This window comes from Lentzea sp. NBRC 105346, assembly GCF_030269605.1.
Taxonomy (GTDB): Bacteria; Actinomycetota; Actinomycetes; order Mycobacteriales; family Pseudonocardiaceae; genus Lentzea.
The window spans coordinates 401,543-766,750 of record NZ_BSTQ01000001.1; the positions used below are offsets into that span (position 1 = coordinate 401,543).

Consider the following 365,208-nt stretch of genomic DNA (forward strand, 5'->3'; position numbering starts at 1 on the left):
CTCGGCAGGTCGGCACGGGACACTCTCGCGGGAGTACCCACGTTCACCGCGGCGGTGCGGATCGCGAATAGCGCCGCCAGGCCGGACGACACCGCCGGGCCCGGTGTCGCCGACGCCCTGCGCCGTGCCGCTGACGCCGAACGCGCCGCCACCGACTTGATCAACCGGAGGCGCGCATGAACATCCTCCACGTCCTGCGCCAAGTCAGGGCGGCCACCGAGCTGCGGGCGGTACCGCGCGCGAGCCAGCGGCACCTGTACCTCGCCGAGAACCCGCTCGTCATCGCGATGTACACGCTGGCCGGCGAGCCGTTCGCCCCGCTGGCGTTCGTCTGGGGGACCGACCCGCACAGCCCGTCGCACGCGGTCGCGTACGAGCCGCGCAACCGCGACCAGCGATACGCCGCGATCCACCGCTTCGCGGAGGTCCTCGGCGACTACCTTGCCCCATTCCTCGAGGTCGAATGGGAGACCAATCCCAAGAGCCGCAAGAGCTTTCCCACCACCCCCGCCGGTGCTCCGCAGATCATCGTGCCCAACACCGGCACCCAGCGCGCACTGTGCCGCGCCCTCGGACGCGCGCTGCGCTATCGCAAGGCGGACGGACCCACCGGCGTTTCGCCGGAGACCAGGTGGGCTGGCGCCCACCTCACCTGGCTCGATTACCGCACCGACCTTCCCGGCCAGGCGGTCGTCGTACCGGCCACCCAGGCGCTGAGCACCCACTGGGTGACCGGACAAGCCGAACTGGAGGACGAGAACCTCGCCGCCACGCTGGCCTGGATCGACAACGACCCAGCCAGGGGCTTGGCCGACATCGACAAGGCGGAGACCAGCGCCTACGGGCCGCACACCGACCCCGACGAGGACAAGCATCTGATCAGGCTCGTGCAGTACCGAAACGGCGCGACGTCACCAGCTCGGAAAGCCCAGGCGGAAAAGGACATCGAAGCGCACGTCCTGCCGCCGCTCCTGCAGGCCTACGAGGCCACACACCGCGCGATCGGCCTGCTGCGGGAACTGCCCGAATCCCCGCCAGCGGCCAGCCGATGGTCGCACGACGAGCGGGCATGGGCCTACCACGCCAGCCGGTGCGGTGGTGACGAGCCACCACGATTCACCGTGCACCCCAGAGTCGATCGCGCCGTCGCGGACTGCGCCGAGGCCGAACTCAGGGCGCAGCAGCTACACGTCGACACCGTCTACAGCGACCCGCTGATCATGGCCGAGCTGGTCGCCGACGGCACGGCCGTCCTCGGCGTGGTCGAGTCCGTGGATCTGTCCCACAAGGAGATCAAGCCAGGCAACGTCCGGCGCACCCAGGTCCCGCTCATCACGATGCGCTGCCAGCACAAGCCGATCCTCCCGCTCCACAGCCGACTGTGGTGGGAAGGCCCCGACCTAGTGGTCGCCGAACTGCGCCAGGTCACCTCGGCAGCCGACGGATGGATCGTGCTGCTCGCGTTGCAGGACGGCCACAACCGCGGAACCCGCATCCCGCAGCCAGGAATGCCGACCGTGTACGCGGCACTGGACCGCACCGCGTACCCGCAGCCCAACAGCTTCGGCAACACGCCCTGGACCCACCAACCACACAACCGGGATGGCGCAGCGTGACCGGACCGTCCTACCAGCAGGTCGCACAGGCCGACCACGACGCCGTAATGCGCATCTACACCGCGCTCCCCGAGCGGCAGGGCGCCGGAGTGGTCCAAGCCCCGCCTGGCGCCGGCAAGTCGACCCTGATCAGGTCGCTCGCCGCAGCCCTCGCCACCGCCGAGCAGCGGATCGCGGTCGGCACCCAGACCACCGAGCAAGCCGACGACCTCGTGCTCGCGCTGCACAAGGCGCACCCGGAGCTCCGCATCGCGCGTCTGCACGGAAGCAACGGGGGCATGAACGCCGCGGTCGGTGTGGCAGCGGCACGCAGCCTCGGACACCTCACCACCGGCACGAACGGAAGCGACCTGCTGCAGGACGCGCAGATCATGGTCGCGCCGACTCAGAAGTGGGCACACGAAGCTCACCCATCGACCATGTCGCCCCGCGCACCACTGCGCCATGCGTTCGCAGCGCTGCTCATCGACGAGTCCTACCAGATGCGGTCTGACGCTTTCTCCTACCTTCCGGACCTCGCACCACGGATGCTGTGTGTGGGCGATCCCGGGCAGCTTGCGCCGTTCACCACACTCAAGATCGATCGCTGGAACGGACGCGGATACGGACCCACCCGACCGGCCATGGAGGTACTGCGTAGGAACCATCCGGACCTTCCGCTCCACCAGATGCACGTGTCGTGGCGCCTACCTCCGTCCACCGCAGGGCTCGTGCAGGACGCCTTCTACCCGGACGTGCCATTCGTCCCTGGCACCTCCGTCCAGGACCGGCAACTACTGCTGGGCCGCGAGAACACCCGCGGCGGCCGCGGCGACCGCCGCGTGGACGCAGTCCTCAACCAGGCCGCACGCACCGGGTGGGCGTACGTCGAACTCCCTGAAGCACACACGATGCGCGCAGACAGCGAGATCGCTACGACACTCGCCGGGCTCGCCGGACGACTCCTCGAGCGTGGAGCAACGATCGTCAGCGAGCTACCGGCAGACCACGACGGACGTCCACTAAGGACACAGGACATCGCGGTCGTCACCGCCCACAACGACCAGGCCGCCGCCGTCCGGCTGGCGATGAACGAAGCAGGAATAGATCCCGGAATCACCGTGGACACCGCGAACGCCATCCAGGGAAGAGAGTTCGCCGTCGTGGCCGTATGGCATCCACTCGCCGGTCGACGCGATGCCTCCAGCTTCCATCTCGAGGCTGGCCGGATGTGCGTGATGCTGACGCGGCACCGCCACGCCTGCATCGTCATCGGCCGCGCAGGGGCGCAGCAACTCCTCGAGGAATACCCGGACGATCACGAAGTCGTGCTCGGCGAGGATGCTGCCGGTGTTGACGGGTGGTACGCCAACCATCGTGTACTCGAGCACCTCCGCAAGTCCCGCATCTAGAGTGAGCCAGATTCGCTGCCCTATGCGCGAAGCAAGGGCGGGTCCCATGCCGAGCCGGAACGATGCCAGGTCTGAAGGACACGCTGTGGTGCCCCAATGTGGCGCGGCCATCACCGCATTAGCGATGCGGCGCCGGGCCGGCCTCCAGCGTTCGGCGCCGTGGCGCCAACCAGCCCGGCCGTGCCGTAATCGCAACAAACCCGCGGGTCAGCCTCAGGGGCGAGGTACGCAACCACGGCCGTGCCTGCCGGAACGATTCTGCGATGGCTGCCCCGCGATTCACGAGAACAATGGTTGCCTCGTGATTGTGCTGGCTATGCTCATGATCGTGAGCAAGGACAACGTGAGCTCCGATCACGCCGGTGACGTCCCGGAACCGGACGCATCGACGGCCATTGTGGACGCGCTGAACAAGGGGATCATCGGACAACGCCACCTCGGACCTCAGCGCGCGTGGGAGATCGGCACGACCGTCTACGACTCCAGTCATACGTGGCCGTTCACGCGAGTCGCCGAGTTCGCGCTCGGAATTACTGTGTTGACGATCCGCGCAGACCAGCAAGCGGTGGCGGCCGCCGGTGGGCAACCGGCCCCGCAGGACATTCCGCGGCCGGTTGTCATGCTGGTAGCGCTCGCGCTATACGAAGCAGCCCGGCGCGAGCGCCTCACGAAGATCATCCACCTTCCACTGCGCAGGGCCCTCCCGCTGCTCTCCACCGACGCCGCAGCCCGTGAACTCGCCCGGATCCGCCCGGCCGGCTCGGCGAACAGCACGGCCGGTCACATGCCAGAAGACGACGCGCGAGACCTCACCGAGGTCCTGCTGCCACAACACGCCGCGCAATGGGAGAGCTGGCGTGCCCAGGCCGAGCACGCGCTGATGACCATGTACGAACACCACGGCGGCCTCGAGGCGGCGCCGACCTCGTCGATGCCGATGCTGTCGAACCTCCTCAGCGACTGCCGCGCGGTGGGTGTCCGTGCGCGGTGGATCGAACGGCCTGATGTCAGCCCACTGGGGGTATACGAGCCGTCCGATGCCGACGAGTGGATCTGAACCGCAGCTGGATGCTCGGCGCCGAGGGCAGCCAGCACCTCGCCCCCAGTAGCGCGCCCATGGCGTGGTGTGAGCCTCGGCCCGAGGGTGAATGCCGATGCACCAGGGACTACGTTGCTGTCCCTGGTGCATCGCTTACAGGCCTGGCGTTTGCAGCAGTTGGCTGATCCGCTGATCCAGGTCGCGCACTGCCGGTAGATCGTGGTGTGCTTGGCTCTGGTTGCGGAGCTGGCGGAACGCTTCGAGCACTCGATCGGACCGGACGGGACCCGCTGACGTGACAGCGTCATGACCGAGTTGCGAGGCGTGGGCAGGATCGTCGCGTGCCATCGTGAGGACGGCTAGATTCACGATGGCGAGCGCCTTTCCGCGCGAGTGCTGTTTTGGAAAGGTCTGCACGGCGGCACTGAGCCGGCGTTGCGCTTCAAGGTGATCTCCTCCGTTCAGGGCTAGGCCCAACAGCGCTCGGCCGACATCTCGTTCAAGGCGAGCTTGGCTGTAGTAGGAGATCCAGTCCGGCTCGTCGACGACTCTATCTGCGAAGCAGTCCTCGGCGCGATGCACTGCGGCCAGGCAGTCGCGTTCCCGCGGAGTGCCCATTGCGCCCAGTGCCCTTGCGTGCCGCGTGTGCATGACCGCGCGCACCACAGGTGTCAAGCGATCGGTTCGCACGAGCGCCATCTCGGAGTAGCTCAACGCGTCGTCGTGCCGCTCCTGGTGTACCGCCAGGTTCGACAGACCGGAAAGGGCCTTCGCTCGAAGCGCCCAGTCACCAGCTTCGGTCGCGCACCCCACGGCGAAGCGGAAGCATCGTTCGGCTTGCTGGTGCAGCCCAGCGTCGAAGCACATTCCGGCGGCGGTATCGGCGAGATCGGCTACCGCCGAGAACAACGCGGTTCGCGTGGTGTCCTTGGCGAACCGGCCTTCGAGTAGTTCTGTTGAAGCTGAAAGCTGCGTCACGACCGCTTGAGCAGCCAAGCCTCCGCCAAACAGATGGTCCTGGTTGGCGTACATACGTGCCACGTGCCGGATTTGTTCAACGTCGGTCAGGCCGACTCTGCGACTGCCGGCTGTGCCTGCTGCGGACGCTGCGAAGACGCTCAATGGGTCTGAGAAGGCGAGGCCAGCCACGCTGCCAGCCAGTACGCGTAGGAAGGCTTTCCGTTCCACCTCGTCCCCTCCGTTCACTTGCCGGGGGCTACTTCCCACGGTAACTGCACGGTGACGAGTGCTGTAGAAGCCAAGCGCGGCATCGGATGAAACACGGAGTGTCGCGCGGAGGGCGCTCCGGTAGTGCCGGTTCGGCCATCGGTGAACACCGCGCTCCAGCTTGCCGACGTAGTCGTCGTCCATCGCCCCTAGCTTGCCGGTGTCCCGTTCGACCTGCGCATTCGCCAACTCGGCCAGCTGGCCCTGGGTCAGCCCGGCCGATTCGCGGGCGGTCCGCAGCAGGTCGTTCGGTTCGTTGGGCACGACGTCCTTCCGGCAATCGCTCGATCTCCGAGAGTAACCCTGTTTCGAACCAAAGCAGTACTGATCTTGGTCAATCCTCCGGGTAACCCTCTGGGTCCCCTGTGGGCCAGACCTCCGGCCTTGAGGGGTGTTGATCTACGGGTTTGCCTCTGTTCCTGTTGAGCGCACATGGGAGAAGTCTCTTCCGTAGGCATCGGGCGTCGGACGAGACGGCCTTCCCTGAACAACCGAGTCACGAGGAAGTTCGACCAATGACCACGCAGACCGACGACAGGCACGTTGCCTGTTCCTCTCAGATGAGCACGCGGTCGGTGCTGCTCACTGAGGCCGTGGGCTGCACACCCTCTGCGCCCTCATCGGCCTCGCCGGGGGGTGAGTTGCCTCGCCATGGCACGGTGGCGACTCACCCCCCGACTGCCGCAGCCGACCTGTACGAAAACGGACTCGGCTGGCCGGTTCTGACGCAAGGCGCGGACGTCTTCCTCCGTGGCGGTCAACGCGTGGACATCGTGGCGATGCCGCGAGCCCTCGCGGGTCAGGTCAACAACTCGCTGAAGCTGCTGAGGCTCGACGCGGCGGTGCTCGAGGTTGAGGGAGAGACCCTACGTTGGGCGTTCTTCTGTCAGTCGCAGCCGCCGAGCATCACAAACCTGGGGATTCTGTCTCTGCGCGGCGTAAATCATTACGGTACGGGTTCACTGTTCTTGCTGCCGCCAGATCCGACGCACAACTCGGAAACACTGCGCTGGATCTGCCCTCCGATGTCCGGGGTGTCGGTGCTTCCTGCCATTGCAACGGTCATCTCATGTGCGCAGACGGCCCTGCGGTAACTCGGGTTGATCTTCCTGGGGGTATTCGTGGATGTATATAGCCTATTTGGTCGGCTTCGAGCTGCAAGGTTTGCCGCGTTGCCGCTGCCGAGCGTAACGGCCCAGGACAACGGGCTCTTGTGGTATCGAATTGCGCCAAGTCGCATCGATACCCTTGCTGTCTGGGATCCGCAGTACGCAGCAGGCCTGTTGGTGCCACCTGATAGGAACTGGCACCGACCTTTCGAGCCGTCGACCGCGCTCTTTCAGCAAGTCGGAACGCTGGAGGATGTTGTGGAAGCGCTACTGAACTTCGAGTAGTGCCACGATTCTCCCTGTCGTTGCGGAGCTAGCGGCAGGGCGGCCCAAGAAATGACGACACCTTGTGGCGTGAAGAGAGGATATCGAGGATGGGAATGTCAGCTCAGATTCAGATGGTTAAGACTCCGGACGATGATCCGGCGCTGATGGTCGATCTCGGCGACGTCGCGGACCTGACGCTGGGAGGCCCAGGAGGCGGCAAGGAGGACAAGCGCCGCGAGGTCGGCTGATCTAGTCAGCGGCGCGTTGGTGCCCGGAGCTGCCCAGTCGGGCACCAACGCCCTCAAGGAGAACAGAGGGGAGGTACGCCATGTTCTGGCTCGGTGGCTTCCGCGGACCCGCTCCGTCGCGGCGGGAACCGCAGCATTCCGGCAGGATGTGGCCGCACGTCGCTGATTGCTGGTTGTCCGGATCACCACGAGAGCAGGAGTTCCGGACAGCTCGAACGGCAACGCGCACCGTCGCCGTCGTCGGTTCGTGCGGCGCCTCGGATGCCGATGTCCTGCGGCTGGCCACGCACGGCGTGCCGGATCAGGTAGCCAGCCGCTGGCCCGGTGCCTACATCGTCATCGAGGTCACGAACGAGGCAACGACGGTGTGGACGGACCTCGGCGGCGTCTGGCCGATCTACACCCTGGCCGTCGACGGCGGCACGTTCTGGTCGTCGAGCTCACGCGCACTGGCCGCACTGACAGGGCTCCAGCTCGACACCCACCAGCTCGCCGTCGAACTGCTCGCACCAGCCGTCGCCTGCCTGTCGCGCGACCGATCCATGTTCGCCGGCGTCTCGCTCGTGCCGCCCGGACATCGCGCGGTCCTGTCGGACACGGGCTGTCTGGACGTCGAGCCGGTGTGGCACCCGCAGCAGCGTTCGGGAGATCCGGCGTCCCAGCTCCGTGCTGAATTGTCGATGGCCGCTGCGGTGCGCGTGCAGAACGCGAAGAGGCCTACCGTGGACCTGTCTGGAGGGCTCGACTCCACCACCCTCGCGTTGCTCGCCGCCGAGCAGCTATGTCCAGACAGGACAATCACCGGGGTAACCGTGCACGCCCCCGAAGCCAGCTGCGAAGGCGACCTCGGATACGCCCGCGAAGCTGGCCGGCACCTCGGCATCACGCACGAGTACATGCCGATCAGCCCGGAACACGTTCCCTACAGTGCGCTCGACACCGTGCCCGTCGCCGACGAACCCGCCCCGTCGACCGTCGCCTACACGCGATTCGCGGCTCAACTCGACTGGATGCGCGACCGGTTCGGCACCGACAGCCACATGACCGGAGACGGCGGCGACAGCCTGCTGAGGGCCGAACCGATCATGCTGGCGGACTTGGTCGCCAGCCGCCAATTCCGCCGCGCGTGGAGAGAAGCGATCGCCTGGGCTCGGCTGCGACGCGTCGCCGTATGGCCGTTGCTCGCCGACTCCATCCGCACCGCACGAACAGATCGCCCGGCCGCGCTGCGGTCGTTGGCTCGTGCATGGCGCACAGGTCGACCCGCCGACGCCGGTGCGACCGTCGCCGGCGTCACCTGGTGCTCCGCAATCGCGCAACCGTCGTGGTCCACACAGGAGTCACGCGAACTCGCGGCCTCCCTGGTCACCAGGATCGCCGCACACTCCGCCGCAGTCCCACAGGTCGGGTTCACGCCGTTGCTGATCGCTGAGGTCATGGCCGCGGTCGGCCGGACCGCTCGGGCTGACGCTCAGATTGCTGAACACCACGGTGTTCCGATGCACAACCCGTTCCTGGACTCGCGCGTCATCGACGCCTACTTGTCGATTCCGCTCCACGCCCGGCCTGGCCCTGCTGAGTACAAACCCGTGCTGCGTAACGCGATGGCAGACCTGTTCCCGCCCACTCTCGCCAGGCGCACGACGAAGGGGAGCTTCACCTCTGACTTCTACCAGGGGATGCGGACCAACCTCGCCCAGCTTCATGACCTCGCGGACGGCTACCTCGCGGTCCTGGGACTCGTGGACCCTGCCCGACTTCGCCACGCGATGACGTCGGCTGCTGCTGGGCTGCCCGGCGCGTTCCAATCGGTCGACACGGTCATCAGCACCGAGGCGTGGCTGCGATCGCTGCATTCGGCCGCGCCGATCGTGTGGTCCAGCACCCACCAAGCCGGGGGCACCTCGTGACCCGCTACCTGACCGCCCCACGACATGTCGCAGCGTGCGACCTCGGCCCCGCCACAGTCATCGTGAACTACCGAACCGGTGGCGTACACACATTGATCGGGCCATCGGCCCGCTGGTGGGCGGAAGTGGCCACAACTGGTGATCCGTCCACGCTCAACGGTCTGGACCCGCAAGCGGCGGCCCGGTTGAGTAACCGGCTGCGTCAGGCCGGGGTACTGATCGACATGGACACGCCCGCACCGTGGGCGGCACCGGCCACCGGGCAGCCCTGGACGCTGAGTTTTGGCACCCAGGAAGCGCAGGCCGGATGGACCGACCCGCCACGGCCGCCACATCGCTTCCTATTTCTCGCTGGGCTTGCCCTCGCACTCGCACTGGTTGCTCTCCATTGCGGTCGGCGGCGGTCGAGGATGGCTCGACTGCTCTGTCTGCTGGGCTGGGCTGCTCGTCGCACCAGCGGTTCGGCCACGATCGACGACGCCACCCAGGTCCTGAACGCTGTGCGTTGGGTCGCGATGCTGGTACCCAGCCGGGTGGCCTGCCTGGAAGGGTCCGCCGCCGGCATGCTCGCATTGAGTTTCATCAGGCAGCGAGCCACCTGGTGCCACGGTGTGGCGGGAGATCCCATACGGCTGCACGCCTGGGTGGAGGTGAATGGACAACCTGTCGCCGAGCCCCCGTCAACGCTTCGATACACACCACTGAGAACCGTCCCGGAACGGAACTAAGGGAGACGATCACCATCAGCGACACCACCACCAAGCCGATCATCTGGCTTCGCGACGACGCAGTCGGCATCGGGCCTCTCGACCCGGAACTGGCCGAGCTCTACTGGCGATGGGAGAACGAACCCCGCGTGCGTGTCGGCTACGGCCAACAGACCCCCGACTCACTGGAGGAGCGCAAGGCCGCGATCACCATCCAGCTCAAGAACACGATGGACTCGGCCCGGTTCACCGTCTACGACCTGTCCCGCGGCGAGCCGGTCCCGGTTGGCACCACCGCCCTGATGATCGACCATCGGCAGCGGACCGCCGAGTTCTTCATCATCATCGGAGAAGAAAACCGCGGCCGAGGCATCGGGACCGCCGCGACCCGACACACGTTGGACTACGCCTTCCACGTGACGAACCTGCGCTGTGTCTACCTGACGGTGCTCGCCCCCAACGTCGCCGGAATCAAGGCCTACGAGAAGGCAGGGTTCAGCCACAGCGGCATGCGTCGGCAGTCCGGCTACTGGCTGGGCGAGCCCGCGGACGAGGTGCTGATGGACGCGATTCCGGCCGACTTTCCCGGTATCTCGGCTGTGAAGCAGCAAGTCAACGAATCGCGATAGGGGTCGCCGTGGCGGCGGGCTTCGGCCCGCCGCTACGGCGAAGACGAAGGGGGATTGATGTCCCGAGTGTTTGCGGGACGAGCGCCGTGGGGGACCAGCCAAACGCCGGGCGAGCCGGAATGTACCGGTTCGGCGCCCCGATGGGTCGAGATATTCGAGTGCCCGGCTGGACACGAGTTCGAAATGCAGTTCGCGCACGACGCCGACCTGCCTGACACCTGGGAGTGCCGTAACCACGGTCACGAGTCGCAGCGGCTTGCCGTGCGGTCGACGCCCAAGGTCGTCAAGCCACCGCGCACGCACTGGGACATGCTGCTGGAGCGGCGCTCGATCGAGGACCTCGAAGTTCTCCTAGACGAGCGCCTGGAGAAGCTCCGGGCCGACCGACGGGCCGGGCGCGCCAACCTCGACTAGGTGTCAGCTAGTCAGGTGAATTGAGCGCGAGGCGCGGACGGCCGTCAATTCGGCCCCTTTTGCACGCGGCCTTCGCGCGAACTGATCTCGCTTCCCAGGAGGTGCCTACAAGGTTCCTCCGCATAGGCCTGGAACAACGAATCAACGAGGGGAGGTAACGGAAATGGAGAGTGTGAGTTCGCTTGTGCTGGCGGTGGAAAACCTGTCGGTCGTGCGCGGCCGGATGGACGCTGCGCACTCGGACGCGTCTGAGGACGCGGGTGGTGATGGCTACGTCGGCGACGGCCTGAACATCCCGGTCGAGAACGCGAGCTGACAGCTGGCTCGGTTCTGAAGTCCGTTCAAGCCGTTGGGGCACCATGACCTTGTGGTGCCCCAACGGTTCTCACGATCCAGAGGAGGACCCGTGGAACACCGATTGGTCGAGTTGATCGAGAAGGCTCTGGGATGGGGCAGCGCGGCGCCGTTGGGCCGGGGGTTCGCCCGCGGCTCGTTCAACGACCCCGCGCTGTGCGCGCGATTGCTTACACCCCAGCGGTTGCTGGACACCGCCATGCGCCGCAGCCTGGCACCGCCGCAGTTCCGTTGCTTCCAGCAGGGTGAGGAGCTGCGCCCGAACCAGTTCCTGACGCCGAGCGTCACGCGGCGCGGCCAGAGCCTGCCGATGGCGAACATGGACACCCTGTCGCGCCTCATGCGCACCGGCTGCACGCTCGTCGTGGACGCGATGGACACCTTCGACCCCACGATGGAGATCGCCTGCCGGGCACTCCAGTGGTGGTCCCACGAACTCGTGCAGGTCAACACCTACCTCACCACGGCCGACGCCGCCGGGTTCGGTCTGCACTGGGACGACCACGACGTGATCGTGGTGCAGCTCGCCGGCGAAAAGTCCTGGGAGGTGCGGGGTGCTTCGCGCGAGGCGCCGATGTACCGGGACGCCGCACCGAACTCGACTCCGAGCGAGGAGATCGTGTGGTCCGGCACCATGCAGCCCGGCGACGTCATGCACATCCCGCGCGGCTACTGGCACACCGCCACGCGAACCGACCGAGATGACCAGGGCTTCAGCCTCCACGTCACGTTCGGTTTCGTGAAACGCACCGGCGTGGACTGGATGAGCTGGCTGGCGGACAACACCCGCACGGACGGGCTGTTCCGCCAGGACCTCGACCGCTTCGGCACGAAGGAAGCCCAAGGCGTCCAGCACAACGGCCTGTACGCCACGATGCTGCGGCACGTCGACTCCCTCAGCATCCCGGCCTACCTCGCGGCACGCGAGCAGGAACAGCCACCCCCGCGCTACGTCCACACCGCAGGACTGTTCGGCCCGGCGACCGATGTCGTCTGCGTGACTCCATTCCGGCCGCACATCGAGGTGAGCGACCACGAGATCACCGTGCTCGCCGTCGGCAAGCGGCTTCGCCTCGCTCGCCGTGCCGAAGCCGCGGTGAGGCTGCTGCTCTCCGGCTATCCCGTCTCGCTCAAGCGGGTCGCCGACGTCACCGGCGACGACGCGAACCCCCTCGCCGAGACCCTGATGAAGGAGGGATTGTGCGCAGAGCTGACCGACGCATTGCACTCGGGTTTCATCGGACTCGTCCCAGCCGCCAGCTGCTTGAGCATGCTCTGACGCTCGGGATCACCGACGTCGACACCGCGTTCAACTATCAAGCGTTCGAAGGCCATCGCGCGCTGGCGAAGGCAGCCGGCGACCTCATCCACGAGTTCGCCGTCTCGACGAAGGTCGGGTTCTTTCCGGTCGGCAACCGCAACTACCACTCGCTCCGACGGTGGAATCTGCGGGAAGCGATCGAGAAGACCGTCTGCGAACTCGGAGTACCGCCCGCGGTGGTCTTCCTGCACAACCCCGAGGAGAGCCTGCGGCCGCTCCATCCGGCGCAGGCATTCGACTACTTCGCCGATGCCTGCGCTGAGTTGGACCGAGCAGCAGACGTTGGGCTCTGCGCCGCGTGGGGTGTTGCGTCCTGGGAGCCCGGCCCGCTGATCGAGGCGCTGCAAGCGGGCACGGCATGCCTGCGGCCGAGCACGCTCATGGTCCGGGCAGGCTTGTCCCTGGACGCCGAGCAGCTCAACGCCGCTGAACGCCTGGCGACGGAGTTCGACATCAAGCCCGACGGGCGCTGGGGAATGAGTCCCTTCGCCGGGAGTACCAGCGACGAGGCATGGACTACGACCGACCTCTCCGCATTCCTCGCACCAGAACAGGACCCCACGTCGGTACAGGCGGCGTTCAGGCTCGCGTTCGAACTGCCGCACTGCACCAGGCTGGCGGTCGGGAGCAGCAACAAACGACACCTTGACGAGCTGTACGCCGCGACGCAGCTGGAAGTGATCCCCGGTGCGGTCGACAAGTACCGCGAACTGATCACCTCTCCAGGCTGATCCTGCTCGAGTCCGGGAAGATGTTGTCGACTCGTCAGGAAGGACTTTGTTCGGTGTCAGCAGCGCAGCCGGGTAAGCCTCGGTCATTCGTCATCTTCGACACGAGCACGAACCGCCACGACGACGTCCTCGAACACGTTGAACGTGCCTTCGACCTCACGTTGGACCGATCCTCGGTAGTACACGGCGTCGGCGGCGTGACCGAGGGGTTCCGCACCAGCCGCGGCACGTGGGCGAGGATCGAGCAGAGGGTCCCGTGGCGAATCAAGAGCGCCGCCTGGGTCGGCCTGGAAGCCGCCTCGACAATCGAGAACGTCCCGATGCCTAGCTGGTACCAGAGCACCACGTGGATCGACACTCACCGTGGCCTGGTTTGGCGTGCCGACGAAGTCGAGTTCGTGGCCTCACCTTCTGTGAAGGCGGCGGGCGGCCTGGAAGCCGCCAAGGACCTGCCGAGCACGTGGTGGACGGGCATGCGCAGCTCACTGAAGGAACTCGGCGGACACCAGACTGAACGCGTGGGCGTGAGCCAGGACCATCTGACGCTCCGAATCGGCCAGGTGTTCGAGAACGTGGACACCACCGTGGACGAGTGGAGGACCGCGCACGCTGATCTCCACTGGGCCAACGTGACCGTCTCCGGCCAGCTGATCGACTGGGAGGACTGGGGCCTGGCGCCACGTGGCCACGACGCAGCGACGTTGTGGCAGGCGTCGTTGCCAGACTCGGACCTACTCGCACGCGTGGAGGCCGAGTTCGCTGACGACCTTCAGACCCGGTCAGGGAAGCTGTCACAGCTTATGCACTGCGCGAACGCGATCCGGATCGCGGCACAGCGCGGCACGACGACTCCGTTCCTGGAACCAGCCACCGCAGAAGCGGAGAAGCTGCTGGCGGACCTTCGAAACTGAGACGGCGAGACAGGTGGAATCGGTCCGAGGGACGCCCCGAGCGTCCCTCGGACCGGTCTCGCACCGATGGGCTACTACGGACCAACCGCCCTGATGACCCAACTCAGGCCGCGAATTGCCACTGCCGGTGGCGCGTTCGCGCAGCCGAACGATCCGCAGACCCCGCACGACCCCATGCATGAACAGGGTGTTGCCGGCGTCGGCCGGGGCCGACGCCGGGCAGCAGCAGCTCACCGGTGGACATGTGCCGGTCCTGTAGCCCCTAGCTGCGGTCAGACAGGCTGCCGAGCGCACCATGACGATCCGGTCCTATGTGGCGCGGGGATTGATGGCGCCGACGAACAACTGTGCCAGTTGCTCGCAGCTCGTGGCGTAGTTTCTGTCCAGGTGGCAATGGGCCGCCGCTAGCGCGGCCGGCAAATCGGCCTAGACGATGCCGTCGACGCCGACCTGTCGAGCTCGGATGTCGCCGGTCGTGGTGGCACGCACCGCCATCGGGACCAGCGCCCGGCGTGCCGTTCGAGCCATGCTCCGGTCAGCCCACAGGGACCGTCGATTGCACGGCACGTATGACGCCGTGTGGATCGAGGCGCAGCTCAAGGAGGATGGCCCGATCCTCTGCGGCCTGGTCGCCACGATGGGCTCGAAGATCGCCCTGTCGGACTCGTCGACCGACCGGATCGTCGAGGACATCCCGCCCGATCGCGTGCTGGGCGTGTCCACGCGTGCGCCGCTCAGCTTGGCGCAGGCGTCCGTCTTGGCGAAGGGTGTCCTTGTGCCGCAAGGAAAAGGGGCGCGTAGTCCGGGAGCGCGACGGGCAGCACATCGTAGCCCGCGCTACGCACATCAAGCGGCTCAGCGGCGACCAGGGCCATCCGTCTGGCGACGCCGTGCGTGACCTCGCGCTGCTCGTCCTCACGGACTCAAGCGCAACCGAGGCGTGGTTCGTCAGCGAGTTGATCGCGGAGCACAGCGAGAAATTCGGCGTATGGGCCCGCAACCCGGTCGACACGAGCGACTGAATCTCGGCGCGAAACCCACGTCTATGAACAAGGTACGCGAGAACTTGCTTGCTCTATGCCACGCGCACAACACCATCGTTCCGCCTCGAGCCGCGACGACCTAAGAGCTGGCGGACGCTGCATGCCGGCTGGGCGGTGTCGTGAACACGTTGACAGGCAAAAAGAGCAAGGCATCAGGAACCATGATGCGACGTGACGCCTGATCGCGTCGCACATGGATCAGACCGTACACGACACGACGGACACGGCCGCCGCGCTGACCGCGGGTGTGACGTTGGTGCCCGGATGTTGCGGCGCGCCGAGAGACATACCGAGCACAGGAGCTCGCGGCACCGATGGGCCGGTTGGCGGCCGCGGAGCAGTGGAAGCGTGGGATCGCCCCGAATTCCTCCGCACTGGCGACACCGGTACTCCGCGACTCGGCAACGCGAGCAGTGAACGCCGACCTACACGAGCATGGGAAGGACCAGTCATGAGCGATAGCTTCACAACGATTGATGTCGAGTACGCGGAGATCGAGGTCTACACCGCGGGCGAGTTGGTCGGCGACGACGGGGACTTGGCCGTTCCGTCTGGACGGTCCGCGCTGGCTCTTGGCTATGCCGAGGGCAACGGCGCGTTGCTCGTCTATGGGACTGCGGATGCGCTACGGAAGTGGCTGCGGCGAGCTCAACAGGAGCTCGATGATTCGCATCACGCTGGGGCAGAGGACGACCGTGCCATCGCCTACCGAGGCGGCTACGCCGCCGGCTTCGGGCTTGCCCGACTGAGCCGAGTGGAGGAGAGCAGGCAGGTCCCCAATGGACACACCTCGTGGACCAACCTTGCTGCGTCCTCAGTGGACGAGACCCAGCTCAACGATGCCTGGCGTAAGGGATTCGAGGCGGGATCAGTGAGCGGCAGGGAGTGGCCACCGAGCCCTACGTTCGAGTCGCATCGGGCGGACGTGTTGATCGAAGGCGGCGAACGAGCTTGTAAGGCTCACCGGCCACCGGATTGATCGCGTCCGACACGAATCGAGATCTTTTATTCGGCCGAGATCCGCTTCGTGGAGTACGGATCGAACAGCGAACGCGATCGACGCGCGGCCCGACCGTCAGGAGAGGCCAGCGCTCGGATACCTCATCGGGCACGTGCATCGGCACATTCAAGCCGCAGCCGAGAACGAAGAGCCCGCCGAACCGATCGCCGCGGCGGTGTGCGCCCTGACGCACCTGGCCGATGCGCCGACTCGATGTCGATGAGCTGTTCGAACAGAACCGCGGTCACTACCGCGCCGAGGTACTCGAGCCACAAAGGGAGGCAAAGGGATGACCCAGCAGGAAGAGAACGACATGACCGGACGTCAGTTCGTCTGCGGCGTGTGTAACAGCGTCACCGTGCCGGACGTAACGGAGAACAACGTTCGTGCGCTTGAGGCCGTGCTCACGAGTCGACAGGTGGCCAGGGTGCGGTCCATACGGGTTGGGCGCCGTTTCTCGATCACGTTCAGCATGCCGGCAGACGACGCCATCGAGATGATCACGAAGCACATGGACCGACTAGCGAGCGCCGGGAAGAAGCGTGGTTTTCCGCACCAGTCATTGCACAACCTGGTCACGCGCCTGACCTGGGTGCGCAACGAACTCCGGAAGGAGTAGAAATGAGTGAGGCCGCAGAGCAGGTGGTCGACAGGTACACGAAGCACGCCGCCGCGCAGGCAGAGTCAGTTGTCGAGGCGGTCAAGTCGGTCCGAGCGGCGTGCAACACAGTCCTAACACGACTGTCCGAGAAGCGGTACGAGCAGGCAGCCGCCGGGCTCTACACGGTCGTTGCCGGCGCCGCGGATGTGATGTCGACAGTCGACCGCCTGCTCGCCATCCTCACAACCATCACGGCAGTGGCGAGCATGGCCGACCTACCGATAACCGAGCGCCATGGCAACGCGGCCGACCGGATCGCCGAGATCGTCGTGCACGCGATCGATGCAGAGGTCGAGTGATGAACCCCAACAGGCAGAGGCGGTGAAGTCGATCCGCGGCTGCGCATGTTCGCGCTCACCACAACTGTGACCGACCACTGTCACCTGCTCGCCACGGCGACGCCCGGATATGCGGACCCGCAGACGTCAAGGTTCGATCTGCGATCGGCGGTCAACCTCGTCCGTGGCCCTCCCGCCGAGCACATCACCGGCCTGGGCTACCCGGACCTGCAGCACCTCACAGAGCGGGAAAGAGGTCATGGAAGGCAAGGGCAACGCCGCCGCCGAGCAGAGGCCGGCCTCCCGAGTGCCCTCCAGAGGCCCAGGGAGCAACTCCAACAAGACCCTGAGGGAGATCCGCGCGCTCAACGACCAGTGTCCGGAGGAGATGAGCGAAGCGGACCCGTAGCGATCCATGGATCGGACAGGCCAGGCTCGGTACGCACGCTGTGGCTGCGGCGAAAGCGACGTTTGGCACGGCGACGTGCGCGCGCTGTCAACGGGCGTGATCGCCGTCCTCGTCGACCTGGCCGACGTCATGCGCGTTTGTCTGCCCGCTGGACGCGGCCGCGCGAGACCCCTTCATGCTCCGCGGCGAACGACGAATGCGATCGCCTCCAACGGATGAAAGTACGGAACCAAGATGACGAACGACCATCAAGAGAGCGAGACGTTCGAGGAGATTTGGATCTTCGGCGGCTCCTACGCGACAAAGACCGGCAGGCGCTGGCATCGATGGATCAGACCCGACGATGAAGAGGTCTACTTTGACAGCAAGGGAAGTTACGTCGTCGGCTGCACCTACCGGGTGAGGCTGTCGTGCCCAGGGCCTGACGATCTTCGAATGCATGGCCGTGGGCGATACGAGCCCGAGGCGCGCGAGGTCTCCTTGGAGCTGTGCGAGCAGCTTCAGGCGCAGCACAGGGCTGCGGAGACGGCCATCCAGCGGAAACAGTTGGAGCGCAAGCTCAAGGCCGAAGACCCACTCGCCGATGTGTTGGGCCGGCTGGCGGACATCGCCGTAGCGGTGCCGCCGATGCAGCGGGACGGATTCGCCGCGCTCGTCCTGCGCACGGTCTACAGGGCGTACTTCCAGCCACCGAAGAACTAGATCAAGCCACAACGCGCCGCGGCGAGCTGGCCTTCTTCGTCGAAGGATCGCGTGTGCCGATCCGCAGGTACGCGAAGCGCAGGCCAGACTGAACGACACCGAACAGGAGCGGCGCATCGCCGCTCTGCCCGTCGTCCGGTACAGCGTCACGAGAGCCGGAGGCAGCCAACGCATCAGGCGTCCCGACAGCGACGCTCAACGAATAGCCGTCGCATCCACAGTCGGACCGCCTAAGCCGCGCCGTGGATGCCTTGATCGAGCTGAACCGCCCCGGCTGCGAGCTGAAGACCTCATCGGCGAACTCGGCGAGGCGCTTACCGCCAACGACCGCTGCGAGCGGTGCGTACACGGACAGGCGTCGACCGGGGAAGCGCCGGCCGCGCACTCACCGCAAGAGCGATGCATAGCGCCCCCTTTCACTGGCACACCGTGGCTAGCCGCGCACGCCGAGGTCAGCTAGCTGGCTGGATGGGAACCAGACCTTCCATGCGCGCTGTTGCGCAATGATCTCGCCGCTCGTACTCACTCCTCATCGGAGCGCGTCCGCATCACTAACGGCCATCCCGCACGGCTCAAGCGCGCACGACCCGATCTCCGCCGACGCCGTAGCCGCCGCGCGCAAGGCGATCCGCGGGCCGCGTGCAGGCGAGAAGCGACGATCGCGCATGGCTTCGAGATCAACAACTCACAACGTGTGGCTTGTGATTGATCTGTTCACGCGGAAACCTACGAGAGGAACCTGCTCCATGCCCGACACCGTCCCTGATATTCCACTGTGGATTGCGCACCTTCCTGTGGTCGGTGGTCTGGCGGTCCCGTGGATCACGCCGCGCACCACCGATGGACGATATCTACTCGGTTCCATCGACCGTGATCGGATGCATCAGGCGCTTGTGTACCGGTGGTGCGGTGTGTGCGGCCGGCCGCTGGACGACCGATTGGTGCTGCTGATGCGCCTGTCGGATCTGCCGCGACAGTGCACCAACGAACCTGCGCTGCATCCCCAGTGCGCTGCCTACACCGCAGCCGCGTGCCCGATGGTCAGCGGAAAGCTGGATCACTACCGGTCGACACCGGTGCGCCTTGACGCGACGATGGCGCCGTCATCTGACACGTCTGCCCGCCAGGGGGCGGCGGCCGAGCCATGGTTCGCCGTTTGGTTGCGCACGTATCGGGTCATTCCCGACGGGGACAACCTCGCCGCGTCCTACAACGACATCTCCCCGCTGCGGATTCGATCCATCACTTGGTCCGTGTCCGGCCTCCTGTGACGACAACGCCGGTCCGCCGTGCCGGTTCCGGTTTCTATCCCATGGTTAGCCCGGCGTCTCTTGTCGACGTGAGACGAACGACGTCGGCGGCTCGCCGACGCTGTCTCGCTGCTGTCCTATGTGGAGCGATAAGCAGCCTGGCGCTGTGCCGTCCTGCCGGTTTTTGTCTCCCTTCGGAGTTCCACTTCTTGACGGTCGGCCGTACTGCCTTCCATGGCATCGAATGTACCTGCAGGCACGCGGATCCGGCGCCGCACAAAGTCGATCCCGCCAGAAGGCAAGGTGATCGCAGTCAAGGAACCGTGTCCGGATCCCAGTCTGACCTTCTCGCGCCTGCTCAGATCACACGGAACCTTCCGGCCTTCATCTCGAAGCATTCGGCCACAAAGTCCAGAGTGGACTGTCTGTTGCGGCTGCCATCAACCGCAAACAAGTTCAAGGCTAACGAAAGGCACCACCGTGACCAACCCTCCCGTTCTGCCCGAGTACACCGTCGAAGCCGCCAACCAGCCGCTGCCCACAGCGGTCATTGATTGCGCCGCGAAGCTAGGCCGGTTGGCGGCTCATTTCGTTGCCTCCGACTATCCCAGGCCGGGGCAGGCGTTCGAATGGATCGTCAACAACAACCGCGCCGGCGGAGATCCCGAGTTGCGCGCCCTGGCCCTGGCCGCCGGACGGTGGGTCGAGCACGGCATGTTCTTGACCCAGTTCAGCGCCGCCTTCACCGCCGCCGCCCTGACCGAGCAGACCACCGGCTTCGTGGCAACCAATGGAGTGATCGGCGCGGAGCCCGACACCACCAACGCCGTGTGGCCAATCCCGGCAGTCCTGGACCGCCCATCGATTCAGGTTGCTTTGGCCGACACCCTAGCCCGCGCCTACGGCGGCACTATTCCGACCGCACGTGACCACTTCGCCGCGGGGAGGGCGCTCGACCACGTTGCGGCGATCGCCGAATCACTGTCCTATGACGGCCGCATCGTCAACGCAGCCTCACCCGTCGGCGCCGTGCAGAACTTCGCCCGCCTCATTGGACGGCGCAGCACCGCGCACGACGCCATCACCGGTTGAGCTGCGGCCGTTGGGCTGCACCACTTCGCTTGTCCCGCCGACGGGAACGCTCGCCAGATTGCTGTGCAGGGTATCGATCACGAGCTCGTTCTCGTGAAGTGACGCGTTGCATCAGGGCTGCAGCCGTGGTTGGGCGGCGGACAGCCGTGTGCCCGTCCTGACACCGGTTAAGTAACCCAATCGGCGGGCAGACGGCTCACAGACCTGGCCAGCCATGGCTCCGTGGACCTCACACCTGGCGCCCCGCGCATTACCGCACGGCTGCGCCGACAGGTCAGTCGATCAACCAGGCCCGCGCGGCCAGGCGCAGCCCGACTCGTTCCTGACAACGCCAAGTACGACAAGACCGAGAGGATGTCATGGTTTCCCTGAAGGTGGCCGACACGAGCAATCTCATCGCCGCGGTGCCATGTCTACTTGGATTTCATCCGGAGGACTCGCTGGTCGTGCTGGTCGTGAGTCAGGGACAGGTTACCGCGACCTTGCGGCTGGACCTTCCGGCCAAACGGCACCGGAGCCAAGTAGCCGACCAGATTGCCCGCTGTGTGAGGAACCAGGAGAACCCGGCTGGCGTGATTCTGGTGGTGTATGGCGGCGGCACTGTCGACGCAGTGGACATCCTGCCGCAGGCCGGGCTGATCGACGAGCTCGACTACTCGTTGACCTGTGTTCGAGTAAAAGTCCTCGAGGCCGTGTGGTTGGAGGCCTCGGTCAGCGGAGCGACCTGGCATTGCTACTGCGGCTGCGGACGCACTGGAGCGCTGCCGGAGCTGGAGGAAACTGAGGTTGCCGCTGTGACCGCGGCCAGGGGGTTGGTCACGTTCGCGACCAGGGCGGAGGTCGCAGCTCAGGTGGCACCGGTCGCCGAGGACATACTCGAGCGACGGTCGGCGTTGCTCGATGAGGCGAGTTCGGGGCCGCGACCCGAAGGTGCAGCGGGTTGGAAACTCGTGCGTGCGGCGGTAGCCGCGATGGCCGAGCGGTCGGAATCGCTCAGCGACGATGAGGTAGTGCAGCTGGCGCTGGCACTGTCGGACCTCAGGGTCCGTGACGCGTCTCTGTCGCTCGCGGTCGATGCCACTGCGGCCGCCGCGGAACAGTTGCTCCTCGAGCTCACCCGCGGATGCCCGGTGCCCGAACGTGCCGAGCCGGCGACGCTGCTGGCGTTCTTCGCCTACCTGCGTGGTGATGGGGGCCTCGCCTCCGAGGCGCTCACTCAAGCCGCGGCGGCCTGCCCCGGCCACAGGCTGGCTGGACTGATGCGCCATGCACTCGACGAAGGGCTCTCGCCCGCGCGGGTGCGTGAGCTCGCAATCGACGCTGCCGCTGAGGCCCGCTCACTGTGCGAGGACGACGCGCACGCCGACTAGCGCATATCGGCAGCGGCGTCTGGTTGCCCTCGAGCCCACTTGCGCAGCCAGGCGTCGTTGTGCGCTCACCTTGAGCGCCATACGGATCACACACGGGAGAGCTCGAAGGTGACGCGGAGCTGCGGTCGAGGAGCTGACTACAGCAGGGGAGCAGTCCGAAACCAGCAGTGTCAAGCCGTCATCAGCCCAGGCATGGTCGTCGACATCGGCGTTCACCACTGAATGGGGCGGCCGTGAAGATGCGTGGCGCGGGTGAATCGACGACACGTCGACAACCTGCGGCGCGAGACGCGGACGGCGGAGCCCGTATGCGCAGATCGACTGGTCGATCGCACCCAGCCCTTGACCCCAAGGTCATCAGTGTGGGCTTGCCTGCGCACATCCTGACCGGCGTAGCGAAAACCCTGTAGTCCATGAACCTGCTCGAGCCCGCGAAGCATGCCACCGACGGCTGACAAGTCGTCGTACGTGCGATATCGGCAGATCGGGAACCGAGGCACGCTGGCACCCGCGCGCCAGTGATCGAGCGACACCCTCCTTCTTCCTTCTGAAACACGAAGAAGCGCGCGCGATTCCTTGCCACAGCACAGCGAATCCCCACCATCCAAGCCACACGTGGCGAGCAACGCCACGTCGCCAGGTGGACCGAGGCCTCGCACCCACCTTGAGGTTCCGATCGCCACATCAGGGTCCGTCACCGCTTTCCCACGCGCTCCGACGATCACCGCCTGAGTCGTACGGCACGACGCAAGCGTGAACTGCGCGAGACCGAAGAAGCAAGGAAACACAACACAATGTGGACGGAGCCAGCGAATACGCAGCCAACTGGGACAGTCAGAAACCAGCAGACGGTCAGTCCTCCGACGCCAGATGGTCACTATGTCGTTCGGATCGACCAAGGCCGCCAAGCCGCATGGATCATCGATCCTGAAGGGCAGATCATCGAGGCGTACGCACCGGGGCTGACCCGCCGCACAACGGCCGCCGCCATCGCCCAAGGAGGCTGGCGACTATGTCCACACGGGACATGGACAATCAACATCCACGCCAACGGACATGAGCACGCCATCGACCGAGCCACCTGAACAGAACAGGTGAGCGACCGCGCTGCCGTCATGGCGCCGGCAGCGGGCGCGCAATCTCCCACGCTGACGACCTCGCCTGACGGTACAACGCTGATCGCCCGCGCCCGCGCCACATCCACCTCCTCGCGGGCAGCACCGGAACGAAGCAGCCACCGGAGCCTGCCCGGTTCATCGCGCAGGCCGCATCCTTCGCCAGCATCTCGACCGGGCTCTGTGTCGCAGCGGCCGTACGAAGCCAACTCGAGCAGCACGCCGACGCCGAAAAGCAACCTCGGGGTTGAGGTCCGCGAACGACACAGCCTGACGGCGCCACCGGATCCATTCGTGGGACCTACCAGGTGCAACATTCGCCACTGGCCCGACAACACACAAGAAGGAGCCATGTCCAACAACGAAGCCGACATCATCGACCAGATCGACGAGGTCACCGAACCGGGCCCCGATGCCGCCACCTGGACCAGCGAGCCCGAAGCCGGAGATGCCGGCTGGATGGAACCCGAGCCGGGCAAGATGCATGCCCTCATGCTCTGGCAAGACGGCGCCGAGATCGTAGAGATCAACTGCGACGACCCCAGCTCCGACATCACGGAGCTCGTGGGAGACCCCGTGGCTGAACGCATGCCGCTTCTGACTGGACTTACCGCCTGGGTCGGCGACAACAGTCTCACGGGTCCACCCAACCCCGGTGCTACCGGCTTCCTGGACGAGTTGCTGCGCGATGCCATCTCCGGCGACTACGCGGTGAGCGATGCCGATCGCGACCGCGTCACCGAACTGCTCGCACACCCGGACAAGGCCCCGATCGTCCATGGCCCCTGCCTCGTCACCGGAACCGACGACAGCGGTGACCGTGCCGGCCCCCTCAACGACGCATTTCGGCACTGGTTCGCCCGGTATATCCAGACCGGAGTCCAACAGCGGGCAGAGGAGGCAGAGCGCGTGCGCCAGGCGCTAGCTGGACTGGGCCTCAATGTCGTCGCCGTCGGAGTGAACGCAATCGCGAGCATCGCGATCGTGCGCCCGTAAGGCCCCTGTAGGCCGGGGCCAGCCGTCGAGCCGCGCACCGCCTGCTTCGTCCGCAAAACGAAATGGCTGCACCTCAAAGCGAAACCGAGAAGGCGGCCTGAACGAACCCGATTCCCAGGAATCCTCCGCCGCTGGGCAGGCCCCGCGCGCCCGCATCGCGAAGCCTGCCCAGCGGCGAACACAGACGCCTACCTGACCCCGCACAACGTTCGTCACCGCTGCGATCGCCGCCACCACGGCAAGACGTCACCTACGCGTCGACGCCCAGCTGCTCGTCGCGGCGTCGACACCGTCTAGCGGCTTGCGTGGACTACCGCCGACCTCGGCGGCGCCGAGGTTCCCGCGCGCCACCCCATTCGAGGAAGCGCTGACGCTGCGGCAGGCGCGCACCGCTGATACCGCTCTCTGGCAGGAGGCCCAGTGACGCCCGAACTATCCCCACCCGTCGGCGAACGTACACCAGCGTGCGGGAGCGACTGCTCGGCTGTCGCGTCCGGTGACGTGGCTGCGAGCATCGCCGCGTTGACGACCATCCATCGCGCCAGCACGAGTATCCGGATGCACCTGGAGGCCTCCGCGTTGCGGGCCTACGACCTGAGCTGGACCGCCTTCGTCGTCATGGTGATCCTGCAGAGTGCAGGAGAGGCACAGACCAGTCACGTCGCGGCGCAGGCAGGCATCTCGAAAAGTACCTTGACCGGCGTCGTCAAAACGCTTGTCCATCGTGGACTGCTCCGCCGCGAACCGCACCCGATCGACCGTCGCCTCGTACTCGTCGAACTCACTGCGGCCGGTGGGGAGATGCTGCACGAGGTCAGCTCCAAGTACAGCGCCGAAGCCGAGTTCGTGACGAGCACGCTGAGCCCCTCCGAGACCGCGGTGCTCACCGGCCTACTCGCTCGCGTCACTGAACACCTCAACGAGGCAGGGGAGAAGCGCCGCGCTCTCCTGCACCAGGACATGACCCTTCCGCGGCGGCGATCCGGGCGGCGTGCCAAGCAGGACGCGTGAGTTCGAACCCCTCACGCAATTGTGCGTCGCTGACGACGCCCGCAACAGAGGCATCCGCGTGGAGCACCGCACCGGCCCCACGCCTTAGACGGAAGCGGGTGGACATCCGCTCGACGTCAACACAGATCAGGAAGAGGAAAGGCAGATGGGTTCACGCAATCCCTCCATTAAGGACTTGATGAATCGGCAACAGTGGTCAGCACAGCGCGTGGCCGAGCAGGCAGGTCAACGACACGCGGCTCGGTGCATCGCAAGCGCAACGGCGCTGTTGCGCACTGTGTTTCCGGACGCGGCGGAGGTTGTTGTTGACCTGTCCGACTGGTACGACAACACCGGTTCGGTGAACCTCAACGCCATCCTGGACCACGAGCGAACCGTGCTGTGGCGTCACACCGACATTCCACGCAAAGAGTGCGGCGGGTCGACGCCGCTGCCGGCCGAGATCATGCTGGCACGCGAGCAGGTTGAAGAAGCGTGGAACGCCTTCGTTCGTGACGCCGCCAACTACTTCGAGCTCGCCTTGGACTTCGGCTACCCGGACACTCTCGGCTGGGAGCACGTCGATCCGACATCCGGCGACTACACCGGGCTATAGCGCGTAATGCTGCCGTCGAGCCCGTACATGCCAGATCAGCGTGTGGCCGATGACGACTTCGACCACGAACGAACCGCTCAGCCCTGTCGCGTGCATGCACGATCGACCGCTCCCAGCGATGTCAAGCAGCCGGGAAGCTCGTGGCACGTGACGTGCACTACCCACGACGCCAACGCTCGTGTCAACGCCGGCGACGAGGCTCTCGCCCGAGGGAAGTTCGTGTGTGATCGCGGGCGCCGCTGGCAGTTTCTTGCGCAGCGCCCGGACGATTGGTGCCCGCGCCAGCTTCTCTCACTCACCGATCTTGCTGACGAGATCCGCTCGTTGCTGCTTGCTGAGAAGGACGCTGAATCCTGCAACAGTCGAGTGTGGCCTTTGCTGGTCGTCCACCGCTACTTGGCCCAGCACGCCGAATGTCTGCCGCTGGATGTCTACACGCGGCAGCTCGACACGCACAAGGTGCTCGTGGCCGTGCGAGAGCGCGATACTCCGATCCTGTTGCCCCTCAGCGATGCCGGCTCCACTTGCGATGCGTACGAGAGTGACGGCGTCACCTACCTTCTGATGACCATCGACCTGGCAACAAACAATGGAGTCGTCATCGATCCAACCCCAGAGCCGCTTGATCGTCAGAACCATGCACCCGCCAGCACACACGCCGCTGCAGCATCCGAGGCGACGCGTCTGTCGCCCGTCCCTGCCTGATCGTTCGCTGTGCGCCGGACATCCTTTGCAGCACACGACGCTCACGATGCTCACGGACACCAACGCGACGTCAACGAACTGGGCAAACCTTTGGCTCGAACAGCTACTCGTACCGATTGGCGCAGCGTGACTTCCACTGGCCGGCCGGAGCGCGCAGGCACCGCGCGGTAGATGCCGCGATAAATGTCCTTATGGGACAGATTGCCAAACGAGTTGCGACGAATCGGCTCGCAGCACCAGGACAAGCCGTACATGCGGCAGCAGAGGAGAGTGAATCATGGCTGGTGAGACGACGATCACGGTGGTCGGGAACCTGACTGCCGACCCGGAACTCCGCTTCACCCAGAGCGGTGCCGCGGTGGCGTCCTTCACGGTGGCCTCGACGCCCCGCACCTTCGACCGCCAGTCCGGCGAGTGGAAGGACGGCGAAGCGCTGTTCATGCGGTGCAACGTGTGGCGTCAGGTCGCCGAGAACGTGGCCGAGTCGCTCACCCGCGGTTCGCGAGTGCTCGTCTCCGGACGGTTGCGCCAGCGTTCCTTCGAGACGAAGGAAGGCGAGAAGCGCACTGTCGTGGAGCTGGAGGTCGACGAGATCGGCCCCTCGCTGCGCTACGCGACCGCGAAGGTCAACAAGGTCAGCCGTGGAGACGGTGGTGGCAGCGGAAACGCTACAAGGGAGCCCGGATGGGCGGACCAGGTGCCTGAGGCCGGCCGCAACGACGAGCCGACCTTCTGACCACTGCGGTCGTGCGGTGCTCGCTGCCGACCACGGAGCGGCGAGCACGGACGGAGTTCCGTGCGCTGAGCCCCACTCAGTCACACGTCCCGGCGCACGCGGTGGCGAAAGCGCTCACCAGGACCGGCGGAAGCGTACGTACGACGCATGTTCTCTCCACGCAGGACGATCAGCGCAATGCTTCGATCGATGGCCACGGGACCGCACTTCGCGCACGCCGGGAGCCGATGCCACAGGGCAACGCCTCGATGTGATCACGTCTAGCCAGTTCGCGGCGGCGAACTCACAGCAACCCAGCCGCGGCCACCGCCTACCGCGTAGCCACTACGGCGCCATCCCTCTCTGACGCCACCACGACAGGACCCAGATGACCGCCGCACTCGATCGACTTCTCGACCGACTCGCTAATAGTCGAGGGGAGCCACTAGGACGCGAATCGCGTGACCGCATCACCAAACTCGACGCTGAGCCGAGCCCGCTGGCCTGGAACGACGCCTACGCGATCAGGATCGGCACCCAGCCCACAAACCTGACGCTCTGGACAGCAATCCAGCGGATCGATCGCCGATGCCCGCGCGCGCCCTTGCCGGGCTACGCCATCGACAACCCGCGCCGCTGGAACGGCTACTACCCGAACAAACTCACTGTACGTATAGCCCTTCGACTCGCAGGTGATGTGCACGTCCCACCTGCTACGGCCGCCGATTACGCTCCCACCGGGCCGCCGTGTCGACCGCCGCCGGCGTGACCCCCACGCCGCTATCAGCGTTGACGCGCTGACGCCCACTCATTACACAGTGCCGCACAAACTATCCAGCCCAGCAGCACCGACATCAGAAACCGTTGCCCGCCCGTCTCCCATGCGTGTCCACCATCGGCAACCAGGAACACCGCGGGCATCTTGGCGCCCGACGTACTGGATGGCGCGATCGAGGCCAATCACCGGAGCGAGGGGGTGGCGCCAACGCCGCACGTCGCGGGACGACCGATCACACGCCTGTCTCGGTGGCGGCCGCGGAGCAGTGCGACGACACCCGCCCCACACCGCAAGCGTGTGCCGCTGCCGCAGCCGCTGCCGCCGTGACTGTGGCCGCAACACCTCGGCAAATTCGGCACCCCACCAACGCCGGCTGTCACGCCAGCGACTCGGTTAGTGCAGTGGTTGAACGCAAAGCCACCTGTATAGCGACGACAGCAACCCCCACTGTCGTCGCGGGGCTCCGGCCGGGACTACCCCGCCCGGCCGGAGCCCGCCAGTCAACATCGCTCGCTACGCAGACTCGTGGGCCGGAGCCGCGTCACCTCGGAGGATTCCAGCCGCCTCCTAACCATCGCCCGCTGGGACCAGGCAACCTGTCGCCTGGGTGGATCAACCGGCCACATGGTCGGAACCGCCAGTTCGTTGAGCGTCAGAACCCAAGCGGCGCCCCTGGCAGACACCGCTGCGGTTCAGCGAGCACGCAGGTGCATCTCTGGGCGCCGCGACTGGGATTGCAGGTTCATTCGTCGACCGTGTAACCCCACCGGTTGAAGCTCCTTCGCGAGAGGCGGACCAGACGGGTCCGCTTTGGACAGTGACGTCACGCAGGACACCCGGCAGGCGTCGCACTCAGTCCGTTAACCACGGGGCCGAGGCCCGCCGCGCTGGTAGATCTCGTTCACATGTGTCTGGTGTGGAGGGTTGTCACGGGCAAGCGGGCGAACATGATGACGGGCAGCGTGTGGCGTGGACCGTGATTCGCCTGATGTGCGGACACACGCTGAAGCGTGAACACGTGGATGGGGACGGGCCGTACGAGCTGGACGACTACCTACGCCTGTGCCCGGCTTGCCACAAGGTCAACGCGGTGATGGCCAGGACCCCGTTCGTGCTCGAGCCCAAGGCCTGAAGCCACTGGCGCATCGGTAAAATTCTTGTCGCCCGTGCCGTTCTACGGTGTCCCTGTCCGGCGCCAGCGGTGCGGGCGACTTCCTTTCTCAGGGAGTCGTATTCGTGATGATGAAACCGGATGAGAAGAGCCTGACCTCGCCGGAGGAGCCGGCCATGCAGCGCTCGGCATGGGTGGGCGTGCTACGCGTGACTGTGCCGCTCCTTGCGCTGCTTGTGGTCGCGGTGTTGTTGCTGCGGCATGAATCCACGCCAATCGACGTGGTGCCGGGTACGACAGTTGCAAGTGCGGCAACCACCACGACCGCCACCAGCACGAGCATGAGTACCGCGGTGGGTACGGGGCCGGCACGTCGTCCGCGCCGGTGCGCGTACGTCCGGCGCATCGCCGATGGCGCTGGCCGCTACATGGTGTGGGTGCCGCGCGATACCGCCTGGGTGCTCTTGCCAGCCTATGGCGGTGCATGGGCGCTGATCAAGCCCATCCGCCGCGGTTCGGACGAAGGAGTGTGGGTGTGGATTCCTGACGACGCCGAGGAGCGCAGGTTCGTCAACGAGACCGGTCCCTCGGTCGGTGCGTGGATCTATCTCACCCCAGACGCGCCGCTGTGGTGTGGCGCAGGTCGTCCGGGCTACGGCGCCCTGACGAGGACGCGATGAGTGAGAGGGGAGTGGGGGACTGTGCGCACAAGGCGCACATCCGCGACAAGCCTGTCGCCACGAAGGAGTTCACCGAAGCCGAGTGGGAGTACCTCAGGCGGCGAGCCCGAGCCCTGGGAGTGGGGCACGGCCTGGCCGACGGTGCGTCGTTCAACGTCGCCGACGACGCAACGGCGCAGCGCATCCTGGCCGTGCTCGACGACGGCCAGACCGATGACGAGATCAGCGCGATCTTGCCCACTTCGCCACTGTCGGGCGAGTACGGCGCTGACTCCTCACCCGCCTACCTGTATCGGGTACTCGGTATCGAGCCAGGTGACGACACCGACGACGGCGAGCTGTGCCACGAATATGAACAGGGCCACTTCGCGGCATTCTCCGACCTGTTGCGCGCCCAGCTGCGCGACGAGAGCTCTCAATGAGGTTAGGCGCCGAGTAGAGCCAGGTCACCACGGATCGCGTACGCACCAACCTGTTCTGCTGTACCGCCGCTAGCGCGCCCGGTAGCACGAACACACCGGGCCGACGGATCTTCTTCGGTCGACGCAACCACTGCATGCGGCGGCTTCGGCCGCCAGATGGATGGCCGCGCGCTCCTCAGGACGCGCCCTGCGAAGCCGACTCTGCGCGCACTGACGGCAAGAAACCCGTTCCAGAACGTTGGCACCGCACAACCCCAGTACGAGCACCGAATGCCGAAAGAGGACGTCATGGCCGAGAACGACACGCTTCGAGCGGCGAGGGTCTACCTCGCTTGTGTCGCAGAAACACCGGCACCAGCGCTGGTCGGACTGGTCGCGGAGGTCGGGCCGGTCGCTGCTGCGGCGCTGGTGCGAGCCGGCGATGTACCGCAAGACGTAGTCGACGAGACATGCGCTCGCCGAGACCGCGTTGTGCTCCGTGACCTCGACTTCGGTGATCCTCGTCGGGACATACGGCTGGTCATTCCGGAAGATGACGACTGGCCGACCAAGCAGTTTCAGGCGATGCCCCACCGGCCACCCGGCGAGGGCGCGCCGATGGCCGAGCCTCTTGCGCTCTGGATACGTGGCACTCAGCCAATGGTCCACCTGCTCCGACAGGCGGTGGCCATCACCGGCAGCCGGAGCTCCAGCGCGTACGGCGAGCACGTCGCCACCGAACTCGGCTACACGCTGGCACGGCAGGAGATCACCACAGTCAGCGGTGCCGCGTATGGAATTGACGGCGCAGCACTGCGCGGTGCGCTCGCCGGTGAAGGCAACACGATTGCCGTGATGCCGTGCGGCGTCGACGTGCCCTATCCCGCAGGCCACGCCGAGTTGCTCCGTAGCGTCGCCCAGCACGGCACTATCGTGTCGGCGTATCGGCCCGGTAGTACACCGGCACGTCACCGCTACTTGGTCCGGAACCGGATCATGACGGCCCTCAGCACGATGTTGGTCATCCCCGAGGCCGGACTGCGCAGCGGCGCCCTGTCGGCCGCCTACGCCGCGGCGCGGATCGGCCGAGATGTCCTGGCCGCGCCTGGACCAATCACATCGGTTACCTCTCTCGGGACCAACCAACTACTCCGCGACGGCGTTGCCACAGCGATCACCACCACCCAAGACGTCGTCGACGCCGTCAAAGACGGGTCTTCGAAGCCGTGCGGGACCTGCCAGGCCACCCGAAAGACGAGCGCGCCTGACAGCTCCACGTGTTCATCGAGCACGCCAGGTGAGGTGCTGGGGAGCGATACCCCTGCACGTCAGACAGATTCGGCGCCTTCGTGATCGCGAAAGCCCGAACCGAGCACGCGATGCGCACAACCACGACGTCGATGACCTCCTTCACCAACTCCGGGTGCTCGCCCAACAGCGGCCGCCGTCGTGAACACCTCCGGAACCTTCCCGACGAAAGCGAGTACCACCATGGCCGACGACCACCCTTCCACCGTCGACGCGCTTCGCGCGGAGCTCGAACGGGAACGCGCACGCGCCGATTCGTTCGAAGCGATCAACCGCGTGCAGGCCGCCAGCCTCGCCGAGCTGGCCAAGCTCGCGGGCAACCTCCGGTGCCAGGTTGCCGACCTGGCCGATGACGCCCTGAGCTCGACACCCCGGCCGATACAGGGCCTGCGCAACGTCACCGGGCGGATGAGCGGCTTGGCGGACACCTTGAGCCGTGCGGCACGCGGCTACGCGGGCGCACGCACCACGGACATGCTGTACCCGGCCGTGGACGACGATCTCCGCACGCACAAGTGGACGCCTCGCCCCGACCGGGGCCTGGACGGCACGATGCCGCCGATCCCGATCACCGAGATGGGCGAGCGCCGGGGTTACGCCCGCGGCTGGCACCGAGGCCCGCAGTGGATCACGTTGTGGTTCACCGGGCCCACCGCCGTGGCGTACGGGGACAGCAGCGACCACGGCCGGCTCACCAGTGTCGACGTGATGCGCGCCGTGATCACCTCAGCCCGGTCGTTGTCGGCTTCGGCACTGGCCGAGTGGGTCACAGCCCGGCAGCAAGCACACACCGTGCCGTTCGACGCCTCGTATGTCCGGGTGTTCGCGCACCTTCAGGCCGGTCCGTGGTCCGCGATGGACATCGACCGGTGCGACGAATTCGGAGTCCGCACGCCCACCGGCAGCGGCAACACCTCCGTGTGGGTCTGCCCGAGCGACCCCGATTTCCGCCTCTACGTCTGGGGAATCGGCGACGAACCCGCCCACGTCCGCTACTGGGCCGGCCCGGTGGTCGACATGGCCCACCTCGTGCAGATCACGGGCCAGTATTGCTGATAGGCGGTTACCGGATCCATCCCACGCGCGAGGTTTCAGGCGGCTGTCGGCTGCGCCAGCCCATGCCCGCCCGGTCCACCGATGCGTTGATCACGTCCCGGGGGAGACGCGTTGCATGACCGACACCACGAACACCCACACCACGACCGTCGCGCTGTGGGTCAACGGACGAGATTCCCGCGACGGCACGGCGTCACTGACTCGGATCGTGGACGCGACCGGCGGCCACACCGTCCACCTCGTCACGATCGACGAACGCGCCGCCGAGTTCTACGGCATACCCCGGCCAGTCAGCGTCGTCGGTGGCCTCGTCCGCACTCATGGCCGGTGGTCACCCACCGCCTACCGCGACCGTGCGCACCTCCTGGACGGCGGGGGACCCGTCTACTTCCTGACGAACGCCCCGAGCCGAGTCCGCGCGGTCCGCGCGCTGCTGCGCTGGTGGTTCGTGGTCGCCCGACGTACCCGAGATGGCGCGGACCCGCGCCATCTCGACCCGTTCCGGGAGTCGCCCGCGTCTCGCCGATGGCTGCTGTCCTGACCGCATCGCCCCAGTCCCCGTCTCGACGATCACGACGGTCGTGCCTCGGCTAAGGAGGAATCGCTTGTCTGTCAACGAATCCACGGACAGTAAGACCACTGTGGACAGCTTCGCTGAGCGTGCGGCCGCGTTCGCGCGGTCGAAGGGGTACGCGCCCTTCGAGTTCGCCGACTTGTCGGGCACTCCGATGCGGATCCGTGAGGAACTCGTCGGCTGGCATGGCCCTGTCGATGAGGAATCCGGGACCGGCGACTGGGTTTACCCAGGGCGCACGGTGATCGATGTGCCGGGCCGGGACTGGCAGGCCTCACGTCCAGAGGACTGCCCAAACGAGTCCGCGGCCGGGATCTGGCTCGACGCGGCCGGCGACGAGGTACCGGCCGTCGGAGATGCCGCAAATACGGGCGGCATCGTCTTGCTCTGCCCGCAGTGCGGACTGGACTGCACCTGATCAACAGTACTAGCGGGTCCTGGCCACGATTCGCATCTTGCGGGAGGACACAGGACGTTCGCGGCTGCGTCCTCCGACCCGCCGATCGTGCTCAAGCACACCTGACCTCACATCGGGGCTGCGCTGTCCGAACATCCCGGCCCGATGTGCGCGCCCGCCAGGCGATGACGACCAGCCGAGGTGCTTTCCCTCTCGATCGCTGCGCCATGTGCGGGCGAACTGAACCCAGGAACGGTGACCTGAATGAACTTCCTCGGCTGGACCATCACCATTTGCCGCCGCGCTGCGCGAGAGTTGCCGGCGGATCGCAACGCCGCAGCGATGACCAACTGTGTCGGCACCGCTGCCATTGCCTCCGGTGACGTCGTGACCGCCCGGATCCACCGCGATGAGATCCTGCTGGCTGAGCACCTCCTGCGCAGCGCAGCCGACCAGCAGTGGCTGCGCCAGCGGCGCGGCCAGACGGTGCATCTCTACGAACCCGACCAGTTCGCGGCCACGTTGCGCCTGCGGCTCGGTGCGGCCGCGGCTGTGGAGGTCGATGCGCAGTTCGCGGCGATCTTGCCGGAGGAGATCGCACTGCTGGGACAGGCCATCTACGACATCACCGGTGACATGTTCCTGGAGGATCTGGTTCTCGAGGGTCGGATGCTGCTGGCGGACCTGCACCTGCGGCTCGGTCATGCCATGGCCATGGCCGAGTTCGGTGCTGGGCGGTCGTGATGTACGGACTACCGCAGCCCAGCCACGGAGACCACGGAGACGGCCCGGTCGTGATCGGCTCTCTTGTTGTCTACGAGGGAAGCCTGACCGAGGCCTGGGGACGCTACCGCGTCGCCGCCATCGCAGAACGCCCGTAGGCATCCGCTACAGCTTGTCTGCCTTCGGTGACAACACCGTGCTGCTGCGCGACGTGCGCAGGCACTCCATCGCTCCGATACCGGTTGGACCCGCACACGCCGTGCACAACCCGGTCGGACGCGTGGACGTCATCCTGCGCAGGTTCACCGAGGTCGACTCCGGCACGCCCAGCGGCCGGACGTCCGGCGGCGCGGCCCCGCCGGCTTGTCATCGCTGGTCATGAGGCTCATCAGCCGTTCCCGGTTCGTGGCGGCCGAGACGCATCTGCTTCGTGCCGAACTGGCAGCTGAACTGGTGACACCGCGAGACTTCCGGCGCGAAATCGCGGCGCTGCGCATCCGCGGCGACGACGAGTCCTGCCTGACGCTGGTCATGCCCCCTGGCACACGGTGCTCCCGGCGGCGCCCAACACGAACGACAGGCAACGACGGCGTACGAACAGGCATGAGGACGCACGGACCCCGACCGTGGCGGCGAACGAGAAGGAGGCACGAGACGTGCGGATCAACCAGATCCACCCGACCAGCGAGGAACCGATCCCCGATGTCGTGTGCCGGACGTGCAGTGAACCGTTGAATACGATCAGGCCGCTCGGAGGCGGCCACCGGATCTTCGTCCACGGTGGGAACGGGGCCCGCGACCACGAACCCGATCCGGTTCCCCGCGAGGACACCGGCCACGTGCGCATGTGCTGCGACTTCTGCGGCGCTGGGGAGCCGTCGTGGTCCTACACAGCCGACGAGATCAGCGCGGCGGTGGAGCGACCGCAATACAAGTCCACCTGGGAGCGCAAACAGATCGGCGAGCACACCGCTGTGCTGCGGCGCGAGGAAGCACCCGCCGACGATCTAATGCACCACCGGCACAGCGCCGGGTGGGCGGCATGCGAGCAGTGCGCGGCGCTGATCGAGTTGCGTGATGCCCAGCGCCTGCTCACCCGCGTACGCAGGCTCAACTCCGTCGTGGCGAGCGCGCCGCGCCGAGCACTGCTGGGGATCTACACCCAGTTCATGAGGACGATCAAAGGCCGCACGCCGATCCCGGCCCGCCCTACGGACCTACCCGCCATCCGGCCACAACCGGAGATCTGAGCGAGAAACCGAACCACAAGGTGAACACCCGCGATACTCCGCACTGCGGGCAGTAGGCAGGCACAGTCCTGACCAGTCCCATCACGATGCGACGGTACTTCTCCGCCCGCACGTACCTTGGATCATCCCGTGCTGGCCCGATCGACTGATCCCGACAGTGACGGCCACTCTTGGGTATTCGACGCAGACGCTGAGCCCGCTGCCCTGTCCCAGCCGAAGCCCGCTTCCACGTTCGTGCTGCTGACTGTCCTAAAGGAATGCCGCCTGTACCTGGCGCGGCCCAGCCCCTCCGCGTCCTATGAGGACGGTATTGGTCATTGGCTCACGTAGCAGGCGGAACGTAGCCATATCCGAAAACTAGTCGCCAACCAAGGGAGAACACTGCCGTGACCTCGATCGACAACGGCGCCGACAAAGCGCTCGATGAGAAGAACACAGACCCGCGCGGGATCGACGGGAGCGACACGACGACGGCCGACCCCGCCGACGGCGTCATCAAGACGATTTTCGCTAACGACGGCTACGAGCTGCTCGTGATGGACCCGCATGCCCTCTACCTCGGGGAAGGGATCGAGTCCAACACCCGCCAGAACGTCGTGCACGACCCCGTCTTCTGGCAGGACATCAAGGACAACGGCGTCGAAGACGTGATCGACGCGCGCCGCGACAAGGACGGGCGGGTGCGGGTGCACGACGGCAAGATGCGCACGCTCGCCGCGCGCGACGGCGGCGTTCCCGCCGTCCTCGTGCTCATCAAGCCCAACTACGTCGGCAGTGAACGCGACGCCGAGGTCAGTCGCATCTTCAGCCAGCTGCGGCTCAACGAGTACCGCAACGACATCCCCCACGCCGACAAGATGGCCGCTCTGCAGCAGCTGGTCCTCCTCGACGTCAGCGCCGAGGACATCGCCCAGCAGCGGCACATCGATGTCAAGGAAGCCAAGAAGATCGTCACGACGGTCAAGTCCGCGGCCGCCGTCGAGTCCGCCAAATATGACCTCACCATCGATGAGATGGCACTGATCGCCGAGTTCGACGGTGACGACGCAGCGACTGACGCCCTGATGCACACCGCGGCGAGCGACCGCTACAACCTCAGGTACAAGGCGGCCGAACTACGACGCGAACGGGCCGACGCGGCGATGCTCGAGCCGGTCCTGGCCAGGCTCACCACGTCGAACACCAAGGTCGTCACTGACGACGACGTCACGCTCGACGACAACATCAAGCCCCTGGACGCACTGCGCCCCAGCGCGGGCCACGAGCCGGGCACCGAGCTGACCATGGCAGCGCACAAGAAATGCCCCGGCCACGCCGCCCTGGTGTCGTTGAAGGGCCACGGCAAGGACCGCAAGGTCGCCACCACCTACGTGTGCACCAACTACCAGATGTTCGGCCACGCGCACCGCAACACCCCCAAGGGCGTGGTAGCGCCCAAGACCGAGGGCAAGCTCAACCCCGAGCAGCTCGCCGATCGCCGACTGACCATCAAGAACAACAAGCTGTGGGATGCGCACGTCGACCCGCGACGAGAATGGATGGCGGACTTCTTCCGCAACGGTTCCCTGCCCAAGGGACTCAAGGTCCAGCGCCGCATCGCCCAGCTGCAGCTGGCGGCGGGCTACGACTTCAACCGCGCGAGGGAGCGCAGTCATCCGCTGCTGTGCGAGATGCTGGGTATCACGCTCAGGCCTGGGCCGTACGGCCCGCAGCAAGGCGACACCGCCGCACTGCAGAAGATCGTGGACCGCACCAGCGAGAAGCGCGCGGGCATGATCAATCTCGCGATCTGGATGTGCGCGATCGAGGCGGGCATGAACAAGCACACCTGGAAGAACCGCTGCAACGAAGCACGGCTGATGATGACCGTCCTGGAGGAGCTCGGCAAGCCGCTGTCGGAGATCGAGCTCTACGTCCTTGGTCGTGATACCGACGGCAAACCGTTCGACACCAACGCCGATTCCGATCCGGAGCCGGCCAGCATCGCGCAGCCGGACGGCACCACCCACACCGACGACGCGGCCTCGGCCGAGGATGTTGACGTCGATGTCGACCTGGACAACAGCGAGACGACCATTGACCGAGACGCCGACGTCGCCGCCCACCACGACGATGCGGCCGACGCGTTCGCGGCCTGACCGCCTGGGGCCATCCGATTTCGGATGGCCCCAGCCATGTCGTTCCACCCTGTTTCTAGCGACGACCTTCTGCGCCGCGCATGACGTGCCGTGGTCAGTACACGGACGCTCACCCGCGACGTGCGTGTTGTTCGGCATGCTGTCTCTCCGCATGACGGTGGTTGCAGCACAACCTGTGAGGACTACGCACATGAGCCCGACCGTCTACTCGGCCGGCGGACTGCTCCTGCACAAAACAAGGACCACTCCATCTGATCCCACCCCGTTCTCGGCTGCGGGAGCCCTCGCCGAGTGCGTGTGCGGCTGGCAAGAGACCGCTCCGCACCGCCGGAAGGCACGGGCACAAGCCCGGATCCATCTCGACACCGCCTCCCCGACGCTGGCGTTCCACCCGGCGGCGGTCTCCGATCAAGGGCCTCGCCAGCACAACGCCGACGCTTATGCCGTCCACGTCGACGACACCCGCAACCGGGCCGCCTGGGCGGTGGCCGACGGGATCGGCGACAACGAGCATGCCGCCGAGGCGGCCGCTATCGCCGCCAATGCGGCCGTCCGGGCAGCCGTCCAAACGGGAGCCGTCGATGCTGTCCTCGCCGCCGGCCACGAGGTCCACGACTATCAGATCGCAGACACCGTCCTCGTTGTCGCGGCCGCGCTTCCCCCGGAGGACGGCGGCGGCTACGACGTCGCCTGGGTCGGTGACTGCCGCGCCTGGCAGTGGAACGGCACCACCCTCACCCAGCTCACCGTCGACCACACGCAAGGCCAGCTGTACCGCGACTGCGGCAACCCAGCGCTGGCCGCGATCGCGGACGCCTACGACCACGTCGTCATGACCACGGTCGCGACAGCGACTGTTGACGACATCGGGCACACACGGACCACCGGACCTCACCAACGTCTGCTGCTGGCCAGTGACGGCGTCAGCAAACCCCTACCGGCCTCGAGCATCGCACGGACCATGCGGACCTTCGGACACCAGCTCGCCATCGCGAGCAGGCTCGTTCACGCCGCCCGATTCCACAACGGCAGCGACAACGCCACCGCACTCGCGATCAACCCCGTGTTCGACCTGGATACGCCGTGACCAGCGACATCACGCCGACAACCAGGGGTAGCCTGGTCTATGGGAGGTGACCGGCCGTGAATACCACGTCGATGCCGCGCCAGCCCCCTACAGGCCGACGCACACCGCCGCGGCTCGCCGCAGCACTCGCCGCCGCCGCGCGCGGCTGGCCGGTCATCCCGTGCTACCCCTACAGCAAGTTCCCGGTCCCCGACGACTGGGACACCGTGGCCACCACAGACCCGGCACAGATCGCCGACTGGTGGGCGGCCGCGCCGTACAACATCGCGATCTCCTGCCGAGCAGCCGGACTGATCGTGATCGATCTCGATCCCGCACACGGCCAGGAACCCCCCGACGAATGGGCACACCGAGGCGTGACGCACGGCCGCGACGTTCTCAGGCTGCTCGCCCTTGAGGCCGGCGAACCGGACCCGCTCGACACCTACCGCGTGCGCACGCCATCCGGCGGCGAGCACCGCTACTTCCACGCGCCCACCGACGTGGAACTGCGCAACACCGTCGGACGCCTCGGCTGGCACATCGACACCCGAGGCCGCGGCGGCAACATCATCGCAGCCGGATCCATCCGCCGAGTCGACGGCGGACGGCGCCTGTATCGACCAGTGCACCCGATCCGCCCGGTAGCCACCCTTCCATCATGGCTCGCCGCCGCGCTCACCCCACCGGCGCGTCCAGCGCACCCCCGGACGCGCGCAGGGATCATCGTGCCGGCGCGGCGAGTCGCCGCCTACGCCGCGGGCGCGGTGAAAGGCGAGACCGCCGCGGTACAAGCAGCCCAGGTCGGCACTCGCGCAAACCGGCTCTTCATCGCCGCGATCAAGCTGGGCCAGATCGTCGGCGCTGGATGGCTCGATGAACGCGAGGCCATCCATGCACTGCTCGTCGCCGCGCACCAGCACAACGGCGTGGAAGGCTGGACGTCTGAGGAAGCCCTTCACCACATCGAGAACGGCCTTGCTCGAGGCATTCACGAACCACGCGACCTTCTCGATGCCGCCTGACTGAGCATTCCCAAGTGGGTGGTTCGACCAACACATTCGGTCGAACCACCCACTTTCCTTTGCTGTGAGGCGAAACCCACCACCAGCGATGTGGCGCAGCGGCAGCTCGTGTCTCCCCACGGACCTCGACGCCGACTCGACAGTCACAGCGGCCAGGGGAGTCGTTCGCCCGCGACGACGTGGACACTCGCGAAGCCGACTCGTATGACGGCTGCCCGCTCTCGCGCGGTGCCAACGAATCCGTCGCATCGCGTCTGACGACGCGCCCATGCCACGGAGGTGAGGCTAACGATTGCGCACAGACTCACGACGCGACGTACTCGCCGGCATCCTGCACGCCGGCCTGTGACGTGCCGGCCCGCTCGGCAGCCTTTCGACTGCCCAAGCGGGCTCACCCGGCAACTCGTAACGCAACGCCAACATCATCAGTCGCGGAATGCGGTGTCAGAACTGCAGACACTCAAGCGCTGAACCAACTTCAACCAATCAACGACCGATCTGCACGAACCCTTGCGACACACAGGAGGATCAACTATGGCTGGCGAGACCACGGGCCCGGCCGTAACCAGCCATGAGCCCGATCCCGCTGACAGCATCGAGCACTACAACGCTGTCGAGGCATTCCGACCGGATGACGTCGACATGGCGACTCACGACGCGCGCCGATGCAACCTGCCGGTGGACGTCTGTCCCGCCTGCAGTGCGGCCGAGCGCGACTAGCGCTAGGGCCCTGATCTAGGACTGCATGGTCAGCCCCGACACCCGCGAACTGGACGACCCCGAACCCGAGTCACGAGCCTGAACAACGACATCCTGCACGTCAATCTGTGACCTGCCAGTCTGCTCAGTCGCCTTTGACCCGCCGAGCAGGCTGATCCGGCCAATCCTGGCCCTGCGCGTGTACATGCCGGGTGATCGGTCGGATGCGGTGTCCGTTGGCTGAGCGCGCACATGCCTACGCACTGGCACACCGCCCACAGCGGCCTGCACCCGCGAACCCCGCCTCGGGCGCAGCCGCTCGCTCGAAACGACTCAACCAACCGACACGAACACTCCCGCGGCAGCGTCCCGCCGGACCGAGACCGGTTCGCAACCCCAATGGTGAGGTCATGCAGGCTTCGTCCGACACATCATCCGCCCTGGTCCCTCACACCTGCCAGCCCTTTCTCGGCGACCAGGTCGACGACCCCCGTTTTCCTCTGACCTTTCAACAAGACCCGTGGTGCTGGACCCGCCAAGTCGGCTACCACCGTGCATCATCGCCGTCTGTCACAGTCGAGCTCACGCCGGCCCGAGGCCGCAACGTCGTGGTCAGCAACGACAGCATTCGAATCGATCAGGCGATGTCCCTAGGCCTCGGCTGGGGAACCTGTAACGCTGCCCCCGTACTCGACGACTTCCTGAGGCACTTCCTGGACCTCGCCGACTACGCCGACTTTCCCAGCGCTGAACCGTTCACCCGGCTCGGACACGCGGCTCGCAGCTACAGCCAGCTGTCTGACTGGGCACACCGCGTCCGTGCGCAACAGCACGTCCTGCAGACCGCATCGCGCGCAGCTCGCATCAAACTTTCCCCACCCTGGAACGAGATCCTGGACCGCGTTCAGGCAGGCGACCCTCTGGACACGCGGACTCTCACGCTCGTCGCCGAGCTCGGAGCACGAGCGTGGCGGGAGCGCTTCGAGTCGGACGAGGCAGCTCAGCATTACCATCTGCGCAACCTCGTCCTCGCGACCAACGGGGACACCTGCGTACCGGGCGTACGCAGCCTGATCGCGCTGTACACGGCCACCCTGCCCAGCACGTCACAGGCAAGGCACTGGCTTGACGTCACTGCCGAGGCCTTCCTCAACATCCCAGCTTGAGCCCCCCAGACATCCTCCAGCCTGACGGCACGTGCCGCCTCTTGATTCGTCGCGAGATCACAGATGCAGCCGCGACAGCGAGAGGACCGTGCTGTGTACAACGACTTGGATGACGTCGACAGGTGCGGGCTGTCCCGCCGGATGTGGGTGCCGCACGCTAGCGGAGCCTGGGCCGCGGGAGTGCGAATGCGAAACGGGGGAGTGCGGCAAGGCCTGGGTGTCACGGAGCGCGCGCGGCGGGACAACAGTGCTGTTGCTTCCAGCCGTACCCCAGAGCGGTAGCACCCAAGAACCGATCGACTGCATCGTTCCCAACGCTCAAGCACGCAGCCGGACTTCCGCCTCACCGACCTGAGCAGAGCGACTTCGGTAGCACCCAAGGAGTCTCTGCTGCTGCGACCTTCAGCTTCGGGTCGCCTTTCCAACCACAGAGAGGATTCCAGGCTGGACACGAGCGCGACCAGAACCGTGGATGCGATGCACTCCCTTGTCCGCGACATCGCCTCGGACCACAGCGCAGACATGGAACAGGCGATGGCATTCATCGCGGGATTCCTGCTGTGCGAACACCATCACCCAGTGTGGAGCGACTGCTCGGACTGCGAGCGGCACCGCTTACCGATGCCAGCCGTGTCCGAGCTCGCGCCCATCCGCGAGTCGATCCTGAATCGATCTCCCAGTCCACTCGACATCCGAGTCCGCAGCCACGCAATGCCCGGTGTGGATGATCCCACCGGCACCCCGTGGTACGACGCGCCCTTCTCCGCCTGGATCAAAGCCGCACAGGACCAACGCCTACATCTGCAGGCGTGGGGCATTTGGTGGCCTGCTGTGGAGATGGACAGCTACGACGAGACGAGAGATTGCGGTGGAGTAATTGCTGGCTACACCTGGTACACGATCAAGCTCAGCCACGGAGCACACCGCTATGTCTACGCCGAGCGATTGCCCATAGCCGTACACGAAGACGACTTGCCGTGACAGGACACACGTCCGCGCAACCGCGCGCATCATCCTGTCTGCCTTGCCCACCAAGGCCGGACTAGCGACCTGACGGACCACGTGGGCACGCAAACCCTCACATCGATCGACATCTCCTCCGACAGCGACAACGCGTCGAAGGCCGCGTGATCAGAAGGAGGCCACCCACACCCCACCTAAAGGGGGACAACGATGATTCGGCATGACCTCACCTCTCTGGCGACAGACGCCTCCGCAACCCTCGAGGTCCTCGTTGGCTATGTCCCCCAGTGAGAGACCTACTTCGCGGAGGTCGTCATCGAATCCGACGACGGCGAGATCGACTTCGCAGTAGGGATCGGAACCGCCCTGAAGAAGGTAACCGACCCCTTCGCGATCGTTGACGCCGTCCGTCCTTACACGACGATTCCAGGCGGCCTGCTCGAGGCTCTTCGCGGCGACCGGGGCCGAACACCCGCAGGCGCTAACACCGTCACCACCTGGTGAAGCCACAGTTCCACGTCACGTAGTCACCGCCCGCTCACGCCCCATCCACCGCAGCGCCACGCGAACCGGCCAGCGACAGAACCCAGGCAGCCACCGTCGAACGCAACCTAGCAACGGCCTTGCACAGCGCCGGACCTGAATTCGTTGAAGGAGACACCATGGCCGAGAACACCAACTACCACGTCGGCGACCTGACCGCACCGCCCCAGCGCCGCAAGACCAAGAGCGTGACCATGGCGACGTTCACTCTCGGCCTCAACAACGATCGCCGGTTCGACCGCAAGACCAGCCGCTACATCGACGGTCCCGCCGCGTTCCTCAACGTTGTATGTTTCGGAGAGCTCGCCGAAAACATCCTGGCCAGCGACTGGCACGCCGGTATCAAGATCATCGTCATCGGCCATCTGTCCAACGACGACTACATCGACCCCGCCACCGACAAGACGATCTCCGCACTGCAGATCAAGGCCATCCACGCAGGGCCCAGCGCACGATTCAACCCGGTGACGGCGGGCAAGGCACCCGAGGACGTAACCAGCGCCACCATCCGACACCGCCACGAACCGGTCCGCGCCGGCGACACCTTCGCCGGGATCACCGCGGCGCTCAAAGACCGGGCCCGGCAGGCTCAGATGCCCGCCGCCGCCTGACACAAGACATCGTGGCGTCGATTGCGCTCGATGTGGCGGTGGCGCGCACCGTGGGGTGACGGGGCTCGGTCCGCGCCGTCTAACACCGAAGGCGTGCAGGCTGATGGCTGGCGTTCCGGCGTCACAATGCCGAAGGGTGTGCCAGCGGCAGAAGCCCGAAGGCTTACCGTCCTAGGACGGCACCGCAAAGACTGCCGCCGGCACTGCTCCGATGTCACAAGGGCATGCCGTGCCCGTTCATCGAGGCGTTGCTCACCATACCGGTCCTCAACAATGTTCGACGCGGGTGTCCAGCTCCGTGTCGGTCGAACGCATTTCCCCGTGTCCGCCGATCGGTCCAGTTCATGGATCCGGTAAGGAAGCCTGGGGCGGAGATCACTGGTTCGGCGCGGTCACGTGCAGCGCTGTGCTGTCGCGCGGCCTGACACCGCGCTCGCGAGGCCCCGCCGAGTCCGGCCGTCGTCCGCCGTAGAGGGGCTGCAAGTTCCGTAGGGCTTGCGGCGCCGGCCTGCGCGGTACCAGGGGGCTTCCGCCCCCTGGACCCCCGCAGGCCCTGCGGACGGTCCGCGCCCTACTTTGCTTAGCGGTGCACGTGGGCAGGCGCGGACCGCCCGCAGGGTCCGACTCCAGTCGTCGGACGCTGGATCACGCGGCGAAATCCATTCCTAATCAGCCCCTCTCGTTGCGTCTGTACATCATTTTCGAAATGGCTTTAGACGTGGCGATTGTGGATTAATTGGATACAATTTTGTGACCGGGAAAACCGTCGTAAGACTTCCATATGCGCTGGTCAGTGCGGTATGGTTCTTGTTGTCAGGAACAAAGTGAAACGTCCGCCAGGGACCGCAAACTCTGGCTATTCACAAAAAATGCCAACAAAGAGGTAAGTCTCATGACGAATCCTGTCGCTGTTTCGGAAATTCTCGAAATGATCGAACTCGCGCTCGACGTGGAAGACCACCACTACGCCCTCGAACTCGCAGGCGAGATCATCGACCACGCCGACCCCGACACGCTCGGACTGCTCACCGAGATAGCCGAGACGTTCCAGACCTACCCCAAGATTGCGCCCGTCAAGCTGGGGGAAACGTGGAAGCGCTCCACGGCCGAGGACCGCGAGATCATCGCGACCTGTGTTGAGATCCGCAGGGAGCGTCAGCACAGCCCAAGCCCGGAGAGCGAATCCGCAACCAAGCCCGAAGTGGTGTTGCGCGCAGACGTCCACACGCCGTCACCGCGTGAGGCCGACGAACTGTGGACCGGTCGCCCCACCGACACCGCCAGGTGTGACAAGGTGCGCCGCAAGTTCAGCGCCGAGGCCCGCCGCGACCCGCGCCCGCCCAAGACCGAGGCAGAGAAGCGGGCAGACAAGGTCTTTGCCAGTTACCGCCGCTTCCGTGCCGGAGTCGATGACTACGCCGTCCGCGAAACCCCGCCCGGCTACGAACTCGACTACGACGACGCCGCCATCCCCCCGCTGCGCGGTCTCGCGTGCGTCCAGTGCTTCAGCGAGCGCACTCCGCAGGATCACGACCAGCGTCACGACGACGGACTGTGCACCGAGTGCCGCAGCCTCAACCGCCCAGGACTCCCGTCCCTGCACGCAGACCCCTACCGGGACGAAGTGATCGCGAACCGATGCTCGTTCATTGCCGCGACGTATCGCCGCAGCACCGCTCATGCGATCTTCCGCCGCGAATGGTACGGCTACTCGCCTGCTGACCACGTTGACTACGTCGACTGGGTCTTGAACTGGCTCGAAGGCCGCGACCCGCGAAGCGTCCGTTACGAAGACCTGTCCAACGTGGCCTGACCCTCACGTCGGACCGGGGACCCACACCACCACGGGTGTGCGTCCCCGGTCCCCGCTGCGCGAGGCCGGGGTGTGCCGGGCATCGAGCCTGGCACACCCCGGCGAAGGCTGCCGCCCTCGCGCTCCCGCCGCCTGCGGCGCAGCGGAACCGCCTACGGCGGTACTGAGCACCTTCCGGCGGCTACCAGCCCACGAACGCGCACACCGGCCCGCCGCTCTCGGACTCCTAAACCAAATCGTCCACATCGGACATGCTGGCAGGCGACAACGGCTGATTCCGGACAGGCGCATCGACCGGGGGAGTGCCGCCGTCAACGACGGCTGGCGTGCCCTCCTGTTGCGCGGCACCACGAGCCGCACGCCGCCACTGCCGCAGACGCGACACCGACAATCCCGAGAAACGGGCCAGCTCCCGATCGTCGAACACCTCAAGCGCGCGATCCACCTCACGCCCCGCGTCCGCCGCCGCATTCTCCTGCTGCGCCCGCGCGTGCTCCTTTGCGTGCTCCAGAGCGGCTTCCGCCGCAGCGACCTCGACACGGCCCCGTTCGCCCGCATCGGCCCACTTGGCCGCAGCCCGCAGCACACCCCGGATCTCCACCTTGCGCCGCTTCGTCCGCGCGCGATCCTCGGCGGCGAGCGCCGCCTCAATCTCCTTGGCAGTACGCGCATCCACTCGCCACCCCGATTGCTCCGGCAACACGTCAGCGTGCCTGAACCTAGACACGCCCCAACCACGTCCCCAAGCAGAACAGGCCAACTAATGCACGCCGCACCTTGCGTCCCGTCCCCGCGCCGCTGCGCGCCGCCGCCCCAGTCATCGTGTGATCACCCTGCGTCGCAGGCGATCGGATCCCAGCGTGAACCGCTCAACAGCAACGGCTTTGCACTAAGGTATCCCTAGCGGGATACGCCACAGGCGACCGTCCACGACGGACATCTCGTCACCCCCACAAGTCGCTTCAGACGCGCACACGCCCACCCCGGCGGCGCGTCACGACCTGTGGGAGGTGCTCGGCACGTGGCCTACGTGACGCCAATCGGCTTCAACGCCGAGCAGATCGAATACCGCCTCGACGGCGGCCACGGCTGCAACTCCAACGGCAACAACGACCGCCGATTCTCCCACCGCACCAACCGTGCCAAGCGGACGACGGCCTCTGGCGCCGCATCGACCGCCGAGGACCCGCAGGTCGCCTACCGCACCCAGGGCGCCGAGGACGGGAACCTGGTGTGGTTCGGCGCGGGACTCGCCGACGTCGACATCCAAGCCGGAACCACCCTCACACCCAGCCAGTTCCCGCTCGCCCGCAACCTCATGGCATGCCGGCACCCACACACCGGCGCACAGCTCGTCAAACCCAAACTCGGCGTCTACGAAGACGCCAAACTCCCACTCGCCCCACTCATCCGCGCGATCCACGCCATCGCGCACGAAGCCAACGTCCCCGTCAGCGAAGTCCTGCACGACCCCACCATGCGCAGCCGCCTCGCCGCCGCGGAACGCGCCGTCGCATCCAAAGGAGAGGGCGCGAACCTCCGCGCCGACGAAGCCGGCGAGCTCGCCGACGCCGCCCACCTCAACGTCGACCACGTCTGGGGAGAAAGCCGCTACGCCACCGCCGTCGGCAACCTCTGGGAAACCGTCACCGAAGTCGACGCCGACGGCAACCTCCAGGAACACCGCCGCAAACGACGCCGCATCGTCGGCAAAGCCGGCTACGACGTCACCATCGAAGTCCCCAAAGAAGACAGCCTCCTACTGGCCTTCTCCAGCGAGGACGAGACCACCACCCTCAAAGAGATCTTCCTCGACGCCGTCGAAACTGCACTCACCTGGCTCGAGAACACCACCGCCTACGCCCGCCGCGGCAAACACGGCGGCGGCAAGACCGCGCAAACCGTGCAAGGAAACGGATTCCTCGGCTGGTACATGATCCACCCCGCAGCACGCCCGGTGAACGGCGCCACCATCGGCGACCCGCACTGGCACATCCATTTCACCCTGGCCAACCTCGTCCTCGCCGACGGCCAATGGAGCACCGTCGCCGCCGGCGGCCGCGACCTCATGCGCCACATCGCAGCCCTGCAACAACTCGTCCACGCCCTCATCCGCCACCAACTCCACACCCGCCTCGGCGTCCACTACCTCCACGACACCACCGGCCGCCATCCACGATGGAAGATCGCCGGCATCCCCGACGACGCCGTACACCGCTTCTCCAAACGCAACAACGACATCCACGACGCACTCATCAGCCTCGGCTACGACCCCGACACCGCCAGCCGCGCCCAGCACCGCATCGCCGAACAACGCACCCGAAACCCACGAACCGACGCCCACCTCGACCCCGACACCACCCTCCAGCAGCTGTGGCAGGCCGAAGAACGCGACGCCGGGGGAGACCCCAACCAACACGCCCGCCGCGTCTACGCAGGCGGACACGACCCCGACGACGTCGACCCACCGCCGCAGCACCCGCGTGTCGACGCCGCCAGCATCGCCCAAGACCTGCTCGACCCCGAGTCCGGTCTCACCGCACACAGCCGCCGCTTCTCCCGCATCGACGCCCTGCGCCGCGTCGCCGCCGCCCTGCCCACCGGCCTCGCCACCCCAGTCGAACTCGAGATGCTGACCGATCAAGTGCTGGCCCACCCAGGGTTCGTCGAACTACCCGCCAAGCACACCCTCGTCAACGGCACCGGCGCCCGCCGAGACCTCGGCAGCACCGGCATGCGCAACGCCACCTTCTACAGCACCCACGACGTCGTCGACGCCGAAAAGGTCATCCTCCGCGCCGCCAAAGCCGGCTCACCCGACCAATCCGACGTCCGGGTCACCGACACCGACCTCATCGCCCTCAGCATCGACATCGCCCAAGCCTCGCTCGGCTACGAGCTCGCCGACGAACAACACACCGCACTCATGCGGCTCGTCACCGAAGGCCGGGCGATCGACACCGTCAACGGCGTCCCCGGCAGCGGCAAATCCACCCTCATGCGCGCCGTGCGCATCGTCTTCGAGAACTCCGGATACGTCGTCGGCGGCGCCGCCACCGCGGCCGTCGCCGCGTTGAACCTCCAAGCCGAATCCGGCATCCGGTCCCGCACCGTGGCCTCGATCGTGCATGCCATCGGCGAAGCCGACAGCACTGTCCTGCACGGCGTCGACGTCCTCGTGGTCGACGAGGCCAACCTCACCAACGACCGCGACCGCGCCGCGCTGTACCAGCGAGCCGCCCAGACCGGCACCCGCATCATCGAGATCGGCGACTCCCAACAACTCCGCGGCGTCGGCGTCGGCAGCCTCTTCGGCCGCGTCCACGAGATCGTCGGCGGCGCCGAGCTCCGCGACAACCGCCGCCAAGCCGAAGAAGACGAACGCGACGCCATCGCCGCCTGGCGCGACGCGCGCTACGCCGAAGCACTCACCATGTGGGACGGCAAAGGCCGCCTCGTCGCCACCGAAACCAGCCACGAAGCCACCGCCGCCATGCTCGCCAAGTGGTGGGAACAACGCCAAGGCGCCACCGACCCACACGCCGAGATCCGCGGCCTGGTCATGCTCGCCGCCACCAACACCACCGTCACCCGCCTCAACCAAGCCGCCCAAGCCCTCCGCCTCACCGAGAACGAACTCGGCAAAGCCCACACCTACGCACTCGCCGGCGGCGGCACGAAAGTCCTCCACGTCGGCGACCACATCTTGCTGCGCACCAACGCGTGGAACGACCCCCAGCTCGCCGACGTCGCCGTCCTCAACGGCTACCGCGCCGTCATCCGCGACATCGACCACGACGGGACCATCACCGCCGAGTGGCAACTCGAAGGCCCCGACGGCATCGAAACCCACACCGCCCACATCACCTCCACCTACGTCGCCATCGGCGGCGCCGACCTCGGCTACGCGCTCACCGTCCATAAGAGCGAAGGGCTCACCGTCCGCGACCAATGGGCCGGACCCGACGGCGAATCCTCTGGCGCCACCGTTCTCTTCGCCGCGGCAGGAGCCGACAACCCCGCCCTCCATGTCGGCACCAGCCGTCACCGAGGCGCCGTCTGGATCTACACCGGCCGCCAGGAACTCGAAGACGACCACGACACCAACGAACGCGGCGTCCCCACCACCCGAGCCGAACTCACCGACCGCGCCACCGAGAAACTCGCCGAACGCGCCCGCGCCACCGAACAATCACCTGACGACATCCCCGTCGTCGTCCAACTCGGACTCCCCGAGTTCGCCGCCGAAAGCGGCGCCGAGGCAACCCAGCAACAACACCAGCACGACGAAGACGCAGCTGCGGCACAACGCGAAGCCGAACGCCGCAAGCAACAACGAGCAGAACGCACCGCGGCGCACCGACGGGCACGCGCCGAACGCGAAGCCCAAGACCAACGTCGCCAAGACACCGCCGCCCTACTCCTGCGAGAGGTCTGGCGTCACGAACCCGACCTCGTCGAGGACATCATCAACGGCGCCGCCTTCAGCGCAGTCGCACGGAACATCACCGACATCGTCGATGACTCCCACCTCGACATCCGCGAAGTACTCGCCGAAATCCCACTCGACACCATCGCCTCCGACGACATCACCGACAAGACCCGGTTCACCGCGTGGGCCATCCGCGACGCCGCAGACCGCATCGTCACCGGCCAAGCCGACGTCGACCGCGACCGCGCCACCCGCCGCCGCGCCTTCGATCAGATGCGCGACCAGACCATCGACCTGCTCCGCGAAACCTGGGCCGACCGACCAGAACTCGCCGAAGCCGTGATCGACTCACCGGCCTTCGACGCCGTCGTCCGAAACCTCGACCGCCACACCTCCGCGGGTTTCACCGCGCGCGAGCTACTCGACAAGCTGCCCATCCGGAAGATCGAATCACCAAACGTCATCGACAAAGCGAAGTTCACCGCCTACAGCATCGCCCGCGTCGCCGAACGCGAACAGCAACGGCGAGAAGAGCAACAACATCAGGCCGACAAAGCCGCCGCCGAACGACACCGCCTGCGCATCACCGCCGAATACCTCCGCGATGCCTGGCCCAACCACCCCAACCTCGCCCAACGCGTCATCGACGGCCCCGCCTTCGGGGCCCTCGCCCAGCGCGTCGAACAAGCCCTCGACCACGACCTCAGCATCCCCACCATCCTCGCCGACATCCCACCAGAACAGATCGGCGGCAGCCGCGTACGCAACCCCTCCGCATTCACCACCAGCCTGTTCACCGCCGCCGTCGAACGCCACCAAGCCGAGCAACAAGCCCAGCCAACAGCACCCAATCGCGCTACCGCAGCTGCGGTAGCCCACTGGAGCCAACGCGAACACGGCCGAGTCGACGACATTGTGCTCCAGGCAATGCTCGCCGACGCACAGCATCAGCTTGAACGCCTCCTCGATGAGCAACGCCAGGCCCATGAGGTCGCGGCGGACCGTCGCGCAGAAGCGGAGAACGAATCCGGCGCCCACGTCCGAGAGGTCGAGCAGAACCTCACCCAATGGAGAGAGCGCGCCGCAGCCATCGAACGGATTCTTCAGCTCGACACACTGTGGCAGGCGGCCACCCAACGCGCCATCGACACTGCCGGCGAACGCGGCGAACTCGAGCACGAACTTGAGGAACAGAAGGGATTCTCCCGTGCTCGGCGCACCGAACTCACCGAGAAGATCGATCAGTACCATCGGGTGGAGACACTGGCACATGCCGAGGCGCGCGAGCTCGCCCAACAAGCGGCATCACTACAACACCTCGCCGGTCCACGAGACCAGTACGACAAGGTCCTCGCGCGCCTGCGAGCGATGGAAGGCGACTACCAGCACGCCCGCGAAGCAGCACAACGCCGCGATTTCCACACCGCTGAAGCCGCCGAGCGACATGCCGCCCGCCTCGCCGAGCAGACCCAGGTACATCAATGCGTCCTGGAGAGCCTGCACACTGAGTACCAAACTCGACAGCAACTGCCAGCTCACGAACACGAGGCCGAACAACGGCAGCGCAGCGACACGCTTGAACCCGTCCTGGCCAACAACCAACCGGAGCTCGCGCCCGCCCCGTCCCAGCCCCACGAACACCACATCGCGGACACCGAGTACATGCCAGAACCACAAGCCGAACCACCCACACGCGAGCTGTGACAAAGTCGCTGCTCTGGACCCATGCGCTCACACCGAAGGCTTGATCTCGGAGTTCGGACGATCGCCGCGCGCGCAGGATCCAGCGCGCCGTCCAGCCGCAGCAGCATGGCCACGACGGACGCTCCCCGCGTGCGCGGGGTCCAACTGGACATGTGCCTGGCCAACTATGTCTCGTTCGGACGATCCCCGCGTGCGCGGGGTCCAGGAGCGCCTGGAGATCCAGGAACGGATCGAGGACGGACGATCCCCGCGTGCGCGGGGTCCAGGACACCACACCACCGCCGGCGAAGGTGACCGGGGGACGATCCCGCGTGCGCGGGGCCAGGCGCGGAAGGCCGTCCCGTCCACCTCAGCCAGCGGACGATCCCCGCGTGCGCGAGGTCCTGGGGGCCCAGCCCTGTGGGGAGATGTCTGGGTCGGGACGATCCCCGCGTGCGCGGGGTCCAGGGTGCGGTCCACACCGGGTCGAAGCCGCTCGGCGGACGATCCTCGCGTGCGCGGGGTCCAGCCCGCTCGTCGCGACGGTGGCGAGTTGGCCAGGGGACGATCCCCGCGTGCGCGGGGTCCAGAAGGTGACGTCCCAGCGCATCCGGCCGTACACCGGACGATCCCCGCAAGCGGGGTCCAGGATCGGCGGCAGCACCAGACGCCGATCCAGTGGGACGCTCCCCGCCTGCGCGGGGTCCAGGGCACGACCACCCAGCTCGCGGGCCTGTACCCAGGACGATCCCCGCGTGCGTGGGGTCCAAGTGTTGCGGGCGTGCGCCAGCAGCGCGATCCGGGGACGATCCCCGCGTGCGCAGGGTCCAGGGTTCCGGCGTCGTGCACAACAAGGACACCGCGGGACGATCCCCGCGTGCGCGGGGTCCAGCTGGTCTGGGCGGCCATCGGCTGTCACGGGTGCGGACGATCCCCGCATGCGCGGGGTCGAGAGCGTGCGCGGGGTCCAGTTCACCTGGCGAGTTGCTGCGCGTCGTCGGCCCGGACGATCCCCGCGTGCACAGGGCCCAGCAGTGGTGCCCGGTGGGTCCGGACACGAGCGCGGGACGATCCCCGCGTGCGCGGGGCCAGCTCGATCGCCCGCGCGTTCGCCGCCTCGTCGGCGGACGATCCCCGCGTGCGCGGGGTCCAGATCGGCGAGATCCAGGAGCCGACGAAGGACGTCGGACGATCCCCGCGTGCGCGGGGTCCAGTCAGTGGTGAACGTGATGTTCGTCCAGGAGCTGGGACGATCCCCGCGTGCGCGGAGTCCAGACCCGGACCGCGATGACGCCGCGAACACCGAGCGGAAGAACCCCGCATGCGCGGGGTCCAGGACCGGCAGTCCGAACCGGGCCGCTCGAACGTGGGACGATCCCCGCGTGCGCGGGGTCCAGAAGACGCCGGCTGCGGTATGGCGGCGACTCGATGGACGATCCCCGCGTGTGCGGGGTCCAGACGCTGCTCGCCTGGCTCAAGTGGGGCGGCTTGGGACGATCCCCGCGTGCGCGGGGTCCAGCTGTCCGGTGCGACCGCCGAGATCATCCGCACGGGACGATCCCCGCGTGCGCGGGTCCAGGCCAACCCGGACGGTGACCACCAGTTCGGCATCGGATGATCCCTGCGTGCGCGGGGTCCAGTACTTCGCGAGCAGCCGCGCCGCACGCACCTCCGAACGATCCCCGCGCGCGGGGTCCAGGAACACATCGGCTTCCTCCGAATCCACAGGCACGGACGATCCCCGCATGCACGGGGTCCAGCCGCCCGGTGACAGCAACCAGGAGAAGGGGATGGGACGATCCCCCGCGTGCGCGGGGGTCCAGGATCTGCCCTCCCTGCACCGCATCGCCACCGAGTGACGATCCCCGCGTGCGCAGGGGCCAGACTGGATGCGAGCGTGTACGGCTGATCGGTGAGGGACGATCCCCGCGTGCGCGGGGTCCAGGGCACCTACTTGGACAACTCGCGCAACACGGTCGGACGATCCCCGCGTGCGCGGGGTCCAGAACCTCACCACGATCGTGACCGAGTTCGGCACGGGACGATCCCCGCGCGCGCGGGGTCCAGGGCCGGGGACGGTCTCATCCGGGCTGCGGTGCAGGACGATCCCCGCGCGCGGGGTCCAGATCTGGATGTCCGTCCCGCCTCCGTCAAAGCCGGGACGATCCCCGCGTGCGCGGGGTCCAGCTCCAGACCGCCGCCGATCTTCTCCTCGAACACGGACGATCCCCGGCGTGCGCGGGGTCCAGGCCATCGACGAGTGCGCCGAGCTCGGGGTGAGAGGACGATCCCCGCGTCCGCGAGGTCCAGCAGGGACACCGCGGTCTCGCCGATGCGGCGGGCGGACGATCCCCGCGTGTGCGGGGTCCAGCCGGTGTCAATAGTGGCGTTCTAGCACGTTAGGGGACGATCCCCGCGTGCGCGGGGTCCAGCCCGGTTGGGGCTCCCATCGCAGACAGGAGCCCGGACGATCCCCGCGTGCGCGGGGTCCAGGTCGGACGAGTACCGGCTAACGATCCCCGACGAGGACGATCCCCGCGTGCGCGGGGTCCAGTCCGTCAGGTCGACGCCGAACACCTTCTGCAGGGGACGATCCCCGCGTGCGCGGGGTCCAGGAACACCCTCTCGTTCGGTGCGCTCACCTCACAGGACGATCCCCGCGTGCGCGGGATCCAGGCCTTGCCGCCGCGCACGAACATTCCGGCGCAGGGACGATCCCCGCATGCGCGGGGGTCCAGTCCGCGCGCACCGCCGCCCTCATCCTCATCGGCGGACGATCCCCGCGTGCGCGGGGTCCCAGGCCGCGTGGGTCGCACTGGTGTCATACAACGCCGGACGATCCCCGCGTGCGCGGGGTCCAGACGGCGCCGGACTGGGAGAACAACGGGTCCTGGGGACGATCCCCGCGTGCGCGGGGTCCACATCGTCAGTGACGCGATGCGCCGGACCTGGCTCCGAGGATCCCCGCGTGCGCGGGGGCCAGGGCACGAAGGAAGCCCAGGCGGCGAGCAAAGACGGACGATCCCCGCGTGCGCGGGGTCCACGACTGCAGCAACGTGCGCGGGAGCACCAGGTAGGGACGATCCCTGCGTGCGCGGGGGCCAGGTCGGGATCCAGTCGGTGAACGCGGCGTCGTTGGGACGGTCCCCGCGTGCGCGGCGTCCAGCTCGCCGCCGGTCAGTTGATCGAGGCGCAGGGCGGACGATCCCCGCGTGCGCGGGGTCCAGAACCATTCGAACGGGATGAGCAGGTCATAGACCGGACGATCCCCGCGTGCGCGGGGTCCAGCTACCTGCCCGCGTCCGCCGCCACGAACTTGGCGGACGATCCCCGCGTGCGCGGGGTCCAGCCCTCGGCGACGTTCTCCAGCGACGCCCCGTAGGGACGATCCCCGCGTGCGCGGGTTCCAGTTCACCACGATCATGCCGAGCTGCAGCTTGTCGGGACGATCCCCGCGTGCGCGGGGTCCAGGCGGCAAGCACCGCCGCAGTCGTTGTCGCGCTGGGACGATCCCAGCGCGCGCGGGGTCCAGATCGACAACGGGGAGGTGCCGTCGATCAAGGAGGGACGATCCCCGCGTGCGCAGGGTCCAGCCCGACAAGGTGGCTCACATCTCCTCGGCCGTCGGACGATCCCCGCGTGCGCGGGGTCAGCTTTTGTGAAGTTGCCCCCGTGCGCGGGGGTCCAGGCCGACGAACCCGAAATCCTGCCCGGCGACCTCGAACGATCCCCGCGTACGCGGGGTCCAGGCGCACACAATCGCCACCTCGAACGCGGACCACGGACGATCCCCGCGTGCATGGGGTCCAGGTTCCGGCCAACCAGGTCGGCATCCAGACCAGTGGACGATCCCCGCGTCCGCGGGGACCAGACGTAGGCGAGCACGGGGTGCAGCCACAACGGGGGACGATCCCCGCATGTGCGGGGTCCAGTCGCTGGCGGCGCACAGCGCGGGCCACACGATCGGACGATCCCCGCGTGCGCAGGGTCCAGCGGACCCGGCAACTGCTGAACAACACGACCACCGGACGATCCCCGCGTGCGCGGGGTCCAGGCCGCGCTCACCGCACTGGGCATCACGTGGGTGGGACGATCCCCGCGTGCGCGGGGTCCAGCCCACCTGCGGGGAGCCGCTGAGCACGCACAGCGGACGATCCCCGCGTGCGCGGGGTCCAGGCCTTCTGAGCTGCCGTTCCGTGAACGGTAACAGTGGTTCTCATTCACTCTCATCGATCTTGTTGCGTGGTCGTCGACGTAGGTGCGCGGACTTCCTGTACTGGTAACAGGACTGCGTGATGGCCGGTCCGGAACCCCCGTCCTACCGTAGCTACGGGTCTCACGCCCCAGGTACTCGTCGGCGTACCGGGCTTGAGCACATCGGTTGTACCGAAACGTCCTGTCGCCCGCAGGCCACGGTGCTCCGGCGCCGGATGCACGCTACGCACAGTCGCGAGCCGACCGTGCAGCAGGTACGACGCTGCTGCATCTCGAGCTGGGTGAGGACAGCCAGGTGGATGACGGAGATGCTCTCATTGAGGAGGTCGCTGTCATAACGTTCGTCGGTGGTGGGGCCTAGGCGAAGCCGAAGTGTTGTGAGATCAGCGATTGCGTTTCGGACAGGTCGGTGGGGGAGTACTCGCTGAGCTGTTCGTCGACGGTGGTGCGCCAGGTAGCTGTGTGCTCGCCGGCACGGCAGGAATGAGGATCGCGACCGAGCATGTGGTCGAGCCTTGTGCGGAAGCTGGCGAGGTAGCGGGCGTGGTAGTCGACTGCGATCAGTGGTGTCGCCTTGGGGTCGTGGTGGGCGTGGTAGTAGGCCCATACGAGCACCGCCAGTTCGTGCGCCAAGCCGGGATGAAGAGGCCAGCATGGAGGAATCAGTTCTTTCACTGTCACGGCGTGGACCCTGTTGTAGAAGTGGACCCATTCGCGCACCACTCGCGCCAAGACCGCAGCCTGGTCTTTCTTGAGTGCGGCCCATGTCCATGGAGTGCGCCGCAGTGTGTTGGGCGGCGTGGCCGCTTGATAGAGCGTGATCAGTGCTCGCGTGTCTGCTGTGGTGAACGGCTCACCTGCGAGGGGATCATCGGTCACGTGTGATCACCACCTGGTCGCACCTTGAAGTTTGAACCGGTCGACGCGGCGTCCCCCTGCGCGGTTACGCTGGCGCGGTGCTGGTTGCGTGCCCGGCGGACTATCCTGCGGACGTCGGCGACCTCGCGCAGAATCCGCCGGTACGACCGGAATCGGTCACGGATCAGCGGGCAGTGACCAAGGAACAGGCCAACACCGCGAGCCGCGATCACGGCCTGTCCCTGTTGCAGCTTCTGCTGATCCGAGACGGGAAGCGCCTCGATACGGGTGAGCTGCTCGGTGTGATCCTGGCCCCCGACGCGGTCGGCGCGCAGTTCGGTCCCCGCACGTGTCGTCAGCTCGGCAGCGACGCTCATGTCCAGTCCGCCAACGACAGTGACACCGCAGGATTGGCGCAACGCACCGGCCTGGTCGCCGTATAGCTCGTCTTCATGTGTGCTGGTCTGTACTGAGTAGACGAATCCGACACCGTGTTTGCGCATCGTGTTGCCGACATACGGCAAATTCGGTACCACGACCGAGTGCCGCAGCTCATCAAGCACGGCCAGAAACGGAACAGGCAGCCGTGCACCCCCGTGGCGCAACGCCGCACGCCTGGCCGCGATGAAGACCTCGGCGGTGAACATCGACAACAGCGGCCGGACAGGTTCGATCCGCTCGTCGTCGGCCAGCACATAGATCGTGCCGCCACGGCCGATCAACTCCACCGGGTCGAAGTCGGCCCGAGCTCGGGTGCTGCAGAACCGGCGGCCATCTCGGCTGACCAGTGCGCTGATCCCGAGCAGGACGTACCGCTCGACACCTGACGTCGTGCCCTCAGCGCGCCGGTCGAGGTGCTTGTCCAACGCGGTCAACGCGGTCGGCTCGGCCCGCCGATCATCAGCGAGCAGACGCCTCGGCGTCGGATGATCGGTGTCAGCCAGCCACGATGACAGCTCCTCGAGCTCCCGCCCACCCAGCGCCGCGGCGTGCAACCACGCAGCGATCACATCGGCGGCCGACTGTCGCCAGAACCGGTCCTCACCGCTGTTGCGAGACTGACCCTTGTCGGGTTCGGTACCGCTGACGAGTGCGCGGGCACGGCGCAACGCGACGAAGTGATCCTCGCTTCCGGGAAGCGGATTCCACCGCACCTGCGGGAATCCTGCCGACCAGAGGTTGTCTGGATCGGAGAAGTCAGCGACCGCGACGGGATGCTCGCGTACCGCACGACGGCTTGGCAGCACACGCAGGACGGGCCACCGTGTCGGAGGCCGGCGAAAGCGCCGCGCCTGAACCGTGTGCGTGAACAGCTGCTGCTCGTTGGTGGAGATCAGAGCCGCCGCAGGCAAAGTACGGACGATCGGCACCAGCAGCCGCAGGGTCTTGCCCCAACCTGTATGGGCGATGATCCGGACGTTGGACTCGAACCGCGCCCACAACTCGACACGGCGACCGGTGAACCTGCCAATGGAGTGACCGAGGTGGTAACCGAACGCCGACGTCGGCAGCAACACTCGGTGCCACCACGGAGTACCAGGCCAGGTCACCTTGCCGTTGCCGCGGGCGTGCCGCGCGCCCAGCGAACGACGAATATCCGCTGCGTCTGCCAGCCCGTCGCGCCGTCGCCCCCAGACCCCGCGGACAACGCTCTGCAGCCAGAGTGTCCACAAAGGTATCGCCAGAATCGCCGACCACAAAAGCGATACAGGCCAGCGCACGGCGACGGGCAATCGCCACCTGCTCGCAGTCTCGCCGTCATCCTGCAGTTGTGGCCGGGGGATCAGCGGGTCTGTCGTGACGCCGCCCGACGACGGTCGGTATCGCGGCAGCCCCACGAGCCCTTCGTTGCCGCCATCGACAAGTGGCGACCGCACGTGCACCGTGATCGGAAGCCAACCATGGCCGCTCACGAGCGCGACCACACCCGAGACGAACCACAGCGACGCGGCCGCACCGATCACCGCGATCAACACCGCCCAGACGCGGCGCTTGCGCTCCCGCACCATGAGCCGACCACGGCTGCCCCGTTGGGCGTATCGCGCACTCACTCCAGATCGCCTCTCCTTCCGCGTGTCCCACGTGGTGGCGCCTGAGCGGCTCTGCATCGCCACTCGGCTGCCGAAGATCACGGGCTTTCGTAATGAATTCCCTGGTTCGTGAAGCACCCGTCCTGCGTCCGCGCGGCCGCGACTTCACACACGGAACCGATCCGGCGTTGTCAGCAATCTCTGCACAAGAATCGGTCTCGCGAGGAATGCAGGTCGACCAAACCGCTGCAAGTCATGCACCGCGCTGCAGCGGGTGTTATGCGTCGCAGTCCCCGAGCGACGGGGCGATGTGAAGTACGGAGGTTCCGCTTGGGCGTCAGAGGTTCTGCATGGGCCTCAATCGTGAGCACGATGTCGGGTCCGGTGTCGAGGATCGCCTGAACGTCTGCGGGCTCTCGGGACGCAGGTGTCGCCGCGACGCTGGGCAGCCCGGCAACGGCTCGACGGTGACAGTTTGTCCTTCGGGCGCTGCCGGTTCAGATCGGACGCATGCAGGTCGTACCTGCTCCAGGTGATCGCCGCGGACGCCGTAGGTCCAGTAACCCGTCCGGCGTCGGGAAGGTTCGTGCTGCGCAACGCCAGTCGATGGAGGTTCACTAGATCGAGTGAACGTCGACGGATTTGCTCGGTCGTGTGTTCGGATGCCGCCACGATGCGTCTCCGTACGACGGCGTCGCCGCCCTCACCCAGAGTTCGAAGGCGTCGACGACTGTGATGACCGACAGAGACGTGAGACGAGTGATCAGCGCGACCACCATCGCCCTCAAGCTGGGGTGTGATCGGGATACTCGGGACCGACTTGGCGCCTTGTGGGGCAAGTCCCGCAAGAACGCGGGCGGGGTCATGAACCTCGTGGTGTCACACCTGCTCGACACCGCGGCGGTAGCGGAGTTGATCTGGGATCACTTCCTCGCTTCCGCGACCAAGGATCTGTTAGACCGTGTCTCGGGCGGTCGCGGGCGGATGTTCTTCGCGTGGCTGTGCGGGATCCACGACTGTGGCAAGGCCACGCCGGCGTTCCAGGTCCTGGATGCCGAGGAAGCCCTTCGGGTGCGGGCGGCGGGTTTGTCGTGGTCGGCCGCCGTCAAGCCCGGCATGGGGTGGCGTCATGACAAAGCGGGCGCGGCGCTGCTGATGGACCGGCTCGAGGAAGCCGGGTGGTCGAGCGGGAACATCGATTGGGTGTGGCCGCTGGTCGCCGGTCATCACGGGCTATTCCCGTCCTACCGTGCTGTCCGTGGACCGCGCTCCCGTGGTGATGGGCAGGGGCGGGGCGAGAGGTGGCTGCAGGTGCAGCGTGCTCTGGTCGGTGTGTTCACGCGTGCTGTGGGATTCCCCGATGTCGCGTCGGTCGAACCGATCGGGGCGTTGACGCGGGCTGAGCAGTTGCATCTCAGCGGTCTGATCGTCATGGCGGACTGGATCGCCAGCGACGAGCGGTACTTCACCGGTATCGACGACCTCGACGCGGTGAGCATGGCCGGTGCACGTGACCGGGCGGTCAGGGCGTGGCGTGAGTTGCGGCTGCGAGGCGGTTGGAGGCGGTTGAGCGCCGCCGAGGGGGACGTCGTGGCAGAGCGCTTCGGGCGTCGGTCGCGGGAATTCCAAACCGACGTGGTGGAGCAGGCTCGCCGGATGCCCGCGCCTGGCCTGCTCATCAGCGAGGCACCGATGGGCGAGGGCAAGACCGAGGCGGCGTTGGCCGCGGCGGAGATCCTGGCCGCACGGTTCGGCGCCGACGGGGTGTTCGTGGGCATGCCGACGCAGGCGACGTGCGATCCGATGTTCACCAGAGTGCGGTCCTGGGTGGCCAAAGTGTGCCCCGGCCTGCAGGACCACGTCGTGCTGCTGCACGGCAAACGCCGGTTCAACCCCGAGTGGAAAGAGATGATCAATCCGCCTGGGCAGGATCCGGACGACTGGTACCGCGGGGTCGGTGAGGACCAGTACGGGCTGGCCTGCGACGCGGGCGGTGACGGAGCGGACGGTACGGGACCGTCGGAGTGGTTGCTGGGCCGGCAGCGCGGCCTGTTGGCGCCGCTGGTAGTCGGCACCATCGATCAGCTGTTGCACGCCGCCACCCGGACCAAGCACGTCATGCTTCGCATGACCGGTCTGGTCGGCAAGGTCGTGATCCTCGACGAGATTCACGCGGCCGACGTGTACATGTCCCGATTCGTGCACGAGGCGCTGCGATGGCTGGGGCAGGCCCGCGTTCCGGTGATCCTGCTGTCGGCGACGCTGCCGCCGCGCCAACGACAGAGCCTGGTCGAGGCATATGTCACCGGCGCCCGCAATGGCGTGCGCCCGCAACTGCCCGAACTGCTCCGCTCGATGGGCTATCCCAGCATCACCACAGCGTGCGCGCCCGACGGCGAACCCGACGTCCGCGTCACGCCGTCGAGCAGTTGGCGGCAGTCGCAACCCGTGCGGGTCGAACTACTCGACGAGCCCCTGCGTGACGAGGCCCGCTCTGACATAGGGCGATCCGGCGGCAACCGGTTCGGGGAACTGTTGAACCTGCTGAAGCAACGACTCGCCGATGGCGGCTGTGCGCTGATCGTCCGTAACGACGTGCGGCGGGCGCAGGACACCTACGCGGCGCTTCGAGCACACTTCGGCGACGAGACCTGGCTGCTGCACGGCAGGCTGGCCGTCGAGCCACGCGCCCAGCGGACCCAGCGGTGTCTGGAACTGCTCGGCGCGGCACGTCCAGGCGGACCTCAACGGCCGGATCGCATGATCCTGGTCGCCACCCAGCTGGCCGAGCAGTCCTTCGACGTGGACGCCGACCTGCTGGTGTCCGACATCGCCCCCATCGATCTCTTGCTGCAACGGATCGGCCGACTGCACCGCCACGATCGCGAAACCCGCCCCCCGGCGCTGCGGACCCCGACGGTCGTGGTCACCGGAATGGACACCTCCGGTACCGCAGCACCGTGGTTTCTGAACAGCAGCGAATTCATCTACGGCCGATACCTGCTGCTGCGCACCGCGCACCAAGTCCTGACAGCGGCGCACGGCGACGGCTGGTCCGTGCCCGCTGACGTGCCAGTCCTCGTCGACGCCGGCTACTCCGGCAGCCCGCTCACCCCGTGGACGGAGCAGGAACACGCGGCCCAGGCCGAGTGGGAGCACAGCGAGCGTGAACGCGCCGAGAAGGCCAGCCAGTACCTGCTGTCCGCTCCCGACGAGTGGACCGCGGCCACGTTGGCCGGTCTGAGCTACGCGCATGTCGCCGGAGCCCAGGAGCAGGCGCAACTGGACGCGTTGGTACGCGATGGCGAGGAGTCCGTCGAAGTGGTGGTGCTAAGGCACGGCACGCACGGATACAGCACCTATCGCGGCGTACGGCTGGGGATGCACGGCGAACGAGGGCCGGAGTTGCTCGACGATGTCGTCGCCGGAACCGTGCGCCTACCGGCAAGCCTGACCACGGCGGCACTGGAGAACCTGACGCCGCTGCCGCAGTGGCACCACCACCCGTGGCTCAAACACACCCGTGCACTCATCCTCCGCGACGACGAAGCCCCGGTCGAGCTCGGCAACCACCTCGTCTCCTACGACGGCGACCTCGGGCTGCTGACGCGCTCCGTGAACACCACAGGACGACACGGTGGACCCCCGCTACGCGGGGACGACGCTTGATCAAGCACTCGCTAAGGAGGATCCCTGACGACAGGGACAACCGTGTCGATCCGCGACCACCCTAACCGCGTCACTGTCAGTCCGCTAGCACACGCTACTTGCTCGACGACGAATGACGGCGCTACTCTCTCGCCCCGGCGAGGCCAAGCTCACTGTCAGTGTCGACGCCCTCGCGCTGCGTGGAGGTGTCGTGCTGCTGGTCGGGTCGCTGGTCGCCGCGGGCTTGCTGCCGTTGCTGTTCCGATGCGTCGTCGTGGTGGCCGCTTTCAAGCTCGCGGCTCGCGGTGACGCCGCCAGGACAGCGGCCTTCGCCGACGCGGTCGACGTGTGCCTGCGAGGCCGACGACGGCGAGAACGACGCATCAACGCGATCGAGGAACGACGGCGGCATGACGCCGCTGTCCCGCAGGACGAGCCTCCGGGCGACAGTGAAGACGGGTGATGATGAACCTCCTGGACGATCCGTGGATCCCGGTCACGATGACGACCGGGCCCTCCACCGAGGTTTCCGGCCAGGACGCGATCCTGCGATCTGGTGAGATACGGCAGTTGGCGGTCGACCCGCCGACGATGGTCCCGGTGATTCTGCGGCAGTTCCTGCTGCCGATCGTCCTGGACGCCCTGGGGGCACCCCGGTCGACCCAGGAGTGGAGGCGGGCGTTCGCCGGCGGCACCCTGTTCGCCGCCGAGGAGACATGGGCCGACGAGCAGCGGGACACGTTGCTGGCCTACTTCGCCGAGTATCACGAGTTGTTCGAGTTGTTCGACGCGAGGCATCCCTTCGCTCAGGTCGCGGGCCTGCGGACCGCGACCGACGACACCAAATCCACGTCGCTGCTCGTGCCATCGGTGGCGTCGGGCAACAACGTGCCGTTGTTCTCCACGAGAGTCGGGGACGCGCCGTTGCCGTTGCGCCCGGCGGAGGCGGCACGCTGGCTGCTGCACACGCACTGCTGGGACACCGCGGCGATCAAGACCGGTGCCGCGGACGATCCGCAGGCGCGCAACGGCAAGACCACCGGCAATCCCACCGGACCGCTGGGACAGCTGGGCATGGTGATCCCGGTCGGCCGCACCCTGGCCGAAACTCTGGTCCTCAATATGCCGATCGTCGCCGACGGCCTGCCGGAGCAGGACAAGCCCCAGTGGCGTCGCGGACCGTGGACCGCGACGTGGACGGCGCGCAGGGCGGCGGGGCGTCGAGAGTTGCTGACGTGGCAGTCGCGGCGGATCCGGTTGCACACCAAGGACACCGCGGAGGGTTTGCGGGTGACGTCGGTGGTGGTGTGCGCGGGTGACCGTCTGGCCGAGACGCCGCAGTACGAGCCGCACACGGTGTGGAACGTCGAGCAGAAGGTGAAAGCAGGCGTCCCGCCGCAGCGGCCCCGGCGTCATGCGTCGGGACGCCCGGTGTGGCGCGGTCTCGACGCGCTGCTGGCGCTCGGTGAGGACAAGGCCATGGTGAAGACCAGCCGCCAACTCAACGATCTGGCCGAGGTCCTGGAGTTGGACTATCCGCTGCAGCTCCTCACCGTCGGCGTCGAGTACGGCAACCAATCGGCCGTGGTGGAGAACGTGATCGCCGACTCGATCCCGTTGCCCGTCGCCGCGCTGCGCGACGTGGCGGTGCGGGATGCCGTGGTGGAGATCGCCGATCGCGCCGACAAGGTGGCCAGGGCCGTGAACCTGCTGTCCGCGGACCTTCGACGTGCCACGAGCTCGGAACCCTTGCCGTGGGACAAGGGACAGCGGCCCGGTGAACGCCTCCTGCACATCGTCGACCCGGCGTCGCGGCGCGTCCTTGCCGCGCTGCAACGCCGCAACGATCCCGACTCTGTGGAGCAGGTCCTCACGGCCTGGGAACAGGTGGCCTGGCAAGCGGCCTTCGATGTCGCCGAACCACTGCTGCGAGACGCGTCGTCACGTCAGTTCACCGGACTGCGCACCTCGCACAACGGCAAAGACCTCCTGCACTGCGCACCGAAAGCCGAACTGGCCTTCCGCAAGAACATTCGCGACGCCCTGCCACGGGCCGCCGACCTCGTCGCCCGCCGCGAACCGAACCAGGAGAATTGACATGCCCGAACCCGCTCATCGGGGCGAGTGGTACTGGACGCAGTACATCGACGACCAAGGACGGTGGCGCCGGGCCAGCCGGCAACCGCCGGGCGAGGACCTGGCCGCGATGCGCCGCGGACTGGGCAGGCAACCCGGCTCCGTACCGCAGATGTGGCGGCTGTACCAGGCGATCGTCGCCGACGAACACTCACCCCGACTGGCCGCCGAGCACGCCGCGCTGTGCCTGTTCGGCGTCCACCAGCAGTCACAGCGCACCCCCATGCACAAACCCGGGACCGGGCTCGGCAAGGCACTACGCGACCTGAGCCGCCGCGACGGGGTCAGCGAGGAGGCGGTCGCCCGGCGATTCAACGCCGCCGCGACCGCGACGAGCTTCGACGAACTCGTGGCGCATCTGCGTGGCCTGGTCACCCTGTTGCGCACCCACGCCATCCCGCTGGACTACACGACCCTGCTCACCGACCTGCTCCGCTGGTCCGATCCCGATGGACAAGCCCAAGTACGCCGGCGATGGGGGATGCAGTACCACGCCTGGCAGTCACCGACCGCGCAGTCCTCGACTTCCGGCGACGCCGCGATCGCCTGACACCACCCGTTCCGACTCAACAACTCTCACTTCTGGAGTTTCACCGTGCCCGCACGCCGCTACCTCGACATCCACGTGCTGCAGACCGTTCCGCCCTCGAACCTCAACCGTGATGACGCCGGCAGTCCCAAACAGGCCATCTACGGCGGCGCTCGGCGAGCACGGGTGTCCTCCCAGGCTTGGAAACGTGCGACGCGCACCGCGTTCGCCGAGCGGGTACCCAAGGCCGATCTCGCCACGCGCACCAAGCAGATCTCCGACCTGCTCACCAAGCGATTGACCGAGGCGCACGACCTCGCGGTGCCCGACGCGGCCAGGATCAGCAACGCCCTGCTCAAGCCGCTCGGTATCAAGGCCAGTAAGAAGAACGCCGAGCAGACCTCCTACCTGCTGTTCTTCGGCTACCCCCAGCTCGCCGCCATCGCCGAGACGATCAGCGGCCGGATCGGCGAGTTGATCGGCCTCGACGACGCGGCGCTCGACAAGGCTGTGGAGGAGGTGGACGTCAAGGCGATCCTGGGTACCGGGCACCCGGTCGACGTGGCGCTGTTCGGGCGCATGGTCGCCGACATCCCCAACCTCAACGTCGACGCCGCATGCCAGGTCGCCCACGCGATCTCCACACACCCGGTGGAAATCGAGTTCGACTACTACACCGCGGTCGACGACGAGAACACCGACAACAAAGGCGCCGGGATGATCGGCACCGTCGAGTTCAACTCCGCCACCCTCTACCGCTACGCCACCCTGGGCCTGCAACAGCTAGAGGACAACCTCGGCGGAGCCAACGAGGTCCCTGACGCGGTGGAACTGTTCGTCGACTGCTTCGCCCGATCCATCCCGTCCGGTCATGGCAACTCCTTCGCCCACCGCACCCTGCCGAGCCTGGTCGCCGTGGTCGCCCGCGAGGACCAGCCAGTCAACCTGGTGTCCGCCTTCGAAAAACCGGTGCGCTCCCGCGACGGCGTGCTCGCCGAGTCCGCGGCCCGCCTGGCCGCCGAACTGGCCAGCGCCACCGACAACTGGGGACAGGCGCCGACTCGCGTGCTGGCCTGCTACAACGAATCCACAGAGGACCTGAGCGCCGTGTTCGGCGCCTCGCAACCTTTTCCCGACCTGCTCACGGACCTCAAGGCGTTCACCGCTGAGTGGCTGGGCCAGGGCAGCACCCGATGAGCAGGGATCCCGCAGACTCAACCGGCACCGCCGTCCTGCTGCTGCGGCTGGCCGCACCTCTGCAGTCATGGGGCAATGCCAGTGCGTTCAACCGCCGCGACACGGCGCATCAGCCAACCAAGTCCGGCGTCATCGGACTGCTGGCGGCAGCACAAGGCCGTGCCCGCACCGACACCATCGCCGACCTCGGCGAACTGTCGCTGGCGGTGCGCGTCGACCAACCCGGCACGTTGCTGCGCGACTACCACACCGTCAGCGACTACCGCGGCCTTCCGCTGCCCTCGGCGTCCCTCACTGCCAAAGGCACCCAGAAACCCACCGCGCCGGCCAAGTACACCCACGTCACGCAACGCTTCTACCTGCAGGATGCGGTGTTCCTCGCCGCCGTCCGCGGTCCACGCGGCCTCATCGACACCCTGCGCCACGCACTCGCCCACCCGGCGTTTCCGCTCGCGCTGGGACGTCGCTCCTGCGTGCCGACCCAGCCCCTGCTGCTGGACGACGACACCCAACCCACCCTCACTGAGGCGCTGGCCAACACTCCCTGGCTGGCCTCCGACCACACCAGGAAACAACTCCGCGACCGCGGCAGGGCACCCGCGTTCGTCACCCTCGCCACCACCATCGACGCCACCGGCGGCGAGGCCGGCATCTGCAACGGCACAGCTGGTGACAGCACGACCGACGAGGACACCGAGCAAGGCGACCTCGACATGGCACACGACCAGCCACTGTCGTTCGCCCCCCTCGAACGCAGCCGCACCACCCGCATGGTCCGCCACGGCTGGGTGCAGATACCCACCGGCCTCGCTGACCCCTCAGACCCGGCGGGAACCGGCCACACCGACCACGATCCGTTCGCACTGCTGGGGTGGTGACCCATGTCCTACCTGTCCCGAATCCGACTCAACCCGCTGCGCACCAAGGGCCGCGAATTCCTGCGCAACCCCCGAACCGTGCACGCCGCCGTCATGGGCGGTCTCCCCGAACAACCCAACACCAACCGTGTCCTATGGCGACTGGACACCCGCGAGCACAACGTCAACCTGCTCGTGCTCACCCCCACCCGGCCCGACTGGACCCACATCGTCGAACAAGCCGGATGGCCCCACGCCGACGGCGACCACGTCCTGGTCCGCGACTACACCCCCGTCCTCGGTCATCTCGCGTCAGGCCGCGAATTCGCTTTCCGGCTCACCGCCAACCCGGTCCAATCCACAATGACCCCAGACCGCCTCACCGACTCACAACGGCAACGCCACGGCGACACCCGACCCCGCCGCGGCTTCCGCGTCGGACACCGCACCGCCGCCCACCAGATCGACTGGCTACTGCGCCGCACCGACAAATGGGGCTTCACCATCCCCACATCCCGCACCGACACCGCGGCCCCCGGCATGCCGTCCACCATCGAAGGCCCAGCCCAACACGAGGTGCGCATCGTCAACACAACCCGCTACACCATCCCCAAAAAGGGCATGCCCAAACCCGTCACCATGCACGCCATCACGTTCGAAGGCCGCCTCACCATCACCGACCCCGACAAACTCCGCACCGCCATGCTCACCGGCATCGGCCCCACCAAGGCCTACGGATGCGGCCTGCTCACCCTCGCACCACTCCGAGACCACCCTGCCTGACATGTGGTGGCAGACCACCCACACGACCCGCACGATGTCATCAACCAGGTCCAGCATCCACGCCTAACGCACCGAGCCGCTGCGTCCGCGACCGACTCTGGGACCTGCTCGCCGACCGTATCTACGATCGTGAAGCGATCATGACCGAACCCGCCGACAACGAACAAGGTTGGACAGCCACACAGCAGGCCACGACCGCTGGTATCCCCTGGACTATGACGGTCTGGTCCTCTCCGCACGTCCGCGCCGATGGCCATCACACCGCCACGCCACAAGATCAACGACAGTGAAGGAGAAACACTGTTTCCGTTTGTGGAACGGGAGGTCACACAGCCTGGCCCGCCGCGCACGCGGAGATCGTCCCGCGTTGTGGGGCGGGACTGCGAGGTCTGCGGCCTGGCCCCCGCGCACGCGGGAATCGTCCCTGGGGCATCGGCAACATCGACTGGGCCAGAAACGGCCCCCGCGCACGCGGGGATCGTCCGCAGCCGGGGCCGATCGACTGGGCTGCGAGTGCTGGACCCCGTGGACGCGGGGATCGTCCGTGCTCCTGCGCGGCGTGCAGGTTGGGCATGTCCTGGACTCCGCATACGCGGGGATCACCCGCGGCTGCAGGGACGGCTCTGGAGGCAGTACGTCTGGACCCCGCGCACGCGGGGATCGTCCGACGTCCTTGGCGGGCTCCTGGATCGCGCCGATCTACACCCCGCGCACGCGGGGATCGTCCGGAAGCACGGCAGCTAGCCGACCGACTGGGCTTCTGGACCCCGCGCACGCGCGGATCGTCCCGGGACTGGCCGGACATGCGCAGGTGGACCGAGCTGGACCCCGCGCACGCGGGGATCATCCGGCGGTGCTGACCATCACCACCAACGACCCGGTCTGGCCCCCGCGCACGCGGAGATCGTCCCCTGCAGACGTGGCGCCAGATCGTGTCGAGCACCTGGCCCCCGCGCACGCGGGGATCGTCCGCGGGCTATGCCGGACATCTCGGCCCTGGCCGACTGGCCCCCGCGCACGCGGGGATCGTCCCTACGAACCCCCAAAATCCTGACCCAGCCCAACCTGGACCCCGCGCACGCGGGGATCGTCCGTGGGGCGTGTTCTGGTGGCTCGCGCAGCATCCCTGGACCCCGTGCACGCGGGGATCGTCCCGAGCACACCGATCCGCACCCGGTCGCCGCGTGCTGGACCCCGTGCACGCGGGGATCGTCCCGAGCACACCGATCCGCACCCGGTCGCCGCGTGCTGGACCCCGCGCACGCGGGGATCGTCCGACCGGGTGCCGCCAGTAGCCACGGTTCATGTACTGGACCCCGCGCAGGCGGGGATCCTCCGCGCATTGCCGGGGACCCTTCGCAACGTCGGCCGCTGGACCTCGCGCACGCGGGGATCGTCCTGTCGATGGACAAGGCAGACTTTCTGCGAGCGACTGGACCCCGCGAACGCGGGGATTGTCCCCACATAGCCGTCCCTTGGGACGGTGAGTGGAACTCGACCCCGCGCACGCGGGGATCGTCCCTCTGGACCGCCGGCCCGGCTGCGCCCGATGCGCTGGACCCCGCGAACGCGGGGATCGTCCGGAACTGCGCGAACGGTTCTCCGGGCGCCAAGGCTGGACCTCGCGCACTCGGGGATCGTCCCTGACCCGGCCGCGGTGCTCAGCGAGCAACGCTTGGATTCGCGCACGCGGGGGATCTCGGGTGTGCGGTGAGCCGGTGGAATGGACGGCTGGCTGGCCCTTGCTGCCACGCGGTCTCCGACTGGGGCAGGGCGGTCTACCTTAGGTCACGCTGGGATCTGCGGGAGCCGGAGAGTGAGACTCTCTCCGGCTCCCCGACGTCGTCGTCGTCACGACGCCCGCACAACCATCGCGTCGAATCCTGGGTCGCGGGTGCGCACAAGCGAAATTTTCACAACGCCTCCGCTGGATGGCGCCTCAACCATGTAAGGCGCGTCGTTGATCGTTCCGAGGTAGAGGGCGACGTGTGTCGCCGGTCGTCCCCAGAACAGTAGGTCGCCTGGTTCGGCCTTGGCCCAAGGGACTGATTTTCCGTATTGCTGTTGGGGTTGGGTGGTGCGGGGGAGTGCGATGCCTGCTTGGGCGAAGGCATAGACCATGAGGCCGCTGCAGTCGAAGCCAGTTTTCTCGTAGTCGCCGTGGGCGTCGGCGACACCTCCGTCATGGATGCCCTTGCTCGGTCCGTTGGGCGTACCTCCGCCCCAGGCGTAGGGCGTGCCGAGGTAGCTCAGCGCTGCTGCTGCCGCGGTCGTGGCCTTCTCGTGAGGAAACGTCAAGGTTCCGCTGATGCCGGCTTCGGCGGGCAGGGTGATGGTGTTGCCGTTGATCGTGATCCTGATCGGGCCCGATCCTCCGCCTGGTGTGCAGCTCACGTCTCCGGTGCCCGCGTTCTGTGCGGGGGTGCCGGTGTATAGCTGTGCGGCCAGTTTTGCTGCCCATGCTTCCCAACGGGCATACCAGGAAGGGCCCGCGCCGGAGGCCTGCACTCGTTGCGCCGCGTCGGCGAACGAGATGACGCTCGCGTTGGCGTATTCAGGGACGCGTTTGAGCAGTTGCTCGTAGAACGCCCGTGAGGTGTCGGACGGGTCGGTACGCCTGACCGCGGCGTAGAGCTCGCCCTGCTGCTGGAACAGTCCGATGCTGCGCCCGCTGGTCGCGTTCGGATCCAATGTGGACTCTTGCATGGCGGTGCCGAGGGCGATCGCGGTGCCGCGTTCGGCAACCCCCATTCCCTTGCCGACGGCGATGATCGTGCGGGCGACTGCCATCTGCTTGTCGTTCAGCGTCGCATCGACCTGATGCCCTGCAGTGGCAGCGGCGCTCGACGACGGGGACGTTCCGTCCAAGGGGACTGTGCATCCACCTGCGGGCGCGGCTTGCCCTGTCTCGGTGCCCGCGCCCATGGTCAGCACGAAGATCAGCAGAACAACGCCGAGGAGGCCACCGACAGCGGTGAACGCGGTCTTGAGCATGGTGAGCTCACCCGCCGACCGTCGCGATGTCGACGCGCCACCGGCCGTCCGCGCCTCGGTGCACATGCCGCGTCTGCATGATCCGCTCGACGTACGGTGAACCGGCGGTGCCGGTGACGACGCGGTCGGCCCACACGAGCACGATGCGCCGGTTGTCCGAGGCTGGCGCGCCGCTGGGCACCTGCGCTTGCGGGGCAGAACAGCGGCCCGATTCCTTGGCAGCGACCGTGCGCTCCCAGCTGTGCCGTGCCCGCTCATCCCCGGCAGGGTCGAAGTTCCGCCAGCCGAGATCGGTCATCGCGGGCCGGGCGCGCTGCTCGGCGGCGGCGAACGGCTCCGTGTGATCGAATGCGCACCATCGGGCGAGCCATGCCCGCGCGGCTGATTCCGGAGTGCTGAGCTCCTCCGGGCTCGGCTCGCCTGCTGGTGGTGCTGCCACGACGACGTCCGCCGGATTGCCCGGAGGGGATGCGGGCGCTGGAGATTGAGGCGCGACTCCTCGTGGCGGTATCGGCTCTACCGCGGGCAGTGACGTTGCTCGGGCGCTGGTGGGACTCGTGGATGGCCGACTGGCGTGTGGGGGCGGTGTGGAGAGCGGGTCTGCCGATGGCTGATTCGTCGGCGCAGGCCGGTTGGGTTCGGCCCCGCGGTCACCGATCCACCACATGAGCCCCGCGATCACGACGACGATGGCGATCCAGGTAGCGATCACTCGTCTGTTGGTGGCGTGGTCGACAGATCGCCATGGTCGCCGCGCTGCGGCTCGCCGTGTGGTGCCGTTGAACTGCTGACGTAGCGCGGTGCGCCGATCCTCGGCTGCGGTGAGTATCTCGTCGCGGCGCAGCCGTCGCTCGCCTGCGGCGCGGCCAAACGGCCACAACCCGCGGCGGGGTGCGATGAGGTCACGCCCGACCAGGGTGTGCCGGACGTGACGCAGCAAGTCCGGTACGCCCAGGTCATCGTCGGTAGTCGATTCGTCTGCGGCCTCGCCGTCGTCGATTGCCTCCGCTGGTGGCGCGCCGTCCGGGCTTGAGGAAGCAGCGTGTGGAACAGGCTGGTGATCTTCGTCGCCTGGTACGTCGGCTCGCCACCACTGGGGTGGCTGAGGCAGGCGGTCGAGCACACCGTTGTCGTCGGCAGTCGCCGCGGCGTTCTCCTTCCCGGTGCTCATGGCGACTTTTTCCGGCGTGGCTTGGTGATGCCGCCGGGACCGGCGACCCACACGTTCCCAGGCCTCGGCGGTGGCACTGGCCTCGGAGGCTTCGCGTCGGTGATGGTGTAGGTGTTGCTGCTCGGTTTCGTCGCGGGCAAGGGAACCGGATCTGGTGGCGTGATCTCGCGTCCGACGGGAGAGATCGTCCACCTGCGCTCGGTGGTGTTCGGCAGCTGTTGCCGCGTGATGTCTCCGGTGGGCGAGGCCTCCCACGGGCCCCACGCGGCGGGAGCCTGGAAGGCGTGACGGGACTCGTAGTGTGGTGTTGCCGGTTTCGATGCCGCGGGGGTGGTCGACGGTCCGCCGGTGAGTTCCCCCAGGGGTGGGTAGGAGGTGCGCGGTCCTCGGGGTTGGATGTCTGTTCCCGGAGGCGATGTGGGTGGTCCGGCGTCCAAACCGGACTCTCTGTGCATTTTGAAACCCAGCGGCGATGGCCCGGTGATCGTTCGCAGCGCTGCCTTGCCTGCGGCGCCTGCGGCTGCGGCGGCGAGTCCGGCGCCGCCGCTGGCGGCGATGCCGATCACCTTGGGGACGGTGCGCACGAGCGAGCGCATGATCAGCAGTGAGGCGATGCCCATCGTGCGTGGTGCGGGCTCGCCGATCAGGTTGTCCATCCATGCTTTGATCTTGGTGGCGGAGTTCATCAGCGCGATGTTGAGGACGCCGACCGCGAAGTAGCCGTACTTGCCCGCCAGGGTGCTGATGACGACGGTGACTACCGCGACGCCGCTGACCGTGACGGTGACGAACAGTGCCTGGAAGTTCGTGCCGATGGTGTAGCCGATGGTGCGGATACCGATGGTGCGGGGCCAGCCTTGGATCGGCCACAGGACGAGGAACAGCGACGCGACGCACAGCATGAGCAGGAAACCGGCGACAGCGGTGAGGCCCGCGATCACCAGCCGCAGCAGTAACCAGGCCATCGGCAGGGTGATCAGGGCGATGACGAGCAGCATGCCGAGGCGTGCCGGGTCCTGGCCGCGGATGTAGTGCCCGTACGGGCCGAACTCGGGCACGTCGCCCTCGTCCTCCAGGACCTGCATCCAGCGTTGCCAAGTCTCGTCGTTGGCCAAGGCGTGGGCACCGGCCGTCTTGCAGACTTCCAGTGAGCTGAACTGCGCGTAGCACCACGAGGTGGCGCCGAAGGTGCTCCAGACCCCGTCGACGAGTTTGCGGGTGCTGGCCTCGTTGGGGGCGCCGCCGATTTGCGGATTCGGGAAGCCGACCGGGTTTCCCTGCTGGTTGACGAACTTGGCGGCCCCGGTCATCACGCCGTTCGCGAGATTCTGCCGCAGTCCGTCCACTGTGGTCATGATCTGGGAGGGGCCTGAGGCGAAGGCGATGCCGAGCGCGGCGGCGGCGATGACCCACATGATGTCGGAGACGAAACCCTTGCCCTCGCCGCGCCATTGGGCGTAGGAGGTGAACGCCCCGATCGCGACGGTCGCGGTGATCAGCGGGAAGAACACCGTGGAGGCCATGGTCGTGACGGCCTGGTCGATCGGGCCGGCGCTGTCGGCGTAGATCGTGAGGTGCAGCAGCCATTCGAGCAGGGTGAGCGCCCCGTACAGGACGCCGAGGCACAACCACAGGATCAGCAGGTTGATCAGGCCGAGGGTCTGCCAGACGACCTGTCCGATGTCGAGCCAGCCCTCGGATCCTTCGTCGGGTTTGACTGTCAGGCCGTAGGAGACGAACCCGTAGGTTTCGAACAGGGTTTTCGGGGCGCCGCGGGCGAGGTCGGGGCCGACGATGATGTCGTCGGCCAGGGCGGCGCGGGCGTGCCCGACGATGAGCAGGCCGATCAGCCACGCGAGCGTGACCAGCCGTTGAGGATCGGCGAGCAGCCACCGCAGCGGGCGCGGCGAGCAGGTCCGCACCCGCCCGGCCCATCCGGCGAACGCCGCCGGCCACGACCGCACACCGGTCTTCTCGTATTGTCGTTCCCCCGGTGGTGCCATGGCTTATCCGCCGTACTTTGTTTGAGGCGACGCGCAGGCGTACGAGCTGATCGCCTTCACGTCACCGATGGGCAGGAAGGACCGCACGAGCCAGCTGTCCGCGGACCTGTCCAGGCCCAGGTGCGCGTAGGGGGCGCCGGCCTTGCCCGGCGTGCCGAGCTTGGCGTCCACTCCGGTCTTGTCCGCGCAGGTCGTCGCAAAGAGGATCTCGACGGCGGGCACGGATCCCGTGGCGGTACCGCTGCAGCGGCCGTCCCTGTGCAGCTTCGTGCGCAGCTCCTCGGTCGCCAGCTCGCACACGGACGGATCACCGGTGGCGTAGCGCTGCAGGAAGACCGTGGCGACCTCGGCGGGCTCGGGCTTGCGCTGTGCCCGCTCGGGGCCGGCGTCGTCGCCAGGCCACACGATCCATCCCACGATCAGCAACACCACGGCGGCCACAGCACCCAGGACAAGGCGCAGGCGGCGCCGGTCGCGTGGCTGCGAGATGGGGGAGGGCGAGGTGGGCGTGGTCACGGTTGCTCCGTCTCCGCCGAGACCTGCTCGGCGACGTCGTCGGTTTCGGGCACGGGATCATCAGGTCCCGTGTCGAATCCGAGAACGGTCTCGGAGTCCTCGCCGGCATCGGTCGACAGGGTCGTGGCGATCCACTCGGTGAGCCGATCAAAGCTGATCAGTCCGAGTCTGTTGTACCGGTCGCGTACGACACATTGGCCAGGCCCCAGGGCCGCCTGCGCGGCGCGCAGCCGCGGACCGGGGTTCGGGCGGTGCAGCAGCACCGCTTGGGCGTCCTGTTCGGCCTTGCCGGTGGCTTCGAACGCGAAGGACATGACCAGCTGCTCGATCAGCGCGGTGATCTGCGCGAGGTCCTGCGCGGACTGGGAATCGAGCAGCAGGTAGGTCTTCAGCGCCCGGCCGACCCGCGCGAGCCACTCGATCAGCGACTTGCCCTCGGGGTAGCCGGTGATCAGATGCAGCTCGGTCAGCGCGACGACCTTCGGGATCTCCCGGATGTGCCGTGACTGCAGCAGGGCGTAGCTCAGCGCGAGCCGGAAGGTGGTGATGGCGCACCTCTCGGCAACCGTCCAGCGTTGCGGATCGGCGCCGTGCCGAGGCATGTCCAGACCGGCGAGGCTCATGTACACCAGGCCGCGGCCGATCATCATCGGCGGCGCCCCAGGGATCGGGCCGCCGAGTACCGCCCGGATGCCCGCCTGCCGGGAGCGCAGCGAGAGCGTCTCACCCAGGCGGCGCGCCAGCCGCGCATCGGGCGTATCGCCTGCGGCGGCGACGAGCTCGCCCATCACCGCGGGGCTCGACCAGCGGGTCCGGTCCTGTCGCAGCACGCGATCGATCGCCGCTTCGAGCACCGTCTCGCTGTGCCGGCGGTCCTCTGTGGACAGCACGCCGAGCAGGGCGTCCAGCGTGAGTGTCCGTGCCTCGTCCGCACTGGGCGCGAAGCGCATCGGGTCCATGATGCCGCTGCTCGCGGCATCGATGACGTCGACGACCTGCACCGGCACGCCGAGGACCTGGTCGGCGACCTCGACGATGCCGCCGAGATCACCCTTCGGATCGACGATCAGCTCCCACGCGCCCTCCGCGAGCGCGCTCAGGCTGACCAGTTCCAGCGAGGTCGACTTGCCCGAACCCGACCGGCCGGTGAACGACACCGACGTCGGCAGCCGACGGTCGGCGTCGGTGCGCGACACCAGGTGCAGCAGCACCGGGCCGGGGCTGGTGCCGAGATTGCCCGCGATGTAGGAGCCGGTCGAGTCGCCGACCGACGACCCGGCGTGAAACCAGCTGCCCGCCAGCGTCCGCATCGGCTGCAGCTGCGCGAACTCCGGCACCCGCACCTGGTCACCCGGCAGCAGTTCCAGCCACAAGAGGTCCTGGATGTTCGGCACCAGCTCGAGGGCGACCACCCCGGTGTAGCGCTTCTGCACCGTCTCGACCGCGTCGACGAGTTCCCCAGGGCTGTCGGCTTCCACCACCCACCGGGCGTGGGTGGTGGTGAGCACGTCGACGCGGCGCCGGACCTCCCGTTCGCGTTCGGCCAGCGCGTCCTGGGCTTCGTCGACCTCCTCGGGCACGAACGCCCCGGCCTCGGTCGCTTCCTTGGCCTGCGAGCGGCTCCACTTCCGAGCCTCACGCAGGATCGTCATCGACCCGGCCCGGCCGTGATTCACCCCGCGCACCGACGCCTCGACACCCGGCAGATCGGACAGCACGGCGAGCCACTCCCCGCCGGGGATCTCCAGCTCGTCGGGCGGGAATCCGTTGATCGCGGGCACCAGCACCGACACGTAGCGCCGCCGCCCGGTCTTGGTGTCGGTCACCACGACATAGCCGCTGTCCTGGGTGGGATCGACCTCGCCGTCCATCAGCGCGACCAACCGCGCCCCCGACAACAGCGACTCGTCCGGCATGACGAGGTCCGTGCCACGACGCATCTCCCGCGCGAACGCCCACGCGATCAGCCCCGCCGGCGCGACTCGCGCCCGCAGCACACTGGCCTCGATCTGCCGGAACCAGCGGTCCACCACCGGACGCACCATGGCCAGCCGCGCGTGCGCGGCCCGATAGGCGGCCGCCTCGGTGCGCAGGTGCCGCGCCGCGGCACGGCGGCCCCGCTCCACGCTCGACTCGTCATCCTCGGTCGGCCACCGCACACCGAGCAGCACCACACGCCGCCGGTAGTAGCCGGCCTCGCTGTTGCGGTCGATGCGGTGCGCCCCGAGCTCGATGTAGTAGTCCGCCCCCGGTGCCCGCACTCCCGGCGTGGCGTCCCACACGGCACGGTAGGCGTCGGACGAGTGCCGGGACCACAGGACCTTGATGTGCCAGTCCGCGCCGGGCGGCAGGTGGGTGCTGAGCGCGGCCGCGCTGGACAGCGTCGCCGCCGTGAGCTCATTGTCCTCCATCAACTCTGTTGCCCCGTCGGGGATCTGCACCCAGGTCCACACCGCGTCGTCGGTGACCTCGATGCCGTCGCTGATCACGCGCGGCGCGGCCGGTGCCGCGGTCACCCGCCGGATCCGGCGTGCCGTCCTGCGGTGTGCTCGCCTCACGTGTGCTCACCGCCTTCGTCCATGGGGGACGGGGCGAGTTCGGTGGTGACCGTGATGCGGGTCGGCGCCGGGGCGCGGCCGGCGAGCTCGAGCAGCGGGTTGCCGATGCGCCGCCGTCGGGCCGGGTGCCGCGCGAGCACCCAGTCCCACCAGCCGACCAGGACCATGCGGCCGGTGTCGTCCCGGCGCGTCCCGTTGATCACGAACGCCGCCGGAGGCACGAGATAGACCAAGGGGGAGTAGCGGGTCAGCAACGGCATCCCGATCACCAGGAGCACCAGCCACCACACGACGACCGCCACGCCGGCGATGAACAGGGTCTGCCGCTCGATGCCCTGGCCCAGCGAACGCCCCCACAGTTCGAACTGCCGGGTCCGCAGATTGATGTGCTGGGTGTCGGTCGGAAGACGCAGCGGCACGGCTCAGCCACCCCCGACCAGAACTTGCGCCAGCCCCTTGAGGATGCCCATGGTGGCCGCGGGGAAGAACACGGCCATCGCCGCGGGCAGCGCACCGAGCAGGGCACCGAGGATCTTGCCGGGCCGGTCCTCGATGTAAGCGGACACGAGCCGGAAACCCATCACGATCAGCAGCACGGTCCCCAGCAGCGGCAGGATGATGTTCTGCAGCGGGTCGAAGGAATCCGGCCGCAGCTGCGCCAGCGTCACCGCGAGGTTCATGACGCGGCCCCGTCGACCTCGGGATCGACCGCGGCCAGCAGCCACCGGTCCTCGTGCCGGCGCAACGTGATCCGATAAGCGCAGCGCAACGTCCCCGCGCCATCAGGAAGCTCCCAGATCACGGTAGCCGTGCCCACCCGCTCGTCCTCGTGACCGTCTGCGGCCGCGCGCGCCGCTTGCCAGCGGACCAGCTTCTTGAGCGTGACCGCACGGTCCAGACCGGACACTCGAGCGTGTGGTGCGCGGACGAAGTCAAGCTCGCCGCTGGCGAAGCTCTCCAAGAACTTCGCGACACTGTCCTGAGTGGACTTGGCGAACGACTCATCCGACGCGCCGGTCAGCGCCGCCGCCGAGGAATACCGCGCCGGCGGCGGCCCGGCGGGAACAAGCGCGGGTGTCGCTGTCACGACGAGGCGACCATCGCGTGACGCCAGTTGCACCGACAGCGTCAGCCACCGCGACTGTCCCGCAGTCCAACCCGGCGCGTTCATAGGTGGGGCCGAGGAGCCGTTGGCCTCGGGTGCCCGCGAGGACGTCGACGGCGGCGTGGCTTGGCTGTCGGTCGCTTGCGTGAACGGCGTGACACGTACCCGCGTCACCACGACCGCCCGTTCGTCATCGAGCCGGGCCAGACCGATTGCCGTCGCGCTGTCCGCGGCCTGCCGGCCCGTGCCGTCCCAGCCGTCGATGGTGCCCCCAGGTGCCGCGAGGCGATGCAACGCCGCTTGACGCCGCGGCCGATCGCTGGTGTCCCAGGAGAGGTAGTCCGTCGCGGCGAGCACCGCCGCGCCGACCAGGTCCACTTCGCTGATCCGCACCGTGGACGGCGACGTCGCGGGCCGCGCCCACCGCGCCACGGACTGCGCGATGCTCACCGCCCCGGCGCCGACGAGAACAACGAGCACGGTGATCGTGAGACCACGTCGCGTACGGACCCAGCCCGACGCGCGCGGCCGAGCCGCGAGTACATCGAACGCAGGGGTCTCCGCTCGCGGATCCGGGACCTGTCCAGCAGCGGTGGTCGCGTGCGCGCCGGACCCCGCACTGGCGTGCGCGGCCGGCATCTCGTCGAGGTTGCCGCGGATGTAGCGGGGCCACTCACCGCCAGCTCCGGCGAGACCAGTGGTCCCGGCGAGGCCGTCGCTGGTGCCCGGCGGGGCTGGCGTCCCCGATGCCGGACCGCCTGATCGCAGGCCGCGCCTGGACGCGCGCCGCGCTCGAAGACGCGCACGAACCGTCTCGTGGTTCGGGCCGAGCAGCACCCGCCACGTCCCGTCACCGAACGCCATCGCCTGCTCCCGAGCGATCGCCCGTGAGGCAACCACGTACGCATGTGCATTTCGTGTAATGGGCAGACACGACAATCCCCCTGGACGATGTGAACAACGGCCAGGACGCGACTCAGGGGGGAAATCGTCGACTTCGCCACTATAAACCAAAGGCGGCGCTACGTGTCAATTATCTGGCCGCCTACGCGGGCGAATTCCGATCAGCAGGATTGGCAAGGTCGACTAAAGGGCAAGTGTTAACTCGGTGTGACGGGTCAGGACACTTGTCGTCGTGTTTTGCAGGACTTTCCTCGATAGCCGTGACGGTCCGGACCGCCTGCCTTCACTGTGGGCCTACCAGGAAGAGCCAGGGGGAAACCGGTTCTGGTCATGCGCCGCGAGAACGTGGTTACGAGAGTTAGATATCGAGCCCGCGTTGGTTCTCGCTCGCGTGGCTCGTCGTGCTGTGGGGGCGTGTCGAGCTGCACGCGCGGGTCACCGCGGCACACGTCGTCGCGGTGCGGATGGCGGGCGTCGCGATTAGGTGACGCCCGCCATCACCGACCGTCCGAGGTTCAGTATCGCCGTCTGTTGCGCGGCAATGAGCTTAACGAACACTCCTGAGGGGGCGAGGCGCGGTCGGTGAACAGCTCAGGGTTCGAGGGTGACTGGTTCGAGGGCGACAGGATCGTCAGCTGGACGTGGCAAGGCGCAGAGATCGAGAAGGCGGTGTTCATTCCCGCGCTGCTGGAGAAGAGCCAGCGCTGATTGAAGCCACGGCTGGCGGCTACAGTGGAGTTCACCCCTCGATATCGGCGCGAGCCGTCTATACGCACGGGTCAACCAGGCGCCGCTCCCTCTCGTTCCTCCAGCCCCCGCCGGTCTGTGACGGGCCAGATGGGGTTGGCCGCTGCGTGACAGCGCTCGTACCGTGGGGGAGGGGTCGTGGTGGTCGATGTTCAGGTCCTTGGGCCGGTCGAGTTCTGGTGGGAGGGGCGGAGCCTCGATCTCGGAGCGGCCAAGCAGCGGTGTGTGTTCGCGGTGCTCGCGGTGGGGGCGGAGAAACCGCACCCGGTCGAGGCGTTGATCGATCGGGTGCGGGGCGAGCATCCGCCCGCGCAGGTGCGGTCGGCTGTGTACAGCTACATCAGCAGGTTGCGCAGGCTATTGCGGGACACGGGTTTCGCGGTTCGGCAACGGTCCGGCGGGTACCTGCTCGAGCTGCGCCGTGACCGGGTCGACCTGCACCGGTTCGAGGCTGTGGTCGATGCTGCCCGCGCCGTGGACGACGTTGAGGCGCGCGCGGCGATGCTGCGCGACGGACTCGGTGTGTGGCGCGGCAGTCCGCTGCAGCGGACTGCCCGCTGAGGAGGTCGCGCGTGCGGGCGTACGAGCTGGCCAGGCAGCGCCGCGCGGCGGGTGCGTCCGCGGAGCTGGATGTGATGGTCGGCGCGGCGCTCGCGGCGCTCGACTTGCCGGTCGACGACGCTGAGCTGTGGGCTCAGCGTCGTCCGGCGGTCCGAAGTGGACGGTGATGGCGTCGTGGAGTCCGCGGACGCCTTCCCGACCGTCGCAACGGCGACCGCGTCGCCGCTTGATCAGGCAGATGCAGGCCCCGTCGTGGGGCTGCCGCGCGCGGCAGCGGTGTCGGCACAGCGGGCGCGGTGGCTATCGGACCGGCTCGCTGAGCAGGTCGAGCGGGAGGGCGTCGCGGTCTCGTCTCGCGTGAGATCGCGCTGGACCAGTCGACCGGCATGCCGTACGAGACCGGCCGGGAGTCGGTTCGCGCGCTGGCGGTGCTGGAGCAGCAGGAACGGGACCGCGCCGAACGAGCATCGCGCGAAATGATCCGCCTGCGGTTGCAGGCCGCAGCACTGGAGCGCCAGCTGGAGGGGATCATCTTGTTGGTGGGCCCGATGCGGCGGTTCGCCGAGTTGCACGGCATCGACTGGTCTGCGCCGTCGACGCGTCGCGTGGCGCAGCGAGCGATCTTGGAAGCAAAGGCCGAGGCGGAGCGAACAGGAATAGGGCAGTAAGCGTCTGACTAGACATCGCGCGCCCACGTAACGAGGACGGACACGGAAACAGACAGCATGGCATGGGGAATGCGGTACTGCCTGCTGTTGTCGCTGCGATTGCCGCACTCGGCGGCGTGGTTGTTGGAGCACTGGTCGAGCCTTTGAAGTTGGGAGCAGCTCGGCGTGCGCGAGTTCGTCAGGATCGTGCCGAGCGGTGCGCGCGGCTTGTCGAGTCGGCCATGAGTTGCCGGGCGCGGTTACTGGCTTTGAATCTCGCTCATCGCGAGATGGCTGCCGGTAGGAGGGCGGATGGTTCGTTCGAGAACGAGTGCGTTGAGTCATACCGCCTTGCTCGGAATGACCTGAGGCAGGTGGTCGTCCTGTTGCGGCTTAGCGGACCCGACGAGCTTGCTGAAGCGGCACACGTTGTTCGTGAGGCAGAGCGCCGGTTCAGGGCGACGCGCTTCGCCTGTGACGATGGCGGTGAGTTCGATCAGGACAAGCCGCCAAAGATCGTTCTCCAAGCAGCCCACGACTTCGAAGATGCCGTTCACGAGTTCGCGCTCCTGGCGAGGAGGTACGCCAGCTAGCCGCGGCTCGCTACCCCCTCGGCGTCTAGCAAACGTGCCCCTGTCGTGGCGACACTGCGCTCGTGCTTACCCCACTGATCACAGGGTTCTTCGCACTGGGAGGCGTCGCGCTCGGCGTGATATTGGAGCCGGTCAGGGCGGTGTTCGCCGCACGGGCTCGGTCCCGCCAGGAACGTACCGAGCGATGTGCTCGTTTGGTCGAAGCGGCGATCACGGCCAGGTCGGCACTGATCCGGCTGAACACGATCCACCGCCGTCGTACGCTCCGGGCTGACGTCGTTGGGCAATCCGAGGTGTTCGATGTGGAGAACATCTACTACGGCGCCCGCAACGAGATCCGCCAGGTGGTTGGCCTTCTCGATCTATTCGGCCCCGAGGAGCTGGCCAAGCACGGTCGCGCCATCCGCGAGATGGACCGCGAACTAGGCAAGGTCCGCTTCGATGTCGAAGATGCGGTCACGTTCGAGCGGTACACGTTGCCTTCAACCGTGAGACAAGCCGCAGATGCGATGGAACTGGAGATCCAGTCGTTCACAGAAGCGGCGCGTCGGTACATTCGCTGAGCAGCCACGTCATCGAGGCTGGTCGACCTCATACTCGCCGTCTGCAGACCTCACGGTTACCTTCACCGACTTGTCGGCGCCGCCGACGTCCACGATGCAGATGAACGTCGTACCGGGTTCGACGGCCTGGCCTTCGGGGCACGTGGCCTGGCCGATATTCGTGATCTTGTACTCGTCGCGGAGGATCTTCACGACGCCACGCTCGACCGCGTCCGCCACGAAGACCCGGCGCTGGCTGGGCGCGGTGGGCGTGGCAGTCACCGCGGACATCACGGTCACCGTGCCGGGGGCGGGGAAGGGTGTTCCGGGCGTCGGCGACGCGCAGCCCGTCGCGAGCAACGACATCACGCCGAGTGATGCGAGTTTGGCAAGCACGTGCACCAGATCGGGTCCGCCGATCGGGCCGTTACGGTGTGCCGGCGACGGCGCCTTCCTGGGAGATCAACAGGGCCACAGGTCACGTTCTTCCTCGTGGTCTGCTTCATCGTCGAGCCCCAAAGTGAACCCGTAATCCCAACCCACCCGAGGATCTGCCAGCCGAGCTGCCGCGGCGAGATATTCGGCTGCAGCGGCCGGATCGTCTGGCACTGGTCCCAGCTCGTCGCGAACCCACTGCTGCGGCTCGGCGCCGTTGTCGAAGCTGTAGCCGTATCCGACGTATTGGTGGGTTTGGCCAAGGATTACGGCAGGCGGCCGCTCGCGGTAGAGCCGGAAGATCAGCTCACAGCGAAGACCTTCCCGCGTGTTGCACCCGGTGCAGAGGAATCCGCGGAACAACCCTGTGCGGTGGCAGTGGTCAACAACTGAGCCTCCCGGCACTCCGCAGATAGCACACCGGCCCGCTTGCCACTGGGCGACAGTCTGTCCTGGAACTGGAGGTGGCCACTCGTGGCACGCGGGCGGTGAGCGGTGTGCGTCGTCGTAAGCCTTCTGGCTGCGTGCGCGCCCAGCTTCGAGTACGTCCCGTTCCTCGGCGGTCAGGTGCGCTGCGCACGACTGCGGGGCAGGACGGTCATCAACGTCCAAGATCCATGTGCGGCTGATTGCACGCGCCTTGCAGGACTGTCCGTTAGAGCGTGACCGGGTGCAGCGAGGTGTCTCGCGGCCTTGTGCTGGCCTGATGCCCTGAGATCCGAACAAATGCTCGTACATGTTGACCACTAGATTGCTTCCTGCCGCTGCTGGCGGGGATAGAGACGTTGCGACTGACCTACGCCGTGCCCAGGCCGTTCCTGCTGGTGGTGGTGCTGCATCAAAGCGGCTCTCTTCCGCATACTTTCAGTTCGTGCATCGGAGTGAGGCGCTGACCGTTACGACGGTGCGGTGGATGAGCCCCGATCTCGGTACGACGACCCGCACGTCGGTGTTGACGAAGTCGAGCGGGGCGTGGTCTTCGAGGATGCCAAGAACGAGGCGGGTGCGGGTGACTTCTACTACGGCGAGATGGAGGCACGCCGTCATGCGTTGTCGACCAGGCGCGGAGAGCGTGCGCTGCTCGCTACGTATTGGATGCTCTCCGGCTACGGCCAGCGTGCCGGCAGAGCGCTCGTTGCCATCGTCCTGCTGGTCGTGATCCTCTTCGCCTTGCTCACTCAGTTCGGCCTGCCGGACAACACGACGCTGCAGCAGATGACCGGCACGATCCCGCCCGCTGTCGCCGGGCAGACGCAGCAGGTGACGTTGGAGGTGAGGCCCGCGCCCGCGACGCTTCCCCCACAGGGTCAGCGGTGGACCACGGATCGGATGAGCAAGGCGATCCGCATCGCGCTCGGTTCGGTCGTGTTCCGCGACACCGACCAGAAGCTCACCCCGGCCGGGACGTGGACGGTGATGGCCGGCCGCGCGTTCGGGCCGCTGCTGCTCGCGCTGACGGCGCTGGCGATCCGGACCCGCGTGAAGCGGTAGATCCGTTCGAGGAGGGCAAGATGCCGGCCAAGTACGCGCCGTTGACGAGTCGCCTCGCCGAGCTCGCCGCAGCCGGTCGGGAGACCGCCGAGTTTGACTTCGCCGAGATCGCCGACCTCGTGGGTGGCCTGCCGCCGACCGCGTACGACATCCGGCAGTGGTGGGGAAACAGCAGCTCGGTGCAAGCACAGGCGTGGCGCGACGCCGACTGGCACGTCGCCCAGGTCGACTTCGCACGGCGGCGTGTGCGGTTCGAGCGCGGGCCGGTCGGTACCAGCTATGGCAATCGCCGCCCAGCTTCGGCGGCGGCCGTCGCGCTCGCCGTCGAGATGGAGACCGCGGAGCTGGACGTGCAGGTGCGCATGTCGTGGCAGCAGGTCGGCGAGGTCACGCTCGGCGTCGACGGCGAGCTGGTGTTTCCGCCCCTGCCGCGCGCGCCCGGCGTCTACCGGATCAGCCTGTCGGATGCGCCAGGCCAGGTCCTGCCGTCGTTGTACGTCGGCGAGTCCGACAACCTCCGGAACCGGCCGAACGGCTACCGCCGTCCCGACTCGTCGCAGCAGACCAACCTGCGGTTGCGTGCCGAGCTGCTGGAACATCTCAGTCGAGGCGGCCGGGTGACGATCGCCGTGGTCACCAGCGCGACGGTCGACGCGCTGGGCAAGTCCAGCGCGTTGCCGCTGGCGCGGAAGTCTGCGCGCGTGTTCGCCGAGCACGCCGCGTTGGCGCTGATCTACCTGGACGGGACGGCGATCGTGCTCAACCGGGACAAGGGTGGGGACTGAGGTCGGCGCGCCTAGGTCGGGTAGATCAACTCGTGCGGACAACGCCGCGCGGGCGCGAAGGCGCGTGGCAAGCAGACCGGCGTCCGCGCGCGCTGGCCGCGGACCAGGTGGCGCTCGCCCGCCGGATGCGCGCGGCGGTCGGTGGCGACGATCTGCGCGACGCTGAAAGTGTCCCGCGCCACGCTGTACTGCGTCCTCGGCAATACCGACTCCGAGTCCCTCACTGGCTGACGCTTGCCTACCGGGTCAGCACGTCGCGCAGCGCCCGTGCGTTCTCCGCTGTCAGGAAGAACTCCACGTGGTCGCATTGCTCGGGACGCGCCCCCGCCGGGCCGACGGCGAGGTTCAAGAGGAAGCTGCCGTCCGGTGCGCTGCTTACTCCGAGGATCCCGCGGACGATGCCGGGCTCGCCGTCGATCGTTGACGCGGGCCACGACTCCTCAAGCACCAGCAGATCGTCATCCATCACGGCTGCCGTCTTCGTCCTGCTGTGACTGGAGATCGGTGGCATTGGCGGCTGGTTGCCTCGTCAGCTTGCGCACCAAGTCCTCATGGGCTGGATGTGGCGCGCCATCGCCGGATGCCCTTCTGACGATGGTGCGCAGCGTTGAGTTGATCTCCTTCAGCTGCTTGACCGCTTCCTTCATGCGTTGACTGGGGTGCGCGCTCGACGTGACGTAGGTGCGTTGGCGGATCACGTCCACGTTCAGCGGGAACGCGTCCGCGTAGTGCGCGCCGTCGGGACCGTCGTACTCGATGGTCACCGTGACCTTGTCCGGCAATGGTTCGAAGTTGTCGTCGTGGCCTTGAGGTCGTGAGTAGTAGATGTTGTCCAGCTCCATCCCTGGGGTCAGCACGGGGATCGGATCGGCATAACGAGCCTTCAAGAACGGGGTGACGCTCTGGGCGGCCCGCTCCGGGATGGGGTCTGGCAGAGGCGGGTCGAACGTCACTCTGACGTTGCGCCCGATGGATGAGCCGTAGTTGCGGATCACGAGAATTTGGGTCGCGAAGGCGTACGGTTCGTCTCGCAGTTCGGCGGCGATCATCGGCCGGCTACGAGCCTGGCTATCCCGGTCGGCTCGCCGAAGCGTCCTGTTGCCGTTGAAGGCAGACCAGATCGCAGCTCCCGAGCTGACGAGTGCCGCTGCGGCGGCAACCCAGGCGGGTTCCATCGGTACTCCTCCTGCGAGGACGGTTGGCCTAGGAAGCGTAGCTAGGTGACCCAATTGAGTGATCCATTCAAGAAGCTGCTGCCGCACCTGCGCGGCGAGACGTTCTGGTCGATCAATGGGCTGGTCGGCGCGTAGTGGCTGTCGGGCCTGCTGCACGAGTGGATCCCGACGAGCCATGGCGCGTAGCTCGGGCTCGTCACCTACCGGCTGATCACTCATGACGAGGCCTGGTCGATCGCGTTGCGACGGCAGCTCGTGCCCGGTCGCCTGATCCGGCCGCGCACCCACCGGGCGGAGCGTCAGGCGAGGTAGATGGTGAAACAGGGCACAGATTGAGGGGTTCTTCACCTAATTCCGTTCGACAGCGCCGCAAACATGAAGTTTCTTTGCGGTTCGTTCATATAAACGGCAACAACCGGGTGACGGCTCTCGTCCCGTGTTGCTGTGGCACTTGAGTTGTAACTAGCCTTTGAAGTGCAGCTCTTCACGGAGTCGCGAGGAACTACCGCCTGGACCGGGTGACCGGGCCCTTCCGCTTGAGCGGTCGCAGCGGCCTCGGGCTCCGTGAAGAGCTGCTTACGTTTGGATCTGTGGCCACCAGTCCTGGTCGGTCACGATCTTCTTGTCACCGAGGATCTTGATGCCGTAGTCGCACACCTTCCCGTTCGGGCCGCGCCGGATCTGGTGCGTGACCGCCAGGAGGTACTCCGGCCAGTTGTTGCCGAACCTGTCCGGTGTGATGGCGGCGTTGAACATCCCCGCGTAGAGGTCAGCGGCTTGTAGTCCATCGACAGCCGTCGTGCCCTCGATGGTGACGTTGGATGTGACGAGGTTCCACGGCACGCTGACCGGCGAGGGGCTCACGGGGCACGTCTTCGTGACGTAGTCCAGCGACTTCGCATGGTCGTGCCCCTTGACGTGCGCGACCTTGACGATGGCTCGGCGGCTCCCGCCTGGCCAGTCGCGTACGGCGAAGGCGATGCGCTCGAAGAGCAGACGCAACGCGTAGTTGTAGGTCTTGACGATGTCGCCGCGCATGCCGGCGTTCAGGGGCACGTTCGCCTTGTCGATCACGACGTGGATCACCTGGACTCCGGGCACTGTGGCCAGCCGCTTCGCGGCGTGACGCCGACGTTCGTGGAACCTCGGGCGCAGGTGCTCCTTCCAGTGCACGGGACGCTCGCCGGAGATCTCGAAGTCGTTGCGCAGCGTCTGGATCACGGTGCGCAGGTCGTTGTCGTGCTCGTCGGGCACGAGCACCGCGCAGAAGCCGAACGTGGGCGAGGAGGTCGGCTTGAACCCGCGGTCGCCCGTCTCGTCGATGTACACGCGGACAACCGGCAGCGCCGCAACGTTCGTCACCACGGGGAGTTCTCCTGCCTGCCCAACCCGGAACCGGGGCTCGGCCAATTCGTGGGAACGACGATAGAGCGGCACTAGGGTGTTCGTCACCTCGCCTACGGGTTGCCATCCAGATCGTGACTCGGCGGGGGGACCGCTTTCCGCCTATACCCACCTCACTCCTGGCGGCCGTCGGCAGTCTGTGCTGGTAGGCGGGGCGACAGGGGGCTGATGGCAGCGGAATGTGATGTGTGTCACCATGCCTGATGATTCTGAACACTGTTGCTGGTGCGCCGTTGGTCCGATCGTATGGGGATAACTGTTAGACGTTCCTGCAGTAGTTTCATCCAGTACAAGTTCGTGGGTTTTATCTATTCACTGATTCAGTGCAAACAGTAATTCCTCGTCTTATTCATTCCTTCTGCGGCTTCAGCGAATTCTCCACGCTCGTCTGGTTGCGCAGGACAACTCCGTTCCAACGCCCTTAGGTGTCGTCAGTGCAGGTCAGAGGCGAGAGTCGAGGCGATCTGGCCCCGCGTGGAAGTCGCTGGCGGTAGTCGCCGGCTCGCGCCCGCAGCTCGGTCAGCTAGCCGTCCAGCGAGACGGTCGCGACGTCCATCCACTCGTACGCCTTGCGGTCGCGGGTTGAGGTCGATCAGCGACACCGACGCCACCGTCACCTCCGCAGTGCTGGCGGGGTGCGCAGCCAGCGCGTCGCGCACCGGTTCGGCGGGACCGGCGGCGTTCGAGTAGCCGAGGCTTAGGTGCGCGCGGAAGCCCTCCTCGAGCTCCAGCACGTTCTCCGGCCCCCACACGTCGCCGATCGCGGCGCGGATCACCAACCGCAGCTCGGCCGGCGGCTCCAGCGGGCGTGCCGGCATCTGGGTGGTCTCGGGATCGACGTGCGCGGAGCCGATCGTCACTGTGAACCGCGCCAGGTCGGCGCACCGCTTCTGAGCGGCCACCACGATGCGGTCGACGTCGCCGCGGTCGAGCTCGTCGGTGAAGCCGATGCCCTGCAGCGTGAGGTGCAGCCACTCGACCGGCACCGGGTCCAGCATCGGCAGCTTCGCCAGTACGGGCGCGTAGTGCTCGACGAGCTGCTGCGCCTCGGGTTGGTCGGCGAACGTCACGTGCCACGTGTAGAACGACCGGCCGACCTTCCAGCCCGGCCGCAACCACCAGTGATCACGCATCGGCTCCAGCTCGGACACCAGCACGCCTCCAGCTCTACGCGGTCAGCTCCTTGATCACCGTCTCACGCTGGAACTCCGCGATCGAACCCCGCACACGACGCACGACAGGGTCCGTCGAGCCGCCCACCTGCGCGGCGATCACACCCTCGGCGACGCGGTGCAGCAGTGGCCCCACGCGGTGCTCGGGCGCGGTTTCCAGCACCGGCGCCAGGGCATGCTCGGCGCCGTCGAGTTCGCCGCGGAGCAGGTGCGCCTTGACCTTCACGAGCCGCGTCATCCGCTCACAGCCCAGATTGGCTGGTGCGCGGGTGTGGCCTCAAAGGCGGCCACAGCCCTGTCGGCGAACGCCAGCGCCTCGTCGGTCTCGCCGAGCGCCAGGCGCGCGTCGGCCCACAGCGAGCCCGCCCGGTCGACCGAGCACGAGAACGGTCCCGCGAGCTCGTCGTCGGCGCGCCTCACGGTGCTCGCCGCGTCCTGGGCGCGGTGCAGCGCGACGGACTCCCGGTCCTTGTCACCGGCACGGGCGTGATCGAGCGCGAGCGCGCTCGCCAGGTACAGCTCGGCGGATCCGGTCGCGGTGTAGTGCAGGCCGTCGGCCGCGTACTCACCCGCCGTGACGTAGTCGTCCTGCCAGAACGCCGCCGTGTGCTGCGTCGCCCGCACCCAGGCGCGCAGCGGGTTGTAGTCGGCGCGCTCGGCGCACAGCCACGCCGCGCGGGCGTGGTCCTCGGCGGCGTCCGGCCGGCCCCGACGGCGCCGCGCTCGATCTTCGCGATGTAGTGCGCGTCCAGCGCATAGCGCTGGCGGGTCGTCTCCCACAGCCACGCGCACGTGGCCTCGGCCAGCTCGCGCCGCGACATGTGTGCGCCGGAACCTGGCGGGACGCAGTCGCCTCGCGCACCGCCCGGAGTGAGCGCGTCGGCTCCGCACGGCTCCGAGCGTAACCGGCGCGATCCCGTGAGTCATGGCGCTGCGTGCCCCGGCCTGCCCCGATCTGCCCCGTGCGCTGCTGTACCTGCTGCGATGCGCCGACGCTGGAGGCATGGGTGTGATCGTGACGATGTTCGCGGCCGTATTGGTCCGCCTGGTCCTCTGGCTCGCCCAACGCATACGCCGAGAGCTTGTCCGACGCCATCAGGTTGCCCGCGTTCGTGCCGCGCTCCGGCACCCGATGACTCCGGCCAGCACGTCCATTGACCCCGACCTGGACGTACTGGCCGGTTCCACCTCGACGCTGGCGGGTGCGGCGTGAGTCCCGACTCTGGCTCGCTCGGCTGGCTGGTGTCCCTGATGCACGCCGGGTGGCGGTTCACGCCGACGTTCGAGGACGGAAATGTCGCCCAGCTCAACGGCGTGCACACATGGGCTCACTCGGCCTACGCGGACGGCGTCATGATCCTGTCGCCGACCGAGGCGAAGGCCCTGCGCACCGACCCGGACGGCGGCGTCGTGTGGGAGCGCGTCGGCACGCTCCCCGAGGTCGCGGCCGAGCTGCTGGGGCTGCCACACCCAGACGCGCCCGGTGCGCCTCGGCTCGTGCGCGCCTCGGTGCCGAGGCTGTGGACTCCGTAGAAGGTCCGGCGCGGCCGGGTGTTGGCGTGTTCCGGCGGCTTGCGCACCTGATCGACGCGGACGCGTATGTGATCAACGTCGGCTGTGTGTGGCTGTACTTCGCACGGTGTGGCTCGGTGTGCGCCCCGATCACCCGGCGACCGCGACGACCGCTGCCGTGGTGTCCAGTCTGCGTTGCGAACGGCGTCCGTTAGAGCTCGCGACCTTCGACGAGCCGGACGCCTCCTGGCGTTGGTCCCTCGATGGCGACCACATGGTCATCACCCCTCATCGCACGGATCAGACCTTCCTCATGCAGGTGGTCGAGGCATTGCTGAACAAGGACCTCATCCAGGCCAAGCTCCTCGTGGAGCAACGGAACATCGATGGGAATGTGGTTGTGGTCGCGTTCCACGATCAGGTCGAGCAACTGGAACTTGATGTCGTCCTCCGTTGGAGCGGTCGGTGCTTGGCTTTTGTCGGGCGGGCTGTCCACGGCGTCGGCCACTCGCTCTGGGGCGCCGTCGCCGGAGCGCCGCCACCGTTGACCGTTGCCGTCAGTGAAGCTGTACGTGACGTCGTAACTGTCGCCGACAAAGCGTTTCTGTTCGTCAGTGTCCGATACAAACAGCACTGGCCACTTCTTGGTCTCCTCCGGCTGCAGTGCCGGAGCGATCTCTCCCAAGCGAACGGCGCGGGAGCCGAACTTCCACCGCCACGACGGATCAGCCGACGGAACGACTTTGTTGAGCGCTAGATCGAACACAGTCTGCGCTCCGTGGTTTGTCACTTCGACCCATAGGCTGCTGCGGGCTCGTAGCTCCACTCGGACCTTGCTGGCCTCGGCTACTTCGGCTGCGGCACGCTCGGCCTGCTCACGCGCGTCCTTCTCGCGAGCGAACTCGTTGGCCTTGCGCGCCTCGGCTGCACTCTCCTCGGCAGCGACTCGCGCCTTCTCCGCCTCGGCAGCCTGCTTCAAGGCAGCTCCCGCCTGGGTCCTCGCGGAGTTCGCGTTGTGCATTGCGATCCAGGCGGCGCCCATCGCTATGAGCGCCGCGACCCACGCGGCGATGTCACCCTTGTCCACGCCATGCCTACTTTCTGGGAGTCGACACTGCCTCGGCTACCGCCTGACCGTGGCTCGGCGTATCCGCAGGTGGACATCGGGCGGAAACTGCACGTCTTCCGTGGTCCGCCATGTTCGCTTCAGTCCGTTGGTCTCCTCGCTTACGAGGACGATCCGGACAGTGGCTCCTTCGGATTCTCCTGCCAGATTCACGGGAACAAGCCACATGCCGTTCTTGGCAAACGTGTGCGCGTCAGGAGCGTTGGCAAGCGAGATAGGCACCTTCAACGGCCCCGGTGACGAGACGATGGCAACGCCTTCCGTACGAACGGGGACCTCTTGTGGACCGTCGAGCATCGTGACGCGGACGTGTGTGCGGTCAACCGGCGTCAGCTCGAATCGCGGCGCATCGCGCTCGTACTGCTCCGCCTCGCGTTCCTTGGCGCGTGCTCGTTCTTCCCGCTCCTGGGTGTCGGCTGATCGTTCGGCCGCGTCAGCGGAACGTCGTGCCGAACCTGCCGAGTCGGCTGAACTCTCTGCGGACTTCTCCGCCGCGCTGGCTGACCGTTCCGACGCTTCGGCGGACTTTTCGGATGCATCGGCCGACCTTCGTGCTTCGATCAAGGCCTTATTTGCCGTCTCAACTTGCCGTCGCGCGTAGTCGAGGGCGAACAACGAGAGGAGAGCCGCTCCGATGGACACCAGCACAGCAGCCCAGTCCGCCACGTTTGCTCCTAACCTGACGATCCTGTCACACGGAGGTGACGAAGAGAGTACGACCGCGGAACGGGCTCAGTGTGACCGGTCGTGTGCCCTGAGAGCCGCGCAGTGTTCGGCGGCTCTATGTGCGTAACTATTCGGCCGCCGTGCCACCCGTTGCTGCAGCGTCCGACGTGCTCGGCGCTACCTCGGACCAACGGCCCGGCGCGAAACGCCGCATCGTCAACTCGTCCAGCTTCTCCAGCAGAATCCCGGCATCCCGCGGAATCTCCATCGCACTGAGTATGTCCTCGATTGGCGCGTGGCCACGGGCATCACGAGGTGCGGCATGGATGCGACCGGTTCGTTCCGTCACCTTCTCCGTCAGTACCTGGAGGTCACCGACCACGTCCGACAGGCCAGGATCGTGAACGGCGAACCGCGCGTCAAGGAGCGCGGCCTGGTATGCGGTGCTCGCCTCTGTGTATGTGTTGGACGTGTCGGAGCTGGCGAGAGCTTCCATGTCGGAGACGGCGCCCATGTACATGATCAGGCCGTCCAGCGCGTTCCTCCACTTACGGCCTGCGCGCAGGACTTCCACCGCAGCCTGACGCTGCTGTTGGTCGCTTCGGTCTGCCCGGTCGGCCAGCATGATCTCGACCTGTGCCTTGGCCCACTTGGCTTGCTCCTCAGCGGAAGCCGCCTGGCTCTTTGCGGTGTGCGCTTGAGACGTTGCCGCGTCGGCATTTCGATGTGCCGATTTCGCGTTGCCGAACGCGATGCCAGCCGCGATCAGCGCGATGCCTGTGCCCAGGAGGGCGGCGATGTCAGCAGGATCCACGTTGCTCCTGTTTCCAAGGTTGGTCTGGGAAACGTTGTGCAGAGCGTAGGCGGTCGCCCGCGCGCCTGCCCGGAATCCAAGCCGTCCCAACGGAGAATTTCCACATGACCAGCACGTTCGCGCCCGGCACGGGCTTTGCGGATCTCGATGACGACGGCACCATCGAGGCGTTCGTCGCCGTCACCGGCGTGGTGGACGATGTCGGCGACGTGATCGTGCCGGGGGCGTTCACGCGCACCCTCGCGCGGCTGCGGCCGAAGCGCGCGGACGCCCACGACTGGAGGACGCCGATCGCCCGGACTCTGGACGTCCGCGAGCTGCCGCCCGGCGACCGGCGTCTTCCTCAGCACACCGCCGACGGCGGTCTCACTCAAAGCGAAATCGAGAGTTGCAAATCGGCGATAACCGGCTCAATATCGAACCTATGTTCGAAGGGCTGCGGGTGAACCGGGAACTGGGTGAGGTGAGGGAGAAAGGTATCGAGGTCGTTGTCGATCGCAACGCCGTGTTCCCCGACTGGTTCACCAGGACGGTGAGGGCGCCGACCTTCCTCATGCAGGAACAGGGCTTGTTCCTGCCGCCCGAGATCCCGGCGAGCCTGTACGCGTGGCTGAACACGAAGACCGGGCGCCGTCTCGGCTATGTCGTCTATGAACGCCCGACCGCGCTCGGGCCGCTGCCCATGGCGCATCTCGTTCCGCAGGCCATGATGCGACGGTCGTATCCGGACGGCGAGGAGCCGTACTGATCCTGCGACGATGAGATGGCTCGGTACAGGCCGCTAGTGGTGCATGACCGCGGCCACGAGTGGCGAGGTCGACCGCGTGCCCATGCGCACGAGATCCACTCGAGCCAGGTTCGTCGAACTGGCGCTATGACCCAGCCTGTCCCTGTCACGGGGCGGCGCGGCGCGGCGAGCTCAGGTGCTCGACGCGCCGCGCCTGCGGGTCGGCGGGCCGGATGCCCGCCGACGGGTCCTGGGATCACTGCCGCGGTTGCAGACGGATCCGGTAGCGGTGGTGGTAATGCCGGCCGGTTAGCCACAGCTCGTCTGCGGCCTGTGCGGCGGCGATGCCGCCGATCACCTGATCTGTGCCGGTCGGTTGCTCGGCGACCGTGATCGGGGTGAGATCGGCGACGGCGGTGGTGATCCCGGTGGAGAGGTCCACGCGGATCATCCAGTCGGTGCCCGTGACGGCAGCCCATACCTGCGGATAGCCGTCGATCGTCACGCAGTGCAGCTCGCCGAGTCGCGCTGTCGACCACTGGTGGGTGGCGAGGTGGACCTCGCCAGTCGGGGCGAAGCTGTCGTGGTCACGGAGCAGCAACCGTGTCGTGCCTTCGGACTGCACCAGATGAGTGCCGTCGTGGCATAGACCCCAGCTCTGTCCAGTCAGGGGAACCCGGCGCCGTTCGGCCAGCGTCTTCGGATCCCGCAGCACGGCGGAGTCCCCGCTGGTCTGCCATAGCCCGGCCGGGGTGAGCGCGATTCCGTTTCCCTGCAACGCTTGGGGCACGTCCTGCTGCATCCGCACATCAGCCGTGTCGATTGCCAGCGCGCGGATGGTCTGCCCGGTGTTCTCGACCAGCCGGTCGTCGACGAGCTCAAGGCCTCGCGTGTCAGCCTCATCAGTACGGACGCTCTCAAGTATCTGCACGCCGAACGGTTGCGGCGCCGCGCGCTCGTGGACACCTGACGGGGTACTTGGTGTTGTGGCTGGTGCGGAACTGTCCGATACGGCGCGAGGACCGGGCTCTGTGGGGCCACATGCGGCACATGCAAGCGTCACCAGCGCCGTGCACGCGATGGTCCTCCACCAGCGTGACCGGGGCGCTGCAACCGACTGAACCATGATGGTGCACTCCTCGCCGGAGGTAGACGGCACGATGCCGTTGGCGCACAACGGGTTGAGCGGGCTTGTCGTGCGCGATGTGCTCGGGGCGGGAGCTGGTTCCGTCGCGCCGCTGGCCCATGGGCCTTGGGACGCGACGGAACCAGCGATGGCCACCGTGCGGCCGGGAGGGGGCGCCCCAGCGACGGTTCGCGGTGACCACGTCAGAAATCGTCTGCTGCGATCGGTCGCCCAGCGGTGAGGAGCCCGAGCCGGCCGACCGGCACGTCGTAGACGACGACGCCGGCGTCGGGCGGCCCGGCACGCGCGCCGGGGCACAGCCGGCTGATCAGCGTGTGGGCGCTACGGTTGCCCACCAGCACGTGCGCCTTCACGTGGGTGATGCCGCGCGCCGCAGCGCGCACCCCCAGGCGTACGGCGATGGCCGAACCGACCCCGCGGCCGTGCCACCCGTCATCGACGAGCAGGCAGACTTCGGCGCCGCGGCGTCGCATCGGCAGCAGCGACCCGATACCGAGGATGGTCTCGGCACGGGTCGCGACCTCGGTGTGCTGCGCCTTGTCGCGTGTGATCGTGTCGAGATAGGACTCGCAGACGCCGATCCCGGTGGCGAGAAATCGGTGCCGCAGCGCACGGGGTGAGCAACGGTCGACCATCGCGCGGACGGCCGGCAAATCCGCTGCCGCGTCCAGTGGTCGCACCGTCACCGCCGGACGCAGCTCGAGCGGCATCTGGCCGGTCATGCGGCATGCGCCGTCCGCGCAGAGGCGCCGCTCCAGTCCGTCTGGGTCCGAGGCCAGCCGAGCTCGGCGAGCGCCAGGTCCGCGGGCACGGCGTGGACGAAGAAGTGGCCGCCCGGAAAGGACCGGTGGGTGACCGCCTCCGGCCTGGCGGTCACGTCCGCCCACTGCCGCATCGTGCTCTGCGGCGCGTACCAGTCCTCGGCACCCGACCACGTGATCACGGGGCAGGTGATCGCGGCGCCGCGCGGTGCTGTGTAGGTCTCACAGGCGGTGAGATCAGCCTTGATCACCGGTAGAACGCGACGTGTGAATTCGCGGTCGCGCAGGCGCTGTGGCGAGATCCCGCCCATCGCGATCAGGCGCCGGACCAGGTCGGTGTCGTGGAACTCGTGCAGGGGACGCGGGGGAGGGCACACCGGAGCACGGCTGCCCGACGCGATGAGCGCCTCGATGCCGGTGTCGTTGTGCTGCAGGCGAAGCAACACCTCGAACGCGAGCAGTGCGCCCAGACTGTGCCCGTAGAACGCGCAACTCCCGGCCGGTTCCTCGCGCATCGCCTCGGCGACCGCCCTGGCCATACGGCCCAGCTCAACCTCGAGCACCTCGTGACGCCGCCCCGCACGACCAGGCAGCTGGACAGCGACCAGCTCGACCGTTGGCGGCAGCTGCTCCGCCCACCGGTCGAACACCGCAGGCCCCGCGCCGGACCATGGAAAGCAGTAGAGCCGGTGAGCGGCACCCGGCTGGGGACGCGGCCGCACCAGGCAAGCCCGTGCACTGGACTCCACCGAGCCCCCGACGGGCGCTTCATGGGCGTCCCCGGCGGACAACATCATCGAAATCCCTTCCACGTGTTCATTTGCCCGATCGGAAACCCATTTCGGCGCCGAGCATCAGCGAATATGTGCCAGGTCATAGCGCGATAGCGGGATGTGCTTCCAGTGCACAATTCTGCCGTTTGGCGCACCATGTGCCGGAAGAGTTTCCGGAGATGGTCGCCGGTGGCAGTGTGGCGCCAATCGTCGGTTGACCCCTGCTTATCGATCTGCCCTGCACACTGGCAGATCATCGACGCAGAGTCACGTAACTGGGTCGATTTCCTGCGGTGATGCTGTGTGTGACGCTGATGTGACTGCGCTGGGTAGTCGACGTGTGCGGTGTCCGTGTTCGTTTTTCCGTTCGGCGGAAACGCAGTACTGTTCGCTGGTGGCTCTCGTCGGAAGGTGATTCTTCCGTCTGGTGGAGAAATTTTACGAGTCGTCGCCGCAGTGGTTATGGTCTCGGCCGTTGGCATCTTGGCGCACTGCATTCGGGACGACCGACAGCGTGAGACAAGGGCCTGCGGCGCGGCCGCACCTAATTCACCTGGGCACTTGGGGGTCAGCTGACTATGTCACCGCGAGCGCACGAGCTGCAGAGCGTCGCCGAAGGCCTGGCGGCTGTGGCGGCCGAGTACATCCGCCGCGAGCGGGCCGCCGGAGGTGTCGGTCCGTGGACCGCGTCCCGAATCGCGAGCCGTGCCGGTCCCGACGTGTCGCTTGATGAAGACGCCGAGCGGCTGCTGCGAGATCAGGTCGCGCGTCACCGGCCGCACGATCACGTTGTCGGCAAAGAAGAAGGCGGCCACCTACGCACCGCCGGTGCGGAAGTCATCTGGATCGTCGATGCTCTCGACGGCGGCCCGAACTGCGCGGCGGGCATGCCCGCCTACTGCAGTTCGATCGCCGCGTTGGTCGACAGAGTCGTCGTCGCCAGTGCGGTATCGGAACCGCGGTCCGGTCGCGTCTGGTCGGCCGCGCTGGGTGAAGGCGCCAGGTTGTTCGACCCGGCTGTGTCCACCGACTGGCACCTCCTGCGGGTCAGGGAGACGCGAGACCTCGAGCGCTGTGTGCTCGCCACCGGCTACAGCGCACACGACCCGAACGAACGCGCCGACCAGGCAGCGGTGATCGCCTGCCTTCTCCCGCACATCCTCGACATCCGGCACTCCGGATCACCCGCGCTCGACCTGTGCCATGTCGCCGCCGGATGGGTTGACGCCTCCGTCCATCACGGACTGAACATCTGGACCTGGGCGGCCGGGCTGCTCATCGCCGAGGAAGCAGGCGCGATCACCCATTGGCCCGGCACCGCAGGGCCCGGCGAACGCGTCGGCAACCCAGCTCTCGCAGCTACACCCGGCATCACCGCCGACCTGCTGGACGCGCTGCACGACGCGGGCGCCCACACCCTGCACACCGGAAACCCGCGCGTTCTCGGCTCCCTGCCTTGACTGACTCGCGGCGACCCCCCAGGCGTTCCAAGCAAACACTGATGTTTCAAGGAGATTCATGCGTGCACGCATCGAGATCCCGCGGTTCGATCCAGACGCGCTCAAGCTCGCCCGCCGCGAGGCCGGACTCACGCGCACGGCACTGGGCAAACGCCTCCGGCGGTCCAGGCACGCCGTGCTCACATGGGAAGACGGAACCGCACCGATTCCCGCCCAGGATCTTCGTGCTGTGGCGGAGATCTTCGGCTGTACACCCGCAGACCTGCAGCACCCACCCCCAGGCGAACCCACACTCGCCGACCAGCGGATGCGCCTCGGGCTCACCGTTGACGAGCTCTGCGAGCGTTTCCACCACCGCGAACGCCAGCCGACCACCACCACGTGGCGGTCGCACGCGCGCGGCGGTGACCGGGAACGTCATCTCGTAGCGCTGCCGGCGTGGGCCATCGGCGCAGGACGCATCCACATCCGGGTGCGTCGGCTGAAGCTCTGGGAGGAGACGGGACGGCTCGGATCCGCCGACGAGGAACGCAACCCCATTGCACTGGCCAGTCTGCTGGGCACCTACGTCGATTCGATCACCACCTATCTCAGCACCGGTGAGTTGCCCAGAGACATCGCCGGCGTGCTTGCCGCGGGGCTCCTGCTGCCCGTGACGCACGTACAGGCAGCGTTCGCTGCGTCCCGCAGGGCGCACGACGACGAGTCGCTTGAGGACGAGGCGCTCGACGATGACCGCGCCGCCGGCGAGCAGGCCGGCATCCCGGTTTTGGCAGGCCACCGGTGAGCCGCGCTCGGCACCGTGCCACGCCACCTCCGTCCCAGCGCGGTCTGGGGCACCGGCCACGGGTGCTGGCACTCGTCGCCGCCACCGCGCTGATCGGCGCCGCGATCGTCCTCGCCACACGCCGCCGCACCTGAACCTCGTGCGTGACAATCCGAGATCGCGACCTGGACTGGTCCCCAGTCCCGCGGCCTCGCCGGGCACCCCGACGACACCCGGCGATCACTGAATCAAACACGTCGATTTTCCAGACTCGCCATCACGCGGGACCAACGGTAACCGGAAACAGGGCAATAGACCGGCAGGTGGCTACCTGCCGATACTTCGTTGTTTCCTCTTCGCGAGAACCTTCCATGCATTACTTGCCTTGTTTTCGTTGACCGACTCTCAGTCGTTTCGTTCTCCTTGATACGCGCCGCCGCGTTCGCTGCACACGACTCTTGAATGCGATCGCAGCGGCCCGACTCGCCCACTTCTCACCCTTGAGGGGAACACCACAGTGAATCGAAAGATCGTCGGCCGCTTCGCGGCATCGCTCGCCGTTGCCACCGCCATGCTCGGCGGCGGCTTCGCCGGAAGCGCCCATGCGCAGGTGGGCGCCCCTTGGACGGTCAACGCGGGCAGTTCGGCATCGAACATCCAGCTCAACGCCTGGGCCGGTGTCACCACCCGCGCCCCTGCCGCCAGCAACGAACTCTCCGCCACAGGGCAATGTGGCTTCTACCGCGACAGCCGCGACGCGTGGTACCGCCACTGTGGCGGCGGCATGCTCATCATCAAGGTGCGCTCGTGGTGGGGAGCCGAAGTCCGGGAACTCTGTGTGTGGCCCGGCGACACGAACCTTTCCCAGCACGACGGAACAAAAGGGATGGGCTACATCACCTACGCGTGGGCCGACCGTCCCGGATGCTGAGGAACTAGCTCCCGTCGCGCCGCACGTTCCGCGCCGCACTTTCCGTGTGTGCCGCTCTGTGGCGGCGATTCACAACTGATTCGCCGCCACAGAGTCCGCAGGTCGCCACTTCATCATTTTGGAATGCCAGGGGGATTTTCACATGCGCACACAGGCCACCGTCCTGGTGCTGTGCCTGACCGCCGCCGCTGCGGTCGCCTGCACCGCGGATCCGCCCCATCCCGCCGCGCCGAGCACCAGTGATGCGGCGCCCGTCCAGGTCAACGACGCCATCCCGCAGGAGCTGCGCGCCAAGGCCATCGCCTACGCCGGCTTCCGCGCCATCGACGCCTGCGGAATGCACGATCCGAAGGCCGCCGAGAAGATCACCGGTGACAAGGGCGACCAGATCGCGCCCGCCGCCAGGGGTCTCAACCAGTGCTCGCTCGACCTGAACAAGAGCGAGTTCGAGTCCACCTGGAGTTTCCAGATCGACGTCGGCGACGACTTCGGTGCGGACCGGCGGCGGGAAGCCGCGCCCGAGGACATCGCCGGCATGCGGGTGTTTCGGCGCGAGTCCGATCGCAACTGCGAGCTCGTCCGCCCGCTCGACGACGAATACGGCATCCGGCTCACCGTCAGCCCGCGCACCGCGCGCGACCAGCCGCCGCCCAAGCCCGCCTGCGACGTCGCGCGCGAGTACGTGAAGGACACCGCCGAGCTGTGGAAGACCCCACCCCAGCGGGGGGCCGGCCGCACCAGTCCCGACCTGCCACTGGGCCGCGTGGACCCGTGCGACGCCTTGAGTGCGGCCTTGGCCGATCTCGGCGGCGAACCGGTCATGCGGCCCCGCGGCCCCTACGAGTGCCAGGCCAAAGCCAAGAACGGCGTAGTCCAAAAAGGACAACCGCCGAACGAGATCTCGGTGACGCTCGGTGCCGACACCGACCCCACCGTCCTGCTCACCCTCGCGGGCAGCTCCTCCAAGGAGTACAAGGGCGCCGACATCGCGGGCAGCAAAGCCGTGCTGATGCAGAGCAAGACCGGTTGCCGCACCGAAGTGATCTACAAGCCGGAGATCAGCCTCATCGCCGACGCCCGTGCCGAGGACGCCACACCCACCTACCAAGTCGTGGAAGTCCGCACGGCGTCCTGCGACATCGCCCCCGCCATCACCGAGAAGATCATGAACAAGATCGGCGGCCGCTGATGAGCATCCGAACCGTCACGGCTCTGCTCGCCGCGATCACCCTCGCCGCCGGATGTACCGGCGTTGAGACGGGCGGTCCCGCTCCCAGCGCACCAGACGGTGCCGGTAACACCTCCACCGGATCGGGGACATGCTCGCGGAGCGCCACACCCCAGACCTGCGTCGAGTGGGTCAAGACCACGCCCGCGACCGGCGACCAGCTCTTCGCCACCTGGAACGAAGACCAGAGCCGCGCCGTCCAGATGCTGTGCTCAGCCATCCCCGACGAGGCGCTGCAACGCTGGCTCGGTACCGGCTTCTATCGCGTGATCGAAGCCGAGCGCAGCTGCGCGATCTGGTCGGACAGCAACGAACTCGGCATCGAGCTCGGCCTCTACGGCCGCAACTCCCTCAGCGACTACCTCAGCCACTACAAGTCGGACCCGCGCACGGCCAAGGACACCCAGGAGCTCACCTTCGGTGCAGTCCCTGCCATGCGGGTCGCCATCCCCGACGACGTTGACGGCAAGGGCCGTGACCAAGAGGACTACACCCTCGCCCCCACCGGCAACCCCGCCAAGCCCGGTGTTCTGCAGATCCGGCTGGTACTCGACCCACCACGCGGCAAGGACCGCGGCCGCGCTCCGGTCAATCGCGCACGCCTCGAGTTCCGCGAACAGGTCGCCACCGAGCTGCTGAAAGTCCTTTTCCCACAACGATAACCAGGGGGACACCATGCCTGTGAATGTCGTGATCCGCGCCTGTGTCACCGCAGCAGCGGCAGGCGCGATCCTGGCCGGATGCACCACCACCGTCACCGGAACACCGACCGCGCAACCAGCAAGCAGCGACGCCTCCGCCCCACAGAACACCGCACCCGACAGCCCCGGCCAACAGAACGATCAGGCAGCCGTCAAACTCGGCGACCTCAACATACCCGCCGACGCCAAGTCCGTCGGCGCTCCGTTCGACCCGTGCCAGGTCGGATGGCCGGCTTTTCCCGAGGCGGTGCGCCCGCGGCAGGAGAAGAAGCCCAAGCTTCGGGATTCCGGCGGCGACATTCCGTTCGACACGGCATGCAGGTACGACAACAGCGACGACGTCAAAGGCACCGTCGACCCGAAGACCGGCCAGGCCACGGTGAAGTCCGGAAAGGACTTGATCGCGTTGATCATATGGTCCAAGCCTGGCGGTATTCCGGGGAATCCGGCTGAGGTGAAGGGCGCAGTCGCGGCGACATTCGCTGGAAAGGCCGGCTGGACGAAGACGGGGGCCACCTCCAAGGGCAGTCCCATCTGCACCACCGCGGTCCAACTCGCCAACGGCGTCGGCGGCGTGTCCGTCACCAACTCCCGCTTCCCCCAGACCGACACCTGCGAGATCGCCAAGGCCGTCACCGACAAGATCGCCGCCGCAACGCCATGACCACACACCGCGCGGAACCAGCGCCGACCAACCCCGAGAAAACCCTGCCGCTACCGAAACTCAGTGCCGCGCGACTACTCGCGCTCGCGCTGTACCTCCCGGCGCGCGGCTGGTGGCACCGCACCGACACCGGAACCAAAATCCTGATCATCGTCCTGATCGCCGCGATCACCGTGATCAGTCTCCGCACCGCCGAGGCAGTCCCACCAGCGCCCGCAGCGCCGAACCCCACCACCAGCGCCACGGCGACGAGCCCCGCCGCGCCGACCGTGACCGCGACCCCGGCCGTCGAAGACCCGGCGGCGATCCCGCCCCGACGACCCGACGCGGCGCAGCGACGCCTGCTGCCCGTCGCTCTGGTCGGCGCGACCATCCCGGACGCGCCCAGAGACCCTTCGCCGTACGCGGATCCGGGACCGACGGTCCTGCATCCCACCACCGAGGTCATCGCCTACACCGAACCTGGCGGCACGCCGATCGCACGGCTCCCGGAACGCCAGATCATCGCCCCGACGCGCCTGCCCGTCATCGCCCGGCAGCCCGGCTGGGCCATGGTGCTGCTGCCTGGCACACCGGGCCCCGACGCCATCTCACCCGCAGGCTGGATCCACCTCGAACCCGCTGTCGAACTCACCGACATCGGCCGGCGCATCGAAATCGACCACAGCACCGGAAGCATCGCCGTCCTCGCCGAACTCGGCCGGGCCACGACCACATCGACCCTGACCACGCCGGTACCCGGCTCGGCCCCGCGCACGTTCGTCGCCATCGGCGCCGCCACCGCCAACCTTCCCTGGCCCCTGACACTGATGTGGCCCTTCACCATCACCGGGGACAAGCTGTGCGCCACCCTGTTCGGCGGCATCAGCGTCCCCGGCCTCCCCGCACGCTCGCCGCTCGGCACCCCAGACGCCACAGGCTGCCTGACAGCCCCCGCATCCCTGCATGACGCCCTCACTGCCGTCCCGGCCGGCGCAACGGTGATCAGCCGATGACGGGTGTCGCGACCAGCGCCTTCGTTCACCACGGTGCTGACCATCCAGCGAGCGGTGCACCACGCGTCCGCCAGCTTCTCGGAATCCCTCCCTGCCCGAGATGGCATGCCACGAGGTGGCCAGTCAGCAGGCGCTCGTCGCGGTCGGACCGCCGCGCGGCGCGGCGAAGAGCACGTACGCCCCGCGATCCAGCCGTCGTGAGACGAGGCAATCGCGCCGCCGAGTTGTCGAAGGTTCTCAGAGCCATCAAATGCGCGACGTCCCGCGCATTGGTGTGCCTATAAATATCCCCCCGCATCCCGGCATTGCATGAGTTTGAACCACTGCGTTGACGCGTTCATGACTCTTCGAGTGTTCTGTGATTCAGATCGCAAAGCCATTTCGCCCTCCGATTGGGGTGTCGCGTCCGCGAATGGATTTCTTGCCGATCGACAGCAAGCGAATCGCTCAAACCAGGAAGAGGAAACTCTCATGACGCATAGCGTCCATCGCCGGGTTTTCGGCACTCTCGCCCTCATGATCGTCCTCGCGCTGAGCCTCATGACCGGAACGGCGAACGCGCAGGTCCACCCAAGCGCCTCGGAGACCGTCAGTGCTCCGGCTGCCAGCACCGACATTGCAGGAAATAGTGCGCCCGCGGCGGGAGCCGCTTCACCCGACGGCCTCATCGCTTACGGCTGCGGCTTCTATCGCGGCTGGAACGGCACCGCCTACTACAACCACTGTGGCGATAAGCGCATCGCCATTACTGTCTGGTTCTACTTCTCCAGCTCCCGCTGGATCTGCGTGAACCCTGGCGTCACGAACCTGTCTGCGCATCCGCAGTTGCAAGGTGCGGGCCCGATTTCCGGCGCAGGCTATCTCGCTCGCTGCCAGCTCTAACGTCCGCTGCATACTCGTCGGCGCCGCCGCTCAGAATCCGAGCGGCGGCGCCGACAGTCGCTGCGGACGGGCCAGCCATCCGGTGCTGTACCTGGCCGACCCACATCATGAGCGGGAACGCGGCGATCAGGACGTCCCGGCGCATCTGCGGTGTGAACGACCAGGCGGCAGAGTTGGCACGCCCAGACACACCGTCGCGGCAGAGGATCCCGCCCCGCCACACTGCGAACGGTGAAGGATGTCCAGCCCCTCGACGTGGACGATCGCGGTGCGCACCGCGATCATCGAGGCGATGACCGCCTCCGACGAACCGCTGTCCACTGAGGAACTACGCGACGCCCTTCACGGCCCGCTTCTGCCCTGGCGCAAAGACCCACGGCTGTACCACCACCTGCGTGCTTTGGAACGGATGGGCGTTTGCTGCCGGCAGCGCTGGCCGCAGGTGGAACGCCGGGTCGCCGACCCGCGTACCTCCCTGTACTGGAGATACACCCAGGACGAAGCAATCGCGGACCTGATCACCGAACTCGACGCCGACCACTAGACGGTGACTATGGTCGACGTCGTGCGAACGAGTGATCAGCAGGCACGAGTCGTCGGCCAGCTCGCCCTCGGGATCAGAGAGGGCCGGCTGCTGATCGGTGCGCGGGATGTTGAATACCGCGTGGACGACCACGGCGCCATCGTCGTCGACTGGGTGGAAGGCCCCTATCCCAGTGAGGTCGCCGCGGGACTGGCCGCGTACAGCGCGGTGGGCTGGCTGCAGGTCGACGCCGTCGCCCCGGACCCGGTGCACAGCGGCACCGTGCGCGCGGACCTGCTCGTCGACGGGCTACCGGTGACGCTGCTGGCCTATGACGCGATCGGCATGGAGCAGGCCGCCCGCGTCGCCCGCCCCAAACGAGCGCTGTCGCCGTGGAGGTGGCCCTCGCCGCTGACCGCAGAGGGCGCCGCGCGGGACACGGTGCTGTGGACATTTGATCGCGACCTCGGCCTGGTGGCCACTGTGGTGCGGCTGCCCATCGATCCGCAGGGCCCGTGGTGGACCGAAGACGGGACCAATGTCGCGGTGGCGCCGCAGGACATGCCGCCCGGCGTGCGGGCACGGCGGCGAGAGATGATCGACGAGTTCCGTGACCACTGCGCGATCTTGTTGCGCTACGGGGCGACGTGGACACCTGAGGACGCCGACAAGTGGATGACCGCCGAGCTCGACCGCGCAGACCTTCGTGCGCCGGACTCCGTGGCGGTCGTGTGGCGCGGGCGGTGCATCATGCGCCGGTGGACCGGCCAGCGCATGGAGATCACCTGTGCCGAGCCACCGGCCCTGGCTCCCTGGACTTACGTGCCCTCCGCCGTGCACGCCTCGCTGGTGCGTGACCGCTCGCGCCGCGACCCGCCCGGCTCCCTCGGGATCCGCGCCTTCGGCAACGCGTCCAGTGTCCTGCGAGTCACGATCACCTCGACGTGGGGCGCGCCCAGCCAGCGTTTCTCTGACTCGCCAGGACTGCGCTGGTAGTCCCAAGGGATTGGCATCCCGCCTAGGAGCACGCAGTGGGCCTGATCGTCACGTGAGCGGCAGAGCCGCGGCGCCCCTCGATCGCGTCAGGGGGTATCGGGCTGACGCTCGTCCGTGACGTCGTGGCCGAGTTCCAGGTCGGCCGCGCTGATCGGCTCGACAAGGAAGTCCACGCGCTCACCGCCTGGGATCTCGCCCAGGTTCACGTAGTACGCGGGCGGCGGCCCCGGCTCCACCTGGTCCATGCCGCCGGTCAGCCGCCACGCGGCAAATTCGACAAAGCCGCGTTTACCGGCGTGCTGACCGCCCACGACCACGACCTTCGCGCTCCGAGGAAGCGCGTTGCGCTCCGCGGACAGCACGCGATCGGCGCCGCCAGCCGCCCGTTGTAGGTAGACCTCGATCAGCGGCCGGGGTGCGCAGTGGCCGCCGATGGACCACCGCGGCGGCCAGTCCGGGCCCCGGCCGGTCAGCTCGCCGGTCACCTCGTCGACCGGCCACGTCCGGTGCAGCCATGCCCACATCAGCGACACCGGGTCGGCCGCGACCGCCTCATCGAGCTGGTGGCCGGCCGCGCCGAGCTCGCTGCGGACCAGCGCGTCGAATTTCTCGCCGTCGAACAGCGGCACGGCCAGCCGATCCACGCCGACCTGCCGCACGTCGGTCACCTGATGGCGCAGCGCGAGCGCGTATGCGGCCAGTGCGATGATGCCCGCGGTCGCGCGGTGATCGAAGCCGGGCGGTCCCTGCAGGGCCAGGCCCGCCAGCTCGGTGCCCCAGGCTTGGGCGGCGCGCCAGAGCTCGGGTACACCGGGCGCCGGTTCGGCGTCAGGATCGGCGAGTGCGAGATGACGGGCGAGTTCGGGACGGAACTGCGCCAGGAACACCTGCTCGGTCCGGTCGGACGGTCCGATGTGCAGGTGGGCGCCGGTGATCACGCCGCCCGCGCGCCGAACGTACTGCTGCCACTGGTCGACGGCGGCCTGCATGGTGGCGAACGCGGCGGGATGCTCGACGATCTCCTGGGCGGTCAGGCCGTCCTGGGTGAGCAGCCGGTGCAGATCGCAGTAGGCGGTGTGACCAGGGTCGCCCGCTGTGGGCGTCACGCCGAGACTGCTGTCGACGAACTCCAGGGTGACGGTGAGCGGCTTGAGATGACGCAGCTGCACCACGGTCAGCGACAGGGTCTCCAGCGCGGTAACCGACTCCAGCGGCTCCAACCGGTTCACGGGCAACAGGCCGTCGCGGGCTGCGGCGATGCTGATTGCCCGCGCCAGCAACACCTTCACCTCGTCGGTCTGGTGCTGGGCAGACATCCCCGGCAGGCCGGTCAGCACCTCGGCCCAGGCCCACGCCGCCTGCCACACAGGCACCGTCCCACCCAGCGCCGCGGGCACCGCGGTCGTGGCCTCGGCCTCGGGTTCCGCGGAGCCGCGGACGCGCTCGCCGAGGTCGCCAAGAATGGCCCCGAGCCGCTGAAGCTCCGCCACCCGATCAGGCACGAATCCGGGCTGCAGAAACAAGTACGCGGCCATCGCGGCCTCGACATGCAGCGCCGCCACCGGTTCCCGCCGGGCGTGCCGGTCGATCTCCGCCCGCTGGCGCCGCACCGCGTCGCTGGTCAGCGGGGTCTCCGTGGCGGCCTTGTCGGCGGCCAGGCGGTCGGCGATCAAGCCCATCGCGGCCTCCTGGCGCCCAGGCGGGCACAACGCGCGGATGAACCGCTGTGCGGCCTCCAACCCCGCGCCCGGCGGCGGCGTAATCGCGTCGGCGAGCTCCGCCGCCAGCGGCGGACCGCTCGGGCCATCCGGGAAGTACGCGGCGTCCATCCAATCCCGCGCCACCGTCATCACCGCCCGGCCCACCACGCCCGCCCATGAACGCGGCACCCTCTCGAGCACATAAACACAACCCTGTGCGTGCTCACGCGCCTCGGGAGAATCCTCGTCCTGGCCGCCGGCGAGCAGCTCGTCGCCGCGCACAGCGGCATAGGACAAGTACACGTCGAGAAACCACAGCGCCAGGTAACGAATCTTCCGTTGCTGATCGGCGTAGCCAGGCTGACGCTCACCAAGCAAAGGCTGGTCCCGCGCCATCTCCCACTTCGGCTGCGACCCGCCGTTCCCTCGTCGCTCGCTCACACCCTGGCCCCTCATCTGGCCCCTTCCAGCGGAGTCAAGAGCCAACCATATCGCGAGGTCACGACCCGTTCCGGTCTGCGGTCGTGGACCGCTGAACGTCGAACACGCGCTCAAACGGTGTCGCGACGACGATCCGACTCTGCACCTACAACCTCCTGGACCTCGGCTACCTGGTTGTCCCAGCCGATGAGGCCAGCTGGGACAACCAGGTAGCCGAGGTGATCACGCAGCTGGGAGCCGACGTGCTGCCGGAGATCTCGCGAGACCAAGGCCAACGCCATTGCTGGCACTGAGGCCGTCAAGCGAGCAGCGGCCGTTGCCACGGTTGTTGATCAGACTGCCTAACGCGACGTCGACCGCTTGGCCGCATGCCGAGTCAGCTGTCCCTACCGCCTGATCGCTCCGGAGACTAGAGCGCCTTCGTTACGACAACCGGAACGTTCGGACAGGCTGCCGCTTTCTGCGTGAGCACCGCCTGTTCGGCCGCATCGACGGTCAGGCTCCACCGCGTCTTGACCGCCACCCAATCGGTGACGTAGCCGCACTGTGCCGGCTGATATGGCGGCAGCCACTCGCGCGGATCTTGGTCAGACTTCGAGCGGTTGGACTTGGCGGTTACGGCGATAAGGGCCCGCGGCTCGTCGAGGTCGTTGGCGTAGGCCTCGCGCTCCTTGGCTGTCCAACTGCGGGCACCGCTGTCCCAAGCTTCGGCGAGCGGCACCATGTGGTCGATGTCGCTGGCTTTCGCCTCGGCGACATAGACGTCGTCGTACGACGAGTACCAGGACCCGCCAGAGATCGCGCACTTTGCTCCGACCTGAGGCGGCATGACGGCTTCATCGATGAGCACTTCGGCGCGGGTCGAGCAGCCGTCGCGATCAGCGTCGATCCAGTGGCGGAACTTGGTGCGCTCGTAGCCATCCCGCACTTCGTCGGCCACTACCAATGCGGCAACGGCCTCTCGCAGCGGCAGACGCACGTGACCGACCGCAACTGTTCCAGCTGAGGCCTGCGCTGTTGTGACTACCAGGCCGACGCTGAAGACCGCGGTGGCACTGACGATGGCCGTGCGGATTGCTCGGCGCATGATCGAACTGCTGAAGTGGTTGCCGCCGCCCCGAACCATGCCGGATCCTCCTTGTCTACCAACGCGTTTCGCCGCGCTGGGCCGCAAGGTCTGTCCTAGCTACAGAGTGCTGTCAGGGTCCAGCACCGGACCTGCTTCTCACCGTTTGGTGCGAAACAGTTCACGCGACTGAGGGATCCTGCCCAACCAGCGACGCTACGAGGTCACCGTCATCCGGCGTGTCGACCACAGAGTCATAGCGCGACGGGGTCGAGGGGGCGGCCTGTGCGACGGCTGACGCTATGTTGCAGAACAGGCCCGTGCGCAGCTAATCCACCAGGGCAGAGACCAGCGCGTCTAGCACCAATGCCGAGCACTCCATGGAGGAAACTCGGCACTGGTGCATGTTCATGTGTGGCGGATCGTCCCGGCGCCCGACGATGACACAGGAGCCTGGCTGCTATCCCGATGTCACCACCAGGCCACGACCGCCTGACGGTATTCCGGTGAGGCGAGGAAGCCTGCGGCCAAGTCCTGGTGCGCCAGTCCAGCCTTCACGCGGTTGACCCACTCGTCCCAGCCACCCTGATCCGGCGTGCGCCGCAGGAACCGCGCGTAAGCCTCGCGGACCAGGTTGCGGGTGTACTCCTCCGACTCGAGGAACGCGCGGGCGACGTCGCGAACCGTCATGCCGCGCTTCATCTGCTCAACCCAGCCTTCGATCGCACCCGGTTCCGGTGCTCGGTCGAGCAGCCGGCGGTACAGCGACTCGACAAAGCGTTCCGGCGTCGGGTTCTTCAGCCCGTACTCGGTGCTCTCGGCGATCCCCATGATGAGAGCCTGACGGCTCATTCCCTTGCGCAGCAGGTTCGACCAGCCGATGAGACCGCCTGGTTCGGGAGCGCGGTCGAGCAACTTGAGGTACAGCTGCCTGACGATGTATTCCGAGTACTCCAGGGAGTAGCAGAATCCGCGGGTGATGCCTTCGGTGGTGGCTCCGCTGGCCAGGCGATACCGCACCCAGCCGTCGAGGCCGGCCTCGTCGTGCCGGCGGCCGAGGAGATCCCGGTAGATCGACGCCATCCAGATGTGCTCTCGGTAGATTTGCCGGACACCGGCCCGGTCATCGGCCGCAGGCGTGCTGGGTGTGGGGTAGAAGGGGTTCATCGTCGAATTGGGCACGTCGGTGTGCCGCAGTCCGAGCGCGTGCCCGATCTCATGGACCAGCACGGTGAGCAGGTCGATGCCGGCCCCACCTACACCTTCTTGCCAGGTCTCGTCTTCGTCGAGGTGGACGTCACCGGCGAGTTCTTCGGCGTTGGGCGGAGGGAAGAAGGCGTGAGCCAGCACCCGGCCGGGACCATCGAAAGCTGGGTCCAGCTCAAGCCGGTACGGACCGTTGTGCTCGCCAGCGCCGAACAGGATCCGGATGTCGCTGTCACCTCCAGGGCCAACCTCGACGAACACCAGCGGCACCACGGCCGACCACTTCTTGAAGGCATCGCGGACGATCTGCAGCTGCCGCTCGCCATCGAAGTGCTGTGAGGTGTTGTAGAGGCGATAGGTGATGATCGCCTGCGGCCAGCGCGTACCGGACGCGACGAACTCGCCGGACTCGTCCGTGCTGAACGGATCGGCTGCGACCTGGTCCGGGAAGCCGCACCGCGGCCGCTCCATTGCCTCACGCGTCGCCTGGTCCAGTTCACCCGTGACCGGCACGTGGGCCATCTGCTGGAACTGGGCCAGCGCGACCTGCTGGAGGCTCTCGTTCTCGGACGCCGAGCGCTTGCCGTCCGCAGCGTCGGCCTGCGTGTGATAGCCGTAATGGGTCAGGTACTGGAGTTCCCTGTCGTTGTTTGCCATGTGGCTCTACCTCCCTTGAGCGGCTGTGACTGCTCTTGGTTGGCAAGCCTGTGGCTATGGTGTTCCTGATGACCGGGGACACGAACCCGATGTGACGGGAGGCTGTCCCATCCGTAGCAGCGCTTAAGAAGATGCACTACCCAGGCCGGCTGTGCGTGCCCGCCGAGCCAGGTGCGGGCGGTCCGGTTCACCGAGCTTGGTCAAGATCAGGGACACCAGGTTGGCGACCGTTTTGGTAGAGATGCCGAGGCGGCGGGCGATGGCGGCGTTGCCGTGGTCTGCGGCGACGAGGTCGAGTACCTCGCGTTCGCGGCTGGTGAGTTCCTTGAACGGCGGTTCCTGCAGTACCGGTGGTGCCTGCAGCAAAGCAAGAACCGCGGCGGCGACTCCTGGGCCGAAAATGGCCTGGCCACCACTGACCGCGTGGATCGCCGACACCACGTCATCGCCGTCCGCGTCTTTGAGTAGGTATCCCTTGGCACCGGCCCGGATAGCGGCGAGGAGCGAGCCATCGTCGTCCGACATGGTGAGCGCAATGACTGCGGGCGGAGGCTGCAGTGCGCCGAGTCGCCGTGTGGCCTCGATGCCGTTCATGCGCGGCATGCCGAGATCCATCAGGACGACGTGCGGTTGACGCTCGCGCGCCACATGCAGGGCTTCAACGCCGTCTGCAGCCAGCCCGACCACCTCGATGTCGGCACGGGTAGCCAGCAGCGCGGAGATCCCTTCGCGGACGACCGCGTGATCGTCGACCACCACGACCCGAACCAGACTCATGGCTCCACCTCGGCTGGCTGTGTGGGCCCCTCTTCCGAGCCTTGATCGACTCCAGCCGGAAGATCGGCCCGAACCACACTGCCGCCACCCTCGCGCGCGCTGATCTGGCACTGGCCGCCCAACTCCTCGGCGCGTTCGACCATGGAAGCAAGGCCAAGCCCTGTCCTGGCAAGGGTTGGCTCAATTCCACTGCCGTCGTCTTCAACTGTCACGGTCAGGGTGTCGGCGTGGCGGCTCAGCCTGATGTCACACCGGCGGGCTGCTGCGTGGCGAGCAGTGTTGGTCAGTGCCTCGGCGGCGATGGCGTAGGCCGCCACTTCGGTGGCTGCGGTCAGCTCGCCGAGCTCTTCGCCGTGAACCTCGACCACCAGCGTTGGGTTCGTGTGCAAGGCGGCCAGCTCCCGCAGGGCACAGGCGAGTCCCAGTTGATCAAGTAGTGTCGGGCGCAGCTGACGCACGACCCGGCGAACGAGTTGCGACGCTTCGCGTAGCTGGGTGCGGGCCTCGGTGGCGAGCGCCTCGCTGTTGTCGGACCCGACTGCCGAACGGCGCAAGGCGTCGAGTGTGAATCCCACCCCGGACAGCACCGGTCCCAGGCCGTCATGCAGATCCCTGGCGATGCGGCGCCGTTCCTGCTCGCGCGTCACGACAAGCTGCTCACGGGCCCGTCGCAATTCTTCAGCGCGGTGCGCCGCCGCGACCGCCGGCGCCGCGGTGCTAGTGAGATCGGTCAGCAGTGACCTCTCGGCCTTGTCGAGGTCGAGTCCGGACAGGATGATCTCGATGCGGCCGAGCCGAACACCTTGGAACTGCAGTGGGTATGTCTGATCAACGGGTCGCTCGGCGTCGCCACGGGTAACCCGACGCAGCTCCCGGTCGGCCGACATGAGCACCACCGCTACCGCATCGACTGGCAGGGCTCGGGCCACAGAGTCAGCAACGGCGGACAGAACGCCATCTGGCCCGGCCGCCGTGGCCAGACGCTGCCTGAGCTCCGCCGCGATCTCTGCCGGGCTCCCTCGTTTGCCATAGATCAGGCGGCTCACTCGGCTGCTGAGCCAACCATGGAGGTGCGGTGCTACGAGCGCTAAGCCCACTGCGGAGCATGTCGCCACCAGCGCTCCTGAGCCGAGCAACATGCGCAGCACCAAGAAGCTGGCTGTGAGAATTGTGACGAGCACGGCATAGAGCAACAGCTGACGCAGCAAGGGATTGAGAACCACCAGGTCGTAGCGCAAGATCGCGATGCCGCATGCGATAGGTAGAGCGAGCTTGGATCCAAGCGCCGCAATGACCTCGAGCGGCTCACCAAACCTTCCTTCCAGGTACACGTAGAGCACCAGCAGCCAGGCTCCCAGCGCGATCCACAGCAGCTGAGACCGTGTATGCCCCTTAGAGAGCACCAAACGGTGTACCAGGCTGGCGAGGCCGAGCAGCGCACAACTGCCAAAGACGACCAAGACCGCGCCGTTCGACTCGTCCGACCAAGTCAAGCTGGGGATGCCGATGGGATTCGGAGGAGAATCGGGCCGACTTGGAATGAAGGGAGATAGCGCGATCAAGGTGGTGATCACCAAGATGACCACTCGGGCCACGGGACGCCAGAACCGGGGCGGCAGCCTCCCATCCGGCAAGACGAAGGGCAGGACGGTCAGGGGCGGGATCACGCCGACTGCCCAGATCCACCCTCCGAGCCACCAAGCCCACACGACACCAGGTAGCTGATGCTGATCGGCAGCCTTGATATAGGCCTCCGCCACGTAGCTGACTGCGACGAACGCCGGCGTGAGGAACAGGATGCCAGCCCAGTTGCGCGGCTGACGCGACAAGACGAGCGCTCCGACCGTAGTGAAGCCGAGCACCGAGATGGCATCGCCGACGAAGTACTGGCCGCTGTCGATGAAGGAGCCAACGACGACCCACAGGCACACGAAGGCTAGCGTCCCCCAGCCGATGATCGGTGTGACTCGGGTCAGCGCTCGCTTCGCCATTTCCTCATGGTGATGAGCTAGATTCCCGTTGTCCCGGGCCAATGTTCCCGACTCTCCGGGACCCATCCCGATCGCTTATCGCGATCATCAGCACCAGCGCAGCCAACGAGTAGGCGGCGCACGATCCAGGTGCGGCGATGCCCTGACGCCACTGAGTTGATCAGCGCGCTACCGTTGGCGGCCAGCCAGATCAGCCTTCGTCCCGTACGCCAAGCGTCTGGGGGCCGATGGAGGACAGCATGGGAGCAACCGCATGCGAGGAGACGAAGCGCTTGTCGTTGGCTCGTTCTGTTCCTGGCTGCGTGCTCAAGATTGGAAAGTCGAAGTCGAGGCCCAGTTCTGGGATGTCGTCGCATCACGGGATGGCGTTAAGTTGTGCTGCGAAGCCAAGGGCAAGACCGCCGCTGCTGGCCTCGACATGCACACAGCCTATGGCCAGCTGCTGTGTCGCCAGCCGGAGGTTGATGATCCGGCCACCCGTTACGGGTTGGTGATCCGTGATGACCCCAAATCGGTGCGAGCGGCGCTGCGAGCACCAGCTCGGGTGCGGCAGTTGCTGCGGATTTCGATCTATGCAGTGGCTGACGATGGTTCAGTCCGCTTGGTTCCATAGGTCCGATGAACATTCGAGCGCCGCCTGGGGCGCACGGTGACCACGCTGATGCGGTGCGTAACGTGTAGGAATGCCCGACTCCGACCGGAATCCACCGCTCGGCGAAGACGACCGTCTGCCAAGCGAGCCTGCGCCTGCCCCGTTGGACCACACCGAAAACCGACCGGATGAGCGCCCACAGGATGAGTCCCCCGCACCGGTCACCAACCGAGCGGTGGGGGTGTTCCGCCAGCTGCTCCAGGTGGGCACCATCGTTGGGGATGTACATCTGTACCCGTCGCGCCGGGTAGGCCTGGCGGTGGTAGTTGCCGTGTGGCTGCCGGCTCTCGTTACGGTGTTCTCGCTGGTACCAGCAGATTCGGTGCGTCTGTCTCCAACCGCGGCTCCTACGAACACAACGGCGTCGGCCACTGGCGGTCCGACGAGCGCCGGGCAGAGTTCGTCCGCGGCGGCGACCTCGTCGGCAGGAGCACCAGTACGGTCTGAGGAGGAGCGCACCGTTGTCGTACAGGTGCCTGGTGATCCGGTCACCGTGATGGATGGGTTGCGGATCGCCGTACACACTGCGGGGTTCACATCCACCCACGACGGCACTGTTGACTGTGGCGGGGGTGGCAAGGGGCCTGGAGGGGGCAGTTGCACTGCCGTCGGCGGCAATACTTCCGGAACGAGCGTCATCGGGGTGATCGACTTTAGTGTGCTTACACCCGCGCTGACTTGCACGGTCAGTAGCGTGCATGTCAGCGAGTCCGCCGTTGTGACCGAACCCGGCGGTCGGTGGATCCGGATCGTGGTCCGGGGAATCGGTCCGAATGATCGAAACAGCTCGACATTGCCGATCTCCTTTGACCTCTCTTGGGGGCGCGGTTCGCCTGCTCCCCAGAGTCCCAAGGTCTGCGTTCCGAGGTAACGCCCGGCCCGTGGTGAGCGAGGCGCCCGTATCACGCTGGCCAGATCTGGATCAGCCACCGCTCCAGATCGTCGTCTTCGGCCTCATCCTCTATGTCGGTGTCATCTACCTGGCCCTAGGCGAATGCCCGCACGTGATAGGAGCCGGCAGGTGGCAAGACGAGCGTGTGTTCCCCCATGGCGGCCGTGATTGACTAAAAGACGCAGTTCAGCGCTGTCGGCGACGAAGGCGTAGTGCAACCCTGAAAACCAGCCGAACGCGGCCGGCTTCGTGCTCAGGAAACCACGCTGCGCAGCACGGCCGCGCCAGGACTCAGTGGTCGACGATCGATTGATCAATGGTCTCGTCGGTTAGGGCCCACGGGCGCCCTCCGACGTGAAGGGTTGCTGTGAGGCTGACTACTAGCCGCGGTCCGGTGACGGAGTCGGGGGTCCATGAGTAGCGCGGCGGGGCCGTATCGCGGCACACGCCATACGGCTGGAGCGCCACCCCTAGTGGGATTCGCTCAAGGAGCTGGATGACCTCGAACGGCAAACGGTGCATCACCACCAAGGCGTTCGCCGTGGCGATCCGGACCGAAGCACCGGCAAGGTCGGCCCACAACTCCCCGCGGCGGTAGGGCAGTGACGCGCCAGTCGCCAGATCGAGCGAATCCGCCTCATGCTGCGTGATCTCGCGAGTACCTCTGTCGATCAGTTTATGGCGGACACCGTTTCGTTCGACGCCGTGCATACCCAGCCACGTGCTCAGCACGACGGTCAGACAGTTGCCGGCGCGGATCAGTGTCACCAGGCTACGCATGCGCGCCTCGACGTCGTTGGTATTCAACGGCATGGGTCTCTCCGAGTGGATCCAGGCCCCCTGGACGATGCTCGGCGTGTGCTGCTGTCTGGGATGTGTGGATGAAGCCCACCCTCGGGGAAGGGAGGGTGGGCTTCATCCAGTGTGGACGGTCGTCCGCGGTGATCAGCCGGTGACCGGCAAGCGCACCACCACCTGCGCGGGTCGCGGCGCGATCACGATGGGCTGCAGCTGCTTCTCGACCGTGTTAGTCACCGTCGGCACGGACGGCTTGGTGGTGTCACTCGGCTGCGAGGTCGTCGGGACCGACGGAGTCGTGCTGCCCGGAACTGACGGCTTGGTGGTGTCACTGGGCTTGGTCGACGTGCTCGGCGGCACCGAGGCGCCGGCGGCTCCTGATGTCGCCGCCACCGCGCTGCCAGCGCCACCGATGATGGCGATCGCTCCGAGAACGCCAGCGGCTACCGCCCGGCGGCGCGAGTGTGTGTGAGAAGTGCGGGGCACGATCCCTCCGATTGCTTCTGGGCCCCCGGACAGGGGCGCTGTGTGGGTTCTTTCCGACCGGCCTGCGCCGTACCGGCGTGACCGGACAACCTGAGACGAGACGCTGACCTAGTGGTGTGTGCTCGGGGCAACGCCGCCGGCATGGGTGAGTGCCGGACGGGCGCGAGTCTGCGTGGGGGATGAGCGCCGGACACGGCATGCACGGCGAAGGGCCGGAGTGGTGCGACGTATCTCGGCGGATACCTCGTCGGCCCTCGGTCTCGGTACTGACCAACGGCGAACTCGATCGCCTTCGTGACCATGACGATGCTGTCGATCACCGTGCCTGCGGTGCCAGGGGATCGGCGCGGCCGGGCAGCGCAGTACCCGCGCGGTTGTGGAGCGGGTGAGCGTCACCGCCCGCTGCCACCTCGCTGGCGATGTGGCTACGGAGGTGAGGTTCAGCCGCGCCGTGATGCCCCCGACTGCGAGTGCTGGGGCGCCGGGCGGGTAAGGCGGCGCTGCCGCGTGCGCGTCGGAGAGCATGGCCGTCACAAGTGCGGCGGCGACCGCTCCGATGGCCAGGGCCACCAGTGCGGCCCTGATGGCGGTTGTGCTGCTGACGGGAACCACACGGTCTCCTTGTCCGAATCGACTCGATCAGCCGGGGGTCGGCTAGCGGATGAGCACTGGAGTGCCGAGTGGGACCTCGGTGCTGAGGAGGTTCAGCGCGTCGGGTGGCACCCGGATGCAGCCGTCGGAGCTGGCTTGGCCGTAGACGTCGGTCGGCCAGGTGTGCACGGCCACGGTGCCGGGTCCGCCGCCATAGGTGAGGTGAGTGTCGCTGTGTGCTCCGAGCGGCAGCACGACCGGCGACCAGGACTGCTGCTGGTCCTTAATGGACGCGAGGATGAAGGTCCTGCCGGGTGGTGTGATCGCGCTCGGTTTGCCGATGCCGACCGTCCACTGTGCGACCTGCTGGCCGTCGCGCATCAGCGTCAGCCGGAACGCCGCGCGATCAACCTTGATCTGGTACGGCGTGCGGGCCAGCGTAAGTGCATCGGTCATCGCCAGCCACGCGGTGGAGTTGTTGGGCCTTGCGGGAAGCAGCACCTGAATCCAGCCCGGCTGTTCACCGACCACTGGCAGCCACGTGTCGGACGTCCCGAGCTGCTTGACGGGGATCGCAGCGACCGCGGGTCCGCCGGGCGAGGCATAGGCGGCCACTTTCACCGTCGGGTGCACAACACCTCCACTCGGGTCTGCTGCGGGCGCCGGGTCCCGGGGTGCGCCGGACACCGTCGTGAACGTCGTTGCCTCGGTCAGCGCGCCGAGGTCGGCGGCGTCGACCGGTTGCGCCGGCATCACCGTTGAAGCGGCTGCGTTGAGCGCGCTGGAAGACTCCACTGTGGCCTGTCCTGCCTCGGTGACGACCGGCGGTCGCGGCGTTGACGTGAACGGCCCGGCGATGCCGAGGACCAAGACGACGAGCGCGGCGACAGACGCGAGGAGCACATAGACGACAGGTCGCCGCGAGCGGCTCGGTGCTGGGTGCGTCGAGTCGCTCGACGCGGTGCCGCCGAGCAGGTCGACAAGGTCGGCATCGGGATCATCCGTCGAGCGCTGATGTTGTGGGGCCACAGCGTTGCTCCTTGAGGGGCAGGCGATCGAGATCGGTCTGGGGGTGCGGTGGCGCGCGGACGTGCTGGGGGGTGTTGATCCGCGCACCACCGCGGGGGACGGCCGCTACCGGCCGGGCTGAAGGGAACGAGAGCACTCGGGCGTCGGCGCACCAGCGGTCGTCGACATCACGTCAGGGCGTGCTGCTGCCATGCCCTGCTTCCGCTCCATAGACGTGACACTGAGGTGCATCGAATCGGCGCGACGATTCGCGGCGCCATCTGCGCAGTGGCCGCAGTCCCCGAGCAAGGCATCTGTGTTCGCGCTGCTCACTGTGCTCGGCACTTGAACAGATCGGCAACGACCTACCAGCACGTCATGCAGGGCGATTCTCGGCGCTAGTCGGCGTGGTGCCGTCTGAACCAGCGTTGGGGCGATACTCCGTCGACGGTGGCGTGCGCCGCGAGCTGTGTCATTGGCTCGGCGAGAGGTTCGCAGCGTCAGGCTGATGGTTCGCCGACTGTGACACGACCTGGATCCACTTCGGACCCATGGTCCACAACCTGCGACGGTTCTGGTGCAGCACGTCCTGCTCCTGCAGCTGATGCAGCAACCGATGCGCCGTGCTCGACGGCAAGTCCGCTTGGTGCGCGATCTCTGTCAGTCCAACCCCATCGGGGCTACCACTGACTATCTCCAGGATTCGCCACGTGCGGGCGACCACAGAATCTGCCGCAGGTGGAGCCGGTTCCTCCACATGTACCCGCCTGGGCACCGCACGCGCCGACGCGACGTGACCGCGTCGACGGTCCATCATCACGGCACGACCGGCAAGCATGCGCGTCCTCCTGTTCCCACCGCTGCAGGCGCGCCGAGCAGGACACGGAGTGGTGCGTGGTCAACCGCCGGGCCCGGCAAGGCCAGGCGGGCAATACGTGGATGGATCATGTTCGTCCCCCTGGAGCGTTCGGTTCACGTCCACCGTTCACACAGCGCCTGCGACGTCCTCGATCTGTAAGACGAGCTCCGCAATGCGCTTGTTCGGTGGACGGGGCGACCATAACCGAACTTCAATCGTTCAGGGAACACCATTGACGTGAATTCGCTGCGTTTTCCGCTGTGCGGCAAAATGGCGTGCGGAGTGTGTTTCGAAGAATACTCTCGGCGACGATGACGTCTCGTCATTCGCATTATGGCAGGTATTTTTACGTAGGTCGCCGATCCTGTGCATGCGGGACGTCGTAGTCACGGTGCGTGGCGACAGGCGGTTGTTACTAGGCTGTTCGGCCTAGCCGGTCAGACGGTTCGGCCGTCGCTTCGAGTGCGTAGTGTCATCGGCATCCGCGCGCGGAACCGGGAAGCGCCCTCGCTGGCGAACACCGACCGACTCACCGAGTTGCGCCTTGCAAAGTCACACTCGTCCCCATGCCGTGTTTGGTCAACAGCGAAGTCCGGGCAGATGTTCTGCTTGCTCACGACTGCGGACCCGGCGGATTGTTCAAGCAATGCAGGCAATGTGACTGCCGCGCCTGGTCCTCATTCGCTGCGGGTGATCCTCCCCGAGGCAGAACCGCCGGAACCTCACCGAAAGCTACACGGCGCATGCGGCGCAACACCTAGAGTGAGCGGGGACGAGTCGTGCGGCCTGGGGGAGCGGTGTGGGAAACCGGGGAGCGGGGACCTGGCGGCGTGCGCTGGCGGCGCCGGAGGTGAGGGTGCTGTGGGCTGCGGAGGCGCAGTCCACAGCGGGGGATCAACTCGCTCGCGTAGCCGTGCTGCTGCTGGTCTACGAGCGGACAGGATCGGCCGCGTGGTCCGGGCTGATGCTGGCACTGACGTATCTCCCGGATCTTCTCGGCACCCTCGGGATGTCGTGGCTGGCCGACCGTCATCGCCGTCGAACCGTGATGATCGCGAGCGCGGGCGTGCAGGCCGCCGCGTTCGCCGCGATGGCAGTGCCCGGTGCGCCGATGTGGATGCTCGCTGTGCTGATCAGTCTGGCGACGATCGCGCTCGCCCCGTACCGCGCCGCCGCGCAGGCCTTGCTCTACGAACTGGTGGTGGAGGATGACGAACGACTTGCCGCACAGAGCGTCTTCCACACGACCCGCATGATCGGCCAGGTCGCCGGGCTCGGCGCCGGTGGCGGGATCGTCGCCTTGATCGGCGCGAACACAGCCCTCCTGATCAACGCCCTCACCTTCGGCGTCGCCGCCGTCCTGCTCGCGTGTGGTGTGCGCCGCGGGAGCCGGCCACCATCGTCAGCGTCGACCGCGGTCTGGTTCACCAGGAACGCGATCACGACCCTCGCAGCCGATCCTCGACTGCTCAGCGCGCTCGGACTGATGTGCCTCGCGGCGGTCACCGCCGTACCGGAAGCTGTGGCGGCGTTACTCGCCGACCAGCTGCGCGTCGGTTCTGCCGGTGTCGGCGCCTTGCTGGCGGCTCACCCTGTCGGCATGGCCGTGGGCATCGCGTTCGCTGTGCCTCGCGGCAGTGCGGCCGCGTCGCGGCGTGCCGCATGGCTGGTGTGGACATCGCTCCTACCGCTGGCTGGGTTCGCGATGCTCTTCCTACAGCCGTCGTACTGGATCGCACTGTCGTTGTTGACGGTGTCCGGCATCGGCCTGGCTTACCACCCGGTGCTGCAGACCGAGTTCTCGAGCGCCGCGCCGCCAGAGCTGCTCGGAAGTATTACCGGCCTCGCCCGTATGGCACTGCGGCTGTCCCAGGGCTGCGGTCTGCTGCTCGGCGGGGTCGCCGCACAAGCCACCGGTTCGGCAGCGGCGGCGGTCGCGGGCGCGGCAGTCATCGGCTGCGGTCTCGCCGCCTGCGGACTGAGGATCCGCCGCCGCGCGGTGTCCTCAATGGAGTCGGACACGCCGGCGACTACATAGACCGCACAACAGGTGTTTCTGCGGATGGCGCGCCGCACACCGTCCGAGGGAGCCTGTGTGCCGACGGCAATCGGGGCCGTCGAACCAACACCACGACAGTGAGAGACCTTGTTTCGTGTCGCCGACCCCCAGCTGGCGAGCGAACGAATCCGGTGTTCCAACGAGCCAACACGGCGGTCACTGGGGAGCGACCGCGGACGCCGGACTCCTCTCACCTTCGTGGTCGAGGTAGCGGGGAAGTGTGATCGGGTTGGGTGCCGCCAGTAGTGCCGGCGGCACCCAACCCAGCCCGTGTGCGCCCTGCGATCGCCGATCAGTAAGCCCACGCGAGCCGTCGCCAACGTGGCCCGTTGCTCGCCGACGTGGCGATGATGACTCGTCGAGCCCGGCGTGGTGGGTGTTCCCGCCGGCGATGGTCACGGCACCAGCATGGTCGCCCCCTCAACCTGACGGCCGCGGCAGCGTGCCCGAAACGGCCACTCGCCTGGCGGGCCATGATCGTGCCTCCAGGCGAGCGAGGCGCCGGGCGTGGCGGTGCAACCCACCATGAGCGACAGGGGCCGAGCCTGCTCAACATTCCTTGAAGACTGGGATGCTCTGATTCGAAGGCAGGCGCTCGGGTGTGGCGTCGTCAGCGGGCCGCGGCGCGTCGATCGTGATCGTCAGCCGGGTCGTCGGCATCAAGCGGCCGGTACTCGCGGTATGTGGCACCGATCCCTGAGCGCCGGCTCACACCCAGCGTCCGGAGAATGTTCGACATGTGTCCGTCCACGGTGCGATGCGACACGACCAGGCGGGCCGCGATCTGCTTGTTGGTCAACCCCTGCGCGGCGTAGCCCGCGATCTCATACTCGCGCGCCGACAACCGCGCACGTCCCGCATCAACGTCGGGCAGCTCGGTCAACGCCATGGAGACGACCTGCTGAAAGCCCATCTCGACACCGATCTCGTAATGCGCGGCGTGCACATCGGAGCCCAGCCGACGGCGTGTCAACCGTTCGGCCTGTTCTTCGACCCGCGCCAGCGGAATCAGCCCGTCCCCGATCACGTGGATGGCCTTCTGCTCGCGGTGCGCCCCGCCGAACAGCTGTGCCGAGTGCTCGAACAGACCGAGCCGGGCGGCCAGACACGCGAGCAGCCAGACCGACCACACCGGACCCCAGCGGTCTCCCATGTCGCGCTGCATCGCCAATGCCTGCTGCACCACGCGATAGCCGCCGCGCAGATCACCGCCATGGGTCAGCTCGAACAAGCCCTGCACCCACAGCGACCACGAGTGTGACCACGCGGAACGGTGCGCTTCCGTCGTAGCGGTGACGTCGTCCACGGCCGACCGGGCAGTATCGCGATCACCGTAGAAGCATGCCGCGACCGCAACGAACAGCGTCATCATCTGCGTGTCACCGGCATAACCATCGCGCCGCGAGATCTGCGCGGCCCTCACCAGCAGCGGCAGAGATTGCTTCGCCTGCTCAGGATCCCGCGTTGCAAACAGCAGCCGCGCTCCTTCGGTGTACAGCAGGGGCGCCGCGACATCCCGCACACCGAGTCCGTCGGCCACTTCACGCGCCCGCGCCAAGTACGGCACAGCCACGTCCTGATCCCCCTGGATCAGCGCGATCCACGCGCCCAGCGCCGCCGCGCCCAGCACCAGCGGCGGCGACTGGCCTTCTGCCTCGAAAGCCTGCTGCAACAGATGCCGGTACTGCCCCAGACTGCCACTGAAGATGGCGAAGCGCGTCCGTCCGCCGTCGATCGCCATCTGCGCCCCAGAGGCGATCTGATCCGGCTGCGACAGATAGAACCCGATTGCCCCGCGGATGTTGTGCCACTCCTCGTGCAAGCCACGCATCAACGCGACCTCCCGCGGGGACAGCCAGTCCTGCGCGGCATCCGCCAGCAGCTGACGGTAGTAGTCCGCGTGGGACTGCTGCAGGGCGCGACGGCACGGCTCCTGCACCAGCTCCGCGCCGAACAACCGGATGGATTGCAACATCCGATAACGGACCCTGCGGGAGACCGAACTCGTCGCCGACACCAGGATGCTCTTGCGAACCAGGCCGCCGAGCAGATCGAGCACCTCGCCGCGGTCGATCCCGTCACCCGTGCACACCGCCTCCACAGCGACCCGCTCGAAGTCCGCGGGAAAAACCGACAAGCGAGCCCACAGCTCCCGCTCGGCCGGCGAGCAGCGAGCCGCGGACCACTCCAGGGCCCGACGCAGCGTCTGGTGAGCACGCCTGCCCGCCGGGTCCCCGTCGACCAGCAACGCGAACCGGCCATCCCGGTCGCGATCATCCTCCCGCTCAACAGCGAGCTGGCTCAGAATCTCCCGCACGCTGAGCTCGCCCAGACGCACCGCGGCGAGCTCGATGGCCAGCGGCAAGCCGTCGAGCAACGCACACAGCTCGATCGCCAAGGGATAGTCCGCCTCGGCGATCGGCACGCCCGCTGCCTCGGCACGGTCGACCAGCAGCCGAGCCGCCTCACCGAGACCATCGCGACCGGTGCCCTCACCACAATCCCCCTCACCGCACACGCACAACGGCGGGACCCGTACGATGTGCTCGCCGGCAACACCGAGCCGCTCCTGACTCGTCACGAGCACGGTCACATCACCGCAGCCGCGCAGCAACGCACTCGCCAGCTGCTGCGCCGGTTCGAGCAGGTGCTCGCAGTTGTCGAGAATCAACAGCAAATGCTTGTCGCGCAAGGCGTCCGCGAGATGAGCGAAGCCAGACCCCGAGGTGTTGTCGACGACACCGATCGCGTCAGCCACCGCGCGACCGAGCAGATCGGGCTCCCGCAAGCCGGCCAGCGAGACCAGCCACACCCCGTCACGGAACAACCGCGCCGACCGGCACCGATCGCCGAACTGCCGGGCTGCACGTGTCTTGCCGACGCCGGCAGGCCCGGTCAGCGTGATCAGCCTGCGCCCGGCGTCCCGTCGGTCCTCGAGCTCAGAAAGCAGCCGATCACGCCCGACGAACGAACTGATCTCCGCCGGCAGATTGCCGGCTTCCGCGGGATCCGCTGACCCTTCGCCCAGGCGCAGAGCGGATGCACTGGGCGCCAGCTGGCGCTGACTTCTCGGCATCGCGTTGTCGCTCACGTCCCCATGCCTTCGTCGCTAATCCGCGGCAGTTCGCGGCCACTCTTTGGCCTGTGACTGGCCGTCACCCCCCACAGTTGCACATTACGCCATTTGGGCTAGTTGTGCGTCGGGTGGCCACACTGCGAGGAGCTGGCCCGACTCGGCGCAGCATGCCACAACGGTGTGAATTAGCGCAGCTCAGACACGCGTACGCCCGGCCTCTCGCCGGATTGGGAGGGCCGGGCGCACTGCTCTGGACACCAGTTGCGGCTTGTACGGACAGTCACCGCCGCATCATGACCTGCTTGACGCGCGGAGCGCATACAACGGTCCAAGTGTCACCCGTTCGGGCTACACAGTTTCCCGGACGTTGTGACGCTCCGTCGATTGGGTGTCGAACTCCAGCGAGTTATGTGGACACCCGGCCCCCCAGCGCGGATAGCGTCGGATCACAGATGGCAGACCGGCCGTATTGCGGTGGTTCGCGACGGGGAGCGACGGGCCGGCGGCGACGTCACCAGTCGATGTCGCCGTCGCCGCCCTGGTACAGCCAGTCGATGTCGCCAGAACGGGGGAGCAGTGCAAGGGCGTGAGCCACAACAACCTCCAATAATCACGCACACGCAGCGATCCACCTCGCCAACTGAGGCGAACACGGCAGCCGCGCATGCTGGGGAGCAACGAACCGACACCAGGATCTCGACCCCGGCCGCCGCGTCCAAGGCCCGATCGGCTCGACTGTTGATCACTGTGCGTTCATGGGCGCTGTGGAGCACACCGCGGCGCGTCGTCTGCTATGTGCTGACGATCGAAGCACTCGCCTGCGCCATGATCGCCATGGATCTGCTCGACGGCATCGACATCACCGCCGGGCAATGGGGTCGCTTCGCGATCCTGCTGACCGTGGCGCACGCCCACCAGCTGCTCTCGCGCGATCACGAGGCACGGCGAAGGGCAGACCACGGGTCTGAAGGGCTGCACGCCGACCTGACCGCGGTCTTCACTTTCGCCGCCGCAGCGCTGTTGCCCATGCCATTGACAGTGGTCCTGATCGTGACCGTGCGGGCCGCGCGGTACACGATCGCGAGAAAGCCTCCCTACAAGTTCGTCCTCGCGACAGCGTCGATCATCCTCGCCGCCTACAGCGTGCACACCCTGCTGCACCCGGCCGGCGCGTTCGGCACACCGGAGTCGAGATGGAGCCTGAAGGGACAAGCCCTCCTCGTGGCCGCCGGAGTGCTCTACATCGCTCAGCAGATGCTCACCATCGGCGCCGCAGTCGTGCTCGCCGCCAATGGCCGACGACCATCGGCGGTGGCGATCTTCGGCAACCGCGAGCACCTGGCCAGCGTCCTGCTCAGCGTCAGCCTCGGCATCGTGTTCGCCGCGACCGGCGCCGCCCCCGTCACCGCGGCAATCATGCTGTTCGCCGCCGTGTCGATCAACAGCCTGATCGGGCACCGCGAACGTGGCCGCCGAGATGGCCACACGGGGCTGCCGACCAAGCAACGATGGTCCGAGCTGGCGGACGCCGCCATCCGCGTCGCGACACGCAGCCAGCTCCGGCCGGCGGTGCTGGTGATCGACCTCGACCACTTCAAGCAGGTCAACGACACCTGGGGTCATCTCGTCGGCGACCTGTTCCTGCTACGTGTCGCCACGGTGCTCACCCACACACTGCGCGACGGCGACATCGCCGGGCGCTTCGGCGGTGAGGAGTTCGTCGTCCTGCTCAGCGACGGCGAAGACGTACGGGGTGTCGCCGAGCGGATTCGGGAGGAGATCGCGCGGATCGAGCTGATCTTCGAGCGAGCCGCGGGCGGGAAGAAGGACACCCTGTCGGGCCGAACCGCCTCGGTCGGCGCCGCCCTCACCTCGACGCCGCGTGAAACCACCCTCCGCGAGCTGCTCGGCGCCGCCGACGCCGCCGCCTACGCGGCCAAGCGCAACGGACGCAACCAGGTTCGAGTCGCGGTGGTCCCCGAACCGCGAGATGCGAAGCGCACCCCGGTGCTGTCGCTCTGATCGTGAATGGCCCGCGGAACCGCTGACGCGAGCCGATGGCCGGATCCGCGAACACTGGTGTGCAACCTGGCACAGCGGCGACACCGAGGCGCCGGTGTCACGGATTTGCGGGTCGGGTGGACGAGCCGTCGACATGGGTGTGCAGCCAGCTCGCGATCGCGGTCCGGTTGGGGAGGCCAAGTTTCGTTCGAAGATTGAACACGTGCCGGTCCACGGTGCTGGCCGCGATGGCGAGGTCGGCCCCGATCTGCTCACTGGTCTTGCCGGCCGCGACGAGCTGGGCGATCGCGAACTCCCGGCGCGTCAACCCGTCCGGCGGTGCCTGCGCGGACGATGTGACGTGGTGCTGGGACCTGGCGTCTGTGAGCGCGAGGTCGACCGCATCGGCAAAGGGCATGGCCGCGCCCGAGGCCACCTGCTCGGCATAGGCAGTCTCACCGAGACGCTCGACGGCCACCGTGTGTGCCCGCTGCTGAAGGCGTTGCCAGGGCCGCAGCCCCGGCAGCGTGATCTCGTTGACCTGTTGCAGTCGGCGTGATGCACCCAGCAGCCGTGCTGCTCGGGCGGCGTCGCCGAGGTGCGCGGCCGCGCAGGCGATACCCCACAGACACCACGTGGGCTCGCCCATGTCACCGAGATCCCGCTGCATCCTCAGCCCGCGCTGGAACAACGCGATCGCATCGACAGCGGCGCGCGGCATCTCGCCGTGCAGTAGCTCGCCCATGCCTCGCGCCCACCAGGTCCACGACAGACTCCATTGCGCGCCGTGGGACTCCGCAGCGAGCTGCGCTCGCTCGCCTGCCGCTCGCGCGGTCTCGGTGTCACCGAGGAAAGCCGCCGCGAGTGCCTCGAAGTACAGGGCCGCGTACCGGTCGGACTGCTCCTCGGCCGGGATTCGTGCGGAGGCCTCGGCGAGCAGGTCGACAGCCTGCACGGCGCGCTGCTCGTCGGGCTCCGCCAACCACATCCGTGTGCCCTCGACATAGAGCAGCAGCGGCTCCAGATCTGGCTCGTCGACCACCTCGGCGGCCGACCGTGCCCACTGGATCAGGACATCGGCTTCGTCACTTCGCCCCAGCGTCAGCGCGATCCACGCCTGGTTGGCCAGCAACCGGACCAGCAGCCGGGTCGGTGTCGGCGGGTGCGCCGCGATTCCCCACTGGAGCCACTGCCGCACGTCGGCCATGATCGACGTCCACGCCCAATGCCGCAGCCGGCTGAGGTTGACAGCCATCTCGGCACCGGCCAACTCCTGATCCCGGCGGCCGAACAGATACGTTATCGCCGCACGGATGTTGGACCACTCCTGCCGCACGAGCAGCATCCAGCTGACCTCGTCGGGCGAGATCCACTGCAGCGCCGCGCGCCTGACGAGCGTGCGGTAGTAGTCGGCGTGCGCGTCCCGCGCAGCTCGAATCTCGGCGTCGCTGCCGATGACGTGCATGGCGTACTGGCGAACCGTCTCCAGCATGCGATAGCGGTTCTCATCGCTGAGCCGCTCCACACCCACAATCGACTGCCGGATCAAGGTCGTCAGCATCTCCAGGCCCTCGGCCCGCGATCCGACAACATCGCTGCAGACGGACTGGGCTGCGTCGAGTGTGAAGCCGCCCCGAAACGCTGCCAGTCGGACCCACATCCGCTGCTGGGCAACGGTCAGTCGCGCACGGGACCACTCGAATGTCCGGCGAAGTGTCTGATGGTGCGATCGAGAACCACGTGGCCCGCCGACCAGCAGGTCAAACCTCGCGCCGGTTCCGTCGGTATGATCCTCACGTTCCTCGCCGAGCTGGTCGACGAGTCCGACAAGCGACAGGTCCATCAGCCGACCGGCAGCCAGTTCAATCGCGAGTGGCAGTCCGTCGAGCAGCGTGCACAGGCGCCGGGCGTCGTCGAGATCCTCCTCGAGGAGAACCACACCTGCCGACTCAGCGCGTTCGACCAGCAGACGCACCGCCTCACTCTCGGACAGCCCACGTGTGCCCCTGACCGACAGGGGAGGCACATCGATCACCCGTTCTCCGTAGATCCCCAGCTTCTCCCGGCTGGTCGCCAGGATGTCCAGGCCCGCAGCGGCGACCAGAAGTCCATACGCCACCTGCCGGACCGCCGCCAGCACGTGCTCGCAGTTGTCCAGTAGCAACAGCAGCTTCCTGCCCGCGAGCCTGCCGGCAAGCAGGTCCACCGACCAGCGGTCCGGTTCGCCCACGATCTTCAGAGCTGCGGCGATCGCGCCGCACACGTGGCTGGCGGTGTCGGTGTCGGCCTCCGCCAGGTCCACGAGCCAGGCGCCGTCGTCGTACCGATCGGCGACGGCATCGGCGGCACGCAGGGCGAGCCGGGTCTTGCCGATGCCACCGACGCCAGCCAAGGTGACCAGCCTGATGCTCGGCCGCGCCAATCGTGCCGCGACGTCGGCCACGAGCCTTTCCCGGCCTACGAACGACGTGACCTCTGGGCGAAGGTTGCCGCGAACAGGTTCCTCGCCTGCCATGACCTCTCCCGTACCCACGACACCTACCGCCCGCCGGGCGCGCCCTGTCTCGCAAACCAGCTGCTAACTACCTGAAGTAGCTGATTGGCGCGACGCTACGCATGGCTTGACTGCAAGGGATCCGCACCGCGCCGTGAGTCCTGTGTGGAACCGGATGGCCCGGTGAACAGGATCGATCGTCATGTTTCCATCATTGCTCACGGACACGGAGTCGGCTGGCAATGACGACCCGCGAGTCGCTCGGACGCTGACTGACCACCACGTTGTTACTGAGAGTGTGGTCCACCGGGAGGCGGGGGCGACATTGACCTGTGCTGCGTAGTTCGGCCGCGGATGCCTGTCCCATCACAGCGAGCTCGCACCCGTTGGACCACTCCACACGTCATTGAGCGGCCGGGGGAGCGCTGCAGCCGTGGCCCGATACCACGCCGCCAGCGCGGCACGATTGGCGAGCCCAAGCTTCGCGCGGGCGTTCATGAGGTGCGTTTCCACAGTACGCGGCGAAATTCCCAGGCGATCGCCGATGTCCTTGCTGGACAATGCATCGGCGACCAGGGCGGCGATCCTGAACTCCTGCTCAGTGAGGCCGCCGGGGATCCTCGCCTCGCCTTCCGACTGCCACTCCGCATCGGGGATGTCTTCCAGCGCCTCGACCAGCAGGTCCTGAAAGGACATTCGTGACCCGAGGTGCATGGCCTCATCGAAGTCGTCATGCCCGATCGAGTGGCGGCACCGTTGCTCGATCCGATCCTGAACCCGCGCCCACGGACCCAGTCCCGCGAACCGCACCCGCACAATCGAGGCTTGCGTCCGCACACCCCCGAACAGGCGCGCGGCGCGGGCCGACGCCCCGAGCTCGCCCGCCGCGCACGCCAACAACCACAGAGTGAACGATGGCCCCCACGTGTCACGGATCTCGAGCTGGATGGCCAACGCCCGCTGCCCGAGCTGGAAGGCTCTGCCCGGATCGGCGTGCAGCAGCTCGAACAGCCCACGCGTCCACAACGCCCAGGACATCGACCAGCGCGCGTGATGCTCTTCGACCGACGCCAACAGCGCCGCGGTCCTGGTGTCCGCGTCTTGGCGATCGCCGAGGAAACAGGCCGTCATCGCGGCGAACAACTCAACCATGTGCGTGTCACCACGAGCACTCACACGGCGAAACTCCGCGAACAGGTCGGCGAACATCGAGACGGACGCACGGGCGCGTGCTGGAGCACGCTCCGCGAGGAAGGTCTCGCTCGCCTTGGCGTAACGCAGCTGCAGGGCAATCTCATCCGTGTCACCGCTGACCGCGCTCGCGTCGTGCACCTGCGCCAGATAGGGCATGGCCGCGTCAGTATCTCCCTGCACGAGAGCTATCCACGCGTTGTGCGCCAAGATCGCCATTCGCACATCACCACGTTCGGCGGGAAGTGCGGCGAGCACCCTGTCGAGAAGATCTTGTGTCTGTCCGAGCATGCCGGCGAAGCATCCGAACCGGGTACGGCTGACATCGATTGCGACCTCGGCGCCCACCGTCTCCAAGCCCGGCTGCGCGAGGTAAAACGCGATCGCGGCCCGGATGCCCGGCCACTCCTCCAGAAGCGTGCCCATCCAGCGGACCTCACGCGGTGAGAACCAATCCTCGGCAGCCGATCGAACCAGCCTCCTGACGTAGCCGGCGTGCGCCCGCGCCAGCTGCTGGCGATCGGTGCGCCGGCCCAGGTGCTGGGCGCCATACTGCGCGACCGTCTCGAGCATGCGATATCGGGAACGCCGGGTCACCCCGCTGGGCTGCGCGATCAAGATCGACTTACGCACCAGGCTGGTGAGCAACTCAGCGAGCTGGTCGGCCTCGATGCCATTTCCGGCACACACCTCGATGACCGCATCCCGCGCAAAGTCTGCGGGAAAGATCGACAGCCGTGCCCACAGCTCCCGCTCGGCCGGGCTGCAACGCTGCGCCGACCAGTCCAGCGCTCGCTGCAAGGTGCGATGGTGCTGCTGACCCGTGCGGTCGCCGTTGACCAGCAGCGTGAAGCGTTGGTCGGTCATGTCCAGCGGGAACGCGTCGCGTGTGGACAGTTGCTCCCGGATCTCGGTCACCGCCAACTCACCCAGCCGCGCCGCCGCCAGTTCAATCGCCAGCGGCAGGCCGTCCAGCAGAGCGCACACGTGGGCCACCTCTGGCAGCTCGTCTTCGTCGATCGAGTGACCCGCATCGGTCGCGCGGTCCACGAACAACTGGACGGCCTCATGTAGCCGACCCAGCTCGTCCGCATGGTTCACACCGTCGACGCACAACGGTGGTACCCGGATGATTCGCTCGCCATAAACGTCGAGCTGCTCACGGCTTGTCGCGAGCACGGTCACCTTGCTGCATCCCTGAAGAAGCCCGTGCACCAGTTCCTGGACCGCCGCCAGGAGGTGCTCGCAGTTGTCGAGAATGAGCAGCAGATGCTTGTCCTGCAGTGCCTCCAACAGATGGACAAGGCCCGCCTCACGCGAGTTGTCCACAATCGACAGCGATCGAGCCACCGTACGGGCCAGACTCCCAGGCTCCCTGAGCCCGGCCAGCTGGACGAACCAGACGCCGTCGAGATAGTCACCTCGCTGCCGAACCTGCTCACCCACCTTGAGCGCCACACGCGTCTTGCCGACCCCGCCAGCGCCAATCAATGTCACCAGAGGCCCGCTGCCAAGACTCGCCACCGTTGCGGCAAGGAGACGATCGCGGCCGACGAAGGTGGTCGGATCGGCGGGCAGATTGCCACGAAACGTCATTTCCGCCCCCCGTATCGACGGGGAAGCAAGCCCCGCCACCGAGGCGCAGGTCGTGACGACACGCGTACCCAGGCCTTGTCGCGTGCGCCTTCCAACGACAGAAGTTGCACCACGACCCCCAGTCATCTCCAGCGCTGATCACCTCGTGGCCGCTGCCCGACGTCACGGCCGGTGCCGAGCAATGCTCACGGCCGCAGGACCGCCGGCACCGACAAGCACGTGGACTAGGACGGAGCCCGGTCGGATATGAAGCGCCCCGTCAACCGTAGACGATCGATGTCCTCCATTCGGCTCAATTGAATGTGGTGCGGACCACAGGTGACAACGACCGTCGCAGCATCTCGCGTCGGTCGTCGCGCCTCGACGCGGTAATGCGCGTTGAACGCTTGGCCTCGACACTTGCTGCTTGCGGAGCCGCCCGGCGGCGATCACAAACTCGAGCACGGGCACGGCGATGGCTCGATCGCGCCTGCTCCATCGGTCGGTGCCCATGAATGTCAACTGATCTGATTCGAACCTTCGTTCGACAAGCCTGTGGGCGGGTGATCCACACGGGAGATGGGCCGACGCGAGCCAGAGCTTTCCGCTCCGAACTGACCGGTTCCTGGTATCGGACAACCTCCGCCGACTCGCCGACGAAACATCGCATCGAATCCGCCCGCCCTCGACCCCCAAGCCGGCGCACTGGCGACCAGCTCCATGTAGGACAGAATGGAGGACCATGAGCAACGACCCGGTGACGTGGCTGCGCGAGCAGATTGCCGATACGGAACAGGCAGCGCTTCCGAACCTGTACGCCCCAGATGACGTGCAGCGCACCGCACGCGACGCACTGGCCCAGTGCGAAGCCCATACCGCGATCCTCGACTTCATCGAGCGCAACACCAAGCCCGACGTCCAGTTGGGCGCAGCAGCAGGCGAAGCATTCATCGCCGAGCTGTACCTGTCGCTGAACATGCACGAGCTCCTCGGCCACCTTGCGCTCGCCTACCAGCACCGGCCTGGCTACGCGGAGACGATCGCGGCACTGAACGAGGCCACCGCGCGGGTCACACTCACCCTCAGCGACAAGGCCAAGGACGACGAGCTGGCCGCGCGACGCCTCAAGCGCCAGGACGAACGCTGACGAGCCCGCGCGGTACCGGTGTTCAACACCGTTATCGTCGTTTGCCGCCGCTGGCGACGGTCGTTGACGGCCGCGCTGTGTGATCTGTCGCTGGACGCCGACGGCATCGATGCGCGCGGCGCAACCAGGCTCGTGCGCCGCCTCGAGCTCGCTCAGGCTCTCGCCATGGACGCGCGCGTCGAGGTTACTGGCTGACACCTGGACTGCGCGTCGCACCAAGCCGCCAATCCACAGGCAAGAACAGTTCCACGCCGGCCACCTCGCGGAGCTCACAGCGCCAGCGGCGAGCCGGTGGTCTCCCTGCCGCCAGCCAACACTGCACCATAGCGATCAACCGCAGCCGCAGATGTTCGTTACCAGTGAGGCTGATCGAGCCATCGCGGTGAATCCACGCCGCGGTCATATCCAATGGATCGACTAACGTCAGCGTGCCTCGCCTGGGATCGAATGCCGCATCCTCGGCTTCCGCGCAGGTGACATGCCAGTCCTCGCTCGCTAGAAACAGGCACAAGTCGTCGTAGGCCACCGGGTCGAACTCGACACCAGGCACACCCTCAACCTCACACAGACCCGCGGCTGACAGAACACCTCGGTGAAACAGACCAGGTGGGCTGAGCGAGCCAGTGATCCGAGGCACGTCATTCACGGCGAGCACACGACCCAACAAGGTGTCTGATCGAGCAGAGCTGCGTCGAGCGACGACGAACGGATACCGACCGCCGCGTGCCAACGGCGCGACGATGACACCAGACGGAGACAGCCGATCAAACCACTGAGGGGGAATACCTGCCACACCGGCGGTGACGAGCACGCGATCGAGGGAGCCAACACCCTGAGCAAACACGTCACCGGTCTCCAGCCGGACGCGAACCCGGCAGTGCAAACCGGCGTCCCGCACGGCCCGGTGCGCACCATCGACGCAGTCGGCGTCGGTGATCACACTGGTCATCCGGCCCGCACGCCGCGCTGCCTCGATCGCGATCGCCGGCAGATCAGTACCGACATGGAGGACATGAAGATCCGGCTTGAGGGCCAACGCCTCGACGATCTCCGAGACGCTTTGTCGCGCTGGATCTGCTTGTGCGGCCATAGAACTCTGCTTTCTGGGGGCGACATAGTCCGCATGCGGGCTGCCCTCATCGCGGAAGCCGGCGACGTCGTCCACTTGGGCCTGGATGCGCTCAAGGTTGATCCGAGCGAGCCGCGGCAGACGCTGTTCGAGCGGCAGCCTTGAGGTGCCTCCGCGGCGGTCCGATTCTCTGCGCGGAGCGGCCTGGTGGCACCAGATCGGCCAGCCTCGCGCTGGCGGGCCGCGACCTAGTCGATCAGGTGCTTCCGATGGGTCCAGGCGAGGTGCAGCGCCGCTGCCGCGCCGGGGGACAGCCTGTTGGACTCGCTGAGCCACCTCAGCGTGTTCTCCTCGAACGGGAAGGCCCGCGCGGGCACCGAGCCCTCCGAGTTGTTATCGACGGCGTTCGCGAACAGCTCGTCGTACGTGTCCGGGGCGATGATCGTGACCGTCAGAATGTCGCCGGCGAGCGTCAGCGCGTCGAGCGTGACGCCGAGGCAGGACACCCGAATATGACCATCGCGCAGCGCCGAATCCATCGTGGTGAACGGTTCCAGCTTGTCGTATCGGATCGGCCTGCCCGAGCCGTCGTATTCGTCGTGCCCCAGCAGCTCTTCGGCGAACTCACGCTGGATGTTGCGCCAGATCGAAAAGTCCGCCGCGACAGCGGCCGGAAGCACGGAGGACGGTTGGAAGATGCCGGCGGGCAAGAGGTGCACCATCCCGCCGCCGCCCGCGACACTGGCGGAGTCGCGCTGGTGTAGCACGACGCTGGGGCTGCCACCACCCCGGATGGTCAGCGTGCCAATCGCGCCCATCAGCGGTCGGCGGCTCAGATCGAACGGGTCTGCCACCAGCTTGCGGAATGCCAGCCGTCGCATGGAGGCGCGCGGCATGACGGATTCGGTGTCGCCGTCGATGGCCAGGTGGTGGGCCGCGAATTCGTGGGCCAGCGCCTCGTTGGTGTCCATGGCGTCGAAGAAGCCCATCTGCGCGAATTGCATACTCGGCTGGGTCCAGTCGATCCCGAGCAGACGAAAGCAGAGCCGGTTCTCGAACAGACGTGGTGCGGCGAGGTCGCGGATGGCGTCGTGGTAGCGACGATACCGGGCGTCGGGTGTCGCCAGAGGCCGAACCGGGGCGCTTTCGGGTTCTTCTCCGGTGATCGTGGGCTCGGCGACCGCGGAGTCCAACTTCAGCGTGATCGCGTCCAAGGGGACCGGCTCGGCTGGTATCCATGCGGGCGTACTGATGGCCCCGGTGTTCTCAAATGCTCGGACACTGTGGTCGCGATACAGGGATTCGGCGAGCACCGCGAGTGCGCGGCGATGCCTACCGAGGGCCGAACGAATCCGGCGCCACTCGTCCTGGTTACGCCCGACATGCGGCTCGGTAGCAGCGGGCGAGCTGGCGAACGACAGCGGGGCCGGAAGGGAATCGGTCCGTTCCGGCTCGGATCGGGAATGAAGCGGCCTGCGGAAGCCGAGTTCGTCGCCCGCGCAGCCGAAGAAATCGGCGAGCAGCCGACGGTAGAAGGGCTGAGGCCATACGACTTCGCCGCGTTCCCACCGACCAATGGTCTTGCGGGTGATTTGCGGATACTTGCCGTACCGGGTGGCGGCGAGACTCGTCAGCTCGTCAGCCAGGTCCTGTTGGGACAGCCCGGCACGCTCGCGCAAGGCGACCAGCACGGTGTTCGGTACGCGGGGCTCGTCGGGCGACACAGGATCAAGGTAGGGCCTGCCGGACTTGCAGATCAGGAATGTCCCCTCAATGTCCCCCATCTGCCCCAACTGTGGGCACTCGCTGTGGTCGTGTTCGTCATTGCCGACTGGTGAACTCGTAGACGTCATTGCACCAGGTCAACAGGGGGCGGAACACCGATGGATGATCGCGCACGCGCCACTCGCCGACCGCTGATCGCGCCCCTCGTGCCGGGAGTACCCGGACCGGCGACGGAGATCTGCCTCTGTCGCCGACCTGGCAGGCCGCGGCTGGTTCGTCCACCAGGAACCACCGACTCGCCGAGCACGCGGTCTGGCTGGAGAAGCCAGTCGGCTGAGCGGCCTCCTGAGGGGCACCGTCCCTCCACAACGGACTCGAACCCAGATCTCGCATCAACCATCGGTCGCAGAGATCGTCGCACGGGTTGCCACCACATCAAGTCCTCAGCAGGAGGCCGACCATGAACATCACCCCGACCATGCGGACCCAGCTCAGCTCGCTGCGAGAGCTGTCCGACGCGAAGGCGCAGTACGAGGAACTGCACGGATGGCGGACGTCGGTGGATGTCGGCCACCAGCGGCTGGTCCTGCCTGTCGGGGAAGAGATGGACGCGGTGACCATGCCATTGCGGCTCGCCGAAGCCGCGGCAGTCCACCTGCGCATCGCGATGCTGGCCGGGCCAATGATGGCCGCACCGGGCGGGCAATGGCTGACGTTCCTGACCGCACCGGCAACGGCTTCCCGACCGGACCTCCCGGTCGAGCTACGTCGCGCACGGGTACAACTTGTTCCGCGGGGCGGCCAGGTGGTCATCCCCACCTCATCCGAGGCGGGTCATGATCTCCGCGTATGGCGGTGGGTGGAGCCACCACAGCCCCGCCGGGCCCTCCCTCCGTGGCCTGCAGTCATCGCCGCTGCTCGTCGAGCGGTATCCGGCGATCAGCTTGGTGGTGCGTCCTCGTGACCGGCGATTGAGACGGCCGTCCCGGCGCACCACAGCCGCTCGCATGTCTCGTGCGTTTGCGGCACGAAGCCACTCAACGACGAATCTGAAGGGAGGTGATGACAGTGGACAGCCAGCCCTACGAGGCACCGGTGCTGACCGACCTCGGTACGGTCGCCGACTTCGCTCTCGGGACCGGCGAGCACGACACCGCAGACATGGACACCGCACGTTACTGGTGACCGGCGGATGAGGTGGTGGCTCGCACCAGAGTTGGTTCGGGCCACCACCTCTTGCCGGAGACAGGACAGCTCATGACGCCGACCGCGCCACGTCGATGCTTCGTTGGCTGGGCAGGACCGGATCCACACCCACCCCGCACTCCGGCGAACGCCACGCTCGTCTGGACCGGGAACAAGCCACTGTGGACTGTCGGAGACTGGCGGCCCGACGAGGTCGTGGTTGTCACCCGACCGCAGGCACGCGCAGCGTTCCTCGGCACCTGCCTGGCAACCGAGGACGAGCTCCGCACCGCCGTGCACGATGCCATCGCGGGGCACGGTTTCGAGGCGCTGCAGGCGTTGCCGGGCTCCTACGTCGCCGTGCTCGACGATGGCCGCCGTATACATGTGATCACCGATCGAGCAGGATTGCACCCGGTGTTCTACACCGACCTCGCCGGCAACACGCTGTTCTGCACCGATGCGCTGATGACGGCCTCAGTGCATCACCGCAGCCTCGCCGCGGCGGTCAACCCTCTGGTGGTGGCCGTCGGGCTGTTTCTTCCGGACCTGCCAGAGCCTCGCGGCCAGGACAGCGTGTTCCACCGAGTAGGCCGTGCCGGCGCGGCACAGGTTCTGACCATGACGCCACACCGTAGACCGCTGGTGCATGCGCTACCGCAGAGACACGCAGCGATGAGCCTTGAAGCTGCGGCACCGACACTCGCCAATGCACTGGTCACGGCGGTCCACCGCCGCGTCACCCGCACCAGCCGGGTCAGCACCGACTTGTCCGGTGGACTCGACTCGTCCTCATGCGCCGTTCTGGCGGCACAGGCCGGTGCCGCACCGCTCGCGGTGACCTACGCGGACCCGCGTTCGGTCAACGATGAGGACGTTCGGTTCGCCAGCGCCGTAGCCTCCGCAGAACCCACCCTGCGCCAGCTGGTCAGCATCGGCAGCAGCGCCACGCTGCCGTTCACCGACATGTACTCGACACCGGTCTGTGACGAGCCCAGCCTCGACGCTGTCATTATCTCCCGGACTCGCCACCGGCTGGCCCCGGCGGTCGAGCACCGCAGCGAGTGTCACCTCACGGGCTCCGGCGGAGACGCTGTGCTGACCGCGCCCGGACTGAACTACTTGGGCGACCTCGCCCGCACTGATCGCCGCGCGCTCACGTACGAAGCCAGCGGATGGGCCCGGCTGCGACACCGCCCTGCCCGACACGTGCGCAGGGCGGCGACACGACTGGCCCGAACCAGCTGGCCCGCCACAATCCAGACACTCACGGCTCAGCTCACCGACCCGCATCTGACAGCACCGGCACGACGCGGACTGGACACTCACCTGTCCTGGGCCGCGCTGTCGCCGAGCGCCGCCTGGGGCACCCTGCCCATGCGGCGGACGCTCGCAGCGCGACTGGGCACAACGGCAGCATCGCCGCCGGACGGAATCCGGCCCGACAGCGCCGACGGCGCCGCCTGGCGCGCGGTGCGGTGGCACGGCGCGGCCACCCGCAGCCTCCAGCAGATCGCACGAACCTGGGGACTCATCGTGCACAGCCCATTCCTCGACAGCCACGTCGTCGACGCCTGCATGGCCGTGCCGATCGTCGAACGGACCACCGTAGACAGGCCTAAACCCTTACTGGCCGCCGCGCTCGGTGATCGGCTTCCCCCCGATCTGCTGCAACGCCGAACGAAGGGGGACTACAGCACGTGCGAGTACCACGGACTACGGGTCAACACCGACACGCTGCAGGCCCTGCTGGCCAGATCCCAGCTGTCCGAAATGGACATCATCAACCCGCAAGGTCCACAAGACGCGCTCCGGCAGGGCCTGGCAGGCGCATCCTCACCGATCGGCGCACTCGGCTCGGTGATCGCCACCGAAATCTGGCTGCGCTCCCTGCACGCCCTCGACTCCACCAGCTGGTGGCACACCCCGACTACCCGAGAGGAGCTCCCGCGATGAATGCCCTCGCGGCACCCTGCACCATCGCGCGCGTCGCCAACGAGGACGGCGCGGTCCTGCTCGACGGAGACAGCGGCCGCATGTACGGCCTCAACCCGACAGCGAGCACGATCTGGCAGGCCCTGGCCGACGGCCACAGCATCGAGCAGATCAGCCGGGACCTCGCCGCCCGCTTCACAACTACTCCCGACCGCGCCCTCACCGACGTGCAGGCCCTCGTGGCCCAGCTGCGCGACCACGGCCTACTCACGCCGAAGGCCTGAACCATGACCGCCCCCATGGCGCTGGACAATTCCGCCACACCACAGCTCGGCAGCCGCTGGGACCGGTTCGCCGCGAGCCTGTGTCTCACCCTGGCCACCTGGCTGCTGCGACTACGCTTCGGTCACGTGCTGGCGATCGTCGGACAGATCAAACGAGCATGCCCCCGCGAGGCCGATGCCACCGAGGCAGCACACATGAACGCCGCGATCCGGCTCGCCGGTCGGCACCGCTCAAACCGGGTCGCCTGCATGGAAGTCTCCCTCGGCACCGTGCTGCTCGCAGCGGCCCGCCGGCTGTCCGTCGACTGGTGCATCGGCGCCCGGCTCATGCCCTACGGCGCGCATGCGTGGATCGAAGTCGACCGCACTCCCATCGGCGAACCCGATACCCGAGACCGGCCCTATCAGCTCCTGCGACGCATCTGACCGAACACAGCAAAAGGACCACCCTCATGACCGCCTATTCGAAGGCACTCACCCAGGCGCTGGCCGAGGTCGACGAAGACACCTTCGTCCGCCGCCCCGACGGCAAGCTGGTCGCCCAGAGCTCTGCACAGGCCATCATCGCCACCATGATCGACCGCCTCGACATCCAACCCGGCATGCGCGTACAGGAAATCGGCACCGGCTCCGCCTATTCCACCGCCCTCCTCGCACGCACGGTGGGACCCAGCGGCCACGTCGTCAGCATCGACGTCGTCCCCGAGCTCGTCGACCGCGCCCGGCGCCTCATACCCGCCCACGGCATCGACAACACCACGCTGCTGCACGGCGACGGCGCTCAAGGCGCGCCCGAGCACGGCCCCTTCGACCGCATCATCGCCTGGACCACCGCCCCGCACCTGCCCGCCGCCTGGATCACCCAGCTCTCCATCGACGGCACGCTTGTCGCCCCCCTTTCCGCAGCACCGATCAGCAAGAGCGGCCTAGGCGCACGCATCAGGCTCAGCGACGACGCCACACCGCAGGTCGACCAACTCTTCTCCGCGGGGTTCGTCGAGATGTCCGGCGTAGCGCTCGACCAGTGGCTGGTCCCGCCCTACGGAGTCGACGTACTGCGCCACGACAACCAGCACCGCCCCTGGTGGCTGTCCGGCGAATGGATCCGCAACCCGCATCACTACGTCGACGGGCAACGCGTCCTCGACGCCCTCATCACCGACCACCGCCACATCGCAGGCCCACTGCAGCCCGACGAGTCCGCCGTCGATTGGCGCGCCTGGCTGCTCGCCACCCGACCGGCCGGCCTCACCACCGCGGCGCTGGGTGATCCGCTATGGCGCATCGGCCACACCCACCCCACGGGCGCCGCGCTCACCGACGCACGCACCGCCACCCAGACCGTGATCACCTCAGATAACGCCGACGCCGAAGTCCTCACTGACTGGGCCGACGCGTGGCGGGCAGCGGGACGACCCGGACTCGCTGATCTCCACCCACGTCTCGACGCCTTCCACGACGGCTGGGTGCTCCACGCCAAGGCCCGGCGGTGAGGAGACGAACGGAAGATCACGAGTGCTCGCGTGGCGACGGGCCTCCGCCGTCACCACGCCCATCCGGACTCTGTTCGGCCAGTGAGAATCCGGGTCACCGGCTGCGCGAATAACAGATGAATGCCGTCTACACCGATAGCCCCAGCTGGCGGCGATTCCAGGCGAAGGTCCGCAACGAGTCAGGAGAGTTGATGCTCGACACACGCGGCTACCGATGGATCAAGGACGAGCGATACGACGCAGTCACCATCGCCATCGCAGAGGGAGTATCCGAGGATGCCGTGATCCGGACTTACGGCGGCGACCCTGGCTCGTCCAACCTCGCCACATTCGACCAGTCGATCGGCATGGTGAACGGCGATGACGACTTCCATCTGCAGACGTTGACCGCGGGCGGGCTCGTAGTCGCCATCGAGAACAACGGATGGACAGGCGCGGTCGCGGAGATCGCGCGACGCGCCACGGCCGACGGTGGACGCTGGCTCTCGGTGTACTGGAACGGTGCCATCGTCAACTTCACGGTGATCTACGCGGTCAACGGAACGATCGAGGGCTGGTACAACGACCGTTCGTGCGGCCAAGGCAAAAAGCCGGCATCGACTCCCGAGTGGGACGAAGGTGTCTCGTCCCAGGAAGGCTGGTCGATCGCCCCCTCCCTTGCGCTTATGGAACACCTCATGGGCGTCAAGATCATGGAGGAGTGGTTTACCACACCGCAGCGGACCACACGCATACCAGACGTTGACAGCCTCCTGCCCCAAGTTGTTCTCGGGAAGAACATTTCTGGTGGCGACATCATCCAAAGCGACCCAGCAGCGTGGACGCCTTGACGTGACTGCCACAGAGCAGAACGGGTCGTCCGCTCTCGATACCGGCGATGCTTTCCCACCAGCCGTTCAACGGCGCCCTCTAGAGGGGGAGCCGCACGGTTCAGGGAGTCCTTGCAGGCATGATCATCTGATCGGATACTTTGCGTGAATGGGGTTCCGTGGTGACAGGTGGCTGCAGTGTCAGAAGCGTGCGGACGGTCTGTTGACCTCCACTAGCGAATGGTCAGGGTCTATCGGAGAGCACCACGTTCGGTCCCTTGTGGCGTTAGTGATCTATGCGCGCGCGGCACTCTTCGAGCAACCAATCACAGCAGTCGGTGTAGCGGAAGTTCGCTATGCCTTGGGCTGTGGCGATCATGTGCGGGCACACATCCTGGCTGGACTCAGTCACGTTGGTCATTGCCTAGGTGTCGGCCAACCGTATGCCGTGCTGGACTCTGTCGCCCACGCCTGGTGGCGTCTGGCCACCGCGCGTGCGGAATGGCCTGATGCCGTAGTTCGTGGCATGACCGAGGCTAACGCCAGCACGCTCGTACTCGCGGCACGATCGGCGGCACGCATCCTCGACCGTACGTTGGTGAAAGAGCAGGGAGGTTGGCAGCTCGGCGATCTAGTAAAGGTCCGCTTCGGGGACTATGCAGGGCAGTCGGTTCGGTTGATCGGTGCGTGGTGGCGCGAGGATCACGAGCTGGAGCGCATCGCTTCAGGACGGCCGATCGCATATGACGCGCGACAAGAGAGCGGTACGTCACTCGCCACGCTCCGTGTCTTCCCGGACGAGCTATAGCGCGTGATCGCGCTCAAGAATCGCTCATCTGGCCGTACCGTCTTGTCGTCCCACGTTACGGATGGCAAGCAGGACGACAACCTGTGTCGCCGAGCGGAACCCAGTCGGCGGTACAAGGCGTCGGCGGCGTTCCGTAACGTCGCGAGGCAGTGATCGTTTGACTCGATGAGGGGTGGAGTCGTGGCCGAACCAGTCAAGAAGGATCAGAGCCAGAAGAAGGTTTGGCGGCGTCCGCAGTGGCGGGCCCGGAACGTGCGGACACACTGCTGACCGTCCATGGGCAGTCGGTACCTGCCCTAATTCCTACTTCCTCACTTCCGGATGCGTTGCCCGAGGTCGAGGAGGGCTTGCTGCGTCGTGAACCGTGTACGCGGTTTGAGGACTTCCTGCCGGCCGTCGTGGCGGACGCGCTAGAGCTAGAACTTGCTGACGGCCTGGTGTACGAGCGCGTCGAACTGGGTGAACTGACCGCTCAGTGGCGAGGGCGTCGGCCACTCGGCGATGTCTACTTTGGACCGATGCAACGTCGCGACGGTTGGTCGACCGCCACATGCGTTACCGATGCCCTGGCATTCTTCGAGTCCGCTGGATTCGTGGAGTGGCTGGGACGACTGGCGGGCGAGGAACTGGAGTTCCTGCGCCCCGTTACGGCCTACCGCCTAGAACGCGGCGATCGAATCTGCCTGCATGACGACATGTCTGATCCAGACCATGCCGTATCGGTGGCATATAACCTCAGTCGCGACTGGACATCCGTCGATGGCGGATGCACGATCTTCGGCTCTGTCACTGGTATCACTCCGTTGCCCACACCGGTCGATTCGCCGATCCCCCTGCAGCGGTGGGAGATCACCGACGAGGAGGTCTTCGTGCCCAGCTTCAACTCCCTGTTGGTGATGAAGTTGGGTCAGGAGTTTGCCCACGGCGTTGACGAGGTCACCGGGAGTCGGCCCCGTCTGTCGCTGGTGGGCATCTACGGTCGCCGCTAAGCCGACCCAAATACGCCCCATCAAACGGGTGAGGAGGCCTTGGTGTCAGAACGGTACAGGTTGGCTGAGAACGTCGTGCGACGTTCCACGACCACTGGGCTGAGCATGCTCTTTGACCGGCGCAAGGGCGTTATGTATGAGCTGAACGAGACCGCCTCTGCAGTGGTCGACCTCCTTGATGCAGGCACGGACACCCTCGAGCGAGTCGTGACCGCATTGGCGGAACAGTTCGACGCTGCGCCTGAGGAGATCAGCGGGGACGTACAGCGCATGCTCGCGGACTTCACCGACGGTGGCCTAGTCGTCGTGCATGAGCACGAGGTCGCGTGAGGGACATGTCCGCGCGGGCGGAACCAGCCGACTTCCAGCTGCCCGAGTCAGCCGTGCCGATCCTCGTGCAACTCGGCCTCACCTATCGATGCAACCTCGCCTGCAAGCACTGCTATGCGCTCTACCGACGCGACCGGAACGAGTTCACCCTCGCGGAGATCCGGACACTGGCCGACGAGCTCTATGACGCCGGATCGGCTGCTGTTGTGTACTCCCACGGCGAGAACATGATCAGGCGTGACTTTCACGACGCGGCAAGCATCTTCGCAGAGCGAGACTTCTATCAGACGCTGATGCTCAATGGCTTCTATGTGCGTTCCACTGTGGACGCCACTCGCCTTGCCGAGGCAGGTATCAACCGCACGATGGTGTCGGTCGACAGCGCCGATCCGAAGGTACACAACGAAGTGCGTGGCAAGGACGGAGCATTCGACCGCGCCCTCGAAGCTGTGGATCACTTGCTGGCGTCCGACATCAATACGGTCGGGTTCTCCTGCACCATCGACAAGCACAACTACGACGACATCGATCTCATCGTTGAGCTTGCACTAGAGCGCGGCGTACACGCCGTCAGCTTCATGCAGAACCGCTACAACCTGCGTGACGTGTTCGACCGCACGCTGTGGGCTCGATACCAGCAAGTATGTCGCGACCTGTACGAACTGATGCTTCGCCACCGAGGTCGGTTGGACATCTACACCCACGATCCGTTCATGTTGACCCTTCTCGACCAGCGGCTCGACGACAACGCCGCGAGAGAAGACTTCATCGGCGCCAACCTCTGCAACGTGGGCACGAGCATGGTATCGATCGATCCAGTCGGCAACGTCACAGGCTGCAACTTCATCAACGAGTCGATCGGCAATGTTCGTGAGGAACCCTTCGCCGACATCTGGTCCCGACTGGTGGATCGGTACTCGGATCGCACCGATCCGCCACGTGGCGCCTGCACGGACTGTTCTGCCCTGTCGGCCTGTATGGGCGGCTGCAAGGCCTACCACTACGTCGACAAGTACGACGAGCGATGTGGCCAGGTGCGTTTCGGCGAGCCAACGCCGCACGGCCTCCCGGCCGCCACCGTCGAGGCACTTATCCCGGACCGAGCGGCTGGCGTGTTCCTGGGGATGCCTCGTCTGGAGACGCGTCTGACCGCGGACGGCGAGGCGGCGCGATGAGGGTGATGTTCGTCAACCCCCACTACCCACACGATCCACGGACGCTGCTGCTGCATCCACCGCTGTGCTACGCCTACATGGCCACGCACCTCAAGGCGGCAGGTCATGACGTGCTGCACTGCGACCTGCCGTTCTTGGGCAACGATCCGCAGAAGCTCGCCCAGTGGCTTGATGACTACCAGCCAGACCTTGTCGGGATTACGTCGGTCGCGCAGTCCTACTGTCAAGCGCTGGAGTTGGCTCAGCTCGTCAAGCAAATCCGCCCGCAGGCGAAGGTGGTCTTCGGCGGCCCACACGTCACCTTCATTGCGGCCGAATGCCTCGCTCGGCACACATCCGTGGATTTCGTGCTCCTCTACGACGCCGAAACCTCCCTCGTGGAGTTGTGCGCCGCGCTGACCGATGGCCGAGGAGAGGAAGCCGCACTGCGGCGAGTGTCCGGACTCTGTTTCCGCGCCGGCGAGGGCACCGTGACGACGCCACCCGCCCCACCTGTCATGGACCTCGATCAGGCTGGCCGCCCTGACCGATCGATCTTCGACCTCGCTCCGTATCGGGACTATGACTACGAGACTGTGGTCATGACCGCTCGTGGGTGTCCGAGCCGGTGCACTTTCTGTTCAACCACCATCGCCGGACGCCGCGCTCGCTGGCACAGCCCCAGCCACGTGTGCGACGAACTAGAGGAGGTCATCGACCTCGGGTTCGAGTCGGTCTTCTTCGGCGACGACACATTCTCAGGCGACCCCAAGCGCGCGGTCGCGATCTGCGAGGAGATCGTCCGCCGCGACATCCGGATCCCGTGGACCTCCAACATGCGCGCACAGGACGCACGTCCGGTTGTGCTGGATGCCATGCGTGCTGCCGGCGCCTACCGGGTCTTCATGGGATTCGAGTCGATCCAGCGGGCAACCCTGCGTCTTGTGCACAAGGGGGCGACCCCAGAGCGAATGATTACCAAAGCTCGACTGGTGCAGGAAGCTGGATTGGAACTGCACGCCTCGTTTATCGTTGGTGCTCCAGGAGATACTCACGCCACCCTGTCCGCGACGCTGGACTACATCCGGTTGCTCAACCCGACAGTGGCGACGTTCAACGTGATGGAGCCCAGACCCGGCACCGATGTGTACAGCAACCCCGACCGCTACGGCATAACGATGCCTGATCCGTTGTGGTACGAGACCGCCTCCTGGCTGGATTTGCCTGTCTCCCACACGGAGCAGTTGTCGCAAGTCGAGATTCGCGACTGGGTGGACCGTTGCTACATGGAGTTCTGCAGTCCTGACTTCCGCTCGTCCGCGCACCTTGCCCGGTTGGGCGACATCGAGGAAACCTGGGCCCGTGACGGCCTGGCCGTGCCGGACGTCGCGGGCGCGGCATGCGGGTAGCCCTCATCGGAAGCGGAGTCGCTGGACGATCGCATCTACTTGACCTGGTGACCAATTCCCGGTTCGACGTCCGCGCTGTGGTCGCGCAACATCTCGAGCAGGCGCGACGAACTGCCGAAGAATTCGCGATACCCGCGGCTCACAGTGACGTGACCGAGATGCTGAGCAGCGTGAATCCGGATGCGGTCGTCGTGGCCACGCCGCCATCGGCCACGCCTTCCATCCTGCGCACCGTGATCGACCACGGCTGCCTGGTCCTTGTGGACAAGCCCGCCGGCAGCCGCAGCCGCGAACTGCGAGAAATTGTTGCCGACAGCCCCGATGCGTCAGTAGTGGTGAGCTACAACCGTCGTTATCAAGTTCCCGTGCGTGCTTGCCGGGCGCTGCTCAGTGACGTCGACACGGCAGACGTCCATCGAATCCGCTGCACCTGGCGCGGCCCGTTCGCCGCCCGCTACAACAGCTCCGCCACCCACCGACACGCTGTCCGATTTGGCGACGGAGTACTACTGGACACTGCCAGTCATGTGCTCGATACCCTGAACTATCTCGGCGTTGTACCTACGACGGTTGTTGGGGTGCGGGCGCGGCAAGGCGGCGCGGCGGGAGCAGACATCGAGGTCGACATGCAGCTGACCACACATCAGGGCGCGCGAGTGCAGATCAGCATCCGCAACGACGACGCTGTTGATGGCGACCTCTGGTGTGTTGAGTTCAGCGGTGGGCACGGCCAGCTGGACATGACGCGCGATGTTCTCGTCGGAACGTGGCACGGCCAGGCAGTCTCCGTGGGCGCTGCCGACGTCCGGCGGCCCGTCGATGACTTGCTCGCCTTGGCGGACGGTACGGATGTGTGCGGCGCAACACTCGCCGAAGCCGTCCGCGTTCTTGAACTATTGGACAGTGCCCGGCAGCACGTCGAGAATGCCCATGAACTGCGGCGATGGCAGCGCCCACGGGCTAAAGCCCTCGGTCGACTCAACGGCGCATGCTGATCACGATCGAGGGCGTTTCTGGAGCGGGAAAGACCACACTGACCCGTTGCCTCATTGCGCGGTTGCGCGAAAGCGAGCAGGACGTCATCGACCTCGCTGAGGTCGAGCAGATCAGTGCCGACCCGGCCTGGCACTTGGGACAACTCATGCGCGCGATGACCACGCAATTCGCTGACCGTGAGGCCGCGTTGCTCTATACCGCGCGAACAGCTGGCCGCGTCCGCCTCGCCTGCGAACGGATGGCCGATTGGGCCATACCGGTAGTGGTCGCTGACAGGCTCGGCCTGTCGCTGAGCGTCCAGTTGCGCAGAGCAGGGCTCGATACCTCGACTCGCCATGCTCTGTACGCAATGGCGATGAGCGGCCTACCTCAGCCAGTGACAGTCCTGCTGGAGGTCAGCCATCACGAGCACGTACGACGCTTGCGAGCCCGCGGCCATCGGCCACTCCCTGAGCCGACGTTCAACGATCAACGGAACCTCTTTCGGTCCGAGTACGACCGCTGTCAGCAGCCGAGATTGCTCGTCGATACAAGCGGCATGGACGCCTCCGAAGTCGAGGCTGCCGTGCTCAACCTGATCTGCCCGTTGACAGCAGGCCCGGCGACGTCATGAAACGGATAGTCCTCACCGGTGGCCACGGAGTCGGCAAATCCTCGCTGCTGCTCGTGCTCGAGGAACGCGGCGAGCATGTGGTGTTCGAAGCGGCCCGGGACGTGCGACTGCTCGCCCGCTCCCGCGGTGTCGCCTTTCCCGATGACCAACCCGACTTCGAATCGCGTGTCCTTGCACGGCACCTCAGCCGCGAGGACAACGTGCCCACACACGTTCGACGTCTGTTCCTAGACCGCGGCGCCCCTGATCACCTTGCCTACGCCACCGTCGGACGCTGGCCGCTCACCGCCGCCGAGATCACCGCATGTCGAGCTCGGCGCTATGACCTGATAGTGCTCGTCGACGGTCCACCACAAGGTGTGCCAACACTCGATCGGGTGGAGCAGCGATTCTGTGAGCGCCTCGTGGACGCACTCGAGGAGACCTACACGCAGCTCGGCATGCGCCTGCACCGGCTCGCGTGGGCCGATGTAGACAGCCGAGCCGAAACGATCTTGAAACTAGTCTCCGATACCCTAGGCGACTGTGGTCTCCATCCGCGTGACCGCGACCCATGACACGAAGGAAGCCAGAACCGTGCCCGAATACCTGCCAACCGCGCCCTACCGTGGGACCAGGGACTTCCTGCCCCAGGAGATGTCGATTCGCACGCAGGTATTCCATCGGCTTTACGACGTCATCGAGCGCTACGGCTTCCTCCGCTACGACGGCCCCATCCTCGAGTCGGCGGAGATCTACGAGGCCAAGTCCGGCCGCGAGATCGCCGACCAGCAGCTCTACACCCTCACCGACCGCGGCGGGCGGCGCTTGGCGCTGCGCCCCGAGATGACTCCGTCGGTCGCCCGGATGATCGCCGGTAACGCCGGGCAACTGCAGTTCCCTGTGCGTTGGTACACCAACGTCAATTGCCACCGCTACGAGCGCCCCCAGCGCGGGCGGGTACGCGAGCACTGGCAGATCAACGTCGACATCTTCGGCTCAGATAGTGCCAGCTGTGAGATCGAAATCTTCGAGCTGATCCACGACATGATGGCCGCCCTAGGCGCCAGCACGGACATGTGGAAGCTGCGCGCCAACGACCGAGTCCTGCTGGAAAGTATCCTCACCGACATCGTCGAGATCCCAGCCGACAAACTCCGTGACGTCTCCTCGGTGGTCGACCGCTGGGAGAAGTACCCGCGGGAACAGCTTGCAGAGCAGGCGAGCGAACTCGGCGTCAGCGACAAGCAGTTCGACCGACTCGCCGAGGCTCTGACCAGCGGGGCATCGGTACTAGACGACATTTCCCAGGACGCGCGCGAACGGTCCCACCTGATGCACGTGCTCAACAGCAGCGCGGCCGACCTAGTGATCTTCGATCCACTGATCGTCCGCGCCTTCGAGTACTACACCTCGACCGTGTTCGAAGTGTTCGACGCCAATCCAGCCAACAACCGGTCGCTATTCGGCGGTGGCCGCTACAGCAACCTCGCCAGCCTGTTCACGCCCCAGCAGATTCCCGGAATCGGCTTCGGCATGGGCGACGTCACCATCCACGACTTCCTCGACACTCACGGCCTGCGGCCCGAGCCACGCAGTGAAGTCGACGTTGTCGTCATTCCACTCGACGAGTCACTCGCCGAACCGGCCCGCCAGGTCGCACGGCAACTTCGGGGAGCTGGCCTGCGCACCAGTACACCGCTGGAGGCCCGCAAACTCGGCAAGGAACTTGCCCGCGCCAGCCGCGCCGGAGCGCAAGCCGTCGTGATCATCGGACCCGATGAGTGGAACGCCGGCACCGTCACCGTGCGTGCCATGGCGACCAAGGACCAACGGCAAGTACCAGTTGCGTCCGCAGTGGAGGCCGTGCAAGTGATAACCGCTGGAGCGGAGACGCCCAGCAGCTGACCGGCGGGACGGCGCGAATGGCACCCGTGCGTGCGGCCGGGTGCCATTCCTGTTGGCGAGACACCACCACAAGGCGCAGGGCGCCCTGGTTCGTTCACAAGCTTGCTGATCAAGATGTTTGGTCCAACGGTGTGAAAGGGCTCGTCAGAGCTCGCGTGATCCTGATGTCCTTGCTTCGCGTTGTTGTCGAGTAGCTCATGCACTGAGGTGTGGGTGGCCCGGACATGATCGGCGTACTGGGTTTGTCTGCGATAGCCGCCTCGGGCAGACAGAACTGATTGTGACCGCGAGAACCGACCGCACGTGTCCGCGTCTTCTGACCGCAGTAAATGATCTCCGACATGATCAATGTCGCTCAGAAGCGGTCGCACTGGCCATCCTCGCGGCCCAGTGTCGGCGATGCTCCTCGCGCCTCCTCCAGGTCGTTCGTCCTCGCTTCGCTGCGGGCGCTCCACCTGGACCTGCGACGTCGCACCGGCCGAAGGCAGCCAGGATCGAGAAAGGCTCAACTTTGCCCCGCGGCTCAGGTGCGGTCACCGTTCGCGAGCACAAGCCTCTCGGCCGAGCGAGGCGCGAGCGGTTCTCGCGGAGAAACGCGGTCGAAACTCGCGAACAGAACCACAGAACCATTCGGCGCCGCCAGCGAGTTCTGCCAAGTCGACGCGGCATCTTGCCGACTAGCACCTCGAGCGACCCCGTCGACCGCACGGACTGGTACTCCTCTCTGCCCCGACCCAGCTCACCTGAGTTCGCGATCACCAGCCACACGGGTGAAGCCGCTCCCGAGATCGGAACATCGTCTGGATCAGGCAGAGCCTGCTTTCCCTTAGTACCGGCCGTCATCGGCTATGAGTGCTATGAGGCCTCGACAAGGGCTTGCATGCTGGCGTGGGCGTCGAGCCGTACACGGCGTGAGATCTCCTGGGGTGGCGCGGAGGGACCGACGAGCTTTCCTTGGATGAACCGGGCTTCCAGGGCTTGGGCGGCGTGCAGCTGGTCAAGGGTGTCGACGCCTTGCAATGTCACGGTCAGCTCCAGATTGTGAGCCATCGATACTAGTGCTGACGTGATGGCGTGACAGCATTGATGTTCCGGTTTGGTCCCGCCGAGCCGGGAAGTCAGGCCGGGAGGGACCGCGATGCCCTCGATCGTGACCTGGGGCAGGAGGTCGAACCGTTCGAAACTGCTGCCGAAGTCGTTGAGACGCAACGGTATCCCGAGGGCACTCAGGCTCACCAGGTGCTCGACCTTGACTCCCCTCCACGTGGGGGAGCCTGCGTGGTTGAGACCTAGGCGCAGGTGCTCAGGGCGAGCTCGGCTGACGGTGAGGACGGTGCGTACGTCGTCGACGAGCCGATCACCTTGGGTCAGGCGGCGGGGGATGTTGATGGCGACGAACGGCGTATCCGAGCCCAGGGTGTCCCACCAGATCCTGGCTTGGCGTGCGGCTTGCTGAAGCATCCACGGCGTGAGGCCGAGGTCAAGTCCGATGTCGTCGGCCATCGTGAGGAGATCGTCGATGCGCAGGTCGCCGTGCTCGGGATGACGCCAATGCACGGCCGCTTCGGCACCGGCCAGCGTCGCGTCGTGGGGATCGACGATAGGAATGTAGGCCAGTTCGAGCTCCCTGTTGTCGATACCCGCCGGCAGCTCCGCGAGCAGATGGCTGCGCCACTGGTCGCCTTCGCCGCGGCGGGTCTCCGTGATGACCGGTCGCCGTCGGGTCGACGCCGCGGTGTGCTGCAGCACCTGCTCCGCCCGCAGCACCAACTCTTCCGCCGTGACCGCGCCCGCCGCTGCACGCACGACACCGATCCGCGGCATCACGGCGAATTCGTAGTCGCCCAGATGGACGGTCTCGCTTAGCCAGCCCGACATGTTCTCCACGAGCTCGTCCACCCGCCCCCACATGGCAGAGTCGGTGATCACCACGCAGAAGCTCGTTCGATCGTGGCGGGCCACCAGGTCCGCCACGCCGCCGGTGGCTCCCCTCAGTCGGGAGGCCAGCACCTTGATCAAGTTCTCGCTGACCGTCGATCCCAGCGCGCCCGTGATCGAATCGATCTCGTCCAGCCCCACGACGCAAAGCCCCACGGTGCCCCGCGGCCCCGCGGCGCGCAGGACGTCGTCGAGCCGGCGTTGCAGGCATTGCCGATTGGGCAGCTCGGTCGTGTCGTCGCGGGCTGCCGCCTGATCGAGTCTGGAATGCCACAAGTGCGAGTCGGTCACGTCGTCCATCACGACGTGGGCATGACCGGAGCCATCCCGGTCGGGAACCCATGTGATGGTCATACTCGCCCACAGCGAACAGTCGCGGCCAAGAGCGAGGAGTTCGATCGCGTCGCAGGACACGGTGCGGTGATGACGCAGAACCTCCTCGCAGGCTCGCTGCACTTGGCGCGCATCGTCCTCGTTCAGGACGAAGTCAGTGAGCGTTCGACCGACGATACGATCACCCGACTGTCCAAGTAGGATCTCCAGTGCGTGGTTCGCCTGCGTTATCCGCCCTTGATCGTCCATGAGGCACATGCCCAGGCGTGAATCGGGAAACGACGATTCGAAGCGGTCAGGATCGGCGACAAGTGCCTCGTGTTGTTTGCGATGGGCGCGGTCGACGGCGTCGGCGATGGCCATCTGCTCGTCGAGGACCCGCTGACGGGCGCCGTCGGTGAAGCCCTCCGCGAGGCCGCCCAGCAGGCGTGCCCGCTGTTCGGGATCCGGGTGGGCGGACGTGGCCTGGATCTGTTCGGTGAACGGCCCGAGCACTTCCAGCGTGTGGCGCAGCACTGAGGTGCTCAGCTCCAGGTCGTAGGCCAGCTGCCGGCCGATCAGCGCAGGAGATAGGCGGGCGCTGACAGGGTCGGCCAGCCAGCAGGCCATTTGCTGCGCGAAGTCCATGAGTTGCGTGCGCAGCTGCGTGTGGTCCATCGCGAGATAGCTGTTGCGCGCGATCGCCACCACCCAGGCGTCGACCGTCGATGCGACGACCTCGCTCACAGGCTCGAGGGCCTCCGCCGCAGCGGGATCAACGGCATCGTGACGGCGGGCGTTGTCGGCCGAGTGGCCCCCGAGGATCGCCTCCAGGACCATCTGACGCTTCGTGTCATCAACCGGCCGCCAGGTCAGCGCATGCACCTGTGCGACGTAGCTGGACATCCGCTGATCCACCTGGCGGTGCGAGTACGCCCTCGCGCCCGGAATCCACCGCCGAAGCCATCCGATGAAATCCATCCGTCAGTTCTCCTCGTCGTCGTGGCGGTGTTGTCTCGACTCTGCGACCGCGGCAGTGCCGTCAGCGCCGTGGTCCTGCGATCCGTCCGGTTTGCTGGTGCGCTCGGCAGGCCCGTGCCCTTTCCCGCGGCCGCGACGGCGGAACCGCTTGCCGGTCAGGTCGGCCATGCGGTCACGCGCCTGCGACAAGTAGTGCGACACCGAGGCGGGCTTGCAGTTCATGGCCTCGGCGATGTCCTCACGCGACCAGCCGTAGGCGTGCATGAGCAACGCCGTACGCAGACGAGGCGGCAGCTCGCCAAGCGCCTCATTGATCTGCTGGGCCTCGACACCGGCCTCCGCCGTCAGCATTCCAGCGCCGACCATGTGCTCGTCAATGTCGGCCAACGACATCGGCACCTCGTGGCGCCGCCATGCGTCGATGGCCAGATTCTTCGCCACGCGCATCGCCCATTTGATCCGGTCACCGGTGATATGCTCCCAGCTTTTCCATACCTTCTCGAATGTTGCGTTGACAATGGATTCCGAGTCGAACTGGGGCCAGTGAGAATGGACGTACTGGTGTACCTCGCGGTAATGGCCGTCGAAAAACTCGGTAAACGCGCGCTGAGCGGAGTCATCGTCGACCGGAGGGCGGGCATCGGTCACGCCGGGTTGTCCTCACCCGTTTCGCAGCCGGGGGAGAGGTAGGGCATCACACGCGAGGCCCAGCAACCCCCGCGCCGCCCCGCCACAACGGCCTGCACAAATCGGTCCCCCATGACCCGCAGGTCGACAACCACCCACAACGTTCGACAGAAACCCATCAGCGGCACACGCGTTTCCGCGCCGGTCCCGCTGCTGGACAGCCGCACGCCATGGCACGTAACCACGGCCGCAATGACGGCGGTGATCAGGTCTACCAACGCCGAACCCCCTCCTAGACACTGAATTACTCGCAGATCAAAACCCCTTCACCCCCTCCACGGTCGAACCCGCCGCCTATTGACACCGAGACGCCCTATATCACCTGAATGAGTGAATGGCTCGGCACGCTCCGCAAGGCCCGTACAGCGACGAACCTGGCGAGTACCCACGTGCCGCCGGCCCTCACCGTGTCGATCGTCGGCGTAGTTCGCGTCTCGAGGCCGGGCCGAGCCGTGCGTGAGCTCGTGACGACTGGCGACCAGAGTGCCCGCACTCAGGCGGAATCACGCCCGGACAGCGGAACCCCCGCCGCGACGCGCTCGATACGATGATCATCAACGGAGGAGGGAGCGGCCGTGGCACAACAGTCCAACCCCAACCCCGATCTCACCAAGGTCAACCCGGCCCGTGTCCACGACTGGTTTCTCGGCGGAACACTCAACACCCCGATCGACCGCGCAGCAGGCAAACGGATCGATAACGCGCTGCCCGAGCTCAGATCAATGGTGCAAGCCAACCGGGTGTTCCTCCGCCACGCCGTGAACTACATGCTTGACCAGGGCGTCAGACAGTTCCTCGAACTGGGTTCCGGCTTACCCACGGCACGACACGTCCACCACGTGATTCGCGAGGCGCAACTCGACGCGGCCGTGGTCTACATCGACTGGGACCCAGCAGTCGTCACGGCCGGCCAGGCCGCCGTACGCGGAACCGACCGCGCCGCCCTCGTGCAAGCCGACCTGCGCGACCCGCGAGCGGTGCTGGACCACCCCTTCACCCGACAGCTGATCAACTTCGCCGAACCAGTCGGACTCCTGATGATCGGCATTCTGCACACCATTCCCGACGACGCCCATCCCGACCAGGTGATCGCCCTGTACCGGCAGGAACTCTGCTCTCACAGTCACCTAGCACTGAGCCACCCAACGCAGCATGGCGCGCCCACCGAACCTCCCCTCCATGCCGAGGAGACCTACCTCGCCCAGGTCGACGTGCTCGGCCACATCACCACTCGCAGCCACGCCACACTCGACTCCTGGCTGGAAGGCCTCACCCTCATCCCACCAGGCCTGGCGCCGATGTCCGACTGGCTGCAACCGAGCAGAGGCGACACCTCCGAACCAGTCAGTGCCCCGCTCGATACTCTCGCCGCAATCGGATACGAGCCATAACGAGCCCCCCTTCTGGGGCGGCGCGTCAAACCCACGCTCGTTTCGGGCAAGTGGCTGGCATCTCGCACAGAGTCTGCGCTGACCTGCTTCAACGACGTCAGGTCCCGGACGGGTCGCTCCGTCGGTAAACGACGTCGTGCAGAGGTTTCGCGCAAACGCGACACGCCAGCGCAATGCTGGAGCGCGGCTCGACAGCCGAGGCCGCAGACGAACCGGGCTGGCGCTGCTCTTGAACTTCGAGAGCCTGAGCGGCGATGCACAGCCGGGGCCGGAATGGTGAAAAACCCCCAAAATGGGGACGTGCATCCATTCGAGCTGTGAATACGAACGTGTGACGTCGCGCCGATTGAGTTCGTCACAGCGATTCTGTGGAGTCATTGGGGGCCGTGTATGAGTGCCAGAGGCATGCTGATATCACTGGGCCTGACAATGATACTGTCTGTTGATACCGTCTCCACGGCATGCATGACTTGGCCGGTACTTACTGGGGTGACGCGAAGGTTCGGTGCGACAGTGCATTGGTGGAACTCGTTAGGCAGGCGGTCGTTGAGGAGGAAATCTGCTTTCGCATGCCGCAGGTGATCAGCAGCCAGGGCACGGTCATGCGCGGTGAGATGCCACCGCCGACAAGACAAGACGCGACGTCTGCCTCCGGTCGAGTCTCCAGCCGCAGCGTCGCGGAGGTGCTTGTCAGCGCGGTAGTGCCTCGACTCGCGCCCAACCGGGTGACAGTCCAGCCGCTGCCCAACGTCAACCTGGGCACGCTCCATCGCGACGGTTCCACCCTATTCGGGATGGCGACCATCGACGACCACGGGCGGCTCGCCGACAGGCAACTCCTCCAAGCACTGGGCTGGACCAAGGAGCACCGTCTTGAGATCGCCCTCAACGCCCACGCCATCCTGGTCCGCAGAAGTCCCGAAGGCGCGCTTACGTTGACGTCCAAGGGACTAGTGCAGATCCCGGCGCCAGTGAGGCGCTGGAGTGCGCTGTCGACAGGTGATCGCGTTCTCCTCGTTGCAATGCCCGAGTTCGATCTACTAGTGCTATATGGACAGTCGACCCTGGACGCAATGCTCGTCAACTTCTACACACGACTAGATCTAGACAATGGAAGCCCAACGACCGGAGTCCGCTGACCTTGCTGCGGCGAGGCTGGTGCTGGCGCGGCTCGGTGTTTCGCCCGAGGATCTCCTTGCCGCTCCTGCGTTGAGGGCCTCCGCCCCTACGTTCGATGTATACGTCCCGGCTGTGTCCGAGGCGGTCAGCGACAGCACTCGTCGCGCGTACGCCCCGTACTGGAGTCGAGCCATCGCTAGGTGGCCGGCGCGCCGCATCGACGACGTGATCGCGTCTGAGATCGCCGCCCTGGTCGAGTACACCAAGGCGAACGCAGTCAAGCGGAAGAACGGGCGGGGGGGCCGCAGCGCCGGCGAGCACATGGTTGCTGCGCTTCGCTGCTTGTACAAACACGCCGTTGCCGACGGCTACATCGACGCGGACAAAAATCCTGCAGCCAAGGTGCCGAAGCCGCGGCGGTTGCCGTCCACACGACGAGGGCTAGCCGACAAGCGGATCGAGGAGATCATCGGGGTCGCGTCGAACACAGGCGACGATCCAGTCCTGGACTGTCTACTGATCCGGCTGCACATTGAGACCGCATGTCGACGTGGTGCAGCACTCTCCTTGCGCCCGACTGATCTCGATCAGGAGCAGTGCCTCATTCTGCTCCGGGAGAAGGGCGGCGTCTATCGACGGCAACCGGTGTCGCCGACCTTGATGACCCACCTTCTCGACCACGCCACGGCCAGAGGCAGTCTTGAGCCCGAAGGCCCGCTGCTGCGATACAAGAACGGTCGGCCGCTGACCACCCGGCGCTATGACGGGCTATGGAAGCGGATCTGCGACCACCTCGCTTGGGCGGGCCATGAAGGCGGGGTCAGCACGCACTGGCTCCGGCACACCACACTCACCTGGGTCGAACGCAACTTCGGCCTCGCGGTAGCTCAGGCCTACGCCGGCCACTCGAGCTCAAGTGACAGCACCACAACGACCACCTACATCCGGGCGAGTCTTCACGAAGTCGCGACAGCCCTCGCGGCGATGACCGGGGAGACGCACCCACTCGCGGTAGCTTCAGCTGAGGGAGCCAGGACCGGATGCGCAAGCGATAGGCGTGACACCACCACAGAGTTCCGACGGGAGGCCGGAACATAGCCTCGTCGGTGCACCAGTCCCCGCCGTCTACGGATCCAACTCACCCAGGTCACAGAACACCCAAGTACTGCTCGGCCTGCACGTCATTGATCCGGGGGCTACGAAGCACGTTGATGCAGTCGTGGCCGAACCGAAGTGCATGCGGTGGGGTGGCTCATTTGCAATCGAGAGACCCCACCGCCGCGACGCTATTCAGTGGATAGAGCCATCGGATGGTACTCGCCGGTCATAGCCGCGAGAGCTGTCGCAACTTCGTGAAGACTCGCGCGGATATATGTGGTGGTAGTGAGATTGTCGTTGGTGGTCTGGTGGCCAGCGTAAGCCTGAGCCACTGCGAGGCCGAAGTTGCGTTCGACCCAGGTCAGCGTGGTATGCCGCAGCCAGTGCGTGCTGACGTCCTGTTGGTCCGCCCACGGTAGGTGCTCACAGACCCGGCTCCACAACGTGTCGTAGCGTCGTTTTGTGATTGGGTGGCCATCGAGGTAGCGCAGCAAGTGGCTCTGCGGTTCGAGGCTCCCGCGCGCATTGGAGTGTTCGATGAGGTGTGCCATGAGCGTGGGAGTCACAGGTTGCCAGCGGTAAATGCCACCCTTTTCCCGCAGCATGATCAGGCACTGGTCGGGATCGAGATCCATTCGCCGAAGATTGATGGCGGCACCGCGCCTGCACGCGGTTTCGAGGTGCAGGCGGATCAACAGGCTGTCCAGCACAGGGTCGTTGCCGGTACTCGATGCGACATTGATGATCTCCTCTATCCGCTGGTCGGCTAGTCCACGACGATTCGAGGGTTGCCGTCGCGGCTTTGGCACCTTGGCGGCCGGATTCTTGTCGGCGTCGATGTAGCCGTCAGCGACGGCGTGTTTGTAGAGGCAACGCAAGGCGGCGACCATATGTTCGCCAGCGCTATTGCCGCCTCTCGCATTCTTGCGTTTGACCGTATGTGTTTTGGTGTACTCGACAAGAGCTGAGATCTCGGATGGAGGCACGTCGTCGATACGGCGCCCAGACCATCGTGCGAGGGCTCGCTTCCAATATGAGCCATATGCTCGCCGAGTACTGTTGGTAACTGCGGCGGACACGATCGGGATGTACTCGTCGAACGTCGGAGCGGGTGGGCGTACGACTGCCTGGGACAAGAGATCCTCGGGCGCGATGCCCATTTGCTGCAACATCAGCCGGGCGGCTGCGAGAAGATCTCCATTGGTGGCAGTCGTGGGCGCAACAATCGTCATGAGGCATCGCCTTCTGACAACGCGGCGCAACGTTCCCGGACCAACTCGTCCAGAACGGCGATGTCAGTAACGACCAGGAGATCGTTGCTGGGAGCTGCGACCAGCAGAACGCGGGTAGCGCTCGACAATGAACACCAATGCCTTATACGTGCTGGGATTTGCACGAGGCCTTTTGACGTGACCCGAAATGCGCTGCCGGGTCGCGACTGGATGACGACATTCCCGTTCACGGCCGACATGTCAACCACGTGCCCAGGCGACCAACCGAGATCGCGAAGGATCGCCTTACTGGCGATCCGTCCGTGATCGTCCATCACCGCGATGTCGTACTGGAACGCCGTACTCGAGGGCAGCTGTGCCAGCTCGCCGACAGGCAGCAGCCGTTGCGCTTGCGACTGCACGAGACGAGAAGCAGAACTGGGAGCGGATAGAGATCTGGTCCGTGCCAGCGGCCGGACAATCTTTTCAGGCACCGAGCCACCTCCCGTGGTGGGAGGGGCGGGGCGTGGACGACCAGTGCCGAGTTCGCACGTCTAGTGGGAACCCTGCGCAGCGATCGCTGTTGTACCTGTGCGTACTCCGGGGAGCTATCCCCAGTGGTGGTGTCCGAGGGGGGACTTGAACCCCCACCCCCTTGCGGGGACTAGCACCTCAAGCTAGCGCGTCTGCCATTCCGCCACCCGGACTTGCGGCTCTCGCCGTGGTGTGGACATAGATTACATGATCGTCAGCGCGCACCAAAATCGGCCCCCCGCGCGCCGATAGGCCCTGGTCAGGGGGGAGGAGCCGGGGGCGCCCGCAGGCCGCAGCCCTGGGCACTCCATGACACCAGAACAGACGGCTGTGGGACAGGACCTCTTCGTGGGAAGGACAGTGGTAGGAAGACTGGGTGAGCACTTATGCCGAGGACGAGGTCATCACCCTGGCCAGCGAGTTGATCCGGATCGACACGACCAACACGGGCGACCCGGACACGCTGGTGGGGGAGCGGAAGGCCGCCGAATGGGTGGCCGAGAAGCTCAGCGACGTCGGGTATGAGACGACCTACGTCGAGTCCGGGGCCAAGGGGCGCGGCAACGTGATCGCCCGGCTGAGGGGGAGCGACGACAGCCGGGGTGGGCTGCTCGTGCACGGGCACCTCGACGTGGTGCCCGCGGATGCCAGCGAGTGGTCGGTGCATCCGTTCAGTGGCGCGGTGCAGGACGACTATGTGTGGGGGCGCGGCGCGGTCGACATGAAGGACATGGTGGCCATGTCCCTTGCCGTCGCGCGGCAGTACAAGCGGGAGAATTTCGTGCCGCCGCGGGACATTGTGTTCGCGTTTCTCGCGGACGAGGAGGCCGGCGGGCTGTTCGGGGCCAAGTGGCTCGTCGAGAACCGGCCCGAGTTGTTCGAAGGGGTTACCGAGGCGATCAGTGAGGTTGGGGGGTTCTCGATCACGCTGAAGGACGACGTGCGCGCGTACCTCGTCGAGACCGCCGAGAAGGGGATTCGGTGGCTCAAGCTGCGGGTCAAGGGGACCGCCGGCCACGGCAGCATGATTCACCACGACAACGCCGTCGCGAAGCTTGCCGCGGCGGTTACGAAGCTGCATCAGCACAAGTGGCCGCTGGTGATCTCGCCGTCAGTCAGGGAGTTTCTCGACGGCGTCAGTGAGATCACCGGGCTCGAGTTTCCGGACGACGACATCGAGGGGTCGATCGGGAAGCTTGGCAACCTGAGCCGGATGATCGGCGCCACCATCAGGGACACCGCGAACCCGACGATGCTCAGTGCCGGGTACAAGGCGAACGTCATTCCGTCGCACGCCGAGGCCACTGTGGACTGTCGCATTCTGCCTGGGCGTGAGGAGGCGTTCGACCGCGAGCTCGCCGAGTTGCTCGGGCCGGAGGTGGAGCGCGAGTGGATTGGGTTGCCGCCGGTGGAGACCACGTTCGACGGGGCGCTCGTGGACGCGATGACGGCCTCGATCATCGCTGAGGATCCGGGTGCGAAGGTGTTGCCGTACATGCTTTCCGGCGGTACGGATGCCAAGTCGTTTCAGCAACTGGGGATTCGCAACTTCGGGTTCGCACCGTTGAAGTTGCCCGCCGACCTCGACTTCAGTGGGCTCTTCCACGGGGTCGATGAACGGGTGCCCGTCGACGCGCTCAAGTTCGGCGTGCGGGTGCTCGACCGTTTTCTGCGCAACAGCTGAGGAGTAACTGTGGATCTGACTGGCAAGGTCGCGTTGGTCACCGGTGGCGCGGCGGGGATCGGTGCGGCCACAGCGAAACGGCTCGGCAAGCTCGGTGCGAAGGTCGCGGTCGTCGACCTCGACCGGGACGGCGCGGAGAAGGTGGCTGCTGAACTGCAAGGCCTCGCGATCTCTGGCGACGTCACGGACCCCGACACCATGCCGAGCGTCGTCGAGCAGATCGAGCGGGAGCTGGGCCGGCTCGACGTCGTGCACCTCAACGCGGGTGTGGGCGGCGGGCAGGCCGGGATCGACGACGCGCTGGACGTGCAGCGCTACCGGAAGCTCATGGGCGTCAACGTCGACCACGTCGTGTACGGCACTTGTGCGGCGGTGCCCGCGCTGCGCAGGCAGGGCGGTGGACGGATTGTGATCACGGCGAGCCTCGCCGGCATCGCGGCCATGCCCAACGACCCGCTCTACACGCTCAGCAAGCACGCGGTCGTGGGGTACGCGCGGGCGGCCGGTGCGGCGCTGGGCCGGGAGAACATCACGGTCAACGCGCTGTGCCCCGGATTCGTGGACACGCTGCTGCTCGGCCAGGCGAAGGAGGAGTTCGACGCGGTCAACTTCCCGCTGCTCACGCCGGAGGACATCGCGGACGCGCTGCAGGCCGTGCTGACCGACGGGCAGCCGGGTGAGGCCTGGATCATCCAGCCGGGCGGGCAGGCGGGCGCGTACAAGTTCCGCGGCGTGCCCGGCGCCGCCGGTCAGGTTCCGCCGGACGTCGTTCTCGGCAGGGCCTAACTCAGAAAAACTAACCCCGCGTCAGGGCTAGGAACTCCTCGCGTGAGCGGTTGTCGGAACGCAGGGTGCCCAGCAGCGTCGAGGTGACGGTCTTCGCGCCGGCCGCCTGGACGCCGCGCAACGTCATGCAGCTGTGCTCGGCCTCGACGACCACCCCGACCCCCTTGGGGCTGAGGTGGTCGTCGAGCCAGTCCGCGACCTGCTTGGTCAGCCGCTCCTGCACCTGCGGGCGGCACGCGAAGTGCTCGACGATCCGCGCCAGCTTCGACAGCCCCAGGATCCGGTCGCCCGGCAGGTAGCCGACGTGCGCCACACCCACGAACGGCAGCAGGTGGTGCTCGCACACCGAGCGCACGGGAATGCCGCGGGCCAGCACTAGCTCGTCGTAGCCCTCGTCGTTGGGGAACGTCGTCAGGTCGAACGGCCGGGGGCTGAACAGCTCCGCGTACGCGCGGGCCATGCGGCCGGGGGTGCCGCGCAGGCTCTCCGACTCCAGCGACACGCCCAGTGCGCGCAGGAAGTCGCCCGCGGCCTGCTCGGCGGCGTCCAGGTCGACCGTGGACACGGGTTCGCGAACGACGCGCAGTGCGGAGCTTTTCACAAACGAAGTTTCGCCTTATTCACGACGAACGGTCAAGACCAGGATTTGTGCAAACGGTCATAGGCGTTACCCTGGGAACGTGACCAGCGAGGACATCCGGGCCGTCGCCGCGCTGGACGACGAGCTGCGCCGCGGGATGTACGACTACATCCGCGCCGAACGACGCCCGGTCACGCGCGACGAGGCGGCCGCGAAGGTCGGCATCTCGCGCAAGCTCGCGGCATTCCACCTCGACAAGCTCGTCGACGCCGGGCTGCTCAAGGCCGGCTTCGAGAAGTGCGGCAGGGTCGGGCGCGCGCCCAAGGTCTACGAGACCCGCGGTGAGATCGCCGTCACGATCCCGCAGCGGCACCACGACGTGCTCGCGGACATCCTGCTCGACGCCGTCGCGCCCGACGCCGCGCAACAGGCCGCGCACGCCAGAGGCGAGAAACTCGGTGCGGCGCAACGGAAACCGGGCCGCCTCGGGCCGGAACGCGCGCTGACCGCCGCCCAGAACATCCTCCAACAAGAGGGCTTCGAACCACACCGCGAGGCACCGCACAAGCTCAGGCTGCGCAACTGCCCGTTCCACCCGCTCGCCGCGAAAGCCCCCGCGCTCGTGTGTGGGATCAACCACGCCTACCTGTGCGGATTCCTGAAAGGACTGGGCGCGGAGCAGGTCGAGGCCGTGCTCGCGCCGAGACCAGGCGAGTGTTGCGTCGAACTTCGTGCATAACGTGAGGCCGTTCGTCTCGTTGGACCAACTGCGGAGCCAACGAAAGGACGGACATGGTGCTGCTCGAGGACGGAACCGAGCTCAACGTGGTGCGCAGTGGTGATCCGGACGCGGGTGTGACCGTCGTGCTCGCACACGGTTACGCATGTGATCACCGCAGCTGGCACCGCGTGGTCGCGGAGCTGCCCGAGCGCTACCAGGTCATCGCCTACGACCACCGGGGACACGGCAAGTCGAGTCCGGCCACAAAGGACACCGCCACACTGGACCAGCTCGCCGACGACCTCGGCGAGCTGATCGAGCGGGCGGTCCCGGACGGGCGGGTGGTGCTGGTCGGTCACTCGATGGGTGGCATGGCGGCGATGACGATGGCCGAGCGGCGTCCCCGCCTGTTCCGGCAACGCGTGATCGGCACGGTGTTCGTGTCGACCGCGGCGACCGGGTTGTCGGAGACGTCGCTCGCCTGGCCGAAGGGGCTCGGCAAGCTCGTGCGCGAGCTGGAGCGCGCGTTCGGACCGCTGGTGCGGGCGGTGCGGGAACGGATCGAGCCCACCAAGACCGCGGGCCTGCGCTGGTGGCTGTTCGGCGACCAGCCCCGCGAGGAGGACGTCGCGCTCACCGCCGAGATGGTCTGGACGGAGTGGCCCGAGACGGTCGCGTTGTTCCGGCCCGCCGTGGGCCGGGTCGACCGCGAGGCCGCGATGAAGGTCACGGGGGAGAAGCCGGTCATCGCGGTGGTGGGGGACGAGGACCGGCTCGTGCCCGAGTCGGACGCGGCGTTGTTCAGCCAGGCGAGCGTGAACGGCAAGGCGGTCGTCCTGGAGGACGCCGGGCACATGCTGCCGCTGGAACGTCCCCGGGAGATCGCGCGGTTGATCGAGGAACTAGCCGGCCAAGAGGAATCAAGTAGCTGACGCGCGCCGGCGACCGGGTGGGCGGCCGAAGAGCTTCACGTGGTGGTCGACGAGCCACGACTTGAGATCCGCCCACTCGGGGTGGTGGTTGAGCACCAGGAGCCGGTGCATCCACCAGTTCGGGTCACCCGCGCGTGCGAACGTCGCCAGCCACGCCTCACGATCGGGCTCGGACAGCGTGCGGAGGAAGGCGAGCTGGCCGGACGGGTCGGTGTCGAGCTCGGCGACGACGCGGCCGTCGACCGTCTCGGTCTCCACGCGCAGCTCACGCAGGAGGTCCACGGCGGGGGAGCCGGGCTCGACGGTCACGACGACGGTGTGCAGGCCCGCGGCAGCGGCTCTCGACAGCAGAGCGCGCACCGCGGGTTCATCGGTGGGCAGGGCGGCTTCGGCTACGCCAGGTTGGTTGTCCAGCGGTACGAGCTCCATGACCAAGAATCTGATCACATCTGCAACTATTCCGGTGGATTTTATTATTTCGATTACTTCAGTGTTAACTGAAATAAACCTCAACAAGGTGGCTGGAAAACCAGGCCGGGGAAGTACCGGACCCAGTCCTCCTCGGTCAGGCGGGGATAGGAGATGGCGCAGACGCGGGCGGCAACGCGTTCGACGTCGGTGTCCCAGCGCCGGACGGTGTGGTCGGCGCTGGCGGTGGTGAGCATGCCGTCGCCGCTGAACGCGACGGCCATGACGCGGTCGTTGTGGCCGGTGAACGTCCCGGTCTGGGCGGGGTGTTCGGGATCGCTGATGTCCCAGACCCTCGCGGTGGCGTCGTTGCCACCGGTGACGAGCCTGGTACCGGCGGCGTTGAACGCGACGCGCTGGACCGGTCCGTTGTGGCCGGTCAGGGTGGAGAGCTTGCGCGGGTGGCGCGGGTCGGTCATGTCCCAGAGCACGGCGGTGTAGTCGGTGCCGGCCGTGGCCATGAGGTGGCCGTGCAGCGCGACCCAGATGAAGGCGCCGCCGGCCGCCTTGACGGAGGGAAGCCGGTCGGGCTTGGCGGGGTCGGTGACGTCGAGCAGCGCGACCTCCTTGCCACCCGCGACGGCGAGGAGCCGGCCGGAGTACGCCACGCCGAGGATGCCGTCGGTCGGCTGGACGACTGAGCGGGTCACCAGTCGGGGAGTGGAGCCGGCGATGTCCCACAGGCGCAGCGTGCCGTCGGCGTCGGTGGTGGCCAGGGCCGGGCGGTCGGCGGCGAACGCGGCGCCGGCGATCCAGGTGGCGCCTTCGGGCAGCACGGCGATCCTGCGCGGGTTCGCGGGGTCGTTCAGGTCCCACAGCGTGGCGACGCGGTCGATGTCCGAGGTGAGCAGCAGGGTGCCGTCGGGGGACATGGCGATCGCGCCGACCGGTGCGCCGGCGGTGGTGAGCGTGGTGATCTCCGTGCCGTCCGGGCGCAGCAGCCGGGCGGTGCCGTCTTCACTGGCGGTGGCGACGTAGCGGTCGCGTGGGTCGGCGACGGCGTTCCAGATGGGGTCGGTGTGCAGCGGCACGGTGAGGCCGGCGAGGTGTTCGACGCGGACCGTGCGGTCGTCGCCGGTGGTCACGACCTCGCGGCCGTCGTGGCTGAACGCGGCGGACCACAACACGTCGGAGTGCCCGGAGAACATGGCGAGCTGGACGGGTCTGCGGAGGTCCCGGACATCCCACAGGCGGGCGGTCTTGTCGTGTGCGGCGGTGAGGATTCTGGTGCCGTCGGGGGAGAACACCAGGGAGTGAACCATCGCGCCGTGGCCGTCCACAGTGGACAGCAGTGCGGGGCGTGCCGGATCGCTGATGTCCCACAATCGCACGACGCGCTCGGGGCCCGCGGTGGCCAGCACGCGTCCGTCCGGGCTGAACCCGACGGTCTCGAACTCCTTGGCGTTGCGGTCGGCGACGGTGAGCTGCCGCCCGGCCTCGAGGTCCCACAGTCTGACCGTGCCGTCCCACCCCGCGGTGGCCAGGAGTCTGCCGTCGCGGGTGACGGCGGCACCGTGCACGGTGGCGGAGTGACCGTCGAGGTTGCCGATGTGCTTGGGGCGCATGGGTTCGGCGATGTCCCACACGCGGATCGTGTGGTCCGAGCCGGTGGTGACGAGCTTCGCGCCGCCGGGGACGAACGTGGCGGTCTGCACCTGGCCCTCGTGCCCGGTGATCTTCGCGAGCTCGCGCGGGGACCGGGGATCGGTGATGTCCCACAGCCGCACCGTGCTGTCCCACGACGCGGTGGCGACCAGGCGGCCGTCGGCGCTGAAGGACAGGTGGTGGATGACGTCGGCGTGCCCGGTGAGCCGGCCGAGCTCGACCGGCCGGTTGCGGTCGGTCATGTCCCACAGGATCGCGACGTGGTCGCGTCCGGCGGTGGCCAGCAGCTTGTCGTCGGGGCGGAAGACCGCGATCTGGGTGGTCTCGGTGTGCGCGGTGATGCGGGTCGCGAACGGCGTGGCGAACGTGCTGAGCAGCCCGTCGCGGGCGGCGGGCAGGGGAGCGAGGCGGTAGGCGGCCAGCCGCAGCTGGGCCGCGAGAGCGGGGTTGGTCTGCTGCAGGGTGGCGGCTTCGGCGACGGCCTTCTGCACGAGGGCGACGGTGCCCTGTTCGGTGGCGTCGTGTTCGGCGCGCACGGCGATGACCGTCGTGGTCGCGGCGAGGACGAGCAGCGCGGTGAGTCCGGCGACGAGGCGGCGCAGCTTGCGGGTGCGGTGGCGTTCGGTGGCGCGTTCGCGTTCCTGCGCGTCGATGCCGGCGTCGAGGAAGGCCTGTTCCAACGGGTTGAGCGCGCCGGGCCGGGCGGCGGCCCACTCGGTGGCCAGGGACAACGGGAGGCCGCGGTAGAGCGAGTCGGGGCCACGGCCCTGGGCGTCCCAGTCGGTGGCGGCGGCGGTGAGCCTGCGGTGCACGCGCAGGCCCTCGCGGTCCTGGGAGATCCACTCGCGCAGGCGGGGCCAGGAGCGGATGACGGCCTCGTGGCTGATCTCGACGGCGTCGTCGTCGATGGTGAGCAGGCGGGCTGCGACGAGGCGTTCGAGGACGGGGGCGGCGCCGAGCTCGTCGCGGTGGACGCGGCGTTTGGTGTCCTCGGTGCCGTCGCCGGGGGAGATGAGGCGTAGCAACAACTTGCGCACTTCTTCGCGCTGGCTGTCGCCAAGGCTGGTGTACACGTCCTCGGCGGTCTGGGCGATGGCGCGGACGATACCGCCGCTCTCGTGGTAGCTGGTGAGCGTGAGGGTGTTGCCGCGGCGGCGGCGCCACGTCTCGAGCAGTGCGTGCGAGACGTGGGGGAGTACGCCGGGTTCGCCGGTCGCGTCGGCGATCAGGCGGGTGACCAGGCCGGTTTCCAGCGTGCATCCGGCGGCGACGGCGGGCTGGACGATCGCGCGGCGCAGTTCGTCGGTCGTCATGGGGCCGACCAGGACCTGGCTGTCCTCGACGGCGTCGACGAGCCGCGGGTGCCGGGTGAGGTGGCCGTAGAAGTCGGCGCGCAGGCCGAGGACGACCGGGTGGTCCGCGCTGACGATCCGCTCGATGAATGCTTCGCGGGCGTCGGTGTCGTGGCAGAGGGTGAAGAGCTCTTCGAGCTGGTCGACGACGACGAGATCCGCGCTGGGCCACGCGGGGTGCGCGCCGGGCGTGATCAGGGTGCCGGGACGGGTGGCGAGCAGGCCCGCACGCAGTAGTGAGGACTTGCCGGAGCCGGAGGGGCCGGTGACCAGGACGACCCGGTGGTCGGTGAGCTTGGCCTCGAGCTTCGCGAGGAGGCGTTCACGGCCGAAGAACCGGTGGGCGTCGTGTTCGGAGAACGCGGCGAGGCCCACGTAGGGCGCGTCGGCCGGTTGTGCGGTGCTGACGGTCTCGCCGAGCTGCCGCCAGCGCCGCTCCCATTCGCTCTCGTCGCCGCCGCACGCGCGGACGAACCCGAGCGTGACGGCGAGGCTGGGCAGCTTCTGCCCGCGGGCGGCGTCGGCCAGCGTGCTGGCCGAGTAGTGCGCGAGCCTGCCCAGCTCGCGGTAACCGGGTGAGCCGGCCTTTTCTCGCAGCTTGCGCAGGTCGAAGGCGAACTCCTCGACCGGGCCTGCGAACGGATCGACCGGACGTTCCGGGCGCGGCATGTGGTGGTGTCCCCTCTCACCCGGCTACCCCTGACCGGGTCCTCCGGGTTCGATTGTCCACCTGCCGGGAGCGTGCTAAGTGATCAGACCTGGGAGTACGGCGGGGGTGCGCTTGCGGCGCAGCCACACCTTCCGGGAGCCGTCGCCGTAGAGCAGCGTGCGGGAGAGTTCCCAGCCCGCGAACTCGGCGTGGATGGCCAGCTGCGTGGTCGCGGTTCGGCGGGACACACCGGGCGGCAGCCGCAGCGGCCGGTACTCCCAGTCCCCGTCGATCACCCCTTCGTTCATGGCGAGATCACCTGTATCCCTCCGTTGACGGCGGACGCCACGTACACGCGTCCGCTGGCTTCGTCGGTCGTCACCGTGTTGGGCTGGCGGACCGTGGCGAACCGGTACTTCTCTATCGGTTCGCCACCCGCGACGTAGAGACCGACGACTTCGTTTCGTTCCGTGAGCGTGATCCACGCGAGATCGCGCTTCGCGTCGTAGGCGATGCCGTAGGGCGCGCCCGGCACCGGGAAGCGCTGCCGCATGAGCAGCGGGTTCGTGGAGAACGCCATGAGCTCGCCGCCGCGGGTGTCGACGACCAGCAGGCGGCCGAACCGGTCGGTCACGGCGTTGGTGGCGCCGTCGCCCGCGCGCAGGCCGGCGCCGCCCTGTTCGAACACGGCGCTGCGCAGCCGGTCGAGCTCCAGGGTCTTGTCGCCGACCTGGAAGGTCTGCTTGTCCTGTGTTTTGGGCTCGAGCTGGGCCTTGATAGTGGCGTCGACGTCCTGCGTGGGGATCTGTTCGGGCTGGTCCGGGCTGTTCGCGGGCTTGGCCGGTTCGAGCGTCGCGGCGACCTGCAGCGGGTCGGACGGCTCCTCGCTCGTGCCGCACGCGGAGGCCAGCAGGGTGATGCCGGCGAGCAGCAGAGCGGTCGGTCGAAGCAACGCGGGTCCTCCTGGACGTCGTAGAGCAGACCTCCAGCATCCCCGACTCCGCGCCGGAGGTCACGCAAGGGTGCCCGTTCGGAGGTGTCGTGGTTAATAATCTCAATAACTTCAGTGTGAACTAAATACAATCCTCGACCGGTGGTCCGGCCAGCCCATGGACATCCAGACCAGAACAACAGCCCAGAGGGCGGGTCAGCCCATCGGTCGTTCGGGGTAGGTGAGCTCGATCGCGCTCACGTCGTCCAGTGCGGCCCGGATGGCGGGCGGCAGCGTGAGTTCCTCGGCCTCGAGCGACCCGAGCAGCTGGGTGGTGTCGCGGGCGCCGACGACGGGGGCGACGACACCGGGCCGGTCGCGTACCCAGGCCAGCGCGACGCACAACGGCGAGGTGCCCAGCCCGTCCGCGGCGGTGGTGACGGCCTGGACGATGCGGGCCGCGCGTTCCGTGCGGTGCTGTTCCACATAGCCCGCGAAGTGCGACGACGCGCCGCGCGAGTCGGGCGGGGTGCCGTTGCGGTACTTGCCGGTGAGCACGCCGCGGCCGAGTGGGGCCCAAGGCAGCAGGCCGATGCCGTGGTGGGCGGCGGCGGGGACGACCTCGCGTTCGATGCCGCGTTCGAGCAGGGAGTACTCGACCTGGGTGGAGATGATCGGGGAGCCGGTGGGCAGGGTGGCGGCGGTGGCGAGCTGCCAGCCGGAGTAGTTGGAGACGCCGACGTAGCGGACTTTTCCGCTGGTCACGGCGGTGTCGAGGGCGGCGAGGGTTTCTTCCAGTGGAACGTTGGCGTCCCACGCGTGGAGTTGCCAGAGGTCGATGTGGTCGACCTCGAGGCGGCGCAGTGACCCGTCGAGTGCGGTGAGCAGGGCGCCGCGGGAGGCGCCGCCGCCGAAGGGGCCGTCGGAGCGGCGGGCGACGGCTTTGGTGGCGATGACGAGCTCGTCGCGAGGGACGAGTTCTTTGAGCAGGGTGCCGAGGATGCGTTCGGATTCGCCTTCGACATAGACGTCGGCGGTGTCGATGAGGGTGCCGCCGGCGTCGCAGAAGGCCATGAGCTGGGTGGCGGCCTCGTCCGCGTCGGTATCGCGGCCCCACGTCATCGTGCCCAATGCCGTCCTGGACACGCGCAGGCCGCTGCGGCCGAGGTATCGCTGTTCCACGCCGGGGATGCTAAGGGGTGATCACCACCCAGGCCTGGCAATCGGGGTTACCTGCCAGTAGGGTCTCGCCCGTGCGACTTGGACTCAACCTCGGATACTGGGGCGCCGGCAACGACGCCGACAACCTCGAACTGGCCAAGGAGGCCGACCGGCTCGGCTACTCGGTGGTGTGGGCCGCGGAGGCCTACGGCTCCGATGCGCCGACCGTGCTCTCGTGGGTGGCTGCGCAGACCGAGCGCATCGACGTGGGCAGTGCGATCTTCCAGATTCCCGCGCGGACGCCCGCGATGGCCGCGATGACGGCCGCCACGCTGGACACGCTGTCGGGTGGCCGGTTTCGGATGGGGCTGGGTGTGTCGGGGCCGCAGGTGTCGGAGGGCTGGCACGGTGTGCGGTTCGACAAGCCGCTGGCGCGGACGCGTGAGTACGTGGACATCGTGCGGCTGGCGTTGACGCGGCAGAAGGTGCGTTACGAGGGCAAGCACTACACGTTGCCGCTGCCGGACGGGCCGGGTAAGGCGCTGCAGCTGACGGTGCATCCGGTGCGGGAGTACATCCCGATCTACCTGGCCGCGGTGGGTCCGAAGAACCTCGAGCTGACCGGTGAGATCGCCGACGGCTGGCTGGCGGTGTTCTTCTCGCCGGAGCACTCGGCGGACTCGATCGCGTCGGTGAAGGCCGGTCGCGAGAAGATCGGCAAGACGATGGACGGGTTCGACGTCGTGCCGACGGCGCCGCTGATCGTCGGTGACGACTGGAAGGCGTGTGCGGACCCGGTGCGCGCGTACGCGGCGTTGTACGTGGGCGGCATGGGGTCGCGGCAGCAGAACTTCTACAACAACCTGGCGTGCCGGATGGGCTTCGAGGCCGAGGCCGCCGAGGTGCAGGAGAAGTACCTGGCGCGGGACTACCAGGGTGCGATGGCGGCGCTGCCGGTGGAGTTCCTGGACGCGACGTCGCTGCTGGGTCCGAAGGAGCGGATCGCGGACAAGATGAAGGCCCTGGCGGCGGCGGGGGTCACCACGCTGTCCGTTTCGCCGATGCTGCAAGATCTTGAGCAGGGGATCGCGGCTCTTCGCACCGCGGCCGAAGCTCTGGATCTGGCAGGAGTGGGTAGTTGAGCTGGTTGCAGGCTCTGGTTCTCGGACTCGTCCAAGGACTGACGGAATTCCTGCCCATTTCTTCCTCGGCGCACGTCCGCATCGTCTCCACGTTGTTCTTCGGGGACGATGCGGGTGCGTCGTTCACCGCGGTGATCCAGCTGGGTACCGAGGTCGCGGTGCTGATCTACTTCGCGCGGGACATCGGGGCGTTCATCGCCGCGTGGTTCCGGGGGTTGTTCAGTGCCGAGGCCCGGCAGGATCCGAACTACCGGCTGGCGTGGTATGTGATCATCGGGTCGATCCCGATCAGCGTGCTCGGGTATCTGTTGAAGGACCTGATCCGCACGGAGGCGCGCAACCTGTGGATCACGGCGACGATGTTGATCGTGTTCGGTCTGCTGCTGGGGCTGGCGGACCAGTTGGCGCGGCATGCGCGTGACGAGTTGACGATGCGTGACGCGATCGGGATGGGGCTGGCGCAGGCGATGGCGCTGATCCCGGGTGTGTCCCGGTCGGGTGGGACGTTGACCGCTGGTCTGGCGCTGGGGCTGACGCGGGAGTCGGCGGCGCGGTACTCGTTCCTGCTGGCGATTCCGGCCGTGTTCGGTGCGGGGTTGTTCTCGATTCCGGATGTGCTGGACCGGACCGGTCCGAACAACGCGTCGGTGCCGCAGATGGTGGTGGCGACGCTGGTGGCGTTCGGGGTCGGGTATGCCACGATCGCGTGGTTGTTGCGGTACGTGTCGAAGCACTCTTACTCGGCTTTCGTGTGGTACCGGCTGCTGTTGGGCATCGTCCTGATGGGGCTGCTGTCGATGGGGCTGCTCCCGGCCACCTAAGGTGGGGGTCATGGCCACCGTCATCCTGCTTCGGCATGCGCGTTCCACCGCGAACGGATCCGGTGTGCTCGCCGGGCGATCACTCGGGGTGGGCCTGGACGACAAGGGTCGTGACCAGGCGTCGGCGTTGGTGGAGCGGCTGAAGAACGTGCCGATCGCGGCCGTGGTGTCGTCGCCGTTGCAGCGGTGTGAGGAGACGCTGGCGCCGCTGTTGTCGGAGCGGCAGCTGGAGGCGGTGTCCGAGCCGGATCTGTCCGAAGTGGACTACGGGGCGTGGACGGGCCGGCCTTTGAAGGACCTGTTCGGGGAGCCGTTGTGGAAGGTGGTGCAGCAGCACCCTTCCGCCGCGGTGTTCCCCGAGGGCGAGGGCCTGGCGTCGGTGCAGTCGCGGGCGGTCGCGGCGGTGCGGGCGCACGACGCGCGGGTGGCGGCGGAGTTCGGGCCGCGGGCGGTGTGGTTGTTGTGCAGTCACGGTGACGTGATCAAGTCGGTGCTGGCGGACGCGTTCGGGATGCATCTGGACGCGTTTCAGCGGATCGTGGTGGATCCGTGTTCGGTGTCGGTGGTGTCGTACACGGAGATGCGGCCGTTTGTGTTGCGGGTCAACGACAATGGCGGTGATCTGTCCGGTGTGGTGCCGCCGCCGGCACCGTCGTCGGAGGAGGAGAAGCCGTCGTCGGACGCCACTGTGGGTGGCACGACGGGCTGAGCGTTTCGGGTTCGCGCCGATCGGCAAGCCTGGTGCATGACTGCCGAGAGCGAGCTGGCGGCGATCGAGCTGGATCTCGCGGTGCGGCGTCGGGATCGGGGCGGACCTCGCCGTCGCGCCAGCGCACGATCATGTCGTTGCCGCGGCCGGCGACGACGGTGGCGTGGGCTGTCCCGGCAGGGAGTAAGGCGATCAGCAGTAGGGCCGCGGTTCTGATGTGCACAAGATCGACCGTAGGAGCCGGTTCTGACACTTCGCCGACATTTGGGGTTTTGACAAGCGACGAGGCCCGGACCGTGCAGGGGGGCGGTCCGGGCCTCGTTCTCTGGCGGGGTCCTACTTCACGTTGACCGCGGCCCAGGCGCGGTTCACCGCGGCGTACTCGGCGCTGCTCGCGCCGTAGAGGTCGGCCGCGGCGGCGAGGGTGCCGGTGCGGGCCGCGGCGTACTTGGTGCTGGAGGTGAACTTGGTGGTGAGGGCCCGGTACCAGATCTTCTCGGCCTTGGCGCGGCCGATGCCGGTGACGGGCTGGTTGTCGTAGGTGGGGCTGTTGTAGGCGACGCCGTTGATCGTCTTCGGGGCGCTGCCCTCGGAGAGCAGGTAGAAGAAGTGGTTGGCGATGCCGGACGAGTAGTGGACGTCGACGCTGCCGGCGCTGGAGGACCAGTAGTCCAGCGAACGCGTGTCCTTGGACGGCTTGTCCATGTAGCGCAACGGCTTGCCGTCACCGCGGATGTTGATTTTCTCGCCGACGAGGTAGTCGCCGGGGTCGGAGGCGTTGTTGGCGTAGAACTCGACGGTGGCGGCGAAGATGTCGCTGGTGGCCTCGTTGAGTCCGCCGGACTCGCCGGAGTAGATGAGGCCCGCGGTGGAGCTGGTGACGCCGTGGGACTGTTCGTGGGCGGCGACGTCGAGTGAGGTGAGCGGGCGCTGGTTGTTCTGGCCGTCGCCGTAGGTCATGCAGAAGCAGCCGTCGGACCAGAAGGCGTTGACGTAGCTGTTTCCGTAGTGGACCTTGCTGAGCGCGCCGACGCCGTTGTTCTTGATGCCGTTGCGACCGTGGACGTTCTTGTAGTAGTCCCAGGTCTTGGCGGCGCCGTAGGCGGCGTCCACGCCGGCGGTCGCCTTGTCCGACGTGGTGCCGTTGCCCCACTTGTTGTCGGCGTCGGTGAACAGGGTGCCGGTGCCGGAGCTGTTGTTGAGGTTGTTGACGGACTGGTTGCCGCGCAACGGGTCCTTGAGCTGGAAGGTGCCGCCGGCCTGGGTGGTCTCCAGGGCGACGCTGCCGCTGTACTGGCTGGCGCCGGTGCCCGCGGCGTGGTGGGTGTCGTCGTAGGTCAGCAGCTGCTTGCCGGTGTTCGCGTCGGTGAACACGTGCAGGTCGCTGGGCGTCTGGTCGGCCTTGATGCCGCTGAGCACGGTTTCCCAGGCGAGCACGGGCTCGGTGTCGTAGGCGAACACGACGAGCTTGGGTGCGGCCTGGGTCCACTGGGTGCCGGACTGGCTCGCCACGGCGGCGTTCGCCGCCGCCGGAGCGGCGATGGCCGGGGTGGTGGACACGTTGAGCTTGGCGTTGGTGGCGTGGTCGACCGAGCGGATCTCGCCGCCACCGGTCTGGTGGACGATGAGGTCGCCGCCGATCACCTTGAGACCGTTGTAGGTGCGGTCGTAGCGCAGGTGGCGGGTGCCGTCTGCGTCGGTGACGACGTCCTTCGGGATGAGCCGCTCCTGGCTGCTCAGCCCGAGTGCGGAACCGATGGTGGACGCCTGCTGCTCGGCGAACTTCAAGGCGGTCGCCTTGGTCACGAGCGGGTTTTCCAGGGGTGCCGGTGCGGCTTGTGCGCTGTTGACGCACACGAACGCCACCGACGCCAGGGCCACGCAGCAGCCCAGTGCCTTGCGCTTCATGGACGCTCCCGTTCCAGTGCAGGGGGCGCCTGGTCCGGAGCGTTACAGGGATTCCGGACCAAGTGCCGAGGAACACCCGACCTTCGTTCGATGACCGGGCGTAGTGATCGTATTGCGGAAAGTGCATGTTCGACCCCGCTCTCAAAATCCGAGATCGCTTCACAAAACGAGCTACTTGCCTGGTCAGGAGATCGGCTTTTGTCCGGATGGTGGAACCAAAAGGGCAGCTCAACCGGGGTGGAAACAACATGGAAACATTTCGTTGCGTTAGACCGTCCGGCCTATCCGGTTGCAACTCTCGGCACGGCTCTACCGGCGGGGGTCATGTTTAGTGTTAACGGCGTGAACAACCGGTTTCATAGTTCTTTCGGAGTAGCACCTACAGCCCCAAACGGGTGACCGCGTTGTCCTCAAGGGGGTTGGCCGTCCGGATATAGCGGTGCACGGTGCGCGGGTTGGTCCACCGGCCCTGCCGCATGATCTCGCGGTCGCTCGCCCCGCCCAGCGCCGCCTGGGTGGCGAATCCCGAACGCAACGAGTGGCCACCGAACAACGCGGGGTCCAGGCCGGCTCGTTCGGCGTATCGCTTGACCAGCTCGGCAACGGCTCGGCCTGACATCGGCTTGGCGCTCACGCCGCCGTGCCGGTTGATCGTCGGGAACAGCGCGCCCTGCAGGGTGGTGCCGCGATAGGTGTGGCACCGGTGCACCGGCGACTCCTCATACACCGGCCGCGCCTCGCCCGCACGTTGGCGTTCCAGCAGGTCCGCCCAGTCCGCGAACGCGCACACCGGGCACGTGTGCCGGCGCGCGCCGCGCGGCAGCACGACCCGCTGCTGGTGCTGACCGGTCGGGTCGGTCTTGGTGACGCCGAGGTGGATGAGCAGCAGTGGCTCGTGGCTGCGCGTGTCGGCGTCGACCGTCACGTCCTCGAACCGCAGCGTGGCGAGCTCGCTGCGCCGCAGGGCGCCCGCGAACCCGGTGAGCAGCAACAGGGTGTCGCGGGCCCGCGTCAGGCCTGGCTCGGGACGCTCGCCGAGCAGGGCTTCGAGCGTCTCCAGCAGCACCGGCCGCTTGCGCTTGGGCTGGGTCCGGCGCGAGCGCCGCACACCGCGCAGGGTCAGCCGCACCACGTCGCTGCGCGTCGGGCTCGGCAACCCGTTCGCGGCGTGCACCGCGGCGATCGCCGCCGCCTTGCGGTCCAAAGTGGACGGCGTGAACGCGTTGCTCCCGTCCGGCCGGCGCGTGTCCGCCGCGGCCGCCAAGTACACGGCGACGTCCAGCGGGTTCGCCGGCAGCGCCTGCCGGTTCTCCGCGGCACACCATCCCGCCCAGGCGATCCAGTCCGACCGGTAGGCGCGGATGGTGTTCGGCGACTGTGCGGCGTGCAGATACGTCGCGAGGCTCGCCGCCTGCTCGTCGTCGAACCGCTGCCGCACCGATTCCAGCTCGGCGAAGTCCACCAGCACGGTGTGACCGACTCGGCCGAGTGCGGCCCGGACGGGTTCGGGCAGGCTCACACGTGTGATCGTAGTGGTCAGGCGTTCCGCAGGCGCGCGTGCAACTCCGCCTCGTCGGCCAGGAACCACAGGTCCTTGCGCCGGTTCGACTCGAACACGAAGTCCCGCAACGCCGTGCTCGCCTCGACGTGCCTGCTGATGTCGCCGATGATCACCAGCTGCTTGCGGTAGTTCACGAACTTCTGCGCGATCGCGCCCGCCACACCCGTGCGCAGCCGGAAGAAGTCGTCGCCCACGCACTGCGCCGGCACGACCACCATCTCCACGTCCGTGCCCCACAGCGACCCGATCAGATCGGTCGCCGCGCGCTCGCTGTCGAGCACCGGGCCGTCGGCGGGGACGAAATGGACGGACACGCCGTGCAGAGTCTCTGGCATGCGACGCAACGTATCCGCGCTCGCGGCCCGTCCGCATCCCGGTTTCCGGCTAGTGGGTCGCGGCGGCCTCCCGCTCCTCGGGTGGCACGTGCGGCGAGCGCATGATCAGGTTGCGGGCCTGCCGGGGTGAGAAGAGGTAGGTGTCCTCGCCGCCGCAGATCCCGTCCGACTCACCAGGCGGCTTGATCCACAACAGGGCGGCCACACCCTCGAGCGCGGGCTTCGTCGTCGGTGGCTCGCCGAGCCCCTGCTGCTCGGGGTTGCACCACGAGTCGCCGTCGCCCGGCGGTGGCCCGAGCCCGTTGCGCGAGGTGTCGATCACGAACTCGCGGTCGCCGGTCAGGTCGGCGAGCTCCCGGCCCCACTTGTGGGCGTCCTCGGTGCTCTGCCGGTTGGAGATGTTGACCGCGAACCCCTCCGCGACGTTGACGCCCGCGGCGATCAGGCGCTCGGCCGTCTCCCCGGTACTGCGCCACCGCGAGTGGCCGGCGTCCAGGTAGACGAAGTGACCAGCTTCGGACAGCTTGCCGACCGCGGCCTTGAGCACCTCGGCCCGTTCAGTGGTGAAGCAGTCGGCGGGAATGGCGTCCGGTTCCATCACCACCACGGCTTTCGTGGCGCCGAGCAACGTGATCAGCCGATCGACCCACTGCACGTACTCCGCGGGCGTCGGCGCCCCGTCACGAAAGTCGCTGCACCCCCGGTTCGGCACGTAGTAGGCCACCAGGACCGGCAACGCGTCCTGCTGCCCGGCCTCCGAGACCAGCGCGGGCACCTTGTCCAGATCCTGCGGGCTGTTGAGCCATACGGCCTGCGGCGTGCGCGTGATCGGGTCCAGCCAGCTAGCGCCGTTCGCGTTCTGCCAGCGCAGCGCGGGGGAGTCGGGAGCGAGATACAACTGCCGGTCGCGGAACGGATGCCGCAGCGGGGCATAGGACACCGCCGGCTCACTCGGCCGCAGCTCGACCCGCGGCGTCTGACCGCACGCCGCCAGCACGGCGACCAACCCCATGATCAGCAAGACACGCATGTCACGGCCGCCAATGCTCGCTGACGCGGTACACGACCACGCCGTCGCCACCGGAACCGAACCGCGCCGCCGCGACCGCGTGCTTGCGCGCCTCCAGCAACGTCGGATAGTTCCCGCCGCCCGACTCGTAGTACCAGTTCGGCACGACCAGATAGTCGACGCGCTTCAGCTCCCGCCGCACCGCCGGGTCGGCGTCCAGCTTGTGCACGATGATCGGCCGCGGCTGGAACCCATACTGGTGCACCAGATCCACCCAGATCGAGTCGTGCGCCACCACCACCCGGTCGCGCGGCACGTTGTCCGCCACCCACTGCTCGGCCGCCCGCAGCGGCTGCGGCCCCGACGCCGTCACCATCGGGTACAGCCGAGCCGGCCACAACGCCGCGCCGAACACCGCCACGGCCGCCAGCGCCACCCCCGCCCGCGGCCATCTGCGCCACACCGCCTCGATCGCGCCCACGATCAGCAACGCGCTCCACGGCAGCAGCACGATCACGTACATGAACGGCACATAACCGCCGCGCAGCATCATCAGCCACCCGATCAGCAGCGTCAGCGCGATCGGCCGCAACCGGCGCACCAGGAACCCGGCCACGATCGAAACGAGCCCGCCGAGCAGCAACACCGGATCCTGCGCCAGCCAGTCGGTGAACATCTGCCGCATCACGCTGCCGCCGTTGAGCAGCGACCCGCTCGCCGCCCGGTCCACGAGCTGCCACTTCGCCGTCCCCAGCAGGCTGTTGTGCCCCGGCCCCTCGAACAACTCTCCTTTGTAGACGGCCATCAGCGGGTACATCGCCATCAGCAGAAACCCGGCACCGGCCGCGACGGTCAGCGAATGCGCCCGGTTGTGCGGATCGGTGTTGCGCCACAACGCCCACGCGAACGCCGGCAGCAACACCAGCGCGGTCTCCTTCGTCAGCGTCGCCATCGCGAAGCACACCGCGCCACCCGTCGCGCTCGCGATGCTGCGCTTCGGGGACAACGCGAGCACGAACGCCGCGAGCAGCCACGGCGTGACGAGGTTGTCCAGAAAAGTCCACCGGCCGAACATGACCGCCAGCGGGCACAACGCGAACAACAACCCGGCCGCGGCGGCGCCCGGCCGGGAGAAACCGAGCCGTCTGCCCAGCGTGTACAGCAGCACGGTGCTCGCGAGCTTCGCCAGCAGCATCACCTCGTTGCCGAACCCGATCGCCGTGTCGTACCGGCCGAACCCGTCGGTCAGCCACGCCCACATCGCGATCTGGATCCAGCCGCCGGGCGCGTGGTCGTAGAAGTACGAGTACGGCGACAACGTCCCCTGATAACGCACCGACCACGCCTGCGACAGGTACGTGCCCGGATCGTCGACGTAGCGCGGGAAGGCCGACATGCCGATCGCGTGTACCAATCCGGCCGCGAGCAGCACCGGCAGCAGCACCGCCAGATCGCCGCGATGGCGGCGCAGCCACTCCCGCGCGGACGCCACCAGACGCCGGCGCACCGACAACATCGGCGGCGGCACGGTCGCCAGCCGGGTGATCATCGCGCCACCACCGCCGGCTTCAGGTGCGCCCCCGCGTGGGTCGTCTTGACCCAGTCCGTGCGGTCCGCCGCGTGCCGCAGGATCGCCCACAGCGCGGCGCACGACAGCACGAGCTGGAACGGATAAGCACCCACGACCAGGCCGAAGTAGTCCCGCACCCGCGCCTTGATGCCGAAGGTCCGGCTGAACTGCCGCAGCAGCACCACGTCGAGGGCGACGGCCAGCAGACCCAGCCCCAGCGGAACCGTCGCCAGCAGCGTCACCACGACCGGCGACTTGTGCCAGATCGCCAGCGCCAGCGCGACCGGCGCGAACGCCGCGGCGAAGGCCTGGAAGAACTGGAATCCCAGCACGTACACCGCGAGCACCCGCTGCGTCATCGACGGCAGCGACAACCAGTCACCCTCCCGGAACACCTGGATGAACCCCTGCATCCAGCGCACCCGCTGACGCAGCAGCCCCGCCAGCGTCGTCGGCGTCTCCTCACGGGTGACGAGCTCGTGGGAGTAGATCACCTCCACCCGCAGGCCCAGCACCGACGCCAGGATCCCGATCTTGCAGTCCTCCGTCAGGCACCCGCCGTCCCAGCAACTGCCGTACCGGTCGCGCAGCTCGCGCAGGAACGCGTGCCGGAAGAACACCGTGTTCCCGCCCAGCGGCATCACCCCCGCCGCGGCCTGCAGCTTCAGCCGCGACTGGAACCACTTGAAGTACTCCAGCACGTTCGCCGCACGCCACCAGCCCGTCAGGTTCGCCCGCCACCACCGCCCGCGTCCACGGGGCACGGCCTCCGGGTGGGCGTGGAAGTTCATCAGCTGCACACCGCTCTGCACCACCGCCGCGTTCGTCTCGCGGAACCGGTGGTCGACCACCCGCAGCAGGTCCGGGTGGAACAGGTCCTCGGCGTCGGCCACGCCCACCCACTCGAACCGCACCCCCTCCCGCTCCAGGTACTCCAGCGCGGCGTTGAGCCCGATCGGCTTGTTGTGCACCGCGATGTCCTCCGGATACGGGCACACCAGCACCCGGCCGGGAAACTCCCGCGCCTTCGCGTGCGCGATGCCCGCCGTACCGGGGTCGTCGGCGTGGTCCACGATCGGCACCACCAGGTAGTTCGGGTGATCGAGCGTGGCGAGCCGGTCCAGCGTGCGGCCGGCCACCGCCTCCTCGAACCGCATCGGCACCAGGATCACGCCGGGCAGCCTCGGCGGATCCACCAGATCCCGGTGATCCGGCTCCTCGGGCTGCGGCCGCCACCACCGATAGAGCTGGAACCCCAGGGTCGTCACCGTGACGACCAGCATGAACACCGACACCAGCACGATGAACACGTCCAGATACCGCGCCGCCACGAACACCCCGGCCGCCAGCACACCCAGCACGCACAACACCCGTGCGACCGGCCGCACCCCACCGCCGCCGAACGACCAGAACCGATCCGTGCAGAAGTTCAACACCGCGCCCGCCGCCAGCAGCACCCAATACGCCGCACTGTGGCCCAGCCTCGGCGCGAGCACCGGAAATGCCGCGACACTCAACACCGCGCTCGCACCCCGCGCCCAGTGGAAACGCCACCACGCCACCACTCCGGCGAACCGCGAATCCTCCAGACGGCGGCACCACGTGAAGTGCCGGTTACCCAGAAAATTGAGCTGCAGCGTCACCGCGACCTGCACCACGTTCGCCAGCCATGCCTCCCAACCCGCCCTGATCAGCGACAACAGGATCAGCTGACCGACCGCGGCCACGGTGAGACCGACGGTCACGAAACACAGCAACTCTCTTTGCCCCCGTGTGCCCGAGCGCACGTGACAACCTCCGAGACTGGGATTTGACACCCATTTGCCCAGGAGTCCCGGCAGTAATCCACCTACTCAAAAGTAGATTCGAACTCGCAGGTCAACCGCCGTATTCTGCAAATGCCCAACCGCGGGCCGAATTCGTCCATCGGCGAACCCCGTGTCCACTAAATGAGCGGCGCGGAGCGGCTCCGGCACCTATCGTCGCCGACGTGCGCGACCTGTTGACCTTGCCCAAAGCCCACCTGCACGTCCACCTCGAGAGCACCGTGCGACCCGAGACGGTGGCGGCGCTCGCAGACGCGCACGGCATCGTGGTGCCGCCGCTGCCGGAGGCGTTCGACGGGTTCACCCAGTTCGCCGCGCACAACGGTGTCGTCCGGTCCTGTCTGCAACGTCCTTCGGACTTCGCCCGGATCGCACGCGAGTTCTGCGCTGACGAAGCGGCGCAGGGGACTCGCTACGCGGAGGTCACCTTCACCGCCGCCGCGCACGGCGAGCGCCTCGGTGATCCCGGCATGCCGCTCCTTGCCGTGCTCGAAGGGCTCGCCGCGGGGCAGGCCGAGTACGGCATCGAGGTTCGCGTGATCCTTGACCACCCGCGCCGCCGGTCTCTGGAGCGGCTCCGCACCACCCTGCGGCTGGCCGTCTCGCACCCGGAGGTCGTCGCGATCGGTGTCGCTGGTGAAGAGGACCATCCGCTCACGCCGTTCGCCGACGTGTTCCGCGAGGCTGCCGAGGCCGGTGTCGGGCTCGTGCACCACGCGGGGGAGTGCTGTGGCGCTGCCAGCGTGCGCGAGGCGTTGACTCTCGGGCGTGCCGATCGGATCGGGCACGGGTTCCGGGCCCTCGAAGACCCCTCGCTGGTCGCCGAGTTGCGCGACCGGGCCGTACCGCTCGAGGTATGCCCGTCGTCCAATGTGGCCTTGGGGCTGGCCGGATCACTCTCCTCTCATCCGTTGCCTCTGCTGGTGGACGCCGGGCTCGTGGTCACGCTCAACACCGACGTTCCTTCCGCTACCGGGGCCACACTCACCTCCGAGTACGTCGCCGTGCGTGAGGCCTTCGGGTATGACGACTCGGCTATGGCGGCGTTCAGCGCGGCGGCCGTCTCGGCGTCCTTCGCCGCCGAGGACACGAAGGTGCGGCTGCGGAAGGAGATCGACACCTGGATGGGCCGCGATCAGGTCAACACCTGCTGACGCGAAGGCACGTAACAAGCCAGCCCGTGCCGAGACGCCAGCAACCGCACCAGCTCCAACATCCGCAGCGGCTCCTGCCACACCAGATGCACGATGATCGCGTCCGACCCCACCGTCAACGCCCACCCAGCCGAAGCCCCAGGATCCGGCGACGTCTCCAGCAACTCCCGGTGAAACGCCGCCACCCGAGGCTCCACCGCCCCCGACGGCGAGGCCCGCAACTCCGCATACCGAGCCGCGGCGTCCGCGTACGACACCGGCCCCGAGGCCGGCCACACGACCACGTCCATCACGCCACCTCCATGAGCCGCACCATACGGACGGGGTCTGACAATTAATTGCCGCGAGCGGCGCCGAGGCGGTTGACTATCCTGGGCACCAAATGGACACCCCGCTCGCTGAACTGCACAAACGCCTGCCCGAGCTCATGCTGCGTGATCAACGCGCGCTCGGTCGCCGGATCGACGGCATCCGCAGGATCAAAGACCCCGCCAAGCGGACGACGATCGTCGAGAAGATCGCCCGGGAGATCGACGAGGCGGAGCTCAAGCTGCAGGTCCGCAGGGAGTCCGTCCCAGCCATCCGCTACCCCGAAGAGCTGCCCGTCAGCCAGCGGAAACAGGACATCCTCGACGCCATCGCGAACCACCAGGTCGTGATCGTCGCCGGTGAGACCGGCTCGGGGAAGACCACCCAGCTGCCCAAGATCTGCCTGGAGCTGGGCCGGGGCATCAAGGGACAGATCGGTCACACCCAGCCGCGCCGGCTCGCCGCCCGCACCGTCGCCGAACGCGTCGCCGAGGAACTCAACACCGACCTCGGCAGCACCGTCGGCTACAAGGTCCGGTTCACCGACCAGTCCGGCGACGACACCCTGGTCAAGCTGATGACCGACGGCATCCTGCTCGCCGAGATCCAGACCGACCGCAGCCTGAGCCGCTACGACACGATCATCATCGACGAGGCCCACGAGCGGAGCCTCAACGTCGACTTCCTGCTCGGCTACCTCAAGCAGCTGCTGCCGAAGCGCCCGGACCTCAAGCTCATCATCACGAGCGCGACGATCGACCCCGAGCGGTTCTCCCGGCATTTCGGCGACGCCCCGATCGTCGAGGTCAGCGGCCGCACCTACCCCGTCGAGGTGCGCTACCGGCCGATCGACGAGGACGACGACCAGACCCAGGGCATCATCGACGCCGTCCACGAGCTGCAGAACGAAGGCCCCGGCGACATCCTCGTGTTCCTGTCCGGCGAACGGGAGATCCGCGACACCGCCGACGCCCTCAAGGCCGAAGACCTGCGCAACACCGAGATCCTCCCGCTCTACGCACGCCTGAGCGTGGGGGAGCAGCACCGCGTCTTCCAGAAGCACTCGGGACGCCGCGTCGTGCTCGCCACCAACGTCGCCGAGACCAGCCTCACCGTGCCGGGCATCAAGTACGTCATCGACCCCGGCAACGCCCGCATCTCCCGCTACAGCCACCGCCTCAAGGTCCAGCGCCTGCCCATCGAGCCCGTCAGCCAGGCGAGCGCGAACCAGCGCAAGGGCCGCTGCGGCCGCGTCAGCGAAGGCATCTGCATCCGCCTGTACTCCGAGGAGGACTTCGAGGCCCGCCCCGAGTTCACCGACCCGGAGATCCTGCGCACCAACCTCGCCAGCGTCATCCTCCAGATGACCAGCATCGGCCTCGGCGACGTCGCCGCGTTCCCGTTCATCGACGGACCCGACAACCGCAACATCAACGACGGCGTCCAGCTCCTCCAGGAGCTCGGCGCCATCAACGCCCAGCAGAAGACCCTCACCCCGACAGGCCGCAAGCTCGCCCAGCTCCCGGTCGACCCGCGCCTGGCGCGCATGGTCCTCGAAGCGGACGCCAACGGCTGCCTCAAAGAGGTCATGATCATCGCCGCCGCGCTGTCCATTCAGGACCCGCGCGAACGCCCCGCCGACCACCAGCAGGCCGCCACCGAGAAGCACGCCCGGTTCGCCAACCCCGAGAGCGACTTCCTCAGCTACCTCAACCTCTGGCAGTACCTCAAGGACCAGCAGAAGGCCCTGTCGTCCAACCAGTTCCGCAAGCTGTGCCGCAACGAGTTCCTCAACTACCTGCGCGTGCGCGAATGGCAGGACATCTACCTGCAGCTGCGCCAGGTCGCCAAGCAGCTCGGCATGACGCTCAACGAACAGCCCGGCGACCCGCGCAACATCCACATCTCACTGCTGTCAGGACTGCTCAGCCACATCGGCGTCAAGGACGTCCTCAAAAAAGAGAAGCGCCAGATGACCGAGTTCATCGGCGCCCGCAACGCCAAGTTCGCGATCTTCCCCGGCTCCGCGCTGTTCAAGAAACCACCCCAATGGGTCATGGCCGCCGAGCTCGTCGAGACCAGCCGGCTGTGGGGCCGGATCGTCGCCAAGATCGAACCCGAGTGGGCCGAACGCCTCGGCGAGCACGTCGTCAAACGCGTCTACAGCGAACCGCACTGGGAACAGAAACGCGGATCCGTTGTCGCGCTGGAGAAAGTCACCCTCTACGGCGTCCCCATCGTCACCGGCCGCAAGGTCAGCTACGGCCGCATCGACCCCGAACTGAGCCGCGACCTGTTCATCCGCCACGCCCTCGTCCAGGGCGAGTGGACCACCCACCACCGGTTCTTCCACGCCAACCAGAAGCTGCGTGACGAGGTCGACGAACTGGAGAACCGGGCCCGGCGCCGCGACATCGCCGTCGACGACGAGACCCTCTACGACTTCTACGACCAGCGCGTCCCCGCCGACGTCGTCTCCGCCCGGCACTTCGACTCGTGGTGGAAGAAGCAGAAGGACAAGAACCTCCTCACCTTCACCCGCGACCTGCTCGTCAACGCGAACGCCGACGTCAGCGAGGAGCAGTACCCCGACCAGTGGCGCCAGGGCGAGCTCACCCTGCCGCTGAGCTACCACTTCGAACCCGGCGCCAAGCAGGACGGCGTCACCGTGCGGCTGCCGCTCCCGGCACTGACCACGCTGGCCGACGACGCGTTCTCCTGGCAGATCCCCGGACTGCGCAACGAGCTCGTCGTCGCCCTCATCCGGTCGCTGCCCAAGCAACTGCGCCGCAACTTCGTGCCCGTCCCGGACGTCGCCGCCGCCGTCCTGCACCGCATCAACCCCGAGGAAACGAGCCTGCTCGACGGCCTCGAACGTGAGCTCAAAGCCCTCACCGGCGTCACCGTCCCCCGCGACGCGTGGCAGTTCGACCAGGTCCCCGAGCACCTCAAGCCGACCATCCAGGTCATCGACGAGCAGAACAAGAAGCTCGCCGAGGGCAAGGACCTCGCCGCGCTGAAGGACCAGCTGCGCCAGGAGGTCCGCGAAACCCTGTCGGCCGCCGCGAGCCACCTCGAACGCACCGGCATCACCACCTGGGACATCGGCACCCTGCCCCGCACCGTCGAGCAACGCCAGGCGGGCATCACCGTCACCGCGTACCCGTCGCTGGTCGACCAGGGCGACAGCGTCGCCATCAAGATCCTCGACACCCCCGGCCGCCAGACCTACGCGCACCGCCGCGGCGTGCGCCGGCTGTTGCTGCTCAACCTCAACTCGCCGGTGAAGATGCTGCAGCGCAACCTCGACAACGCCGCCAAGCTCGCGCTGACCCGCAACCCCCACGGCGGCGTCGCCGCCCTGCTCGCCGACTGCATCAGCTGCGCGGTCGACCGGCTCATGGGCGATCCCGCCTGGGACGAGGCCGGCTACCAGAAACAGCTGACCAGGGTGCAGGCCGCCCTCAACGACACCACCTGGGTCGTCGTCGGGGAAGTCCGCAAAATCCTCGAGACCGCCCAGAACGTCGAACTGCACCTCAACGCGCTGAAAGGCGCCGATCAGTCCAAACAGGACATCCGTGCCCAGTACAACGCGCTGGTGTACAAGGGATTCGTCACCGCCACCGGCTACGACCGGCTCCCCGACGTCGTCAGATACCTCAAGGGCATCCAGCGCCGGCTGGAGAAACTCCCGCAGAACGCCGCCCGCGACGGCGAGTGGACCGACCGCGTCCACCAGGTCCACGCCGAGTACCGCGAACTACGCGCCCAAGTGCCCGCCGACGAACCCGCGCCCGAGCTCGACGAGATCCGCTGGATGATCGAGGAGCTGCGGCTGAGCTACTTCGCCCAGACCGTCGGCACCGCCTACACCGTGTCGGACAAACGCATCTTCAAGGCGCTCGACGCCGTGCCACTGTGAGTACGAGGACGACCGCCACCGCGAGCAGAAGCACATAGCTCGGCGTGCCGAACGGCATCGCCGACAGCACGAGCAGCATCGCGGTCCACGGCACCAGCATGCCCACGGCCAGGGAGAGCGGTCGTGCCATCAGCGACGGCACGACCGGCGAACCCAGCGCCGCCCCCGCCATCAGTGCCGCGTACACCGGATCGCCGCCGGCGAGCAGTGACGCCTTCCACACCAGCGCGGCGAGCACCGCCATGCCGCACACGACCGTCACCGCGGGGCCCCACGACAACGACAGATCGGAGGAGCGGCGCACGATCCCGACGGCTGCCAGCGCGGAGGAGATCAGCAGCAGATACCCGAGGAACCCGATGTAGTAGGCCGTGCCGTACGGGTCGAAGCTCTCCGAGTAGATCGGCTCCCAGAACGTCATCGCGATCCCGGCCGGCGTGAGCGACCCGGCCGCCACCAGCGCCCCCGCACCCACCGCACGGTTCCGCGGCTGCAACACGCAGATCCCCGCCACCAGCGCCACCACCGCGAGCGACACGAAGTACAGCCACAGCATCGGCCGGATCGAGATCATCGACTCGCCGTACCGGTACTCACTCGGCACCGCCAGCAGCAACAGGACCGCGGCGCCCAGCGCCAGCACCCCGCACCGTGGCACCAGCTTCTCGGCGTCGCCGCGCGGGATGAACTGCCTGGGCAGATCGGTGATCGGCTTGCGTGGCCCGCCCACAACCCGCTTGGGCGGCGTCACCGGGCCCGCGGGCGACGGTGCGGGCGAGACCTTCATCGGGCTGCTCACGGTGTGGATCTCCACCGGTGGCGTCGCCCCCGCCGGTCGTCTCTCGACCGGCTTCGGCGCCTGGACCGGTTCCGGTTTCGGCTCGGCCGGCCGCAGCGGCGTGGGCAGCACGGTCACGACCGCCTCCCCGGTCGGCCCGCTGATCGTCACCACCGCGTGCCCGGCCGGAGGCGCGCCTTCCCGCAACGACACCCTGATCTCGTCCTCGACCAGTTCCGCCCGGACCCACGGCTCCGACGCCGTCACCGTCACCGCCCGCGCGATCGGCGGACCACCCAGCACCACCACCCGCGGCTCCGGCGACGAGAAATGCAACTCACGCACGCTCGGCCGGATCTCGGCATCCCCCAGCGCGGCGGCGGCCGCCCCGGCGACACTGCTGATGTCCGTACTCGCCATCTGCGCCAACGCGACATGCGCACCCGCGGCGACCTCGAGGTTCTCCGACGCCAACCGGTTCCGCAGCTCCTGCACCGCCCCCAGCCGGGTGAACATGTTCGGAGAAGCCACCGCCTCCGCGAGATCCGCGGGCATCGCCGCCGGCTTGATCCGCCGCCGTCCCGACCGCGCCAGGTACAACTCGCCCTGCATCTCGATGTCACGGCTGGGCGTCTGGTTGGGGTTCTCCTGCCGCACTCGTTCGAACACGTAGTCGTACAGCTCGTTCAACGAGATCAGGCCGTCCTCGTCCCGATCCGCCTCACCCGTCGACAACCCGCGCACCAGCGCCGAGGTGAACACCGACGGCGTCGGCACGTGCTCGTCGGCCAGCCGGTCGCCCTCGAACGCGTACTCCATCGCGTTCGACGCGGTGATCACCGCCCGGCCCCGCCCACCGGACAGCCGCGACAACACGTCCACGTCACCCGCGGCCCGCACCGCCACACCCTCGCTGAACGCACCGCCGTAACAGCAGTCCAGCAGCAACACCACCGACCGCGACCGCGACTGCCGCATACACCGCCGCACGAAATCCGCCGGCACCGCCGTCGACCCCAGCCGGTGCGGCCGCGTGTTGCGCACCGCGAAGAACAGCTCACCCGACTCGCTCTTCACCCCGTGACACGAGAAGTGCAGCAACAGCACATCGTCCGGCTCACCCTCCAGGAACAGGTCCTCCACCCGTTCCTGCACCACCGAGGCCGTCTCGTCGCGCACCACCTCGACGGTGAAATCCGATACCCGCCGATCACCCAGCACCTCCGCCAGCGCCACCGCGTCGGCCGCCGGCGAGCGCAACCGGCTGAACCCCTCGTGGTCGTAGGAGGAGTTCGCGACGATCAACGCCCGCCGCGCGCCCATCAGGAGTGCCTGCTCACGAACAGGTCGATCAGCTTGTCCTGGTCCTCGGCCGAGGCGTCGGCGATCTCCAGCACGTCACCGTCGATCTCCACCCGCACCATCCGCTGCACCTGGGTGCCCCGGCCCAGCCAGCCGCGGATCGTCGTGATGATCGACTGCAACGCCGTCGTCGACTGCGCCGCCGTGACCAGCAGACCGCCGACGGTCGCCGCGTCGAGCGCCCGCGAACCCTCGGGCGGCGGACCCGAGGGCAACGCGGTCACGGAAACGTCCAGCTGCGAGATCTCCTGGCGCAGGTAACCCGTCACCAGGTCCAGGCGCTCGGCATCGGCACCCCGTTCGGCGAGAAGCACACGGACGTCCATGGCGCGCCTCCTTCAACCGAAAGTCGCAGAACCGGTGCCCGCCGTTAGCCGATCGCGGCGGCGTACAAGAACCACGTCGAGTGCGGAATCCACTGCTCCAACCAGCGCCAGTCGGTGTTCGGGCCCGACGACGCCACCCCGGGATCCCACTCGATGCCCCGGCCGTCCGCGGCACGCCCGGTGATGCCGTTGACGATCCCGCCCGCCGCACGAATCCATCGCCATGAACCAACAGAGGACCCGTCGGGGTACTCCAGATACGTCGGCGCCGTCCGGCCGTGCCCCTCGAGCATGCACACGTCGAACGGGTTGAGCCCCACGATCCAGTTCAGCTGATCCGCCGCGTACGCCTTGAGCTTCGCCCCGAACGCCGCATCGAACCGCGACGCCGCCATCCGCGCCGCCGTGGCCATCGAAGCGAGCCGCGCGTTCTCGCCCTGCCACCACGAGCCAGCCGCGTCGTGCGGGAAGAAGAACCCCGAGAACCGCTGCCCCGACGCCGTCTGCACCAGCTGCCGCCCGTACCCGAACGGGTTGGCCACCTCAGACGTGATCGACAGCTCGAACTCCAGCGACCGCCGCACCACCGCCAGCACCTTCGCCGAGTCCGCCGCGATCGACGCGTAGTGCAGCAACGACACCACCGGCATCCCCGCGTCCGACGGGTGGAAGTACGGCCGATCCTTGTCGTCGGCGCGCCAGTAGTCCCGATACGCGCCCCACGACGTCAGCCGCGCCATCAACGACGCCGCCCGCGCATCGGCCGCCGCTTTGTACCCGTCCTTCTTGGTGGCCTTGAACAACTCCACCGCCGCCAGCAGGGCGTTGTAGTCGTCCTGGATGTTCTCCTTGCCGTCGTTGGTCAACCGCACGTTGTTGGCCTGCAGGAACTCGAACGCCTCCGCCGCCGGTTGCACAGACCCGGCGCGCGCCAACGCCGCGATCGCCACACCGCAACCTTCACGGAAGTTCAGCGGCCCCTTCCTCAGGAAGCGCTTCTTCGGGTCGATGCTGATGTCGTCCTCCTGCGGCTGGCGCACCGATCCGTAGAACGAGCCGTTCGGCATCTTCACCCGCGCCAGGTACTCCGCCCCGTACAGCGCCTCGTCGAGCAGCAGATCCCGCAGGTGCACGAAGTTCGGGTCGTTGCGGCGCGTCAGCTCGTCGTACGCGGCCCACAGCACCCACGCCGTCAGCGGCAGCTGCAGCGTGTTGCAGAACGAGTACTTCGACAGCTGCGTGAAGTGCTTCGACCAGTCCGCCGCCGCGTCGTACCAACCGCCATGCGCGTCCACCCTGATTGCGGGATCACCCTCATAGGGCAGGTTCCGGTCGACCCGGTCGTACTCGCCGAACGACCGCGAGTCGCGGAAGAACCGCACCACATGCGGCAACGCCCGCCGCTCCAGCACCTGCGGCTCGATCACGAACGGCCGCGACGCGACCCCGCCCACCACGATCACGTACTCGCCCGGTTTGGTGAACGCGGAGAAGTCCGCCACCGAGAACGACGCCGGGATCGCGGGGAAGTGGTTCGCCTGCCAGTCCGGCACCGGAGCCGACTTCTTGGCCACCCCACGGAACACCACGCCGCCCGTGGCGACGTCCACCAGCGTGAACGCCGGCCCGCCGTCCGCGATCACCGCCCGTTTCGGGCCCGACGCCTCGTACCCGATGTTGTTGGTGAACACCGAGCCGCGTTTGTCCGCCGCGGACGCCACACCCGGAATCGCGAGCACACCCGCCGACCCCAGCAAGAAACCACGCCTTGTCGCCACCGAAAACTCCCCATCACGTGGAGACGGCGGCAGCCCCCACCCTAGTGCGGTGTCGGCCGTCCACCACACCAACTTTCAGGTGCATTCGGCCCGAAACGATGGAGCCCTTGGAAGCACTGCCCCTACCGTTCCTCCATGCCCCGCCGAACCTCCACAATGGCCGGACGCGAGTTCGGCGACGTGTTGCGCCCCATCATCGAACGGACCGGGCAGTCGATCCGCCAGCTCGCGACCCGCCTGGGATGGGACCACGCGAAACTGGTCGACCTCGTCAACGGCAGGGGCGGCACCAGCGAAGCCGAGCTCACCTACCTGCTCGGCATCTGCGGCGCGACCGCCGGCGAACGTGACCATGTGCTCGACCTGTTCCACGACTCACGCGAACGCGGCCTGCTCCAGTTCCACGAGGCCGTCCCCGCGCAGGTACGAACCTTGATGTGCCATGAGCAACGCGCCACCAAGATCACGGTCTGGAGTCCCATCGTGATTCCAGGACTGCTCCAGATTCCCGCCTACATCCGCGCGGTCGCAATGGCATCGCCGCTGATCGCACGGAAGGACGTGGATCAACTGACCGCCGCACGGATTGCTCGCGGGGAGATCGTCGACAGCAGTCGCCAGTTCACGTTCTATGTGCTGCAGCACGCCCTGACAATGCCGGTCGCCGACCCGGACGTAGTACGTGACCAGCTGTACGAGCTGCTGCGGATGACGGTCCGCCCGTACGTCAGCGTGCGGATCGTGCGGGTCGCGGTGATGCCGCCGTTCGTGGTCATGAACTTCGAGGGGCTCGAACCGATCGTCTATCTGGAGAGCCCGAACACCACCCTGTTCCTGGATGACAAGGCCTCGACCGCGTTCTACGCCAAGGCAGTGGAAGCGCTCGACCACATCGCGCTGGGTGAGGAAGAATCCAAGGAGGTGATCAGAAACATCGTGACCTGAGGGGGCACATATGTGGCGCAAGAGCAGCTACTGCGCGACCGGTGGCGACTGCGTCGAGGTCGGGCGGGGCGTCGGCATCCGGGACAGCAAGGCGCCCGCCGTCCACATCCCCGTAGGCGCGGAGGCGTGGACCGCCTTCCTCGACCTCGTGACTGGTCAAGCAGCAGCCCGCCGCGCCATCGGCTGTTGAGAGGCCAACTGATCCGTATGGAGCCTGGGGCATGGGGCGTCGCTCGGGGACGTGGAGAACCTGCTCCGGCGCGTGCTGGACAAGATTGACCAAGCAATCGCCGCACACCGTCAGGCGGCCGATCTCGCCGAGCAGGCACGCGATCTCCTCGGCTTGGCCGGTTCCGGGACCCTACAGGCCGACGTAGAGCAGGCGTGCGCGCTGTTCACGCGAGTGATCGAGGGAATCAACGAACCAGAAGGCCAGATATCGGGTCTTGCCACCGCGGCCGACTTGATTCGCTCCTACCTGCACGGTCGCGGAGTTGGTCACGAAACCAAGGATGTCGCTGCCCCTTCAGGGCCTCCCGCGATTCGGGCCGAGCGGCTCGACGAGATCCGCCGCGAGAGTTGCCCCCGCCGATCAAGGGCGCCGATATCGGGCGCAAGACGCACGGGCAATGGATCGGCCCTGATGGTGCCGCCCACTCGATCGTCAGCGGGGTGGACGACGATTCACGGGCGGCCGACGAACGCCTTCGCCGGCTCGGGCTTCGCATGCGCGCGGCGAAGACGTCGGATGTTGAGATGAAGGTTGCTGCTCGAATGATCCGTGCCGGCGTCCAGCACGCCACGGTCTTGATCAACAACACGCCGTGCCGGGGACGTCTGAGCTGCGACACCCTCGTGCCGATCATGCTTCCGGAAGGTGCCACGCTTACGGTTCATGGCGTGAACGAGGACGGCACGCTGTTTCGGAAGCGATACACAGGAGGTGCCCGCCCGTGGTGGCGCTAGAAGCGTGGTTCGACCGCGACGCGGACGACCCGGCCATTGTCCGCACGGCCGAAGAGTTGGACACCTTGCTGGACACGGTGGCCGCATGGCCACGTCCGAGCACTGTTCAGCTACTCATCGCCGACGACCTCGGCCGGGCCGTTCTGGATGTGGGCCTGGACGGCACGCACGGCCGTGGCGTTCTCTACTACTCGGGTCCGGAATGGCCGGACGCGTGCGCGAGTCAGGGCACTGACACGGCCACCCCGTCGCCGATCTACTACTACATGGGGTCGGACACCGAGTACCCCCCGACGGCGGAGATCCCCTTGGCCGATGTGCTCCGTGCCGCTCATGAGTACATGACCACGGGAGGAGAACGCCCAACCGGAATCAAATGGCAACCCTGGTTCGACTAGCCGACTCACGACTGGGGCGTGAAAGGTACGACCACCACGGTGATGTTGTCGTGACCGCCCGCCTCCAAGGCGACCTTCACGTACTCCTCCGGCCCGCACGACGCCAGCGGCAACAGGTCCTCGACGTCGGGCCGATAGTTGTGCAGACCGTCGCTGCACAACAGGAACACGCCCGGCTCGGTGGGCTGCAACGACACCACGGAGGGCACGACCTGGCCGGCGTCCGCGCCGATCCACCGCGACAGCACGTGCGCACGGCGGTCGGTCTTCGCCTCCTCCTCGGTCAGCACGCCCTCCGCGACCAGCTGCGCCGCCCACGTGTCGTCCTTGGTCAGCTGCGCGGAAGACTCACCGGCCAGCCAGTACACGCGGCTGTCACCCACCCAGCCGATGGTCGCGCCCGACGGGGTCGTCAGCACCGAGACGAACGTGCACGACGGCGCCACCGCGCCCGCCTCAGGGCCCTCGAGCTGCTCCACGGCCAGGCACGCCGCGGCCACCGCGTCGATCGTCGCCTGCTCGCCGTCCACGCCCTCGATCAGCGCGTCGAGTAACACGTCGGTCGCCGCGTCGGCGGCGGCCTGCGACGCCTGCTCCGCGCGTTCCGACGACGCCACACCATCACAGACGACCGCGGCCACCCCGCGGCCGCCGACGACGCCGAACGCCATCGAGTCCTCGTTGCGCGCCCGTCTGCGACCACGGTCGCTGACCCCCGACACCTGCCCCAGCGTGTACTCGACGCGGTCACGCGCGGCCGGCTGATGACGGCCGCACTGCGTGCAGTAGTGCTCGTCATCGATGTCAGGCGACCCGCACAGGATGCAGGACGCCTGGGCCGGGCCGGTCGGACCACCGATCGGGGTGCGCCGCACCAGCAGGTTGCGCCCGCACGCCTCGCAGAACCGATCGTCCATCGCGATCGGAGCCAAGCAGTCCGGGCACTTCGGGATATCCATCAGCTCAAACCAACGTCCTGGGCCTCACCGCGTTCGCGCGGTCCACCAATGCGATCCGTTCCTCCGGCGTGGCCGCGAACCGGGCCTGCGTGCGGTAGCACCGCTCCAGACCCAGCCGAAGCTCGTGTTCGGACAGTGCACAGTCCAGCACCTTGCCCTCACACTCCGAATTGCGGGTCACCCAGTCGAACGCCGCCTCCAGCAACTCGGCGGTCAGCTGCGCCCGGCGCGGCACGTCCAGATCCAGTGAATCAAGGCGTTGACCAGCGGAAACAAGGTCCGCCTCGCACGGGTCGCCGATCAGCGCGCGCACCGCGGCCACCTGCGCGGCGACGTGTTGAGACGAGGTGTCCGGCACGTCGAGCAGCACGTGCACCGCCCGGTCGCGGTCCCCGCGCGCCATCGCCACCCGTGCCAGCCCGAACGCCGCGCTCACATAGGAGTGATCGGTGCGCCAGACGAGCTCGTAGTAGTCCGCCGCGTCCGCGTCACCGACGGCCTCCGCGCACACCGCGATCGCCAGCTTCGGCGCCGCCTCACCCGGCACCCGGTCGTAGACGGCCTCGAAGAACCCGCGCGCCTTGTCCGGCTCGCGGTTCGCCAGCGCCGCCAGGCCGCGGTACCAGTCCGGGCGCCAGTCCTCCGGGTCGATCTCCGAGGAGTCGAACATCGACGGAGCGGTGATCGTGTCCAACTCGGACAACGCCGCCGCCACGTCGCCCGACTCGATCAACGACCGCACGATCCGCAGCCGCACCTCCACGGTGTACTCCGGTGCCTTGCGCAGCCCCGCCGGATCCGACGTCGTCGCCGTCGCCAGCCACGAGGCCGCCGCGTCGGAGGTGTCCACGCGTGGCGCCGGCAGCGCCGCCGCCACGCTCGCCAGGTCGATCGGCTTGTTGTCCACACCGAACCGCCGCCGTTCCGGCGTGAACCGCGCCGACGGGCCGGGACGCTGCTCGCCGTCCTCGATCGCCAGCACCTCGCGCAGCACCCCGGTCAGCTGCTCGGCCATCTCCTCCGCCGAGCCGAACCGCAGCTCCGGGTTGGGGTTCGTCGCGCGCAGCAACAACCGGTGGAACGACCCGAACCGGGCCAGCAGCGGCTGCTCCTCCGGTGTGGGCAGGCGGTCCTTGCAGGTGCCGCGGAAGTCGAACGGGAACGACATCACCGCCAGCGCCCGGCCCACGGTGTAGATGTCGGAGAACACCGACGGGCCGATCGTGCCGATCTCCGGCGCCTGGTAGCCGATCGTGCCGTAGATGGGGGAGTGGTGGTCGTCGATGCGCCGCACCGCGCCCAGGTCGATCAGCTTGAGCTGCTCCTCGGTCTGGATCACGTTGTCCGGCTTGAAGTCGCAGTACAACAGGCCCACACCGTGCAGATAACCGAGCGCGGGCAGGATCTCCAGCACGTAGGCGATCGCCTGCGCCAGCGGCAGCGCCTCGTCCCCGCGGCCCTCCCGGCGGCGCGCGGTGATCATGTCCTTGATGGACCGGCCGCCGACGTACTCCATGACGATGTAGTCGACGAGGTCGAACGTGACCCGGTCGGTGTGCCGGATGAAGTTGTGGATCTTGACGATGTTGGGGTGCTCGACCTCGGCGAGGAACCGGCGTTCGGCCAGTGCGGCGGCCATCGCGTCCGCGTCACCGGAGTCGAGCAGGCCCTTGAGCACCACCCAGCGGTCGCTCACCGCGTGGTCGAGCGCCAGGTAGATCCAGCCCAGCCCGCCGTGCGCGAGGCACCCGAGCACCTCGTACTGGTCGTGCAGAACCTCCTCCGGCTCCAGCTTCGGCGTGAACGAGTACTGGTGGCCGCACTGCGGGCAGTAGCCCTCGACCCTGGCGGGCTTGCCGTCGCGGGCGCGGCCCACCTCCTTGCCGCACTTGCTGCAGAACCGCTTCGCCTCCGGCACCTCGGGGTCGACAAGAACCGCCTCGGTCGGGTCGCGGTAGGGCACGCGCGGCACCTCGACCAGGCCCGCGCCCAGCCGGCCCCGGCTCACCGACCGGGTGGAGTTGCGCCGCGACGGCCCCGAGGACGGGCTCGACACCGACCACGGTGCCGTGCCGGGGCTCGTGGACGGCCCGGTGTCGGGCAGCTCGCCCGACATGGTGTCCTCGCTCATGTCGCACCCCCTGTCTCAGTCCCGATAACGAGCGACGGGCGGCGTGGGTGCCGGACCCAGCTGACCCAGCCACCTGCGATAGAGGGCTACCCACGTGCCGTCGGCGCGCATCTGCTCCAGCACGCCGTTGACGAACCGCACCAGGTCCTCCTGGCCCTTCGGCACACCGATGCCGTACGGCTCCTCGGTGAACCGGCCGCCGACCACCTCGGTGTACGGGTCCTGCGCCGCGAGCCCGGCCAGGATCGTGTCGTCGGTGGAGATCGCGTCCACCTGGCCCTGCTGCAGCATCACCAGGCAGTCGGTCCAGTTCGGCACCGACACCGGCTTCGTGCCCTTCGACGCCACGTTCGCCAGCGACGTCGACCCGGCCGTCGCGCACACCTTCTTGCCCTGCAACGCCTCCACGCCGCTGATCCCGGAGTTGCGGCGCACCAGCACCCGCTGCCCGGCCTGGTAGTACACCGCCGAGAAGTCCACCTCCGCCAGCCGCTGGCAGGTGATCGTCATCGTGCGCACCACCACGTCGACGTCACCGCTCTTCAACGCCGGGATCCGGCCCGCGCTGGTCACGATCTTGAACTGCACCTTCGCCGGGTCGTTGAAGATCGCCTGCGCCAGCCGGCGCGCGAGCTCCACGTCGAAGCCCTCGATCTCGCCGGTGAACGAGTTGCGGAACCCCATCAGATAGGTGTTCTGGTCCACGCCCGCGATCAACCGGCCCCTGGCCTGGATCTTCGCCATCGTCGAGCCGTCGGGCATCTGCCCCGGCTCCGGCAACGGCCCCGGCCGCAGGCTCGCGGTCGCGTCACAGTTCGGTGCGGAGTTCGGCGCGGACGTCGGTGCCTCGGACAGTTCACTGGCCTGTGGCGGCAACGGCGGCGGCGCCGCCCGCGGCGTGATCTTCGCCGGCTCGGTCGGCCCCACCGAACAGGCCGTCAGCAGCAGGGCGAGCAGTACCAACCTGACTTTCATCGGTACTCCTTCAACCGCTGCCACAACCCCATCACCGACGCGGCCGCGCTGAGCACCGCCAGCGCCAGCACCCCCACCACCGTGCCCACCAGCGCGCCCCGCGCCGCCGCGATCTCCTTGCTGAACCCCTGCCGGGCCAGGCCGATCGCCCGCACCAGGTCCGCGTCCAGCTCGTCGAACGACGGCTCGGCGATCAACGCCACCGCCTCGGTGTACTGGCCGGCGTCGTCGGCCTGCCGGATCCGCCCGTGCGTCGCCTGCCACGCGTGGAAATGCGTCAGCGCCGAGTCGACCTCCGCGCTCGGCGCCGTCCGTTTCGCCTGCTCCAGCAGCCCCTCGAGCTCCTTGGCGACCTCGACGTAGTTCTTCTCGTAGTTCTGCCCGCTGCCGCGCGCCACCAGCGTCAGCGTCTCCTCGCCCCGCGCGGTCAGCGTCGCGATCCGCGCCTGCGCCAGCACCGCCACCCGGCCCGACCCGCCGGTGCGGCTGTCGTTGACGTCGCCGATCACGATCACCGACGTCACCACCACCCACAGCAGCGACACGAACGCCGCACCCGTGGCCACGACCAGCCCGACGTTGAGCAGCCGGTTCGTCTTGCGCGTCAGGTACACCTGCGCGAGCCCGAGCGCCGCCAGCACCAGCAACCCCAGCGTCAGCTCCGCGACCGGGAACTTCGCCGCCCGCTGCTGCGCCTGCGCCACCCCGTCGGTCTCCGACCGGTACAGCTCCCGCGCCGCCGGCAGCAGCTGCGCGCGCATCAACGCCGACGCCTCGCCCAGATACGCCGCGCCGACCGGGAAACCCTGCCGGTTGTTCGTCCGCGCGGTCTCGATCAGTCCCGTGTAGACGGGCAGCTGGCTCGCCAGCGTCGCCGTGAGGTCCGGATGCGACGCCGTCGCCCGCGACAACGCCGCCTGCGCCTGCGCGATGTCCGCCTCGTACCGATCCCGCAGCGCCGCGGGTTCCAGGCCACCGGACAGGAACGCGCTCGCCGCCGTGGCGTCCGCGTCCTGCAGACTCCGGTACACCTCCTGCGCCGCGTGACTGAGCGGCTCACTGCGCATCGCGAGTTCCTCGAGCGCCTCGGCCCGGTTGATCACGCTCATCGCCGTCAGGCTGCCCGCGATGAAGCTCGTGGCGATCAGCAGCAGCGCGATCAGGCTCAACCGGCCGGGCGTTGAGCGCGCCAGGCCCGTGACGCGGCGGAGCACCGCCCGCCGCGGCGCCTCTGTGTCGATCACCACGGCGTAAGCGTAAGCACTTGTGTCACCCAGCGCGTCACTTCACGTTCACTGGCCCCGTCAGCGCGTCGCGACGAGCTGCTCCACCCCGTCCAGGATGCGCGCAAGGCCGAACTCGAACGCCGCCTCCGGCGAGAACGCGCTGTTGTAGGCCTCGCCGACCGCGTTGCCCACCCGCGACGCCACCGGATAACGGGCCGGGTCGAACACCTTCATCAGGAACGGAACCGCCGCGTCCCACCACTGCTGGTCGGTCATCCCCGTCTCGCGCTCCGTCTGGGTCGCGCCCGCCTGGCCCCGCGCCGCGTGCTGCACATGGCCCAGCACCAGGTTCAGCACCGAGTCCATCTCCACGTCGGACAGGCCGATGCCCTCCAGCGCCCGCAGCTCGTAGTCGTACTTCGCCGCCACCTGCGGCCCCAGCACCGTGCGGTTCGGCGCCACCTGCATCAGCCACGGATGCCGCCGGTACATCGCCAGGTTCTCCCGTGCGACATAGACGAGCTGCTCGCGCCAGCCGCGGACGTCGGGGGAGCGGCCCGTCTCGCCGTGCACCGTGTCGACCATGACGTCGACCAGCTCACCCTTGCCCGGCACATAGGTGTAGAGCGACATCGTCCCCACACCCAGCGACTCCGCCACCCGCCGCATCGACAACGCGCGCAGGCCCTCGGTGTCCGCGATCTCGATCCCGGCCCGCACGATCCGGTCCACGCTCAGGTCCGGCTTGCCCTTGCGGCTCGTCCGCTCCTGGGTGCGCCACAGCAACGCCAGCGTGCGCGCCGGGTCACCGGAGCCCGTGTGTTCGATCACGAACCACACCATAGCGTACCGTATGCTGTACGGTACAAGGTATGGCACTGTTCGAGGCGGCGGACCCGCCGCGTCTGGGGCGCATCGACGGACGGCCAGTGGGGGAGGCTCTACCAGCACTTCTGCACGACAACGGCTACTGGGGCGTGGCCACCGCGATGGCGTTGCAGCTGGTCGCGCGCGGGCGAATCCGGCCCGGCGTGTCGCCCGGCGGCCACGACACGTGGCGGATCGGCCCGCTCGACCCCGCCGACGAGGCACACCTGCGTGCCCTGTCGGCCGACTACGACTCGTTGCGCGCGTTCCTCGACGCCGTCGCCGACACCCTGCCCCGTGAACCCGGTGAAGGCCCGTTCGCCGGCACCGAGGTGCACGACGTCTCCGGCCTGCGCGACTGGTCCGACGAGCAGCTCACCATCTCGCTGCGGATCGAGACCGACAACGAAATGCGGTTCCGGGCGATCGTCCAGCACCACCTCACCGACTTCGACGCCATGCTCGCCGTCCGCCGCGCCGCACGCGTGTGGGCACCCCTGGAACGCCTGCTCGCCAGGCAGGGACTGCAGCCCCTCGACCTCACCGACGACGAGGTCGTCGACCTGCTCCGCGACCCGCCCGTCGACGTGCACTGGCCGCGTGAGCTGCTGCAGAACCTCCGCGGCCGGGCCGTCATCAGTGCCGGTGAGTTTCGGCTGGGCGACACCTACGAACTAAACTGGCAGCTCGTCCTGGGCGACGACCCGCTCACCGAAGCCGAACTCGACCGGCTCGCCGAGGCCACCCGCCCGGTCGTCCGCCTGCGCGACCAGTGGGTCCTCGTCGACCCCGCCATCGCCCGCCAGGCCACGACCCGCCCGATCAGCGCCGTCGACGCACTCGCCGCGTCCCTGACCGGTTCCGTACTCATCGACGGCGTGCCGGTTTCGGTCACGCGGGAGCCCCGCGATGCGTGTCATGCATCGTGGGGCTCCCGCGTGACGCAAGTGGAGGCCGTGCCGCAGCCTGCGGGGCTGGCGGCGTCGTTGCGGGACTACCAGCTGCACGGCCTGAGCTGGCTCGCCCACATGACCTCACTCGGGCTCGGCGCGTGCCTCGCCGACGACATGGGCCTGGGCAAAACCATCACGCTCATCGCGCTGCACCTGCACCGGGCGTCGGGCCCGACGCTGGTCGTCTGCCCGGCGTCGCTGCTGGGCAACTGGGAACGCGAGATCCACCGGTTCGCGCCCGGCACACCCGTCACCCGCTACCACGGTCCGAACCGGGCACTCGCTTCCGAGGGATTCGTCCTCACCACCTACGGCACCATGCGCCTGGACACCGAAGTGCTGGCCGCGCACGAGTGGGACATGGTCGTCGCCGACGAGGCCCAGCACGTCAAGAACCCCGCGTCCGGCACCGCACAAGCACTCCGGACGATCCCCGCTGCCGCGCGGGTGGCGTTGTCCGGCACCCCGGTCGAGAACAACCTCACCGAACTCTGGTCCATCCTGGACTGGACGACCCCCGGCCTGCTCGGCACCCGCCGCGCGTTCCGCACCCGCTGGCCGGCACCGGACGCCACGCTGGCGCGGCTGATCAGGCCGTTCCTGCTGCGGCGCCGCAAGTCCGATCCCGGCATCGCCCCCGAGCTGCCGCGCAAGACCGAGACCGAACAGCCCGTCTCGCTCAGCCCGGAACAGGCCGCCCTCTACGAGGCGCTGGTCCGCGAGATCCTCGACCAGATCGCCGCCGCGGAAGGCATGGCCCGCCGCGGCCTGATCCTGAAGCTGCTCACCGGCCTCAAGCAGATCTGCAACCACCCGTCGCACTACCTCAAGCGCGAGCTGACCGGCCGGTCCGGCAAGCTCGAACTGCTCGACGAGCTGCTCGACACGATCCTCGCCGAGGACGGCTCCGTCCTGGTGTTCACCCAGTACGTCGACATGGCCCGCCTGCTGGAGACCCACCTCGATCGCCGCGGCATCGCGTGCCACTTCCTGCACGGCGGCACCCCCGTCGCCCGTCGCGACGAGATGGTCCGGTCGTTCCAGGCCGGCGATGTGCCGGTGTTCCTGCTGTCGTTGAAGGCCGCGGGCACCGGCCTCAACCTCACCCGCGCCGACCACGTCGTGCACTACGACCGCTGGTGGAACCCCGCGGTCGAGGACCAGGCCACCGACCGCGCGTACCGCATCGGCCAGACCCGGCCCGTGCAGGTGCACAAGCTCGTCGCCGAAGGCACCGTCGAGGACCGCGTCGCGTCGATACTGGCCGCCAAGCGGGAACTCGCCGACGCCGTCCTCGTGTCCGGTGAGTCGGCGTTGACCGAGCTCACCGACGCCGAACTGTCCGAACTGGTCGCACTGAGGAGCTCGTCATGACGGCTCGCGGGTTCACCGCGTTCCCGAAGACCACCCGCCGCGGCGCGCGCACCTGGTGGGGCAAGGCGTGGATCAAGGCCCTCGAAGACACGGCTCTGGACACCGCGCCACTGCGCCTGGGCCGCCGCTACGCCCACGCCGGTGTCGTCGGACCGATCACCGTCTCACCCGGACGCATCGCCGCCGTCGTGCACGACGAGGACACCGTCTACACCACCGCGGTGTTCGTCCCGGAGCTCACCGACCACGAATGGCGCCGCTTCCTCGACCGCGTCGCCGCCCAGGCCGGCCACATCGCCGCGCTGCTCGACAACGACATGCCGCGCGACCTCGTCGTCTCGGCGGAAGACGCGGGTGTGCGGCTGCTGCCCGGCATCGGTGACCTCGAACCCGAATGTGACTGCCCCGGCTGGGAGCTCCCGTGCCGCCATGCCGCCGCGCTGGCGTTCCAGGTCTCCTGGCTGCTCGACGCCGACCCGTTCGTACTCCTGTTACTACGCGGCCGCGGCGAACGCGAACTGCTCGACGAACTGCGCGCCAAGACCAGAACACCTGTGGTGATCGACCTCCTGCCAGCACGTCCATCCCTCCCCAGCACCACCACGCCCGTGGTGTTCCTGGGGGAGACGCCGCCGGAATACGATCATGGCGAGATGCGGCGACTCGTCGAGCGCGCCGCTCGCAGGGCACGCGCACTCCTGGGGGAACAGTGATCACCGAGAAGCAGAAGATGCTCGGCGGGCAGCTCTACCGCGACAGCGACCCGGACCTCGTCGCGGAACGCCGGCGCGCCCAGGTGCTGCTCGACCGGTTCAACACCTGCCCCGAGCCCGACCGGCAGCCGGTGCTGAAGGAACTGCTCGGGCAGCTGGGCGACGGGTCGTGGATCATGCCGCGGCTGCAGGTCGACTACGGCCACCACATCAGCATCGGCTCCAACAGCTTCCTCAACTACGACGCGATCCTGATGGACTGCGCGCCGATCACCATTGGCGACGACGTGTCGATCGGCCCGCGCGCGCAGCTGCTCACCGCGTTGCACCCGATCGAGGACCACGAGGCGCGCCGGCAGCGTTGGGAGAGCGCCGCGCCGATCACCATCGGGAACAACGTGTGGCTGGGCGGCGGCGTGATCGTGTGCGCGGGCGTGACCATCGGCGAGAACACCGTAGTCGGCGCGGGCAGCGTCGTCACCCGCGACATCGGCGATCACGTGCTCGCGGCGGGCAACCCCTGCCGGGTGATCCGTCAGCTGCCCAGGTAGATCCCGGCCAGCCCGCGCGCGGCGTCGACGAACCGGGCCCGTAGCTCGAGGGGTTCGAGCACTTCGAGGTCCGGCCCGAACCGGAGGAACTCCGCCACGGCGTGGTCGATCGACTCGATCGGCACCGTCACACGCGTCCACTCGCCGTCCGGTGCCGCCGTGTCGCGCGCGGCCTGCGCGACGACGGCCGCGACGTTGCCGGCGAACCGGCGCATCCCGCCTGGCGACAGCCTGATCACCGCCTCGCTGGTGTGCCGTCGTCGCTCGAAGTCGACCAGCGACTGTTCCCAGTACGCGGCGAGATCGAATCCGGCCGGCGGTGTGAAGGTCTCGTCGCTCACCCGCACCCCGCGGATCTGCCCGACCCGATAGGTGCCGATCTGGCGGGACTTGGCGACCAGGTACCAGCGGCCGCCCTTGAGCACCAGCCCGTAGGGGTGCACGGTCCGCGTGACGTCCTGCGGCGAGCGCCACCGGTGGTAGTCGATCTCGATCACCCGCTCCCGCCACACCGCGTCCGCCACCGCCGCCAGGAACGGCGACTCGTCGGGCGAGGCGTACCAGCTGGGCGCGTCGAGGTGGAACTTCGCCGCCACGCTCTCGGCCTTGCTGCGCAGCCCGTCCGGCAACGCCGCCATGAGCTTGAGCTGGGCCGCCGTCACCGCCTCGGTCAGTCCCAGCTCGCGCGCCGGGCCCGGCAACCCGGCCAGGAACAACGACTGCGCCTCGGCCTCGGTCAACCCGGTCAGCCTCGTGCGGTAGCCCTCCAGCAGCCGGTACCCGCCGCTGGGCCCGGCGTCGCCGTAGAGCGGGACGCCCGCGCCGTGCAGCGACTCGACGTCGCGGTACACCGTGCGGACCGACACCTCCAGCTCGTCGGCCAGCGCCTGAGCGGTCATCAGGCCGCGGGTCTGCAGCAGGAGAAGGAGTTTGACGAGTCGGCTCGCACGCACCCCGAAACACTGACACAGGATGTCAGTGATCCCCCAATAAGGTCGCTGACATGGGGTTTTTCCAGAAGGACCTGCGCGTGCTCGACCCGGTCGTGGCCGGCGGCAGGCACGTCAAGCGGTACGAGGTCGTCACTCCCGGGCTCACCATCCCCGAGGAGGTGCGCGCCGCCGCGCTCGAGTTCCTGCCGAAGCTCTACCCGGACTGGGCCGACCCGACACCGGCCGCCACCGTCATGGTGCTGCACCGCGGCGCCGCCGGCGCGTACGTCAACGCCTACAACTGGGTGTGGGACAACGTGCTGCACTGCCGCACCGCCGCGTCCGGCGACCAGCCGTTCCTCGGCAGCACCGGCGACGACCTCACCGATTTCACCGTGATCACGAAGGACCTGATCGGCTGCGTCTGGGAGCTCCCGCCACTGGAACACGAACGCTCGGCGTGGGTGCGGCACATGCTCGGCGACGCGCCGTCGATCGACGCCTACCTCGCCGACACCTTCCGCGAAGGGCCGGTGGGAGCGTGAAAACCGACTGGATGGGCAGCCCCGCACGCTGACTCCACGATCGAGTAATTGCCGCGACCGTCTCGTGTGGAGTAGTTACTTGAGCACAGTTCCACCCGCCGCCGGAGTTCGGAGTTCGTCGTGGAGTGCCAACAGGATCCCTGCACGCTGTGCTACGGATCCGGAACGATGACCTGGCAACAACCCGTACCCGGCCCCGACGGCCTCGTGCTGCACGAGATGTCCCACCCCTGCCCGCGCGGCTGCTCGGGGTGGTGGAGGTTGCCCGCCGCGGAACGCACCGGCGTCGTGGCGGGCAACTGCGGACAGGCCAACCAGATCGAGCGTTGATCACCCAGTGCTGATCACTCTGGGTCAATAGTGGGTGTCACCCATTATTGCCGGGCCCTTCCCCGCCTGGCGGCTGCCACCGGACACAGTGGACGCCACACTGGGCGGGTGAAAGAGTGCCCCCGATGCCTCGGGTCAGGACTGAACGAGGACCGGACCGCCTGCCGGGTGTGCGGCGGGATCGGCCAGGTCCCCGATCGGTAGGTCAATCCTTCCTGAGCATCAGCGTCGGACCGAGGATCCGGCGGGCGATGCGGCGTGACAGCGACTTCGGTGGGCGGGGTGTGGCAGCCGGCTTCTGCGCGGGTTGAACCGTCTCAATCGGCATCGTGACAGCGTTTTCCGGCTCGGCGCCGGTGGGGGAGTTCGGCACGGCGTCGATCTTGCCAGAGGTGTGTCTGCGGACTGCGCAGACCTCCGGATCGACGCCGGTGTCTTGTGGGGGCCGAGCCCCCACGCGAGCGATCTCGGCCGAGGTGTGTCCGCGGAACGCACGGACCAATTGATCGTTCGCGGTGTCTTGTGGGGGCCGAGCCCCCACACCCCCGCCGGGGGCTGCGCCCCCGGACCCCGCGGTGGTTTCACTGGCCGCAATGCGATCCCGGCTGGGCCCACCTCACCCCCGGCCGTCGCTTCGCCGTCCCGTGACATTCTCCCCGCATCGGAACGCAACACGATCGCGCGAGCGGCCCTAAGCCGGATGTGACGACCCCAACGACGCAGGCCGACGCCGACCTCTGGCAGCTGATCACGGAGGACGACCACGCCGCGTTCACCGAGCTGTTCGAGCGGCACGCGGAAGCGGTGTGGAACTACGCCTACCGGCTGACCGCCAGCTGGGCGACGGCCGAGGACATGCTCTCCGCGACGTTCCTCACCGCGTGGCGCAAGCGCGGCGACGGCGTGCTGGTGCGCGAGTCCGCGCTGCCCTGGCTCTACACCGTCACCGCGAACCTCGTGCGCACCGAGTGGCGCGCCGGGCGCCGGCGGCTGCGGATGCTCTCGAAGCTGAGTGCCGAGCACGAACGCGACCACGCCGACGACGTCGCCGACCGGCTGCACGCCCGCCAGCACCTGCAAGCCGTGATCGCCGCCGTCGACCGGTTGCCCCGCGCGGAACGCGAGGTCGCCCGGCTGTGCCTGCTGGGCGAGCTGTCCATCACCGACACCGCCGCGGCCCTCGGCATCGCCGAGGCCAGCGTCCGCTCCCGTGTCTCCCGTGCCCGCGCCCGCCTGCGTGACCTGACCGCGAGGAACCCCCATGACTGAGCTCCCGCCCTACGAGACACTGCCCGACCACGTCCGCGCCCGTGCCCGCGCCCGGATCGCCGAAGGCATGACCGGGCAACGCCGGCCCGTGTGGCGCGCGCCCCTCACCGTCGCCGCGGGCATCACCACGCTCGCCGTCGCCGCCGTGTTCACCGGCCAGGCCCTGTGGAACCCGGCACCGCTGGCCAAGCAGCCCCCGGCCGAGATTCCGCAGCTGCAGGGCCCCGACCTCGCGCAGCGCTACCAGGTACAGCGCGACGTGCCCGCGCCGATCGTCGAACGCTGCGGCGCCGCCCGGTTGCGGCCGGTCTCCTCGGCGTCGGCGAAGGGGATCACGCTGGCGGTCTTCGCCTCCGACGAGGGCCGGGTGTTCTGCGCCGTCACCGCCACCACCGTCACGGTCTCCCCGCCGACGAAGACCGGCCTGGGCACCGCACCCGCCCGCCTGCTGTTCACCGCGCCGAACGGCGCCATGGCCGGACTTGTCCGCGAGCAGACCGGCCACCTGTCGTTGCGCCGCACCGACGATGCGGGCGTCTCAGCGATGGCAGCCGTGGTCGGCGACGTGTTCCTCGCCCCCGAGGGCTTCGCCGGCGCGGACCGCGGCGTGCGGTTCCTGGTCGACGGCGACGAGGTGCCCGCGGACATCGTCCCGCCCGTCACCCCGGCGGTGACCGACCGCCCGCTGCCACCAGGCGAGCGGGAGTCCGATGCCGGGAAAAGGCTCGCGGCCTGCCTGCGCGAGCAGGACAACGGGATCGCCGACCCCGACCAGTTCGTGCCCGGCGCGCACGCGGTGCTCGGCACGGACAGCGAAGTGCAGGTGGCGAGCTTCGGCGAGCTGTTTCTCGAGTGCCGCGTCCGCGATGGCGTCGCGCCGGTCCCGCAGGCCGCTGTGGTGGACCTGGAGTCGCATCGGACGCTGCGCCTCCATTGGTACTTCTACGACTTCAAGCCCTCTGAGCAGGGCGGGGACACCAGCGACCGGCGGGCCTTCACCGGGCAGGTGATCGACCAGCGGGTCGCGAAGATCACGCTGTCCCGGCCGGGGGTGCCCGACCAGACCGCGGAGATCGCGAACGGCACCTTCGTGGTGCCCGGACCCGTGCCTTTCGACGTGGAATCGAAGATCACCGCCTGGGACGCCGACGGGGTGGTGCTGGAGGAAATTAGTCTGCGGGAGTGACCTTCCGCGGCTTCGACGCAGAACTGCTCGGCGGGCTCGGCCGCCGCGGCGCCACCGACGCGCAGATCCATCTGCTGCAACGGGTGCTGCGCGCGGTCGAGCCCGCGAGCCTGCTGAGCCAGCACGTGTCGTCGATCCCCGGCGCGGCCTCGGAGGTGCCAAGGGCGCACGAGGCGCTGCTCAGCCACGCCGCGATCGGCCAGCCGATGCGCAACCTGCTGTGGCGGATCTGCGCCAACGCCGCGGCCGTCGCGCCACCGGAGTGCGCGGCCGTGCTGGCCGACGTCGCCGCGGACACCGCGTCCAACGACAAGCAGTTCCGCGTCAACACCGCCGAGTACGCCCAACGACTGGGCGAGTTGCTGCCCGGCATCCGGTCCCAGGTGATCGAGCGGTTCCGCGCCGCCTGGAAGTCGGGCGACGACCTCAGTCGGGCGGCGGACGAGATGGCGTGCCTGGTGGCCGCGACCGGCCGCGACGTCACCGCGTTGGAACGCGCGCTGGTGCACGCGCCCCTGGACGACGTGATCGACGTGCTGCTGCCGCCACTCAAGCGTTATCAGGTCGCTTGCGTCGTGCAGGGTGTCCGCGAGCTCGTCGGGCTGTCCACTTTGGAGCCCTCGGCGCGGCACCTGACGGAGGAGTCGCGCTGGGGTCCCGCGACCGCGCGGCTGCGGGAGTTCCTCGCCCAGGTCACCGGGTGCGTGGTCGGCATCGAGGTCGACGCCGTGGACAAACCCAGCGCGGGCCGGCTCGCCAGACGCCGCGTCACGGAGCTGCTCGACCAGTACGTCGCCGGCCACCGCCTGCTCACCATCACCCTCGACCCGCGGGTGCTGGTTGCCCGCGTCGGCGCGCTGGACACCGAGGAGGTCGGCCGCCGCAAGGTGACCGTCCGCAAGGCGCATCCACTCGTGCCGCACTGGCCGTCCGGACTGCGCGAAGGCCTGCGCATGGCGCACCTGGCCCGCGTGACCGAGTCCCCGCTCGCCGCGGCCGCACTGTCGTGGGCCGCGCTCGAGGCGTGCGGCGTGCATCGGCGCCCGGAAAAGCTCGCCGCCGCGCTGTCGCTGCAGGCGTTGCGGCAGCAGGTCGCCGAGACCCACCAACTCGTGCACCAGTCCGTCACCGCGGCCGCCAAGTTCACCGGCTCCCGGTCGGTGCTGCGGCCGCTCACCGTGCTGGCCGGGCACGCCGAGGTCGACGAGCACCGCCGGCTGTGCGACCTCAACACGTGGGTCGACGTGCTGCTTCCCTCCCGCGACCGCGACACCCCGGCGCTGACCGCCGCCCGCGCCGCGCTGGACTCGCTGGAGCTGGCGCCATTGGCGGCTCATCAGGTGGCCGAGTGGCGGGAGCGGCTCGCGGAGCCGGCTTCGTGCGCGGAGTGGCTCGGGCACACCGAGAACCGCCTGCGCACGCTGCTGGAGGCGCTCTACGGTGCGCGGAACCTGACGTTGCACGCCGGCATGTTCTCCGCGGCCGACGACGAGGTGCTCGGCCAGGGCGGCCTGCTGGTCGTCGACTTCACGCTGGAGTTCCTCGGCAACTGGTACCGACACGCCGACGGAAACGAAACGCCGTTCGACATCGTCGAACAGCTCGCGCTGCGGCAGCACCGGATCTGCGGTCGCATGCGACATCGTCGAAACCCGCTCTACCCACTGGACATCGGCCGCCTCACGAGCCCGAACTGCCCGACCGGCTGGGGCCGGATCACACCAGGCATCACACCGGGCGTCACACCAGCCGGAACCGAGACCGCGCCAGACTGACCGCCACCACCACGAAACCCGCCGCGGCGACCGACAATGTCGTACGCGGGCCGACATTGTCGGCCAGCAACCCGCCCAGCGGCGCCCCGACGGTCACCATGCCCCAGTTCAGCGAACGGATGGTGGCGTTCGTCCGCCCCTGCAACCGGTCCGGCGTCACCGACTGCCGGTGCGTGACCGCGGGCGGGCTCTCCACCCCGATGCACACCCAGAACAGGAACTGCGCCGCCGCCGCACCCCGCCAGTCCGCCACCACCGCCATGCCCGCGATCGCGACCGGCACCACGAACCACGACAGCACGCACAGCCGGCCGACCGCGAGCCGCCGCACCGCCCACGTCGACACCGCACCACCCAGCACCCCGCCCACACCGGCGCACGCATAGGTGAAGCCCAGCTGTGGCACGCTCATCCCGAGCACGGTCAGCGCATAGCCCGGATAGACCGCGCCGACCGCCGCCGAGAAGATCATCCACACATGGGTGTTGACCGCCAGCGGCGCGAGCGTCGGGTGCCGGTACACCCACCGCAGTCCTTCCGACACTGTGCTCCGCTCCCGCGACGGCGGCGGTTCCGACACCCGCAGGGTCGCCAGCAGCAGCCCGGAGACCAGGTACGACACGGCGTCGAGCACCATCGACAGCGGCGCACCCAGTGCCTTGACCAGCGCGCTTCCCACCAGCGGCCCGGTCGCCGCCGCGGCCGATCCCGTCTGGGCTAGCCGGGCGTTGGCGGTCGGCAGCCGGTCGGTGGTGACGAGGCGGGGGAGCAGCGACTGGCTCGCCACGTCGTGCCCCAGCGAGAGCAGGCCCATCAAAGCCAGCATCACCGCCAGCGTCGGCACGTCGCGCACGAACAGGGCGGTGAGCGTCAGCAGCACGGCCCGGCCGATGTCGGCGGTCACCAGGATCGGCAGGCGGCGGCAGCGGTCCACCAGCACGCCCATGATCAGGCCGAACAGCAGGTACGGCAGCCAGCGCGCGGCGCTCAGGACGCCGACGTCGGTGTTGGAGCCGTGCAGGGTGAGCAGCACCAGTGTCGGAATCGCGAGCGTCGTGACGTGCGTGCCCAGTTCGGACACCGTGGCGGCGGCCCAGAAGCGCAACAGCGGTCGTGAGTGGTTTCCGTCGCCTGGGCGACGGAAACCACTCACGACCCCGCGGGTTCGGTTCATGCCCGCCACGATGATCAGCGGCGGTTGTGCGAATGTTGTGCCGTGGAGTTCGCGCTGCTCGGACCGGTCGAGGCGGGGGTCGGCCTCGGACCGCTGCGCCAGCGCGCCGTGCTCGTGGCCGTGCTGCTCGACGCCCCGGTGCCGGTAGACCGCCTCGCCGAACGCGTCTGGGGCCCCGCCGTGCCACGCAGCGCGCGTCGAACGCTGTTCAGCTACCTCTCCCGGCTCAAGTCGGCGGGCGTGCCGATCGAACGCAGGCCCGCCGGGTACGTCGTCGAACCATCCACTGTGGATGTCGACCGGTTCCGGGAGCTGATGCGGGACAAGCGGTATGACGAGGCGCTGGCGTTGTGGCGCGGTGAGCCGTTCGCCGAGCTCGACTCACCCTGGTTCACCGAGGTCCGCGCCGCCCTGATCGCCGAACGCGACGCGGCCGAGTTCGAGCAGGTCGAGTCGGCATTGTCGAACGGCGTTCGGATCGACCTGGCGGGACTCGCCGGCCGCTGCGCGCGGCGGCCGCTGGACGAACGCCTGGCCGCCCAGTACGTGCTCGCCCTGCACCGCGCCGGACGCACCGCCGACGCGCTGGCGCACTACGACCGCACGCGCCGGGTGTTGCTCGACGAGCTCGGCGTCGAACCGGGACCGCTGCTGCGCCGCCGGCACCTCGAGGTGCTGGAAGCCGTGCCGAGGCAACTGCCCGCGCGGCCCCGGTCGTTCGCCGCCCGCCAGGAGGATCTCGCGAAGATCCAGGTCGGCGCGATCACCGTGATCAGCGGCCCCGGCGGCGTCGGCAAGACGTGGCTCGCCCTGCAGTGGGCGCGGCCGCATCCGGATGGCGAGCTGTACGCGGACCTGCGCGGCTTCGACCCGGCCCGCGAGCCGGTGCGGCCCGAGGTCGCGCTGCGCGGGTTTCTGCGCGCGCTCGGTGTCGGCGAACCACCCGCGGACCTCGACGACCAGGTCGCGCTCTACCGGACACTGACCGCGTCGAAACGCATGCTCGTGCTGCTCGACAACGCCCGCGACGCCGAGCAGGTCACGCCACTGCTGCCCGCCGGGCCGTCCACCGTGCTGATCACCAGCAGGCATCGGCTGCACGGCCTGGTCACCGGCCACGGCGCCCGGCCCGTTCCGCTCGACGTCCTCGACGAGGCCGGCTCGAGGCTGGTGCTGCGCGCGCATCTGCCCGGCGCGCCGGACGAACTGGTCGAACTGTGCGGCGGCCTCCCGCTGGCGCTCGGCATCGCGGCCGCCCGCGCCCACGCCGTGCCGGACCTCGTCCAGGAGCTGCGCGAAGACCGGCTCGGCGCACTGGACGGCGGCGACCTCACCGCGAGCCTGCGCGCGGTCTTCTCGTGGTCGCTACGCGCCTTGGACACCACCACAGCTGAGGTGTTCGCGCTGCTCGGCCGCACGCCCGGACCGGACGCCGGTACTGCGGCCGTGGCCGCGATGGCCGGCCGTCCCGTGCGCGCCGACCTGCGCAGACTCGAGGACGCGCACCTGGTCGAGCAGCACCTGCCCGGCCGGTACCGGATGCACGACCTGGTCCGGCTGCACGCCGCGGAACAACCGGCCGACCCCGAGGCCGCGCGAAGGCTGGTTCGCTACTACCTGGGCACGGCGTTCGCCGCGGACCGCGTCATCTACACCTACCGCTCGCCGATCGACGTCACGCCCGGCACCGCCCCGGACGAGCCGCTGTCGTGGTTCGCCGCCGAACACGCCTGTCTGCGCGCCGCCCAGCGGATGGCGCTCGACCACGGCTGGGACGACGAGGTGTGGCGGCTGGCGTGGGTGCTCGACGGCTACCACGTGCAGCGCGGGCTGCTGCTCGACCTGCGGGCCATGTGGTCTGACGGCCTGCCCGCTGCCCGGCGATGCGGCAGCCGCCTGGGGCAGTTCGTGGCGCACCGGATGCTGGGCATCGTCCACGGTCAGCTCGGCGACTACGACACCGCGCACCACCACCTGGCCCAGGCGCGCGGGTTCGCCGCCGGCGTGCAGCACGCGCACGTCGACATGGCCACCGCCCGCGTGCTGTCGTTCCAGGAGGACTGGCAGCCCGCGCTGGACCTCGCCCGCCGCTCGCTCGACGTCTACGAGACGCTGGACAACGACCTGTGGCAGGCGCTCGGGCACACCGCGGTCGGCTGGTTCGCCACCCGCCTGGGTGCCCGCGACGCCACGCATTTCGAACGGGCGCTCGCGTTGTTCCGCAAGCACGACGACTCCAGCGGCGAGGCCGACAACCTCGCCAACCTCGGCCACCTGCACGCGCTCGCCGGCCGCGCCGACACCGCGATCGCCCACTACGAGCGGGCACTCGAGCTGCTCCGCGCGACCGACCTCGCCTACGACGAGGCCGTCGTGCTCGAGCAGTACGGCGAGGCGCTGGAGATCCTCGGCCGCGACGCCACGGCCGTGCGGTCTCAGGCCGCCGCGCTGTTCCGGTCCCAAAACCGGATGCACAAGGTCCGCGAGCTGCGGTAGTAACGGGCCGTGGAGACGCCCCGGATGGTGCTGCGCCCGTTCACCGAGTCCGATGTGGACCTGCTGGTCGAGCTGAACACGGACGCCGACGTGATGCGGTTCCTCGGCCCCCCGATGTCGCGGGCGGACACCGAGGCCGAGTTCCCGAAGTACCTCACCGACGTCTTCCTGGCGGCGTTCGCCAAGGACACCGGCGAGTTCCTCGGCTGGTTCGAGTTCCGCCCGCTCGCCGACGGCGCCGCCGAGCTGGGCTACCGGCTGCGGTCGGGCGCGTGGGGCCGTGGGTTCGCGACCGAGGGCTCACGCGCGTTGATCGACCGCGGCTTCCGCACCGGCACCCAAAGGGTCGTCGCCGAGACGATGTTCGTGAACTCCGGCTCGCGCCGGGTGATGGAGAAGTGCGGCCTGCGGCACGTGCGGACCTTCCACGTGGACTGGCCGGACCCCCTCCCCGGCACCGAGCACGGTGAGGTCGCCTACGAACTCACCCGCGACGAGTGGCTCGCTCAGCATCGGGGACAGGGCACCGGGGACGCTCCGTCACGCGGCGCGGGGATCTGAACCTGCGGTTCCGGCTCGGCCGGGATACTCGGGAGGACGAGGGCTGCGCTGCTCAGGCAAGGGATCATCATGGCGACAACGATGCCGCCCGAGCACCGTCGGTCACCATGTGGCTAACCCCCGTAGTCACTCTGCGGTCAGCACCACTCACGCCTGGATCCTGGGCATGATCTCCGCGGCGAACCGCTCCGTGAACTCGACGGGGTCCCGGTCGGGCATCACCTGCACCTCGCCGATGCCGAGCCGGCCGTACTCCTCGACGGCCTTGACGAACCCGTCCGCGTCGCCCAGCACGGGCTGGTTGTACAGCGCGGTCCGGTCGATCGAGTCGTAGTCGCGTCCCTCGGCGTCGCAGTGCGCGCGCAGCACGTCGAGTTTGCGCGCGACCATGTCCGGGCCGGCGGCGAACACGTTGCAGGCGTCGCCGTACCGGGCGACCAGCCGCAACGTCTTCTTCTCGCCACCGCCGCCGATGATGATCGGCGGATGCGGCCGGCTCACCGGCGCGGGCACGCAGATCGTCTCGGCGAGCCGGTAGTGCGTGCCTTCGAACGGGCCGTTGTCGTCACTCCACATCTGCTTGCAGATCCGCAGCGTCTCCTCGAGCCGTTCGAAGCGCTCAGCCACCGGTACGACCGGCACGCCGAGCCCGCGCTGCTCCCGCTCGTACCAGGACGCGCCGATGCCCAGCGTGGCGCGGCCGCCGGACAGCACGTCGAGCGTCGTGACGGTCTTCGCGAGCAGGCCGGGATGGCGGTACATCACGCCGGTGACCAGCAGTCCCAGCCGCATCTTCGAGGTGAGCCCGGCCAGGTAGCCGAGCTGCGTGTAGCCCTCCAGCATCGGCTCGTCGGCGGCCGTGCCGCCCACCCCGATCTGGAAGAAGTGGTCCATCGTCGTGAACGAGGCGAAGCCCGCGTCCTCGGCGGTCCGAGCCGTCCGGGCGAGCGTGCCGGCGATGTCCGGCGTGTGCGCGTAGTTCCAGTAGTGCAACCCGATCCGCATTTCCGTATCGTATACGGTATTGTTTTCCGTATGACGTACGGATATGGGGAGGCATGGTGGAACGCAGCGGTGGCGGAGACCCCGCGCGGACCGTCGAGCTGCTGTGGCGGACCCGGCCGGTGGCAGGGCGCGGCCGCAAACCGAAGGTGACCGTGGACCAGATCATCACCGCGGCCGTCGCGGCCGCCGACGCCGATGGCCTGGGCGCCATGTCCATGGCACGGGTGGCCGCGGACCTGGGGCTCGGCACGATGTCGCTCTACACCCACGTGCCGGGCAAGGCGGAGCTGATCGACCTCATGGTCGACGCCGTGCTGCGGGAACGGGACCTGCGGCCGGCCGACGGCGACTGGCGCGCGCAGGTCGAGCTGTACGCGCGGCGCACGCGGGAGGTCTACCGGCGACACCCGTGGTTGCGGGACGTGTCGATGGTGCGGCCGCCGCTCGGCCCCGGACTGCTGGCGGGCGAGGAGTTTCTGCTCGCCGCGCTGTCCGGCATCGGGCTCGAACCGCGCCAGGTCGTCGCCGCGATGGGCGCGATCATGACGTTCGTCGACGGTGCCGTGGCCGCCGAGGTCGACACCGCGCAGCTGGAACGCGCGACCGGTGAGTCGACCGACGCGTGGTGGGCGGCGCGGCAGCTGTTCTGGGACGAGTACTTCGACGTCACGCGGTATCCGGCGATGACGAGCGTGTGGGAACGCGGTGGGTTCGACCTGAGCACGGGCGAGCAGTCGGAGAACGCGTTCGAGTTCGGGCTGCGGCGCCTGCTGGACGGAATCGAGGGGGGAGTCCGATGACGATCATGGTGACGGGTGCGACCGGGCACGTGGGGCGGCACGTCGTGCAGGGGCTGGTCGAGGCCGGCCGGCGGGTGCGGGCGGTGACGCGGGACCCGGCCCGGGCGGCGTTCCCGGCGGGTGTCGAGGTCGTCGCGGGCGACCTGCACGACCCCGAGTCGCTCGACTTCGACGGTGTGGAGCGGCTCTACCTGTTCCCCGTGCCCGCGACCGCACAACAGGTCATGGAACGCGCCAAAGGTGTCGAGCGGATCGTCGTGTTGTCCTCCGGCGCGGTGACGTTCGGGATGGACACCGAGTTCCACCTGCCGGTCGAGCGGGCCGTGGAGGCGTCCGGCGCCGAGTGGACGCATGTGCGGGCCGGCGAGTTCGCGCTGAACCGGCTCTTCATGTGGGGCCCGTCGGTCCGGGCGGACGGCACGATCTGGGATCCGAACCCCGACGCCGTGTCGTTCCCCATGCACGAGCGGGACATCGCGGACGTGGCGGTGCGGGCGTTGCTGGAGGACGGCCACGCCGGGCAGGCCTACACGCTCACGGGACCGGAGGTACTGACGGCCCGGCAGCAGGCGGCACGCATTGGCAACGCGATCGGCCGTGAGCTGCGGTTCCGTGACGTGACGGTCGCCGAGGCGCTGGAGTTCTATCGGCGCCAGGGCGGGTTCGCGGCCCAGATGGCGCCGTTCCTGCTGGGGGCGGAGGGTTACGAGGGGGACGAGGCCGAGCCGGACTGGGAGATCACCCCGTCCGGTGAGGTGGAACGGATCCTGGGCCGTCCGGGCCGGACGTTCGCGCAGTGGGCGCACGATCACCGCGAGGACTGGATGTGACCTGAGTCACATTGGCGGTGAAATGTCGAATGTCCGCCACAGCCGCTCGACGCCTGGGTAGAACAAGCGAACACGACTCAGGGAGATCCAGATGCGCTTCATGGTGATCGTCAAGTCCACACCCGAGACCGAGTCGGGCGCGCTGCCCAGCACCGAGATCCTCACCGCGATGGGCAAGTACAACGAGGAGCTGGTGAAGGCCGGGATCATGCTCGCCGGCGAGGGCCTGCACCCGAGCTCGCGCGGCGCGCGGGTGAAGTTCAACGGCGACAAGCGCACCGTGGTCGACGGCCCGTTCACCGAGTCCAAGGAGCTCATCGCGGGCTTCTGGCTGCTCGAGGTGTCCTCGCTGGAGGAGTGCGTCGAGTGGGTCAAGAAGATCCCGTCCGACCCCGCGGGCACCGAGTCGGTGATCGAGATCCGCCAGGTGTTCGAGGCCGAGGACTTCGGCGACAGCTACACCCCCGAGCTGCGCGAACAGGAGCAGTCGCAGCGCGAGCGCATCGAGGCCCAGCAGCAGAAGTGACATGAAACGTGCACTGAGGTAGACAGTGGCCCATGGGGGCCACTGCCACTACCTCAGTGCACCGCACCATCGACGCCGTCTGGCGAATGGAGTCGGCGAAGGTCATCGCCGCGCTCGCCCGCTACGTGCGTGACGTAGGACTGGCCGAGGAGCTCGCGCAGGACGCGCTCGTCGCCGCACTGGAGCAATGGCCGTCCGACGGCGTGCCCAAGAACCCCGGCGCGTGGCTGATGACCACCGCCAAGCGCCGCGCGATCGACATGATCCGGCGCAAGGAGAACTACAACCGCAAGCTGGAGGAGATCGGCCGCGAGCTGAAGGAGGAGACGCCGGACGCGTCCGAGGGCATCGAGGACGAGATCGGCGACGACCTGCTCAGCCTGATGTTCACCGCCTGCCACCCCGTACTCACCACGGACGCGCGCGTGGCGCTGACCCTCAAGATGCTCGGCGGCCTCAAGACCGAGGAGATCGCCCGCGCGTTCCTCGTCTCCGAGGCGACCGTCGCGCAACGCATCGTGCGCGCCAAGAAAACCCTCGCCGACGCCGGCGTGCCGTTCGAGGTCCCCGAGGGCCCAGAGCTGGCCGAGCGCCTCAACTCCGTCCTCGAGGTCGTCTACCTGATCTTCAACGAGGGGTACTCCGCGACGGCCGGCGACGACTGGATGCGCCCCGAACTGTGCCAGGACGCGCTGCGACTGGGCCGCATCCTCGCCGAGCTCGCCCCCAAGGAACCCGAGGTGCACGGCCTGGTCGCGCTGATGGAAATCCAGGCCTCCCGCTCCCGCGCGCGCATCGGCCCCAACGGCGAACCGGTGCTGCTGCTGGAACAGGACCGCAACCGCTGGGACCAGATGCTGATCCGCCGCGGCCTGGCGGCCATCGACCGCGCCGAGGCGCTGGGCCAGGCCCCCGGCCCGTACCTGATCCAGGCCGCGCTGGCCGCGTGCCACGCCCGCGCGCGCACCCCCGAAGCCACCGACTGGCAACGCATCGCGTTCCTCTACGCCGCCCTCGCGCAGATCACCCCATCCCCGATCGTCGAGCTCAACCGCGCCGTCGCGCTGTCGATGGCGTTCGGCCCGGCGGCGGGGCTGGAACTGGTCGACCAGATCAAGGGCGAGAAGGCGCTGAAGGACTACCACCTGCTGCCCAGCGTGCGCGGCGACTTCCTGCTCAAACTCGGGCGCAACGACGAGGCGCGAGCCGAGTTCGAACGCGCCGCCGCACTCACCCGCAACGAACGCGAACGCGCCCTGCTACTCGAGCGCGCCGCCTCCTGCTGACGTCCTCGCGTACGCGCTCGGCGGCACGCCGATCGTCTGGGTGAAGTCGCGGACCAGGTGCGCCTGGTCGCTGTACCCGAGCTCGGCCGCGATCCGCGCCCAGTCCGCGTCGGTCTGCGCCCGTTCCAGCGCCTCGTGGATGCGATACCGCAGGATCACCCACTTCGGACTCACGCCCACGTACCCGTTGAACAGCCGCTGCAACGACCGGACCGTGGTGTGCTGCTCCCGCGCGAAATCCGCGACCCGCAGGATGCTCCGATCCGTGCGGATCCGCTGCACAAGATCCATCGCTTCCAGCGCAAGCGGATCCGGCCGCGGGTCGCGATCCAGCAACGCGGCGTCCAGCGCCCGCACCCGATCGTCCTCATCGGACGGTCCGACGATCTCGTGGGCCGCGATCTCGGGAAACGGCACGCGCCGCCCGGTCCACCGCGACACCGGGTGCTCCGGCAGGAACGGCCGGAACCCGCCCGGCCGGAACTGCACGCCGCACACCCGCACCTCGCCACGCATCGTGTGGCTGAACAGGTCCAGCGCCACACCCGCGAGCTCGCCACCGGTCGGCTGGAACACCAGGTTCACCGACGGGTGCGGCACCACGTGCTGGGTGAACGGCTCGTCCAGGTGTCCGTCGATCAGCCAGTAGTGCTCCAGGAACGGGCGCAGCGGCTCCGCCGGGAGGCGGCGCCGGAACCGCACCCGCGCGAACAGCTCCGGGGCGTTCACGATCCCACGCGTGTCGCGACGCGGGCCGGCGCCGCGAGTGTCACCGGGCGGACCGGCCACGGACCCTTACCTCCTCGGCGACGCGGACTGGCGAAGCCGCCGACGCCCAGGACCGGTCAAGCCCTGGGCCGGTCAGCCCTGGGCGTCGGCGGGGATGCGGACGGGTCAAGCCCCCGGCCTCGGGGATACGGGCCGGCCGGGCCCTCCGAGTCCTGGGAGCGGCCGACCAGCCGACGTCCCCCGCACCCGCCCAATGTGATGCCGCCGCCCCCGCGCGCTTCCTTCTGCTCAAGCGTAACGCTGGGGTCTGACAATTCCGCGCCGTTCCCCCAGGTCGCCTCAAACAGACCCCTGTCTTCGACCCCATCGAGTGGCGGACTATCAGGACCACAAGTCAACCAGGTCACCCCGACAAAGGACGGCCCACAGTGAACCTCGACCCGATCGGACACGTCGAGTCCCCGCTGACCGACCCGTCCACGGCCCCGAAACAGGGATTCGAAAGCAACACCGAGGCGTGGCTCAACTTCGTGCCCGAAGTGGCGACCGGACTGCGCGACCTGAAGGCAGGCGACGAGGTGTTCGTACTGACGTGGCTGCACCAGGCACGCCGCGACGTCCTGGTCGTGCACCCAAGAGACGATCCCCGCAACCCGGAGACCGGAGTGTTCAGCACCCGGTCCGCCGACCGCCCCAACCCCATCGGCCTGCACCGGGTCACCATCACCGACGTCGCCAACCTGCGGGTACGAGTCCGCGGCCTGGAGGCCATCAACGGCACCCCGATACTCGACGTGAAGCCAGTGCTGTCGCGTTTGTTCAATCAGAGCAGTAAAGAAGACGCATAGCGTCGAGAACATGAAGATCAGCGAACTGCTCGACGCCGCCCGCAAGCGGGCCGAACCGGTCCTCCAAGGCGTCACCGACGACCAGCTCGACCAACCGACGCCGTGCGCCGAGTACACGGTCCGCGACCTGCTCAACCACCTGCTGCACGTGGTGGTCCAGTTCCAGGAATTGGCTGCCAAACGCGACGCGGACTTCAGCACCACCCCGGACCGCGTCGAAGAAGACTGGCGCGCGGAGTTCACGAAACAACTGGAAAACCTCGTCAGAGCGTGGGACGCGCCCGGAGCCGAGGAGGGCACGTCCGGCCAGATGAGCCTGCCCGCCCGCACGGTCGGCCAGATGGCGCTGCTGGACCTGACCGTGCACGCGTGGGACATCGCCCGCGCCACCGGCCAGGACTTCACCCCGGACCCGGCCGCGGTCGACGAGCTGTTCGGGTTCGTCGACCAGATGGGGCCGACCGCCCGCGAGATGAACGTCTTCGGGCCCGCCACCGAAACGACGGCCGGCGCGTCGGAATTCGAACGGCTGCTGGCGGCTACCGGACGCATCCCCGTGTAAAGCTGTGGGCGTGCAGACCATCGGAATGCTCGGCGGGATGAGCTGGGAGAGCAGCGCGGAGTACTACCGCCTGGCCAACGAGCTCGTCCGCGGGCGGCTGGGTGGCCTGCACTCCGCGCGGCTGATCATGCACTCGGTGGACTTCGCCGAGATCGAACAGATGCAGGCCGACGCCCGCTGGGACGACGCAGGCCGCCTCCTCGCGCAGGCCGCGCGCGGGGTCGAGCTGGCGGGCGCGGACCTGCTGTTGTTGTGCACGAACACGATGCACAAGGTCGCGGACGCGGTGCAGGCCGCGGTCGACATTCCGTTGATCCACCTCGGGGACACGACCGCGGACGCGGTGAACCGCGATGGGCTGACCAGGGTCGGCCTGCTCGGCACGGCGTTCACGATGGAGCAGGACTTCTACCGCGACCGGCTCGAACAGCACGGGCTCACCGTCCTCGTGCCGGACCGGCGGGACCGCGCCGAGGTGCACCGGGTCATCTACGAGGAACTCTGCCTCGGCATCGTCAAGGACAGCTCTCGCGCCGTCTACCAGGAGGTGATCGCCCGGTTCGACGGCGCCGAGGGGATCATCCTGGGCTGCACGGAGATCGAGCTGCTCATCGGCCCGGACGACTGCCCGCTGCCGGTGTTCCCCACGACCCGCCTGCACGTCGAAGCCGCGGTCGACCACGCACTCGGGTAACCCTGGCAACTTTTCACACATTGCAACGTTTCGCGCACCCGGAACTGTGTTCAAGGGGAGGAAGCGAAACCGAACTGGGGAGTTCGTGTGAAAAGACTTTCCTGGCTGGCCGCCATCGTCACGGCGGCCGCCACCCTGTCAGTACCAGCGCAGGCCGCACCGGCTCCGCCAGGTGCCGGCGTGACGCTGCTGACCGGCGACCACGTCACCATCGAGGGCGACCGCGCCCGTGTCCGGCCCGCGCGAGGACGCGAGCACATCGCGTTCCGGCAGTACCAGGACGAACACGGCGACCTGCACGTCGTACCGGCCGACGTGCAGCAGCGGATCTCGACCGGCCGGCTCGACCCGCGCCTGTTCGACATCACCGAACTGGTGCGCTCCGGCTACGACGACGCGTCCAGCCCGGTCACACCGTTGATCGTCCAGGGCGGCATCAACGCGCAGGGCGCCACTCTGGCCAGCATCGGCGCCGTGGCGGTGGCGGCACCGAAGGGCCAGCCGTTCCTGCAGACGATGAGCGACCAGAAGGTGTGGCTGGACGGCAAGGTCAGCGCCTCGCTCGACAAGAGCGTCCCGCAGATCGGGGCACCACAGGCGTGGCAGGCCGGGTTCACCGGCAAGAACGCGACCGTGGCCGTGCTCGACACCGGCGTCGACGCCACGCACCCCGACCTCGCGGACGCGGTGAGCGAGTCGAAGGACTTCACCGAGAGCCCGTCCGGCACCGACGACCGCGTCGGGCACGGCACGCACGTGGCGTCCACGATCACCGGTGAGGGCACCTACCGCGGTGTCGCGCCGGATGCGAAGCTCGCGATCGGCAAGGTGCTCAACGACTTCGGCGGCGGCCGCGAGTCGTGGATCATCGCGGGCATGGAGTGGGCGGCGGCTCGCGCCGACGTCGTCAACATGAGCCTCGGCAGCCCGTGGCCCAGCGAGGGCGACGATCCGATGTCGCTGGCGCTCAACAAGCTCACCGAGCAGACCGGCGCGCTGTTCGTCGTGGCCGCGGGCAACTCCGGCCCGTCCGACGAGTCGATCGGCAGCCCGGCGGCCGCCGACGAGGCGCTCACCGTCGGCGCGGTGGACCGGCAGGACAACCTCGCCGACTTCTCCTCCCGCGGCCCGCGGTGGAACAACGGCGCGATCAAGCCCGACATCACCGCGCCGGGAGTCGGCATCGTCGCCGCGCGCGCGAAGAACGGGCAGTTCGGCAAGCCCGGCGACACGCACGTCGCCCTGTCCGGTACGTCCATGGCCACGCCACACGTCGCGGGCGCCGCGGCGATCCTCGCCGGGCAGCACCCGGACTGGACCGCGCCCCAGCTCAAGGCGGCGCTGATGAGCACCGCCAAGCCGAACGCCGAGCTGACCGTCTACCAGCAGGGCGCCGGTCGCGTGGACGTCGCGAAAGCCGTGACCACCACGGTCACCGCGTCGGAGGCGTCGCTGAACCTCGGCACCGCGTTGTGGCCGCACAACGACGACAAACCCATGGTCAGGACCGTCACCTACCGCAACTCCGGCACCGCGCCGGTGACCCTGGACCTGTCGATCGCGATGAAGCCCGCCCCGCTGGCAACCGTGTCACCGGCGAAGCTGGTCGTCCCCGCGGGCGGCACCGCCGACGCCACCGTCACCGTGAACACCGCGGTCGACGCACCGGACGCCCTCTACGGCGGCGTGCTGGACGCATCCGGCCTGCGGATCCCGATCGGGTTCACCAAGGAGGTCGAGAGCTACGACGTCGCGATGTCCTTTGTGGACCACGCGGGCGCGCCGACCGGCAACTACTTCTACCGGTTCGTCTCGCACGACCGGCCCAAGGCGTTCCTGCGCTACGACGCGTCCGGCACGCTCGTGCAGCGCCTGCCCAAGGGCAAGTACTACTACGAGACATACATCCAGAACCCCGGCTTCACGCTGCTGACCCAGGTCGTCGAGCCCGCGTTCGAGATCACCGGCGCCACCACGCTGGTCAACGACGCCCGCTCGGGCGAACAACCGGGCTTCAAGGTCGACAAACCCAACGCCAAGGTCGGGCAGGCCGACCTGCAGTTCCGGATGAAGCTGCCGTGGGGTGACACGGGCCTCGGCATGTATCTGGGCAGCTTCGACTCGTTCCGCGTCACCCCGGCCAAGACGTCCTACCAGGACTTCCAGTACGGGCAGTCCGCGACGCTCGGCGAACCGGACGGCAACGGCGGCTTCACCGGCTCGCCGTACCTGTACCACCTGACCTACACCCACGAGGGCACCGTGCCGAAGGGCCTGGTCCGCGAGGTGCACGATCGCTCACTGGCCGTCGTCCGCTCGGTGGCGCACACCCACCGCGCCGAGTCGGTCGGTGAACGCGACGGCGTCGCGCGGGGCAAGCTGCCGCTGCACCTGACCGAGTACTACACGCCGGACACCCCGTGGACGGGCTCGCTGACGGAACTCGACGGCGACCAGCCGTTCCCGCCGGCGGCGACCCAGCTGTCCACCGCGCGGAAGTTCACCGGCCGCAGCACGGAACGCTGGAACGTCGCCGTGTTCGGCCCGGCGTTCCCCGAGTTCCCTGCCTACCCAGGGCGCTGGGCCTACCGCTCGGGCGACCAGGTGAGCATCAACGTGCCGATGTTCAGCGACCAGGACCCCAGGCACTACGGCGGCTCGAAGGTCGACTCGGCGCGCACGGTGCTCTCGCGCGACGGCAAGGTCGTGGCGGAAACCCCATACCAGGGCTCGGTCTACGGTCCGGTGCCCGAGTCGCCGGGCACCTACCAGCTGCACGCGGAGGCGGGCCGCGAGACCGTGTCGACGCTGTCCACCCGGATCAGCGCGGACTGGACGTTCACGTCGTCGCGGCCGGCGGGCACCGAGCGGGTCGCGTTGCCGCTGCTGGCCGTGCGGTTCGCGCCGAATCTGGACGAGTCCAACCGGACCGCCGCCGGACGCGGGTTCGCGTTCCCGGTGTACGTGCAGCGCAACGGTTCCACGGCCACCGACGTCAAGACGCCCGCTGTGCAGGTGTCCTATGACGACGGTGCGACGTGGCAGCCGGTGCGGCTGGTGCGGATCGGCGGCAAGTGGATCGCCGCCGTCGCGCACCCGAAGGACGCGAAGTTCGTGTCGCTGAAGGCCTCGGCGCACGACTCCGCCGGCAACTCCGTCGACCAGACGATCATCCGGGCTTACGGCCTGAAGTAAGAACGGTCGTGAGTGGTTTCCGTCGCCATGGCGACGGAAACCACTCACGAGGTCATTTCTGGTACGGCGCCAGGGTTTCCGGGTCCACGTCCGGCGCGCCCATGACCGGGTGCACCTCGATCGGCGCGTTCATGATCTGCCCACCGGGACCGGGCGCCGCCGACGCCCTGCGACAGATCTCGAGCAGCCGCTCCTCGGACGCCACGTCGACCACCCAGTACCCGGCGATGACCTCCTTCGCCTCGGCGTAGGGCCCGTCTTTCACGATCGGCGGCCCGTCGCCGTTCGCGGTCACGACACGGGCGCGCGCGGGGCCGCCCAGCCCCTCGGACTGCAGCAGCTCACCGTTGGCGGCGAGCTCGTCGTTCAACGCGCGCATGTGGTCGATCATGCGCTGCATGTCCTCGGCCGACCACGCCGCGAGGCCCTCCCAGGCCTCCTGGTCGCCGCTGTAGGTGATCAGCATGTACTTCATCTGCACTCCTCTGAGTCACGCAAAATGAGTTGTGGCGGCGGTGCCGCTCGCGATGCCTGGGCCTACCGGTCCGCGCGGACGGGCGCTACCGGGTCGCGCCCGATCAGGCCGAGCAGCCGGTCCTGTAGCGGCGCGTCCTCGGGCACCTTCACCTCCGGACCGAACACCTCGACGTCGGGTCCGAACGCGCCGGGAGTACGGAACTTCTCCATGAGCTCGTCCGGGATCGCGCTCATCGACGCCCACATCCGCTCGAGATCGCGAGGGTCGATCGTCTCGTCCTGGCCGGTGGCTCGAGCGAGGTCCCAGCCGTGCAGCACCAGGTCGTCGCTCACCACCCGGTCGACGTGCTCCAGGAACGTCATCGGCCCGCTCGGCGTCTCGCACTCCTGCCCGGCCAGTTCCGAGTCGAGCACCGCCTCGACGTCGGCGCGCGCCGACCGGTACGCGGCCAGCGGCTCGTCCGGCGCCGGGCTCAGCGACCGCCCGACCGGTCGGAGCATGGCGCCGTGCATCATCACGATGTGGTCCACCACGTCCCGCGCGGTCCACTTCGCACACGGCGACGGGTCGCCCCACTGGTCGGGACGCACCGCCGCCACCTTGCGTTCGAAGGCGTCAGCGCGTCTGCGGTACCGCTCGACGATCTGGTCCATCGCGTCATCCTCTCGGGGGTTCCGGTCCTCCACACCTCCACGTCGAACGGGAAGGCCCGAAATCGACAACCCTGGTAATGGTGGACCGGTGACAACGATCGTGGCCTTCCACGCCCACCCCGACGACGAGGTCCTGCTGACCGGCGGCACCCTGGCCCGCGCCGGCGCCGACGGCCACCGCGTCGTCGTCGTGGTGGCCACCGACGGCATCATCGGGGAACACACCGAAGATCGCCTGAACGAGCTGCGGACCAGCGCCGCGATCCTCGGCGTGCACCGCGTCGTATGCCTGGGCTACGCCGACAGCGGCCACGGCCCGCTCCTTTACGACGACCCGCCGGACCGCACACGGTTCGTCCGCGCTCCCGTCGAGGAGGCCGCCGGCCGGTTGGCCGAGGTGCTGCGGGAGGAGTCGGCGTCCGTGCTGATCAGCTACGACGCCAACGGCGGCTACGGCCACCGCGACCACGTTCAGGTCCACCACGTCGGCGCCCGCGCCGCCCAGCTGGCCGGCGTGACGCGAGTGCTGGAGGCGACGATGCCGCGCGAGCTGGTCCGTTCCGGCTACACGCCCCGCGCGCAGATCACCCACTCGTTCAACGTCCGCGGGTACGCCCGCAAGAAGCGCGCCGCGCTGGCCGCGCACGCCTCTCAGCTGCACCGCGGCCGCAGTGGCCGAATCATGCGTTTGATCGTCCGGCTGCCGCTACCGTTGTTCGCGCTGCTGCTCGGGCGCGAGTGGTTCAGGACGGGGGCCTGACATGGCGGATCTCCAGATCGAGGGTGGCTCGCTGAGCTACGACATCGCCGGCTCGGGCGACCCGGTCGTGCTGCTGCACGGCGGCGCGGTCGACCGCACCACGTGGGATGCCGAGTTCTCGGCGCTGTCGGCCACCCACACCGTGATCCGCTACGACGCCCGCGGCCACGGCCGGTCGTCCACGCCGGACGCGCCGTTCTCGCACTGGGAGGACCTCCGGCAGCTGCTCGACGGGCTCGGCGTCGACCGCGCGTCGCTGGTCGGCCTGTCCCAAGGCGGCCGCACCTCCGTCGACTTCGCCATCTCGCTGCCCGACCGCGTGGACAAGCTGCTCCTGGTCGCACCGGGTGTGAGCGGCATGGCGTTCCACGACCCGTTCGTCCTCGACCACATGGCCCGGATCGGGTCCGCCAAGGACCTCGGCACCATCATCGAGTGCATCCTGCGGATGTGGGTGGACGGACCGTTGCGCTCGCCCGAGGACGTCCCGTATCGCGCCCGGTGCCGGTCGATCATGGCCGAGGGGTTCGCCCGGCACGGCAACTGGCAGCGGCACTACACGGAGATCGGCGTGATCTCCCGGCTCGGCGAGCTGCGGGCGCCCACCCTCGCCCTGGTGGGCGATCTCGACTCGGCGGACATCCGGCATGTCGTCGACCTGATCGTGAAGGACGCGCCGCACGCGCACATGCGGGTGGTGGAGGGGGCCGGGCACATGATCAACCTTGATCAGCCGGAGGAGTTCGGCCGCATCCTGCTGCGGTACCTCGGCCACTGATCAGTTCCCGAGCGTCAGGAACGCGAACAGCTTGCCGTCCTCGGGCTCGTTCTTCAGCGTCACCTTGCCGCGGTGGGTGACCTCGATCTGATAGAACTTCGATCCCTTCGGGACGTCGGACACCGGTATCGGGAACATGCATGAGGTGTTCTCGTAGGCGCTGACCTCGGCGCCGTCACGAATGTCCTGGTACCCGGAGTTCCCCCGGCAATGCCGAGCCGGTACGAAGGTCGATCGACGGACAGTGTCATGAACCCGCCGATCTCATAGCTGCCGGACGTCCTGATGACCACCACGGTCAGCACCGCGAGCAGCAGAACCGCCCCGACGGAACCGATCTTGATCCAGAACCGGCGCTGGAGTCGGTCGTCGTATCCCGACGCGGCGCGCATAGGACGCAGTCACGGTTCCTTCCTCGTCCTGCCGTACTCGTGTCGGCCGAGCGCCCGAAAACATCAAAAGGCTTGCCCGGCTGCTCACCGATGGCACGATCACGCGTGTGGCCAACCGGATGACAACGCTGTGTTTCGAGACGTTCGGCTCCCCGGCCGCGCCGCCGATCCTGCTGATCTCCGGCGCGGCCGCGTCGATGGACTACTGGGAACCGGAGTTCTGCGAACGCCTCGCGGCCGAGCGGTACGTCATCCGCTTCGACCACCGCGACACGGGCCGCTCGCCCACTGATCCACCCGGCAAACCCGGCTACACGGGCGACGACCTGGTGTCGGACGCGGTCGGCCTGATCGACGCGGTCGCCGGCGGCCGGGCCCACGTCGTGGGAGTGTCGATGGGAGGCGGCATCGCCCAGTCCATCGCGGTCTTCCACCCGGACCGGGTCGCCGCGCTGACCCTGATCGCGACGAGTCCCGGCGGCGACGGCCTGCCGCCTCCGGCGGACCGGGCGCGAACGGCGTTCGACAATCCCGAACCGGAGCCCGACTGGACCGATCCGGACGCCGTCGTCGACTACCTGGTCGAGATCGAGCGCCCGTTCGCCGGCCGCATCTTCGACGAGGAGGCGACACGCGAGGTGGCCCGCCGCGTGGTCGCGCGGGCGACCAACGTCCAGTCGAGCGGCAACCACTGGCTGGTCGTGGGCGACGCGGGGGAGGACCCCGGCCCGCGGCTCGGTGAGGTGCGCGTGCCCACGCTCGTCATCCACGGCACGGACGACCCGTTGTTCCCGCCCGCCCACGGTGAGGCGCTGGCCCGCGCGATCCCTGGCGCACGGCTGCTGATGCTCGACGGCATGGGCCACCAGACGCCGCCGCGATCGACGTGGGACGTGGTCGTGCCCGCCATCCTGGACCTGTAGCGGCACCCGCGCCCTGGGGTGCAGGGCGCGGGTCAGCTTCAGCCCGCCTTCGGCGTGGGCTGGGGGAGCTTCGCCAGGAGCTTCTTCGTCGAACGGAGGATGTCGGCCTCGTTGTGGCCGAACTCCGAGAGGTAGTGGCGCAGCGCGTGACGGAGGAGTGTGACCTCCTCGTCCGTCACCTCGAGGACCTGATTGCTCATGAAGACCATGTTAGGACTCCGGTCGCTCTTCCTCTAACCACCGATAATGTTCACTTATCGGAGGTCAGAATCGGCAGGTCTCATAGCGTTGCGTTGCGTGTAGTAACGTTAATACACACGGAATTCTGCTACGATATTCAGGTGGAGACGAGCTGTAACTTCCCGGGCTGCACCCGGCCGGTTTTCCGAGGTAGCGGGCCTGGACGCCCGTCGGAGTACTGCGACCTGCCCGAACACACGCGGTGGCGGGCCTGGCGGGAACGGCAGCGCTTGCAGGAGGTGGCCGCGGAAGAACAGGCAGCCGTCACCGTGACGAAACAGCCCGGTGGGACGGCGACCGCGAAAATGCGCGCCGAAGACCTCCTCGAGCGGTTCCGGGTGCTGTCGGAGCAGATGTCGCAGACGCTGGGCAACGCGGTGCGGGAGCTGTCGACGATCGCGGATCCGAGCGTCGCCGAGAGCCAGGTGCAGGCGGCCGAGGCGGAGGCGGCGCGCCGGGTCGCGGAGGCCGAGGCCGCGGTCGCCGCGGCGGAACGCCGGCGCCGGGACGCCGACGAGGCCCGCCGAGCGGCGGAGGAGGTCACCGAGCAGGCCGTGCGGGCCGCGGAGGAGGCCGACGACGCGGTGGACACGGCGTTCACCGAGCGCGACGAGGCGCGGGCCGAGGCCCAAGCGGCGGTGCAGCGGGCGGAGTCGGAGATCGCCGCGATCCGGGTCGAGGCGGCGGCCGCGGTCGACGAGATCCGGCGCGACGCCGAGGAGAAGGTCGCCCAGGCACAGGCCGAGGCGGTCAAGCAGGCCGAGCAGGCCCGGCGGCAGGCGGCCAAGGAGATCGAACAGGCCCGCGCCGCGGCACAAGCCGAGATCACCCAGGTACGGCAGGCGGCCATGGCCGAGATCGAACAGGCCAAGGCGGCGGCGAAAGCGGAGGTCGACCAGGTACGGGAGGCCACTGGGCTCCAGATCGCCCAGCTCCGCGAGTCCACCACGGCCGAGATCGAGCGCGCCGAAGCCGCGGCGTCCGAACGCGTAGAGCGCGCACAGCACGAGGCCGAGAGGTCAGCCCGAGACGCCGATCGGGCGGCATCGGAACGGGACGACGCGCGGGCACGGACCGAGCGGGCCGAGCAGTCGGCGCTGGATGCACGGGCGGAGCTGGCGCGGGTGCGCGCCGAGTTCGCCGAGCAGATCGCCCAGGTGCGCGACGCCGCTCAGGCGCAGGTCGCGGCGCTGGAGGAGGCCCGGACCCAGACGCTGGCGCGGGCGGAACGGGCGGAGCGGCAGCTCGACGAGGTGACCGCCGAGCTCCGCGCCCTGCGTTAGACGGCCTCCAGGACGAAGAACAGGAAGCACACGAAGGCTGTTCTGCCCGCGAGCTCCTCGGGGAACCGCTCGCGGGCACCCGGTGCCGGGTGTGGCTCGCTGATGACGGCCGTGCGGAAGCCCGCGGCAGTGAAGGCGTCGGTCATGGCGTGCAGCGGCCGATGCCAGTACGTCAGCACGGCTTTCTGGCCGTTGAAGACGTACTCGTCGGACCACTTGGTGATCGCGAAGTAGTCGGACTTGGGGTCGACCATCTTGAGGAGGATGGGGTGGTTGACCGACATGATCAGCCGGCCGCCGGGCCGCAGCACGCGTCGCAGCTCGGCCAGTGGTGCGCTCCAGTCCTCCAGGTAGTGCAGCACGAGGGACGCGACGACATCGTCGAACGCGGCGTCGGGAAACGGCAGCGGTCGGCTGATGTCGGCGACCTGCAAGGCGGCGTCCGGACCCAGCCGCTGCCGGGCCAGCTCCACCATCTTGGCGCTGCGGTCGAAGCCGGTCACGGTGGCGCCCCGGTCGCGCAGAGCCGCGGTCAGGGGACCGGAGCCGCAGCCGGCGTCGAGGATTCGCCTGCCGGTCACGTCTCCGGCGAGGTCCAGGATCGCGGGCCGCGCGTAGTAGGCGTTGATGAGGCTGTGCTCGTTCTCGGCCGTGTACGCCTCGGCGAAGGTGTCGTAGTCGTTTTCCATGATCAGGCTCCCTGGTGAGGGGAACCCTTGCGGCACAAGGGTTCCCCTTCACGGATGGATCAGCCGCGCCAGCGGACGCCGCGGCCGTGGGAGACGCCCACGACGTTGTTGGAGCTGTTGACGGCCGAGGCGACGTTCACCGAGCCGTCGATGAGCAGGGGCGGCAGCGCGGTGGCCTGGCCGTCCTCCCAGCGCACCGCCTGGGTCGTGCCATAGCGGGCCACGGAGCCGACGACGACGCCGTACTCGTTGATGCCCTCGGCGGAGCTGGACCGGGTGTCGAGCACGGTGCTGGTGCCGGTGTAGAGGTTCCAGCGCACCGCGTGGCCGTCGAGGGTGACGGAGATGTCGCCTCGGTCGTTCACCTTGTTCGCGGCGCTGACGCCGGTGCCCAGGCGGACGGTGGTGCCGTTCGACCAGGCCACGGCGTGCCGCTCACCGGCGGCGTTGGCGGACCAGCCGACGACCAGGCCTTCGGCGTTGACGCCGGTCGCTCCCGCCCGCGTGTCGTCGGGCAGCGGGGGCAGCAGGGACGGGCGCGAGCCGTCGGTGTTCCAGCGGACCGCGAACGAGTTGTACGAGTCGTCGCACGTTCCGACGATGACGCCACTGTCGTTGATGTCGTTGGCAGCGCACTGCTTTGCGGGCCCCGGCAGCCAGTCGATGTCGCCGTTGGTGTTCCAGCGCACGGCCCGGATGCCGGACTGGCCGACGACGACCCCGTTGTTGTTGATCGCCCTGGCGTTGGCGTTCAGGTCGGCGTCGAACGTGCCGAGGTCCACGGCGCTCCCGTTCGCGTACCACTTGACGGCGCGGTCGGCGGTGCGGCCGACGATGACGTCGTGGTCGTTGATGTCGGCCGGGTAGCCGATGCTGCCGTCAGGTGCCTTCTCGAGCTCGAAGACGTACGGCTCAGCGGACGCCGAGGTGGTGGACAGGGACAGGGCAAGGAGGCCGAGCGCGACGGTCGCACCCAGCTTTCTGCTGGTAGTCAAGATGAATCCCCCAGGATTGTTTGTGACTCACGATCAACCTTACCGGTGAAATACTCCTGGCGTGGCTGAACGGATCATCGTGGCCAACGGGGTCGAGCTGTGCGTGGAGACGTTCGGCCGGCCGACCGACGACGCGATCCTGCTGATTCACGGCGCGTCGGCCTCGATGCTGTGGTGGGAGGACGAGCTCTGCGAGCGGATCGCGGCCGGGCGCCGGTACGTGATCCGGTTCGACAACCGGGACACGGGACGTTCGGTCAGCTACCCGGCGGGCGAGCCCGGCTACACGCTCGGCGACCTGGTGGACGACGCGATCGGTGTCCTCGACGAGCTGCACGTCGCTCGTGCGCACCTGGTCGGGCGGTCGATGGCCGGGGCGACGGTGCTCAAGGCGGCGCAGCTGTATCCGCGGCGCGTGCAGACGTTGACGCTCGTCACGACGACGTCGGGCGAGGAGGGGCTCTCGCCGATGGCTCCGGAGTTCGTCGAGTACGTGAGGCGAACGCCGTACGACATCGTCGAACACCTGGTCGGGTTGATGCGGGTGTACTCGAACAACTCCCCGTTTTTCGACGAACACGCGGTGCGCGCACTGTGCAAACGGGACATCGCGCGCACCAACGACATCGCGGCGTGCCTGACGAACCACTTCCTGATCGACTTCGGTGAGCCGCCCGACCTGACGGAGATCTACAAGCCGGTGCTGGTGGTGCACGGCGACAGCGACCCGGTGTTCCCGCTGGACCACGGGTACGCGTTGATCGACGCGCTGCCGCTGGCGGCGTTGCTGGTGCTGGAGCACACCGGGCACGAACTGCCCCGCTACACGTGGGACCGGTTCGTGCCGGCGTTGCTGCATCACACGGTCTGACCGATCACCACCGTCGCGTCCTCTTCGGACAGTACGCGCGCCGCCAAACCCGCCTGGGCGAAGCATTCCCGCAAAGCCGGGGCCTGGACGACCGAGGTCTCGATCAGCAGATGGCCGCCCGGCGCGAGCCACGACGGCGCCTCGCGGGCGACGCGGCGCTGGATGTCGAGCCCGTCGGTGCCGCCGTCGAGAGCCACCAGCGGTTCGTGGTCGCGTGCCTCGGGCGGCATGAGCGGGATGGCCGATGTGGGCACGTACGGCGCGTTGACGACGAGCACGGAGATGGTGCCGCGCAACGACTCCGGCAACGCCGCGTACAGGTCGCCCTCGAAGACGCGTGGCAGGTTGCGTCGCGCGCAGCGCACGGCGGCGGGGTCGACGTCGGCCGCGTACACCGAGGAGAACGGGCGCGCGGCGAGCAGTGCGGCGCCGACCGCGCCCGAGCCGCAGCACAGGTCGACGATCACCGCGTCGTCCGCGGCGACCGAAAGTGCCTGGCGCACCAGGAACTCCGTGCGGCGGCGCGGGACGAACACTCCGGGGTCGACGGCCACGCGCAGGCCGCAGAACTCGGCCCAGCCGAGCACGTGTTCCAGCGGCAGGCCCTCGACGCGCCGTTCGACCATGTCGTCGAGCTCGGCGGTGCTCCGTGCGGTGGAGATCAGCAGGCGGGCCTCGTCCTCGGCGAACACGCAGCCGGCCGCGCGCAGCCGCGCGACCACAGTGTCCTCACGCATCGATGCCCAGATCCGATATACCCAGCGCGGACATGGCCGCCTCGACGGAGGCCTCGCGCAGCTCGTCCTCGGGCGCGGTCGGGAACTGCACGGTGCAGTCCTGCATGCCGCCGAGCGCGACGACGGCGCGGGTGGCCTGGCGCAGTGTGGGTTCCTGGCCCCAGATGAGCACGGCGAGGCGTTCGCGCCAGGTGACGACGCGTTCGATCAGGCCGAGCTCGTTGAGTGTGGTCAGCTCGGTGAGCAGCAGCATGATGTCGAGCCGGTGGCGGTAGTGGAAGTCGAAGAACCCCTCCAGCAGCTCGCGCGGGGTGACCGAGTCGCGCTGTTCCATCTCGAGCAGGAACGCCTCGCCGTCGTCGATGACCGGCTGCACGATGCTGCGGACCAGCTCCTCGCGCGAGGCGAAGTGGTAGTAGAGCGCGGGCTTGGTGAGGCCGAGCTCGTCGGCGATCTCCTGGAGGCTGGTCTTCTGCACGCCCTTCTGGGCGAACAGCCCGCGCGCGACGGCGAGGATGCGCTGCTTGGTGTCTGACGGTCGTGGCACGGTCACAGAATAACTGACTTACCGGAAGGTAAAAACCGGTGTAGTCTTACCTTCCGTTAAGTAAGCGGAAGGGGGATGACATGCGGATTCTCATCTCGGGGGCGAGCATCGCCGGCCCGGTGCTCGCCTACTGGCTGACGCGGTACGGGCACGGGGTGACCGTGGTGGAGCGGTCGCCGGTGCTGCGCAAGACCGGCGGGCACGCGGTCGACCTGTTCGGGCCCGCGATGGAGATCTCGGAGCGCATGGGGGTGCTGCCGAAGATCGAGTCCATGGCCACCGGCACCGACCGGATGACCGTGTACCGCGACGGCGTGCGCAAGCCGACCACGGTCGACCTGACGAAGATCTTCCAGGCCACCTCGGACCGGCACGTCGAGATCATGCGCGACGACCTGAGCGAGATCTACTACGACGCCACCTTGAACGACGTCGAGTACGTGTTCGGCGACTCGATCACCTCGATCTCCGCCGATGGTGAGGTGTCGTTCGACAATGCCGAACAGCGTTCGTTCGACCTCGTCGTCGGCGCGGACGGGTTGCACTCCAACGTGCGCAACCTGGTGTTCGGTGAGGTCGACAAGCACTGGATCGGCGCGTATCTCGCGGTGTTGTCGGTGCCGAACACCGCCGGGCTCGCGGGCGAGATGCTCGGGCACCTGGCGGTCGGCCGCATGGTGGGCATCTACGGCGCCCGGCACCTGGGCGACGCGCGCGTGGTGATGTTGTTCCGCACCGGCCAGGAGCTGGACTACCACTACCGCGACACCGCGCGGCAGAAGCAGCTGCTGCGCGAGCAGCTCGCGGGGATGCACCCGGACGTGGACGGCTGGCTGGCGCAGCTGGACGACGGCGGCGCGTTCTACTTCGACTCGATCACCCAGCTGCGGCAGGACACGTGGTCGCGCGGCCGGGTCACGCTGGTCGGCGACGCGGCCTACTGCCCCGGCCCGGCGGTCGGCGGCAGCACGAGCATCGCGGTGATCGGCGCCTACGTGCTGGCCGGCGAGATCGCGCGGGCCGGTACCGACCACGCGAAGGCGTTCGCCGCCTACGAACGGGAGATGCTGCCGCTGGTGCGGGAGAGCCGGAAGATGGCCGCCACGATGGCGAAGACGATCATCCCGTCCTCGAGGTTCGGGATGTGGGCGCTGAGCCGGGGCGCGCAGCTCGTGACGGCGTTGCCCACGCCGGTCGCGCGGTGGCTGGCGAAGCTCAACTCCGGCGGCCTGCGGTCGCTGGACGAGTTCGTCGTACAGGACTACTCAAGTAGGTCAGATTCTGTCACCCATGCGTGACATGCTCGGCCCATGACCGACACGCCCGCCCGGCTGCTGCGCCTGTTGTCGTTGCTGCAGACACCACGCGAGTGGCCGGGCAGCGAGCTCGCCGACCGGCTCGGCGTCAGCATGCGCACGGTGCGCCGCGACGTCGACCGGTTGCGGGAGCTGGGCTATCCGGTCGAGGCGACGATGGGCGCGCTCGGCGGATATCGGCTGGTGGCGGGCACGGCGATGCCGCCGCTGCTGCTGGAGGACGACGAGGCGGTCGCGATCGCGGTCGGCCTGCGTTCGGCGCACGCGGTGGGCGGCGTCGAGGAGGCGGCGGTGCGGGCGCTGGCGAAGCTGGAGCAGGTGCTGCCGTCGCGGCTGCGGCGGCGGGTGGCGAACCTGCACGCGGCGACCGTGCCGATCGCGCAGGACGGGCCGGTGGTGGATCCCGAGGTGCTCACGACGATCTCCGGCGCGATCGCGAACCGGGAACGGCTGCGGTTCGCCTATCGCGCGAATTCCAGCGACGAAAAGCGGCACACCGAGCCGCATCGGCTGGTGTCGGCGGGCCGCCGCTGGTATCTGCTGGCGTTCGACCTGCGGCGCGATGACTGGCGGATCTTCCGGGTGGATCGGATGGCGGAGCCGTTCCCGACCGGTGCCCGTGCGACGCCACGGGAGCTGCCCGCGGACGCGGTCACCTACTTCACGCGGCGGATGTACTCCTCGGCACCGGTCTACGAGGCGGACCTGACGCTGCACACGGCCGCGTCGAACGTGCCGGACGGGGTCGGCGAGGTGACGCCGGTCGGCGACACGTCGTGCCGGCTGCGGATGGGTGCGGACACCCTGGACTGGCTGGCGCTGCGGGTGATCCAGCTGGGCTGTGACTTCGAGGTGCACTCGCCGCCCGAGCTCGTGGCGCGCTGCCACGAGCTCGGGCGGCGACTGTCAGACGCTTAGAACTGCAGGCTCCACTTGTCGAGGAACCCGGTGTCCTGGGCGTAGTTGTCCTTCACCCGCAGTTTCCACGTGCCGTTGGCGACCTCGCTGGAGGCGTCGACCGTGAAGGTCTGCAGCACGTTGTCCGCGCCGTCGCCGGTGGCGTAGTTCTTCAGCAGGTAGGTCGTGCCGTCCGGGGCGACCAGGTCGATGCGCAGGTCACCGCGGTAGGTGTGCTTGATGTCGACACCGACCTTGAGCGTGGCCGGCGCGTTGCCGGTCACGCCGGCCACGGTGACCGGCGACTCGATCTGGGCGAAGTCGCCGATCTGGAAGTCCGCGGCGTTCTCGAAGTACTTGCCGGGCGGGGTGGTGACGCCGCAGTACTGCTGTTCCTTGCCGATCGCCTCGTACGGGCAGTCGGCGCGGTCGAGCAGCTGCAGCACGGCGTCCTTGTTGCGCGAGGTCTGCGCGGGGATGACCTCGTCGGGCGGGTAGAACCCGCCGCCGCCGGACCCGCCGGGGTACATCTCGAAGGTGTAGGCGAACACGCCCTGGGTGCCCCACAGCCAGTCGGGGATGGTGCCGTCGGTGATGTAGAGGTCGCTGGACTGTTCGGGGGTGTAGCCGTTGGACTGCGCCATCGACCGCCCGATGGTGGCGAACGTGTCGTGCTGGTCCTGCGTGAGGCCCGGCGCGATGTCGTCGTAGGTCCAGCCCCACGGCCACAGGATCAGCTCGCTGTAGGTGTGGAAGTCGATGGACGCGGTGATCTGCTGCTTGCCGCCGACGTTGCGGCCGCGCACGAAGTCGGCGACGACCTTCACCTCGGGCGCGGACTCGGCGCTGGGACCGCGGTAGGTCTCACTGCCGGTGCTGCCACTGGAACCGCCGCAGCAGCCCCACTTGTAGTTCCAGTTGCGGTTGAGGTCGGTGCCGACGTTGGCCGAACCGGCGTTGGGCTGCCGGTTCTTGCGCCACGACCGGTAGCTGCCGGTGGCGATGTCGTACTCACCGCCGTCGGGGTTGACGTCCGGGACGATCCAGATCTCGCGGGTGTTCACCAGGTCGCGCACGCGGGTCTCGGTGCTCTCGGTGAACTGGTGGATCAGGTAGAGCGCCATCTCGACGGTCAGGTGCTCGCGCGCGTGCTGGTGCGCGGTGAACAGCACCTCGGGCTCGTTCTCGTCGGTCGCGACGTTGTCGCTGATCTTGAGCGCGATGATGTCGCGGTTCTCGTAGGACTTGCCGATGACCTGCTTGGTGATCAGGTCCGGGTGGGCCGCGACGACCTGGTTGATCTCCGCGGTCATCTCGGCGTAGTTGTGGTAGTTCGCGTCGGCGGCCGGGAAGTCGAACGGCCCGACGTCCGCGCCCGCCTCCAGGCGCTTGGGGACCTCGACGACGTCGAAGCCCTGTTGCCGCAGCGTGCGGACCTCGGCGCCGGTCGCGGTGATCACGACGACGCCGTGCTCCTCGACCTCGTCGATGGCGGCACCGGCCTTCGCGATCTGGCTGCGTTGTTCGACGGTGCGCACGCCACTGACGGCGTACTGCGTGGACTTCGTGTCACCGGGCGCCGCGCCACCGGGGGTGGTGATCGCGAGGACCGTGATCGCGGCGGCGGCCGCGGCGAGCAGGGATCTGCGTCTTCTCATGGGTGTTACCCCTTCTGACCATGGCAGGGACATGGACCTGAAAGAGATGTAAATGCCTGGTGGGCCCGTCTGTCATCCGCCATCCGAAGGGGACCATCTGGTGGAACGAATTTCTGTTATGCCAATTGGCAACAGTCGGGTAGGGTCTCCGTCGTGACACGGGGACGACCGCGCAAGGACCCGGAGACGCTGCAGCGATGGACCCCGCCCGAGGGGTGGTCGCGACTGGTCGCCTGGATCTCGCCGGAGGAGAAGAAGGCGCTCAAGCACGTCGCGGTGGACGCGAACGTGTCGGTGGCCGACCTGGTCCGGTCGCTGGCGAGTGGGCTCGCGAACGGGGTGATCACGCACGAGGAACTACTGGGGCACGTCAACAGGGGGAAACGGGTCATGGAGAAGATCCCGACGCTCTTCGAGAGAGACGAGCGGTTCAAGGTCGTCGACCGGCCGCGCGCCGAGTGCGCGTGGGTGTTCGACGGAGCCGGGGTGGGGACGGAGAAGCTCGACGGGACCAACGTCCGGCTCACCGTCCGCGCCGGGCAGTTGGTGCGGGTAGAGAAGCGGCGCAACCCGTCGAAGGCGCAGAAAGCGCAGGGGATCGTCGACGGCTGGTACGTCGACACCGTGGCGGACGCCGCCGAGGACAAGTGGATCCTGACGGCGGCGAACAACACCGACGTGTCGGCGTGGCCGGACGGGGAGCACCCGTGTGAGGCGCTCGGGCCGCGTATCCAGGGCAACGCGCTGGCGTTGGACGAGCACCTGTGCGTGCCGTTCAACACCGCGGCGCCGGTGTTCACGGAGGTGCCGCGCACGTACGGCGAGCTGCGGGACTTCCTCGCGGAGCTGGACAGCCGCTACGCGCCGGGGCACCTGGCCGAGGGGATCGTGTTCCACCACCCGGACGGGCGGCGGGCGAAGATCAAGCGCAAGGACTTCCCGGCTGCCTGACCGTTTCGGAAACGCTATGGGGGGAGCTTTGCCAGCGCTGACCGCTTGCAAAGCTCCCCCCATAGCGTTTCCGGGGTGAACGCGGGTGGGAGGGGCCGGGTGACATGGCCGACGTCGTGGCCTATCTGCGGCGGGTTCCGCTTGATACTGGAGGACATGGGTAAGACCTACGAGCGGATCGACGGCCGCCTGCGCGAGTTCATCGACAACCAGAAGATCTTCTTCGTGGCGTCCGCGCCGCTCGACGGCGACGGCCACGTCAACCTCTCACCCAAGGGCCGCGCGGGCACGTGGCAGGTGCTCGACGAGCGCACCGTGGCGTATCTGGACTTCGGCGGCAGCCACGCGGAGACGATCGCGCACCTGCGGGAGAACGGGCGGATCACGCTGATGTGGTGCGCGTTCGACGGTCCGCCGAACATCGTGCGCGTGCACGGGCGCGGTGAGCCGGTGTTCCGCGACGACCCGCGGTTCGACGAGCTGATCGCGCGGTTCCCGCCCGCGGCCGACGGTCCGGGGCTGCGCGCGGTGATCGTGGTGACGGCCAAGCTGATCAGCGACACGTGCGGGTTCGCGGTGCCGTTCATGGACTACCGCGAGGAGCGCTCGCTGCACGCCGACTACTTCGGGCGCACGTCCGATGCGGAGTTCCGCGCGTACTGCGAGTCCAAGGACCACAACGGTTCCAGCATCGACGGGCTGCCCGCGCTGCCCCTGCCGCTGCCGCCGCGTTAGCTCGACAAGAACCGGTCCAGCACGCGCACGCCGAAGTGCAGGCCGTCGACCGGGACGCGTTCGTCGACGCCATGCGCCATGGCGCGGTAGTCGAACCCGACCGGCAGCGACAGCGGTGAGAAGCCGTAGCAGTCGATGCCGAGCCGGCTGAACGCCTTGGCGTCCGTGCCGCCGCCCAGGCAGTACGGGACGACGACCGCACCGGGGTCCTCGTCGACGAGCGCGGCGGTCATCGCGGTGAACCACGGCGAGTCGATCGGCGCCTGCACGGGCGGCTGGTGTTCGAGGAACTCGCGGGTGACGTCCGGGCCGAGCAGCGAGTCGATGGTGTCGACGAGTTCGTCGACGGTGCCGGGCAGGGTGCGCACGTCAAGCTGCGCGGTGGCGGTGCCGGGGATGACGTTGACCTTGTACCCGGCCTGCAGCATGGTCGGCGTGGTCGAGTTGCGCACGGTGTTCTCCACCAGCGCGGCGGCGGGGCCGAGGCGGGCGATGGTCGCGTCGACGTCGGTGAGGTCGACCTCGACACCCAGTGCCTTGCCCGCGCCGACCAGGAACGCCTCGACCACGGGCGACAGCCGGACCGGGTGTTCGTAGGCGGCGATGCGGGCGAGGGCCTGCACGAGCTTGGTGACCGCGTTGGACGGGTTGCGCCGCGAACCGTGCCCGGCGCGGCCGGTGGCGGTGAGCCGCAGGTGCGAGGTGCCTCGTTCGGCGGCGCCGATCGGGTAGAGCCGGGTCCCGTCGACGTGGAACGAGAAGCCGCCGGACTCGCTGATCGCGGCCTGGCAGCCGGCGAAGTACTGCGGGTGGTGCTCGACGAGCCAGTGCGCGCCGAACTCGCCCTGGTCCTCCTCGTCGGCGACGAACGCGAGCACGATGTCGCGCCGCGGCCGCCGGCCCGTCGCGGCCCAGTCCGCGACGACGGCCAGCGTCATCGCGGCCATGTCCTTCATGTCGACCGCGCCGCGGCCCCACACGTAGCCGTCGCGGACCTCACCGGAGAACGGGTGCACGGTCCACTCGGCCGGGTCGGCGGGCACGACGTCGAGGTGCGCCTGCACCAGCAGCGCCGGCAGTTCCGGGTCCGTGCCGGGGATGCGCGCGAGCACGTTGGTGCGCCGCGGCGCCGGTTCCAGCAGGGTCGGGCGCACGCCCGCGGCGTCCAGGCGGGCGGCGACGAACTCGGCGGCCTCCCGTTCGCCCTCCGACGCGCCGCCGCCGCGGTTCGTGGTGTCGAACCGGATCAGCCGCGCGCACAGGTCCACGACATCGGTCGTCATACCTCAACCGTATCTGTCCGCGTCAGGTGGAATCTTGACTATCCGTAGATGCCCTCGATCGCGCCCGCGGCGATGGCGGTCACGATCTTGAACGCCTTCATGGCCTCGGTCATCGACGGCGCGTCGAACCCTACGCGGCGCACTGCGAGCTGCTCGACGGTGGGGATGACCGCGGCGGCGTCGGCGAGGTGCGCGGCGTCGAACTCGACCTCGATGCGGTGTGCCTCGACGATGCCGCTGCCGCGTCCGGCCCGGTGCATCGAGGCTGTCGCGGCCTCGGCGATCCGCTCGGCGGACACCTCGGGCGGCAGGCAGATCGCCGCGTAGCGGCTGACGCACTCCTTGACCGCGACGAGCTCGGCGCCGGGCGCGTAGTCCGCGGCGTCCTCGCAGGTCCGGTCGTCACCGGTGACGAGCAGGACCGGCACGCCGTACTCGGCGGCGAGCGCGGCGTTGAGCCTGCCCTCGGAGGCGTGCACGCCGTCGAGCCACACGCCGGTGATCGAGTTCTCCAGGTAGGTGTGGGCGAGCACACCCTGGGCGCCGGCGGCGGCGTGGTAGCCGAGGAACACCACGCCGTCCAGGCCGGTGTCGACGCCCTGCATCATCGACAGGGGCTTGTGGCGGCCGGTCAGCAGCCGGGCGCGCGGGTCGACGTCCTCGAGCAGGACATTGCGCTGTGAGCTGTGCGCCTCGTTGACCAGCACGCCGGTCGCGCCCGCCGCCGCCAGGCCGCGCACGCAGGCGTTGACGTCGCCGGTGAGGAGCTTGCGGAACCGCTGCCACTGCTCGGTTCCCGGTAGAACGTCCGCTGTCCACGTGACGCCCGACGCGCCTTCCATGTCCGCCGAGATCATGATCCGCACCCGAGTAACGTAGCCCGTGATCGCTGGGGAGAGGGGTCACACAATGCGGGCGATAGCGCTCAGGTTCACGGCTGCCGTCATGGCCTTCACGTTCACAGGGAGTGTTCCGGCCGTAGCGGACGGTCCCGTCACGTTGAAGGTCGCGATCGTGCAGCAGATCGACTCGATGAACCCGTTCCTCGCGGTGTTCCAGTCGAGCACGGAGATCGGCCGGCTGATGTACGACCCGCTCACCACCTACGCGCAGGACGACCAGCGCGTGGTGGAGGCGGTCGCGGCGAAGTGGGAGCCGTCGCCGGACAAGCTGACGTGGACGTTCACCGTGCCGGGCGGCAAGAAGTGGAGCGACGGGCAGCCGATCACCTCGCGCGACGTCGCCTTCACCTACAACCTGATGCTGACCAACGAGACCGCGCGCACCGCGAACGGCAGCTACGTCGCGAACTTCGAGTCCGTCACCGCGCCGGACGAGCAGACCGTGGTGATCAAGACCAAGGCGCCACAGGTGACGATGACGGCACTGGACGTCCCGATCGTCCCGGAGCACAAGTGGTCCTCTGTCTCGGACCTGAAGAACTACCGCAACGAGGATTTCCCGGTCGTCGGCTCCGGGCCGTTCATCCTGACCGACCACAAGCCCGGCGAGTTCATCAAGCTCAAGGCCAACAAGGACTACTGGCGCGGCGCGCCGAAGTACGACGAGCTGCACTTCGTGTACTTCAAGAACTCCGACGCGGCGGTGCAGGCGCTGGCCAAGGGCGAGATCGACCTGGTCAACCGGATGGCGCCCGCGCAGTTCGACTCGTTGCAGGGCAAGGAAGGCGTCGAACGCAACAAGGCGCGCGGCCGCCGGTTCAACGAGCTGCTGGTCAACCCCGGCGCGCAGAACAAGTCCGGTCAGTTCATCGGCGACGGCAACCCCGTTCTGCGCGATGTGCGGGTGCGGCGGGCCATCGCGCAGTCGATCGACCTCGAGAGCCTGGTCAAGCGGGTGTCGCTGGGGTACGCGGAGATCGGGACCGGGATCGTGCCGCCGGTGTTCGAGAAGTACCACTGGGAGCCGGCGCGGCGCCGGGCGTTCGACCCGGCGGCGGCTCGGGCGGCGCTGGACGCGGCCGGATATCCGCTGCGGGACGGGACGCGGTTCTCGTTGCGGCTGATGGGCCGCTCGGGCCGTGCGTACGACGAGCAGGCGTCGGAGTACATCAAGACGTCGCTGGCCGATGTGGGCATTCGCGCCGAGGTGCAGCTGGTGTCGGACGACCAGCTGAATCAGGCGACGACCGCGGCGACGTACGACCTGGCGTTCAGCGGGTGGGGTGCGAACGTGGACCCGGACTTCATCCTGGGGCTGCACACGTGCGCGCAGCGGCCGGGCCCGGACGGGACGGGTGGCACGACCGACTCGTACTTCTGCGATGCGGAGTACGACGCCCTGTACGCGCAGCAGCTCTCGGAGTTCGACGAGGCTCGCCGGATCGATCTGGTGAAGCGGATGCAGGAGCGGTTCTACGACCAGGTGCCCTCGGTCGTGCTGTCGTACGAGAACGCCCTGGAGGCGTATCGGGGCGACCGGTTCTCTCGTTTTCCCGTTCAGCCCGCCAACGGTGGCGTCATCATGGCCCAGAACGGCGTGTGGGGTTACTACGGTGCGGTGCCCGCTCTCGCGGCGAGTTCGTCGGGTGGGGTTTCGGGTGTGGTGATCGGGATCGCCGTGGTGGCTGTGCTGGTACTGGTGTCCGGGGTGCTCGTGGCGCGGCGGCGCCGGGTGACGGCGGAGGAGCGCGAGTGAGGATCGCCGGGAAGCTCCTGGGGGCGGGGGTGAGCCTGGGGATGATCGTCGTCCTCGGGTTCCTCCTGTTCCGGGTGATCCCCGGCGACCCGGTCGTCTCGTGGGCGCGGGGCCGCCCGGTGACGCCGGAGATGCTGGCGTCGATGCGGTCTTCATACGGGCTGGACAAGCCGTTGTTCGTCCAGTTCCTGTCGTATGCCGGCGGGCTGCTGCACGGCGACATGGGCCAGTCGTTCTCCTACAACCGGCCGGTGCTGGACGTGATCGGCGAGCGGGTCGGGCCGACGCTGCTGCTGGTCGGCACCTCCACGGTGATCGCGGTGATTCTGGGGCTGTGGCTGGGGATCCGGTCGGCGTGGCGGCGTGCCTCGACGTTCGACCGGGTGTCCACGTCGGTGGCGCTGGCGTTGTGGTCGACGCCGACGTTCTGGCTCGGGATGCTGCTGATGATCGCCACCGGGGACCTGTTCCCCAGCCGGGGTATGCGCGACACGGACACCGCCCCTGACTTCGTGTCGCAGTCGCTGGACGTGGCGCATCACCTGGTGCTGCCGTCGGTGACGTTCGTGGCGGTGGTGTACGCGCAGTACCAGCTGGTGATGCGGTCGTCGATGCTGGAGGAGATGCACGCGCCGTACCTGACGACCGCGCGGGCCAAGGGCCTGCGTGACGACCTGGTGCGGCGCCGGCACGCGGTGCCCAACGCGCTGCTGCCGGCGGTGACGCTGGTGTTCCTGCATCTGGGGCTGGTGGTGGCGGGGGCGATCACGACGGAGACGGTGTTCACGTGGCCGGGGCTGGGGCTGTTGTTCTACGACGCCCTGTCCGGGCTCGATCTGCCGTTGCTGCAAGGACTTCTGGTGGTGACCGCGGGAGCGGTGGTGGTGATGAACCTGCTGGCAGACCTGCTGTACGGGGTGCTCGATCCTCGGGTGCGTGCGGCATGAGGTGGCGTGAACGGGCCGTTCACTCGCGCTTGTCGCGTTTCCCCGCAACTTTTGCGTGCCAGAATTCGTTCCGCGAGGAAGGAAGCGCGGGGGGCAGCGGGCGGACGGGACTTCGGTGAGCGTCGTCTGGGAACGTCGGAGGACGGCGCTACGCTCCGGGTGGCGGGAGTTCACCGCCCAGCGTTCCGGGGTGGCCGGTCTGGTGGTGCTGGGCGTGGCGGTGGCGGTCGCCGTGCTCGGGCCGCTGCTGACCGGTGCGTCCGCTTTGGACGTGACACGGGTGGAGGCGGCCGCGTGGGAGCCGCCGGGGCCGGGTCACTGGCTGGGCACCGACCACACCGGACGGTCGGTGGCGCTGCTGGTGCTGAACGGCACGGGCGCCTCGATGCTGGTGGGGCTGACGGCGGCGGCGTTGTCCGTGGCGATCGGTACGCTCGTCGGGATCGCATCCGGTCACTTCCGGGGCTGGCCGGCCTCGGCGCTGATGCGGGTCACGGACTTCTTCCTGGTCGTCCCGCAGCTGGTGCTGGCGATCGCGCTGTCGGCGGTGCTGCCGCGCGGCCTCGGGACGATCGTGCTGGCGATCGGCCTGACCTCCTGGCCGGCGACCGCGCGGGTGGTGCGCGCGCAGACCCTCGCCGTGGAGGCGCGCCCGTACGTCGAGCGCGCGCACGCCCTGGGCGGCGGGCACCTGCACGTGATCGCTCACCACGTCGTGCCCGCGGTGCTGCCGCTGGTGCTGGTGAACACCACGCTGGCCGTCGCGTCGTCGATCGTCTCGGAGTCCACGCTGGCGTTCCTGGGTCTGGGTGACCCGACGCACCTGTCGTGGGGAACCCTGCTGCACCAGGCGCAGCTGTTCGGCGCGGTCTCGAAGGAGGCGTGGTGGTTCCTGCTGCCGCCGGGTCTGGGGATCATGGGGCTCGTGCTGGCGTTCACGCTGGTCGGGCGGGCTCTGGAGACGGTGATCAACCCGAGGTTGCGATCATGACGCCCGACACCGCGGCTGTGGCCGCCAATTCCGCTTGCGGCTCTCATCCGGGCTCCGGCTCCGGCTCCGGCTCTGACTCGGACGCCGGTTCCGGTTCCGGTTCCGCGGCGATCTTGGAGCTGCGCGGTCTCACCGTCCACTATGGATCGCGCGCCGCGGTGCGGGACGTGTCGCTGTCGCTGGCCGAGGGGCAGACGCTGGGGCTGGCGGGCGAGTCCGGGTCCGGCAAAACCACGGTCGGTTTGTCTGTTTTGCGACTTTTGCCCAAATCTGCGTCGGTCAGCGGCGAGGTGTTGCTCGACGGCCAGGACGTGGGCGCGATGTCGTGGGGCCGGCTGCGGGCGGCGCGGTGGGCGCAGGCGTCGGTCGTGTTCCAGGGGGCGATGCACGCGTTGAACCCGGTGCGCCGGGTGGGGGACCAGATCGCCGAGCCGATGGCGCTGCACGGGGTGTCCGGGTCGGTGGCCGAGCTGCTGGACCAGGTGGAGCTGCCGGCGGCGAAGGCGCGGTCGTACCCGCACGAGCTGTCGGGCGGCCAGAAGCAGCGGGTGATGATCGCGATGGCGCTGGCGTGCTCGCCGCGGTTGATCATCGCGGACGAGCCGACGACGGCGCTGGACGTGATCGTGCAGGCGCAGGTGCTCGGGTTGTTGCGGCGTCTGGTGGCCGAGCGCGGGCTGAGTCTGCTGATGATCAGTCACGACCTGTCGGTGCTGACGACCACGTGCGACGACCTGGCGGTGATGCACCAGGGCGAGATCGTCGAACGGGGCCGCGCGGCCGAGGTGATCGCATCGCCCGCGCATCCGCACACTGCGGCTTTGGCGGCGGCGTTCCCGACGGTCGGCGCGCCGGAGTTCCGCTATGTCGAACGCTGTTCGACGTTGCCGACTTTGTTGTCGGTTGAGGACCTCCGTGTGTCGTTCGGTTCGACAATGGCGGTCGACGGCGTGTCGCTGGAGGTGGGGCGCGGCGAGATCGTGGCGTTGGTAGGGGAGTCGGGGTCGGGGAAGACGACGCTGGCGCGGACGATCATGGGTCTGCAGCGGCCGTCCTCCGGTCGGGTGATCTTCGACGGGGTTCCGATCCCGTCGGGCGGCAAGGCGTTGAAGGCGTACCGGCGGCAGGTGCAGCTGGTGCTGCAGGACCCGTCGAGCGCGTTGAACCCACGGCATTCCGTGTACGAGGCGGTGGCCGAGGGCCTGCGCATCCACGGCATTCCCGGCGATGAGGAATCGCTGGTCAAGGACGCTGTCGAGCGGTCGGAACTGCGTCCGGCCGAGGTGTACCTTTCGTCCCTTCCGCACGAACTGTCCGGTGGGCAGCAGCAGCGGGTGGTGATCGCCGGGGCACTGGCGCTGCAGCCGCGGTTGCTGATCGCCGACGAGCCGGTCGCCTCGCTCGACGCCTCGGTGCGCGGGGAGATCCTGGCGCTGCTGCTCCGGTTGCGGCGCGAACTCGAGCTGGCAGCATTGATCATCACGCACGACCTGGGGCTGGCGTGGAACATCGCGGACCGGGTTGCCGTGATGTACCAAGGCCGGATCGTTGAACAGGGCACGGTGGAACAGGTGCTGTTGGACCCTCGTCATGAGTACACGCGCAGGCTGCTGGCCGCGGTGCCGAGCACGACACGCGCGTGATCCCGATCGAACACGCCCGGTACCGGGCCGCGTTGACGCCTGCGGAGATCGGCCGCGGCGGCGCCGACGGCTGGGTCGAGGTGCACGACGTGCCGACGCTCGCGTGGTGGCTGTGGAACGACCTCGGTCAACCGCCCGGTGTGCTGGGCGAGCTGGCCGAGGCGACCGAGCCGGAGCACATCCTGGAGTTGTGCCGGGTCCTCGCGGTGACGTCGCGGGGCGACACGGCGGCGGTGTGGCGTTACTTAGCAGCGGACTGGAGCGGCACGGGCGAACGGTCCGACGGGCGGCAGCGGTTCCTGCTGGACCGGGCGATGCGTGGTGAGGGCATGAACTGGCGGTCGTTCTCGGCGTTGATGGGCACCGACCGGCCGGAGGACGTCGCCGCGGCGTTCGCCCGCGACGAGGATCTCGTCGGGGTGTCGGTGATCGGGCTGGCGATGTCCTATCCGGACCCGTGGATCGTGCTGCCGTTCGTGGCGCGCGCGATGGACCACAACCGGATCGAGGTGCGCGAGCAGGGCGCGACGGCGCTGGCACATGTGTTGCGGATTCACGGTGTGGTGTCGCCGGAGTGCCTGGAGGTGCTGCGCCGTTACCCCAACCAGCAGGCGGAGGACGACCTGTGGACGTTCATCCCGCATCGCCGGCTGCCGCTGTGGCTGTGGTGGCGGGTGCTGGTCTCGTGAAGGTCGCGATCAGCAGGCCCGGTTCGGGTTCGATCGTGCCGGCGCGTTCGAACCCGAGGCGTTCGTAGAGGGTGATCGCCGGGGTGTTGAGCGCCCCGGTGGCGACGGTGGTCGCGTGCGGCACCGCGGTGACGAGCGCGCGGGCGTGGCCGCGGCGGAAGTGCGCGGGGTCGACGCACAGCCGGTCGATGTCGGTCCCGTCGTACGCGAGGAACGCCACCGGCAGGCCGTCGTCGCCGGTCACGCCGATCCAGGTGAGCGGCTGCGCGCACATCTCGTCGAGGGACTCGTGCAATGGCGGGATGTTGTCGTTGCCGATGAGGCCGGCTTCGATCCGGTATGCGGCCAGCTGGATGCGGTGCACGCGTGCGGCGACCTCGTCGTCGGTGAGGTCGAGCTCGACGACCCGGCCGCTCATCGCCTTGATCGCCACGTGGTCGCGCAGCGCACGGGCCCTGCTCAGTGCGTCGGTGAACATCACGCGGTCATCGGTGATGCGGGCGCGGGTGAGCTGGATGTAGAGGCGGGTCTGCTCCGGCCCGTACCACCCGGACGGGCACTCCGACCATGCCAGGTCGCACAACTCCCGCGCCGCACCGAGCTCGCCCCGGCCGAGCGCGACCTCCGCCATCGCCAGGTGGATGTTGGCCAGCGACGCGTTCGCCCCGGCCCGGCGTGCGAGCCGCACCGCGGTGTCGAAATCGGCGTCCTCCCCGAGCGCGGCCGCGGCCCTCGCGCGTGTGCACAACAGGTCCGCCAGATCTTCGGCGGCGTCGAGCTGCTCCATCAGCTCCCGCGCCTCGTCGGCCTTGGCGATCGCCTCCCGCGGCCGCCCTTCGCGCAACGCGATCTCGGCCAGCTGTGACAACCCGAGCGACGCACCCCACCGATCCCCGATCGCCCGGAACCGCTCCACGCCGTCCGCGAGTTTCCGTTGCGCGGCAACGGGATTCTGCTCCTGCAGTCCCGCGCCGAGGTCCGCGAGCGCCAGGCTCCACGGGTCGTCGCCGAGCAGCTCGTAGCGGCGTTCCATCTGGTCCTCGCCGACGCCGGTGGGCGCACCCGTCGCCATACCCCAGATCATCGTCATGATCGGATACCGCGGCGGCGCGACCATCGCACCCGTGAGCCGCTCGGTCAGCGCGCGCCGCGCCCGCTGGTCGCCGACCGCGACCGGCCACGCGATGAGCAACGCCATCGCGTACTCGACCTCCATGCCCGGCAAGGGTTTCTCGCCCGTGGCGCGCAGGAACTCATCCGCCAGCCGCGCCGCCTCCGTGCGCAGACCGCGAAACCACCAGTACGTCGTCAGCGCCGCGATCAACTCCAGCGCGAGCCGGTGATCATGCCCGATCGCCCACCGCACCGCGGCCGTCAGGTTGTCGTGGTCCGCCGCGAGCCGCCGTAGCCACTCGAGCTGCTCGCCGCGCCGCAGGTGCGGCTCCGCTTCGCGCGCCAGGTCCAGGAAGTACCGAGCGTGGTGCGTTCTGTCCGTTTCATCCGAAATGCCCGTTTCCTGGGTGGCGCAGAACGCGCGGATCGTGTCGAGCATGCGGTAGCGGTCACCGGTGAACTCCACGAACGACTTCTCGACCAGAGCGTCCACATCGGACGACCCGCACACGGCGGCGATGGCGTCGAGCGAGGCGCCACCGGTGAACACCGTCAGCCGGGCGGCGAGCCGCTGTTCGGCTGGTGTGAGGAGATCCCAGCTCCACTCGACCACGGCCTGCAGTGTGCGGTGCCGGGGCGCCGCGGTGCGGCTGCCGCGGGACAGCAACGCGAACCGGTCGTCCAGCCGCGCCGCGATCTCCGTCAGCGGCAGGGACCGCACCCGCGCCGCGGCGAGCTCGATCGCCAGCGGCATGCCGTCCAGCGCCGCGCAGATCCGCTCGACCACACCGGCGTCCAGCACGACGTCCGGGCGGACCGCCACGGCCCGGTCGGTGAACAACCGCACCGCCGGCGCCGGCTCCAGCGGCGGGACCGGGCACAGCGTCTCGCCGGTGATGCCGAGCGCTTCGCGGCTCGTGGCGAGGACCCGCAAATTCAGGCACGCCGCCAGCAGCGCGTCCACCACGGTAGCGGCTTCGGCCACCACGTGTTCGCAGTTGTCCACAACCAGCAGCACCGGCCGGTCGGCCAGCGCTGCGACCAACCGATCCATCGGGTCGACCGGTCCACCCGGCGACAGCAGACCGGCCTCCCGCACGCCCACCGCGGACAGCACCGCTCTGGCCACCGCCCCTGGCCCGCCCCCCGCGCTTCCTCTTTGCGGGACGCCCGAGGTTGCTTCCGGTGCCACGGTTGGTCGCGTCAACGGGCCGTTGACCACACCCAAATCCACGAAGAACACATCGTCAGGCTCCTGACCAGCGGTTTCGATCGCGAGCCTCGTCTTGCCCGCGCCACCGGGACCGATCAGCGTCACCAGACGCGACTCGCCCAGCCACTTCCCGACCCGCCGCACGTCGTCCGCCCGCCCCACGAACGACGTCAGCTGCGCCGGCAGCCGCCGCTGCGAACCACGCAGCACCTCCAGGTGCGCGGCCGCGAGCACGGGGGACGGGTCGACCCCCAGCTCGTCGGCGAGCAACCGCCGCGCCTCGAAGAACACCTCCAGCGCCTCCGCCGACCGGCCCGCCAGAGCCAGCGCCCGCATCAACGCCGCGCGCAGCGGCTCGTGCAACGGATGCTCCCGCACCGCCTCCGTCAGCCGTTCGACATCGCCGAACGCCATCAGGACCGAGAGTCGCAGTTCCTCCAGCTGCGCCCGCGCGTCGGCGACGAACGGCGCGTCCACGTCCGACAATGCCGAACCGCGCCACAACGACAGCGCCTCGGCGACGCGTCCGTTCGACAGGGCCGCACGGCATTCGGCAATGTCGACCGACGCGGCGGGAATCCGATACCCGGCCACACTGTGTTCGACCACCAGCGAGGGCAGCAGCCGCCGCAACCGCGACACCTGCGACTGCAACGCGTTCGAGGCGTTCGCGGGCACATCGTCGCCATAGAGCCCGTCGATCAACCGGGAGTGACTCACCACGGTCCCGGCGTCCAGAACCAGCATCGCGAGCAGAGCGCGCAGGCGCGGCGCACCGATCGGAACGAGCGTCCCGTCGGCGAGCCGCGCCTGCACCGGCCCCAGCAGGCCGAACCACATCACGAACAGAGGCCCCGATAGATGATCTGCTCCACCACCAGCGCCTTCGCGTCCGCGTAGTCCTGCCCGTACTCCCACACCCGCGCGGCCAGCGAACGCTTCGTCTGCTCGTACAACGCCCGATCATCGGCATCGGCCCGCAGCTGGTCACGGAACACCAGCAGCCGATCGATGTCCTCGGCACCGGGGGACACCACGTGCACGTGCGTCTCGACATCCGAACGCTTCAGCAGCCGGTGCCCAGGACTCCGGTGCGACAACCAGAACCCCTCCGCCTGCAACGCGGGCACATAGGACGACTCATCAGCCGAATCCGGCACCACCAGCAGAATGTCGATGACCGGCTTCGCCGCCAGCCCCGGCACCGCCGTCGACCCCACATGCTCGACCCGCACACCATCACCGAGCGCCGCACGGATCCGGCCCGAAAGCTCCGCGTACAACGCCGGCCACGACTCCGAATACGGAGCAATGTGGATGGTCGAGTTCAGCTTCTCGCGCGGCACCACATGCTCGACCGGCGACGACGGCTCGATCGACGCCCGGATGATCCGATCATGGATCTCCCGGACCACCGCCCCCTTCGCGTCCGCGTACTCCTGGATGTACTCCCACTCGCGCGCCGCCAGCGCACGCTTCTCCCGCTCGTACAACAACCGGTCGTCGTCATGCGTCCGCAACCAGTCCCGGAACTGCAGATGCCGCTTGATCTGCGCACACCCCACCGGAAACACGTGCAGGTTGATGTTCGTGTCCGGCCCCTTCAGCAACCGGTGCCCGTGCCAGTCGGTCTCCCGGATCGTCAGCCGATAACCGGCGCTCTCCAGCGGAACGACATAGGAGTCCTCATCCTCGGCGTCCGCGACCACCATCATGATGTCGATGATCGGCTTCGCCGCCAGCCCCGGCACCGACGTCGACCCCATGTGCTCCAGCAGCACGACATCACCGAGAACCTCCCGGATCCGCGCCTCCTCACGCACGAACAACGACGGCCACCCCGGCGAGTAGTCCGCCAGGTCCACCGTCGCGTTCAACTTCGGCCGACCGCCCACATAGATGTCCGACACGATCCCATTCCTCCCCAGGTAGGCAGTCGGCCAGAATATCAACTACCGAAGAGATCGCCGAGGGTTTTCACCCGGTCCAACACATCATCAGCGAGAAACACCAGGTCATCGGGAGAGCGGCACTCCTCGACCTCGTCCCACGTGATCGGCGCCGACACCGACGGCCGCTCCCGCGCCCGCAACGAGTACGGCGCCACCGTCGTCTTCGCCGGATTGTTCTGACTCCAGTCGATCAGCACCTTCCCGGTCCGCGCCGCCTTCGCCATCGTCGACACCACCTCCCGCGGCGTCTCCCGCGCCAGCCGCTGCGCGAGCTCCTTCGCATACGCCGACGTGTCCTTGCTCGGAGCCCGCGCGTACAACTGCATCCCCTTGGACCCCGACGTCTTCGCCCACGCGTCCACGCCGTCGTCCTCCAGCGCCGCCCGCAACCGCTGCGCCACCCGGCAGCACTCCACCACCGTCGCCGGCGCACCCGGATCCAGGTCGAACACCAGCAGATCCGGATCCCGCCGCCCACCACGCGGCCCCGACGTCCACTGTGGAATATGCAGCTCCAGCGCCGCCAGATTCGCCAGCCACACCAACGTCGGCAAATCGTCGACCATCACGAAATCCGCGTAGTCGTTACCCCGGCTCGAACCAGGAGTCTCGATCCGCACCGTCCGCACCCACTCCGGCGCATGCTGCGGAACGTTCTTCTCGAAGAACGACTCCCCACCCACCCCGTTCGGAAAACGCCGCAACGTCACCGGCCGATCCTTCAAGTGCGGCAACAACACCGGCGCGATCCGCCGGTAATAGTCGATCACCTCGGCCTTGGTGAACCCGTACTCCGGGTACAGCTCCTTCTCCAGGTTCGTCAGCTTCAGCTGCCGATCCTCAACCCTCACCACCGTGGTCGACAACGGCCACCTCCTCGGGCGTCTTGTCCGGCCGCAACCCGCGCCACGCCGGGAACCGCATCCGCCCATCCGGCGTCCACTGCCGGAACACCACCTCGGCGACCAGCTCAGGACGCACCCAGCGCGCACCCTTCGCCCGCTCCCGCGGCACCTCGGTCACGAACGGCGACTTCTTCCGGTCCAGCGCACCCAGCCGCTCCGTCAGCACCCGCAGCTCCGCGTCACCGAACCCCGTCCCGACACTCCCGACGAACCGCAGCCCGCCACCCTCCGGGATACCCAGCAGTAGCGCCCCGATCACCCCCTGCCGCTTACCCTCACCCGGACGCCACCCGCCGATCACCACCTCCTGCGCCATCAGATCGGTGACCTTCCGCCAGTGCGGCGACCGCTGACCCGGCAGATACACCGAGTCCAGCCGCTTCGCCACCACCCCCTCGAGCCCCTGCTCCCGGCTCGCCGCCAGCACCGCCGCACCCTCACCCCGATACGACGGGGGAGTCAGCCAATGCGGACCGCGCAGCTCCAACCCCTCCAGCAGCTCCCGGCGCTTCGCGAACGGCACGTTCAGCATCGGCCGCCCATCCAGATGCAACAGGTCGAACACCAGCAACGTCACCGGCGTCGACTTCATCGCCCGCCGCGCCTGCGCCGCGTTCTGCACAACATGCATCCGCTGCTGCAACGCCGCGAAACTCGGCCGCCCACCCTGGATCGCGACGATCTCCCCGTCCAGCAACGCCTGCGTCGCCCCCAGTTGCTCACCCAGCCCCTGCAGCTCCGGATACGTCGCCGTCACGTCATTGCCCACCCGGCTGAACGCCTGCACCCGGCCACCCTCGACCAGAAGGACCGCCCGCACCCCGTCCCACTTGAACTCATACGCCCACGCGTCGTCATCCGGCGGCAGGGGACCGGGGGAGGCCAGCATCGGCTTCAGCGACTCCGGCAGCTCCTGCCAGTCCGGCCGCGCCGCCTCGTGCCGGCGGCGCACCATCCAGTCCTTCGACCCGTGCTCCCGCTGGAAGAACACGAACTCGCCCTGCGTCCGCTCACCGTGCAACACCACGTCGATCTCACGGTCGGACCACTTCACCGTCTCGTAGCGGCCGCGGTCCCAGATGAACATCCGCCCGCCGCCATACTCGCCCTTCGGGATCTCACCGTGAAAAGTCGCGTACTCCAGCGGGTGATCCTCGGTGTGCACGGCCAGCCGAATCGTCCCCGGCGTCGGCGGCAACCCCTTCGGCACCGCGAACGACACCAGCACCCCGTCCCGCTCCAGCCGCACATCCCAGTGCAACCGGCGAGCATGATGCTCCTGGATCACGAACGTGTCGTTGTTCCCCTTCGGCAACGCCGTGTCATCACCGGGGACAGGCTCCGGCGTCTTCGCCGGATCCCTCTTGCGGCGGTACTCGTCGAGCCCCGCCATCTACGCGGAGCTGGCCTTTTTCTTCGTCGGCTTCTTCCGCCCGGCCTTCGCCTTCTCGACGCTGCGCTCCAACGCCGTCATCAGGTCGATGACCTCACCCTTGTCCTCGGTCTCCGGCTGCTCGGGCAACTCCGCACCCTCGGCCTTCGCCGCGATCACCTGCTCCAGCGCGTTGCGGTACTCGTCGTTGAACTCGGTCGGATCGAAGTCCCCGGCCATCGACTCCACCAGCGACGTCGCCATCTTCAACTCCTGCGGCCGCACCTCGATGTCCTGGTCCAGGAAGTCGAACTCCGCCTTGCGGATCTCGTCCGGCCACAACATCGTGTGCAACACCAGCACGTCGTCCCGAGCCCGGATCGTCGCCAGCTTCTCCTTCTGCCGCATCGTGATCTTCACGATCGCCAGCTGACCCGTCTTCGTCAGCGTGTCCCTGAGCAGCACATACGGCCGCGCCGCCGCCTTGTCCGGCTCCAGGTAGTACGTCGACTGGAAATAGATCGGATCGATCTCCTCGGCGTCCACGAACTCCAGCACGTCGATCGCCCGGTCCGTCTTCACCGGCAGCTTCTCGAAGTCCTCGTCATCCATGATCACCATGCGGCCGTCGTCCAGCTCGTACCCCTTCGCGATGTCGGAGTACTCCACCTCGTTGCCGCACACCTGGCACACCCGCTTGTACCGGATGCGCCCGCCGTCCTCCCGGTGCACCTGATTGAACCGGAAATCGTGCTCCTCGACCGCCGAGTAGAGGCGCACGGCGATGGTCACCAGACCGAAGGAGATAGCCCCACGCCACACGGATCTCATGACAACTGAGTACCCCTGAAATGGGATTTTCGCACTACAGTGTCACCCACATGGCCTAACGTTTTGGATCTGCCGGAAGCTCATGACTCCATTGCGTTCAGCGCCCGGTACGTCCGGTTGGCCGCCACCGCCGCCCGCCGCTCCCGCGCCGTCGCCTCGATGTAGTTCTGCGACGTCGCCAGCGACGCGTGCCCCAGCAGCGCCATGATCTCGCTCGCCGAAGCACCGTCCTCGGCCAGCCGCGTCGCGAACGTGTGCCGCAACGCGTGCAGGTTCGCGCCCGTCGGCACCCGGTCGTGCAGCCCCGCCCAGCGGAAACACGACTTCACCAGGTACTCCAGCCCACCGCGCCCGATCGGCTCACCATGCCGGTCCCGCAGCAACGACGAGTCCCGGTCGAACCGCCCCTGCGGGAACCGCCGCCGGCACGACTCCAGGTACGCCGTGATGATGCGCTCCATCGGCGACTCGATCGGGATCGACCGGTCGCGGTTGCCCTTGCCCCGCACGTGCAGCCGCTGCTCACCCGGCCGGCCCACGATCGACGCCAGCGTCAACGTCCGCATCTCCGCGGATCGCAGCCCCGCGACCAGCCCCAGAGCGAGCACCAGGACGTCCCGCTCCGGCCACGGGTCCCGCCCCTTGCGGGCACCCTCCGCGGCCGCCGACAGCAGCTGCTCCGGGGTGTCCTCACCACGCAGCGGCTTCGGGACCAGGGGAGGGGTCTTCGGTCGCGCCACGGCGCCCATCGGGTTGCCCGCCAGCAGGTCCTCGGCCACGCAGAACGTCAGGAACTGGTTCCACGTCGACCACGCGCGCAGCACCGAGCTCTTCGCGTGGGTGTCGGCGAAGACGCCGAACGCCATGCGCAGGTTCGCGCCGGTCAGGTCTCTCACGTCGAGCTCTGTGACATCGACCTGGAGCGCGGAGGCGAGCAGGGCGTTCACCCCGGCCAGATCACGCTGGTAGGCCAGGGTCGTGTGCGGGGAGTCCTTCCTCGGTCGGCGGGCGAGGAAGAAGCTGTCCTGAGCGGCGAGCACTTGCACACTGATCTTGTACCGCACGGGTCTGACAGTTCCGGCACCGCACCCCTCGAAGTTGATCATGGCGGGGCACAGGGGAGTTGTGCTGGATAATGGCGATTATGCATGAAACGTCCGTTTTGCCGGATTCTGAACCGGTGGGGATAACGGCGGGATTTGCGGGGAATCCACGCGTAATAGACGGCACTTCCGTGCGTGTTCTAGACGACTCATCGATGCCGACCGCGCTCCGGCATCGCCGAGGGCTCAAGCGCACGGGCATCTGCAGGGGCCGCCGACCTGCCCGTCGGAGACGCCTGCAGATGCTCTGCGAAGCCCCTTCTGGGACGATCTTCGCAGGTCACGTATTACGCCGATAATCTACATTATGTCAAGTAACGTGGATCAGGACGCGTCAGGCACACTCCTCCACATGCGTTTCGCGATCTACGTCCCCTGTTATGGCGCCTACGGCGATCCCGCTGTGCTGAGCGAACTCGCGGTCACCGCCGAGGCGGCCGGCTGGGACGGCTTCTTCATGTGGGACCACGTCATCGGCGATCCGCTCGTCGCAGACCCCTGGGTCACCCTGGGCGCCATCGCCGCCCGGACCTCGACGATCACCCTCGGGCCGATGATCACGCCGGTGCCGCGGCGCCGGCCGTGGAAGCTGGCCCACGAGGCGAGCACGTTGCAGCGGTTGTCCGGCGGGCGGCTGATCCTCGGCGTCGGTATGGGTGTCCCCCGCGATTATTCGTCGTTCGGCGAACCGCCGCAGAAGGGGCGGGCGAGCCGCCTCACCGAAGGCGTCGAGCTGGTCAAGAAGTTGTTGTCCGGCGAGGAGGTTCAGCACGACGGCGAGCACTTCCAGGCGTCCGGGGTGCGGTTCGCGCCGGTGGACGTGCCGGTCTGGGCCAGCGGGCTGTGGCCGCGCAAGGTGCCGTTCCTGGCGGCGAAGGACGCGGCGGGCCTGTTCCCCATCATGCGCGACGACGAGACCGGGTTCGCGGTGCCGACACCGGAGCAGGCGAAGCAGATGAAGGCCGAGTTCGTGGCCGCCGGCGGTCCCGCGGACGGTGATCTCGCGATCTGGGGTGGCGGGGCGCTGCCGGAGAAGGATCTCGTCGGTGCCTATGCCGAGGCGGGCGCGACGTGGTTGTTGCTGGACGGCTGGAAGTCCTCGGTGGACGAATTGCGCCGGAACATCGCGGCCGGTCCCCCGCGGTAACAGAGTGTCACTTTCGGCCCAGGGGTAATCCTTCCGCTGGTGTTCGGCGGAATCGGGTTGCTGATCATGCTGGATGGCTAGCCTGATCTTCATGGGCATCGGGGTGTACGACGAGAAGGGTGCCGCGTACGCCGAGCACTCGGCTCGCAATCCGTGGAACGACCTGTACGACCGTCCGACGATTCTGGCGCTGGCCGGTGATGTGGCGGGTAAGCGCGTGCTGGACGTGGGGTGTGCGGCGGGTCATCTGACGGGTGCGTTGACACAGCGGGGTGCGTCGGTCGTCGGGGTGGACAGCAGTTCGGTGTTGTTGTCGATCGCGCGGTCGAAGTGGCCGGCGGAGTTCGTGTGGGCGGATCTGGCGGAGCCGCTGGACTTTCCCGATGGTTCGTTCGACGTGGTGACGGCGTCGTTGGTGTTGCACTACCTGCCGGACTGGTCCACTCCCCTGGCCTCGCTGCACCGGGTGTTGCGGCCGGGCGGGGTGCTGGTGATGTCGGTGCATCATCCGTGTGAGGACTGGCGGTGGTTCGACCTGCCGAACTACTTCTCGACGGAGCTGGTGACCGACGAGTGGGTGGTGGCCGGTGAGCGGATGGTGGTGCAGTACTACCACCGGCCGTTGAGTTCGGTGTTCGCTTCGTTGCGGGAGGCGGGTTTCGTGGTGCACGACATGGTGGAGCCGATGCCGTTGCCGGAGTGCGAGCAGGTGGATCCGCGGACGTACGAGAGTCTGACGACGAAGCCGCGGTTTCTGTATTTCAAGGCTGTCGCGGGATGACGTGCCCGATCTGTGCGAAGCATCGCGGTGAGGGTGATCTGGTCGGTCCGGTGTTGTGGGCCGACGACCTCGTTGTGGTGTCGCACATTGGTTCTGGGTTTCCTGGCTATGTGTTGGTGGAGACGCGGCGGCATGTGGCGTACTTCGATGAGCTGACGCCGGATGAAGTGGTGGCGGTGGCGCGGGCCGCGCATGGGGCGGCGCGGGTGTTGAAGGCGGTGCTGGAGCCGTTGTTCGTGTTCTCGTGCATCGTGGGGCGCGGGGTGGCGCATTTTCATCAGCACGTGTTCGTGCGTCATCCCGGTACTCCCCCGGAGCTGGACTGGACGTGGGTGGAGAGTCCGTTGTGGCCGGCCGCGGAGATCGAGGCGTTGTGCGACTCGCTGCGGGCGGGCATGACAGATGTCATGGCCGGGTCGTGACGGCTCGTACCGGTTCGGGGGCGCGCCGGGCGACAGGCTTGGCGCATGACGGAAGCAACGGCTGTGCGGACCGGCGCCGCGGTGGCGATCAGCGGTCTGCACAAGGGGTTCGGTGAGGTTCGGGCGGTCGACGGTGTCGATCTGCTGATCTCGCCTGGGGAGGTCGTGGCGCTGCTGGGCCCGAACGGGGCGGGCAAGTCCACGACGGTCGACATGATGCTCGGGCTGACGAGGCCCGATCGGGGGTCGGTGAGCATCTTCGGGCGGGCGCCGCGGGCGGCGGTGTCGGCCGGGGTGATCGGCGCGATGCCGCAGAGCGGGTCGTTGCTGGAGGATGCGACGGTCGCGGAGACGGTGGGGTTGATCGCGGCGTTGCACCGCGCTCCCCTGCCGGTGGCCACGGCGCTGGAGCGGGCCGGGGTGGCCGATCTGGCGGACCGCAGGTGCACGAGGTTGTCGGGTGGGCAGAAGCAGCGGGTGCGGTTCGCGCTGGCGTTGGTGTCCGATCCGGATCTGCTGGTGCTCGACGAGCCGACGGTGGCGATGGATGTGGAGACGCGCCGGGAGTTCTGGCGGTCGATGCGGGAGTACACCTCGGGTGGGCGGACGGTGTTGTTCGCGACGCATTACCTGGAGGAGGCCGAGGAGTACGCGGACCGGGTGGTGCTGATGCGGTCCGGCCGGGTGGTGGCGGACGGTTCGGTGGCTCAGGTGCGGGCGGCGGTGTCGGGGCGGACGTTGCGGGCGGTGGTGCCTGGGGTGCGCCGGTCGGTGGTGGCGGGTCTGCCCGGTGTGCGTGGTGCGGAGACGAGGGGTGAGCAGGTCTCGTTGACCTGTTCGGACTCCGACGCGGCGCTGCGGGCGTTGCTCGCCGCTTTCCCGGATGCCCACGACATCGAGATCAGTGCGCTTGGCCTCGAGGACGCGTTCCTCGCGCTGACCGGAGAGGACGCCTGATGAACCCGCGGTTTCTGATGCTGGAAGTGACGCGCGCGGTGCGCAGCACGCGGTACCTGATCTTCACGGTGGTGCTGCCGGCGGTGATGTTCCTGTTGTTCCTGAACCTGTACGGCGGTCAGGGCGGCTCGTTTCCGAACGGGTTGCCGGTGCGGACATCGCTGATGATGAACATGGCGTTGTTCGGTGTTCTTTCCGGACCGTTGGCGGTGGGTGCGCGGATCGCGGTGGAGCGGGGGTCGGGCTGGCAGCGGCAGCTGCGGCTGACTCCGTTGTCGGGCACGGGGTATCTGCTGACCAAGGGTGCGCTGGGGATGCTGGTGGCGTTGCCGGCGGTGGTGCTGGTGAGCTTCATCGGCGGGGTGTTCGAGGGGGTCGAGCTGGAGCCGCTGCAGTGGCTGGCGCTGGAGGGCACGCTGTGGCTGGCGGCGTTGCCGTTCGTGCTGCTGGGCATCGTGGTCGGGTTGGTCTCCTCCCCCGACGGGATGCAGGCGGTCACGGGTGGTGTGTCGATGGTGTTCGGTCTGCTGGGCGGTATCTGGATTCCTGCCGATGTTGCACCTGGGTGGCTCCGCGGTGTGATGGAGGTGCTGCCCGTTTACTGGGTGAAGGAGCTGGCGCAGGCTCCGCTGGTGCCGGGGGTGAACGTGCCGATGGCGTTGCTGGTGGTCGGGGCGTGGGTGGCCGGTCTGGGGCTGGTCGCGGCGCGGCGGTTCCGGGCTCAGGCCTAGGTTTTGCCGTATGCGTGATCGCAACCGCTGGTGGCTGTTCGGCTCGCTGTTCATCCTGGTGTACCTGCCTGGCGTGATCATGGATATCGCCGGGCAGGACCGTCCTGGGTGGCAGCGGGCCGGGCTGATCGCGCTCGTCGTCGGGTACGCGCTGGGGTGGCTGTTCGCCCCGCCACTGATCTGGGATTCCGACAGCGAGGACCGCCGGACGGTGGTGTGCCTGGCGCTGACGGCGCTGGGGCTGGTGACGGTGGGGCTGCTGGGTCTCCCCTATGCCGGGCTGATGGTCTACATCATGGCGACGACGGCGATCGCGTTGCCGGCGCGGCGGGCGATCCTGATCGATGGTCTGGTGCTGGGTGGCCTGGCGGTGGCGATGGCGGTGACGCACGATCTGCCGCGCGATGGTGGTCAGCTGGGGACGTTGTTGTCGGTGACGCTGGGCATGCTGGCGCTGGGCCGGATGCTGCGGGCGAACAAGGCGCTGGAGGCGGCGCAGGAGGAGATCGCGGCGCTGGCGGTGACCGAGGAGCGCAACCGGCTGGCGCGGGATCTGCACGACGTCCTGGGGCATTCGCTGACGACGATCACGTTGAAGGCGGGGGTGGCGCGGCGGTTGCTGGAGAGCGATGACGTGCCGCGGGCTCGGGAGGAGGTGCGGGAGATCGAGAGCCTGACGCGGCAGGCGTTGGGTGATGTGCGGGCGACGGTGTCGGGGTATCGCGAGGTGTCGTTGTCGGCCGAGGTGGTGGGTGCGCGGGCGGCGTTGGACGCGGCGGGGGTGGCGGCGGATCTGCCGCACGCGGTGGACAACGTGCGGCCGGATCTGCAGGGCGTGTTCGGGTACGTGTTGCGGGAGGCGGTCACGAACGTGCTGCGGCACGCGGCGGCGTCGCGGTGTGAGGTGCGGCTGGGTGACACGTGGCTGGAGGTGCGGGACGACGGTCGTGGGGCCGGGGTGGGTCTGCCGGGGACGGGGTTGGCGGGTCTGCGGGAGCGGCTGGCGGCGGTGGGTGGCACGGTGGTGGCGGGGCCGTTGGCGGGTGGTGGTTTCCGGCTGCGGGCGGAGGTCGTGTGATCAGGGTGTTGCTGGCCGATGACCAGGCGTTGGTGCGGGGTGCGTTCGCGGCGATGCTGGGGTTGGAGCCGGACATCTCGGTGGTGGCCGAGGTGAGTTCGGGTGACGAGGTGGTGGCGGCGGCGTTGCGGGCGTCGCCGGATGTGGCGTTGCTGGATGTGCAGATGCCGGGGCGGGACGGGTTGTCGGCGGCGGCGGATCTGCGGGCGGCGTTGCCGTCGTGCCGGGTGATCGTGTGTACGACGTTCGGGCGGCCGGGCTATTTGGCGCGGGCGATGGCGGCGGGAGCGGCGGGGTTCGTGGTGAAGGACGCGTCGCCGGAGCAGTTGGTGGACGCGGTGCGGCGGGTGCATTCGGGGTTGCGGGTGGTGGATCCGGTGCTGGCGGCGGAGTCGCTGGCGGTGGGGCGCTCGCCGTTGACCGAGCGGGAGCGGGATGTGCTGGCGTCGGCTCGTGATGGTGGGACGGTGGCGGATCTGGCGCGGGTGTTGCATCTGTCGGAGGGGACGGTGCGTAACCATCTGTCGTCGGCGATCGGGAAGACGGGGGCGCGGACGCGGGCCGAGGCGGTGCGGCTGGCGGAGGACAGTGGCTGGCTCTAGGGGCTGGCTCTGACTGATCCCGGTTGGGAGTGGTCCGTTTGGTGTGCTGCGGGTGCGGGGTCGGCGTGGTGGCCGGTTCAATGCGGTCATGGCCGTTCCTCTGGTTGATCTGACGCCCTGGTTCGACGGATCCGGGCGGTCCGCTGTCGCCCGGCAGGTCGACGACGCGCTGCGCGACTCCGGGTTTCTGCTGGTGACGGGGCACGGTGTGCCCGATGGGTTGCGGGCGCGGACGCGGGAGCTGGCGCGCCGGTTCTTCTCGTTGCCCGTGGCGGACAAGCAGCGGTACGCCGTGACGGTCGGTGGGCGGGGCTGGTTGCCGCCGGGGGTGGAGGCGAACGGGTTCGCGGAGGGCACTCCTACTCCCCCGGATCTGAAGGAGTCGTACTCGCTGGGCGCCGAGGAGGGTTCGGACCCGTTCTGGTTTCAGCCCAATGTGTTCCCGTCCGAGGTGCCCGAGCTGGAGGCCACGGTGCGGGAGTACGTGGGGCGGATGCGGGCGTTGTCCGACGAGCTGCTGACGATCTTCGCGGTGGCTTTGGGGCTGCCGGAGACGTTCTTCACGCGGCATTCGGGGCGGCCGACGTACACGTTGAACATCAACCACTATCCGCCGATGTCGGCGGTGGGGACGCCGGAGCCGGGTCAGTTCCGGATCGGCCCGCACACGGATTTCGGGACGGTGACCGTGCTGGATCGCCAGTACGGGGTGGGCGGGTTGCAGGTGTTCAGTTCGGCCGGTGAGTGGGAGGACGCGCCGTTCGACCCGGCGGCGTTCACGATCAACATCGGGGATCTGATGGCGCGGTGGGTGTCGGATCGGTGGCGGTCGACGCGGCACCGGGTGTTGCCGCCGGACGCGAGCGCGCCGGATGAGGATCTGGTGTCGTTGATCTTCTTCTACGAGTGTGATCACGACGCGCGGATCGTGTCGCTGGACGGGCGTTATCCCGAGGTGGTGGCGTCGGAGTACCTGAAGGAGAAGCTGGACTCGATCACGGTGGGTTAGGGGTCCAGACGGTCGCGGGGCGGGTGTCGGTGCTCTCCAGCGTCAGGGGCACGGGTACCGCGTATCGAACGAGTGCGGTGAATTGTGAGCGTGGCAGGTGTGCGCGTTCGGGATCGCCGACCAGCACCCGGCATTGTCGAACGCCGGCGCTGGCGCGGCGGAGGAACGGCATGACCCGTTCGGTGATGTCGCGGTCGTAGAAGGCGTCGCCGGCGAGGACGACGTCCGCTCCCCCGGCGTCGCCGGCGAGCTGGTCGCCTTCCAGGAGCTCGATGTGGACGTTGTTGGCTTGCGCGTTGAGTGCGATCGCGGCGAGCGAGAGCGGGTCGACGTCGTTGGCGATGACCCGTGCGGCTCCGGCGAGGGCGGCGGCGATCGCGACGAGTCCGGAGCCGGAGGCGAGGTCGAGGACGGTCTGGTCGCGGACGGTCTCCGGGTGGTCGAGCACGTAGCGGGCCAGGGCCTGTCCGCCTGCCCAGGGGAACGCCCAGAAGGGTGGCTGTTCGCGTTCGGTCAGTGCCCACAGGTCCATGGCCTCGGCGGCGCTGTGCAGCACGATCTCCGGGACCATCGGGACCGGCGTCGGAGTGGTGTGCGCGAGGACGAACTCTTCGGGCGGCATCCCCGTGATAGTAAAGACCTCGTGATCGAGCTCAAGTCCGCTGCCGAACTCGACGCGATGCGCGAGGCCGGGAAGGTCGTCGCCGCCGCGTTGTCCGCTGTTCGCGCGCACGCCGTGGCCGGGGTGTCGTTGCTGGAGCTGGACGACGTGGCCGCGTCGGTGATCGCCGACGCGGGTGCCGGGTCGTCGTTCCAGCACTATCACCCGCGGTTCGCGCCGACGCCGTTCCCGGCGGTGATCTGCGCGTCGGTGAACGACGTGATCGTGCACGGGATCCCGGACGCCTACGAGCTGGCGGAGGGTGACCTGGTGAGCATCGACTGCGGTGCGCACGTCGACGGCTGGCACGGTGACTCGGCGATCAGCTTCGTGGTGGGTGCGGGTGATCCGGCGGATGTGAAGCTGGTGTCGGTGACCGAGCGGGCGCTGGACGCGGCGATCGCGCAGTGCGTGCCGGGCAATCGGCTCGGGGACGTGTCGCACGCGGTCGGGGTGATCGGGCGGGGTGCCGGGTACGGGATTTTGCGCGGGTTCGGCGGGCACGGCGTCGGGCGGGCGATGCACGAGGCGCCGAGCGTGGCGAACGAGGGCACGCCTGGGCAGGGGTTGCAGTTGCGGCCGGGGATGGTGATCGCGATCGAGCCGATGTTCATCGCCGGTGGGGTGGACACGCACTACGCGGCGGCGGACGGCTGGTCGTTGCACACCTCCGACGGCAGCCGGGCGGCGCACACCGAGCACACGGTCGCGATCACGGAGTCCGGGCCGCGGGTGCTGACCGCCTAGAGCCCTCCCCCGACGCGGAGGATGGCGCCGGTGACGTAGGAGGCCTCGTCGCCGAGCAGCCAGGCGATGGCGGCGGCGACCTCGTCGGGTTCGCCGGCGCGGCCCAGAGGGATGCGGGTGGCGAGGCGGTCGGCGCGGTCGGGCATGCCGGACAGGGTGTGGATCTCGGTGCGCGTGATGCCGGGTGCCACGGCGTTGACGCGGATGCCTTGGGGTGCGAGTTCTTTCGCGAGTCCGATGGTCAGTGTGTCGATCGCGGCTTTGGACGCTGCGTAGTGCACGTACTCGCCTGCGCTGCCGGTGGTGGCGGCGCCCGAGGAGACGTTGACGATCGCTCCTTCGGTCATGCGTTGCGCGGCCGCGCGGGCGACGAGCAGCGCGCCCATGACGTTGACGTCGATCACCCTGCGCAGGTCTTCGATGCGCGCGTCCTTGAGTGGGCCGAGTGGGCTGGTGATGCCGGCGTTGTTCACCACTGCCGTCACCTGTTCGGCAATGTCGAACAGGCGCTCGACGTCGGCCTCGTTGGTGACGTCGGCCTGCACGGCGGTGACGCCCTCGATCGGTTCGGGCTCGTGCTGCCGGTAGCTGATCACGACCTGGTGTCCCGCGGCGGCGAGCCGGCGTGCCGTCGCCGCGCCGATGCCGCGGCTTCCTCCGGTGATGACTGTGGCCATGATCCGAGCGTATACTCGTACCCGGATATCCGAGCACGAGGGGGCGTTGCATGAAGAAGAAACTGCTGTTCGAGACATCAGGGATCATCAAGGCGCCGCTCGAGCGGGTGGCGGACCTGCTGTTCGCCGACGGGCCGCCGACCGGGACGCACACGTCGGTGGACCGCAAGAACCACACGATCGCGTACTGGGGCAACTGGTGGTACCGCGGCGAGGACTCGCTCGAGCCGCATCCCGAGGGCACGCGGCTGGTGCACCGGGTGTTCAACATCGCGCCGCAGGGCAACCTGCCGGTCTACCTGGCGAACAAGCTGTTCATCGGGTACCAGGCCAAACTCGACGCAGGGATGCGCAAGCGCGTCGCCGAGTACACCGCAAGGCTGGGCTGACTACTCTGTACGAGTGACGCCCCGTTGTTCCGTGTTCTCCGCCGCGCTGGACGAGCCGCTCGCGGGCACCGCCGCGTCGGCGTCGGCGTGGCTTTGTCTGGAGCAGCCGGGACCGTGGGGCCGCGACGCTCTCGTGGAGAGCCATCTCGATCCGATGCTGGGCGCCGAACTGTCGCGTCGCGCGTCGGCCGCGGGTGTGCGGATGCTGCTGATCCGCCGCCCCGGCCGGCACGCCGACACGCATGAACCGGTGCGGCGTCAGGTGTTTCTCGCGTCGACCGCTCCTGGGGCGTCGTGGCTGGAGCAGGCGGTGCTGGCCGCCCCCGAGGAACTGCTGGAGCTGGACTTCGCCGCTCTCGGTGCCGGGCGGTCGGAGGCGTTCGGGACGCCGGTGTCATCGCCGCTGGTGTTGGTGTGCACCAACAGCAAGCGCGACATGTGCTGTGCCTTGTACGGGCGGCCGATCGCTTCCGCGTTGGATCTGTGGGAGTGCACGCACACCGGTGGTCATCGTTTCGCGCCCACCGGGGTCGTGCTGCCGACCGGGTACCTGTACGGGCGGTTGGATCTGGACCTGGCCGTTCGGCTTACGGCCGGAGAGATCGTCGCGGACCGCTGCCGGGGCCGGTCGTGCTGGTCGCCGCAGGCTCAGGTCGCGGAGGTGGCCGTGCGGGCGGAGATCGGTTCGGTGCGTGACGAGCTGTCGATCGCCGCCGAGTCACCCGGTGCGGTGGTCGTCCGGCACTCGGATGGGCGCGAGTGGAAGGTCGAACTGCGCGAGGAGGCCGTGCCCGCGCGGCCGGCGAGCTGCGGCAAGTCACCCGATCCGGCTGTCGCCCTCGTGGCCGCCGCGGTCGCCGGCCTCGCCCGTGTGCGCTGACGCTGCTGCGAAAAGTCCGACGCCCAGTGCGTACGGGTCGTCCAGGCCGATCGTGCGCAGTGTGTCCAGTGGCAGCGCGAGCATGGAGACGGCGACGCCGAGGAAGTAGGCGTCCAGCAGCCCGGCGTCGCGCACCGAGCTCGGCACCCCCGCCGCCTGGTGCAGTGCCGCGCCCGCCTCGGCGTTCGCGACGACCATGCCGCTCAACGCCTGCCGTACACCGGGCCGGCGCACCGCCTCCAGGTAGAGCTCGACCATGGCGAGCATCTGCGTGGGGTCGTCGGCGACCGCGCGGCGCAGCAGTGCCGGGTAGAGCTCGCTGACGTCGGTCGGTGAGATGTCCGCGGGCGTGGTCTCCCGCAGCCGGTCGACGGCCGCGCGGTGCAGGGTGGTCATGCGGTGCGCGGCCGCCTCCAGGATGGCCTCACGGGTCTTGAAGTAGTTCTTCGTCGTGCCCTGCGGCACCCCGGCCTCACGATCGATCGCACGGTGAGTGAGGCCGCGGCCACCCTCGACGGCGAGGATCGCGATGGCGGTGTCGCACAGGAGCTCACGACGGCTGGTCATTGGTCGGGAAGACTAACGTGATCACCACGGACGTGGTGCGGCGGGGTGGATCTTGTGAACGCGCTGGTCAGAAGTTGTTGAACCGGCGCGGCTGGTACTCGCCGCCGTTGAGGCCGTAGCTGAGCACCCGGTGGTCGGTGCCGTACCCGCCGCGCTGCTCGTAGGCCCAGTACGAGGTCTTGGTGGGGTCGTACCACTTCTCGAAGATGACGACGTGGCGGCCGTTGGCGTCGTCGCCGATCTTGTCGATCACGAGGTCGGCGGGCTGCATGTCCCGGTAGGCGACGGGCTTGGTGTAGACGTCGAACAGGTCGATCGTGATCGGGCCGGGCTTGGGCAGCGCGGCGGCCATGCTCACGTAACCGGAGCAGTCCTGCCGGTAGCCGTCGAAGTACTGCGTCTGGCTGTAGGGCACCTGGTGGCCGTCGTAGGCGGTGAGCCACTTCGCGGCGCGCGCCAGGATCTGCAGCCGCGTCATCGACGTACCCGCCGCCTGCGCGGGGGCAGCGGTGAGGCCCATCAGGACCGCGACCAGCAGGACGATCACTCTCATCTGTGTGGCTCCCATTCCGTAGATCACCTGTCGGCGCTTAGGGTCGGTTCATGGATCTGACCGAGATCTGTTTCGCCGGTGCGGCGCGTCAGGCCGAGCTGCTGCGCGCGGGCGAGGTGTCGTCGCGTGACCTCGTCGCGGAGTACCTGAGCCGCATCGACCGGTTCGATCCGCGGCTCAACGCGTTCCGCCTGGTCTTCGCCGACGAGGCGCTCGCCGCGGCCGCCTCCGCCGACGAACGGCGCGGCGAGGACCTGCCGCTGCTGGGCGTGCCGATCGCGGTGAAGGAGGACCTGGCGATCGCCGGGCTGCCCACCACGAAGGGCACCAACGCCGTGCGCACGCCCGCGCCGGAGGACTCCGCGGTCGTGAACCGGCTCAAAAAGGCCGGTGCGGTGATCATCGGCCGCACCCGCATGCCCGAGCTGGGCCTGTGGCCCTACACCGAGAGCGGCTGGGCCGGTCCGACGCGCAACCCGTGGTCGCTCGACCATTCCCCAGGTGGGTCCAGCGGCGGTTCGGCGGCCGCGGTCGCCGCGGGCCTGGCCGCCGCGGCGATCGGCACGGACGGCGCCGGGTCGATCCGCATCCCGTCCTCGGTCACGGGCCTGTTCGGTCTCAAGCCGCAACGCGGCCGCGTGTCGCTGTTCCCCGACCGCGAGGGCTGGGGCGGCATGGTCGTCGCCGGCCCGATCACCCGCAACGTCGCCGACTGGGCGTTGATCGCCGACCAGATCCACGGCCCCGTCCCCGGCGACGCGCACGTGGCGCACCCGCCGCGCACCTCCTTCAGCGAGGCCGCGCGGACCGAACCCGGCCGCCTGCGCGTCGGGGTGTCCCTGCGGCCGTGGGGACCGGGCATCCCGATCGACCCGGAGGTCCGCACCGCGGTGCTCGACACCGCCACCCTGCTCGGCGACCTCGGCCACGACGTCGTGCGGCTCGACCCGCCCATGCGCGACCTGACCGCGTCCAACCTCTTCGCCGCGCGGTACCTGAACAACGCCTACGAGGCGCGGATGGAGCTCGAGTTCCCCGACGAGGTGGAGCCGCGCACCCGTCAGGCGGGCGAGCTGGGCCGGCGACTCCCCCGCGCCCTGGTGCGCAAGGCGCTGTCCGGGGATCGCGCGCTGACCGCGTTCGCCAACCGCGTGTTCGCCGACGTCGACGTGCTGCTGACGCCCGTGCTGACCCGCCCGCCGATCCGGGTCGGCGAGTGGGACCACCGGTCGACGTTCACCGCTTTGCTGGCCGCGTCGCGGTACACGACGTTCCTGCCGTTGTGGAACATCGTCGGCAACCCCGCCGCCGCCGTGCCCGCCGGGCACACCGCGGCCGGGCTGCCGATCGGCGTGCAGCTCGTCGGGCGTCAGCACGACGAGTGCACCCTGCTGCAGGTCTCGGCCCAGCTCGAACGCGCCCGGCCGTGGGCCGATCGCATCCCCCAGGCCTTCGCTCACGCCGGGTAGAGTACTACGAACCCGTACTATCCGAAACGGTTGTTGTTTGGGTCGAGGCTCGCGCGAACGGGCAACTCACCTGGGCTGAGTGGGGCAAAACGCGGGGGTCGAGAGGGCAACACGCGCCACGGCCCGCCCTGAACGTACGGACCCGCCCCGCGCGAACGTACGACCTGGCGGGAACGTAGGACTCGCACTGCTGGAAGGTGGGACTCGCGCTCAGACCGAGGTGTGGACCGGCCTGAACTGAGGACTCGTCGGGGCTGAAGTGAGGACTCGCGGGATTTGTCGGACCCCGCCGGTACTGTCGGATTCGGGGGTGCGTCGATCCGCCCGGAGGTGGGACGGGGGCGTCCGCTTTCAAGGTAGCGGGTGGGTCTGACAGTTATAGGCCGCGGCGCGTCAGGTCGTCGAGCAGTTGGCGGTCGGCTATGTGGCGAAGTTTTATGTGGTCCAGGTAGTCGGCGAACGCGTCGGGCTGCAGCGTCCGCAGCTGCTCCAGCCAGTCCAGCACCAGCTCCCCGTCCGCCGACGAACGGCGCGTCAGCTCCACCTCGACGACCCGGCGGTAGACCTCGACCGCGTGCGGACTGCCGTCCGCAGCGAGGTGCTGCAGCAAAGCAGAACGCAGCGGCGGCCAGTCCGCGGTGTGCACGACCAGGGTGCGCAGCTTCAGGTACACCTCGAGCGACGGGTGGTCGAGGAAAGCGTTGTGGCACAACGCGATCGCCCGCTCCGGCGCGCCCATGCGCAGGTACTCGTCGATGGCCACGTCGATCAGCCGCGGGGCGGCGCCGCGCCCACCGGTGGCGCGCAGACCGCGTTCCACCCACTCCAGCGCCTCGGCGGAGCGGCCCGCGTCCTGCAGCACGGTCGCGACCTGCAGGTAGTGCCAGCCCGACGACAGGTCCCGCGTGAGCACCAGCAACTGCAGGTCGACGTCCTCGGTGTACTCGGCGAGCTCCTCCATGATCCGCAGCAGCGCCCACCGGTTGCGGTCGTAGCGGCCGGTCTGCCCGAACCCGATCACCGGCAACCGCTCGAACCGCGTCACGGCCAGATCGCGGTAGTAGGCCAGACCCTCGTCGTCGAGCACCGACGCGTACAGCGCGAGGCTCACGTCCGGCGCCTCGGGGTGCTCCAGCTGCAGGCGCAGCAGCCAGTCGGCGAGCCGGATCGGGTCGGGCGGGGCGAGCACGCACGCGCGGGCGTGGGTCTGCAGCACCCGGTGCGTCAGCTCGGTCAGCTCCACGCTGTGCGCGGGCGAGGCGGCGACGCCGTCGGCGAGCTGTTCGACGATCTGCTCGGTGAGCAGGACCAGTTCGAGACCGGGATCGGTGAGCAGCAACGACTGCAGCTCCACCGACACCCCGACGAGCGCCTGCCACCGGGCGGGCCACTGCTCCTCCTCGCCGTCGAGGAGTGCGGTCGCCACCGTGGCGGGCAACGGATCCATCAGGTCATCCAACCTCATGGAACCGCGCTGTTCCATGAACCAATCGGGGCCATGTTCATCAAGAACATGGCCCCGCGGTCCGGTTTCGTTACTCCTGCTCGTCCGGTTGCTGCAACGAGCGTGGCGCGTCCGCCGTGAGCGGGCCGGGAACCTCCTTGCGCGCCACGGCTTCCGCGGCGGCGACGGCCTCGGCGACCTTCGGGTCGGGCTTGGTGTCGAACCAGTCCGCGATCGAGTCGTCGTCCTCCTCCGGCGCGGGCGCCGAGCCGGTGTCGGCCGGGGGCTCGTAGCGGAACACGCCGTCGTCGCCGGGGGCGCCGAGCATGCGGGCGAACCCTTCGAGGGCCTTGCCGTAGTCGGTGGGCACCATCCACACCTTGTTGGCGTCGCCCTGCGCCATCTGCGGCAGCGTCTGCAGGTACTGGTAGGCCAGCACCTCGGGCGTCGGGCGGCCGGCCTTGATCGCGGCGAACACCTTCTCGATCGCCTTCGCCTGGCCCTGCGCCTGCAGGTAACGGGCGGCGCGTTCACCCTGGGCGCGCAGGATCGCGGACTGGCGGTCGGCCTCGGCGGCGAGGATCGCGGCCTGCTTGGCGCCCTCGGCGGCGAGGATCTGCGACTGCTTCTGGCCTTCCGCGGTCTTGATGGACGACTCCCGCTGGCCCTCGGCGGTGAGGATCATGGCGCGCTTCTCGCGGTCCGCGCGCATCTGCTTCTCCATCGAGTCCTGGATGGACGGTGGCGGGTCGATGGCCTTGAGCTCCACGCGGGCGACGCGGATGCCCCACCGGCCGGTCGCCTCGTCCAGCACGCCGCGCAGCTGCTGGTTGATCGAGTCACGGGAGGTGAGCGTCTCCTCCAGGCTCATGCCGCCGACGACGTTGCGCAGCGTCGTGGTCGCGAGCTGCTCGACACCGACGATGTAGTTGGAGATCTCGTAGACCGCCGCACGCGGCTCGGTGACCTGGAAGTACACGACGGTGTCGATGGACACGGTCAGGTTGTCCTGGGTGATCACCGGCTGGGGCGGGAACGACACGACCTGCTCGCGCAGGTCGATGCGGGCCCGGACGCGGTCGATGAACGGCACGATGATGTTCAGGCCCGGTGCGGCGGTGCTGCGGTAGCGGCCGAGGCGCTCGATCACCGCGGCCTGCGCCTGCGGGATCACCTGCACCGCCTTGATTGCGATGATCAGCACGAACAGTGCGAGCACCGCGATGACGATGATCGTCGGGGACACTCTCATTCCTCCACTCAGGACTCGGCTAGCACCACTGCTGTCGCGCCCGAGATCTCGATAACGGTGACGGCGGTCCCCGGTTCGATCACGAGCCCCTCGAGGGTGCGCGCGCTCCAGGTATCGCCGCCGATCTTCACCTGCCCGCCGTTTTCGTCCACAGTGGACAACGTGACGGCCTTGCTGCCCAGCAGGGCCTCGTGGTGCATCGGGACGCCCCGGCCGATCATGCGCCGCTTCACGACCGGCCGCGCGCCGACGATGAGTCCGAGGGAGGTCGCGGCGAACACGAAAACGCTCACCAGGTCGGCGGCACCCAGAGCGGACACCCCCGCCGCGGCCAGGGCGGCCGCGCCGAGCATGACGAGCACGAAGTCGCCGGAGAGGACCTCGGCGACCACGAGCAGCACTCCGACTATCAGCCAGATCAGCGCGGCGGCCATGCCGCAAGTCTTACACCACGACGAGTGACCACAGCGGCTTTTTCACTACTCCGCGTGGGTGGACGTGACGAAATCGATCAACTGCTCCACCGACCCCAGCAGCGGCGCCTCCAGGTCACGGAACCCGCGCACCGCGCCGAGCACCCGCGCCCAGCCCTCGTAGGTCTCGCCCCAGCCCAGCGCCGCGCACACGCCTTCCTTCCACGGCACGCCGCGCGGCACCACGGGCCACGCCGGGATGCCGAGCGCCGCGGGTTTCACGGCCTGCCAGATGTCGACGTACGGGTGGCCGGTGACCAGCACGTGCTCGTCGCGGATCGCCTCGACGATGCGGGACTCCTTGGAGCCGGCGACGAGGTGGTCGACCAGCACGCCGAGCCGCCGTCCGGGCCCCGTGCCGAACTCGGCGATCCGATCGGCGAGCTCGTCCACGCCGTCGAGCGGCTCGACGACGACGCCCTCGACGCGCAGGTCGTGTCCCCAGACGCGTTCGACGAGCTCGGCGTCGTGCTTGCCCTCCACCCAGATGCGGCTGTCGCGGGCCGTGCGGGCGCGGAGTCCCTCGACGCGCACCGAGCCGGACGCGCTGACCCGCGGCTTCTGTTGCTGTGGCGCGGGTTTGACGAGCGTGACCGGCCGGCCGTCGATCAGGAACCCGGCGGGCGCGAGCGGGAACAGCCGGTGCCCGCCGTGCCGGTCCTCCAGCACGACGTGGCCGTGTTCGAACCGCACGACCGCGCCGCAGAACCCCGACGCCGGGTCCTCGACGACCAGTCCGGGCTCGGCGGGCACCTCGGGCACCTTCTTGCGCTTGCCCGCGGCGAGAACATCGCGGCCGTAGTCGTGTGATCGCACGCGCCGACCCTAGACGGCGTCAGTCGAAGAAGGGACGGAAGGCGTCGACCCACAGCCTGAGGCGGTCGCCGTCGACGTGGCCGGACAAGGCCTCGATGCGGGCGTCGTGGTCCTCGGCGGCGTAGACCATGTCGACCGCGTCGACGGCCGGGTCGCCCACGCAGGGCCGCGGGTCGATCGCGACAGGCCCGCGGTCGCCGCCGTCCAGGACGTTGCCCAGATGCAGGTCGCCGTGCAGCAACACGGATGGCACGTCGTCGAGCGCCAGTTCCGCGGCGGCCCGGTGGTAGGGACCGACGTCGCGGCCGGTCTTCCTGCGCAGCAACGAGAACACGAAGTCCACCCGGTCGCGCAACGGCGGGAACCCGTCCGCGGCGGGGACGTGCAGCTGCTCGAGCAGCAGCCGGCAGACCTCCAGCGAGAGGCCTTCGGCGGGCTGGGTGCCCGGTTCGATCGCCTCCAGCAGCAACGCCCCGGCGGGCAGGTCGGCGTCGAGCACCCCGACCATGGCGTCCACCGCGTCCCACGCGCGCAGCGCCCGGTACTCGGCGGTCGCGATGTCGGGTTCCGGTGTCAGTTTCAGCACGACGGGAGTGCCGCCGCGGTCGGCGAGGAACGTGCACGACGTGCCGCCGGGCATGTGCCGGCCGATGTCGAGGTGCCACTCGGCGGCCAGCCGGTCCAGCAGTGCCGGCAGGTCGTCGTCCAGCCATGTCGTGACGTCGTGGCCGAACCGCCGGATCAGCCGGGTGCGCGCCAGCTCGTCGACCAGCATGATCGTCAAGCTAGCTGATCGGCCTCGGCCTGTCTGCGCCATTGGTAGTCGGCGAGCGCGTTTCTCCAGCCGGCGTGCGCGGCGAAGCACTCGTCGAGCAGCTCGGCGTGGTGCTCGCCGCCGAGGACGACGACTTTCCCGCCGTGCACCCACATGCCGCGCGGCAGCTCGGCGTGGACATCGTCATCGGCGATGACCAGGCGGTCGCACACCAGGCGCTGGGTGCGGCCGCTGTCCTTGTGGACGATGAGCGCGGGGGTGTCCAGGTCGACGGATTTCACGCGCACGTTGCGGTACACGCGAACGCCGATCTCACCGAGTCCCGTGGCGTCGACCTCGCCGATGAGGTCGACGGGTCCGAAACGGTGCGCGACCCGAGTGGCCGCGACTACGCCGACCTGCCCCGATCCGACGACGATGATCCGTTCGGTGTAAGCCATGTTGACCGCATTTCCCGCATAGCGCATTCAATTGCGTTTTCCCTGGTCACGGGCAACGTAAAGGACTGATGATCTAGGCGTCAATCGCCCAAAACAATGACCGATCTCAATAGGGATATAACAATCGGTGAGGAATATTTCATTCGGGCCCGATCGAGACGCGGATAGCGGAAAAACTGAACCGTCCTCGGGATGCCGCGCGTGGTGTTGGTTACCACTCCGCCACCAGTGATTCGAGGATCCTCGTGACCACTCTCGAACGGCCGGACCTGCGGCTGGCCCGAACCTCACTGCAGTACGCCATCGACTACGGCTGGACCACCGAGGTGCGGGGCGCCCGCCTGGTGTTCGGGTCCAGCACCCACGTCGTCGGGATCGCGGTCCCCTCGGCGGACTTCTCGCCGCTCGTCACGCACCTGTCGGCGCACCGGCTGTCCTACCCCGTGCTGCGCCTGCCCGAGCGGCCCGCGGATCTGGTGTTCCTCGCGACCACGCACACGCTGGCCGCCGCGCCCTGGCCGCTCGTGGACGTGGCCCTGCCGCCCAGCCACACCGAGTCCGGTCCCGTGACCTGGGTGGTGCCGCCGCGCCGCAGCCCGAACCCCGTTCCGGCGCTTACGACTCTGCTGGCCGCGATGCGGTCGCAGTCCGGCAGGTAGCCGGTAGGTGATGGTGCGTGTGAGCCCGTCGACGCGCACCAGCCCGGCGTTCGGGGATGTCGAACCGCGGATGTCATTGTCGAACGGCGCCGGGTGTGCCACTGCGGATCGGTGTCGCCGTTCGACGATGTCGAACGCGGTTCGCGAGGGTCGTTGGATCAGAACGCGGGCCAGGGAATCGCCGGCCACTCGCCGGACGGTTCCGGATGCACGCCCGCGGCGAGGAGTTTCTCGGTTCGTTCCGCGATCGCGCGGACTTCCGCGCGCGTCAGGTGGTCGTGCAACTGTTCGCCGAGGCCGCCGTCGAGGCCGGATCTGAGCCGGCGCAACGCCTCCAGGCCCTCGTCGGGGACGGGCTCGCCGAGCCAGCCCCACAGCACGGTGCGCAGCTTGTTCTCGGTGTGCAGGCAGATGCCGTGGTCCACGCCGTAGACCGCGCCGTCCAGCGCGTGCAGGACGTGCCCGCCCTTGCGGTCGGCGTTGTTGACCACGACGTCCATCACCGACATGAGCCGCATGCGCGGGTGGTCGGCGTGCACGAGGACGGCCGGATCGCCGTAGCGGTCGTGGGCGTGCAGCACCGTGCGCCAGCCGGGCTGGACGTCGCCGACCGCGACGATGTCGACGAGCTCGTCGGTCTCGCGGGTCTCGATCCACAGCTGGACCATGCCGGTGCCGAACGGGCCGGGCCGCAGCACGGTCGGCGGCACGAGCCCGAACCCGCCGGCTTCGGAGATCAGGTAGGTGGCGACCTCGCGGCCGGCGAGCGTGCCGTCCGGGAAGTCCCAGAGCGGCCGCTCACCGCGGACCGGTTTGTAGACGCACTGCGCGTCCACGCCGTTGTGGCTGATACGGCAGAACAGGGTCGCGTTGGACGCGTCCACCAGCCTGCCCTCGACCTCGATGCGGCCGTGCGTGAGGAGTTCGACAGCGCCGGCGGCGTCGTCGGCCATCAGTCCTCGTCGGCTTCGGTGCGCCGGTACCCGTTCTGCCGCGGGCAGATGTGACCGTCCGGGTCGAGCGGCTCGGCACACAGCGGGCACGGCTTGCGCCCGGCGTTGACGACCCGGTCGGCCCGGTGCGCGAACGCGCGCGCCGCGCTCGGGCTGAGGAACACCCGCACGGCGTCGGGGCCTTCCTCGGTGTCGTCGAGCACGACGGCCTCGTCGACCTCCTCCTCGGAGATCGCGAGGAGTTCGATCACGACGGCCTTGGACTCGGCGTCCCAGCCGAGCCCCATGGTGCCGACGCGGAACTCCTCCTCGACGGGGACGTCCAGCGGATCGACGTCGACGTCATCGGCGGGCGGCTCGTCGGGCACGTCCGCGCCGAAGCGCCGGTGCACCTCCTCGAGCAGCGACCCGATGCGCTCGGCGAGCACGGCGACCTGTTGCTTCTCCAGCGCGACGCTGATCAACCTGCTCTGCTCGGAGGCCTGCAGGTAGAACGTGCGGTCGCCGGGTTGCCCGACTGTCCCGGCGACGAACCGGTCGGGCTGGCGGAATACGTGAATGACGCGAGCCATGGCAACTACGACCCTAGGCCACGCGGAGATCGACGGCAGGTCTCCCCCCTCGATTCGGGTTTCGCCGGGGGTGAATTGTGGACTCGCGCCACAGGTGGGTACGCGCGTGTAGGTTCAGCGTGTGGTGAAGATCGCTTCGTACGGCACCTGGACATCCCCGATCACCGCTGAGGAGGCCGCCGCGGCCGGCGGCGGACTGCAGTGGGTCGACCTGCACGGCAAGTCCGTGTGGTGGGCGGAGAGCCGCCCCGCGGAGGGCGGCCGGGTCGCGCTCGTCCGCGACGGCGCCGACGTGCTGCCCGCGCCGTGGAACGCGCGCAACCGGGTGCACGAGTACGGCGGCCGGCCGTGGGTGGTGCTGGACGACGACCTGGTGGCCTTCACGCACTGGGACGACCAGCGCGTCTACGTGTTCTCCCCCTCCGGGGGCGAGCCCCGGCCGATCACGCCCGCACCGCAGCGCCATCACGGCCTGCGCTACTCCGACCTGACGGCGGGCCCGGACGGCGAGGTCTGGTGCGTGCGGGAGACGATCACCGGTGACGCGCGCACGGACGTGCGCCGCGAACTGGTGGCGCTGCCGGTGCCCGGCGGCGAGCCCCGTGTGCTGATGGCGTCGCACCACTTCATGAGCGGGCCGAAGCTGTCGCCGGACGGCACGCGGTTCGCGTGGATCGGCTGGAACCACCCGCAGATGCCGTGGGACGGCACCGAACTGTGCGTGGCCACCGTCGGCTCCTCGTCGTTCGAGGTGCTGGCCGGTGGCGTGTCCGAGGCCGTGTGCCAGTTCGAGTGGGAGGGCTCCTCGCTGCTGGCGCTGACCGACCCGGACGGCTGGTGGAACCTCTACCGCATCGGCCTGGACGGCAGCCGCGTCAACCTGGCGCCGTGCGCCGAGGAGCTGGGCGGCCCGATGTGGCGGCTGGGCAACCGCTGGTTCGCGGCGCTGTCCCCCGGCCGCTATCTGGTGCTGCGCAGCGGGCGTCTGGCGGTGCTGGACGAGCGCAGCGGCACGGTGACCGACGTCGAGACCGACCTGCCGACGTGGAGCGCGAACCTGGCGGTGCACGAGGGCGTCGTGGTCGACGCGGCGGCGGGCCCCTCCTCGGAGTACGCCGTGGTGCGCCTGGACCTGTCGAACGGGACGCTGACGCGCCTGACCGGCTCCACGCCGCCCTACGAGGCATACCTGCCGGTGCCGCAGGAGCGGATGTTCGGTGAGATCCCGGCCTACGTCTATCCGCCGACGAACCCGGACTTCGCGGGCCCGGACGACGAGCTGCCGCCCTACGTGGTGCACGTGCACGGCGGGCCGACCGGGCGAGCGCTGCCCGTGCTGGACATCGACATCGCGTACTTCACCAGCCGCGGCATCGGTGTGGTGGCGGTGAACTACGGCGGCTCGACCGGGTACGGCCGGGCGTTCCGCGAGCGGCTGCGCGAGCAGTGGGGCGTGGTGGACGTCGAGGACTGCGCGTTCGTCGCGCAGGCGCTGGCGAAGGAGGGCACGGCGGACCCGGCGAGGCTGGGCATCCGCGGCGGTTCGGCGGGTGGCTGGACGTCGGCGGCGTCGATGACGTCCACGTCGGTGTACCAGGGGGCGATGATCGCGTTCCCGATCCTGGACCTGGCGGGGTGGACGAGCGACGGCGGCGAGACGCACGACTTCGAGTCGCGCTACGTCGAGGGCCTGGTCGGTCCGCTTCCGGAGGCGGCCGAGCGGTATGCGGAGCGGTCGCCGTCCAACAAGGTCTCGCACCTGGCGGGCCCGGTTCTGCTGCTGCAGGGCCTGGAGGACGAGATCTGCCCGCCGGAACAGGCGGACCGCTTCGTTGCCGCGTTGGACGGCAGCGGAATCCCGCACGCCTACCTGACGTTCGAGGGCGAACAGCACGGCTTCCGCAAGGCCTCGTCGATCCAGGCGGCGCTGGAGGCCGAGTTGTCGTTCTACGGGCAGGTGTTCGGGTTCACGCCGGACGGGGTGCCGGTGCTGGAGCTGCGCCGCTGATCACGTGCGTCAACGGGGGTCCCCTGGCTCGGGTCACCGCGCTGATCGGTGGTGGCGGCTACGCCGAGGTGGTGACCGCGCCCGCGGTGCTGGCGATCGACGCGGCCGGAGTCGGGACGCGCGAGGCCGCCGGGTTCGGGCGGGTCACCCCGACCGCCTACGACCTGATCAACTCGGCAGCTCGGGTGCGCGGCGGGGACAGCGTGCTCGTTCACGCCGCCGCCGGTGGAGTCGGCTCGCTCGCCGGTTCGGCTACCACGACGTGCTGGTGCGGGACCAGTTCCCCGACGCCCTCGGCGACGAGACGGTCCGACGTGATCCTGGATCCGGTCGGCGGCGCGACCAGGGGCGGGGAACCTGGCCCGGCTGGCGCCGCACAGCCGGATCGTGGTGTACGGCAACCTCGCCGCCTTCGAACCGGTCACCGTGTCGGCCAACGACCTGCTGATGCGGGGACACCTACAACAGCAACGTGGCGAGCCGGACCCGGCCGCAGACGCTGGCCGCCGGCGCCGTGCGGGCGATGGCCCTGGTCGCCGGCGGGTCGGTGCGCATCGACGTCACCGCCGAGTGACGTCGAGACCGCGATCGCGAACCTGTCAGGCGGGGCGACCCGCGGTAAGAGCGTGGTCCGCGCCGGGTAACGGTTCACAGCGATTTGATCAGGCGCTGGTAGTACTTGCAGTCGCCTGGCACCGACGACGAAACAGGTGTCCCCCGGCTCGGGGGACCCCCGTTTTCTACTCTGCCACGCGACACCGACAGTGCGGGCGAGCACCGAAGGCCCCTGTGGACAAGTGGGTGACCGGATGATGTTGCGGCAGGGTGATCGGGTCGCGCTGGTCTCCCCCGCGGGCCCGGCCGCGCCCGACCTGGTGGCGCAGGGGGTGGCGATCCTGCGGTCGTGGGGCCTCGCGGTCGACGAGCCGGTGCTCGCCGGCGGGCCGCCGGACAAGCTGAACTATCTGGCGGCAAGTGACGCGGCGCGGGCGGCCGAGTTCACGGCGGCGTGGCTGAACCCGGAGGTTAAGGCCGTGATCTGCGTGCGTGGCGGCTACGGCTGCATGCGGATGGCCGACCAGGTGGACTGGGCGTCGTTGCCGCCGAAGCTCTTCGTCGGGTCGAGCGACGTCACGACCTTGCACGCGGAGCTGCACACCCTCGGCAGGTCCTCACTGTTCGGGCCGATGCCGGGCACCGAGGCATTCGTCAAGGATCCGGTGGCGCAGGCGAACCTGAAGCGGGCCCTGTTCGCGCCGAAGCTGTGGTTCGACGGCGGCGCGACGATGGCGCCGGGGGTGGCGCGGGGTGTGCTGATCGGCGGGAACCTCACGCTGCTCGCGGCGAACATCCCGCAGTTCACGCCGCCGCACGGCGCCATCGTGCTGCTGGAGGACATCGGTGAGGAGCCGTACCGGGTCGACCGGATGCTGACCCAGCTCATCAGGGCCGGGTTCTTCGACGGGGTCGCCGGGCTGCTGCTCGGCAGCTGGACCGGCTGCGGCGATGTCGGCCCCGTGCTCGAGGATCGGCTGCGGCCGCTGGAGGTGCCGATCCTGAGCGACTTCGGGTTCGGGCACTGCGCGGGCCAGCTCAGCCTGCCACTGGGTGTGCGGGCCGAGCTGGACGCCGATCTGCGGACGCTGAAGATCCTCTAGAGGCCGAACGCGAGCAGCACGTGCGGGTGCGGGCTGCCGTAGTCGGGCGCGTAGCCGGACTGGACGTAGACCATGCCGCGCGAGATGACGGCCCCGCCGCCGGTTCCGGAGATGGCGCCACCGCGCCCGGTCAGCCCGTTCACGCCGACGACGTCGGCGATGGTGTCGTAGGTCCACAGCACGGCACCGGAAGCGGCCGAGTAGGCGCGGAACTTGCCGTCGACACCACCGAGATACACCACACCTGGGGTGGTGGAGACGGCGACACCGAACGCCGGGGCGCAGTCGGGATGCCCGGCCACCCCACCGGTGGTGCAGCCCGAGGCGGGTGCCGGGGTCTCCCAGAAAACGTTGCCCGTGAGCGGGTCGACGGCGAAGAGCTTGCCGGGATCGGCGTAGTAGGTGGCGATGTAGAGGCGCTTGCCGTCGTAGCTGGAGCCCCACTGGATGCCGGACACGCCGCCGCTGGGCAGCGGGACGCCGAGCTGCCGCCGCCACACCACTTCACCGGTCGTGGCGTCGAAGACGTGGTAGACACCGGACTTCTGGCCGACTCCGACGAGTTTGCGGCCGCCCGCGGTGAACAGGTTCGGGGTGGCGCCGATGTCGTAGTCGAGGTTGGTGCCGTCCTTGAGTCCCGGGCAGTAGCCGTCGGGGTCGGGTTCGTTGCACGCGGTGCGCCACGTGTCGGCCTTGGTCACCTGGTTGCGCCATCGGGGTGTGCCGGTGCGCAGGTCCAGGGCGAGCAGGGTGTCGAAGTCGCCGCCGACGCCGGTGTAGTTCTGGCCGGTGCCGACGTAGAGCGTGCCGGTGCGGGCGTCGATGACCGGTGAGCTCCACACCCCGGCGCCGGAGGGCTCGAACCGCGGGACGCCGTTGGGCCAGGTGCCGTTCTGCTGTGGCGGCGGCACGGTGTAGTAGCGCCACGCCAGGGCGCCGGAGTTCGCGTCCAGGGCGTCGAGGTGGCCGCGGAAGGTGCAGCACGGGTGGTCGCGCGGCAGGGTGTTCTCGCCGCTGGACACGCCGACGTAGACGCGGCCGTCGTGCACGATCGGCGAGCTGGTGACGACCGCGGTCGGGGTGGTGTCGATCTGCTGGTGCCACACCTGGTGGCCGGTGCGCTGGTCGAGTGCGTAGACGTGGCCGCCGATCGTGCCGAAGTACACCTTGCCACCGGCGACGGCCGGACCGTCGGAGTTGATCAGCGGCCGCGGGAGCGTGAACGTCCACCGCTCGGCGCCGGTGCGGGCGTCGCGGGCACGGAACTTCCCGTCGGGCCCGCCGAAGTAGATGGTGTCGCCGGCGACGGCGGGCTGACTGCGCAGGAACGCACCCTGCGCCTCGTACGTGAACGCCCATTTGAGCTTGAGTTTGCCGACGGTGCGCGGGTTGAGCCGCCACTCGGCGGCGTTGTGGCGGCTGCCGGCGAGATCGTGCTGCCAGCCGGGCCAGTCGGCGGACCGGGACGCGGAGACGGGCGCGGCGCTGGTGATCAGGATGACGGCGGCCGCGGCCAATGGTTTCAGCATGGTGATTCCCCCTTCACACCGCGAAGCCTGGCAGCGGTGCGAGGGGTGGCACGATCCGCTAAAGATCCTGATCTGCGCTACCGATGGTGGACCGTCCGTTAGCCGATCGGTTGATGCGCTGTTCCTGGGTGACGCGGCGCAGCAGTTCGGTCTGCTCGGCGATGCCGGCGACCTCGGCGGCCAGGCGGGGGTGGGCGTTCCGCAGGTGGGGGTGGGCGTCGGCGAGCGGGCCGAGGAGCGTGGCGGCGTCGTCGGCGGCGAGCGCGTTGTGGACGTTCTGGTCGAACTCGCCGACGAGGCCGGCGATGCGGCGCAGGGTGGCGGCGTTGCGGCGGGCCCAGTCACGCACGGCGCGGTCGCCGGCACGCTGGTCGCGTTCGGCCTGCACCCGCTGGTCGCCGGTGCCCTGGTGACCGGTCTGCCGCACGCGCAGGTAGCGGCGTTCGGCGGCCTGGCGGCTCGCGACGCCCAGTGCGGGGGCGAGCGCGGCCCAGCTGACGCCGATCTCGCGGGCGGTCGCGATCAGCCGCGGCTCCCATTCGTCCAGCTCGTCGCGCAGCTGGCGCAACATCTCGAGGGCGAGCAGCACCTCGGCGCGGCTGACTTCGCCGGCCTCGCCCGTGGCGGTGTCGCGGACGGTCTCATAGTCCTCGATCCCCATGTCACCCTCTCGACGACATCAGAGTTGTCATCGTTACGACGACATGGTACAACGGAATCAGCGCGCGTCGACAACATGTCGTGCTGATTCGAGGAGGTGTCAGATGTTGATGCGCACCGACCCGTTCCGTGAGCTGGACCGGCTGACCCAGCAGGTGTTCGGCACGCCGGGTACCTGGTCCCGTCCGACGGCGATGCCGATGGACGCCTACCGGGCGGGTGAGGAGTTCGTGGTCTGCTTCGATCTTCCGGGCGTCACTCCCGACGCGATCGAGCTGGACGTCGAACGCAACGTGCTGACCGTGAAGGCCGAACGCCGTCCGGTCACCGACGACAACGTCGAGATGCAGGTGTCCGAGCGGCCGCTGGGCGTGTTCTCCCGCCAGTTGTTCCTCGGCGACACCCTGGACACCGACAGGATCAAGGCCAACTACGACAGCGGTGTGCTGACGTTGCGCATCCCGATCGCCGAGAAGGCCAAGCCCCGCAAGATCGAGATCGGCTCGGCGGACACCGGCCGCAAGGAGATCGACGCGTAAACGGGCGGTACGCGGTGACGGCCCGGACTCTCGACCGCGAGTTCGCCGATCTGGTGCTCACCGATCCCGAACTGCTGCGGGCCGAGTTCGACGACATCGTGGCGGGCTGGGACGACGTGCCGCCGATCCCGGCCCCGCGCCCCGCACCGCCCGGCGGCGCGGGCCTTCCCCCGGTACGCGGCATGCCCTGGCCACCCGAAATCCTCGGTGTGACCTGGGGAGCCAGGCAGCGGTCTCCGCCTCGGCGGGTACCCCTGCGGGATGCGGCCTGTCGAAGTGAGACGGTCCCCGTGCGGTGATCCGCGCGGGGGCCGTGGCGCGTGGCGGATAAGATCCTGGCCGCCATGAGACCCCAGCCCCAGTGGTCGGCGGTGGACGTCTACGCGTCCAACTCCGACATCTACGCCGACCCCCGGATGGTGGAGCGGGTGGACTACCGGCGCCGTTTCAAGCGGCACCGCCCCCGCACGTCCGCGACGATCCTCGCCCCGCACGGCGGCGGCATCGAGTTCGGCACGTCCGAGCTGTGCCTGGCGATCGCCGGCTATCACCCGGCGACGCGGGTGCCGATCGGGCAGACCTACGACTACTGGATGTTCGAGGGGCTGCGCTCCTACGCCAACGACCTGCTGCACGTCACGTCGTCGAACTGCGACGACCGGGTGGCGCTGGAGATGGTGTCGGAGTCGAGCCACGCGCTGGGCCTGCACGGGTGTACGGCGGTGGCGGCGGGCTTACCCGACTACGCGCGCGCGGTGCTGGTGGGCGGGCGCGACGCGGTGCTGCGGGGACTGCTGCTGACCCGGTTGCGGCGGGCGGGGTTCCAGGCGATCGACGCGATCGACCACCCCGAGCTGGGCGGCTACGACCGGACCAACATCGCGAACCGGACGAGCCGCAAGCGGGGTGCGCAGCTGGAGCTGACGACGCCGCTGCGGGCGGCGATGTTCGAGACGAACACGCGGTCGGAGCGCAAGACCTCGACGACGGCGGTGTTCTGGGACTTCGTGGCGGCGACCCGATGCGCGATCGCCGCCACGAGGCCCGGCAGACAGCAGAGCCAGAACTAGCTGTACTTCTTGAGCTCCCGCTTGGCGAGCGACATGCGGTGCACCTCGTCGGGCCCGTCGGCCAGGCGCAGCGTGCGGGTGCCCGCCCACAGGTCGGCCAGCGGGGTGTCCTGGCTGACGCCACCGGCGCCGTGGGCCTGGATGGCCTTGTCGAGCACCCACTCGGTCATCGCCGGCACGGCGATCTTGATGGCCTGGATCTCGGTGTGCGCGCCCTTGTTGCCGACGGTGTCCATCAGCCACGCGGTCTTGAGCACGAGCAGGCGGGCCTGCTCGATGCGGACGCGGGACTCGGCGATCCACTCCTGCACGACGCCCTGCGCGGCGAGCGGCTTGCCGAACGCGACACGCGACTGAGCCCGCTTGCACATCAGCTCGAGGCCACGTTCGGCCATGCCGATCAGGCGCATGCAGTGGTGGATGCGGCCGGGGCCGAGGCGGGCCTGCGCGATCGCGAAGCCCTCGCCCTCACCGGCGATCAGGTTCTCCGCCGGCACGCGGACGTTGTCGAACACGATCTCGGCGTGCCCGCCGTGCGTGCCGTCGGGGTAGCCGAACACGTGCATGCCGCGGACGACGTTGACGCCGGGGGTGTCGCGCGGCACCAGGATCTGCGACTGCTGGCGGTGCCGCTCGGCGGTCGGGTCGGTCTTGCCCATCACGATGAAGATCGCGCAGTTGGGGGCCATCGCGCCGGAGGCGTACCACTTGCGGCCGTTGATGACGTAGTGGTCGCCGTCGCGTTCGATGCGCGTGGAGATGTTGGTGGCGTCCGACGATGCCACGTCCGGTTCGGTCATGCAGAACGCCGACCGGATCTCGCCGTCGAGCAGCGGCTGCAGCCACTGCTTCTTCTGCTGCTCGGTGCCGAACATCGCCAGCACCTCCATGTTGCCGGTGTCCGGCGCGGCGCAGTTGAGCGCCTCGGGGGCGAGGTGCGGGCTGCGGCCGGTGATCTCCGCCAGCGGCGCGTACTGCAGGTTCGTCAGGCCGCCGCCGTGCTCGGCGTCGGGCAGGAAGAGGTTCCACAGGCCGCGCTTGCGGGCCTCGGCCTTGAGCACCTCCATCACCGGGGTGCGGGCCCACGGGTCGGTCGCCGCGGCGACCTCCTCCTCGAGGGTGGCCTCCGCGGGATAGACGAACTCGTCCATGAACTGCAGCAGCTTCTCCTGCAGCTCCACCGTCTTGGCGTCGTACGCGAAGTCCATCACTGCTCCTTGCTGGCGGCGAGGCCCTGCACGACGAGCGGCAGGGTGAACTGTCCGAGCTTCTCGAAACCGGCGCCGACGGTCTTGCCGGTGGTGAAGCGGTAGTGGATCCCCTCGAGGATCACGGCGAGCTTGAAGTAGCCGAACGCGATGTACCAGCCGAGGTTCTTCACGTCGGTGCCGGTGCGATCCGAATAGCGTTCGACAATGTCGTCCGCGCTGAGGAATCCCGGCAGCGAGGGGACGGTGCCGGTGATCGGGTCGTTCTCGATGTTGAGCCCGGCCCAGTAGACGTAGAGCAGGCCGAGGTCGGCGAGCGGGTCGCCGAGCGTGGACATCTCCCAGTCCAGCACGGCGGTGATCTTCGGGGTGCCCTCGGTGACGAGGCAGTTGTCCAGGCGGTAGTCGCCGTGGATGATCGTCGCCTTCGGCGAGTCCGGCACCGTGCTCGCGAGGCGCTCACGCAGTTCGTCGATGCCGGGCAGGTCGCGGCTGCGGGAGTTGTCGAGCTGCTTGCCCCACCGGGCGACCTGGCGGGCCATGAACCCGTCGGGCCGGCCAAAGTCGCTCAAGCCCACCGCGGCGGGGTCGACCTCGTGCAGATCGGCCAGCACGTCGACCAGGTCGTTCGACAATGTCGTCGCCTGTTCGGCAGTGAGCCACGCGGCCTGCTGCTGCTCGCGCAGCGGCGTGCCCGAGCACTCCTCCATGAGGTAGAACGGCGCGCCGATCACGTCGGTGTCCTCGCACAGCAGCTCGGCGTGCGGTACGGGCACCCGCGTCGGGCCGAGGGCGGAGATCACCCGGTACTCGCGTGACATGTCGTGCGCGGTGGCCAGCACGTGCCCCAGCGGCGGGCGGCGCAGCACCCACCGCTGGGTGCCGTCGGTGACCCGGTAGGTCAGGTTGGAGCGGCCGCCGGGGATGAGCTCGCCGTCGAGCTTGTCCACCTTGAGGTAGGCGGCCAGCTTGCCCAGGTCGAGACCGGGCAGCGCTCGATCATTGTGGTCGGTCACCAGGTCACCCCCAGAGTCTTGAGGTTGGCTTTCGTGGAAGAGGCGTCGGTGTGCCGGAACGCGTGCAGGCCCACGGCCCGCGCGGCCTCGACGTTGACCGGCGCGTCGTCGAAGAACACACATTGCCGCGCCGGCAGGCCGATCTGCTTGACGGTGTGCTCGTAGATGCGCGGGTCGGGCTTGCGCAGCCCGATCCGGCCGCTGATGACGACAATGTCGAACAGCTCTGTCAGCAGGTCCGCCGGATAGCCCTCGCCCCAGCTGTTGGACAGCAGCGCCGTCCGAACGCCGTTCGACTTCGCCGAACGCACCAGCTCGACCATCTCCGGATCCGGTGTCGCCGTTCCGAACATGCGGCGCAGCAGGTCCTTGGGGCTCACCGCGGCGCCGCTGGTGGTGATCAGCTCGGCGGCCAGGAGGTGTTCGAACTCCCTGGCGGTCAGCTCACCGGTCTCCAGGCGTGCCACGGGGTTGGCGGGATCGGCGTCCCGGCCCATCCACGAACGCATGATCGTGCCGTAGACCTGGCGGTCGATGCCCTCGGACTCGAGCCAGTCCCCCACGAACTCGGGGACGGACACGGTCATGACACCGCCCCAGTCCAGCACCAGCGCTGCTATCTGCTCGTCGTCGGCCACGACCGGAGGGTACCGACCGGTCGGTATGTCGGCAACAGGTGGTATCGGGTCCGGTCACCGGAACGTCGACGTTCGGCTCATGGGGTTGGCGCCGTTCGCAGGCCGAATTCGGTGGCACGGCTCGATACGTTCGAGGTGAAGAGGGGGTTACACCATGCGAATGTTGTTGACGGCATTGGCTGTTCTCGCGCTGGCCGCTCCACTCCCGGCCAACGCCGAGACCAATGACACGAGCGTCGTCCGGACCGACAAGGGCCTCGTCAAGGGCACGGTCACCGACACCCACCGCCGGTTCCAGGCGATCCCGTTCGCCGCACCACCGGTCGGCCCGCTGCGCTGGCGCGACCCGCAGCCGGCCGCCGCGTGGACCGGCACGCGGGACGCGACGAAACCGGCACCGCAGTGCGCCCAGGTCGCCCAGTTCGGCAACCCGGGCAGCACCGACGAGGACTGCCTCTACCTCAACGTCACCACACCCGCGAAACCAGGCGTCAAGCGGCCGGTGATGCTGTGGATCCACGGCGGCAGCTTCGAGACCGGCTCCGGCGGCTTCTACGACGCGCGCAAGTTCGTCGAACAGACCGGCATCGTGGTGGTGACGATCAACTACCGGCTGGGCGCGTTCGGCAACTTCGGCTACCCCGGCCTGAACGGCTCGGGGTCGTTCGGCCTGGCCGACCAGCAGGCCGCGATGCGCTGGGTGCAGCGCAACGCCCGCGCGTTCGGCGGCGACCCGCACAACGTGACGATCTTCGGCGAGTCCGCGGGCGGGATCAGCGTGTGCGGGCAGCTCACCACGCCCCGCAGCGCCGGGCTGTTCCACAAGGCGATCATCCAAAGTGGAGCGTGCTCGCTGGCGTTCGCCACGGGCAGCGGCCAGTTCGGCACCATCTGGGCGTCCCGCCAGGAGGTCGAGGCGATCGGCGCCAAGCTGCCGCTCGGCTGCCCGAATGGATCTCCAGATGGCATCGAGTGCCTGCGCAAGGTCGACGCCACCAAGCTCGTCGACCCGGCGATCGCGTGGCAGTTCAACCGCCCCGCGTACGGCACGAGGACGCTGCCACGCGAGCCGTCCGCCGAGCTGAAGGCGGGCCGATTCCACCGGGTGCCGGTGCTGATCGGCTCCAACCGCGACGAGGCGACACTGTTCATCGCGCTGACCTACCCGAAACTGCCGGACACGCAGTACCGGCCGTGGATCGCGGAACGCTTCGGCGAGGCGAAGGCCGACGAGATCATCCGCCGGTACCCGTCCAACGGTGACGGCGACGTCCGCCCGGAGATCGCGGCGATCGAGACCGATCACACCTGGGCGTGCCGCACGGCGCTGGACGGCAGGCTGCTCAACCGGCGCACGCCGGTGTACCGGTACGAGTTCGCCGACCGCACCGCGCCGATGTTCTTCCCCGGCCTGCCGGAGTTCCCATACCTCGCCTACCACGCCTCGGAACTCCAGTTCCTGTTCGACTTCCAAACCCAGCTGACGCCTGAGCAGCGGAAACTGTCGGAGTTCATGATCGGCGCCTGGGGCCGGTTCGCCTCAACCGGCACTCCGGGCTGGCGCGAGGTGATCGTGCCAGCCTTGGTCCCGGGCAAGATCGCTCCGGTCGACTTCGCGGCTGAGCACCAGTGTGGTTTCTGGTTGGGCGGTTTCTGGGAGGGCTGACGCATGCGCGCACCACTGATCGCCGTCTTGGTGGCCGGACTGCTCACCGTTCCGGCCCGAGCCGACACCGGTGACGTGGTGCGCATCGACACCGGTGCGGTACGGGGCACGGTCACCGCCTCGTACCGCACCTTCCAGAAGATCCCCTACGCCGCACCACCGGTCGGCGCACTGCGCTGGCGCGACCCGCAGCCGCCCGCGGCCTGGTCAGGCGTGCGGGACGCGACGAAACCCGGCCCGATCTGCGCCCAGGCCGGCTGGCCGGGCGCGCCGAGCAGCACCGAGGAGGACTGCCTCCACCTCAACGTCACCACACCCGCGAAACCAGGCGTCAAGCGGCCGGTGATGGTGTTCGTCCACGGCGGCGGCTTCACCACCGGTTCGGCCAACGAGTACGACGCCCGCACCCTCGCACCACGGGCCGGCGCCGTGGTGGTGACGATCAACTACCGGCTCGGCGCGTTCGGCTACTTCGGCTATCCCGGCCTGACGGGCTCGGGCGCGTTCGGGCTCGCCGACCAGCAGGCCGCACTGCGGTGGGTGCGGCGCAACGCCGCCGCGTTCGGCGGCGACCCCGGCAACGTCACGCTCTTCGGCGAGTCCGCGGGCGGGCTGAGCGTGTGCGCGCAGCTCACCACACCACGCACCACGGGCCTGTTCCACAAGGCGATCATCCAAAGCGGAGCCTGCCAGACCAGTTTCGCCGAGCCGGGCGGCGGCAAGTGGACGTTCTGGGCGCCCCGCGAGGAGATCGAACGGCTCGGCGCCACCACCGACCTGGGCTGCCACGACCTCGCGTGCCTGCGGGCACTGCCCGCGCAGCGGCTGGTGGACGTGGCGGAGACGTTCAACCGGCCCGCCTACGGCACGGGCGCACTGCCGTTCGACCCGATCCGGGCACTGCGCGACGGCTGGTTCCACCGCGTGCCGGTGCTGCTGGGCACCACGCACGACGAGCACACCGTGTTCACCGCCTTCGACTACCCGGACCCGATGGACGCCGCCGGGTTCCGATCCGAGCTGACGACGTTGTTCGGCGCGAAGGCGTCAACGATCGAGGCGCGTTACCCGCTCGACGGCGACGGCGACGCGCGGCCGGAGCTCGCCGCGGTGCTCACCGACCGGACGTGGGCGTGCCCGGCCGCGCAGGCCCGAACCCAGCTGGCGCGCCGCACGAGCGTCTTCGGCTACGAGTACGCCGACGCCGAGGCGCCGCTGATGTTCGACGGACCACCGTTCCCCTACCGCGCCTACCACGGTTCGGAGCTCGTGTCGTTGTTCGACTTCAAGCTGCCCCTCACCCCGGCCCAGCAGCGGCTGGCCGAGTACATGACCGCAGCGTGGGCACGGTTCACTCGGACCGGTGACCCCGGCTGGCGCCATTCGGATGTCCAATCACTCGCACCCGGCGCAATCAGGACTGTCAATTTCGGCAGCGAACACAGGTGCGGCGTCTGGTCCGACATGCTGTGACATGTGCCGGGCTTCCGCGAGGTCTTCACCGTCGGTGAGTACCGGGCACTGTTCGCCGCGCACTTCGTGTCCATCGCCGGCGACCAGTTCGCCCGCGTCGCGTTGTCCGTCCACGTCTACGCCCGCACCGAGTCCGCCGGGCTCACCGCCCTGACCTACGCGCTCACGTTCCTGCCCGACCTGGTCGGCGGTCCGCTGCTCACCGGGCTCGCCGACCGGTTCCCGCGCCGTCAGGTGATGATCACGACCGACCTCGTGCGGGCGCTGTTGCTGGCGTTGATGGCGATACCGCAGGTGCCGCTGTGGCTGTTGTGCACGCTGCTCGTCGCGGCACAACTGGCCGGAGCGCCGGGCAACGCCGCCCGCGCGGCACTGCTGCCGCAGGTCCTGCCCGGCGAGCTCTACGCCGTGGGACAGGCCGCGATGAACACCGTCACCCAGGTCGCGCAGGTCGCCGGGTTCGTCACCGGCGGCGGCCTCGTCGCGTGGATCGGCGCCCGAGGTGTGCTGCTCGCCGACGCCGCGACGTTCCTCGCCTCCGCCCTGCTGATCACCCGCTGGGTCATCCACCGGCCCGCATCCATGATCGTCAGGGACCGCACCTGGCACCTCGTCCAAGGAGTACGGCTGGTGTCCCGGCGCCCCATGCTGCGAGCACTGGTCGCCATGGCCTGCGTCTCGGGGTTCTACATCGCCGGCGAGGCCCTCGCCGCGCCCTACGCCGTCGAACTCGGCGCGGGCCCGATCGCCGTCGGCCTCATGTTCGCCGCCTACGCCGCCGGCACCGCCACCGGCATGCTCGTCCTGGCCCGGCTCACGGAACCGGCCCGGCTGCGCGCGATGCCACTGCTCGTCATCGCCGCCTGCGCACCGCTCACGCTGTGCGTCCTGCAGCCGGGCCTGGCCGGAGTACTGCTGCTGTTCACCCTTTCGGGAGCCGGAAGTTCATACCACCTGGTGACCGCCACCACGTTCGTCCGTGCTGTGCCGGACGAACTGCGCGGCCAGTCGTTCGGGCTGGCCGTGACCGCCCTGCGCGTCTCGCAGGGACTCGGGGTCGCGGCCGCCGGTGTGGCGGCCGATCACTGGGCGCCACACCTCGTCGTCGCCGCCGCCGGAGCACTCGGGGTGCTCACGGCGTGCGGCACGGCATGGCTGTGGACCCTCAGCAACGACGCCAGTCGTTGGGGCGCGACCAGTCGTTGGGACGGCCAGGACGGGGCGCAGAAGTACGGTTGATCATGACTTGCTCCTTGTTGTGCTCAAGTGAGGTCCCCCACATGGAGCCACGACACTGCGTGTACCGGTAGCTACAGTTGTTGGTTCCTGTGGAGGTGGGGGTGGCAGAGTTGCGTCGGGTCGACCCGCGCCGGTGGAAACTATGGTCGCTTTCCCTGCCGGTGCTGACCTACATCGCGGTGGTCGAAACCGCCGCGACGCTCGTCGTGGTCGCCACCGCACGGCTTACCCCGGCCGACGCACTGGCTTGGACCTGGTTCGCCCTGCTGGCGGCAGGGGCCGTCGTCCACTTGGAGGCGGCTCGCGGCATCGAACGGATCCGTGAGATCGCCGCCGAAGGCTCACCGCACGCGCACATGCAGTCCGTGTGGCTGTTCGCGGGCGTACTGCTGCTACCGATGCCACTGCTCGTCGCACTGATCGGCATCAGCTACGTCCACGCCTGGTTCCGGGTCTACCGGAGGCGGGCACTTCCGCATCGCAAGCTGTTCTCCGCGTGCACCGTAATCCTCGGCTGCGCGGCGGGAAAATCCGTACTACTCGCCATCTCACCGGTGTCGCTGGAGGGACCGGCCGGCCTGCTCGGCGTCACCCTCGCCGGGTTCGTCTACTGGATCGTCAACTACGCCCTCGTCGTGGGCGCGATCATCATGACGAACCTGGACAAGCCCCGCCGCTCCGCGTTCGGACACCCCAGCGACCAGCTGATCATCGCCGCCTCCATCGGCCTGGGCTGCGGCCTGGCGATCATCATGACCTCCCACCCGTGGCTCACCCCGTTGCTGCTGGTCACAGTGCTGGCGCTGCACATGGGCCTGCTGCTGCCCCAGTTCCGCATGGCCGCCCGCACCGACTCCAAGACCGGCCTCGTCGACGCCACCTTCTGGCACGAGATGGCCGAACGCGAACTCGACCGCTCCCGCCGCCTCGGCAGCACCGTCGGCGTCCTGATCCTCGACCTCGACCACTTCAAGCAGATCAACGACACCTACGGCCACCTCGCCGGCGACCGCGTCCTGCGCGTCGTCGCCGACACCATCAAGAGCGTCGTACGCGCCTACGACCTCGTCGGCCGCTTCGGCGGCGAGGAGTTCGCCGTCCTGCTCCCCGGCGTCGGCGTCAACGGCGTCCGCGCCACCGCCGAACGCATCCGGTTCGAGATCGGCGCACTGTCAGTCGGCGTCGTCGACCGCAGCGGCATGGACCGCACCATCACCAACTTCACAGCCTCGATCGGCGCCGCGATCTTCCCCGACACCGCCACCGAGCTCAGCCCACTGCTGCTCGCCGCCGACGAGGCCCTCTACCAGGCCAAAGGCGAAGGCCGCGACCGCACGCGCGTCGCCGTCCTCAACCTCAGGTGAGGAAAGTGGCCACCTGCTTCACCAGCCACTCCGGGTCGTCCACCCACGCGTAATGCCCCGCACCCTCGTGCACCACCAGCGTCGCGTTCGGGAACAACTCCACCAGCTCACGGCACCGCCGCACCGGTGAGATCGGATCCGCCGACGCCGCGTACACCAGGACCGGATGGTCGAACTCCTGCAGCCCGCGCCGCATGACGCCCGGCGTGAACGCCCCCTCCGCGTTGTAGCCGAGCGCGACCTCGTACTTCCACTCACCCAACTCGGCCCGCGCGTGCGCCTGGGCCCGCTCGTTCCACGTCCCGTACAGCATCGGCGACGCGGCCACCCGGTTCTCGACGCTGTTGTCCCCCGCCGCGTCGTTCGCCAGCGCCCGAGTCACCTGCTCGTACCACGGCTCGTCAGCCCGCTCGGCGAGGAACGTGTCCCAGTCGCTCTGCTCCGGCGACAACCCGACCGACCGCAACGCCGGCGTCAGCAGCACGAGCTTGCCCACCCGCTCCGGATGATCGACCGCGTACCCCATCGCGATCCCCGCACCCGCCGAATGCCCCAGCACGTCGACCACGTCGAGATCCAGGTGCCGGCGCAGCATCTCCACGTCGTGCACCAGCATGTCCCGCCGGTAGGTGAACGGGTTCTCCGGCTCCGCCGACTCACCGGTCCCCCGGTTGTCCAGCACGATCAGCCGCCGGTGCTGAGACAACCCGCCCAGGTCCCCGAGATAGCTCGACGCCCGGCCGGGCCCGCCCGCCAGGCAGATCAGGGGCTCACCCGACCCCAGCGTGCGGTAAGCGAGTTCGGTGCCGTCGTACGAGGTGAACCGTGCCATGCTGCACATCATGCCGAAGATCGCGACCGCGGACGTCGTCGACCGCACGCAACTGCTCGACTTCCTCCGCACCCGCCACCACGGAATCCTGATCACCAGCCGGAAAGACGGCAGCCCTCAGGTGTCCCCGGTCGCCTGCGGCGTCGACGCGCAAGGCCGCATCGTGATCTCGACCTACCCGTCGCGCGCGAAGGTGATCAACGCCCGGCGCACGCCCCAGGTCACCATGTGCGTGCTCTCCGACGACTGGGACGGCCCCTACGTGCAGGTCGACGGCACCGCCGAGGTACTCGACCTGCCCGACGCCCTCGAACCGCTCGTCGAGTACTTCCGCTGCATCGCCGGCGAACACCCCGACTGGGACGAGTACCGCGAAGCCATGCGACGCCAGGGAAAGTCCCTCATCCGGATCACCATCGACCGCTGGGGCCCGATCGCCACCGGCGGCTTCCCGCCTAGTCTTTCGTAAATTCAGCCTCAACTAGACCAGGTACCGCCCCAGCCCGGAGGCGACTCCAGCAGCGCACAGACGCCACCGGCGGGGTCGGCGATCGACGCCACCAAGCCGGTGGGCACGGACGTCGGCGGCACCAGCACGGTGCCGCCCAACTCCGCCACCCGCTCACACGCCTTCGCCACCGAGCCGACCGCGAAATACACCATCCACCCGGCCAGCTTCGGCTCCAGCGTCCGCAATCGCCCCGCCACCGCCCGCCGGTCACCGCGCCGCGACGACTCGTACAGCAGGAACTCCTCCGACGGCGACCGCACCTCCCAGCCCAGCTGAGCCGACCAGTAGTCGTCGGTGTCCGCCGACGACATCAGCTCCGCCCAGCACGGCTCCCCCGCCCGCGGCTCCGGCGCCCACGGCCCGTGCAACACCCGGCCACCGTCCACCCAAGCGTCCACATCGGACGGATCACGCAACGACCGCGTCTCCGGGCCACCGAAAACCACGTGCCAGCAAGGGGAATCCCCCGGCCGCACCGCGGCCGCCAGCCGATCACCCACCCAGCCGGTGAACGACCCGTCCGGATCCGCGATCACCGCCCACCCCAGTACAGCGGCATAGAAGTCGACCGAGGGCTCGGCGAGAGGCGTGAACAGTTCGAGGCGGCGCAGGCCGCATGATCCGGCCGAATGATGCTGCTCTGGCACGAAGGCTTCCCATCAGGCGGTGATCAGGAGCGCGCACCATCCTCAGCTCCAACCACCTGAGACGACAATGCTCCATCCGGCCCAACCGGTTGCACCGAAAGGATCTGAGCCAACGGCACCGCCCGCCCCAGATGGAACCCCTGCCCCACCCGGACTCCCAAGCGCCGCAACGCATCCACCTGCGCCGGCCGCTCCACCCACTCGGCCACCGCGGACAAACCGAGCCCGCGCGCGATCTCCATGATCCCCGAGACCAGCACCGCGTCCGCCTCGCACGTGTCGATGCTGCGCACGAACTCGCCGTCGATCTTGATGCCGGTGATCGGCAGGTGTTTCAAGTGGACGAACGACCCGAACCCGGAACCGAAGTCGTCCAACGTGATCCGGCAGCCGAACCCGCGCAGCTGCCGCGCCAGCGACCGCGCCGCGTCCAGGTTCGTCACCGCCGCCGTCTCGGTGATCTCCAGGCCCAACCGGCCCGGCGCCACCCCCGCCGACCCCAGGCGGTCCAGCACGAAGTCACCGAACTCCGGATCCTCCAGCGTCCGCCCGGAGACGTTGACGTTGAACCGCAGCTCGGTCGACGGCCGCGCCACCAGCGCGTCGATCGCCGTCGACAACACCCACCGGTCGATGTCGAAGATCAGGTTCGACCGCTCCGCCACCGGCAGGAAGTCCGCCGGCCCCAGCAGCGGCTCCTGACCGTCCTCCAGGCGCAGCAACAACTCGTGCCCCAGCACCCGGCCGTCGGTCAGCGACACCATGGGCATCCCGTGCAGCGTCAGACCGCTGTTCGACAATGCCGAACGCAGCCGGTCCAGCACCGACACCCGCTTCACCGTGTCCGCGTAATGCCCCGGCTCGTACACGGTGACCCGGTTGCGGCCCGCCGCCTTCGACGCGTACAGCGCCAGATCGGCGTTCGCCAGCACCAGCTCCCACGTGTCACCTGGTCCGAACGACGCCAGCCCCGTCGACACCGTGATGTGCGCGGGCGTCCCACACCCCACCAGCGGCAGCGCCGCCACCGCGTCCCGCAGCCCGTCCGCCACCGCCGACGCGTCCGCCCGCGAGCACCCCGGCAGCACCACCGCGAACTCGTCCCCGCCGAGCCGCCCGATCACCTGACCGTCCGCCAGCCTGCCCTGCAACGCCGACGCGAGCATCCGCATCACCCGGTCGCCCACCGCGTGCCCGCGCAGGTCGTTGACGTCCTTGAAGTTGTCCAGGTCCAGCACCAGCAGCGCACCCGAACCGCCGGAGGCCATCGACCGCTCCAGCTCCCGCATCAGCGCCCGCCGGTTAGGCAACCCCGTCAACGGGTCCTGCTCCGCCGCCCGCACCAGCTCGTCGTGCACCCGCGACGCCTGCGTCACGTCGTGCGCCGTCCCCAGCGCCCGCACCGGCGTGCCGTCCGGATCCAGCACCACCTCCCCGAAGCACTCGAAGACCCGCTCGGTGCGCCGATCGGCCAGCAGCATCCGGTGCGTGTAGCTGAACACCGCGCCCGTCTTCATCGCCGCCTCGAGGGTCGCCTCGATCACCGGCAGGTCCTCGGGATGCACCAGCTGCGAGTACAGCTCGAAGGTGAACTCCGTGCCGCGCGGGAAGCCGAACATCTCCAGCAGCGTGTCCGACCACGTCACCCGGTCCTCGGCGATGTGCCACTCCCACGTGCCCATCCGCCCCAGCGCCTGGGCCCGCCGCAACGCGTCCGCCTCCGCCGTCACCGCCAGCTCGCGGTCCCGCCAGGCCGTCACGTCGACCAGCTCGTACAGCAGGTCGTCGCCCAGCGAGGCGCACTGCACCTGCAGCCACCGCGGCGCCGACAGCACCAGCGACGACCCCGGCCGCTCCGGCACACCCGGCAGCAACGCCGGCAACGATCGCCCGAGCGCCGAGCCCGCGGGAATCCCCACGAACTCCCCGAGCGCGCGGTTCGCCCAGCGCAAAGTGCCGAGCGCGTCGGTCACACCGAATCCAACGTCCGCTCGGTCCATCGCGGTGCGGCAATAGGGGGCCACGCCGGTCATGATCGTCCGATCACAGCGGGTAGGCAACCCGCTACATCCAGGTGCGTGTTTTCCGGTTGTGACCGAATTTCCGGACCACCCGATCTGTACCAGTGTTTAGTCAGCACTGAAATCATTGATATCAACGAAGACGTTCGAGGCTCTTCGCCGTCTCCACCATCTCCGCCGCCAGCTTGCGCAGCTCGTCCGGATCAGCCCCGTCCGACGCCGCCGTGAACACGTCCTCGGCCGCACACCGCAGCTGGAACAACCGGTCCTGCAGATCGGCCAGCTCCGCCGTGGACAACACCACCGCGTCCTCCGGCAACCCGCCCCGCTGCAACGCCGTCCGCCGCTCATAAGCCCGCTGCCTGCACGGCTGCGCGCAATACCGTCTGGGCCGCCCGATCCGTCCGCTCCCAGGCAGACGCCGCCCACACCAAGCACAGTGTTGATACCGACCCCCATCAGGGGGCCCACCCCCTCCGGGCCGCGGGTCATCTGACGAGACGCGGATCTCGACCTCCATGGCGCGCGACGGTATCCGGCCACCCCACCTTCACTCCAGCGCCACGCCGCCAAGGCACACTCCCTACGTGACCCACCCCTACCTCGCCGGCCCACACCCCAGGGCCTTCGCCCACCGCGGATGGCACGTCGACGACCTCAGCGGCATGGAGAACTCGCTGAGCTCCTTCCGCCGCGCCGTCAAAGAGGGCTACCGCTACCTCGAGACCGACGTCCACGCGACCAGCGACGGCGAGGTAGTCGTCCACCACGACACCACCCTCGACCGCACCACCGACGCCACCGGCACCGTCAGCGACCTGCCCTGGTCCGAGGTGAAACGCGCCAACGTCGGCGGCCGCGAACCCATCGCCCGCCTCGCCGACGTGCTCGAAGAGCTCCCCGACACGATGTTCAACATCGACGTCAAGACCGAGCACGCGGTCGAACCCGTCATCGCCGTGCTCCGCAAGGCCAAGGCACTGCACCGCGTGTGCCTCGCGTCGTTCTCCGACGACCGCCTCGCCCGCATCCGCAAGCTCGGCGGCCCCGACCTCCTCACGTCCATGGGCCCCCGCAACGCCGGCGCCCTCTGGCTCGCCGGCCGCGTCCCCCTCGTCGGACTCCCCGTCCGCGGCCAGATCGCCCAGGTCCCCATCAGTCAGGGCCGCCTCAAGGTCGTGGACGAACGATTTGTCCGCGCGGCCCACCGGCGTTCACTCGAGGTTCACGTCTGGACCATCGACGACGAAGCCCAGATGCGCCACCTGCTCGACATCGGCGTCGACGGACTCGTCACCGACCGCCCCGACGTCCTGCGCGAGGTCCTCCAGTCCCGCGGCGCCTGGGTCACGGGGTGAACGGCCGAGCCTGAACTGAGGACTCGCGGGGCTCGAACGTCACACTCGGGGGGCGGGAAGGTACGACACAGGGGGCGGGAACGTAGGACTCGCGGGAATGTCAGACCCCGTCGGTAGTGTGGAATTCGGGGGGACCATTTGCCGGGGCGCAACGGCACCTGGGTAACAGGTTGAGCAGTCGATCAAACACGCCCGCGCGGGGCCAGTAAGGTCCCCCGCCATGAGCGAGGTCGTGGACAGCGACGCGGGGACGGCCGAACGCCGCCGCAAAGAACAACGAGGCTGGGTCTGGTACGACTGGGCGAACTCCGTGTTCCCCACATCCGTCGTGACCGTCTTCCTCTCCCTGTACCTGCCCGCGGTCGCCATGGACGCCGCCAAGGCCGACACCGCCCGCAACGGCCTCAACCCCTGCGCCGGCGACAACGCCTTCGACCACTGCGACGTCTCCGTCGCCGGACTGCAGTTCCCCATCGGCTCGCTCTGGGGCTACCTGCTCTCGTTCGCCACCGTCATCCAGGTCATCATCCTGCCGATCATGGGCGCGATCGCCGACCGCACCCAGAACAAGAAGCGCATGCTCGCCGGCTTCGCGTTCTCCGGCTCCTTCGCGACCGTCCTGCTGTGGTTCATCTCCAGCAGCAACTGGCAGCTCGCGATCCCACTCTTCATCATCGCCAACGTCTGCTACGGCGCCTCGGTCGTCGTCTACTACGCCTTCCTCCCCGAGATCGCCACCGCCGACGAACGCGACGGCGTCTCCAGCCGCGGCTGGGCGTTCGGCTACCTCGGCGGCGGCCTGTGCCTCGCCGTCCAGCTCGCCATCAGCCAGCTGCACGACTCACTCGGCATCACCCAGGGCGACGCCGCCCGCATCGCGTTCGTGATCTCCGGCGTCTGGTGGGCCGCGTTCACCACCATCCCGCTGCGCCGCCTGCGCAAGCACCAGCCACCGCACGGCCACGAACACGGCGCCTCCGTCGTCACCGCCGGCTTCAAGGAGCTCGGCGCCACCTTCAAGGCCACCCTGGCGTTCCCGCTCACCCTGGCCTTCCTCGGCACCTACCTCATCTACACCGACGGCATCTCCACCGTCGCCAACGTCGCCGGCAACTACGGCAAACTCGAGCTCAAGTTCGACCAGACCGTCCTCATCGGCACGATCCTCATCGTCCAGTTCGTCGCCTTCATCGGCGGCATGCTCCACGGCCTGATCGCCAAACGCGTCGGCGCCAAGAAGACCATCATGGGCTCACTGCTCGTCTGGATCGTCGTCATCACCGCGGCCTACTTCGTCCGCGCCGGCGACCAGATGGGCTTCTACCTCGTCGCCGCCGGCATCGGCATCGTCCTCGGCGGCACCAACGCCCTGTCCCGCTCGCTGTTCAGCCAGATGGTCCCGGCCGGCCGCGAAGCCCAGTACTTCTCCCTCTACGAGGTCGGCGAACGCTCCACGTCCTGGCTCGGCCCACTGCTGTTCGGCATCGTCGGACAGGCCACCGGCAGCCTCCGCCCCGCGATCATCTCGCTGATCATCTTCTTCGTGATCGGCTTCGTCCTGATGATCTTCGTGCCCGTCCGCCGCGCCATCAAGGCCGTCGGAAACCCGGAACCAGCACTCGTGTAGCCATCGCGATGCCCAGCAACACCAACCCGAGGGTGTAGAACCCAGCCGCGTCCTCGGTGACCGACATCGTCACCACACCGAGCGCGAACGCCACGCCCGCCGCGATCCCCCACGGCTTCGCGGCGGGCTTCGGCGCCTCGCGGTGGAAACCCAGGCACAGCAACCCGAACCCGATCCACCACGGAAGCAGGAATGGCACCGCCTCCCAGTTCCCGTACGACACCACCGAATAGATCCCCGGCAGCAACGCCAAGCCCGACAACACCTTCGCGCTCGCCGGATGCCCGGTGAGCAGCAGGCCCAGCACCAGGATCGGCGCGAAGTCCACCATCCCCCACCACGTCCAGACGATCTCCGGATGTGTCGCGAGCCGCAGGGTGTTGATCACCGCCGCGCCCGCGAACCCCACACCGCTCACCAGCACCAACAGCGCCAGCGCGCGCACCGACTCCCCCAGCGCCACGACCTTCGCCGGTCCCCCGTGCGCGCCCATCCGCACCCGCGCCGACAGCCCGAGCGTCGCGAACGCCTCGCCCCAGCCAGGCCACGTGTACTCGAGGTGGTCGGTGTCCTTGTCCTCCAGGAACAGCGCCACCATCTCGTCCTCGCGATCCGCCCGGTACCACCGCGGAAGCACCTTCAACAACGCCCGATAGCGCCGCTCCAGGTTGCTGCTCATGCCCGCCTCGCCTTCAGTACCGCGGACGCCGCCTTCAGATTCGCCCTCATCCGGGCCACCTCCGCCTGCAACGCCCGCACCCCCTCGTCCGTCAGCCGGTAGTACCGGCGCAGCCGCCCCTGGTGGACCTCCTCGCGGTCACGCGCGGCGAACCCGTCCGCGACGAGCCGGTCGAGCACGCCGTAGAGCGTCCCCACCCGCAGCCGCGTGCGTCCCTCCGACAACGCCTCCACCGCCTGCACGATGGCGTACCCGTGCAGCGGCTCCTCCGCCAGTGCGGTCAGCACCAGGAACGTCTGCTCCGACATGGCCTTCATGAAACCAGTATATATCGGCTCGCGGTATATATCGTTCCGCCGAGTGGCCTCAGGCGAGCCGGCCCAGCCGCAGCCGCTGCGGGAAGTCCCCCACCGGCACCCGCGCCACCTCGCGCCCGGTCCGGTAGTCGACCACCGACACGGCGTCCAGATTGGACAGCGTCACGAAGCAGTGGTTGCCGTCCACGCTCGTCAACGACCAGTACGGCAACGCGCCCACCGGGTAGTGCACGAACGCGTCGGTCGTCAGCGCAGGACGCGACACGATCGCCGTGTAGTCGTCGATCGTCCCGGCCATGCACAGCTTGTCCCCCGACATCGCCATCCCGTGGTGCGCGGAGTTCTGCGGGTAGTCGTCCTCCTTGAGCTTGCGACCGGCCTCGCTGAACGGCATCTGCACCGTCCGGGTGATCCGCCCCGCGACGAGGTCGAACTCGGCGAACCCGTTGAGGTAGGACAGTTGCAGGTACATCGTCCGCTCGTCCGGCGTGATCACCGCGGGCCGCACGCCGTACTCGAAGTCGTAGGTGCGGACCTGCTGCAACGTCCGGGCGTCCACCACGGTGATCTGCTTGGCGCCCTTGGCCCAGTTCATCCACTTCGGCAACGACGGCAGGCCGATGCTCATGTTGTAGATCCGCCCGCCGTCCGGCGAATACATGTTCTCGTGCGGGTAGGACCCGGTCGCGAAGCTCCCCGTCACCCGCCCGGTCGCGGTGTCGATCACCTGGACCTTCTGCGCGGTGATCGCCGAGATGACGAACCTGGTGCCGTCCGGCGAGAGCGTCGCGTGGTCGGCCTTGAAGCCGTCCAGCCGCACCCGCCACTTCTGCTGCCCGGACGCGACGTCGACCGCGACGGCGTCACCGAGGTTGCCGCGCGACACGAAGATCGTGCGCCCGTCGGGCGACAGGTGCGCGTCGTCGACGAACTTGTCCCCCACCTCCTTGCGGATCGTCTCGTACGCGGCCCGGCGGACCGGGTCCATCTCGTCGATGCGCTGCTGCTTGTCCGGGGTCACGTCCAGCGTGCGGATGTTGCCGAACGTCCGGCCGTCGAGGAACGTGACGGTGCCGGCCGTTGAGTTCCCGACGATCACCACGTCCCGGAGAGCGTCGGCTTGCGACGCGGGCGCGGTGACAGCGGGTACCGAAATCGTGGCCAGGACCGAAAGCACGGCGAGAAGAGTGCGTGCAGGGTTCATCGCCTCTCGTCCTTCCATGTCGTCGTTGACAGGCGAATTTCTTTCACGTCTTGGCAGGGTTTGGCGACCGCGATCCGCAGGAGGGCAGGTTTCAGTCAACACTGAAGTAATAGAGTCAATTGGTACCGCTAGGGTGTCCCGCCGTGGACCCTCTTGCCGCAGACCCCACGGACGCCCTCTCCTCCGTCCCCGCCGCCGGTTCGCGCCGCGGTCTCGGGATGCCGGGCAGGCTCCGGTACTTCTACGGCCCCATGGACTGCGGAAAGTCCACGCTGGCGCTGCAGATCGACCACAACCAGGCCCGCCAGGGCCGTTGCGGTCTGCTGCTGGTGCGCCACGACCGGTCCGGCACGCCGACGATCTCCAGCCGGATGGGCATCGCCCGCGGCGCCGAGGAGGTCCACGAGGACCTCGACATCCGGCTGCTGGTGCGCTCCCACTGGTCGCGCGGAGTCCGCGTGGACTACCTGATCGTCGACGAGGCCCAGTTCCTCTCCCCCGCCCAGGTCGACCAGCTGGCCGAACTGGCGGACGACTCGCAGATCGACGTCTACGCCTTCGGCCTCGCCACGGACTTCCGCAGCCACCTGTTCCCCGGTGCCGCACGCCTCTTCGAGCTGGCCGACGAACTGTGCGCCATCCAGGTCGAGGTGCTGTGCTGGTGCGGCCTGCCCGGCCGGTTCAACTCGCGCATCCACAACGGATCCGTCGTGCGGGCCGGCGACACCGTCCTGGTCGCGGACACCGCGCCCGGCGACGAGGTGCGGTACCAGGTGTTGTGCCGCAAGCACTACCGCACCGGCGACCTCGGTCCGGTGGCCGAGGATCAGGGGCAGCTGCGACTGGCCTAGTCGCCCGATTTCCGCACCCGCACGGATTCGCCGCTCGTATTCCCATTGGAATGTCATACAAATGACGGCGAATCGGAATCTGCCATTCCTTTCACGAATGGCGGATTCCGCCGGTGAGTTAAGCTGTCGGCAGTCGTCGGGGTCACACGCGGTTCGATGCGAGGCGAGGTACGTCGATGCGGCGACTGTCCCTGGCGGTCCTGGCGACCGTCCTGGTGGCGCAAGTTGTCATTCCCCTCGCCGTTAACGTCGCGTCGGACACCCGGCCGGACTGGCTCACGCCCTTCACGCCTCTCGCACTGCCCCTGGCGTGCATTCTCGCGGTCGCACTCGCGCTCATCGCCGGAGACACCATCAAACTAATCCCCGGCGCGGGCCCGGTGTGGCGTGACGCACGGGGAATGGACCGCGCCATTACCCAGCTCGCCGCGGCGGTGCACCGGGAATGGACCCACGAATCGGCCGCGCGGCTGTTGCACCGTTTGACGCCACTTCCCGTGCGGTGGTCGGCCACCGGTCGACCGGTCGCGGCCACGCCGGACCGGGTGCTCGGCAGAAACGCCATCGGCGGCCGGCCGCTGCGGCTCAAACTGCGCGGTGACGTGTCCCAGATCGTCACCCTGTTCACCGCATTGCCGCATCGTCAGCTGGTGATTCTCGGCGAGCCCGGTGCGGGCAAGACGGTCCTGGCGATTCTGCTCACCCTCGGTCTGCTCGACCGTCGCCGTGGGCGGCGTGACCCGGTGCCGTTGCTGCTGCCGGTGGCGTCCTGGAACCCGCGGACCGAGCACCTGCGGGCCTGGATCGCCAGGCGGCTGCGGGAGGACTACCGCGACCTGGCGAACATCGGGGCCTACGGCCGTGACGCCGCCCTGCGACTGGTCGAGGACGGGCACGTGCTCCCGATCCTCGACGGGCTCGACGAGATGCCCGCCGCCCTGCGCCAGTCGGCGATCGACGCGATCGACCAGGCGGTGGCGGGCGGCAAGCCCCTCGTAGTGACCTGCCGCAGCCGCGAGTACGAGGAGGCGGTCATCGACGGTGGGCACTTCCTGGCGACCGCGGCGGTCATCGAGCTCGAAGCCGTGCCGGTCCCGGACGCCATCGAGTACCTGTCCACGAGCCTGCCCACGGTCGACCGGCGCTGGGCACCGGTCTTCACGCACCTGCGGGCCAACCCGCGGTGCCCACTGGCCGAGACCCTGTCGACACCACTCATGATCTCGCTCGTCTGCATCGCCTACGACAGGCGATCCACCGATCCCGCGGAACTGCTGAACCGAAACCGCTTTCCCAGCCGGGCCGCCATTGAAAGCCACCTGCTCGACGTTTTCCTGTCGATCAGCTACAGCCGTTTTCCCGCGCCCCCGTCCTCCTTCGCGTCCCGCGCGGTTCCGTCCCCGTACGGAATCGAGCAGGCCCAGATCACGCTGACGTTCCTCGCCCGTCACATGCACCGGCTGCAGACCCGGTATCTGGTCTGGTGGGAGCTGCACAGCATCTACCCCGAACTGGCGGTCCGGTTATTCGGAGGACTGGCCGCGGGCCTGCTGACATGGGCACTCATCGCGTCGCAGGGCGTGTTGTCCGTTCTCTTGGCCGCCATCGTGACGCTCATCGTCTTCCTGATGGGTCCCCCGGACTCTCCGAACCAGGTCGCTTTGCACGGGTGGACCGGCCAGGGAGATCTTCGGAGCCGGGCCGCCATGTGGGTCGTCGGTGGCCTGACCGCGGCGACCACGCTGATGCTCTTCTTCGGGTACACCGCTCAAGGCAGACTGCTCGCCCTGGTCGCGGTGTCCGCCGGACTGAGCCTGGGACTGATGACCCTGCTGAACGCGGCGGCCGACGTGATCCGGTCGCCCGATCCCGGACACGTCCTCGCCCGTGACCGCACCGCCGCGATCATCCAGGCGGCGCTGACCGAACTCGTCGCGGGAGTCAGCTTCGCTGTGACGAACTCGATCATCGGCGCCTTCCCGTCGTCCTGGACGTGGCAGGCGGGCTTCGTCCTCGCGTCGACCATCAGCGTTCCGCAGGCATTCCGCTCGGCATGGCCGTGGTTCCTGATGTGCAACGCCTGGCTGGCGCTGCGCCGCGGGTTGCCCTGGAACCTCATGCGCTTCCTCGACGACGCGCACCGGCTCGGCGTGGTCCGCCAGGCCGGCGCCTTCTACCAGTTCCGGCACGCCCATCTGCAGGACCACCTCGCCGGCGGGGTCCGGCTCGTCATGGAACTGGTGCCCGCGGCGCTGCAGACCCCCGAGCTGGCCTACAGCTTCGACATCCGCACCACCATCAAGGTCATCCACGACAGGTCCGTCGCCGGACGAAGGACCCCCAGGGCGGTGCCGGTCCGCCGGGACCTCTTCGGACGCATGACGGATCCGGCCCGCCGGGCGCTGGTGCTGGCGGCGGAGCGCGCTCGTTCCATGCACAGCGACCAGGTCGATGCCGAGCACATCCTGCTCGGCATCCTCCAGGAGGGAACCGGAACGGCGGCCACCGCCTTGTCCAGACTCGGCATCTCCGCCGAGCAGTTCGGCGGCCTCCGGTCCAACGGCGTTCCGGACGAGAGCCCGTCCATCCCGTTCACCGCGGGATCGCGAGCGGCCATCATCGGCGCTCTCCGCGAGGCTCTTCTGCGGGGCGACGAGTGGATCGGAACTCCGCATCTCCTGCTCGGTGTGCTTCGCGATCCGCACGGCGGCGCGGCTCAGGTGATCGCCGGACTCGACATCACCCGCGACCGGATTCTCGGCCAGTTGCGCGCCGAGTGGGCCGGGGAGCGAACTCCCACGGCTGCCGCGGCGGCGGAAGCGCGCGGTGAGCCGCTCAAGTGAGCCTCTGAGCCCATAGACGACGATCAGCACGATCGCTCAGGACCGCACCCGTGCGGAATTTCTTCCCCACCCAAACGGAATCCGCCAGACTGTGCCGATGGCCGGCGACACCGAAGGAGTGCACCTTGATCTGGGCGGCCAGGTCGTGGGGCACTCGCTGCAGGCCGGCACGATCAACGGCTCCGTCTATCTCGGACATCCTCCGCCTCCCCCGCCTGACGACGGCGTGCTCATCGCCGTCGCCGACGGCGAGCAAAGCGTGGCGCGCCAACTGATCGGGCCGTTGCGGGCACGCGGCCACAAGGTGTCCGAGACGATGCTCACCCTCGACCAGACCGGCGTGGCGACCGCGGTCCGGGCGCTCGAGTCCGGCGCACTGCTCGTCGTGTGCGCGACCGTCCGGGCGATCGGCACCCGGTGGACGCGCGAGATCATCGACGGCGGCGACCGCGACCGGATCTTCGTCGTCCAGCTCGAGGCGGACGCCGACGTCACGCACTTCGCCGAGCGGGTGCTCGTGGCCGAAGCGGTCGAGCACCTCGTCGACGCCGTCACCGCCCAGTTCCCGCCGGATGGCGTCGTGCAGCCGGGTGATGACGACGAGCGCCCGCTGCTCGAACGTCCGACCGACTGCGGCACCTTCGACTTCCACGCGGTGGAACGGTTCCGGAACGATCTGCGCGACGACGTGGCCGACGGTTATCCGAACACCCTGTCGCCGTGGGACTTCCTCGAGCGGGCCGGACTGTGGGCCGACGGCAGGCTCACCGGCACCGGCGCCCTGCTGTTCTCCACGCGGCGACCGGCCCGGCTCGCGGCCTCGGTGATCTGCACGCGGTACGAGGGCACCGACAAGTCGTCGGTCCGGGACACGAAGACCTTCGAGGACTGCCTGCCGGACCAGATCCGCAAGGCCCGGCGGTTCGTCGCCGACCTGGTGCGCGTCGGCGAGCTCCCCGACGCCGACCAGGCGCAGTCGAAGGCCGTCTACGCCTACCCGATGGTCGCCGTCCGCGAGATCATCGCGAACGCGCTGGTGCACCGCGACTACGGCGACACCACGGCCTGCGTGCACGTGCGGCTGTTCTCCGACCGGCTGGAGGTGAGCAGTCCCGGCGAGTGGCTCGGCCGGACCTTCCCCGATGGCGGTGAGCGCAGCTTCGCCGAACTGCAGGGCCAGTCGAAGAAGCGGAACCTCCAGCTGGCCCGGGTCCTGGCGTGGATCAAGCTCGTGGAGGGCGAGGGCAGCGGCATTCCCACCGCGGTGCAGGACTGCGCCGACCAGAACTGTCCTCCGCCAACAGTCACCCAGGAACAGGGTTTCGTGGTCGTCACCTTGTACCCCAAGCCCGAACCGGCCATCGCACGCCACGAACACATCCGGCCGGCGGCACTGCCGCGCGGCACGCCCCTGTTCATCGGACGCGAAACCGAGCTGACGAGCCTGTCCGCCGAGGGCCCGGTTCTGTTCGTGGTGCACGGGATGGGCGGTGTCGGCAAGACCGAGCTGGTCACCTTCTGGGCCCGGCAGGTCAAGGACCGGTTCCCCGACGGGCAGCTGTACGTGAACCTGAGCGGATACGGCCCTGGCGAGCCGACACCGCCCGCAGAAGTCCTCACCGGATTCCTCAGCGTTCTCGGCGTGTCACCTCAGGCGATTCCGGCGACCGTGGAGGCGCAGGCAGCGTTGTTCCGCAGCATGCTTGCCAGGCAAAGACTGCTGGTCGTCCTGGACAACGCGTCACATGTCGACCAGGTCCGCCCGCTGCTGCCCGGCGACGGCGACTCCGTCGTCGTGGTCACCAGCCGCCATCGGATGCAGGGCCTGGTCGGGGCGCATTCGATCGAGGTGGGGCCGCTCTCTGCCGTCGAGTCGCACCAACTGTTCACCGGGCTGTTAGGCGACAGCCGCGTCTCCGCCGAGCGGGACGCCGCCGGGCGCCTGGTTGTGCGATCGGCGAGCCTGCCGCTTGCGTTGCGGATCATCGCCTCCCTGGCGAGTACCACCGAATCGCTAGCAGCCCTCGACGACGAGCTGCGCGAAAGACGGAACCGCCTCGACGTCCTCGATCTCGGTGACGACGCGACGAGCATCGAAAGGATCTTCTCCTGGTCCTATCGGTCCCTCGAGCCGGGTGCGGCCCTGGCGTTCCGGACGTTGGCGCTGCATCCCGGACCGCACGCCGACATGCCCGCCATCGCCGCGATGCTCGACCTGCCGGAAACGATCGCCCGCTCGCTCGTTCGCGAACTGGCCAGGGCGCACATGCTCCAGGAACCCGCACCTGGCCGGTACTGGTTCCACGACCTGCTGCGCGACTACGCCGAGCGAAAAGCCCGTGAGGACGGGACACCGGACGGCGCCGAGCGGCGCATGCTCGCCCACTACTTGACGCGCACCGACGAACCCGCCACGGTCCTCAACATGATCAACCATGCGGCCGCCAACGCCTTCTCCGAGCTCACGTGGCGGCTGGCCTGGAAGATCGCTCCGGTCCTCGACAAACGCGGGCTCTGGCGGGACTGGATCACGAGCCACCAGACCGCGCTCACCTCCGCCGAGCGGGCCGGCGACGCGGAGGTGCAGGCGCGCACGCATGACGGGCTGGGCACGGCGTACAGCCGATACGGCCAGTACACGGAGGCACTGCAGCACCACGGCCAAGCTCTCGAGCTGTCGAAGCGGAACGCCCACCACGGCGGCGAAGCGCGGGCACACCTGGCGATCAGCGAGATCAACGAGCGCAAGGGCCGCTACACCGAGGCGCTCACCCACGCGCAGCAGGCGTGGGAGTTGTACCGCATGACCGGCAACACCAGCGGGGAGGCTCGCGCGCTGAACCTCCTGGGGTGGTGGCATACCCGCCTGGACCGGCACGATCAGGCACGGACCTACTGCGAGCAGGCGCTCGAGCTGTTCCAGGCGGCCTCCGACCGGGAGGGCGAGGCCGCCGCGTTGCACCGTCTCGGCTACATCCACCACCACCTCGGTGATTACGCTGGAGCAGCCATGAGCTACCTGCGTGCTCTCGACCTGTGGCACGTGTTGGGCGACCGCCACAACGAGGCCATCACCCGTGCCCACCTCGGCAACACGCAGCACGCGATTGGTGATCACACGACGGCCATCGACCTGTGGGCGAAGGCGTTGGACGTGCTGAGCGAGTTCGACGACCCCGACGCGGAGACGTTGCGCGCCAAGCTCCACCTCGGCCGGACCGCGGTGATGTGACATGGCATCCCAGCCGGTCGAGCACCGGACAATCCTCGCGGTCGACATCGAAGGATTCGGCAGTCCACAGCGGTCCGATGCCGATCAAGTGGCGCTGCGGTCCGGTATGTACCGAGCGTTCCGGGCGGCGTTGTCCAACTCCGGCCTGGAGTGGGCGGATTGTCATGTGGAGGACCGTGGGGACGGTGTGTTGGCGCTGCTCCCGCCCACGATGCCGAAAGCGTCGGTCGTGGACACGCTCCCAAGCCAGCTGATCGCAGCCATCGACCGGCACAACAGCACACATACTCCGGAGGCTCGGATCCGGATGCGGGTGGCGGTGCACGCCGGAGAAGTCCATCACGACGACCACGGCGTGGTGGGATCGTCGGTCAACTTCGTGTTCCGAATCCTCGACTCCGCCGCGCTCAAGTCCGCGCTGGCGACGTCGGCCGCACCACTGGGGCTCGTCGTGTCACCGTGGTTCTACGACGAGGTCGTCCGCCACAGTGCCGCCCTCGACGCGGACGAGTACCGGCGCATCGAGGTCAACGTCAAGGAAACGACGATCGGCGCGTGGATCCGGTTGCCCGGTATCCCGCAGGATCGGCGAACCACTGTGGTGCCGCGTCAGCTGCCGGCGTACACCCCGCACTTCGTCGGCCGGAATGAGGAACTCCGTGCCCTCGCCGACACAGACGCGAACACGGTCATCGTCTCGTCGATCGATGGCACCGCGGGCGTCGGCAAGACCGCGCTGGCCCTGCTCTGGGCGCACCAGGCCGCCGACCGGTTCCCCGACGGGCAGCTGTACGTGGACCTGTGCGGCTTCGACCGGTCCGCCGAGCCCGTGGCGTCATCGGACGCGCTCGACGGGTTCCTGGACGCGCTGGGCCTGCCGATCCCCGCCGACCCGGAGGAGGCCCGAAGCCTGTATCGCCGAACGCAGGCGGACCGGCGGATGCTCGTCGTGCTCGACAACGCCAGGGACGCGGCACAGGTCCGCCCGCTACTCGCCACCGCACCGGGTTGCCTCACCGTGGTGACCAGTCGATCTCGCCTGGACCCCTTGGTCGTGCGAGAGGGGGCTCGACGGATCAATCTCGGCACGCTGCGCCCCGACGAGGCGGCCGCGCTGCTCGGCCGGTATCTCGGACCGGGCCGGGTGGCCGCCGAACGGCGCGCGGCCACCGCGATCATCGATAGTTGCGGCCACCTGCCGCTCGCGCTGACGATCGCCGCCGCGCACGCAGCCACCCGCCCCGACCTGACCCTCGAGCAAGTCGCCGCGGAGCTCAGAGCCGAACGGCAACGCATCGAGGACCTCATGTTCGACTCGGATCCGGTGAAGCCCGCCGTGTCCTGGGTGTGCCGTGCGTTGAGTCCGGAGGCGGCGCGGGTGTACCAGCTGCTCGCCCAGCAGGCAGGCGCCGAGTTCGGCACACCGATCGCCGCCGGACTCGCCGGCACGTCCGAGGCCGAGACCGCCGCGATCCTGTCCGGGCTTTCCCGCGCGCGACTCGTGGAGGAGCACGCGCCGGGCCGCTACCGGTTCCACGACCTCGTTCGCCGGTCCGCTCTGGAGGTCCGGCTCAGCCCGTGACGGTCCCCGCGACCAGGTTGATCGTGGTGGCCAGCACGCTCGTCCCGAACACGTACGACAGCAAGGCGTGCCGCAGCACGATCGCCCGGACCGTCGAGCTCGACACCGCGGTGTCCGAGACCTGATAGGTCATGCCGAGGTTGTAGCTGAAGTACAGGAAGTCCTTGTAGGACGGCGGGTCCGGGGAGTTGAAGTCGATCCCACCCGCCGCCAGGTAGTACACGTGCGCATACCTGGTGGCATACATGAGATGCAGCGCCGACCACGCCATGAAGACGCCGGCGAGCGCCACGGCGGCCGCGACCTGCTTGGAGTCGGCCGCGCCCCGCAACAGCGATGCGACGATCGCGACGAGTCCACAGAGGGCGACCGCGACGACGAGCAGTTCCTCGGCCAGCGGCCGGAAGTCCTCGCGTCCGGCGAAGCGGTGCGTGGTGGCGGCGTCCATCGGCCACAGCACGATCCAGCCCGCGATGACGAAGACCGTTTCGGTCGCCGCGATCCCGGCGAGCACGCCCAGCGGCGCGTCCGAGACACCGGCGACGAGCAGGCCGACCACCGTGCCGACGACCACCGCGGCGGCGAGGCGAGCGACCGCGGAGCGCGGCGACCAGGCGTTCATCGGCCGAACCTTAGTGAGTCGTTCCGGCCTATTGCCCGGCGACGCGGCGATCTCCACGATCAGAGCTGGATGACGCGTGACCCCCAAACCCCTGCTGAGGAGCGTCATGAGAACGTTCGTTGTCGTCGTCCTGACCCTCGCGACCCTCTCCCCCACCGCGACCGCCGCACCGACCGGCCCAGTCCATCGGATCACCGACCAGATCGCCCGCGACCTCGCCGCCGGGCTCGCCGACACCACCACCCGCGCACGGATCACGAACGCCGTGCTGACCTCCCCCACCCACCTGGCGGACCTCGGCCTGGCTGGACCGCTCGCCACGAAGATCGTGACCGCGGAACGACGGCTCGCCACCGCGAAAGGCCTGCCGGAGAGCAAGCTGCTCACGATCCGCCTGGGCCACGAGAAGATGGCCGACCAGCTCCGCGCCGGCGCGCTCCCGAAGATCGCCGCGGCACCCGACGACGACCGGGCCGTCACGTTCACCGCCTACGGCACAGACGGCCGGAAGCAACTCCCGACCGCACAGGTCTCCGACGAGCCGGTGCTGCTGGTCGACGTGGACGTGGAACGGGCCGTGACGCTGGGCATGAACGTCCTGCGGCAGGTCCTCCCCGCACCGGCCGTGTCGGCGACCGCGGCCGGGTACTGGGCCACCAAGATCGCCCGAGTGCGGGTCAGCGACGTCCAGGAGCCGTGGTTCAAGGGCGACGCCGAGATCTTCAGCCTGGTGACCGGGTTCGGGCTGGACGGCAAGGTACGCGTCGACACCGTCACCATGCCCTACCTCGACGAGGAGAACACCACCTACTACCCCAACCAGCTCCTGGTCCACTGGAACGCCTACAAGTACGACCTGGCCGACGTCGTGATGATGGAGGACGACGGCGACACCAACTACCGCGCGCTCGCCCAGGCGATCGCCACCGCGCTTCTGACCATTGTGGACGGTGGCGCGTACATCCCCCTGGTCGACGCGATCCTCGGCGCCATCCCGGACAGCTGGTACACCGACGACCCCGACTACGTCGAGTCCTGGTACACCCTCGCCGAACAGGGCAGCGGCGTCCTCAACGGAGCATCGGCCCGAGGGTGGATCGACACCGTGCCCTACTTCGTCCGCGAGTTCTGAGTCCGCCGGTTCCGAGTCCGCGAGTTCCGAGTCCGTGCCGACCGCGCCGGGTCCGTGGCCTCCGCGATGAGGTCCTCCGGCGCGGTCAGCCGCCACGCCTCGAACACCAGCTCGGTCAGCTCGTCCAGCTCGATGCCCGCCAGGTAGACGACGACCCAGCCGAACCCGCCCGACTGGTACTGCTCCTCGAACACGTCCGGCCGTTCCGCGACGAGCGCCTGTTGCTCGGACAGCGTCTGCTTCAGCCCGACGGTGTGGGTGCGCGGCCAGAAGTACCCGAACCGCCTGCCGCCCACGGCGAACGCGGTGTAGGTGTCCCGCGGCTGCTTCTCCAGGGCGGGCAGCGCGTCCACGAACTCGAAGAACTCGTCGCTCGTCGCCACCACCGGAGTCTAGAGACCCACCTGTCCGTCGATGCGCTCCCGCAACAGATCCGCGTGCCCGTTGTGCCGCGCGTACTCCTCGACCATGTGGACCAGCACCCAGCGCAGCGACACCGTGCCGCGCCACGGGTCCTCCCCCGTCACGTCCAGGCTCGGGGCGGCCGCCACGAAGCGATCGGCGAACGCCACCTCGTCGTGCCAGGCCTCCCATGCTTCAGCGACACCGTCCGCCGAGACGTCATCGAAGTCGCCGTCGGGGTTCGCCACGGAACTGAAGCGCAGCGCGACGTCCTCCCCCGCCAGCACCTGCCGGAACCACCGGCGTTCGACGTCCGCGAGGTGCCGCACCAGGCCCAGCAACGACAACGTGGACGGCTCGACGGACCGCGCTGCCAGCTCCGCGGACAGGCCGGAGCACTTCAGCACCAACGTGTGGCGCTGGGCCCGCAGGAAGTCGGCGAGCATGGTGCGTTCGTCCGCGGTGGCGCTGGTGTCGAACCGCGCTTCGCCGGCCTGGAAGATCTCCGCTCGTCTGGGCATGCGCGGCAGCGTATCCGGGGTTAGGTTGGCGCCCATGGAGTCCAGGCCCTCGCTCTACGACTTCGCGGGCGGCGACGCCGCCTTCCTCGCACTTGCGCGAGCCCACCACGCGCGCTGCGTCGCCGATCCCGAGCTGAACCACCCGTTCTCCCACCCGGACCAGCATCCCCAGCACGTCGAACGCCTCGCCGCGTACTGGGCCGAGGTCATGGGCGGCCCGCCCAGCTACTCAAAGGAGTGCGGCGACCACTCCGGGGTGCTCGAGATGCACTCGGGCAACGGGGACATGAGCGACCTCGGGCGGCGGTTCGTCGACTGCTTCGTCCGCGCCGCCGACAACGCCGGGCTGCCCGAGGATCCGGAGTTCCGCAAAGCACTCCGCGACTACATGGAGTGGGCGGTCGCCGAGGTGCTGTCCTATCCCGAGCCCGGCGCGCCCAAGGGGTTGCCGATGCCCCGGTGGTCTTGGGACGGTCAGGCCCAGTAGTCGCGGTCGGGCAGCCGCAGCCGCGCGTCCGGCGAGCCGGTGAACGTGCAGCAGTCCGCCGCGGGCTCGTCCAGGTACAGATCGGCGAGCAGCACCATCTCGGCCGAGTCGGCTGGGTCCGCTCCCCTGCCTGGGGCGCAGGTCCCAGCCCTCGATCTCGCCATCACGGATGATGCTGCCCTGGTTGCCGCTCCAGGGATTGGCATACACGCCATAGCAGACAGTGCCCACGGACAGCCGCTTGGTCACACCGGACATCCCCCACGGCTGAGCGATTACCCAGCCGCCGGGCACGTCGGTCGCGCCAGACGAGCATCAGGTCGTTGGCGAACTCCCACGGATCTTCCAGAGCGTCAGCGGGCGTTGCCTCCATACGCCTTGCGGTCTCGTCGACTTCGATGCCCCGCGACACACGCCAGGCCGGGTCCGTCGTAGTCGAACAGATCCCAGTCAACCGACGCGACCAGCGCACTGGCTTCGTCCTCTCGGCCTTCGAGGACAGCGAACCAGAGCGGATCGTCCAACCCCATGACGCCAGCGGCGTCGCCTCCTCGATGCCAACCGCTCGTTACCCTTGATCACGCCGATCTGCCATCCGATTTCTCTATGCCACTGGCAGGCAGAGACGACGCATTTACTCCATTCAGGTGAAGCATTACACAGGAATGGTCACGACCGGTAACGAATCTCGACTTGCGGCGAATATGAAGTACACATCAGCGATTTGTCCACCTTCAAGGGCACGCCGCGAGGTTCACCATGGCCGCTTTCAAATACACAAGTGCGTTCGTCGCGCTCGCCGCAATACTCCTGATGGTCATGTTAGGCCAGTACGACACGAGCACCGGGCGAATCGAGGTTCCCGGATACCAGGCGCACAAAATCACCGGACTGACCGGACTGAGTCGTTCCGAAGCCATGGAGACGTGGTGCGTATGGCACAACGACAGCGCTCGGACGGCGAACGGGCCAGGTGAGATCGTCAAGCAGTGCATCGAACGCGGCGGAAACATCGAGGGTTCCGCCAACGAGTCCACAGCGACTCTACTGTTGCAGCGCTACATCATGCTCGACGTGCTGTTCATGATCAGCTATCTAACCCTATTGATCTCTGCCTTCAAGGCACTTTGCCGACGACTGTCCAAGAACGAGACGGCCGCCCCCATCCAACTCGGATTGAAAATAGCCACGAGAATTCGCGGAGCTCTCATCACTCTGGTGATCGCCTGCGACCTGACCGAGGCGATCGCACAGTGGCAGTTCTCCGATCCGACCGCGATTCCGGCTGCATGGTGGGTAACCGTGCTGACGGTCGCTTCCAGTATCAAATGGATCGGCGTGACGCTCGTCGCGCTCATGCTGCTCGCATTGAGTGGCCACCTTCTCGCCGCCCGTGACGCACGCTCGACGTTCTGGCCGACGGTGAAGTACCTTCGGCTGCAGATCGGCGCCGCGCTCGCACTCGCACTCCTGCTCACGGGTTTCGGCCTCGATCAGATGCAGGACGCACTGCTTGGCAGCGCCGACCATCTGCCATCGCTGATCGCCACGCCGCTGTCGGTGGTGCTGCTGTCGGTGGTGCTGTGGCGGGGCGCGCACCGGTTGCCGGCGGCCACTACACCCACACACCGCGGTCCTGCACCACTTGGTGTGTTCATCGCGGCGGTGGTGTCCGCCGGTGCGGCCTTTGTCGTGTTCATCCAGTCCGGCGGGCGGAACCTGTTCGGTCTTGTCGCCGTGCTGGGCGTTGTGGTCGTGCTGTCATGGTTCGGCGGCGCGGCGCCATGGCATCGGCGTGCACAAGCGGCAGGCGCACAAGTGGACACGATGTCACCCGGTGAAAGAGACGAGCAAAGTGTAATCTTCCACCGCGGCACGCAGTGGGCGCGCTGGATCGCTGCATTCCCGATGCTCGTCCTCGCGACCCTGATGATCCGTTCCGCAGCCGTGCCCGCACTGTTGGGTCCGGAACGCGGACGTGCGGGCATCTTGCTCATCGTCGGGCTCGGGCTCGGCGTCTCCGCGCTCGCCATTCCCGCTGCACTCAAGCAACTGGAAGAGATCAAGTGGTCTTGGACAGATCCCGGCAGCGCCCGGCTGTATTGGCTGATAGCGATCCTCTGCGGGATCAACATGGTTCTGGCATGGCTGCCGAACACCCGCTTCGAGGTGCCGGTGTTCCTCGGTCCGGTCGCGACAGCGTCGCTGTTCACCGCCGCTGCGACGATCGTGGGTAACGAGATGCAGCGCTGGTCACACAGAACCGCACCGGTGACCGCGTTCCAACTGCTGCATCTGCGGCACACACCGGTATTCACGTTGCTGTTCGTGTGGTTCGTGGTCGGGTCCTTGCTCGACCCCAACGGGCACCGCGTCCAGTTCAGGCCAGAAAAGTCGCCTCCCCCGATCGCGTTGGCGACCGCATTCGACCAATGGGCACAAGACAACTGCGCGTCGGGGGCGGCGCGCTCGGACCAGGAGGCCCAACTCGTGATCGTCGCCGCCTCCGGCGGCGGGATCCGCGCGGCCTACTGGACCGCGGGCGTGCTCGACAAGCTGTTTCCACCTGGTTCCGCCAAACCGTGCGACAGGCCGGTGTTCGCCGCGAGCGGTGTGTCCGGCGGAAGTCTCGGCATCATGTCGTGGGTCTCCACCGAGCCCGGTGACAAGACCTCTTACCAGCAGGTTTTCGGCAAAGATCACCTGACCGCCGCCATCTCCTGGATGGTGAACGTCGACGTCCCACGCTCGTTCCTCGGCTTCCCGCAATACGACAGGGCCGCCGTACTCGAGAGATCATGGGAACGCGCCCAGCCCGCGCTCGGCGATTCCTTCCACGCGATGTGGCGGCCCGGCCGGCCTACTACGCCCCTCGTCTTGCTAAACGGGACCGCGGTCGAGAGCGGCTGCCGGGCGCTCGTCGCCCCCGTCGAACTCGGCGCCTTCGACCGGCCCGGTGGATCGACTCTGTGCCGCGGGCGACCGGAGGACCCGGTACCGAGCAACAAGCCCCTCACCGGTCCGGCATTGATCGATCTCTACGAGGGGTATACGAGCTGCAACGACGTCAACCGGTCCACCGCGGCGCTGCTGTCGGCCCGATTTCCCTACGTAACCCCGGCGGGTAGGTTGCCGAGCTGCTATGAAAAGGACAGCCCGGTGCATGTGGTCGATGGCGGATATGTCGAGGCCAGCGCAAGCCTCACCGCCCACGACCTCCTGGAGACGCTGCGGCCACTGATCGACTGCCACAACGCCGCGTTCGCACGTGAGGCCTCATCGGACTGCGATCTCATGCTCAAAGGCCGACCGGCGCCGAGTCGGCGAGTCCGTCCGGTGCTCATCCAGATCGACAACGGGTACGGGAGTGTCGCGGCCGCCGCCGCGCCCAACCGTCCCAGTGAGCTGCTGGTGCCATTGCTCGGATCGACCGCCGCGCTGGCCGCAGCGGACTCCAGCGCACGGCAACGCGCCTATGCTGCTTTTGGTTGCCCTTACTACGTTCGAATCGCCAACGTGCCCAAGCCAGGAGCGCAGGCACCATTGGGGTGGACGTTGTCACGCAGCGCGAGGTCCGAGCTCGACGCCCAGCTCGACGAAGCGCTCCGGGACGGTCCAACGCTGGGTCAGCAACTCGAGAAAGTAGTCAAGCATTGCCGGACCTCGCGCTGACTCACATTAGGTTGAGCCGCATGGACCTCAGCGCCTTCCCCCGCGTCCCGCTCGGCACCTGGCCCACTCCGCTGGAGGACGCCCCGCGGCTGAGCGAGGCACTCGGCGGGCCGCCGGTGCTGATCAAGCGCGACGACGTGAACGGGCTCGGCGCGGGCGGCAACAAGCTGCGCAAGCTGGAGTTCCTGCTCGGTGAAGCCCTCGAACAGGGCAAGGACACCGTGATCACGTTCGGCGCACTGCAGACCAACCACGGCAGGCAGACCGCCGCCGCGTGCGCCAAGCTCGGCCTGCGCTGCGAGCTCATCCTGACCGCCAAGGTGCCGCAGGAGGGCGAGGCCTACGAACAGTCCGGCAACGTCGTGCTGGACCACTTCTTCGGCGCGAACGTCCACATCACCCGCACCCCCGAGGAAGCCGGGAAGATCTACGACGAGATCGACCACGACCAGGCGGTCACGCTCCCGGTCGGCGGCTCGAACGGCCTTGGCACGCTCGGTTACGTCGCCGCCGCGATCGAACTGGTCGGACAGCTCAACGAGCGCGGCATCGGCGAGGCGACGATCTACGTCGCCCAGGGCAGCGGCGCCACGGCCGCCGGCCTCGCGCTCGGCACGGCACTGCTCGGCTGGCCCGGCCGGATCCACGCGGCCAGCGTCAGCCACCCACAAGAGGACACCGTCAAGGAGCTCCACGATCTCGCGACGGAAGCGGCGAAGCTGCTGAACGTCGACCTGCCCGAGTTGAACGTCGACTTCGGCGACGACACGATCGGCCCCGGCTACGGCGTGCCGACCGAGGAGATGTGGGCGGCGCTGAAGCTGTTCGCGCGCACCGAGGGCGTGCTGCTCGACCCGGTCTACAGCGGGAAGGCCGCCGCCGCACTCGCGAAACGCGCGAAGAACGAGGACCTGCCGATCGTGTTCGTGCACACCGGCGGCCTGCCCGGCCTCTACGGCTACGCGCCCGAGGCGATCACTTCCGCCAGAACCTGATGCCGCTCGGCGGAAGGTTTGCTTGAGGCTGATCCGGGTACCAACTTGGCTGGTGATGCGGAATACGCCCTCGACCTGGCGGGTTGCCGTTGTCACAGGTGAGGGTGAACGTCAGACCGCCGATCTTGCCGCAGACAGACCTCCGGGGGCCCACGGCGGGTCGGCGGCGCCAGGGTACCCCGCCGGACGGCGAACCAGATGGGTGAATTGTTCGAAGCACTGATAGGCGGCGAATACAGAACCGAACAATCTGACCACGGAGAGTTGACACTGTGCCCGAACACACGTCCACTACTTTGCGTAATGAGACGGCACACTCACGTCACTCTCACCCGAGTTAACACGGCTCTGACGTCGCACAAAGTGCTTGCAACGGCAACCGAAGGGCCTCTTATCAACGCTGGACTAGGCCGATAGAGTGACGGATCAGCGCGAAAGCTTGATAACGCGTCACGATCCACAAGCGATCGCATCCATTAGTAGGAAGCCTTCGTTGACGAGTGAAAGACGTCACTGTGGGCGACCATGAGAAGCGAGCCGGGAACGAACGGAGCAATCCGGGCGTTGCACTCGGTGAGCACGAAGCCTGGGCCCCGGCCCTGAGCCGAGCGAAAGGACACCGCCATGGCCGACCGCGTTCTACGTGGTAGCCGGCTCGGAGCAGTCAGCTACGAGACCGACCGCAATCACGATCTCGCTCCCCGCCGCGCCGCGCGGTACGCCTGCCCGAAGGGACATGATTTCGAGGTTCCCTTCTCCGACGACGCCGAAGTCCCGCCCATGTGGGAGTGTCGTCTGCACGGCTCCGAGTCCAAGATCATCGACGGCCTCGAGCCGGAGGTGAAGAAGGTCAAGCCGCCGCGCACCCACTGGGACATGCTGCTGGAGCGCCGCACCATCCCGGAGCTGGAGGAGCTGCTCGACGAGCGGCTGGAGGAGCTGCGCGGACGCCGCACCCGCACGGCCTGACCTCCCCACAAGACACGAAGACCGCCCCGGTCACACCGGGGCGGTCTTTTGTGCGTTCTCGAACGCCGCCGGCGTGAGCACGCGCCAGACGATCAAGACGTTCACGACGTGCAGCAGACCGGCCATCAGCCACACCGACCGCAGCCCGAACTCCGCGGCCATGAACCCGCCCGCCAGCGCGCCCAGCGGCATCAGGCCCCACGTCAGCGTCTTGTGGCTCGTCAGCACCCGGCCCAGCAGCTCGGACGGCGTGAACCGCTGCCGGGTCGACTGCGAGCACACGTTCCACACCAGCACCACCGCGGTCGTGCTGAACAGCACGAACCCGGCCAGCGCCGGCCACGGCGGAATGACCGCGAACGCCAGCAACGTCACCGCCATGCCGATCTGCGCGCCGCGCATCGCCGCGGGGTAGCCGACCCGCGCGACGAGCCGGTCGGCGAAGAACGACGACGCGATCCACCCGGCCGCGAGGCACGCCAGCATCACGCCGAACCCGAAGGCACCGATGTGCAGCTCGTTCGTCGTGAACAGCACGAGCAGCGCCGTGGTCGCCCCCGAGCCGAAGGACCCGAGTGCCACGACGATGCTGATCGTCCGCAGCAGCCGCGTCCCGACCAGGAACCGCAGCCCTTCGGCGATGTCGCGCAACGGATGCTGTTCGGATCGCACGGGCCGCTCTGCCGGGATCGCGCGCACCAGCAGGAGGGCGGCCACCGCACACGCCACGGCGACCCACGCGGAGCCGCCCGCGAACCACGCCACCAGGAACCCGGCGAGCGGCGGCGCGACGAACCGCACCAGGCCGGCCTCCAGCATGATCAGCCGGGTGTTCGCCGCGGTGAGCCGGTCGCGGCCCACCAGCCCCGGCACCAGCGCGCCGGTCGCGCACTCGCCGAACACCTGCGCCGTGCCCACGGTCAGCGCCACCACGAGGAGCAGCGGAATGCTCAGCGGCGCGACCGCGAGCGCCAGCGCGGCGCTCCCCAGTACGACATAGGCGAACGCCAGCACGCTGGTCCGGCGCACCCGGTCGATCACGACTCCGGCGAACAGCGCGAACAGCAGCCACGGCGCCTGCCAGACCGCCTTCACCAGCGACACCGTCCGGGGATCCGTCGTGATCGTCGCCGCCAGCCACGGCACGGCCGTCATCAGCAGACCCTCACCGGACGAGCTCGCCACCACCACGGCCTGCAGCCGCCCCCAGCCACGTGTTATGTTCTGCACACTCGCGACTGATCACCGTGCGATGCAAGCGAATTACTCAGTGATACCGGGATCGCCCAACGCCAGCTTGCCGACGTAGCTCAGCGTGGACTCGGGCGTGAGCGGGTGGAACTTGGCCGCTCGCACGTCCCGGAACGCGCGCTCCAGCGGTGACTTCTTGAAGAACGCCCGCCCGCCGAGCACGTCCATCGCCAGGTCCACGACCTCGAGCGCCGCCAGGACCGCCTCCCGCTTCGCGGTCATGACAGTGGCCAAAGTGGACGGACTGCAGGCGTAGTCGTCGCCCAGCTCGTCGATCGCGCCCATCAACGACCACCAGGCCGTCCGCAGCCGGGTGTCCATCAGCCCGATCGGCCGCGCGCCGCCCTTCTTGGCCGCCGCCACCGCGATGTCACGGGCGCCGGCGGCGATCCCGTAGTACGTCGCGCCGACGACGGGTGCGAAGTGGACGGTCGCGGCGAACAGCGGTCCGCCGAACTCGCCATATGGGCGCTTCCCTGCGACATTGCCGAACGGGATTCGGACGTCCTCCAGCACGACGTCGTGGCTCGCGGTGCCGCGCATGCCGAGCGTGTCCCAGGTTTCCTCGATCCGCACACCGGGTGCGCTGAACGGAACGCTGAAGTGGAGCACCTCGTCGCCCACCACGGCACACGTGGCGACGACCGTGGCGCCGGGCGACTGGCTGCAGAACGCCTTGCGGCCGTTGACGACCAGCGTGTCGCCGTCCACCACGGCCGTGGTGGTGGGCCACAGCCAGTCCGAGCCGCCGCTCGTCGCGATCACGATGCCCTCGGCGGCGACGCGGCGCAGCACCTTCTCCGCGTCGGGGGCGCCGTTGCGACGGCGGAATCCCTGCATCAGCACCAGGTACTGGTGCATCGCCTGCGCGAGTCCCGTCGCTCCGTCGTGTCTGGCCAGCTCGGCCTGCGCGTAACAGACCTGCCGCATCGTCGCGCCGAGGCCGCCCAGTTCCTCGGGTACGGCCAACGCCAGGTAGCCCTCCGACCGCATGGCGTCGTAGGCCTCCACCACAAATGTGGCATCGCGGTCGTGCTCGGCGGCGTGTTCGGCGGCCACCGCGCCGATGCGGGACGCCATGCCGACGAACCGCGTGTCGTCCGGACGGACGGGTGTCGGGTAGGTGCCGGAACCGACCTGCATGGGTTCAGTAGTAGTTGTCATGTCACGAAACTAGGAACCGGACGATTCCTCAGGTAGTACAACAACTGAACCGCGATCCGGAGGTGCGCACATGCGCAGTTACGCGCAGTACTGCCCGATCGTCCGGGCAGTCGAGGTGCTGGGCGACCGGTGGACGTTGCTGATCGTGCGGGACATGCTGATCGGCGCGCGCCGGTTCAACGACATCGCGCGCGGCCTGCCGGGACTGTCCCGTGCGCTGCTGTCACGCCGGCTGCGGCAGCTGGTCAACGACGGGCTCGTCGTGCGCACCGAGGACGGCTACGAGCTGACCCAGGCCGGCGAGGACCTGCGGCCGCTGGTGTTCGGGCTCGCGGACTGGGGTGCGCGGTACGCGTTCGGCGACCCGCGGCCCGAGGAGCTCGACCCCGAGGTGCTGCTGTGGTGGATGCACGGCCGCATCGACACCAGCGGCATCACCAAGCGGGCGGTCATCCAGGTCGACATCGCCGACCGCCGCCGCAAGTACTGGCTGGTGCTCGAGCCCGGTGACGCGTCGGTCTGCTACACCGACCCCGGTTTCGACATCGACGCCGTGCTGACGTCGGACCTGCCGACACTGTTCCGCATGTGGGAAGGCGAGATCGAGCTGTCCTCCGCGATCCGGGCCGGGTCGATCGGGCTGACCGGGCCGCGCTGGATCCAGCGCGGCCTCACGCAGTGGTTGCAGCTCAGCCCGATCGCGCCCAACGTCCGCGCGGTGCGCGCCCAGGCCACGTAGGTCCGCTTGACGTCTACGTGCTCGACCTTCGGCACGCCCAACGGTGCGCACCGAGGTCGGCTACTAGTTGACCCGGCATCGACGCCGTGCTGACATCGGACCTCCCGACCCCTGTTCCGCATGTGGGAAGGCGAGATCGAGCTGTCGTCCGCGTCAGCCCGATCGCGCCCAACGTCCGCGCCGTGCGCGCTCAGGCCACGTAGGTCCGCTTGACGTCCACGTGCTCGACCTTCGGCATACCCGACGGCTCGGGCCCGAGCGTCTTGGCCAGCACCGGCCCGAGCGTCTCGGTGAAGAACCTGTCCGCGTGCGCCTTGGTCTCCCACAGCGCGATGACGCGCAGCTCGCCGTCGACCGTGCCGGCGTAGCGGGCGACGCATCCGTCCGGCGCCTTGCCGGCTGACACCTGGTCGAACTTCTCGATCGAGCCGAACGGCGGCGTCGCGATCGTGATCCACTCCATGACTTCCTCCTTCGTCCCTGCTGACAGGTACGAAGCTAGGAATTCCGGAGCGGCCGGACATCCGCCGGAGTACTCATCGCCGTACTCATCCACGCCGCGATCTGGCTGCGGGTGGAGAAGCCGAGCTTGGTGAGTATGTGCTGGACGTGGTTCTGCGCGGTGCGTTCGGAGATGTAGAGGCGTTCGGCGATCCCCCGGTTCGTCAGCCCCTCCGCCACCAGCCGGGCGACCTCGGACTCGCGCGGGCTGAGCAGCGGGTCCGTCAGATCGTCGAGGAGCCGTCGCACCTCCGCGACGAAGCCGGGTGCGCCTGCCCGTTCGACCATGTCGAACGCCGTTCGAAGCTCGCGCCTCGCTCGTTCGGCATCGCCGAGCGCGATTGCCCCGATACCCAGGGCCAGCTCGACCGGGCCCATGTAGGCGACGCCGTTGCCGACCGCGTGCGCACCGCGGTGCGGTTCGAGCAGAGCCATAAGCCGTTCGACATCGTCGAACAGTCCGAGTCTCGCCGTGACCAGCAGCGCGATCACGCGACCCGGCAGGGTGAAGAACGCGGGCAGGTCCCAGGTGTCCATCGGCCCGGCGAGCCGGTAGGACTCGAGCGCCTCCTCCGGGAATCCGCCGCGGAGCAACAGGTACGCGCGCGTCATCCGGGCCATCGTGCGGAACCGCGGCGGCGACTCGAACCTCGAGCGCGCGAACGCGACGGCCTCCTCGTCGGCGCCGAGGTGCCGGGCGAGCCCCGACTGCAACGCGAAGTACGCGCCGTGCGCGGGCATCGGTTCGAACACGCGCATCCGTTCGAACGCCTTGCGCCCCAACGCTTTCGCCTGCTCATACCGGCCCTGCGCCTGGGCGACGCACGCGCTGACGACCTCAAGGTGCCACGCGCTGTACGGCCCGCCGACGCGGTCGGCCGCGAGCTCCAGCGCGGGCAGCTCCTCGGCGGCCCTGGTGATCTCGCCGCTCTCGATCAGCGCGTACACCCGCCACAGCACGCCCCACATGGTGGTGCGCGGACTGGATGTCCGAACGCCCAGCTCGATCATCTCCTCGGCGATCGCCATCCGTTCGACAATGCCGAACGGACCGGGACAGGCCTCCTGCCGGGCTCGCAGCGCTTCCTCCAAGGCCTTGTTGTCGTTCGCTTTACGAGCCAGGCTCAGCGCGTCGCGGCTGAGCGTGTCCACACGATCCTGTTCGCCGTCGTAGAACGCGAGGTGACTGCGTTGGGCCAGCAACCGGGCCTTCAGTGCGTCGTGTCCGTCCAGTTTCGCCAGCGCCTCCTCGCACAACGGCTTCGCGGCGGCGTTCACCCCGGCACCAGGTGCCGCTTCGAGCACCAGAGCTGCTTCGGCCAGCTCTTCGGGCGTCCGGGCCAGTTCGGCCGCGGCCTGAGCCGCTTTGACACACGCCTCCAGGTCGCCGGCGAAGTACGCGGCCCGCCCCAGCGCCCTGCGGAGCTTCGCGTCGTCGGGTCCGTAGCTCAGCGCGGCCGTGTACAGCCGCACGCCCTCTTCGTACGCGAGGCTGCGGACGGCTTCCCCGGCGGCCTTCTCGGTCCACTTCCGGGCGTTCTCCGACTCGCCGTAGGGCACCAGCGCGGCCCAGTGCCGCGCGATGTCGGCGACCCGTCCGGGATGTCGTCGCGTCAGCACCTCGGCCGTCCTGCGGTGCAGGTGCGCCCGTTCCGTCGTCCTCAGTGACGCCTCGACCGCGGCACGGGTGAGCGCGTGCACGAACCGGTTGTCGTGCGTGATCAGCCCGGCGTCGATCGCCTCGTCGACCAGCGGCAGGCACTCGTGCGTGTCCTTGCCGATCGTCTCGGCGACGACCGCCGGTTCGAAGTCGCGGCCGGCGATCGCGGCGGCCTGCACCAGTTCCCTGCACGCGGGCGAGATCTGCTCGAGCCGGGCTTCGACGATGTCCAGCACCGTCCGAGGTGGACGGTCGGGCCGCCACGTCCCGTCGGCCATCGCGCGGGCGATCTCCCGCACGAACAGCGGGTTGCCGCCCGTGACCTCCAGGACCTGGTCCACCTGGTCCGGGTCGTCGAGCTGCGAGGACACCTCGTCCCGGTCGAACCCGCGCAGGTCCAGGCGCCCGGTCGACGGCGCGCCCAGCAGGCCGGGCAGGCTCTTGAGCTGGCCCTCGCGGTATGCGGCGAACACCAGGAGTTTCGTGCTCTGCAGCTGGTCCGCGAGATGCCGCAACAGCAGGAGCGACGGCTCGTCGGCCCAGTGCACGTCGTCCAGGATCACGACCAGATGCCCGGCCAGCTTCGTGGCGACCGCGTCGAACAGCCGGAACCGGTCCGCCTGCGCGTTGTCCGCGAAGACCTCGTCCGGATCTTCCCCGATGCTGCGCAGCACCTGCCGCCACGGCCAGTACGCGGGCGCGCCCTCGGTCTCGACGCACCGTCCCCACGCGACGGCCGTCCCGCTCGCCAGGGCGAGTCCGGCCAGCTCCTGGGCGAGCCGGGTCTTGCCGATGCCGGGCTCCCCCGCGCACAGCACGAGCCGCCCGGTGCCGTTGCGGGCGTCGTCGAGCCAGGCCGCCAGCGCCTCGAGCTCGCGCCGCCGGCCGACCATCCGGTCACTGATCACGCCCACGTTGAGAAGTATCGCTCTGGACCTCGGGCGTTACCGCGCACCGTCGAGCAGCCGCTCGACCTTGGCGGCGTCTTCGTCACGTTGGTGTGCCCGGTACAGCTCCAGTGCCTCGCGCCACACGGCCTGTGCCTCCTCGCGCCGCCCGATCGCGGCGTACGGATGCCCCAGTCCGTACAGGGTGTTGGCGACTTCGTAGGCATGGCCGAGGCCGCGGTACAGGGTGAGGGCCTGCCGGTAGTGGCGGATGGCCTGCTCGTGCCGGCCGGTGTGATGATCGATATAACCGAGACTGTCCAAGGTGGCCGCCTCACCGTTGGTGTCGTGGTGGAGCCGGAACAAGGTGAGCGCGGCCTGGCAGTCGTCGCGGCCCTGGTCGTGGTCGCCGAGCCGGGCATGGGACCAGCCCACCTCGTTGAGTGCCCATGCGTGCAGCACGGGGTTGCCGAGCGTGCGGTAGATGCTCAGGGCTCTGGTTGCGTGCCGCAATGCTCGCCGGTCGTCCCCACGCCGCTCCCACAACCGTCCGAGTGCCCGGTGGGTGTGCGCTTGGTTGGTGTGGTCGTTGTGTTGTTCGGCCAGCGCGAGGGACTGCTGCATGTGCATGATCGCCTCGTCGTGCCGCCCCAGGAGGGTGTAGGCGCCGCCGATCTGCCGAAGGCTGAGCGCGTGCGTCGCGGGGTCGTGGAGGTGTTCGGCGGCAACCAGTCCCACCTGCCAGGTCGCGAGCATGTCGCGGTGGTGTCCTCTGCGGAGGTGGAAGGTCATCGTGGCCCAGGCCAGTTGCCACACGGTCTGATGCCACTCCTGGGCGGCGGCGGTGTGCTGGGCGGCGCGCAGGCAGAGGCGTTCCCGATCGAACCAGGCAAGCGCCGCGGGGAGGTCGGGGATCGGGTGGGGGTGGTCTGGTTCGGGTGGGCCCGACCTCGGCGTCGGGCGGTGCGGGTCGAGGTGACGGTTGGCGGTGTGGGCGGTGTACGCGTAGAAGCCGACCACCCGCCGCAGCGCGGCCTCCCGCACGTCATCGGATAGCTGCTGGGCGGTGTCGGTGGCGTAGCGGCGGATCAGGTCGTGCATCGAGTACCGGCCGTCCGCGTCGCGGCCGAGCAGTGACGCCTCCTGTAACTCGCGCAACACCCTGGCCGCGTCCGCCGGGGACAGCCCGGTGAGGCTCGCGGCGGCGGGCAGTCCGATGTCCGGGCCGGGGGCGATGCCGAGCAGCCCGAACGCCGTCTGCTGCCGGGCGGTCAGGCTGCGGTAGGACCACGACAGCACGGTCGCGAGATCCGTGGCCGGGTCGTCGTCCGACCACGGCTCCACACCCGTACCGCGCAGGTCCGCGGCGAGCTCGGCCAGCGGCAGGCGCGGGTGGACGTGGGCGCGGCCGGCGATGATGCCCAGCGCCAACGGGAAGCCGCCGCACAGCTCGACGAGCTCGGCGACCGCGTCCGGTTCGGCCTCCACCCGCGCCGCCCCCAGCCGCCGCGTCAGCAGGGCGCGGGCCTCGGGCTCGCTGAGCGTGTCGAGGGGCAGGTGCTGCGCGCCGTGCCGGGTGATCAGGCCGGTGAGCGTCCTGCGACTGGTCACCACGACCGCACACGAGTCGCCGCCCGGCAGCAGCGGCACCACCTGTTCGGCGTCGGCCGCGTTGTCCAGCATGATCAGCATCCGCTTGCCGGCGACCAGGCTGCGCAGCAGCGCCGCCTGTGCCTGCGGGTCGACCGGGATGCGGCCGGGATCCACGCCGAGAGCGTCGAGGAAGCCGCGCACCGCGACGGCCGACTCCATCGGCTTGTCATCGGGGCTGAAACCACGCAGGTCGACGAACAACTGCCCGTCGGGGAACCGGTCGAGCTGCCGATGGGCCCAATGCACGGCCAGCCAGGTCTTGCCGATCCCGCCGGCGCCACCGACCGCGGAGATCACCACCATCCGCCCCTGCTCCGCCGCGTCCAGGGCAGCGGTGAGCGCGGCGAGGTCGGCGTCGCGACCGGCGAAATGCGGCGGTGCGGCGGGCAGCTGCCGAGGCACCACCACCGGCTCCGCGACGCCGCCTCCGGACAGGTCCGAGTCCGCGGCCAGGATCCGCCGGTGCAGGTCCCGCAGCGCGGCGCCGGGGTCGGTGCCCTGATCTTCGACCAGCCGGTCCCGGAAGCACCGATAGTGCGCCAGGGCGTCCGCGGACCGGCCGGCCCGGTGCAGGGCCAGCAGGTACTGCCCGGCCACCCGCTCGTCCAACGGGTACCGCGCCGCACGCGCCGACAGTTCCGCCACCAACGCCTCGCCTTCGCCGGCACGGAGCCGGGCGTCGACCAGGTCGTGTTCGGCCACCCTCAGCTCCTGGGTCAGCCGGTAGCGTTCGGCCTCCGCCCAGTCCCCGCTCAGGCCCGTGAGCGGCTCTCCGCGCCACAACGCCACGGCCTCGGTCAGCAACGCCACCTCTCGCACGTCGCCGCGGGCACGGGCACACAGGTCGCGGAACCGGTGGAGATCAACCTGCTCCACCACCAGGACGTAGCCGCCGGAGCGCAGGACGATCTCCACCCCCGTGTGGCGCAGCCGCGAGATGTGGCTGTGCAACGTCGCCCGCCCGCGCCGCGGGATGCCGGCACCCCACACCCGCTCGATGAGCCGGTCCGCCGGCACCACGCGGCCCGCGTCCACCGCCAGCGCCGCCAGCACGCACCGCTGCCGGGGTGGGCCGAGGTCGACCTCGGACCCGTCTCGGAAAGCGCTTACCTCACCCAGCAACCGCAGCTCCACCGGGCAGGAATAGCGCGTTGACCTGCGCAATGCAGAAAACTCGCCAGCCGTTCACACGAACGGCTGCGCACCGTGAGAGGTGAGGCGGCCCGAAGACCTACTGGGGGGCGGGCCGCCTCACCAGCGGTAAGTCCAGAGAAGGGGGGACAGAGATGAACAACCTGGCCAGGGCGGGGGCCATCGCCGCGGCGGTCGTGGCGATCGGCGGCGGGACGTGCCTGCCGGCCATGGCGACGCCTCAGTCCGGGACCCCGACCATCATGTCGGGCTCGTCCGAGCAGAGCCGCAACGGCCTCACCTGCAAGAACAAGTGGTACACCACGCTGGGCAAGACCAACTGCTCCGGCAACTCCGGCCAGCGCTGGCGGTTGATCGTCAAGTGCGCGTTCCAGGGGGACATCAAGGGAACGTGGCAGCAGGGGCCGGGCAGCGATCAGGCCGAGTGCAACTTCCACGTCCAGAGCGCCACCGTCGAGTGGAAGTAACAAGCCAGGGCCGCCTTGACCGCGGCGCGGTCAAGGCGGCCTGACGTCAGGACTTCGGCGCGAAGAAGTTGCGCAGCTGCGTGTAGCGGCGGCGCAGGCCCCACTTCGTCACCCGCACCAGGGCCTCGCGGACGATGTTGCCGCTCATCTTCGACTCGCCGTACTCGCGCTCCTGGAACGTGATCGGCACCTCGATGACCTTGAAGCCCAGTTCCAGCGTCCGCCACAGCAGGTCGATCTGGAAGCAGTACCCGGCCGACGCCACGGACGCCAGGTTCAGCTTGCGCAGCGTGTTCGCCTTGAACGCGCGGTACCCGCCGGTCATGTCGCGGACGTTCGAGCCGAGCACGATCCGCGAGTAGAGCGAACCGCCGCGCGAGAGGAACTCGCGGTGCTTGGGCCAGTTCACCACCGAGCCGCCGGGCACGTACCGCGAGCCGAGCACCAGGTCGGCGCCGGGCAGCGCGTCGAGCAGGCGGTGCAGCTGCTCCGGGGCGTGCGAGCCGTCGGCGTCCATCTCGCAGATCACGCCGTAGTCGCGCTCGAGACCCCACGTGAAGCCGGCGATGTAGGCGGCACCGAGGCCGGCCTTCTCCGTGCGGTGCAGCACGTGCACGCGCTCATCGGCGGCGGCCATCTCGTCGGCGAGCTGGCCGGTGCCGTCGGGGCTGCCGTCGTCCACGACCAGCACGTGCACCTGTGGCAGTGCCGCGTGCAGCCGCTTCACGATCTTCCCGATGTTGTCCCGCTCGTTGTAGGTCGGGATCACCACCAGCACGGGCCCGAGCGACGAGTCAGGCTTCGCCTGCTGGTCCGTCATCCGCTTCCTTCCGTCGTCGTACCAGGCAAAACACGAATGCCAAAACGCCCGCAGCGGTCAACACCCACTCGGGCCAGGCACCCAGCCGAGTGGCCAGCGTAGTCTCCCCGCGCAGCGGCAGGTTCGCGACCAGGGCATCCGGGGTGAACAGGGACGTTCGCTGCGTCACTGAACCGTCGGGCTGAACGATCGCACTGACCCCGGAAGTGGCCGCGATGACCACCGCCCGGCCGTGCTCGACCGCACGCACACGCGACATGGCTTGCTGCTGGTACGTCATCTCGGTGAACCCGAACGTGGCGTTGTTCGTCGGGATGGCGATGATGTTCGACCCGGCCCGAACCGAATCGCGTACGACATTGTCGAACGCGACCTCGTAACACGTGTCGATTGCCACACGTGCCGGTCCCATGTCGAACCCCTTGGGGTCGTCGCCCGGCTGGAAGTTGCCCGCGCGGTCGACGGTCTTGGTGAACAGCCGGAAGAACGACCGGTAGGGCATCGTCTCGCCGAACGGCTGCAGCTGCCGCTTGGTGTACGTGTCCGTCGAGCCCTTGCCGGGCTCCCAGAGCACGACGGTGTTGCGCGGCAGGCCGTCGTTGCGGTCGATGAGCACCGCGCCGACCGCGATCGGCGCCTTGATCGCCTCGGCGGCGCGGTCGATCTGGACGGCCGCGTCGAGGTTGCGGAACGGGTCGATGTCCGACGAGTTCTCCGGCCAGATCACCAGGTCCGGTTGCTTGGCGCGACCGGCGGCCACATCGTTGGCGAGCTCGATCGTGCGCTTCACGTGGTTGTCGAGCACGGCCCGGCGCTGCGCGGCGAAGTCGAGGCCGGCGCGCGGCACGTTGCCCTGGATCGCGGCGACCGTCGCGGTGCCCTCGGACGGGTTCACCCCGACCAGCGGCATGGTCGCCAGGCCGGCCACCAGCGGCAGGACCGTGAGCGGCACGCCGACCTTCCAGTCGCGCACCCACGCGATCCCGAACCCGGTCAGCGCCACCGCGAACCCGATCAGCGGCGCTCCGCCGAACGACGCGAGCGGCAGATACCACCCCTCGGGCTGACCGAACGCGATCTTGCCCCACGGGAAGCCGCCGAAGGGGAACACCCCGCGCAGCGCCTCGTCCGCGACCCACAGGAACGCCATCCACAAAGGAGCGAACCGCAGCCGGGACACGACGGCCATGAACGCGGTCCCGATCGCGATCATCACCGCGCACGCGAAAGCCAATGGCAGCCACGCGACCAGGCCGACGAACTCGCCCGTCCACCGCAGCAGCGGCGTCATGAACCCGAGCCCGAACAGCAGGCCGTAGCCGAACCCGGCCCGCGCGCGGCGTCCCTTGAGGACGAACCCCAGCAGCGCGAAACCGACCGGCGCCAGCCACCACACCGTGCGCGGCGGGAAGCTCGCATACACCAGCCCACCCCCGGCCAACGCGAGGGCCATTCGGGTGACCTGAGGAGTCACGCGGGAGCCCCGCGATGCGTGTGATGCATCGCGGGGCTCCCGCGTGACGTCAGCAGAGGGGGGTGCAACCACCCGATCAGCGTACGAGGCGCCGGAGTAGGAAGGAGACATGACCTATGTGGATCACGTGATGAGGGTGCTCGCCACCGAGGGGGAAACGGAGATCCTGGTCTGCGGGGAACGCAGAATCACCCGCGCACAAGCCCGTGAACAGGTTCTTCGGTTCGCGGACGGCCTGCACCAACGAGGAGTCCGGCCCGGCGACGGCGTCGGGGTGTTCATGGGCAACCGCCCCGAGACCGTGCTCGTGAACCTGGCCGTCCACCTGCTCGGCGCCCGCCTGGTGTTCGTGCCGCCGGAGCCCGGCGCGTCCGAGTTGCGCGGTCTCGTCGACCACGCCGATGTCAAAGGCGTCGTAGTCGATCCGTCGTTCGACACCCGGCTCGACGGGTGGCCGATTTCTGAACTCCCGTTCGACCATGTCGAACGAAACGGCGTTTCCGGGTACGGCACGGTGCTCTACACCGGCGGCACCACCGGCCTGCCGAAGCTCGCCCACCACGGCGACACGATGTACGAGACGTTCGGCAAGATCGGACAGGCCCCGACGAACGCGCTCATCTCGACGCTCCTCACCCACGGCAGCGGCCACGTGGCGGCGATCAGGGGCCTGCTGTCGGGCAGCAAGGTGGTGCTGATGCCCTCGACGTTCGACGCCGACGTCTTCACCGAGCTGGTGCGGCAGGAGGACATCAGGACCACCGCGCTGGTGCCGCCGATGCTGTACGAGGTGCTCGACCACCCGGACTGCCCAGGCCGCGGCCAGTTCGACGCGATCCGGCTCGGCGGCTCGCCGGTCGCCCCCGCCCGGCTGCTGCAGGCGATCGAACGGTTCGGGCCGGTCATCTGGCAGGCCTACGGCATGAGCGAGGCCGGTTCCGTCACGCAGATGGACCCGGCGTGGATCGACCCCGACCGCCCCGACACCCTGCGGACCTGCGGCAAGCGCACCGAGTGGACCGAGGTCGAGATCCGCGACGGCGACGTGCACGTCCGCGGCCCGCTGGTGATGAAGGGCTACTGGGGACACGAGCCGGTCGACGGCTGGTTCAACACCGGCGACGTCGGCTACTTCGACGACGAAGGATTCCTGTACCTCGTGGATCGCAGCAAGGACGTCATCGTCACCGGCAAAACGAGTGACAACGTCTACTCGCGCCTGCTGGACGACTTCCTGGTGACGTTGCCGGGCATCAGGCAGGCGGCGGCCGTGGGCGTGCCGGACGACCGGTTCGGCGAGGCCGTCGCCGTGTTCCTTGTCGCAGACCGGGAGTTGGACATATCGGGACTCAAAGCGGCGGTCGTCGAGGAGCTCGGCGAGCTCTATGAGCCGCGAGACGTCACGTTCGTGGACCGCCTGCCCGTCACCAGGGTCGGCAAGGTCGACAAGAAGGCTTTGCGCTCCACCGTGGGACAAACGTCTTGATCACTTGATCGGCGGACAGGGCGTGGGAGTAGACAGGACTCATGACCTATGTGGATCACGTCATGAGGGTGTTCGCCACCGAGGGGGAAAAGGAGATCCTGGTCTGCGGGGAACAGAGAATCACCCGCGCACAAGCCCGTGAGCTGGTCCTTCGCTACGCCGACGGGTTGCACCAACGAGGAGTCCGGCCCGGCGACGGCGTCGGGGTGTTCATGGGCAACCGCCCTGAGACGGTGCTCGTGAACCTGGCCGTCCACCTGCTCGGCGCCCGCCTGGTGTTCGTGCCGCCGGAGCCCGGCGCGTCCGAACTGCGCGGCCTGGTCGAACACGCGGACGTCAAAGGCGTCGTTGTGGACCCGTCGTTCGACACCCGGCTCGACGGCTGGCCGATTTCTGAACTCCCGTTCGACAATGTCGAACGAAACGGCGTTTCCGGGTACGGCACGGTGTTCTACACCGGCGGTACGACCGGCCTGCCGAAGCTCGCCCACCACGGCGACGCGCTGTACGAACAGCTCACCAGCTTCGAGATGCCGGTCTCGAACGCGCTGATCTCGACGCTCGTCACTCACGGCAGCGGCCACGGCGCGTCGACCATGGGGCTGGTCGCGGGCAGCAAGCTGGTGTTGATGCCGTCGACGTTCGACGCCGGCGTCTTCGTCAAGCTCGTCCGCGAGGAGGACATCACCGTCACCGGCCTGGTGCCGCCGATGCTGTACGAGGTGCTCGACCACCCCGACTGCCCCGGCCGTGACGTGTTCGACCGGATCAGCGTCGTCGGCTCGCCGATCGCGCCGTCCCGGCTGGCGCAGGCGATCGAGCGGTTCGGACCGGTCATCTGGCAGAGCTACGGCATGAGCGAGGCGTGGGCCATCACGATGATGGATCCGGCGTTGATCGACCTCGACAAGCCGGAGACGCTGCGCACGTGCGGCAAGCCGGTGCCGTGGACCCAGGTCGAAGTGCGTGACGGCGACGTGCACGTCAGCGGCCCGATGCTGATGAAGGGCTACTGGGGCCACGAACCGCTCGACGGCGGCTGGTTCAACACCGGCGACATCGGCCATTTCGACGACGAGGGATTCCTCTACCTGGTCGACCGCAGCAAGGACGTCATCGTCACCGGCAAAACCGCTGACAACGTTTACTCCCGCCTGCTCGACGACTTTCTCGTCACGCTGCCGGGTATCCGGCACGCGGCGACCGTCGGCGTGCCCGACGACCGGTACGGCGAGGCCGTCGCGGTGTTCGTCGTGGCGGACGACGAGGTGGACGTCCCGAAGCTGAAAGCGGCGGTCGTTGACGAACTGGGCGAACTTTATGAGCCGCGAGACGTCACGGTCGTCGACCGTTTGCCTTTCACAAGGGTGGGCAAGGTCGACAAGAAAGCCTTGCGCTCTACTCTGAGGTAACCCGACTAAAGGAGGTTGACGGATGCCACGTCCGAGTGTCGAGGCCGAACGCCGCGCGCAGATCCTCGCGTCCACCTGCAAGGTCATCGCGGCGGAGGGCTTCCGGCACCTGCGCGTCTCCGACGTCGCCAGAGACGCGGGCGTGAGCGGTGGCACCGTCCACTACTACTTCGAGACCAAGCGCGACCTGACCGACGCGGCGTTCCAGCACTGCTTCGACGAGTCGATCAAACGCCGCCGCTGGATCCTCGAGTCCGACGAGCCGCCGCTGTCCCGGCTGCGGCACGTCGTCGAGTCCTACCTCCCCGAAGGCGCCGAGACAGTCGAGGCGTGGAAGGTCTGGGCCGAACTGTGGGTCGAGGCCATCCGCTCCCCCGAACTGCAGGAGCTCAACGAGCGGTTCTACGGCGAGTGGCGCGACATCGTCGCGCACATCATCCGCGACGGCCAGGCGCGCCGGGAGCTCGCTCCGGGCGATCCCGTAGACCTGGCCAACATGCTGGTCAGCATGCTCGACGGCCTGGCGCTGCAGGTTCTCGCCGGCTCGAAGAACATGACCGTCGACCACATGCGCGCGGTGTGCCTGACGTTCGTCGACCAACTATCAGTGGTGAGTCAGGTACATCCCTGATGCAACGGGCGGCCTGGTCAGCGCATTGTTGAGACATGACCACGATGACTCTGTCCAGGCCGCGCACCAACCGGATGATCGCGGGCGTGTGCGCGGGACTCGCCGACCGCTACGGCTGGAAGCCCAGCACCGTGCGGATCGTCTTCCTGCTGTCGTGCCTGCTGCCCGGACCGCAGTTCCTGATCTATATCGCCCTGTGGCTGATCATGCCGGACCGCGGCTACTGACCCGCCTGAGGAACGCCGTCCACGCAGTCGCGCCCACCGGCAGGTGAACGGTGGGAGCCTTGCTGTCCCGGATGCCGACGCCCGGCCTGACCTCAACGCAGTTGTCGCCGGTCGGGCTGTAACTGCTCTTGCGCCATTCGGCCATCCGGGCCGCCTCCCTCAGGACACGATGCTGGTGATCAGCTCCCTCGATTCTTCCGCACTCAACGCCACGCGCCCTAGTTCCGCAAGGAACTTCTCGTAGAGCGCGACCGATGCCTTGTCGTCGAGGAACAGCCCGGAGTTCACGCTCTCCAGGTAGACGACCGGCCCGAACTTCTCGAACTTCATCACCCGGAAGTCGCCCACGGCATGCGCGCCGGCGGGCACCACTCGGAGGGTGATGAACGGCCGAACCCGCATCCGCAACAGGTCGTGCAGCTGGTCGCTCATGATCTCCGGGCTGCCCACATCCGACCGCAGGACAGGCTCGTACATGAAGAAGTTGAACCGGCAGGTGCCGTCGAAGATCTCCCGCCGACGCATCCTCGCGGCGACGAGCGCTTCGACGTCTTTCGGCGCGACGTAGGGCGAGGCGATCGCCGCGGCGCGGGCGTACGACTCGATCTGGAGCAGTCCGGGGACCACCAAGGTGCTCCAGACCGTGATGGCGGTCGCCTGCTTCTCGTGCGCTATCAGGGTGCGCACCTGTTCCGGCACAGCCGAGAACTGGAGCAGGCCGCGCTCGCGCGTCTCGTTGAACAGCGCCAGGAGGTGGTCGCGTTCCTCAACGGTGGCGCCGCACACGCCGAGCAGGAACATCAGCTCGGCTTCACTCGAGCCGCCCTTGCCGTTGACCAGATCCGACAACTTGGGGTGGTCCCAGCCGAGCCGCGTGGCGAGCTGACGCATCGAGTGGCCGGTGCGTTCCATCACCGGGCGCAGTGCTTCGCCGAACTCCCGTCCGACCAATGTGGAGATTCGCCTTGGCATGCAAGGAAGCTAGGGGGACTTCTCCCCCCAGCTCCATCGTTTCGCCCCGAATTGACTCGAAAGTTGGTCCGGTAGCAGGGTTCTACCAGCGCGAATCGATCTTCCGCACGGCTTCCGCCGCGATCTCGGCGGCCGCCTTGCGCGGGTTCGACGCGTCGCGCTCCAGCACCTTGGTGACGAGCTTGCGCATGTTCGCCGAGATCTTTTCGAACGCCGACTCGGCGGTGGGCTCGATGTCGCCGAACAGTGTCCACCACCACCAGGAGTTGGTGGCGGAGTTGGCGACCACGTCCGGAATGATCAACGCGTCGAGCACGGCCTCGGCCTCGGCGGTCACCGGCATGTTGGCCGCCTCGACGATCAGCTTGGCGCGCACGGAGGTCGCGTTGTCGGCGTTGATCGCGTAGGACGTGGCGGCGGGCACAAGAACATCGGCCTCGACGTCGAGCCACTTCTCGCGGTCGAGCTGGAGGTCCGACGGGCGCAGCTCGGTCCGATCAATAGCGCCGTGCGAGTCGCGGGTGAGCAGCAGCCGTTCGACGTCAAGGCCTTCGGGGTTCGTCACGACGCCGTAGTAGTCGGCGAGCCCGACCACGCGGACGCCCGCGCGGGCCAGGTACCGGGCGGTGGCGCCGCCCATAGACCCGAAGCCCTGCACGAAGGCGGTAGGCGACGACAGGCCCAGGCGTTCGATCCCGGTCAGCGCGGCCTCGGCGACGCCGTAGCCGCCGACGAGCTCGTCGAGGGACACGCCGTCGACGTCGACCGCGAACGCGTCCGCGAGGCGTTGGCGCGCCAGGGTTTCGTCGTCGAGCAACGGGTAGACGGCCTGGATGGACGACTGGAGTCCGATCTTGTCGATCGCCTCGTCGATGGTCGACTGGCGCAGGCCGAGGTCCTCCCCCATGGTCCAGAACCGCTCGATGTACGGGCTCATCGCGTACAGGTAGCGCGTCAGAACGTCGACCGAGCGCGGGTCGTACGGATCGAAGTCGATACCGCCCTTGGCGCCGCCCAGCGGCACGTAGCGGGCCTGCGGGTCGTAGTTCAGCGCTTCCTTCGCCGTCATGCCCTCGGCAAGGCCGCGGACCTCGTCGAGCGTGCAGCCGGCGCGCATGCGCAGGCCACCGCTGCTGACGCCCCGCACCAACCGGTCGATCACGAGGTAGCCCTTCGCGCCCGTGTCCGGATCGGTCCAGGTGACCTGCAGATAACTCATCGCGCACATCCCTTGACATCAACGGGTGACCACGGTCACATGGTGGCTCAAAACTGACTGACGACTCAGTTAACCATCTTTTGGAGGCCCTGTGAGCGAGGTACAGCCTCTCAGCGGCAACTGGCTGAACGAGCGCGCCCACCTGCGGAAGTCACTCCGTCGGGTGGACGTCACGTTCTACCTGCTCTGCACGCTGGTCGGGCTCGACACGATCGGCAGCGTCGCCGCGAACGGGCCCCAGGGCCTGGTGTGGATGGTCATCCTCGCGGTGGTGTTCTTCCTGCCCTACGGCCTGCTCACCGCCGAGCTCGGCACGGCGTTCCCGGTCGAGGGCGGGCCGTACGTGTGGACGAAGCTCGCGTTCGGGCGGATGGCCGCTGGCATCAACCAGGTCCTGTACTGGATCTCCAACCCGCTGTGGATGGGCGGCACCCTGGCCGTCGTCGCGCTGGCGACGTTCGAGACGTTCTTCTTCCAGCTCGGAGTCACCGGGAAGATCGTCGCCGGGCTGGCGTTCATCTGGGCCGGCGTTCTGGCGGTCGCGGCGTCGCTCAGGATCGGCAAGTGGGTGCCGATCTTCGGGGCGTTCGCGCGGATCGTGCTGCTCGGGTTCTTCACGATCTCGGTCATCGTCTACGGCATCAAGAACGGCGTTCAGCCGCTCGCGTTCGGCGACTTCGTGCCGACCTACGCGGCGTTCACCGCGCTGGTGCCGGTGCTGATCTTCAACTACGTGGGCTTCGAGCTGCCGTCGACGGCGACCGAGGAGATGACCGACCCGCAGAAGACCGTGCCGTTCGCCATCCTGCGGGCGGGCGCGGCGGCGTTCTTCCTCTACGGCGGGCCGATTCTCGGAATCCTGCTGGTCGTTCCGGCCGACGAGATCAAGGGCCTCGGCGGGTTCATCGACGCGTCGAAGACCGTGCTGTCGGTCTACGGCCCCGCCGCTCCCGCGCTCGGCGCGATCTGCGCGGCCGGGTTCATCATCGGTGTGCTGACCAGCGGTGTCTCGTGGGCGATCGGCGCGCACCGCGCGCAGGCCGTCGCGTGTGCGGACGGCGCCGGACCCGCGTGGCTCGGGCACCTGTCGGCCCGCCAGGGCACTCCGATCCGGGTGAACGTGCTGTCCGGCGTGCTCGCGTCGATCGTGCTGGTCGTGGCACTGAACCTGACCGAGGGCAACACCGAGAAGTACTTCGCCGCGGGCCTGGCGCTCGTCATCTGTACGACATTCATCAGCTATCTGCTGACTTTCCCGTCCATGGTGCGTCTCCGTTCGACAATGCCGAACGTCGCCCGACCATTCCGCGCGCCGCTGGCGTGGGTGTGCACGATCCTGACGACCGGGCTCGTCGCGTACACCGTGGTCGTGCTGATCTGGCCGCCGTCGCTGCCGTCGTCGTTCGAGGGCGAGCGGCTGCAGTACACGCTGAGCCAGGTCGTGCCGCTGGCCATCGTGATCGTGATCGGTCTCGTGTTCTACGCGCTGGGCCGTCCGACGCGAGCGCATGACGTCGCGCCGGATGACGAGGTTCAGCAACGCGTCACGGTGTGAGCGCGACGGCGGCCGCGGGCGAACCCACGGCCGCCGCTCAGCGCGTCCCAGGCAAGCCGGAGCTGAACTCCCGGAACCACTCCCGCGCCTCCTCCCGGCACACCTCGCTCCACCGCGCGAGACAACCGGCCGCGTGCCGCCGCACATGCCGCGCCACGGTCTCGTCGCGAGCGATCGCCCTCGCCACCACTGCGGCGGGCTCCTTCTGGTCGCGTCGCAGCTCGACCATCGCCTCCGCACACCGCAACCGCGCCACCGCACTCAACGTCTCGTCCCGCGCCATCGCGTTCAACTCCCGCACAGCCTCGGCGGACTCGACCCCACCGATCGTCCGGAGAACCTGCCTGCGGTGCAACGGATTCGGGGTGTCGAGCAGACCGCGCGACAGTTCGAGCATCTCGCGCCGGCTGCCCGGCACGAGCCGAATCAGACCGTCCGCCGCCTCATCGCGCGTCGTGAGCGGAAGGCTCGGGTCTTCGGCCATGGCACGCAACAGTTCTGCGGCGTCAGCAGAACCGGCCGCGCCCAGCTCCGTCAGGTCCCACGCCGCGCGCCACCGCAATGCGGGCCGCACCGCGGGGTCGGCCGCGATCGCCCGCAGCACGGCGGCGCATTTCCGGCGGTCCTCGACGGTGCGCTCGGTCAGGTTGTTCGCCGCGCGCCGACGCACCTCGGGTGGCATCCGCTCGTCGTCGCGCACCGCGCGCATCCGATCGAGCCCATCGACATTGCGCAGGGCATACAACGCGTCCACCCGGTCCCGGCCGGACGTGCGGGCGTCTACCGCGACCGTCCGCAGGAACTCCACCACCAAGGCGGGCGGATCCGGGTCGATCTTCGCGATGAACTCGGCGGCACCCTGCCGCTCCCGCATCGCTTTAGTGTCGTCCTCGACCACGTCCAGCGCCATGCGGTGTGCCCGCGTCCACCCGGCCGGGCCCAGCTTCGGGAGTTCCTTCAACTCCTCGAGGTTGACGAGCGACTCGATCGCCTCCGGGATGAACTTCACGGACTGCTTGGCGAGCTCGACCACCGCGGTCACCCGCTCGCCGTGCTTCGTCTCGGGTGCCGCGATGGCGTCGCGGAGAGCGGCTTCGATCTCACTGTCGAGCGGAATCCCGTTCATCGAAGGGGGTTCGGGAACCCGCTGTGCGATGCCCACCGAGTGATCCATCAGCAGCGCGCGCTCGAACTCGGCGCGCATCACCGGGGAGAGGCGCTGGCTCAGTCGCTGCACATCGGACGGCCAGGTTGCCGGGTGGTGAATCAGCGCGATGATCAGATCGGTGAGCCTTCGTGTTCGACGAAGACTGACGCCGCTCTGTCCCCCGATGCTCGTTTCACGATCGGTCGCCCGAGCGAAAGGGTCCTGGCTGATCCGGTCGAGCAGCGCGACCGCGGAGCCGAGCCGCGAACGGTCGAGACCGGCCACCGCGCGTGCGGCGTAGATCCGATGGCTGACCATCAACCGCTCGTCATCCATGACCGCGGACATGTATTCGACCGCAACGTCCCATGCGGCGTCGTCGACGTCGGCCCACTGCTCGTGCATGCCGAAGCGGTGCCAGAACGACAGGTGCTCGTCGCCGGCCTGCGAACGGAGTTCGGTGACCGCCTCGGCGCACTCTCCGAGCACGACCACCGCCGCCGCCTGGCGCATGGTGCGATGGGTGTCGCGGTCCGACAGCAGGGCGCGCACCCGCGGCAGCACGTCACCGCCTAGAACGCCGAGCTCGCGCACCGCTCGCGCCCAGGACCGAGTCCAGATCTCCTCGCGCCCGGCCAGGACGACCTCTACGGCGGTGGGCAGGAACCGTCGATCGATCTGGGCCAGTGTGACGGCCGCATCCCACCGAACGTCGGCGTCAGCCGACTTGTCCTCGACGATCGTGTGCAGCGCGGTGAGGACATCGGGATCTTTGCCGAAACCGAGCCGGTCCAAGGACTTCACCGCTCGCAACATGCGTCCGGACGGCGTGTGCGGGTCGAGCAGCACCTCCCGCAGGGCTGCGGCCACTTCTCGCCGTGCACCAGGTCCTTCGATCGCGGACGTCACGATAAAAGGGAAGATGAAGTCGACGTGCGTGGCGTGGCGCAGTAGGTCGGCGACGCCGGCGGTGGCCGCACGGCCGAACCGCGCACCCGCGCCCGACAGGGCCTTGGCCGCGGACCCACGGGAACTCACCGTGCGCGCAGGGTCGTTCAAGATCTTCAACAGCAGTTCCGCCGACTCCCGCCGCCGGGTGCCGTCAAGCAGCTGGTGCTCGTCGACATCGCTGGACCGCGCCAGCGACAGCAGCGCCGATGCCGCGCGATCCCGGTACACCGTGCTCAGGTTCTGCAGGGTTCGCCAAGCCCGTACGGCGACATCAGGGGTTGGTTCCCTGGTGGCGATCTCCAGCAGATGGTGCGCGACCTCTGGATGCACTTCCGGACCGGCTTGAACCAACTGACTGGCCGCGTCAATGCGCGCTTCCACCTCTGCCCTCGGGTCGCGGAGAAGGGTCCGCAGCCGCTCCAAGGCAGGGGTGCGATACGGCTCACCGAGCCGGACGAGCCGACCCAGTGCGAAGTTGCCCTCGTAGACGCCGGCGACTGGATCGTCCGCCACCTGCCACAGCACATCAGCGGCTTCGGCGTGGAAGCGCGGGCCCAGGTCGGCGAGCGACATGGCCGCGAAGTAGAGGTTGTTCGCGGTCGCCCGGCGATCGGCGATGATCGACCGCAGGTGCGCTGCCACCGCCGCCGTCACCTGAGGACCGAGGGCAGCGAGATGATCCGCGCAGTTCACGCGTTCGAAGTACTGCAGGTCCGGTTCGGCCAGCACCGCGGAGATGATCTCCGCGGCGAGTTCCCGGTACTGCGGCGCGAGAACGCCGATGGTTCGGGCGGCCCACGCGCGATCGGAGTGGTCGAACCTTCGATCCTCGACCATCGCGCGCAGCGCTACCACGGCTTCTTCGAGGTGTGCCGGGCCGAGTGACGCCAAGCCTCGCGCCGCGTCCTCCCGTCCGATGGTGTCTCGCACCGAGGAGCGGAGCACTTCGGTGAAGACCTGGGCGGCGAGATCGAAGTACTCGACACCGATCTCCATCAGCCCGGACGCGACCTCGACCCGGCCACGGGCACCCGTGTAGTCGTCCCCGACGATGGCGATCAGCGCCGCGACCGCCTCTTCGCGTGCTCCATCACCGAAACCGGCCAGCACGACGGCCGCGGTCCGGCACTCCGCCGCGGAGGCGAGCTCGTCGGCCAGCACGGCGCGCAGGCCGCGTTCGGCGGTCTCACGTTCCGCGGAACCGCTGTGGGACAACGCTTCTGCGGCCGTCAACCGGTGTTCGACCGAGATGGCCGGGTCGTCGACGATCTCGCGCAGCAATTCGAGCGCCTCAGCCGAGTGCTCGACGCGCAGCCTGATCGCCAACGCGGTCGCCGCCTCGGCGCGGGACCGCCAGGGGGCGCTCTCGTTGCGCATCAGGGCGACCAGCCACTCGACGAGGCCTGGGTGGTGCGTAGCGCGGCTCGTCCGCTCCAGGATTCGGCGGGCCTGCCACTGGGTGGTCATGGCCCAGCCGTGCACGGTCACGAGGAAGTCGTCAACCTCCTGGCGGCCCGCCGGTACGTGCTTTGCGAGCAGCCGCGCCGCGAGTAGGTGCTGGTCAGCGGTTCCGTCGTGCAGCCAGCGGATGAGGCGGTCGGCCTCGCCGTGGTGCAGACGCGTGTAGTGCAGCAGAACTTGGCGATCGTGGCGGCCATGGTCCCATCGGCGTGCGTTGTGCAGGAGGTGGTTGAAGTCCTCGTGGGCGGGGTCGAAGCGGTCCGGCAGTTCCTTCGCCCGCGCGGTGGCGGCGAGGTGCTCGGCAAAGCTGTGGTGCAGGAATCGGAGGTCGTCGCCGATCCACTTGAGCGGTCCCGCGTTGATGAGGAACTGGGTGAGTGCGTCGGTCCGGCAGCTGAGGTGCCGCACGACCCAGTCGCGGGCCGCGGCGATCAGCGATTTGTCCGTCTCCAGGCGCACGCGGCCGAGGTGTTCGAGCAACGCGATCCGGTGTTCGGTGAAGGGTCCGGGCGGCGTCTCACGGGACGACAGGATCTCGAGGTACGACTCGTAGAGCTCGAACTCGTTGTCCGGCAAGGGATGCTCGTCCTGCCGGTCGAAGATGATCGCGGCGACCGTAGCGAACAGGGGCGCGCAAACCAGTTCGTCGAGGTGGGCTTCGCGGATCTGGTGTAGGAACCGTTCGGCAACAGTGGCGCCGAACCAGTTCTCGGCGAAGTCGCACAGTGCGGTCTCGTCGAACGGCTGCAGCTCGTAGCGGGCCGCTCCCCCGCGCTGCAGCGGCCCGAGTGCGGCGCCCTCGATCGGGCGGGTCGTGAGCATGACGCGGTAGAACGGCTCCTTGGCCCACTTGGCAAGTACGCGCACCAACTGGGCGCGGTCGGCGTTGCTCGCGACCTCGTCCAGGCCGTCGACCAGCAGCAGCCACGGGCAGCCGGCGACCGCGCCACCGAGCAGGTCGTCGAGCCGACCGGCCAGATAGCCGCCGTACTCGGCGCACGCGCTGTCGGCCAGTGCACTGGCGAACGGGAGGTCGAGGCGGGCCGCGAGTTCTCTGGCCGTCACCCGCAACGGAAGCACCACGTCGACAAGTGGTGGCTCTCCCGACGGGGCGGTCCAGTGCGCGGCGATCTCGGCGGCCAGGCGCAGGGTGAGCGTGGACTTGCCGAGGCCCGGACCGCCGGTGATCAGCAGGTGGCGGTCGCGGTCCAGGGCCTCGCGCAGGGGACGGGACGGCGGGCGCACCGCCACGCGCGCTACCGGCGCCGCCGGTAGTTCGATCACCTGGCCGTTGTCGTCGACGACCTGGGCGGGCCAGTGCTGCTGCTCGGGTTGCGGCTCCTCCACGCCGGTGCCCAGGTCCTGGCGCACGTACACGGTGCCGAGCGACGGCGTTCGCGACTCGGGCAGCTGGTACGGCATGTCCTCGGCGGTCTCCTGCAACGCCGCCAGCAGGTGCAGGATCTCGTCCGGCAGTTCGGGGCGCTCGGCCCAGCTCGAAGGTGGTGGGCCCACCGGGCGGGCCGGCCGCGGGGAGTTGAGGTGGAGCTCGTGGATCGTGTGGGCCTGGACCACCGGGCCTTGGACGTTGCCCGTGACCTCGTTCTCCACCCGCCGGCTCCCTCCTAACGGAGGAAGCATGCTCTCACACGGACCCGAACAACAGGCCGTTCCCGGGACGCTCCATGCGGAATCCGGAATCCGGCAGGGCCTGGCGCCGCCCCCGTCGCGGTGCCAGGCCCGTTGATCACCCGCCGGCCAGGTCGCCCACCACGTGAATGACGGTCGGCCGATCCGCCGCCAGCGCCTTCTTCAACGCCAGCGCGAACTTCGTCTCGTCGTCGACGGTCACGCCGTGGCAGTCCATGGCCTTCGCCACGCGGGCGAAGTCGACCTGCGGCAGGTCGACGGCGTGGACGGGTTCGGAGCGGTCGACCATCTCGCGCCGGATCTCGCCGTAGCCGCCGTTGTCAGCTACAACGACCGGGAGCGGCAAACGCAACTGTGCGGCGGTGGCGAGTTCCGGCAGCGTGAACATCAGGCCGCCGTCGCCGTGCAGCGCGACCACCTGACGGTCCGGCGCACCGAGCTTGGCGCCGATGGCGGCGGGCAGGCCGTAGCCCAGCGTGCCGAGGCCGGCCGGGTAGAGGAACGACGCGGGCGCGTCCAGCGGCAGGTTGGACAGGGCGCCGTAGTAGCAGACCATCGCGCTGTCGCCGGAGATGATCGCGTTCGGGCCGAGGGTGTTCTCCATGGTCTCGATCAACGGCAGCCAGGCGGCGCCCTGCGCGCGGGCGTGCTTGCGGTGCAGCTTGCGCCACCGGTCGGCCCGGCGGACCGCCTCGATCGACGGCTTGCCGAAGCCCAGTCGCTGGTTGAGCGCCTCGACGGTGGCCTGCGCGTCACCGACCAGGCGGTGGTCCGGCGCCGCGTTCGTGATCATCTGGGCCGGGTCGACGTCGATGCGGATCAGGTCGCCGGGGAACCTCAGCGGGCCGTTCCACAGGTCGGTCGACGCGAGTTCGGTGCCGATCGCCAGCACGACGTCGCACTCGGCGACGAAGTCCGCAACCGCGCGGTGGTGCAGGCCGGCGCCGATGGACAGGTCGTGGCGTTCCGGGAACGTGCCCTTGCCGTTCGCCGTCGACACCACCGGCGCACCGAGCCGGTTGGCCAGCGCCAGGATCTCCTCGGCCGCGCCGCGGGCGCCGCCACCCACGATGAACCCCGGTCTTTGGGCCGCGTTCAGGCGGCCCGCGGCGGCGGCGATGGTGGCGCCGTCCGCGGCCGGGTGGCCGACGAGCAGGGGTTCGATGTGCTGGACCTTGTCCTGCGCGTCGATCAGGTCGAGCGGGATCTCGAGGTGTGCGGGGCGCGGGCGGCCGGAGTTCATCGCGGCGAACGCCTGCGCGACCGCCAGCGGGATCTCGGCGACGCTGTGCACGCGGTTGGTGTAGCCGATGACTGCCTCGAGCGCGGCACGCTGGTCGCGGACCTCGTGCAGCGTGCCGTTGCCGCGGCCGGGGTGCTTCAGCGGCATGCCCGGCGAGATCAGCAGGATCGGCACCGAGTCCGAGTACGCCTGCGTCACGGCGGTCATCGCGTTGAGCACGGCGGGTCCGGTCGTCGTGAGGCACACGCCGGGTTTGCCGGTCACGCGGGCGTAGCCGTCGGCGGCGAACCCGGCGCCCTGCTCGTGCCGCGGCGTCACGTGCCGCAGCTCGTGTTCGGCCAGTGCCTTGTAGATGCCGAGGTTGTGGGTGCCGGGAATGCCGAAGACCACGTCGACGCCGTGGGCGGAAAGCGCGCGCACCAGCGCGTCGCCTCCGCTGCTGCGAAGAACCGTCATACTCATGCCACGCGTCGTCCGCTCGTTTCGTTCGGAGATTCCCCCGAAGGGATGATCAGTGCGTCGACGGCCAGCGCCCCGTCCGGGCCCACCCGTACCGGGTTGAGCTCGATTTCCGACAGGTCCGGCCGGGCCGCGAGCACTGCCGAGACCGACGCGACCACCTCTGCCAACGACTGGACATCCACCGGGGTTGCGCCCCGCCAGCCGTCGAACAGCGGCGCACACTTCAGGCGCCGCAGCAGGTCCAGCGCCTCGGGCACGGACACGGGCGCCAGCTCGACCGCCGTGTCGCGGTAGAGCTCGGTGAACGTCCCGCCCGCGCCGACCAGCACGACCGGCCCGAAACCGGGGTCGCGCCGCGCGCCGACGATGATCTCCACGACGTCGCGCCGGGTGTCCATCTCCTCCAGCACGTACCCGCCGGGGCCGAGGCGGGCCTGCATCTCCTCGAACGCCGGCACCGGGTCGATCAGGCCGAGCGCGACGCCGTTCTGCTCGCTCTTGTGCTCCAGCCAGTCCGCCTTGAGCACATAGGGCGGCCGCAGCTCCTCCACCGCCTGCACCAGTTCGTCCACTGTGGACACAGCGCGGGCGTCGGGGAACGGGACGTCCGCGATCAGCGCGCGGGCGTTGAGGTAGCCCGGCGCGTATGTCGGCGATTCGACGGGCGGCGGCGCGACGGGGATCGCCGGTCTGCCACTCGTGTACCGCGACGCCGCCGCGAGGGCCGCGATCGCGCGTTCGATGGTGTGCTGCACGGGCACACCCGAGGCTTTCAGCGCGCGGACGGTCGCGGACTCCTCGCGCATGCTGTGCACGACGACCGGTACGCCGGTTTCGTGCGCTGCAGCACCGATTCGGCGTGCCACCGCGACCTCGGCGGGTTCGAGCGACGGCGTGTCGGCGCCGTAGCTGCCGAAGTAGCCGGACAGCACCACGGAGTCGACCTCTCCGCTGCGCAGGAGCGCTTCCACCGCGCTCGCGTAGTTCGTGAGGTCCTGCTCCCCCGCGCCGGCCAGGTCGATCGGGTTGCGGGTGGACGCCTGCAACGGCAGCTGCGCGGTCACCTCGGCCGACAGCACCGGGATCACCAGGCCGTGCGCGGCGGCCAGGTCCGCGGCGATCGCGCCCTGTCCCCCGCTGTCCGCGACAATCCCCGTGCGCTTGCCCGCGGGCGAGGTCGTGACGGCCAGGAAGCTCGCCAGGTCGACCAGCGCGGTCGGCGTCACGACCCGGATCGCGCCCGCGTGCCGGCATGCCGCGTCCACGACGTCCATCGACGAGGTCAGTGCGCCCGTGTGTGACCGGGCCGCCTCCTGCGCGGCACCGCTCTCACCGACGGTCAGCAGCACGGTCGGTTTGCCGTGCTTGCGCAGGGTCGCGATCGTTTCGAGCAGGCTCGTGCCGTCCGCGAAGCTCTCCAGATAGAGCCCGACGACCTTGGTCATGTCGTGCGTGACCAGGTCTTCGAGTGCTTCCGCGGCCGTGATGTCGGCCTGGTTGCCGACCGACACGAACCGCGACACGCCCAGTCCCTGCTGCGCGGCGAGTCCGGCCAGTTCCAGCCCGACCTGGCCGCTCTGCGACACGATGCCGAGCACGCCCGGTTCGAACCGGCCCCACGCCAGGTGCAGGTCCGTGGCCGCGTCGAACAGGCCGAGGCAGTTCGGGCCGAGGATGCGCGCTCCGGCGGCCCGGATCGCGGCGATCGTCTGCGGCTCCACCCCCGCGGTGATGCCGATGAACGCCCTGGCGCCCTTGGCGAGCGCTTCCTCGACCACCCCTGGCACGTGCTGCGCCGGGACGGCGAGGACGACCAGTTCGGGTGTCTCCGGTAGTTCGGCGAGCGTCGGGTACGTCTCGGTGTCGCACACGGGGTTTCCGTTGCGGTTCACCAGGTACACGCGCCGTCTGTCCACACCGGACAGCGCTCCGCGGGCCAGCCAGTGGCCCCATTTCGCCGGGTCGTCGCTCGCGCCGACGACCGCTACGGAGGCGGGATCGGAGAAGCTCATCCCAGTGACCGCGAGATGATGATCCGCTGGATGTCGGACGTGCCTTCCTCGATCTCCTCGAGCTTCGCGTCGCGCATCCACCGCTCGACGGGGTACTCGCGCGAGTAGCCGTACCCGCCGAGCGTCTGCACCGCGGCGTGCGTGACCCACATGGCGTTCTCGGAGCCGACGAGCTTGGCCATCGCGGACTCCTGCGCGACCGCGTGCCCCTCGTCGAACAGCTGCGCGGCCCTGATCGTGAGCAAGTGCGATGTGTCGACCTTGGTCGCCATGTCGGCGAGCCGGAACGCGACGGCCTGGTGCTCGATGATCGGCTTGCCGAACTGCACGCGCTGCTTCGCGTACGCCGTCGCCTCGTCCAGCGCGGCCCGCGCGAGGCCGGTCGTGGCGGCGCCGATGAGGATGCGGGAGGCGTCGAACGTCCGCATCAGGCCGGAGAAGCCCTTGCCCTCGTCGCCCAGGCGCTGGTCGACGGGCACGCGGACGTTGTCGAGGAAGACCTCGGCGTTGACGATCGCGCGCTGCCCCATCTTCTGGAACGGCGGGCCGACCTTCAGTCCGGGCGTGTCCTTCTCGACGACGAACGCCGTGACGCCCTTGGACCGTTTCGTCGCGTCGACGGTCGCGAAGATGACGAAGTACTCGGCGTACGGGGCGTTGGAGATCCAGGTCTTCTGGCCGTTGAGGACGTACTCGTCGCCCTCCCGGACGGCCGTGGTCTGGATGCTCGCCGCGTCGCTGCCGGTGCCCGGCTCGGTGACGGCGACCGCGGTGAGCGGCGGGATGTCGTTCGTCAGCGGCCGCAGCCAGCGTTCCTGCTGCTCAGGGGTGCCGAGGTTCTCGATCGGCGCGCTGAAGAAGCCGTTGGACGTGACCAGATTGCCGATGCCGATGTCGCCGTGGCACAGCTCTTCCTGGATGAGCACCTGGGTGAGCAGGTCCGTGATGCCGCCACCGCCGAACTTCTCGGGCAGCATGAAGCTGGTCAGGCCGAGCTTGCTGGCCTTCTCCCAGACGTCCAGCGGCGACTCGGTGTCCGCCTCGTCGACGGCCCGGCCGCGCGGCCGGATCTCCCGCGCGGCGAAGTCCCGCGCGAGCTCGACGAACTGCCGCTGCTCCTCACTGAGCCGCAAAGCATCGCGGACGAACCGACCCATCTGGCGCTCCCAAAGTTGACTGACGAATCAGTTATTCCACGATCTACGGGGAAGCGTAGACCTGTCAAGACTCGTCCGTCGGATGGGTGCCAGAGGTGTCAGGGCTGGTCAAGTGCCGCGGTGACGATGTCGAGCGCCTCGCGTTTCGAGATCCCCAGCTCGGCGACCGTGGCCGCGTAGGACGTCGCCGCCCGCAGGACGCGCTCACGGCTGCGGTCGCTTCTGGCGCTCACCACGGTGCCCGCGCGGCCGCGCGTCTCGACCAGGCCGGCCTCTTCGAGTTCCCGGTAGGCGCGCGCGACCGTGTTGACGGCCAAGCCCAGGTCAGCGGCGAGAGCGCGCACCGTCGGGAGCTTCGCGCCGACGGCGAGGGCGCGGTTGTTGATCGCCTGGGCGAAGTGCAGGCGCACCTGCTCGTACGGTGGCACATCGGAGTCAGGATCGATCCGCATGACGCGATCCTGTCACGTGACCCGATATGCGCCGCCCGACGGCAGCACCGTCAGGTAGCGCGGCGCGGGCGAGTACGCCGTGCTGATCGTGGCCCGGACCGTGGGCAGCCGGTCCTTGTCCACGAGCGCGACGACGGGCCGTCCGGGCTCGTCGACCAGCATGCTCGCGCCCCGCGCACCGGCGGCGAGGGCCGCCGCGACGACGGTGTCCTGCTCGGGATCGGGCCGTTGCCCGAAGTGGTACGCCGTCAGCGCGTCCCCGAGATCCCCGTCCACGCACGCGCGGCGTTGTTCGACTGGGGTGTCCTTGCGAATCCGGGTGTCGATCACGAGCAGTCGTTGCCCGGTCAGGTCGAGCTCGCGCAGGCCGCCCTCGCGGTCAACGGCGTGACCGGGCTTGCCTCCGCAGGAGGCGGGGACCGCGTTGCGCGTGCCGTGCAGGTCGTTCAACGCCATCGCGACGGCGTTGCGCAGCGCGTCGCCCGCCCTGAGCCCGCTGCCCCGCGGCAGGCCGACGCTGCACAACAGGGTCGCGCCGCCCGCCCAGTCGAGTTGCCTGAGGTGCGAGGCCCACGCCGGGACGTCGCCGCCGGGCAGCGTGACGCGCTCGGCCGGCCGGTTGATCGACGCAAGCTCGAGCCTGCCGTCGCCGCGCCGGTCGGCCGCGACGATGGCGCCCCATTTGGCGCACACGCTGAGCGCGCCGCCCATCAGTTCCAGCACGCCGGGCGCGTACCAGACACCCTCGGCGGGCCGGCCGAACACGCGCCGGAACGCGTGCGGGACGAGCCGCAACTCGGGCGCGACGTCGGGCCGGTCGGCGATGTCGATCACGGGCTCTCCTTGCGTGCCAGCACGCGGTAGGCGTTGCCGCGGTCGTTGTACTTCGCGAGCGCCCGGTTGAGCGTCTGGTCCAGTGCCACCGCGACGAGGAACAGCGGGATGCCCAGCGTCCACACAGTCGCGCGGCGGAGTCGTAGGAACTTCGGCTTCGCCGGGTTCCACGGCGCGGGCGTGCGCGGGGCGTGCCGGCCGAGGAACAGCAGTGCGGCGAGCACGAAGTCGTTGCACATGTGGGCTTTCGCGCGTTCCTCGGCGACCGTGGTCAGGCCGCGTTCCCCGAGGGCGTGCTTGAGGTTCCCGATCGGCATCATGTGCTGGTGCTGCGGCTGGAACCACGGCATCCAGTACTTGCCGAACATCCACCCGAGCCGCCACTCGGGGTCCGGCAGCTCGATCAGCAGGTAGCCGCCCTCGGGCAGCACGTCGGCGGCGATGTCGAGCTCTTCCCACGGGTCGCGCACGTGTTCCAGGTAGTGGTGCATGCTGACGACGTCGTACTGCCCGCGCAGCTCGCCGGCGAACTCCTTGAAGCCGCCGCGATACGCCTGCTGGATCCGTTTGAGGTCGGCCGCCTCCTCGATGGCCGCGCCCTGGTCCAGGCCGTCGAACCTCGTGGTGGGCAGGACCTCCTTGGCTGCCAGGCAGAAGTGCGCATGACCGGATCCGACGTCCAGCCACTTCTTGGGTGTCGTGAACGGCTTCACCATGTTCGCGCGGCCGTAGTACGGGTCGTTCTTGCCGGAGAACACCGCGTCCGCGGCGCCCTCGCCCAGGCCGTCGTAGAAGTCGCGGTAGTAGAAACCGAGGCCCTCCTCGGTCAGTCTCGGGTTCTGCCAGACGTGTCCACATCGGACGCAGCGGTCCATCGTGAACGTGCCCGGCTTGCGCTGGATGAGGTCCTCGCCCTCGACCTGCCGCCTGAGGTCGGAGCTGCCGCAGTCCGGGCACGTCGTCCTGGGCTCCTCCAGGAACGGGAGCTTCTTCAGTGCGTTCTCGTACCAGGGTTTGGCGGCTTCCAGTTGTTCCTGTTGCTGCTTTTCCCTGGTGGAGCGCCAGGTGCTCGTCCGCCAGAGCAGTGGCGTGCGGATCAGGCGCGGGACGTGCCGGTCTCGTGGTTTCAGGGCTGTTCCGGCGAAGACCAGGTACGGGTGGGCGCTGTACACCAGTGCCGCGATCAGTCCCCACGGCCACGCCACGATCGCCGCGGTGACGACCGAGGCGTAGCCGATCACCGATGCGGTCGTCGACAGGGCTGGACGTTTGCCGCGCTGGCGGAGAAGCGCCGGGCGCTTCTTCGGGTCATACGGGCCGGCTTTCAGGTCTTTGGCGACGGCCAGGTCCACCTCGCGGTCGACGTGGTCCTTGACGTCGCGGACGTACGCCGTGAACTCGGTCGGGTCCTCGGGGTCGAGGTCTGCCGGGTAGCGGGTCAGGATGGCCTGGTTCGCGCTGACGCCTCTCGCCCAGTGGTCCTTGCGGTAGGTCTTCGGGTCCGTTGTGGACAGAAGGTCCAGGGCGGCCGTGATCGGGAGGTCGGACGGGATCAGGTCGACCAGGTCGGCGTCGCCGGGGTCCCAGCCGTCGGTTGCCGTGACGCCGGGTGCGGTGACCAGCACGAAGTTGTCCACAGCTTGCGCCGACGCCCCGGAACTGTCGGTGCTTTCTGGAAGAATGGAAACAGGGGGACCCCCTGGCCTGGGGGACGTCTGCGGAAGCGCGCCCGGCGGCAGCGTTCGGAGCGCCGCCGCCCGCGCCCGCAGGCGCAGTGCGTCGAGCAGGATGACCAGTACGACCAGCGCAGCGAAGATCACGCCACCACCGCTTCCAGATGATCAGCCGCCGTCGGCGCCCCGCCGGCGGCCGCGAAGGAGTCACGCACCCGGCCCGCGGCCGCCGCGTACGAAGGGTCTTTCAGGACACGTTCGAGGGCGTCCCGGATCTCGGGAGCACGCACCCGCTGGTACCTCAACCGGATCCCGGCACCGCAGTCCGTCACCGACGAGGCGATCAGCGGCTGGTCGTCCCGGATCGGTGCGACGACGAGGGGCAACCCGTGTGCCAGCGCCTCACACACGGTGTTGTGACCGCCGTGCGTCACCACGGCGTCCAGGTGCGGCATCAACGAAAGCTGCGGCACGCGGTCCACCACCAACACGTGCTGGGGCGCCGAAACCGGCACCGGCGACACGAGAACCACCTGCACGTCCAGCGAGGTCACCGCTTCCACGACCGACGAGAAGAAGCGACCGCCGGCCGCACCGTTCAACGTGCCGAGAGATACCAGTACCCGGCGCCTGGAGTCCAGCCAGTCCCAGGGAAACGGCGTCTCACATGGCCGGTCGCCCAGAGCCGGTCCAATGAAGACATAGTGCTCGGGAAAGGAACCCGGTACCAGCAAACGAGAAGAGAACACCAGCACCAGAGCCGGAGAGAACCGGGCATCGAAGCCGGCGAACGACGTCAACTTGTCCGAGACCCACGAAGAGACCTTCGGCAGGTCCCGCAAGGGATCCAGCAGCTCGCCGGGCGTCGAGGCGGACGTCACCCACGGGACGCCGGCGGCCGAAGCCGCCACCGGACCGGCCAGCGCCTGCTGGTCAGCGACCACGACGTCCGGCCGGAAAGATTCCACCGCCGAAGCGACGCCGGGCAGCATCGCGTGCCCGAGCGGAATCAGGAACGACTCCCAGAAGAACTTGAAGACCCCGATTCCACGCAGCCCCAGCCACTCCGTCCGCGCGGCCGCGATCGAGGCAGCGGCAGCGTCCGGGAGTGCCGGGAACACAACGGCATCGCGTGGCAGCAGCGGCGCCGAAGTGCCCTGATGCCCTGCCCACGCGACGGTGTGCCCGCGCCGGACCAGCTCCGCGCCGACGGAGACGGTGGGGTTGATGTGCCCGACCAGCGGCGGCACGACGAACAGGTAGCGGCTCATACGCGCAACCAGTCGAACACGGTGTCGAGCAGTTCACCCGTCGCCTCCCGCAGTACCGTGTGGCCCAGGCCGTTCACCACGTGCAGCCGGCAGTCCGGCACTTCCTCCGCCAGCTCCGCCGCCGCGCCGATCAGGGACGACTCCGCGCCGAACACCCCTAGCACCGGGCAGTCCACAAGCGACAGATCGTCGAACCACGGGCCGGAGCCGAGGTCGTCGATCAGTGAAGTTCCGTTCAGCAAGGCCGAGGCGTTGGCGGCCAGCCGGGCGATCTTGCGTTGTCCCAGCGAGAACAGCTGTTCCTGGGTGCGGTCGAACTCCAGGCCCAGGGCGGCCACGGTCAGGGTGTTGACCATGTCCTCCAGCCACAGGTCGCCGACGATTCCGCCGCACGCCGCCTCGACGACGACCACTCCGGCCACGCGGTCCGGCGCCAGCAGGGCGGTCCGCATCGCCACGACGCCGCCGTAACTGTTGCCCAGCAGGTAAACCGGCGAGCGCACACCCAGAACAGTGAGGATCTCCAACAGGTCCTGGGCGTTGTCGGCGGGCGTGTAGCCGGACGTCGGGCGCGCGGACAGGCCGTGCCCGCGCAGGTCGAACAGGATCGTGCGGACGCCACGGGCCGCCAGCGGCGCCGCCAGGGTGTAGTAGAACGACGACAGGTTGTCCATGACCAGGCCGTGCACGAACACCACGGTCGGGCCGTCGTCCGGACCGAGTGTCTGCACGTGGAACCGCACGCCGCGGGCGGTGACCTCAGGCACGGCTCGACTCGATGTGGGTCGCGAGCGTGCCGACCGACATGGCCATGATCTCGTCGATGTCCATGTCCGCCAGGAACCCGACGAGGTCGACGTCGTAGTGCTCGCGCAGCTTGTCCGCGAGCGCGACGAACTCGATGCTCTCCAGCCCGAGGTCGTCGCTGAACGTCGTGTCCGGGGTGATCTCCACGCCCAGCAGGAAGTCCGGTCCGACGACCTCGGAGATGATCCGCGACAGCTGGACCAGCACGTCACTCATAGCACAATCACCCTTCAACCCGCGCCGAAGCCGACCCGGCCTCGTCCAGCACCGAAACCCAGGGAACCGCGAAGGCGCCGGACACCCGGTCGTCCCGCACCGTCAGCTCGGCCGGGTAGATCGGCCCGGCGCCCTTGTCCCACAACGAGAAGCGCACCGCGTCCTTCATCGCGATCGCGCGCAGCAGCCACCGCCGCTGAGCCGGCACGTCCAGGCCCGCGTACTCCTGACGTTCCGCCGAGTTCAGGTAGCGGCGCATGATCAGGTCGCGAGTGGCGCTGTCGACCCAGTTCTCGCGCACCTTCGCCCACCCGTCCGCTCGCTCGGACAACGCCTCGGTCCCCGGCCGCAGCTTCACCTGCCAGATCCGGTGGTCGGTGGTGAACCGGCGCGTCGTCCAGCCGGTGATGCGGCACCACACCGCGCCGTCGGCCCGGAGTACCGCGTCGGCGACCATTTCCGATGGCGTCACCGACCGGATCCACGCCGTGCAGGCGACCGGTCCGGCCGGCGTGGGGCCCTCGAACGACACCGAGGAGATGCCGACGGGCAGCACGGTCTGGTCGACGGTGTGGCTCACCTGCATCCAGTGCCCGATCAGCTGACCGGCGCTGTCGAGCAGCGCGCCGGGCGCGGGCAGCGGGGTCAGCGTGCCGGTGATCCCGTTGTCCGCCAACGACTCGATGGACGTCACGCCCGCGAACGCCGGGCCGTGGAACATCCAGTTGTCCCGGTACAGCTCTCGTGCGTTCACCGGCGCGGGCCGCACTCTGCGCAACGGGACTTCCTCGAAGCGGCCGGAGACCGGAGACATCAGCACCACGCCCTCGGCGTAGTCGCCGACGCTGACGTGCACGCCGTCCGGCACCACCCGCGCGGTGATCTTCACCTGGACACCGGGCAGCACCGAGAGCCAGCGCTTCGCCCGCACGCTCGCGAACCCGTGCACGGTCCCGTCGACCAGCCGCCGGGCGGCGTCGGCGAACACCTCCAGCAGCCCCGTCGCGGGCACGATCGGGAACCCGTCGGCCAGGTCGGGCCAGCCGGGGGCCTGCGGGAACACCGAGTGGTCGACCAGCTCGGGCATGGTGCCCAGTGAGAACTCACGGGTGAACGACATCTCTTGCGGCGCCATCGCGGACGCGATCTCGCGGGCGACCGCGTTGGTGTGCGCGAACAGTGCGTCCACCGACTTCAACGACGAGGACACGGCGACCGACGGCATCGCGATGGGATCGAGGCGGACACTCGGCACGCCCAGCTCCAGCCGCACACCCGATGAGGCCCGCTTCAACCCGAACGCCCACATCGCCGCGGCCACGGCCTGCGGCGACCCCGACACGGCCAGGTGGTTCCGGCCGTTCAGCGTGTCGGCCACGAAACCCGGCAGGCTGCCCTCGCCGACCTGGACGAACGCGCGGAACCCCTGTTCGTGCAGCCTCGCCGTGAGTTCGCGGAACCGCACCGGCTCCACGAGGTGCCGCAACACCAGTGACCGGATCTCGTCAGGGTCGGCGGGCATCGGGGCCAGCGAGGTCGCCGACCACACCGGGATCCGGGGCGCGCTCACCGGCAACGCGTCCAGCATCGCCCGCGCCTCCGCCAGGTGCTTCGCCAGCGCCGGGGTGTGGAAACCGGTCCGGAACGGCATCAGCTGCGCCAGCACACCGCGTTCCCGTAGGCGTTCCAGCGCGACCGCGAGCTGGTCGGAGGGCCCGCAGATCACGGACTGATGCGGGCAGTTGTCGTGGCTCACCACCACGTCACCGTCCACAACGGACTCGGCGGTGGCGGCCGAGCAGCCGAGCGCGGCGTACTCGACGTCCGCGACCGCGACCATTCCGGGCCGCAACGCCGAGACGAAGGAGTCGATCGTGGGGTAGATGCCCGCGACGACCATCGCGGTCCACTCCCCCATGCTGTGCCCGGCGACCGCGCCGGGCGTGATACCGAGTTCCGCGAGCTCCGCGGCCAGGCGGCGGCCGGATTCCAGCAGCTCGACGCCCTGGTTTTCGACCTCACCGGAGAACGCGCGTTCGAAGCCGGGGAACAGGAACGCGACCTGGTCCGGCCCCGTGATCAGCGGTGAGGGGGTGAACCAGATGTCGTGCCGCCCCGGCCACGGCCGGCCCTGCTCGACGACCTTCACGGCCAGGGCGAGCTTGCGCGGGGTCGGGTTGCCGATGGCGAGCCGGAACGCCCGGTCCGTCCGCGACTGCCGGCCCGAACGCACACAGGACGCCAGCTCCGCCGGCGAGTCCGCGGCGAACGTGACGACCGAGGGCTGGGTGGGCGCGAATCCACGTGCGGGCGCCTCCAGCACGACGTGCGCGTTGATCCCGCCGAACCCGAAGGCGTTGACCACCGCCCGCGGTACGCCTTCCCACTCACGCGCGCAGAGCACGGGCTCCAGGCGGGTGTTCGACATCGTCGAATGCGGTTCGTCAATGTGCAGCGTCGGCGGCAGAATCCCGTGGTGCAACGCCAGAGCGGCCTTGATGAGGCCCGCCATCCCGGCCGCGGGCATCGCGTGGCCGATCTGCGACTTCACCGTGCCGATGCCGATCGGGGACCCGGACGCGCCGAAGGCGTTCAGCATTGTCGAAAGCTCGGCGGCATCGCCGGCCGGTGTGGCGGTGCCGTGCGCCTCGATCAACGCCGGTGAGTCGACCAGCGGATCGAGTCCGGCCTCCTGCCACGCCCGCCGCACGGCGAGCAGCTGACCGTCCGGGTTGGGCGTCATCATGCTGGTCGCGCGGCCGTCCGACGCTGTGCCGACGCCGCGGATCACCGCGTACACGCGCTCGTCGCGCACGTCCGAAAGGCGTTTGAGCAGCACCATTCCGACGCCCTCGGACAGGAGGGTGCCGTCTGCGGAGCGGTCGAACGGCCGGATCCGCTCGGATGGGCTCAGCGCCCGCAGTTGCGTGAAGACGCTCCACAGCGTCGGGTGGTGGCACAGATGAACGGCACCGGCGAGCATCGCGTCGGCGCGGCCGGAGACCAGCTCCCGCACCGCGTGTTCGACCGCGACGAGCCCGGACGCGCACGCCGCGTCGACCGTGTACGCCGAGCCGCGCAGGTCGAACCGGTTCGCGATGCGTGACGCGGCCAGGTTCGGCACGAGCCCGATCGACGCCTCCGGCCGCATCGGGCCGAGCTTGTCGCGCACCGCATCCCGCACCGTGTCGAGATCCATGCCCGGCAACAGGTCCCGCAGCACGCTCACGACCTGGTCGGCGAGCTGTACCCGTTGGTCGAGCCGAGCGCACCCCGGCGTGAGATAACCGCCGCGTCCTACGACAATGCCGACCCGCGTTCGGTCATGCAGAACGGACTCGCCGCCCGCGTCGGCGATCGCGGCGGCGGCGACGCTCAGCGCGAGCAGCTGGTCGGGTTCGGCGACGTCGACCGTCGAGGGCATCACGCCGAACGCGATCGGGTCGAACGAGGCGAGCTCGTCGAGGAATCCGCCGCGCCGGCAGTAGAAGTCGGACACGACGCCCCACCGGCCGGCGGGCACGTCGGTCACGGCGTCGACGCCGTTGACGATGTTGTGCCAGAACGAGGACACGTCGGGAGCGCCGGGGAAGACGGCGCCGATCCCGACGATCGCGACGGCTACGTCTCCCATCGGCAGATCACCTGGACGTCGTCGCCCGCCGCGATCTCGCGCAGCAACGCCGCCACCCCGGCCTCCGGCTCGATCAGCGGCACGCCGCGGCGCGCGTACTCCGCGGCCAGCTCGGGCGACACCATCCCGGCGCCCGCCCACGGACCCCAGTCGACGCTGACCACCCGCGCCGACGCTCCCCAGTACCGCGCGATCCGGTCCAGCGCGTCGTTGGCCGCCGCGTAGTCGGCCTGCCCGCGGTTGCCCTCGACGCCGCTGATGCTGCCGAACAGCACGAGGAACTCCGGGTTCGCGGCCAGCAACGCCTGTGCCCCAAGGACCTTCGTGTCGTAGACCCGCGCGAACGACTCGGGCGACTTGTCCGCGATGAACCGGTCGTCCAGCACGCCGGCACCGTGCACGACGCCGTCGAGCCGCCCGAACCGCGCCCTGATGTCCGCCACCACGGCGCCGACCGCGGCAGCGTCCGTCACATCGCATTCGTGGTACCGCACCGAGGACGCGGCACTACGTAGCCGGTCGAGGTTCCGCCGGATCTCGCGTTCGGCGAGCACGAGCCGGGCCCGCGCGCCGATCTCGTCACGCGGCAACCCCAGCTCGGCGAGCACGCGCCGCACGCCCGCCTCGTCCGAGGCCCCGGCGAAGCTCGCATCCTCGAGCCCGGCGGGCGCGGGTGTGCGGCCGATCAGCTCGATGTGACACCCGGTCGCCTCGGCCAGCCCGATCGCGGCGAGCGCGGTGATCCCTCGCGCGCCGCCTGTCAGCAGCACGACGCTGTCGGCGTCCAACGCCAGGGCGCCCTCACCGAGCGGTGCCTCGACCAGCTCGATGGTCTGCCGCCTCCCGCCCGCGTGCCCGACCACGGCGGGGCCGTCGGACGCGCACAGCTCGGCGAACAACGCGGTCGCGATCACCCGGTGGCTCTCCTTGGGGTTCACGTCGACCGCGCGCACCACCAGGTCCGGGAACTCCAGCGCGGCCGTGCGCACGAGCCCGTGCAGCCCGATGTCCGCGGGCAGCTCGTCGGGCGTCTCGCCGATCCCGAACGTGCCGCCTCCGGTCGTCACGACGAGGACGCCGACACCGCCGAGCAGGCACCGGCGGATGTCCGCGTAGCTGTCCGGCAGCCGCGCGCCCAGGCAGACAACGGTGTCGACGTTCGACAAATCGTCCGGAAACGCGGGCACCGTACGCGGAGTTCCGCCGTTGCGTTCGACAATGTCGGACAGCTCGAGCCCGATGCCGTTGTCATCGATGATCAGCACGGTGTGGTCGCCGAGCCAGCCCGGCTCGACGGGCGCGCACTCAACCAGGCGCGGCACCGACCGGACAAGTCGTCCTGGGGGTTCCGGAGTGGCCCCGGCGCCGAACCAGCCGACGATGCCTTCGATGGTCTTGATCCGCGCCAGCTCGTCGACGGACGCGCCGGTCACCCCCAGCACGGTCGCCAGCTCGCCGATGATCTCCGTGCGCTTGATCGAGTCGACGGACAGGTCGGCCTCCAGGTCGAGGCCGGGCTCCAGCATCTCGGGCGGGTAGCCGGTGCGGGCGCTGATCGTCCGCAGCACGACCGCGGCCACGTCCTGCTCGACCGGTGCCTCCTTCTCCTCGGAGACGACCACCGGCTCGGCGGGAGGCGAAGCGACCACGGAGGGCGGCGCCGTTGCCGCGACGGGGCCGCCGAGGTAGCTGAGCAGGACGTCGCGCTGGGCGCTGACCGCGTCCCGCATGCCGTCGAGGAACTTCTCGACAATCGAATCTCTGTTGGCGGAGTCTCCGTTGGCGGTGCTCGCGCTCAGACTGTGCGCCTGCAGTTGGGGCGCCTCGGTGGCGGGCCGCAGGCCTCCCGGCAGTGCGTTGCCGCTGGCGTCGCGCACGAGTCCTCCATCCACGTACCAGTTCGGGCGCGGCCGGACCTCGGTCGCCGGCTCGGCACGTCCCTCGAACAGCGGCGCATCGTCGACCGGCACACCGGCCATCGCCAACGTCGCCAGGGCGTTCAGCAGGCCGGTGAGCCCGCGGTCGTCGATCCGGACCGCGGTGTGCGGCCGGTCGCCCAGGGTCTTGCCGACGAACGAGGTCAGCACGCCACCCGGCCCGGCCTCGACGAACACCCGCGCCCCGGCCGCGTACATCTCCTCGACCTGGTCGACGAACCGCACGGGGCCGGCGAGGTTCTCCGCAAGGCGGTCAACCGAAGCCCACACGGGAATGGTCGCGTCGCCGAGCTCGTGCTGGGCAAGCGCCGCGGCGAACGGCTCGACCGCGCCGGACATCAGTGGGCTGTGGAACGCCGCCGCGACCGGGATCCGCCGCGCGGACAGCCCGGCGGCGACGAGATCCGCCACCGCTGCCTCGACCGCGGCGGTCGTACCGGAGATGACGACTTGATTGGGCGAGTTGTGGTTGGCGATCACGACGTCGCGTTCGGCATCGTCGGACGAATCGCTCGTCGCGGCCCGGCCGCGGAGCAGTCGTTCAACATCGTCGAACGGAGCGTTGACCACAGCCATCGTGCCGGGCTCGTCGCCGACCGCCGCCATGATCGCCGCCGCCCGCGCCTCGCTCAGGTCGAGCAGCTGCTGCGGCGTGAACACCCCGGCCGCGGCCAGCGCGACCAGCTCGCCATAGCTGTGCCCACCGGCCATATCGGGCCGAACGCCCAGCAATCCCAACAAGTCCGTCACCGCCAGCCCCGCAATACCAAGAGCCGGCTGCGCGTTCCGCGTATCGGTGATCGCTGCCAGATGGCGTTCGGCATTGTCGAACGCGGACGGCGGGAACATCACGTCCTCGTACCGGCCGTTCGACAATCGCAGACACGCCTGCAGCCGCGGGAACACCGTGAAGAGATCGAACAGCATGCCCGGCCGCTGACTGCCCTGTCCCGGATAGAGGAACGCGACGCGGGGCGCCGAGACCGGCGAGCGAAGCGAGAAGACAAGGTCGTCCCGCGACGAAGCGACGACAGCGGCCCACACCGGCTGGCCGGGTGCGAACGCGGCACACGCGGCGGCCAGCGACCGCAGCGGCGTTCGCTCGTCGGCCGCGAGCCGGTGGATCTCCGCGACACACCGCTCGGCCGCCGCGCGGTCGGCGCCGCGGATCAGGAACAGCTCGGCCGGCCAGGCCGTGAGCCCGTGCTCCGGCTCGTCGTCGTACCCGGCGATCACCGTGTGGAAGTTGGTGCCACCGAACCCGAACGCGCTGACGCCCGCGACTCGGGAACGCGCGGCCCACGTTCGGCGGCCGAAGGTGAAGGGGCTCGTGGCGGCGTCCCAGAACGCGTTCGGCTCACGGACGTGCAGCGTGCCCGGCTTCACTCCCGTGTGGACGGACAGCGCGGCCTTGATCAGCCCGGCCAGACCCGCCGCGCACTTCGTGTGCCCGATCTGCGACTTGACCGACCCGATCGTGCACTCACCCGTGGCCACACCGGCGAACTTGTCGGTCAACGCGGCCAACTCCGTCCGGTCACCGACGACGGTGCCGGTGCCGTGCGCCTCGACCAGCCCCACCGAAGTCACCGGAACACCGGCCGACGAGTAGGCCCGGTCCAGCGCCCGGCGCTGCCCCTCGGGTCGTGGCGCGGTCAGACCGAGGGACTTGCCGTCGCTGGAAGCACCGACACCCTTGATCACGGCGTAGATCCGGTCGCCGTCGCGTTCGGCGTCCGCGAGCCGTTTCAACACGACACACGCGACGCCTTCGCCCAAGGCGATGCCGTCGGCCGAGGAGTCGAAGGTGGCGCAACGGCCCTCCGCGGAGAGGGCGTGCACGGACGCGAACATCTGGTAGTCGTGCGCACTGTTGTGCAGGTCGACCGCACCGCACAGCACCATGTCGCTGGTGCCCGCGACGAGCTCCTTGCACGCCACGTCCACCGCGGCCAGCGACGACGCGCACGCGGCGTCGACCGTGTAGTTCGCGCCGCCCAGATCGAGGCGGTTGGCGATCCGGCCGGCGATCACGTTGCCCAGCACGCCGGGGAACGAGTCCTCGGTCAGCTTCGGAAGATACGAGTCCAGGGCGTCCGGCATGGACCCGTACAACGCTGGCAACGCGGACCGGACGGTGTAGGCGTTCGCGAGATCCGCCCCCGCCTCGGCGCCGAAGATGACCGACGTGCGGTCGCGGTTGAACACACGAGAGGAGTACCCGGCGTCGGCCAGCGCCTGCGCGGACACCTCCAGCGCGAGCAGCTGCGCCGGCTCGATGGACGTCAGCGAGGCGGGCGGGATGCCGTACGCCAGCGGGTCGAACGGGATTCGCGGCAGGAACCCGCCGCGGCGGAACGGGCTGTCGTAGCGGCCGGGATCCCAGCGCTCCGCGGGAACGTCGGTGATCGCATCCACTCCGGACAGCACGTTCGACCAGTACTCGGCGACATCACGCGCACCGGGCATGATCGCCGCCATCCCGATGATCGCGACGTCGAGCGGCGAAGGTGAAGGAACATCAGACGTGAACGAAGCGCATCGGGCCGCCAGCAGCGAACCGGACGTCACTTCGCGGTGCAGCGTCTCGATGTCCGTGACGGCCGACCGCATGGTCGCGACCTGGCCGATCATGAACATGCCGTCGGCACGTTGCGAGGCTTCGTCAACCGAAACGAGATCATTGCCGTCCCGCACCAGCCCACGGCTCGCGATGCGCAACCGCCCCAGGTTCAACTGCTCCAGGCGTTCCCAGCTCTCCTGCTTGGGCAAATCCGCCAGCGAAGCCCGCGCGTTCTCGAACGTGTCCACATAGGACGTGACAGCGCACCGGACACTGTGGCCGGGCGAGGTCTCCAGCAGCGCGGTGTCCGCGCACTCCAGAGCGACGTCCTGGAAGACCGGCCGGATCGCGCCGTGCCGCACGGCCTCCTCGGTGAACAGGTACGCGGTACCCATCACCACGCCGATCGCGGCACCCTGAGCGGCCAGCGGCGCGGTCATCGCGGACACCATCGCCGCCGACCGTTCGTCGTGGACACCACCCGCGAACAACGCCGTCACCTCGGCGGCATACGGCCGCAGCACGTCGATCTGCTGCTGCCACAACGTGAAGCTCGACCGCGGGCCGATGTGCCCGCCGCATTCCGAGCCCTCGAACACGAACTTCCGCGCACCCTCCGCGAGGAACCGTTGCAGCAACGCGGGTGACGGGACGTGCAGGAACGCCTGGACCCCGGCGGCCTCAAGCGAACGAGCCTGCGCCGGCGTCCCGCCCGCGACGATCGCGTACGGCGGCCTGACCCGGTGCACGGCTTCGAGCTGCGCGGCCTGCACGTCCGGCGCCGCGAACCCGAGCAGGCCGACACCCCAGGGCCGGTCGCCGAGCAGCGCAGCGGTGCGTTCGAGCAGATCCGCGGTCTGCCGTCCGTCCATCAAGGCCAGTGCGAGGAACGGCAGCGCACCGCCATCGGCCACCGCGGCGGCGAACGCGGGCTGGTCGCTCACGCGCGTCATCGGGCCCTGGGCGATCGGGTAGCGGAGTCCGGGAACGCGTTGGCAGAACGGCCCGCCCGCGCGCAGCGAGGGATGCGCGCGGACGGCCGCGAGATTGCCCCGAACGGCGGAATAAATGGTCTGTACAACGCCGCCGACCGTACCGAATGAGCGAGCGAGCGAATCGGCGAATGCGCCTTCCTGCCCGATCTCCACCGTACTGTCCCGCCGCAGCGCGCGCCTACCGTTGACAGCTACGGTGTCGCCACCGTCCATCAAGGTGATCGCGTTCACAATTTCACGGGAAATGTGTTTTCGCGCCTCACGGGTGAGCGTGAGCTGGTCAGATAGGACCACACCACAGGCTCCACCGGCGACCGCGGCGGCCGCCGTGTCCGGGCCGATCCCACCCATCGCCCACACCGGCAGCGCGACCGCGCCGAGCAGCTGCTGCAGCAACACGAAGGTGGACGCCGAGCCGATTCGCCCGCCCGACTCGGCGCCCTTGGCGATCAGTCCGGCCGCACCGAACGCGACACCGTCCAAGGCCTCGTCCAGTGACGTGACTTCGACCAGAATCCGACGATCGCCCAGCTCAGAACGTTGCGGACGGTAATGCGCGAGATCGAGGACGACGGTGCCGGCCTCATCGGGCAACGACACCGGACACGGCACGACCATGCGCACGCCGAACGGCCCGCGCCATCGCCGGACCACCTCGCCGAGCGCATGACGGGCCGCGACCGGGTCGCACCCAAGGTCCAGCACGCCCAGGCCGCCGGCTCGACCGACCGCGACCACGACGGCCGCGTCCGGCTCGCCCAGCGGACTCACGCCCAGTACGAGCTCACGTTCGTCCGGCATCGCTTCCTCAACCATGCAGGGGGTGGACGAGAAAGGGAATTCTGCGCTTTTCAAACAGGTTTGTTCACCGGAGCTACTCCCCGGTAGGTTGTCACTCAGCGGTCACAGTACGCACAATCCCTGCCGGTGTCTACAACCCACGTGAAAACTTCTCATATACTAATGTTTCCGGCGTCCCCGCCGAGCTTGCGGTAGATGTCGAACCACACCTTGTCGATCTCCGAGGCGCCCTGTCCGTCGCAATAGGGCTTCTTGCCGTTGGACGTGTAGTAACGCAGCAGCGGCAGGGTCACGTCGGTGTCCCAGTTCTCCTCTTTGAGGTAACGCTCCCCCGGCCGCGCGGCCTGATGTTGCATGCAGGTGATCTCCGCCTGCCCCTCGTCGTTGAACGTGGCGCCCATGTCGTTTCCACCGGACGAGCAGCCCGCCAGCACCAGCGCGGCGAGAACGAACGCGTACTTCATGACTTCACTCCCCTAGAAGGCCAGCGAACGCGTGGCCAGACCGAGTCCTACGACGAACACCAGTGCGGCCGTCCCGACCGGTGCGAACTTCGTGAACCTGCGAAACCGGTGCTCGTACCGGTCGCGTAACGAGACGAGCAACAGGCCGGCGACGGTCAGCGTGGCCGCCATACCGAGCCCGTAGGCGAAGACCAGGATCACGCCGAACCACGTGCGGCCCAACGCGATCGCACCCAGCAGCACCACGAGCGCGGACGGGCTGGGCACGAGCCCGCCCGCGACACCCATCCCCACCAGGCCGGCCTTCGAGTGCTTGTGACCATGCCCGTGGCCATGCCCATGACCGTGGCCATGCCCATGCCCGTGACCGCGTTTCCGGACGGCCGCGCGGAGCATGAACCCGCCGATCACGGCGACGATCACTCCACTCGCGACACCGAGCCAGCGCAGCACGGACTCCCCCGCGATCGCGCTGGACACGCTCAACAGCAACCCGAGCACGAGCACGCCCGCGGTGTGCGTGAACGTCACGGTGGCGCCGACCAGGACCGCGTCCCGGCGCGTACCCCTCGACCCCGCCAGATACGCGGCCATCACGGTCTTGCCGTGCCCCGGCAGCGCGGCATGCCCGGCGCCCAGCAGCAACGCCAGCAGCACCGCGCCGACGCCGACGACCGGCGTCAGGTCGCCGACCAGCCCGGACACCGTGTCAGCCGCCCGCTGCACGAGCGGCGTCCCGGCTCCCGGCGCCGCGGTGAACCGCACCGCCCGCACGTCGAGCGGCGACGAGAGCAGGTCGTCCGGGTACTTGCGCAGCTCGTCGCTGACGGTCTCGTTCGGCGCACCGGACACCGACACGTCGGCCCCGGACACGGTGATCTCCCGCCAGCCCGGCTTCGTCGACAGGTAGGAGTCGCTGAACGTGAACTCGACCTCGCCGTTCACCCGCACCGGCGCCTCGAACCTGCAGGTCAGCCGCGTGGTCGGCAGCCCGGCCTCCCCCGGCGGCCGCTCGACGTCGGCGTCTTTCAACGTCCACGTCAGCCGCTTCGAGTCCGCCATCGCGTCCAGCGACTTGGACAGCTGGTCGCACCGCTTGGGCGCGTCCACCACCTCGCGGTCCTGCAGCGTCGGGATCTCCGCACTGTCCACAACGGACAGCACCTCGACCTTGTCCGCGGACACCCGCAGGCCGTCGTAGTGATTGATGCTGAGCTTGCTCAACGGGTGCGCGGAGGCGACCCCCGCGGTGAGCAGCAAACCGAACAGCGTGAGCAGGAGGATCCTCATCCGATAACCTCCTTGTGCCGCAACACGGTCTTGTCCTTCCACCCCAGCGCGAGTGCCTTCGCCATGAACGGCCGCGCTTCGGCGTCGCGCTTGTTGACGTGCAACGCCCACGCCATCGCGTCGGCGGTGAACACGCTCTGCCGCCTGGCCCACTCGGCCTCGGCGAACCTCAGCGCCTCGGCCGGATCACCGTGGTCGGCGGCGATGAGCGCCGCCGTGAGGTCGTCACCGCCGAGCAGCCGCAGCTGCTTCAACGCCAGGTCGTACTGCTCGGCCGCCTCCTGCCTGCGGCCGGCCTTCTCCAGCACCTCGCCGTACTCGACGAGGTGCTGCGGCGCGGGCACCTGCGAGACCAACGTGGCGTAGTGCGTGATCGCCTCGTCGGTCCGGCCGCGCGCCGCAGCGACCTTTCCCTTCCCTTGCAACGAGTTCGCTCGCTCGTAGTGCTCGCTCGCCTCGTCCAGCGCACCGGCGCCCCACGCCAGGTCGCCCAGATGGAGCTCGCAGAACGCGACCTCCTCCGGTGCCGACGCGGAGTCCAGCGCCTGCTTCAGTGCGTCCCGTGCCTCGTCCATCCGGCCATGCAGCTCGAAGTGGTAGGAGGCGCGGGTGAACGAGGCGACGCCCGGTCGCAGGTCGAGCATCCGTTGCAGCGCGACCGATGCACCGGCGTCATCGCCGAGCTGGGTCAGCGCGTCGACCAGAACGCCCTGGACCTCGGCCGAGTCCGGCCGCTCGGCCTGGGCCTTGACCGCCCAGTCCCGTGCGGCGGCGAACTCGTGCCGCGCGTTGGCCAGTGCGCCCTGCCCGATCATCGCCTCGCCGTTGCCCGGCGTGATCCGCAACGACTCGTCCAGGGCCTTGCGTGCCCGGTCGTAGTAACCGGGGTCGGCCTTGGTCCTGGCGAGCTCGACGTACGCGGAACCCAGCTGTGCCAGCACTTCCGCGTTGTTCGGACTGCGCCGCGCCTTGTCCTGCAACGCGGCGACGGAACGTTCCAGCGGAGTGCGCTTGTCCGGCTGTGCTTCCGGCTGCGCGCACGCTGTGACCGTGAGAAGGCATGCGAGTACTACGAGAAGCATCCTCATGGGGTTTCCCCTTAGCGGGAGTTGACCGCCTTGGTGCTCGGCAGCGCGACGTACGGGAACTTGTCACCGAAGCGGACGTCGTTGGCGCCCACCCGGTCACCCTTGGCCAGCGCCGGCACGAGCTTGCCGGTCAGCGCGGCACCTTCCACGGCCTGGATCTCGATGTCCACCACGTCGTCGGTGAGCCTGCGGCCGTTCGGGAACCCCTGCAGGTCCTTGCCGAGCACACCGAGCCGGTTCGGCTTCTCCGTCACCGGGATGGACATGTTGAGCCGCAACTGTTCGGACGGCGCGAACTTCTTCGGGTCCACGTCGGCGTTCATCAGCTGCGAGTTGAGATCCGCCTTGATCGGGCCGCCCGCCTTGGTGGTGATCCCGGTCAGGAAGATCTCCACCAGGTCGTTGCGCGGCGTCGCCGGCGCCTTGATCCCGTAGATCTGTTCGATCAACCGGGCCAGCTCGGGGTTCGTGACGCGGTCGAGCAGCGCCTGCACCTTGGCGTCGTTGACGGGTTCGAGCGCGTTGAACGCGTCCTTGATCGCCGCACTGGAGACGACCTCGTTGACCAGCGGGTTGCCCAGTCGCGACACCTGCACGTACGGCCCCTGCGGGGTCGCCTTGCCGGGGTCGAGCTTGAGCGTGCGCTTCTCGGTGTCGCTCCACACGCCGATCACCGGGTTGCGCTTCGGGTCGCCCTTGAGCGCCAGCATCGTCTTCGGCACCTGGATCGCGATGGTGTTGACGTTGTAGCCCATCAGCGTGTCCTGGTTGACCTCGGACAGGTTGCCGCCGTACAGCAGGTCGAACACCCGCAGATCCAGGAAGAACGAGTCGTCCGCCGGACCCGCGTAGACCTGTCCCCCACCGGGCAGCTTGGTGATCGCCTGGTCGCGGATGGTCTGGTAGTTCGGGAACGACGCCCAGCCCGTGTTGGACGGGGCCGCCCGGCCGTTGCGGACGAGCGACTTGCTCTTGCCGGCCGAGTCGATGACCTCCAGGTTGTAGTTCTGCCGGAACAACAGGTTGGGGTCGTTGATCGACTTCACCGGCCCCTTGTTGTACAGGAACGTGTCCTTGCCCCGCCGGTCGTCCGTGGTGAACGTGAACCGGAACGTCTGGTCCGGGATCGCGTCACCGTTGGCGTCGACGTTGATGTCGTACCGCGAGTTGGGGTCCCAGGGGTAGAAGTTGGGACCACCATTGGGTTCCTGCAACCCGTACCAGTTCGCGATCAGCGTGACCGTGTCCTGGTTGTCCGGGCTGACGAACGCGTACACATCGGTGTTGTCGTTCGGCGGGTCCTCCGCGATGAGCGGAGCCTCGCGGTGGCTGGACGCACCCGAAACGCCGGGTATCGTCGCCGCCACCGCGAGCACAGCGAGCACACCAATGGTGCGCCCTAATCGTGCTCTCTTGCGCATGACCTGCTCCCTTCACGTGCTCACGGCGAGCATTCGGAAGGGGAAAGCCAAGCGGTTCAAAGATTTTTTGAACCGAACTCGGGTCCGGGGCGAACCCCGGACAGCGCTACTCCGCGGGCTTCGGGACCACGCACACGCCGCGTGCGCGGGTCACCACGATCGCCGGGTCCAGCACGTCCGCGGCCGACGGCCCACGGGCCGGGGCGCTGCGGCACACGACGCGGGCCTCGAAGTCGATCGTGCGCGACCGGTTGCCGACACGGGCCAGCGTCGCGGTCGCCTCGATACCGAACTCGGGTCCGGGGCGAACCCCGGACAGCGCTACTCCGCGGGCTTCGGGACCACGCACACGCCGCGTGCGCGGGTCACCACGATCGCCGGGTCCAGCACGTCCGCGGCCGACGGCCCACGGG

The 365,208-nt window shown here is 68.4% G+C and carries 329 protein-coding genes, 1 tRNA gene and 1 pseudogene (1 of these 331 running past the window's edge); 185 read left to right on the forward strand and 146 right to left on the reverse strand.

Features of this window, described 5'->3' with window-relative positions; genetic code table 11:
• The 4 genes from QSK35_RS01330 to QSK35_RS01345 all read left to right on the forward strand — a co-directional run.
• On the forward strand, positions 1–180 hold the 3' portion of the coding sequence (locus QSK35_RS01330) for a hypothetical protein (protein ID WP_285741378.1). It extends 1,011 nt beyond the left edge of the window; only the last 180 of its 1,191 coding nucleotides appear in the window; its start codon lies off the left edge, out of view; the stop codon is at positions 178–180.
• A complete protein-coding gene (locus QSK35_RS01335; protein ID WP_285741380.1) occupies positions 177–1,616 on the forward strand; it encodes a BAR domain-containing protein in 1,440 nt (479 codons plus the stop codon). Before QSK35_RS01330 ends, QSK35_RS01335 begins: the two co-directional genes overlap by 4 nt.
• Complete coding sequence (locus QSK35_RS01340) at positions 1,613–3,007, forward strand: AAA domain-containing protein (RefSeq protein WP_285741382.1); 1,395 nt, start codon at positions 1,613–1,615, stop codon at positions 3,005–3,007. Before QSK35_RS01335 ends, QSK35_RS01340 begins: the two co-directional genes overlap by 4 nt.
• Positions 3,008–3,335: 328 nt before the next feature.
• Positions 3,336–4,064: a hypothetical protein gene (locus tag QSK35_RS01345; RefSeq protein WP_285741384.1), complete on the forward strand. Its 729-nt coding sequence runs from the start codon at positions 3,336–3,338 to the stop codon at positions 4,062–4,064.
• A 135-nt stretch (positions 4,065–4,199) separates the two neighbouring features.
• Here the strand turns inward: QSK35_RS01345 and QSK35_RS01350 are convergent, their stop codons facing one another.
• Complete coding sequence (locus tag QSK35_RS01350) at positions 4,200–5,537, reverse strand: helix-turn-helix domain-containing protein (RefSeq protein ID WP_285741386.1); 1,338 nt, start codon at positions 5,535–5,537, stop codon at positions 4,200–4,202.
• A 251-nt stretch (positions 5,538–5,788) separates the two neighbouring features.
• Here QSK35_RS01350 and QSK35_RS01355 point away from each other — a divergent pair, with 251 nt between their 5' ends.
• From QSK35_RS01355 to QSK35_RS01425, 15 genes are all read left to right on the forward strand, one after another.
• Positions 5,789–6,367, forward strand: coding sequence for a hypothetical protein (locus QSK35_RS01355; protein ID WP_285741388.1), 579 nt, complete (start codon positions 5,789–5,791; stop codon positions 6,365–6,367).
• 395 nt (positions 6,368–6,762) lie between these two features.
• On the forward strand, positions 6,763–6,897 hold the full coding sequence (locus QSK35_RS01360) for an albusnodin family lasso peptide (protein ID WP_285741390.1): 135 nt from the start codon (positions 6,763–6,765) through the stop codon (positions 6,895–6,897).
• An 80-nt stretch (positions 6,898–6,977) separates the two neighbouring features.
• Entirely contained in the window at positions 6,978–8,807 is a 1,830-nt protein-coding gene (locus tag QSK35_RS01365) for an albusnodin/ikarugamycin family macrolactam cyclase (RefSeq protein WP_285741392.1), read from the forward strand.
• Positions 8,804–9,535 (forward strand): lasso peptide biosynthesis B2 protein, encoded by a 732-nt coding sequence (locus QSK35_RS01370; RefSeq protein WP_285741394.1) that lies wholly within the window; start codon positions 8,804–8,806, stop codon positions 9,533–9,535. Before QSK35_RS01365 ends, QSK35_RS01370 begins: the two co-directional genes overlap by 4 nt.
• A 68-nt stretch (positions 9,536–9,603) precedes the next feature.
• Positions 9,604–10,143, forward strand: coding sequence for a GNAT family N-acetyltransferase (locus QSK35_RS01375; protein WP_285742436.1), 540 nt, complete (start codon positions 9,604–9,606; stop codon positions 10,141–10,143).
• 57 nt (positions 10,144–10,200) lie between these two features.
• A complete protein-coding gene (locus QSK35_RS01380; protein WP_285741395.1) occupies positions 10,201–10,557 on the forward strand; it encodes an RNA polymerase-binding protein RbpA in 357 nt (118 codons plus the stop codon).
• Between the two features lie 172 nt (positions 10,558–10,729).
• Positions 10,730–10,873 (forward strand): hypothetical protein, encoded by a 144-nt coding sequence (locus QSK35_RS01385; protein ID WP_285742516.1) that lies wholly within the window; start codon positions 10,730–10,732, stop codon positions 10,871–10,873.
• 90 nt (positions 10,874–10,963) lie between these two features.
• The gene (locus QSK35_RS01390; protein WP_285741397.1) at positions 10,964–12,190 is read left to right on the forward strand and encodes a JmjC domain-containing protein; all 1,227 of its coding nucleotides are present in this window, start codon (positions 10,964–10,966) and stop codon (positions 12,188–12,190) included.
• Positions 12,112–12,963, forward strand: coding sequence for an aldo/keto reductase (locus QSK35_RS01395; protein WP_285741399.1), 852 nt, complete (start codon positions 12,112–12,114; stop codon positions 12,961–12,963). The genes QSK35_RS01390 and QSK35_RS01395 overlap by 79 nt, the downstream gene beginning before the upstream one ends.
• A 53-nt stretch (positions 12,964–13,016) precedes the next feature.
• Positions 13,017–13,874: a phosphotransferase gene (locus tag QSK35_RS01400; RefSeq protein WP_285741400.1), complete on the forward strand. Its 858-nt coding sequence runs from the start codon at positions 13,017–13,019 to the stop codon at positions 13,872–13,874.
• A gap of 773 nt (positions 13,875–14,647) precedes the next feature.
• Entirely contained in the window at positions 14,648–14,896 is a 249-nt protein-coding gene (locus QSK35_RS01405) for a hypothetical protein (protein ID WP_285741402.1), read from the forward strand.
• Positions 14,897–15,368: 472 nt separating this feature from the next.
• On the forward strand, positions 15,369–15,896 hold the full coding sequence (locus tag QSK35_RS01410; RefSeq protein ID WP_285741404.1) for a hypothetical protein: 528 nt from the start codon (positions 15,369–15,371) through the stop codon (positions 15,894–15,896).
• A 310-nt stretch (positions 15,897–16,206) separates the two neighbouring features.
• Positions 16,207–16,536 (forward strand): hypothetical protein, encoded by a 330-nt coding sequence (locus QSK35_RS01415; RefSeq protein WP_285741405.1) that lies wholly within the window; start codon positions 16,207–16,209, stop codon positions 16,534–16,536.
• Between the two features lie 2 nt (positions 16,537–16,538).
• Positions 16,539–16,877 carry a hypothetical protein gene (locus QSK35_RS01420; RefSeq protein ID WP_285741407.1) on the forward strand — a complete coding sequence of 113 codons (339 nt, stop codon included), beginning with the start codon at positions 16,539–16,541 and terminating at the stop codon, positions 16,875–16,877.
• A gap of 622 nt (positions 16,878–17,499) precedes the next feature.
• The gene (locus tag QSK35_RS01425; RefSeq protein ID WP_285741409.1) at positions 17,500–17,967 is read left to right on the forward strand and encodes a hypothetical protein; all 468 of its coding nucleotides are present in this window, start codon (positions 17,500–17,502) and stop codon (positions 17,965–17,967) included.
• A 1-nt stretch (position 17,968) separates the two neighbouring features.
• On the opposite strand, the gene QSK35_RS01430 is transcribed toward QSK35_RS01425, so the two are convergent.
• Positions 17,969–18,316 (reverse strand): hypothetical protein, encoded by a 348-nt coding sequence (locus tag QSK35_RS01430; protein WP_285741410.1) that lies wholly within the window; start codon positions 18,314–18,316, stop codon positions 17,969–17,971.
• A gap of 397 nt (positions 18,317–18,713) precedes the next feature.
• On the opposite strand from QSK35_RS01430, the gene QSK35_RS01435 reads away from it, so the two are divergent.
• From QSK35_RS01435 to QSK35_RS01555, 25 genes are all read left to right on the forward strand, one after another.
• Positions 18,714–19,238 (forward strand): hypothetical protein, encoded by a 525-nt coding sequence (locus QSK35_RS01435; RefSeq protein WP_285741412.1) that lies wholly within the window; start codon positions 18,714–18,716, stop codon positions 19,236–19,238.
• Between the two features lie 459 nt (positions 19,239–19,697).
• Positions 19,698–20,309, forward strand: coding sequence for a hypothetical protein (locus QSK35_RS01440; protein ID WP_285741414.1), 612 nt, complete (start codon positions 19,698–19,700; stop codon positions 20,307–20,309).
• Between the two features lie 359 nt (positions 20,310–20,668).
• Positions 20,669–21,679 carry a DUF4192 domain-containing protein gene (locus QSK35_RS01445; RefSeq protein WP_285741415.1) on the forward strand — a complete coding sequence of 337 codons (1,011 nt, stop codon included), beginning with the start codon at positions 20,669–20,671 and terminating at the stop codon, positions 21,677–21,679.
• 1,466 nt (positions 21,680–23,145) lie between these two features.
• Positions 23,146–23,790 (forward strand): hypothetical protein, encoded by a 645-nt coding sequence (locus QSK35_RS01450; RefSeq protein ID WP_285741417.1) that lies wholly within the window; start codon positions 23,146–23,148, stop codon positions 23,788–23,790.
• Between the two features lie 501 nt (positions 23,791–24,291).
• The gene (locus tag QSK35_RS01455; protein WP_285741419.1) at positions 24,292–24,801 is read left to right on the forward strand and encodes a MarR family winged helix-turn-helix transcriptional regulator; all 510 of its coding nucleotides are present in this window, start codon (positions 24,292–24,294) and stop codon (positions 24,799–24,801) included.
• A 145-nt stretch (positions 24,802–24,946) separates the two neighbouring features.
• Complete coding sequence (locus QSK35_RS01460; protein ID WP_285741421.1) at positions 24,947–25,396, forward strand: hypothetical protein; 450 nt, start codon at positions 24,947–24,949, stop codon at positions 25,394–25,396.
• A gap of 42 nt (positions 25,397–25,438) precedes the next feature.
• The gene (locus tag QSK35_RS01465; protein ID WP_285741423.1) at positions 25,439–26,101 is read left to right on the forward strand and encodes a hypothetical protein; all 663 of its coding nucleotides are present in this window, start codon (positions 25,439–25,441) and stop codon (positions 26,099–26,101) included.
• Positions 26,102–26,378: 277 nt separating this feature from the next.
• Positions 26,379–26,837, forward strand: a complete 459-nt coding sequence (locus QSK35_RS01470) for a single-stranded DNA-binding protein (RefSeq protein ID WP_285741424.1) — start codon at positions 26,379–26,381, stop codon at positions 26,835–26,837.
• Between the two features lie 1,936 nt (positions 26,838–28,773).
• Positions 28,774–29,385, forward strand: a complete 612-nt coding sequence (locus QSK35_RS01475) for a hypothetical protein (RefSeq protein ID WP_285741426.1) — start codon at positions 28,774–28,776, stop codon at positions 29,383–29,385.
• Positions 29,382–29,807: a hypothetical protein gene (locus QSK35_RS01480; protein WP_285741428.1), complete on the forward strand. Its 426-nt coding sequence runs from the start codon at positions 29,382–29,384 to the stop codon at positions 29,805–29,807. Before QSK35_RS01475 ends, QSK35_RS01480 begins: the two co-directional genes overlap by 4 nt.
• A 288-nt stretch (positions 29,808–30,095) precedes the next feature.
• On the forward strand, positions 30,096–31,139 hold the full coding sequence (gene dprA, locus QSK35_RS01485; protein WP_285741430.1) for a DNA-processing protein DprA: 1,044 nt from the start codon (positions 30,096–30,098) through the stop codon (positions 31,137–31,139).
• 138 nt (positions 31,140–31,277) lie between these two features.
• Positions 31,278–32,150, forward strand: coding sequence for a hypothetical protein (locus QSK35_RS01490; RefSeq protein WP_285741432.1), 873 nt, complete (start codon positions 31,278–31,280; stop codon positions 32,148–32,150).
• Between the two features lie 115 nt (positions 32,151–32,265).
• The gene (locus tag QSK35_RS01495; protein ID WP_285741434.1) at positions 32,266–32,691 is read left to right on the forward strand and encodes a hypothetical protein; all 426 of its coding nucleotides are present in this window, start codon (positions 32,266–32,268) and stop codon (positions 32,689–32,691) included.
• Positions 32,692–32,755: 64 nt separating this feature from the next.
• The gene (locus QSK35_RS01500; protein WP_285741436.1) at positions 32,756–33,142 is read left to right on the forward strand and encodes a hypothetical protein; all 387 of its coding nucleotides are present in this window, start codon (positions 32,756–32,758) and stop codon (positions 33,140–33,142) included.
• 243 nt (positions 33,143–33,385) lie between these two features.
• A complete protein-coding gene (locus QSK35_RS01505; RefSeq protein WP_285741438.1) occupies positions 33,386–33,865 on the forward strand; it encodes a hypothetical protein in 480 nt (159 codons plus the stop codon).
• Positions 33,866–34,016: 151 nt separating this feature from the next.
• Entirely contained in the window at positions 34,017–34,226 is a 210-nt protein-coding gene (locus QSK35_RS01510) for a hypothetical protein (protein WP_285741440.1), read from the forward strand.
• Positions 34,227–34,470: 244 nt separating this feature from the next.
• Positions 34,471–35,094 carry a hypothetical protein gene (locus tag QSK35_RS01515; protein WP_285741442.1) on the forward strand — a complete coding sequence of 208 codons (624 nt, stop codon included), beginning with the start codon at positions 34,471–34,473 and terminating at the stop codon, positions 35,092–35,094.
• A gap of 386 nt (positions 35,095–35,480) precedes the next feature.
• Positions 35,481–37,232: a ParB/RepB/Spo0J family partition protein gene (locus QSK35_RS01520; RefSeq protein WP_285741444.1), complete on the forward strand. Its 1,752-nt coding sequence runs from the start codon at positions 35,481–35,483 to the stop codon at positions 37,230–37,232.
• Positions 37,233–37,422: 190 nt separating this feature from the next.
• Complete coding sequence (locus tag QSK35_RS01525) at positions 37,423–38,319, forward strand: PP2C family protein-serine/threonine phosphatase (RefSeq protein ID WP_285741446.1); 897 nt, start codon at positions 37,423–37,425, stop codon at positions 38,317–38,319.
• A 56-nt stretch (positions 38,320–38,375) separates the two neighbouring features.
• The gene (locus tag QSK35_RS01530) at positions 38,376–39,323 is read left to right on the forward strand and encodes a bifunctional DNA primase/polymerase (protein ID WP_285741447.1); all 948 of its coding nucleotides are present in this window, start codon (positions 38,376–38,378) and stop codon (positions 39,321–39,323) included.
• Positions 39,324–39,857: 534 nt separating this feature from the next.
• Positions 39,858–40,043: a hypothetical protein gene (locus QSK35_RS01535; RefSeq protein ID WP_285741449.1), complete on the forward strand. Its 186-nt coding sequence runs from the start codon at positions 39,858–39,860 to the stop codon at positions 40,041–40,043.
• Between the two features lie 389 nt (positions 40,044–40,432).
• Complete coding sequence (locus QSK35_RS01540) at positions 40,433–41,188, forward strand: hypothetical protein (RefSeq protein ID WP_285741451.1); 756 nt, start codon at positions 40,433–40,435, stop codon at positions 41,186–41,188.
• Between the two features lie 477 nt (positions 41,189–41,665).
• Positions 41,666–42,169 carry a hypothetical protein gene (locus QSK35_RS01545; RefSeq protein ID WP_285741453.1) on the forward strand — a complete coding sequence of 168 codons (504 nt, stop codon included), beginning with the start codon at positions 41,666–41,668 and terminating at the stop codon, positions 42,167–42,169.
• Positions 42,170–42,813: 644 nt separating this feature from the next.
• Positions 42,814–43,305, forward strand: a complete 492-nt coding sequence (locus tag QSK35_RS01550) for a single-stranded DNA-binding protein (RefSeq protein ID WP_285741454.1) — start codon at positions 42,814–42,816, stop codon at positions 43,303–43,305.
• Positions 43,306–44,197: 892 nt separating this feature from the next.
• Positions 44,198–45,118 carry a hypothetical protein gene (locus QSK35_RS01555; protein WP_285741457.1) on the forward strand — a complete coding sequence of 307 codons (921 nt, stop codon included), beginning with the start codon at positions 44,198–44,200 and terminating at the stop codon, positions 45,116–45,118.
• 226 nt (positions 45,119–45,344) lie between these two features.
• On the opposite strand, the gene QSK35_RS01560 is transcribed toward QSK35_RS01555, so the two are convergent.
• Positions 45,345–45,794 carry a hypothetical protein gene (locus QSK35_RS01560; RefSeq protein WP_285741459.1) on the reverse strand — a complete coding sequence of 150 codons (450 nt, stop codon included), beginning with the start codon at positions 45,792–45,794 and terminating at the stop codon, positions 45,345–45,347.
• A gap of 345 nt (positions 45,795–46,139) precedes the next feature.
• Here QSK35_RS01560 and mobF point away from each other — a divergent pair, with 345 nt between their 5' ends.
• Entirely contained in the window at positions 46,140–51,254 is a 5,115-nt protein-coding gene (mobF, locus tag QSK35_RS01565; RefSeq protein WP_285741461.1) for a MobF family relaxase, read from the forward strand.
• 1,453 nt (positions 51,255–52,707) lie between these two features.
• Here mobF and QSK35_RS42800 read toward each other — a convergent pair.
• The 3 genes from QSK35_RS42800 to QSK35_RS01575 form a co-directional block, all read right to left on the reverse strand.
• On the reverse strand, positions 52,708–52,965 hold the full coding sequence (locus QSK35_RS42800) for a hypothetical protein (protein ID WP_502881610.1): 258 nt from the start codon (positions 52,963–52,965) through the stop codon (positions 52,708–52,710).
• A gap of 2,840 nt (positions 52,966–55,805) precedes the next feature.
• Complete coding sequence (locus tag QSK35_RS01570) at positions 55,806–56,327, reverse strand: hypothetical protein (RefSeq protein WP_285741463.1); 522 nt, start codon at positions 56,325–56,327, stop codon at positions 55,806–55,808.
• Positions 56,324–58,474 (reverse strand): type IV secretory system conjugative DNA transfer family protein, encoded by a 2,151-nt coding sequence (locus tag QSK35_RS01575; RefSeq protein ID WP_285741465.1) that lies wholly within the window; start codon positions 58,472–58,474, stop codon positions 56,324–56,326. The genes QSK35_RS01570 and QSK35_RS01575 overlap by 4 nt, the downstream gene beginning before the upstream one ends.
• Before the next feature lie 612 nt (positions 58,475–59,086).
• On the opposite strand from QSK35_RS01575, the gene cas3 reads away from it, so the two are divergent.
• From cas3 to cas6e, 7 genes are all read left to right on the forward strand, one after another.
• On the forward strand, positions 59,087–62,005 hold the full coding sequence (gene cas3 / locus QSK35_RS01580; RefSeq protein WP_285741467.1) for a CRISPR-associated helicase Cas3': 2,919 nt from the start codon (positions 59,087–59,089) through the stop codon (positions 62,003–62,005).
• 112 nt (positions 62,006–62,117) lie between these two features.
• A complete protein-coding gene (locus QSK35_RS01585; RefSeq protein ID WP_285741468.1) occupies positions 62,118–62,447 on the forward strand; it encodes a hypothetical protein in 330 nt (109 codons plus the stop codon).
• On the forward strand, positions 62,447–64,081 hold the full coding sequence (casA, locus tag QSK35_RS01590) for a type I-E CRISPR-associated protein Cse1/CasA (RefSeq protein ID WP_285741470.1): 1,635 nt from the start codon (positions 62,447–62,449) through the stop codon (positions 64,079–64,081). The genes QSK35_RS01585 and casA overlap by 1 nt, the downstream gene beginning before the upstream one ends.
• 1 nt (position 64,082) lies before the next feature.
• Positions 64,083–64,670: a type I-E CRISPR-associated protein Cse2/CasB gene (casB, locus tag QSK35_RS01595; protein WP_285741472.1), complete on the forward strand. Its 588-nt coding sequence runs from the start codon at positions 64,083–64,085 to the stop codon at positions 64,668–64,670.
• A 45-nt stretch (positions 64,671–64,715) separates the two neighbouring features.
• On the forward strand, positions 64,716–65,846 hold the full coding sequence (gene cas7e, locus QSK35_RS01600) for a type I-E CRISPR-associated protein Cas7/Cse4/CasC (protein ID WP_285741474.1): 1,131 nt from the start codon (positions 64,716–64,718) through the stop codon (positions 65,844–65,846).
• Positions 65,843–66,724: a type I-E CRISPR-associated protein Cas5/CasD gene (cas5e, locus tag QSK35_RS01605; protein ID WP_285741476.1), complete on the forward strand. Its 882-nt coding sequence runs from the start codon at positions 65,843–65,845 to the stop codon at positions 66,722–66,724. Before cas7e ends, cas5e begins: the two co-directional genes overlap by 4 nt.
• A gap of 3 nt (positions 66,725–66,727) precedes the next feature.
• Positions 66,728–67,486 carry a type I-E CRISPR-associated protein Cas6/Cse3/CasE gene (gene cas6e, locus QSK35_RS01610; RefSeq protein ID WP_285741478.1) on the forward strand — a complete coding sequence of 253 codons (759 nt, stop codon included), beginning with the start codon at positions 66,728–66,730 and terminating at the stop codon, positions 67,484–67,486.
• 1,851 nt (positions 67,487–69,337) lie between these two features.
• Here cas6e and QSK35_RS01615 read toward each other — a convergent pair.
• From QSK35_RS01615 to QSK35_RS01650, 8 genes are all read right to left on the reverse strand, one after another.
• Positions 69,338–70,480 (reverse strand): C40 family peptidase, encoded by a 1,143-nt coding sequence (locus tag QSK35_RS01615; protein ID WP_285741479.1) that lies wholly within the window; start codon positions 70,478–70,480, stop codon positions 69,338–69,340.
• A gap of 7 nt (positions 70,481–70,487) precedes the next feature.
• Entirely contained in the window at positions 70,488–70,919 is a 432-nt protein-coding gene (locus QSK35_RS01620; protein WP_285741481.1) for a hypothetical protein, read from the reverse strand.
• A 728-nt stretch (positions 70,920–71,647) separates the two neighbouring features.
• Positions 71,648–73,654 (reverse strand): hypothetical protein, encoded by a 2,007-nt coding sequence (locus QSK35_RS01625; protein WP_285741483.1) that lies wholly within the window; start codon positions 73,652–73,654, stop codon positions 71,648–71,650.
• Positions 73,655–73,657: 3 nt separating this feature from the next.
• Positions 73,658–74,170, reverse strand: coding sequence for a hypothetical protein (locus tag QSK35_RS01630; RefSeq protein WP_285741484.1), 513 nt, complete (start codon positions 74,168–74,170; stop codon positions 73,658–73,660).
• Positions 74,167–76,728 carry an ATP-binding protein gene (locus QSK35_RS01635; RefSeq protein ID WP_285741486.1) on the reverse strand — a complete coding sequence of 854 codons (2,562 nt, stop codon included), beginning with the start codon at positions 76,726–76,728 and terminating at the stop codon, positions 74,167–74,169. The genes QSK35_RS01630 and QSK35_RS01635 overlap by 4 nt, the downstream gene beginning before the upstream one ends.
• A complete protein-coding gene (locus tag QSK35_RS01640; protein WP_285741488.1) occupies positions 76,725–77,147 on the reverse strand; it encodes a hypothetical protein in 423 nt (140 codons plus the stop codon). The genes QSK35_RS01635 and QSK35_RS01640 overlap by 4 nt, the downstream gene beginning before the upstream one ends.
• Before the next feature lie 3 nt (positions 77,148–77,150).
• Positions 77,151–77,408 (reverse strand): hypothetical protein, encoded by a 258-nt coding sequence (locus tag QSK35_RS01645; RefSeq protein WP_285741490.1) that lies wholly within the window; start codon positions 77,406–77,408, stop codon positions 77,151–77,153.
• Positions 77,405–78,697: a conjugal transfer protein gene (locus tag QSK35_RS01650; protein ID WP_285741491.1), complete on the reverse strand. Its 1,293-nt coding sequence runs from the start codon at positions 78,695–78,697 to the stop codon at positions 77,405–77,407. The genes QSK35_RS01645 and QSK35_RS01650 overlap by 4 nt, the downstream gene beginning before the upstream one ends.
• A 621-nt stretch (positions 78,698–79,318) precedes the next feature.
• On the opposite strand from QSK35_RS01650, the gene QSK35_RS01655 reads away from it, so the two are divergent.
• From QSK35_RS01655 to QSK35_RS01670, 4 genes are all read left to right on the forward strand, one after another.
• A complete protein-coding gene (locus tag QSK35_RS01655) occupies positions 79,319–79,444 on the forward strand; it encodes a hypothetical protein (protein ID WP_285741493.1) in 126 nt (41 codons plus the stop codon).
• 177 nt (positions 79,445–79,621) lie between these two features.
• Entirely contained in the window at positions 79,622–80,044 is a 423-nt protein-coding gene (locus QSK35_RS01660) for an AfsR/SARP family transcriptional regulator (protein WP_285741495.1), read from the forward strand.
• A gap of 11 nt (positions 80,045–80,055) precedes the next feature.
• Complete coding sequence (locus QSK35_RS01665) at positions 80,056–80,211, forward strand: hypothetical protein (RefSeq protein ID WP_285741497.1); 156 nt, start codon at positions 80,056–80,058, stop codon at positions 80,209–80,211.
• 219 nt (positions 80,212–80,430) lie between these two features.
• Entirely contained in the window at positions 80,431–80,712 is a 282-nt protein-coding gene (locus tag QSK35_RS01670; RefSeq protein WP_285741499.1) for a hypothetical protein, read from the forward strand.
• 320 nt (positions 80,713–81,032) lie between these two features.
• Here the strand turns inward: QSK35_RS01670 and QSK35_RS01675 are convergent, their stop codons facing one another.
• Positions 81,033–81,248, reverse strand: a complete 216-nt coding sequence (locus tag QSK35_RS01675; RefSeq protein ID WP_285741500.1) for a hypothetical protein — start codon at positions 81,246–81,248, stop codon at positions 81,033–81,035.
• A 98-nt stretch (positions 81,249–81,346) separates the two neighbouring features.
• On the opposite strand from QSK35_RS01675, the gene QSK35_RS01680 reads away from it, so the two are divergent.
• Complete coding sequence (locus QSK35_RS01680) at positions 81,347–81,847, forward strand: hypothetical protein (protein ID WP_285741503.1); 501 nt, start codon at positions 81,347–81,349, stop codon at positions 81,845–81,847.
• 9 nt (positions 81,848–81,856) lie between these two features.
• On the opposite strand, the gene QSK35_RS01685 is transcribed toward QSK35_RS01680, so the two are convergent.
• Both QSK35_RS01685 and QSK35_RS42645 read right to left on the reverse strand, forming a co-directional pair.
• Complete coding sequence (locus QSK35_RS01685; protein ID WP_285741505.1) at positions 81,857–82,222, reverse strand: DUF4333 domain-containing protein; 366 nt, start codon at positions 82,220–82,222, stop codon at positions 81,857–81,859.
• 66 nt (positions 82,223–82,288) lie between these two features.
• On the reverse strand, positions 82,289–82,999 hold the full coding sequence (locus QSK35_RS42645) for an endonuclease domain-containing protein (protein ID WP_352243032.1): 711 nt from the start codon (positions 82,997–82,999) through the stop codon (positions 82,289–82,291).
• Positions 83,000–83,170: 171 nt separating this feature from the next.
• On the opposite strand from QSK35_RS42645, the gene QSK35_RS01695 reads away from it, so the two are divergent.
• Both QSK35_RS01695 and QSK35_RS01700 read left to right on the forward strand, forming a co-directional pair.
• Entirely contained in the window at positions 83,171–83,752 is a 582-nt protein-coding gene (locus QSK35_RS01695) for a hypothetical protein (protein ID WP_285741508.1), read from the forward strand.
• 20 nt (positions 83,753–83,772) lie between these two features.
• A complete protein-coding gene (locus tag QSK35_RS01700) occupies positions 83,773–84,537 on the forward strand; it encodes a DUF7662 domain-containing protein (protein ID WP_285741510.1) in 765 nt (254 codons plus the stop codon).
• Between the two features lie 11 nt (positions 84,538–84,548).
• Here QSK35_RS01700 and QSK35_RS01705 read toward each other — a convergent pair whose 3' ends face one another.
• The 7 genes from QSK35_RS01705 to QSK35_RS01735 form a co-directional block, all read right to left on the reverse strand.
• On the reverse strand, positions 84,549–84,761 hold the full coding sequence (locus QSK35_RS01705) for a hypothetical protein (RefSeq protein WP_285741511.1): 213 nt from the start codon (positions 84,759–84,761) through the stop codon (positions 84,549–84,551).
• A 14-nt stretch (positions 84,762–84,775) separates the two neighbouring features.
• Positions 84,776–85,003, reverse strand: coding sequence for a hypothetical protein (locus QSK35_RS01710; RefSeq protein WP_285741513.1), 228 nt, complete (start codon positions 85,001–85,003; stop codon positions 84,776–84,778).
• Complete coding sequence (locus QSK35_RS01715) at positions 84,996–85,712, reverse strand: DUF8453 domain-containing protein (protein ID WP_285741515.1); 717 nt, start codon at positions 85,710–85,712, stop codon at positions 84,996–84,998. The genes QSK35_RS01710 and QSK35_RS01715 overlap by 8 nt, the downstream gene beginning before the upstream one ends.
• 576 nt (positions 85,713–86,288) lie before the next feature.
• Positions 86,289–87,077, reverse strand: a complete 789-nt coding sequence (locus QSK35_RS01720; RefSeq protein WP_285741517.1) for a DUF3800 domain-containing protein — start codon at positions 87,075–87,077, stop codon at positions 86,289–86,291.
• A 470-nt stretch (positions 87,078–87,547) separates the two neighbouring features.
• On the reverse strand, positions 87,548–88,267 hold the full coding sequence (locus tag QSK35_RS01725; RefSeq protein WP_285741518.1) for a 2'-5' RNA ligase family protein: 720 nt from the start codon (positions 88,265–88,267) through the stop codon (positions 87,548–87,550).
• Positions 88,268–88,283: 16 nt separating this feature from the next.
• Positions 88,284–88,526, reverse strand: a complete 243-nt coding sequence (locus tag QSK35_RS01730) for a hypothetical protein (RefSeq protein ID WP_285741520.1) — start codon at positions 88,524–88,526, stop codon at positions 88,284–88,286.
• Positions 88,523–89,074 carry a hypothetical protein gene (locus QSK35_RS01735; RefSeq protein ID WP_285741522.1) on the reverse strand — a complete coding sequence of 184 codons (552 nt, stop codon included), beginning with the start codon at positions 89,072–89,074 and terminating at the stop codon, positions 88,523–88,525. Before QSK35_RS01735 ends, QSK35_RS01730 begins: the two co-directional genes overlap by 4 nt.
• A gap of 139 nt (positions 89,075–89,213) precedes the next feature.
• On the opposite strand from QSK35_RS01735, the gene QSK35_RS01740 reads away from it, so the two are divergent.
• Both QSK35_RS01740 and QSK35_RS01745 read left to right on the forward strand, forming a co-directional pair.
• Positions 89,214–89,501 carry a hypothetical protein gene (locus QSK35_RS01740; protein ID WP_285741523.1) on the forward strand — a complete coding sequence of 96 codons (288 nt, stop codon included), beginning with the start codon at positions 89,214–89,216 and terminating at the stop codon, positions 89,499–89,501.
• Positions 89,498–89,821 carry a hypothetical protein gene (locus tag QSK35_RS01745; protein WP_285741525.1) on the forward strand — a complete coding sequence of 108 codons (324 nt, stop codon included), beginning with the start codon at positions 89,498–89,500 and terminating at the stop codon, positions 89,819–89,821. Before QSK35_RS01740 ends, QSK35_RS01745 begins: the two co-directional genes overlap by 4 nt.
• A gap of 190 nt (positions 89,822–90,011) precedes the next feature.
• Here QSK35_RS01745 and QSK35_RS01750 read toward each other — a convergent pair whose 3' ends face one another.
• From QSK35_RS01750 to QSK35_RS01760, 3 genes are all read right to left on the reverse strand, one after another.
• Positions 90,012–90,887 (reverse strand): hypothetical protein, encoded by an 876-nt coding sequence (locus QSK35_RS01750; RefSeq protein ID WP_285741526.1) that lies wholly within the window; start codon positions 90,885–90,887, stop codon positions 90,012–90,014.
• 36 nt (positions 90,888–90,923) lie between these two features.
• Positions 90,924–91,592 (reverse strand): hypothetical protein, encoded by a 669-nt coding sequence (locus QSK35_RS01755; protein ID WP_285741528.1) that lies wholly within the window; start codon positions 91,590–91,592, stop codon positions 90,924–90,926.
• A 127-nt stretch (positions 91,593–91,719) separates the two neighbouring features.
• Positions 91,720–92,406 (reverse strand): hypothetical protein, encoded by a 687-nt coding sequence (locus tag QSK35_RS01760; protein ID WP_285741530.1) that lies wholly within the window; start codon positions 92,404–92,406, stop codon positions 91,720–91,722.
• 104 nt (positions 92,407–92,510) lie between these two features.
• On the opposite strand from QSK35_RS01760, the gene QSK35_RS01765 reads away from it, so the two are divergent.
• A complete protein-coding gene (locus QSK35_RS01765; protein WP_285741532.1) occupies positions 92,511–92,852 on the forward strand; it encodes a hypothetical protein in 342 nt (113 codons plus the stop codon).
• Entirely contained in the window at positions 92,831–93,154 is a 324-nt protein-coding gene (locus QSK35_RS01770; RefSeq protein ID WP_285741534.1) for a hypothetical protein, read from the forward strand. The genes QSK35_RS01765 and QSK35_RS01770 overlap by 22 nt, the downstream gene beginning before the upstream one ends.
• Before the next feature lie 235 nt (positions 93,155–93,389).
• Here the strand turns inward: QSK35_RS01770 and QSK35_RS01775 are convergent, their stop codons facing one another.
• The 3 genes from QSK35_RS01775 to QSK35_RS01785 form a co-directional block, all read right to left on the reverse strand.
• On the reverse strand, positions 93,390–94,259 hold the full coding sequence (locus QSK35_RS01775) for a glutaminyl-peptide cyclotransferase (RefSeq protein WP_285742438.1): 870 nt from the start codon (positions 94,257–94,259) through the stop codon (positions 93,390–93,392).
• A gap of 203 nt (positions 94,260–94,462) precedes the next feature.
• Entirely contained in the window at positions 94,463–95,002 is a 540-nt protein-coding gene (locus QSK35_RS01780; RefSeq protein WP_285741535.1) for a GNAT family N-acetyltransferase, read from the reverse strand.
• Complete coding sequence (locus QSK35_RS01785; RefSeq protein WP_352243039.1) at positions 94,999–95,838, reverse strand: thioesterase II family protein; 840 nt, start codon at positions 95,836–95,838, stop codon at positions 94,999–95,001. The genes QSK35_RS01780 and QSK35_RS01785 overlap by 4 nt, the downstream gene beginning before the upstream one ends.
• Positions 95,839–96,392: 554 nt before the next feature.
• Here QSK35_RS01785 and QSK35_RS01790 point away from each other — a divergent pair.
• The 11 genes from QSK35_RS01790 (at position 96,393) to QSK35_RS01840 (ending at position 104,960) form a co-directional block, all read left to right on the forward strand.
• On the forward strand, positions 96,393–97,274 hold the full coding sequence (locus tag QSK35_RS01790) for an inositol monophosphatase family protein (RefSeq protein ID WP_285741537.1): 882 nt from the start codon (positions 96,393–96,395) through the stop codon (positions 97,272–97,274).
• 58 nt (positions 97,275–97,332) lie between these two features.
• Positions 97,333–98,061, forward strand: a complete 729-nt coding sequence (locus tag QSK35_RS01795) for a helix-turn-helix domain-containing protein (protein ID WP_285741539.1) — start codon at positions 97,333–97,335, stop codon at positions 98,059–98,061.
• Positions 98,058–98,195, forward strand: a complete 138-nt coding sequence (locus QSK35_RS01800; RefSeq protein ID WP_285741541.1) for a hypothetical protein — start codon at positions 98,058–98,060, stop codon at positions 98,193–98,195. The genes QSK35_RS01795 and QSK35_RS01800 overlap by 4 nt, the downstream gene beginning before the upstream one ends.
• A 362-nt stretch (positions 98,196–98,557) precedes the next feature.
• Positions 98,558–98,971 (forward strand): DUF6355 family natural product biosynthesis protein, encoded by a 414-nt coding sequence (locus QSK35_RS01805; RefSeq protein ID WP_285741543.1) that lies wholly within the window; start codon positions 98,558–98,560, stop codon positions 98,969–98,971.
• A 142-nt stretch (positions 98,972–99,113) separates the two neighbouring features.
• The gene (locus QSK35_RS01810) at positions 99,114–100,160 is read left to right on the forward strand and encodes a hypothetical protein (RefSeq protein ID WP_285741545.1); all 1,047 of its coding nucleotides are present in this window, start codon (positions 99,114–99,116) and stop codon (positions 100,158–100,160) included.
• Positions 100,160–100,861, forward strand: a complete 702-nt coding sequence (locus QSK35_RS01815) for a hypothetical protein (protein WP_285741547.1) — start codon at positions 100,160–100,162, stop codon at positions 100,859–100,861. Before QSK35_RS01810 ends, QSK35_RS01815 begins: the two co-directional genes overlap by 1 nt.
• A 13-nt stretch (positions 100,862–100,874) precedes the next feature.
• Complete coding sequence (locus tag QSK35_RS01820; protein WP_285741549.1) at positions 100,875–101,564, forward strand: DUF3558 family protein; 690 nt, start codon at positions 100,875–100,877, stop codon at positions 101,562–101,564.
• Positions 101,561–102,559: a hypothetical protein gene (locus QSK35_RS01825; protein ID WP_285741551.1), complete on the forward strand. Its 999-nt coding sequence runs from the start codon at positions 101,561–101,563 to the stop codon at positions 102,557–102,559. Before QSK35_RS01820 ends, QSK35_RS01825 begins: the two co-directional genes overlap by 4 nt.
• A gap of 516 nt (positions 102,560–103,075) precedes the next feature.
• Complete coding sequence (locus QSK35_RS01830) at positions 103,076–103,441, forward strand: DUF6355 family natural product biosynthesis protein (RefSeq protein ID WP_285741553.1); 366 nt, start codon at positions 103,076–103,078, stop codon at positions 103,439–103,441.
• Between the two features lie 238 nt (positions 103,442–103,679).
• On the forward strand, positions 103,680–103,985 hold the full coding sequence (locus QSK35_RS01835) for a hypothetical protein (protein WP_285741555.1): 306 nt from the start codon (positions 103,680–103,682) through the stop codon (positions 103,983–103,985).
• 21 nt (positions 103,986–104,006) lie between these two features.
• Entirely contained in the window at positions 104,007–104,960 is a 954-nt protein-coding gene (locus tag QSK35_RS01840) for a hypothetical protein (RefSeq protein WP_285741556.1), read from the forward strand.
• 86 nt (positions 104,961–105,046) lie between these two features.
• On the opposite strand, the gene QSK35_RS01845 is transcribed toward QSK35_RS01840, so the two are convergent.
• The 5 genes from QSK35_RS01845 to QSK35_RS01865 form a co-directional block, all read right to left on the reverse strand.
• A complete protein-coding gene (locus tag QSK35_RS01845; protein ID WP_285741558.1) occupies positions 105,047–107,101 on the reverse strand; it encodes a hypothetical protein in 2,055 nt (684 codons plus the stop codon).
• A 409-nt stretch (positions 107,102–107,510) separates the two neighbouring features.
• A complete protein-coding gene (locus QSK35_RS01850; protein ID WP_285741560.1) occupies positions 107,511–108,227 on the reverse strand; it encodes an HNH endonuclease family protein in 717 nt (238 codons plus the stop codon).
• Between the two features lie 411 nt (positions 108,228–108,638).
• Entirely contained in the window at positions 108,639–110,030 is a 1,392-nt protein-coding gene (locus QSK35_RS01855) for a matrixin family metalloprotease (protein ID WP_285741562.1), read from the reverse strand.
• 123 nt (positions 110,031–110,153) lie between these two features.
• The gene (locus tag QSK35_RS01860; protein ID WP_285741563.1) at positions 110,154–110,807 is read right to left on the reverse strand and encodes a response regulator; all 654 of its coding nucleotides are present in this window, start codon (positions 110,805–110,807) and stop codon (positions 110,154–110,156) included.
• Positions 110,804–112,798 carry a sensor histidine kinase gene (locus tag QSK35_RS01865; protein WP_285741565.1) on the reverse strand — a complete coding sequence of 665 codons (1,995 nt, stop codon included), beginning with the start codon at positions 112,796–112,798 and terminating at the stop codon, positions 110,804–110,806. Before QSK35_RS01865 ends, QSK35_RS01860 begins: the two co-directional genes overlap by 4 nt.
• A 253-nt stretch (positions 112,799–113,051) precedes the next feature.
• Between QSK35_RS01865 and QSK35_RS01870 the strand changes: the two genes are divergently transcribed.
• Complete coding sequence (locus QSK35_RS01870) at positions 113,052–113,411, forward strand: hypothetical protein (RefSeq protein ID WP_285741567.1); 360 nt, start codon at positions 113,052–113,054, stop codon at positions 113,409–113,411.
• Positions 113,412–114,633: 1,222 nt separating this feature from the next.
• Here the strand turns inward: QSK35_RS01870 and QSK35_RS01875 are convergent.
• Complete coding sequence (locus tag QSK35_RS01875; protein WP_285741568.1) at positions 114,634–115,155, reverse strand: hypothetical protein; 522 nt, start codon at positions 115,153–115,155, stop codon at positions 114,634–114,636.
• A 109-nt stretch (positions 115,156–115,264) separates the two neighbouring features.
• Here QSK35_RS01875 and QSK35_RS01880 point away from each other — a divergent pair, with 109 nt between their 5' ends.
• Entirely contained in the window at positions 115,265–115,612 is a 348-nt protein-coding gene (locus QSK35_RS01880; protein WP_285741569.1) for a hypothetical protein, read from the forward strand.
• Between the two features lie 668 nt (positions 115,613–116,280).
• Here QSK35_RS01880 and QSK35_RS01885 read toward each other — a convergent pair.
• Both QSK35_RS01885 and QSK35_RS42650 read right to left on the reverse strand, forming a co-directional pair.
• Positions 116,281–117,246 (reverse strand): L,D-transpeptidase, encoded by a 966-nt coding sequence (locus QSK35_RS01885; protein WP_285741571.1) that lies wholly within the window; start codon positions 117,244–117,246, stop codon positions 116,281–116,283.
• 451 nt (positions 117,247–117,697) lie between these two features.
• Positions 117,698–118,063, reverse strand: coding sequence for a helix-turn-helix domain-containing protein (locus QSK35_RS42650; protein WP_352243047.1), 366 nt, complete (start codon positions 118,061–118,063; stop codon positions 117,698–117,700).
• Between the two features lie 877 nt (positions 118,064–118,940).
• Here QSK35_RS42650 and QSK35_RS01890 point away from each other — a divergent pair.
• Positions 118,941–120,122 carry an MFS transporter gene (locus QSK35_RS01890; protein ID WP_285741573.1) on the forward strand — a complete coding sequence of 394 codons (1,182 nt, stop codon included), beginning with the start codon at positions 118,941–118,943 and terminating at the stop codon, positions 120,120–120,122.
• A 631-nt stretch (positions 120,123–120,753) separates the two neighbouring features.
• Here QSK35_RS01890 and QSK35_RS01895 read toward each other — a convergent pair.
• Entirely contained in the window at positions 120,754–123,234 is a 2,481-nt protein-coding gene (locus QSK35_RS01895; protein ID WP_285741574.1) for a helix-turn-helix transcriptional regulator, read from the reverse strand.
• A gap of 732 nt (positions 123,235–123,966) precedes the next feature.
• Between QSK35_RS01895 and QSK35_RS01900 the strand changes: the two genes are divergently transcribed.
• Positions 123,967–125,241, forward strand: coding sequence for a GGDEF domain-containing protein (locus tag QSK35_RS01900; protein ID WP_285742441.1), 1,275 nt, complete (start codon positions 123,967–123,969; stop codon positions 125,239–125,241).
• A 97-nt stretch (positions 125,242–125,338) separates the two neighbouring features.
• Here QSK35_RS01900 and QSK35_RS01905 read toward each other — a convergent pair whose 3' ends face one another.
• Together QSK35_RS01905 and QSK35_RS01910 are read right to left on the reverse strand one after the other, a co-directional pair.
• Positions 125,339–127,663 (reverse strand): LuxR C-terminal-related transcriptional regulator, encoded by a 2,325-nt coding sequence (locus QSK35_RS01905; protein ID WP_285741576.1) that lies wholly within the window; start codon positions 127,661–127,663, stop codon positions 125,339–125,341.
• Positions 127,664–128,080: 417 nt separating this feature from the next.
• The gene (locus QSK35_RS01910) at positions 128,081–130,501 is read right to left on the reverse strand and encodes an ATP-binding protein (protein ID WP_285741578.1); all 2,421 of its coding nucleotides are present in this window, start codon (positions 130,499–130,501) and stop codon (positions 128,081–128,083) included.
• A 652-nt stretch (positions 130,502–131,153) separates the two neighbouring features.
• On the opposite strand from QSK35_RS01910, the gene QSK35_RS01915 reads away from it, so the two are divergent.
• Positions 131,154–131,627 (forward strand): DUF6221 family protein, encoded by a 474-nt coding sequence (locus QSK35_RS01915; protein ID WP_502881620.1) that lies wholly within the window; start codon positions 131,154–131,156, stop codon positions 131,625–131,627.
• 18 nt (positions 131,628–131,645) lie between these two features.
• Positions 131,646–131,822: a hypothetical protein gene (locus tag QSK35_RS01920; RefSeq protein ID WP_285741581.1), complete on the forward strand. Its 177-nt coding sequence runs from the start codon at positions 131,646–131,648 to the stop codon at positions 131,820–131,822.
• On the opposite strand, the gene QSK35_RS01925 is transcribed toward QSK35_RS01920, so the two are convergent.
• Together QSK35_RS01925 and QSK35_RS01930 are read right to left on the reverse strand one after the other, a co-directional pair.
• Entirely contained in the window at positions 131,812–132,792 is a 981-nt protein-coding gene (locus QSK35_RS01925; RefSeq protein WP_285741583.1) for a hypothetical protein, read from the reverse strand. The genes QSK35_RS01920 and QSK35_RS01925 overlap by 11 nt on opposite strands.
• Positions 132,793–132,944: 152 nt before the next feature.
• Positions 132,945–134,480, reverse strand: a complete 1,536-nt coding sequence (locus tag QSK35_RS01930; protein ID WP_285741585.1) for a helix-turn-helix domain-containing protein — start codon at positions 134,478–134,480, stop codon at positions 132,945–132,947.
• Positions 134,481–134,881: 401 nt separating this feature from the next.
• Here QSK35_RS01930 and QSK35_RS01935 point away from each other — a divergent pair, with 401 nt between their 5' ends.
• The 16 genes from QSK35_RS01935 (at position 134,882) to hisS (ending at position 148,313) form a co-directional block, all read left to right on the forward strand.
• Positions 134,882–135,385: a hypothetical protein gene (locus QSK35_RS01935; protein WP_285741587.1), complete on the forward strand. Its 504-nt coding sequence runs from the start codon at positions 134,882–134,884 to the stop codon at positions 135,383–135,385.
• A 98-nt stretch (positions 135,386–135,483) separates the two neighbouring features.
• The gene (locus QSK35_RS01940; RefSeq protein ID WP_285741589.1) at positions 135,484–135,606 is read left to right on the forward strand and encodes a lasso RiPP family leader peptide-containing protein; all 123 of its coding nucleotides are present in this window, start codon (positions 135,484–135,486) and stop codon (positions 135,604–135,606) included.
• A gap of 72 nt (positions 135,607–135,678) precedes the next feature.
• Positions 135,679–137,562: an albusnodin/ikarugamycin family macrolactam cyclase gene (locus QSK35_RS01945; RefSeq protein ID WP_285741590.1), complete on the forward strand. Its 1,884-nt coding sequence runs from the start codon at positions 135,679–135,681 to the stop codon at positions 137,560–137,562.
• The gene (locus QSK35_RS01950) at positions 137,559–137,825 is read left to right on the forward strand and encodes a lasso peptide biosynthesis PqqD family chaperone (RefSeq protein WP_285741592.1); all 267 of its coding nucleotides are present in this window, start codon (positions 137,559–137,561) and stop codon (positions 137,823–137,825) included. The genes QSK35_RS01945 and QSK35_RS01950 overlap by 4 nt, the downstream gene beginning before the upstream one ends.
• Before the next feature lie 3 nt (positions 137,826–137,828).
• On the forward strand, positions 137,829–138,251 hold the full coding sequence (locus QSK35_RS01955; protein ID WP_285741594.1) for a lasso peptide biosynthesis B2 protein: 423 nt from the start codon (positions 137,829–137,831) through the stop codon (positions 138,249–138,251).
• A 26-nt stretch (positions 138,252–138,277) separates the two neighbouring features.
• On the forward strand, positions 138,278–139,318 hold the full coding sequence (locus tag QSK35_RS01960; protein ID WP_285741596.1) for a protein-L-isoaspartate O-methyltransferase family protein: 1,041 nt from the start codon (positions 138,278–138,280) through the stop codon (positions 139,316–139,318).
• Between the two features lie 116 nt (positions 139,319–139,434).
• The gene (locus tag QSK35_RS01965; protein WP_285741598.1) at positions 139,435–140,148 is read left to right on the forward strand and encodes a hypothetical protein; all 714 of its coding nucleotides are present in this window, start codon (positions 139,435–139,437) and stop codon (positions 140,146–140,148) included.
• 259 nt (positions 140,149–140,407) lie between these two features.
• Positions 140,408–140,935 carry a hypothetical protein gene (locus tag QSK35_RS01970; protein WP_285741600.1) on the forward strand — a complete coding sequence of 176 codons (528 nt, stop codon included), beginning with the start codon at positions 140,408–140,410 and terminating at the stop codon, positions 140,933–140,935.
• A 326-nt stretch (positions 140,936–141,261) separates the two neighbouring features.
• Positions 141,262–141,924 carry a 2OG-Fe(II) oxygenase gene (locus QSK35_RS01975; RefSeq protein ID WP_285741602.1) on the forward strand — a complete coding sequence of 221 codons (663 nt, stop codon included), beginning with the start codon at positions 141,262–141,264 and terminating at the stop codon, positions 141,922–141,924.
• A gap of 42 nt (positions 141,925–141,966) precedes the next feature.
• On the forward strand, positions 141,967–142,254 hold the full coding sequence (locus QSK35_RS01980) for a PqqD family protein (protein WP_285741604.1): 288 nt from the start codon (positions 141,967–141,969) through the stop codon (positions 142,252–142,254).
• Between the two features lie 5 nt (positions 142,255–142,259).
• Entirely contained in the window at positions 142,260–143,429 is a 1,170-nt protein-coding gene (locus QSK35_RS01985; protein WP_285742444.1) for a radical SAM/SPASM domain-containing protein, read from the forward strand.
• Positions 143,426–144,817, forward strand: a complete 1,392-nt coding sequence (locus tag QSK35_RS01990) for a B12-binding domain-containing radical SAM protein (protein WP_285741606.1) — start codon at positions 143,426–143,428, stop codon at positions 144,815–144,817. The genes QSK35_RS01985 and QSK35_RS01990 overlap by 4 nt, the downstream gene beginning before the upstream one ends.
• 47 nt (positions 144,818–144,864) lie before the next feature.
• Entirely contained in the window at positions 144,865–145,812 is a 948-nt protein-coding gene (locus QSK35_RS01995; protein WP_285741608.1) for a Gfo/Idh/MocA family protein, read from the forward strand.
• Positions 145,806–146,426, forward strand: a complete 621-nt coding sequence (locus tag QSK35_RS02000; protein WP_285741609.1) for an AAA family ATPase — start codon at positions 145,806–145,808, stop codon at positions 146,424–146,426. Before QSK35_RS01995 ends, QSK35_RS02000 begins: the two co-directional genes overlap by 7 nt.
• On the forward strand, positions 146,423–146,983 hold the full coding sequence (locus tag QSK35_RS02005) for an ATP/GTP-binding protein (RefSeq protein WP_285741611.1): 561 nt from the start codon (positions 146,423–146,425) through the stop codon (positions 146,981–146,983). The genes QSK35_RS02000 and QSK35_RS02005 overlap by 4 nt, the downstream gene beginning before the upstream one ends.
• A 19-nt stretch (positions 146,984–147,002) precedes the next feature.
• Entirely contained in the window at positions 147,003–148,313 is a 1,311-nt protein-coding gene (gene hisS, locus QSK35_RS02010) for a histidine--tRNA ligase (protein WP_285742446.1), read from the forward strand.
• An 855-nt stretch (positions 148,314–149,168) separates the two neighbouring features.
• On the opposite strand, the gene QSK35_RS02015 is transcribed toward hisS, so the two are convergent.
• Positions 149,169–151,469 (reverse strand): EAL domain-containing protein, encoded by a 2,301-nt coding sequence (locus QSK35_RS02015; protein ID WP_285741613.1) that lies wholly within the window; start codon positions 151,467–151,469, stop codon positions 149,169–149,171.
• 78 nt (positions 151,470–151,547) lie between these two features.
• Positions 151,548–152,192 (reverse strand): RNA polymerase sigma factor, encoded by a 645-nt coding sequence (locus tag QSK35_RS02020; RefSeq protein WP_285741615.1) that lies wholly within the window; start codon positions 152,190–152,192, stop codon positions 151,548–151,550.
• Between the two features lie 614 nt (positions 152,193–152,806).
• Between QSK35_RS02020 and QSK35_RS02025 the strand changes: the two genes are divergently transcribed.
• From QSK35_RS02025 to QSK35_RS02035, 3 genes are all read left to right on the forward strand, one after another.
• Entirely contained in the window at positions 152,807–153,622 is an 816-nt protein-coding gene (locus QSK35_RS02025) for an SAM-dependent methyltransferase (RefSeq protein WP_285741617.1), read from the forward strand.
• Positions 153,623–154,083: 461 nt separating this feature from the next.
• On the forward strand, positions 154,084–154,761 hold the full coding sequence (locus tag QSK35_RS02030) for a hypothetical protein (RefSeq protein ID WP_285741619.1): 678 nt from the start codon (positions 154,084–154,086) through the stop codon (positions 154,759–154,761).
• Complete coding sequence (locus QSK35_RS02035; RefSeq protein WP_285741621.1) at positions 154,733–155,839, forward strand: tyrosine-type recombinase/integrase; 1,107 nt, start codon at positions 154,733–154,735, stop codon at positions 155,837–155,839. The genes QSK35_RS02030 and QSK35_RS02035 overlap by 29 nt, the downstream gene beginning before the upstream one ends.
• Before the next feature lie 188 nt (positions 155,840–156,027).
• Here the strand turns inward: QSK35_RS02035 and QSK35_RS02040 are convergent, their stop codons facing one another.
• From QSK35_RS02040 to QSK35_RS02050, 3 genes are all read right to left on the reverse strand, one after another.
• The gene (locus QSK35_RS02040; RefSeq protein WP_285741623.1) at positions 156,028–157,071 is read right to left on the reverse strand and encodes a tyrosine-type recombinase/integrase; all 1,044 of its coding nucleotides are present in this window, start codon (positions 157,069–157,071) and stop codon (positions 156,028–156,030) included.
• Positions 157,068–157,544 carry a hypothetical protein gene (locus QSK35_RS02045; RefSeq protein WP_285741625.1) on the reverse strand — a complete coding sequence of 159 codons (477 nt, stop codon included), beginning with the start codon at positions 157,542–157,544 and terminating at the stop codon, positions 157,068–157,070. Before QSK35_RS02045 ends, QSK35_RS02040 begins: the two co-directional genes overlap by 4 nt.
• Before the next feature lie 127 nt (positions 157,545–157,671).
• Positions 157,672–157,757, reverse strand: a tRNA-Leu gene (locus tag QSK35_RS02050).
• A 203-nt stretch (positions 157,758–157,960) separates the two neighbouring features.
• On the opposite strand from QSK35_RS02050, the gene QSK35_RS02055 reads away from it, so the two are divergent.
• Both QSK35_RS02055 and QSK35_RS02060 read left to right on the forward strand, forming a co-directional pair.
• Positions 157,961–159,268 (forward strand): M20/M25/M40 family metallo-hydrolase, encoded by a 1,308-nt coding sequence (locus QSK35_RS02055; RefSeq protein ID WP_285741627.1) that lies wholly within the window; start codon positions 157,961–157,963, stop codon positions 159,266–159,268.
• 9 nt (positions 159,269–159,277) lie between these two features.
• The gene (locus tag QSK35_RS02060) at positions 159,278–160,054 is read left to right on the forward strand and encodes an SDR family oxidoreductase (RefSeq protein ID WP_285741629.1); all 777 of its coding nucleotides are present in this window, start codon (positions 159,278–159,280) and stop codon (positions 160,052–160,054) included.
• Positions 160,055–160,064: 10 nt separating this feature from the next.
• On the opposite strand, the gene folE is transcribed toward QSK35_RS02060, so the two are convergent.
• Positions 160,065–160,655 carry a GTP cyclohydrolase I FolE gene (folE, locus tag QSK35_RS02065; RefSeq protein ID WP_285741630.1) on the reverse strand — a complete coding sequence of 197 codons (591 nt, stop codon included), beginning with the start codon at positions 160,653–160,655 and terminating at the stop codon, positions 160,065–160,067.
• 79 nt (positions 160,656–160,734) lie between these two features.
• Here folE and QSK35_RS02070 point away from each other — a divergent pair, with 79 nt between their 5' ends.
• Both QSK35_RS02070 and QSK35_RS02075 read left to right on the forward strand, forming a co-directional pair.
• Positions 160,735–161,373 carry a helix-turn-helix transcriptional regulator gene (locus tag QSK35_RS02070; RefSeq protein WP_285741632.1) on the forward strand — a complete coding sequence of 213 codons (639 nt, stop codon included), beginning with the start codon at positions 160,735–160,737 and terminating at the stop codon, positions 161,371–161,373.
• 53 nt (positions 161,374–161,426) lie between these two features.
• The gene (locus QSK35_RS02075) at positions 161,427–162,287 is read left to right on the forward strand and encodes an alpha/beta fold hydrolase (RefSeq protein ID WP_285741634.1); all 861 of its coding nucleotides are present in this window, start codon (positions 161,427–161,429) and stop codon (positions 162,285–162,287) included.
• On the opposite strand, the gene QSK35_RS02080 is transcribed toward QSK35_RS02075, so the two are convergent.
• From QSK35_RS02080 to QSK35_RS02100, 5 genes and pseudogenes are all read right to left on the reverse strand, one after another.
• Positions 162,276–162,734 (reverse strand): hypothetical protein, encoded by a 459-nt coding sequence (locus tag QSK35_RS02080; protein WP_285741636.1) that lies wholly within the window; start codon positions 162,732–162,734, stop codon positions 162,276–162,278. The two genes, QSK35_RS02075 and QSK35_RS02080, sit on opposite strands and share 12 nt — an antisense overlap.
• A gap of 62 nt (positions 162,735–162,796) precedes the next feature.
• Positions 162,797–166,381, reverse strand: coding sequence for an nSTAND1 domain-containing NTPase (locus QSK35_RS02085; RefSeq protein WP_285741638.1), 3,585 nt, complete (start codon positions 166,379–166,381; stop codon positions 162,797–162,799).
• A gap of 75 nt (positions 166,382–166,456) precedes the next feature.
• The gene (locus QSK35_RS02090) at positions 166,457–166,669 is read right to left on the reverse strand and encodes a DUF5703 family protein (protein ID WP_285741640.1); all 213 of its coding nucleotides are present in this window, start codon (positions 166,667–166,669) and stop codon (positions 166,457–166,459) included.
• Positions 166,666–167,088 (reverse strand): annotated as a pseudogene (locus tag QSK35_RS02095) (YncE family protein); the annotation flags it as partial. The gene QSK35_RS02090 and the pseudogene QSK35_RS02095, both read right to left, overlap by 4 nt.
• Before the next feature lie 420 nt (positions 167,089–167,508).
• Positions 167,509–168,474, reverse strand: a complete 966-nt coding sequence (locus QSK35_RS02100; RefSeq protein ID WP_285741642.1) for an aldo/keto reductase — start codon at positions 168,472–168,474, stop codon at positions 167,509–167,511.
• A gap of 71 nt (positions 168,475–168,545) precedes the next feature.
• On the opposite strand from QSK35_RS02100, the gene QSK35_RS02105 reads away from it, so the two are divergent.
• The 3 genes from QSK35_RS02105 to QSK35_RS02115 are packed head-to-tail and all read left to right on the forward strand — an operon-like array spanning position 168,546 to position 171,125.
• Positions 168,546–169,595: an LLM class F420-dependent oxidoreductase gene (locus QSK35_RS02105; RefSeq protein WP_285741644.1), complete on the forward strand. Its 1,050-nt coding sequence runs from the start codon at positions 168,546–168,548 to the stop codon at positions 169,593–169,595.
• The gene (locus tag QSK35_RS02110; protein WP_285741646.1) at positions 169,592–170,416 is read left to right on the forward strand and encodes an undecaprenyl-diphosphate phosphatase; all 825 of its coding nucleotides are present in this window, start codon (positions 169,592–169,594) and stop codon (positions 170,414–170,416) included. The genes QSK35_RS02105 and QSK35_RS02110 overlap by 4 nt, the downstream gene beginning before the upstream one ends.
• A gap of 10 nt (positions 170,417–170,426) precedes the next feature.
• A complete protein-coding gene (locus tag QSK35_RS02115) occupies positions 170,427–171,125 on the forward strand; it encodes a histidine phosphatase family protein (RefSeq protein WP_285741648.1) in 699 nt (232 codons plus the stop codon).
• 336 nt (positions 171,126–171,461) lie between these two features.
• On the opposite strand, the gene QSK35_RS02120 is transcribed toward QSK35_RS02115, so the two are convergent.
• From QSK35_RS02120 to QSK35_RS02145, 6 genes are all read right to left on the reverse strand, one after another.
• On the reverse strand, positions 171,462–173,033 hold the full coding sequence (locus tag QSK35_RS02120) for a M4 family metallopeptidase (protein ID WP_285741649.1): 1,572 nt from the start codon (positions 173,031–173,033) through the stop codon (positions 171,462–171,464).
• Positions 173,034–173,412: 379 nt separating this feature from the next.
• Positions 173,413–174,552, reverse strand: coding sequence for a site-specific integrase (locus tag QSK35_RS02125; protein WP_285741651.1), 1,140 nt, complete (start codon positions 174,550–174,552; stop codon positions 173,413–173,415).
• A gap of 17 nt (positions 174,553–174,569) precedes the next feature.
• Positions 174,570–174,929 carry a DUF4180 domain-containing protein gene (locus tag QSK35_RS02130; protein WP_285741653.1) on the reverse strand — a complete coding sequence of 120 codons (360 nt, stop codon included), beginning with the start codon at positions 174,927–174,929 and terminating at the stop codon, positions 174,570–174,572.
• Positions 174,930–174,978: 49 nt separating this feature from the next.
• The gene (locus tag QSK35_RS02135; protein WP_285741655.1) at positions 174,979–175,959 is read right to left on the reverse strand and encodes a glycoside hydrolase family 6 protein; all 981 of its coding nucleotides are present in this window, start codon (positions 175,957–175,959) and stop codon (positions 174,979–174,981) included.
• Position 175,960: 1 nt separating this feature from the next.
• Positions 175,961–177,487: a glycosyltransferase family protein gene (locus QSK35_RS02140; protein ID WP_285741657.1), complete on the reverse strand. Its 1,527-nt coding sequence runs from the start codon at positions 177,485–177,487 to the stop codon at positions 175,961–175,963.
• Positions 177,484–179,253, reverse strand: a complete 1,770-nt coding sequence (locus tag QSK35_RS02145) for a glycosyltransferase (RefSeq protein WP_285741659.1) — start codon at positions 179,251–179,253, stop codon at positions 177,484–177,486. The genes QSK35_RS02140 and QSK35_RS02145 overlap by 4 nt, the downstream gene beginning before the upstream one ends.
• 245 nt (positions 179,254–179,498) lie before the next feature.
• On the opposite strand from QSK35_RS02145, the gene add reads away from it, so the two are divergent.
• Positions 179,499–180,488: an adenosine deaminase gene (gene add, locus QSK35_RS02150; RefSeq protein ID WP_285741661.1), complete on the forward strand. Its 990-nt coding sequence runs from the start codon at positions 179,499–179,501 to the stop codon at positions 180,486–180,488.
• On the opposite strand, the gene QSK35_RS02155 is transcribed toward add, so the two are convergent.
• Positions 180,470–180,778, reverse strand: coding sequence for a hypothetical protein (locus QSK35_RS02155; RefSeq protein ID WP_285741663.1), 309 nt, complete (start codon positions 180,776–180,778; stop codon positions 180,470–180,472). The two genes, add and QSK35_RS02155, sit on opposite strands and share 19 nt — an antisense overlap.
• A 92-nt stretch (positions 180,779–180,870) precedes the next feature.
• Between QSK35_RS02155 and hrpA the strand changes: the two genes are divergently transcribed.
• Entirely contained in the window at positions 180,871–184,722 is a 3,852-nt protein-coding gene (gene hrpA, locus QSK35_RS02160; protein ID WP_285741665.1) for an ATP-dependent RNA helicase HrpA, read from the forward strand.
• Here the strand turns inward: hrpA and QSK35_RS02165 are convergent.
• Genes QSK35_RS02165 through QSK35_RS02175 form a run of 3 tightly spaced genes read right to left on the reverse strand, consistent with a single transcriptional unit; the run spans position 184,694 to position 188,966 of the window.
• Positions 184,694–186,823, reverse strand: a complete 2,130-nt coding sequence (locus QSK35_RS02165) for a caspase family protein (RefSeq protein WP_285741667.1) — start codon at positions 186,821–186,823, stop codon at positions 184,694–184,696. The genes hrpA and QSK35_RS02165 overlap by 29 nt on opposite strands.
• A complete protein-coding gene (locus tag QSK35_RS02170) occupies positions 186,823–187,188 on the reverse strand; it encodes a hypothetical protein (RefSeq protein WP_285741669.1) in 366 nt (121 codons plus the stop codon). Before QSK35_RS02170 ends, QSK35_RS02165 begins: the two co-directional genes overlap by 1 nt.
• Positions 187,189–187,232: 44 nt before the next feature.
• Complete coding sequence (locus QSK35_RS02175) at positions 187,233–188,966, reverse strand: glycoside hydrolase family 9 protein (RefSeq protein ID WP_285741671.1); 1,734 nt, start codon at positions 188,964–188,966, stop codon at positions 187,233–187,235.
• 135 nt (positions 188,967–189,101) lie between these two features.
• Here QSK35_RS02175 and QSK35_RS02180 point away from each other — a divergent pair, with 135 nt between their 5' ends.
• The 4 genes from QSK35_RS02180 to QSK35_RS02195 all read left to right on the forward strand — a co-directional run bounded on the left by QSK35_RS02180 (position 189,102) and on the right by QSK35_RS02195 (position 191,275).
• Positions 189,102–189,911 (forward strand): helix-turn-helix domain-containing protein, encoded by an 810-nt coding sequence (locus QSK35_RS02180; protein ID WP_285741673.1) that lies wholly within the window; start codon positions 189,102–189,104, stop codon positions 189,909–189,911.
• Between the two features lie 10 nt (positions 189,912–189,921).
• Entirely contained in the window at positions 189,922–190,101 is a 180-nt protein-coding gene (locus QSK35_RS02185) for a DUF397 domain-containing protein (RefSeq protein WP_285741675.1), read from the forward strand.
• Positions 190,102–190,295: 194 nt separating this feature from the next.
• Entirely contained in the window at positions 190,296–190,877 is a 582-nt protein-coding gene (locus tag QSK35_RS42805) for a DddA-like double-stranded DNA deaminase toxin (RefSeq protein WP_502881611.1), read from the forward strand.
• On the forward strand, positions 190,865–191,275 hold the full coding sequence (locus tag QSK35_RS02195) for an Imm1 family immunity protein (RefSeq protein WP_285741679.1): 411 nt from the start codon (positions 190,865–190,867) through the stop codon (positions 191,273–191,275). Before QSK35_RS42805 ends, QSK35_RS02195 begins: the two co-directional genes overlap by 13 nt.
• Positions 191,276–191,280: 5 nt before the next feature.
• Here QSK35_RS02195 and QSK35_RS02200 read toward each other — a convergent pair whose 3' ends face one another.
• Genes QSK35_RS02200 through QSK35_RS02220 form a run of 5 tightly spaced genes read right to left on the reverse strand, consistent with a single transcriptional unit; the run spans position 191,281 to position 197,397 of the window.
• Positions 191,281–192,234, reverse strand: coding sequence for a PP2C family protein-serine/threonine phosphatase (locus QSK35_RS02200; protein WP_285741681.1), 954 nt, complete (start codon positions 192,232–192,234; stop codon positions 191,281–191,283).
• A gap of 4 nt (positions 192,235–192,238) precedes the next feature.
• The gene (locus QSK35_RS02205; protein ID WP_285741682.1) at positions 192,239–194,365 is read right to left on the reverse strand and encodes a serine/threonine-protein kinase; all 2,127 of its coding nucleotides are present in this window, start codon (positions 194,363–194,365) and stop codon (positions 192,239–192,241) included.
• Between the two features lie 15 nt (positions 194,366–194,380).
• A complete protein-coding gene (locus tag QSK35_RS02210; protein WP_285741685.1) occupies positions 194,381–195,340 on the reverse strand; it encodes a glutamate ABC transporter substrate-binding protein in 960 nt (319 codons plus the stop codon).
• Positions 195,337–196,587, reverse strand: coding sequence for a GlnX family signal transduction membrane protein (locus QSK35_RS02215; RefSeq protein ID WP_285741687.1), 1,251 nt, complete (start codon positions 196,585–196,587; stop codon positions 195,337–195,339). The genes QSK35_RS02210 and QSK35_RS02215 overlap by 4 nt, the downstream gene beginning before the upstream one ends.
• A 57-nt stretch (positions 196,588–196,644) precedes the next feature.
• Positions 196,645–197,397 (reverse strand): TetR/AcrR family transcriptional regulator, encoded by a 753-nt coding sequence (locus QSK35_RS02220; protein ID WP_285741689.1) that lies wholly within the window; start codon positions 197,395–197,397, stop codon positions 196,645–196,647.
• A 41-nt stretch (positions 197,398–197,438) separates the two neighbouring features.
• On the opposite strand from QSK35_RS02220, the gene QSK35_RS02225 reads away from it, so the two are divergent.
• The 3 genes from QSK35_RS02225 to QSK35_RS02235 are packed head-to-tail and all read left to right on the forward strand — an operon-like array spanning position 197,439 to position 201,024.
• The gene (locus tag QSK35_RS02225; RefSeq protein WP_285741691.1) at positions 197,439–199,760 is read left to right on the forward strand and encodes a DEAD/DEAH box helicase; all 2,322 of its coding nucleotides are present in this window, start codon (positions 197,439–197,441) and stop codon (positions 199,758–199,760) included.
• Positions 199,757–200,473, forward strand: a complete 717-nt coding sequence (locus QSK35_RS02230) for an SWIM zinc finger family protein (RefSeq protein WP_285741693.1) — start codon at positions 199,757–199,759, stop codon at positions 200,471–200,473. The genes QSK35_RS02225 and QSK35_RS02230 overlap by 4 nt, the downstream gene beginning before the upstream one ends.
• Positions 200,474–200,490: 17 nt before the next feature.
• On the forward strand, positions 200,491–201,024 hold the full coding sequence (locus QSK35_RS02235) for a sugar O-acetyltransferase (RefSeq protein ID WP_502881621.1): 534 nt from the start codon (positions 200,491–200,493) through the stop codon (positions 201,022–201,024).
• On the opposite strand, the gene QSK35_RS02240 is transcribed toward QSK35_RS02235, so the two are convergent.
• A complete protein-coding gene (locus QSK35_RS02240; RefSeq protein ID WP_285741697.1) occupies positions 201,009–201,977 on the reverse strand; it encodes a helix-turn-helix transcriptional regulator in 969 nt (322 codons plus the stop codon). The genes QSK35_RS02235 and QSK35_RS02240 overlap by 16 nt on opposite strands.
• Before the next feature lie 50 nt (positions 201,978–202,027).
• Between QSK35_RS02240 and QSK35_RS02245 the strand changes: the two genes are divergently transcribed.
• On the forward strand, positions 202,028–202,501 hold the full coding sequence (locus QSK35_RS02245; RefSeq protein ID WP_285741699.1) for a hypothetical protein: 474 nt from the start codon (positions 202,028–202,030) through the stop codon (positions 202,499–202,501).
• Positions 202,502–202,669: 168 nt separating this feature from the next.
• Positions 202,670–202,831 (forward strand): hypothetical protein, encoded by a 162-nt coding sequence (locus tag QSK35_RS02250; RefSeq protein ID WP_285741701.1) that lies wholly within the window; start codon positions 202,670–202,672, stop codon positions 202,829–202,831.
• Positions 202,832–203,036: 205 nt separating this feature from the next.
• Here QSK35_RS02250 and QSK35_RS02255 read toward each other — a convergent pair whose 3' ends face one another.
• Complete coding sequence (locus tag QSK35_RS02255) at positions 203,037–203,204, reverse strand: hypothetical protein (protein WP_285741703.1); 168 nt, start codon at positions 203,202–203,204, stop codon at positions 203,037–203,039.
• 329 nt (positions 203,205–203,533) lie between these two features.
• Here QSK35_RS02255 and QSK35_RS02260 point away from each other — a divergent pair, with 329 nt between their 5' ends.
• The 3 genes from QSK35_RS02260 to QSK35_RS02270 are packed head-to-tail and all read left to right on the forward strand — an operon-like array spanning position 203,534 to position 207,061.
• On the forward strand, positions 203,534–204,100 hold the full coding sequence (locus tag QSK35_RS02260; RefSeq protein ID WP_285741704.1) for an RNA polymerase sigma factor: 567 nt from the start codon (positions 203,534–203,536) through the stop codon (positions 204,098–204,100).
• A complete protein-coding gene (locus QSK35_RS02265) occupies positions 204,093–205,286 on the forward strand; it encodes a hypothetical protein (protein WP_285741706.1) in 1,194 nt (397 codons plus the stop codon). Before QSK35_RS02260 ends, QSK35_RS02265 begins: the two co-directional genes overlap by 8 nt.
• Positions 205,283–207,061: a hypothetical protein gene (locus QSK35_RS02270; RefSeq protein ID WP_285741708.1), complete on the forward strand. Its 1,779-nt coding sequence runs from the start codon at positions 205,283–205,285 to the stop codon at positions 207,059–207,061. Before QSK35_RS02265 ends, QSK35_RS02270 begins: the two co-directional genes overlap by 4 nt.
• On the opposite strand, the gene QSK35_RS02275 is transcribed toward QSK35_RS02270, so the two are convergent.
• Positions 207,027–208,235 carry an MFS transporter gene (locus QSK35_RS02275; RefSeq protein WP_285741710.1) on the reverse strand — a complete coding sequence of 403 codons (1,209 nt, stop codon included), beginning with the start codon at positions 208,233–208,235 and terminating at the stop codon, positions 207,027–207,029. The two genes, QSK35_RS02270 and QSK35_RS02275, sit on opposite strands and share 35 nt — an antisense overlap.
• A 42-nt stretch (positions 208,236–208,277) precedes the next feature.
• On the opposite strand from QSK35_RS02275, the gene QSK35_RS02280 reads away from it, so the two are divergent.
• Together QSK35_RS02280 and QSK35_RS02285 are read left to right on the forward strand one after the other, a co-directional pair.
• Positions 208,278–210,731 (forward strand): AfsR/SARP family transcriptional regulator, encoded by a 2,454-nt coding sequence (locus QSK35_RS02280; RefSeq protein WP_285741711.1) that lies wholly within the window; start codon positions 208,278–208,280, stop codon positions 210,729–210,731.
• A gap of 9 nt (positions 210,732–210,740) precedes the next feature.
• Positions 210,741–211,292 (forward strand): GNAT family N-acetyltransferase, encoded by a 552-nt coding sequence (locus QSK35_RS02285; protein ID WP_352243072.1) that lies wholly within the window; start codon positions 210,741–210,743, stop codon positions 211,290–211,292.
• A 147-nt stretch (positions 211,293–211,439) separates the two neighbouring features.
• On the opposite strand, the gene QSK35_RS02290 is transcribed toward QSK35_RS02285, so the two are convergent.
• Positions 211,440–212,297, reverse strand: coding sequence for an LLM class F420-dependent oxidoreductase (locus tag QSK35_RS02290; protein WP_285741712.1), 858 nt, complete (start codon positions 212,295–212,297; stop codon positions 211,440–211,442).
• 53 nt (positions 212,298–212,350) lie between these two features.
• Here QSK35_RS02290 and QSK35_RS02295 point away from each other — a divergent pair, with 53 nt between their 5' ends.
• The 4 genes from QSK35_RS02295 to QSK35_RS02310 all read left to right on the forward strand — a co-directional run bounded on the left by QSK35_RS02295 (position 212,351) and on the right by QSK35_RS02310 (position 215,739).
• Complete coding sequence (locus tag QSK35_RS02295; protein WP_285741714.1) at positions 212,351–213,097, forward strand: TetR/AcrR family transcriptional regulator C-terminal domain-containing protein; 747 nt, start codon at positions 212,351–212,353, stop codon at positions 213,095–213,097.
• Entirely contained in the window at positions 213,094–213,927 is an 834-nt protein-coding gene (locus tag QSK35_RS02300; protein WP_285741716.1) for an NmrA family NAD(P)-binding protein, read from the forward strand. The genes QSK35_RS02295 and QSK35_RS02300 overlap by 4 nt, the downstream gene beginning before the upstream one ends.
• 91 nt (positions 213,928–214,018) lie before the next feature.
• Positions 214,019–214,453 (forward strand): YciI family protein, encoded by a 435-nt coding sequence (locus QSK35_RS02305; RefSeq protein ID WP_285741718.1) that lies wholly within the window; start codon positions 214,019–214,021, stop codon positions 214,451–214,453.
• Positions 214,454–214,485: 32 nt separating this feature from the next.
• Positions 214,486–215,739: an RNA polymerase sigma factor gene (locus tag QSK35_RS02310; protein ID WP_285741720.1), complete on the forward strand. Its 1,254-nt coding sequence runs from the start codon at positions 214,486–214,488 to the stop codon at positions 215,737–215,739.
• On the opposite strand, the gene QSK35_RS02315 is transcribed toward QSK35_RS02310, so the two are convergent.
• On the reverse strand, positions 215,713–216,528 hold the full coding sequence (locus QSK35_RS02315) for a helix-turn-helix domain-containing protein (protein WP_285741722.1): 816 nt from the start codon (positions 216,526–216,528) through the stop codon (positions 215,713–215,715). The genes QSK35_RS02310 and QSK35_RS02315 overlap by 27 nt on opposite strands.
• Before the next feature lie 368 nt (positions 216,529–216,896).
• On the opposite strand from QSK35_RS02315, the gene tsaA reads away from it, so the two are divergent.
• The 4 genes from tsaA (at position 216,897) to QSK35_RS02335 (ending at position 221,767) form a co-directional block, all read left to right on the forward strand.
• Positions 216,897–217,316 (forward strand): tRNA (N6-threonylcarbamoyladenosine(37)-N6)-methyltransferase TrmO, encoded by a 420-nt coding sequence (gene tsaA / locus QSK35_RS02320; RefSeq protein WP_285741723.1) that lies wholly within the window; start codon positions 216,897–216,899, stop codon positions 217,314–217,316.
• A 10-nt stretch (positions 217,317–217,326) separates the two neighbouring features.
• Positions 217,327–217,878 (forward strand): TIGR03086 family metal-binding protein, encoded by a 552-nt coding sequence (locus QSK35_RS02325; protein WP_285741725.1) that lies wholly within the window; start codon positions 217,327–217,329, stop codon positions 217,876–217,878.
• Between the two features lie 10 nt (positions 217,879–217,888).
• Complete coding sequence (locus QSK35_RS02330; RefSeq protein WP_285741727.1) at positions 217,889–218,572, forward strand: aspartate/glutamate racemase family protein; 684 nt, start codon at positions 217,889–217,891, stop codon at positions 218,570–218,572.
• Between the two features lie 87 nt (positions 218,573–218,659).
• Positions 218,660–221,767 (forward strand): S8 family peptidase, encoded by a 3,108-nt coding sequence (locus QSK35_RS02335; protein ID WP_285741729.1) that lies wholly within the window; start codon positions 218,660–218,662, stop codon positions 221,765–221,767.
• A gap of 52 nt (positions 221,768–221,819) precedes the next feature.
• On the opposite strand, the gene QSK35_RS02340 is transcribed toward QSK35_RS02335, so the two are convergent.
• Positions 221,820–222,242 (reverse strand): YciI family protein, encoded by a 423-nt coding sequence (locus tag QSK35_RS02340; RefSeq protein ID WP_285741730.1) that lies wholly within the window; start codon positions 222,240–222,242, stop codon positions 221,820–221,822.
• Between the two features lie 62 nt (positions 222,243–222,304).
• Positions 222,305–222,898 carry a TIGR03086 family metal-binding protein gene (locus QSK35_RS02345; RefSeq protein WP_285741732.1) on the reverse strand — a complete coding sequence of 198 codons (594 nt, stop codon included), beginning with the start codon at positions 222,896–222,898 and terminating at the stop codon, positions 222,305–222,307.
• Between the two features lie 88 nt (positions 222,899–222,986).
• Between QSK35_RS02345 and QSK35_RS02350 the strand changes: the two genes are divergently transcribed.
• Together QSK35_RS02350 and QSK35_RS02355 are read left to right on the forward strand one after the other, a co-directional pair.
• Positions 222,987–223,658 (forward strand): PIG-L deacetylase family protein, encoded by a 672-nt coding sequence (locus QSK35_RS02350; RefSeq protein ID WP_285741734.1) that lies wholly within the window; start codon positions 222,987–222,989, stop codon positions 223,656–223,658.
• Between the two features lies 1 nt (position 223,659).
• A complete protein-coding gene (locus QSK35_RS02355) occupies positions 223,660–224,436 on the forward strand; it encodes an alpha/beta fold hydrolase (protein WP_285741736.1) in 777 nt (258 codons plus the stop codon).
• Here the strand turns inward: QSK35_RS02355 and QSK35_RS02360 are convergent, their stop codons facing one another.
• Positions 224,437–224,574 carry a hypothetical protein gene (locus tag QSK35_RS02360; protein ID WP_285741737.1) on the reverse strand — a complete coding sequence of 46 codons (138 nt, stop codon included), beginning with the start codon at positions 224,572–224,574 and terminating at the stop codon, positions 224,437–224,439.
• Positions 224,575–224,935: 361 nt separating this feature from the next.
• Here QSK35_RS02360 and QSK35_RS02365 point away from each other — a divergent pair, with 361 nt between their 5' ends.
• A complete protein-coding gene (locus tag QSK35_RS02365; protein WP_285741739.1) occupies positions 224,936–225,751 on the forward strand; it encodes an alpha/beta fold hydrolase in 816 nt (271 codons plus the stop codon).
• Between the two features lie 38 nt (positions 225,752–225,789).
• Here the strand turns inward: QSK35_RS02365 and QSK35_RS02370 are convergent, their stop codons facing one another.
• The gene (locus QSK35_RS02370; RefSeq protein WP_285741740.1) at positions 225,790–225,951 is read right to left on the reverse strand and encodes a hypothetical protein; all 162 of its coding nucleotides are present in this window, start codon (positions 225,949–225,951) and stop codon (positions 225,790–225,792) included.
• A gap of 141 nt (positions 225,952–226,092) precedes the next feature.
• Here QSK35_RS02370 and QSK35_RS02375 point away from each other — a divergent pair, with 141 nt between their 5' ends.
• A complete protein-coding gene (locus QSK35_RS02375) occupies positions 226,093–227,274 on the forward strand; it encodes a coiled-coil domain-containing protein (protein WP_285741742.1) in 1,182 nt (393 codons plus the stop codon).
• Here QSK35_RS02375 and QSK35_RS02380 read toward each other — a convergent pair.
• Complete coding sequence (locus tag QSK35_RS02380) at positions 227,271–227,963, reverse strand: class I SAM-dependent methyltransferase (protein ID WP_285741744.1); 693 nt, start codon at positions 227,961–227,963, stop codon at positions 227,271–227,273. The genes QSK35_RS02375 and QSK35_RS02380 overlap by 4 nt on opposite strands.
• A 59-nt stretch (positions 227,964–228,022) precedes the next feature.
• A complete protein-coding gene (locus QSK35_RS02385; RefSeq protein ID WP_285741746.1) occupies positions 228,023–228,958 on the reverse strand; it encodes a hypothetical protein in 936 nt (311 codons plus the stop codon).
• A 61-nt stretch (positions 228,959–229,019) separates the two neighbouring features.
• Here QSK35_RS02385 and QSK35_RS02390 point away from each other — a divergent pair, with 61 nt between their 5' ends.
• Positions 229,020–229,829: an alpha/beta fold hydrolase gene (locus QSK35_RS02390; protein WP_285741748.1), complete on the forward strand. Its 810-nt coding sequence runs from the start codon at positions 229,020–229,022 to the stop codon at positions 229,827–229,829.
• On the opposite strand, the gene QSK35_RS02395 is transcribed toward QSK35_RS02390, so the two are convergent.
• Positions 229,817–230,566 carry a putative protein N(5)-glutamine methyltransferase gene (locus QSK35_RS02395; RefSeq protein WP_285741749.1) on the reverse strand — a complete coding sequence of 250 codons (750 nt, stop codon included), beginning with the start codon at positions 230,564–230,566 and terminating at the stop codon, positions 229,817–229,819. The genes QSK35_RS02390 and QSK35_RS02395 overlap by 13 nt on opposite strands.
• Positions 230,559–231,113 carry a TetR/AcrR family transcriptional regulator gene (locus QSK35_RS02400; protein ID WP_285741752.1) on the reverse strand — a complete coding sequence of 185 codons (555 nt, stop codon included), beginning with the start codon at positions 231,111–231,113 and terminating at the stop codon, positions 230,559–230,561. Before QSK35_RS02400 ends, QSK35_RS02395 begins: the two co-directional genes overlap by 8 nt.
• Before the next feature lie 80 nt (positions 231,114–231,193).
• Between QSK35_RS02400 and QSK35_RS02405 the strand changes: the two genes are divergently transcribed.
• The gene (locus tag QSK35_RS02405) at positions 231,194–232,411 is read left to right on the forward strand and encodes an FAD-dependent monooxygenase (protein WP_285741754.1); all 1,218 of its coding nucleotides are present in this window, start codon (positions 231,194–231,196) and stop codon (positions 232,409–232,411) included.
• 12 nt (positions 232,412–232,423) lie between these two features.
• A complete protein-coding gene (locus QSK35_RS02410) occupies positions 232,424–233,347 on the forward strand; it encodes a helix-turn-helix transcriptional regulator (RefSeq protein ID WP_285741756.1) in 924 nt (307 codons plus the stop codon).
• Here QSK35_RS02410 and QSK35_RS02415 read toward each other — a convergent pair.
• Positions 233,344–234,984, reverse strand: coding sequence for a M14 family metallopeptidase (locus tag QSK35_RS02415; RefSeq protein ID WP_285741758.1), 1,641 nt, complete (start codon positions 234,982–234,984; stop codon positions 233,344–233,346). The genes QSK35_RS02410 and QSK35_RS02415 overlap by 4 nt on opposite strands.
• A gap of 153 nt (positions 234,985–235,137) precedes the next feature.
• On the opposite strand from QSK35_RS02415, the gene QSK35_RS02420 reads away from it, so the two are divergent.
• Both QSK35_RS02420 and QSK35_RS02425 read left to right on the forward strand, forming a co-directional pair.
• Complete coding sequence (locus tag QSK35_RS02420; RefSeq protein ID WP_285741760.1) at positions 235,138–235,935, forward strand: hypothetical protein; 798 nt, start codon at positions 235,138–235,140, stop codon at positions 235,933–235,935.
• Positions 235,936–236,091: 156 nt separating this feature from the next.
• Positions 236,092–236,670 carry a pyridoxamine 5'-phosphate oxidase family protein gene (locus QSK35_RS02425; RefSeq protein WP_285741761.1) on the forward strand — a complete coding sequence of 193 codons (579 nt, stop codon included), beginning with the start codon at positions 236,092–236,094 and terminating at the stop codon, positions 236,668–236,670.
• Here QSK35_RS02425 and QSK35_RS02430 read toward each other — a convergent pair.
• Both QSK35_RS02430 and QSK35_RS02435 read right to left on the reverse strand, forming a co-directional pair.
• Positions 236,667–237,953 (reverse strand): M20/M25/M40 family metallo-hydrolase, encoded by a 1,287-nt coding sequence (locus tag QSK35_RS02430; protein WP_285741762.1) that lies wholly within the window; start codon positions 237,951–237,953, stop codon positions 236,667–236,669. The genes QSK35_RS02425 and QSK35_RS02430 overlap by 4 nt on opposite strands.
• Before the next feature lie 38 nt (positions 237,954–237,991).
• On the reverse strand, positions 237,992–238,819 hold the full coding sequence (locus QSK35_RS02435; protein ID WP_285741763.1) for a M55 family metallopeptidase: 828 nt from the start codon (positions 238,817–238,819) through the stop codon (positions 237,992–237,994).
• A gap of 79 nt (positions 238,820–238,898) precedes the next feature.
• Here QSK35_RS02435 and QSK35_RS02440 point away from each other — a divergent pair, with 79 nt between their 5' ends.
• The 5 genes from QSK35_RS02440 to QSK35_RS02460 all read left to right on the forward strand — a co-directional run bounded on the left by QSK35_RS02440 (position 238,899) and on the right by QSK35_RS02460 (position 244,881).
• Positions 238,899–240,611 carry an ABC transporter substrate-binding protein gene (locus tag QSK35_RS02440; protein ID WP_285741765.1) on the forward strand — a complete coding sequence of 571 codons (1,713 nt, stop codon included), beginning with the start codon at positions 238,899–238,901 and terminating at the stop codon, positions 240,609–240,611.
• Positions 240,608–241,558 carry an ABC transporter permease gene (locus QSK35_RS02445; RefSeq protein ID WP_285741767.1) on the forward strand — a complete coding sequence of 317 codons (951 nt, stop codon included), beginning with the start codon at positions 240,608–240,610 and terminating at the stop codon, positions 241,556–241,558. The genes QSK35_RS02440 and QSK35_RS02445 overlap by 4 nt, the downstream gene beginning before the upstream one ends.
• A 115-nt stretch (positions 241,559–241,673) precedes the next feature.
• Positions 241,674–242,549 carry an ABC transporter permease gene (locus QSK35_RS02450; RefSeq protein WP_285741769.1) on the forward strand — a complete coding sequence of 292 codons (876 nt, stop codon included), beginning with the start codon at positions 241,674–241,676 and terminating at the stop codon, positions 242,547–242,549.
• Positions 242,546–244,192, forward strand: a complete 1,647-nt coding sequence (locus QSK35_RS02455) for an ATP-binding cassette domain-containing protein (RefSeq protein ID WP_285741770.1) — start codon at positions 242,546–242,548, stop codon at positions 244,190–244,192. Before QSK35_RS02450 ends, QSK35_RS02455 begins: the two co-directional genes overlap by 4 nt.
• Positions 244,189–244,881: a hypothetical protein gene (locus QSK35_RS02460; RefSeq protein ID WP_285741772.1), complete on the forward strand. Its 693-nt coding sequence runs from the start codon at positions 244,189–244,191 to the stop codon at positions 244,879–244,881. The genes QSK35_RS02455 and QSK35_RS02460 overlap by 4 nt, the downstream gene beginning before the upstream one ends.
• Here QSK35_RS02460 and QSK35_RS02465 read toward each other — a convergent pair.
• The 6 genes from QSK35_RS02465 to QSK35_RS02490 form a co-directional block, all read right to left on the reverse strand.
• Complete coding sequence (locus QSK35_RS02465) at positions 244,826–248,047, reverse strand: GNAT family N-acetyltransferase (RefSeq protein ID WP_285742450.1); 3,222 nt, start codon at positions 248,045–248,047, stop codon at positions 244,826–244,828. The two genes, QSK35_RS02460 and QSK35_RS02465, sit on opposite strands and share 56 nt — an antisense overlap.
• Positions 248,047–249,117, reverse strand: a complete 1,071-nt coding sequence (locus tag QSK35_RS02470; protein ID WP_285741774.1) for a GrpB family protein — start codon at positions 249,115–249,117, stop codon at positions 248,047–248,049. Before QSK35_RS02470 ends, QSK35_RS02465 begins: the two co-directional genes overlap by 1 nt.
• A 38-nt stretch (positions 249,118–249,155) precedes the next feature.
• On the reverse strand, positions 249,156–250,025 hold the full coding sequence (gene ligD, locus QSK35_RS02475; RefSeq protein WP_285741776.1) for a non-homologous end-joining DNA ligase: 870 nt from the start codon (positions 250,023–250,025) through the stop codon (positions 249,156–249,158).
• Positions 250,000–251,457 carry a non-homologous end-joining DNA ligase gene (gene ligD, locus QSK35_RS02480; protein ID WP_285741777.1) on the reverse strand — a complete coding sequence of 486 codons (1,458 nt, stop codon included), beginning with the start codon at positions 251,455–251,457 and terminating at the stop codon, positions 250,000–250,002. The genes ligD (QSK35_RS02475) and ligD (QSK35_RS02480) overlap by 26 nt, the downstream gene beginning before the upstream one ends.
• A complete protein-coding gene (gene ku / locus QSK35_RS02485; protein WP_285741779.1) occupies positions 251,458–252,267 on the reverse strand; it encodes a non-homologous end joining protein Ku in 810 nt (269 codons plus the stop codon). It lies immediately after the preceding gene.
• Between the two features lie 80 nt (positions 252,268–252,347).
• On the reverse strand, positions 252,348–253,331 hold the full coding sequence (locus tag QSK35_RS02490; protein ID WP_285741781.1) for a tyrosine-type recombinase/integrase: 984 nt from the start codon (positions 253,329–253,331) through the stop codon (positions 252,348–252,350).
• Positions 253,332–253,722: 391 nt separating this feature from the next.
• Between QSK35_RS02490 and QSK35_RS02495 the strand changes: the two genes are divergently transcribed.
• From QSK35_RS02495 to QSK35_RS02530, 8 genes are all read left to right on the forward strand, one after another.
• Positions 253,723–254,517: an LLM class flavin-dependent oxidoreductase gene (locus QSK35_RS02495; RefSeq protein ID WP_285741783.1), complete on the forward strand. Its 795-nt coding sequence runs from the start codon at positions 253,723–253,725 to the stop codon at positions 254,515–254,517.
• 91 nt (positions 254,518–254,608) lie between these two features.
• Positions 254,609–255,298 carry a class I SAM-dependent methyltransferase gene (locus QSK35_RS02500; protein ID WP_285741785.1) on the forward strand — a complete coding sequence of 230 codons (690 nt, stop codon included), beginning with the start codon at positions 254,609–254,611 and terminating at the stop codon, positions 255,296–255,298.
• Positions 255,295–255,720: an HIT family protein gene (locus QSK35_RS02505; protein WP_285741787.1), complete on the forward strand. Its 426-nt coding sequence runs from the start codon at positions 255,295–255,297 to the stop codon at positions 255,718–255,720. Before QSK35_RS02500 ends, QSK35_RS02505 begins: the two co-directional genes overlap by 4 nt.
• Positions 255,721–255,765: 45 nt before the next feature.
• Complete coding sequence (locus tag QSK35_RS02510) at positions 255,766–256,677, forward strand: ABC transporter ATP-binding protein (RefSeq protein WP_285741789.1); 912 nt, start codon at positions 255,766–255,768, stop codon at positions 256,675–256,677.
• Entirely contained in the window at positions 256,677–257,408 is a 732-nt protein-coding gene (locus tag QSK35_RS02515) for an ABC transporter permease (protein WP_285741791.1), read from the forward strand. The genes QSK35_RS02510 and QSK35_RS02515 overlap by 1 nt, the downstream gene beginning before the upstream one ends.
• A gap of 10 nt (positions 257,409–257,418) precedes the next feature.
• Positions 257,419–258,486 carry a sensor histidine kinase gene (locus QSK35_RS02520; RefSeq protein ID WP_285741793.1) on the forward strand — a complete coding sequence of 356 codons (1,068 nt, stop codon included), beginning with the start codon at positions 257,419–257,421 and terminating at the stop codon, positions 258,484–258,486.
• Positions 258,483–259,088 carry a response regulator transcription factor gene (locus QSK35_RS02525; protein WP_285741795.1) on the forward strand — a complete coding sequence of 202 codons (606 nt, stop codon included), beginning with the start codon at positions 258,483–258,485 and terminating at the stop codon, positions 259,086–259,088. The genes QSK35_RS02520 and QSK35_RS02525 overlap by 4 nt, the downstream gene beginning before the upstream one ends.
• 88 nt (positions 259,089–259,176) lie before the next feature.
• Positions 259,177–260,097, forward strand: a complete 921-nt coding sequence (locus tag QSK35_RS02530; protein WP_285741797.1) for an isopenicillin N synthase family dioxygenase — start codon at positions 259,177–259,179, stop codon at positions 260,095–260,097.
• On the opposite strand, the gene QSK35_RS02535 is transcribed toward QSK35_RS02530, so the two are convergent.
• Positions 260,084–260,719, reverse strand: a complete 636-nt coding sequence (locus QSK35_RS02535; protein WP_285741799.1) for a class I SAM-dependent methyltransferase — start codon at positions 260,717–260,719, stop codon at positions 260,084–260,086. The two genes, QSK35_RS02530 and QSK35_RS02535, sit on opposite strands and share 14 nt — an antisense overlap.
• Positions 260,720–260,740: 21 nt before the next feature.
• Between QSK35_RS02535 and map the strand changes: the two genes are divergently transcribed.
• Positions 260,741–261,505 carry a type I methionyl aminopeptidase gene (map, locus tag QSK35_RS02540; RefSeq protein WP_285741801.1) on the forward strand — a complete coding sequence of 255 codons (765 nt, stop codon included), beginning with the start codon at positions 260,741–260,743 and terminating at the stop codon, positions 261,503–261,505.
• Here the strand turns inward: map and QSK35_RS02545 are convergent.
• Positions 261,502–262,182: an SDR family oxidoreductase gene (locus tag QSK35_RS02545; RefSeq protein WP_285741803.1), complete on the reverse strand. Its 681-nt coding sequence runs from the start codon at positions 262,180–262,182 to the stop codon at positions 261,502–261,504. The genes map and QSK35_RS02545 overlap by 4 nt on opposite strands.
• Before the next feature lie 50 nt (positions 262,183–262,232).
• Between QSK35_RS02545 and QSK35_RS02550 the strand changes: the two genes are divergently transcribed.
• Positions 262,233–262,571 (forward strand): hypothetical protein, encoded by a 339-nt coding sequence (locus tag QSK35_RS02550; RefSeq protein ID WP_285741805.1) that lies wholly within the window; start codon positions 262,233–262,235, stop codon positions 262,569–262,571.
• 13 nt (positions 262,572–262,584) lie between these two features.
• Positions 262,585–263,451, forward strand: coding sequence for a ferredoxin family protein (locus QSK35_RS02555; protein WP_285741807.1), 867 nt, complete (start codon positions 262,585–262,587; stop codon positions 263,449–263,451).
• Here the strand turns inward: QSK35_RS02555 and QSK35_RS02560 are convergent.
• Positions 263,389–264,018 (reverse strand): TetR/AcrR family transcriptional regulator, encoded by a 630-nt coding sequence (locus QSK35_RS02560; RefSeq protein WP_285741809.1) that lies wholly within the window; start codon positions 264,016–264,018, stop codon positions 263,389–263,391. The two genes, QSK35_RS02555 and QSK35_RS02560, sit on opposite strands and share 63 nt — an antisense overlap.
• Positions 264,019–264,085: 67 nt before the next feature.
• Positions 264,086–264,571, reverse strand: coding sequence for a hypothetical protein (locus QSK35_RS02565; RefSeq protein ID WP_285741811.1), 486 nt, complete (start codon positions 264,569–264,571; stop codon positions 264,086–264,088).
• Positions 264,572–264,621: 50 nt separating this feature from the next.
• Between QSK35_RS02565 and QSK35_RS02570 the strand changes: the two genes are divergently transcribed.
• Positions 264,622–266,040 carry an amidase gene (locus QSK35_RS02570; protein WP_285741813.1) on the forward strand — a complete coding sequence of 473 codons (1,419 nt, stop codon included), beginning with the start codon at positions 264,622–264,624 and terminating at the stop codon, positions 266,038–266,040.
• A gap of 376 nt (positions 266,041–266,416) precedes the next feature.
• Here QSK35_RS02570 and QSK35_RS02575 read toward each other — a convergent pair whose 3' ends face one another.
• The 6 genes from QSK35_RS02575 to QSK35_RS02600 all read right to left on the reverse strand — a co-directional run bounded on the left by QSK35_RS02575 (position 266,417) and on the right by QSK35_RS02600 (position 271,240).
• Positions 266,417–267,505: a hypothetical protein gene (locus QSK35_RS02575; RefSeq protein WP_285741815.1), complete on the reverse strand. Its 1,089-nt coding sequence runs from the start codon at positions 267,503–267,505 to the stop codon at positions 266,417–266,419.
• Positions 267,506–267,575: 70 nt separating this feature from the next.
• On the reverse strand, positions 267,576–268,736 hold the full coding sequence (locus QSK35_RS02580) for an SPFH domain-containing protein (RefSeq protein ID WP_502881612.1): 1,161 nt from the start codon (positions 268,734–268,736) through the stop codon (positions 267,576–267,578).
• Positions 268,737–268,744: 8 nt separating this feature from the next.
• Entirely contained in the window at positions 268,745–269,170 is a 426-nt protein-coding gene (locus QSK35_RS02585; protein ID WP_285741820.1) for an NfeD family protein, read from the reverse strand.
• Positions 269,171–269,215: 45 nt separating this feature from the next.
• The gene (locus tag QSK35_RS02590; protein ID WP_285741822.1) at positions 269,216–270,025 is read right to left on the reverse strand and encodes a DUF3097 domain-containing protein; all 810 of its coding nucleotides are present in this window, start codon (positions 270,023–270,025) and stop codon (positions 269,216–269,218) included.
• A gap of 19 nt (positions 270,026–270,044) precedes the next feature.
• The gene (locus tag QSK35_RS02595) at positions 270,045–270,800 is read right to left on the reverse strand and encodes an aminoglycoside phosphotransferase family protein (protein WP_285741824.1); all 756 of its coding nucleotides are present in this window, start codon (positions 270,798–270,800) and stop codon (positions 270,045–270,047) included.
• A 5-nt stretch (positions 270,801–270,805) separates the two neighbouring features.
• Entirely contained in the window at positions 270,806–271,240 is a 435-nt protein-coding gene (locus tag QSK35_RS02600) for a hypothetical protein (RefSeq protein ID WP_285741825.1), read from the reverse strand.
• A 245-nt stretch (positions 271,241–271,485) separates the two neighbouring features.
• Between QSK35_RS02600 and QSK35_RS02605 the strand changes: the two genes are divergently transcribed.
• Positions 271,486–271,899 (forward strand): hypothetical protein, encoded by a 414-nt coding sequence (locus tag QSK35_RS02605; RefSeq protein WP_285741826.1) that lies wholly within the window; start codon positions 271,486–271,488, stop codon positions 271,897–271,899.
• 158 nt (positions 271,900–272,057) lie between these two features.
• On the opposite strand, the gene QSK35_RS02610 is transcribed toward QSK35_RS02605, so the two are convergent.
• Together QSK35_RS02610 and QSK35_RS02615 are read right to left on the reverse strand one after the other, a co-directional pair.
• Positions 272,058–272,852: an SCO1664 family protein gene (locus QSK35_RS02610; protein ID WP_285741828.1), complete on the reverse strand. Its 795-nt coding sequence runs from the start codon at positions 272,850–272,852 to the stop codon at positions 272,058–272,060.
• Positions 272,852–273,424 carry a DUF3090 domain-containing protein gene (locus tag QSK35_RS02615; RefSeq protein WP_285741830.1) on the reverse strand — a complete coding sequence of 191 codons (573 nt, stop codon included), beginning with the start codon at positions 273,422–273,424 and terminating at the stop codon, positions 272,852–272,854. The genes QSK35_RS02610 and QSK35_RS02615 overlap by 1 nt, the downstream gene beginning before the upstream one ends.
• Before the next feature lie 121 nt (positions 273,425–273,545).
• Here QSK35_RS02615 and QSK35_RS02620 point away from each other — a divergent pair, with 121 nt between their 5' ends.
• Both QSK35_RS02620 and QSK35_RS02625 read left to right on the forward strand, forming a co-directional pair.
• Entirely contained in the window at positions 273,546–275,432 is a 1,887-nt protein-coding gene (locus tag QSK35_RS02620) for a dipeptidyl-peptidase 5 (RefSeq protein WP_285741833.1), read from the forward strand.
• An 809-nt stretch (positions 275,433–276,241) separates the two neighbouring features.
• Positions 276,242–277,090, forward strand: a complete 849-nt coding sequence (locus tag QSK35_RS02625) for a S66 peptidase family protein (RefSeq protein WP_285741835.1) — start codon at positions 276,242–276,244, stop codon at positions 277,088–277,090.
• Here the strand turns inward: QSK35_RS02625 and QSK35_RS02630 are convergent.
• Together QSK35_RS02630 and QSK35_RS02635 are read right to left on the reverse strand one after the other, a co-directional pair.
• Positions 277,087–278,619 (reverse strand): outer membrane protein assembly factor BamB family protein, encoded by a 1,533-nt coding sequence (locus QSK35_RS02630; protein WP_285741837.1) that lies wholly within the window; start codon positions 278,617–278,619, stop codon positions 277,087–277,089. The two genes, QSK35_RS02625 and QSK35_RS02630, sit on opposite strands and share 4 nt — an antisense overlap.
• A 58-nt stretch (positions 278,620–278,677) precedes the next feature.
• Positions 278,678–279,280: an HSP18 transcriptional regulator gene (locus tag QSK35_RS02635; RefSeq protein ID WP_285741838.1), complete on the reverse strand. Its 603-nt coding sequence runs from the start codon at positions 279,278–279,280 to the stop codon at positions 278,678–278,680.
• A gap of 103 nt (positions 279,281–279,383) precedes the next feature.
• On the opposite strand from QSK35_RS02635, the gene QSK35_RS02640 reads away from it, so the two are divergent.
• Genes QSK35_RS02640 through QSK35_RS02650 form a run of 3 tightly spaced genes read left to right on the forward strand, consistent with a single transcriptional unit; the run spans position 279,384 to position 280,888 of the window.
• Positions 279,384–279,818, forward strand: a complete 435-nt coding sequence (locus QSK35_RS02640) for an Hsp20/alpha crystallin family protein (RefSeq protein WP_285741840.1) — start codon at positions 279,384–279,386, stop codon at positions 279,816–279,818.
• Between the two features lie 14 nt (positions 279,819–279,832).
• The gene (locus QSK35_RS02645) at positions 279,833–280,117 is read left to right on the forward strand and encodes a hypothetical protein (protein ID WP_285741842.1); all 285 of its coding nucleotides are present in this window, start codon (positions 279,833–279,835) and stop codon (positions 280,115–280,117) included.
• A gap of 45 nt (positions 280,118–280,162) precedes the next feature.
• Entirely contained in the window at positions 280,163–280,888 is a 726-nt protein-coding gene (locus QSK35_RS02650) for a poly-gamma-glutamate hydrolase family protein (RefSeq protein WP_285741843.1), read from the forward strand.
• On the opposite strand, the gene QSK35_RS02655 is transcribed toward QSK35_RS02650, so the two are convergent.
• From QSK35_RS02655 to QSK35_RS02665, 3 genes are read right to left on the reverse strand one after another with little or no spacing between them, the layout of a single operon-like run.
• Positions 280,885–282,096 (reverse strand): acyl-CoA dehydrogenase family protein, encoded by a 1,212-nt coding sequence (locus tag QSK35_RS02655; RefSeq protein WP_285741845.1) that lies wholly within the window; start codon positions 282,094–282,096, stop codon positions 280,885–280,887. The genes QSK35_RS02650 and QSK35_RS02655 overlap by 4 nt on opposite strands.
• Positions 282,096–283,112 carry a phosphotransferase family protein gene (locus QSK35_RS02660; RefSeq protein ID WP_285741847.1) on the reverse strand — a complete coding sequence of 339 codons (1,017 nt, stop codon included), beginning with the start codon at positions 283,110–283,112 and terminating at the stop codon, positions 282,096–282,098. The genes QSK35_RS02655 and QSK35_RS02660 overlap by 1 nt, the downstream gene beginning before the upstream one ends.
• Entirely contained in the window at positions 283,109–283,750 is a 642-nt protein-coding gene (locus QSK35_RS02665) for an HAD family hydrolase (protein ID WP_285741849.1), read from the reverse strand. Before QSK35_RS02665 ends, QSK35_RS02660 begins: the two co-directional genes overlap by 4 nt.
• A 154-nt stretch (positions 283,751–283,904) precedes the next feature.
• Here QSK35_RS02665 and QSK35_RS02670 point away from each other — a divergent pair, with 154 nt between their 5' ends.
• From QSK35_RS02670 to QSK35_RS02685, 4 genes are all read left to right on the forward strand, one after another.
• On the forward strand, positions 283,905–285,416 hold the full coding sequence (locus tag QSK35_RS02670) for a carboxylesterase/lipase family protein (protein ID WP_285741851.1): 1,512 nt from the start codon (positions 283,905–283,907) through the stop codon (positions 285,414–285,416).
• 3 nt (positions 285,417–285,419) lie between these two features.
• Positions 285,420–286,889 (forward strand): carboxylesterase/lipase family protein, encoded by a 1,470-nt coding sequence (locus QSK35_RS02675; protein ID WP_285741853.1) that lies wholly within the window; start codon positions 285,420–285,422, stop codon positions 286,887–286,889.
• A 3-nt stretch (positions 286,890–286,892) separates the two neighbouring features.
• Complete coding sequence (locus QSK35_RS02680; protein WP_285741855.1) at positions 286,893–288,128, forward strand: MFS transporter; 1,236 nt, start codon at positions 286,893–286,895, stop codon at positions 288,126–288,128.
• A 101-nt stretch (positions 288,129–288,229) separates the two neighbouring features.
• Positions 288,230–289,492 (forward strand): GGDEF domain-containing protein, encoded by a 1,263-nt coding sequence (locus QSK35_RS02685; protein WP_285741857.1) that lies wholly within the window; start codon positions 288,230–288,232, stop codon positions 289,490–289,492.
• On the opposite strand, the gene QSK35_RS02690 is transcribed toward QSK35_RS02685, so the two are convergent.
• Positions 289,485–290,324: an alpha/beta fold hydrolase gene (locus tag QSK35_RS02690; protein ID WP_285741859.1), complete on the reverse strand. Its 840-nt coding sequence runs from the start codon at positions 290,322–290,324 to the stop codon at positions 289,485–289,487. The two genes, QSK35_RS02685 and QSK35_RS02690, sit on opposite strands and share 8 nt — an antisense overlap.
• 10 nt (positions 290,325–290,334) lie before the next feature.
• Between QSK35_RS02690 and QSK35_RS02695 the strand changes: the two genes are divergently transcribed.
• Positions 290,335–290,793 (forward strand): PPOX class F420-dependent oxidoreductase, encoded by a 459-nt coding sequence (locus QSK35_RS02695; RefSeq protein WP_285742452.1) that lies wholly within the window; start codon positions 290,335–290,337, stop codon positions 290,791–290,793.
• An 8-nt stretch (positions 290,794–290,801) separates the two neighbouring features.
• Here QSK35_RS02695 and QSK35_RS02700 read toward each other — a convergent pair whose 3' ends face one another.
• From QSK35_RS02700 to QSK35_RS02710, 3 genes are all read right to left on the reverse strand, one after another.
• Positions 290,802–291,482, reverse strand: coding sequence for a VOC family protein (locus QSK35_RS02700; protein ID WP_285741861.1), 681 nt, complete (start codon positions 291,480–291,482; stop codon positions 290,802–290,804).
• A gap of 23 nt (positions 291,483–291,505) precedes the next feature.
• Entirely contained in the window at positions 291,506–293,455 is a 1,950-nt protein-coding gene (locus QSK35_RS02705) for a putative bifunctional diguanylate cyclase/phosphodiesterase (protein ID WP_285741863.1), read from the reverse strand.
• A 181-nt stretch (positions 293,456–293,636) separates the two neighbouring features.
• Complete coding sequence (locus QSK35_RS02710; RefSeq protein ID WP_502881613.1) at positions 293,637–294,023, reverse strand: hypothetical protein; 387 nt, start codon at positions 294,021–294,023, stop codon at positions 293,637–293,639.
• On the opposite strand from QSK35_RS02710, the gene QSK35_RS02715 reads away from it, so the two are divergent.
• Together QSK35_RS02715 and QSK35_RS02720 are read left to right on the forward strand one after the other, a co-directional pair.
• Positions 294,022–294,861 (forward strand): glycerophosphodiester phosphodiesterase family protein, encoded by an 840-nt coding sequence (locus QSK35_RS02715; protein WP_502881614.1) that lies wholly within the window; start codon positions 294,022–294,024, stop codon positions 294,859–294,861. The two genes, QSK35_RS02710 and QSK35_RS02715, sit on opposite strands and share 2 nt — an antisense overlap.
• A gap of 220 nt (positions 294,862–295,081) precedes the next feature.
• The gene (locus QSK35_RS02720) at positions 295,082–296,488 is read left to right on the forward strand and encodes an MFS transporter (RefSeq protein WP_285741866.1); all 1,407 of its coding nucleotides are present in this window, start codon (positions 295,082–295,084) and stop codon (positions 296,486–296,488) included.
• On the opposite strand, the gene QSK35_RS02725 is transcribed toward QSK35_RS02720, so the two are convergent.
• The 3 genes from QSK35_RS02725 to QSK35_RS02735 are packed head-to-tail and all read right to left on the reverse strand — an operon-like array spanning position 296,451 to position 298,688.
• Complete coding sequence (locus QSK35_RS02725) at positions 296,451–297,167, reverse strand: hypothetical protein (protein ID WP_285741868.1); 717 nt, start codon at positions 297,165–297,167, stop codon at positions 296,451–296,453. The genes QSK35_RS02720 and QSK35_RS02725 overlap by 38 nt on opposite strands.
• Positions 297,164–297,484: a PadR family transcriptional regulator gene (locus tag QSK35_RS02730; protein ID WP_285741869.1), complete on the reverse strand. Its 321-nt coding sequence runs from the start codon at positions 297,482–297,484 to the stop codon at positions 297,164–297,166. The genes QSK35_RS02725 and QSK35_RS02730 overlap by 4 nt, the downstream gene beginning before the upstream one ends.
• Before the next feature lie 49 nt (positions 297,485–297,533).
• Positions 297,534–298,688 (reverse strand): YncE family protein, encoded by a 1,155-nt coding sequence (locus QSK35_RS02735; protein ID WP_285741870.1) that lies wholly within the window; start codon positions 298,686–298,688, stop codon positions 297,534–297,536.
• Between the two features lie 143 nt (positions 298,689–298,831).
• On the opposite strand from QSK35_RS02735, the gene QSK35_RS02740 reads away from it, so the two are divergent.
• The 4 genes from QSK35_RS02740 to QSK35_RS02755 all read left to right on the forward strand — a co-directional run bounded on the left by QSK35_RS02740 (position 298,832) and on the right by QSK35_RS02755 (position 307,196).
• On the forward strand, positions 298,832–299,539 hold the full coding sequence (locus QSK35_RS02740) for a thymidine kinase (RefSeq protein WP_285741872.1): 708 nt from the start codon (positions 298,832–298,834) through the stop codon (positions 299,537–299,539).
• A 176-nt stretch (positions 299,540–299,715) separates the two neighbouring features.
• On the forward strand, positions 299,716–302,382 hold the full coding sequence (locus QSK35_RS02745) for a Clp protease N-terminal domain-containing protein (RefSeq protein WP_285741874.1): 2,667 nt from the start codon (positions 299,716–299,718) through the stop codon (positions 302,380–302,382).
• A 97-nt stretch (positions 302,383–302,479) separates the two neighbouring features.
• A complete protein-coding gene (locus QSK35_RS02750) occupies positions 302,480–305,614 on the forward strand; it encodes a tetratricopeptide repeat protein (protein WP_285741876.1) in 3,135 nt (1,044 codons plus the stop codon).
• A 1-nt stretch (position 305,615) separates the two neighbouring features.
• Entirely contained in the window at positions 305,616–307,196 is a 1,581-nt protein-coding gene (locus QSK35_RS02755) for an NB-ARC domain-containing protein (RefSeq protein WP_285741878.1), read from the forward strand.
• Here QSK35_RS02755 and QSK35_RS02760 read toward each other — a convergent pair.
• Positions 307,186–307,818, reverse strand: coding sequence for a DUF1345 domain-containing protein (locus tag QSK35_RS02760; RefSeq protein ID WP_285741880.1), 633 nt, complete (start codon positions 307,816–307,818; stop codon positions 307,186–307,188). The genes QSK35_RS02755 and QSK35_RS02760 overlap by 11 nt on opposite strands.
• A gap of 106 nt (positions 307,819–307,924) precedes the next feature.
• Between QSK35_RS02760 and QSK35_RS02765 the strand changes: the two genes are divergently transcribed.
• On the forward strand, positions 307,925–308,950 hold the full coding sequence (locus QSK35_RS02765) for a DUF3103 family protein (RefSeq protein WP_285741882.1): 1,026 nt from the start codon (positions 307,925–307,927) through the stop codon (positions 308,948–308,950).
• Here the strand turns inward: QSK35_RS02765 and QSK35_RS02770 are convergent.
• Complete coding sequence (locus tag QSK35_RS02770) at positions 308,929–309,336, reverse strand: MmcQ/YjbR family DNA-binding protein (RefSeq protein WP_502881615.1); 408 nt, start codon at positions 309,334–309,336, stop codon at positions 308,929–308,931. The two genes, QSK35_RS02765 and QSK35_RS02770, sit on opposite strands and share 22 nt — an antisense overlap.
• Positions 309,337–309,342: 6 nt before the next feature.
• Positions 309,343–309,873, reverse strand: a complete 531-nt coding sequence (locus QSK35_RS02775) for a DinB family protein (RefSeq protein ID WP_502881616.1) — start codon at positions 309,871–309,873, stop codon at positions 309,343–309,345.
• A 34-nt stretch (positions 309,874–309,907) separates the two neighbouring features.
• On the opposite strand from QSK35_RS02775, the gene QSK35_RS02780 reads away from it, so the two are divergent.
• On the forward strand, positions 309,908–310,360 hold the full coding sequence (locus tag QSK35_RS02780; protein WP_285741884.1) for a group II truncated hemoglobin: 453 nt from the start codon (positions 309,908–309,910) through the stop codon (positions 310,358–310,360).
• Here QSK35_RS02780 and QSK35_RS02785 read toward each other — a convergent pair.
• Positions 310,348–310,524 (reverse strand): hypothetical protein, encoded by a 177-nt coding sequence (locus QSK35_RS02785; protein ID WP_285741885.1) that lies wholly within the window; start codon positions 310,522–310,524, stop codon positions 310,348–310,350. The two genes, QSK35_RS02780 and QSK35_RS02785, sit on opposite strands and share 13 nt — an antisense overlap.
• 595 nt (positions 310,525–311,119) lie before the next feature.
• Here QSK35_RS02785 and QSK35_RS02790 point away from each other — a divergent pair.
• The 3 genes from QSK35_RS02790 to QSK35_RS02800 all read left to right on the forward strand — a co-directional run bounded on the left by QSK35_RS02790 (position 311,120) and on the right by QSK35_RS02800 (position 315,996).
• Positions 311,120–314,032 (forward strand): patatin-like phospholipase family protein, encoded by a 2,913-nt coding sequence (locus QSK35_RS02790; RefSeq protein ID WP_285741888.1) that lies wholly within the window; start codon positions 311,120–311,122, stop codon positions 314,030–314,032.
• Between the two features lie 20 nt (positions 314,033–314,052).
• Positions 314,053–315,027: a D-cysteine desulfhydrase family protein gene (locus tag QSK35_RS02795; RefSeq protein WP_285741890.1), complete on the forward strand. Its 975-nt coding sequence runs from the start codon at positions 314,053–314,055 to the stop codon at positions 315,025–315,027.
• Between the two features lie 624 nt (positions 315,028–315,651).
• On the forward strand, positions 315,652–315,996 hold the full coding sequence (locus QSK35_RS02800) for an RNA polymerase-binding protein RbpA (protein ID WP_285741891.1): 345 nt from the start codon (positions 315,652–315,654) through the stop codon (positions 315,994–315,996).
• 30 nt (positions 315,997–316,026) lie between these two features.
• On the opposite strand, the gene QSK35_RS02805 is transcribed toward QSK35_RS02800, so the two are convergent.
• Together QSK35_RS02805 and QSK35_RS02810 are read right to left on the reverse strand one after the other, a co-directional pair.
• Positions 316,027–317,226, reverse strand: a complete 1,200-nt coding sequence (locus QSK35_RS02805; RefSeq protein ID WP_352243100.1) for an MFS transporter — start codon at positions 317,224–317,226, stop codon at positions 316,027–316,029.
• Between the two features lie 33 nt (positions 317,227–317,259).
• Complete coding sequence (locus QSK35_RS02810; protein WP_285741892.1) at positions 317,260–318,411, reverse strand: acyl-CoA dehydrogenase family protein; 1,152 nt, start codon at positions 318,409–318,411, stop codon at positions 317,260–317,262.
• 70 nt (positions 318,412–318,481) lie between these two features.
• On the opposite strand from QSK35_RS02810, the gene QSK35_RS02815 reads away from it, so the two are divergent.
• Positions 318,482–319,150 (forward strand): winged helix-turn-helix transcriptional regulator, encoded by a 669-nt coding sequence (locus tag QSK35_RS02815; protein ID WP_285741893.1) that lies wholly within the window; start codon positions 318,482–318,484, stop codon positions 319,148–319,150.
• A gap of 190 nt (positions 319,151–319,340) precedes the next feature.
• Here QSK35_RS02815 and QSK35_RS02820 read toward each other — a convergent pair whose 3' ends face one another.
• From QSK35_RS02820 to QSK35_RS02830, 3 genes are read right to left on the reverse strand one after another with little or no spacing between them, the layout of a single operon-like run.
• Positions 319,341–319,613: a hypothetical protein gene (locus tag QSK35_RS02820; RefSeq protein WP_285741894.1), complete on the reverse strand. Its 273-nt coding sequence runs from the start codon at positions 319,611–319,613 to the stop codon at positions 319,341–319,343.
• A gap of 35 nt (positions 319,614–319,648) precedes the next feature.
• The gene (locus QSK35_RS02825) at positions 319,649–322,225 is read right to left on the reverse strand and encodes an AAA family ATPase (protein ID WP_285741896.1); all 2,577 of its coding nucleotides are present in this window, start codon (positions 322,223–322,225) and stop codon (positions 319,649–319,651) included.
• Between the two features lie 30 nt (positions 322,226–322,255).
• On the reverse strand, positions 322,256–324,985 hold the full coding sequence (locus QSK35_RS02830) for an AfsR/SARP family transcriptional regulator (RefSeq protein ID WP_285741898.1): 2,730 nt from the start codon (positions 324,983–324,985) through the stop codon (positions 322,256–322,258).
• 152 nt (positions 324,986–325,137) lie between these two features.
• Here QSK35_RS02830 and QSK35_RS02835 point away from each other — a divergent pair, with 152 nt between their 5' ends.
• On the forward strand, positions 325,138–325,470 hold the full coding sequence (locus QSK35_RS02835) for a hypothetical protein (protein WP_285741900.1): 333 nt from the start codon (positions 325,138–325,140) through the stop codon (positions 325,468–325,470).
• 46 nt (positions 325,471–325,516) lie between these two features.
• On the opposite strand, the gene QSK35_RS02840 is transcribed toward QSK35_RS02835, so the two are convergent.
• Both QSK35_RS02840 and lnt read right to left on the reverse strand, forming a co-directional pair.
• Positions 325,517–326,290: a polyprenol monophosphomannose synthase gene (locus tag QSK35_RS02840; RefSeq protein WP_285741902.1), complete on the reverse strand. Its 774-nt coding sequence runs from the start codon at positions 326,288–326,290 to the stop codon at positions 325,517–325,519.
• Positions 326,265–327,743 carry an apolipoprotein N-acyltransferase gene (gene lnt, locus QSK35_RS02845; RefSeq protein ID WP_285741904.1) on the reverse strand — a complete coding sequence of 493 codons (1,479 nt, stop codon included), beginning with the start codon at positions 327,741–327,743 and terminating at the stop codon, positions 326,265–326,267. The genes QSK35_RS02840 and lnt overlap by 26 nt, the downstream gene beginning before the upstream one ends.
• 130 nt (positions 327,744–327,873) lie before the next feature.
• On the opposite strand from lnt, the gene QSK35_RS02850 reads away from it, so the two are divergent.
• The 4 genes from QSK35_RS02850 to QSK35_RS02865 all read left to right on the forward strand — a co-directional run bounded on the left by QSK35_RS02850 (position 327,874) and on the right by QSK35_RS02865 (position 331,520).
• Positions 327,874–329,250 (forward strand): class I adenylate-forming enzyme family protein, encoded by a 1,377-nt coding sequence (locus QSK35_RS02850; protein ID WP_285741905.1) that lies wholly within the window; start codon positions 327,874–327,876, stop codon positions 329,248–329,250.
• A gap of 62 nt (positions 329,251–329,312) precedes the next feature.
• The gene (locus QSK35_RS02855) at positions 329,313–330,662 is read left to right on the forward strand and encodes a class I adenylate-forming enzyme family protein (RefSeq protein ID WP_285741907.1); all 1,350 of its coding nucleotides are present in this window, start codon (positions 329,313–329,315) and stop codon (positions 330,660–330,662) included.
• A 22-nt stretch (positions 330,663–330,684) separates the two neighbouring features.
• Complete coding sequence (locus QSK35_RS02860; protein WP_285741909.1) at positions 330,685–331,293, forward strand: TetR/AcrR family transcriptional regulator; 609 nt, start codon at positions 330,685–330,687, stop codon at positions 331,291–331,293.
• Between the two features lie 35 nt (positions 331,294–331,328).
• Positions 331,329–331,520: a PspC domain-containing protein gene (locus tag QSK35_RS02865; protein WP_285741912.1), complete on the forward strand. Its 192-nt coding sequence runs from the start codon at positions 331,329–331,331 to the stop codon at positions 331,518–331,520.
• Here the strand turns inward: QSK35_RS02865 and QSK35_RS02870 are convergent.
• The 3 genes from QSK35_RS02870 to QSK35_RS02880 all read right to left on the reverse strand — a co-directional run bounded on the left by QSK35_RS02870 (position 331,498) and on the right by QSK35_RS02880 (position 333,711).
• Complete coding sequence (locus tag QSK35_RS02870; RefSeq protein WP_285741913.1) at positions 331,498–331,665, reverse strand: DUF397 domain-containing protein; 168 nt, start codon at positions 331,663–331,665, stop codon at positions 331,498–331,500. The two genes, QSK35_RS02865 and QSK35_RS02870, sit on opposite strands and share 23 nt — an antisense overlap.
• A 14-nt stretch (positions 331,666–331,679) precedes the next feature.
• Positions 331,680–332,492 carry a helix-turn-helix domain-containing protein gene (locus tag QSK35_RS02875; protein ID WP_285741915.1) on the reverse strand — a complete coding sequence of 271 codons (813 nt, stop codon included), beginning with the start codon at positions 332,490–332,492 and terminating at the stop codon, positions 331,680–331,682.
• Positions 332,493–332,574: 82 nt separating this feature from the next.
• Entirely contained in the window at positions 332,575–333,711 is a 1,137-nt protein-coding gene (locus QSK35_RS02880) for a Glu/Leu/Phe/Val dehydrogenase dimerization domain-containing protein (RefSeq protein WP_285741917.1), read from the reverse strand.
• Between the two features lie 91 nt (positions 333,712–333,802).
• Here QSK35_RS02880 and QSK35_RS02885 point away from each other — a divergent pair, with 91 nt between their 5' ends.
• Positions 333,803–335,266, forward strand: a complete 1,464-nt coding sequence (locus QSK35_RS02885) for an APC family permease (RefSeq protein WP_285741919.1) — start codon at positions 333,803–333,805, stop codon at positions 335,264–335,266.
• Between the two features lie 37 nt (positions 335,267–335,303).
• Here QSK35_RS02885 and QSK35_RS02890 read toward each other — a convergent pair whose 3' ends face one another.
• From QSK35_RS02890 to QSK35_RS02970, 17 genes are all read right to left on the reverse strand, one after another.
• Entirely contained in the window at positions 335,304–340,436 is a 5,133-nt protein-coding gene (locus QSK35_RS02890) for an NACHT domain-containing protein (RefSeq protein ID WP_285741921.1), read from the reverse strand.
• A 136-nt stretch (positions 340,437–340,572) separates the two neighbouring features.
• Positions 340,573–342,180, reverse strand: coding sequence for a 5-guanidino-2-oxopentanoate decarboxylase (locus tag QSK35_RS02895; protein WP_285741923.1), 1,608 nt, complete (start codon positions 342,178–342,180; stop codon positions 340,573–340,575).
• Positions 342,177–344,192 (reverse strand): acetate--CoA ligase family protein, encoded by a 2,016-nt coding sequence (locus QSK35_RS02900; protein ID WP_285741924.1) that lies wholly within the window; start codon positions 344,190–344,192, stop codon positions 342,177–342,179. The genes QSK35_RS02895 and QSK35_RS02900 overlap by 4 nt, the downstream gene beginning before the upstream one ends.
• Positions 344,189–345,349 carry an acyl-CoA dehydrogenase family protein gene (locus QSK35_RS02905; protein ID WP_285741926.1) on the reverse strand — a complete coding sequence of 387 codons (1,161 nt, stop codon included), beginning with the start codon at positions 345,347–345,349 and terminating at the stop codon, positions 344,189–344,191. Before QSK35_RS02905 ends, QSK35_RS02900 begins: the two co-directional genes overlap by 4 nt.
• 98 nt (positions 345,350–345,447) lie before the next feature.
• A complete protein-coding gene (locus tag QSK35_RS02910; RefSeq protein WP_285741928.1) occupies positions 345,448–345,801 on the reverse strand; it encodes a GntR family transcriptional regulator in 354 nt (117 codons plus the stop codon).
• Positions 345,802–345,813: 12 nt separating this feature from the next.
• Positions 345,814–346,635, reverse strand: a complete 822-nt coding sequence (locus QSK35_RS02915; protein ID WP_285741930.1) for a hypothetical protein — start codon at positions 346,633–346,635, stop codon at positions 345,814–345,816.
• A complete protein-coding gene (locus QSK35_RS02920) occupies positions 346,632–348,455 on the reverse strand; it encodes a methyltransferase domain-containing protein (protein WP_285741932.1) in 1,824 nt (607 codons plus the stop codon). Before QSK35_RS02920 ends, QSK35_RS02915 begins: the two co-directional genes overlap by 4 nt.
• Complete coding sequence (locus QSK35_RS02925; RefSeq protein ID WP_285741933.1) at positions 348,452–349,579, reverse strand: glycosyltransferase; 1,128 nt, start codon at positions 349,577–349,579, stop codon at positions 348,452–348,454. Before QSK35_RS02925 ends, QSK35_RS02920 begins: the two co-directional genes overlap by 4 nt.
• Positions 349,576–350,346 (reverse strand): alpha/beta fold hydrolase, encoded by a 771-nt coding sequence (locus QSK35_RS02930; RefSeq protein ID WP_285741935.1) that lies wholly within the window; start codon positions 350,344–350,346, stop codon positions 349,576–349,578. The genes QSK35_RS02925 and QSK35_RS02930 overlap by 4 nt, the downstream gene beginning before the upstream one ends.
• On the reverse strand, positions 350,339–350,602 hold the full coding sequence (locus tag QSK35_RS02935; RefSeq protein ID WP_285741937.1) for an acyl carrier protein: 264 nt from the start codon (positions 350,600–350,602) through the stop codon (positions 350,339–350,341). Before QSK35_RS02935 ends, QSK35_RS02930 begins: the two co-directional genes overlap by 8 nt.
• A gap of 7 nt (positions 350,603–350,609) precedes the next feature.
• Positions 350,610–354,236 (reverse strand): beta-ketoacyl synthase N-terminal-like domain-containing protein, encoded by a 3,627-nt coding sequence (locus QSK35_RS02940; protein WP_285741939.1) that lies wholly within the window; start codon positions 354,234–354,236, stop codon positions 350,610–350,612.
• Positions 354,224–360,547, reverse strand: a complete 6,324-nt coding sequence (locus tag QSK35_RS02945) for a type I polyketide synthase (protein WP_285741941.1) — start codon at positions 360,545–360,547, stop codon at positions 354,224–354,226. The genes QSK35_RS02940 and QSK35_RS02945 overlap by 13 nt, the downstream gene beginning before the upstream one ends.
• 137 nt (positions 360,548–360,684) lie before the next feature.
• The gene (locus QSK35_RS02950; RefSeq protein ID WP_285741943.1) at positions 360,685–360,996 is read right to left on the reverse strand and encodes a hypothetical protein; all 312 of its coding nucleotides are present in this window, start codon (positions 360,994–360,996) and stop codon (positions 360,685–360,687) included.
• Between the two features lie 12 nt (positions 360,997–361,008).
• Positions 361,009–362,286 carry a nickel/cobalt transporter gene (locus QSK35_RS02955; RefSeq protein ID WP_285741945.1) on the reverse strand — a complete coding sequence of 426 codons (1,278 nt, stop codon included), beginning with the start codon at positions 362,284–362,286 and terminating at the stop codon, positions 361,009–361,011.
• Complete coding sequence (locus tag QSK35_RS02960) at positions 362,283–363,374, reverse strand: tetratricopeptide repeat protein (protein ID WP_285741947.1); 1,092 nt, start codon at positions 363,372–363,374, stop codon at positions 362,283–362,285. Before QSK35_RS02960 ends, QSK35_RS02955 begins: the two co-directional genes overlap by 4 nt.
• 11 nt (positions 363,375–363,385) lie before the next feature.
• Entirely contained in the window at positions 363,386–364,795 is a 1,410-nt protein-coding gene (locus QSK35_RS02965) for a DUF4331 domain-containing protein (RefSeq protein WP_285741948.1), read from the reverse strand.
• Positions 364,796–364,901: 106 nt separating this feature from the next.
• On the reverse strand, positions 364,902–365,144 hold the full coding sequence (locus QSK35_RS02970) for a hypothetical protein (protein ID WP_285741950.1): 243 nt from the start codon (positions 365,142–365,144) through the stop codon (positions 364,902–364,904).
• Positions 365,145–365,208 lie beyond the last annotated feature (64 nt).

What these genes read in the sequence shown, in the direction of transcription:
- QSK35_RS01435 (WP_285741412.1), top strand. Translation starts at nt 18,714, where the DNA reads ATGCCCGACACCGTCCCTGATATTCCACTGTGGATTGCGCACCTTCCT.
- QSK35_RS02225 (WP_285741691.1), top strand. Translation starts at nt 197,439, where the DNA reads ATGGCACTGTTCGAGGCGGCGGACCCGCCGCGTCTGGGGCGCATCGAC.
- QSK35_RS01965 (WP_285741598.1), top strand. Translation starts at nt 139,435, where the DNA reads ATGAATGCCGTCTACACCGATAGCCCCAGCTGGCGGCGATTCCAGGCG.
- QSK35_RS02305 (WP_285741718.1), top strand. Translation starts at nt 214,019, where the DNA reads ATGCGCTTCATGGTGATCGTCAAGTCCACACCCGAGACCGAGTCGGGC.
- QSK35_RS02965 (WP_285741948.1), bottom strand. Translation starts at nt 364,795, where the DNA reads ATGCGCAAGAGAGCACGATTAGGGCGCACCATTGGTGTGCTCGCTGTG.
- QSK35_RS02600 (WP_285741825.1), bottom strand. Translation starts at nt 271,240, where the DNA reads ATGGCTTACACCGAACGGATCATCGTCGTCGGATCGGGGCAGGTCGGC.
- QSK35_RS01380 (WP_285741395.1), top strand. Translation starts at nt 10,201, where the DNA reads ATGTCCCGAGTGTTTGCGGGACGAGCGCCGTGGGGGACCAGCCAAACG.
- QSK35_RS02800 (WP_285741891.1), top strand. Translation starts at nt 315,652, where the DNA reads ATGGCCGACCGCGTTCTACGTGGTAGCCGGCTCGGAGCAGTCAGCTAC.
- QSK35_RS02535 (WP_285741799.1), bottom strand. Translation starts at nt 260,719, where the DNA reads ATGCCGCCCGAAGAGTTCGTCCTCGCGCACACCACTCCGACGCCGGTC.
- QSK35_RS02565 (WP_285741811.1), bottom strand. Translation starts at nt 264,571, where the DNA reads ATGAGAGTGATCGTCCTGCTGGTCGCGGTCCTGATGGGCCTCACCGCT.
- QSK35_RS01795 (WP_285741539.1), top strand. Translation starts at nt 97,333, where the DNA reads ATGCGTGCACGCATCGAGATCCCGCGGTTCGATCCAGACGCGCTCAAG.
- QSK35_RS02735 (WP_285741870.1), bottom strand. Translation starts at nt 298,688, where the DNA reads ATGAACCCTGCACGCACTCTTCTCGCCGTGCTTTCGGTCCTGGCCACG.
- QSK35_RS02755 (WP_285741878.1), top strand. Translation starts at nt 305,616, where the DNA reads ATGGCATCCCAGCCGGTCGAGCACCGGACAATCCTCGCGGTCGACATC.
- QSK35_RS02935 (WP_285741937.1), bottom strand. Translation starts at nt 350,602, where the DNA reads ATGAGTGACGTGCTGGTCCAGCTGTCGCGGATCATCTCCGAGGTCGTC.
- QSK35_RS02380 (WP_285741744.1), bottom strand. Translation starts at nt 227,963, where the DNA reads ATGGAAAACGACTACGACACCTTCGCCGAGGCGTACACGGCCGAGAAC.
- QSK35_RS01420 (WP_285741407.1), top strand. Translation starts at nt 16,539, where the DNA reads ATGAGTGAGGCCGCAGAGCAGGTGGTCGACAGGTACACGAAGCACGCC.
- QSK35_RS02360 (WP_285741737.1), bottom strand. Translation starts at nt 224,574, where the DNA reads ATGTTCCCGATACCGGTGTCCGACGTCCCGAAGGGATCGAAGTTCTAT.
- QSK35_RS01625 (WP_285741483.1), bottom strand. Translation starts at nt 73,654, where the DNA reads ATGGCACCACCGGGGGAACGACAATACGAGAAGACCGGTGTGCGGTCG.
- QSK35_RS02030 (WP_285741619.1), top strand. Translation starts at nt 154,084, where the DNA reads ATGCATGACTTGGCCGGTACTTACTGGGGTGACGCGAAGGTTCGGTGC.
- QSK35_RS02950 (WP_285741943.1), bottom strand. Translation starts at nt 360,996, where the DNA reads ATGAAGTACGCGTTCGTTCTCGCCGCGCTGGTGCTGGCGGGCTGCTCG.
- QSK35_RS02515 (WP_285741791.1), top strand. Translation starts at nt 256,677, where the DNA reads ATGAACCCGCGGTTTCTGATGCTGGAAGTGACGCGCGCGGTGCGCAGC.
- QSK35_RS01930 (WP_285741585.1), bottom strand. Translation starts at nt 134,480, where the DNA reads ATGGGGGACATTGAGGGGACATTCCTGATCTGCAAGTCCGGCAGGCCC.
- QSK35_RS02905 (WP_285741926.1), bottom strand. Translation starts at nt 345,349, where the DNA reads ATGGGTCGGTTCGTCCGCGATGCTTTGCGGCTCAGTGAGGAGCAGCGG.
- QSK35_RS01410 (WP_285741404.1), top strand. Translation starts at nt 15,369, where the DNA reads ATGAGCGATAGCTTCACAACGATTGATGTCGAGTACGCGGAGATCGAG.
- QSK35_RS02005 (WP_285741611.1), top strand. Translation starts at nt 146,423, where the DNA reads ATGAAACGGATAGTCCTCACCGGTGGCCACGGAGTCGGCAAATCCTCG.
- QSK35_RS02765 (WP_285741882.1), top strand. Translation starts at nt 307,925, where the DNA reads ATGAGAACGTTCGTTGTCGTCGTCCTGACCCTCGCGACCCTCTCCCCC.
- lnt (WP_285741904.1), bottom strand. Translation starts at nt 327,743, where the DNA reads ATGGCCCTCGCGTTGGCCGGGGGTGGGCTGGTGTATGCGAGCTTCCCG.
- QSK35_RS01365 (WP_285741392.1), top strand. Translation starts at nt 6,978, where the DNA reads ATGTTCTGGCTCGGTGGCTTCCGCGGACCCGCTCCGTCGCGGCGGGAA.
- QSK35_RS01525 (WP_285741446.1), top strand. Translation starts at nt 37,423, where the DNA reads ATGAGCCCGACCGTCTACTCGGCCGGCGGACTGCTCCTGCACAAAACA.
- QSK35_RS02880 (WP_285741917.1), bottom strand. Translation starts at nt 333,711, where the DNA reads ATGAGTTATCTGCAGGTCACCTGGACCGATCCGGACACGGGCGCGAAG.
- QSK35_RS01710 (WP_285741513.1), bottom strand. Translation starts at nt 85,003, where the DNA reads ATGGATGACGATCTGCTGGTGCTTGAGGAGTCGTGGCCCGCGTCAACG.
- QSK35_RS02140 (WP_285741657.1), bottom strand. Translation starts at nt 177,487, where the DNA reads ATGATCACCCGGCTGGCGACCGTGCCGCCGCCGATGTTGTCGGTGCGC.
- QSK35_RS01615 (WP_285741479.1), bottom strand. Translation starts at nt 70,480, where the DNA reads ATGCTCAAGACCGCGTTCACCGCTGTCGGTGGCCTCCTCGGCGTTGTT.
- QSK35_RS01875 (WP_285741568.1), bottom strand. Translation starts at nt 115,155, where the DNA reads ATGCCGTTGAATACCAACGACGTCGAGGCGCGCATGCGTAGCCTGGTG.
- QSK35_RS02440 (WP_285741765.1), top strand. Translation starts at nt 238,899, where the DNA reads ATGGCCTTCACGTTCACAGGGAGTGTTCCGGCCGTAGCGGACGGTCCC.
- QSK35_RS02580 (WP_502881612.1), bottom strand. Translation starts at nt 268,736, where the DNA reads ATGAGAGTGTCCCCGACGATCATCGTCATCGCGGTGCTCGCACTGTTC.
- QSK35_RS02495 (WP_285741783.1), top strand. Translation starts at nt 253,723, where the DNA reads ATGCGTTTCGCGATCTACGTCCCCTGTTATGGCGCCTACGGCGATCCC.
- QSK35_RS02545 (WP_285741803.1), bottom strand. Translation starts at nt 262,182, where the DNA reads ATGGCCACAGTCATCACCGGAGGAAGCCGCGGCATCGGCGCGGCGACG.
- QSK35_RS01540 (WP_285741451.1), top strand. Translation starts at nt 40,433, where the DNA reads ATGCAGGCTTCGTCCGACACATCATCCGCCCTGGTCCCTCACACCTGC.
- QSK35_RS02750 (WP_285741876.1), top strand. Translation starts at nt 302,480, where the DNA reads ATGGCCGGCGACACCGAAGGAGTGCACCTTGATCTGGGCGGCCAGGTC.
- QSK35_RS02290 (WP_285741712.1), bottom strand. Translation starts at nt 212,297, where the DNA reads ATGCGGATCGGGTTGCACTACTGGAACTACGCGCACACGCCGGACATC.
- QSK35_RS02430 (WP_285741762.1), bottom strand. Translation starts at nt 237,953, where the DNA reads ATGACGACCGATGTCGTGGACCTGTGCGCGCGGCTGATCCGGTTCGAC.
- QSK35_RS02655 (WP_285741845.1), bottom strand. Translation starts at nt 282,096, where the DNA reads ATGGACTTCGCGTACGACGCCAAGACGGTGGAGCTGCAGGAGAAGCTG.
- QSK35_RS02235 (WP_502881621.1), top strand. Translation starts at nt 200,491, where the DNA reads ATGCTCGGCGGGCAGCTCTACCGCGACAGCGACCCGGACCTCGTCGCG.
- QSK35_RS02300 (WP_285741716.1), top strand. Translation starts at nt 213,094, where the DNA reads ATGACGATCATGGTGACGGGTGCGACCGGGCACGTGGGGCGGCACGTC.
- QSK35_RS01835 (WP_285741555.1), top strand. Translation starts at nt 103,680, where the DNA reads ATGTCCAGCCCCTCGACGTGGACGATCGCGGTGCGCACCGCGATCATC.
- QSK35_RS01715 (WP_285741515.1), bottom strand. Translation starts at nt 85,712, where the DNA reads ATGGAACCCGCCTGGGTTGCCGCCGCAGCGGCACTCGTCAGCTCGGGA.
- QSK35_RS02745 (WP_285741874.1), top strand. Translation starts at nt 299,716, where the DNA reads ATGCGGCGACTGTCCCTGGCGGTCCTGGCGACCGTCCTGGTGGCGCAA.
- QSK35_RS02205 (WP_285741682.1), bottom strand. Translation starts at nt 194,365, where the DNA reads ATGAGCGAGGACACCATGTCGGGCGAGCTGCCCGACACCGGGCCGTCC.
- QSK35_RS02115 (WP_285741648.1), top strand. Translation starts at nt 170,427, where the DNA reads ATGGCCACCGTCATCCTGCTTCGGCATGCGCGTTCCACCGCGAACGGA.
- QSK35_RS02230 (WP_285741693.1), top strand. Translation starts at nt 199,757, where the DNA reads ATGACGGCTCGCGGGTTCACCGCGTTCCCGAAGACCACCCGCCGCGGC.
- QSK35_RS02120 (WP_285741649.1), bottom strand. Translation starts at nt 173,033, where the DNA reads ATGAAGCGCAAGGCACTGGGCTGCTGCGTGGCCCTGGCGTCGGTGGCG.
- QSK35_RS02960 (WP_285741947.1), bottom strand. Translation starts at nt 363,374, where the DNA reads ATGAGGATGCTTCTCGTAGTACTCGCATGCCTTCTCACGGTCACAGCG.
- QSK35_RS02560 (WP_285741809.1), bottom strand. Translation starts at nt 264,018, where the DNA reads ATGACCAGCCGTCGTGAGCTCCTGTGCGACACCGCCATCGCGATCCTC.
- QSK35_RS02835 (WP_285741900.1), top strand. Translation starts at nt 325,138, where the DNA reads ATGAACAACCTGGCCAGGGCGGGGGCCATCGCCGCGGCGGTCGTGGCG.
- QSK35_RS02715 (WP_502881614.1), top strand. Translation starts at nt 294,022, where the DNA reads ATGGCGCGCGACGGTATCCGGCCACCCCACCTTCACTCCAGCGCCACG.
- QSK35_RS01860 (WP_285741563.1), bottom strand. Translation starts at nt 110,807, where the DNA reads ATGAGTCTGGTTCGGGTCGTGGTGGTCGACGATCACGCGGTCGTCCGC.
- QSK35_RS01555 (WP_285741457.1), top strand. Translation starts at nt 44,198, where the DNA reads ATGACGAATCCTGTCGCTGTTTCGGAAATTCTCGAAATGATCGAACTC.
- QSK35_RS01505 (WP_285741438.1), top strand. Translation starts at nt 33,386, where the DNA reads ATGAACTTCCTCGGCTGGACCATCACCATTTGCCGCCGCGCTGCGCGA.
- QSK35_RS01425 (WP_285741409.1), top strand. Translation starts at nt 17,500, where the DNA reads ATGACGAACGACCATCAAGAGAGCGAGACGTTCGAGGAGATTTGGATC.
- QSK35_RS02520 (WP_285741793.1), top strand. Translation starts at nt 257,419, where the DNA reads ATGCGTGATCGCAACCGCTGGTGGCTGTTCGGCTCGCTGTTCATCCTG.
- QSK35_RS02635 (WP_285741838.1), bottom strand. Translation starts at nt 279,280, where the DNA reads ATGGGGATCGAGGACTATGAGACCGTCCGCGACACCGCCACGGGCGAG.
- QSK35_RS02135 (WP_285741655.1), bottom strand. Translation starts at nt 175,959, where the DNA reads ATGCGTGTCTTGCTGATCATGGGGTTGGTCGCCGTGCTGGCGGCGTGC.
- QSK35_RS02900 (WP_285741924.1), bottom strand. Translation starts at nt 344,192, where the DNA reads ATGAGCTTCTCCGATCCCGCCTCCGTAGCGGTCGTCGGCGCGAGCGAC.
- cas6e (WP_285741478.1), top strand. Translation starts at nt 66,728, where the DNA reads ATGTCCTACCTGTCCCGAATCCGACTCAACCCGCTGCGCACCAAGGGC.
- QSK35_RS01790 (WP_285741537.1), top strand. Translation starts at nt 96,393, where the DNA reads ATGTCACCGCGAGCGCACGAGCTGCAGAGCGTCGCCGAAGGCCTGGCG.
- QSK35_RS02785 (WP_285741885.1), bottom strand. Translation starts at nt 310,524, where the DNA reads ATGGCGAGATCGAGGGCTGGGACCTGCGCCCCAGGCAGGGGAGCGGAC.
- QSK35_RS01460 (WP_285741421.1), top strand. Translation starts at nt 24,947, where the DNA reads ATGGGTTCACGCAATCCCTCCATTAAGGACTTGATGAATCGGCAACAG.
- QSK35_RS02265 (WP_285741706.1), top strand. Translation starts at nt 204,093, where the DNA reads ATGACTGAGCTCCCGCCCTACGAGACACTGCCCGACCACGTCCGCGCC.
- QSK35_RS02345 (WP_285741732.1), bottom strand. Translation starts at nt 222,898, where the DNA reads ATGGACCAGATCGTCGAGCGGTACCGCAGACGCGCTGACGCCTTCGAA.
- QSK35_RS02085 (WP_285741638.1), bottom strand. Translation starts at nt 166,381, where the DNA reads ATGCCGCGCCCGGAACGTCCGGTCGATCCGTTCGCAGGCCCGGTCGAG.
- QSK35_RS01820 (WP_285741549.1), top strand. Translation starts at nt 100,875, where the DNA reads ATGCCTGTGAATGTCGTGATCCGCGCCTGTGTCACCGCAGCAGCGGCA.
- QSK35_RS02870 (WP_285741913.1), bottom strand. Translation starts at nt 331,665, where the DNA reads ATGGCCGAATGGCGCAAGAGCAGTTACAGCCCGACCGGCGACAACTGC.
- QSK35_RS02550 (WP_285741805.1), top strand. Translation starts at nt 262,233, where the DNA reads ATGAAGAAGAAACTGCTGTTCGAGACATCAGGGATCATCAAGGCGCCG.
- QSK35_RS02090 (WP_285741640.1), bottom strand. Translation starts at nt 166,669, where the DNA reads ATGAACGAAGGGGTGATCGACGGGGACTGGGAGTACCGGCCGCTGCGG.
- QSK35_RS01855 (WP_285741562.1), bottom strand. Translation starts at nt 110,030, where the DNA reads ATGGCAAACAACGACAGGGAACTCCAGTACCTGACCCATTACGGCTAT.
- QSK35_RS01870 (WP_285741567.1), top strand. Translation starts at nt 113,052, where the DNA reads ATGCGAGGAGACGAAGCGCTTGTCGTTGGCTCGTTCTGTTCCTGGCTG.
- QSK35_RS02815 (WP_285741893.1), top strand. Translation starts at nt 318,482, where the DNA reads ATGCGCAGTTACGCGCAGTACTGCCCGATCGTCCGGGCAGTCGAGGTG.
- QSK35_RS01960 (WP_285741596.1), top strand. Translation starts at nt 138,278, where the DNA reads ATGACCGCCTATTCGAAGGCACTCACCCAGGCGCTGGCCGAGGTCGAC.
- QSK35_RS02505 (WP_285741787.1), top strand. Translation starts at nt 255,295, where the DNA reads ATGACGTGCCCGATCTGTGCGAAGCATCGCGGTGAGGGTGATCTGGTC.
- QSK35_RS02275 (WP_285741710.1), bottom strand. Translation starts at nt 208,235, where the DNA reads ATGAACCGAACCCGCGGGGTCGTGAGTGGTTTCCGTCGCCCAGGCGAC.
- QSK35_RS02855 (WP_285741907.1), top strand. Translation starts at nt 329,313, where the DNA reads ATGAGGGTGTTCGCCACCGAGGGGGAAAAGGAGATCCTGGTCTGCGGG.
- QSK35_RS01360 (WP_285741390.1), top strand. Translation starts at nt 6,763, where the DNA reads ATGTCAGCTCAGATTCAGATGGTTAAGACTCCGGACGATGATCCGGCG.
- QSK35_RS02820 (WP_285741894.1), bottom strand. Translation starts at nt 319,613, where the DNA reads ATGGAGTGGATCACGATCGCGACGCCGCCGTTCGGCTCGATCGAGAAG.
- QSK35_RS02695 (WP_285742452.1), top strand. Translation starts at nt 290,335, where the DNA reads ATGCCGAAGATCGCGACCGCGGACGTCGTCGACCGCACGCAACTGCTC.
- QSK35_RS02465 (WP_285742450.1), bottom strand. Translation starts at nt 248,047, where the DNA reads ATGTGGTTCGGCCTGCTGGGGCCGGTGCAGGCGCGGCTCGCCGACGGG.
- QSK35_RS02530 (WP_285741797.1), top strand. Translation starts at nt 259,177, where the DNA reads ATGGCCGTTCCTCTGGTTGATCTGACGCCCTGGTTCGACGGATCCGGG.
- QSK35_RS01470 (WP_285741424.1), top strand. Translation starts at nt 26,379, where the DNA reads ATGGCTGGTGAGACGACGATCACGGTGGTCGGGAACCTGACTGCCGAC.
- QSK35_RS01775 (WP_285742438.1), bottom strand. Translation starts at nt 94,259, where the DNA reads ATGGTTCAGTCGGTTGCAGCGCCCCGGTCACGCTGGTGGAGGACCATC.
- QSK35_RS02355 (WP_285741736.1), top strand. Translation starts at nt 223,660, where the DNA reads ATGGCGGATCTCCAGATCGAGGGTGGCTCGCTGAGCTACGACATCGCC.
- QSK35_RS42650 (WP_352243047.1), bottom strand. Translation starts at nt 118,063, where the DNA reads ATGCTTGCCGGTCGTGCCGTGATGATGGACCGTCGACGCGGTCACGTC.
- QSK35_RS02570 (WP_285741813.1), top strand. Translation starts at nt 264,622, where the DNA reads ATGGATCTGACCGAGATCTGTTTCGCCGGTGCGGCGCGTCAGGCCGAG.
- QSK35_RS02310 (WP_285741720.1), top strand. Translation starts at nt 214,486, where the DNA reads ATGGGGGCCACTGCCACTACCTCAGTGCACCGCACCATCGACGCCGTC.
- QSK35_RS01415 (WP_285741405.1), top strand. Translation starts at nt 16,207, where the DNA reads ATGACCCAGCAGGAAGAGAACGACATGACCGGACGTCAGTTCGTCTGC.
- QSK35_RS02955 (WP_285741945.1), bottom strand. Translation starts at nt 362,286, where the DNA reads ATGAGGATCCTCCTGCTCACGCTGTTCGGTTTGCTGCTCACCGCGGGG.
- dprA (WP_285741430.1), top strand. Translation starts at nt 30,096, where the DNA reads ATGGCCGAGAACGACACGCTTCGAGCGGCGAGGGTCTACCTCGCTTGT.
- QSK35_RS01940 (WP_285741589.1), top strand. Translation starts at nt 135,484, where the DNA reads ATGACAGTGGACAGCCAGCCCTACGAGGCACCGGTGCTGACCGACCTC.
- QSK35_RS02075 (WP_285741634.1), top strand. Translation starts at nt 161,427, where the DNA reads ATGGTGCTGCTCGAGGACGGAACCGAGCTCAACGTGGTGCGCAGTGGT.
- QSK35_RS01650 (WP_285741491.1), bottom strand. Translation starts at nt 78,697, where the DNA reads ATGGCGTTCGGTGACGGGACGTGGCGGGTGCTGCTCGGCCCGAACCAC.
- QSK35_RS01850 (WP_285741560.1), bottom strand. Translation starts at nt 108,227, where the DNA reads ATGGTTCGGGGCGGCGGCAACCACTTCAGCAGTTCGATCATGCGCCGA.
- QSK35_RS01450 (WP_285741417.1), top strand. Translation starts at nt 23,146, where the DNA reads ATGTCCAACAACGAAGCCGACATCATCGACCAGATCGACGAGGTCACC.
- QSK35_RS02185 (WP_285741675.1), top strand. Translation starts at nt 189,922, where the DNA reads ATGTGGCGCAAGAGCAGCTACTGCGCGACCGGTGGCGACTGCGTCGAG.
- QSK35_RS01545 (WP_285741453.1), top strand. Translation starts at nt 41,666, where the DNA reads ATGCACTCCCTTGTCCGCGACATCGCCTCGGACCACAGCGCAGACATG.
- QSK35_RS02675 (WP_285741853.1), top strand. Translation starts at nt 285,420, where the DNA reads ATGCGCGCACCACTGATCGCCGTCTTGGTGGCCGGACTGCTCACCGTT.
- QSK35_RS01865 (WP_285741565.1), bottom strand. Translation starts at nt 112,798, where the DNA reads ATGGCGAAGCGAGCGCTGACCCGAGTCACACCGATCATCGGCTGGGGG.
- QSK35_RS02200 (WP_285741681.1), bottom strand. Translation starts at nt 192,234, where the DNA reads ATGGATATCCCGAAGTGCCCGGACTGCTTGGCTCCGATCGCGATGGAC.
- QSK35_RS01810 (WP_285741545.1), top strand. Translation starts at nt 99,114, where the DNA reads ATGCGCACACAGGCCACCGTCCTGGTGCTGTGCCTGACCGCCGCCGCT.
- QSK35_RS02415 (WP_285741758.1), bottom strand. Translation starts at nt 234,984, where the DNA reads ATGAGAAGACGCAGATCCCTGCTCGCCGCGGCCGCCGCCGCGATCACG.
- QSK35_RS01955 (WP_285741594.1), top strand. Translation starts at nt 137,829, where the DNA reads ATGACCGCCCCCATGGCGCTGGACAATTCCGCCACACCACAGCTCGGC.
- QSK35_RS01950 (WP_285741592.1), top strand. Translation starts at nt 137,559, where the DNA reads ATGAATGCCCTCGCGGCACCCTGCACCATCGCGCGCGTCGCCAACGAG.
- QSK35_RS01480 (WP_285741428.1), top strand. Translation starts at nt 29,382, where the DNA reads ATGAGTGAGAGGGGAGTGGGGGACTGTGCGCACAAGGCGCACATCCGC.
- QSK35_RS02615 (WP_285741830.1), bottom strand. Translation starts at nt 273,424, where the DNA reads ATGGCTCGCGTCATTCACGTATTCCGCCAGCCCGACCGGTTCGTCGCC.
- QSK35_RS01825 (WP_285741551.1), top strand. Translation starts at nt 101,561, where the DNA reads ATGACCACACACCGCGCGGAACCAGCGCCGACCAACCCCGAGAAAACC.
- QSK35_RS02795 (WP_285741890.1), top strand. Translation starts at nt 314,053, where the DNA reads ATGGACCTCAGCGCCTTCCCCCGCGTCCCGCTCGGCACCTGGCCCACT.
- QSK35_RS02405 (WP_285741754.1), top strand. Translation starts at nt 231,194, where the DNA reads ATGCGGATTCTCATCTCGGGGGCGAGCATCGCCGGCCCGGTGCTCGCC.
- QSK35_RS02790 (WP_285741888.1), top strand. Translation starts at nt 311,120, where the DNA reads ATGGCCGCTTTCAAATACACAAGTGCGTTCGTCGCGCTCGCCGCAATA.
- QSK35_RS01335 (WP_285741380.1), top strand. Translation starts at nt 177, where the DNA reads ATGAACATCCTCCACGTCCTGCGCCAAGTCAGGGCGGCCACCGAGCTG.
- QSK35_RS01535 (WP_285741449.1), top strand. Translation starts at nt 39,858, where the DNA reads ATGGCTGGCGAGACCACGGGCCCGGCCGTAACCAGCCATGAGCCCGAT.
- QSK35_RS02910 (WP_285741928.1), bottom strand. Translation starts at nt 345,801, where the DNA reads ATGCGGATCGATCCTGACTCCGATGTGCCACCGTACGAGCAGGTGCGC.
- QSK35_RS02425 (WP_285741761.1), top strand. Translation starts at nt 236,092, where the DNA reads ATGGGTAAGACCTACGAGCGGATCGACGGCCGCCTGCGCGAGTTCATC.
- QSK35_RS02455 (WP_285741770.1), top strand. Translation starts at nt 242,546, where the DNA reads ATGACGCCCGACACCGCGGCTGTGGCCGCCAATTCCGCTTGCGGCTCT.
- QSK35_RS02370 (WP_285741740.1), bottom strand. Translation starts at nt 225,951, where the DNA reads ATGAGCAATCAGGTCCTCGAGGTGACGGACGAGGAGGTCACACTCCTC.
- QSK35_RS02925 (WP_285741933.1), bottom strand. Translation starts at nt 349,579, where the DNA reads ATGAGCCGCTACCTGTTCGTCGTGCCGCCGCTGGTCGGGCACATCAAC.
- QSK35_RS02840 (WP_285741902.1), bottom strand. Translation starts at nt 326,290, where the DNA reads ATGACGGACCAGCAGGCGAAGCCTGACTCGTCGCTCGGGCCCGTGCTG.
- QSK35_RS02245 (WP_285741699.1), top strand. Translation starts at nt 202,028, where the DNA reads ATGGGGTTTTTCCAGAAGGACCTGCGCGTGCTCGACCCGGTCGTGGCC.
- QSK35_RS02650 (WP_285741843.1), top strand. Translation starts at nt 280,163, where the DNA reads ATGAGACCCCAGCCCCAGTGGTCGGCGGTGGACGTCTACGCGTCCAAC.
- QSK35_RS02780 (WP_285741884.1), top strand. Translation starts at nt 309,908, where the DNA reads ATGGAGTCCAGGCCCTCGCTCTACGACTTCGCGGGCGGCGACGCCGCC.
- QSK35_RS02575 (WP_285741815.1), bottom strand. Translation starts at nt 267,505, where the DNA reads ATGAGGTTGGATGACCTGATGGATCCGTTGCCCGCCACGGTGGCGACC.
- QSK35_RS01645 (WP_285741490.1), bottom strand. Translation starts at nt 77,408, where the DNA reads ATGAACCTCGCGGTGACGCTGGCGCAGCTGCGGCCGGATTCCTTCGAC.
- QSK35_RS02165 (WP_285741667.1), bottom strand. Translation starts at nt 186,823, where the DNA reads ATGGGCGCGCGGCGGGCGTTGATCGTCGCGAACTCCTCCTACGACCAC.
- QSK35_RS01730 (WP_285741520.1), bottom strand. Translation starts at nt 88,526, where the DNA reads ATGACGCGGCTCGTGAAGGTCAAGGCGCACCTGCTCCGCGGCGAACTC.
- ku (WP_285741779.1), bottom strand. Translation starts at nt 252,267, where the DNA reads ATGAGATCCGTGTGGCGTGGGGCTATCTCCTTCGGTCTGGTGACCATC.
- QSK35_RS01910 (WP_285741578.1), bottom strand. Translation starts at nt 130,501, where the DNA reads ATGACGTTTCGTGGCAATCTGCCCGCCGATCCGACCACCTTCGTCGGC.
- QSK35_RS01585 (WP_285741468.1), top strand. Translation starts at nt 62,118, where the DNA reads ATGACGGCGCTACTCTCTCGCCCCGGCGAGGCCAAGCTCACTGTCAGT.
- QSK35_RS02860 (WP_285741909.1), top strand. Translation starts at nt 330,685, where the DNA reads ATGCCACGTCCGAGTGTCGAGGCCGAACGCCGCGCGCAGATCCTCGCG.
- QSK35_RS02775 (WP_502881616.1), bottom strand. Translation starts at nt 309,873, where the DNA reads ATGCCCAGACGAGCGGAGATCTTCCAGGCCGGCGAAGCGCGGTTCGAC.
- QSK35_RS02155 (WP_285741663.1), bottom strand. Translation starts at nt 180,778, where the DNA reads ATGGACGTGGTCGTGTGGCCGGCCTCGGGGCCGGTGTCGTACGCGGAC.
- casA (WP_285741470.1), top strand. Translation starts at nt 62,447, where the DNA reads ATGATGAACCTCCTGGACGATCCGTGGATCCCGGTCACGATGACGACC.
- QSK35_RS02585 (WP_285741820.1), bottom strand. Translation starts at nt 269,170, where the DNA reads ATGGCCGCCGCGCTGATCTGGCTGATAGTCGGAGTGCTGCTCGTGGTC.
- QSK35_RS02625 (WP_285741835.1), top strand. Translation starts at nt 276,242, where the DNA reads ATGATGTTGCGGCAGGGTGATCGGGTCGCGCTGGTCTCCCCCGCGGGC.
- QSK35_RS01765 (WP_285741532.1), top strand. Translation starts at nt 92,511, where the DNA reads ATGACCAGCACGTTCGCGCCCGGCACGGGCTTTGCGGATCTCGATGAC.
- QSK35_RS02610 (WP_285741828.1), bottom strand. Translation starts at nt 272,852, where the DNA reads ATGGCCGACGACGCCGCCGGCGCTGTCGAACTCCTCACGCACGGCCGC.
- QSK35_RS02720 (WP_285741866.1), top strand. Translation starts at nt 295,082, where the DNA reads ATGAGCGAGGTCGTGGACAGCGACGCGGGGACGGCCGAACGCCGCCGC.
- QSK35_RS02395 (WP_285741749.1), bottom strand. Translation starts at nt 230,566, where the DNA reads ATGCGTGAGGACACTGTGGTCGCGCGGCTGCGCGCGGCCGGCTGCGTG.
- QSK35_RS01985 (WP_285742444.1), top strand. Translation starts at nt 142,260, where the DNA reads ATGTCCGCGCGGGCGGAACCAGCCGACTTCCAGCTGCCCGAGTCAGCC.
- QSK35_RS02730 (WP_285741869.1), bottom strand. Translation starts at nt 297,484, where the DNA reads ATGAAGGCCATGTCGGAGCAGACGTTCCTGGTGCTGACCGCACTGGCG.
- QSK35_RS01785 (WP_352243039.1), bottom strand. Translation starts at nt 95,838, where the DNA reads ATGATGTTGTCCGCCGGGGACGCCCATGAAGCGCCCGTCGGGGGCTCG.
- QSK35_RS02040 (WP_285741623.1), bottom strand. Translation starts at nt 157,071, where the DNA reads ATGACGATTGTTGCGCCCACGACTGCCACCAATGGAGATCTTCTCGCA.
- QSK35_RS02170 (WP_285741669.1), bottom strand. Translation starts at nt 187,188, where the DNA reads ATGGACGTCCGTGTGCTTCTCGCCGAACGGGGTGCCGATGCCGAGCGC.
- QSK35_RS02725 (WP_285741868.1), bottom strand. Translation starts at nt 297,167, where the DNA reads ATGAGCAGCAACCTGGAGCGGCGCTATCGGGCGTTGTTGAAGGTGCTT.
- QSK35_RS02595 (WP_285741824.1), bottom strand. Translation starts at nt 270,800, where the DNA reads ATGCTGGTCGACGAGCTGGCGCGCACCCGGCTGATCCGGCGGTTCGGC.
- QSK35_RS02875 (WP_285741915.1), bottom strand. Translation starts at nt 332,492, where the DNA reads ATGCCAAGGCGAATCTCCACATTGGTCGGACGGGAGTTCGGCGAAGCA.
- QSK35_RS02500 (WP_285741785.1), top strand. Translation starts at nt 254,609, where the DNA reads ATGGGCATCGGGGTGTACGACGAGAAGGGTGCCGCGTACGCCGAGCAC.
- QSK35_RS01780 (WP_285741535.1), bottom strand. Translation starts at nt 95,002, where the DNA reads ATGACCGGCCAGATGCCGCTCGAGCTGCGTCCGGCGGTGACGGTGCGA.
- QSK35_RS01815 (WP_285741547.1), top strand. Translation starts at nt 100,160, where the DNA reads ATGAGCATCCGAACCGTCACGGCTCTGCTCGCCGCGATCACCCTCGCC.
- ligD (WP_285741777.1), bottom strand. Translation starts at nt 251,457, where the DNA reads ATGGCGGGGCTCGACGAGTACCGCCGCAAGAGGGATCCGGCGAAGACG.
- QSK35_RS02510 (WP_285741789.1), top strand. Translation starts at nt 255,766, where the DNA reads ATGACGGAAGCAACGGCTGTGCGGACCGGCGCCGCGGTGGCGATCAGC.
- QSK35_RS02850 (WP_285741905.1), top strand. Translation starts at nt 327,874, where the DNA reads ATGACCTATGTGGATCACGTGATGAGGGTGCTCGCCACCGAGGGGGAA.
- QSK35_RS02340 (WP_285741730.1), bottom strand. Translation starts at nt 222,242, where the DNA reads ATGAAGTACATGCTGATCACCTACAGCGGCGACCAGGAGGCCTGGGAG.
- casB (WP_285741472.1), top strand. Translation starts at nt 64,083, where the DNA reads ATGCCCGAACCCGCTCATCGGGGCGAGTGGTACTGGACGCAGTACATC.
- QSK35_RS02895 (WP_285741923.1), bottom strand. Translation starts at nt 342,180, where the DNA reads ATGAGTATGACGGTTCTTCGCAGCAGCGGAGGCGACGCGCTGGTGCGC.
- QSK35_RS01495 (WP_285741434.1), top strand. Translation starts at nt 32,266, where the DNA reads ATGACCGACACCACGAACACCCACACCACGACCGTCGCGCTGTGGGTC.
- QSK35_RS02760 (WP_285741880.1), bottom strand. Translation starts at nt 307,818, where the DNA reads ATGAACGCCTGGTCGCCGCGCTCCGCGGTCGCTCGCCTCGCCGCCGCG.
- QSK35_RS01945 (WP_285741590.1), top strand. Translation starts at nt 135,679, where the DNA reads ATGACGCCGACCGCGCCACGTCGATGCTTCGTTGGCTGGGCAGGACCG.
- QSK35_RS02865 (WP_285741912.1), top strand. Translation starts at nt 331,329, where the DNA reads ATGACCACGATGACTCTGTCCAGGCCGCGCACCAACCGGATGATCGCG.
- QSK35_RS01355 (WP_285741388.1), top strand. Translation starts at nt 5,789, where the DNA reads ATGACCACGCAGACCGACGACAGGCACGTTGCCTGTTCCTCTCAGATG.
- QSK35_RS02945 (WP_285741941.1), bottom strand. Translation starts at nt 360,547, where the DNA reads ATGGTTGAGGAAGCGATGCCGGACGAACGTGAGCTCGTACTGGGCGTG.
- QSK35_RS01670 (WP_285741499.1), top strand. Translation starts at nt 80,431, where the DNA reads ATGCCGTACGAGACCGGCCGGGAGTCGGTTCGCGCGCTGGCGGTGCTG.
- QSK35_RS02810 (WP_285741892.1), bottom strand. Translation starts at nt 318,411, where the DNA reads ATGACAACTACTACTGAACCCATGCAGGTCGGTTCCGGCACCTACCCG.
- QSK35_RS01770 (WP_285741534.1), top strand. Translation starts at nt 92,831, where the DNA reads ATGTTCGAAGGGCTGCGGGTGAACCGGGAACTGGGTGAGGTGAGGGAG.
- QSK35_RS01935 (WP_285741587.1), top strand. Translation starts at nt 134,882, where the DNA reads ATGAACATCACCCCGACCATGCGGACCCAGCTCAGCTCGCTGCGAGAG.
- QSK35_RS01490 (WP_285741432.1), top strand. Translation starts at nt 31,278, where the DNA reads ATGGCCGACGACCACCCTTCCACCGTCGACGCGCTTCGCGCGGAGCTC.
- QSK35_RS02295 (WP_285741714.1), top strand. Translation starts at nt 212,351, where the DNA reads ATGGTGGAACGCAGCGGTGGCGGAGACCCCGCGCGGACCGTCGAGCTG.
- QSK35_RS02325 (WP_285741725.1), top strand. Translation starts at nt 217,327, where the DNA reads ATGAAGATCAGCGAACTGCTCGACGCCGCCCGCAAGCGGGCCGAACCG.
- QSK35_RS02210 (WP_285741685.1), bottom strand. Translation starts at nt 195,340, where the DNA reads ATGAAAGTCAGGTTGGTACTGCTCGCCCTGCTGCTGACGGCCTGTTCG.
- QSK35_RS01445 (WP_285741415.1), top strand. Translation starts at nt 20,669, where the DNA reads ATGGTTTCCCTGAAGGTGGCCGACACGAGCAATCTCATCGCCGCGGTG.
- QSK35_RS02710 (WP_502881613.1), bottom strand. Translation starts at nt 294,023, where the DNA reads ATGGAGGTCGAGATCCGCGTCTCGTCAGATGACCCGCGGCCCGGAGGG.
- QSK35_RS02250 (WP_285741701.1), top strand. Translation starts at nt 202,670, where the DNA reads ATGACCTGGCAACAACCCGTACCCGGCCCCGACGGCCTCGTGCTGCAC.
- QSK35_RS02940 (WP_285741939.1), bottom strand. Translation starts at nt 354,236, where the DNA reads ATGGGAGACGTAGCCGTCGCGATCGTCGGGATCGGCGCCGTCTTCCCC.
- QSK35_RS01990 (WP_285741606.1), top strand. Translation starts at nt 143,426, where the DNA reads ATGAGGGTGATGTTCGTCAACCCCCACTACCCACACGATCCACGGACG.
- QSK35_RS02640 (WP_285741840.1), top strand. Translation starts at nt 279,384, where the DNA reads ATGTTGATGCGCACCGACCCGTTCCGTGAGCTGGACCGGCTGACCCAG.
- cas5e (WP_285741476.1), top strand. Translation starts at nt 65,843, where the DNA reads ATGAGCAGGGATCCCGCAGACTCAACCGGCACCGCCGTCCTGCTGCTG.
- QSK35_RS01700 (WP_285741510.1), top strand. Translation starts at nt 83,773, where the DNA reads ATGCCGGCCAAGTACGCGCCGTTGACGAGTCGCCTCGCCGAGCTCGCC.
- QSK35_RS02670 (WP_285741851.1), top strand. Translation starts at nt 283,905, where the DNA reads ATGCGAATGTTGTTGACGGCATTGGCTGTTCTCGCGCTGGCCGCTCCA.
- QSK35_RS01550 (WP_285741454.1), top strand. Translation starts at nt 42,814, where the DNA reads ATGGCCGAGAACACCAACTACCACGTCGGCGACCTGACCGCACCGCCC.
- QSK35_RS02690 (WP_285741859.1), bottom strand. Translation starts at nt 290,324, where the DNA reads ATGGCACGGTTCACCTCGTACGACGGCACCGAACTCGCTTACCGCACG.
- QSK35_RS02000 (WP_285741609.1), top strand. Translation starts at nt 145,806, where the DNA reads ATGCTGATCACGATCGAGGGCGTTTCTGGAGCGGGAAAGACCACACTG.
- QSK35_RS01740 (WP_285741523.1), top strand. Translation starts at nt 89,214, where the DNA reads ATGGCGCTGCGTGCCCCGGCCTGCCCCGATCTGCCCCGTGCGCTGCTG.
- QSK35_RS01830 (WP_285741553.1), top strand. Translation starts at nt 103,076, where the DNA reads ATGATCGTCCTCGCGCTGAGCCTCATGACCGGAACGGCGAACGCGCAG.
- QSK35_RS02015 (WP_285741613.1), bottom strand. Translation starts at nt 151,469, where the DNA reads ATGTCCAGCTACGTCGCACAGGTGCATGCGCTGACCTGGCGGCCGGTT.
- QSK35_RS02410 (WP_285741756.1), top strand. Translation starts at nt 232,424, where the DNA reads ATGACCGACACGCCCGCCCGGCTGCTGCGCCTGTTGTCGTTGCTGCAG.
- hrpA (WP_285741665.1), top strand. Translation starts at nt 180,871, where the DNA reads ATGGACACCCCGCTCGCTGAACTGCACAAACGCCTGCCCGAGCTCATG.
- QSK35_RS42645 (WP_352243032.1), bottom strand. Translation starts at nt 82,999, where the DNA reads ATGTACGAGCATTTGTTCGGATCTCAGGGCATCAGGCCAGCACAAGGC.
- QSK35_RS02130 (WP_285741653.1), bottom strand. Translation starts at nt 174,929, where the DNA reads ATGCCAGAGACTCTGCACGGCGTGTCCGTCCATTTCGTCCCCGCCGAC.
- QSK35_RS02630 (WP_285741837.1), bottom strand. Translation starts at nt 278,619, where the DNA reads ATGCTGAAACCATTGGCCGCGGCCGCCGTCATCCTGATCACCAGCGCC.
- QSK35_RS02035 (WP_285741621.1), top strand. Translation starts at nt 154,733, where the DNA reads ATGGAAGCCCAACGACCGGAGTCCGCTGACCTTGCTGCGGCGAGGCTG.
- QSK35_RS02180 (WP_285741673.1), top strand. Translation starts at nt 189,102, where the DNA reads ATGCCCCGCCGAACCTCCACAATGGCCGGACGCGAGTTCGGCGACGTG.